Below are 461,373 nucleotides of genomic sequence, written 5' to 3' on the forward strand. Positions count from 1 at the left end.
TATGTGCGAGTGTACACAACAAATCAGTATTCAGCCGACCATTTATATACACTAACACTTAAACCCGTACTTCGGGCTGGAAAAATTGTAATTAACGGTTACGATTCTTCTAAAAATGGCCCTAGTGACTACCCAACCTATTCTTACGGTCGTCATTACCGTGTTACTGGAACCAGTGATTTTACTGTGAAGGGTGTCGTTACTACAACTGATAATTATCCTGTTGCAAATGCGCCTGTTGATGTGACATGGTTGAATCAGAACTGGACTGAAGGCAGCGGCAATCGCACTCGTACAGGCACAACTTATACGGATCAGAATGGGGCCTTTAGTGTTACCGTTTCCCTGCCACATTCAACTGGAAGTATTGCGGAATACCTGTCTGGACCAATCAGTTTTACACACTATTTTGATCTCTCAGGGGTAGCTGCTCAGGTTAGGGGTACTTCGATTATAGACACAGATATTGTATATCACTTCGCTTACAGTATTTATGGCGGTTGATTAACTGCTTTAATATTTGTTCATTTTTAGGACAAAGCATATATTCATTCCATATGTGCTTTGTCCGATATATATAGAAACAGGGTCACATTACATTATACATACGACTTAGAGTGCCTGTTACCAAATGACAGGAGGAAATTAAATGAATTTTGAGCCCCTTAGAATGCAACGAGCCGTTATTAACACTAGTAGCTTGCGGATAAATCCGGCAGCAAAGCAGGCCCAATCCCCCCAGCTTTATGAAGGAAAACGCTCCGAATTGGTTATTCAAGACTCCGTAGAGATTAGCGAAACCGGTAGGCAACTGGCTGAAGGAGCTATTGTATCACAGTCTGCTAAGTATTTCGGTACAACCCAGATCAACGATACATTAAACCGGGTTTTAGAAGGTCAGCCAGAAGAAGTGTCCAATGCGGTGTACAGTATGATTGAATCCAATTTTATCGTCAATGGTACAGTAACAGATGAGAGCCAGCGAACCGTGCTACTGGAGATGGGAGTTTCCCAATCCAAGTATATTGCAGACCACTATATGGAAGGTGACAAGGCCAAAGAGTTTTTGGAAACCATGAACCAGATAGCTGCTATTGCTTTGACACGATCAATTGATCCGGAGACCGGAGATATTAACTACACGACTCCAATAGACCGTCCGTTAGGTGCCCCTGAGGATTATGTCAAACTGTCTGAAGTGATGAGGCAGGCTGATCCCCAAAAATATACTGCGCTCATCAATGACATTAAAGGTGGAGGGAATGGACTGAGTCAACTGATAGATTTTGCACAAAAGGTTCCTCAAAACCCCAAATGGATTGAGAAATATAAGGAACATACAGGAGAGATTGCGGAGTTGCTAAATAACAAGCGAATAGAGAACCGATTTGACAAGGCTGATACGACTTCAGCTTCCGCATTTATGAACAGTATGCAGAATATTCTTAAGGAATCTTCTGCTATACAGGACTCTTATAGTCAGAACTTGCGCGGCTTTTTTCGGAACTTGGGCGTTCATGTTAATTAAGGCTTCAAGGCTGATCCTGAGATGTGGAATAATGTGAAACACAGGAATTTATGAGTTTTAAATGATGTCGTGCTGTTTACATTACGTTTAGAACGAAGTATAATAACTTCAAAACATACTCGTTACATTGAGGAAGCACCTCAAACTTAGGCTTAACCGCCTTCGTTTGGGGTGCTTTTTCTATTTTAGCCGAAACGAGTTTGTAAAACTCTTTGAAAATAAAATAAAGCAAGGGAGAAATGTATGTATCCAAAAAACAAGCGAAAGGTAAGGAAATATAGCAAGTGGGTATATGGATTTTTAGCTGTAATGATCATGTTAACCGCCCTCCCTATATTTCCAGATAGGGTATCAGCTGCTACCCAAGAGATCATCGGTGGACCTTTTTGCCAAAATAATTTATCTGGTGGGGGTGACAGTTGGGGGTTATGGTCAGGAAATGGAATAGGAGCAACTGAAGTTTATAATGGTACGGGTTCAGCAAGGTATAAATGCGATGGTACTACGCAGCCTGCACACCGTTTTGTTGATATTGGAAGATCTATTAAGACATCGGATTATAAGATTTTTGTTTATATCGAAGGGTCTTACCATACTGATATATATGTATCTAATGCAGCAGCGGGTAACAGTTGGCAGCCCAATGGAACGAATTTATATACATGGACCGATGTCACAAAATTTTATGCCAGTAGCTCTTATCAAGGGAAATGGGTAGAGATCACAGACTCTATTACGTTAAAAGATATTCGGTATTTTAGAGCTATGGGTACTAACCAGCAGACTAGTAATGAAATATCCAAGTTTGGAGTCCGTGTCATTCCCAAATCAGATCTGATGCCTAAACCACCCCAGATTAATGCAGGGGCTGAGGGCCAAGCAAGTACGGGATGGACCAAAGGACCTATAACGGTTTGGATCAATGGAGACGTGGCGCCTGAAGGGCTGAAATACTATGAATACAGCCTAAATGGTGGAGCATTTCAACAGTACACAGGACCCTTTACTGTATATGATCATGGTGTAAATACAATCTATGCCCGGACTGTAGACGTGAATAACCAGTACAGTGGTCTTTCTTCCGGGAATGTCAGGATAGACAAAATGCCGCCGACGCCACCGATCATAAGTGCAACGGGCAACAGTAATGACTATACCATTACATTGCAACCAGGAGCGGACGACTATTCTGGGCTGGCCCATACACAATTTCGCTTGACGGGCGTTATTAATCAAGGTTGGCAAGATTATGGTGGAGCATTCCATATTAATAAAGATGGTAAAAGCACGATTTATGCCCGCTCAATAGACAATGTGGGTAATGTGAGCCAAGAAGTAAGCAAGGAAGTCACTATTGATAAAAAGGTACCGACTGCTCCTGCTATCCGAGCTAGCGAGGTGGGTCCAACGATCAACAATGTGAATATTGCTATTGATTCAGGAAGTGATCCTGTAAATGGAATCAAGATGACGCAGTATCGTTTGAGTTCAGCAGGGGAGTGGCAGACATACAATGGCGTTTTTACATTAAACGGGGAAGGGCTGTACGAATTATCAGCACGAACGATCAATAATCTTGACGTACCTAGTCCAATCGTGACTCAATCGGTCATGATTGATCGAACCAAGCCAACGCCCCCGGAAGTTACATTTTCCGAGGTGACGATGCCCACCCGATACACCAATAAGCCAGTACAATTTGCTATTTCGGGTGGAACGGATATTTCAGCAGTGCATTACGAATATCAAATGGGCTCTGGCAATTATGTTCCTGGTTCATCGGGAGTATTAAATAGTTCTGGCATCGTAAAAGTGACTGCTCAAGCTGTGGATGCAGCTGGAAATCGGAGTGATCCGGTGTCCGCAACATCTTACATTGATTTGGAACCCCCAACGATCAGGCTAACACCAGATTCCCGTGAATGGAAGGATACGAATATTCAGATGGGGATACGATACGCTGACCAGCATTCGGGGATCGAATCAACAACGATGCAGTATAAAATCACGAGCAGCCCAGATACACCCGAACATTGGGATACAGCTGCCGATACAGGAATTCAGATTAACCTTTCAAATGAAGGTGAATGGTATGTTCATGCCAAGGTTAAAGATCAGGCGGGTAACATTTCTGAAACAGTCAGCAGAGCACTTCGTATTCAGAAGCAGCCTCAGCCAGTTGTTCTTTCTGCATCAGCCGTACGAAATACAGAGGTCGATCTGCAATGGACTCTTCCATCGGGCCTTGATGATGGTTACGTCTATACCATCAGAAATTTGACGACGAATGAGATTTGGGATGTTGCGCATCCGACAAATTCTTTTACAGACAAAGGGCTACAGGGAGGGCAGCAATACGAATATGAAGTACGTTCCAGTAATCACGTGGGAGGTAATGCCTATTCCAATCGGGTCCGTGTGTTAACGTTACCTGATGCCCCGGACCATATTCGATTACGAACCATTTCTCGTAATTCAGCACAAATCATGGCTGATTTTACGCCAGTGCTTTCAGCTGACAACTATAAGATTACAGCAACAGATGTTAGTACGGGGGAAGTCATATTTAAGGATACAGTCACACAGGATGTATATAATCCAATTACGGGAATGAAACCAGGCGAATTTTACGATGTTTCTGTAACAGCTATGAATGCCAGCGGAGAGGGTGCAGCCAAGCATGTGTCTTTTTTGAGCCTGCCAGATAGCCCGAGCGGATTTCAAAACGTAACCGTGAAGGACGATGGAATCGACTTGAAATGGAATCGTGTAATTACAGCGACATACTATGCTCTGGAGCGGGACAAAGTATCTGTTTATAAGGATGTGTATACTGAATTCGCTGATCAGGGACTTCAGGCAGGAACGGAGTATGATTATTCCATTTCAGCTGAAAATGCAACGGGCTTTGGAGATTATGCTCATTTAGGGGTCATCACATTACCTGATCGGGTAACCACGCTGGCGATTGTGGAAAATGATGTATATTCTGTCAGTGTAGGTTGGCAAGATGTGCAGGGGGCTGACGGATACATCTTGAATGTTAATGATGAGCCAGATGTGCGGCTTTCCCGGGGAAGCCATGCCTATACTTTTGATGGATTGCCCGCAGGTAGGACTGCAAATATTCGAATCCGAGCCTACAATCGAAGTGGTATAGGCGGAGATACGACTATCAACGCGTTAACACTACCCGCATCGGTTGTACGTCTTATAGCGGTAGAGGTTCGGGAACATGATGCCGCGATTGTTTGGGACCCAGTCGATGGAGCGACCAAATATAAAGTATCAATCAATAGCCAGGATTATTACAGCACTGAACCACGTGTAGTCGTTTCCGGATTAGAAGGTGGACAAAAATACGATTTTCAGGTGAGCAGCGGTAATAGTAGCGGGTTCAGTCAGCCTGTGCGGGAAAAGCTGCTTACGCTTCCACCTCAAGTGCAAAACGTCAAAGTCACAGAGCTAGGGAATGGCCAGATTTTGCTGAACTGGGATGAAACCAAAAATGCTTATCAATATGCTGTAATTCGGAAAGATACTGGTGAAATCGTGGATACCAAGGATACTAGTATCAAGCTTTCAGGTATCCAACCCGGTACGATGTACTCGTTCGGCATTCAAGCTGTCAATACAACGGGCGCAGGTGAGTGGACTCCATTTACGTATCGTGCGCTGACAGGTCAAATACCAGATAATGAGCTGACATTTAAAGATGTAACAGATACCGATCTGTTAGTTACGTGGAAAGAAGCTCCTGGTGCGGATACCTACCATGTGTACCAAAATGGTCTGCTTATCGGTCATACGGCCAACTCTAATTTTAAAGTAGATGGCTTGGACAGCTCCACGGTGTATCGTATTACCGTTAAACCGGTTAACACAAGCGGTGAAGGTAAACAGACAGAAGGTGAGGTAGAAACGTTACCGTCTCCAGAATTTGCGTTTTCGAAAACGGAGACGACTAATAGCGAGTTTATGATCCATTGGGAGTCAGAACACAAAAATGATATTTTTGTGCTCACCAGTGAAGGACAAATGGAACTATATCGTGGTAAGGATCGAAGCTTTATATGGAGTCAACTTAGAGAGAAACAATCGTATGAAGTTCAGCTTTGGGCAGAAAACAGCCAAGGAAAGCGTACCATTGCAAAACAAGCGAACGGTAAAACAACAGGGAGTACTGGAGCCTCAGCCTCAGGCGGTGGAGCAGGAGGTGGGGGATTGTTAAGCCGATTCAGCCCGATGTAGAGGAGTTGACTGAAACAGCAATCATTCAAGCACCTTCAGTCAAAACGAAGCCCAATCGTTTTAGTGACATTGAGCGGGCATTTAATAAAGATAAGATTAATGCCCTTGCAGATTTGGGGGTAGTGAAGGGTATGACCCAAACCCTTTTTGAGCCGAGCAGACCTGTAACACGTATGGAGTTCACTTCGATGCTCGTCCGTTCCCTGAAATTACCGCTCGAAACGGATATGGCTTTAAGCTTCGAGGATATCAATCCATCAGCGTGGTATGTTGATCTACTAAAAACAGCGATTAAAGATCAGGTCGCTCGTGGATTTAGCAATAAGGTATTTGCTCCAGATCGCGTTATTAACCGGGAGCAGGCGGCTAAAATGGTGAACAACGTTATCAAGGCTACGCCACAACAAGAAAGCAATATTTACTCAGATGCCTCTCAAATTGTGGAATGGGCCAGAGAAGATGTACTTGGTCTAACCGAAATTAATTTAGTACAAGGATATCCAGATGGAAGCTTCCGTGCAAAACAGGAAATCACACGCGCCGAAGCGGCTGAAATGATTTATAACATGATTCAAAAAATTCAATAAAAAGAAGGGGGTGGCATTAGCCAGCCCCTTCTTTGTGTATTTACATAGAGGACTTGATGCAGCAAGATTGATTAGGGTTGAGCCCGGAATAGCGATCTTGAGTGGTATAGATGCTCACATTGATTTTTATTCCACAATAGCGGGATTTAAATTGGAATTTCTATAGGCTGGAACGCCATTGATTAAAGCGGTTCTTAACTGAATATATCGTACACCATAATAGGTTGTTGTATTATTCAGGCCAGATGAAAGTACAGTTATTTTATAATATTGAAAAGGAATCTCATTGCTAAATTGGTAAGTCGTTTTTGCAGTAGTGGGTACAGCTTCTACTTCACCTAATCTAAACCAATTTTCTCCGTCGTTTGAACCATGAAGAGAAAACGTAAGAATAAAAGCTTTAAAAGTTGGCTGAGCCAAGAGGATATCATTAATCGTTTTGCCCTCATCTAATTTAAAAATTAATTCTCCACCTTTACCGCTTAAGCTGCTTTCCCAAGACAGATTATTATCGACTAAAACATTTTTTGGAAAAGTATTTTTGGAATCACCATTTGTCGAAACATTTTCTTCTGCTATAACGACAGGATCAATTGAAAAAGAATAATCGTTTGGATTCTGACTAAATTTTGTCATGTTGGATTTCCTCCATTAGTTTAATTGTTTAATATTGTTGAAGTTATCATTTTATATTCATATGAACCTCTCAATAAATGTATTCCCTAATATAAATTACATATTGCGACTGCCAGAATAAACACATCAATACTCATCAACAGGTAGAGATTGTCGTCTACATAGCTTCAAATGGACGGAAGTAAACCCCGGGTAGATATAGCAGTTGATTGCTTCAATTCGCAAATGAGCGCAAGGCTGTATATACAGTTATTGCTAGAATGCTGTTGATGACGACACATACAGTATAAGCAAACCTGTGTTTATTTCTAACATTAAAATGGAACAATTGTTCAAATGGTTTTATAATATAGAGTTTAAGCGATATAATTACGAAAAAGGCCCCTGATTGGGGCCCTCAAGCAGTTCATATATTTGTGTTTAACACCTTTTACCCCTTCTGCTTGTAAAATTAATGGTACAGCTTCATTAACGCACGCTTCTCAATTCGGGATACATACGCAGCGGGAAATCCCCAGCTCTTTGGCGATTTCCCGCTGCGTACGTTCTTCTCCTTCGGCTTCTAGGCCGAATCGACCAATAACCACTTCTTTTTTGCGCTCATCCAAAATATCCAGGTTACGATAGATTTTGCTTTTTTCAATTTTGAGCCGTACCTTATCCACAATATCGTCCGCCTCGGTGCCGAGAATATCAATTAAAGTAATTTCGTTGCCCTCTTTGTCCGTCCCTATAGGATCATGGAGAGATACGCCTTTGCGTGTTTTTTTCAGTGAGCGAAGATGCATTAAAATTTCGTTTTCAATACACCGGGCCGCAAATGTCGCCAGCTTTGTACCTTTTCCAGTCTGAAAGCTCTCGATGGCCTTGATCAGGCCGATGGTACCGATGGATATGAGGTCTTCCAAATCTTCACTGGTTTATAAAATTTAAGGAAGGCGGAACGTGTACTCATCCAAAATAACCTGATAAAAACAAGCCGGAGGCGCATGTTGGGCAGCACTCCGGCTTATTTTTATATGTTGAGGTTCATCCTGCTCGTAAGTAAGATAAATTCACTCTTGCTATAAGTCGTAATTTAAGATATATTATTAATTAAATAATCAATCATTTAATTAATTAAAGTTTAGTTTAAAGAGAGGGGTATACATTTGGCAAGACCCATCAATGAAGAAAAAAGACTGGAGCGGCGTAAACGTATCCTAGAAGAAGCTGTTGTCCTGTTCGCAGAAAGTGGATATTCTAATACCACAACGGCTATCATTGCACAGAGTGTGGGAGTGACTCCTGGAACCATTTTTCAATATTTCCCTAGCAAAGAAGCTTTATACTACGCCGCTGTCCTTGAGCCGCTTGCTGATATTCAGGCGAAATCGCTTGCTTGTCTACAACAAGAGGGGACGCCGGGCGTATTGATTAAGAACATGGTGGCAGAACAATTCAACCATATCTACTTCTATACAAATGAATTGCGGCTTGTTCAATCTGTCCTAGGACAACGAATAAGATTCCCTGAAATTACACAGAAGGTTCTTGAAAGTACAAAGGTAATGACAGATGCGATCGAATGCGTCTATGCCAAGGGACAGTTAATGGGAGAATTCAACAAAAGCTTTTCTCCAGCAATGATCTCTCGTGCCTATATCTCTTTCTTAAATGGAGTGGGCTTAACTCTTGGAGAAAGTATTATTCATCATCCCGAGTGGGAAAATCTGAAGGGGCATGCCTTTTATTTGTTTGCACCCATACAACCTAAAGAAAAACTGGAGGAGTCTGAATGAGTCAAACATCATTACAACCCGATCTGACATTTAACGTTCGTGTGAAAAAACGGAAGAAAATTTTATGGAGCCTAGGAATCGTGCTTTTGCTTGTGATGGCTCTTGTATTTTTTATATCTTATAAAGTAGTAGACACCTTGTTGCACCATCCTAGAGACACTAATGTCAGCTACGAATTGAATATCGATAAAACTCCCTACGAAGAGGTCGAGTTCAAGAGTTTGAAAAATGATAATACGATTAGAGGTTCCTTCTTCCCTGCAAGTGGTCTTTCTGGTAAAGCAAGTAATAAGACGATTATTGTCGTCCATGGATATACGAGCAATCGTTTAGTCAAAGGGCGGACCCCAAAGTTAGTAGAGCATTTCGTTCCGAAAGGCTACAATGTATTGGCATTTGACCTCAGCTCGCAAGGTAAATCCGATGGTGATTTGATTACACTGGGCCTCAATGAAAAATACGATTTGCTAGGAGCTGTAAGCTATTTAAAATCCAGAGACCATACGGGTGATAACATTGGAGTTATCGGCTTTTCAATGGGTGCTGCTACTTCTTTGCTAGCCGCAAGTGAAAGTGATGACATCAAAGCCGTAATTGCGGATAGTCCTTTTCGTAATGCTGGTCTATTTCTGAGAGAGGGTTTGCCCTTCTTTTCAGGTTTACCTGCGTTTCCATTCAGTTATACATCGACATGGATGGCAAATTGGGCCTTTAAGGTTGATCTTGATTCCATATCTCCTATGGATGCGGTAAAAAAGATGCAAGACAAGCCAGTTATGCTCATTCATGGTACTGGAGATCAGCAAATTAGTTATAAAAATACAGAAATTATTTACGAGTCCTTAAAAGATAACCCAAAAGCAGAAGTATGGTACCCGCAAAATACGGAGCACATCGATGCCATCAACCATTATCCTACTGAATATTTCAAAAGAGTAGATCGCTTTTTGGATGAGTATGTAGGAAAATAAATTCAATCCAAGAGAGCCAACTAGCGGAGGAACTTGTCCTCACGAAGTAAAAATAGCCAATAATATCAAGCATTTTTAGCCTGTAGTGTAGAAAACCACTACAGGCTTTTATTTGCGTTTTAAATGAAATACATAGCAAAATAGTTATTATTTAAGCGAAAAAACGGTGTACGAGTACAGAGCATGTTGATAAGGACAAAAGACAAGCGTATGCTGTTCGCTGGTCAGAAGAAGATCCTTTTTGGAGATCATTTGAACAAAGACTCGGAATCGAATTAATGAAATACAAGTAAGGATAGAGAGAATAACTGAAAAGAAGCAAGTAATTGAATTATGAAAAAGAACTAAAAAGGCCCTGTTAAGGGCCTCAAGTGGCTTCATATATCTCCTTATCCATTACCCCTTCTGCTTGTAAAATTCATGGTACAGCTTCATTAATGCACGCTTTTCAATGCGGGACACATACGAACGCGAAATCCCCAGCTCTCTGGCGATTTCCCGCTGTGTACGTTCTTCACCTCCGGCTTCCAGGCCGAATCGACCAATAACAACTTCTTTTTCACGCTCATCCAAAATATCCAGATTACGATAGATTTTACTCTTCTCTATTTTGAGCTGTACCTTATCCACAATATCGTCCGCCTCGGTGCCGAGGATATCAATCAAAGTAATCTCGTTACCCTCTTTGTCCGTCCCGATAGGATCGTGGAGAGACACGTCTTTACGTGTTTTTTTCAGTGAGCGAAGATGCATCAGAATTTCGTTTTCTATACAACGGGCTGCAAATGTTGCCAGCTTTGTACCTTTCCCGGTCTGAAAGCTTCAATGGCTTTGATCAGACCGATGGTGCCGATGGATATAAGGTCCTCCAAATCTTCACCGGTGTTATCAAACTTTTTCACAATATGAGCCACTAATCGGAGGTTGTGTTCAATTAGTGTGTTGCGGGATTGCGCGTTGCCTTCGGCAAACAGCTTCAGGTGTCGGGCTTCCTCTTTCTCAGTCAATGGCTGCGGAAAGGCATTGTTTTTCACGTAAGAGACGAGTAGCGTCAATTCCTTGATGAACAAAGCGATAGCGCTAAATAGTCCGGGCACGGTTGACACCTCCTGAGGTAGTTGCGAACTTACCGGTTTATGGTACCTTACCGGGCTTGTGATCTGTTTATTGTATGTGGGCAGGTGCCCATCCGTGCCTGTACTCCGAAAACTGCTCCGCAACAATTTATGGGGATAGAAAGTAAAATTTTCACACACCTCCACATTTCAAATCGTATTCTATAGACAAATAACAGAATATGGAGGTGTGCAATGATAAGAGGGCTTATTGTTTTTTTGCTGGCTGCCATTTTATCCGTACAAAGTGTTTATGCAGAACCTGTAGTGAACACACAGAGGGCAGCAGCAGGGGCAGACATTCGTTATATAAGCCCTAGTGATAATCGTGGCGCAGGATCATGGGTAAGTCATCAGTTGGAAGAGTCTCCGGATGGAACACGGGTTAAATTTATAGTGAATTAGTGAGGTCTAAAATTTAAACGTTCATTATATTGGTGCAGGAAGAACCGTTTTGGCTATCTTAAATCAAGCGGAGTTATCCCTACTTTACGGGACGGCTTCGCTTTCTTCATTTTTAATGTCATACGGTAGAAGAAGCACCATGATTGATATGGAAGAAGGAAGTTTTATTTTCGTACGATGACTCTATGAGAAAATTTGATTATACTTAAATGACTTAAGTTGTGAAAAGCAATGGACATGAGGTGGAAGCAGATGATTTTGGTAAGTTCTTGTTTGGCAGGGATGAAGGTCCGGTATAACGGGACGGATAGCTTGGACGTACATATTCAGAAGTTGGTAGAGGAAAAGAAGGCTATGACCATCTGTCCTGAACTGTTGGGGGGCTTTATGACGCCAAGACCGCCTGCTGAAATTGTGGGCGGGACGGGGGAGGATGTACTGAACGGTAAAGCCAAGGTGGTGGAGTCCTCGGACAACGATGTCAGTGAGATGTACATTAAAGGTGCATACGAAGCTTTGAACATAGCTAAGGAGATTAACGCTACACTTATTGTTTTAAAAGAAAACAGTCCATCCTGCGGATCAGCCGCCATTTATAACGGGTCATTTGAAAACCGGAAAATAGCGGGTAATGGCGTGACATCGGCGTTGCTGAAGAAGGAAGGCTTCAAGGTGATATCGGAGGAACAAATATCGGAAATTTTCCTGCATGAGGATATGTAGTGGGTTCGGAGACATGAAAGTAGGATAAAATACAGGTTTTGAACTCTCACAGTACTCATCGAAGGAAAGACTCATGGTAAAATCAAGCGTCTTGGTAGTCTACAGGCTTATCTTATACCTGCGGGCTGCCAAGGCGCTTGTTTGTGATGTGGTACCTACGCGCTAAATACATACCAAGGGCTACTTAAGCTTCAACGCAAGAATCCCCAGATACTCCTTGAGAGCTGTTCCAGTAGTAGCCATGGCTCCGGCAGACGGGGAGAGCTTGGCGGCATACAGTGACAGATTTTCACTTGCCAGATAGTCGGTCGGATAAGGTACAGCCTGCATGCCTGCACGCTGAAATTCCAGCGCCGCACGTGGCATATGGAAAGCGGAGGTTACCAAAATGGGTTTGGTGAACTGATGCTGCTTCAAAATCTGGGATGTATAGACGGCATTTTGCTGCGTGTTCAGGGAACGGTTTTCGATCAAAATATCTTTTGCGGGAATACCGAGTCCCAGAAGTTGTCTTTGAGCAATATTCGCTTCGTTGCCACTGTCGCCAAATACCTGTCCACCGGAAAACAGAATAGGTAAGCCTGTTGCTTCGTGCAACCGTACCGCAGTGAGCAGACGATTGGCCGCTGAACCCAGCAGATTACCTTGTCCGTTGATATCAGGTGTTCCCTCTGTAGCTCCGCCGCCAAGCACAACGATAACATCGCCTTGCACGGCATGAGGCTGCGGGTACTGTTTTTCCAGACTGCTGATCAGCAAATCCCCGACCCAATTGGTGGAGGAGCCATACAGCAGTAGTGTGACAACGAGTAGAATGAAAGCAGGTTTACGCGCACGCCTCCACAGCCAGATCACAAGCCCAACCATCACGAGGATAAATAAACCGGGAGGCAGCACGAAGCTGTATAAAAATTTGATGATATAAATCAAGTGCAGACATCCTCCTATCCTTCAATCTCTATTTTTCTTTTTGGTTTGGTATATTGTAACATAGGCAAATGACCGGATTCCTCTGTCTGGAGTTGTGCTTTCCAATACATATTTTTTGTTTGATAAACTCGTCCTATAGGCGTAAAATATGAGGTCTAGTCATTTTTTTGCATAGAGGAGCGAAAGCAGCATGAAAGAGTTAACGACAGCCAAACGGATCTTGATGATCGCGTTGCTGGTTGTATTGTGGGGCATATCCTGGCCCATTTATAAAGTAGCGTTGCAGTTTACGCCTCCACTTTTGTTTGCAGGATTGCGGACGTTGCTGGGAGGTCTGCTGTTAGGAGCGATTTTACTGCCAAGATGGAAACGGATCCGTTGGAAAGAGAACTGGCGTGTCTACGCCATTTCGGGTGTTTTTAACGTGGTACTGTTTTACGGTCTGCAAACAGTGGGGCTGATGTACGTACCGTCCGGCCTGTTTTCAGTGCTGGTATATCTCCAGCCTGTACTGGTCGGCATTTTTGCATGGATGTGGCTGGGTGAAGCGATGTCCGGACTTAAGGTGACAGGTTTGGTCATCGGATTTTGGGCGTTGCAGCTGTCAGTGTCGGAGGATTTTCGGGACATGTGGCTGTGGCAGGTGTAGTGATCGCTATTATTACAGCCGTGAGTTGGGCATTGGGTACCGTCTACGTGAAAAGGTAAACCAGCGCGTGGATTCATTGTGGCTGGTCGCATTTCAATGCACACTGGGAGGCATCGTGTTGACAGGAGCCGGAGCAGTGACGGAAAGCTGGTCAGACATCGTATGGAATGTTCCTTATGTGTCAGGGCTGGTATTCGGCATTGTGCTGGGAATTTCACTTTCATGGCTGCTGTATTTCACACTGGTCAACTCAGGGGATGCGAGTAAAGTCGCGTCTTATACGTTTTTGGTGCCCGTTATTTCGGTGTTTGTCAGCTCTTTGGTGCTGCGCGAAGCGATTACGGCTTTCCTGCTGATCGGTCTAGTATTAATTGGGCTTAGCATTTATTTGGTGAATCGCAGAGCGAGAGTAGTACAGCAAGCTTGAAAATAGGATATGGTACAAGCAAGGACTCTGCGCAGGTAGCAGGGTCCTTTTTAGAGGATTTTAACACCTGTCCGGCAAATTTTAGGAAGAATGAAACGGGTTCGGCTGAAACGAATTTGATCTATAAGGAGGGGTTCAAGCATGATCCAGCTTCAAAATGTCAAACAGTATAAGCCTGCCAAGCGGATAATAGTTGCATTTGTTTTATTGGCAAGTGTGGCAATCGGACTGAACGATGGAGAGTTTGCTCAGGCAGCGGGAACTTCTGCATCTATAAAGCAAGGTCAGGAAACTGCAAGTGTCCGTGTTTATTTTAACGGAAATATAATGTCATTTCCCAAAGGAGAGCCATTCATTAACAAGGGACAGGTGATGATTCCTACTACGGATGCAGCTCTGCCAGGAATAGCCACGGACTATGACCCCAAAACACAGACGCTTACACTCACCAATGGTATAGCCAGTCTGGGTTCCGGTCGAATAAAGGCTAACTCCAATATAGGTTTTGTACATAACAGGAAGGTTACTTACGACGTTTCAGCCAGTAGCATTCGTGGAACGCTTTATGTTCCTCTGGCATTTATCAGTGATGTGGTCGGAGGCAAGCTCGAATGGAAGAAAAACGAACGAATGGCTAGCATAAGCTATCCTCAGTTGGTTGGGGAATCGGAGGAAAGCAAAGGCTATTTGCTGGATGCAAGCAGCGGAGTATTGTACCGTAAAGAGGATGGCGGCCGTATCCGTGCGCTCAGTCCAACAAATATCAAATTGAAAGAAGATTATTTTGGCATGACGAAAATCATTTCAACCAAGGTTACGGAGGATGCAGATTTGGTTACGGTATGGCAAGCGTATGGCGAGCCCATGATTAATGACGATTTTTATACGCTGTTTGTCCAGAAAGGAAAGGTACTTCGTCAGGCAAAGGCTCATTATTGGAATTTTAATGCCAACAATATCAAGCTTTATAATGGAAAAGCAGTCATGAACGATGGACAGACCGTTCGTCTGATTGACGCTAATGGTTCTGTAAAAGAAACATGGAATATGGGGAAGCTTTCCGGTCGTTTGAAGGACAGTTTTGCGGTGGAAGGCATGGGCGAGGAATTTATTCTTGCCAGATCGAATGATGAGGGCTTTTTAATATTATTTAATCTTAAAACCCACCAGTCATTGTTGGTGTATGAGTTGCTTCAATTAGCTCCTGAGCAACTGAACGGATTCAGGGAAGATGGTATTAAGTTTATCGGTCAGAACAAAAATGACGGTGAACTGCGCTTCGGGCTACATGATAGTGAAGGACAGCCTCAAACGTTCAATTATGCTTTGTAAGTGGGTTTCGGGCGTCTATCAGACGCCTGATATCACACAATACTTCACAAATATCCGAATTGTTCACCCCCTGTACACTCCTTTGTTCATGAAGCATCCAAGGCTTCACTTTTCATTTTGAATACGCTTACATAAAATAAAGGCATACAACGACGGTGCTGCAAACCATGCTGTCGGTAACGTATACAGAGGGGGAGTGACTCACATTGAATCAGCCTGTGCCTAAGAGTTCCGCTATGCTTACGACAGATTCCCGTCTGAACGGGAGGAGGCTGGCAAGTGGCAGGAAAAACGGATTTTTCCATGAACTGATCCGCAATCGGATATTATTTCTCATGTTGCTGCCGACCTTGATCTTTTTCTTCATTAACTCTTACATTCCTATGGTGGGTATCTATTATGCATTTACCCAGTTTGACTTCAATACCAGCTTGTTCGATGCCAAGTTCGTCGGACTCCAGAATTTTCAGTTTTTATGGCAATCCGGCACGCTGACCAAACTGACATTGAATACGGTCGGATACAACGCAGCTTTTATTTTACTCGGCAACGTGCTAGCGATTGTGTGCGCGATTTTGCTGAATGAGCTACGTGGCCGTTATTTTAAAAAGATAGCTCAATCTGTGATGTTCCTGCCCTATTTTGTTTCTTTCGTTATTCTAAGCGTCATCGTGTACAACATATTTAATTATGACAACGGTTTTCTAAACACGCTGCTGCTGCAACTTGGCGGTGAACGCGTGGATGTATACAACAAGCCGTGGGTATGGATTTTCCTGATTATCCTGTTCTACCTGTGGAAAAATCTCGGCTACAGTATGGTGATTTATCTGGCGGCCATTACAGGCATTAGCGACGAGTATTATGAGGCGGCGAAAATGGACGGGGCCAACATTTTTCAGCGGATCTGGTACATTACCGTGCCTATGCTCAAATCGACGTTTGTCGTGCTGCTGCTGTTCGCGCTCGGCAGTATTATGAAGGGACAGTTCGACCTGTTCTATCAATTAATCGGCAATAATGGGGTGCTGTACAATACAACGGATATTTTGGACACTTACGTGTACCGTTCGCTGAAAGTAACCTTTGATGTGGGCATGGCTTCGGCGGCAGGCGTGTACCAGTCCTTGTTCGGCTTCGTGCTGATCATGACCGTGAACTACATCATTCGCAAGTTGAACGACGAATATGCCTTGTTCTAGAAAGGAGGACCCAAACGGATGGCGATCAAAGAGGATGTATACACCCGAATTTTTCAGATTATTTCTTATGCGGTAATCATTATTGCTTCTATTGCTTGTTTACTGCCATTTCTACTTATTATTTCGGCATCATTGACCAGTAATGAGTCGATTATCAGAGATGGATATCATTTTATTCCACAGGAATTTTCGCTGGAAGGATACCGGACGGTGTTCACCTTTCCTGAAGAGGTGCTGAGGGCGTACGGTGTGACCATTTTTACAACTGTAGTAGGTACGACGTTGGGCCTGTTCCTGATGACAATGGCGGGATATGTGCTGGCGCGTAAAGATTTTAAATACCGGAACGCATTTTCGTTCTATATTTACTTTACAACGTTGTTTGGGGGCGGCTTGGTACCCTGGTACATTATGTTGACGAAGTATTTAGGACTGCTGGATACGTATACGGTGCTTATTTTCCCGGGGCTGATGACTCCGTTTCTGATCATTTTGATGAAAAATTTCATTCGTTCGTCTATGCCGGAAGAGCTGTTTGAGTCTGCTAAAATTGACGGTGCGGGTGATTTTAAAATCTACTATCGGATTGTGCTGCCTTTGTCTACACCGGGAATTGCCACCGTGGGGTTGTTTCTGGCTCTGGCGTATTGGAATGACTGGTTCTCTTCCTCACTCTTTATTAATGATCCGCATAAATACCAACTGCAATATTATTTGTATAATGTAATCAACTCGATGCAGTTTATCGCTCAAATGGGGGCAGGTACTGGCGTTTCACTCTCCAACGATATGCCGACCGAATCGACCAAAATGGCAATGGCGATCGTGGTCACTGGGCCGATTTTACTGCTGTATCCTTTCATTCAGCGTTATTTTGTCAAGGGCTTGACCATTGGTGCTGTAAAAGGCTAAAGTGGACACTCATCAGCTAAGATGGCATGATGTGCTGACGTTGTGCCATCCTGACAACATATATTGTAAGCGCTTTATTAAAATCAGCAACCACTTCAAAAGGAGGATTCACATGACATTTACAAAGAAAAGAAAGCAACGCATGTCCATCCTGATTGCAGTTATGGTTATCATGGCGCTATTAGCCGGATGTGGAGGCGGTAGCGGAAACAGCGCACAAAAGGCAAGCGGAGAGGACGATAAAACCCAAAAGGTACAACTGCAATTTTATATGCTGGGTGATGCTCCTAAGGATTTACCTGCTATTGAGACTGAAATCAATAAATTGGCGGAAAAAGATTTGAATGCCACCGTCAAATTTAACTATACGACGTGGACGGACTGGGATCAAAAGTATAAGCTGCTGTTGTCTTCCGGCCAGCCGATTGACCTGATCTTTACCGCAGACTGGACGCAGTATCAGGCGTATGCCAAGAAAGGCGCATTCCTGCCACTCGATGATCTGCTGCCGAAGGCGGCACCTGCCTTGCAAAAATTTGTGCCTCAGGAGATGTGGGATGGCGTTAAAATCGGAGGCAAAATCTACACCGTGCCTGGCACGTACAAGGAATACGTTACAAACGGATTTGTATGGCGCGAGGATTTGCGTGAGAAATACAACTTGCCTAAGCCTACTGATATGAAGAGCTACGAGGCTTATTTGGATGGCATTCGTCAGCATGAGACTAGCATGAAACCCATCTCCCTGAACAGTGATATCAAAGGGAACCTGCATGACCGTTATTCCGAATTGGTGACGAAGAGTGTGGGTGCTCTGCCTTACGGCATTGGTATTAAATATGAAAAGCCGACAGAGGTTTATAAATATTGGGGTTCAGATGAGCAAAAAGAAGAGCTGAGTACCTACAAGCGCTGGGCCGACAAAGGATTTATCCCTAAAAACGTATTGAACGTAAAGGATACGCTTCAGGATCAGGTGACTTCCGGTAAAGCAGCGAGTATTTTCGGTGACAATCCGACCCGTTTTAATGACATGGTGATTAAGCTCAAAGCGTCTCATCCGGACTGGAAGCTGGATTACTATCCGTTCCCGCTGACGACGGGGTATGCAACTCCAGTGCATCCGATTCATAACGGCTTTGCGATTCCAAAAAGCAGTCCTAACCCTGCGCGCGCATTAGCTTTCTATGAAAAGCTTGTCACGGACAAACGCTATAACCTGCTCACGCAATACGGTATTGAGGGCAAAAACTATGAAGTCAAAGACGGTTACTATCAAATGATCAGTAGCGGCAGTTCCAACGGGTTCTCACGGGAAGGCATGAATAGCTGGGCATGGCGTAACCCGGAATACATGCTGTTTGATTCAGGCTTTGACCGTGTGAAGAAGATTTTTGCCGAGCTGGATAAAATCCAAAAGCCTGACCTGTTTACCGGCTTTGCCGAGGATTACACGACCTATCAGGCTGAAAAAGCCGCTCTGGAGCAAGTAGAAAAGCAATATCTCTATCCGCTCCAAGCTGGACTGATCGACAACGTAGATCAGGGTCTGGAGACCTTCTTGCAAAAGGCAAACCAGGCTGGCCTGGAGAAAATCCAGACGGAATATACCAAGCAATGGGAAGCCTACGTCAAAGAGAAGGGTATTAAGTAATTGGGCAAGGCAAAGAGATTTTAACAGTTGGATAAAAAGAAAAAGCAAGTCTCCAGGAAGTTGGAGGCTTGCTTTTTTAATGTCGGTCTAGTGTGACATCATGGAATGCTCCTGCATCATGCAGCTAAATCATTAAGAAGTATTGTATAGGCTAGGTTCCACTTCTTTAATGTCTATTACAAGGAGTGATAGGTCACGCTAAAATCAGCGGAGAGGCCTCATACAGTAGCCAGAACTTTTTACGGAAGCATTTTTCAGTCTACCTTATTGCGCATTTGCTTTAGAACGGCGAAAATCTGTCGGCGTCACGCCCAAGCTACGTTTGAACATGCGGTGAAAATAAGAGCTGCTCGCAAATCCGGTTTGTTCTGCCACGTCAGCTACCGACCAGTCGGTTTGCTCCAGCAGCTCGCAGGCTTTGCGAATGCGCAGCTGTTGAATGACATCCACGATGGTAGACATAGTTTGTTGCTTGTATAGTCTGCTGACATAGATCGGCGACATATCCAGCTCTTCAGCGATCTGGTTGAGGCAAAAATCCGGATCAGCATAGGCTTGCTCTATTCGCTCATTAATTTGCCGTACCAGCCGCTCTTGTTTCGTGTTTCGTTTTTCCAATAGGCTGGAGCGTACATGATCAAAGACCAATTGATATTGTTCGATAAGCTCCTGGGCCGTCTCCAGCTGATACGCGGATGGCAATTCAGGTATAGATTCGGGAGCAAATCCATTACGTTCACTCATATGCTGAATGGCATGATTCACACTCATCATCAGCCGGGATATGGCCACCTGCACGACGGAAAACGAATATTTTTCCATATGCATCAGCAAGTCCTTGAACATGCCATGAGCATCCTCCGTATGACCAGATAACAGCGTGTCGAGCAATTTTTTCTCCTTTTCCGACGCATATACGTAGGCATTTTGAGCATGTGCCTCAATTGTGTTCTGCGCATCAATGATACACCCGTGCCCTTGAAAAAATCGGTGCATGGACGCTTCCTGTACCTGACGGTACAACAGATGCAGCCGTTCCGACTGGCTTGCGATGGCACTATAGGTCAGAGATATACTCAGCTTCAAGTATTCAAGGCAAGCTTCGCGTATTTGGCGCAATAAGGTTTCCAGCAGCACGGTATCTGTATGCTCCGCAGGATCAAGAATGTTGAGCATCAATAGGACGCTGTCTTCGTCGATATCAACGGCTTCCACCTGGTACGTCTGCCCGCATATTTCAGAAGCGATATTCATCATGGCAAACTTATAGGGCAACAGATCAGGACCGCGTTCGCTTTGCCAACGGGCATATTCATCTATTCGCAGCAGCACCAGTCGATAGTCTTTGTCGAACTGGAATGTAATTCCAAGCTCACGCAACCGCTCCGGTTCCTCTCCAGCAGGAAGCAGATGGACCCCCCGAATAATATTCCGTAAAATGTTTTGCCGGATCGTATACATACTGTTTCGTTTCTCTGATTCGAGTGAATTCATATGGACAACAATCTGCCCGATGGGGGTATACAGCATTCTGGACAGTAGCCAGGAAGCCACAAACCCTGCCAATGCAATGACAACGGCAATCAGCAGCATCGCATTGCGAATAACACTCGCCATTTTGATAACGCTTTCATACGGAGTGACACTAATATACTGCCAACCCAGTCCGTCCTGGGAGGTATAAGAAATGAGTGATCTTTTACCGTGAAAATCTTCTACAAAATATCCTGTTTCCTGTTTTTTGACTCGGGTGTGCAGCCATAGCTGTTCTTTCTCGTTCAAGGATTCGTCTGCCAGCGTCGCGCCGGATAAAAGTCTGCCCTGATCATCCAAAATATAAGCAGTTCCGCCTGATGTCGGATTCGTCGCCATTTCCTTGTTCATCCAGGTCGCAGATACATTGACGATCACAGCCGAATTCATCGCTTCGTTCGAGTTGATAGCGTCATAGCATAAATACGTATAGGCTGTAATGTCTGTGCTGGCTTGATCTGCTCCGGCCACCGAATCGGACGCAGACAGCAACGGATAGGTGCGTGGGATGGGTGTAAATGGCTTATAATCCTGATAATGATCCAGAACGCGTATAATATCCGTATCAGCCAGTTCTTTTTTGCTGAATAACCCGTTTTGCCCCCGCGAGGATGCAATGTAGAAGGTGTCGCTTTTCGGATTATATACATAGATGGATTCAATGTACGGCATAGAATTGAGATAATTGTTCAGCTCAGACATGGCAGCGGTTTCATCATATACATTGGGTTTGGGATAATACAACAACTTGGACAGGGTACTGCTGCGGTACATTTGAAAGGCCAACGATTGGGCGATGGATGTCATGTTAATGACCTCTCTGCTTCTCAGGGCCAGGCTACTGTGATTGGCTTCGAATGCCTGCTCCTTCTCCACCCGAATATAATAAAAATAATACACCGTGGTAGATACCAGCAACGTCAGCGTAATACATAACGTGATACTGATCAGCAATTTGCTGTGAAGCTTGTGATGCTTTTTGAAATTGCTCATGTGCGCAGGTCTCCTGTCTATGTGCATATAGCCAAAATAAACCCTATTTATGTATTCATTATACGTGCCTTCCTGTGAACAGGACAGTGAACAAACCAATTTTTTATGAAAAATAATGATTTTTTCGTAAAAAGGCTGAGAACGAAACGCGCATAATCGCTCGCGTCGGTTCCCAGCCTGGGGATTACATAAGGGGCTGTCCCAAATTTGGACAGCATCGGTCATATGAAGCCGTATGTACCTGAAAGGGTTCAGGCGGTGAGGATTACATCAGTCAGGGAATTGCACATTACCTTTGACAATATAGGCTTCGCCAGAGCCATTTTCCGCCAGAGCTGGGAGGGTATCGTTCAGCACCACACCGCGAATGTCTGTAATCCGGATTTTAAGAGGCTGATTCCCTAAGTTCGTACCGAGAAAGTGGTTGTAGTCCTGTTTTTCGAGATTGAGCCATTGTCCATTTTGTTGGACTTCCAGCTTCAAAACCGGATATTTATGATTGCGTACCTGAATAGCTGCCCACCACCGGCTGCTGCCTTCTTTAATGCGGTAGGAGACGTTTCCAGTAACTGGAGCTTTGACGACTTTCCATGAGATATTGATTTTTCCATCAATTTGATTGCCAATTTGGTTAAAAGCATTCGGGGACAGGTCAAGCGCACCGCTTGGGCCTTCAGGATAAATATCGGTTACATAGACTGTTGTTTTCCCTTTGGGGCCTTGTACTTCCAGATATGCTCCTGCCAATGCGGCTTTGATTCCGTTATAATTCAATTGTGTGCGGTTAAGAGCCGTAATTTTGGCATCGGAAGGGATGGGATCAAGTAGTAATGCTCCTCCTGAGTAGCCAGATCCGGTATAGGTGGCGTAACCCGTGTATGTATCATTCCAAGCAGCTGAAGCGGGGAGAGCGAACAAAACAAGACTTAGCAATGATGCCAGACCAATCGTTTTGAACTTGCGAATCGCAGAACTCTTTTGCATAATTATTTCCTCCTTGTTCATTTAATAGATTCATATAGTAAATATAAACACTATATTACATAATATTTCAAATAGTGCAATAGGCTTTTGAGGCAAAAAGAAAATATTGCAAAAGTTTGTCAACATGCTTCTAGGCCTTATTGCATGTTTTTATGGGAATTGCTGAACTGTGCTTTTTTTCGCAGATGTCTGCTCGATCTGATGGTAGGATCAGGAAGATGGAGCTTAATATCAGAGAGCAGGGATGACTGGAGAACGAAAAGCACAAAGGAGGGGTTTACGCATGGGAACGAACGTCTTTTATGTACCGCCAGTGAATTTGATGGGGATTGGATGTCTTAGAGATCTGGGACCGATGTTGCAAGAGAAAGGATTTATGAAAGCGCTTATCGTGACGGATAAATGGCTGCGTCGAAATGGGATTACCGACCGGGTTATTGCTGTTTTGGAGCAACATGGAATTCCATATATCGTGTATGATGGTGTGCAACCTAACCCTACCTGTGACAATGTTCACGAAGGAGTCAAGGTGTTTCAGGATAACGGATGTGATGTTCTCGTCTCGGTAGGTGGTGGGTCGCCTCAGGATGCGGTCAAAGCCATTGGCATCATTGTCACCAACGGAGGACATATTTCAGAATATGAAGGCGTTCACAAATCCAAACGACCGTCCGTTCCTATTGTGGCAGTGAATACAACGGCGGGTACCTCCAGCGAGGTCACCATTAACTATGTCATTACTGATGAGAAGCGTAAGGTCAAAATGGTCATGGTTGATAAAAACAGTCTGGCTTCCATCTCTGTAAATGACCCCGAATTAATGGTGGGTAAGCCAGCCGAATTAACTGCTGCGACAGGTATGGATGCGCTTACTCATGCGATTGAGGCGCTGATTACCCCGGGAGCTTATCCGGTCACCGATGCCACTGCCTTGGCTGCTGTCGAGCTGATATTCCGTTATTTGCCAGAAGCTGTGGAGAACGGTCAAAATATCGAGGCCCGTGAAAAGCTTGTGTATGCTGTTTTTCTGGGAGGGATGGCCTTCAACAATGCGGGGTTGGGATATGTGCATGCGATGGCACATCAGCTTGGAGGTGTGTATGATCTTCCACATGGGGTGTGTAATGCGATGCTACTGCCCTATGTACAGGAGGCCAATGCGCAGCATGTTCCCCGTAAATTCAGACCTATCGCTCAAGCGATAGGATTCTCCGTCAGAGGGCGAACCGACGAGGAGTGCGCTGAATTTGTCGTGGATGCCATCCGCGGACTGGCACAGGAAGTAGGGATCCCGAAACGTTTGTCTGAGCTGGGGGTAACGGACCCGGATCTTAATCTGTTAGCTGACAATGCGATGAAAGATGCGTGTGCGCCTGGTAATCCGTTTCAGCCAACCAAAGAGGAAGTTATCGCACTGTTCCAAAAAATACTCTAAGGCGAATTTTTGACCGGGACTTTTGGACGATATCCTTTAAATAGAATAAGCGAACTATTGTTCTCTTTTTGTTTGTCGTATACAATCGAATCAAGCTGATTCAAATAGAGTGATGTCGAACTCTGTTGTATGCTGCAACGAAAGGATGTTATGCACCATGATGGGAAGAGCCCATTTGATTATTGGAACCGGGGTCTCCCTGTCGGTATTAGCCTTGAACGGATACGAAGTGACTCCGGCTGCCGTGGCTGCCGCTGTAGTCGGTTCACTGTTGCCGGATATTGACGAGCCTAACTCCATGCTCGTGAGTCGTGCGTTGCCTACCAAAATGCTCAGACTCGTACAGCTCCTGATGATTGGGGCTGCGGGCTGGGTATTTTTTACCCGTCTGGCTCCTCCGCCGTGGAATCTTGTTCTGGCTTTGCTGATGATCAGCGCTTCCTTTATGCCTTCACGGTCGATGCGAAAGGCCATTATCTTTTTAATTGGAATTGGCTTGGCCTGGTATGGAGAAGCCTACGCGCCGTGGAATTACATAGCCGGGTGTCTGCTGATTATCTGTACGCTTGTCCCGCACCGGGGATTGACGCATACGGTGTATGGAACAGTCGCATGGACTGCGTTGCTGTACGGTACAACCCGTCTGCATGGTGACAGCATTTGGCTGGCTGGCGGCTTGGCGTATCTGCTGCATTTATTGGCAGATTCCTTGACGAATAACGGAATTAAACCTTTGCCACCGTTCAAATGGAAGCTGCGATTTAAGCTGATGAGTACCGGAACGCGCAAAGGGGCGCAGGTGGAGAACATCTGCATTGCCTTGACGGCTGTACTTGTTATTATCGCCTTGCTTCGTTATAAGCATTTGATATGAAGTGCTCCAATCGGTAACTCTATTCAACTAAAAAACAGTCAAAGCACGTTATCCGTGTTTTGACTGTTTTTAATAGATTCTAGTTCTCTGGAAAAAGCTTAAGCTCGTTCAATAATCGTATTCAGTGTCGTGCGATCTAGGTTTTGCACCAGCTTGACGATCAGCTCTTTGGCTGCATCATAATCGTCGGTGTGAATAATGGACGAGGAAGTGTGGATGTATCGTCCGCAAATGCCAATAACGGTGGATGGCACTCCAATTCCGCTCAAATGGACCTGACCTGCATCGGTTCCACCTGTGGAGATAAAGTATTGATACTTGATCTTGTGCGTCTCAGCCATATCCTGCACGTACTCCACTATTCCGCGATGGGTAATCATACCCGGATCAAATACCCGTAGCAGCGCGCCTTTACCCAAATGCCCGTACGCGTTCGGATCACCACCCATATCGTTGGCTGCACTGCAATCCAGTGCGAAGAAAATGTCTGGCTGAATCAGGCTAGCAGCCGTGCGTGCGCCGCGTAGTCCCACTTCCTCCTGAACGGTAGCCCCCGCATACAGCGTATTAGGCAGTTTGTCCTTTTCCTTATGTAACGCTTCAAGCAGTTCAATAGCCAAGCCTACACCATAACGGTTATCCCACGCTTTAGCCATGATTTTTTTCGGATTCGCCAGTGGAGTAAAATCACAAATCGGCGCAATGGCTGTTCCCGGTACAATGCCCAAATCCTGTGCTTCCTGACGGCTGTCCACGCCGATATCCAGATACATATGCTTGATGTCCATAGGCTTGCTGCGTTGCGATTCATCCAGTAAATGGGGGGAGACAGAGCCAACGACACCGATAACTGGTCCATTCGGAGTCAGCACCTGAAGACGCTGTGACATGATGGCCTGACTCCACCAGCCTCCAACCGGCTGAAAACGAATCATGCCATTTTCCGTAATACCATTCACGATAAAACCGACTTCATCCAGATGGCCTGCCACCATCACACGTGGTCCGCTCTCTTGACCACGCAGCACGCCAAAAAGACTGCCCAAACGATCCTGCACGATTTCATCCGTATAACCGGATATCTGTTCTTTAACCCATGCCCGCAGCTCTCGCTCATGCCCGGGAATGGAAGGAAACTCCGTTAAAGTTTTAAACAGTTCTAATGTTTTTGATTCCATGATGTACCTCACTCCTTATTAATTAACCAGTGGTCGTCATCCATCCAGTATGAATGGATTTGTACGGAATGTCCACGATATCATTTTCCTGACATAACATTTCCCCAAAAAGCTCATAATGATAAAGACCCAAGCAATTCGAACCGCCAAGCGCGAAACTTACAGATAAGGGGTGGTGAATGATGCCAGCTAAATCCGGGCAGCGCGGTTTTCGTACCAATACGTCGCCGCTGTCCATAAATGAGAAGGACTATCAGAGTATTTCACAAAAGCATGAACCTTCGAGAAAAGTATTTGCCAATTGTGTGCGCGCTTTTCTGGTTGGAGGCGTGATCTGTGTGATTGGACAGGCGATTCAGGAGGCTTTTATGGCAGGAATGCACATGTCAGCCAAGGAGGCAGCGCCGCCGACCTCATCCATGATGATCTTGCTGGCGGTCATATTAACCTGCATCGGGGTTTACGATAAGGTTGCCCAATGGGCGGGAGCGGGAACCGCTGTGCCAATTACAGGCTTTGCTAACTCGATGTGCTCGGCTGCATTGGAATATCGTTCCGAGGGACTGGTGCTCGGTGTGGGCGCGAATATGTTCAAGCTGGCAGGCTCGGTTATCGTATTCGGAGTGGTGGCCGCATTTATCGTAGGCGTTATATACGCCATCCTTGGTGTGGGGGGCAATCACCTATGAGAAGGCAGGGAGGACAAACCTGGAAGTTTGAATCGAGACCGCGCATTATTGGAAGTGCCACCGTTGTTGGCCCGGATGAAGGAGAGGGGCCGTTATCCACAGATTTTGATTATATTTATGACAATATCGAAATTAACGAGAAAACGTGGGAAAAAGCGGAACGTAGATTGATTGAGCATTCTACTGAGCTGGCGCTAACTAATGCCAATTTAAACAAAGAGGAAGTGCAATTTTTTATTAGTGGTGATTTGATGAATCAGATTATCAGCAGCTCCTTCTCGGCTAGCAAGCTGGCCATTCCCTATTTAGGTGTTTTTGGAGCCTGCTCAACATCAATGGAAAGCTTAGCCTTAGCCGCGCTTATTGTGGACTCAGAGGCGGGTGACTACGTGATGGCGGGTACGACCAGTCATAACTGTACTGTGGAAAAGCAGTTCCGTTACCCTACGGAATATGGGTCACAGAAGCCGCCCTCGGCTCAGTATACCGTTACGGGTTCCGGCGCCGCAATTGTGGGACATGCCAAGTCAGGTACGGTGGTGGATTGTGCTACCATTGGACGCGTGATGGATATGGGCATTAAAGACCCCTTTAATATGGGCGGAGCCATGGCTCCAGCGGCGGCGGATACCCTGTTGTCTCATTTTCGAGATACAGGCCGGGACCCTGGTTATTATGACCTCATTGTAACGGGGGATTTAGCCTCAGTGGGGCTGCCGATTGCCAAGGAGCTGCTCAAAAAAGATGGGTACGATATGAATCAGACGGAATTTAATGATTGCGGTTTACTGATTTACGACATCAATAAGCAAAAGAAAGTCATTGCAGGGGGCAGTGGTTGCGGATGCTCGGCTGTGGTAACTTACGGGCATCTGTTGAAGCGGATCGAAAAGGGAGAACTGCAAAAGGTACTAGTCGTGGCGACCGGAGCGTTATTATCTCCTTTGTCCACACAGCAGGGTGAAAGTATTCCCTGTGTTGCACATGCTGTAGCTTTCGAAGCGGGAGGAAAAGTATGATATATCTATGGGCTTTTTTAGTGGGTGGTGCCATTTGTGTCGTGGGCCAGTTGATGATGGATGCGTTTAAAATGACGCCAGCACATACGATGAGTACGTTGGTAGTTGCAGGCGCAATTGCTGATGCCGTTGGGATATACGATCCGCTTATTAAATTTGCAGGGGCGGGTGCAACCATTCCAATTACCAGTTTTGGTAACTCGCTCGTACACGGCGCATTAACCGAATTGGAGAAGGACGGATGGCTGGGTGTCATTACAGGGATCTTTAGTCTGACAAGTGCAGGAATTTCCTCGGCGATTATTTTCTCTTTTCTGGCATGCTTGTTTGTTCGTCCAAAAGGAAGCATATAAAAGCAATGCATTATAGATTAAACTTACAATTAAACAAGCTTAAAAATCAACCCTTCGGATCTGTATGACCGGAGGGCTTTTTATGTGCCTGTATACAAAATGTTGCCAAACTGTAGTACTGGCTCGAACATCTGGACAAGGACTCAAGTGTACTCTGTGCCCACCTTCATGTACAATAATAGGAAACATGTTGCTATCTAGGAGGTTTACAGAGCTATGCCCGTGCGTCAAGAATCTGTGCAGATTGTATCTGCAATCCGTTCTAATCTGGAATCATGCATATTAGGTAAATCCTTTGAAATAAAATTACTGCTAACAGCTATGCTGGCGGGTGGGCACATTCTGATCGAAGATGTTCCAGGTACGGGAAAAACGCAAATGATCAAGGCTCTTGCCAAATCCATGCGCGGTGATTACCGCCGTGTTCAATGTAATCCTGATATTCTCCCCAGTGATATTACAGGGGTTTCCATATTTCATCCACGGGATGAGCGCTTTTATTTCCGTCCGGGTCCCGTGATGACCAACATTTTACTGGCAGACGAAATTAACCGGGCCACGACGAAAACCCAATCGGCTTTGCTGGAAGTGATGGAGGAGCGCAGTGTAACCGTGGATGGAGAGACACATATGCTGCCTCATCCTTTTATGCTGTGTGCTACGCAAAATCCGATTGATTTTGAAGGGACTTATATGCTGCCGGAAGCGCAGCTTGATCGTTTTATGCTCAAAATCAGTCTCGGCTATCCTGATATGGAGACTGAGCGGAACATGCTGCTTCGTCATCAGGAGGGTCAGCCGGCAGACCGTCTGGAGGCGGTAGCCCATATGGAACAGATTGCCGCGATCCAGCAGGAAATCAGAGAAATGTATATGGACGAAGCAATTACGTCCTATTTACTTGATATCGTCCGTGCGACGAGAGAGCATCCTTCGGTACTGCTGGGAGCCAGCCCGCGGGCTGCGCTTGCTTTTGTAATGGCGGCCAAGGCATACGCTTTTCTGGAAAATCGGGATTACGTTCTCCCTGATGATGTGAAAATATTGGCACCCTATGTGCTGGCGCATCGTTTGCTGTTACGTCCCGAGGCGCGTCTCGACAGCTCCAATGCCCAGTCTGTACTTCAGGCTGTTCTTCGGCAGGTGAACGTACCCGTACGAATGGAGCGTCCGTAGGGAATGAAGATGGTCATAAGGAAACGCAGGCTTCCCCGGCTGTCAGGCCGCATCTGGCTACTGATGGTCATATGGGTGGTGTGTCTGCTATATCTGTTGTTTCAGGGTGGCAAGACGTCAGTCATGCTATTGTCCATGGTTACGCTACTGGGCATATATTTATGGATCGTTGGGCTGAGCGGGGTACGCCGTGTTCAGGGTTCAAGACAGCTTTCACAAGGCTCGGAGTTCGGGGAGCTACTGCATGCGGGAGATCAGGTACATGTAAAGCTGAGCTTGAGCCTTCCCGGCTTTCTGCCATTGCCGTATATCATTGTTCGCGAAGTGCTCAAGCGTCATACAGGTGAATCCTGGTCTTTTGAGGACAGTGTTATCCCTAGCATGAAAGGGAGCGGACAGCTTGCTTTTCAGACTCCTGCGTTGGAGCGGGGAACCTATTATTTTGCCGAAACCGAATGCGTGAGTGAGGATATCTTCGGTCTGTTGGAGCATAAAGGCAAGTTAAACGCACCCGGTGAATTTCGGGTACTGCCCCGTACAGTATTCATTCCGTATTGGCAGTTGAATGATCGTCGCTCGCGGATGTCTGGACCACAAACTGTCCAGACTCGAACACGGCGCGAAACGACGCAAATTAACGGAGTGCGGGACTATGTATATGGGGACCGTTTTTCACGTATCCATTGGAATGCGACCGCACGTACAGGCAGTTGGAAATCTAAGGAATTTGAGCATGAGACGGTTCCCAAAACGATGCTTGTACTGGATACACACAAAAAACATTATGTAAATGCCGATCAGTTTGAGCTGGCCGTATCCTCCATTGCTTCATTGCTGGAATATGGCGGGCGGGAGCGGATGGGAGTAGGTCTTTGTACGGCAGGGGAAACGGGCACTGTTTTTCAGCCCAGTGAGCAGATGATGGAACGGCAACGGATGATGCATCATTTGGTAGACATACACACCACTTCCCAAGGCAGTCTTATGGCTGCTGTAGAAAGCGGTGTTCGGCAATTTCCACAAGGCTGCCATTTTGTGTTGATCAGTCCGTTGAAGGATCATCAGGCGTTGGAGCTTCTTCGCTGGGCCGATACCCGGGGGATGACCCCTTGCCATGTCTATATCGGAGAAGGCTCAAGCGTGGGACAGGCTGAAGAATGGATGAGCATGCTTCGTACAAGAGGCATTCAGGGTTATCATGTTCCGGGTCTTGAAGAGCTCCCAACAGTAATGGGGGAGGGACGCTATGAAAAACTGGTTGCATTCGCTGAAGGGCTCTTGGGCTGTTGCCTTTACATTTTATGGATTATTATTATTGCCATGCAGTGGGTATCCTTTGCTTCAGACCTATGGCTGAAAGAGACAAGAACGCTGGTATTGGCGACGGTTACGATGCTGGCTTTGGTGAAAATTTTGCTGCCGCTTCGACCTTGGATTGAATTTATCCTCAAGGCTACGACGTTATTTTTATTTTGTACCGGACGCTCGTGTCTTACTCGATCATTATTCCTTTCGGGGGTTTTACAAACCGTCTGGATCAATTTATATCGAATATGTCTCCGTATATCTGGTTTTCACTGATTGCTTGGCTAGTCATTGAGATGTTACCGCTCATCGTTACGACGAAGCAGCGCATTCTGGTGTTTGTAGGCATTAATATTGCCGCGCTGGCAGTGCTTGATTCGTTCACGCCAACCGTGCTGTGGCAAGAAGTCGCATGGATGGTCTTTGCGGGTATGGGGTGGCTGGTGACTCAGCATTTGCAGTATTTTCGGCAGCATTACCCTCAAGGCTGGAAGCACATTCGCCGTTACCCGTACAAAATTGCAGCCAATATTGCGGTGATTTTTGCTTTGATTATTATGGCTGGCGTGAATATGCCAGAGATACAGCCGACCTTAACTGACCCTTATACGGCATGGACCCAGCGGAATAGCTCATCCACTGTTGGTATTAACAATGGAACCGGGGCTATGAATCAGCGGATGAGTACGGCATCAGGCTATAGCCGGCAGGACAATCGGCTGGGCGGGGGATTCAATTTTGACTATTCTCCGGTAATGACGATCACAACCAATCAGCGAAGCTACTGGCGGGGCGAGACGAAGCGAACGTATTCCGGCACAGGTTGGAGAGATGGAGGCAACGACGACCAGACGCTGAACGATGTGTCGATGACGGCAGAGCTCGAAAATACACAAGAAACACGGCATTCGACTGAGCAGGTCGTTCAGACCGTTACGATGCAAACCGATCAGAGCTATCCGGTTTTGTTCGGGGCCTATTCGGTACATCGTGTTCAATCGGTGGACAGAGACTCGCGGGCAGACGGGCTGCGTTGGAAACCGGAACAGGCAGAACTGCTTTGGAACCCACCCTCCAGAAGAACGGCTTATCCGAAAACGTATACGCTGGTGTCACATGTGCCTGTGATCCCGGAAAAAGAGCTTCGCACAAAAACGTTTACTGAGCTGTATGGAAAGAACAAGCAGGAAGCCTATTTGCAAATCCCGAATGAGCTGCCGCAGCGAGTGCGTGATCTGGCTCAAAATGTAACGTCGTCGGCGAAGACGCCCTATGAAAAGGTCGGACTGCTCCAGCAATATTTACAGCGAAATTATGCATATACAAACAATCCAGATCTTTCCCGCAAAAAAAGCAAGGATTTTGTGGATGCCTTTCTATTTGAGATTCGGGAAGGCTATTGCGATTATTATTCCACTTCGCTGGTTATGATGGCTCGTTCCGTTGGAGTTCCGGCGCGGTGGGTCAAAGGTTATGCTCCTGGTCAGCAGACATTTTCGGATGATGCAACGACAGGCGATGATAATGAAAATATGTCTTCCTACTCTATTACCAATGCGGATGCGCATTCCTGGGCAGAGGTATATCTGGGTGAATACGGCTGGGTTCCTGTAGAAGCCACACCGGGTTTTGATATGCCATTGCTTACGGAGCAGGAGGATTCGAAGACACCTGATGCTCCAAAGGTGAAAGATCAGTCTGAACCGGAACAGTCTGCGCAGACACCACAGGCCAAACTGGAGGAAGGCACGAAAATTCATCCGGTAATCATAGCAGCGGCAGTGGCTGTTATTGTACTGTGGAGCGCTTATATCGTATGGCGTAATCGGGCAGATATTCATTTTTATTTGCTGCGTCTGCGTAAAGGAAAGCCGTTGACCCCTGATGAAAAGGTGATCGTCGAAACTGAGCGCTGGCTACGGTATATGCGGAGTAAGGGGTTTGCCCGCACTAGCCACGAGACGCTGAGGGAATCGGTCGGCAGATGGTCGGTTGAATCACCGGAACGTGCTTCAATTCTGAATCTGCTGCTGGAGCTGTTTGAACAAGCACGCTACAGTCCTTCCTCGGTAACTGCCGAGGATTGGCGCAAGGTCCGCCGACAAGCGGCCCTGTTGCATAAGAAAGGTTAGTCCAGACGACAAACTGAACGAAAGGGCTAAACCATTTTTATTTGGCTCGAATGCTGCCGATTTATAATCTTCTTCATATGCTTTGTAAAAAGCTGTCCGTTTGTTGCGGATAGCTTTTTACTAACCCATATTAATATGGTATAGTTTGTCGTATGAAACTGAGGTGACCGACGTTGTTTGAAATGCTGATGCCCAAATTACGGGTGAATACCGTCTTTGATATTGATCTTGAAGGCTTGTATGCTCAAGGATATCGCGGCATTATTACGGATCTGGATAATACGCTGGTTGGTGCAAAAGCGCCGAATGCGACTCCCGAGCTGGTGGCCTGGTTTGAGAAGGTCAAACAGGCGGGTTTTAAGCTTGTCATCGTGTCCAACAATAATATGGGACGTGTATCCGTGTTCGCTACGCCTTTGGACATTGAATTTATACATGCTGCACGGAAGCCTTCCAACTCGTCTTTTCGCAGAGCCATCCGTATGATGGGACTTACTCCGGAAGAGACTATTATGGTCGGGGACCAAATGTTGACAGATGTATTGGGTGGCAACCGACTGGGATTGCACACGGTGCTTGTGTTGCCGATATCCATCCATGATGAAGGAATCATGACCCGCTTTAATCGGCGGCTGGAGCGAATCGCGCTCACAAGGTTACGTAAGAAAGGCTTATGGCTTGAGGAGGAAAAGAAGAATGACTGAAAGACCTGACGGCGGAACTGCCGTCAAATGTAGTGGCTGCGGTATCACGATGCAGACCACCAGCCCGGAGCTTCCGGGATATATTCTGGAAAAACTGTTTACACGAGAGCCTGTCATTTGCCAGCGCTGTTTCCGGATTAAAAACTATAATGAAACGTCTTCGGTAGCCGTAGATCAGGATGAGTTCCTGAAACTGCTTAGCCAGATTGGGGATAAGGACGCGCTCGTCATCCACATTGTGGATATTTTTGACTTTGAAGGTAGTCTGATTTCCGGCTTACAACGTTTTGTAGGCTCTAATCCGGTTGTACTGGCTGTGAACAAGACGGATTTGTTGCCTAAGGTAACGAACTGGAACAAGGTCCTGAATTGGGTACAAAAACAGGCTAAGGAGCAAGGACTTCGCACGGCGGATATCGTTCTGTGCTCGGCCAAAAAAATCAGGGCTTTGATCGTCTGCTGGATGTAGTATCCGAACTGCGCGGCAATCGGGATGTGTATGTGGTCGGTGCAACAAATGTTGGTAAATCCACGCTCATTAACCGTTTGATCCGTGATCATAGCGATATGGAGCAGGAGTTAACAACATCCCGTTACCCGGGAACGACGCTGGATATGGTGAATATTCCGCTTGACGACGGCAAGCATATTATTGATACACCGGGGATTGTGTATCCTTGGCGTTTCAGTGAAATCGTGTCCCGGCAGGATTTGGGCGCTATTATGCCGGACAAGCCGCTGAAACCAGCTGCTTATCAGCTAGATCCCGGACAAACGCTGTTTTTCGGTGGGATGGCACGGTTTGATTTTGTAGAGGGGCAACACCAATCGTTCACATGCTACATTAATGGTGGCCTTAAAATTCATCGTACCAAGCTGGAGCGGGCGGATCAACTGTTCGAAGATCATGCCGGAGAACTGCTGTCACCGCCGACACGTGATCAGTTGGCAGATATGCCGGAATGGACAAGACATGAGTTCCGCGTTCCCCGTAAATCTCAATCGGATATTTATATCTCCGGTCTGGGATGGATCAGGGTCAATAGTGAGAACGGGGCTTTGGTAGCGGTTCATGCTCCTCGGGGAATCCGTGTCCTTTTACGGCCTTCGTTGATTTAACGGATGTTAAACCATGTGATAGGGCGGCAAGGAACATATCCAGGTTCCTGCCGCCGTTCATGTATTTGTGCAGCCTAATATTTTGCAATATGGGGGAGAACGACGATGAGCAGCGGGGAGTCTGGAGTGACTGAACAAGATCTTGTATTATTGGGCGTATTGGGTGATCCGATCAAGCACTCCAAATCGCCTCTCATGCATAAAGTAGCTTTAAAGGCTGCGGGGATAGAGGGGGATTTTGTTCCTCTCCATGTTAAGCCGGAACAGCTAGAGGACGCCATGAAGGGGATTCGGGCTTTGCATTTCCGCGGAGTCAATGTGACGATTCCCCATAAAGTTGAGGTTATGAAATATTTGGATGAGATTGATGAAGGGGCCAGACTCATCGGTGCTGTTAACACGATTGTGAACGACAACGGACGGCTCAAGGGTTACAATACGGACGGGATCGGCTACGTACGCTCGCTCAAAGAAGAGACTTCGGTTAAGTTGAAAGGCACAAAAATTGCGGTCCTCGGAGCTGGAGGTGCTGCCAGAGGTGTGATTCATGCTTTACTGGAGGAACAGCCCGAATCGGTCATTATTCTGAATCGGACACGCGATAAGGCAGAGCAACTGGCATTGGAGTGGACGACGGAAGCGATCCCTGTGACGGGCTATTCTAACGATGAAGCGGAGCGCGTGCTTGCATCGGTGGATGTGCTGATTAATACGACCTCGGTAGGAATGTCTCCTCTATCCGATGAGCTTCCACTGGAAACGAGTCTGATTCCGCAAGGAATCATTGTGAGTGATTTGATCTACAACCCGCTGGAAACGAGATTTTTACGCGAAAGCCGTGAACATCGCGACTGCACGGTGCATGGAGGCTTGGGCATGTTCGTGTATCAGGGAGCGGTGGCTTTTGAGTATTTTATGGGCGTAGCTCCTGCTGTAGATGAAATGAGAGCGGCGGTGCTGAGAAGCCTGTCGTAAGTCGGATTTTACATTAAATTATGGAATTGCCGCATGGCATATGTGGTTATGAAGGAGTTAATTATACATGTTAACAGGTAAACAAAAAAGGTATTTGCGCTCGATGGCGCATCATCTGGACCCCGTTTTTCAAGTAGGGAAAAACGGTACGAACGAGCATCTTATGCGTCATATTAACGATGCGATTGAAAAGCGCGAGCTGATGAAGGTGCAGATTTTGAACAACTGTCTGGATGACAAGCATGAAATTGCGGAAGAGCTGGCAACGGAAACAGGTTCCGAGCTTGTACAGCTCATCGGGAGCACGATTATTTTGTACAAGGAATCCCGTGATAACAAGCAAATCGAGTTGCCTAGAGGATAAGCACGCGGGGAGAAGACTATGAAAATCGGTATTATGGGCGGTACATTTGACCCGATTCATATTGGACATCTGCTGGCTGGAGAAGCGGCAAGGGATGCCTATGCGCTGGACCATGTATGGTTCATGCCTTCCCATATCCCTCCGCACAAGCATCAGGCGGGGGCGAGCGGCACGGAGCGGCTGGAGATGACGAGTGAAGCGGTGGCGGGCCATTCTGCTTTTGAAGTGTTGGATATTGAAGTGCTTCGCGGTGGGGTATCTTATACTATTGACACGATCAAAGAGCTTCAGGAGCTGCATCCTGCTGTGGATTTTTATTTTATCATCGGCGCGGATATGGTGAATTACTTACCTCATTGGCAGGGGATTGAGGAGCTGGCACAGCGAATTTGTTTTATCGGTGTCCGGCGTCCCGGTTTCCAGCTTGCGCTGAATGAACTGCCGCATTATTTGCAGAACAAGGTGCTGCTGGCGGATATGCCGGTGGTGGATATTTCTTCGACGGATATTCGGGAACGTGTTGCGGAAGGGCGCTCCATTCGTTATCTTGTGCCTGATCGTGTGCATGACTACATTACAAGGGGCGGTTTGTATGAAGTACAGCCGTGAGCAATTGATGGAGGCCGTATCCGGTCAAATGCCTGAAAAACGCTGGAAGCACACTCTGGGGGTCATGCATACCTCGGTGGAGCTTGCCAAGCGGTATGGCGCGGACCCGGATAAGGCCGAATTGGCGGCTATTTTGCATGATGTAGCGAAATATTGGCCCGTTCAGCAGATGGAGGAAGTAATTCGCAATCATCCCGAATGTGACCAGGAGCTTTTACAGCATGACAAGCAACTGTGGCATTCTGAGGTAGGATATTGCGTTGCCTCTAGAGACTACGGGGTGGAAGACCTTGAAATACGGAATGCCATTCGCTGGCACACCTCAGGGCGTGTGGGTATGAGTTTGCTGGACAAAGTCGTGTGTCTAGCTGATTACATCGAGCCGGGACGGGATTTCCCCGGGGTCGAGCACATCCGCAAGCAGGCGAAAAAAAGTTTGGAGCAGGGTCTTGTCGCTGGATTTGATTCCACGATTTCACTGCTGCTGGAGAAGAAAAAGGTTATTTTTCCGCTGACGGTACTGTCGCGAAATGATCTGATTCAACAACTTAAACAGAGAAAATCGGAGGTTCATGAATGACCATAACTAATGAGAAATTAATGCAAATTACGGTTGAGGCCGCTGAAGATAAGAAGGCCATGAATATTGTAGCCCTTGACTTGCGGGGGGTATCCTCTGTCGCAGATTATTTTATAATTTGCCACGGTAATTCGGATACCCAGGTACAGGCGATTGTGACGGAAATTCGCAAACGCGCTCATGATGAAGGTACGACAATCAAAGGGATCGAAGGAATGGATTCCGGTCGCTGGGTTCTGATGGACTTGGGTGATGTCGTAGTGCATGTCTTCCATCGTGATGAGCGCGAATATTATAACATTGAAAGACTTTGGTCGGATGCTAAGGTCGTGGAGAAGGTATGAATCTGATTGCTGGCACTTATGTCACGATTATGGTAGATCGTGAGGTATCCCCCTTCGGCTACTTTCTCACAGTCGGCGATCAGGATGTACTGCTGCATTATACAGAATTGACACGTGAGATCGAGGTTGGAGAACGGCTGGAAGTATTTATTTTTCACGATACAGAGGACCGTTTGGCCGCTACTATGAAAAAACCGTTCCTGTCGCTGGGCGAACTGGCAAAGCTACAGGTGGCGGATGTGCATCCGCGTCTGGGTTGTTTTCTGGAAATGGGATTGGGTCGTCAATTGCTGCTGCCGATTCGTGAGTTGCCCGAGAACCGGGATTTGCATCCTCAGGTGGGCGACTACGTGTATGCTATCATGGAGCATGATAAGCAGGGCAGACTGCGGGCGAAGCTGGCGGGTGAGCAGGAACTGGCTCCGTTGTCCTTCCATGCACCTGATTCATGGCTAAATACATGGGTGCAGGCGACGGTGTACAAGCCGCTTCAGATGGGTACGTTTGTCCTGGTGGACGGAGGTGTGCTTGGTTTTGGCGCGATTGGCATGATTCACTCCTCGGAACGCAACCGGATGCTTCGTTTGGGTGAAGAGGTGAAGGTACGGGTCACACTGGTTCGTGAAGACGGTCGGGTGAATCTGGCAATGTCACCGCGCAAGGAAGTGGGCCGTGATGAGGATGCAGATCGTCTCATTGCTTTTCTGAAAGAGCGCCCGGGTGGCGGTATGCCTTATTCCGATGCAACGCCGCCGGATATTATTAAGCAACGGTTCGGTATCAGTAAATCCGCCTTCAAGCGTGCGATGGGCAAGCTGATGAAGGAAGGGCTGGTTACACAAAAGGAAAACTGGACCTACCTGGTGGAGAAAATGCCTGAACCGAAGGACGGGAATGGGGAATAAAAATGGCTTCTTACCGGAAGTTTGCCTATGTGTATGATGAGCTGATGCAGGACATGCCGTACCCGGACTGGCTGCGTTTTGCTCGGCAGGCCTGGGATCAGCATGGTATGCCGCATACGGTGGCAGAGCTAGGCTGTGGGACGGGCTCCATTACGATTCCACTGGTCAACTCGGGCTTCGAGGTGGCTGGCATCGACTTGTCTTCAGATATGCTGGCAGTAGCCCGTCGCAAAATGGAAACGACTACGCAAGGACAGCGTTTGTTCCGTGAGGGCAGCATCCGCTGGATAGAGCAGGATATGCGGGAATGGAATTTACCGGAGCCTGTGGATTCTGTCATTTCTTTTTGCGATTGTCTGAATTATTTGCTGGAGGAAGAGGACATTGCTGCTACTTTTCGCAGAACGTATGCCGGTCTTAAGCCTGGCGGAACCTTTCTGTTCGATGTACATCATCCCCAGACGTTTGTGCGTTATGATGAAGAGCAGCCCTTTGTACTGGATGAGCGCTCCATTTCATATATTTGGACTTGTGCGTTGGATGCTCCACGCTGTGAAATTGAGCATCATCTCAGCATTTTTGCGAGAGCAGAAAATGAAGGGCGCGATGTATACCAGCGGTTCGAGGAAATTCATGTGCAACGTGCCTATGACCCGGACTGGATGAAAACGGAATTGTCCAAAGCCGGTTTTCGCGATGTGAAAGTATATGCGGACTTTGAATGGGTAGAAGCAGTAGATGACGCGGCCAGATTATTTTATGTTGCTGTAAAATAGTGTAGCTTCATCAAGCGAATATGGGAAAAAGAAAGACGCTTTTCATGATGACATGAAGGGCGTCTTTCTGCATAAGAGCTTCGAAATTATATGTTTACTTTATAGTCCAGTTGAAGTTCATCACCCGGTACACCGCGAATGCCCCAATTCTGTTTCGGTGTCTCAAATATAGTGATTTCAAGATCCTGCGGGGCAATGCCTAAATCGTTAATACTTTGGAATAGTAGCTGGATGAGGTGCTTTTTAGCCTCTGTTGTTCTGCCTTCAAACACACTAATTTCAATAATGGTGTATGCCTCCGAGCGATCGTGGGCAAATATGAAGTCTTCCTGATTCATAGGGAAAAAACGATGGAACCTTTTGTCGGGGGGATATTGGAACGCATCCACCACAGCGGAATGAATCACATCTGAAAGTTGCTCCTTGATCGGATTCAGGGCTTCTTTTATTCCGTAAATTTTAATTTGTGCCATATCTCAGCTCACCTTTCTCATCTCAACTCATCTCAATCTGGTTCGGAGTTATTATAAAACATTTTGCTCCGTGTGTCATGGAGCAAACAAATGAAGCTGGTGTTTAGCACCAAATGTAGTCCTTATTTGACTTTTTTCGCGGTTTTCAATATAATAGTGCCATTATTAACGGTTAAACAATCGCTGATGAGGAATAGTAGTTTTGTCTGGACATGTAGAGAGCCGGCGGATGGTGCAAGCCGGTTGACAGTGCAAAGTGAACTCGCCTCGGAGATATGCGCCCAACGCAGGAATGCCCTATACAGGTGCTTGTACCCTGTTATTAACCCGCATCGGATCACCTCCGTTATCAGGTGCAAAGGGAGTAGAAGGCGAAGAACGCTTTCTGCTAACTAGGGTGGTACCACGGGAATATAACCTCTCGTCCCTAGCGCTGACACGCTACGGGATGCAGAGGTTTTTTGTTGCATACCGTTTGAGGAGGAAATGACAATGACAGACACACAGCCGAAGCACGGCTATCAACCGCAAAGTATTGAACCAAAATGGCAGAAATATTGGGATGAGAACAAAACGTTCCGTACCGGGGAAGAGCCGGGCAAACCGAAGTTTTATGCTTTGGATATGTTCCCGTACCCGTCTGGAGCTGGTCTGCATGTAGGCCACCCGGAAGGATATACGGCAACGGATATTGTTTCACGGTATAAAAGAATGCGCGGCTACAACGTACTGCATCCGATGGGTTGGGACGCCTTCGGTCTGCCTGCCGAGCAGCATGCGCTGGATACGGGAGAGCATCCACGTGAAATTACGGTGAAAAATGTTAATAACTTCCGCCGTCAAATCAAATCGCTTGGCTTTTCATACGACTGGGATCGTGAAATCAGCACAACAGACCCCGATTATTACAAATGGACACAGTGGATTTTCATCCAGCTGTATAAGCGCGGTCTTGCTTATGTAGCTGAAGTGCCTGTAAACTGGTGTCCTGCATTGGGAACGGTGTTGGCGAATGAAGAAGTAATTGACGGCAAGAGTGAGCGTGGCGGTCATCCGGTTATCCGCAAACCCATGCGTCAATGGATGCTGAAAATAACGGAATATGCGGATCGTCTGCTGGACGATTTGGAGGAGCTGGATTGGTCCGAAAGCATTAAGGATATGCAGCGGAACTGGATCGGCAAGTCTACCGGGGCAGAGGTTCATTTTCCAATTGAAGGCCATGACAAGCAACTGACGGTATTTACAACCCGCCCGGATACGCTGTTCGGCGCAAGCTACTGTGTGCTGGCTCCTGAGCAGGAATTGGTGGATGTTATCACTACACCTGAGCAAAAGGATGCCGTCAATCAATACCGTGAACAAGCTGCCCGTAAAAGCGATCTGGAGCGCACGGATTTGGCAAAGGATAAAACGGGTGTCTTCACAGGCGCTTACGCGGTGAATCCGGTGAACGGTGAAAAGCTGCCGATCTGGATCGCCGACTATGTGCTGGCTGGCTACGGAACAGGCGCGATTATGGCTGTGCCTGGTCACGATACACGTGACTGGGAATTTGCGAAGCAATTCGGGCTGAATATCATTGAGGTTGTCCAAGGTGGGGACGTGGCTAAAGAGCCATACACCGAGGATGGTCCGCACGTCAATTCAGGTCCGCTGAATGGACTTACGAATGAGGAAGCAATTCCGAAGATGATTGAATGGCTGGAAGCCGAGGGTAAAGGGCAAGGCAAAGTAACGTACCGCTTGCGCGACTGGCTGTTCAGCCGTCAACGCTATTGGGGCGAGCCGATTCCGGTGATTCATCTGGAAGATGGAACGATCAAAACAGTTCCTGAGGATCAACTGCCGCTCGTGCTGCCGGAAATGGATAACATCAAGCCTTCAGGCACAGGAGAGTCTCCTTTGGCGAATGCGACGGACTGGGTAGAAACTATTGATCCCGAGACCGGCTTGAAAGCACGCCGTGAGACGAACACCATGCCGCAATGGGCAGGAAGCTGCTGGTATTACCTGCGCTATATTGATCCGCACAATGATAAAGAGCCTGTATCCAAGGAGAAGCAGCGCGAATGGCTGCCTGTGGATCTATACATCGGCGGTGCGGAACATGCGGTTCTTCACTTGCTGTATGCCCGTTTCTGGCACAAGGTGCTGTATGATATCGGTGTTGTAGAAACGAAAGAGCCTTTCTACAAGCTGGTCAACCAGGGTATGATTCTGGGCAACAATAATGAAAAAATGAGTAAATCACGCGGTAATGTCATCAACCCTGACGATATTGTGAATACGTTTGGCGCCGATACGCTGCGCATTTATGAGATGTTTATGGGGCCGCTGGAAGCGACCAAGCCATGGAGCGAAAACGGGGTTGAGGGAGCGCATCGTTTTCTGTCCCGCGTATGGCGCCTGTTCGTTTCCGAGGATGGCAGCCTGAACGATAAAATTACAAATGAAGGCGGCAGTGATGAGTTCAATCGGACTTGGCATAAAACGCTGAAAAAAGTAACCGAGGATCTGGACGCGCTGCGTTTCAATACGGCGATCAGCCAACTGATGATTTTTACCAATGATGCATACAAAGCAGACCGTCTGCCGCGTGCAGCAATGGAAAACTTCGTGCAAATGCTGTCGCCGCTTGCACCGCATCTGACTGAGGAACTGTGGCAGTTGCTGGGACACAGCGAAAGCATTACCTACGCGGCTTGGCCTGCTTATGATGAAGCATGGACGGTGGATGCAGAAGTGGAAATTGTGGTGCAGGTGAACGGTAAAATCGTGCAGCGTGCGACGATTGCCAAAGACCTTGACGCCAAAGCGATGGAGGCATTCGCGCTGTCGCTGGACAACGTTCAGCAGGCGCTGGCTGGTAAAACGGTCCGCAAGGTGATTGCTGTTCCAGGCAAACTGGTCAATATTGTTGCGGGTTAATCTGCTTTAAGCCGAAGGAGGCGTCTATCTTTTGCATGTCCTCCTCATACTTGTTGTGTGTGGCCCGTATCAGCTCGGGGAAGACGCTGCGCAGGCTAATGTCCAGCAGTGCGAGGGCTTCAGCGGTGATACCTCCGGGAACTGCTACCCTCGCCTGCAACTCGGCTGGTGTCATTCCGCCCTCCGTTAGTAGCTTTCCTGTGCCGATAATCATTTCACCGGCGAGGGCGCATAGCTCCGTACGGTCTATACCCGTAGCCTGAACCGCAGCATGAATCCACTGGTCCATAAAAAAGGCCAGGAAAGCAGGGCCACAGCTGGAAAAATCCGACGTAATACGCGTATGGGATTCTTTAACCCGAATCGGCCTGCTAATGTGGGACATAAGCTCTTCCAGAAGGGAGCGATCCTCCTCTGTAATCCGGCTGCCATGGATGCATAGTGAGGCTCCGCTGCCTACCTGGTGGGTAATGCTGGGAATAATTTTGGACACTTTGGCTTTCAGTGAATGCTCTAAGATGCGTATCTGTACCGGACTTGTAATAGAAACGACGATTTGCTCTTCTGTAATGACGTTGCGTATTTCATCCGTTACGGCTTTTGATTCCAGCGGCTTCACGCAGATAAACAGGATATCGCTATCCGCTGCCGTCTCACGGTTACTTTGGGCAGCATGTAATCCTGGATAACGACGGGCCAGCTCGGCTACCTTGGAATACGTTCGATTGCTTGCTGATATTTGCTGTGGCTTAAGTGCGTTGGAATGAATAAAAGATTCAATCAGCAGACTTCCCATGCTGCCAGTCCCGATAAATCCAACTTTCATCGTTCAACGTCCTCCTTTCATACTTTGCGGTAAAGACGCTGTCATTCTTCTTAGTGTATGCACCCGGTCTTGGCCGACATGACGAATTTTATGTCTTAGCATATTAGATCGTGCCCAAGGACGTACCTCTTTGGAAAATGGCTCACAGCGAACCGCATGGAGGTTGTTTACATCCTCCGGTTAATGGGATAGACAGGCTTGCTCTGTTCGATTGTGACGCTGTATTGAGTGGCTCACTTTCCCTAAATCTATGTGTAGAAGGGGACGAAATGGAAATGAACCGCGTATGGACTGGAACGGCAATAGTGCTTTCCCTAATCGGCAGTGGGCTTATTCTGTTTGCTGGTGGACAGCGTCCGGAGCCGGAAGAAGAGTGGCAGTTGCTTAATCGTAAGGTAGAGCAGGCTTTAATAGTAGAGCCGGATCAAAATGAGTTGCAGAGCAATAGCGGCCAGACTCAAGGAAAGCGTGTTGTAACGGAAGCCTTAGGCAAAGCTGAACGCAGTTTGGATGGCGAAGGAGCTGGCAATGTGAAGCGTGGTGCTGTACAGGGTTCTGCTAGTGCATCGGTCGACGGGAACGAAAGCTCCAGTACTGTAAAGCAGTCTGAGGCGACGGATTCTGATTTCGTTACTTCCGCTACTGGCGTTGACAACTCGAATACCACGACGAACAGGACGAATGCAGTGAGCGATCCCGTTGCTTCATCCGCTTCCGGTGAAAAAAAGGTGAACATCAACACGGCGACTGCTGCCGAGTTAATGGAACTGCCGGGGGTTGGAGCTAAAAAGGCCGAAGCGATTCTGAACTATCGTAATCAGCACGGGCCGTTCAAGCGTGTGAACGATTTGGATCATGTGAAGGGAATCGGCGCTAAAATGTTGGCGAAAATGAAGCCTTACGTCAGCTTATAATTACATAAGTAGACGATGTGCAGGCTATCAGGATGGCTTTAGCGGATATATTTACGTTGTAACTTGTGTTTACAGGAGAGATGGATATGAGTGCAGATGTACGCAAGGACTGGGACACCTATTTTATGGATATCGCTTATATGGTATCTACCCGTTCGCGCTGCTCGCGGCGTCATGTTGGAGCCGTACTTGTACAAGGCAAAAAGCTTTTGGGTACAGCCTATAATGGTGCACCATCCGGGGTACCTGATTGCTCTGAGGCAGGTTGTATGATTTCGGAGGAATACGAGGTCGTGCATCGCGAGGGGCTGGAGGAAATGGTTAAAAAGCAGCGCTGCATCCGCACGATTCATGCGGAGCAGAACTTGCTACTGTTCACGGACCGGATTGATCGTGAGGGCTCCTCGGTATATGTGACCGACCAGCCGTGCTGGACGTGTGCCAACATGCTGGCGAACAGCGGTATTGTGGAGATTGTATACCACCGTCCTTACCCAAAGGATGCCGACAAGGTTCGTGCCATGATGGAGCAAAAAGGAATTGCCTTCCGTATGTTGGAGAACTATCATCCACCAAAAGAAACGCTGATGGATGTTATGAATTAAGACATGATAAATTAAAAAGTACACGAGGAAGAACCTCTGACGAAATGCTATTTAGTCAGGGGTTCTTTTTTGTTTTGCGGTTTGAGCACAGAACCCTATTTTTCTACCGGGAGGTGGTTATATTCAAGCCAAACTGGTTTTAAGCAGACCTATCTTAACCCTTACGGTATGTTGGATTACGGGAAGTGCAGGAGCATGCTTGTATTCCGGACGTATGCTGCTGTTGCTCTGGACGGGTGTCACGCTGATTTTACCTCTTGTAGCTCTATTGATGAAAATTCCAGTCCGGCATGTGGTATTGCTGTGGCTTGCCTTGAGCGGAGGTGGATTTCATTGGGCTTGGTATGATACGCATAATGTGAGCCATATTCCCGAGGCCCTTCATGTATCGGCTTCCAAGCTGGAAGACGTGCCTGTTCAAGCATCCGGATTTATTGCTTCCGAGGTACAGGTAGACGGTGATCGGGCACAATTTGAGATGAGGATTACTGCAATAAGCAAAACGAGAGGCAATTCCAATCCGAACAAGAAGCCTACATCTGCGAGTAGTACCCGTACTGGTTCTAAATTACCGCCAAATGACACTTTTCAGGGCGGGGTTGGAAAGAGCGAAGCTATTTCTGAACAGGTTATAGTGCACATCAAGCTGGCTGCCAAACAGGAACAGCAACTTGCGGCAGAATGGCAGCGTGGAGATGCAATTCAACTGTACGGCAGCTTAAAGGCTCCTGCAACAGCGGGGAATTTTGGCGGCTTTGATTACAATGAATACCTGCATACACAGGAGATTCACTGGCTTTTCAAAGGGAATGGAGCCGCTTCGCTACAGAAGCAGCAAGCTTCCCAGTGGAACCGTTACACCTTGTTCAGGTGGAATGATCAGCTTAGGGAGCAATTGGGGCAACGGATGGACTTAGCTTTTGGTTCTCTTTATCACGCAGGATATATGAAAGGACTGGTACTAGGAGTTACGGATGAGCTGGACCCGGCAACGTATAACGAATTTACGCAGCTTGGATTAACGCATATTTTAGCGATATCCGGTATGCATGTGGCGGTATATGCAGCTACGCTACTGTATTTACTCAAGCTATTGCGAGTGAGTCGGGAGACGTCTCTTACGGTCGTGATGATGCTTATTCCGGCTTATGTACTGCTGACAGGTGCTTCTCCCTCTGTTGTGAGGGCTGGAATTATGGCTATGATCGGCCTGTTTGCAGCCAGACGGGGAATGCTCAAGGACGGACTTAGCATTTTGAGTGTGTCCGCGTTATTGATGCTGCTTTGGAATCCGTATTACCTGCTTAGTGTCAGTTTTCAGCTTTCTTTTCTGGTAACAGCCGGGCTGCTCATTTACATGCCGCTGATGAAGCCGTTTTTCGCCAAATGGCCTCTTCTGATCGGCGGCGAAATTGCGATTACGATCACAGCGCAGCTTGTTTCGTTTCCGATGACGGTCTTCTACTTTAATCAATTCTCGCTGCTATCGTTTGTAGCTAATTTTGTACTCGTTCCACTCATTACGTATATCGTGCTTCCACTGGGTACGGTGGCGATGGGAATCGCCTTTCTATGGGAGGACGGGGCTCGTATCCTTGCATGGCCGGCAGAGCAGCTGAACGAACTGACCTTTTGGCTTGTGAGATGGATGAACGTGGATGACACTTATGTGAGTATTTGGCCGTCTTCCTCCATTCTGTGGGTCATAGCGTATTATGCTGCTTTGTACAGTATTCTGTACTGGCTCAAATCATGGATCATATCTCAAAGGCGAACAGATGAAACTGCTAGCTTGGGGGCAGCACTGGGGAGGGAAAAAGAGAGACTTTCAGCCGGACGCAATTCGGTGGGACAAAGCACATCCGTTCCTATGCCATCACCCATACATACAGGATTAGCGGCATCTGCGGAGTGGGCAGCTATATTGCAGACGGAGCGTGAGCCTGAAGGAGCAGGCAAATATGCACGTCAACAGTGGAATGGTTATAGTCATTTGGCGCTGGCTTTAAGTGGTATTGCCTGGCTTGGCATCCTGTGTATAGGTTACATAACTCCAGGTGGAGGGAATACGGGAACGGTTCAATACCTGGATGTAGGCCAAGGTGACAGCATTTTAATTACAACGCCGGGCGGTAAACATATTTTGGTGGATGGAGGGGGCACGATGGATTTTACGACAGGAAAAAATGCCTGGCGCAAACGAAAAGACCCCTATGAGGTAGGAGAGGATACGATTGTACCCTTGTTGAAGCAGCGCGGTGTACATCGGCTGGACGCAGTCATTTTAACGCATGGAGATCATGACCACGCCGGAGGATTGCAGGCTGTGCTTGACCAGATTCCAGTATCAGCCTTGGTTTTTAACGGCACCCTGACAGACAAGCCCCCTTTTCGCAAGCTGTTGAACACGGCTTTAAACAAGCAGGTCAAGCTGTATGGTGCGCATTATGGTATGGAGTGGAGACCGGATCAGGATACGAAAATCCGCTTTATTCATCCGCTTCCGTCGGAAGAAGAAACCGGAAGTTTGGCCGTTGTGAAGGACCAAAATCATTATTCCGTTGCAATGATATTGGAGATGGAGGGGGCTTCCTTTTTGTTCACAGGAGATATGGATGATGCAGCAGAATCGCAGTTGCTCTCCGAGTTAGCTCATTCTCCATCCCATACCGAAGGAAAGGGGGAGACGTTGGCTGTAAGACAAGCTGTAGACGTCATGAAAATAGCACATCACGGTAGCAAGTACTCCACCTCGGAAGAATGGTTATCCTACTGGCAACCGAAGGTATCCGTCATTTCAGTCGGAGCTAGCAATACATATGGACACCCGAATGAAGCGGTATTGGATCGCCTATCAGCGGTTGGTTCTGCCATATATCGAACAGATACGATGGGAGAGGTGCAAATCCGAGCGCACCAAGGCAAATTGAGTGTACGGTACAAACATAACCTTGAACATGCAGATACAAGATGAATTGCACAGTTATTGCCGTGATATGCTGATGCCCCAATGGACACGCTTAAACCTAGCAACGAACAAGAGTGTCTCAGGTAAAACACTAAAATATATGCTCACTCTAAGGAGTGGGCTTTTTGCTTATAATCCAATCTGCATGGACATAACCTATGAGCTTTGATAGAATCTAAGAATTATTGAAAATGAGAATCATTATCAATGGGAGGATTATTGTGAACTATTTAAAATTCCGGATTTCGGCTTGTTTGTTGATTATTTCATTGATGCTGGTACTGAGCGCATGCGCCACGAATGCAGGAGGAATGGCAACGGACAGTGGGACAACGGCTGATTCGAAAACTGCATCTACCGGAGATGCAGCTGACACACGTACATATGAAAGCGATAAAGGTACAGTTACTATTCCTGAACATCCACAGCGTGTCGTTGTAGCGGTCGGCGACTATGTAGGCGATGTTCTTGCACTTGGGATTACACCTGTAGGGGCTCCAGACACTGTATTCGATGCTCCATACTATAAAAAATACTTGAATGGTGTTGAAAATATCGGTGATAGCTCCGCACTGTCCCTTGAAAAGGTGACCACCCTGAATCCGGATCTGATCATTACCTATGATGAGAAAGCTTATGAAAATCTGAAAAAAATAGCGCCTACAGTGTTTATTCCATACGGTAAATATAAATATAAGGATCGTCTGATGGAGCTGGGCAAAGTGTTAAACAAGGAGCAGGAAGCGAAGAATTGCCTTGCTGATTTTGCGGCTAAGATTGCTGAGAAGAAACAGGCTTTGTCTGATGTCATTGATTCGGGTAAAAAAATTGCTATTTTTGAGATAACGGGCAAAGAATTATATCTCTATGGCAAGTCCTACGGACGGGGAGGAGCCATACTTTACGATGAGTTGGGGCTTCATGCCCCGGCGAAGGTAGAAAAGGTGGCGTTCGAACAGGGTTGGGCCAGCATTTCGATGGAGGCTTTACCGGAGATGCTAGGCGATGCCGATTACCTGATCCTGGGGATTAGGGAAGATGGAGGAGATCAAGGGAAAGATATTGAATCTAAAAGTGTGTGGAAAAATCTTCCTGCCGTTAAAGCAGGGAAAGTATACCAGTATTCGATCGACGACTTTTATTTTCAGGACCCGATCGCTCTGAATTACCAGTTAGAACTCATATCGGATTTCCTGGTTTCCAAGAAGTAACAATATGCAAGTTCAATTCGACAGATTCCAGTGGATTTATGTGAGTAAGGGCTAAGGGAAGGTGACTACCTTCCCTTTTTCTGTTATTCTAAGGGAGGCTATAATGGGGAATATGGGCCTTTTGGTAACATTTTTTACACTATAAAAAATAAAATTATCGTCAGACGTCTATCCTGCAACAATTTGCAAAAGGGAAACGTCTGTAATATTGCAGGGAGAGGGGGATCCTTTGTGGTAGAGCAGGGACTCATTCGAGCCGCTCAATCGGGCGATCGCGACGCTCTCATTACCCTATTAAGAGAGATAGAACAGCATGTGTACCGTACGGCATATTACATTTTAAACAATGAACAGGACGCCATGGATGCTTCACAAGAAGCCCTCATACGGATTTATTCCAAAATTAACTCTTATGAGGAAAAGGCGCAGTTCAAAACCTGGGTTCAGCGCATTGTAACGAACATATGTATCGACAAATTCAGGAGGACGAAGCCCTCGGTATCCATTGATGAGCACGACATGATATTCAACGATCCCCAAAATGTGGAGGCCGAGGTGTTGACCTCTTACCTGGCACAGGATGTTCGTGAGGCTATACAGCAGCTTCCAGAGCACCACCGGACGGTGATCGTATTGAGATATCTGCAGGATTTCTCTTATAACGAGATTGCCGACTCTCTGGATTTGCCGCTAAATACGGTCAAGTCATACTTGTATCGTGCAAGACAGCAATTGCAAGGGCTACTTCAGGAATATCAGAAAGGTGGTGTATCAGGATGAAGTGTGGGGAAGAGGTGATGGATTGGATGCAGCGTTATGTGGATCATGAGCTGGGCGAAGAAGAGACGTCCCAATTAATGAACCATATTGCGACTTGCCCGGACTGTGCGGAAAAATTTCACATTCTTCAGACGCTCTCACGCGAGCTGGAGGAATTGCCTGCGGTTTCCCCGGCGTTCAGCCTGGTGGATTCCATCATGCCTCAGCTTGATGCCATTGACCGCGCACGTGAGGAGCAGGGAAGCGCGCTTCAGGAGATGCAGCCTGTAGCTGCTGATCCTGGACCGGGACCGAGACAGCGTACTCAGCCTATACCTTGGTGGAATCGGATGAGAGGGCGAGCTGCGATAGGCGTGGCTGCCGCTGCTGTTGTACTGGGCATTGTGGTATTCAATTTTGAACCGAAAACGGTGCAGGATGCGGAAGGCTTGCTTGATTCCCAGTCGCCTGGAGTGATGAGTCAGCAGAAACAGACAGAAGTTCCAGGTACGGTGAATGGAAGCGGAGGCAGTGATGCAGCTATTGGATCGGATTCGATCAAGCAGCCGTCAGAGCAGGATCAGGGAACGGACGCATCCCAGCCACCTATAGGGGAGCAACCTGACCCGAGCAAACAGGATGTAAACAGTGCGGATGATCAAAAGAATCCTTCCACACAGGATGCTGCACAACGTGACGATCAGCGAGCTGGTGAAAAAGGCTCAATGAAGCATACGCCAGCAGGGCATCCTTCCCGTCAGGATCGCCAGCAGGGACAGCCAAACACGGATCGTCAGGCGACAAAAGAAAACTCTGCCGGGCAAAGTTCTGCTGCGGATACTCCTAAGTCCGATGATAAACAGTCTAAGCAGGGAAAATCCGAACAACAAACGATTGCCCCTGAACAGCAGGGAGAACCAAAATTAGAAAAAGCACCTATAGTGGGTACAGGTACTGCTCAAGACAGTAATGACAACAGTACGGCTACTAATGATTCGTCATTGTCTGTCAGTCAGGATATGATGTTACAGAATCGGATTGCTTCAAATGAAACGTCGAAAGACACGACCTCCAAAGGGGTTACCAAGGATTCGGGGACTACGACGGGAGATATGAGCAGCAATACAGCTTCAAATGATCAGCAACCCTCCGGGTCGCAAAACCCGGTACGCAATGAAGGTTTCTCATCTAATTCAATAATCTCTCCGGACAGCAATAATGCCTCCACCTTTAGCGCCCAGTCGACGTCTACAGATCAGCTTAATTCACCTGATGGCAGCTATGCGGTGGTCATTGAGGGCAAAAAGCTGAAAGTGTATAAGCTTTCCGACAACGGTGTAGACCGGACAACGCTGGAAGTGCGTACTTTGAAGGGTGCCTGGGTCAAAGGAAGCTGGTCAGAAGACAGCCAAACCTTCATGTATGAGACTGAGCAGGATGGTACAGCAAGTAAATATACGTATACCATTCCGCGTACCTTTGGAAAATAGTTGCTATGAAGATGGCACATTTTTAAAAGCAGAGAATAGATTGTATGAACCGACGTCGTATCCCGACGGCCGAAAGTTTCTAGAGCTTTCTGCTGCCGTGTTGATATAGATGGTGGTGAAGGGATCTTGCCTATAGGCAGGGTCCTTTCGTTTGTATAATGACTTGCCTTCCGACCAGATGTCGGGTACGATCAATGGATGGGGGGTACGGAGAATGGATGCAAAAACAGCCGCTAAGGCTATTCGCAAAGGCGATATTTCGCCAGTGTATTTGCTCTACGGCAGCGAAAAATATCAAATGAAGCAGTTTGTCGATATGCTTAAGGAAAAAGTGGTGGAAGAGGAGCATCGCGACTTTGCTATTATTCCCTACGATCTGACCGAGACGCCAATTGAGGTAGTCGTGGAGGAAGCCGAGACTGCGCCTTTTTTGGTGCCAAAAAAGCTGATTATTGTACGGGACACCAGTGTATTTGCGGCAGGCAAGGACGGCGGTAAGATTGAGCACCACATTGAAGCGCTGCTGACTTATATGGATAACCCGGCTGACTATAGCATTATCATTTTTACGGTTCAGGCTGAAAAGCTGGATGAACGGAAAAAGATTGTTAAAAGGCTGAAAAGTGACGCCTCGGTTATTGCCTTCACTCCGTTGGGTGGAGATGATCTGGTGGCATGGATTCATAAGCGTGCAGCGGAAAGAGAAGTCCAATTGGCGGCGGGAGCTGCTGAAAGTCTCATTCAATATACGGGGACCGGGCTGCAATCACTGGCTGCCGAGATAGACAAACTGTGCCTGTATGCGGGAGCACAGGGTACCATCTCTACTGCAGATATTGAATCGCTTGTGCCTCGCAGTACGGAACAAAATGTGTTTGCGATGGTCGAGGATTTGGCTAATTTGCGGCTGGATAAGGCACTCAGTATTTTTTATGAGCTGCTTAAGCAAAAAGAGGAACCGATCAAGATTGCAGCTTTGATCACGCGACAGTTCCGTATTATGTTGCAGGTCAAGGAGCTGATGGGTCAAAGCTATTCCCAGCAGCAAATTGCAAGTCAGCTTAGTTTGCATCCATATGGGGTGAAAGTTGCCGGTGAGCAGGCGCGGAGATTCCGTCCTGAGCAGTTGCGACAGCTTCTCTACGACTTAGGCGAGCTAGATTACCGCATGAAAACCGGAGTTGTCGACAAGGTGCTGGGGCTGGAGATGTTTTTGCTGAAAATGGGCGCGGGAGCTTCGGTCTAACCCGGCCCGTTTGCCGATCGGTTTATTTTAAGTGAGAGCTAACATTGCAGAATCCAATCGTGGTGAACTAAAAAATCCTGATCAGCCAAGGCTGGTCAGGATTTTTTCATTAACGTATAAAAGTAGCTCTTGCTTACGCTTGAGCTGTAAGAGCGTTAAGTTTTTTCGCCAAGCGGGATTTCTTGCGAGCAGCTGCATTTTTGTGGATCAGACCTTTAGTTACAGCCTTGTCCAGCTTTTGGGAAGCTACTTTGAAAGCGGCAGTAGCATTTTCAGCTTCGTTATTCACCAACGCTGTATCGGCAGCTTTTACTGCTGTACGAAGCGCGGATTTTTGAGAAGCGTTCAACGCACGGCGTTTGTCGTTTGTTTTAACGCGTTTGATAGCGGATTTGATATTTGGCATTACATTCACCTCCTGTAAAGGCATTACTTATGAACACAAACGTTTCACAACTTAAAATATTTTAGCACGCCACACCTCAAATTGCAATAAGAAAACATTCCGGGCTGGGGTAGATTACAGGATGAAAATGGATGTGCATAAACCTGCCGGGTGTCTCGCACACTATAACCTGAGATGGTATAAAAGGAGGCGTAAATGATGGATTTGGATTTGCAGAAGTATGCGGTACGTACGGATTTGGCGCTGGAGGCAAGAGAGTTGGCGGAACGCAATCAGCCAATGCCGCTGGCGGGCATCAACGAGGATGTGGAGGAAGATAACGGTATTAAAATCACGCGTCTGGATGTACTGAATGAAGAGGGTGCTAACCGTATTGGACGGGTTCAGGGGCATTACGTGACGCTGGAAGTGCCCGGTTTACGTAAAGGTGACACCGGGCTCCAGCAACGGGTAGCCATCGCATTCGCTAAGGAGATGGAGCAATTTATACAAAAAATAGGGATCTCCAGTAAGGCACGCGTACTTGTGGTAGGTCTGGGCAACTGGAATGTCACTCCCGATTCACTAGGTCCGCTTGTCGTTGAAAATTTGATGGTGACTCGTCAATTTTTTGAACTGACGCCTGATCAAATCAATCCGGGTTATCGGGATGTGAGCGCGATTGCACCGGGGGTTCTTGGCATTACGGGAATCGAGTCGAGCGAAATTGTTCAGGGTATCGTTGATCGCACAAAGCCGGAGCTGATTATTGCTATTGACGCTCTGGCATCACGTTCACTGGAGCGCGTCAATACGACCATCCAGGTGGCAGATATCGGGATTCATCCGGGCTCAGGTATTGGTAACAAGCGGCGCGGCATCACCAAGGATATTATGGGTGTTCCGTGCATTGCCATCGGCGTTCCAACGGTATGCTACGCTTCGACCATCGTAAATAATGTAATTGAGCTGATGAAAACACATTTTGCCAAGGAAAAGGCTCCTACGAAAGCAATACTAGGGATGCTGGATGATATTTCCGAGCCTGAGAGACTTGGACTGGTGAGAGAGGTGCTTCAGCCGCTGGGACATGATCTGATTGTGACACCTAAGGAGATTGACGAATTTATCGAAGATATTGCGAATATTATTGCAACCGGATTGAACGCCGCTCTGCATGAAGCCGTCGATCCCGGCAATGTCGCCGCTTATACACATTAATGAGGGTTAGTAAAAGCATATTTCATACACAAAATTCTCTATCTAGCAGGCATCCTATCTCTTGCAATAAGGGGTGGGATTTACCTGTGGATAGAGATTTTTTTGTGTTCTAGTAATTGTTCTCCGTTCATAGAGTTGAAGTATAAGAGATTTCCGCTGCTAACTGAACCTATAGGGTTCTGAACATGAGGCGGGCTTCGACGGGACGAAGGAGGACAAGACCCACATGAAAAAAATTCAAACCTGGAACGTCGGAAGATGGAGAAGAAAGGGCCTTGAAATTTTGGCTATGGGACATACGCTTGTGCTGCTTATTATGGGCTCGGCGCTTTTATTTGTTGTATTGGGGCTGGGAGGACTGGCGGAAAATCGTTTACAAACGTCTCCGGTGTCTTCGATGAAAGGATTTGCAGGCTCGGTTTCCAGCGGTTTTTTTGCGGACATGCTCGGTATGGAAGTACCTCATTTGGCACAGAAGAAGCAACAATCTTCGTTGTCGGGTGAACAATGGTCGCCTTTTGTTTTCCAAATGCTCACAGGTATTAATCCACAGGACCCCAAAAGTCTCATAGCTCGCGAAATACCTGGTATGTCTGCGGGTACGCCTGTTTTGTTGCGCAAGGGTTCAGGGAACAACAAGGTGGAGGCACCTATTGATTATCAGCCTGATCAGGGAACGACGGATGCTCCTGGCGGCCCCGATGCTTCTACCAATCCATCGAACAATGGCTCTACAACGCCAGATCTTCCGACAACGCCAGAAACGGACCCTGCGCAAGAGGATGATCCGAGTGATACAGCAGACAAAGGTGCCAAACGTATATTAATCTACCATTCTCATCCGAGAGAGGCATATAACCCTTTGCTCAGTAAAACCAGCTCCAATCCCAATTCTGGCTCTAAATCAGCCAATGTGTCGAGAGTAGGGGATTTGTAAAAAAGAGATTGGAGAAGCAAGGGATATCTACTTTGCATGAGAACAAGGACTATGCCAAAACCGTTCAAAATTACAATTGGAATTACTCCTATAAATATTCGCGTGAAACGGTCAAGGAAGCTTTGGCTGGAAATAAAAGCTTAACCTATCTGCTTGATATCCACAGAGATTCTCAACGTCACGGCAAAACGACAGTAACGATAAACGGACTTTCTTATGCCAAGGTGTATTTTATTATCGGCCATGACAACAAAAACTGGCGCAAAAATGAAGCTTTCGCCGCTCGTATTCATGAGAAGCTGGAAATGTCGTATCACGGCGTTTCCCGTGGGATATGGGGGAAGGATGGCGGTAAAGGCAACAACGGTGAGTACAATCAGAGCTTATCTTCTCATAGCATTTTGATCGAAATTGGTGGGATTGATAATACCGAAGAGGAACTGAAACGTACCTCTGACGTTCTGGCGGATATGATCGGTGAGGTGTACTGGGAGGATCAGAAAGCACAGAAAGCGGGTACTAACGTATCCGATACGAAAAAGAGCAACGGTGGCAATTAATTGAGGCGGTGGAAAGGAGGAAATGTAATGTCCGGACATTTTCGTAAAAAAGCGCTTGGATTTGTAATTCTGATGGGGCGGGGGTCCTGCTCGGCATGCAACTGGCAGGCTCCGGACTGCGTTCTGTATATGGTCCTGAATGGGCCGGAGACTCGGTTCAGAGCAAAGTACAGCAGAACGTCGTTGGATATGAGCAGACGGTTATTGAAGACACACCCGCAGCCGATGCTCGTGCGTATACCCGCACATATAACGGAAATGGGAATGTCGTAATGGACTCCGGAACGGGAGCGGCTACTTACAAAGCTAATCTACAAGAACGAGGTGAGATCCAAGCCACAGGAGAAACTCCCCAGTGGTATTCGACAGCACAGGATGCCAATTTGCAGGGCCAGGAGACACCGCGTGAACTATTGGCTGTCAAGGCAGAACAAACCTCGGTGGATACCATGGCGGACAAAACGGCCGGGCTGCTGCAAAACCTGTCAAGACAGGGGATTCGCTGGGTTGTGTCTGTTTTTGACGGAGTAACGGAATAGAAATATTGCTGACCCCCTATACAACTGCTATAATAAGCTGATTGACACTAGGCATTGTGTGGGGTAAGGCATGACTGACATTTTGGCAAGACAACGTAAAATTCGGAACTTTAGTATCATTGCACATATAGACCACGGTAAATCCACGCTGGCTGACCGGATTTTGGAATATACCGGTGCACTCACATCCCGTGAAATGCAGGAGCAAGTGCTTGATCAGATGGATTTGGAACGGGAGCGCGGGATTACAATCAAGCTCCAGGCAGTGCGACTCACTTATAAGGCCGATGACGGCGAAGAGTACATTTTGAATCTGATTGATACACCGGGACACGTCGATTTTACCTATGAGGTTTCCCGAAGCTTGGCGGCCTGCGAAGGCGCCCTGCTGGTTGTAGACGCGGCACAGGGTATTGAAGCACAGACATTGGCTAACGTATATTTGGCGTTGGACAACAATTTGGAGATTCTGCCGGTGCTTAACAAAATTGATTTGCCAAGTGCCGATCCTGAACGGGTGAAGCAGGAAATCGAGGATGTTATCGGCCTGGATACGAGCGAGACTGTACACGCATCGGCCAAAGCTGGAATCGGTATCAAGGAAATTTTGGAACAGGTGGTCAGAAGCGTTCCTGCTCCGCAAGGGAATCCGAATAATCCGCTGAAGGCGCTTATTTTCGATTCGCATTATGATCCATATAAAGGCGTTATCGTCTATGTCCGCGTCGTGGATGGCAGCATCAAGGCTGGTTCTAAAATTAAAATGATGGCGACCGATAAAACGTTTGAGGTTATCGAGGTAGGAGCCTTCATGCCACGTATGAGCATCGTGGACGAGCTAAACATCGGTGATGTTGGTTTTATCGTTGCCGGTATCAAGCATGTGGGCGATACGCGTGTCGGGGATACGGTGACGGATGCCAAAATCCAACAACAGAACCGATGCCGGGCTATCGGAAAATTAATCCGATGGTATATTGCGGGCTGTATCCGATCGAAACATCCGAGTATAACGATCTGCGTGAGGCGCTCGAAAAGCTGCAACTGAACGATGCTTCGCTCAGCTTTGAGCCGGAAACATCAAGCGCGTTGGGCTTCGGATTCCGTTGTGGTTTCCTCGGTCTGCTTCATATGGACGTTATTCAGGAACGGATTGAACGCGAATTTAACATCCCGCTGATTACGACGGCGCCGAGCGTTATTTACCGCATTAAGCTGACGAATGGCGAAACAATCCAGATCGATAACCCGTCAAATTACCCGGAAATCGGACGAATTGATCATGTGGAGGAGCCGTACGTAAGAGCAGGCATTATCGTGCCTAATGATTACGTAGGTACGGTTATGGAGCTTTGCCAGACCAAGCGCGGTGAGTATGTGACCATGGAGTATCTGGATACGACACGGGTAACTATTACGTACCAGATTCCACTGTCCGAAATCGTGTACGATTTCTTTGACCAGCTTAAATCCAGCACCAAGGGCTACGCCTCCTTCGATTACGAAATTTCAGGCTATCGCCAGTCTAATTTGGTGAAAATGGATATTATGTTAAACGGCGAACAGGTTGATGCGTTATCGTTCATCGTCCACAGAGATCGCGCTTACCATCGCGGACGTATCATTTGTGAGAAGCTGCGCGAGCTGATCCCACGCCAAATGTTCGAGGTGCCAATCCAGGCATCTGTCGGAACGAAGGTTGTAGCGCGTGAAACCGTTAAGGCTATGCGTAAAAACGTCCTGGCCAAATGCTACGGTGGCGATATTTCCCGTAAACGGAAGCTGCTTGAAAAGCAAAAAGAGGGCAAGAAGCGCATGAAGCAAGTGGGTAACGTAGAAGTACCACAGGAAGCATTTATGGCGGTATTGAAAATAGATGAGTAAAGCTGCTTGAAACAAAGAGCACCGTATTCAATTTAGTACATCACAATTGTGTGTACGAATTGAATACGAATAAGTACCAACAGCATGATCCCGTAGTAACTTAGGTACATACTCTGTGATGCACCGCAAGATACTACGGTCCGCTTGTTCCCAAGCGGTATTCGTCCATTCTTTCATGTGGCCTTTGCCGTGCATGGAGAATGGACGTTCTTTATTTGAGCAAGCTATTCAAGACGGAGTGAAAAAATGGCACGAAGTAACCTTCCACCTCAACCGCCCTTTTTTCACCTCACCTCAACACTGACAAGGAGGATCGGTATGACCGCATCCATACACAAACATGAATATTCATCCGCGCCTCAAGCGGTTTATCTGCATATACCTTTTTGCACGAACAAATGCTTTTACTGTGACTTTAACTCTTACGTGCTCAAGGATCAGCCTGTTATGGAATACCTGTATGCACTGGAACGGGAAATGGAGCATACGGTTCGCCTTCACCCGCCGGGTGAGATTAAAACTATTTTTGTTGGGGGCGGTACACCAACAACGCTGAATCCGAAGGAAATGGAATATTTCCTGAAAAGCGTTCGTACCTACTTCCCAAACTGGTCGGAAGATATTGAGTTTTCCATGGAAGCCAATCCGGGCACAACTGATTTTGAGAAACTCACCGTGATGAAAGAAGGCGGTGTAAATCGGCTGAGCTTTGGCGTACAGGCTTTTCAAAACGAATTGCTTACGGGTATTGGTCGAATTCATAATACAGATGACGTTTATCGTAGTTTGGAAAATGCACGCAAGGTCGGATTGGACAATCTGTCGATTGACCTGATGTTTGGTTTACCGAATCAGACCGTAGAAATGCTGCATGAAAGTGTCAGCCGGGCGCTGGAGTTGGGACTTCCTCATTACTCCATCTACAGCTTGAAGGTCGAAGAAAATACGCTATTCCACACGCTGTACCAGAAAAATCAGCTTCCGCTTCCACATGAGGACGACGAACTGGAAATGTATTTGCTCCTGATGCGTCGCATGAAAGAGGCGGGCTATGAGCAGTACGAGATCAGCAATTTCGCGAAACCAGGTTTGGGGAGCAAGCACAATATGACCTACTGGCGTAATGAGGACTATTATGGTCTCGGCGCAGGGGCGCACGGATATGTTGGCAGAGAGCGTCATATGAACATTAAGGGCATTAATCCTTATGTGGAGGCTACCCGTAACGGACTGCCGCGTTTGGATAGCTTTGAGGTGCCGGCGGCCGAAGCGATGGAGGATTTTCTCATGGTCGGTTTGAGAATGCTGGAAGGTGTCTCGAAGTCCCGCTTTGAGTCTCAATTCGGTCAGTCACTGGAGGATACATTTACGGCCCCTCTCGGAAAAATGCTGAATGCTGGATTGATCGAGCCGGTCGAGGACGGTTATCGTTTGAGCGAACGTGGTATTTTGTTCGGGAATGATGTATTTGCGGAGTTCATCGGTTCCATTACAGTAAATTCATAAGTCGTAGCTTCAAAACGATACGTTTGCAGACCATAATCGGGGACATTCATTTTATAACACAATTCTGTCACGGCAGGGTAAATGGAGTATTGCGATTCTATGCGTAATGTTGTATATTTATTCATTATATGCGGCAAGCGGCAGGAGGAGAGCAAGATGGCTTCAGTGTGTAAAGATGTATTGTGTAGAAGTGCGGTTCCTGAGGATGTGGAGCCTTTATATCAAATGATTAGCGGCTATGCAGAGCGAGGAATAATGCTGCCACGTTCAAGGGAAGTGCTTATGCGCCAACTGGAGCTGTTTATTGTGGCAGAAGTGGACGGCGAAGTCGTCGGTTGTGGTTCTTTATGCAAACTGGGTGATGATTTGGTAGAGATTCGCTCACTTGGTATTTCTGAAGGACATAAAGGTATGGGCATCGGCTCCAAGCTCGTAGAGGGCCTTATTATAGAAGCACGGCGGCAGCGTATCCCTAAGATTATGGCTTTGACTTACGAGGTCTCCTTTTTTATAAAAAACGGGTTTGATGTGGTAAACAAAGAGATTTTCCCTGAAAAGGTATGGACTGATTGCATTAACTGTAGTAAACAAAACAATTGTGATGAAATTGCGGTGTTGAAAATGCTGAACTGACCTGAGCATATCAGGTCAGTTCGTTTTTGTGCCACGGATAGTGATTCAGCGATTCGTCTCAGTACAGGTGCAATCGTTGAAGTCAAAAAGGTAAGGTTTATTTTTGTAGCTAATTTTAAGTGAAGGGCCTAACATCAATGGAAAGAATGAAATTACAAAAAGACTGGCTTGATTATGTTAACAGACTACAGGAAAGAGAGCGGCAAAAAATTATTTCAAGTGGTATTACTAATTGGACTTTGCTTTTGGCAGTTATGGGCCTTGCTTATTGGATATATCCAGATATCGCAGCTATTCAAAAAAATTGGAAGACTGTTTTAATTGGGTATGTACTATTCGGTAATACAGCAATTACGCTTTTCGACTTTTTTAACAGTTATTATAGGCAAGGAAAAATAAAGAAGTATGGTTCCCCAACCAGTTCAATTGATATAAAAGGATTAAAAATTTTGTGGAGATATCAGCTAATTATGCTTATATCATTTTTAGATCAAATGCATATTTTCTATTTCACTCGAAAAATTTTTTGTTTATTCTATATTGTATACGGTATTTATTTGAAACAGTACCTACTTGCAAGCTTATAATTGATCCGCATAGGAAAGGGGAATTTGAAGAGCATTCATCTACCGATGTGAATTCTGAAAAAAGAATTGAAGCCCATAAGCTTCATGAAAAGCTCTTGATAATTATTATCAGGCTTTTATTTAGTGATTTGCTTAAACTCATAATGACTTTATTGCTAACAAGTTATATTTGTACAAATTACAATTTTAATAATATATTGTGGAAACAAATTTTTGATGGTTTAGTTATGGTCATTATTGTAATACTACTTCAATTTTTGTTGACTATTTTTATGAAACGCATGAAAATTGCTTGGCTGGAGAATCTCGAAAGAGAAATTATTGTAAATAATTTAACGGAAGACCAAATAGTTAGTAAATTGAAATTGGGCTATTTCAACGCAAGTAATATTGATAATTACTTTTGAATTGATATATTTTAAAGCTTTATAAGTTGAATTCGAAAAATGAACATAAAACGGAGTAGGCGGAATGGTGCTGTACAAGCGAAGCGGTCGCTTTTGTCCCCGGATTTCTACCCTTATAAGCTTTATTCAAGAAATCCGGGGGCGGTGGCGATGGGAAGCACCATCCGACTGCGCAGTGGCACAATAAGAAACTTTAAAATTCAGCTTATGTAATTGAAAATACTGATCTGACTTGACAATGATCCGGTCGGTTTGGTATTTTTGTATTATCGGTTAGCACTCATCGCGAACGAGTGCTAATGATCCCATTGAACAATCATGCTATTATGGATAAACAAAAGGGGGGATTCGCTTGTTAACCGAACGTCAGAGACTCATTTTGAATGCGATTATTGATGACTACATTCGTTCGGCTGAGCCAGTGGGTTCCCGCAGCATATCCAAAAGGCAGGATGTCGGATTCAGCCCCGCCACGATCCGTAACGAAATGTCGGATTTGGAGGAACAGGGCTATCTGGAGCAACCCCATACTTCTGCGGGACGCATCCCGTCTCATAAAGGCTACCGCTATTATGTGGATCATTTGGTACCACTGGATACGCTGAAGCCTATGGAAACGCGGGAACTAAAAGCCTTTTACGCCGAAAAGCTGAATGCAATGGAACAAGTAATCCAGCATGCATCTGGTATTTTGTCCCATATGACCAATTATACTTCCATCCTGCTTGGGCCGGAGGTTTTTCATACTTCATTGCGTCATTTTCAGCTATTGCCGCTCAACGAAACGACGGCTGTAGCGATTATCGTGACCAATACCGGTCAAGTGGAAAACAAGACAGTGGATATTCCGCCGGGAATTTCGATTTCCGAGATGGAGAAGGTTGTGAATTTGCTGAACAGTAAACTGGTCGGCGTACCGATTTATCAGCTTAAATCACGTCTTTACACTGCGCTTGGTCAGGAGATGGAGAAGCATGTGTCTCATTTTGAGGACGCTATGAAGGTGCTGGATAAAGCACTGGATAATGAATCGGATCAGCGCTTGTATTTGAGCGGTGCGACGAACATGCTAAACCAGCCTGAATTTAAGGACGTTGAAAAGGTCAAACATATTCTCGATCTGCTGGAGGAAACACCGACGCTGCTCAAGCTGATGACGCCTGTCGCCGGGGCACCTGAAATTCAAGTCCGTATCGGCACAGAAAATGATCATGAAGCATTTGCCAATTGCAGTCTGATTACCGCGACGTATGCGGTAGATGGCGAAGCGTTGGGCACAATAGGTATACTGGGTCCGACACGGATGGAATATGCGAGAGTTATTAATATTTTGGGTATCCTGTCTAAGGATTTGACCGCAATGCTTACGCAGCGGTTTAAATAGAATAAGACTGCGCATGTTGCGGTACTACATGTCCGCGCCGGGATACGGTATGTATCCTGCGCGGGTGCATTGCTGCGTGTTTTTGCAAAGTAACAGCAATTTGAAATGAAGTGCAGCAAACAAGTTTGAATGTACAAATATGAATGTAATGGTAGTTATGACTTGAAGGAGGTGAAACATTTTGAAGGAAGAACAAGCGTTCCAAGAAGAAAAACAACAAAATGTAAGCACAGAGGAAGCCACTGAGACGAACCAGCAGGAAGAGCCGGTGAACGAAGCGGCAGCACTGGAAGCCCAGGAGGGTGATACAGAGTTGGCTAAGCTTCGCGTGGAGGCAGAAGAGAATCAACAGCGGTTTTTACGTGCACAGGCAGATTTTGATAATTTTCGCCGTCGTACGCTAAAAGAGAAAGAGGACCTTGCCAAATATGCATCCATGAAACTGGTTACCGAATTGGTGCCTGTTCTGGATAACTTCGAGCGTGCGCTGGCAACAGCACCGCAAGGAGCGGAGGCTGAGTCATTCACCAAAGGTGTGGAGATGATCTTCCGTCAGTTTGAGAGCGTGCTTCAGGCTGAGGGAGTGACGGCCATGAATGCGGTGGGCCAACCGTTTAACCCTGATTTCCATCAGGCGATTATGCAGGTGGAAAGCGAAGAGCATGAGGAAGGCATCGTCGTTGAAGAGGTGCAAAAAGGATACATGCTGAAGGACAAGGTGCTTCGTCCGGCTATGGTAAAAGTGAGCATGTAGCTTTTTAATATACATTAGCAATAGATCGTTTGCTTTAACTATTTTGGCCTGAGGGCCTCGCATATACAGAAGGAGGAATTGTCTGATGAGTAAAGTAATCGGTATTGACTTAGGTACAACCAACTCTTGTGTGGCTGTTATGGAGGGCGGCGAAGCCGTTGTAATTCCAAATCCGGAAGGCGCGCGCACAACCCCTTCGGTTGTTGGTTTCAAAAAAGATGGAGAACGTACTGTAGGTGAAACAGCAAAACGCCAAGCAATCACGAACCCGGATCGTACAATTATGTCCATCAAGCGTCACATGGGTACAAATCATAAAGAAAGCATCGACGGCAAGGAATATTCTGCACAGGAAATTTCCGCTATGATTTTGCAAAAGCTGAAATCCGATGCTGAAGCTTACCTGGGCCAAACGGTAACTCAAGCCGTTATCACGGTTCCAGCTTACTTCAATGACAGCCAACGTCAAGCAACCAAGGATGCAGGTAAAATCGCGGGTCTGGAAGTGCTGCGTATCGTCAACGAGCCAACAGCAGCTGCACTGGCATACGGTATGGAAAAATCCGAAGACCAAACAATCCTTGTTTATGACCTGGGTGGCGGTACATTCGACGTATCCATTCTGGAACTGGGCGACGGTTTCTTCGAAGTTAAAGCGACAAGCGGCGACAACAAGCTGGGCGGCGATGACTTCGACCAAGTGATTATTGATTACCTTGTAACGGAGTTCAAAAAGGATCAAGGCATCGACCTGAGCAAAGATAAAGCAGCTGTACAACGTTTGAAAGATGCAGCGGAAAAAGCGAAAAAAGAGCTGTCCGGCGTACTGACAACGACGATTTCCCTGCCGTTCATTACGGTAGCTGACGGCGTTCCACAGCATTTGGAGTTGAACCTGACTCGTGCGAAATTTGAGGAATTGTCTGAAGGTCTGGTAGAACGTACTTTGGGACCTACTCGTCAAGCGATGAAAGATGCAGGCATGAGTGCCAGCGACATCGACAAAATCGTTCTGGTCGGCGGTTCCACGCGTATTCCGGCTGTACAGGAAGCGATTAAGAAACTGACAGGCAAAGAGCCTCATAAAGGTGTAAACCCTGATGAAGTGGTAGCTTTGGGTGCCGCAGTTCAAGCAGGCGTACTGACAGGTGATGTGAAAGACGTCGTTCTCCTCGACGTAACTCCACTGTCCCTCGGTATTGAAACCGCAGGTGGCGTATTCACTAAAATGATCGAGCGTAACACGACGATCCCTACGAGCAAATCTCAGGTGTTCTCGACGTATGCCGACAACCAGCCTAGCGTGGAAATCCACGTATTGCAAGGTGAACGTGAAATGGCAGCAGGCAACAAAACGCTGGGCCGTTTTCAACTGGGAGATATTCCTCCAGCACCACGTGGTGTACCGCAAATCGAAGTTACCTTTGATCTGGATGCCAACGGTATCGTGAACGTATCCGCTACAGATAAAGGTACAGGCAAGAGCCAAAAAATTACGATCACATCCTCCAGCGGCTTGAGCGACGAGGAAGTAGAACGTATGATGAAAGACGCTGAGTTGCATGCGGAAGAAGATAAAAAACGCAAAGATCTGGTAGAAGCGAAAAACTCTGCGGACCAACTGATTTACTCCGTAGACAAAACGATCAAGGATCTGGGCGAAAAAGCGGATGCAGGCGAAGTCGAAAAAGCGAATGCAGCTAAAGAAAATCTGCAAAAAACGCTGGAAACTGACAACCTGGAAGACATCAAAAAGGCTACTGAAGAGCTGACTGAGATCGTTCAGCAGTTGTCCGTGAAGCTGTATGAGCAAGCTGCTCAAGAAGCACAGGCTCAACAAGCTCAAGACGGCGCAGCAGACAGCAAAGGCCGCGATAATGTGGTTGACGCGGACTATGAAGTTGTTGACGAAGACAAGAAGAAAGACTAAGCTACGGATCGGGTAGTGGTAGTAGCATTACGGTACACCGGTGCGTTATAATATACTGAATGAAAAGAAGCAGCGTAGCTGCCTTGATAAATAACAATTAGCCTATGGGCAACAGTTATTTTCAGAATAAATAAGCATATTACGGGTTGTACTGCCTTGAAATGATGGGAAGGTCAAAGCCGGGTCATCCCGTGCCTTTGGCTTTCCTTTTATATGTAGTGCAGACACGTTGTAGGCATGGGGGTGGAACATTGGCTGATAAGCGCGATTATTATGAGGTGCTGGGCGTCGCGAAGGGCGCTTCGGATGAAGATGTTAAAAAGGCATACCGTAAGCTGGCGCGTCAGTATCATCCGGACGTGAACAAGGCTGCGGACGCGGAAACCAAATTTAAAGAAGTGAAAGAGGCCTATGACGTTCTCAGTGATGGTCAGAAGCGGGCAAGATACGATCAATACGGTCATGTAGACCCGAATCAGGGCATGGGAGGCGGCTTCGGCGGTGGAGCTGACTTTGGTGGCGGATTTGGCGATATTTTTGATATGTTTTTTGGCGGTGGCGGCAATGGTCGACGTGACCCGAATGCACCGCAGCGTGGTAATGATCTTCAATATACAATGACGATCGAATTCAAGGAAGCCGTATTCGGCAAGGAAACCGACATTAACATTGAGCGCACGGAAACGTGTGATACGTGTCATGGTACGGGAGCCAAAAAGGGTACTCAACCACAAACCTGTTCCGTCTGCCACGGTAGCGGACAAGAAGAAGTGGTGCAGAATACACCGTTTGGCCGGATGGTTAATCGTCGGGCCTGCTCCAACTGCGGCGGCTCCGGTAAAATCATCAAAGAAAAATGCACCACTTGTAGCGGTTCTGGTCGTGTGCGCAAGCAGCGTAAAATTCATATCCGCATTCCGGCGGGTGTGGATGACGGCGCGCAAATGCGTATCAATGGTGAAGGCGAAGGCGGTGTCAACGGTGGACCGGCAGGTGATCTGTATGTTGTTTTCCGTGTGAAGTCGCATGACTTCTTTGAGCGTGAGGGAGACGATATTTACTGTGAAATTCCGCTGACGTTTTCGCAGGCGGCATTGGGAGATGAAGTCGAAATTCCGACGCTGACCGAGAAAGTGAAGCTGAAAGTTCCAGCTGGTACACAAACAGGAACATACTTCCGTCTTAAAGGCAAGGGTGTACCAAAACTTCGTGGCGTAGGTCAGGGTGACCAGCACATTAAGGTGGTTGTGGTAACGCCTAGCAAGCTGAGTGAGGAACAGAAGGAATTGCTGCGTCAGTTCTCTTCGCTTAGCGGTGAGCAGACACATGAGAATGAGCAATCCTTTTTTGACCGTGTGAAGCGCGCCTTCCGAGGCGACTAAGCCAGGGTAGACTCGCGGAGCATCAACCATGAATCGGAGGGAACTGTTCCGCAATTGCGGAGTAGTTCCCTTTTTTATTATACGAAAGAGTGGAAGGAAGCTGTATAAGATTATAACTATGCAAATTCACGTAAACACATACATAACCATTTTTGTATAAGCATATGGACTATTTAGCTTTAAACATGATGCATGAAAGGGTGAGTTCTATCAAAAAGTCACAGCCTAAGCAGCGTCGAGGGAAACCGCTATTCAAGCTGAGAGGGCTGATTACGCTGCTGGTTTGTCTGGTTATGGCACTGGTGCTCCTGCCTGTAACTTTGTTATTTGCCGAGAGAGTTGAGCATGAAACCGAAATGGGACTGGAGGAAAAAGCGATGTCCATCGCACGTACACTTTCCCATACGCCGCTTATTATTGAGCATTTGCAGCAGTCTGATTCGTCTTCCTCCATGCAGAAGTATGTGCAGAAGGTTTCATCTGCTAATCATGTTCAGTTTATCGTAGTTATGGACATGAAGGGCATTCGCAAAACACACCCGGATCCCAGGATGATCGGCAAAGCCTTTGCTGGTGGAGATGAATACACTGCACTTCATGGTCATGAGAGTGTATCTGTTGCGAAGGGAACATTGGGCCTGTCCATGCGCGCTTTTTCTCCCGTATTCAGCTCGACGGGGAAGCAACTGGGAGCGATTGTCGTCGGTATATCCATGCAAGATGTACTGAGGGCTCAGGGAGGCAATTACCGCCTTATTGCTATCGCCATTGGCGTCGGAATGTTAATTGGTGCCGGAGGGGCTGTTGTGCTGGCCCGTAAAATCAAAAATATGCTGTTTGGCCTGGAGCCACCGGAAATCGCACGCTTGCTGGAGGAACGCAACGCTATGCTGCAGTCCATTAAGGAAGGCGTCATTGCGGTGGATGAATCCGGACGTGTTATGTTAATGAATGCGGAAGCGATTCGTCTGCTCAGGCAAGCGGGAATTGAGGATATCTCGTCTTCAGGGCAGGAGATTACCGCTTATTTGTCCGCTTTTCGATTACAAGAGGTTTTGGCGGCAGGCACTCCAAGAATGGATGAGGACATGGAGCTGGGGGGAATAACCTTGCTCACCACCAGTGTTCCGATACGGGTCAAAGGGGGAATTGTGGGAGCAATTGTAACTTTTCGGGATAAAACGGAGGTAAACCAGCTTGCCGAACGTTTGACAGGAGTCTCCCTGTATACGGAGGCGCTGCGTGCACAGGCTCACGAATTTATGAACAAGCTGCATGTCATTATGGGGATGGTACATTTACGAATGTACGATAAACTGGAGCATTACATCTTGGATGCCGTTGAGCATCATCAAGTGGAGATTGGCTCGATTACCCGGCAGATTAGGGACCCAGTGATGGCGGGCTTTGTTTTGGGGAAATTAAGCCGGGCCAGAGAGGTTGGTGTGAGCTTCGAATTGACTCCGGGCAGCTATTTGCCTGAAACCGGTCGAACTCAAACGATTCATGAACTGATAACCATACTGGGGAATCTGTTTGATAATGCCGTGGAAGCAATGGAATCTTTGGAGCACAAGCAGATTACCTTGACGCTTTATTATGAGGAAAATCAGAAGAACGGCTGTCTGGCATGTGTAATAAGTGATAACGGACCTGGTGTACCGGAACCTCTCGTAGAGGCGATATTTGAAAAGGGATTTTCGACCAAGGGAGAGTCGCGGGGAATGGGGCTTTATCTGGTAACGCAAAGTGTGAAAAGATTAAAAGGAACCATAAAGCTGATTCCGGCTGAGCAAGGGTGCTGTTTTCAGATTAAGATTCCATACACCATAATGGGGAATGATGAACATGATTAATGTCTTAATTGTAGAAGATGATCCGATGGTTGCCGAGTTTAACCGCAAATATACGGAGCAGGTAGAGGGCTTTCGATGTGGAGGCTGGGCTGCTTCCGTGGAAGATGCCAAGGAATTTCTGGAAGAACAAGCGATTGATCTGATTTTGCTGGATGTGTATATGCAGGAAAGCAATGGACTTGATTTGCTGGCTTTTATTCGTGAGACAGGAGTGAATGTGGATGTCATCGTGATTTCGGCTGCAAGCGATATGAACAGTATCAAAAAAGCGATGAATTTCGGCGCGGTGGATTATTTGATTAAGCCGTTTCACTTTAACCGTTTTCTGGAGGCGCTCACGGGTTATCGGGAGCATGTCAGTATCGTGCGTGAGCGCAGCTTGCTTTCGCAGGAGGAGTTGGATCGGCTGCTTTATCATAAAAGCTCGACCAAAGAGCTGGCCCGGCTACCCAAAGGAGTAACCAAATCCACGCTGGCCATGATATGGAACTGTATTCGGCAGCATGAAGCAATGTTATTTTCCACCGAGGATATTGCGGAGAGTGCAGGGATATCCAGAGTATCTATGCGCAAGTATCTTGCTTTTTTGACGGAAATTGAGGCACTTGCCATGGAAACCATATACGGCACCATTGGACGACCTGTTTATCAGTATCGAATTTTACCGCAGGCGGAGGAAATTATGAGCGGTTATATTTAAGCCCTCTTTTTGATTACTTTAATTACAAAAGTGAATGATTAGTTTAAAAACCAAATAAAGCGTTTTCCGAAGTGTAGAATGGAAGCATGGTCATCATTCTTCACTACAAGGAGGGAGCTTTATGGAAAATGCTACAAACCAGCCGGTCATTCAAAAGTGGCAAAAATGGCGTAAAAATCCTGCAGACGGTATCAGGATGCTGGGCAGGATAAAAGTGGGGGTTATTCCGCTTCCGCTTTACGTCGTGATTGCGTTGATTGTATACGCAGCTGCGATTACACAGAGACTTCCGAACGATCTGCTGGGCGGATTTGCTGTCATTATGATTTTAGGCATATTGCTCAGTGATCTGGGGGCGAAACTTCCGCTGCTCAAGCATATTGGCGGTCCGGCCATTCTGTCACTCATGGTTCCATCCTTGATGGTATTTTGGAACATGTTTCCTCCATCTGCGATGGGTGCTGTACACACGCTGATGAAAACCTCGAATTTTCTTTATTTTTATATCGCTTGTCTGGTCACCGGAAGTATTCTGGGTATGGATCGGAAGATGCTGATGAACGGAATTGTCAAAATTTTTGCCCCCATTATAATAGGCTCTATTGCAGCGGTAGCAGTAGGTATGGTGGTGGGTATGGCTTTTGGCTACAGCGCCTATCATACGTTTTTTTACATCATTATTCCGATTATCTCTGGCGGAATTGGAGAAGGGATTCTACCATTGTCCATTTCATATGGATTGGTGCTGGGCAAGGATTCAGCGGTATTCGTATCCCAGTTTATCCCGGCTGCCATCATTGGAAATATTGTTGCCATCATAGGCGCGGGTATTTTGAAAAAAATGGCGGAGAAAAATCCTCATACTTCGGGTAACGGGAAGTTGTTGAAACTTGATAAAAAAGGGGAAAAGTTATCTTCGGTGAGTCTGGAACAACCTGTCTCGTTTCCATTGATGGGTGGGGGGCTGCTGCTAGCCTGTACTTTCTTTATTGTAGGTAAACTGCTGGAGCCGTATCTTCATATTCCTGGCCCGATTCTGATGATTCTGGCTGCGGCCTTAATGAAGTGTATTCAAGCGATGCCGGCCCAGATAGAGCAGGGAGCTTTTCATTTGTACAAATGTATTGCGGCAAGCTTGACATGGCCGTTGATGGTGGGATTGGGTATTTTGTATGTGCCTTTGGATAGTGTGATTGGAATTCTTACGATTCCTTATGCCATAACCTGCGCATCCGTTGTGGTTGCATTGATTGTTGCTGGATACTTCACAGGAAAATGGATTCACATGTACCCGGTGGAAGCTGCGTTGGTGACCAGTTGTCGTGGCGGATTGGGCGGTACGGGGGATGTAGCGATCCTGTCTGCATCGAATCGTATGGAGCTAATGCCTTTTGCGCAAATAGCAACACGCATTGGCGGGGCAGCCACAGTCATTTTAGCAACCTTGTTACTTAATTTATGGAGCTGATGAGTCTATACAAAAGCCTGATATCTATAACAAATGTACAGAAAAAAATATACAGACATGAAAGGATGGAGAGAAGCATGAGTAGCTTAACAGAAGAGATCAGACAATTACATGAGGGCGGTAAAATGGAGACCCAACCGAAGCAGCTGATTGCAAGCATGGAGGAGCTATCCAAGATATATACACCCGGTGTAGCTGAAATCTGTATGGAAATTGCGAATGATCCAGCCAAAGCGTATCAATTAACGATTAAAAAAAATACAGTGGCGGTCGTATCGGACGGAACAGCGGTGCTAGGATTGGGAGATATAGGACCGGAGGCCGCCATGCCTGTGATGGAGGGTAAGGCGGTACTGTTCAAACAATTTGCAGATGTAGACGCATTTCCAATCTGTCTCAATACGAAGGATCCTGATGAGATTGTTCAAATTGTCAAAATGATCGCTCCGACTTTTGGCGGTATTAATCTGGAGGACATTTCTTCACCACGCTGCTTTGAGATCGAGAGACGACTGAAAGAGGAGCTGGACATTCCGGTATTTCATGATGATCAGCATGGTACGGCAGTCGTCGTGTTAGCGGGGTTGGTCAATGCACTGAAGGTATGCGGCAAAAAAATGGAGGATGTCAAAGTGGTATTTGCAGGCATCGGAGCGGCCGGTATGGCCTGCTCCCGTATGCTACTCAAGGCGGGTGTGCGTAATCTGATTGGCGTTGATCGTCAGGGAGCCATTCATCGTGGCGTGGAATACAGCAACCCGCATTGGACGGAGTACGCGAACATGACCAATCCTCATAATCTGAGTGGTAGTTTATCCGAGGTGATTGTGGGAGCAGATGTGTTCATCGGTGTGTCAGGCCCGGATTTACTGAGTGTGGAGGATATTCAGAGTATGGCCGTTGATCCTATTGTCTTCGCCATGGCGAACCCGAAACCGGAGATTGATCCAGCTTTAGCAGCGCCTTATGTACGCGTTCTGGCTACAGGCCGCTCTGATTTTCCTAATCAGATTAATAATGTGCTGTGCTTCCCGGGAATTTTCCGGGGCGCACTGGATTGCCATGCTACGACGATTAATGAGGAAATGAAGCTGGCTGCCGGACTTGCCATTGCCGATGCGATCAGTCCTGAAGAGCTAAGTGAAACTTATATCATACCCAATGTGTTTAATCCGCAGGTAGTCTCTAAGGTCCGGGATGCTGTCGTTCGCGCTGCATGGGAGACGGGGGTAGCCAAGGCAGGTAAAGCTCCTGTCGCCGTTCTGCACCCGCAAAAGTTATAGTCTTCACAAACTACTTCCAACCGTTTCAGCCTACTAAACTCGGTGCTGTCTGTTCCGTTCCGCTTTCGTGGGGAATATAAATCCGTGCCAATGAGCAGGATATAGCAAAGCGCAACTGTCTATGTTCTTGAACAGGAGTTGCGCTAAATACCACACAGGGAGTTTTTGGGGATGGGTGAAAAAAATATTTTGGCGTATTTCAAAAGCCCCGAGGAAGCGCAAGGAGCGGCTAGAAAACTGGAAGCTCTCCGGGCAGCGGATGTGTCGATAGACCGATTTAGCCGATATCCGCGACAGTCCACGGGCAACGCTGGATTACCTGTATTTTCGGGACAGATTAGCAGCTTGTCCTCACTAACACAGGGAGTGGACTTTACGGATGCAACCCCGGCGATACTGGCTGCGGCCGATCCGTCTGCCAGCGGAATGAGCGATGGAGGACAGGGTGGACCGACAGGCCGCGATATTTTGTTGACCGCTGTGGTGGATGAATCTATTCATCACCAGGCGATGTCCATCGTGGAACAGGCGGGTGGAATGCTGTAAAAAGTTTGGAAGGAGCTGTAACCGATGTCCAAAAACAAACGGTTTGATAAAGTGTTGACCAAAACCGAGAAAATCAAGCGTGCGCAATCTGCCAAAAATGAGGATGTTGAGTTCTCGGCAGAGCAGGCAGATGCTCAGGATTTGGAAGCGATCCGGCGCAGTGAAGTAGCTGATCGTCGTCAGCAGCGCATCATAAACGACAGCGAGTAGATCCAACAAGACGGGTTATCCCCTATCATTAAAGATGATTTGTGGGATAGCCCGTCTTATTTATGTTCTTTCCTCTTTCTATTAATTATCCGCTATATGCTGTTGCGCTAAAAACAAGGGGACCGGAGACGAAAGCAGTAGTCGCAGGCGTTTGATTTTCAATAATCAGTTGATAGTTTTGCACGCCCAGAGGCGCAACATCTACCGTTTCGACATTAAGAATAATGTTGTTGTCAAAGATATTGGACTCCAGTCCGTAATATATTTCTTGCCCAGCTCTCCATATCCGTACAAGTACTCTAATGTTGCCCGCACCAACAAAACGCAAGCCTATGGATGCCTTTAATTCTACCCGGTTGTTAACAGCTCCAGGAATAGCCGGATCGATAAATACGGAAGCAGTGGCAATCCCTAGTCCGGCTGGAGAAATAGGAACCGGAAGACTAATCCCATTGGTAATAGGTGTGATGACAGTAGCATTATAATCCAAAACGGTTTTGGCCATTATAAGTCACTCCTTCTTTGAATATACTATATTGTATGTACTAGAGTTAAGGGTGCTTGGATTAAAAGAGTGGACAACATGAACAAGTTCTACAAAACATTTTGCACTCCGATGATACTAGCTTTTTTGAACTCCTATGCTTGTATATAGTACAATATAGAGTATGCATGTGAAATGAGGAGGAAATGAAAACCATGTTGTGGCATGAAATTACAATACATACAACCGAAGAAGCCGTCGAAATGATTTCGAATTTTCTGCACGAAGCAGGTGCGGGAGGGGTTTCCATTGAAGAATCCGGTTCGCTGAACAAACCACGCGATACGTCCTACGGACAGTGGTATGATCGGCCCTTGAATGACATTCCCGAGGGACAAGCGACCATCAAGGGGTATTTTGCTGAAGAAGTGGAGATGGACGGGATCCGTGCGCAAATTGAGCCACGCGTCGAAGAGTTGAGAACATTCGATATTGATCCCGGCGAGGTTCGGTATGAGCTGAAAACGGTCAACGAGGATGATTGGGCGAATGCCTGGAAGCAATATTTCAAGCCTTTGCGTGTGTCGGATCGTCTAACGATCAAACCTACTTGGGAAGCCTATGAGCCTGCCAGTGAAGATGAAAAAATTATTGAACTGGACCCCGGCATGGCCTTTGGCACCGGAACGCATCCCACAACATCACTTTGCCTGAGAGCGCTGGAATCAGTGATTAAGGGTGGAGAAGAAGTTATTGATGTGGGCACAGGCTCCGGCATTTTGGCGATTGGAGCCGTGCAACTGGGAGCGAAGCATGTACTGGCACTGGACCTTGATCCCGTAGCGGTATCCAGTGCGCGGGAAAATACCCATCTGAACGGACTGGAGGATCGCATTACTATTAAAGAGAGCGATCTGCTGTCTGTACTGAATGCGAGCGATCCGACGCTGGGTATCCAATTGCCAGTCAAGCTGGTGGTCGCTAATATTTTGGCCGAAATTATTCTGCTGTTTATTGATGATGTGTACAAGGCTCTGGAGCCAGGTGGTATTTATATCGCTTCAGGGATTTGGAAGAACAAAGAAGAGGTTGTCGAAAACGCATTGAAGGCGGCTGGCTTCGACATTGCCGAAACGTGCCGGGATGAGGATTGGCTGGCGTTTGTGGCGAGAAAGAGGTAACCATGGATTTTTTACAAAGTATTTTTCGTGTGAATTTAAATGTTCTTCCATTTTACTTGCTGGCTGTGATCATATCTTTTACAGTGCATGAGTTTGCACATGCGTATTATGCCAATAAATTTGGCGACCCCACAGCCAAGCTGCTTGGGCGCGTGACTTTAAATCCGGCCGTGCATATTGATCTGCTGGGTACGCTGTTGCTGCTGATCGGGGGCTTTGGCTGGGCCAAGCCTGTTCCGGTTAACCGTGACAATTTTAGCCGTCCGCGCCTCATGGGCATTATTGTTTCGGCTGCCGGTCCGCTGAGTAATCTGCTGCTTGCATTTGTTACTACATTGATCTATGCCATGCTCCTTCATTTTCAAGTGCTGCCGGGTATGGAGAACCAGCGGGTGGCTCAGGCGATCTATTTGTTTATCAATGCACTGATCAATTTGAATCTGTTTTTGTTTATCTTTAACTTGATTCCATTGCCTCCGCTGGATGGATACCGCATTGTGGAAGACGTAGCTCCAACTCCTGTGCGTCGTAAGCTTCAGCAGTTTGAACAGTGGTCCATCTTTATTTTTCTGCTTATACTGGTCATTCCGCAGGTTCGGGCTGTAACGATTGAACCTCTTTACATGCTGGCCCAGATGATCTATATCCAGTTTTTGCAGTTCTCTTTTTACATCACCGGATTATTTGGAGCCTAAGGGCTCCTTTTTTTACGAGAACAGATAGGTATTACGCGAATGGAAGAGGGAACAGACTGGTCATACAGGCGCAAAAGATGATATGATGTTGCATGGTGATTTATTCGGATTTTGTACAGAACGTCAGTGGATAACAGTTATTTTTAGAATAGGTGTGAGAGAGAATGCAGCGTTATTTTATTCCGGCAGAGCAGTTTCTGGAAGACCATGTGATCGTGGCGGGTGAGGATGCGCGACATATTGCCAAGGTCATGCGCGGTCGTAGTGGTGACAAAATTATAGTCAGTGACGGGATATCAAGGGAAGCGCTGGCTGCGCTGGATACGATAGAACAAGATCGTGTGACGGCGACGATCGTCGAGCCGCTGGAGATGACCTCCGAACCGCATGTGCAGGTCACCATTGCCCAAAGTCTCCCCAAGGGAGACAAGATGGAGACTGTTATGCAAAAATGTACAGAAATCGGAGCAGCGGGGTTTGTACCGTTTTTGTCCGAGCGTACGGTCGTGCAGTATGATGTCAAAAAGGAAGGCAAGCGACTGGAGCGCTGGCGCAAGATTGTGAAGGAAGCGGCTGAGCAAAGCCACCGTAACCGGATTCCGGAAATTAGCGCGCCGATGACGTGGAAGGAGCTGCTGGCTTCTTTTTCACAGTATGATTTGATATGCTATTGTTATGAAAAAGAGCAGGGGCGGCAGCTACGAGACGTGATTCGGCCTTTGGCAGGACAATGGACGTCGATGGACAAGCCGCGTGTTCTGCTAGTAGTGGGTCCGGAAGGCGGCTTCAGCGAAGCGGAGAGTCTGGAGGCCGAGCAGGCCGGGGCGCAGTCTACGGGGCTGGGAAGACGCATTTTGCGTGCGGAAACCGCAGGTATGGCTGCATTGGCTTGCATTTTATATGAGTCAGGGGAAATGGGAGGGGTTTAATATGCCGTCAGTGGCATTTTACACATTGGGTTGTAAGGTAAACTTTTATGATACAGAAGCGATTTGGCAACTGTTCAAAAATGAAGGCTATGAGCAGGTAGATTTTGATGAGCAGACAGCTGACGTCTACCTTATTAATACGTGCACCGTTACGAATACCGGCGATAAAAAGAGTCGTCAGATCATTCGCCGTGCGATTCGTCGGAACCCAGATGCCATTGTGGCAGTGACGGGCTGTTACGCCCAGACTTCTCCTGCCGAAATTATGGATATTCCTGGTGTCGATCTCGTTATTGGTACACAGGATCGGGACAAAATTATTCCGTTTGTTCAGGAGATTCAGGAGTCGCGCCAACCAGTGAATGCTGTGCGCAATATTATGAAAACGCGCGTGTTCGAGGAAATGGACGTACCTGATTTTGCTAACCACACACGTGCGTTTTTGAAAATTCAGGACGGCTGCAACAATTTCTGCACCTTCTGCATCATTCCGTGGTCGCGTGGTTTGTCCCGCAGCCGCGATGCCGCGAGTATTATGACTCAGGCGCGTCAATTGGTGCATGCGGGTTATAAAGAAATTGTGCTCACAGGCATTCATACAGGTGGTTATGGTGACGACATGGACAATTATGACCTGTCCGATCTGCTGTGGGATCTGGAGAAGGTGGAAGGGCTGGAGCGTATCCGTATCAGCTCGATTGAAGCCAGCCAGATAGATGAAAAAATGCTCGATGTGCTGAATCGTTCCACCAAGCTGGTGCGTCATTTCCACATTCCACTTCAGGCGGGAGATGACACCGTACTGAAACGGATGCGCCGTAAATACACAACCGAAGAGTTTTACAATAAAATGCTCATGATTCGCAAGGCGATGCCGGATGTGGCGATTACGACAGATGTTATTGTTGGCTTCCCTGGGGAGACGGACGAAATGTACCGCAACGGCTATGAGCTGATGAAAAAAATCGGCTTCTCGGAAATGCATGTGTTTCCTTATTCCAAGCGCAGTGGCACACCTGCGGCACGTATGGAGGATCAGGTGGACGAGGACGTGAAAAATGCACGTGTGCATGAGCTGATTGATCTGTCGGAGCAAATGCAGTTGGCTTATGCAGAGAAGTTTGTCGGTCAGGTGCTGGAGGTCATTCCGGAAGTTGCGCCGAAAGGGACCGAAGATAGCGGCATGCTTCACGGTTACAGTGACAATTACATTCAATTGGTGTTTGAAGGTACTGAGGATCTGGTTGGCAAGGTGTGCCGCGTGAAGCTGACGAAGGCGGGCGTTAATGAAAGTGAAGGCCAATTGGTCCGTGTGCTGGAGAATGGACTGCAAACAGCCCTATAATAACTAAAAAAAGCCTGAACAGGCAATAGAGATGGCAAACAAGGATTTCGCCTTTCCTTACAGGGAGGACGGAATCCTTGTTGCGCAAGGAAAGGGGATTACAGGATGGCAGCAAAAAAGGAAATTTCCGCAGGCGGTGTTGTGTACCGTAAACAGGGGGAGCAGCTTGAAATTCAGCTGATTACCGACCGATACGGCAAGGTCTCCTTGGCTAAAGGCAAGATGGAGCCGGGAGAAACGATCGAACAGACGGCTTTGCGTGAAATTCGTGAGGAAACAGGGCTGAACGGACGGATTATCCAGCATGTAGATATGATTGCTTATACGTATCAGCATCCTGAATTTGGGGAAGTGGACAAGGAAGTTCATTATTATCTCGTAGAGGCACTGGATGGGGATTTACAGGCACAGATTGAAGAAATTAAAGGTGTTGCGTGGCATACGCCTGAGGAAGCATGGCGTCTCCAGCGCCAAGGCGGATATGACAACAATGATGTCATTTTGAGCAAGGCGCTGTCCATGCTTGGAATTAACGTTTGATGATGTTGGGAGACATACGATTCTCTAAACGTGTCCATACAGGTAAATAGCAGACTGGCAAGACAAGCAGAGAGCTGATCACGTTAAACAGGGTTTGGGCATGAGCGACCTTGGCTCCCGGCTCGGCGGATATCCAGGCGGCTGCCATTTCCAGCCCGGGGATCAGCGGCATAAACAGCAACGCCCCGCCTACGTTCAGCAGTACATGGGACCAGGCCACAAATTTGCCGGATACGCTGCCGCCAACAGCGGCAATCAGGGCCGTCACGCAGGTGCCGACATTGGAGCCGATAACGATGGCGATACCTACATCCGCTGGCAAAGCTCCCGCAGCCGCAAGGCTGATCGCCATGCCAATAACGGCGGCGCTGCTGTGAACCAGTGCGGTCAGGCATGCTCCGGCGGCGAAGGCCCACCACATGTTGGCTGCGGCGTGGTCAAGAAACCAGCGGAACAGCCCGGCCTGCTCAATCCAAGGGCCGACTGTTTGCATCACTCGGATACCCGCAAGGATCAGCGAAAATCCGGCAAAGGCGAGGCTGATATATTGTACAGCCTGTGATCGGCTGAGTTGATTGGGGCTGGATGGTGGCCCGGCAGACGCATACTGGCGGCTGGAGACAGCCTCGCCCCACATGATGGCGGCACTCCAGCAAAGCAGCGAGCCGCAGAGCAGCGGAACAGCCAGTTTACCTAGCTGGAGCCCCATCAGCTCGGTGGTCAGACAGGTACCAATATTGGTGCCGAGGATAATGCCGAGCGTGCGGCCGTAGGTCAACAGCCCGGCGTTGACCAGTCCGATGGTCAGTACCGTTACAGCGGTGCTGCTTTGCAGCAGGGCGGTAATACCTGAGCTGAACAGCATGCCCCGCCAAGGGGAAACGGTGGCCCGGTTCAGCCAGCGCGTGAGGAAGGGGCCCGCCAAATGCCGGAGGGCCGCTTCCATCAGCTTCATCCCGCCCAAAAAAATAAGCAGCCCGCCGCACAGCGGCAAAATAACATGAATAAACACGGGCGTAGCCCCTTTTCTAAGGTTATTAATTGAATTGCGCTTATGTAACAGCCTATGATCTGTCGAGGACAGCCATGACAAGCATGACCGAGCTGTTTTTTTAGGAAAACGAAAATTTTTATAGAACTTCACAAGCTTTAAAATGTGACGTCGATATAAAGGCGGGCAGTAGCGGAGCGGTTCATTTGAATCTGAAGAAGCGTAGCGTTCGCCTTTGCAGGGGGATTCTTACCATTAAATCATTTATAAAATCCAGAGAATCCCCCTGCAACAGCGATCGTAAGATCAAATGAACCGCGGAGCCGCGCCCCATCGAACACCACATTTTTAAGGACTTTGAGTAATCCAAGAATGGGAGTGAAAGACTTTGCCTTCAGTAATATTGGAACGCAGCCGCAAAAAAAGGCTGGAGCACGCGCACCCCTGGGTGTTTAAAAATGAAATAGCCAAGGTGGAGGGTGAACCGGAGGCAGGTGATCTGGTCAATATCGTAAACCATCAGGGCCGTTATTTAGCGACGGGTTACTATAATCCAGCCTCACAAATTACGGTGCGTGTGATGTCCTACGAGCCGCTGGAAGCGATGGATCAAAGCTTTTTTGCCAAACGCTTCCGCGATTGTCTGGAGCACCGTGAACGTTTTGTGACCGGGGGAGACGCGTATCGGCTGGTATACGGCGAGGCTGATTTTTTACCCGGGCTGATTGTAGACCGTTTTGGCGACGTGTTGGTCGTACAATTGTTAACGCTCGGTATGGATCGCCGCAGGGAAGAAATCAGGGATGCACTCGTTGAATTGATTGGTCCTGTCGGTATATATGAGCGCAGTGATGTGTCTATCCGCGAGTTGGAGGGACTGGAACAGACCAAAGGGCCTTTATATGGCGACTGCCCGCGTCATGTTGTGGTAACGGAAAATGGCTTGCATATCAAGGTTGATATCGTTGAGGGCCAGAAGACAGGCTACTTCTTCGACCAGCGTGAGAATCGTGCGGCGATTGCGCCGCTGATGACGGGCTGGGGAGGACGCAGCGGAATTACGCTACAGGAAGTAGCAGCAGAACAGGGTGACGTTGGCACAGCGGTCATGAAGCCTGTGAACAAAAGCGGCAAGGTTGTGGAGTTTCCATTCTGGGATGGCGCAACCGTGCTGGAGTGCTTTTCACATACGGGAAGCTTTACGCTTAATGCCTGCAAATACGGTGCTAAAAAAGTAACCTGTCTTGATATTTCCGAGCACGCGATTGAAAGCGCACGGGATAATGTCAAGCTGAACGGATTTGAGGAACGCGTGGAGTTTGTAGTGGACGATGCTTTCCAATATTTGCGCAATCAGGTTAAAGGTGTAGAGGAACGCACCGTGCGGGCCGGAGGTAAAGGAGATACATCCAAGCCGCTAACAGCAGGGGGCGGACGTACCTTTGATGTAGTTATTCTTGATCCACCAGCCTTTGCGAAAACAAAGAATGCGGTCAAAGGAGCTACGCGGGGATATAAAGATATTAATCTGCACGGGATGAAGCTGGTCAATGAGGGCGGCTATTTAGTGACTGCGAGCTGCTCATTCCATATGCGGCCGGAGCTGTTTCTGGACGCGATTAAGGAAGCGGCGGCAGATGCCGGAAAAATCCTCCGTCTGGTGGATTGGAGAGCGGCTGGCAAGGATCATCCCCAAATTTTAGGTGTGGAAGAAGGCCATTATTTGAAATTCGCCATTTTTGAGGTGCGCAGTCGAACACAACTGTAGAATTTATAGACTGTTAACCGCATTATAAGGTAGCGGATCAAGTAGATTAGGCTCGTTTTATCCATAAATCAGTCCTGTAGAGAAGGCATACAACAAGCCTGCTTGCGGGACTGTTTGTTTTTTGAGGGAGGATAAAATGCTACAAGATGGCAAACGTACGTTCTTTTCTCCCTTGCCTCATATGCTATACTGTTGAATAGAATGTTGTTCGTTGGAAAGGAGGCCGCATCATGTCGGTCCGTTTGTTAATTGGCCGCTCAGGCAGCGGCAAAAGCACGTTAATCCGTCGTGAAATGACGGCTATGCTACGCGAGGAACCGCTAGGTAAGCCTATGCTGTTACTTGTGCCGGAGCAATCGTCATTTGCTTCCGAGCATGCGCTGCTTACAGAAGCCGGAAACGGTATTCAGGGGACGGTGCGCGCCCAGGTCATGGGATTCCATCGTCTTGCCTATTTGGTCATGCAGGAAACCGGGGGTTCGGCGTTGGTACCTGTGACGGCGGAAGGCAAGAAGATGCTTTTATATAAAATTATTCGTCGTCGCAAGGATGAACTGAGTTTATTTAAGGATTCGGGAGACCAGTTGGGCTTTGTGGATCGGTTAAATACGCTGTTTACGGAGCTAAAGCAGTACGGAAATGATACTCAGTCAGTACCGGAGCAACTGGAGCGAATGAATGCGGCGGGGGAATCGACTCCGATTTTGCGCGGTAAGCTCAAGGATATCAGTTTGATCTATGAGGATTTTGAAAGAGAGCTGGCGCTTAAATATATTGACGGCGAGGATACGCTGCGTATGCTGGCAGAGCAGATTGCCGAATCTTCCATTGTACGTGGAGCGGATATTTGGATGGATGGCTACCGCAGGTTTACGCCGCACGAATACAAGGTGGTTGAGCAGCTTATGCTGCACGCTTCTTCGTTGACGGTCGCGCTGACCTGCAACCGCAGCTACGAGAGTGGACAGCTTCCGCATGAACTGGATTTATTTCATCCTGCGGCGGCTACCTATGTAAAGCTTAAAGGGATGGCAGACGAGCTGATGATCGATACGCAGACACAATTGCTGCGACCTGATCCGCTTCCGAGATTTAAGGGCCGTCCGGCGTTGGCGTATCTGGAGGCAGATTTTGAACGTCGCGCAGGGCATCGGAATCAGGAACGACCCATTCGTCAGCAGCAGATGCGGGAGCAATGGAAGGACAAGCAGCCAGAAGAAATCAAACTGTATGCGGCAGCGAACCGACGTGTGGAGCTGGAGGGTGCAGTGCGCGAAATGCGCCGCCTGGCCCGAGATGAGGGAGCACGTTATCGGGAAATGGCGCTGTTCGTACGCCAGATTGAGGATTATGAGCCGTGGGTGGAGCCGATATTCAAACAATATGAGGTTCCGGTATTTCTGGATCAGCGCAGAAACGTATTGCATCATCCATTGGTGGAAATGATTCGAGCTTCGCTGGATATCGTTCAGCGGCGTTGGCGGTACGAGGATGTATTTCGAGCGGTCAAAACGGATCTGCTGTTGCCACAGGATGGACGGGTCAGCCGTGAGGATATGGATCGTCTGGAAAATTACGCATTGGCCTGTGGGATACAGGGCAGCCGCTGGACAGACGGACGGCCTTGGCAGGCGGTACCCAGCCTTTCGCTGGAGCTGGAGGAACAGGAGCGAAATCGTCAACGGGACGAAACACTGGATCTAATGGAGCTGTGCCGCGATGTGATCGTGACGCCTTTACGTGCGTTTGAGAAACGTCTGGGTAAGGCTCGTACTGCACTTGAGAAGTGTGAAGCGGTGTACTTGTTGCTGGAGGATGCGGAAATTGGGCATAAGCTGGATGAATTGATCCATCAGGCTGAGGAAGTGGGAAATCCCGAGCAGGCGAAGGAGCATCGTCAGGTATGGGATGCGGTGCTTGAGCTGTTGGATCAGATCGTCGAAATGATGGGTGACGAGAAGCTGGACACTTCTTTGTTTGCAGGTGTGCTGGAAACGGGGCTGATAGAATACCGCATGGGTCTTGTTCCTCCAGCTCTGGATCAGGTGCTGGTCGGAAACACAGACCGTACACGTATAGCGGGAATTCAGCATACCTTTGTGCTGGGTATGAATGAAGGTGTAATGCCGGCTGTATTTCATGAAGACGGTGTGCTGAATGAGCAGGAACGGACCGCCTTGAATGAACGGGGCGTGGAACTGGCGCCGGATATGACAAGACGTCTGCTGGATGAACGTTTTCTTGCGTATACGGCGCTCACGTCAGCCGGAAGCAGTCTGTGGATGAGCTACGCTGTGACCGACGAAGAGGGCAAGTCGTTGTTGCCGTCAGAGTTAGTACGGCATGTCCGTCAACTGTTCCCTGCTCTGGAAGAGCACCCGTTGGCTGCATATCCTTTGCCTCGGGACCCATGGGCAACGCAATGGGAGTATGCTTCCCATCCGTCCGAGGCATTGCCGCAGCTGATCGCGCAATGCCGGCAATGGCGGCATGGTGGAGAGATTTTATCTCCCTGGTGGGAGGTATACAACTGGTATGCGGGCCAGCAGGGGCGTGAAAAGGACAAGCTGCGTCAGTTGCTGACCTCACTTTTTTACGAAAATCATGCCGAAATGCGGAAGGAAACGAGTCGTCGTCTGTACGGCAGCAAGCTGCGTACCAGCGTATCCCGTATGGAACGTTTTGTCGCTTGTCCGTTTTCGCATTTTGCTTCCCATGGTCTTCGCTTGAAGGAGCGCCAAATGTATCGGCTAAAGGCACCGGATATCGGGCAGCTGTTCCATGCGGCGCTCGGAGAGATGGCGATGAATTTACGTAAACGAAATGTGAGCTGGGGCAGTCTCAGCACAGAGGAATGCCGACAAGAGGCGGAATCGACGGTGGAGCGTTTGGCTCCCCGCCTGCAAGGCGAGATTTTAATGAGCTCCAAGCGGTACGGGTACATTTTGCGCAAGCTGAAAGACATTGTGAGTCGGGCTTCGCTGATTTTGGGTGAGCATGCGCGTAGGGGCAGCTTTGAGCCACTGGAGCTGGAGCTGGGTTTTGGGCCGGGAGAAAAGCTTCCTCCTTTGACCTTTCGACTGGACAACGGTGTGGTGATGGAAATCGTCGGACGAATTGACCGCGTGGATGTGGCAGAGGGAGAACAAGGCTTGCTTTTACGCGTCATTGATTACAAATCCAGCCAAAAGGACCTCAAGCTGCATGAAGTGTACTATGGCTTGTCCTTGCAAATGCTCACGTACCTGGACGTGCTGCTGAATGCGGCGGAGGAATGGCTTGGCGAGACGGCTTATCCGGCAGGTACGCTGTATTTTCACGTCCACAATCCGATGTTGCAGTCGCCGAATGGTCTTAGCGCGGAACAGGCCCGTCAGGAGCTTCTAAAACGCTTCAAGATGAAAGGGCTATTGCTGGCGGATCGTGATGTGGTTGGACAAATGGACACGGCACTGGACAAGGGGTATTCCTCCATTTTGCCAGTTGCGGTAAAGGCGGACGGCAGCTTTTACAGCAGTGCGTCTGTCGCTTCGCCGGAACAGTGGGATAGCCTGCTGGCTTCGGTACGCGATAATATCCGAACGATTGGGACACGCATGACAGAGGGCGACGTGGCGATTGAACCTTATCGTATCCAGCAAGAGACGGCATGCACCTTCTGTTCTTTCAAACCTGTCTGTCAATTTGACGACAGTCTGGAGGGCAGCGGCTACAACCAATGGGGGAAACCCGACAAGGATCAGATCTGGAATCTGCTCGGTCATACACAGGAAGGGAAAGGAGGAATGAACCCATGATAAGTACATCAAGCACCAACGGCATACCTAAGCCGGAAGGTAGTATGTGGAGTGATGACCAGTGGCGTGCGATTTCCGAATCCGGCAACAACATGCTGGTAGCGGCAGCGGCGGGGTCTGGTAAAACAGCGGTGCTGGTAGAGCGCATTATTCGTAAAATCGTCGATCCCCGGCTCGGTTTCAGCGTGGATCGGCTGCTGGTAGCGACCTTTACGAAGGCTGCCGCCGCCGAAATGCGCCAACGTATCCGCGAAGCCTTGGAACGTGTGCTGGAACAGGAGCCAGATAGTGAGCATGTACGTCGCCAGCTATCGCTACTAAATCGAGCCTCGATAACGACGCTCCACTCTTTTTGTATGGAGGTCATTCGCAGGCATTATCAGGCCATTCCCCTCGATCCCGGTTTTCGGATTATGAATGAGCATGAGACGGAATTGCTGCGTCAGGAGCTGCTGGAAGAACTGTTTGAGGAAAAGTATGAGGCTAACGATGAAGGTAGCACGTTTCGCAGACTGGTGGACTGGTTTAGCGGTGAGCGTACAGATGATGCGATGTATGTGCTTGTTCAGCGCTTGTATGATTTTTCGCAAAGTCATCCCTGGCCGGAGCATTGGCTGAGGGAGACGGCAGCAGCGTTCCGTGTAGAAGATGTGGCGGCTTTGGGAGAAACTCCTTGGGTCCGCAGCATTTTGGCGGATGCGGCACTTTCGCTGCGCGGAGCAGCAAGCCTGCTGGAGCAGGCGTATGAGACGGCTATGCAGCCCGGCGGCCCTGCGCCCTATGCAGTGACGCTGCAAGAGGATGCGGCGATGGTGAAGGGACTATTGCAGGAGCTGGAGACACAGCCGTGGGCATCGCTGTATGATCACTTTCAGATCGCGGCCTTTGGCAAGCTCAAGCCGGTCAAAAAGGATCAGACCGAGCCTGCATTGCAGGAGCGGGTCAAGGCGCTCCGTGAGGCAGCCAAAAAAATGATCACGGATATGAAGGCTTCCCTGTTCGGCAGGAGGGCAGAAGCCTATTTGGAGGAACTGCATGGGGCGGCTCCTCTGATGGACGCACTGGTGGAGACCGTTATTTTATTCGGCGAACGATTTCAACAGCACAAGCAGTCCAAAGGGATGGTGGATTTCGGGGATTTGGAGCACTATTGTCTAAAAATATTACGTCATCCCGACTCCACTCCGCACAGACTGCTGCCTTCGGACGCTGCGCTCGAATACAAGGAGCAATTCGACGAGGTGCTATTGGATGAGTATCAGGATACGAATACGGTACAGGAGGATATCGTCAGACTGGTATCCCGTGAAGAGCCGGGTAACCGTTTTATGGTAGGGGACGTGAAGCAGAGTATTTATCGGTTTCGGCTGGCGGAGCCGGATCTGTTTTTGAACAAATACCAGCGATACGGTATGCAGGAACAGGAAGAGGGCTTTTTAATTGATCTGGCGCGTAATTTCCGCAGTCGGGTGGAAGTTGTCGATGCGGTCAATTTGGTGTTTCGGCAAATCATGAGCGTGGATGTGGCGGAAATTGAATACGATGAACGGGCATGGCTGGCGCATGGTGCTTCCTATCCTGAGCAGACGCAAAAGGATGCCACATCCCCATATGCACCTGAACTGCTGTTAGTTGATAAAGGCGGGCGCGGTCTTTCGGAGGCTCCGGAGCTGTCCGAAACGGGTGATGAGTCCGCTTTACAGGAAGGCGAAATGGCTGAGCTTGCTGAGCTGGAAACGGCACAATTGGAAGCTCGCGCAATCGCGCAACGGATTAAGGAGCTGACGGGAGATACAGGCCAACCGTTGTTGATTTATGACAAAGGGTTAAAAGCGATGCGTCCAGCAGTCTTCGGTGATATTGTCATTTTGCTCCGTTCGGCAAGCGTATGGGCACCGCTGATTGTAGAGGAACTGCGTCTTGAGGGCATTCCGGCATCCGGGGAGCAGACGACAGGCTTTTTCAAAGCAACGGAAGTTGAGGTCATGCTGTCTCTGCTACACATTATTGATAATCCGCAGCAGGACATCCCGCTGGCATCTGTGCTTCGTTCACCGATTGTAGGCTTAACCGAGGATGAGTTGGCACAAATCAGGCTGCAAAAGCCAGACGGATTATTTTATAGCGCTCTGCTTGCGGCGGCTGAGGCTGACCCTACACAGGATAGTGAAAATGGAACGTCCAGCGACATGCTGGAATTGGATCTTTTCGCTGGAGATTCGACAGATGCCTCAGATATGGATGACAGGAATAGCGGAAATACGTTGCCTGACCGACTGCGTTCGTTTTTGCACGATTTGGAAGCGTGGCGGCAGGAAGCCAGACAAGGCAGCTTGAGTGCATTGATTTGGCGTTTGCTGGAGGAAACGGGATATCTGGATTGGGTAGGTGGATTGCCTGGCGGCTCTCAACGTCAAAGTAATTTGCGGGCGCTGTATGACCGGGCGAGACAGTATGAGACTTCTACCTCTAACCGGGGCCTGTTCCGGTTTTTGACCTTTATTTCCCGTTTGCGAGAGCGAGGCGGTGATTTGGGTTCATCCAGTGGCGGTACTGAACCCGATCAGGCTGTGCGCATTATGACGATTCACAAGAGTAAAGGACTAGAATTTCCTGTTGTGTTCATCGCCGGAACGGCTAAAATGTTCAATCAGCAGGATCTGAATGCGCCGTTTCTGATGCATAAGGAGCTGGGGTTTGGTCCCAAATATGTGGAGGAACAAAATCGGGTCAGCTACCCGACGCTGCCTAATTTGGCGATCCGTCGACGCTCCCAGCTGGAGCTGCTGGCTGAAGAAATGCGGGTGCTGTACGTGGCGCTTACGCGTCCACGTGAAAAACTTATTATGACAGGAACGGTGAAGGATCTCGCTGCACGCGCAGCGGGTTGGGCACGTGCCAAAGAGCATACGGAGACAGTTTTACCCGATTATATGCTGGCGGCAGGCCGCAGTTATCTGGACTGGGTAGGTCCTGCGTTGATCCGACATCCTTCTGCTGCTGTACTTAGAGAAGCGGCAGGGGATCAGGAGGGGTACTATCACAGGCTGGAATATATGCCAGGCGGGGATTGGCTATTCAGAATCATAGCTTCGGAGAGTCTTTCCGGCTCTCGTTTGAATTTGGACTCTGACGAGGAGATCGTTAATGAAGAGCGTCAGGAGAAGACGGAAGCATTGAAAAATGCCGAGCCGATCGATACAAGGAGGCTCTCATCCGACTCCGCATCGGTTAGTCCAACGGATATTACAACAAGGGTTGATTCAGATATTGCCGCTGCGCTTTCCTGGTCCTATCCGTATGAACGGGCAAGCAAGACGGCGGCGAATACAACGGTCACCGAAATGAAAAGATGGCTGGCGATGCAGGAAGCTGGATCGGAGGATTGGCTGAATCTGTCTTCTTTCCAGGTAGCGGAGTTACCAGAGGAGATGGAAGATTCTCAGACTGGGGGAAATCGACTACACTTGCGCAGACCCAAATTTATGGGCAATCGGCGATTGACGCCGACGGAACGTGGAACGGTGTACCATACGCTGTTTCTCCATTTGCCACTGGTTGGTGTGATGAGCGCCGAGGTGATTGAGGAAACGAAGGCTCGTCTGTTGAACCAGCGCTTATTGCTGGATGTTCAGGCGGAGGCCTTAGATACCGATAAAATATTGCGCTTCTTCACCGGCGAGCTGGGTCGCAGATTGCTGGAGGCATCCCACGTTCAGCGTGAGCTTCCGTTCACCTATACGATAGGAGCCGTTGATTTTTGGAGCCGCAGCTTGCCGTCGATGTTGTCTGCGCAGGAAATAGAGTCAGGACCCGAGCAACAGGAGGAAAACATGACGTCAGTGCCTGGTCACGATGACAGAGTGCTGATGAATGGGATTATTGACTGCCTGTTTGAAGGGCCGGAAGGGCTGGTTTTGCTTGATTACAAAACAGACCGGGTTTCCGAATATAGGACGGTGCCTCATTTAACGGAGCAATATCGTTTTCAACTGGAGCTGTACGCCCATGTGATCGAAGATATTACAGGTCAAAGGGTTGCTGAAAAGTGGTTGTATTTTCTGGAGGCTGGGGAAAGTGTGCGATTGTAGCTATTTAATATTTAATGGACGAAATAGATAGGGAGAGAGGAGGAACAGCATGCGGATTTTGCATACGGGAGATTGGCATTTGGGGAGAACGCTGGAAGGGCGCAGCCGTTTGAAGGAGCAGGAGGCGTTCCTGGAAGAATTGGCGAAAATGGCTGACGATCAGCAGGCGGATCTGATTATGATGGCTGGAGACGTGTACGACTCGGTCAATCCTCCAGCCGCTGCCGAGCAGCTATTTTATGAAACGTCTGCCCGTTTAACGGCTGGAGGAAGACCTTTGGTCGTTATTGCGGGTAATCATGATCAGCCGGAACGGGTATCCTCGGTTACGCCACTGGTGAGCCAGCGCGGAATTACGTTGCTGGGGCTGCCTAGCGAGGAAGCGGTGCGGATTCGCACACCGCGTACAGGAGAAATGGCGTGTATCGCAGCCTTGCCTTATCCTTCGGAGTCCCGCCTGAATGAGCTGTTGTCCGAGGACGGAGACGAAACGGTGTTGCGAGAGGCTTACAGCCGTCGTGTGGGGATGCTGATGGCACAGCTCGGTACGGCGTTTCGGCCTGACACCGTTAATCTGTCCATGAGCCATATTTATGTGCTTGGCGGGCTGGAGTCGGATTCGGAGCGTCCGATTCAGGTCGGGGGCGCGTATACAGTAGATCCGTCTGCACTAAGCATCGGGGCGCAATATACGGCTTTGGGGCATTTGCACCGTCCTCAATATGTGAAGGGGGACGGGCTGATGCGCTATAGCGGATCTCCGCTGGCTTATAGCTTTTCCGAAGCAGGGCAGGCCAAATCGGTCACGCTCATTGACGTGGTCGCAGGCAAGCCCGCACAGGTCGAGGAGCTGTATATTACGAGTGGACGGCCTTTAGTGAAATGGCGTGCACGGGGAGGTCTGGAAGAGGTGTATCGCTGGCTGGACGAAGGGCTGGATGCGGACGCCTTTATTGACCTGGAAATTACGCTGGAGGAAGCGATGTCTCTGGGAGATATTCAGCGGCTACGTAAAAGCCGTGAAGGCATCATTCACATCCGCCCGATGTATCCTGAAATGGCGGCGGCGCAGTTGGAGCATCAGCGCTCAGAGCTTCCGGTTCACGAGCTGTTTCGGGCTTTTTATCAACGGCAAACGGGCGGCGCACAGCCGGATGACGGACTGGTGCAGCTATTTTTGGAGTTGGTGGAGCAGGATGATGCAAGGGACCAGCCCGAGGAGGAGGATGTATGAAACCGATTCTTCTGAAATTGGCGGGGTTGCAAAGCTACCGGGAGTCGCAGGAAATCCATTTTGACGAATTAACCGAAACCGGGCTATTTGGAATCTTTGGCCCGACAGGCAGCGGTAAATCGACGTTGCTGGACGCGATTACGCTGGCTATGTACGGCAAGGTGGAGCGGGCGGTAAATGGGACACAGGGCATTATGAATCATGCCGAGGACACGCTGTCCGTCGCGTTTACGTTCGAATTGATGTCAGCCCAAGGGCCTCGTCGTTATCGTGTGGAGCGCCGATTCAAACGGGCTGGAGGCGTATCGGTGAATAATACGCTTAGCCGATTTATCGCGTTCACGGAGGACGGCGAGGAAGTGCTTGCTGACAAGGTGCAGGATGTGACCCGTTGTGTGGAGGAGTATATCGGCCTGAAAATGGACGATTTTACACGTGCTGTCGTATTGCCACAGGGGAAGTTTGCCGAATTTTTATCATTAAAGGGCAGTGAACGCAGACAGATGCTACAGCGTTTGTTTCACTTGGAAAAGTACGGAGATCAACTTGCACAAAAACTTAGTCGACGTGTGAAGGACAATGACGCTGCATTGAAAGCGCTGGAAGCGGAGCAGCAAGGTCTGGGCGATGCAGGTGCCGAAGCGCTTGAACAGGCAAAGCAACGTCTCAAAGAGACCGTGACCCATGCAGAGGTTTCGCGCCGCGAGCTGGAACGGGTGACGCGCGAGACGGAGGCACTGAGCAAAATCCGTGAGCTGGTTATGGAGCGCAGCCGCCGGGCGAACGAGCTGGAACAACTGGCGGCATGGGAGCCGAACATTGCTTCGCTGGAGCGTAAGCTCCGTCAGGCCTCCGCAGCCGAGGCTTTGCTGCCTGCGCTGACGGATTGGAAGGAAGCTGCTGCTGAAGCGGATAAGCGACGGAAGGCAGCGGAAGAAGCGGCGGTGCAGGCGACATCGGCGCAGGAGGCTGCGGTTTTGTCTGTGCAAGCCGATGAACAGGCCCGGCAGTCTCTGAGTGTAGAGGAGCCGAAGCTGTTGCTTCGAATCGATCAATTGGAGCAGGCGCTGCAACTGGAGCGTGATACGAAAGCATTGCAGACAGAACGGAACCGTCTGGCGGCAGAGCTTGCGCAGAGTGAGCAAACCCTTGCTACATATGCTGAAGGACTTGCCAAGGAACAAGAGCTGCAAGCGCGAGGATCGAAGCGGCAGCAGGAGCTTCAACAGGAATTGAAGCAAAATGAAGTGCGTGCAGATGAACGACGAATGCTTCAAGAGGCCGTGCAACGGCTTCAACAACTGGAGACGGCGGATGAGCAGCTGCGCGAAGCAGAACAGGAGTGTGTCACGCAGGAGCAACGGCTTGCCCAGGCTGACGAACGTCTGAAGCTGACGGAGCAGGAGACACTTGAGGCGGAGGTACGACGTTCCGCCCTTGCCGTGCAGGCGGCTGAGGGTATCGAGGCGCTGCTTACGCTAGAGGCAGAGATCACCGCCGATGTGTCCGCGCTGGCTGCCGAGGAAGAGCGGCTTCGCCATGAGCTTCGCGCCGAGGAGCTGGGCCGCCTCGCGCAGCACCTCGCCGGCGAGTTGCGCGAGGGCGAGCCGTGCGCGGTGTGCGGCTCGCTGCACCACCCCGCGCCCGCCGCCACCACGACCCACGGCGCGGATGCCGCCGCGCCGGACGAGCTGCACCGCCTGCGGCTAGGCTTGCAGGAGCTGCGCCTTACGCTGCGTCAGCAGCTGCACGAGCAGCGCAGCCTGCTGGCGCAGCCCACCGCCGCAGACGCCAGCGGCGCGGCCGCCACGGGCGAGCCGGCCGCGTCCACCGCAGCGCCAGCCGCGCCGCGCGGTGCTGCGGCCTGGGCGGAGCGCTGCGCGGCGCTGGAGCAGGCGGCAGCTAAGCTTGCCGCCCGTGCGCGTGCGCTGCCTGCAGAGGCGCACGCGTTACGCGAGGCGGACGCCGCCGGACAGCAGCGGCGTATTCGCGCAGCCGCCGAGCAAGAGGCGGCTGTTGCAGCGCTAACGCAGGCGCGGAGCAAGCGCGAGGCGTGCACCACGCGCAGCGGGGCATTGCGCGCCGAATGGGCGGCGCAGCTGCCGGACGTCGCTCCGGGCGAAGCCGCGGAGCGCTACCGCGCCATGCAGGAGCGCGACGCGCTCGCGGAAGAGCTGCGGTCCCGGCTGGAGACGAGCGTGACTTTCCTGGAGGAGAAGGCGGCACGTGTTCAGCAGATCCAGCAAAGCATCATTGAGGAAGACAAAATCATTATTGCCCGTCGTACCGGACTCCAAAACAAAGATGATTCGCTGCGTGAAAAAATGGTGCAGCTCCGCAAGTGGGTTGGAGAAGACCATGCGGATTCCTTGCTGGAAGAAGCGAACTCACGCCTTCGGGGGCTGAAAAACGGAGCTGAGACCGCTGCACGCCGCCGCGCTGAAGCGGAGGAACGCAAGCAGCAAGCCGTTCATGCTTCGCTAATTGCCCGGCAGGCATCCGATTCGGCAGAAGAAAGACGGCAGGTATCGGAGTCCCGCTGGAGTAATCGTTTGGAAGCCTCCCCTTTTGCTACGGAAGCAGAGGTCGTGGAATGCTGTCTCGAGCCGGAGGAAGCCGCACGTTATGAACGTGAAGTGAGTCTGCACCGGGAACGTGAAAAAGAGCTGTCCTCCCGTTTAAAACATGTGGAAGAACAGCTGGATGGAGCAACAGTGACCGAGGAACAGTGGGAATCGGCCGCCGCACAGCTGCGTGATTGCCGTGCACGCGACGAAGAGGCACTCCAGAATCGTGCCAAGGCTGAGCGTGATTTGGAGGATTTGCAGCATCGGCATGTCCGCTGGATGGAGCTGGAGTCCAATCGCGCTCATTTGCGCAGCGAGGCAGAAAAGATGTCCAAGCTCCAGTCCGTTTTCCGGGGCAACGCCTTCGTCGAATACATTGCCGAGGAGCAGCTAATGCAGGTCAGTCAGTCGGCTTCACGCCGTTTACGTTTTCTGACCAAGCAGCGTTATGCGCTAGAGGTAGACTCCAGCGGTGGCTTTGTCATTAGTGACGATGCCAACGGCGGAGTCAAGCGTCCGGTATCGACCTTGTCCGGCGGGGAAACATTCCTGACCTCCTTGTCGCTTGCGCTCGCGTTGTCGGCCCAGATTCAATTGCGCGGCCAATACCCGCTGCAATTTTTCTTTCTGGATGAAGGCTTTGGAACGTTGGACCCTGAACTGCTGGATACCGTCATCACCTCGCTGGAAAAACTGCATCACGATCAACTGTCAGTCGGCGTGATTAGCCATGTGCCCGAGCTACGGGCTCGTCTGCCGCGTAAGCTGGTCGTTCTTCCCGCAGAGCAGGCCGGAGGCGGCTCCCGCGTGGTTATGGAAACATTTTGAAGCGACGTGATACAGATCACAGATACAGTTTCAAAGTATTGTTATAATACAGTTAAGCCGACAAGTTAATCATACAGCACCCCGGCGGACGTATGCTGCGGAAGGAAACTTCCCGTCATACGTCCGTTCAGAGGGGCTCTGCCAAGAGCCTCCGGGGTGCTTCTTTTTTTGTTTGCAAGCCGGAATTCGCCCAATTTGATGTAACACATAGCCCATTTTTGAATAACATACGGTATACATGCAAGAGCCTAGGAGGAAACAACCATGGAAAAAAGCCTGACGAACGTAAAAGGGATAGCACCGGAAAAAACGGATGCCAAAACGCTATGTCAACAGCATATGCACCGCTACGTATGCGTATGGGTGAAGGATGGAACGATGTATGACGGAATTGTGGAGCATGTGGATGATGAAAAAATATATTTGGCAGTTCCAATGGGCGAAGCGGAGAACGTAAATCTCCCTTATCCGCCTAACAATTGCGGCTGTGGTTCCCGTGCTTATGGCGGCTTTGCATCCTACCCACCATATCCGTACCCCGCTCCGGTACCAGGCTATGGATATGGATATGGATATGGATATGGATTCCCGTATAGACGTCGGCGCTTTAACCGTCTGATTCTGCCGCTTGCTGCGCTGACCGCGATCAGCCTACTGCCTTATTATTAAACCCCATTTCTTTAATCGCCCTAGTGTGTATCCTCTCAGTCCTCTTCTAACCATCCATAGTCACTTTCTTAGATGTGCAGCTATAGCACAAGCGACTTACTGAAGCATTCATACATCATGACATACTTAAGGCTGCTTCTTCCGGTGAGAAGAAACAGCCTCTTTTTTTACCTATGCCATTCCAGATTTAATCTCAACATGCGATCTACCTCATAACATGCTCTCTGCTATCTCGACAATCATTCTTTTCCAGCTCACTTCTCTAAGAGTGATTACGTCTTAAGCGTATCTGCACGAAGCGGTACTGTCTTTTTCCGGCCCAAATAATTGGTTCCGATCACCCCGGCTATAATCAGTAGTGAGCCAATCAGATGATACACTGTTATCTTTTCTCCAATAAACAAAGCCCCGGCTGCGATAGACACGATGGTCGACAGATTGGTAAATACGCTCATTTTTGACGCCTCTATTTTCGACAAAGCATAATTTGCAGTCAGTGAAGTGATAAGCGAGGCCACCACGCCAAGATATATAATGGACAGTACAAAGGTACCGTTGCTGGACAAGCCTACAAATGTGCCCAGTGTCCCACTTTGAATATGGTTAGTGATCGATATGGCCAGAAATGTAATAAATCCGATGCCCATCATAAAGTAACTGATTTCCGCCGGACTAAAATGCTTCGAAAGAGAGCGTGCCAAAACGCTGTATCCGGCAAACGCTACACACGTCAGGAAGAGCATGGAGAGCCCGCCCAAATTGGACAAGTTAAAGCTGCTTCCTTTCATGATAAAGATGAACACAACGCCGAAAACAGATAAAAAGATCGACAGCTTCTGTAAAAGGGTCGTTGTTTCTTTTAAAAATAGGGAAGCAATGATCATTGTTACAACGGGTGTGAAGGCATACATAATACCTCCCTCGGCGGAAGTTGCGTGCTGTAATCCAAATGCTTGTAGGGTGAAAAAACCCAATGGGTACATTAGAGCCAGCAGCAGTGCTTTAAATAAGGGTTTGCCCCGATAAGACAGCTTGATCCACCCCAAGGCCACCGGAATGGACAGGACTATAAAAGAAGCCGCAAACCGATAAGTCAGCGTATCGATCGGATGGGCATGCACTAGTGCCATTTTAGTAAATAAAAACGAAAATCCAATAATTGCAGCATTCAGCACCGCAAAGAAATAAGCCAGTTTTAATCCTTTGGTTTGGGTGTCCATAAGTTGCCTACCTCTCTTTCATGCTTCGGGACCATGTTTGTGAACGTCCTCTCCGATGAACTAAAGGTACAACAATGGACGAGTCTGTGGGATATCAAATTATCATAACTGTATCGGTACAATTTTATGAAATGGGGCATCCTTATTATCCATAAAGCATGTTAATATCAACCGTATAAAGAAGTAGCAGAAATAGAAAATGAAATAAGCAGGCAGGAGGATCATTGTGAAAAATATATTTCGATTCTATTGGATATAGAGCTTAAAATCCGTGAAGGGCAATACAGCTCGGGTCAAAAGCTGCCTTCTATCCGGGATGCTTCAGAATTGTACCAGTGCAGCAAAAGCACGATTTTGCGGGCATATGCCGAACTTGAAAAGAAGCACGCCATTTATTCCATTCCGCAAAGCGGATATTATGTGGTGGAGAACTCCGGAGATTTGCGTCATAGCCATAGCCATATTCAGGCCTCGATTGATTTTGCTTCGGCCTCCCCGGATTTAAACGTATTTCCGTATCTGGACTTTCAGCACTGTCTGAATCAGGCTATTGATACGTACAAATATCATCTGTTCACCTACGGAGATTCGCAAGGACTGGAGACATTGCGTCATACGCTCGTTTCTCACTTGGCCGATAATCAGGTATTTGCAAAAATGGAGCGGATTATCGTCACTTCTGGTGTTCAGCAGGCACTGGAAATCCTTGCAAAAATGCCGTTTCCAAACGGCAAAAGGACGGTTTTGGTGGAGCAGCCGAGCTACGATATTTATTTGCGTTTTCTGGAGGGAGAGAGTATACCCGTCAGCACCATCGCCAGAACTGCGGCAGGTATGGATTTGCAGGAATTGGAGAACCAATTTAAGAACGGGAGCATCAAGTTTTTTATACCATGTCAAGATATCATAATCCACTGGGACCTCCTACAACACAGAGGAACGCAAGGCTATAGCCGTATTAGCTGCCAAATACGATGTGTTCATCGTGGAGGATGATTACATGGCTGATTTGGGGATCGACCACCTGTTCGATCCTATATATGCGTACGATCAGACAGACCATGTTATTTATTTAAAAAGCTTCTCGAAAATCATTTTCCCAGGCTTGCGCTTAGGCGTGGTGGTTTTGCCGGAAATCCTGTTAAAGACGTTCAGCGCATACAAAAGATACGTCGACACCTCCATTTTATCTCAGGCCGCACTCGATATTTATATTAAAAATGGAATGTATGAACGCCACAAGCACACGATATGCAGCCTGTATGCGGAACGCATTCGCATTTTAAACCAGGCAGTAGAGCGATATAATCAGGACGGCGTGATTGAAGTGTCGGCTGTAAGCTCGGGAGTGTATATGCAGTTGAAGCTACCCCGGACGGTGAACATGGAGCGTTTGGTACAGCGTCTTGCCGTGAGGAAGGTGCTGGTGGTATCCGGTAAAGGATTTTATTTATCCGATTATAAGGAACACGAAAAGTTTTTACGCATCAGTATTTCGCGTGCTCAGCCGGATCAAATTGATGAAGGGGTAAAAGCTATTATAGAGGAAGCGGGGAGAGGGAACTGGTATTAAGCCCCTTTTTCCGTTATGATACATATAGAAACATAGGTATAACAAACCATAACTGTATATGTTCAATTCGGTTGTGGGGAAATACATAACTTTGATTGCCGAGAGCATGGGTTCTGCACTTTCGAACCTGATGATCGGCTCACTGCCAAAGGAGGGTTTTGAATGGACGATCTGTTTTTGAAAATTGTGGATGGAACCATCCCCAGCAAAAAAGTGCTGGAAACCGACAATGTGCTCGCATTTCATGACATCCAGCCTGCGGCGCCAGTACACGTGCTCATTATTCCGAAGAAATATATTCCTTCAATGAATGCTGTGACAGAGGAGGATCTGCCTTTGATTGCGGAGATTCATCGTGTTGCGGTTGAGGTGGCGAAAAAACTGGGTGTTGCTGAATCGGGTTACCGGTTGATTAACAACTGCGGTCCGGATAGCGGGCAAGCGGTTGGACATCTACATTATCATCTGTTGGGCGGTGCCCCATTGGGTGCCTTGACGGGTATTTCGGACTCACATTCTTAAAAATGACAGTGCTTGTCTTTCAGTAATACGGCGTGAATGGAGAAATATGTATCCATTATTTATTCATTTTTTCTTATAGGTTGACACCCGGTTTCCGTTTCACCTATAATAAAATTTGATGAACCGTGTTATTGCTCTTGGACGGTCTGGTCGGAGGGAGGGAAAACTGGTGTCTGAAACTAAAGTTCGCAAAAACGAGACAATTGATGCTGCACTTCGTCGCTTTAAACGTTCCATTGCTAAGGATGGCGTATTGGCTGAGGTGAAGAAACGCAAGCATTATGAAAAGCCAAGCGTAAAGCGCAAGAAAAAGTCCGAGGCTGCTCGTAAGAGAAAGTTCTAGGAGGATCTAAGCAATCATGAATTTGAGCGAACGATTGAACGAAGATATGAAGCAAGCAATGAAGAGTAAGGACAAGTTCAAACTCTCCACCATTCGAATGGTTCGTTCTACGATTAAAAATCTTGAAATAGATTTGAAACGGGATTTGGACGACAACGAAGTGCTTGATATTCTGAGTCGTGAGATCAAACAGCGAAAAGATGCCCTCCATGAATTTGAAAAAGCCGGTCGTGATGAACTTGCGACAAGCACTAAAGCAGAAATAGAGATCATCGCTCAGTACCTTCCCGAACAACTTTCTGAAGAAGAAATTAAAGTTATTGTACAGCAGACCATCCAGGAAACCGGTGCTTCTTCGAAAGCCGAGATGGGGAAAGTAATGACGGCCTTGATGCCTAAGGTAAAAGGCCGCGCTGACGGTAAGCTCGTGAACCAAGCGGTTCAGCAATTTCTGCAATAAACCTGCGACAAACAGGAAAGCGCAACACCCTCTGTTTACAGAGGGTGTTATTTCTGTATCTGCCTCGTTTGTCATAGGCTGATAGTATAAGGAGAACTTTTTTTGTAAGCGTTATCTATAATCATTTGAAACGTGATGTCCATTGGGTGCGTAAAGTACATGACAGCCATCAGGATAGCAGCATACTCAAGAATTTCACAATAAATCCTGAAAATTGTATGGTTTACCTGACAAAATTTGATATGCTGTAACATAGAAAGATCGAAAGGGGGGAGAGTAATGCATAGAGAACATCACCACTCCAGCCGCAAAATGATCTTTTGGACCATGTGGATCATGATATCCGTTTTGCTGTTGCCATTATTCCATTCGGGATCAGCGGCGGCCGCTGTGAAAGGCGGTGCTGTGTTCGTTATACCGGTGGATCAGGAAATTGAACAGGGACTGGGCAGCTTTATGGAACGCGGCTTTGCAGAAGCGGCGGAGTCCAAAGCGGGCCTCATTGTGCTGGATATTAATACGCCAGGCGGACGGGTAGACACAGCGGAAAAGCTGGGCAAGCTGATTAAAGACAGCACGATTCCGACGGTTGCCTATGTAAGAGGCGAAGCGGCCTCTGCGGGAAGCTATATTGCGTTAAGTGCAGACAAAATTGTCATGAAGCCGGGCAGCATTATTGGAGCAGCAGCGCTGGTAGACGGCAGTGGGCAGGCTATCACTGACCCGAAAACAGTGGCTTGGTGGAAGAGCAGCATGGCATCTGCCGCAGAATCCGGCGGACGTAACCCGGATATTGCGAGAGGTATGGTAGACTCCAAAATTTCTGTAGCTATACCGGAGCTGAACTTTAATAAAGAAAAAGGTCAGATCATTTCTTTAACCAGTGAGGAAGCGCTTAAGCTGGGTTATGCGGATCACATTGCCTCTTCAGAACAAGAAGTTATTCAATGGATGGGCTATAGCACGGATGATGTATTTCATGTGGAGCGGACATGGGCTGAAAAAGCAGCCGAGATATTGACCAACCCGATTGTGCAGACATTGCTTTTATTTATCGGTATCGCGGGGGTTGTCATTGAACTAATCGTACCGGGCTTTGGAGTGCCGGGAATTCTAGGTGTGCTCGGATTTGGATTGTACTTTTTCGGCAATTATATTGCTGGCTTTGCAGGCTCCGAGACGTGGCTGTTGTTTATCATCGGTCTGGCTTTGCTTATACTTGAAATGTTCATTCCAAGCTTTGGTATTTTGGGTATTTTGGGTTCCATCAGTCTTGTCGCCGGAGTTGTTCGCGCGGCCTACAACATGCAGCATGCTTTTATATCATTGGGTATAGCCTTTGCTGCTGCCGTTGCTGTGGTGGCGATCATAGGGATTGCTTTCAAGGATCGGGGAATATGGAACCGTTTTATACTTAAAGAAAGCTTGACGGCTGACCAGGGCTTTTCTTCGGTAGTGAATCGGGAATTGCTATTGGGACAAAGAGGTGTGAGTCTGACACCGCTTCGTCCAGCAGGAACCGTGCTTATCGCTGACGAACGTGTGGACGTCGTGACGAACGGCGAGTTTATCGCTACGGATATGCCCATTATCGTATCCAAAGTAGAAGGTGGACGCATTGTGGTCAAGGCGGACACCAGCGTCTAAAACGCGAAAACAAACGAAGAATTAGATTAATGGAGGATGATGTGAGTGTTCGAATCGGGTATTGTCAGCGTTTTGCTGATTGCCGTTGTAGTGATTATTGTGTTAAGCGTATTTTTCAGTTTTTTCCCGGTGATGCTGTGGATTTCAGCGTTGGCGTCAGGGGTGCGGATTAGCATCATTACACTGGTAGCTATGCGGTTACGGCGTGTAACGCCAAGCCGGATTGTGAATCCACTGATTAAGGCAACCAAGGCTGGTCTGGGCTTAAACATCAACCAGCTGGAAAGTCATTTTCTGGCGGGTGGTAATGTAGACCGAGTGATCAATGCGCTGATTGCTGCGCAGCGGGCCAACATTCCGCTCGAATTTGAACGCGCAGCTGCGATTGATCTTGCGGGTCGGGATGTTCTTCAAGCGGTCCAAATGAGCGTTAATCCGCGTGTCATCGAGACACCTACTGTCGCTGCGGTAGCCAAGGATGGTATCGAAGTAAAGGTTAAGGCTCGTGTTACAGTGCGTGCCAACATTGATCGACTCGTCGGAGGTGCCGGAGAAGAAACCATTATTGCGCGGGTCGGTGAAGGGATCGTTACGACTGTCGGCTCCAGTAATTCGCATAAGGATGTGCTGGAGAACCCGGATTCCATTTCGAAAACGGTGCTGTCCAAAGGTCTGGATGCCGGAACGGCGTTTGAAATCTTGTCCATCGATATTGCGGACATTGATGTAGGCAAGAATATTGGTGCCTTCCTGCAAACCGAGCAGGCGGAAGCCGATAAACGGATTGCGCAGGCGAAAGCGGAAGAACGGCGTGCAATGGCCGTGGCTCAGGAGCAGGAAATGAAGGCACGTGTCGTAGAGATGAGAGCGCGTGTGGTTGAATCCGAATCCGAAGTGCCGCTGGCGTTGGCTGAGGCGCTGCGTGGTGGAAAACTCGGCGTTATGGATTATATGAATTTGAAAAACATTGAGGCAGATACGCAAATGCGCGGCTCCTTGGGCAAACCAAATGAAAACTCGGGAAATGACAACAAAAACCGGGATTAACAACGGGATATAGCCGGTGAATTACGGCAGCAAGGCGGTGAGTTATGAACTTTATCAGCTGGATTTTTGAGCATTTGTATATCCTGATTGTGATCGGCTTTGCGTTGGTGTCTTTTTTGGGCAAAAGCATGAAAAGCACAGAGAGAAAAGCGCCGCCGGGAAAGGGTATGCCTACATTTGGTGGCGACCACGGCTCTCGCGGTCCTTCATCACCCTCCGGACCTTTCTCTACGGAACACAGACAGGAGCAACGTCAGCCGCAAAGGCAGGATACTGCCGGAGAATTGCAGCGTCAGTTTCCTGATGAACGACGTGTAGTTATGGAAGCTCGGCGTATGGAAGAACAAATGAATGATTGGACGGAAACAGAGCAACAGACGAATCGGGATTCCCTGGATAACGGTTCTACTCTGGAGGATCGAATCCGGGCCATGGAAGAAGAGCGTAGATCGGTTTTGGCACGTCTCGACCGCATATCCAATGCGAGGGAGTCGGGAGAGATTACAGATGCCTCAGAGGGAGCTTCGCAGGAGCGTAGTACAGTAACTGCGGCTGACCTGCGGAGAGGCGTGATCTGGGCAGAAATACTGGGTCCTCCGCGTTCCAAGCGTTATATGGGTGGAGGAAGACGTTAAAAAGACAAGAGCTGTTATCGTTCTATTTGAGCAGTTTGCATGAATGGTTTAGTCCGCCCTGGCTTTAGCTGGTGGCGGACTATTTTTTTGCTAATACATAGGCCAGTCCAGAATAGAAATCAGTTTAGCAGAAAATACCCTTATGAACTTACATAAGATGTCATAAACCCAGTAGTAGCAAGGTTTTCTTACGTCATTTGTAAGCAAAAAATCTGTCATTGTGTCTAGTTTAATACTGAACTTTCGAAAAAAATACAGAGGCAAAATGCCTTATATTCCGATTTTGGCTATTATTTCGTGTGGGGCGCTCATCCTGAATTTACATAGCCAAACGTTTATCCGTTTTCTGATTTGGCTCGTTATAGGTCTGGCCGTTTATTTTCTATATTCCAGAAAAAACTCTCTTTTGAATCATGATTCCGAAAAATAACAGAATGACTCTATAAAATCAGGAAAAGACAATCTCGTTTCGATGCTTGAATCGGGGTTGTCTTTTTCATTTTGCATTGTGCAAGTATCCAGACTCTTGCTATGCAAAATCAGGGCTACGATGAATTGTTAGTTTCGTTTCATAAATATGGCGGCTGGATCATAAAGTGTACAGTACAGATATCTGTGGCGCTGGTGTAATGACGCCCATATCTAAGCGGCATCGGCAATTTATAAAAAAGCATCGTAGCTGCCATGAAAATGACTATGATCCACTGGATGGAAATAACAGGAGAAGAAAATCAGCAGCGTAGCTGCCATAAAAACAATTATTAGCCGTTGGATAACAATTGTTTTTATGACAGGAAAGGAGATTCCCTCGTATGAGCCGGATGAGCCGCAAACTGCGAAAGTGGGCCAGTGAGACGCTGGAACTTCCGCAGGACATTCTATTTGACCTGCCGCGGTTAACTCTCATTGGCAGCCGCCAGCTTTATGTGGAGAATCACCGGGGCGTCGTGGACTTCACGCCGGATCGGCTAGTACTTGCGCTGGCGCAAGGCAGGTTGCGGGTGACGGGGCATGGGCTTGTCATCACATCTATTATGCCTGATCAGGTCAGTGTGGAAGGACACATTACGGGTATCCAATTGGAAGGAACGGAGGAAGGCTCATGAAACATCCCGCTTTAACAAAGCTGCGTGGCACGGTTACCCTTGCCGTCAAGGGCGAGAGCGTGGAAGCTTTCATTAATCTGCTGACTGAGCATCAAATACCTGTTTGGAACGTGCGCCCGATAGGTACAAGACATGCAGAAATGAACCTTCTGCTGCCGCACGTCTTCCTGCTGCGTCCGCTTCTGAGAAGGACAGGCTGCAAAATGCATATTTTGAAGCGACAGGGAATTCCCTTTACCGTTGCGCGGCTTGCCAAACGCAAATTTTTTCTGGTTGGACTGGCTGTATTCTGGGTAGGCCTGTTCCTGATGTCCTCGCTCATCTGGAACGTTGAAGTAAAGGGGAATGACAAGCTCACAACGGAAGCTGTACTCAAAGCTGCCCGTCAGGAGGGGCTGTATCCGTTTCAATGGAGCTTCCGTGTTTCCAGTCAGGACAAGCTTTCGCGTGCACTCATGCAGAAGCTCCCTGAGGCATCCTGGATCGGCGTAGATAAGCAGGGTACTTCGGTGACGATTCAGGTCGTTGAAGCCTCACAGCCTACTCCTGCGCAGCTCTACAGTCCGCGTCATCTCATCAGCAATGCAGATGCGGTAGTCACTGAAATTTTTGCCGAGCAGGGTCGTCCTGTCGTGCATAAAAATACACGTGTCAAAAAAGGAGCCATACTTATCTCAGGAACGCTCGGAGATGAGGAAAATCAGCAGCAGGTCGTAGCCAAGGGGGAGATTAAGGGCCTCGTGTGGCATGAGTACGAAATTAGCAGTCCGACGGTGCGACGCAGCAGCACATATACTGGAAACAGTCACGACCGCCTGTATCTGGTGCTGGGCAACCACGCGGTGCAGTTATGGGGATATGGAAAAATCCCTTATTCCGCGCATAAAACCACAGTTGAGCATGACCCGCTGACGTGGCGCTCCTTCCGTCTTCCCGTCGGTTGGATGACCGAAAGCGTAAGGGAGACAAAGATACATGAGGATAAGCTTACGGAAGCAGAAGCCCAAAATAGGGGAATAGAAGGGGCACGAGCCGATATTTTAGCCAAATACGGCAAAGGAACGAAAATAATGAGCCAAAAAATTTTGCATGAGAAGAGAGAGAATGGTAAAGTTTATATGAAAGTGCTTTTTGAAGTGGAACAGAATATTGCGGAAGAACTTCCACTAGTTCATAACCAAGGAGAATGAGGCTATTTGGCAGAACAACAACGCAGCATACAAATTGCATTGAACAATGCGGGAGAAGGACAGGCGCTGTTCGGCCCGCAGGATTCCTTTTTAAAATTGATTGAAGCGGCTGTTCCCGCAAAAATGGATTCCCGTGAGGCGGAAATTAATATTTTTGGCAACGCCCATGAGGTGGAAGTGCTCGAACAATTGTTCGATGTACTGCTCCAGTTAATTCGTAATGGATATATCCTGACCGAAAGAGACGTCCATTATGCGATTGAATTGGCAAAAGATTTACGTGCCGATCAATTGCTCGATCTGTTCAAGGGAGAAATCACGACCACCTTCCGTGGCAAGCCGATTCGTGTCAAAACGATTGGACAAAAGCACTATGTAACCACGATAAAAAAACGTGATATCGTATTTGGAATTGGCCCGGCGGGTACAGGTAAAACGTATTTGGCTGTGGTGCTGGCGGTAGCTGCCCTGAAGGAAGGCTCGGTCAAGCGAATTGTATTGACCCGTCCTGCGGTGGAAGCAGGCGAGAATCTGGGCTTTTTGCCAGGGGATTTGCAGGAAAAGGTTGATCCGTATCTGCGCCCGTTGTATGACGCGTTGTACGATGTTATGGGACCGGAGCAGACAGCAAAGGCACTGGAGCGCGGGTTGATTGAAATTGCGCCGCTGGCCTACATGCGGGGACGGACGCTGGACGATTCGTTCATTATTTTGGATGAAGCGCAAAACACCACGCCGGAGCAAATGAAAATGTTTTTGACCCGACTGGGCTTTGGCTCCAAAATGGTCATCACCGGTGATGTTACGCAAATTGATTTGCCTCGTGGCAAAAAATCCGGTCTGATTGAAGCGAATACGATTTTACAGGGAATTGAGGAAATAGGCTTCGTACATTTTGCACAAGAGGATGTTGTCCGTCATTCTCTGGTTCAGAAAATCATCGTGGCTTACGACCAGGTTGCCGAAAATCAGGGATAAGCCTTCATATCACGAATGTGGAGCTATCAGAAGTATGAAAATAAGCAGCGTAGCTGTCTTGAAAAAGATGATGGAGAGGGATTGTTTTAGATGACCTCGAAGGAATTGTCTAAGGGCAAAACGTTCCAGCATAGAATGAGTGGATGGAAGTATAGCGTGGCGACACGCTATCTTCTGTTTTTATTTTTAGTGGTTCTTTTTTACGTAGGTTTTGCGTCCAAGCTGCTTCCCGAGCGCTATGACATTCGGGTAAACCAGCCGAGTGAAAAGGAAATTGTGGCTCCCATGCAGCTCCCCAATAGCAAAGCGACGTTAAAGGCTCAGGAAGAGTCTGCTGAACGGGTACAGCCCATGTATACGATTGTACCGATTCGCAACGATAACCTGATTACGGGTATTCTGGACCGAATTGAACGGCTCAATCAGGACGATCAGGTTTCCAGATCCGATAAAATTTCCATTTACAAGGATGAAATTCCTCAGCGTGCGCGGGAATTTGTGCAAAATTTTGTAAACAATAGCCGTAACGCGGATGCTTACCCGGAAAAGCTGTTGGATGAAGTACTGCAAAAAACAAAAGAGCAAACATATCGGATTCCGGAGGAAACCTTTATCAAAATTCCGCGTCTCACGTCCGAGGATGTTGCCGAGATGCGGCCGGTAGCGCGTGAAATCGTGACCGGATTGATGAACGATCAGATTACGGATGCACAAACAGCCCGGGCCAAAGTGGCCGAGCGGGTCAGTACGAGTACGCTTACCAAGCGCACCTCCCGTGAAGTTGTTCAGGAGCTTGCAAGGCTTGTGATTACGGCCAACAAGTTTTATGATGATACAGCTACGAAGGATGCCAGGGTACAGGCTCGTGAAGATACACCAACAGTCTATATCAAACAGGGTGAAGTGCTCGTCAAGAAAGGCGAGATTATTACCCAGGAAATTTATACCTTACTGGATGAGAACGAGCTGCTAAAGGACAAGATCAACTATTGGCCGCAATTTGGCCTGTTGATGCTGTCTGCGATGCTGGCCTTGGGTCTGTTTATGTATATTCGCCAGTTCCAATCACGAACGCGCCGTTTCAAGTATAACAATGCACAATTGCTCATGCTAGTACTGATTTTTGTAATCACGGTGGGCGCAATGATGTTAACCGCCATATTGCAGGACAGTGAACGGTCTTATCTCGGCTATCTTGCGCCTATCGCGCTTGGAGCCATGCTCGTAACGCTGTTGCTCGATATGTCGCTGGCGTTCGTTTGTGCCGTTATATTCAGTATATTGGCAAGTGTCATTTTGAATGTCCGGCAAGGACAAATTTTTGATTTTAACTTTGGCTTTTTTGCCCTTGTAGTTTGTCTTGCGGCAATTTTCTCAACGCATCGAGCCAGTCAGCGTTCCACGCTGTTCAAGGGAGCGATTATGGTATGCCTGTTCGGCTCTATGTCCGTCTTTACTCTGGCGCTGATCGACCAGAGCAACTGGACTCAAACAACGACGCTCTATGCGGTAGCTTTTGCTTTTGCGGGTGGTTTAATTACAGCGATACTTGTGATTGGGCTTATGCCATTTTTTGAGTCTACCTTTGGCATTTTGTCAGCGCTGAAACTGGTTGAGCTGTCTAACCCGAATCATCCGCTACTGCGCAAGCTGCTTACGGAGACACCGGGTACGTATCACCATAGCGTAATGGTAGGTAATCTGTCAGAGGCTGCGGCGGAAGCTATAGGCGCTAACGGCTTGTTGTGCAGGGTTGGTTCGTATTATCATGACATTGGTAAAACAAAGCGCCCTTCGTACTTCATTGAAAATCAGAATGGCATGGACAATCCGCATGATACAATAGAGCCAAAGCTGAGTAAGTCCATCATTATTGCCCATGCCCGTGACGGTGTGGAAATGCAATTGGATTACAAGCTGCCAAAGCCGATTCGTGATATTGCCGAGCAGCATCACGGAACGACATTTTTGCACTATTTTTATCACAAGGCGCTACGTGAGGCGGAAGAGCAGGGCGTAGAGCCGGATTTTACCGAGGATGATTTTCGCTATCCTGGGCCAAAAGCCCAGTCCAAGGAGGCTGCTGTAGTCGGGATTGCCGATAGTGTGGAAGCAGCAGTTCGTTCCCTGCGGAAGCCGACGGTGGATCAGGTGGAGTCGATGATTGAAAAAATTATCAAAAGTCGTCTGGATGATCACCAGTTCAACGATTGTGAGCTAACGATGCGGGAGCTTGATATTGTGGCTCAAACTCTTAAAGAAACCGTGATGGGAACTTTCCATTCCCGGATTGAATATCCCGAAGATAGACCAAAGCCTGAGAACGGGAAAGCATAATAGGCTTGTGCATGAAGTGCGGCTGGAGCATTAGAATTAAAAGGAGCGGTTGGCATGAGCCTTCAATTAGCTTGGAATAATGAACAAAATGATATGGTAATCCATGAATCCTTGATTGGTTTGCTGAACACTCTATTGGAGGAAGCAGGCAAGGTGGAAGGGGTGACGGACGGTGAGGTTGCCCTCACTTTCGTGAATGACGAGCAAATCCATGAACTGAACAGGGATTATCGCGGAATCGATCGTCCAACCGATGTGCTGTCATTTGCCATGAAGGAAGCACTGGATGAAGAGCTTGAAATCATCTATGAGCTGGATAACGAAGGACCGCTGGACGATGTGCCGGATGTGCTGGGGGATATTATTATTTCCGTGCAGACAGCTCAGGCTCAAAGTGAGGAGTACGGTCATTCCATTGAGCGTGAAATCGGATTTTTGTTTGTTCACGGCTTTCTGCATTTGCTGGGCTATGATCATCAGGATGAAGCCAGTGAAGCTGAAATGATGGGCAAGCAAGAGGCGGTACTGGCTCAAGTGGGGTTGACACGGTAATGAGACGTCAGCCTTGGAGAATGACCTTTCGTTATGCCGCAGAAGGCGTGATGTATGCTCTGCGCACGCAAATAAATATGCGGATACATGTGGTCATGGCGTTTCTCGTCATCGCAGCAGGCTTAAGCCTGCGCATCTCCCGGCTCGATTGGTTATTTGTTTCTGTGGCTATTGCCATGGTGATTGTAGCCGAGCTGATCAATACTGCTGTTGAAGCGGCGATAGATTTAATCTCGCCTGATATCCATCCGCTGGCCAAAGCGGCTAAAGACACCGCCGCCGGAGCCGTGCTCCTGGCAGCGGTTTTTGCTGTAATTATTGGTATATTTGTGTTTTACAGGCCGTTGTTGACCTTGATTAGTCAGCTTTTTTAATGGAAAAACACATTTTTGTAATCATATACTATAGAAAAGACCTAACCCAAAAACCAAAAAAATAGGCGCTTAATAGTGCTGGAGGAAACGAAATGGCTAAGAAACACTTTAAATCAGGCTTTGTTGCGATTGTCGGCAGACCCAATGTAGGAAAATCAACTCTGATGAACCATGTCATCGGCCAGAAAATCGCCATCATGTCAGACAAGCCCCAAACCACACGTAACAAAATACATGGGGTATTCACTACAGAGGACACGCAAATTGTATTTTTGGACACACCGGGCATTCATAAGCGCCAGTCTAAACTGGGCGACTACATGAATCAGACAGCCTTTAATACGTTGGGCGAAGTTGAGGCTGTACTTTTTCTTATTGATGCCTCTGAAGGATTAGGCGGAGGCGATCGTTTTATTGCCGAACAGCTAAAACAGGTAAAAACGCCAGTTATTCTGGTTTTGAATAAAATTGACCGTATTGAGCCCGAAGCGTTGCTGCCCCTGATTGAGCAATACCGCAAGCTGTACGACTTTGCGGAAATCGTGCCGATCTCGGCTAAAATGGGTAACAATGTGAACCGTCTGCTGGAGCAGGTACAGAAATACTTGCCTGAAGGTCCACAATATTACCCGGATGACCAAATTACCGACCATCCTGAGCAGTTCGTTATTGCCGAGCTGATACGGGAAAAGATTTTGCATATGACGCGTGAGGAAGTACCACATTCTATTGCAGTTATGATTGAAGACATGAAAGTGCAGGATAATGGTGTAGTGCATATTATGGCAGTCATTTTTGTGGAACGGGATTCTCAGAAGGGTATCATTATCGGTAAGCAGGGGGCCATGCTCAAAGAAGTGGGCAAACAGGCACGTATAGATATCCAAAACCTGCTGGGTTCCAAAATTTTCCTGGAGCTGTGGGTAAAGGTCAAAAAAGACTGGCGTAACCAGGATCGTGTACTGCGTGACCTCGGCTTCCACCGCGACGCTTAAAAAACATGTTATTTTTCACAACCTTTTGTCCCCTAAAAGGGATCTTAAAATTGAGCGTTAAATTAGTTAGAACTATATGCTTGGTCATTAAGCACCATAAAAGCCGTTCCGACTACCCATTCACTACCACAGGCAGGAAGTAAAGTTTCTTTGTCTTGGGTAATTCTAAGCGTCGCGTCTTTGCGGCGCTTAACTCTTGCTCTTCCCATACCCTCATTTTCGGCCATGAAATAAGGAGTGCTTTTAAAAAGGCTGTGTAACTGTATGCAAGCTGAAGCGGAGCGAAAGATCAAATCATTCGCGGAGCGTCTCAGCACCGCCTACAGCAACACACTTTTTTTAACGCAATCCATTTATTTCATCGCATACTTCACCTCTCTTCGCATCATCCTAATTTTGAGATGCAAACGTCATTTCCGAAGAAAGGATGAATACGATTGCGAGATTTTTCGTGGAAGTATTTTGCGATGACTGGGGATGTCGGTGCGTATCTGTTATACAGGGAGAGCGCCGTGACATGGGAACAAGACGCGGATGAAGGAGAGTCGGACGAGCATGAAGAAGCCCGTGAATAGTGCAAGCCACTGGCTTCTTCGCGAATGTTTGGGGGAAGAGGCATGCTTTACAGGGTGGAAGGAATCGTCATCCGCAGCATGGATTACGGTGAGGGGAACAAAATTATTACGCTTTGCACCGAAAGCGGCGGTAAGGCAGGCGTGCTGGTCAGAGGAGCCAAGAAGCCCAAAAGCCGTCATGCCGCTTTAACGCAGCCGTTTACGTATGGTGAATTTGTGTTTTTTCGAAATACCGGCTTAGGCACGTTGAATGCCGGTGAAATTATCCAATCCCACCATACACTGCGCGAGGATATTACCAAGGCCGCTTACGCCTCATATGCCTGTGAGTTGCTTGACCGGGTACTACATGATGAGGAAACGGGCACCTTTTGGTTCAAGCAGCTTAAAGCATGTCTGGAAGCGCTGGAGAGCGGAAAAGATCCGGTGATCGTCATGAGCATTTATGAATTTAAAATATTACAGGCGGCCGGATATGCTCCCCAGCTTGATGCCTGTATTTCCAGCGGACAGCAGTGTGCTGATGAAGATATGTTTATCAGTCCGAGGCTGGGCGGGGTCTTGTGTCGAAGTTACAAGCATTTTGATCCTGCTGCATTGAGTGTCACACCGCGTACGTTGAAGCTGTTACGTTTGTTCGCAAGAATGGATCTAAACCGACTCGGCAACATTGACGTGAAGGACTCAACCAAGCTGGAAATCAAACATGTCATGCGCCAGTTCATGGACATGCAGCTGGAGGTCAAGCTGAAATCCCGTAACTTTCTGGATCAGCTCGACAAATATGATATGTGAAACATCTTGCTCCCTTGACTGTGCTGCTGAAAACGTGTAATATCCTACTATATATCTCCTTCTGGAGCAGAGGCATTGAACGAGAAAGTAGCGGAGTTTATTCTCTAGAGTAAGCGAGCCGGGGACGGTGTGAGCCTGGCGGGAAATCTTCGTGAACAAGGCACTCGGGAGCATCTGATTGGACACGGAAAAGAGGATTACGGTCTGGCTGGTGATGGAGGACTGCAATCAAGTAGGGTGGAACCGCGGGAGTCAGCTCTCGTCCCTACGTCTGTACAGGCGTAGAGGCGGGGGCTTTTTGCTGTCTCTGGCGAGGCTTGTTGGAAGTTGGCAGCCCTGTACATAGAAGCTTTATGAGAATGATCACCACCATTTGAGGTAATTTGGAAGGGAAGGGTGTACCATGAATTTTCAGCAGATGATTTTGACACTGCAACAATTTTGGGCCGAGCACAACTGTATTATTGTACAGCCGTATGACACGGAAAAAGGGGCAGGCACAATGAACCCGATGACGTATTTACGTTCGATTGGACCTGAGCCGTGGAACGTAGCTTATGTTGAGCCATCCCGCCGTCCCGCAGATGGTCGTTATGGGGAGAACCCGAACCGTCTGTATCAGCATCACCAGTTTCAGGTTGTTTTGAAGCCATCGCCTGATAACATTCAGGAATTGTATCTGGAGAGCCTGAGCCGCCTTGGTATTAATCCTCTGGAACATGATATTCGCTTTGTTGAAGACAACTGGGAAGCGCCAACGCTGGGAGCATGGGGATTAGGTTGGGAAGTATGGCTGGACGGTATGGAAATTACCCAATTCACGTATTTTCAGCAAGTGGGCGGTATCGATGCCAGTCCGGTTGCGGTTGAAATTACGTATGGTATGGAGCGTCTTGCGTCCTACATTCAGGACAAGGAGAACGTATTCGATCTTGAGTGGGTTAATGGCATCACGTATGGAGATGTTTTCCACCAGCCTGAATTTGAGCATTCTAAATATACGTTTGAAGTATCTGATGTCAAAATGCTTTTTACCCTGTTTAATATGTATGAAGAAGAAGCGAATAAAGCCATGGCGCAGCATCTTGTATTTCCAGCCTACGATTATGTATTGAAATGCTCTCATGCGTTCAACTTGTTGGATGCCCGTGGTGCAATCAGTGTAACGGAACGAACCGGATTTATTATGCGTGTACGGAATTTGGCCCGTCAGGTGGCTGCAACTTATCTGGAGGAACGCGAGAAGCTGGGCTTCCCGTTGTTGAAGAGAGGAGGTGCGGCACATGTCTAAGGATTTGCTGTTTGAAATCGGTTTGGAAGAAGTGCCCGCCCGTTTTATTCCTGCTGCGATTCAGCAGTTAAAGGAGCGTATGACGGCATGGTTGGACAGCTCACGTATTGCTCATGGTGATGTAGAAGCTTATGCTACTCCTCGTCGTCTGGCAGTGCTGGTTAAGGAAGTAGCCGAAAAGCAGGAAGATATTAACGAAGAAGTCAAAGGTCCTTCCCGCAAAATCGCACTTGACGAAGCCGGTAATTGGAGCAAGGCTGCTCTCGGCTTTGCCCGTAGCCAAGGTGTTGATCCTGAACAGTTTACGTTCAAGGAGCTTGGAGGCGTGGAGTATATTTACGCGACCAAGAGCAGTATAGGCGTACCGACAGCGGAAGTGCTGTCCGAAGGCCTGTTGCATATTTTACATGCTATGACCTTTCCTAAATTCATGCGTTGGGCCAGCTATGACTTTAAGTTTGTTCGTCCAATCCGCTGGTTGATCGCCTTGTTTGGCAACGATATTGTTAACCTGGAAATTGCCGGGGTTCAATCTGGAAATGTCACAAGAGGACATCGTTTTCTCGGACAGGATACTGTTGTAGAAAGCCCGGCTGACTATGTTGAGTTACTTCGCAAACAGCATGTTATCGTAGATATTGCGGAACGTCAGTCCATTATTGTGAAGCAGATTGAAGCGTTGGCTGCCGAAAAAGACTGGACGATCGCGGTTAAGGATGATCTGCTGGAGGAAGTGCTGTATCTGGTTGAAACGCCGACGGTGCTGTTCGGAGGCTTTGATCCTTCGTTCCTCAACATTCCCAAGGATGTGCTGATTACTTCTATGCGTGAGCATCAACGCTATTTCCCGGTTCTGGATCGTGAGGGAGAGCTGTTGCCATACTTTGTTACGGTACGTAACGGAGGAAGTCAATCACTGGATGTGATCGCCAAAGGGAACGAAAAAGTATTGCGAGCACGGCTATCTGATGCCAAATTCTTTTATGAGGAAGATCAGAGACTGGAAATCAAGGATGCGCTCTCCAAGCTGGAAAGTATCGTTTTCCACGAGGAATTGGGTACGGTTGGAGACAAGGTACGGCGGATTCGCCGCATTGCCGATGCTTTAGCTGAGAAGCTGCGGGTTTCCCCCGATACACAGGAGTCGGTTAGCCGGGCAGCAGATATTTGTAAGTTTGATCTGGTAACGCAAATGGTATATGAGTTTCCGGAACTGCAAGGGGTTATGGGTGAGGACTATGCCCGTAAGGCTGGAGAGAAGGAAGAAGTGGCGAGAGCGGTGTTTGAACATTATCAACCGCGTTTTGCCGGAGAAACGGTTCCTTCCACGAACGCAGGGGCTATTGTCAGCATCGCTGATAAAATTGATACGATTACCGGCTGCTTCTCCATCGGTATTATTCCGACAGGCTCACAGGACCCTTATGCGCTTCGTCGCCAGGCCGCAGGTATTGTGCAGATTTTGCTGGATCGTAATCTTTCAGCAACTTTGTCTGATGTGTTCAATATTGCGCTTGACGTACACGACAACCTTGGAAATATGAAACGTTCTGCCGATGAAATTCGTAAAGAGTTACATGAATTCTTCGGTTTGCGGGTGAAAAAGCTGTTGTCCGAGACACTTCGTTATGACGTCGTAGACGCTGTGCTTACCGCCGGATTTGATGATGTTGCTTCTGTCGTTAATCGCGGAGCTGCTCTGATGAATGGGGTACAAACGGGAGATGCCTTTAAAGCAACGGTAGAGTCGTTTAACCGCGTAGGCAATTTAGCTGCAAAAGCTGTTCATGCATCAGTTAATACGGATGAATTTACGGAACAGGGTGAAAAAGCGCTATATGAAGCATGGTACGGCGTTTATGAATCTTATCTTACAGCATTGCAGGAAGGCGATGCCACGCGAGCTTTAGAACTTGCCTCGTCCATTACTCCTGCGATCACAGCGTTCTTTGATTCCGTAATGGTTATGGCTGAGAATGATGCGATTCGTAATAATCGTCTGGCATTGCTGGCCGCCATTGATACAGAGCTGAAGCGTTTTGCTGATTTTTCCAAACTGGTGGGCTAATCGTAGCTGTAATAGTATGAACAACTTGAAAAAATGGGTATAAATATACGGAACGGTGTAAGAGCGATCTTGCAGCCGTTCCGTATTTTACTCGAATCCGGATGGAGATGGGGGATGCTTGTGGGAATATCCGGGGGTTTATCGGATGTGCGGATCGTTGTCGACGGAGACGCTTGTCCTGTCAAAAGCGAAATTGCGGATACAGCTTCCCGTTTTCAAGTTCAGGTTATTATGGTATCTTCGTATGATCATCTTATCCAGGGCAGCGGAGGCGTGACCATCGTAAAAGTGGACCGTAGCGACCAAAGCGCTGATCTCTATATTGCTAATCATATCCGTCGGGGAGACGTTGTAACCACCAACGATTACGGTCTTGCGGCACTTGCTTTGGCTAAAGGCTGTGAGGTTATGTCATTTCGCGGAGCAATGTATCGAAACGATTCGATTGATTTTATGCTCGACCGCCGTCACACTTCTGCCAAGGAAAGGAAAAAAGGACGTTATGGAAAAGGTCCTAAACCGTTTACATCAGAGGATCGTGAAGTTTTTCAACATAAACTGACAAAACTTTTACTCTGCTTGCAGGAGAATGAATAACGGTATCGAATTATATTTACGTGCTAAAGAGATGAAGGTGGTTAACATGAGTGCTGGACAAGGCAACATACCGGACGATATCATTGAGTCGGTTTTACAGCATCATGATATCGTAGATACGGTAAGCAAGTACGTGCATTTGACCAAGCAGGGGAAGTATATGAAAGGGCTCTGTCCTTTTCATTCCGAAAAAACCCCTTCATTCACCGTGACACCGGATCGTCAGATTTTTTACTGCTACGGCTGCGGCGCGGGAGGCAATGCCATCAAATTTATGATGGAAATCGAAGGACTATCCTTTCCCGAAGCTGTCAGAACAATGGCGGAAGAAAGTCATATCCCTCTCGGCGAATGGCAGGGACGTGAGTCAACGCATCAGCATCCTGAGTTGGACAGGTTGTTGCAAGCGTACGAGCTAACATCTAAGATGTACCATTTTCTCCTTAAAAATACGGAGCATGGCAAACCGGCTATGGAGTATTTGCGGTCACGGGGATTTACTGACAAGATCATTGATCAATTTCAAATTGGCTATGCCCCTAACCGATGGGATACGATCGTCCAGTTTCTGGAGAAGCGTTCTTTCGATCCTGTTGAGATGGAAAAGGGCGGGCTTATTTCTCCCCGACATGAGGGGGATGGGTATGTGGATCGGTTCAGGGCTCGCATTATGTTTCCCATTTGGAATCGAAATGGAAAAGTAATCGCCTTTGCGGGCCGTATACTGGGTGAAGGACAGCCCAAGTATTTGAATTCACCCGAAACCAAGCTGTTCAACAAGAGTCGGACCCTGTACAATCTCCACCATGCCAAGAATTCGATTCGCAAGCTTCGCCAGAGTGTTCTTTTTGAAGGATACGGTGATGTCATCTCGGCTTGGGAAGCAGGTGTGCAGAACGGGGTGGCCGCTATGGGCACAGCTTTGACGGAGCATCATGCCACAATGCTAAAGGGACTGTGCGACGAGGTCATTATTTGCTATGATGGTGACCGGGCAGGACAAGCTGCTGCGCTCAAAAATTTTCCGTTGCTGGAAAATGCGGGACTTCACGTTAAGGTAGCGCTGGTCAGCGACGGTATGGACCCGGATGATTTTATCCGGCAATACGGCGGGGAAAGGTTTCAGCGCCAAATTATCGAAAGTGCCGTTTCAACGGTGAAATTTAAGCTTATATATCTGAAAAAAAACCATATACTGCAAGAGGAAGAAGGAAGAATCGCGTATTCCCGCGAAGCATTAAATGTCATTGCACCTCTGTCATCCCCGACCGAGCGGGAAGTGTATTTGCGCGAAGTATCAGCCGAAGTCAAGGTGGATTTTGAAACCTTAAAGCAAGAATGCAATTTACTCCGACAGTCCCTGCAAAAAAAACAGGACTTTGGGGATAATAACGAAAATCGGTGGAATAATGGTAGGCATAAAAACGGGCAGATTGCAAAACCAAATGTCATGCCAGCTTATCACGTGGCGGAACGTAGATTACTCCACTGGATGATGCAGGATGCAGAAACTGCACAATATGTGGAGAAGCATCTGGGGGATGCCTTTAATATTGAGGATCATGCAGCAATTGCTGCTTATCTATACGCCTATTATGCACAAGGTAAATTACCGGATACGAGCCGATTTATTTCTTCTCTTCAAGACGACCGTCTGGAGAAAACCGTAAGCTCGATTATGATGATGGATGCTCCAGATGTATCGCCACACGTATTGGACGATTGTATTCAGCAGGTGTGCAAATTTCCATTGCAGAAGCAACTGGATTTGAAGAGAGAAGAAATGAGAGCCGCGGAGCGTTCTGGTGATGCTTTGCGCGCAGCACAAATTGTAATTGAGATTATAGCCCTAGAGAGACAATGAACACACAGAGGTCGGATGTTTCTAGGGAGGAGGGAGTCGAAAGATGGCGAATGATCAGCATACTGAACTGGAGACGGAACTGACACTGGATCAGGTTAAAGATCAATTGATTGAGTTGGGTAAAAAAAGTTCCTCTCTGAACTACAAAGATATCATGGAAAAACTATCGTCGTTTGATCAGGACCCCGAGCAAATGGATGAGTTTTATGAGCAACTGGGTGACTTGGGGATTGAGGTAGTAAATGACAACGACGAAGAAGTTACCAGATTGCGTCCAAACGACGACCCGGAAAATAACGACGGGGATGACTTTAACTACGATGACGATCTGAGCCTGCCTCCCGGTATTAAAATCAATGATCCGGTCCGGATGTACCTGAAAGAAATCGGCCGTGTACCGCTTCTTTCCGCCGATGATGAGGTGGGGCTGGCGAAACGGATCAACAACGGTGATGAAGAAGCCAAACGTCGACTCGCAGAGGCGAATTTGCGTCTGGTTGTAAGTATTGCCAAGCGTTATGTTGGCCGTGGAATGCTTTTCCTGGATCTGATTCAGGAAGGTAACATGGGTCTGATTAAGGCAGTAGAAAAATTTGATTACGAAAAAGGATTTAAATTCAGTACGTATGCGACCTGGTGGATTCGTCAGGCCATTACGCGTGCCATAGCCGATCAGGCGAGAACGATTCGTATTCCCGTGCATATGGTGGAAACGATCAACAAGTTGATTCGCGTATCGCGTCAACTGTTGCAAGAGCTGGGGCGTGAACCTACGCCGGAAGAAGTAGCTGCAGAGATGGAGCTGAGTGTGGAGAAAGTTCGGGAAATTATGAAAATTGCCCAAGAACCGGTTTCATTGGAAACACCAATTGGTGAAGAAGATGATTCACATTTGGGGGATTTCATTGAGGATCAGGAAGCGCTGGCGCCTGCGGATGCGGCTGCCTATGAACTTCTGAAGGAACAGCTTGAGGATGTACTGGATACGTTGACCGAACGGGAAGAGAACGTATTGCGTCTCCGTTTTGGTTTGGACGACGGTAGAACCAGAACCCTTGAGGAAGTGGGTAAAGTATTCGGTGTTACACGCGAACGTATTCGTCAGATTGAGGCTAAAGCGCTCCGCAAGCTGCGCCATCCAAGCCGCAGTAAGCGACTGAAGGATTTCCTCGAATAGAAGCGTGACATTGCGGACCTTCTGCGGCTTGGAGCGCGCAGAGGGTCTTTTTTTATCCCATGGCAGCCTTGGTGGAGGGGAAAAGCTTGGACCAAGAGAAAAAACGGGCAATACTGTTACATGAAATTGAGCATTGGCGGCGAAGTCGGCTGCTCCCTGAGCAATATTGCGATTTTTTGTCTAATCTCTATCGAGAGGACGAAAATCCGTCACAGAGCCAAAGCCACAGTAGCACCGGGCTGCTTACATATCTTAGAAACGGGCATGGAATCGCCTGGCTTCTTGGTTTTGTCATTATTTCCTGCATTTGTTTGATCGGTTTTTATTTTACCGCTTTTCCGTTGGCAATGCAAATATTCTCGGCATGTGCAGTAACCGGGATCTGCTATGGAGTAGCTGCAGTTTGGCGTTCTTCAGAAAAGAGCATGAGCGCTATGCTGAGTATCTTGGGCAGTGTGATTATGCTGGGTTCAGGGGTATGGATTATTCAGCTTCATCAGGGTGAACCCAAGTTTTGGTTTCTGGTTCTTGTCGGTCTGTGCGGGCTGGTGTGGTGCCTTGTGGGCTTAACCTTGCGTATCATCTTGCTTCGCTACTGTGGCTTTATTGCACTGCTTTTGGTATATGCAGTTCTTATAGGGCGTTACTGGCCTACGGCTTCTCACGTGATGCTGGAGGGATTTTGGGTTTTGCATGCAGCATTGCTGGTATGGTTATGCTGGTGGGTACATCGCCGCTTTTCACGTCTGGCTTCGGTCTATTTTGCTATCGGAATGACATTGGTTTTCATGCCTGAAGCAGACATGATCGTGCTGCGTCATCAAGCATCGGGTGATGTTGTATTGTACGGCTTATTGAAGTTGGCTATTGTTGTAGGAATTTTATTTTGGACTCGAAAAAAATGGATTACGTGGGTGACGTCATGAAGCTTTCTCAACGATTACAATATATTATGGAACAAATTCCTGCCGGGAGTAGATTAGCGGATATTGGCTCTGACCACGGGCTGCTCCCTGTGGCCGCGGTACGTAGCGGTCTGGTAACCCAGGCTGTGGCAGGCGAAGTCAATGATGGGCCGTTGCGTGCGGCTCAAAAGCAGGTCGCTGAAGCGGGTCTGACTGATCGCATAACCGTTAGAAAAGGCGACGGCTTGGCCGTAATTACAGCCGATGAGGTTGATGTTATTACGATAGCAGGCATGGGCGGTGCCTTGATTGCTTCCATTTTGGAGCAGGGGAAAGACAAGTTGGATTCAGTGAAGCAGCTTGTTTTACAACCAAACGTAGGCGAGGATATTTTGCGCCGATGGCTGATCGAGCATCAATGGGTATTGACAGGCGAGCATATTATGGAAGAAGACGGAAAAATATATGAAGTTTTGACGGCTATTCCCCTGTCGGATAGCCCTGTGAAGCAGGACGAGCTATACCGACCGTTAGCTCTTTCCGGTAGCTCGCTAGTATTGACGCAGGAATGGCTGGAGCAGCTTGGACCGTTACTGATCAGAGAACCCAATGAAGTGTTTTTCCGTAAATGGAAGCTGGAAATTCATAAGCTCCAGAACGTGCTTGCACAGTTGGCGCGGTCAGAGCAGGAATCGGCGCAGCAAAAGCAGGAGCAATTACGTAAGCAAATTGAACAGCTACAGGAGGTACTTGCATGTTTGCCAAAGGACAAACGGTAATTAGCTATATGGAACAGTTGGCTCCAAAATATTTGGCAGTTCCGGACGACAGAATCGGGCTTCAGCTTGGCAGTCTGCAAAAAGAGATCAAAAACATACTGGTAGCTCTGGATGTCAATGATGAGGTTATAGAAGAGGCGATCCGCGTAAAGGCCGACCTCATTATCGCGCATCATGCTATCATATTCCGTCCACTCAAAGCATTGAATACGGATCAGCCTGCAGGCAGATTGTATGAAAAGCTGATTAAGAATGATATAGCGGTCTACATCAGTCATACGAATTTGGATACGGCAGAGGATGGTATGAACGACTGGATGGCGGAAGCATTGGGCATTGAAAGTGAAGGTACGCTGGAGGATGTCCACACGGAGCAATTGTTCAAGCTCGTCGTTTTCGTACCGAAAACACATCATCAACGGGTGTTGGATGCCGTACTGGGTGCGGGAGCCGGACATATCGGCAATTACAGCCATTGCAGCTTTAACATTGATGGCTATGGAACATTCGTGCCGGGTGAAGGCACACAGCCGTTTTTGGGTGAGCCAGGTAAAATGGAACGCAGCGAAGAGGTACGCATAGAGACCGTTGTACCACAGGGTGTGCGCAACAAAGTTGTCCAGGCGATGCTCAAAGTTCATCCTTATGAAGAGGTGGCCTATGACCTGTACCATATGGATTTGCAGGGCCGCACATCTGGCCTGGGACGGGTGGGGAAGCTCAAGGAAGCCCGCACGTTACGCGAGTTTGTCAATGATGTGAAAGAAGGCTTCAACGTTGAGCATGTACGTGTAGTGGGCGACCTGGACCGTACAATCAAAAAAGCAGCCGTACTCGGAGGCTCTGGCAGCCGCTATGTGAACAAGTCGATTTTTAAAGGGGCTGACGTATTAGTAACGGGTGATATCGACTATCACACGGCTCAGGATGCCCTTATGGCTGGCATTGCCATCATTGACCCTGGTCATAACGCAGAGAAAATTATGAAGCCTAAAACCGCAGAATGGATGCGCAAACGGCTGGAAGAAGGCCGATACTCTACGGAAGTACATGTATCTGAGGTCAATACCGAGCCTTTTCAATTTTTGTAAAAGCTTAACTTCTATGAGAAGATGAAAGTGTTTTATAACTTTTAGCTCATAGAGGAGAGGTTGTATGCGAACTTTAATTGCTGATCCTGCGATCCATGCCTATCCGGGGATGTGGCTGTTGTTACTTCCCGCCATGACGGTGTACAGAATATAATGTCCTCTGGCTGGCATACATATATCGGATCATCACCGGGCATGTATGCATCTCGTTGCGGAAGGAAACATATGCGGATTTTAGTAAGCTTGATATTCCGTTATACGTGGGTCGTTCTACTTATTTTGTGGCATGATACGTTACAAAAGAAGGTACACCCGTTTTATTTGAACAAATAAAGGAAGCTCTCAAATTTACAATATTTTTAGGGTTGTGTCGAGCGTGCGTTCCCTGTATACTATGTAATGTTGTTCGGAAAGTTTAACAGACAATCGCTGGCGGTGTGAACCGCGAGAGGAAAGTCCGGGCTCCATAGGGCAGGATGCTGGATAACGTCCAGTCAGCGCGAGTTGAAGGATAGTGCCACAGAAATGGACCGCCGATGGCCGCTTGCGGCACAGGCAAGGATGGAACCGAGGTGTAAGAGACCCCGAGGAACGCTGGTGACTTCGTTCCTGGTAAACCCCATCTGGAGCAAGACCTAATGGGACACAGCTTCTTCGCGAAGCGGCCTTAGCCCGAGGCGTGTCTAGGTTGGTCGCTGGAGCCGGATAGCAATATTCGGCCTAGATAGATGATTGTCGCTTGTAGTGGGAGGGTAGTTCCCGTCTGAACCACGAATAGCACAGAACCCGGCTTACGGAAAACTTTCCACACTGCAACACCTTAAAATGTATGATGTTAACCTTTTAAATGACTGTTTGCATGAAAACATGGAATCCAAATGTATTTAATGAATTACAAAAAAAGGTCAAGCCATATTCCTTTTGGGAATCAGGCTTGACCTTTTTTGTATACCGTATTTTAGCAGCGTACGTGTATGTTTAGGTCTATTTCATTCTGTTTTTTTATCTACTCATTCCCCCTACCGTAAAAACGTTCAGGGATGAGGCACGTAGTCAGCGTAGCGGAGCATTTGAATCCGGAGAAGCGCAGCGATCGTAAGACCAAATGATTCGCGAAGCGTTCTCGCGTGGGTGCCTGAAAACCTTCATCAGCGCACGCTTTTTTCCAATCTTTCCTCTGTATACATCTTCAATGCCCGATCCAAACGGTTAACCGCTTCAGGAAGCAGTGAAGGATCGGTATGCGTAAAGTTGATCCGCATATGGTTGCTGCCGCTCAGATCAGCATAAAATACTTGTCCTGGCACAAATGCGACCCCTTCCTGAATAGCCAGTTCCAGCAAGCGATCGGAACGGAAGCCTTCGGGTAAAGTGACCCACATAAACATGCCGCCAAGTGCATCATTCCACGTAATGCCTTCCCATTGACGTTCTTTCATCAGCGTTGTGAGGCGTAGCATACGAGAGCGATATTCGGTGGATACGGTCCGAATATGTCCATCCAAATCAAAAAAGTCCAAGAGCTCATTTAAAGCACGTTGATCGATACTGCTGGAGTGCAGATCAGCAGATTGTTTGGCCTTCGAGACTTTATTGACAATCGCTTGATCAGCAACCAGCCATCCAGAACGAACACCAGGAGCAACGGTTTTGGAGAACGTAGAGGTGTACATGACATGACTGTCCCCACCTTGCTGCTGGTCAATGGATAAAAGGGTAGGGAAGTTAAGGTTTTCGTCAAATTTGAGACGTCCGTAAGGATCATCCTCAAAAATCAAAGTTCCGTATTTACGGCATAGCTCAACAACGCCTACTCTGCGGTCCATGCTCCATACACTCCCCGCCGGGTTGGAGAAAGTTGGGATGACATACACGAATTTAGGCTGATATTCCTTGAGCTTGGCTTCAAGATCATCTAATTGCATACCGTTGGAGTCTGTGTTTACACTTACAATGTTGGCGCCATAGGACTTAAACACCTGAAGAGCTGCCAAATAAGTAGGGGACTCCACCAATACAGTATTCTGCGGATCAAGCAGCACACGCGAAACCAGATCGATAGTCTGCTGTGAGCCCGTCGTCATGATGATGTTATCTCTGGTGACGGAGATGCCTTGGGATGCCATTATGGTTGTAAGGCGTTCCCGTAGAGGAATATATCCATCGGTTAGACCGTATTGAAGCGCAGTAGTACCGCCGAGACGGAATACCCGCTCATAGGCTTTAGCAACGGCTTCGATGGGAAAAAAGGCATCGGCCGGAAGACCACCTGCCAGGGATAACACTTCTGTTCCCTGTGTCAGCTTCAAAATGTCCCTAACGATGGACGAGCCCTGAGTACGAGCCATACCCGAAAATTTGTATTCCAATCCAATCATCTCCTGTGTTCTATACTGTACTATGAAATTTATTGTATTATAACAATAATGAAGTATAACAGTAAACGTCTGAATATAACAGTTGATTGGTCTAATGGAAAGCCGAAAAATCCTGATCCCAAGAAAAAATTCGACCATACAAATCACTATCGCGTAAATCTTGCTATTATTCAGCGCAAGCTTGAAATGCTTGGTTTCTCGCTAGAAGGTTACGCTGGTAATGATCCGGTTATTCACATGTGCATAAAAATCAGCAAAGAAAAGTTACCCACAATTCTACATGGAGCTTTCTTACAAAACCTAACACTTTATCGCATAGACGATAATATGGCTTTGGAAATTCTAGCAGCTATGAAAAAACATAATAAACAAGCTGATCCGCCAAACATCGGACAGCTTTTGAGCACACCAAAAACGTGTCTGGATCGCCCTTCGCAGCGATCATCCAGACACGTCTCTCTTTTACCCTAATATTCTATTAGTGACTACTATCATGTTTTTTTCAAATAGGGACTGGTTATTTTTTAGGATGCATGTTCAAACTGACTGTTGTATAGATCGGCATAGAAGCCGCCTTTAGTCAGCAATTCCTCATGGTTACCCGTCTCGATAATGTCACCGTCCTTCATGACCAGAATCAGATCGGCGTTCTTGATCGTCGAGAGGCGGTGGGCAATCACAAAGGAGGTTTTCCCTACAGTCAGCTGGTCCATCGCTTGTTGAATCAGCAATTCCGTACGCGTATCGACCGAGCTTGTGGCCTCATCCAGAATGAGCATGGGTGCATCTTCAATCATGGCTCTTGCAATGGTAATCAATTGCTTTTGACCGGCAGAGAGATTGGCTTTGTCGTCCAGCATCGTATCATAGCCCTGCGGCAGTGTTTTAAGGAAGCTGTGCAGCCCCACCGCTCTACATGCGGCTTCCACCTGTTTATCGGTAACATGTTCTTTGGAAAAGGCAATATTCTCACGGATCGTTCCTTCAAACAGCCAGGTATCCTGCAGCACCATACAGAATAATCGATGAATATTCTCACGTGTTAATTGGCTGATCGGGGTTCCGTCAATATAGATTTCCCCGCCGTTCAGCTCATAGAACCGCATGAGCAAATTCACGAGCGTCGTCTTACCGGCGCCTGTCGGACCAACAATGGCAATTTTCTGACCGGCTTCAGCTTTCATGGAGAAGTCTTTGATAATCATACGGTCTCCGTTATAACCGAAACGAACATGTTTGAATTCGACATCCCCTTTGGCGTTGTCCAGCTTCTTGGTCTTGTCGCTCTCATCTGCCAATTCTTCTTCACCCAGAAATTCGAATACACGTTCACTGGCGGCAGCCGCCGATTGCAGATTGGTTGCGGCCTGTGCCAGCTGTGACAAGGGCTGTGTAAACAGACGAATATACACCATGAAGGCCACAATGGTTCCGATCGTTATAGCATGTTGATTCACCAGCAAAGCGCCCACGACACAGACCGCAACATAACCGAAATTCCCGATGAACATCATGACCGGCATCATCAGGCCAGACATGAACTGGGATTTCCATGCATTTGTATATAAGCGGCTGTTAATGCCATGGAACACTTCCTTGGCTGCTTTTTCTCCGTTATATACCTTGACTACGTTATGACCGGCATAGGTTTCTTCGATATGACCGTTGATCTGGCCAAGCTCCGCTTGCTGTGCTACAAAATATTTCTGTGAATGCTTCATAATCACGGTCATCAGGGAAAAACCGATCAGCGTAGCTACAATCCCGGTAACGGTCATGATCCAGTTTGTATACAGCATCATAATCAAGGCGCCTACGAAGGTTGCCAGCGCGCTGACAAGCGTGCCAAGACTGTTGTTTAACGTTTGTCCGATGGTATCGACATCGTTGGTCACACGGCTGAGCACATTACCATAGCTCGTAGCATCAAAATATTTTAAAGGCATATGATTGATTTTTCGGGACAGCTCTGTCCGCATCTTCTTTGTAAGACGCTGTGACACGGTTGCCGTAATGAAGCCTTGGAAATAGTTAAAGATAAGACCAAGACCATACAAAAGCGCCAAAACAAGAACAATTTTCTGGACAGCACTCACATCAACCCCTGTTACGATTCCTTCCTGGATCAGGTTGGCAATATCGCTGAGCTTACCCGGGCCAATGACGTTGAAGGCGGAACCTGCCAGAGCAAGCACCATAGAGAGCATAACCATAGGTATATAGGACTTGCTATAGGATAAGAGCTGTTTGAGGGTCTTTTTAAAATGATTCGCTTTTTTACCAGTATCCATGTCGCCCGCACGATCTCCACGCAGGGGACCTCGTTGTTTCATTTTCATGCTCTGGTTGCCTTCGGTGTGTTCATTCTTATCCATGTACGAGTTCCTCCTTTGAAAGCTGCGAATAAGCGATCTCCTGATAGGTGCTGCAGTTCGCCATCAGCTCATCATGTGTGCCGCTCCCTACAATCTCACCCTGTTCCAGTACGATAATTTGGTCAGCGTCCTTAATGGTGCCTATGCGCTGAGCAACAATGAGTGTGGTAGCATGGTCGGTTTCTTTTTTGAGAGCCGAGCGCAGAATTCGGTCTGTTTTGTAGTCCAGTGCTGAAAAGGAATCATCGAAGATATAAATCTCCGGCTGACGGTAGATGGCACGAGCAATGGACAGACGCTGCTTTTGACCGCCTGATACGTTCGTTCCACCTTGTGAAATCCGTCCCTGATACTGACCGTCCATTTTTTCGACAAATTCCGTGCCTTGGGCAATCCCTACGGCTGCCTGGATGAGTTTCTCCGAAGCCTCTGCTCTTCCGTTATCGCCGTACGAAACGTTGGATGCCACTGTACCGCTGAAAAGCACGGCTTTCTGAGGGACATACCCGATTTTGTTATGAAGTGCATGCTGGTTATAGTTTTTGACATTGACACCATTCACGAGCACTTCTCCCTCGGTCACATCATAGAAACGGGGAATCAGATTGATTACGCTGGTTTTACCGCTGCCAGTCGCGCCGATGAAGGCAACTGTCTCACCCCGTTTCGCCGTAAAGCTAATCTCGCGGAGCACGGGCTCCTCGGCGTCCGGATATTTGAAGCTGACATTACGAAATTCCACCTGTCCCATAACGCCTTTTTCTCCAGCCGTCTCATGCCCGTTCATGATGCTGGATTGGGTGTTCAATACCTCCATGATCCGTTTGGCAGAAATCGAAGCGCGAGGCATCAGGAAGAAAATCATACTAACCATCATAAAGGCCATGACCACCTGCATCGCATAAGAGGAGAATACGACCATATTGGAGAACAGCGCAATGCGGTCCGGCACGGCCGCCCCGTTAATCAGGTAAGCGCCGATCCAATAGATAGAGACACTCAGACCCGACATAATAAAGGTCATACCCGGGCCAATCATTGCCATTAACCGGTTCGCAAACAGGTTTGTATTCGTCAATTCGATGTTGGCCTGCTCAAACTTTTCCTCCTGATACTGATCTGCATTATAAGCGCGCACCACCCGAAGTCCAGTCAGATGCTCACGTGTTACCCTGTTCAGATTATCGGTGAGACGCTGGATTCGCTGGAAACTGGGGAGGGCGAAAATAACAATAACACTTAGCATCAGGATCAAAACAGCCACGGCCGCTCCTGTAGAGGCGGTCCACTGCCAGTTTTTATCCGCAATCTTCACAATAGCCCACACGGCCAAAATCGGTGCCTTGACGATCACCTGCAGTCCCAACGCAACGATCGTTTGAATCTGGGTAACATCGTTCGTGGTGCGGGTGATGAGGCTTGCCGTCGAAAAGCTGTTCATCTCTTCCATTGAAAAGGACAAGGTCTTATCAAACACCATCGCACGCAGACGCATGGCCAGCCCTGCCGCCACCTTCGCCGCGAAATAGCCAACAATAATAGATGCAACCATACTGCCGACTGCACACAACAGCATGTAACTGCCGGGAATCAGCAGTTCCGACATAGGCGTTCCTTCCCTTTGCAGCTTGGTCGTAATTTCTGCCATATAATCAGGCAGCTTCAGATCAAGCCAAACCTGCACAACGATGAAAGCCAGGCTGCAAAACACGAGCATCCATTCATTTTTCTTGAGATATTTGAATATCTTTAGCATTCTGTTGCTCTCCTTTTATCTGAAAATCTTAGGTGTTTGGTGCAATTTGATGCACCCTGCATGCGACCTGCTTAGGAATTCAACTTTTAGAGACAATAAGCTTAATGAGTCGGATAAATTCTTTGGCATCCTGTTCGTCCAGCTTGCGAAGAATGCTCTCGGTCCATGCGATTCCTTCATTATACTTATCAATCATAAATTGCTTGCCTGAATCCGTAATGAATACAATCACCTTACGTTTGTCGGTGACATCGGTACGGCGTACAACCAAACCTTTCTTCTCCAGGCTCTTCAGCGCCGTTGCTACCCGTCCTGTACTGACGGACAAGTATTCGCTCAAGTGGCCCGAAGTAACCCCACCCTTATTGAAATTCAGACAGATAAGAATCCCCATTTCACCACGTGAGTAGTGTCCTTGCTCCTCTAATGACGGTTTGTGCTTTTTGACAATATACTCGAATAGTTCTGTCGCTAATGTCTTATAATCCAATGGTCACAACACCTTCTGAATTTTATCTTATACTATAAGATAATAATGACGCTCGGGTAAAAAGTCAATTCGAGAAAATATGGAATACAAGAAGCATCCATGACCATCTTCACGGGAATACATTGAATACAAAGCTTTAAATGTCATACTTGTACTTCCATCAATTTTGCCCATACAAAAACCCGCAGCCTTCCGAAGCGACAGGTTACGGTTGTGTTGTGGATAGGAAACAAATAAAATCACAGGAACGTTATCATGCTTATTTTGAAAATAACTGCTCTGCGTCATCAATGGAGGCTGATGGTCAGATCCTGAAGGGACGATTCCGATGTATATTGAACTCAGCCGCAATAGCAGTGTCAAATTATATCTACAGATTGCCAAAACATTGGCGGACCGTATCCAATCCGGACTGCTGCCTCAGGGTACAAAGCTTCCCTCTGTCCGCCATTTGTCTAGTCTGCTTTCGGTTAGCCCTGTAACTGTAAGCAAGGCGTATGCGGAGCTGGAATCCATACATCTTGTGGTGTGTACATAGAGAAAGGGATGCTATGTAGCCGAGCCTTCTGTATCTTCGCATCGTGAGGAAGCGCTGGATTTATCTTGGCAAATGTCGCTGATAGATTACTTGCCGCGTGCACAGTTGTGGAGAAACTTTAACCATAGCCGACAGGTTCCCTATTCCTTTCATATTGCCGCAGTTCAGCCAGAGCTTCTTCCCACTCGTGAAATCATTGATGATACCCAACGTTTATCCTCCGAAGATCCCGATGCGATGGCTGTTTACGGCACCTTCAAAGGGGATGTAGAACTGAGGGAAGTATTTGCAACTCACCTGAGCGAACGTGGAATCCGTACTACAGCGGAACATCTACTTGTGACAAGCGGTGCCCAGCAGGGGATTGATCTTGTGGCGCGTACGTTCGTTGGCCCCGGTGACATCGTCTATATGGAGGCTCCTACATATACGGGTGCGATTGATGTATTTACCAGCCGTGGTGCTAAGGTGGTCATGATTCCGATGGATGAGCAGGGCATGCGCATGGATATCCTGACACGCCTCTGTGACACTCATCCTCCCAAGCTGATCTATACGATACCTACCTTTCATAATCCCACTGGAATAACCTTAACGACGGTCAGACGCATGCAACTTCTGGATCTGGCGCAAAGTTATCATTGTCTGATCGTCGAAGATGATCCGTTTTCTGATCTGTACTACAAAACAAAGCCACCGTTTCCCATTAAGGCGCATGATCTGTCCGGACATGTGATTTATATTAAAAGCTTCAGTAAAACCGTCGCTCCCGGTTGTCGTATCGCTTGTGTAGTGGCTACAGGAAGTGTGCTGGACCGCCTTGTGGCAGCCAAGTCAACTACGGATCTGGGAAGCCCTTTGTTGACGCAAAAAGCATTGTTACCTTTCATCAGGCATCGGCTGGATAACCATTTCGTCTCGTTAAGAGATCAAATGCAGGACCGTCTGATCACTGCTTTGCACACACTCCAGCGCTTTGCCCCTGCAGAAGTCACCTGGCAAGCACCTGAGGGTGGTCTTAATATATGGATAAAACTCCCGCCTGCTGTTGATATCGCAGAGCTGGGACGATTAGCTGATCGTGAAGGCATATCCTTTTTACCAGGAGGGGTATGTTATGCAGGTGGTATGGAAAGTAATCATATTCGTATTTCCTTTTCATACACGGCCAAGGACACACTCGAAGCAGGATTGCGCAAGTTATGCCGCTTGCTGGGAGAACTGCTTGACCGCTCGGTCATCATGGAACGAAGGCCTATTCTGTAAGGATATTTGCAATAGGGGTTAATCATCCAATCACAGGGAACTCCTTTGTAATATGCTGTACTAATTCACCGAAAGGAGTTGCACATTATGAGTCATTGCCCTAACGAACCGATCGTGTGCCCGCCGATCCAATTTGTAAATCATCAATTTTTCCCACAAGTGGTGCCTGTAGTTCATCCGATTGAAATTATCAACCAAGCGCACATTATACCTGTACCACACCATGTATTCCCAGTGACTGTAAAAGACCCTTCTGATCCTTGCTGTCATACCCGCAGTCATACTCGCAGTAATGGCAAGCGTCAGGTACGTAGCAGCTCTAAACGCTAAGGGATTACAAAAAAAGCAGCCATGAACCGTACATGGCTGCTTTTTACAAACGGAATCTTTTACGTTTCCAGCATCTTCAAAAGGGATTTGATCTTGTTACTCAAATGCTGTGGATAGAACTGCAAAGGAACATACGGACGTTGAGCTGCTTTCAACGCCTTATATACGTCGATTTGGCCATATCCAAAATATTTGTCATGCCCTGGTGTACCCAAATCAATCACACTGTGTCTCATTAAATCCATAACCTCTTTGTTCGTCAGGTCGGGGTTGATGGAACGGACAAGGGCCGCGAGCGCTGATACATGCGGACTGGCCATCGAAGTGCCTGAGAGGGCGGCATATTGGTTCCCCGGATACGTGCTTGCTATGCTTGCGCCGGGGGCCATAACATCAACATAATCTCCATAGTTGGAAAAAGAAGCCCGGTGCATAGACGCATCTGTGGCAGATACGGCAAATACTTCCGGATAGGCTGCGGGATAGCCTGGCCGTTCCGTATTATCATTTCCCGTGGCTGCGACTAATACAACATCCTTGTCATAGGCATATTTAATCGCATCGTGTAAAAATTCAGCTTGCGCATAATTACCGAGGCTCAGATTAATGACCTTGGCTCCATGGTCTGCAGCCCATATGATACCCTCTGCCACGGAATAAGTGGTCCCGGACCCGGATTGATCGAGTACCTTGACAGGCATGACCTTGTTATACCATGTCATGCCTGCAACTCCCTCTCCGTTGTTCACGAGCGCGGATATGATGCCGGCAACATGCGTTCCGTGACCAACGTCATCGTAAGGTTTTTCTTTCGGGCTAACTACGTTGTGTCCCGGGAGGATTTGGCCCTTCAAATCAGGATGGTCCATATCCACTCCCGTATCCACGACGGCTACGACGACATTTTTGCTGCCTTTGGATAATGCCCAGCCCCGGTTGGTTTCGGTGGCTGGCAGATTCCACTGATAGCGGGAAAAGAGCAGGTCATTCGGAATAGAGACATCCGACGCTTTTACGGGTTTCTTTTCATTCGTCAGATACATGTAGTGAGGTTCTGCATATACCGGGTTCCACTTCTGCGAGAAATATTGCTTTAGCTCTTTGAAGTTCATGTTATTCGAATGAAACACATACGTATAACCGAGCTTTCGGCCTGGCTCACAGTTCAAATCTGCTGCGATCTCGCGCAATTGCCGTTGATCAGGATTGTGGCGGAAGCGAACGACGATTTCATTCTCAAAATAATGGCTCGCATTTTCATTGTCATGACCCGTCTTGACGGTAATATCATGCAGTGTGTCGGGATGTACTGATTCGATTTTGTAGCTGCCTTCCTTCGGATAGGGGATCAAGCGCAGGTTTTTGCGCTGATGCTTTTCCACGTCATGAAGCACCTGCTGGCTGACCAGCGCGGCAACGCCGTATGTTCCGTCAGTCGCTGGCTCTGCCATGACAAAATATTTTCGATCCTCGACCTGAAAGGCTGCGGATTCGTAAGATTTGTTTTGCAGGACGGAACGGCGAGCCGCTGTCAGACTGTTTTTGACTTGAGCGTCATTAAGCAGACGGGATTGTGTCTTTCTGCCTGTGTAGGTTGAGCTCTTCGCGTCACGTGTATTGATCCACTGTAGCGTGTGAAGATGACTGTGTGACTGCTGAAACTTGCGAGCAAAATGCTTTTTCTGATCATTGGTTTTACCATTCAGTTCACGCATTACGTATTCAATATCCTGTCTGGCGTCCATGCGAGTGATGGTGTCTGTAGCGGACAAGTCCAAAGCCAACATTCCTTTTTTGAGCTGCTTTTCCTGCTGTGGCACCATTTTTTCCATATATTCGGGCTGTGGTGTGTGGCGGTGATCTCGGGAAGGCAGCATCAGGGTGATGACAAGCACCCCTGCGGCTGCTCCGATCAGGGGTTTTAACCATTTTTGCCGAGACATGGGACCGTCCTCCTTGGGAGTTTATGATTTATGGTTAGCGTGAGAAGGTTGGCATGTTTTTATACCTTTCAATCCTTATTTGTGGTAGGATAAATACTGAAAATTACAGCTCTTTCGGTTAGAAGGATCTATTTTCGGGTAACCAAATTGATGAACAAGCAACAAATAAGGGGGAGCTGCATTGATGTCAGCAGTCAACGTACAAAAATTATGTGAGTCGGCGCAGGAGAAACTGAAGTCTGCCGTGGAACGGGTGGAAGCATTCCTTAATGAGCATGCACTGCCGGAGCTGGCTGTGGATCGCAGTGAGGAGTCCGTACTCTTTTACAAAGGCTTTTTGTCAGATCTCCGCCATGTCCTTGTTTTTTCCGAAGTATCTTATGAAAAGCTGGGTGTGGCTTTGCGCCGTGCCAACTTTGACGTCGATTTTGCGGAAAAGGCATTGTATAACGTTTACCATGACTGCGTGAACAGCTTTTTTTATCCCAAAAATGAATCTTACGCAGAGGATGGTCGCTACGCTTATACGGGACAAGATGCTATACGCTTTCGTAAAACGCCAGTAACGCCTGCCCGCGAAGTGATCATGGACATTACGAAAAATTTTGAAGAATTGCGCGATGATCTTGCTTATTATGAAAGTGATTATTTGACCCAGCGCCGGATGCAGACTCGCCGTACACATGCATAAGTATCTAGCCCGTTGATTTTTTCAATTAAAAAAAACAAATGAGACAAGCAAGTCGTTTCCTGTTTGCTTCCTGCCAGTGTGGAGGAGGTGCCGGAAACGGCTTTTTTCGTATGTCACCAACTGCCATATACCGTGGGCGCATAGGTGAACGATACCGGGGGGACAATGAATTCGAGGTGATGATCATGAGCCAAGAGGCCAAGCCAATAGTCAAATGCAGCGTAGCCAATTGTCATTATTGGGGAGAAAACAACTTGTGCAAGGCAGATTTGATCATGATAGAAATTGACAGTCACGCCGGGAAAAAATTTAATGAAGAATATGCGGGCGAAAGCTTCAGCTCAGTCGAACGTGACCAGGCTGCAACTTCTGCAGCAACCTGTTGTCACACCTTTAAACCAAAGTCTCTGTAACAATCCATCCCGCGAATCATTACGTAATTGGAGGTGCAGTGTATTATGGAAGATCATGAAACTGATAAGCATCGAGACGAAGAGAATTTTAGCCGCAAGCGTGTGGATTATCCCCGTCGTATTCAAGAACGCTCTGCCAAGCGTCGCAACCATCAAGAGGAATATGCGGCTGAGGTAGCTCCCGGCTCACCAGCCGTGACTCGGCATAAGGACAAGGATGAGCAGCATGTCATAAGCAAAAGTGGACGTATCTCAGGCTATATCGGTCTAGCCGCAGGTATTGCCGCACTGTTTATGTGGTCTATTGTGCTGGGGCCTATTGCTGCAGTGTTGGGTTTTTTTGCTTATGTAAATGGGAACAAAACAACAGGTATTTGGTCGATCGGGCTGGGTGCGCTGGCGACATTAAGCTACTTTGCTTTTATTCCGTTTGTACGTTGATTCCATGAAGGTTCGAAAAACCGGGTAATCGCTTGCCTGTCCAAGTAGAAATGATTAAAGCGATCTGTCTGCATCAAGTCAGTACCATGAAGCTCCGCTGTCATTTCGACAGATACGGAGCTTTTTTTCGTTAAAAAGTATGGCAGTACATAACAAAACGTTGTATCATAAGCAGTAATGATAGGCTGTTTGGGATATAACAACTAAAGAAAGTTGGGAATACCACATGCAAATAGATCCGCGCGTGTCCAAATCCATAATCGATACGCAATTGTTGAATAATATAAGTGCTACAGCACAAACGGGAACAACGGATGCTTTTTCCGGATTGCTCGAGCAGGCAGGCCAGTTGGAGACAGATGATGCTGCAGCTCGTGTCAATTCAGGGGACGTTACAAGGGATGAAAATGGTTTGCTCTGGCTCCAATTGGGACCATCGAGAGGGGCAGCTTCGCCATTGGCGGTATATCCTTCTTCCAGCACAGCAACCGATGGGCCAACCAAACCTACGGCTTATGATGATCTAATTAACGAGGCCAGCAATAAATACGGGGTTCCGGTGTCGCTGATTAAAGCGGTCATTGATACGGAATCTTCGTTTAACCCGCTGGTCACTTCTTCTGCCGGAGCCAAAGGACTTATGCAGCTTATGGATGCTACGGCCCAAGGATTGGGAGTTAGCGATTCGTATGACCCTGCACAAAATATTGATGCCGGAGTTCGTTATTTGTCTTACCAGATCAAACGTTTTAACGGACAGGAAAATATGGCCTTGGCAGCTTATAATGCGGGGCCCGGACGGGTACAGCGACTGGGCGTGAATAGTGACGAGCAGTTGATGGCTGTCCTGGACAAGCTTCCAGTAGAAACGCAAAAGTATATTACCAAAATTCAGAACGCACGTGAAAAATATACGATTTAAGCCCTGTAGCTTATAAAGAAAAACAAAATTTTAATCAGACAGGTCCGCAGGCAGGATCAATATGGGGAAAGGGTGTCACTGTGTAATGCAGTGACCTTTCCCTGTTTTGGTCTTTTTTTGTTGTAGAGGTTGCAGGCAAGAAAGGGGAGTTCCATGAAATATTTTGATTATGCAGCGACAACTCCGCCTTTTGAAGAGGTGATTACGACGATTGCAGAGGTGATGAGACGCCACTATGGCAATCCGTCCTCAATGCATCGATACGGGGAAGATGCGGATAAGCTGCTTAAACGTTCCCGGGAGGTTTGTGCTACAGCTTTGGGCGTACATCCGGCGGAGATTGTGTTCACATCCGGGGCAACGGAAAGCAATAATCTCGCTATTAAGGGAGTGGCCTTGCAGTATCAGGCCAGAGGCAAGCATATCGTTACAGTATCAACGGAGCATCCGTCTGTGTATGAGGCTTGCAAACAGTTGGCAAAAGTGGGATTTGAGGTCACATTTCTGCCCGTTGATGCGGAAGGGCATGTCAGTGCAGAGCAGGTTTGTGCAGCTATCCGCAAAGACACGATTTTAGTCAGCATTATGCATGTCAATAATGAGACGGGAAGGGTGCAGCCGCTACATGATATCGGAGCCGCGCTGAAGGAACAGTTCCCGCGTGTACTGTTTCATGTTGATGGTGTGCAGGGTTATGGAAAACTTCCGGTGGATATCCGGGGCTGGAAGGCTGATTTGTACAGCCTGTCCGCACATAAGCTGCGCGGTCCCAAAGGAGCCGGACTGCTTGTGGTTCGGGAAGGTGTGGAGCTTTTCCCACTGCTTAGCGGAGGCTCTCAGGAGCAGGGATTTCGTGCCGGTACGGAAAATGTTCCGCTGCTTGTCGGCATGTCCAAGGCAGTGCGGCTGGCGGGCGAATGGCAAGCAGAGGCGACGCAGCGTATGACTGCTTGGAGAGATCGGGTAGCCGCGGAAGTGAAGACGATCCCCCAATTGCGACTGAATAGCGGGGAGGAAGCACCGCACATTGTCCATTTTTCGTATCCGGGTATGAAGGCAGAGGTGCTGCTGCATACGCTGGAGCAATTGGGCTTTGCGGTATCGACCCAATCGGCTTGTTCCTCCAAATTAGCCGAGCCTAGCCGGATTTTGCTGGCGATGGGTCGAAATGATGCGGAAGCGTCTGGCGGCATTCGGATCAGCTTCGGGGATGAACATACGGAACAGGATATTGACGAGCTTATTCTCGCGCTTCGCCAGGCTGTGGCGCAGTTGGAATCCCTTGAAAGGTGGAAACGTTAAAATGAATTATGATATGTTGTTGCTTCGCTTTGGCGAATTTACATTAAAAGGGAAAAACCGCGCCCGTTTTGAAAAGGCGGTACTGAATCATGTGAAGCTGTTGCTCAAGCCGTTTCCAGGCGCTTCTTTGCGTAAGGAATTTGGACGGATTTATGTAGTTCTCGGAGGAGAGCCTTATGAGCAGATCATTCAGGTGCTACAAAAAGTCTTTGGTATCACCACCATCAGTCCTGTTAAAATGGCTCCTGTTGAGCTTGACACGATTATTGAGACCTCTGTAGCCTTGATGCGTGAGTTGAACCCAACGGAAGGAACGACTTTCAAGGTAAATGCCCGCAGGGTGTGGAAGGGATTTGCCCATTCCTCTCATGAGATGAATCATTTGATCGGTTCGCCGGTACTGCGCGAGTTTCCAGTGTTAAAGGTCGATGTCCGCCAACCGGATATCGAGCTACGGGTGGAAGTCAGAGAGCAGGCGGCTTATATATTTAGCGATATTATTACGGCTGTAGGAGGCTATCCGTTAGGTACAAACGGCAAAGCTATGCTGCTACTCTCGGGCGGAATCGACAGTCCGGTAGCGGGATGGTCCTCCATGCGCAGAGGATTGGAAATCGAATGCGTCCATTTTTACAGCTATCCATTTACGAGTGAGCGTGCGAAAGAAAAGGTTATTGACTTGGCGAGGGTATTGGCAGGTTACGCGGGACGCATCAAGATTCATCTTGTACCCTTTACTGAGGTGCAGACGGCTTTTACACGTACCGGACAGGATAATTTGATCATCACACTGATGAGACGGTCTATGCTGCGTATTGCAACGATGCTGGCGGAGCGTGAAGGGGCGCTGGCGCTAGTGACGGGTGACAGTCTCGGCCAGGTAGCCAGCCAAACTTTATCGAGCATGAATGTGATAGGGCGTTCGACGGAGTTACCGCTGCTGCGACCTCTTGTGATGATGGATAAACAGGAAATTACGGAAATAGCCAAGCAAATTGGCACATACGATTTATCTATCCTGCCGTATGAGGATTGCTGCACGTTGTTTGTTCCCAAATCTCCAACGACCAATCCTAATTTATGGGTTGTTCAAAAGATCGAAGCCTCTATTCGGGATTTAAATACGTTGATTGAGCAGGCCGTGGCTACAACGGAGACTGTTGTTCTTGAGGCAGATGGAGCTATAGAGGGACGTAAAGAGGAAGTTGTGCAAGAGGATTGGTTTTAAAATCTTTTAAGATGCCACGTTTAGCGGTATACAAAAAGGCAGATCCATCGACTATTGTCGGGTCTGCCTCTTTTTAGATTAGAGATAAGATATACGAGGTTTTTCTTAGGAATTATTTCAAAACAGCTTTTTTTCGACTGGATATGGCTCTGCGGTTTTGAAGATAGCCTGTGAGCAAAATACCAACCATCACTGAGGCAATAAACAGGACACGCAGCGCGGGGTGTGCGGTAAAGTATGGCTCCAGCTTGCGTTCTTCGGTAATCATATTGGAGGCGGTATAGCCAAGCACAGCCGAGCCCAAATAGATGATCCAGGGGAATTTGTTAATAAGCTTGATGAAAAGAGTGCTTCCCCATACGACAATCGGCACGCTGATCAGCAGACCGAGCACCACCAGTATCAAATGCTGCTGGGCAGCGCCTGCGACGGCGATCACATTGTCCAGTCCCATGGCTGCATCAGCTATAACGATGGTGCGTATAGCGCCCCATAAACTCGTGCCGGCTTTGACTTCGGCGTGATCCTCCTGATCTACCAGCAGCTTGTATGCAATCCAGATCAGCATTATTCCTCCGACGAGTAGCAGCCACGGCACTTGAAGCAGCCAAAGCACGACAATCGTGGCGGCTATACGAATGAGTAGAGCACCTCCGGTACCGTACAGTATCGCTTTTTTTTGCGTTTCGGGCGGTAGCTTTCGGGCGGCAAGCCCAATTACAATAGCGTTATCTCCTGCAAGCAGAAGGTCAATAAATATCACATTAAGCAGTAGCCAAAAAAACTGAAATCCGGACATGTCAATCGTTCTCATCTCCCTGATTAAACAACCTACTAAGTTCAGTATGCTCTGTTTATGATTAATACCCGTTTCCCGGAAATACGATTCATTATATTGCTGTTTGCTAATCATTTCAAGGATTATGCTCAACAAATCAGGTGTTGATTTTTAATAAATTATGGATATGTTTAATAAAATTATTAGATTCCTCGGTGTACAAGCATACCCTCGTCCTATTTCGCATACAAGTAGGATGGGGGTGTTTGTACACATGGAGCATATCATTTTGCTGTTGAAAATATTAATGATCAATTTGGTGTTAAGCGGTGATAATGCGGTTGTTATAGCCATGGCGAGCAAAAACTTGCCTGCAAGACAGCGGAGCCAAGCAATATGGTGGGGGGCGCTCGGCGCAGTTGCCCTGCGCTGTGTGTTGACTTTTGCAGCTGTCATTTTGCTAGGCATACCCTTCATTCAGGCAGCAGGTGGTCTGCTCTTGTTATGGATTGCGTTTAAGCTGCTTTATGAGAATAACGATAATATGGGAGTAAGAGCAGAAACGACCATATGGAAGGCTATACAAGTGATTCTGGTAGCGGATTTTGTGATGAGTCTGGATAACGTATTGGCTATTGCAGCACTTGCAAATGGGGACATTGCGATCATTGTCATCGGTATTGCGATTAGCATTCCAATTGTGGTGTGGGGAAGCAACGTTATTGCAGTCTGGCTTCACCGTTTCCCTGTACTTGTTCTACTCGGATCTGCAATACTGGCCTTCACAGCAGGTGAAATGCTACTGCGTGATCCCAAACTGGGAGCATGGTTAGCCGGGTCTGGGGAAGTTTTACATTCATGGTTACCGGGATTACTGGCCATCGTAGTTGTAATAGCAGGATTATATCAGCAGTTGCGAGCCCGCCGCATTTGAACGTAGTTTTTTTGGAAAACATCGGCTAAACTATACATAGGGCTTTTGCAAATGCCGGGGAATCTACTCGTTTTTTGTAAAAACACTATAAAATCCAGCAAATAAAGGAGACCACGATGAATTCCGGAAAAGAGCGTATGATCGGATTGGGCATCATTGCCGTAGGACTGATTATTTTGTTAGGAAAACTGGGGGTCTTCTCCTTTTTGGGACAATACTTCTGGCCCTTGCTGATTTTAATACCTGGTATTATACTGCATGCGATGTACATGATGCGTAAGGTTTCTCCCATTATGCTGCTGCCGGCCGGGATTTTGTCGGTGTACGGTTTTTTATTTTTTCTCTGTAATACATGGGGCTGGCATTTGATGGTCTATCTATGGCCTATGCTACTACTGGGTGTGGCGGTTGGATTATGGGAATACGCCATTAATGATATAACGCTACCTCGCACCTTATATACAGGGAGCATGATTTTGGGGCTCGTTTCGATATTTCTGCTGATTATCAGCATGTTAGGGACCGGAATTATTTATGTGGTTGCAGTTATACTGATCGGTGCGGGAATATGGTTGATGGTTAACAATCGCACCAAACGTAAATGGTGAAACGACAAGGTGTGCAAAATTTATGGCGGTAAATTACGGAACAGCCAATAATGTCTTGCTTTATGACATATTTCAACTATAATATAATGGATATGATAAGAGCGTCGGAACGTTTTCTGACGCTTATTTTAAGGTTTTCACGCGAATCGGAAAGAGAAGCTGCCTGCACAAAGCCTGAAATATACAGAGGGCTGGCAGGGAGCGGGCCTGAAGAACGATTGTTAGCCTTGGATAAGCATTACTTTCAGGATAGAGACACTATTTTGATATACGGAAAGGATATGGATACAAACCATGCATGCAAGAGAGAACATTCGCAATATTGCTATTATTGCCCACGTCGACCACGGCAAAACGACGCTTGTCGACAAGCTTCTACAACAGTCCGGAACATTTAGAGACCACGAGGCTGTTCAGGAGCGCGCCATGGACTCCAACGATCTGGAGCGTGAACGCGGTATTACGATTTTGGCTAAAAATACAGCTATTACGTACAAAGATTACCTGATCAACATTGTGGATACACCGGGACACGCCGACTTTGGCGGCGAAGTGGAACGGATTATGAAAATGGTTGACGGTGTTTTGCTCGTCGTTGATGCTTACGAAGGTTGTATGCCGCAGACTAAATTCGTACTGCGTAAAGCGTTGGAGCAAAACCTCACGCCAATCGTTGTTGTTAACAAAATTGACCGTCCGGCAGCTCGTCCGGCCGAAGTTATTGATGAAGTACTTGATCTGTTCATCGAGTTGGGTGCGAATGATGAGCAGTTGGAATTCCCTGTTGTTTATGCTTCAGCGCTGAACGGAACATCCAGTCTGGATGCCGAAAAGCAAGACGATAACATGCAGGCATTGTACGAAACCGTTGTGGATCACATCCCCGCTCCAACGGAGAAAGTAGATGAGCCTCTTCAATTCCTCGTAACACTGATGGACTATAACGAATATCTTGGCCGCATTGCAGTTGGCCGTGTAAACCGTGGTATTATCAAGCAAGGACAAGCGGTTACGGTTATGCAGCGTGACGGCAGCAGCAAATCAGCGCGTATTGAGAAGCTGTTTGGTTTCCAAGGTCTGAAACGGATCGAAACCGATCAAGCGGGCGCTGGTGACATTGTGGCTATTGCAGGGATCAAGGATATTAACATTGGCGAAACGATTGCCGATCCAAATCATCCTGAAGCTTTACCTGTACTGAAGATTGATGAGCCAACGCTGCAAATGACCTTCCTGGTTAATAACAGCCCATTCGCAGGTCGCGAAGGTAAGTGGATCACATCCCGTAAACTGCGCGAGCGTCTTCTGAAAGAACTTGAAACGGATGTCAGCTTGCGTGTTGATGAAACCGACAGCCCGGACGCATTTATCGTATCTGGACGTGGTGAGTTGCATCTGGGTATCCTGATTGAAAACATGCGTCGTGAAGGTTATGAGTTGCAAGTGTCCAAACCGGAAGTAATCGTGAAGGAAATTGATGGCAAGAAAATGGAGCCTATCGAACGTCTCCTCATTGATATTCCTGAAGAAAGCATGGGCGCAGTTATGGAAAGTCTCGGCTCCCGTAAAGCTGAAATGGTCAACATGATTAACAACGGCACCGGACAGGTTCGTTTGGAATTCCTGATCCCTGCACGTGGTCTGATTGGTTACACTACGAACTTCCTGACTTTGACTCGTGGTTATGGCGTAATGAACCATGCGTTTGACAGCTATGGTCCATTTGTTGGCGGTCAAGTTGGTGGACGTCATCAAGGCGTACTCGTTTCGACTGAAAATGGAAGCACTACATTCTATGGAATGATGGGTGTAGAGGATCGCGGTATTCTGTTCCTGGAGCCGGGTACTGAGATTTATGAAGGTATGGTCGTCGGAGAGCATACACGTGATAACGACATCGTTGTTAACATTTGTAAAGAGAAGCAATTGACGAACGTTCGCTCTGCAACAAAAGACGATACTGTTAAACTTAAAACGCCTCGTATCTTCTCTTTGGAACAGGCGCTCGAATATTTGAATGATGATGAGTATTGTGAAGTTACACCGAATGCCATTCGTTTGCGCAAAAAGATTTTGAACAAAAGTGAGCGCGAGCGTGCAGAAAAACAGCGTAAAACAGCACAAGCAAATTCGTAATTGATTGGATTGGTTTGGGCCACAGCGGCGACGCCCGGCAACGGGATGCGCCGCTGTATCTGTTTTAGGATTGTAAACTTGGAGAAAGTTTTATTTCTCAAAACGCAGGAAAAGGTGTTGAAGCATGAGTAATCTTTCTAACGGATTGCCTCCCCGGACACAAAGCGGGAAAAAATCCGCCAAACCGAAAAAAACGAAAAAGAAAAAAAGCTTTTTCAGATCGTTTATGAAGTTTGTTCTGTTTCTGCTCATTATAGGTATCTTGGCGGCCGGCGGTTACGCCTACTATCTATACAATCAGGTAGAGGATGTTTTGGATACGGGGATCAATAAAGAGGTGCCAAAAACACAGTTGGCCGAGGCCAAGCCTTTGACCATTTTGTTGCTTGGAACGGATTACCGCCCTGATCATCCAACATATTTGTCGGACGTTATTATGGTAGCTACACTGAATCCCAATACCAAGTCATCTACAATCGTGTCGTTGCCGAGGGATACGCGGCTGGAGCTGGATGGATATAAACCTCGTAAGCTGAATGAGTACTATCCGGTGTTCAAGGCCAGAGAGAAAGAGTCTGGTGAAGTCGCTGAAGATCAAATGAAGAAGATGATCGGCAAATATTTGAATATTGACATCGATTATGTGACGGTTATTAACTTCCAGGGCTTCAGAGATGTTGTAGATAATTTGGGTGGCGTAGATGTTACGGTCGACAAAAATATGTGTTACCGTGACAGTGCAGATGGTACTAACATTAACTTGAAGGCAGGAGCACAACATTTGGACGGTGATCAGGCCCTTGATTTTGTTCGTTACCGTAAATCAAACTGTCGCCCGAGAACAGCTGAATCTGATGATTTTGATCGCAACCGTCGACAAAATCAGGTGCTTCATTCCTTGATTGACCAAATGCAGTCCTTTAGTGCTCTAAGCAAATTTAGTGCAATTATTAAATCCGTTGATAAGAATATGATGACGGATATTGAGTCTCAGCAAATGAAAAATCTCGTACAGACCTATTGGAATATTTCCAAGCAAAATGTGAATTACAAACCGGTAGCGGGAACGTGGCGCAGTCCTTATGTCTATATTGATGAGCAGCAGCTTGATCTGGCCAAACAAGCACTGCAAGAGGAATTATCCAAAAAGACGAGTGACAATAATACTGTCTCTTCTTCCAATTCTTGAGTTTGTATCTTACTTCCCTCTTATGTTATACTCGCAGCGAGTAAAAGCTCTTATATGGCATAAGGGGGTTGAGGTATGTCTGAATGTGTAGCACGCCAAGTATATGGTTTTGACATTCATACCCGTTTGCTGTCTAATATCGTTTGCTTTTTTGGTAATGAAATGAATGGAATAAGTAAGGTCCAGTGAGTAATCACTGGGCCTTTTGTGTCTGATCCCAAGGTGTACAGGCTCTAACGGCTCTAATTACCTACCAACTTTTCGTTGTTTAACGCTGTCTCTGGGGTCTTTTTTCAGGGAATCAGCAAGTATTGGGTACCCGGTGAATAGGTATAGGTATGAAACACGAGATTGTCCACGCCGCTTTGGAGGGGATCTAAATGAAGAAAATTTTTGTGCTGGATACGAATGTACTACTGCATGATCCGAAAGCCATCTTTACCTTCAAAGAACATGAAGTGGTTATTCCAGCTGTTGTTCTGGAAGAAATCGACTCCAAAAAACGCAACGCGGATGAGATTGGACGGAATGCACGCAACGTATCGCGATTGCTGGACGGATTGAGGGAAGTAGGGCATCTGCACAGTGGTGTTCCGCTTCCGCAAGGTGGGAGGCTCAAGGTTGAATTAAATCACCGGAGCTTTTTGAAAGTTCAGGAGATGTTCGGGGAGGTTTCGAACGATAACCGAATCTTGGCGGTCGCCTTGAATTATCAGTTGGAGGAGCAGGAGCTACCTGAACCGCGTTCGGTCGTGCTGGTCAGTAAAGATGTGCTGGTGAGAATCAAGGCAGATGTGTTAGGACTGCTGACCGAAGACTATTTATCCGACAGAACCGGTGATCTGAGTGAGCTATATCCCGGGTACTCGGCAATTCAGGTGCATCCGTCCATCATAGATGAGTTTTATTCCAATCGTTTTTTACCTATCAAACCACTGGAGCTGTCTTATACGCTATATCCTCATGAATTCGTTATTCTAAAGGATGAAATGGGAACTGGAAAATCGGCTTTGCTGAAAGTGAATCAGGAGGCAGATCGATTGGAGCCTCTGTATTTAAGCAATGAATCGGTGTGGGGGATCAGTGCGCGTAATGCCCAACAACGGATGGCGCTGGAGCTTTTGCTTAATGATGATATCCCGTTGGTGACGATTACCGGAAAAGCAGGTACAGGCAAAACGTTGCTGGCGCTCGCGGCGGGTCTGCTCAAGGTAGAGGATGAACATCGTTTCAAGAAGCTGCTCATTGCCCGTCCTGTCGTTCCTATGGGCAAGGATATCGGTTATTTACCAGGAGAAAAAGAAGAAAAGCTTCGCCCGTGGATGCAACCGATCTACGACAATCTGGAATATCTGTTTGATGCCAAAAAATCAGGCGATATCGATAAAATTTTGATGGGCTTGGGCAGCATTCAGGTGGAGGCGCTCACTTATATTCGCGGGCGTTCAATACCTGGACAATTTATTATTGTTGATGAGGCACAGAATTTGTCCCGACATGAGATCAAAACAATCGTATCTCGTGTAGGTGAGGGGAGTAAAATTATTTTGATGGGAGACCCGGAGCAAATTGACCACCCTTACCTGGATGCCGCCAGTAACGGGCTGACGTATGTAGTAGAACGCTTCAAGCAGGAAGGGATTAGCGGACATATTATGCTGGAAAAAGGAGAGCGCTCCAAACTGGCGCAGTTGGCAGCAGATTTGCTGTAGCAGCTCCTATCACTATTCACTATCAATTTTTATATACTGCACAGCATTTTGTTGCAAATAAGAAGACCTCGGGAACATCCCCGGGGTCTCTTATTTTTGTCCATGTATTATTTATGATAGCTATACAAGGGTGAAAAAGGCTTAATTCAGGCTCAGTTCTAGCTTAACCTCAAGTACCCCCGCTATGGTGCGTACCTCTGTGGCCTTGACATAAGAAATGAGCTGCTGCGGATAGAAGCCCAGATCAAAATCCTTTTCCAGCTTGTTACGGGTCGTATCTGGTAGCTCCAGTCCGTTAAAGACGAGCCGGTCCACATGGAACAAAATCGCATTTTGCGGTTCTTTCTCAACCGTATAGTGTCCCTCTACCCTCAATTTCATAGTCCCCTGTTGACCTTCTACAACAATACGATCCTGCCCGAAGGAAAAGTTGAAGTGATTAAATAATTCATTTTCCGATTTCAGAAAACGGTTAAAATCTTCCTCACGTATGCTTATCGTAATGACTTTGCCGTTTGTAATCATGGCTCCTTGCTGTTGTTGAATAAATTGAGGCAAATCCTGCATCGCTTGAGCCAGTGCTTTAAAATGCTTGTTCACCTCGTAGACGCCTACATTCTCCCAATAGGCTGTCATTTCGCTGATTAGCTTGCGTAGCGTATCCGGGTCATTGCTGTTGTTAACACCGGCATTTACACGCTCCTGAAGCAAAACAATGCGCTTACGTTGTTCCAACAAGTTTGTTTTGACCGTTTCCAAATCCGATGAGGCCCGTGTGACCTGTTCTTCCGTTTTTCGCATATTCCGATAATTGGACTCGTATTCCTGAAGCACATCCTGATCGTGGCTAATCAGCAACAAGTAGTAATCGTACAGGGAGAGAAGCTGCTTAAGATTTTTAGCTCCCAGCACTACACTGAGCAGCTTGTCCCTTTCGCCCATATAATAGGAGCGCAGCACAGAACTCGCACGTTTCCTTTGCCTGATCATCTGCTCCTGCTGAGTGGCGAGATTGCTCCGCAGTTCCTGCTGACGTTGTAAAAGTATCTGTTGTTCCTGACTGATCCGCTCAATTTCATGATCAATCTCGACGATTGACAGACTATCTTGCAAAATCCGGTTTGCCTCTTCTGAAGGAGCGGCCAGAACAGGACGTACAGGCATGGTGGTAAGTATCAAAATGATCGTTAGCAGAGTACAACTTATCATTTTTAGAGTGGATCTGTTCATTGGTTTTCCCCTTTTATGTATTCCCGTAAAAGTCTAACAGTAATATATATGTTCCTTTCTTATTCTTTAACCATTGATTTATTGTACAGCACCCAGAGGATGCTTGAAACCCGAAACTATATTTGTCCACGTATGAGTTCTTATAGAAATGGAAATACAATTTAGTATCAAATAGATTCTATGAACTCTACGAGAGGCATAGAAATGAATAAACAGCTTTTATACCCTATTCAAATACCGGTAAGACCGGTTCATGAAGACGGTTATTTCAGGATGTTGTTAGGAGGGCTAGAGGCATGACTGCAATAAGACAAGATGCATGGAGTGCGGAAGATGATTTGATATTGGCGGAGGTGACATTGCGTCATATCCGGGAAGGCGGAACACAGCTAGCCGCATTTGAAGAGGTTGGGCAAAAAATAGGAAGAACCTCCGCGGCATGTGGCTTCCGCTGGAACAGTTGCGTGCGCAAGCGTTATGATGAAGCCATCAGTATTGCTAAAGCGCAGCGTCAAAAACGCAGTTATATTCGCAAGCAGAGTCCGGTTGGTGTATCTCAGGTGGCGGCTTTTGCCACGCTTGATATGGCTGAAGGGGTATACAGAGCGGATGGAACGAGTGAGGATACGTTGTCCATCGACGCTGTGATCCGCTTTTTGCGTCAATGGAAGGGATCTGTACAGGAAACCAATCGACAGATTAAAATGCTGGAAAAAGATTTACGTGAAAAGGAAGAGGAATTAAATCAACTTCGCTCTATTAATGACCGGCTGTCCAAAGAGGTTAACGAGGTGCAAACCGACTATCGTGTTGTAAATGATGATTACAAAGCCCTGATTCAGATTATGGACCGGGCTCGTCGCTTGGCTTTAATCACCGAGGATGAGGAAGAGCTAAAATCCAGATTCAAAATGGACGCCAATGGGAATCTGGAGCGCATTGAGTAGCAAAATTACAGCAGCATATGTTAAATAAAACGTCAACTCGCGCTTTGCCGTAGTTGGCGTTTTTTGTATTTCTCTAGAGTGCATATGATATAGTAGAAAAAAGATGGAAGCGAGACGATACATAGGTGATTGATATTATTGGAGCAGGTTCGCTCGGATTGTTGTTTGCCGGGAGGCTGGCAGCCTCAGGCACGAAAGTAAGGTTATGGACACGAACGCTTGAGCAGGCACGTATCATTGCATGTGAGGGGATTACTGTGCTTGAAAAAGAGGGACAGGTTGCTGTTCATGTGATCGGAGACACATTGAAGGTAGCGCCGTTGGCAGATTGGCAACGCTTGAATTCACAGGTTCCGCCACGATGGATTTTGATAATGACCAAACAGGGGGCGATTGAGGAAGTATTGGAGCAGATTAAACCTGCGGATAATATCGAAAATGATATCGGAATTATTTGCTTACAGAACGGAATCGGACATATAGAACGAATCAGACAAGCCTGTCCTGAAGCTACGGTATACCCTGCGGTAACGACCGAAGGAGCCAAGAGAATGGGAGTAGCATCCGTCGTACATGCCGGGATGGGGGCTACGGAAATTGGGTGTCCGGATGAACTGGAGGAAGTACAGGCGGGGAGTTTCAAACAATGTGTGCTAAATCGGCTGCTTGCAGCAGGATTTGACGTTTGCTTGTCGAAAGAAATCGAGAACGGTATATACCGCAAGTTGCTGATTAACGCCGTGATTAATCCACTGACAGCAATATGGCGAATCCCCAATGGAGAGTTGCTTTCCGACCCGGGTCGTATACAAATGATGCGCAAGCTATACGAAGAGGGCATTCAAGTGTACGAAGCCAATGGTATTCGGTGGGACAGTGTATGGTGGGATCAGATTATGAAGGTTTGCCGGGCAACGGCAGAGAATCAGTCGTCTATGCTGACCGATGTACTTGCACATTCCATGACGGAGGTTGCTTCCATTAACGGACAGCTGGTGCAGATGGCAGAGCGAGCGGGGGTTACTGCACCAACCCATGCGGTATTATGGCAATTAATTGAGGGCATGCGGCTAAAAGAGGGGTGATCAGTTGAGTCTCATACAAGGTACCATCATCACATTTAGTATTCTTCCCTTTTTTCCGTTTCTGATCGTGTTTGCGGTTTGCCGCTACCTGCTTAAAATGGAAAAAAAGAAGTCGCTGCTTATATCTATGGACATTACCACGGCTTTTCTGATACTATCCGTCGCGGCGCTCTTTAACGTCATTTTTGCATCACGATTCGGTTTTTATTTGATATTATTGTTGCTTCTTCTGGCGCTGGGTTTAATTGGAGGAGCCCAAAATCGAATAAAGGGTAAGGTCGATGGCAAAAGATTATGTAGAGCAGTCTGGAGATTGACTTTTATAGCAATGACATTGGCGTATATTTTATTAACTATTGTTGGCATATTTAAAAATATATTCAATAACATGTGATATAACATGACATGAAAACCTGAAAAAATATGAATTAATCATGTTTTTTTGAAAAAAAAGCTCAATTTAAAGAAATGTGATGTAGATTTTTTTGACCGCTGGTTGTATAATCTATAAACATATACCACTTTAGAACTAGGGGGAAAACGCTAGATGAAAAGGAAAAGCTTTTTAGTCCTTTTGACACTCATTCTTGCAGTAGGCGCACTGTTAGCAGGTTGTGGCTCTGCCAAGAACGATAACAATGGTAAGGGCGCACAAGAAAATGCATCAACTACGCCGGCTCCGGCCGACAAACAAATTTTGCGCATTAATCTGGCATCCGAGCCGCCAACATTTGACCCGGCACAGGCTCAAGATACTCAAGCAAACACTGTTTTGAAAACAATGTATGAAGGTCTTGTTCGCATGGGCCCTGATGGTAAAGAAATTCCTGGCGTAGCTGAATCATGGAAAATTTCCGATGATGGAAAAACATATACGTTCAAGCTTCGGGATACTGCAAAATGGAGTAATGGTGACCCTGTCAAAGCAAGTGACTTCGTATTTGCTTGGCAACGGGTATTGGATCCTTCCACGGCTCCAGCACCTCCGTATGCTTACCAATTGTACTATATCAAGAATGCTGAGGGATACAACCTGAGCACATCCAAATCTTTTAAAGGAACTAAAATTCCAGACTTCAAAGATGTAGGTGTCAAAGCAGTTGACGACCATACATTGCAGGTAGAACTGGAACATGCAACACCTTACTTCTTGGGCTTGACTGCTTTCTACACCTATTATCCGGTGCACCCGTCTGTTAAAGGTAATGATAAATGGGCGACTAAAAAAGAAAGCATGATCACTAATGGGCCTTTCACATTGTCGACTTGGGAGACTGGTCAAAAGATCGAAGTTTCCAAAAGCGAGAATTATTGGGGTAAGGACGAAATTAAGTTGAAGACAATTACAATGTCCCTTGTAAACAGCGGTGCAACAGAACTCGCTTCTTACAGAAGTGGACAACTTGATTATGCAGGTAAGCCTAATGGCGAAATCCCTGCAGATCAAATGATGGCTGTAAAAAATGAAATGCCTAATGAGTTCCAGGCTAAAGGTATTGCAAGCACATATTACTATTTGTTTAACGTTACTGAAAAACCGTTCAACAATCTTAAAATTCGTAAAGCCTTTGCAATGTCCATTCAACGTCAGCCGATTGTTGAAAGAGTAACGATGGGTGGGGAAATTCCTGCTTATGGCTTTGTCCCTCCGGGTATTAAAGGTTTGTCTCAGGAATATCGTAATGAGCACAAAGATGATTATTTCAAGGAAGATGTGGCTGAAGCGAAGAAACTGCTTCAAGAAGGTATGAAAGAAGAAGGCGTAACTTCTCTTCCTACAATAACCTTGCTCTATAACTCCACTGAAGGGCACCAAAAAATTGCTTTGGCGGTTGCGGATATGTGGAAGAAAAACCTGGGAATCGACGTGAAAACGCAAAATCAGGAGTGGGGCGTATTTATCCAAACTCGTAACAAATTGAATTTCCAAATTGCTCGTGGTGGATGGTCTGCTGACTTTAATGATCCAATGACATTCCTGGATATCTGGACAACTGGTAATGGTAACAATAATTCTGGATACGCTAATCCAGAATATGACGGTTTAATTAAAGCGGCTAGAACAGAAACTGATCCAGGTAAACGCATGGAAATATTTGCGAAAGCTGAGAAGCTTCTTGTTCAGGATGATATGATTTTGTTACCTATTTACTATTACTCTAATACTTCCTTAACGAAACCAAATGTAAAAGGGATTGCCTTGGATTTTAGTGGTGCAATTGACTTTACAAGGGCTTATATAACACAGTAAGTAGCTGATACTTGATTCTGAAGTTGAAGGGTTACTTCGGGATATATATGTGGATACTACCATATATATCCCGTTTTTTTGTGTGTGAGGGTTCTTTTCATGAATTATGTAACCATGCATATAAGTAGAGTGGACAACCTAACTCTATTTCTATAGAATCGAATGGTGTCGAAAAATATGGGGGTGTAAACGGGCGATGGCGCGTTATTTGATCAGTAAATTTGTTTTTATGCTTATTTCTTTGCTTATTCTGATCTCTGCGACGTTTTTTCTAATGAAGGCAATTCCGGGTAACCCTTCATGAGTGAAAGAGCGACGTCTCCTGAGATTCAAGCCCGATTGATGGAACAGTATGGGCTGGATAAGCCTGTATATGTGCAATATTTTAAATACTTAGGTGATATTGTTACAGGGGATTTTGGAATTTCCATGAAGAAATTAAATCAAGAAGTAAGCGACATTATTGGACAAACCTTTATGGTATCACTTAAGTTAGGTTTGGTTGCTATCGTTGTTTCTATTATTGTCGGTATTTTACTAGGCATGCTTGCGGCGTTGTATCATCGCAGGTTAATTGATACGGTAGCGATGGTAATGGCAATTCTGGGTATTGCGGTTCCCAGCTTTGTTCTTGCATCATTGATTCAGTTCTTTTTGCCCAAAAGTTGGAATTGTTTAATGTTATGGGTTTTGAGGGCCCGATGGACTACGTTCTGCCTGTTGCGGCTTTGTCTGCTCAACCGATTGCATTTATTGCTCGATTGACGCGTTCCAGTATGCTGGAAGTGCTGCATGCGGATTATATCAAGACGGCTAAGGCTAAAGGTTTGAAATCGATAACGATCATGTTTAAACACGTTGTGCGGAATGCTATTTTGCCGGTTGTTACCTACGTTGGCCCAATGACAGCGAATATTATTACCGGATCTGTTGTTATTGAACGAATCTTTGGGATAGGTGGTATCGGTAAAGTGTTTGTGGATAGTATCACAAGCCGCGATTACACTATGATTATGGGCATTACAATTTTTTACGGTGTTTTGCTCATGCTGGCTCGTTTTATTACAGATGTTGCGTACGGGTTTATTGATCCTCGGATTAAGCTGACCGGTAGGAAGGAGGGGTAACTTTATGTCTGTGAAAGACAATGCTGTGAATTTGGACAAGCTTCAGATGAAACCAGAAGATTTCCAGAAAGTTGGAGTGGATGAGAAGCAATCTGAACTTATTAAGCGAGAAAGCTTATCTGCTTGGCGTGACGCCTGGGAACGGCTTCGTCAAAACAAGGTTGCTATGACTAGCTTAATTATTCTATTTCTAATCGTGCTTTTCTCCTTGATTGGTCCGAGATTGTCACCCTATAATTACTATTCTAATGATTTGCTGAGCACAAACCTGCCCCCTTCTGCGGAACACTGGTTCGGAACCGATGACTTGGGCCGTGACATGTTCGTCCGTACTTGGATGGGTGCTCGAATTTCCTTAACGATTGGTTTGGCCGCGGCTTTGATCGATTTGTTGATTGGTGTTATTTATGGTGGAATTATGGGTTACTTTGGTGGCCGTGTTGACGAAATCATGAATAAATTTTCTGAAGTTTTGTATTCCATTCCTTATCTGCTTGTTACGATCCTATTGCTCGTTGTGCTGGAGCCAAGCATCACGACGATTATTATCGCACTTTGTGTGACCGGCTGGATTAACATGTCATGGATTGTACGTGGGGAAATGATGCAACTCAAAAACAGAGAGTTTGTACTTGCTTCCCGTTCCATGGGTGCTGGAGCAGGTCGTTTGCTTTTCCGTCACCTGTTGCCAAATGCTGTAGGGCCAATCATCGTTACTTTGACGTTGAGTGTTCCAACCGCTATTTTTTCCGAAGCTTTCTTGAGCTTCTTGGGATTAGGAGTGCCAGCTCCTCAAGCTTCGCTGGGTTCAATGATTGAATCAGCTCTGACAGGATGGATGTACTATCCTTGGCGTATGCTTTTCCCGGCAGGTTTGATCAGTTTGATTATGCTTGCGTTCAACCTTTTTGGTGATGGATTGCGTGATGCGCTTGATCCGAAGCTGAAGAAATAGGAGGTGAGATCATGGTGAGTAGCAACAATTTAATTGAGGTTGAAGGTCTTAAAAAGTATTTTAATGTTGGCAAAAACCGTGTGCTCAAAGCGGTGGACAACCTGAATTTTTATATTCGCGAAGGCGAAACACTAGGTATGGTTGGTGAATCAGGTTGTGGTAAATCTACAGCGGGCCGTACCATTCTTCGCTTATATGAGCCTACAGCAGGTAGCGTGCGCTTTAACGGTACGGATATCTACAAATTATCATCAGGTAAAATGAAAGCCATGCGCCGTGATATGCAGATGATCTTCCAAGATCCGTATGCATCCTTGAACCCGCGTTTTACGGTTTCTGATATTATTGGTGAGGCACTGGATATTCATAACATGGCAGGCAGCCGTGCTGAGCGCAAAAAACGGATTGAAGAGTTGCTGGATCTGGTAGGTTTGAACCCGGATCATGCAACCCGTTATCCCCATGAATTTTCCGGTGGTCAGCGTCAACGTATCGGTATTGCCCGTGCGCTGGCGGTTAATCCTAAATTCATTATTTGTGATGAGCCGATCTCGGCTCTTGACGTTTCTATTCAGGCTCAGGTTGTCAACTTATTAAAAGAGCTTCAAGAGCGTCTTGGTCTGACATACCTGTTCATTGCGCATGATCTCTCGATGGTCAAGCATATCAGTGACCGGGTAGCCGTAATGTATATGGGTAAAATGGTTGAGCTTGCAGAAAGCGCGGAGTTGTATGCAAACCCGATCCATCCTTATACGAAAATGCTTCTATCGGCGATTCCGGTTCCCGATCCGGAAGTTGAAGCTAACAAAAAACGGATTATTATGCCTGGCGATCAAGCCGGTCCAATTCATACAAATGATGCATCCGGCAATAAGTCAGGAGCCTATAACCTGGAAAATGCCAAGCTGATCGAAGTGTCCAAAGGACATTTTGTAGCTGAGCCTTACGCCTGATGTTGTTTTATGCACCAACCGCCGAGTTTGCTCGGCGGTTTTTTTGTGAGAAGCTTTGACGCGGACAAGGGCTTTCGGTACAATCAAGCAGTAAGGTTTTGGTGGAGACAGGAGGCAGACCCATGAGAATAATTCCGGCAGAGCTTCGCGGAGGGTCGGCTTTGGCAGAAGATTACATACAGGGTACAGGACGCGCACGCGATTTGTATGAATATGATGTTCTGCATGCCGATGCTTATGCCCAACGAGCGAAGCGACTGGATGAGACGGAGCATCTACGATTAAACCGTAAGGATGTCGTAGCATGTCTCCGCATATACAATGAGCAATACAACGCACACGAGGCGGTTTATGCTTCATTGGATCGGCTGGAGCAACCAGACGCTCTGGTGGTAGCTGGCGGGCAGCAAAGCGGACTGTTCACAGGTCCGATGCTGGTCGTTTACAAAGCTGCTACGATTATTAAGGCGGCCAGGGAAGCGGAAGAACGGCTGGAGCGTCCGGTTATTCCCGTTTTCTGGATTGCGGGTGAGGATCATGACTGGGATGAAGTCAATCATACCTATGTAATGGCGAATGACCCGCAAGCAGTCAAAATCAAGCTCAATAAGCAGCCGGAACGTCGTTCTTCGGTTAGTGCCATTAAGGTCGATGCCGCAGAGTGGAAGCAAGCCATGGCTGATATAGAGCAAAGCTTGCCCGACTCAGAGCATAAGGCTGATATTTTGCGCATGATTGAGCATGGTTTCGATGACTCATACGGACTAAGTGAAAGCTTCGCCAAACTGCTGGGACTTCTTTTCGGCGCCTACGGATTAGTGCTGCTTGATTCTGCTGATCCTTCGTTGCGCAAGCTGGAGGCATCCGTTTTCCGTCGGTTGGTTCAGCACAATGATGAACTGGAGCAAGCTTACCGGGCGACTGCTGCACGGATTGTAGATTACGGCTATCATTTGCAAGCAGATGTACATGAAGGCGGCGCGAATCTCTTTTATATCCATGAAGAAGAACGCTTGCTGCTGTTCAAGCAAAACGGGTTGTTCACGGATCGCCGCGGTCAGGTGGCATTTACAGTCGAAGAACTGCTCGAAGAGACAGACAGGCACCCGGAACGTTTTAGTAACAATGTCCTAACCCGTCCTCTTATGCAGGACTCACTATTTCCAGTGCTGGCCTCTGTGCTGGGACTAGGAGAAATTGCCTACTGGGCGATTACACGGGATGCCTTCGGCGTGCTGGAGATGCAGATGCCATTACTGCTGCCACGGATGTCCTTTACGTTGGTAGAGCCAGGTGTGGAAAAGCATATGTTGAAGTATGAATTGAGCTTTGGCGAAGTTAGAGACGGGCTTGAGGAACGGAAAAAGCAATGGATTGTCACTCACGATCAGCTTGGAATGCAGGAGCAGTTTGCAGGGGCCAAGGAAGCTTTTGTCCGTATATACGAACCGCTGATACAGCAGTCAGGCTTGATTGAAAAAGGTTTACTCCGGCTGGGAGAGACCAATCGCGAGAAGATTCTGGAACAGATTTCCTATCTGGAAGCAAAAGTTCAGGAAGCACTGTTCCGGCAAAATGAATCAGCGCTTCGTCAATGGGATCGTATCGAGTGGTCACTTTTTCCGTTCGGACAGCCGCAGGAACGGGTGTATACGATTTATCATTTTCTAAACCGTTACGGCCTTGGCCTGATCGATATGATTATGGATGTACCTACCGATCTGGCGGGTACGCATCGTGTCATTTATGTATGATTTAGCATGCTAAAGCAACAACCAATATGAAGGAGGAATAAAATATGACTTCGCATTCTTTGCAAAACAGCATCGTTCACGATATTAAACTGGCACCTGAGGGCCATCTGAAATTGATTGGGTGGAAGCCCATATGCCGGTATTGAACCGTATACGTCAACAGTTCGAGCAGGAGCAGCCTTTTAAGGGTCTGAAGGTAACTATTTGTCTGCATCTGGAGGCCAAAACGGCCTATCTGGCTAAAGTAGTACAGGCGGGCGGGGCTGAAGTCACGATTACGGGTAGTAATCCATTGTCCACACAGGATGATGTTTGTGCAGCATTGGTTGAAGATGGAGTTACGGTATTGGCTAAATACAATCCGGACCCGGCTGAGTTTAAAAGCTTGCAAATTAAGGCGCTGGAAACGAAGCCGGACCTTATTATTGATGACGGAGGCGACCTGGTTACTCTGTTGCAATCCGAACGACCTGATCTGATTTCTACCATCCGTGGTGGAGCTGAGGAAACGACAACCGGAATTATCCGCTTGAAGGCGCTCGAAAAAGAGGGTCAACTCCACTTCCCGATGGTGGCCGTTAACGATGCTTACTGCAAATATTTGTTCGACAATCGTTATGGTACTGGGCAGTCAGCATTCGACGGTATTATTCGCACAACCAACCTGGTTGTGGCAGGCAGCACAGTCGTCGTGGTGGGTTATGGCTGGTGTGGTAAAGGGGTTGCGATGCGTGCGAAAGGGCTGGGAGCCAACGTGGTCGTAACCGAAGTTGATCCAATCAAGGCAGTAGAAGCGCATATGGATGGTTTCCATGTGTTGCCAATGGTGGAAGCAGCCAAGCTGGGTGACTTTTTCATTACGGTGACTGGCAACAAAGCCGTAATTACCGGAGAGCACTTTGATGTCATGAAGGACGGGGCTGTGCTGTGTAATGCGGGGCATTTTGATGTGGAGGTTAGTAAGCCTGAGCTTGCCAAACGTTCCGAATCCATTCGGACGGTGCGTCGCAACATTGAAGAGTACCGCTTCAAGGATGGACGTAAAATGTATTTGCTGGCAGAAGGACGCCTCGTGAATTTGGCTGCGGCGGATGGTCATCCTGCGGAAATTATGGATACCACATTTGCACTTCAGGCGCTTGGCTTGAAATATGTGAACGATCGTTATAATGAGTTGGGTAAAGCTGTAATTAATGTACCTTATGAAATTGATGAGCAGGTAGCCCGCTTCAAGCTCGATAGCCTGGGAATCAAGATTGATTCTTTAACAGAAGACCAAAAGGTCTATCTGGATAGCTGGAATGCATAACTTGAGCATTGCCGGTCACGTTGGCCGGGTTCAAAGGTTTTAACGTGTAACACAGGTGTTTGTATAGGATGGTATGATGAATGAGACTAAGCCCTTTATTTTCATGTTGTTTCGAAACCTGATGCATATTGTCGGGAGTTCGTCTTCATGGAAAAAGGGGCTTTTTGGCGTGTTACGATACGTGGCAACAATAATAGACATCACCGTACGGATTTGTTGTTTATTACTTTTTGGAAATGTAAAGAAGGTCTTTGATTTTTTAAAGCGAATCTATTATGCTTAGGTGGTGGAAAGTGGGCCAAAGTGGGAGAATGGGGTAAGGGGTGACGAAACCAATGTTTATGGGGAGTTCCAACATAGCATTGATGAGAAGGGTCGGCTTACTGTTCCGGCCAAGTTTCGTGAACTTCTGGGTGCCTCGTTCGTAGTTACCCGCGGGCTGGATCAATGCCTCTTCGTGTATCCCATGGATGAGTGGGCTGTCATGGAGAAAAACTTAAAGCACTGCCTTTGATGAAGGCCGATGCGCGGGCGTTTACCCGGTTTTTTTTCTCGGGCGCGACTGAATGCGAATTGGACAAACAGGGCAGGGTAAATTTACCGGGGAATTTGTGCGAATACGCTAAGCTTACCAAAGAGTGCGTCGTATTGGGAGTGTCCACCCGGGTAGAGATTTGGAGCAAGCACACTTGGGAGCAATATTTCAGCCAATCAGAAGAAGCATTTAACGACATTGCTGAGAAATTGGTTGATTTCAACTTTGAATTGTAATTTAGGAGGTCAGCCGTTTGTTTCACCACATTACCGTACTCAAGGAAGAAGCAACACAGGCACTAAACATCAGGCAGGACGGGATCTATGTGGACTGCACGTTGGGAGGGGCAGGACACAGTTCCGTCATTGCGTCACAGCTTGGCCCTGAGGGAAGGCTGATAGCCTTTGATCAGGATGACTGGGCATTGAACAATGCGCGTGAGAAGCTGTCGGCCTACGAAGGAAAGATTTCATTGGTGAAATCCAACTTTCGCCACCTGCAGGACAGGCTGGCTGAACTGGGATTGCCCGAAAAAGACGGCGTCCCGCAGGTCCAGGGTATTTTGTTCGATCTGGGTGTGTCCTCGCCCCAGTTCGATGAGGGGGAACGGGGATTCAGCTACAATCATGATGCGCCGCTAGATATGCGGATGGATCAGAGTAGCTCGCTGACGGCTAACGAGATTGTCAATGAATGGTCTGAAGCAGAGATTGCGCGTATTTTGTTTCACTACGGAGAAGAGAAGTTTTCACGCCGGATCGCGAAGATTATGGTTGAACGTCGAAAAAACAAGCCAATTCACACCACAGGGGAACTTGTCGATATTATCAAAGAAGGAATTCCGGCTGCGGCACGCAGAACCGGGGGACATCCGGCCAAACGCAGCTTTCAGGCTTTGCGAATCGCTGTGAATGATGAGTTGGGTGCACTGGAAGATACTTTGCATCAGGCAGTAAAATGTCTGGCTCCAGGGGGCAGAATTTCGGTTATTACGTTCCATTCTCTGGAGGATCGGATATGCAAGCATATTTTCAAGGAGTATTTGGCGAAAAGCATCTATCCATCTGATTTGCCTATTTTGGAGGACAAAATGATAGGGGATCTGAAGCTGGTGAATCGTAAGCCGATTGTGGCGTCAGAGCAGGAATTGGAGCTTAATCCACGGTCCCGGTCAGCCAAGCTGAGAGTTGCCGAAAAATTGTAAATTTAATGGAGAAGGAGAGGCGACATGGCTTATACACGCGGTAATTTGGCTGTAAAAGAAAGAGCCCGTCAGGAACAGGTTCAGCAACAACGGTATCGTGAAACCACTAAAGTCGTTACACGCCGTAGAGAGCTGCCGATTCGGGAAAAGCTGCTGTATCTTTTGACACTTGTAACGTGCATTGTCATTGCTGGTATGCTGATTGGCAGATACGCGCACATTTATCAAATCAATTATTCGATTAATACAGCGAGCAAGGACATTTCCAAATTACAGACCAATATCGCCCAACTGAAAATTCAGAAGGAACGGCTGGAAATCAGATTGTACCTACGGCAAAGGAACAGGGATATATCGAGCCGACTAGAGAGCCCATTCGTGTGGAAAAGCAGGCTGCCAATTAGTTAGTTAGGGCATAGCATTAAGCTATGCTCTGACGTACATTTTTTTGCAGAGAGGTTGAGCTATGGTCAAAAGAATAAAGCTTCGCACACTGCTGATAGGGGGATGTATTACCCTCTTTTTTCTTGTTCTGTTACTTAAGGTATTTTGGATTCAGGTCGTGAGCGGGGAATACTGGCATAATCAGGTAGTTACGCAGGTGGAAAGAGACCAGGTGATCCAGCCCAAGCGCGGAACGATTACGGATCGTAAAGGAAATGTACTGGCTACAGATGCCCCTGCCTATACGGTAGTGGTCAACCCAAGCATCATTCAGGAATATGATCTGGAAAACGAGGTCGTAGCCAAACTGCATCAGCTGCTCAAAACACCTGAGGACGAACTGAGAAAGCATCTTTCGGCCAAGGACAAAGGCGGTAACTATTTAAAAAACCGCGAGATCCGTAATGGAGGCTGGAAGGTAGATCCTGAGGTCAAGGTACAGGTGGATACGTTCAAAGAATATTTAAAGGATAAGTACAAAGTGATTGGAGCTGTGGACACGGTTCAGGAATCCAAACGCTATTATCCGGAAAATAAGCTGGCTTCTCATGTTCTTGGCTATTACCGGAAAGACGGTACAGCAGGCATGGATTGGAAGCCTATTATAATAAAGAGCTCTCGGGCACGGCCGGAAAGCTACTTTATCAGCGGGATCTAAAGGGAGTTCCTCTTCAGGGATCGGAGAGCAATTATGAACCGGCACAAAATGGTAAGAATTTAAAGCTGACGATTGATGACACGATTCAGTATTATATAGAAGACGCTATGCAGGAAGCTATTGCAACATACAATCCGAAAACGATGACGGTTGTAGCGGCAGATCCCAAACGATGGACGTTCTCGGTATGGCGAGTTATCCTAATTTTAATCCCAATACATACGGGAGCACATCGTCAATGGATTTTTTCCGCAATAATGCAACTCAGTCCATTTATGAGCCAGGCTCCACGTTTAAGATTGTAACCTTGGCTGCGGCAGTTCAGGAAAAGGTATTCAACCCAAATGAAACCTATCAGTCTGGTATGATCCGAGTTGGGGATGGGATATTCGTGACGTGAGTCGAAATTGGGGAACGTTAACCTATCTTCAAGGGGTTAAGCGTTCAAGTAACGTCGGTTTCGTCCATCTGGGGCTGTATAAGCTGGGCGGCGAAAGGCTGAAGAAATATATCAACAACTTCGGATTTGGTGTCAAAACAGGTATTGATCTTCCGAGTGAGTCTAGCGGAGCCATTACGTTCCACACCCAATACAAATCCGAAGTCGCAACGGCTGCATATGGACACGGACGTGTTCAGGTAACGCCAATCCAGCAGGTAGCGGCTATCTCGGCCATTGCTAACGGTGGTAAGCTAATGCAACCTCATCTGGTGAAGGAAATTACGAACCCGGATACAGGGGAAGTACAGACGATTCAACCGAAGGAAGTCCGCCAGGTGATTTCGCAGGAATCGGCAGTACAGACCAGCAGCTATCTGGAGCAGGTCGTGTCTGACCAAGAAATTGGAACCGGGCGTCTTGCTTATATTGACGGGTACCGTGTTGCTGGTAAAACAGGTACGGCGACGAAAGTCGTGGGCAAGTGTATGACCATTCGAAGGATGTCGTGTCCTTTATCGGCTTTGCACCCGTGAATGATCCGAAAATAGCTGTTCTGATTGTTATGGACGAACCTAACAAATCGGTAGGTGGCGGTACGGCAGCAGCCCCTGTGTTCAAGAAATCGTATCCCAGTCGCTGCAATACATGGGGGTTCCCAAAACGGGAGCCAAAGCGAATAATAAATCAGATAGTGCTGCTGTGAAAACGGTGAATTTGCCGACGGTGCCAAAATTAACCGGTCAGGTGAAGAAGGATGCACAAAACGCATTGCTCAAACAGGGGATTGCCTATGAAACGGTCGGCAAAGGCTCCAAAATTGTCCGTCAGTACCCGGAGGCAGGCGTTAAAATGAAGCCGGGACAACGCATTTATTTGCTGACCGAGGATAGTGCCAACATGACCATTCCCGACTTTACAGGTGTCTCGTTGCGTGACACGCTGCAAGTGTTGACGCTCATGAAGGTGGGCGTTCAGGTAAGCGGCGAAGGTTATGTTGTCTCGCAAAAGGCACAAATGGTGAGTGGCAAGCGGGTCGTTAGTGTGATACTCCAGCCAGCCAAAGAAACCGTAACCGGAGTAAAGCCGGAGGAAACACCCGACTCGACTACCGGCGTAGCAACTAACCAAACAGGCAGTACAGCAAAAACGAATACTGATGCAAAAACCGATACCACTGCGAGTGCAAGCTCAAACGGGGATACTTCCAAGGGTGGGGTCTCCGCTGTAGCCGATGAAAAAAGCGCGGCTGCGATTAAAGGCGAGGATAACTGATAGCTTGTTCTAACGTCTGTTTTTTTGAATATTCATGAGGTAAGACATGTCATGAGTATTTGGAGGAACGGAGGGGAGTGCGTTTGAAGAAATCTAACGTGACCATGCGGCGCAGGCTGGTATGGGGGCTGCTGGGATTGTTTGTACTGTTTGCAGCCTTGTCAGTCCGGCTCGCCTATGTTCAATTGGGTAAAGGGGGCGAACTCTCGGCCAAGGCTGAGGAATCGTGGCGCCGAAATATACCTTTTGCCGCCAAACGCGGCGAAATTTTGGATCGGCAAGGTACGGCGCTGACCTATAATGTCACTTCGCCGACAGTCATGGCGATACCGGTGCAGATCAAGGAGCCGGAAGAAACGGCGCGCAGGCTGGCGCCCTTGCTAGATATGAGCGAGGATAAAGTGCTCAAACTGATTACCAAACGAACAGCAAGCCAAAAACTTCAGCCCGGCGGACGAAAAATTACGATGGAGAAAGCGCAGCAAATTCGTGATTTGAAGCTGCCGGGTATCGTTGTTGCTGAAGACAACAAACGCTATTATCCTTATGGTGATTTGGCGGCTCATATTCTCGGGTTTACGGGAATTGACAATCAGGGGTTGACAGGTGTAGAGAAAAAGAATAATAGCAAGCTTCGCGGTATTGACGGAAGCATTGCTTATCTATCCGATGCAGGCGGTCGTCTGATGCCCGGCTCTTCTGAGAAGTACGTTGAACCCAAGGATGGTCTGAACTTGCAACTGACCATTGATAAGTCTGTACAGTCTATCATGGAGCGGGAGCTTGACCAGGCCATGGTCAAATTCCAGGCTAATTCCGCGTTGGCCATCGCAATGAACCCCAAAAATGGGGAAATCTTGGGTATGGCCGGGCGACCAGGCTATGAGCCTGCGCTATACAAACAATATGCACCTGAAATTTACAATAGAAATCTGCCGATTTGGATGACATACGAGCCAGGCTCCACTTTTAAGATTATTACTTTGTCTGCTGCATTGGAGGAGAAGAAGGTCGATCTCAAAAACGATCGCTTTTTCGACCCGGGGTACATTGAAGTTGGTGGGGCCCGCCTGCGCTGTTGGAAAAAAGGCGGCCACGGTAGCCAGACTTTCCTTCAAGTCGTGGAAAATTCCTGTAATCCAGGCTTTGTAACGCTGGGTCAGCGTCTGGGTAAGGAATCGCTTTTCAAGTATATTCGCAATTTCGGGTTTGGCAGTAAAACGGGCATTGACATGATTGGTGAAGCAAATGGTATCTTATTTAAGTTACCCCAGGTAGGACCGGTAGAGCTGGCGACAACCGCTTTTGGCCAAGGGGTATCTGTGACTCCGATTCAGCAGGTGACGGCCGTGTCTGCTGCGATCAATGGCGGCAATCTGTATAAACCGCACATTACCAAAGGCTGGATTCGCCCAGAGACAGGGAAGGTGCTGGAAAAGTAGAGCCTGAACTGGTGCGCAGAGTCATTTCAGAGGATACCTCCCGACAGGTGAGGGAAGCGCTGGAGAGCGTCGTAGCCAAAGGCACAGGCCGTCCCGCTTTTATTGAGGGTTACCGGGTGGGTGGCAAAACAGGTACAGCGCAAAAGGTGATCAACGGACGTTACTCTTCCTCGGAGCATATTGTATCCTTTATCGGTTTTGCCCCGGCGGATGATCCGCAAATTGTCGTCTATACCGCTGTGGATAACCCGAAGGGCATTCAATTCGGCGGGGTGGTCGCTGCGCCAATCGTGCAAAATATTTTGCGGGATTCGCTGCTTGCTCTGAAAATTCCACCTCGCACCAATCAGATTGCCAAGGAATACAAGTACGGGGAAAACCGAATTGATACGGTGCCGGATTTGGTAGGTGCTACTGTGGCTGATTTATACGAAGATATGAATATGAACTTTATGCTCGTAAAATCCGGGTCAGGCAAGACGGTGGTCAGTCAGGCACCAAAGCCAGGCTCCCGGCTGGAGCGGGGATCAACAATCCGTATATATATGGGGATTGATAGGTTCTTTTTATACCCATACTAAGATTAACGAGAGAGCAATGGAGGAATGAAAGATGCAGCTTCAACAATTGGCTTCACTGCTGGCCGCCTCCCGCATTGTGGGGGACGGTACAGTGGACTGCCGAGGAATCGGGGCGGACTCACGCCGGGTACAGCAGGGAGATTTATTTTTGTGTCTGCCCGGTTTTACAGTTGACGGACACGATTATGCACAGCAGGCAGTTGCGTCCGGAGCGGCGGCTTTGGTTGTGGAACGGGAATTGAATGTACCTGTACCACAACTTATAGTCAAGGATGCCCGGTACGCAATGGCGGTTTTGGCTGATTATATGTTTGATTCACCGAGCCGCCGTATGCGCATGATTGGCATAACCGGAACCAATGGCAAAACAACTATAACTTATCTAATTGAAAAATCTTGAACGATGCCGGAATGAACACTGGACTGATCGGAACGATTCAAATGCGTTACGGTGGTCAGTCCTACCCTATGTCCGGTACCACACCCGAGGCGGTAGAGCTGCAACGCTATCTTGGAAATATGGCGGAGCAAGGGGTCCAATGCTGTGCGATGGAGGTATCTTCACATGCACTGGAGCAAGGGCGCGTGAAAGGAACTGATTTTCGCACCGCTATTTTTACGAACCTGACGCAGGATCATCTGGACTACCATAACACGATGGAGGAGTACCGTGCGGCCAAAGGATTGTTGTTTTCTCGCTTGGGAAATACCTTTTCGCGGGATGCGTCGGACAGTAAATATGCTGTTCTGAATGCGGATGACCCGGCCTCCTCCTATTTTCAGGCTATCACTGCAGCCCAAGTGATTACATACGGCGTGCAAAAGGAGTCGGATGTGCAGGCATCCCATATCGCTGTAGGTGCCAAGGGCACATCCTTCCATGTCTCTACTTTTAAAGGAGATACCGATATTGAGCTGCGCATGGTGGGCAAGTTCAATGTGTATAACGCATTGGCAGCCATCACGGCCGCTTTGCTGGAAGGAGTGGCTCTGCCTGATATCAAGCACAGCTTGGAGTCCATAGCAGGCGTAGACGGACGGGTAGAGCCTGTAGACGAAGGTCAGCCATTTGCAGTTATCGTGGACTATGCCCATACACCGGATGGACTGGAGAATGTGCTCCGCACCGTTAAGGAGTTTGCAGTTGGTAAAGTATGGTGTGTATTCGGGTGCGGCGGGGATCGGGATCGTACAAAACGTCCTTTGATGGGAAAAATTGCTGCTCAATACAGCGATCATGCTTTTATTACCTCGGATAATCCGCGGACAGAGGACCCGGAAGCTATTTTGAAAGACATTGAGCAAGGACTGATTGATGAAGGTATACCCGCAGAACGTTACGAGCTGATCGTAGATCGTAGAGCTGCTATTCATAAAGCTGTTGAAATGGCAAGCCCTGACGATGTAGTATTGATTGCGGGAAAAGGTCATGAGACCTACCAGTTGATCGGAAAAACGGTGCATGAATTCGATGACCGCATCGTAGCCAAAGAAGCGATAAGGGGTTTATCCAAGTGATGAAAAGAACAATCGGTCAAATCGCCTCCATGAGCGGGGGAACGCTTCACATAGAGGCGGACGCCGAACGAATGGTTGAGGGCGTTTTTACAGATTCACGCAAGCCGCAGGCTCAGGGGCTGTTCGTTCCACTCGCGGGTGAACGGTTTGACGGACATGATTATGTGCAGCAGATCGTGAGTGGAGAAGGAGCGGCTGCTTTTTTATGGCAAAAGGATCACGGTACACCCCCGGCAGGGAATGTGATTGAAGTAGAGGATACCTTGGTGACCCTCCAGCGTCTTGCGGCCGCATATTTGCGGGAGACGGGTGTACCTGTCGTAGGGATTACCGGAAGCAATGGCAAAACGACGACAAAAGACATCGTCAACGCTCTGTTGGGTACGACCTTTAAAGTACACAAAACCGAAGGGAATTATAACAACCACATCGGTCTGCCTCTAACGGTGCTATCCATGCCGCAGGATACGGACATCCTCATTTTGGAGATGGGCATGAGCGGACGCGGGGAAATTCGCCTGCTGACGGATATTGCCCAGCCTGATGTAGCGGTCATTACGAACATTGGCGAATCGCATTTGCTCCAGCTCGGTTCCCGTGTGGAAATAGCACGTGCAAAGCTGGAAATCGTCAGCGGTCTCAAACCCGGAGGCTTGCTGATTTACAATGGAGATGAACCGCTATTGCCGCAAGTGCTCGCGGAGCCCGAAACGGTTAAGCCTGACGGTTTGAAGCTGTTCACGTTCGGTATGTCTGCGGATAACGATGATTATCCAACTGGAATAACTACGGATGGAGAAGGCAGTTTGTTCACGACGGCCCAATCCGACAAGGATGCTTTCCGGCTTCCGTTGCTTGGTCAGCACAATGTTGTGAACGGTTTGGCAGCACTGGCGGTAGCGCGTCATTTTGGGGTGGATGCAGACCATGTGCGCAAAGGGCTGTCGGCTTTGAAGTTGACAGGCATGCGCATTGAGGTCGTGAGCTGCACCAATGGGCTTACCGTGCTGAACGATGCTTATAACGCCAGTCCGGCTTCAATGAAAGCTGCAATTCAGACGTTATCCGGTTACGAAACGAAGGGACGTAAAATCGCCGTGCTGGGTGATATGCTAGAGCTGGGTCCCGAGGAAAAGCAATTCCACGAGGAAATTGGGCTTTTGCAGCGAAACATGACGTAGACGTGCTGTTCACCTACGGTGTGTTGGGCACGTCCATTGCGCATGGGGCGCAAGCGTCCATGCCGTCTGATGACGTACATGCTTATGAAGATAAGCAAAACCTGATCCAAGACCTGCAAGCTTACCTCCGTGCCGATGATATCGTGCTGGTAAAGGCATCCCGAGGGATGCGACTGGAAGAAATTGTGGATGCGCTGAAAAACGGTCCACTACAGAACTGATGTTGACGAGAGGGAGACTCCCATGGATATTCAATTATTACTGCTGACGATCGTCGTATCGTTATACTGGCGGTCATTGCCGCTCCAATACTCATTCCGCTGCTGCGGCGAATGAAATTCGGCCAGCAGGTCCGGGATGACGGGCCACAAAGCCATCTTAAAAAGACGGGTACGCCTACTATGGGTGGAATCGTTATTCTGGTGGCTTTTACGCTGACCTTTCTTAAGTTTTCGGCGATTAAAAATACGGATTTTTACGTCCTGCTGGTTGCTACGCTGGGTTTGGGCTGATTGGCTTCCTGGACGACTATATCAAAATTGTATTCAAGCGTTCGCTTGGACTAACAGCCCGTCAAAAGCTATTCGGGCAATTGCTGTTCAGTGGAATCATGTGCTGGCTTCTGATGAGTAACGATCACAGCACTGCCATTGGAATTCCGGGAACTTCCTGGTCGTTTGATTGGAGTGGCTGGTTCTATTATCCGTTCATCGTTATTATGATGCTGGCGATTAGCAACGCCGTCAACTTCACAGATGGGCTGGACGGGCTGCTGTCCGGTACCAGTGCGATTGCCTTCGGTGCTTATGCCATCGTAGCTATTCAAGCAACCTCGCTTCCGGCTGCGGTTTGCTCAGCGGCCATGATTGGTGCTGTACTTGGCTTTCTTGTATACAACGCACATCCGGCCAAGGTATTTATGGGCGATACAGGCTCGCTGGGAATCGGAGGCGCTATAGGTGCCATCGCTATCGTCACCAAAGCGAAATTTTGTTCATTATTATTGGTGGTGTATTTGTAATTGAAATGCTGTCCGTAGTTTTGCAAGTAGCTTCCTTTAAACACGTGGCAAACGTATTTTCAAAATGAGCCCGATTCATCATCATTTCGAGCTGTCCGGCTGGTCCGAATGGCGCGTAGTTATTACATTTGGGCTGTAGGACTGCTGCTGGCAGGACTCGGACTTTATCTCAACAAGGGGTTGTAGACAAATGAATCATCCAGACACATACCGAGAGCAAGAGGTCGTTATTATAGGCCTGGCCAAAAGTGGCGTGCAAGTCGCCAAGGTACTGCACCAGGCCGGGGCCAAGCTGACAGTCAATGATAAAAAAGACAGGGAACAATGTCCCGAAGCTTCTGAATTAGAGGCTTTGGGAATTTCCGTTTTATGCGGCAGTCACCCGGAAGGGCTAATTCATCCGGGAGTGAAGCTGGTTGTCAAAAATCCGGGTATTCCTTATACGGCCCCGCCAGTGCAGAAAGCTGTCGAACTGGGGATTGAGGTCGTGACCGAGGTCGAGGTCGCCTATCATCTATGCAAAGCGCCGATGATCGGGATTACAGGCTCGAATGGGAAAACGACCACGACCACTTGGGTAGGTAAGCTGTTAGAGGCATCCGGTATGAAGCCGATCGTGGCTGGTAATATCGGCACGCCATTATGTGAGGCCGCTGTGGATGCCAGATCGGACGAGTGGATGGTGGTGGAGCTGAGCAGTTTTCAGTTAAAAGGAACAAAGGATTTTAAACCTGCTGTAGCCTGCTTGCTGAACGTGGCTGAAACCCATCTGGATTATCATGGTGACATGGAGGATTATGTTGCGTCCAAGGCGCGTCTGTTTGCCAATCAAACGGCGGCTGATACTGCGGTATTGAACTGGGATGATCCCGTTTGTCGGGAGCTTGTGCCCTATATCAAAGCGAAGCTGCTCCCGTTCTCAATGACGGAACGTTTGCAGGAAGGGTTGTTCGCTGACCCGCCATACATACCGGATGTGACGGATGACATCGAACGCAGCATCGTATATCGCGATGCGAGTGGTGTGGTGCATCCGATTATAGGCGTTGCCGAGATTGGTCTTCCGGGCCGCTTTAATGTGGAAAATGCCCTCGCTGCTTGCGCGATTGCTATTGCTGCAGGAGTGGAGCCGTCTGAATTGGCGGAACCGCTAAGCGCTTTTCGTGGAGTGGAGCATCGGCTCGAATATGTTGGAGAACATGCCGGGGCAGCTTATTACAACAATTCTAAAGCAACCAATTCCAAAGCGACGATGATGGCGCTGTCTTCCTTCAAGCAACCTATTGTATTGATTGCCGGAGGATTGGACCGGGGTTCGGATTATGCAGAGCTCGTACCGTCCTTGCAGGAGGGTGTAAAGGCTGTTGTGCTGCTGGGCGAGACTCGGCATAAGCTGGCAGACCGGGCACGTCAGGCTGGAATAGAGCGTATCGAGGTCGTCGATAATGGGGAGGACGCCGCCGCTACGCTCGTGGAGGCTGTGAACAAGGCTGCTAAACTTGCTGAGCCGGGAGATGTTGTATTGCTCTCACCCGCGTGCGCAAGTTGGGATATGTTCCGGTCCTACGAAGAGCGTGGACGTATTTTTAAAGAGGCGGCGCATAAATTGTAAGTAGGGGGGTTGGATAAGCCCCTACTTTTATGCAAGGGGTGGCCTCCTGATGAAGCAATCTCGTCCAGCGCCGGATATATGGCTTTCGTCTGTATTTTGAGCTTGTTAGCCATCGGCATGGTTATGGTATACAGTGCGGGCGCCGTCCTCGCTTTTCACGAGTACGGGGACTCCTACTATTTTGTGAAGCGGCAATTGCTGTTCGCCGGGCTAGGTCTTGTAGCGATGTACTTTACTGCCCGAACGGACTATCGGATCTGGCAGAAGTATGCCAAGGTCGTACTGCTGATCTGTCTCGCTCTGCTGGTTGCCGTACTCATTCCCGGTATTGGTGTAGTCAGAGGCGGTGCACGAAGCTGGCTCGGTATCAGTTCTTTTGGCATTCAGCCATCCGAGTTTATGAAGCTGGGCATGATTCTTTTTCTCGCCCGCTGGCTCAGCCGCCCGGATTATGATATTAATTCCTTTATGCACGGCCTGCTGCCCCCGCTTGGACTCATGGGACTGGCCTTTGGCCTGATTATGCTCCAGCCCGATTTGGGTACAGGCACAGTGATGATGGGGGCGTCCATGCTGATCGTATTTACGGCAGGCGCACGTATGAAGCATTTGGGATTGCTGGCATTAACGGGAGCGGTCGGATTTGCGGCACTGATTGCGGCTGCGCCTTATCGGCTCCAGCGGATCACTGCGTTTCTGGACCCATGGTCCGATCCGCTTGGTGCAGGCTATCAGATTATTCAATCGCTGTACGCCATTGGACCTGGTGGGCTGGCAGGCTTGGGGCTTGGCATGAGCCGCCAGAAATACAGCTATGTTCCCGAGCCGCAGACGGACTTTATTTTTTCGATTTTGGCGGAGGAGCTTGGCTTTATCGGTGGAATGACGGTGCTGGCGCTCTTTCTGGTTCTCGTGTGGAGAGGAATGCGCGTCGCTATTACCATTCCGGATACTTACGGCAGTTTGCTCGCTGTGGGCATTGTAGGAATGGTTGCCGTACAGGTGGTCATTAACATAGGTGTCGTAATCGGCTTAATGCCGGTGACAGGAATAACACTGCCCTTAATCAGCTACGGAGGCTCTTCTCTAACGTTGATGCTAACAGCGCTGGGCATTTTACTGAATTTATCACGTTATGCGAGGTGAACGTTTATGCGCGTCGTGTTGAGCGGCGGCGGTACCGGAGGACACATTTATCCGGCGCTCGCCGTAGCCAGACAGTGCGAAGAGATTGATCCGGACGCTGAATTTTTATACATTGGCGGTCAGCGGGGACTGGAAAGTAAGCTGGTTCCTCAGGAAAAAATTCCATTCGAGGCTATTGATATTACAGGATTCCGTCGCAGCCTGTCTGTGGAAAATATAAAAACGATTATGCGCTTCTTCAAAGGGGTCCGCAGATCCAAAGCATTATTGAAAAAATTCAAGCCGGATATCGTGATCGGCACGGGGGGTTATGTATGTGGCCCTGTCGTCTATGCAGCTTCCAAGTTGGGGATACCCAGCATTATTCATGAGCAAAACGCAATTCCGGGCCTGACCAATGCGTTTCTGAGTCGTTACGTGGATACGGTGGCTGTCAGCTTTGAGGGCTCGGAAGGGGCTTTCCCCAAAGCTAAAAATGTACTGTACACCGGGAATCCGCGCGCTACAACGGTTCGTCAGGCTAACCGGGACCGGGGCTTTGCTACCATCGGGGTTCCAATGAACAGCTCGGTCGTGCTTGTGGTCGGTGGCAGCAGGGGAGCAAAGGCCATCAATGATGCCATGATTGCAATGGCTCCGCAACTTTCGCAACTGAAAGACGTCCATTTTGTATATGTGACTGGTGAATCTTACTATGAGCAGACGTTGGACAGCATACGGGATCAGATCGGCTCACTACCCAATCATCTGCATGTGCTTCCCTATATTCACAATATGCCGGAGGTGCTGGCTTGTACCTCTTTAATCGTTAATCGCGCCGGCGCATCCTTTTTGGCTGAAATCACATCTTTGGGTATTCCATCCATTTTGATTCCATCTCCCAATGTGACGAACAACCATCAGGAGGCCAATGCCCGTACACTTGAAAAAGCAGGGGCTTCGGTCATGATTGTGGAGAAGGACCTGAATGGTTCGTCCTTGTTTCAATCCATTGCGGGGATCATGGAGGATGAGGCATTGCGCAGCCGAATGGCTGAATCAGCGTCTGCGCTTGGCAAGCCTGATTCAGCTAATATTTTAGTAAAAGAAATGGAGCGTCTTGCCCGTAAAAGTTAGACCGCAGCGCAGACTGGGCGGTTGTCACACACCGGATGGTATTGACATAAGATACCCTATACATTGTGACCATCACTCAGGCTGCCGGCTGTCAGGTGAGAGCCATACAACCATGCGGGGCAAGCAACAAGGAGGTTTCAGTACAAATGCAGCAATGGATGCCATTATTAGCGGAGCATGATATCGGAAAAGTGCTGGAGCATGAGCCGCTTTCCAAATATACGACGTGGAAGATTGGGGGTCCGGCGGATGCACTTGTCATCCCGGATACCAAGGAGCAGCTAGCAACTTTACTGCGGCTGGCTGGCGAGCACGGAATCCCGTGGATGCAGTTGGGACGGGGCTCGAACATGCTCGTTTCCGATAAAGGAATCCGGGGTCTCGTGATCAAACTGGGACCGGGATTTGATTATGTCCGTTTTGAAGATGAACGGATCGTCGCCGGTGGAGGCGTGTCACTAGTCAAACTGTGTGTCATGGCCAGCAAGCAGGGGCTATCCGGCCTCGAATTTGCGGGAGGTATCCCGGGATCGGTTGGCGGGGCTGTCTACATGAACGCCGGTGCCCATGGGTCTGATGTGTCACAAATATTCCAGTCCGCTGAGATTGTACTGGATACAGGGGAATTGGCTGTGTATGATGCCGAACAAATGCATTTCAGCTATCGCCACTCCGTGCTGCACGAGCAGCGTGGAATGGTGACAGAAGCGGTGTTTCGGATGAAGCAGGGCGACCGAGAGGAAATTTCGGCGGCGCTTGCGGCCTTCAAAGATCGTCGCAGGCAGACTCAGCCGTTACAGCTGGCCTGTGCGGGAAGCGTGTTTCGCAATCCGCCAGGAGACTATGCGGCCCGTCTTATTGAAGATGCAGGTCTCAAGGGCTTAAAGGCTGGAGGCGCTGAAGTTTCCGTACAGCATGCCAATTTCATTGTAAATACCGGTCAAGCGACAGCAGAGGACGTGCTTACCCTAATGAAGCATATTCAAAGTACAATATCATCTCAAACCGGCATCAAGCTAGTTCCGGAGGTTTTCGTAGTGGGTGAGCGGTAAACTCGGAGGTGATACATTGGACAAATTGGTGATTGAGGGAGGCCGTCCCTTGTCAGGCACCATACGTATCCATGGGGCAAAAAATGCGGCACTGCCTATTCTTGCGGCAAGCTTGCTTGCACAAGGTAAGGTAGAAATTCGGAATGTGCCCCATTTATTAGACATTAAGGTCATGCTGCACATCCTTGAGAGACTTGGCTGTACATGCCGACATGAAGAGGAAACGGTATACGTGGATACGTCGTCCGTCCGAACGTTCCAGATTCCGGAAGATTTGATGAAGCAAATGCGCTCGTCTATCTTTCTCATGGGACCGCTGCTCGCCAGATATGGAGAAGTTTCCATTTACCAACCGGGAGGCTGCGCTATAGGCGAGCGCAAAATTGATCTTCACCTGGAGGGCCTTAAGGCGCTTGGAGCGGAGATCGTGGAAAAAGAAGAACAAATTACATTTCGGGCCCGCAAGCTGACTGGAACGGATATCCATCTGGATTTCCCGAGCGTGGGGGCTACAGAAAACATTATGATGGCCGCTGCGTTGGCCGAAGGCCAGACAACGATTACCAACGCAGCGAGGGAACCTGAGATTCAGGATCTTCAAAACTTCCTGAATGCGATGGGAGCTCGTATTATCGGAGCGGGGACGGATACGATTACGATTACGGGAGTCAACTCCTTGAATCCGTGTACGTATGAGGTTATTCCCGACCGTATTGTGGCCGGGACCGTTATGATCGCGGCTGCGGCCACGCGTGGCAGTGTGTCGTTGACGCACTGTAATCCCTCCCATTTGTCCGCTCTGATTCACGTCCTCAGGCGGGCTGGTGTTCAAATCGGCATCTTGAATGATATAATGACCGTAAGCTGCATGAGCCGCCCCAAAGCGGTGGAAAGGATTGTTACCTCCCCTTACCCGTCTTTTCCGACGGACTTGCAGTCACAAGTCATGGTGCTGCTTTCTCTGGCAGATGGCTTTAGTGTGATGAAAGAGACGGTCTTCGAAAGTCGATTCAAACATGTGGATGAATTGAATGTGATGGGTGCCGATATTACGGTTGATGCGAATGCCGCCTTTATACGGGGAGTTCCCCGTCTGTACGGGGCCACGGTAGAGGCTACCGATCTACGCGCGGGGGCTGCGCTGGTTATAGCGGGCCTGGCAGCTCAAGGCCTTACCATTGTCGAGCAGGTACACCATATTGACAGAGGGTATGACCGGATTGAGCGTCTTTTCCAGGGACTGGGTGCACGAATGAGCCGTCAGTCTCCGGTGCCGGAGCAACTGGATTTCGTAAATTAATGCCTGTAATGTCCCTCCTTTAGCGGAGGGACCAAAGGCTTTTGTGGAGAGAAGCTATGCCAAACGCTCAAATACCTGTTCTTAAACAGAACAGAATGAAAAAAAGAACAAGTCGGAAGATTGCCATCCTGCTCATTTTGTTGTTTATCGTACTGCTTGCTGTTCTCTTTTTCCGTTCCTCGTTAAGCCGTGTTTCTGAAATCCGTTTTGACGGTAATGTATTTTCGACTCGGGAACAGTTGCTTAATCGAAGTGGTCTGGCTATCGGGGATCAGTATTTCGGAGTCAGTTCTTCAGGCATTTCCAATAAGCTGCGAGAGATTCAGTCGATTCAACAAGTAACAGTGGACAAGCAGTTTCCAGGAGTTATTGCTGTTCATATTAAAGAGTATGCTACGGTTGCTTACGAGTTGCAGAGTGATGGGAGCCTGCGCGCCATTCTTGCAAATGGGACAAGCGTTGGCGTGGGCAGCAGCGGAATTGCAGTTGAGAAGCCCATTTTGACCAAATGGAAATCGGATGATCCCTACAAAGCAAAGCTGTGTGATGCGTTATCTCGGATTCCGGGGGAATGGACAGCCGACATTTCGGAAATCATTCCCGCGCCGATCCCTTCTTTTCCGGACCGCATAAAAATGTATACACGCTCTCAATTTGAGGTCATTACGACGGTTTCTCTTCTGAGCTCTAAAATCAGCTATTTGAATCAGGTGCTGGAAACAGAAGAGCCCGGTTTGATCACCATGCTGGAGGCAGATTCCTACGTTCCGTTCAAACAGGACACGAGCGAAGAGGGCCAAGAAAAAGATACTACTCAGTGATGTGAAAAAATGCTAGAATTGATTTTATGGGTAATAGACTTGCCTCCTTCTTTTTTCTTCGAATTTTTATGTGACTACAACCATAAATTGGCTTCTAAAAAATTTGTAGAAAAAAGAGGGAAAGCATGGAGTATGTTGAATATGTAAAGAGTGTGTTCAAAGAACGAAATTCATTTTGGAGTCAGGAGGTGCCACAGACTTGAGCAACAATGACATCATTGTTAGTTTGGACATCGGTACATCCAAAGTTCGGGCTATTATTGGGGAAATGAACAATGGAACCTTTAATATTATTGGAGTTGGATCTGCCGACTCGGAAGGGATTCGCAAAGGTGCAATTGTAGACATCGATCAAACCGTGCAATCAATCCGTAACGCCGTGGATCACGCAGAGCGCATGGTTGGTATTCAAATAACGGAAGTGTATGTGGGGATTTCAGGTAACCATATTGGCCTGCAAAATAGTCATGGTGTAGTAGCCGTGTCCAACGAGGACCGTGAAATCGGTGAGGAGGACATTGAGCGTGTGCTCAAGGCAGCCGAAGTTATTGCAGTACCACCAGAGAGAGAAATTATTGACGTGGTAGCCAAGCAGTATGTCGTGGATGGCCTTGAAGGTATTCAAGACCCTCGAGGTATGATCGGAGTTCGTTTGGAAGTAGAAGCTACGATTGTTACGGGAGGCAAGACGCCGATACATAATCTGTTGCGCTGCGTTGAGAAAGGCGGCTTGAGGATCAAAGATTTAGTGCTACTGCCTCTGGGTGCCGGACAATTGTCACTTTCGAAGGATGAGAAGGTGATGGGTTCGGTGCTGGTGGATATTGGTGCAGGCTCTACAAATGTTGCTATTTTCCAGGAAGGAACGATTGTTGCTACATCTACACTTCCCATCGGTGGAGAATTTGTAACCAATGACATTGCCTACGGATTGAGAACCCTTACCGATCAAGCCGAAAAAGTAAAGCTTAAATACGGCTGCGCATGGTATGATGATGCGGCAGCCGATGTGGTCTTTAAAGTGACCCGTATCGGTAGTAATGTCGATAAGGAATTCAATCAGCAGGACTTGGCTGCCATTATTGAGCCGAGGGTGCAGGAAATTTTTCAACTCATTCAGGCGGAAGTTAAGCGCTTGGGTTACACAGAGCTTCCGGGGGGTTATATACTTACCGGAGGCACCGTCTCCATGCCTGGTGTACTTCAGGTGGCACAAAGCGAACTGGCCGCTTCTGTAAGGATCGCCGTACCGGACTTTATCGGTGTAAGGGATCCGGGCTACACAAGCGGAGTCGGCATCTTGCATAATGCCATTCGCTACTATCGCGGAAGATCGACCAGCGTTAGCAGCAGTAGCGGTGGAAGTTCCAAGAAGCCGACCAACCGAACCAAGAGTAGTCCCGCTGCGGAAGGCGAGCAAAAGCAGGGGTTGATTGAACGCTTAAAAAACATGTTCAGTGAGTTTATATAACGTTCATTGCTAATTATGCCAATCATGGACGGGCCATCCATGCACATTGAGGGGGAGATGGAATAGTATGTTGGAATTTGATTTTGAAATGGAGAGCTTGGCTCAAATTAAAGTGATCGGCGTCGGAGGCGGCGGCAGCAATGCGGTTAACCGAATGATCGAAAATGGTGTTCAGGGTGTGGAGTTTATCACCGTCAACACGGATGCTCAGGCGCTTCATTTAGCGAAGTCTGAGCATAAGCTTCAAATTGGTGATAAGTTGACTCGCGGCTTGGGTGCCGGTGCTAATCCGGATGTGGGTAAAAAAGCGGCTGAGGAGTCGCGTGAACTCATTATGAACACGCTCAAAGGTGCGGATATGGTATTCGTGACAGCGGGAATGGGTGGCGGGACAGGTACCGGAGCAGCCCCTGTCATTGCTGAAATTGCCAAGGAATGCGGCGCGCTGACTGTAGGCGTTGTAACACGACCATTCACATTTGAAGGGCGCAAGCGCTCCAATCAAGCCGAGCTGGGCATTGAGGGATTAAAAGAAAAGGTAGACACCTTGATCGTAATCCCGAATGATCGACTGCTTGAAATTGTGGACAAAAAGACCCCAATGCTGGAAGCATTCCGTGAAGCGGACAATGTTCTTCGTCAGGCGGTACAAGGTATTTCTGATTTGATCGCTGTACCGGGTCTGATCAACCTTGACTTTGCTGACGTAAAAACGATCATGACGGAGCGTGGCTCAGCCTTGATGGGAATTGGCGAAGCAACTGGCGAGAATCGGGCGGCTGAAGCAGCACGCAAGGCTATCATGAGTCCGTTGTTGGAAACATCGATTGAAGGCGCACGGGGTGTGATTATGAACATCACTGGCGGTAACAATCTGTCTTTGTACGAAGTGAATGAAGCGGCTGAAATTGTAACGTCGGCTTCCGATCCGGAGGTCAACATGATTTTCGGTGCTATCATTGACGAAGAATTGAAAGAAGAGATCAAGGTTACCGTCATTGCCACTGGCTTTGAAGGTAAACCAAGCCAACCAGCACCGGGGCGTAAACCGGCTGCCAACCCGGCGGCACCTGAATCGGCGGAGAAGGGTTCTCCTAACTTGCGTCCGTTCGGCAACACTCAGAGCAGTGATCAACTCGATATTCCGACATTTTTACGTAACCGTTCACGCAATAATAACAACGATAACTAGATTGAAATCAGATAGCCCGTATTCTCCTTGGAGATACGGGCTTCTTTTGTTTTCTGCATCTTGTGTTCGATTCGTTAGCCGATTCCAATGTAAGAACTCCATTTTTACCATTTCCCGTGCTTCTCCCCTTTCCGACAAAATTAGTCGGTCACCGTCCCCATCGTTAGACAGACTTTGAACAGCATGACTACTATACTTAAGCCTATCCTGCAAACGCTGGGCGGGTGAATCTTTGGTTGTTTATATCGACTTAATTTTTTTGGCCAATTTGTTCATTGATGGTGTACTGCTGATGGCTACCGCCTGGATGAGAAAAATTCGTCTGGTGTGGTGGCGGCTGCTTGCTTCGGCTGTCATCGGTGCGATGTACGTGGTCATGATGTTTGTGCCGGAGCTGTCCTTTTTATTTACGTTCCTGATTAAGCTGGCATTATCGGTCATTATGCTGTTGGTGGCTTTTGGATTTGGCAGCATGCAAAAGTACCTTCGTACAATGGGTGCTTTTTATATGATCAATTTTGTAGCAGCGGGAGGAATTCTGGGGATACATTATTTACTCCAGAGTACGGGGGAATTATTTAATGGCATTTGGTACACGGCTTCAGGTGGAATGTCCTTTGAGCTGAAAATTGCATTCTGGTTTATTTTATGCACGTTTGGCGGAGTGATGCTTTTCTTTCGTATTGTGCAATCTTCAAAGCAGCGTACGGAAAGGATGAGTGGATTTCTGGGTGAGGTGCAGGTATGGATCGGGCAGGATCATATTGAGTGTACAGGCTTGTTGGATACGGGGAACCAACTTCATGATCCTTTGACACGGACACCCGTGATGGTCATGGAGGCTGCCTTGTGGGAGGCATATTTACCCTCTTCCTGGCTCCAAAAGCTATCTGAGGGAAATGCGGATCAGCTGGTGATGGAGTTGGGAGACGAATCGTTCAACTGGCAGGATCGAGTTCGTCTCGTACCCTATCGTGGCATTAACCGTAACCACTCCTTTATGCTCGCACTCAAACCGGATCGCGTAGAGGTGGTGATGAATGGAGCTCGCTATGTGCATTATCGAGTGCTGATCGGCTTGGATGGGGGTACGTTGTCAGCAGAGGGAAAATACCGCGCGATTATTCACCCGGACGTGACGGCACACGCGGAGGGGGCTGCTGAGCTGGACCAGAAGCAGGAAGCATACTTTGAAACGCAGGACGATGGTCGTGGACACACGATCAGGTCTGAAGGCAATCAGGCTATGGCTGTAACGAATGAAGGGATGCAGCGAGAATTTGCACCATTTTCAGAAGGGGGAGAATGACATGCGGGAACAGATGAAATTCAAGATGAAAATCAGGTTGACTTTACAGTTGCAATATTATCGTATTTTATTTTTATTTGGGTTGAAAAGTGAAGAGATTTATTATATTGGCGGCAGCGAGGCGCTCCCCCCGCCGCTGACGAGGGATGAGGAAGAGTATTTGCTTGGAAAACTCTCTTCCGGAGATGCAGCAGTACGGTCCATGTTGATTGAACGGAATTTGCGGCTGGTGGTATACATTGCGCGTAAGTTTGAGAACACAGGAATCAACATTGAGGATCTCGTATCCATAGGGGCGATCGGACTTATCAAGGCAGTTAACACCTTTGATCCCGAGAAAAAAATCAAGCTCGCTACCTATGCTTCTCGATGCATCGAAAATGAAATTTTAATGTATTTGCGCCGAAATAGTAAAACGAGAACGGAAGTTTCTTTTGACGAGCCTTTGAATATTGATTGGGACGGGAACGAGTTGCTGCTTTCCGACGTGATGGGAACGGAAAATGATACCATTTACCGCAATATCGAGGAACAGGTTGACCGAAAATTATTGCATAAGGCGCTGGATAAGCTGACGGATCGGGAACGACTGATTATGGAGCTGCGTTTTGGCTTACAGGACGGGGAAGAGAAGACCCAGAAGGATGTTGCTGACCTGTTGGGTATCTCACAATCCTATATTTCGCGTCTGGAAAAACGTATTATAAAGCGCTTACGGAAAGAATTCAACAAAATGGTATGACGTTTGGGAATATTCAGAAGCGATGGAAACGGCGAATAAAAAAACACCCTCAGGAGATAATGTACATTAATGTTGCTCCTTGGGAGGTAAGACACGATGACCCGAAACAAAGTGGAAATTTGCGGTGTGGATACCGCCAAACTGCCAGTGCTAACCAATGTGGAAATGCGCGAGCTGTTCACATCACTTCAGCAAAATAATGAACGATCAGCCAGAGAAAAATTGGTTAACGGCAATCTACGGCTCGTCCTGAGTGTGATTCAGCGCTTTAACAATCGGGGAGAGTTTGTTGACGATTTGTTTCAGGTAGGATGCATCGGCCTGATGAAGGCGATTGATAATTTTGATCTTTCGCAAAACGTAAAGTTTTCCACTTATGCGGTTCCGATGATTATCGGTGAAATACGCCGGTATTTGCGGGACAACAATCCGATCCGTGTATCCCGTTCGCTGCGAGATATTGCATATAAGGCGCTTCAGGTGCGGGATAGTCTGACAAATCTGAATTCGCGGGAACCGACGATTTTTGAAATTTCTGAGGCGCTGAACGTGCCTAAGGAAGATGTTGTGTTCGCATTAGATGCGATTCAGGACCCGGTTTCGCTGTTCGAGCCGATATATCACGACGGGGGCGACCCAATCTATGTGATGGATCAGATCAGTGATGACAGAAATAAGGACGTCTCATGGATTGAGGAAATCGCTCTGCGGGAAGCGATGCATCGCCTGGGCCAGCGTGAAAAGATGATATTGTCCATGCGTTTTTATGAAGGAAAGACGCAGATGGAGGTTGCCGACGAAATCGGTATCTCTCAAGCCCAGGTTTCAAGATTAGAGAAGTCGGCCATACAGCAAATGCAAAAGCATGTGAAGTCGTAGTTCTTAAGGGAAGAGAAGCTTGGAAGGCATACCGATAAAAACGATCCTGCGTGGATCGTTTTTGCGTTTACAGGACATTTTTTGGGTTCTCCCTCTCATATAGTGAAATAAAGGATGTGATACGTGTGAGTGCACCGGAAACGTCGGTAAGGGCCATGAAAATTTCCGAGTTTCAAACAAAGGATGTCATTAACATTGTAGATGGGCGACGATTGGGACAAATCAGTGATTTGGAGATTGATGTACGACAGGGCAAAATCGAGGCCATTGTTGTCCCTGGCAGCAGCCGTTTTATGGGCTGGTTTGGAGGGGGAAGCGAACTGGTCATTCCTTGGCGCAACATTGTGAAAATTGGCTCGGATGTGGTACTTGTACGATTGGAGGGATTGCATGAGCAGCAGGGTGATGGTGAGGAAAAAATATATATTGAGCGCCAGGAACGAAATGATCGACGGGGATTTTGAGCTGTAGGAATATGTGCATTTGACAGCTATGTGAAGACACGGCGGCGGCTTTTTGGTACACTGGGCAGTAGAGGTGAAAACGAATGGAACCGTTTGTAGTGAATACCGGAGCAACGGGTGTCGCGTCAACGACAGATGGCGCGCATCCCTTGCCAGAGTTATTATATATTCAATCCTGGGAGAAACAGGTTCGTGGATTGACTGCAGGTTTTACCGGACGCCATGGCGGTGCCAGTGAAGTGCCTTACGAAAGTCTGAATTGTGCGTTTCATGTAGGGGATGACCCGGAGAAAGTTATTCGCAATCGGCAGCTTATTGCGGAGCAGCTCGGATTTGTGCCTGAAGCCTGGACCTGTGGAGAGCAGGTGCACGGTAATCACGTTGCTGTTGTAAAGGCTGCTGACCGCGGGCGCGGCTTTGTGGATCGTGCATCCGCTTTTCAGGATACAGACGGACTGTTGACCGATGTACCAGGCATTTTACTGACATCCTTTTATGCGGATTGCGTGCCGTTATATTTTTGTGATCCAGTGCGGCGTGTGATTGGGCTGGCACATGCGGGCTGGAAAGGAACGGTTGCCGAGATTGCACTGAAAATGGTGCAAACGATGCAGACCGAATATGGATCGCAGCCGTCTGATTTGCTTGCAGCCATCGGCCCTTCCATTGGTGCAAAGTCATACGAGGTGGATGAGCATGTGATGAGCCAAATTCGGGTTTTGGAGCATGATTGCCCGGGTAATGATAAATGGGAAAGCACTGTCTATTTCCCGTTAGGCGGCGGAAAAACGCTCCTTGACTTGAAACAATGCAATCGACACATTATGATGAAAGCAGGAATATTGCCGAGCCGTATCGAATGTACTACCTTATGCACGAGTAGCCGCAGCGATTTGTTTTTTTCGTATCGCAAGGAAGGCGGCGTCACAGGGAGAATGGCGAGCTGGATTGGTCTGGAAGAGAGGTGAGTCCTCCCGTGTCTTTGGAGGAACGAATTAAAGAGGTGAACGCCCGTGTGGAAGCGGCATGTGCCCGCAGCGGACGTTCGCGTGAAGAAGTAAATGTGATCGCTGTCACGAAATATGTTTCGGCAGCGGCGATGGCTTTTGTATTGGACAGTGGCTTGGAGCATGTTGGCGAAAATCGCTGGCAGGATGCTGCGGATAAATGGAGCAAGCTGGGTGACCGGGGAACATGGCATTTTATCGGTCATCTGCAAACGAATAAGGTTAAAGATGTCATTGGAAAATTTGAATTTATACATTCGCTTGACCGGCTGTCACTGGCTCAGGAATTGGACAAGAAGGCGGCTGCTCTTGAACTGAGGGTTAAAGCTTTTGTGCAAGTTAACATTTCTGGGGAAACTTCTAAATATGGTCTTTCTCCTGAGGCGGTGGTCCCTTTTTTGAAACAAATTCGTGAGCTTGAGCATGTGGACGTGATTGGCTTGATGACGATGGCTCCCCATGAGGAAGACCCGGAGAATACCCGGCCTGTATTTCGGGGGCTACGTGAATTGCGTGATGCGTTAAATGGACAAGCTTTAACGAGAGAACCTATTGTTCACCTGTCGATGGGCATGTCTAATGATTTTGAGGTGGCGGTTGAAGAAGGAGCGACCTGGTTACGGCTTGGTTCTGTACTGGTCGGACGAGAGGAGGATTTCCATTGGGCGTAATGAATAAGTTCATGAACTTCCTGGGACTTCAGGAAGAAGAGGAAGTTGTAGAGCGAGAGGTTATGAATACGCCGGAAGATCAAGAAATTGAAACCCCAAGCTTTGATAAACGTAAGAACCAGAAGGGCAATAATGTTGTCAGCATCCATTCACAGAAAAATGTGAAAGTTGTCCTGTATGAGCCGCGTTCTTATGATGAAGCACAAGAAATTGCCGACCATATTCGTTCCCATCGTACCGTCGTGGTCAATTTGCAACGCATCCGCAAGGATCAGGCGCTGCGAATCATTGATTTTTTAAGTGGTACTGTATATGCGTTGGGCGGAGGCATTTCCAAGGTGGGCAATAATATTTTCCTGTGTACACCGGATACGGTTGAAATTCAAGGCTCCATTACGGAAATACTAGCTGACACTGAACAAGAACTTAACAGAATGAGGTGAGCTTTTCTTGATCGAGGTAATCGGTTGGCTATTTCAGATTTATTCTTACATGATCATTGCATATGTCCTGATGTCGTGGCTTCCTAATGCAAGAGAGAGTGTGATCGGTGATTTACTTGCCAAGTTTGTGGAGCCGTATTTGTCTCCTTTTCGCAGATTTATACCGCCAATCTTCGGGATGATTGATATTTCACCCATCGTTGCGCTGATTGCTCTGCGTTTTGCGTCGTATGGTTTGATGTCTTTAATTAGGAATTTCGTCTAGGAGGACTTATGCGAACTGAGATTTATGAGCATTTTCACCCGGATGAACGGGATTATGTAGATCGCGCTTCCGAATGGATCAGTCATGCGGGGGCTTACCATGAGCAGAAGCTGACTGATTTTTTGGACCCGCGTCAACTGTACATATTGGAGACGCTTGCTTCGAAGGAAAACAAAGTCACGATTAGGGTAGATGGCGGTTATGAGGCATCGGAACGAAAGCGGGCGCTAATAGCGCCCGATTATTCGTATGTGGACGGAGAGAATATGGGAATTCAGGTTCTTTCCGTCACGTCCGATGATCATAAAATTAACACGTTGGAGCACGGGGATTATCTGGGTGCAATATTAGGACTTGGAATCAAGCGTGGAAAAATAGGGGATATTCATGTGCTGGACGACGGGTGCCATGTATTGGTGGCTTCAGAGATCAGCGATTTTATTACGATGCATTTACAGCAGGTTCACCGTGTTCATGTATGGACAGAACTGTTGCCTCCAGAAAATCTGCGGACGAAGGATGTTGCATTGGAGCCGCTGGACCTGACGGTGGCTTCTTTGCGTCTGGACGGCATTGCCAGTGATGTGTACAAGCTCAGCCGGAGCAAGATTTTAACTCCGATCCGCGCCGGACGTTGCCGGGTGAATTGGAAGGTGGAGGAGAATCCATCCACTTTACTCAAGGCAGGGGACGTTATTTCCATGCAGGGATTTGGACGTTTCAAAGTGCTGGAAACAGATGGAATGACAAAAAAAGGAAGATTCCGTGTCAAAATTGGCAAGTTTATATAGCTGGAGGCAGGAATCACGAGCTTTCTGTCGAAAGAATTAAGCTATAGCGAAGAACTGGAACGATTTTGCTCTGTACAGTATTCACAAAACGGGGTATGATGACCGATAGATGATAGTGAGCGTCGTGACGCGGAAAATGTTTTTTTGTCAATCTTATAGGAGGTGGACGGCATGCCATTAACGCCATTGGATATACATAACAAGGAATTTGCCCGCCGGCTTCGCGGTTATGACGAAGATCAGGTCAATGAATTTTTGGATCAGGTGATCAAGGATTACGAGGGCGTTATCCGTGAAAATAAAGAACTGAGTACACAGCTGTTGAATGTTCAGGACAAGCTCGATCATTTTTCGACCATTGAGGATACGCTGAGCAAGACGATTATCGTGGCGCAAGAAGCGGCTGATGAAGTCCGTAACAACGCCAAGAAAGAATCGCAGCTCATCGTGAAGGAAGCGGAAAAAAATGCGGACCGTATTGTGAATGAAGCGTTGTCCAAATCCCGCAAAATTGCGTTGGAGGTCGAGGAACTGAAGAAGCAGGCTTCGATTTACCGGGCACGTTTTCGTACATTGGTGGAGGCGCAGCTTGATTTGTTAAGTCATGACGGATGGGAAGCGCTTGAAAATCGTGAACGCGAAGTGCTGGAGCGCGAGCGTGAAATGAAAGAGATTTATTAATCGTCATCCCGAACAGCGATTTCTAGTCCTTGTCAGGGTTGACTTTTACCTTTAAACAGGCTATAACTGTAAATACTTGAATATCACGTTATCCATTGTGGGTAATGAGTCGTTATTCAGGGCAGCGAAGCTGCTGATTTAATATCCCGATGAATTTAACATTTGGAATTCGTTGATGGGAACGAGTACGTCATGATTTTGTTCCTCAGAGAGTTGGCCTTTTTCCGGTGCAAGCCAACGTTCAGAACATGACAGAAGATCCTCCCTGAGAAGTGAGCTGAAGCGCTTGGATTTTATCTGGTGTGTGTAAGCATTCACCGTTCGCCATACGTTATAATGGCGCCCTGCTGTAGTTGAGTAGGGCTCGGAGAGCCGTAACGGGACCAGTCTTTTTGAGATGGTCTGTTTACGGAATCAGGGTGGTAACGCGAGCACAGTCTCGTCCCTTACAGGGACGGGGCTTTTTTGTTGCTTTTTTTCAGAGAATGCTACACCAACCAATGATGATCAGAGAGGGAGTATGACTTATGAACAGAGTAGATGTCAAAGAAAAGGCACGGTCCCGCGACCTGCGCATCCTGAGCAAATGGAAGCAGGAGGACACGTTCCGCAAAACGATCACGCATCGTGAGGGTAAGCCAAACTTTGTATTTTATGAAGGTCCGCCAACAGCTAATGGTAAACCGCATATCGGTCACATGCTGGGCCGTGTAATTAAGGATTTTGTCGGCCGTTACCAGACGATGAAGGGGTATCGTGTCGTACGTAAGGCGGGTTGGGATACCCATGGGTTGCCGGTAGAATTGGGTGTACAGAAGCAACTGGGCATTTCCCATAAGCCTGAAATTGAGGAATACGGCGTTGAAAAGTTTATCAAAAAATGTAAAGCCAGCGTGTTTGAGTATGAGCAGCAATGGCGTGATCTGACCGAAGCTATCGGCTACTGGACAGACCTCGATAATCCATACATTACGCTGGATAATAACTATATCGAGAGTGTGTGGAACATTCTGGCGACGATTCACGAAAAGGGTCTGCTGTATCGCGGTCATCGCGTAAGTCCGTATTGTCCAGATTGTCAAACAACGTTGAGTTCTCATGAAGTGGCACAGGGCTACAAAGATGTAAAAGACCTGAGTGCCACGGCCAAATTCAAGCTCCATAGCAGTGGTGAATATGTGCTGGCCTGGACGACAACACCTTGGACCTTGCCGAGTCACGTGGCACTTGCCGTCAATCCTGATCTGGAATACGCTCGTGTAAAACAGGAAGACGGTGTATACATCGTTGCCAAAAATCTCGTCGAAGATGTGATTAAAGGCGATCATGAAGTGATTGGCACGCTGCCGGGTTCGGAACTGGTAGGTCAAACGTATACTCCGCCATTTACTTATTTCCAAGTCGAGAAGGGCAATCAGATTCTGGGTGCGAAGTTCGTAACGGACTCCAGCGGTACAGGTATCGTTCATATGGCTCCTGCGCATGGTGAAGATGATTACCGGGTATGTCGTGAAAACGGCGTTGGATTCATCAATGTGGTGGATCTCCAAGGTAACTACGTAGAGGAAATCACTGATTTTGCAGGCCGTTTTGTAAAGGACTGTGATGTGGATATTGTTAAAATGCTGTCGGAAAAAGGCTTGCTGTACAGCAAGGAAAAATACGAGCATAGTTATCCGTTCTGCTGGCGCTGTGATACTCCGCTATTGTACTATGCCATGGATAGCTGGTTTATCAAAACAACTGCCATCAAGGATCAACTGATTGCCAACAATAACGAAGTTGAATGGTATCCGGGTCATATACGCGAAGGACGCTTCGGCAAGTTTTTGGAGGAATTGGTGGACTGGAACATCAGCCGTGATCGCTATTGGGGCACACCGCTGAATATCTGGGTTTGTGAAGAAACCGGAGAGCAGTTCGCTCCGCATAGTATTGCTGAACTACGGGAACGTGCGATTGGTGACGTACCAGCCGACATTGAGCTGCACAAGCCATATGTAGATGAAATCAAGGTTCGCAGTACATGCGGTAAATACGAAATGACCCGTACACCGGAAGTGATCGACGTATGGTTCGACAGCGGCTCCATGCCTTTTGCCCAACATCATTATCCGTTTGAAAATAATGAAACATTCGAGCAGCAATTCCCGGCAGACATGATCTGTGAAGGTATTGACCAGACTCGTGGCTGGTTCTACAGCTTGCTTGCTGTTTCCACCATGCTGACAGGCAAAGCCCCTTATAAAGCAGTTATGGCGACAGGCCACGTACTGGATGAGCAGGGACAGAAAATGTCTAAATCCAAGGGAAATGTGATTGATCCGTGGGAAGTGATTGACGAGTACGGTACAGATGCTTTCCGTTGGGCTTTGTTGTCCGATAGTGCACCGTGGAATAGCAAACGTTTTTCCAAAGGCATTGTAGGCGAAGCCAAATCGAAGCTGGTAGATACGCTCGTAAATACACATGCTTTCCTGACCTTGTATGCGGATATCGACGGGTTTGATCCGGCACAGCATCCGTTCAAGCCATCAGCACACAAGCTGGATCGCTGGATTTTGTCCCGCCTCAACAGCTTGATTCTGGTGGTGGACAAAGCGCTGACAGTGAACGACTTCCTGAATTCGTCCAAAGCGATTGAGTCGTTCGTGGATGAACTGAGCAACTGGTATATCCGCCGTTCGCGCGACCGATTCTGGGGCCATGGCCTTACAGAAGATAAATTGGATGCGTACCGCACACTGACTGAGGTGTTATTGACGACAGCGAAGCTGCTTGCGCCGTTCACGCCGATGCTGGCTGAGGATATTTACCTAAACCTGAGCAACGGGGAAAGCGTTCATCTGGATGATTATCCGACTGCCAATGATGACCTGATTGATCTGGAACTGGAACGTGACATGGAGACGGCTCGCCGCGTAGTAGAACTGGCGCGCAACGTCCGTAACGAAACGGGACTGAAAACGCGTCAGCCGTTGTCTGAATTGATTTTGTCCATGGATCAGGATTTTGAGCTGAGTGGTTATGAGGAAATCATCAAGGATGAGATCAATGTGAAACATATTCATGTTGAAACGGACGACAGTGGCTTTGTAGACTTCACACTGAAGCTGAATTTGAAGGTAGCGGGCAAGAAATACGGCAAAAATGTCGGCTTCCTGCAAAACTTTTTCAAAGGAATGTCTGCGGAGGACACTCGTTCGGTTGTAGAAAAAGGAGTGCTGAACGTGGCTTCTCCAGAAGGGGAAGAGTTACAGGTTACAGCCGAGGAATTGCTGGTGGAGAAAAAAGCGAAGGAAGGCTTTGCTTCCGCTTCCGGCTACGGTTTAACAGTAGCGTTGAACACGGACATTACGCCTGAGCTGGAGCAAGAGGGTTGGGTACGTGAGGTTGTTCGTGCGGTGCAGGACTACCGTAAAAAGCTGGATCTGCCAATTGAAAAGCATGTCGCACTGACGCTGGATGTAGATAGTGAGTTGCGTCAGGCGATCGAAAACTTCGATTCGGTGTTGCGTGAGAACGTATTGGTAACCACGGTGACATTTGGCCAAGCCGAGCCTGTGGAACGCGTTGAAGTGAACGGTAAAACCATCGGCGTGCATATTGGGGAATAATTACAAGACCCCTGTCCCATAATACAATAACAGGCAGCATATAAAAACGAGCCTAAGCATTGGAAACGGATGGATGATCTCCGTTACTTGCTTCGGCTCGTTTGCTGCTTTTAGGGCAGCACGGGAAAAGGGGGATTGTGCATGACAGCACGATCAAGGCGCAGACAGGTGAGAAGCCGCCAAGGCATGAATAGAGGAAGTACGGGGGCTGTAGTCACAGATCTAGGTACAGCAGGTGATCAGGCTGACCAGCTAAGCCGTGTGGAAAAGCTGGTGCGTTCTGTGGCGCAGCAGTTGGAACGCACGCGCATTGCTGACTATGCCCTGTTGCTTAACAAGCCTTGGCGACTGCTCTGGCTAAACTTTATATCAGGTCTGTCCCGGGGGCTCGGTATCGCGCTTGGTTTTACTTTTTTCGCGGCGACCATTATTTATGTGCTGCAAGTATTGGGAGCGCTGAATTTGCCGATCATCGGTGATTATATTGCTGATATTGTACGGATTGTGCAGCGGCAATTGGAGCTAAACACCTATTAGGTACTCGTTGCCTGTTAGGATTTGATTTAACTATTCGTCTTCGTGCGTATCCGGCTCCAGCAAACCTTCGCCCTCGCCATCATCCAGATAACGCTGATAAATGGAACTGCGGACAACCGATACATTTTTTCCATATATGTCTGTGGCTACAAAACTTTCGTAAGGCTCTACGAAGCCCATATTATCATCGTTGGCCTCAATTTCCATATCGTCGTAGCTATGAATTTCTCCACTTTCAGCCATGGCTGGTGTATTCGATGTACCCCAGCTTTCAACAATTTGCCAGGCATCTTCACCATCAAAGCCATTTTGATCATCACGCTCATCGAGACTTGTTCTGCCGAATGCAGGAGCCAGAAATTCTTCTTCGACCGGGCGTCGATTAGATACTTCCGTTTCAGGGCTGTATTCTTTACAGTAAATGGTATAGGGAACAGCCAGCAGACGCTCATAAGGAATCGGTTTGCCGCTAGCTGCACAAATGCCATAGGTTCCCTTATCCATTGCCAGCAAGGCTGATTCGATACGTTCTAATTGAAATTCGTCATGCTCCAACAGGGAAATGTCCTTGGCTCGCTCATACGTTTCGGTAGCCAAATCACCCGGATGATTATCAATAGGGGAAAGCTCGCCAGTCTGATCGCGTTGGGAATCACTAAGTCCATAATGATCGTTGTCCTGCAAACGATGCTCAATCTCTTTTTTACGTTCCAGCAGTTCGTTACGCAATCCCTGCAATTGTTGCTCCGTCAATGGGGACATGGAATCCTCTCCTTATTCTAGGTTAAACCTGCGCGTGCGCTATGTCGGTTATGCTCCTTGTAGTTTGCACCGGGAAGACCTCTTTTACATAGGAAATTCTGATCAAATGCGCTGGAGTTGATTTCATTCGTAATCCAGTACCGATAGCTCGCGGGATTCGTGGACGATCTGAGAAGGCTTATGCTACAATAAATGGGTTCGACAACGGATATAAGCAGATCGGAGTGACGAAGGACTGTGATTTATTTTGGTATTGCGCTAATTATTTTTTTGATTGATCAGGGAGTCAAATATTTGGTGGCTACGCGCATGGAATTGTACGAGCAGATACCCGTCATCGGCAATTTCTTTCTAATCACGTCCCATCGTAACCGGGGAGCCGCTTTTGGGATTTTGGAAGGCCAGCGTTGGCTGTTTATCGTGATTACGATTGTGGTGGTGATCGGTATCATATGGTATTTGCGGAAAACGGTTAAGGCCGGGCAGAAATTGCTTCCAGTTGCATTAAGTTTGGTACTTGGAGGCGCGGTCGGTAACTTTTTGGATCGGGCTATTTCAGGGGAAGTGGTTGATTTTGCTCAATTCAATTTTGGAAGCTATACGTTTCCGATTTTTAATGTGGCAGATTCGGCGATTGTCATTGGTGTAGCACTGATTATTTTGGATACATTGCTGGAATCGCGTCGGAACAAAGGTAATGGCAGTGATAGCATTGAAGGGAAGTCATAGCATGAAAGAAGTAAACGAAAACGGCGGAGCCACAGGTTTGTCTTATGAGGACGAACTGGAGGGTGAATCTCTGGAATGGACAGCGGAATCCGGGGATGCCAAAACACGTATAGACAAATATATCGCCGAAGAAATGAAGGATGTGTCGCGTTCCCAGATTCAATTGTGGATCGGGAACGGTCGGGTGCTGGTGAATGGGACAGCGATCAAGGCGAATTACAAGCTGGCTGAAGGTGACCGAATTTCATTATCCGTACCTGAGCCGGAGAGTGTAGATATTGTACCGGAAAATATTCCGCTGGATGTTGTTTACGAGGATTCGGACGTCATTGTCATTAACAAGCAACGTGGTCTGGTTGTACATCCTGCACCAGGACACTCTTCGGGAACTTTGGTCAACGCGCTCATGTACCACTGTCATGATCTTTCCGGCATTAACGGAGAATTGCGTCCTGGTATCGTCCATCGTATTGATAAGGATACATCAGGACTGCTGATGGCGGCCAAAAATGATCAGGCTCACGCCTCGCTCGCAGCGCAGCTCAAGGACCACAGTGTCACTCGCAAATATATAGCGCTGGTTCACGGCCATCTAAGTCATGATCAGGGAACAGTAGATGCTCCCATCGGGCGTGATTCGGGGGACCGCAAATTGTTCACTGTGACAGAGCGCAACAGCAAGCATGCAGTTACCCATTTTCTCGTGATTGAGCGTTTGGGAGATTACACCTTGCTGGAACTTCAACTGGAAACAGGGCGTACGCATCAAATCCGTGTGCACATGAAATTTATTGGGCACCCGTTGGTCGGTGATCCGATGTATGGACGTAGCAAAGGGATCCATATGGACGGTCAGGCTCTACATGCCGCAGTATTGGGCTTTAAGCATCCCACCACTGGAGAGTACATGGAGTTCAGTAGACCGATTCCTCCCGATATGGAAGATGTATTGGCATCTTTACGCAGTCGGTAAACCATCACAAATTGCATTCGTATTCACAAACCTGAATAATGATTAAGCATAACCGCCTATGGGCGGTTATTTTTTGTTATTGGGCAAGGTGTATGTAAAAACAACTATGGATAATTATACAGTAAAGATGTATAATTATTTAAGTGCTTCCGGTGGCTCCGGTTGAACAGGTGTTGACACGTGATTTTCAATCTGTCATACTTCTTGTAGTTGCGATGAACTTTGTCCAAAAGATGGCTTGCCATCTTTCACTATGAGAAGCTGGATAAAGAAAATCCTGAATAGCACCTTTAAATCAGTCCCGTGAGGCTGGCAAGGTAACGTGAATGGATCACTGATCAGTGCATCCGCTGCGGCGGTATGTCTTCAGTGTATCCGAGAGATCGGAGAACGGTGAAAGACTGTTCATACGAGACTCCTTGCCAAACTTGGGCAAGGAGTCTTTTTTGTATCCGAACACGGGACCAGGTCTGAAGGGAACATAACCTGAGGAGGCTGGAAGCATGAGTAATGAGATACATGTACTGATGGATGAAATTGCGATTCGCCGGGCTTTGACACGGATTGCACATGAAATTTTGGAAAAAAATAAAGGTATTGACAATTGTGTGCTGGTAGGCATTCGAACGCGAGGGGTTCATCTGGCGCAGCGTCTCGCTGCAAAAATCGCTGAAATTGAGGGCGCTCCGATTCCATGGGGGGAGCTGGATGTCACAGCTTACCGCGATGACCGGGGGAACAATGCCGAAGCCAAGGGAAATGGAAAAGAGCTTTTGATGAATCCCACTGACGTATCGGTTCATGATAAGAAAGTCATTCTCTTCGACGATGTGCTGTACACAGGCCGTACTATTCGCGCGGCGATGGACGCATTGATGCACTGCGGACGACCGCAAATGATCCAGCTGGCGGTGCTGGCAGATCGCGGACACCGTGAGCTTCCGATTCGTCCGGATTACATCGGCAAGAACATCCCGACCTCCAAATCCGAGGAAATCGTAGTTGCGCTTCAGGAGACGGACGGTAAGGACGAAGTGACGATCAATCAGAACCGGGGGGAACAGGCATGATTACAACAACCAGTCAACTTAGAGAACGCAGCCTGCTCGGATTAAAAGAACTTAGCCGAAATGAAATCGAGTCCATTCTGGATCGCGCTCATTATTGGGAATCACAGCCGGAAAAGCTGGTTCCAGTGCTACAATCACGCTTTGCGGCTAACATGTTTTTTGAAAACAGCACCCGCACCCGCTTTTCTTTTGAAATGGCGGAAAAACGCTTAGGCGCTCAGGTTTTGAACTTTTCCGCTGCGGCCTCCAGTGTAGAAAAAGGGGAATCCATCTACGACACGGTGCGCACGCTTGAATCGATGGGCATCGACGCAGGAGTCATTCGGCTGAAGCCAGCCGGAGTGCTGCAAGAGCTTGCTGAGAAGGTCAGTGTCCCACTGGTAAATGCTGGTGATGGCAACAACGAGCATCCAACGCAGGCGTTGCTGGATCTGTACACGATGCGTAAGACTTTCGGCGAGCTAAAAGGCTTGCGAGTATCCATCATTGGAGACATTCTGCACAGCCGTGTGGCTCGATCGAATCTGTGGGCCTTGCAAAAATTTGGAGCCCAGGTTAGCTTCTGCGCGCCGGACAATATGCAGGCATCTGATCTTGCGGCGCACGCGCCTTATGTACCGATGCAAGAGGCATTGCAGGCAGACGTAGTTATGATGCTTCGGGTACAGTTGGAACGACACGCCGAAGGAATGCTGCGCTCAGCGGATGAGTATCGCGAGCAGTACGGCTTGACAGAGCAAAGAGCAGCCAATCTTAAACCCGGAACGATCATTATGCATCCGGCTCCAGTAAACCGGAATGTGGAAATCGACAGTGCAGTCGTGGAAAGCGAACAATCACGGATTTTCCCGCAGATGGCAAACGGGGTTCCAATCCGCATGGCGGTTATGGAACGGGCAATGAAGCTGTAGAAGCTGTCCCGCAGGATCGCGGAACTAGCATTGGTAACGGTTAAAGCAAAGCATAACAAGCAGCGGCAAAAGTTGCAGAAAACCTGAGCGGAGGAACTTTTTACATGAACCAATTAATTATGAACGCAAGCGTATTGAACGAACAGGGCGAAGCTGAACTGAAATCTATTCTGATCGCGGATGGAAAAATCCTAGCAATCGTAAATGCGGACGCTGGAGTTAGTCTACTCGTGGAAGAAGGGGCATCCGAGCAGGAGAGCCAAGTCGAAAAAATCGACGCCCAAGGCAAGCTGGTGATTCCCGGTTTGATCGACATGCATGTGCATCTGAGAGAACCTGGCTTTGAATATAAAGAAACGATTGAAACGGGCAGCCGCGCGGCGGTGAAAGGCGGATTTACGACGATTGCCTGCATGCCGAACACACGCCCGGTGACAGACAATGCGGATACGGTTCAACTGGTACTGAAAAAGGGCCAGGACGCCGGGCTTGCCAAGGTACTTCCTTACGCAGCCATTACGAAAAACGAGTTGGGCCGCGAGCTGACGGACTTTGAAGCGCTCAAAGCAGCAGGCGCAATCGGCTTTACTGACGACGGTGTCGGGGTGCAAAGCGCGCAAATGATGAAGGACGCCATGGCGCGGGCCAAAGCGCTGGATATGCCGGTTATTGCTCACTGCGAAGATAACACGCTTGTTGAAGGAGCGGCGGTGACAGACGGCGAATTTGCCAAGCGTCACGGACTTAAAGGCATTCCGAACGAATCTGAAGCGATTCACGTCGGACGGGACATTTTACTATCCGAGGCAACCGGGGCACACTATCATGTATGCCATGTCAGCACGGAGCAGTCTGTGCGGTTGATCCGCCACGCGAAATCTTTTGGCATCAAGGTAACGGCTGAGGTATGTCCACACCATCTGGTATTGTCGGATGAAGACATTCCGGGGCTGGATGCGAATTGGAAAATGAATCCTCCGCTGCGCTCCCCGCGTGATGTGCAGGCCTGCATCGAGGGACTGGAGGACGGTACGATCGACATCATCGTAACCGACCATGCGGCACACAGCGAAGAAGAGAAGGCAAAAGGCTTGGAACTAGCACCTTTCGGTATCGTTGGCTTTGAAACAGCTTTTCCGCTGCTGTACACGAAATTTGTAGCTACCGGACAATGGACGCTGGACTTTCTGGTACGGCGCATGACGACTGACCCGGCGCGTGTCTTCCGCCTCGACACAGGGCGCTTGGAAGAAGGAGCCCCCGCCGACCTGACCATGATTGATCTGGAGCAGGAGCAGGCCGTTGATCCGCAAACATTTGCCAGCAAAGGACGGAACACTCCTTTTACAGGCTGGAAACTTAAAGGCTGGCCAGTGAAAACTTGGGTAGACGGCAGACTGGTATGGTCTGCTGACGAAGTGAAATAAATACAAACCACTAAAATAATAGAACCTTATAGCAGGAAATCATACAGAGGAGTGAGACGGGATGCAGGCAAGATTGTTGCTTCAGGACGGCACGCTGTTTACAGGCACAGCATTTGGTGCGGACGGTGAAAAAACAGGCGAGGTCGTTTTCAACACAGGGATTACAGGCTACCAGGAGGTACTGACTGATCCCTCTTATTGCGGACAAATCGTAACGATGACTTACCCGCTGATTGGCAATTACGGAATTACTCGGGATGACTTCGAGTCGGTACGGCCTTATGTGCATGGCTTTGCCGTTCGACGTTACGAGCCGGTGCCAAGCAACTGGCGTGCCCAATACAGCGTGGACGATTTGCTGAAGGAATATGGCATCATTGGCATTAGCGACATCGACACCCGCATGCTTACCCGGATTATTCGCCATCACGGCACGATGAAGGGCATTTTGACGACAGGCACTCAGCCTGTGGAGGAACTGAAAGAAATGATGGCTGACCTGACGATTGAAGAACTGCGTAATCAGGTTCCATTGACCTCTACACCTCATCCGTATAGCAGCCCTGGCAACGGGGAGCGGATCGTACTGATTGACTATGGTGCTAAGAGCGGTATCTTGCGCGAGCTGAATAAACGGGATTGTGATGTGGTTGTTGTTCCACATGATACAACGGCAGAGGAAATTCGTCGCTTGGACCCGGACGGAATTCAGTTGTCCAACGGCCCTGGAGACCCCAAAGACGTACCGCATGCCGTACGCACGGTGGCTGAACTGCTAGGGGAATATCCGATCTTCGGAATTTGCCTGGGACACCAGCTGTTTGCCTTAGCTTCGGGAGCGGATACGGAGAAACTGAAATTCGGTCATCGCGGCGGTAACCATCCGGTGAAGGAACTGGAGAGTGGACGCTGCTTCATTACTTCACAAAATCACGGCTATACCGTGAATGAGGGTTCGATCGAAGGAACCGAGCTTGAAGTGACGCATATTAATAACAACGATAAAACGATTGAAGGTCTTAAGCATACCAAGTATCCCGCGTTTTCGGTGCAATATCATCCGGAGGCTGCGCCTGGACCTTACGATAATGGCTACTTGTTTGACCGCTTTCTGGACATGATCCGTGAGCACAAAAGAAATCATCCAAAGCAACCGCGTCAGGCTGCTATCGCCGCCGCAGTGAGAGGAGAGCGCTAATATGCCGAAAAATACAGAACATAAAAAAATACTCGTAATTGGTTCCGGCCCTATCGTGATTGGTCAGGCTGCGGAATTCGACTACGCTGGTACACAAGCTTGTCAAGCGCTCAAAGAAGAAGGCGTCGAGGTAGTGCTGATCAACAGTAACCCGGCAACCATCATGACAGACACGAACATGGCGGACAAAGTATACATCGAGCCGATTACACTTGATTTTGTAACACAAATTATCCGTCAAGAGCGTCCGGATGGCCTGCTTCCTACACTGGGAGGACAAACAGGACTGAATATGGCGGTGGAGCTGGCTCGTGCCGGAGTACTGGAGCGTGAAAACGTCAAGCTGCTGGGAACACAGCTGACTTCGATTGAAAAAGCCGAAGACCGTGACTTGTTCCGCGATTTGATGCGTGAGCTGGAACAGCCTGTACCTGAGAGTGTCATTGTTACAACGTTAGAGGAATCGCTGGATTTTGCTAACGAAATCGGTTATCCGATTATCGTTCGCCCGGCTTATACGCTGGGTGGAACAGGCGGCGGGATCTGTGTAAACGAAGAAGAACTGCGTGAGACGGTAAGCTCTGGCTTGCGTTACAGTCCAATTGGACAATGTCTGGTGGAAAAAAGCATCGCAGGCATGAAGGAAGTCGAGTATGAGGTCATGCGTGACGGCAATGATAACTGTATCGTTGTCTGCAATATGGAAAACTTTGATCCGGTCGGCGTACATACTGGCGACAGTATCGTTGTAGCGCCGAGTCAGACGCTGTCAGATCGCGAGTACCAGATGTTACGCTCCGCTTCCCTGAAAATTATCCGTGCTCTCAACATTGAAGGCGGATGTAATGTGCAGTTTGCACTTGATCCACACAGCTATCAATACTATGTCATTGAAGTAAATCCGCGGGTGAGTCGTTCCTCAGCGCTGGCTTCCAAGGCGACTGGATATCCAATTGCCAAAATGGCTGCCAAAATTGCGCTGGGCTACACGCTGGATGAAATCGTGAACCCGGTAACGGGACAAACGTATGCTTGCTTTGAGCCTACTCTGGATTACATCGTGAGCAAAATACCGCGCTGGCCGTTCGATAAATTCATTTCTGCCAACCGCAAGCTGGGCACGCAAATGAAAGCAACTGGCGAAGTGATGGCTATCGGACGCACGTTCGAAGAGTCCATCCACAAAGCGGTACGGTCGCTGGAAATCGGTGTACATCGTCTGCATCTTAAGGGGGCCGATCAACTGTCGGATGAGGTGCTCACGGAGCGCCTGATTAAAGCAGATGATGAGCGCTTGTTCCTGGTAGCTGAGGCATTCCGTCGTGGCTGGGAGCAGCAGGAAATTCAGGATTTAACGAAAATTGACTGGTGGTTCCTTGACAAGGTAGAGGGCATCGTCAAGTTCGAAGCCAAAATGGCTGAAGAATCCGAACTGACCTACGAAAGACTCTATCAGGCCAAACGTAATGGCTTTACGGACCGCTCCATCGCCGAGGTTCGCAGTCTGGGCCAACCGGGTGGCAGCATGACAACCGAGCGCGAGGTACGTGAGTTCCGCCTGAGTCACAACCTGCGTCCTGTCTATAAAATGGTAGATACATGCGCAGCCGAGTTTGAAGCTACAACGCCGTACTACTACTCCTCTTATGAGGTGGAAAACGAAGTGATTCCATCCAATAAAGAGAAAGTCATCGTACTCGGCTCCGGGCCGATTCGGATCGGGCAAGGGATTGAATTTGATTACTCCACCGTACATGCGGTATGGGCCATTCAAAAAGCAGGCTACGAAGCAGTAATTATCAATAACAACCCAGAAACGGTATCTACGGACTTTAACACATCCGACCGTCTCTACTTTGAGCCGCTTTTCTTCGAGGATGTTATGAATGTCATCGAGCAGGAAAAACCGATTGGCGTTATCGTCCAGTTCGGCGGTCAAACGGCCATTAATCTCGCAGCTCCGCTTAGTGCGGCAGGCGTGAACATTTTGGGTACGAGTCTGGAAAGTATCGACGAAGCGGAAGATAGGAAAAAGTTTGAGCGGCTGCTGTCACGTCTGGCTATTGCACAGCCTAAAGGCAACACGGTCATCTCGGTAGATGAAGCGGTAGGAACTGCGCAGGCGCTGGGCTACCCGGTGCTGGTGCGTCCATCCTACGTCCTCGGCGGACGGGCGATGGAGATTGTATACTCCGATTCGGAATTGCTGCGCTACATGGAAGAAGCCGTTAAAATCAACCCTGAACACCCGGTGCTGATCGACCGTTACATGCTGGGCAAAGAAGTTGAGGTTGACGCCATCTGTGACGGCGATACGGTACTGGTGCCGGGCATTATGGAGCATGTGGAACGGGCTGGGGTTCACTCAGGTGACTCTATCGCGGTGTATCCGCCGCAGCACTTGTCCGACGAGCTGAAGCAAAAAATCGTGGAAATCACGATCAGCATCGCCAAGGAATTGAAAACGATTGGCCTGGTGAACATCCAGTTCGTCATTCATAAAGATGAGGTGTATGTGATTGAGGTCAACCCGCGTTCCTCGCGGACGGTTCCTTTCCTGAGCAAAGTCACGAATATCCCGATGGCGAATCTGGCGACACAGGCCATTTTGGGCGGCAAGCTCAAGGATGCGGGCTATACAGAAGGGCTATGGCCTGAAAGTAATTATGTCTCGGTCAAGGTTCCGGTATTCTCTTTTGCCAAGCTGCGCCGTGTAGAGCCGACCCTGGGGCCGGAAATGAAATCGACGGGTGAAGTGATGGGACGCGACATTCAGTACGCCAAAGCGCTGTACAAAGGACTCGTAGGTGCTGGTATGAAAATCCCATCTACCGGAGCGATCATCATCACGGTGGCGGATAAGGACAAAGAAGAAGCAGTCGAGTTGATGCAGGGCTTTTACAGACTGGGCTACAAAATTATTGCAACAGGTGGAACGGCGGCTGCGCTGGAGCAGGCTAACATTCCAGTGAAGACGATCAACAAGCTGAGCGAGGGAACCCCGAACATCTTGGATATGATCCGCACGGGTGAAGCCAACTTCGTCTTCAATACGCTGACCAAGGGGAAAACGCCAGAGCGTGACGGATTCCGCATCCGCCGTGAAGCGGTTGAGAACGGCATCGTCTGCATGACCTCGCTGGATACTGTACGCGCTTTGCTGAGAATGCTGGAGACGATTAACTTTACATCCGAATCCATGCCGGTTCTGAGCCACTAACGCGATACGAATAGAGGATGAAAAATAAGTAGTACAGGAAAGGACATTCATCAGCTTCGGCTGACGGATGTCCTTTATCACGGGAAAATTACCCGAATTGACGTGAAAAGGGGATGCAGGACGGTGAACGAAGCATTTCAGCAGATGGCAGGACAGCTGATGGTCGCGTTAGATTATCCGGATGCGCAGCAGGCGGAGCGGCTCATACAACAGCTGGAAGGTATTCCCTGTTATATAAAAGTAGGCATGCAGTTGTTTTATAGCGCAGGGCCAGCTTTTGTAGAGCAGCTAAAGACGAGAGGATACTCCGTATTTCTGGATTTGAAAATGCATGATATTCCCAACACCGTACGGGGAGGTGCGGAGAGCATCACCCGCCTGGGTGTGGATATGTTCAACGTACATGCTGCCGGAGGGCGAAATATGATGGCAGCCGCCAAGGCTGGGGCCGAAGCCGCTGTTTTGGCAGACAGTTCACTTGCCATGCCACTCATTATAGCAGTTACACAGTTGACCAGTACGGACCAGACAACCATGAATAAGGAGATAGGCATTCCCGGTACAGTACAGGATGTGGTCGTTCGATACGCACAACTGACCCGTGAGGCGGGACTGGACGGAGTAGTGGCATCCCCATTGGAAGTGCCTGCGATCCGCGCTGTATGCGGGCCGGACTTCAAGGCAATTACCCCCGGTATACGTCCGGCAGGAAGCGCTACAGGTGACCAGTCACGTGTAGTGACACCCGGACAAGCCATCGCCCAAGGCAGCAGCTACATCGTCGTTGGACGGCCCATCACGGCCGCAGCAGACCCACGTGCCGCAGCGGAACACATTATTGAGGAGATGATCCAAGTATGACTACATTAAATAATATACCCGAGCAAATTGCATCCCATCTGTTACGTATTCAGGCGGTAGCGCTGCGTCCGCAGCAGCCTTTTACATGGACATCCGGCATTAAATCGCCTATCTACTGTGACAATCGCCTGACCATGTCCTACCCGGAGGTGCGCGAGCTGATTGCTGATTCGTTCGCTGCTGTGATCCGTGAGCAATACCCTGAAACCGAAGTCATTGCAGGCACGGCTACAGCGGGGATTCCTCATGCTGCCTGGGTGGCGCAAAAGCTTAATCTGCCGATGGCATATGTAAGAGACAAAGCCAAAGGACACGGCAAAGAGAACCAAATCGAAGGCCGGATTAGTGAGGGACAAAAGGTTATTGTTATCGAGGATCTCATCTCGACTGGCGGCAGCTCCATCAAAGCAGCGCAGGCCGTAGAGCAAGCAGGCGCCCAGCCGTTAGCTGTACTCGCTATTTTCAGCTATCAGCTTGATAAAGCGACTCAAGCCTTTGCAGAAGCAGGGGTGAAGCTGCAAAGCTTGTCCAACTACACGGCCCTGATGGACGTTGCCTTGCGTGAAGGGACGATTCAGGAAGAAGAGATGGAACTGCTGCGTTCCTGGCGTCAGGACCCGGCCTCCTTTGGCAAATAAGGCTCAGCATATTGAGTGCAACGGCGCCGTTTATTAAAGCGACTCATACTCGTTGCTAACCGTTGTAGATTGTTATAACTCAGGCTGTGTAAATCGAATTCGATCCGGTTACACTAACTCCTACCATCATGTGAAAAGAGGGAGTTCGGATGTATTGGATTTACTACGGCAGACTGTACACGACCAAATTTCAGGCAGGATGTCTGGCAAAAAGGCTGGAGCACGATGGCTGGATGTACGGCTACAACGATCCCCGCGCAGTGGAGGTGTACCGCTCGCGCAAAGGACGTTATGGCGTCAGGTTTATTCCCTAGATTCATAAAAATAAATTAAAAAAGAAAAATTTTCGGAAAACTATTGACGAAACACAAGAAAATGTTGTATATTAATTAACGCTGCTGTTTTATGTAAATGTAGCGTGAATATACATATTTTTTTGAGGGCCCTTAGCTCAGTTGGTTAGAGCGGTCGGCTCATAACCGATTGGTCGGGGGTTCGAGTCCCTCAGGGCCCATTTCCTCAAAAACCCTTGCCTAGCAAGGGTTTTTTGTTGTTTGTAGATATAAAGGGAAATAGTAAAGCAACATTAAGTGCAATGAAGAGTTCCCTATGGAAAAATATAGAGGGCTCTTCAGGGTTTCGTTGTTAAAATTGCCGATATGAGTTCTTTTCTAAATATCAGAAAGAAGCACTGCCCCCTATTACGGCAGTGCTTCTCCTCTATGTTTATGAAACTGCTTAAAGCGCCTAAGAAACTCATCAGCAAGTCATCATTTTCATGCTAATTGTTAACTTCACGTTCCGAAGTCACTCTTACTACATACTTAGGACACCTTAATGGTGTATACCATTCTTAATTTACCGGTACCGCCGTAGATTTCAACTCTTCCATTTGTTGCAGAATAGGTTTGTAGCAAGCCAGAAGTGGAGACTGTTACATTTCCACTTGCCACTTTATAAGTATCTCCTGGGTAATTAGACAACGCATAGGAGTAATTTCTCGGCAACTTAGCAGTTCTGTAGTATACGCTGTTAACTTCTACAATGGGTGTAATTTCGGGAGAAGGACCCACACCCAGAAGGCGGAAGTTGCTGGTTTGAACATGACTATATGTATTACTTTCTGCTGCAGATGCGCTAGGGACGATAATACTGCCAAGAAGTCCCAATGACAATGCCGTTGTTAATAACATTTTTTTAGTATTCATATAAATTCCTCCTAATGCATTATGGGATTTCTTCTGTAGTTACTATGAATTTAACTCTATATAAAAAGTTCCTCCGAAAAAACTCGAAGGAACTTTATCATTAGTTCTTTTGAATTGTAGATACAGTCAACATAATGGCGAGGGTTGTACCGCCGCCCACATTCTGAAAAGAATAAGATAATGAGGGCACTCCTCTTAGAGTAACACGATCACCGTCAAGAATGTCTCCGGTAGATCCCATATATATGCCGATGATGGAGTTTCCATTGTCATCCATAATATGCACATTAGCAATGGTTCCAATGTCTGTTTCCTCTTCTTGTACCTGAACTACCTGTCCACTTACCTTCACCATTTTATTCAAATAAGGTGTAATGTTTTTAAACAGATGGCGTGTTGTAATTTTTGAATCCACAGCGGCTTTAGCGGCATTTTTTGTTGCAGGTGTTACAGCCGGGAACAGCTCATGATGCTCGACAATGTATTGATAAGTTTTTTCATCAAGGCTTTCATTTTCAACCAGATTAGGAATGATATTAGACATGGCATCCGCTGTTTTCGTATTTTGTGTTACCGAAGAAGCAGGGGCGTTTGCTTGAGAAACAGCATCTATTTTCAGAGAGTTTACCATCTGATCGACCGTTTCTTTACCAATGCTATAATATGAATCTTTGGAAAGAGACAAGGACACAGTGTAAAGCTTTTGATTCTGTGGAACAATGTATTGTGTCAGCACCACAGCTACTCCAGATTGGGGCTGAGTGTACTCAACTTCCAAAATTCCTGCGGTATTATTAAAATTTGGACTACTTTCATATCCCTTGGTTTTAAAATCTTTCATGTTGGTGGTATCTTGTTTGTAATATGCAACTGCAGAGTCCGCTGCTACTTTGGACGTTGTAACCCCGTCCTGAACAGTAATGTTGATATTGTCGGCAAACTGAACCTTGGGGGCTGGATCAACAAAAGAAGCTTTAATAGTAGGTTGGTTGTAATTGCTGACATCATATTCGTTCCAGGTTGAAGGATAATCGAATGAAAACCCCTCCCCGTTATAGGTTTTAAATTGAAGAGAGTCGGCTGCTGTAGTTACTACGGGAGTACTTGTTTCCTTTGATTCGGCAGTACTGGTGGTAGCGACATCTGAATTTGAATTTCCTTGACCACACGCAGATAACGCTAATGAAAGTAAAAGAATAGGTAAAAATTTTTTGGACATATGTAGTGTAACCTCTTTGTGTGCCCCATCGGTTGGGGGATTTGCTTATTTCATCTCGTATAACAATATTATCGGTTTAATTGCTGGATTATGTAATACCTTGTCAATTCCTTACCCTTCCAGTAACTCTCTAGCCCCGTTCATGACTAAAGGCATCGTTTGTTCTACGTCCCCCAGCTTATCATAATGGTGGCTGTGTTTTTTAACTGTTCATTCCGGCTGGTAAGTATCTGATCTTCAACCAGCAGGGAAAATAAAATAGCTTGAATCTGCTGCTTAATTTGAACTTCCAATACAGTGCCCAGCGACTGGTAACTTTTCTGGCAAAGCGTGCTCAGGTCCTTATGAAAATCACACAAAGCCAGGAAGATACATGTATCGTTTCGGCATTTAACAAGGTTCGCCCGCTGATTCCGTCTGCTATGGAGGTCATTAGTGTTCCCGTGATAGTAGCTTCGAGGATTTCATATTTATCAGTAAAATGCGCATAAAAGGTCGCTCTATTAACGGTGGCTTTCTCTGTAATATCGCGTATGGTGATGAATTCAAAATCTTTTTCTTGAACGAGAGAAATAAAAGCGTCTTTGAGCAATTGGCGCGTTTTTTTTACCCGGGGATCATCTTTGTTTTTCTGTATTTTCACATTCCATACCTCCTGTTGAAAACCACAATATCGAAATAGCATTTTATCGGGATGCATCATGTAAAGCTTTTACATCATATGAGCCGAAAATAAACAATAAAAAACGGACATCGGAGTATTCAGCCCCAAGTCCGTTCTTCATCCTTTTATCTTCTTGTTCTATGTGTGTCAGTTTACAAGATGGTGTAAATGCCTTTCACCGCTGTCTTGATTCGTTCCTTCCATGCGCATGAGCTGCTTTAAGGCGTGCAATTCCGTACATTTGCTAATTGCCTCAGCGACCAACTTGGCGATCTGACGCGCTCCTTCATCAGAAAAATGAGTATTATCTGTTACGCCAGCGGGGTAATTCGGATGTGCTTTTTCAGGCAAATGCATAAATAGCTGCTTGGACCCTTCTTCTCCCATGGCCCGATAAAGCTGCTGAGAAGCTTCAAAAATATCGAGCAGCGGTGTCCGGGTTTCCTCTGCTACTCGTCTCATGGCTGCGGGATAGGCTCCCACAGCAAGCGGATCAGGTTCTCCATCTGTAGTAAAGCGGCGGCGGCTTACAGAGGTCAACAGCACTGGAATTCCACCACGCTCCCGAGCAGACTCGATACATTGAATTAAGTTTTGACGATAGTCCCCGTCAGGATCGGTATAGCGGGTGGGATCTTCCTTCTTCTCATCGTTGTGCCCAAATTGAATAAACAGATAATCGCCGGCTCGAAAATCCTTTTCAATATGAGCCAATCGACCTTCCGCTATAAAAGATTTGGTGCTTCGTCCATTAACCGCACGATTGTCCACTTGAATAGACGAGTCAAAATAACTCTGCAAGTGTTCGCCCCAGCCTGTCATCGGTTTTTCGGTAGCTCCTTTTTGGGCAGCCGTGGAATCACCAGCGATAAACAGCCTGGATGTGATCCCCTGTCCTTCCGTAACATAGCTATGTTTTTGGAGCCACTTTTCCGCAAGAGTGAGCCATTGCTGGCACTCGCGGTTATCCTCAGCCAGCCCCAAGCCATGTCGCCCTTCCTCAAATACATGCAGCTCAAATGAAATGCCTGCTCTGGATAATGCGGAAGCCAGCAACAAGCTGTTTTCGACCGGAACAGTGGCGTCATTGGCTGTTGTCCAAATAAAAGTTGGAGGGGTCTGTGAAGTCACTTGTCGATCGGATGAAAAGGCGTGAAGCTGGTCCTGTGTCGGCTGTTCACCTAAAAAATGAGTGCGGCTTCCGATATGTGTATAAGCATCATGAAACGTAATCACGGGGTAGCCCAACAGCAGAAGATCGGGTTTTTCTGTTCCTTTGGTGGCGACGATGGAGGCCAAGTGCCCGCCTGCTGAAAATCCAATCAGACCGACTTGCTCCGGAATTACTTGCCAGTCTTTGGGTGTTTGGCGAATCCACTTTAAGGCGAATTCTACATCCTCCAACAAGGAATCGACCTCAAAATCCCCAACTTGATAATGTAGCACCCCTGCATGAATGCCTAGATCATTCAACCACCGGGCGATTGGTTCTCCTTCATGTTGTGCCAGGTGCTCATAGCCACCGCCAGGCAGTACCAATATAAAAGGGCGAGCTTCGTGGGCCGCTGCTGGATAGAGGGAGAGAAAGGAAGTGTCTACTGGAAATTCTTCTTTTACAATCTGTTCTTTATAACTAATAACGTGTAACATAAGTGACCTCCAAATTCCTTTTTTGAATTCTGCAAGCTAATCCAGATGTACATAAAACGGGATGGGACGGACGTATTGGTATTTAACATTTCTGCTTGAAGAGTGGGCTTAAGCTCCAGGTTTGTTTTTTAAATAAATGCACACGTGAAAAAAATGATTTAAACCTTGTTATGAAAGCGCTATAATTTTGGTGTGATGCAAAGAACCAAAGGGGGAGCGCAATGAAAAAAGGAAGGATGTTCTACACCATTTTTATTACGATTCTGGTTTTGGGAATAGGGTTAGTGGCCAGCTTCGGCAGCTACATCTATTTTACAACAATTAGCTCAGTTGTGGAAAGAGTTTCCAACAGTAAACAAAGCTACATGACGCAGATCAAAAACAGTCTGGAGCAGAAAATCCAAACGATTGAATATGCTTTTAATACGTATAGTACGACCAGTTCATTTGATGAAGTCGTAAAACATCCCATTACAGAAAAAGATTTTGTAGCGTATCGGAATGTGAATTCGCAACTCAATTATATTGCTACGATGGGATTAGAAGGAACGGAATACTCACTGATTAGCCTGGATCAGAATTGGAAAATATCCAATGGAAGCCTGTCCTATTTGACGAAAACAGAACGGGAGAAGCTATTTAAAACCTATATCGACCATCAGGATAAGGGGCTATTCTGGATTAAAACAGGCAAGGGAATCCGCTTTGTAAATACTTTGCCTGTATTCTCCAAAAAGAAGCAAGCCATTGCGCTGTCGGATATTTCGTTGCAAACGTTAAATCGTACAATTCAAGCAGAGGATCACACGGCCGTTTTTATTCTGAATAAACAAGGCGATTTAATGTACGAAACAGAGCCTGTCGACCAATTATTGACCACCCGGCAGCTTCAGCACATTTCAGAGGCTACGGCTACACCCGACAATTCAGGCATGTTGACACTGGAAAAAACGAAGCATCAGCCTGCTCAGCAGGTCATTTATGCCAAGTCTGCTTATAACAACTGGACGTATTTAACGATATTAGATAAAAAGGAGATTTCGAATGCATTCCAAACGACCAAATTCGGGATCATCACGATGGTACTTGTACTTACGTTCTTGATTGTGGTGGTGGCGTATATCATAGCCGTCTATTTTACAAAGCCATTCCAGCAAATTAAACGCAGCCTGCCTAAAAATCCTAATTTTTCGTTCAAAAATGAGCCTTCCAAAAATGAAATTGACTGGATTATTGATTCCATTGACAGCATTGTAACGGAAAAGGAAAGCCTGGAAAGCCTCATTCAGTCCGAAATGCCACAGCTTGAAACCCAATTGATCCTTAACCTGTTTCGCAGGCGTATTTCAACAGAGGAATTGGCACGAAAAATGCCACGTTTGGGCTATCCGCAACTGGAGAACCAAATGTATATTACCCTGTTGATTCAACTGGATAATCTGGGAGATCGGGAGCCCTCGGATAAGGACGTTTTACTGCTGGCTATTAACAAAATCGTAGAAGAAACCATTCCAGAGCAGCAGCGAATGCTTCCCATCATTTTGAACGATGACATCCAGGCGACCATTTTAATGTTTACAGGAAAGAATGAACAGGAAATAAACAAGCAAGTGCTGGATGATGCCACCCTTTTGATTCGAACCGTAAAAGAGTATTTGAATGTATCCGTCAGTATCGGCATTAGTAAATCGTATGACAATTTGTTAGAAAGCAAGGAAGCCTGTGAGATGAGTAAGCAAGCCTTGCACCACCGTTTAAATTTAGGCAAAGAATCCATTATATTTTATGAAGACATTTCCACAGTCATTTCAGGCCCGGTGCTGCTTCATTATCCGACGGAAATGGAATCGCAGCTGTTTGACGCCATTCGAATAGGAGATGAAGAGCAAGTACGACTTACCGTACATTCCTTATTGACTGAAATAATGACAAAGAACAATCATTCCATGAACTTTGAGGTGCTGTTGGTGCGGTTTGTGAATAACCTCATTCAATTGGAACAGCTGCTAGGGATTGAAGTGCTGCTGACGCAGAACAATCATGCGTTGTACCATCGGCTGCTGGACATTCGTAATCCGGAAGAGATCGAGCGTATGCTGGTGGAGCAAGTCATTTCCCCTATGGTAAAAAGCATGAAGGAGAAGACAAACCAGCAATTCCGCTGTCTCTCCGAGAAAATTGCCGCCATGATCCGGGCTGAATATGACCAGGAATTGTCACTGGAGCTCATTGGGGACCGTCTTCATTACAATCCCAATTATTTAAGCAGTATTTTCAAAAAAGAATACGGTACGACGTTCAGCGAATATCTAATGGGCTACCGGCTGCAAATGGGCAAAAAGTGGCTCATTGAGACGGATATGACGATTAAAGAAATCGCCGAGCGATTGCAATATCATAATCCGCAGAACTTTATCCGCTCGTTTCGGAAGAAGGAGCAGGTCACGCCCGGAGCATACCGTAAGATGAAGCAAGCGAATTAAATTGAACTTCACTAGCAATCAAGGGGCAGTTTATCCTTTTACCGCCCCTAATAATGCTCCTTTGACAAAGTGTTTTTGCACAAATGGATACACGATTAGCATAGGAACGGTTGCAACCACAATGACCGCCATCTTAATCGTCTGCGCAGGTGGGATGACATCCACAGAGGTTCCTTCTGCCTGCATACCACTGGAAACGATTACAATTTGGCGAAGCAAGACCTGAATAGGCCATTTGGCGGAATCATTAATATAGAGAATGGCATGCATATACGTATTCCAGTAGGCCACCGCGTAGAAAAGTGAAATGGTTGCAATTGAAGGCATCGCTAACGGAAGCATAATTTTAAAGAAGATGCCAAAATCGTTGCACCCATCCATCTTGGCCGATTCCTCCAGATCATCCGGTAGCGCCTGAAAAAAGTTACGCATAATAATCAGGTTAAATGCATTAATGGCCACGGGAAGGATCAAAGACCAATACGAATTGATAAGCCCCATGCTTTTTACAACCAGGAAAGTTGGAATCATCCCCCCGCTAAACAACATGGAAAACACGACAATGAAGTTAATCGTATTTCGGCCAAGCAGATATCTGCGGGATAATCCGTACGCCATAAAAGCAGTAAAGATCATACTCACCACGGTACCGACGACAGTCACTCCGATCGAAACCCCTAGTCCTCTGAAAATCGTTGGGGTCGACAGGATATACCGATATGCATCCAGGGAAAAAGTGACAGGGAACAAAATGAATTTTTTAGCTACCACTTCTTGGGTTGAGGCAAAAGAGCTGGCGATGATATTCAGAAAAGGCAAGAGACAAGTGAGGGCAATGAGAATTAATAATGTACTATTTACGATGGTAAAAATACGACTGCCCAGCGATTCTTTTTTTAGCGATTTTTGCGCCAAGTGTTTGACCTCCTCGTAATCGTTTACATGTAGACTGTATCAAGAGGGCGGAATTCCGTATATAATCAAATCTTGAGGTGTTCTCCTAAGCATGGAAAAAAGAGGGTAATCATTAGGTTGTGTAGTAATCATTAGGTAAGATGAAAAGCCGGGAAATAGGCGGTATATAAGGTTTTGTAAACGCTACCATTTGATGATTATATGCGTAACGCCAAAAATCACGTACTCTTGAAAACGTATACAGGAACGTTTGAAGGAGGTCGAGCTAATGAAAGTTTCAAGTGTCCCCGCACCGAACATGAAACCGAATATGAAAAAGAAAAAGAACAACAGAACGACGGAAAATCTTTTACGTATGCAAAAACATAAGTTGCTGTATCTGATGGTTTTACCCGGGCTAGTGTACTTCATTATTTTTAAGTATTTCCCTATGGGCGGCTTGGTCATTGCGTTTCAGGATTATCAAGCCTTTCTGGGAATCACGGGCAGCCCGTGGGTAGGAATGAAGCATTTCATTCGTTTATTTACCGAGCCCACGTTTTTCATGCTATTACGTAACACCCTGGTTTTGTTTGCGCTCAACATTGTGATTTTCTTTCCATTACCGATCATTTTGGCATTGATGCTGAATGAGGTCAGGAAGCGTGTGTTTAAAAATATCATCCAAACGATTATCTACATCCCGCACTTTATGTCATGGGTCATCATTGTTTCGATTTCTTATGTATTTTTAACCGTAGACGGCGGGGTACTGAATGAAATGATTGCTGCGCTAGGCGGTGAGAAGATCAGCTTCTTAACTTCCCCGGAATGGTTGCGTACCGTTTATATGGGGCAAGTGATCTGGAAGGAACTTGGCTGGTCTACCATCATTTATCTTTCGGCGATTACGGTCGTGGATACGCAACTGTATGAGGCAGCAGAAATGGACGGTGCCGGACGTCTCCGAAAAACATGGCATGTTACCTTGCCTGCAATTCGCCCAGTCATTATTACGTTGTTAATTTTGAAAATTGGTAGCACGCTGGATTTGGGCTTTGAGCATATGTATCTGCTATTGAACTCACTAAACCGCGAGGTTGCTGAAATCTTTGATACCTACATTTATACAGCGGGCTTAAAGAATGGACAGTTGAGTTTTAGTACGACGGTAGGACTTTTTAAAGGCGTGGTGGGATTAATTCTGATCATGGGCTCCAATCGACTGGCCAAGAAATTTGGTGAAGACGGCGTTTACTAATGACGACGGGAAGGATGCGGAATGGTACGGTTTGTAGAAAACATGAACAAATGGTGCATGCGCCTGCTCCGGCTGGTTTACCTTAATTTGCTGTGGACGGTTGCGACGATCCTGGGCTTGGGATTTATAGGCGTGGGACCTGCAACTGTCGCTATGCTCAGCATTTTAAGGCAATGGATTCGGGGGAATGAGGAGGTCGCCATTTTCTCCACGTTTGTACGTTACTTTAGAGAAAGCTTTAAAGAAGCCGCGATCATTGGAGCAATTTACAGCCTCGTGGGCTACGTGCTCTACGTGGATATCGTCAATGTCTCGTCCTGGTATGTTCGCGTAGTGACGCTTATTGGAGCCTTTTTGTATCTCATCTCCTTGGCGTACATTTTCCCGTTACTGGCTCATTATGATTGGAAAGGGATCAAGTTGAAAATCAGAATGTCCGTGGTGATTGGGTTTTCGTATTTACAATATACACTTGTTCTTTTTGTTGCGATTGTCGCGCTTTTTACATTGATTCTAGGCTTGTACCCAGGAATTCTGACTTTTGCCGGAGCCAGTATTATCGGTTATCTCGTGATGTGGATGACGCATCAGGTGTTTAGCAAAATAGAACGAGAGGTTCTGGTGAAAGAGGAAGATATGGCATGAATATACGATTAGAAAAGGAGCAAACACGATGAAAAAAGGAATCACGATGAAAAAGGGAGTATCGGGCCTTCTTGCCATACTTATGGTCATGAGTGTTTTTTTAGCTGCTTGCGGTGACAAGGGGGCAGAGGATCAAGGCAGCCAAACCTATGATCCGAATTCAAAGCTGGAATTAACCTGGTTAAATGTATTGCATACAGCCTCTCCACCTACAGACACGATTAAGAACAAAATTGAAAAATACACGAATTCCAAGATTACGTTCAACTGGGTTCCTGATGCATCGAAAGAAGAGAGAATCACTACAGCGCTAGCGTCTGGTGAATTGGCGGATATCGTGACTCTTACGATGATGACAAATTCTTCAGTTCGAAGTTCATTGAAATCAGGTCTATTCTGGGATGTAGGGAGCTATTTGGACGATTATGACAATTTAAAAAAGATACCTCCCGAAGTTAGAAATGCAGCTTCCATCGAGGGAGTTCTGTATGGAGTTCCATTCCAGAAAAATTTGGCACGAGCAGGCTTGGTTATTCGCAAGGATTGGCTGGATCGATTAGGACTTAAAGTACCTACGACCCTGGATGAGCTATACGAAGTTGCGAGAGCATTTACAGAAGATGATCCGGACGGTAATGGCAAAAAGGATACGACAGGCTTTGGCGACAGATCTGATCTGCGCTATAGCAGCTTTAAAACCTTAAGCTCTTATTTTGGCACACCTAATGGCTGGAAAGTAGATGAGAATGGCAAGTTTACGCCGGAATTTGATACACCTCAATATTTGGAAACGATAAAGTATTCCAATAAATTATATAAGAACGGCTATATATCAAAGGATTTCGCCGTAACCGCTAAAACCGATCAGCAGCAGCAATTTGCTCAAGGGAAAACCGGAATTTATACGGGAATGGTGGATATCACAAACTTGAGAAATCTGTCACAAGGCTTGCAAAAGGGGCTTGAGCTGGTGCCTGTAAACAAAATCTCTAATGGAGACGGTAAATATCACATTTGGTCCGAGGGCAGCGGAGTTGGCGGTTTGCTGGCATTTCCTAAATCCGAGGTGAAGACGGAAGCTCAATTGAAGAGATTACTTCAATTCGTCAATGATTTGATTGATGAAGAAGTATTTATGGACATGACAGGTGGTATCAAGGGAACTCATTATGAGATTGATAATGAAGGAGCTTTCAGAATTATTAACACCGATTTGTGGCAAGCAGATGTACAGCCGTTTGCAAGCTCCAGACCGAGTGAAGTAACTTACACGTTAAAAGATGCCAACCCTGAAAAGGAACTAGCCAATCAATTAATCAAGGAAAATAACAAATTTGCCGTTTTGGACCCAACCGTTCCTCTGGATTCTGTAACTGCCAATGAAAAAGGAACTGAACTCGAAAAAATTATTACCGATGCTACGTTCAAATTTATTATGGGTGAGACCGATGAAGCCGGATTTAAAGCTGCGGTAGAGAACTGGAAAAATTCTGGTGGATCACAGATCATCTCTGAGTATGAGGAAGCGTACAAGAAATCGAAAAAATAAGGATATAGATATAGGTTGAACATCAGTGTACATGAAGTGCCACTACGCAGGCGGATGGTGCTTACCATCGCTGACGCTTGTTCAGCACCATTCCGCCTACTCCGTTTTCCAGTGTATTTTTAAGTTCAGCCTATAAATCATTTTCGTATTCACAAAAAATGAAGACAGGAGAGAACGAGATGAAGGTGTATAACATTGTAGATTATGGAGCAATTGAGGATGGTAAGACATTAGCAACGGGAGCGATTGCGGCTGCGATTGAAGCGGCCAGCAATGCCGGGGGAGGAACGGTATTTGTTCCCTCGGGTACGTATCTGACAGGGGCTATCTTTTTTAAAAGTAACATTGAACTGCATGTAAGCCCCGGTGCAGTTCTTTCCTTTAGTTCCGACTCGGAGGATTATCCTGTGGTGGAGTCCAGATGGGAAGGCGTTCAGCGAGAAGTACGTGCTTCGTGCATTTACGGGCAGGACCTCGAAAATATTTCAATTACAGGCAGCGGTACTCTGGATGGAAATGGTCAGCCGTGGTGGGAAAAGCATCGGAATCATCCGGAGCAGTTGCAGTACCCCAGACCGAAATTAATCAGCTTTGATCGTTGTCAGCGGGTCACCATTAAAGATGTCATGTTGAAAAATTCCCCAAGTTGGACTGTAAATCCCATCGCTTGCTACAACGTCACGATTGACAATGTGTCCATTCTTAACCCGGCGGATTCCCCCAATACGGATGGCATTAATCCCGAATCCTGTTCCAATGTTCGTATTAGCAACTGCAATATTGATGTGGGCGATGATTGTATTGCGATCAAAGCGGGAACCGAGGATACACAGGAACGGATTCCCTGCGAAAATATTACGATTACCAACTGCACGATGGTGCATGGACATGGCGGTGTTGTACTGGGCAGCGAGATGAGTGGAGATATCCGTAATGTCACGATCAGCAATTGTGTGTTCAAGCAAACGGATCGGGGCATCCGCCTGAAATCAAGACGGGGACGTGGCGGAATCGTCGAGGATATTCGCGTTAGCAATATTGTGATGGAAGATGTGATTTGTCCATTTATTCTGAATCTCTATTATTTCTGCGGACCCCGGGGCAAAGACAAATATGTCTGGGACAAAAATCCCTATCCAATTACCGATGAAACGCCTTGCTTTAGACGGATTCATTTTTCCGATATCACGGCACGACAGGTTCATGCGGCTGCTGGGTTCTTATACGGACTTGCAGAACAATATATTGCTGAAATTACATTTTCCAATATTGATATTTCCATGGCGAAGAATGCAATTCCCGGCCGTCCTGCCATGATGTCAGGGATCGAAGATATGAACAACCGTGGTTTTTATTTAGGCAATGTGAGAGATATCCGTTTTCAACAGGTGACCATTGAGAATCATGAAGGTCCTGCTTTTTATATAGAAAACGGGGAAGGCGTTGAAGTCAACCGTTGTCATTCGAAGAATACAAACCAGCCTGAAAAGCTGATTGAACAAGTGACGATACAACCTTCTGAACAAAATATTTTTAATTGAGGATTTTGCAAAATCCTGGTTTAGGAGGGGCATAGAAGGAGGCAAAACGTGGATAAGCTGCAAGCATTATTGGGTGACCTTCCGGCAGATCGACCCGTTACGGCCACCCTGCTAAAGCAAGAGGAGCAAGAGGGATACCAATTGGAATCTCTCCTGCTGGACATCAACGGAATCGAGCCTGTGCCAGCTAATATAGCCACACCATTACATGGAAACGGTCCGTTTCCATTGGTCATTTTCAACCATTCGCATGGAGGCAATTATACCAATGGACGCAAGGAATTTATCCATAGCAGCTCTTACTTGCAGCAGCCCTCGTTTGCTAAAACCCTGACAGACATGGGCTATTGCGCTTGTTGTATTGACATGTGGGGCTTTAATGAACGCGGGGGTAAAACCGAAAGCGAGCTGGTAAAGGAAATGCTCTGGCAGGGCCAGGTGCTGTGGGGCATGATGCTGTACGATAACCGTCGTTTGGTGGACTATATGTGCCAGCGAGAGAATGTTGATGCTTCTCGTATTGCAACGATTGGCATGTCGATGGGGGGCCTGATGGCGTGGTGGCTGGCAGCGTTAGATGAGCGGATACAGGTCACGATTGATATTTGCGGACAGGTAGATGCCCATACCCTGATCATCAAAAGGGGTCTGGATCACCATGGCTTCTATTCCTATGTCCCTGGCTTGTTAAAGCATTTTACTACGCTGGATATTCAAAAGCGGATTGTTCCTCGTCCACGAATGAGCATAACAGGTCAAAATGATCGAATGTGTCCTATTGAAGGAGTCGAGCATCTGGCTAAGGGGCTACTGGAAGCTTACCAGGAAGCAGGTCACCCTGAGCATTGGCAACCTGTGATTGCAGGTGGTGGGCATATGGAGACTTTGGAAATGCGAACGGCGTGGCAATCATTTTTAGCCGAACACTTGTAAATCCAATGAAAGGATTGGGGCAACCATGCTGGTAGGGAAAGAATCCTTTTGTGATTTCCATACGATTCAAGAGGCGATTGCTGCATTGGAGCAGTCGCCTTCCAATGAAATGGAAATGCTGTATATTTTATCGGGTACCTACGAGGAAGAGGTGCGGATCTACCGTTCGTATCTTCATATCATAGGCATCGGACATGTAGACATTCGAATGCATCGGTATGCCAGGGAGTTGGATGAGGCAGGCGAGGAAATAGGAACCTTTGCGACTCCCACTTTATTTTTAGGCGGCAATCATTTGATCCTGGAAAATCTCATCATTTCCAACACGGCTGGACAGGGAGAAGCCATTGGGCAGGCTGTTGCGGTTTATGCTCATTGTGATGAAACGGTTTTTAGAAACTGTACCTTTCGCGGGCATCAGGATACGTTATTTACAGGCCCCCTGCCTCTGGCACCGAAAGAACGGCTGAAATTTGGCGGCATCCATTTGAAAGAGCATCATGCGCACTATCGCCAGCTCTATCAGCATTGCTATATCGAGGGCACGGTCGATTTTATTTTTGGCGGGGCGACAGCTTATTTTGAACATTGCGAAATTCGCAGTTTGCGCCATCATGAGAACCAAACGAGCTATGTCACAGCTGCCTCTACTCCCCAGGGACAAGCGTATGGCTATGTGTTCAACCAATGTTACTTAACCGCAGAGCCTGATATTACTCCGGTATTTTTGGGGCGGCCGTGGCGTGAGTATGCCAAGACCGTATTTGTGGATTGTAAAATGGGCGAACATATTGATCCACGGGGTTGGGACAATTGGGACGATGCTGCAAATGAGAAAACGGTTTGCTATCAGGAGTATGGTGTATCCGATGTTGCCTCGCTGCGTAGGCAGCGTGTTCCGTGGGCGGGTTGTTTTGAAGCAGGAGCAGAAGCGTGGAGCAAGGAGCAGGTTTTAGGTGGAGACACTTTTTTGGAAGCAAGGAGGAGCAATTTCTCATGATGATCCAAAATCCCATATTAAAAGGCTTTAATCCCGATCCGTGTATTGTACGAGTCGAGGATACTTACTATATTGTCGTGTCATCGTTTGAGTGGTTGCCGGGAGTACGGGTGTATCAGTCCAAAGATTTGGCCCATTGGGAGCATTGTACGGATATTTTAACGGATCAGGTTGATTTAAAAGGGAATCCGAAAAATTGCAGCATTTGGGCGCCACAGCTGAGCTACGCGGATAACCTTTTTTATCTGCTCTATACGGATGTGAAAAGCACCAGACGTCCGTTCAAGGATGTTCATAATTTTGTAATGACGGCGCCTGCGATCCATGGACCGTGGTCGGACCCGGTTTATCTTAACAGCAGTGGATTTGATCCGTCTTTATTTCATGACGAGGACGGACGTAAATGGCTATTGAATGCATTATGGGATTACCGCATGTTGGACAGCAATAAATCTTCAGGTATTGTCATGCAGGAATACGATAGCAGGCAGCAGCAACTTATTGGTGAGCCTGTGAAAATTTTCGATTGCACGCCTTTGAAAAAGACAGAAGCCCCCCATATCTACAAGCAAAACGGATATTATTACCTTATTACTGCGGAAGGTGGAACGGGTACGGGACATGCAGTTACTGTAGCACGCTCGAAGCAGCTATCCGGGCCGTATGAAGTGGACCCACATAATCCGATGCTTACGTCACGTGATCGTCCTGAATTCCCGTTACAATGTGCAGGACATGGCAGTTTTGTGCAGACGCCAGATGGCGATTGGTATATGGCTCATTTATGTACACGTCCGTTGGAAGGGAAATATGCCATTTTAGGGCGAGAAACGGCCTTGCAGCACGTGTACTGGAATGATGAAGGCTGGTTGCGATTAACGGCAGGGGGGCATACGCCGCAATTAGAAGTACCTGCACCTATCGGAACCACTTTCACGGCAGGGCAGAAGCACAGTTTTGTATTCGAAGACTTTTTCGAGGGACCCGTTTTAAATAAAACGTGGAACACATTGCGTATATTGGCGGATGACCGTTGGTGCTCACTGAGCCAGCGTCCGGGCTATCTCCGAATTCTGGCTGGAGAATCCATTCAAAGCCTCTTTCAGCATCACGTGCTCGCCATTCGGCAAACTGATCATCATTTTCGGGTGGAAACGGCACTGGAATATCAACCCGTAAGCTATTTGCAAATGGCTGGGCTCCTGCTGTATCTAAATGATGAAAATTATCTGTATGCCTATGTCAGTTATGAAGAGGGACAAGGGAAAGTGCTGCGCATAATGCGATGTGAGGCAGATACATTCACGTTAGTTCCCTATGTGATTACGCTTCAGGAGGATTTTCCTGTACATTTGGCTGTAGAAGTCCATGCAACCCAAGGACAGTTTTATTACCATCTCGGAAATGAATCCGCCTGGACTCCGCTTTTTGAAAAGCAAAATATCAGCTTTTTATCAGGTGGATTTACAGGAAATTTTGTAGGGATTGCTGCCCACGACATGCAACAATTTCAAGGGAGCTACGCCGATTTTAGCCACTTTCTGTATCATGGGCAAGACCATCTATCCACCTGAAATGACAATATAACGATTGTGTTGTCTATCCAACATTTTGTGCTTTTTGATGATTGCAGCAGGCGGGCCGCCGCTATAACATATAAAAGTGTAACACATGTTGTTTAAGCAACCGCAGTCATCCGATGGAATCGAAGGAGCGGGATTTGCTGCCCCTTGCTTTCAAGCAAGGGGCTTTTGGATTTTTTTTCATGATATGAGCTGAACGAAGATATACATGAAAAACGGAGTAGGCGGAATAGTGCTCCACAAGCAGCAACAGCGATGGGAAACACCATCTGCCTGCGCAGTGGCGCGTTATGTACATTTTATAGTAAAATCATCGGAATAAGCGAAGAGGGGGAATAATCCATGAATCCCGTGTTACATCAATACATTGCAGGGCTTGAATTTTCAGGGGATCTTTTTTTGGACGTAGAGAAGCTCTTTAACAAACATAGCGCTGAAGCTACGTGGGTGCATTGTACGAAGGTAGCCCATGAAGCCAAAGCACTGGCTCTACAATTTCATGCTGATCCGGTCATAGCTGAACGAGCGGGGTGGCTGCACGATATAGGTACTATTATCCCCAATGAAGATAAAGTAGCTGTAGCACAGGCATTACATATCCCCATTTTAGAAGAAGAATTAGCATTTCCGTATATCCTACACCAAAAGCTGTCCAGAGAGATGGCTATTCAGATTTTTGGACGAGTGTAAACAACCATTTGTTGGATGAAGCGATTATGATTTATTTTAACCATGTGTGGAGCAATAAAGAGAAAATGAAGGTTGTGCATCCCTGGTTATTAGAAGCCAGACAGTCTTTATTAAAAGAGCCCGAAGGAGCCGTCACCGATTTATTCGAGTAAGTTCAAGCGCCTTCCGGGTGCTTTTTTTCATGGCTTTTGAGCTTCATCTTTTCACGTTATAACCTCGCAAAACCTCTAAAAAAACAGAGGCCGCTTTCGTTTCGAATACCTCAGAAGGAGTCAGAAAAGAGAACTTCCGAACGATCGGGAAGCCGCTTATATCCAACACTTTTAAAGTACCCAAGGTGAGTTCCTTTTGAATTGTCCACTGTGACAGCAAAGAAATGCCCAAGCCTGCTTCTACAGACTCTTTAATAATCTGAGTGCTGCCAAAATCCATAATATGAGCAGGGACAAACTGAAATCGTGCAAACATCTTTTCCGCCGCTTCCCGGGTTCCAGAGCCTTCTTCGCGCAGAATCCATATGTCCTCTTGCAGCTCAGTTAAACTCACTTGAGATTTACCAGCCAAACGGTGATGATGTGGAACGACGATATACATTCATCTTCTGCAAACGGTTCAATATACAAATGGTCATGTTGAAATTGTCCTTCAATAATCCCTACATCCAGTTGATTGCGGATCACCAATCTTTCAATTTCCTGAGTGTTGCCGATGCTAATGGAGGGCTGAATGAGTGGATATTGACTTCTCATTTGCGAAATCACATGAGGAAGTACGTACTCTCCGTACGTGTAGCTTGCGCCAATGGACAGATTGCCTTTTGCCGTATTCATTAGCTCGTCCACCAAATACTGCATTCGAGTTTGGAGACGGATGATTTCCTGGGCATGGTGATATACAATTTCACCGGCTTTGGTTAAACGCACATATTTATTACTTCGCTCCAAAAGCCGGGCTCCCATCGTACGCTCCAGCGTTTGAATGTATTGACTTACGGCAGGCTGGGTCATGTGTAACTCTTCGGCAGCTCGTGTGAAGTTTTGTTTCTCCGCGACCATAACAAATACGATTAAAGATTGATCCAAAGCCAACTCCTCCATTTTTATCATACCTATTTACTTATGGATACCATTATAATGATTTATTTTTCTTATGACAAAATACATATTAAGCTTTATGAAGATAGAATTGGAGGTATTCACCATGAGCAGTCACATAAAGCACATGAAATGTTCATTAGGTTCCGGTTTACCACAAAAGCGTTCCCCACACTCTAACCGAAATCGCTTTATCCAGCGTATCTTAGGCATTGGACTGACCATGATATTTGCATTCATAGGGTATGGTCTGAACGAAATACCTGGCTTTCATTATGTAGGCCCTTTGGCTTGCGCCATGTTTCTCGCTATCTTATACCGACAGTTGTGGGGATATCCCGAAGCTTTACGCTCAGGGGTTGAGTTTTCGGCTAAAAAATTGCTGCGAGGGGCTATCGTATTGTACGGGCTAAAGCTCAATATGGATGTTGTCATTCATCATGGTATGGGCTTGCTCCTGCGTGATGTGTGCACCGTCGTATTTTCCATCCTGTTTACGATGTGGCTGGCCAAGCGCTTTAAAGCAGATGCTTCGCTCTCGCTTCTTCTCGGTATCGGAACAGGTGTCTGCGGTGCGGCAGCAATTGCGGCAGTTTCTCCCCTGTTAAAATCCAAGGATGAGGATACGGCTATTGGAGTAGGGCTCATTGCTTTGGTCGGAACCGTATTTGCCATTTTGTTTACTGTGCTTCGACCTTGGCTTCCTTTGACGGATATGCAATATGGAATATGGTCAGGCATCAGTTTGCATGAAATTGCACATGTGGCTTTAGCTGCCGAGCCTGCCGGACAGGATGCTCTCGCGATTGGCTTGCTAGCCAAATTGGGCCGTGTCTTTTTGCTAATACCGCTTAGCTTTATGTTCATGTACTGGATGAAGCGAACCGGAAAGATCCACTCGGATGCGAAAATGGAGTTCCCCTGGTTTCTCATTGGATTTGTCATCACAAGTTTGATTGGCAGCTATATTTTTGGAAAATATATCGTAGTTCCAGTGGGCCTGATGAATGGACTTTCTCATATCACCACATTTATGCTAACGATGGCAATGGTAGGCATGGGGCTGAATGTGAGCTTTAAGGCCTTGCGGGAAAAAGCGGTGCTTCCTTTACTGGTGCTGTCCATCACCTCGGTCATTCTTGCGGGCTTAACATTTTTAACAGTGTGAATGAAGATACAAAAGAAGTCTCTCCTCGCTATGTAGCCGGCAGAGACTTTTTAGTGCTGCTAATGATAAGATTAAGATATGTGATGACTTATCCGTAACTTTTACATATAATTTGCGTCTATCAAAATGGCGGGTTCTGAGATACTAGGCTGCAAGATTTTCATAAGTGAAAATTTATAGAATGGTAGGGTACATAATGAAGAAAATTTGTTTTTTGGCTTTTTTATTTCTGTTTTTATGGGTATTTCCAGGGGAAACTCACGCTACGTCTTCAAGTTCACATATTGAGCTGAATGGTAAAGATTTAAGTGCTGGGAAGGGAATTCAGACCCAGGAAGTCAAAGGAAACATATTAGTTCCTCTTCGTCTCATTGTGGAGGAATTAGGTTATAGTGTGGATTGGAAGGCCAAGACGGGTACCGTAACTATACAGGATCGAGATCATCACCTCAGTCTTCAGGTAAATAAAACTATAGCCTCTGTCGATGGTCATCAAATGGGGTTGACGGTAGCTCCATTACTTACAGACGGAACAACTTATGTTCCGCTTCGTTTTGTATCTGAACAGACTGGGCTTAATGTGACATGGAACAGCAAGCTAAAAACGGTGTTTCTGACTTCCCCGCCTGACTCAAGCGGAAGTAGCGAGTCTTCCCATGGAAGCTCCGATTCTGGTACTCAGGCTATAACTAATACTGTAACTGATGCAGAAGAGAGTACACGTGCCACGATAGACCAAATCAGCTTCATGAATCATCAATTGGCAATTACGGTGAATGGAAAAGTAAGTCCTAAAGTCACTACGTTGACCCATGCAGACCGCATCGTTGTAGACATACCTAGTTCTAGGTTCTCCGATGAGTTCCAAGCATCTCTACCTTTGGACAATACGACACAAGGGGCTTTCCCTGTAACAGATGATCCGGATGTTTCACAAGTAAGATACTCTTTATTTAGCACAAGTCCCGCTGCGGTACGTATTGTGGTTGACCTGAATAGTAATCAACCTTTCCATGTGCTAAACGCGGGTGACGGCATGATTGTCATAGCGCTGGATCGGAAATCAGATGAAACAGCGGGACTAACTTCTACTGCGCCTGTTACATCTACTATAGCCCCCGATACGATCGTACCTGAGCCTGTCATCTCTTCCGACGGACATGCTCAAGGAATCGATGTCTCCCACTATAATGGAACTATAGATTGGCAACAGGTTGCGGCCGCAGGCAAGACATTTGCTTTCATCAAGGCTACAGAGGGGACAACATATCAAGACAATCAATTTTTAGCCAATGTTCAGGGAGCGAGGGATGCCAGCATACTGGTCGGCGCTTATCACTTTTTGAACGCGACAACTACGGATGGTGCTCGTCAGGAAGCAGCTAATTTTGCCAGGGCTTTAGAATCAGCAGGAGGCAGGTTGGATCTGCCGCCAGTGTTGGATTATGAAAATAATCCCAAAGGTCTTACTCCTGCGCAAATTAGTGAAGTGGCTCATGCGTTTTTGGATGAAACGGAGAAGCTTACCGGACGTCTGCCGATCGTGTATACGGGAAATGTTTTTGCTTCCAAGTTTGATCCTACATTTTCTATGTATAAACTGTGGGTAGCCAGATACAGCACGACTCAAAAGCCGACTGCAGTTCCAGCCTGGAACAACTGGTGGGCCTGGCAGTACAGTAGCACAGGCAGTGTTCCAGGTATCCGTGGTAATGTGGATTTGAATGAATTCAATGGAACGATAGATGAACTCCGTTCTTTGCTGGCAGGAGATATTGAATAGCAGAAGCTTGTGACGATCGTAAATCCTCGCGAATCCGGTATAGGATCGGCGAGGATTTTGGCGTCTAATCGTCTAGTTGGGCATAATCCATACGATTTCGCAGATCCGGACAAAGAATTTCTTTCCGTATACATCCAAAATGACATGATCAGGTTTACAGTCCACTACACATCCGTCAATTCTGCCGCGTGTGGTCTCCAGTACAACATATTTGCCAATGACCGATTTTAATGTTTCTACCACATACGGGTCTACAGGGCTTACCATGATATGATGCGGGGTATGGTGGTGATGGGGAAAAGGTTGATTCGTACTGTAATTGAGCGCTTGATTCGGATTCAATTGCTTCACTCCTTCAGGGTTAATTGTGATATCTTATGCTCCTGCCCAGAAAGGGTGTAGGCGGATGCCCAGTCGACGGAGAGAATCATTTCATTGCCGATAAGCCCGGTCCATAGGAAACCTCTATACATAAGCTATGATGTACCTTGAAATGAAGGAGGAACTTATCCATGGGTGAATGTGAAAGAGGTTGTGGCGGTCAAGTTGGAGGCTATGGAGGTTGGACATCGACAGGGGCTATCCTGGTACTGTTCATTCTGCTGGTCATCATCACCAAGTCGTTATGGATCTAAATTGAAATGAGTGTATTAAATCCCTCACCGGTGCATAACTGGTGGGGGATTTAAGCGTTTTAAGGGATTCATGTGACTTGCTTGTATAGTAAAACACCTCAATTAGCAGCTGCCAACTCCTGACGAATGAGTGTCAGGGGTTGCAGCTGTCATAAAAGGTGTCAATTGGTTTGGTAGACAGGGTTTGATGGGTGCAGTGGACTTAAATTAAAGCAATTGCCAACAGGGTGAACAGGCTCAAGGTTAAGATTTGATTACCGTATCCATAGCCAGGATAAAAAGCAGACGTCTGAACACGCCCGTTTGATTCTCTTTTTAAGTACACGTTATTGCGATCCACCTTCACGATGGTTCCTTCGTGCTGTTGTCCGTCCACGGTCAAAACACGTACCCTTCTGTTCATACAGCCCAAGCAGTTGTAATAAGCGTCCATTCAATCACCCCCTCTTGTACACTCGCATTTTATGAGAGGAATGATGTAACGGTAACGGCTAATATACAGGGAGAAGGCATTCCCACCGATTTATGATCTTATCGGGTTAGGCCCATTCGTGATAAGGGTTAAAGGCGAATCCGGGATATACGTCTGTAGGAGCATAGGTCCTTTCCGGGGTAGCCTGCTGGTGAGGGGGAGTATCGGCAAGTCTCACGTGTATTCCCGGCTTTTTGGTCTGCTGGTGCTTGCAGTCATTGGGTGGACCGATGATCACAGTTTTTTTGATAGGAGCGAGTGCTTCCTGAATCTTATTCTCATTCAGGCAGTAGGTATGAGCCAGAATGTTGCCTGGCGTTAACCGCAAAATATCGGAGCCGAGAATGAATTCGGGGACGGGGGCATTAAAAATCGCTAACAAATGAGTATCATCCATTGTGGCGACCTCGTAGTGCCACCATCCCTGGGGAACATTAACCACTTGACCAGGCGTGATCGGAAAATGCCGTAACTCGCGTGTGAACGGGTTAATTAATGACACGGTCACCGCCCCAGAGATGCAGTATACCAGCTCTGTAGCATTTTGGTGGTAGTGAGGCTCAATGACGTTGGCGGTGCTCAAGCGAATATCCAGTAGCGATGTATTTACTAATGTATTCAATTGCTGGACCGAAAGCTCATTGATGGAGTTTTGAGCATCCTTTTGAAACAAAACATTGTCTTTTAAATCATAAGTAAATTGAGCGGAGGGAGAGGTGTAATCCATATATGAATCCACGCGTCGTTCCTGCCTTTCTGCTATTCAAAAATTTGATGATCGTACAGCTACCCTATGCATCCGCCCAATGTTGTGTGCAAGGGATGGTATTGGATAGTTGAGTATAGGGAACCAGAATCCAAGTACAGGAGGAAAAAGCAGATGCAGAAATTTATACATAGTAGAGAAGCGTAATTCGAATAAGAAGACGACAGATTCCTTTCCCAGTGGAGCTAAAGAAGAAAAATAGCGAAAAAAGTCACGTTTTCAAGTGGTGTCTAAACATGATCAATTGCTCCTAGTGCACGTCAGTCCGTTACGACTGGCGTTTATTTGTATGCGCAGTCATAGGACCAGAGCCGGATGATACGTAAATGCAGCTTGTGGTATACTGCAACGGACGTGTGAGAGCATCTTTGTCCGATTCCGTAGTAGCAACGCGTCATTTCCGCAGCTAGGCATAAGCTATAGCAGAAAAAGCATCATCGGATAAACGCCCCTGAGTTGTACAGGCCGGAATGGTTGTACCGGACAAAACAAAAAAGAGGAGGTTGTCTGGAATATGAAAAAATTATCTATATTGGTACTGTCCTGCGCATGTATGCTGGGCGCTGTGTTGTCGGTTACGCCAGGACAAGTACAAGCGCAATCGTCAGCGTTGACGAAAGGGGCTCAGAGTGAGCAGGTGCTGAAGCTTCAACAGCAGCTTCATTCGCTCGGCTATTTCAAAGCCGGTTTTACCGGATATTACGGCTCTCTGACCAGTAAAGCGGTTGCCCGTTTCCAACGGGACTATGGCCTTACACCCGACGGTGTAGCCGGAGCAGCAACGCAAGCCAAGCTGGATTCCTTCGGAAAGGTGCGTTTAACAGCTTTGGAGCAATTAGCCCGGATTATTTATGCCGAGGCACGCGGGGAATCTTTTCAAGGGCAGGTAGCCGTGGGTGCGGTCGTATTAAACCGTGTGCAGTCCAATGAATTTCCGAGCTCAATTCCAGACGTTATTTTGCAGCCTGGCCAGTTCACCGCTGTACAGGATGGTCAATACCGCCTGAAACCGAACAAAACCGCGTATCGTGCGGCAAGACAGGCTCTTAATGGTGTTGATCCAACGAACGGGTCCCTGTTTTATTACAATCCGGCCATTGCCACAGCCAAGTGGAGCAAGAGTCGCCCGGCTGTCATTTCTCTTGGCCGCCACACGTTTACAAATTAATCAGCATAAGAACACGTAACTTGTCAGCCGCCAGTTGCTTCCTGTAGTCAGGAGGAGTGGCGGCTTTTTTTGCATATACACAAATTTGTAATATATTAGGGCCGATTTATTGATTGTATATTAAGATTTCTACATATTTTTCCGATAATCTTAATAGACAAAAATATGAAATCAAAGGAGTCTTACTGAAATGAGTCAAAATCCTTACAGCATCGAAGTGGATCAAACCATTAAAACAGTACATATGGCGGTGAATGGTGTGTTCAGCCAGGCTGAATATGATAGCTTTGTCAAGGAATATGTATCCAAGACATCCTCCATTCAGGCATCCAGCTTTACGCTCAAAGTAGACTGCACCCAAATGGCACTGCTGGGTCCGGGAGAAGTAGAAAAAATGAAAGGTTCTTTTGTACGGTATAAAGAAACCGGGTTTGCCAAAGTGATTTTTGTTATCAGCCTGCAACAAACGATTATTAAAATGCAACTCGGTCGTGTAGCACGTGAAGCGGGATTAAACAACGTAGATATCGTCGTACACTAACGTTCTGATGCGGTGACAAACAGCGAGATGGATGTGTAAGGGGGAACCTGCTGATGAGCCATATTAAAATTAAAGCATTGGGTGTATATCATCCGCCCCGTTCAGTAGATAACGAATATTATATCCGTCATTTTGACGAACAGGGCAAAGATATTCGGAGATTCATGGAGCATATGGGCAGGAAAAAGCGTTACATTATTGATAGCCCGGACGAGAACGGTTTGACGATGGGGATCGCGGCTGCGAAGAAAGCGCTGGATCAAGCTCAAATGACAGGCCGTGATGTGGACATGATCGTGTTTTCCACCCAAGTTCCGGAGTCGTTGTTCCCTATGAATGCCCTGTTTGTTCATCAAGCCATCGAGGCCAGGCATGACGTGGTTGTCATGGATTCTAACGCGAACTGTGCAGGCATGACGGTGGCAGTCGATCAAGCCAGCCGATCTATGCTGTCTAATCCTGATGTGCGCACAGCACTTATCATCGGTTCAGACTATAATTCACTTGTTTCTGGTCCCGAGGATGAAATTACTTATGCGAACTATGGGGATGCCGCTTGTGCAGTTATTTTGGAGCGTACGGAAGAGGATACTGGCTTTATTGATTCTATGTATTTTACGGACCCGGTCAATATAGATAAAATTTTGTACCCGGCTCAGGGATTAGCGGCAACACTCAGAGCAGATGCCCCCGGAAAATATATTCAATGGCTTCCGTTCGACGCCAACATGGCCTTGCTCCCCACATTTGATCTGCTTGAGCGAATTTTGAAGAAGAACGGACTGGCACCTCAGGATGTACGGGCTTATTGCCTGTCGCAGTTTTCACTGGCGAATGTGCTGAAAATACAGGATCATTTGGAGCTGGAGGACGCCCAAATGATCTATGTGGGTGATCGTTATGGCTACACGGGTACCAGCAGCCCGTTCATTGCCTTGTATGAAGGTATTGAATCCAGCCGCATCCGGCGCGGTGATTATGTGCTGTTCTGGACAATTGGAGCCGGATATCAGTTGGTTGCTATGCTTTATAAATATTAAGAAATATGAAAAAGACCTTGCGGCCGCAAGGTCTTTTTGTGCATTATACTCATTCAAATGTAATGAGAGATTATTTTTCGCAGGCAATTCCGTCATGATCACGGTCGAGTGCTGAGCGGTAGCCGGGATCACCTTTGTAGAGAGGTGCCTTACCTGCCTTTTTAACAGCTGTACAGTTTTTGTAATAGACGGAACTTTGCGTAGCTGATTTATGCGATTTTTTTGATTTTTTGGCCTCTACGGTTGGGGCGAATTGAAAAGAAACGCTGAATACTAGAGCCGATGCCAGTGCGATGGAGACGATTTTGGATTGTTTGTTCATCCTTACTCTTCCTTTCTGTTCATGACTATAGTCCCGGTCCTTTATACAAATATGTAGGGATTAGACTGGTTATAGTCTATCAGAATCAGGAATATTTTTCTATAAAAAAGGATGAGTAGATAGTTTATGGCTATTTGTTTGTGTTTTGTCCGATTGTTTTGTAAAGTTTATACATTGAAATCCTGAGGAGGGCTTGTATTGCGGACGTTTAATAGCATGATCGCTGGAGTACAAAATGGGACAACACAAAACAGGAGATGAAGGGCAATGAAAATCGAAAATTTATTTTACGGGGATCGGATTAAACTGGCCGCTGTCAGGGAAGAAGATGCGGAAACGATGTTCAAATGGGGAGAGGATGCGGAGTATCTGCGAAATGTGGATACGGATTTGGCACTCCCTTATACGCTGAAGCAAATGGAATCGGAAGGCTCGCCTAGTTCGCACGAGGTCTATTTCCGGTTGAGAACGTTGGCAGATGATGTCCTGATTGGATTTGTTGCCATTCACGGGATTGAGTGGAATAATCGGATCGGTCAGTTGGCGGTTGGCATAGGCAATACGGACTATCGTGGGAAGGGCTACGGTTCCGAAGCGGTGCGCCTCATTCTTCGTTATGCCTTTTACGAATTAAATTTGAATCGGGTAGGTCTGGATGTTATTGAGTATAATAAACAGGCCATTCGGACCTATGAAAAGGCGGGTTTCCTGCATGAGGGCAGGGTTCGTTCCGCTGTTCTTCGTGATGGTAACAGTTACGATCGTATTATGATGGGGATATTATATTCCGAGTGGAATGAAAGCGCTAAAGCTTGATGGATACACAATTTGTTCATAAAATATTCCATAAACAGTCTTTTAACAGATTCAAAAGAGGTTTATAGTTAAGTTGTCACGTACTGAAATACATCGTGTTTTCGGTATGAGTCAAAGCTGAGGAGGAATTTACATGACAAACGTCGTAAGGTCCGTTACTTCACCCAAGAAATTTATTTCTGGCCAGAATCTGCTCTCGTCGTTAAATGACTACATTAAGGATTATGGCGATAAAGCCTTTATTATTTGTGATGAGTTTATACTCGAAAAGGCGCAAAAGGAGGCTGGCGCTTCTATTGAAGCGGCTGGCAATCAGGCCATTTTCGAGAAATTCCAATATGAATGTACTAAAGAAGAAATTGAGCGTAACCGGGAATTGGTGCGCAAGCATGGCGCTAACATCATTATAGGGATCGGCGGCGGTAAAACGCTGGATACCGCTAAGGCAACGGCTTATTATGAAAAGCTGCCTGTCGTTATTTTCCCGACGATTGCTTCTACGGATGCCCCTTGTACTGCCCTCGCGGTTATCTACAAGAAAGACGGCTCCTTTGATGAGTATTTGTTCCTACCAACCAATCCCGACGTTGTACTGGCGGATACGGGCATTTTGGCAGCGGCGCCTGCACGTTTCTTTGCAGCCGGGATCGGCGATGCGCTGGCTACTTATTTTGAGGCGCGGGCTTGTTATCAGTCCAACGGGGACAACCTGGTACTGAACAAGCCTTCCACCACAGGGCTGGGACTGGCCCGTCTCTGTTATGATACGTTGCTGGAAAATGCCGTGAAGGCCAAGCTTGCGGTGGATCGTAAGGTATATACTCGCGCGGTGGAGGATACCATTGAAGCGACAATTTATCTGAGTGGTGTTGGTGCGGAATCAGGTGGGTTGGCAGCAGCGCATGCGATTCATAATGGCATGACGGCCGTACCTTCACTGCATAAAGCACAGCATGGCGAGAAGGTCACATTCGGCTTGCTAACTCAGCTTGTACTGGAAAATGCGCCGAAAGAAGAACTGGATACTGTCATCAAACTGGTTAAGGACGTAGGTCTTCCTTTGACGCTTCGTGATTTGGGAGTTGAGGAATTTGTCGAGGCTGAATGGCGTCAAGTGGCGGAAGCTGCCTGTGCATCGAATGATACGATGGTCAATATGCCGTTTCCGGTCAGTCCTGCTGACGTGTACAACGCCATCATTGCGGCGAATGCGATTGCAGAATCCTATCAGGGATAGTTTTTTTCTTAAGAACGAAAATACTTTTACCAAACGGGTCTGTCCTATTACGGGCAGGCCCATTTGGCTTTAGCGCGGACTTATATCATATCTTATTCTGACCGATATACATGTAACAGATGTAATTAGGAATGGTTACAGCAGGAGGAGATTTGATGTTGGTACATGGTAAAACACGAAGAGGCAGCTTGTACATCCATATGTCCAGCGGTTTTCACAAAATTGGTGATTATCGGGAAGAATACTCAGTAGCACCGGGAGATCGACTGATGTCGAGACTGACCAAGCGGATCTATACCATTGTATCTGTGCATCTCGGTGAAGAGGCGTATGCCGATATTGATCTGGAAGAAGTGATTAGAAATAGTTAAAGCGCTTGGCTTGGTGAGACTCAAAAAAGCTTCAATTTCACTCATAGAGCGAAGTTGAAGCTTTTTTTTTGCTATTTCAGCGCAGGGCCTCGTTCAGAAGGTCCCGTGTGATAATATTATTTTGATTCATAAATGTTCTGATCGTTGATTGCGAATTGGTTGTGGATAGTTCCTTTCCCCATGTCATGGCATAAGCCCAGGTGGGTTGATTTTTTAGCACATTGGCGCTCGGCAGAATATTACTTTCTCCAATTCCAATCGGCTTGCCTTGTGCAAGCTTGAGCAGTCCGGTGTAATATGAGGCTTTGTAATCATTGTTGTAAATATCAGCTGCGAGAATATCCACTTTGTTTATACCCGGAAAAGTTCGACTGTACGGTGTGCTGTATGCGTTCGGTGCATTCGGACTCCATACCCATAACAGATTATCTAGATGATGAACATTAACGAATCGGTCATACATCACATTCCAGAGCTGGGCGTAATTTTGTTTGTTTCCCCACCAGAACCAGTTGCCGTTCATTTCATGATAGGGTCTCCACAGAACAGGCACATCTGCGTCCCGCAACGTTTTGAGGGAAAGTGCGACCTCATCAATATCTGCAATCAGCTGTCGATATTGCGGGGTACCCGGCGTGATGTAGTGGTTAAATTCAGCCTGACTGAGCTTGGAGTGCACGTTTTTCCACGTTTTGGGTTTACCTGGTAACGCTTGATGAAAGGTAATAGCTACAATTCCGCCGGACTGGCTCCACTGAATAGCACTGTCCACAACACGCTGACGCTGCTCTTGTAAGGCTGCATGGGACTGATTGGCTAGTCCTCCAAACTCATAGCCATGGAGTCCTGCATATTGTCCGCTGATTTGTTGTAACTTGTTGTTTTGTTCATCCGGTTCCTCCAAATAATCATGCTGCCCGGAGATTAGCGTACCCTCTGGCACATTGGAAAGGTAGGTAAGTAGTTGCCTGGCTTTGGCAGAGGCCCGGGAATTAACAGGCGGAGCGGCATCAGCTATAATGAACGATTGCTGAGAGACACTGAATAGTAAAACAAGTAGTAGCAGTAGCACCCTTTGTAACCAAAAGCGTATTGAGTGAGATTTCATGGCGCTCCTCCTTTGATGACATCATGATGAAATTACATTTTTTCTTTGCGTTTTCTCAGTTGGTTACATGCGCTAATGAGGATTATTAGCAAACAGAAGTAGACCAATCGGTTCAGTTCCTGTGAATACATCCAGTCTTTTACCAGAAGGAAGCCGAAAATCAACGCAAGCAAGCCCATGGTAAGAACCATTTTGGTGTGTGCTGGACGGCTGCTGCGTTTGGAAATCCAGTGTATGATGCCTAGAACGATGGCTGCCTGGATTAAAAACATGCCCATTAACATTAAAGTAGCTAGAAAGATTGGGGACATCGGTATCCTCCTCCTAAATTACAATCAGATTATGCAGGTTGTAACCGGGATGCGGATTCATGGATGTGAATTCAATACAGATGGATAAGTAGTTGTACTCTCGTTACGATCATGATTAAGTTGACTAAATTATACCATAACTACCGTCCTGCAATAAAAGGTGTCAAAATACCTACTCTACTTTGATTCACCATCATACGCTATATTCAGTGAAATATTGACACATAGTTGTACACTTCATAAATATGCAGGTGCAGTGGGAAATATAGTGTAAGCATGAGTATAAAATCAATGCGAAATCAGCGGAAAAATTTGGTATCATTAAGGTGGTATTGATAAGGAGGTCATTTACATGAATGAAGATAACCGACCGTTTTCTAGCCCTGTAGATGCTGAAGGAGCCAAAGCGAATTTTGATGCGAACCAGCGGAAGCTTCACTCTGAGGGAGCCTCTGGTTTATGGCGTTAGGTCAGCAATCTGCTTATTCTGGTTGGCGTGATTGCGTTGATTATTATTTTAGGTCGAGCGCTCTAAGGATGGGCACCTAAGAAATAAAGCCGATAAGATTATCAGAATAGGGATGTGAGATGTTGTTAAAGGCAGCGTTACTTTTTATTTTGGCTGGCATAGCTGAAATTGGGGGAGGGTATCTGATCTGGCAGTGGCTGCGTGAAGGGAAGACATGGTATGTCGGACTTTGCGGCGGGGTGATTTTGGCTGTCTACGGAGTCATTGCAACTTTTCAGGTTTTCTCCTCTTTTGGGCGTGTGTATGCAGCATACGGAGGTGTCTTTATTGTCCTTTCCATTGCATGGGGATGGTGGATTGATAAAAAGACACCTGATTTGTACGATATCGTGGGTGGATTGATTTGTTTGGTCGGAATAGCAGTAATACTTTTTCCCCGGACTGGATGATAGGACAAAAAGCCCTTTTTTATTTTTTTGGAAAACATGACTATTGATCTACATAAATGTGCTTCATATTCCGAAATAGAACTTAAGGAGGGGGTTCTATGAACTGGAATCAAATGAAGCTTAGATTGAAATTTGGCCATGCTGTACCGAAGAGTGAAGGGAATTTCTCAGTGGGCATCGTGTGGGGAATCCTGATTAGTATTGTGCTTTGGGTTTCGATTATTGGCTGGTTTATGCTTATTTTCAAGTGATCACTAGAAATCACTGTTTATAAGGTTGCTTGGTTCAATGTTGTTGTTTGAGTAACCCATGCCTTATGACCCATGCTTTAATCTGTAAAATCGTTACGCAACTTGTTCAGGCCACGGCCCACAGCTTCTTCAATTATATCTGTAGCAGCAGGAGTATCGGCATCGAGGTCAGGGATACGATTAAAACCTGGCTCGCGCTGATCTAACGACTGTTCATGTTCGACCTGATCGATAGTACCATCCTTGTCTTCCCTAATATGTTCTTTCATAATACATCACACGCTCCTTTATGAGTGGAAGCATTTTATATAAACTTTATGCTTAGGCGGCTAAAGCGGCATAATAATAAAGCCGGGGAGGAAATAGCTCCCGCCCGGCACTTCCCAAACAACTAGCGATGCTCAATCAGATCAATCGCTCCCAGAGCAACATGAGCCAGTCCGAAACCGAGAATGCCTGTAGCTGCAAGCTTGTACTTACTGCTCAGCAACACAGCGCCTGAAGCCGATACTACCGTTCCAAGAACAGTTGGAATCATACCTTCACGCATTCGTAACACCCCTTCTGGTAGTTTGGAAAGACGTTTATTAGTGTAATTCAAATGCGCCCAAGTTATGCAGAAAAGAAATTTTTTTATTTTAGAAAAAATACTTTACAACTTGATGAAATTGTCGTATTATATGTTGGTGCCCATTAAAACGGTATTTACATAACGAGAACCATTTTGTACATAAGCTGGATGTTTCTCCGTTACTTATAAGATAAGTAAGTATGAAAATAGCGTTCCTAAATTTATGCCGGGGTGGCGGAATTGGCAGACGCACAGGACTTAAAATCCTGCGGTAGGTGACTACCGTACCGGTTCGATCCCGGTCCTCGGCATTAGTATGCTTTACCACGGTCACATCAGAATTAAATGAACGAAATTAACGAGAGGTCCTGTGTACCTGCGGAGTATTCCGTTTTAGGTACACAGGACCAACGAAACGCCTCACCGTTACTTTCCGGTGGGGCGTTTTTTGTTTTGTCAAGATTACGGAGTATTAATCCGAACGCGGGCAACGGGACCAATAGGCGACAATTATTTAATAACCATCTGGTTACTGTAAAGAAACAAAAGACAGAGTGCCGGCAGTTCGGTCGATGTTGATGTGCTGACTGTGATATTAGAATGCACCTAACGAAAAAACGTTTGTCGATCTTCGCAACTAAACGCCCATGCTCGTGACGCTGGATACGCACACGTCCATTGGAGGGCGCAAAAAACCGAATACGGGCAACAAAGAAAGTAACCATGCCCCTCCTTCTTTTGATTAGCACGGATCCCCCCAATAATCGCTAACTGAAGGGCCTGACAACACTTATACAGTAGTCAGGCTCCACTCATTATCTTAGATACTTTAAACCGATTCGTTGAGCTTAAAAAAGCTTGGAAGCCGTGACAAACGATTATTTGAGCTGCGTAGGTTCATTTGCTCTCGCAACATCTACTTTGCTTAGAAACAGATAACAAATTGTAAAGGAGAGCGCGACAGCAATGATCATTCCGGAGATGGCATAGATAAAGTAAGGCCCAAAGTAAGCGGGAATGCTAAATATACTGGATAACACATACCCATACAATCGGACACCGAAAAAGCTGATAAAAGCCGAAGCAACTGAACTTGCGATGATGGCGGCTAGAAAAGCTTTTTTGTACTTAGCCAGTACACCGAATAAAGCAGGTTCAGTAATTCCCAAAAGACCGGAGACGGCGGCTGAAACAATAATAGATTTTTCTTTAGGTGTGTTTACCTTGTAATACACTGCAAATGTTGCGCCTACGATTGAAAAGTTAGCCATACACATCATAGGCATTAACATATCGTAACCTTGTGTTGCGAAATTCTGCAAAGCAATCGGAGTCATTGCATGATGCATGCCAGTAAAGACGGCTAAAGGTCGAATCGCACCAACAACAACGCCAGCAAGGATGGGAGAGATACCGAATAAGCCTTGAACAAGCCAAGCCAAGCCATTGCCTAGGTGAATGCCAATGGGACCGATAACGGATAATGCCAGGAAGCCCGAAATAAACAAGGTTAACGTTGGCGTAACTACGGTTTTTAACACTTCTGGCATAAACCTGTTAACGATTTTATGAATATGGCTCATCGCCCATACGGCAAAGATAATCGGGATTACTGTACCGGTGTAGTTAAACACCGGGATGGGTATAAAGCCTAAAAACTGAAACGAGGAAAGTTCCCCGGCCTTGGCCGCATCCACCATCGTTGGAAACATAATGGTAGCAGCGATTGCTATCGCTAAATATTCGTTGGTTTTGAAAATTTTAGCCGCCGAGGCTGCCAAGAAAAACGGTAAAAACGTAAATACTCCGCTCGCCATCATGTTAATGATCTGAATGGTTTCGCTTTGATCCGAGATGATATGGAGGGCGGTCAACCCTGCAATAAGTCCCTTGATTAATCCTGCCCCGGCAATAGCTGGAACGATAGGCCCAAACACGCCAGATACAATATTCATGAAGAGTGTAACAAACCCCTTCTTTTTTTCAGCGCTTGCCTCATCTTCCTTTTGAACATCCGTTAGCTTTAATTCACTGGCCAAAATATTATAATATTCCGCGACTTTAGGACCAAGAATGATTTGGAATTGGTCATTATTAAACTGCGCGCCTAAAACCGGGTCCAATTCCTTAATTTTCTCTATGTCCACTTTGTTTTTATCTTTCAGATCAAACCTGAGTCTGGTCATGCAATGCCAAGCGTTTTGAATATTGCTTTCTCCTCCGACCCCATAAATCATGTCCTGTACGGCTTTCATTTTGTTCATTAAAAATTCTCCTGTCCTTGGAATATAAAGTATTGGTTCCGTTTACATTCTGAATGGTATCACAAAGGTCTGTCGAATAAAAGCAGTCCAAAATAAGCTTCGTTTCATGAAAAAACCTTTATATATAAGGATTTATTGAACTTTTTCTGACAAATTGGTCTGGTTTTTTTTAATAATCAGACAATTTACCCAGCCAAATTGATTCTGCATTTCAAACATGATTCAATAAACCTAGAAATTCTTAGAAAAGAGGAGAAATATGAACCCTTCCATCATCACTAATGTGGAATGTTTTGTGCTTAAACCTGATCGACATAATCTGGTGGTTGTCAAAGTAACTACAGAGAATCAAATTACGGGGTATGGCTGCGCCACTTTTCAGCAGCGTCCGAAAGCCGTTCAGCTCATCGTCGAGGAGTACCTCAAACCTATATTGATTGGAAGAGATGCTAATAATATAGAGGACTTATGGCATATGATGATGGTCAACTCTTATTGGCGTAATGGCCCCGTACTGAATAACGCTATTTCTGGAGTAGATATGGCTTTGTGGGACATTAAGGGTAAAATTGCCGGCATGCCCTTGTACCAGCTGTTTGGAGGCAAATCGAGGGATGCGATACCTGCATATACTCATGCGGTTGCGGACAACATCGAGGATTTGTACCGAGAGATTGATGGTATTCTTGAGCAAGGATATAAACATATCCGGTGCCAACTTGGCTTCTATGGGGGGAATCCTTCGAACTTGCACGCTCCGGATTACCCTACCAAGGGGTCCTATTATGACCAAGACGAGTATATGCAAACCACCACCAAGATGTTTGCTCTATTAAGGTCAAAATATAATGACCAGTTTCATATCCTGCATGACGTGCATGAACGACTTTTCCCAAATCAAGCCGTACAGTTTGCAAAAGACCTCGAATGCTATAAACCGTACTTTGTTGAGGACATTTTACCGCCGGATCAAAATGAATGGTTAAGTCAGATACGTTCCCAAACTTCAACTGCAATAGCCACCGGGGAACTGTTCAATAATCCTTTAGAATGGAGAAGCCTTATTGTCAACAGGCAGATTGATTTTATTCGCTGCCATGTATCTCAAATTGGAGGGATCACGCCTGCTCTTAAGCTCGGGGCCTTATGTGAGGCATTCGGAGTTAGAATTGCTTGGCATACACCGTCAGACATTACTCCTATTGGAATCGCCGTTAACACTCATCTTAATATTCACCTACACAGTGCCGCGATCCAAGAGAATATTCCGATTAAGGAGAACACACGCAGCATCTTTACGCCCATCATAGACGCTAAAGACGGATACATTTACCCTCTTGAACTTCCGGGCATCGGCGTGGAATTCAATGAAGAACAGGCGAAAAATTATCCGGTGGAATACAGGATGCACGAATGGACGCAGGCGAGATTGCCAGATGGAACACTTATGACCCCTTAAAACAAAAATACTCCAGCATATAGGAACCCTTATGCTGGAGAAGCTGCCTGTTTAGGTGAATGCTTTTATAAATTTCTTCTTTTGTGATGCTCGTTATTGAAGGCTGTCAAATACGTACATTTATAGTCAATGGCTACGATTTCGCTTATCTCAAAGATAATCCCATTATTAAGTATGCCGCGGCTTGATATTTTCATCGCTGGGCTCTTTCTCTTCTGTTGCAAGAGCATAGCCTGTTCTTTATTAAGTGCGATTGCCTCATAGGTATTCAGGTAATGCGAAATCGTATATTTATGTTTTTTCACATAGGATTGAATGGAGTGTTCGGCATCCGTGTGCGTAAGGATTGGAAATAAAATAACAGGTAATCGGGACAACTCTAACTGCATCGTTTGATAGTTAACGATTCTTAGACGTTGATATACCCATACCTCATCGCTGCTTGTTATTCCAAAAATCTGTTGGTCCTCGGGAGTAGCGGGTTGCTTTTGCAACTCGATTACTTTGGATTTTATGTTGGAGTATGGGTTCTCAGTTAAAGAGTTATAGATGAGTGGACTGGTCTGAATATTCTTTCCTATGAAGATGCCTGATCCTTGAACGACTTTAACCAAGCCCATGTATTTTAATTTTTTGATTGATTCATGGATGGTGTATCGTGAAACATTATATTGCTTCGCGAGTTCTCTTTCCGTCGGCAGTTTCCAGTCAGGATAATGATTTTGATAGATTTTGCTCAATAAATCGTGAATTACAAATTCCTTTTTGTTCACTAATAAGCCCCCTAGTCGTTGGTTCATTGATATTTTTATCATACTGTTATAGCGACTATTATCAAGTGATCATATTAATTATGAGATAGAGGTAGGAGGAATTTCTGATGTTTGGACGCAAGAAAAAAAATACAGATTTGTCTTTCTTGGAAATATCATCTCCAGTATCTGGCCAATTTGTGCCTCTTGATAACGTTGAAGATGAGGCGTTTTCCACAAAGGCTATGGGAGAAGGGTTTGCAATCCTCCCGGACACGGGTAAGGTTATTGCTCCGTTTGACGGCATAATCGCCCATATTATGGAGAAAAGTAAACACGCTATTTTGATTCAGCACCAAACGGGCACGCAACTATTGATTCATGTGGGTATGAATACGGTTTCTCTTAAAGGCGAAGGCTTCAAAACGCATGTCAAGAACGGGGATCGGGTCAAAAAAGGACAGTTGCTGCTGGAATTCGACATAGACAGGATTCGTCAGGCCGGATACTCTACCGTGACGCCTATCATTGTTCCGAATGGTCAGGACAATGTCAAGCGAGTTGAAGTGGACAGTACCCTCTGTAAGCCTTTGGAGGATACGGTTTTACGGGTCTACTACTAAATCAGTTATACATGCCAAACCTGTATATATAACGTTAGAAGCTGTAGCGAGATAATTCACCTTAAAATCCCTTGTTTACTGCTTCTCTTGATCCGCTTGTTTTGAGATGGAGTGTCATTTTAATAGGATAAGCAATACTCTAACTAATCTTCATGTCCCGTTGGATCACAGGCTATGATGGAGAATGTAATCATAGTCTGATCCTTTTGTATGAGTGAGCAATATTAGTAATATCAAGACTATCTAAGTATGTTACCGACCTATAAAATAAAAGTAAGAAGAGTCTTCATCGTTGAATAGGAGATGACAATACATGAAAGCCTGTGAACCTCTGATCATTTCATCTGAAAGCGGATACAATCTTCAAGCTGTCGGAAGTGTGCCGGTTGCCCACGCTTGGAGAATGATTGCGCGAGATCATAAGCAAGTGTTTGGCAGAGAGCCGCTACAAACAGAAGAAGAGGCCGCAATCATTATTCGTTATGCGCAGGAAGAGGATGATTGCCCACAGTGGCCAGAGGGCTATTGTCTGCGTTTTGTTGTTGGTGAGAAGGGAACGGTACTACATATCATAGGCCGTGATGAGCTGGGGATCATTTATGGGTTGCTTCATTACAGTCGCTTCGTTTTGGGTGTGGAGCCATTCTGGTTCTGGGCGGAACTCTCTCCGACCAGACGGGATGCTATAGTTCTGCCGAGTCAGGATTATGATAGTGTACCGTCCAAGGTTCGCTATCGGGGCTGGTTCGTCAATGATGAGGTCTGCTTGATTGGCTGGAAGGATGATTATCCGCCGACGGAACAGGTGTGGGAGCCCGTTTTTGAAGCATTACTACGCTGCGGTGGCAATATGGTAATTCCGGGGACGGATTTACCGCGTACAGGTATCTATCATAAGCTTGCAGCAGAAATGGGATTATGGATTACTCACCATCATGCCGAGCCGCTGGGTGCGGAGATGTTTTTGCGTGTTTTTCCGGGTAAACAGGCCAGCTACAAAGAGCATCCCGAACTGTTTGAACAGCTATGGCAGGAAGCGATTGAACGGCAAAAGGGAGAGAAAATTGTATGGGTATTGTCTTTTCGTGGGCAGGGAGACAAGCCTTTTTGGGAAAATGATCCTTCCTTTAATACGCCGGAGAAACGTGGACAATTAATATCTTATGTGGTTCGCAAGCAGTACAGTATGATTTGCGAATTTGTGGAGCATCCCGTTTGCAGTATGGCGATGTATGGCGAGATTGCCGAGTTATACAAGCAAGGTCACATTGAAGTCCCCGAAGGAGTAATTAAAATATGGGCGGACAATGGTTACGGTAAAATGGTATCCCGGCGCCATGGGAATCTCAACCATCGTGTACCCGCATTGCCCGAGGTGGAGGATGAAGGCAAGAACGGTGTATATTATCATGTGACCTTCCACGACTTGCAGGCGTCGAACCATCTTACGCAATTCCCCTCCTCAGCCGAGCTGATTGTGGAGGAATTAACGGCAGCATTTGCCGCAGGAGCAGACGAGTATCTTTTGGTCAATTCAGGTAATATTTTGCCGCATTTATATACTCTGGATTTGGCAGCGAATTTATGGACGTATGGTAACGTGGATGCGGAGCAGCAGCTTACTGACTTTATCGAGCGGTTGTACAGTCGTCAGCATCAAGAGATTTTCCAATTATACCGGGATTATTCCCATTGTACTATTGTTTATGGCCCGCATAAGGATGATCGGGCGGGGGAGGAATTCTATCACCATCCGGCACGGCAAATGATGGGCTTTTGGCTGCAAGGTAAAGAAGGCAGTGATGGACGGCTGTGCTGGGCTGCTGGAGAAGGACCTTTTCCTGAGCAGGTACGCTGGTTCAAGGAAAAAGCCGAGTCGGCAATCCCCGGCTGGGTTGAACTGCGAGAGCGGTGTCTGCAAATTATGAAACAATTGCCTAAAGACGAATGTCGCAGGCTTTATAATCAGCTTCTTGTGCAGATTGAATTGCATCTGAGCGGCTCCCGTGGGCTGGCTAACATCTGCATCGCTTACGGGTTATTTCTTGAAGAAGATTATCCACGAGCATTTATACAAGCTTCGCATGCAGTTTGGAGCTACCAGATGGGTAAAGAAGCGCTCTTGCTCGCAGGAACTGGAAGATGGGAGCATTTCTACCGGGCGGATTGGTTGACCAATCTCGATAACACCATTTCTCATGCGGACACGGTGCGGAGATTTCTTCGAATTCAGGGGGATAGTCCCGATATGTTCCTGTGGTACAAACAATATGTAATGCCCGAAACTGAGAAACATATCTACCTGGAAAATACGCATCGCAAGCCGTTACCCGATGATGAATTGGCACGCTGCTTGGAGAAGGTGCTATATTAGAGGACTCGGTCCCAGTAAAAGAACCTTCCGATCCATCAAGATGGATTGGGAGGTTCTTTGTAACTTTCAAGCTACCATCACCTGCAGACCTCTAAACAATTTTTTCCTTCCATCCATACCGTTTCTTGAGTTTCAGGTCTACTCATATCTTCTTACAGAAAACCCGTGTTCCTTGGCAACCCACGAAATGACGAAGGCAAGAAGCATAAGGATAAGCAACGTCCACGGAAAAGAGTGAACCCCAAGCGTCTCTAAAAGAATTCCGCCAAGCAAGCCGCCCCCGCCAATGGCCAGATTCCAAGCGGTTACAAGCATAGACTGAGCTACATCTGCACTCTCGCCTGCCGCTTCGGCCAATGCGGTCTGTAACAAGGTAGCGGCACCGCCGAAGGTCAGTCCCCACAGGGCAACACTTAAATACACGATGGCAGGTTGGTGACTCCCGATTCCTAGTGCCACAGCAGTTACAGCAAAGCCAAGGGTACTCATGAGTACCAATAGACGCAACCAGCGGTCGATCAATGCACCGACCAATCCAATTCCGGCAACCGAAGTTATCCCGAAAATAAGCAGCACCACATCCGTTCGGGAGGCCAGTCCAGCCTGACTCAAATAAGGAGCGATATAGGTGTACAGAATATTATGCGCAAGTACCCAAACCAAAACGACAAGTAAAATGGGACGAACACCGGCAATCGTGAAAACCTTACTCAGAGGGAGTCGCTGATGGGAATCCTGTCCTGAAAAATCCGGAAGTTTCCAGAGTACCCAGACGACTAAGACTACCGCAAGAAAGGACATGGTACCAAAAACCGTTCTCCAGCCAACAAGCGCACCGAGGAACGTTCCTAACGGAACGCCGAGGGCAAGAGCCAGCGGGGTTCCTGACATGGCGACAGCCATGGCGCGTCCTTTTAGTGCATCCGGCACCATTCGCCGGGCATAGCCAGCAAGCATCCCCCATAACACACCAGCGGCTACGCCTGCAAGGAAACGGGCAGCCAGCGTCAAGATATAGTAAGAAGACAGTGCCGTAATGGTGTTAAATATGAGAAAGCCAATGATACAGAGCAATAATAAAGGCCGTCGTCGCCAGCCCCGTGTTGCGGCAGTCAACGGGATTGCGGCAGCGAGCGAACCTAGAGCATACAACGTGACCAATTGGCCAGCCAAAGCTTCCGATATTCCCAGTCCTTTGCTGATTTGTGGCAATAGACCAGCGGGAAGCGTTTCGGTGAGAATACAAATAAATCCGGTCATAGCAAGCGCCAGTAACCCGCCCCATGGAAGTCCTTTAGATGAAGCTGTATCTCTGGTAGTGCGTTCGGTAAAATTCAGATTTGAATTCATATTCCAATCCCCTTCTAATCAAGCATTACATCTGCTCATAAGGAGCGGAGCAGGAGTTGTTTTTTATCATAAGGTATGTTTTGATATAACTGAAATACTATTATTTCATAGAGGGAATAACCGTATGGTTATAAGGGGGGGTATGTCTGTGAATATGAATCATCTTGAAGTGTTTATGAAGGTTGCGGAGAAAATGAATATGACGGAGGCTGCCAAAGCACTGTTTATTTCCCAGCCTGCGGTTAGCAAGACTTTGATCCAATTTGAAAATAATTTGCAGGTAAAATTGTTTATTCGCGACAAGCAGAATGGACTCGTACTGACCGAAGTGGGAAAAGAAATGCTGAGTCTGGCCAGGCAAATGAAGGAAATCGAACATAAAATGGTTCAGCTTGCGTGTCAGGAGAATAAGCTTTTACGTGGTAAAGTAAAAATAGGCTCCTTCCCGGCAGCCTCTACGAACTTGCTTCCGGAAGCGATCTGCTTATTCCGCTCCCAATACCCCGATGTCACTATTGAACTGATGGAAGGAAACTCGAATCAAATTAAACAATGGGTGGAGGATCGCACTGTTGAAATTGGAATAGTAGCTTCTCCATTCGATCATTATGACGTCCATATTCTTGAACACGATTCCATGGTTGCCATCATACCGGAGAATCATCCATTGCAAGCAGAACACGAGGTTTCTCTGGAACAGAACAGGAACGACCTTATCTTCTGTAAAGGAGGACATGAATCTGCTGTATTAAACACCTTGCATGAGCAGCAAATTCCTTTCCAGGAGAGTCTCACGGTCCAAACGGCCGAAACGTTAGTCCATATGGTCCAAAAAAAGCTGGGCATCGGCATTATATCGAAGTTTACGCTTTCCTCGGTGTCCCATTCACTAATCGTTAAAGAGATTATTCCCCGGATTACGCGGGATATCGGAATTATCGCGCATTCCTTTGATGAAGCGACCCCGGCAGCCCGTGAATTTGTAAAAGTGTTGAGTCAGTTATATCGTTCGAGTGAGTAATTTAATAAAAGGGCCTTTGCAAAAGCAAGGGCCCTTTTGTATGGTTTGTTTTGGGGAGATATGAGGAATGAAGTATAGAGATTATTTATAAAACGGGAGATTCATGCTGTTGTTGCACTACAGACTGAACAGCCCGCTGCCAGCCAGTATAATATTTCTCTCTGGTAGCGTCATCCATCTTTGGTTCATATGCTTCATACATTTTAAGATTGGAAGCGATTTGATCTGGATCGGACCAAAAGCCTGTGCCGAGCCCACCGAGATAGACTGAACCCATGGCCGACAGCTCGGCACATGTGGATCGGCTCACAAGGTTGCCCAGAATATCGGCCTGAAATTGCATCAGCCAAGTGTTGGAGGAAGCCCCGCCGTCCGTGCGCAGGCCGACCAACTCAATCCCGGACTGTTCCTGAATAAACTCTATAGCGTCCCGTACTTGGTAAGCGATGCTCTCCAGCGCAGCCCGGACAATGTGTCCTTTGCCAGTTCCACGGTTCATACCGATAATTGCCGCCCGGGCGTAGGGATTCCAATAGGGAGCGCCCATTCCGACAAAGGCAGGCACAAGATAGACGCCATCGTTTGCAGGAACGCTTTCGACTAAGCGCTGCATTTCCTCAAAGGTAGAGAACAGTCCTAAGTTGTCCTGCGTCCATTTGATGCTGTCACCTGTTGTCCGGATGATGGCTTCAAGTGCATACGTAACAGTTCCGCCGGCCCCCCAGGCGATAGCGGTTACAAGTCCGTCACCACCATCCACCGGATGATTCCCTACGTTCATTAATACAGAGGTGCCCGTGCCAAAGGTTGCTTTGGCTGTTCCGGGCTTGAAACACAGATGCCCATACAATGCGCCTTGTGAATCCCCGATGACGCCCGAAATCGGTATTTTCTCATTGAAAAGGTCGCAATCTGCCGTATATCCGAAAATAGCGTCTGATGGTTTAACCTCGGGCAGCAGGGAAGAAGGAACGGAGAACAACTGGGCAAGCTCTTCATCCCATTCCAGCGTGTGGATATTGAACAGCGATGTACGGCTGGCATTTGTATAGTCGGTTGCATGATTTTTGCCGCCGGTAAGCTTCCAGACTAGCCAACTGTCCATGTTCCCTGCAAGTAGCCTCCCTTCAGCCAGCAGGTTGGCAGCTCCTTCCGCATGTTCAATGATCCACTTGAACTTGGCAGCGGAGAAATAAGGGTCAAGCATAAGCCCTGTTTTGGCGTGGATGGTGCTTTCGTGGCCAGCTTGCTTCAGCTCGGCGCACAGGTCCGCCGTACGCTGGCATTGCCAGACAACAGCATTATATATTGGCTGACCAGTCGCCTTATCCCACACCAGTGCCGTTTCGCGTTGATTGGTGATTGTCAGCGCAGCTAGCGCGGACGGGTGGACGCAGGCTTGCTCCAATACGCTGCGGGCCGTTATTTTGACATTTTCATAAATTTCGAGCGGATCATGCTCTACCCAGCCGGGATGGGGATAATATTGCTTATGCTCCATCCCGCTGCGGGCGATTACTGTACCCTGATGGTCTACAAGGAGTGCTTTGGTGCCTGAAGTACTCTGGTCGATGGCCAATATATATTGTTGATTGTGCTCCATATGCTTCGCCCTCTACTTATTAATCAATTCGAATGCAATTTGTTTGATATTGTCACCCGTAATGCCGTAGTGGTGGAAAACTTCCGCCGATTTACCGGCAATCGCCGGCTCATCCGGGATGCCGAGCACTCTCATAGGAACCGGGTGATTCTGCACAACAACTTCTGCCACAGCTGCGCCGAGACCGCCGTAAATGCTATGTTCCTCAACGGTAATGATGCGTCCAGTTTCACGTGCAGCGGTAATGATCGCCTCTTCATCCAGCGGCTTGATTGTATGCATGTTGATTACCCGGGCGGATATGCCTTCGTCGTTGAGTGCCTTGGCGGCATCGAGTGCGATTCGCACGGTTTCACCGACACCAATAATTGTAACGTCGTTGCCTTCTCTCACAGTTATAGCTTTGCCTATTTCGAATGGGTAATCATCGGTTTCGTAAACGTCCTCAACGGGATTACGCCCGATTCGCACGTATACGCCGCCGTCATATTTTACAAGCGCTTCGGTCAGTTTCTTCGTTTCGTGACGATCAGCAGGCAGGACAATCGCCAGTCCCGGAATTGCCCGGGCTACTGCGATATCTTGCACGGAGTGGTGTGACATGCCAAGCGCCCCGTAGCTGACGCCTCCGCTAATGCCGATGAGCTTCACATTTGTCCGCGAATAAGCAACGTCAACTTTGACTTGTTCAATACTGCGCATACTGAGGAAGCAGGCTGGTGAAGTCACAAACGGTTTTTTGCCGCTGTGGGCCAGGCCTGCAGACATGCCTACGATATTCTGTTCGGCAATGCCGACCTCGACGAACTGCTCCGGGAACGTATTGGCAAAGGGAGCCATTGCAGCAGAACCGCGCGAATCGCTGGCCAGTACCATGATATCACGGTCGTCTTTGGCCAACTCCAGCAGTGTGTCACAGATTACTTGGCGATTAGGAATTTTATTCATGCTTAATGCACCTGCCCTTTCTGCGTCAATTCTTCGATCGTTGCCTTTAGCTCTGTGAGAGCCAGCTCCAACTCTTTATCATTAGGCACATGGTGATGCCATGCCGGGACATTTTCGGCGAACGATACGCCTTTGCCCTTGGTGGTATTGGCCATAATTAACGTTGGCTTTCCCGCTACTTCAGGGGTGGACCTGAATGCCTTGAGCAATTCTTCCATATTGTTGCCGTTGATAGAGACGACGTTCCAGCCGAAGGCAGTCCACTTCTCTTCCAGCGGCTCCAGTCCCATGACTTCTTCGGTAGCACCGCTGATCTGGAGTCGGTTGCGGTCGATAATGCCGATCAGGTTATCCAGCTTATAATGAGAGCCTGCCATAGCGGCTTCCCAGTTGGAGCCTTCGGCCTGTTCGCCGTCTCCCATTAGACAAAATACACGGTAAGTACGGTCATCCCGCTTGGCAGCTAGTGCCATGCCTACGGAAATGGGCAGACCGTGGCCGAGGGCCCCGGTGTTCATTTCAATCCCTGGAACCTTGTTGTTCGGGTGGCCAATAAGTCGAGTACCGAACTGGCTATAGGTCTCCAGCTCTTCTTTTGGGAAAAAGCCCCGGTCGGCCAGAATACACCATAGAGATTCTACGGAATGCCCTTTGCTGGCGATAAAGCGATCACGGTCATCCCATTTTGGATTAGCAGGGTCAACGTTCATGATTTCATAATATAAAGCCGTTAAAATGTCTGTATTGCTCAGCGATCCCCCGTATGTCCCGTTTTGGCGCGGTGAATGATGGTTAGCAGGTCCATGCGGATTTGTGCGGCTTTGACTTTCAGTTCCTGGATTTCCATAATGTCCTCCTCAAGATAGATATTATAGGGATGGGCTTTGTCGCTTTAGACGTCTCAAACGTGAATGTTCGGGCGCTTATTACGGGCGAGATCGGATCCTCTAAGCCAGCTTTGAATTTCCTGTTCCGTGGGATCGACCGGATCAGGCGTCAGGCCGGGTATATAATTGCAGGCCTCATAAATGGCCGGGATCACATTGGCGTGGATACCTACGGAATGATGGACGTAAGGCCCTTTTACGAGTTTTTCCTCCCACAGCGGCCAATCGTTTACTTCCACCCATACGTAGGAGCCGCGGGTATAAGGACCTTCAATACCCCGGGCACGCCCGAGGAACATGGAGTACTCACCGTGGTCGCCGTCAAATCGGGCAATGGTCATACCGCCACCGCGGATTTCGCCTTCATGCGTTCCGGGAGAATGGTCGTCGAAGAGAAAATGTTTGCGTAACTTCGGTTTGTTCTCTACGGAGAGCGAGACCGGGAAATTGCCACAGTGGAAGAGAAGTTCGCCGTTATCATTCTCAGGATGTCGAACGGTAATATCTGCGAAGAAGGTTGGCAATGTGTTCATGGAGGCAGCCTGCACCATAATGGAAGTAATGGCTCCATGGATATCTGTTTCACAAGTAACCGGAATTTGTTCGTCAGTCAGGATTGCATTGGCCAGACACGGCATAATGGATATGGCATCCTGCAAAGAGGACCAGCACTGGATTGCGATAGCGCTGCTTCCCGTCTCACGGGCGAAGGATTTCATGGCGACCTTTAAAGCAGCTATCCGTCTTACGTCATCTTCGGTCACTTCACTGTAATCGAGTTTTTCTTTAATGTAATCCATCGTTTCCAGAAGCTCGGAGCTATTGCTGGAGGCGATTTTTTTGGTTCTAAGCTGAATGTCGACAATGGTAATGGGATGAATCTCAATGCCGAAGCGTTCCAGCAGTTCGCCTTCATTGCACATCATCGTCCAGAACGAAGCAGGGCGGGGGCCAATCTGGAGAATGCGTAAGCTCTTGAATTGGCGCACGACGTTGGCGGCAGCCACAAAGTTGGTAAAGCCTCTTTCGAAAACCGGATCATTCACCCAACTGTTCGTTACATAGGTGAAGGGAACGTTGAATCTTCGCAGCACTTTACCTGTGGCAAAAATACCGCATTGGGTGTCGCGAAGGCGCATGCCGTCCGCAAGCGGCGCTTCATCCCGCGGTCCCCACAGCAGGACAGGCTTGCCGAGCGCCTTGCCTACACGAGCTACAGTATCTTCTGTACCAAAGTTGCAATGTGGGAAAAAAACAGCGTCGACTTCTTCCTCTTTGAATCGCTTTGCAATTAAATCCGCGTTTATATGGTCGTCATACAGCAAGCCTTCCTCATTAAGGCCCTCCAGGTCTACAATGTCGATATCCATGCCAAAGCTCTCAATTTTCTTGCGAATTTCCACTTTGTACTTAAAGGCATCGTCGGCGCTGAACGTAAATCGGCGCGTCGGAGCATAACCCAGCTTTAATTTCTTCATGATCATGTCTCCTCTGTACTTGAATAAACAACATTTGCTGAACAAAATAGAATAAATAAACTAAACAAAATGAAATTAGTTTAGTTGTAAAAACTAAATTCAATGACTATTTCTATGTCGAGGCCATAGTAACATCGAATTAAAACGGTGTCAATGAATTATTCAGTGATATTTAGTTATAAAAACTAAACAAATAACTAAACAAATATAAATTAATTCAGCTAATTATTGCATCGCCTCTCAATTCGGTGTAAACTTCACTTATTCTCTTCACTGCTGTTGTTCATCTTATTTAGAATGGAGAATTAGGGCATGAAAATGGAAGACATCGCTAAGCTGGCCAACGTATCCAAATCAGCTGTTTCACTGGCCTTCAGCGGCAAGCCGGGTATTGGCCCGGATACGCGTGAACGTATTCTCCAGGTAGCCCACGAGGCAGGATACAGTCCCAAAAGCAAGACGATAACGGCTTCAAGAAGTGATAAGTCCTTGCTTTTTCTCGTGTGTACAAATTCGGGCATTGTCCTTGAGGAATACTATCAGCAGCCATTTTTTAAAGAATTAATCCAGTTTATTGAGGAACGTTGCCGACAAAAAGGGTATTCGTTGATCTTCTCGACGGTCGACGTAGAATTTTTCCAGAGGGATATCCAGATGGTTGCAGAGGAGAAACGCAGTGCAGGCACCATTGTTCTGGGAACCAATTTGACCCGTGAGCAGATCAGTGATATTCATGCCAAGCTGCCGAATCTGATTGTGCTGGATACCTGCTTTGATACGCTTCCCGTACAATTTATCCAGATTAATAATGTTATGGGTGCTTATCAGGCAGGAGCTTATTTATGCGACATGGGTCATACCTCAATCGGTTATATTGCTTCAAATGTACGAATTCATAATTTTGAGGAACGTAAACGCGGATTTTTGGCGGCACTCATGGAACGGGGGCTGAAGATTCCGGAGGCACAAATGCTGGCTGTAGCGCCAACCATTCTTACTTCGCAGGAGGATCTGAATCGGCAGTTAACCGTTTATCTGGAGAGCGGGAAAACTTTGCCGACGGCCTGGTTCTGCGAATGCGACTATATTGCTATCAGCGCTATGAAGACCATGAGCGAGCTTGGCATCCGGGTGCCGCAGGATACCTCAATTATCGGCTTTGATAACATTACGGAATCGGTCATTGTTACGCCGGAGCTAACGACCATTCATGTAGAAAAAGAAAGAATGGCCGTTCTGGCTGTCGATCTCCTGACCGATACTATTGAGCAGGGAACGCAGGTTACAGCAAAAATCACAGTGGATACGAAATTTGTAGAGCGCAATTCCTGTGCTGCTCCTGCCACTTTCGTACCTAAAGGCGAGCTAACCGAGCAGGCCTGAGTAAAGGATAGATTTGGACAAAAGAACGGGGGGTCACCTTGAATGAATACGCGAATGGTTTCGATTCTACAGCATTTGCTGGCTGCGGACACTCCTGTCAAGAGCGAGCATCTGGCAAAATTGATCCAGGTTACTTCACGTACCGTACGTAGCGATATCAGAGAACTGGATGAATTTCTGGCCAAGCATGGAGCATCGATTCAGCCTGTTCGTTCAAGGGGGTATGAACTGAAAATCACGGACGACCGCAGCTTTCGTACGCTCCTACAGCAGTTGTTCCTGTATAACGAACCGGATGATCCCAATTCTCCTGAATACCGACAGCGTTATTTAATCTCGCGCCTCCTACTTACAGAAAATTATTTGAAGCTGGAAGAGTTGGCGGATGAGTTATACATTAGCAAATCCACTGTACAAAATGATTTCAAAGAGGTTAAGCATATGCTACAGACTTACGGAATCGGCATTGATAAGCGCCCGAATTACGGTGTCAAGCTGAGGGGCGACGAGGTTCGCTTACGTTTCTGCATGTCTGAATTCATCGTTAACCGTTCTGAAGAAGAAAGGACTGGGGGCGTGGAGGCCGCATCGAGAATGGTTACCCCTTGGGAAATGACACTCATTCGCGGTATTATTCTGGAGCAAATCCAAAACCACGGGGTCACTTTGTCGGATGTTGCCTTCAACAACCTGTCCATTCATATCGCTATAGCTTGCAAGCGTATTCGCGATGGGAACCGGGTCGCGATGCTTTCCAATGAAAGGGAAGATTTTCGGGCTACCGAGGAATTTCGAGCCGCTGAACATATCGTTAGCCACATTGAAAAGCAAATGGATTTGACCTTTCCGGAGGATGAGGTTGCTTATATCGCCATGCATCTGGCCGGGAACAAGTGGTTTGAGGGAGTTACGGAGCAACAGACAGAAGAGGCGGGGCCTCAGAAGCTCTTGGATCGGGGAATTTATGAGCTTGGCAGAGAAATGCTGGCTGAAATTGACAGGGACTTTTACCTGAATATTAGCCGGGATCAAGAACTGTTAATGGGCATATGTCTTCATCTGAAATCGGCGCTAAACCGCGTAAAATATGGGATGAATATCCGTAATCCGATGCTGGATCATGTGAAGAATAATTATCCTTTGGCTTTTCAGGCAGGGGTCATAGGTGCCAAGTTGATCGAGAGCAAACTGAATTTGGCTATACCAGAGACAGAAATGGGTTATTTGGCGATTCATATCGGGGCCGCCATGGAAAGGCAGCAGATGAACAACAGACCTAAACGCTGCCTTGTCGTATGCACTTCGGGTGTTGGAAGTGCCCGCTTGCTGTATTACAAGCTACGTAGCAAGTTCGGTGAAAGGCTTGAGGTTGCTGGCACGACCGAGTATTACAAATTGCAGCAGGTTCCTTTGCATGGCATTGATTTTGTGGTAAGCACAGTTCCAATTCCGCAGACATTATCCATTCCGGTCGTGGTAGTTCAGACTCTGCTTGGCGGCGGTGACATCGATAAGATTGAAGAGCTGCTGACGGATGAAGGCGAATTTACTTTCCGCTACATTATGGAAGAGCTTGTATTTCTGAGACAGAACTTCACTACAAAAGAAGAGATTATTACTTTTTTGGGAGAAAGAATGCATGCTTCCGGATTGATCCGCTCTTCTGAGGGATTCATCGGATTGGTGCTGGAAAGGGAAAATGCTGCTCCTACGGCTTACGGAAATCTGGTAGCCATTCCTCATCCCATTATTCCGCAAAGCAACCGGACGGTATGGGCGGTCTGTACACTGAAATCTCCCATAGATTGGTCCGGTAAGCCCGTGCAGCTCGTCTGCCTGCTCAGTATTAACAAAAACGGCGACGAGCCTCCGGCGAAAATGTATAAGCATCTGATGGGACTGGTCGACGACTCCGATATTATCCAGCAAATGCTGGAATGCAAAACCTACGGGGATTTTGCTCAAATTATTGTCAAACATAAACTGTATTAAAATAAAGCTCTGCACGACCTCTGCTTGGATTTTGAACAAGCATCGTGCGGAGTTTTGCTATTTTTTCCATTGTAAGCATTTCCGCTTCTAGTGGAAAAGGGTTGCGTTTAGAAGTCGGCAAGAATCGTATACACTGAATCTGTAAGCTAAAGAGATGAAATGCATGGGGTGAATTCAATGGATGAGTATCAGGAAATCATAATGGGACTAATAACAAATTCGGGTATTGCGAAGAGTAAAGCTATGGAAGCTATCAGCTTTGCCGAGAAGGGTAATGCGGAGCAGGCAGCAGAATGTCTTGAAGAATGCAAGAACGAGCTGGTCCAAGCGCATAAATCGCAAACGCGACTGATCCAGCAGGAAGCGGGTGGGACAGCTCATGAAGTGACACTGCTGATGGTGCATGCACAAGACCATCTCATGTCTGCCATTACGACCAAAGATCTGGCGAGACATATCGTGGAACTTTACAGCAGATTGAACCGTTACGAAGCATCAGTATCCATCACACCATTATCGGGGAGGAATAACCAATGAAACAAATTACGCTCGTATGTGCAGCAGGAATGTCTACAAGTATGCTGGTACAGAAAATGCAGAAGGCTGCACAGGCTCAAAATGTTGAGGTTGAAATCAGAGCTACTTCCGAAAGCTCTTTTAAAGAGTATGCGGACAAAACGGACGTACTGCTGATAGGACCGCAGGTCGGCTACTTGGAAGATGATTTTAAAACCAAATACGAGCCTAAAGGCATCAAGGTAAGCGTAATCGACAGAATGGATTATGGCATGATGAATGGTGAAAAGGTACTTGCCGAAGCCTTAAATCTATAATCGTCTGTACAAATAGATCAACACTTTTTCATTGAAGGTGGTCAAAATGAAATATCATAAATTGAAAGCGTTTGACTCCAATTTTCTATGGGGTGGATCGACCTCGGCCTATCAGTTTGAAGGAGCATGGAACGAGGACGGAAAAGGGCCGTCTGTTATTGACACCCGTCCGCCCCGGGAAGGGATCACTGATTATAAGGTGGCAAGCGATCATTACCATCACTATAAGGAAGACATTGCCTTACTGGCGGAAATGGGCTTCAAGGCTTATCGCTTCTCGGTGGCCTGGACCCGCATTTATCCGCAGGGAACAGGGGAATTGAATCCGAAAGGCATACAGTTTTACAACCATTTAATTGATGAGTTATTAAAATACGGGATCGAACCGATCGTGACCATGTATCATTTTGATCTTCCGGCAGCTTTGGAAAAAGAAGGCGGATGGTCGAACCGTAGTACAATCAACGCATTTGAAACGTATGCGAAGACATTGTTCGAACACTTTGGGGACCGGGTGAAATATTGGTTAACTATTAACGAACAAAACATGATGATTTTGCACGGTTCCGCTTTGGGAACGTTGGACCCGAACCTGAAGAATCCGAAAAAGGAATTGTATCAGCAAAATCATCATATGCTTCTGGCTCAAGCCAGGGCGATGATTCTGTGCAAAGAAATGTTACCTGAAGCTAAAGTGGCACCGGCCCCTAACATCTCGTGCGTATATCCAGCTTCTTCGCGTCCGGAAGATGTGCTGGCGGCTGATAACTTCAACGCAATCCGCAATTGGTTATACCTTGATATGGCGGTGTTTGGCCGTTACAATACGCTGGTCTGGAGCTACTTCGAGGAAAAAGGCTATACGCCTGAGATTCAAGAAGGTGATATGAGTATTCTGTCCGCCGCGAAGCCAGACTTTATCGCTTTTAATTATTACAGCTCTGCAACGGTCAAAGCCAGTACACAGAATTCGGCAGAAAAAGGCGGGATGGGGGATCAGCAAATCTCAGTGGGAGAAGTGGGTGTTTTTTCTGGGAGTGGGAATGAGTACCTGGAGCGAACGGAGTTCGGCTGGGGAATTGATCCGGCAGGCTTGCGTGTTACTCTTAGGAAGATCTATGACCGCTACCAGCTACCGCTGATCATTACCGAGAATGGACTGGGGGCTTTTGATTCCTTGGAAGAGGGCGATGTCGTAAGAGATGATTACCGCATCGATTACTTGCGCAAGCATATCGAGCAATGCCAGCTGGCTATTACGGACGGGGTGGAGCTGTTTGGTTATTGTCCTTGGTCCGCAATTGATCTGGTCAGCACCCACCAGGGAGTAAGCAAACGTTACGGATTCGTCTATGTTGACCGGGATGAGTTCAACCTGAGACAATTGCGGCGGATTCGCAAGAACAGCTTCCATTGGTACAAAAATGTGATTTCCTCAGATGGAAGCGTTCTCTAGATTATAGTACAACAGATGAAACTCTAAAGCAGGAGTTGAAGGAATATGGCTAACGAAAAAAAACTATCGCATAAATTGCAAAGATACGCTGGGAAAATTCAGCAAAATCGCTATATGAGCGCTATATCAAATGGACTGATGTCCACCCTTCCTTTTTTGATTATTGGAGCATTTTCGACGCTTTTCTCCGCACTTGCCTGGGAGCCTTACCAGAACCTCATCGCACCCATCAAGGGTATTATCGGATTAGGATCGACGATGACAACTGGCATCATCGCCCTCTATGCAGTCTTCTTCATCGCCTACAGACTGGCGCAAGCTTTTGACAAGGACCCGCTGGTTCCCGCAGCAACGGCACTGCTCTCGTTTCTTATTTTGACGCCGATTCAAACATTCGATAAAGTTCGGGCGCTTCCACTTCAGTGGCTCGGTGCGCAGGGTTTGTTTGTCGCCATGTTGGTTGGCTTGCTCGCTTCCCGATTGTATATCTGGATTGTCGATCGCAACTGGACCATTAAAATGCCCGAAGGAGTACCGCCTACCGTTGTCAAAACATTCTCAGGATTAATTCCGGCGATACTCGTAGCTATGGTATTCGTTATTGTTTCCGGTCTGTTCATGCATACGTCATTCGGTACGGTCCATGAGTTTATTTATACCTATCTGCAAGTGCCACTGGAAGGACTGGGTGGATCACTGGGGGCTATGATTGTCGCCCTCATCATTATGCAGGTGCTCTGGATGTTCGGAATCCACGGCGCAATCGTAACGCTTGCCATCGTCAAACCGATCTGGATGAGCCTGGATCTTGCCAATCTCGACGCTTTCCAGGCGGGAGCTCCGCTTCCAAACATTATCGGGCTGGCTTTCTGGTATATTTTTTCAAACTATGCGCCGATGCTGGGCTTCGCTCTCCTGCTGGTCTTCTTGGCCAAGAGTAAGCAATTACGCACAATTGGCAAGCTCGGTCTTCCGGGGACTTTCTTCTCGATTCACGAGCCACTCATTTTCGGAATTCCAGTTGTTTTGAATCCGCTCCTGGCTATTCCGTTTATCATTGCTCCTATCGTCTGCGCCGTCCTCGGTTATTTTGCGACAACTGCGGGCTTGCTGCCTGCACCCATCGGAATTTACCCGGCATTTGGCACTCCGATTTTTGCTCTCGGCTTTATTGAGGGGAGCTGGAGACTTGCAGCTGCACAGCTTTTGCTCATTCCCGTTTGTATGTTGATTTACTATCCATTCTTTAGAACGCTTGATAAACAAGCGTTGAACAGGGAACGCGAAGCACAGGAGAAGTCAGAGCAGGAGGGAACGGCTGGAGCCCAAGCTAGTATCGTCACTTCATAAATGAGCAATAAAAGGGAAAGCGGCGAACTGTTCGCCGTTTTCTGTCATTACAGCAATAAGGGGGATGCCGTATGATAAAGCTTGGCATAGCGGAGAACAAACGTTACTTTGTCAATGAAGGAGTTCCATTTTTTTATCTGGCGGATACCGTCTGGAGCGCATTTACCAACATCTCACTGGAGGAATGGGCTGATTATCTTGACTACAGAAGTAGCCAGGGGTTTAATGTTCTGCAAATCAATTTGCTGCGTCAGTGGGATGCCAGCGGCAGTGATTTGGATTACGAACCGTTCGAACGGATTGAGGACGGGAGCTACGATTTTTATTCGCTGAATCCAGACTATTTTGACAGGGCGGAGACAATGGTCGAGATGGCGGTGAGCAAGGGATTTGTACCCGCGCTTGTTTTGCTTTGGTGCAATTATATCCCGGATACATGGGCGGCCAAGCTTCGTGATGAGAAAAAAATGCCTCTGGAGGCGGTAGAACCGTATGTGCGTTACGCGGCAGACCGATTCTCAAAGTATCACCCTATCTATATCGTGAGCGGGGATACCGACTTCCCGTCAGAGCGAGCAAACGAGTATTACCGCACTACTCTTCACGTTGTGAAGACACATAGTCCGGAGTGTTTGACTACTCTTCACATTCAGGGGAGACTAGCGGATCTGCCGGATGAGTTCATTAACGATCCTAATTTGGACTTTTACATGTACCAATCAGGTCACAATTCGCAGTTTCAGTCCAAGGCCTACACCTTGGCGTTGGACTTCTACAACAAGCGGGTAACACGGCCTGTGCTAAACTCGGAACCTTGCTACGAGATGATGGGATACAGCCGGAGAGAATACGGTCGTTTCGGCCGTGCCGACGTGCGTAAAGCTGCATGGCAAAGTCTTTTGTCCGGTGCGGGAGCCGGCGTAACCTACGGAGCACATGGAATATGGAGCTGGCACAAAAAAGGGAAGCGCTTTGGAGTTACCGGGGAAGGTTTTGATAGCCCCTATGAATGGCAGGCTGCCCTTAAATTTGAGGGAGCGTGGGATTATGGATTCGCGAAGTGGCTGTTCCAGATGTACGGACTGGTAGATTTGCAGCCTTGGAACATAGTACTTAAGAACACGGAAGAGATTCGAGTTGCCTCAACCAGAGGCTTCGAAAAAATTGCTATTTATGTGCCGGTGAACACGGTCCTGAAGCTAGACGCCGATCTCAGAGAATATGACTTTACGATTATCGACCTGGAATACCGCCGATTTGCAGCAGCTTCGGTAGCGTTTCAGGACAATGTAACGGTTATTGATATGCATAATTTTGAGGGGGATGTCATCGTGATTGGCGTGAAAGATAAGAATTGAGCGTTCCGCAATCTTCATCCGAATCTCTGTTAGATCGCTTGCAACCTTTCCATCCTGAACTACGTCAAAGAGGTTGTTAATGGCCAGGCGGCCTAATTCAACTACAAGGTGGAACTTACATGAATATGAGAAAAAGCGCATTCGCAGCCATGACCACAGTATTGCTTCTTTCCTTCTCTTTTGGAGATCAAATGTTTGCGGCGGGCAATCAGTTCAAGGATTTGGACAGCATAAGCGGCAAAGACAAAATCATTTCCCTTCAAAATCAGGGTTTGCTCAAAGGGGTCTCTGATACGCAGTTTCTCCCCGCCTCTAGAGTGACTGCTGCCCAAGGCATTCAGTTAATCTCCGGCGGATTTCAGCTCAGTTTGGCTGCTATTGATTTTAATAAGGCGCCACAGGCCAGCGGACTGTTCTCCCATGTTAAGGATACCGCATGGTATGCCGAAGCCTTTATCAACGCGCATTATAATGGCGTGGAGATTCCCAAAGATATCGATCCTTCAAAAACTCTGACCAAGGAAGAGTTCACCCATATGCTGATTCAGGGCATGGAAAAAGCAGGCAGCCTGCCGATGATCAAAATTGCACCTGCAACGATTGCCGATGATAGCAAGTTGGAGCCTTCCTATCAAGGCAGCATTCAGCGTTCGCTTGTATATAAGGTCAATAACTTGGATGCCAGCGGAAAGTTTAATCCAAAAAGCGAGATTACACGTGCGGAAGCAGCCATTATGTTGTATAACGCGCTAGAGTATCTGAACGCTCATAAGGCTTAATCCAATGTTCTGAGCCAACCCCTTGATTGTTACGAGGTACCGTGCGGATTTGGGCTTACAGTTACTTGACACGATTATCGTTAATGCTATAATAAGGAAATCGAATTTAGATCCAACGGTAGCTGATTATCGTATGGTTTCTATCCTGGTCCTTCGGCATGTAACACAGGTAACGAATAAATAAGCTGGCTCCGGATGAGGGAGACCAGCTTATTTTTTTGTAAATAAAACGCCTAAACATTTCGGGACCCATATATCGAGAGGAGACGGGAGTTATGTTTGGTAATGATTGGGATGAAGTTTTACGGGAAGAGGTAGAAAAGCCTTATTTCAATGAATTGAGGTATACATTAGCACGTGAATACAAAATACATAAAGTCTACCCTCCAAAGGAAGATTTGTTTTCCGCACTTAAATTAACACCATATCATCTTACCAAAGCGGTTATATTGGGGCAGGACCCCTATCATGGAGAGGGACAAGCCCACGGCTTGAGCTTTTCCGTAAGACCAGGTGTGCGTACACCGCCGTCTCTGCAAAATATATATAAAGAGTTGCGTGATGATCTCGGCACTCCCATTCCCAATCAGGGCTACCTTGTTCCTTGGGCAGAGCAGGGAGTGCTGCTGCTGAACAATGTGCTGACCGTGCGTGAAGGACAACCGCAATCTCATCAGGGAATAGGCTGGGAACGTTTCACGGATGCCGTTATTGAGGCGATTAATGAACGTGAGCAGCCGGTAGTGTTTATTTTGTGGGGAAGCCATGCCCAGAAAAAAGCAAGCTTCGTGAATACGAGCAAGCATTTGGTTTTGAAATCTGTCCATCCGAGTCCTTTGGCGGCTCATAGGGGCTTTTTCGGCAGCAAGCCTTTTTCGCAAACCAATGCATTTTTGCTGGAGCATGGAATGGAACCGATTCGGTGGGAGATTCCTAACCGCTAGCACTGGAGGTGAGGACATGCGTCAATGGAAGGGACGTCAGGTCATTTTATATTACGGCAACAACGGTCATACCCAAAAGGTGCGCGGCACGATTGAAAAATGGGATGACACGCACAAGTGCGTTATTTTAGGCCCGAAGATGTTGTCTATTCCTTTTGAAAATATTACGTATATTACGATGCTCCCTCCTGGGCGTGAGCGCAGAAGCCGTCATCCGGCGAAGCTAAATTCTATCGGTTATGTGATGAGCGTTCCAGTGCAGTTTGATAATGCCATTCTTTTTCAATCGGCGGTGACCGTTTGGAAAGAAGACCAGCTGATTGCCTACAACACAAAATTGACCAGTCACACGGATTACGATGTCGTTCTGGATGATGGACAAACCTTGTCCAAGGAGGGTCATCTGTTCGTGGTCAGGTCGCTACGCGGAGAACTTTAACTGTTATAATCCACCTTTTTTTCTTCCTAAGGGTTCAAATCAAGTAGCTGTTTACCGATAAAGTAATAGGATTGTTAATTATATCCTAATTTATAGAGCTGAAACTAAGGGAGAGAAACGAATGAAACGTATGAGCAAACGGAGTACCTTCTTACTTGCTGTGCTGATGTTTTTATTTGCAGCATTGCCAGCGGGTTTGATCCAGGCGGAGGGGAACACGACCTCCACGGTAGAGTGGGATAGTCAAAATCCGACTACAGTCAATCTGGGTGGAAACCCCGCTCAATTAAAAGTGTGGTCATTGACAGAAAAGGGCAAAGAAGATGTTACACAAAAGGCAGAATGGATCTCTGGGGATTCAAGCATTTTAAAGGTAGATAAGGGACTCATTACTCCTGTGTCAAAAGGGCAGATTAAGATTGTTGCCACATATGGACAGCAAACGGTAAGTACAACGATTACAGTAAAATCGCCTTACAGCAAGCTGCAAATAGATCCATCCGGTCCCATCAATCTGGTGGTGAGCGGAGATTCGAAGCAATTGACTGTCCAAGGTACGCTTACGGCGGGCGGTACAGAAAAAGTATCTGGTGTGGAATGGACATCCACGAATCCGTCCGTGGCTACAGTGGAGGATGGTCTGGTTCGTCCTCTTGCCAAGGGCATGACTTACATTAAAGCAAGCAAAGATGAACTCAAAGCACAAACGATCGTGTATGTACGTTCCGCTTCCCAAGCATTAATATTGAGTCCATCCGCTTCCCAATCGGCCTTCCTGGGTAGTTCACCAATTCAGGTCAATGCGACTGATGTGAACCTGACTGGTGGTAAAACTGATGTGACCAACACGGCAGAATGGACTTCCTCCAATCCGCTGGTTGCCACAGTCGAGCAAGGTAAAATCACACCGATGGATGCAGGCAATTCGACGATTACAGCGTCCTATCACGGTTTGAGCAAGACTCTGAAGATTAATGTACTTCCGACGGTTGAAAAACTGGTTTCAAGCAAAGCCAGTCTGACTCTCGAAACAGGAGGCAAAACTTCTCTTCCGAGTATATCTGCTTATTTGGTCAATGGAGCAAAAAAAGCAGTTCAATCCGATGTAAAATGGAGCTTAAGCAGTGAAAGTGCAGTTAAAATAACAAATGGTAAGCTAGTTGCAGTGAACCCAGGTAGTGCAACATTGACAGCAACGGTAGGTGCGCTCAAACTGGATATTCCAGTGACTGTGCAATACAAAGTGCTCAAGCTGACGGCTTCTGAGAAAAAATATGTATTGGTTGCAGGCCAAGAAGCAAGTATTCCGACAGTAAAAGCACACATGGCTGGTGGCGGAATCCTGGATGTTACCAATCAGGTAAGTTGGGTAGGTACAACAGCCGCAGTTACAGTAGGAAATGGTAAAGTAAAAGCGGTAAGTGGCGGTAACTCAGGAATCAAGGCGATGTATATGAATAAATACGTGAAAGTGCCTGTCATTGTGGAAGGAGCCATTTCTACATTGACACCAAACTTTTCGAATGCTGAAATGAATTTGAAAGGAAGTAAGTCCATCAAAGTCACCGGCATATATACAGATGGTAAAAAAGCAACGCTGAGCAGTAAAGTGAAATGGGCAACCTCGAATGCTTCCGTAGTGGTCGTAAAAGGCTCTTCCATTAAAGCCGTTGGAATTGGAACAGCAACTATTACGGGCACTTATCAAGATAAGTCGTTTAACGTTGAGATCAAGGTCACACCTAAGTTGCTCAAACTGGTATTGAGCAATAAAAACCTGAAACTGCCTAAAGGCTCCTCTCAAGTGCTTAGTGTGAATGCAATTTATGATTCAGGCGCAACTACTAATGTGACAAGCTCAGCGGTATGGACATCCTCCAAACCGTCGATTGTACAGGTTACTGGTGGTCAGGTGAAGGCGATTGATACCGGAAGTTCCAGTATCAAAGTAGTCTATGGTGGTAAGACTGTAGCGACATCTGCCAGAGTGTTAAAATAGTCTACGCATATTGCCACATCCACTTATGCAAAAATAACCCCCGGTCTATAACCGAGGGTTATTTTTCAACTTATTCTACGCCGTCCTGATAATGGTTCTTCCAGTGCTTGTCGCCTTTGTGAGAGAAATCTTCAACCGTCTTTTCCAGCGTGGCCACCAGTTGAGCTTTAATCTCGGAAATGGTATCTCGAAACAGTCTTTCTTCTGTGCCATTAATTTTTTCACCATACAAAGCCTGAGCGGCTATAAATTGACGATGTTGCTCAACAAAACTGTCAATTGAATGCAGCGCATGCTCCACGTATTGTGAAATGCTGTGATGCTCGCTAGGCAGTTGCAATTTTAACTCCTGTACTCTGTTTAATAATGCCATGATGATCACCTCGTGCGTTTTATTATGTCAATAATTATACATCATTTTCGGAAAACTTTCATTAAATTTTGATTAAAATGTGACTTTTATTATGTCATGATTGCATTTTCACTGGTGATCAGGCATAATTTTCGGAATTAATTTCATTTTTTCTTTGTGTCGTGATTTTAAAATTTAATATATATGATACGAAGATGATGTAAAAGCATGCTGCGACAGCTGTCTTTCTGACATGTTATAATGGGGGAAAAGCCCAGTCGGAAAGGTTGTCAGTTTGGTATGAAGCTTTTTAAAGGTTTATTTTGGGGGATTCTGATCAGTCTTCTCCTGTGGTGTGCCTTGTTTGGGCTTGTCCGCTGGATGTCTCATTAAGTCGCTTCCTGTATCTTATACAATAACTCTTGCGACTGTATCCACGTCATTAACGGAAATCGTATATACGTGTTCGTCATCGTAAAGCTTGAATTGCTGAGTTTCTTGGTCAGATAGGAGCTTAGGCCAGCCAATTACGGTACTTCCATTCAGTAAGCGGATTACAACGGCTTGCATTTGGCTCACGGCCAGTTTGATCTCATCGTTCATTCGTACAACCTCCTCTCTATACTATTTGTCGTCGAATATTCAACCTTTTTTATAGTCAGTAAGGGGTTACAAAAAATAAAATCCGGGGATTACCTTAGTTGAAGGCATCTACTAGAATAGCTTGAAGGGAAGAAGAAAATTGAAGAAAAAGTTGCTGAGTTTTATAGCCTTAGTGCTGCTAGCTGCGGGCGCGTACTGGTTTGAAGGTGGCAATCTTCTTACGAAAACGACAGGAGAGAACCCGCCTGCATCGGCTCAGGTTACGCTGCAATTTCCGTCAGGTCGTTATCCTGAAACGGCGCAGCATATCAAGGAAGCCATTCAGGCGGGGAAATCACCGGTATGCACAATTGACCGTGAAGGAGCCGAGCAAAATCGCAAGCATTCGCTTGCAGGTGTTCCCACTCGTAAAGGATACGATCGTGACGAATGGCCGATGGCTATGTGCTCAGAAGGTGGCAAAGGTGCAAATATCAAATACATAGCCCCTAAGGATAATCGTGGGGCAGGATCATGGGTCAGTCACCAATTGGATGAGTATGAGGATGGAGCTCGTGTGAAATTTGTTGTGAAATAGTGCTGTTACTTTTTATTACTTTGGGCTGTTTCCTGTCTGGCCTTAATTAACGCCAGAAAATCAAAAAAATCACCTAGTGTATTGAAGCCGGCACCTAAAATGGCCAAGTCTTCCGCGGATAGTTGATTAAACCATTCCATTTGCTTAGCATCAAACATATTATCACCGCCAACCATTGATAATGTATAGTATGTACTGACGGCAACGAAGGTCAGGGCTCTGGCATACCATTTAAGTATGCCTGTTTTTTTGTGCAGAGGATGTGTAGAACTCATGTTTAAATTTAATTTTTATACTAAAATTCTCTCGATCATTATCGTATTGCTTATACCTGTGCTAATCCTGTATGTCTATTCTAATCAGACAACGACAGGCGTGTTACGTGAGGAACTAAATCAGTCAAATTATAACCAGTTGACTTTTTTTCAAAATCAGGTGAATACGAATATTGAAATGATTTCCTCCTGGCCGCATCTGCTGATTCATGACCCTGATGTAGCCAGTTTTCAAGCGATTTTTTTAAAGGACAAGGTTCTCAATCTGGATGGCATTAACCTTGTCAAACGGATCCAAACCAAGCTCGGACTTCAGGAAAGCTCATCGAATTGGAGAACCGGTCTGAGTATTTATTCACCTTCGCTCGGACGGGTTGTATCGGAGAATGGGGCAGGTTTATATGATCAGAAAAAACTAAATCAACTGATAAAAGACGGCTGGCAGGTATCCAAAAAAAGATCATACGGGAAAGACCAATTTATATTTTCATTGTATACATTATCCCCGTTTTCTTCACTCGGTAATCCAGAAACCGCTAACACGATTATTAAGGTTGAATTTGACAGCAGTAATATTCAGGACATGCTTGACCGCTTCAAAGGTGATGGTCGAAAGGAGCCTTTTTATTATAAAAAAGGCGTAGGAGTGATCTATAATCGTACTGCAAATGAAGAGCTGTCTGGAAATCTGATTTCAAAATTGGAAAAAATGGGACTTCATGAAGTTGATAATCTGACCGTGAAAATTGGAGAAGAAAGCTACCTGGTTCATGCCGTTCTTTCGCAAACGACTGGTTGGTATTTGATTGATTACATGCCTTTGTCCGATATGATGTCTCCGATTTACTCATCGAATCGACTGTTTTATATAACTGTTGTTGGCTCGCTGCTGGTAGGCTTGATTGGCGCTTACTTGCTTCATTCACAGGTACAGGTGCCGATTCTTCAGCTTGTGCAGGCATTTCGGAGATTAAAGGATGGAGACTATGCTGTTCGATTAAGTGTAAGGGGGAGTCACGAGTTTGCCTTCCTGTCTAGTCAATTCAATCTGATGGTCGAACAGATTCAGGAGCTGTTTGAGAAGGTGTATGTTGAGCAGCTACATGTCAAGGAAGCGCGACTAAAGCAGCTCCAGTCACAAATCAATCCCCATTTTTTTTATAATTGTTTTTCGTTTATTACAAGTATGGCGAAGCTGCGCAATCATGAGGCGGTCGTGGCCATGGCTCATAATTTATCCAGGTATTATCGATATACAACAAGACAGGAGCGGGATTTGGTTCCATTGTCAGAGGAAGTCGAGTTTGTTCAATATTATTTGAACATACAGCAGATGCGTATGCCACGGTTAACGTTTTCAATTGTTATGTCCTCGCAAGCCAGCAGTTTGCTGATTCCGCCGCTTGTGGTGCAACCACTGGTGGAAAATGCGGTGCTGCACGGGATAGAACCTCAAGCAGAGGATGGTATAATTCATATTTTAACCGAGCGTGTTGGCTCGTATATGTACCTGATTGTGGATGATAACGGACTCGGTTTGAGTAGAGAGGCTATAACTTCCCTGACATCGACGCTTGACAAGCCTGTGGAAGAGGATCATGGATACGGTTTGTGGAATGTGCATCAACGCATACGATTACATTTTGGAGAAGATGCCGGACTGGAATTCTCTTTGTCTCCATTAGGAGGATTGCGTGCGGTTTTAAAATGGTCGCTCTCAACAGAAGGAGAGCATGCGAATGGTTTAATTGAGCCTTCGCCAAATTCGAATATAGTTAAAACGGAGGGACCAGATGGTTCAGATATTACTAGTAGATGATGAGAGTTATGTAACAGAAAGTCTGGCAGCTACCATTCCGTGGCAGACGCTAGGCATCGAGAGGGTTCATCAAGCGGTTTCCGCATTAGCAGCAGTGGATGTGCTGGAAGCGTACGATATTGATATTCTGGTTACGGATATTCGTATGCCCGGCATGACGGGACTGGAGTTGATTGTTGAGGTAAACGAGCGATGGCCGCATATCCGAAGTTTGTTACTGACAGGCTATGCCGATTTTGAATATGCTAAAAAAGCGCTCCAGCTTAAGGCTTTTGATTACATTTTAAAGCCGGTGGATGATGAAGAGTTTATCAAATGTGTGTCAGCCGCCATGGATTCGCTAAAGGAAGAATGGGAAGCATTTGACAAGGTTCATCAATTACAATATAGCCGTAGGAACGATTTTGGTGTGCTGCGGACCCATTTAATGCACGATTTGCTACTCGGGCGTGATTTGCCTGTACAAAAAATAGAGAGCAAAATGTCCGAGTACGAGATCAAGCTACGCACGGGACATCCTGCCAGTATGCTGCTTATTCAGCTAGGGAAGCATTTTTCTGATATGGATTATCATTCAGTATCCTTAATTGAGTATGCGATTGGAAATATTGCTGAAGAAGTGTTCGCACCCGATTTTCACGTGTGGCACTGTAAAGCGCCACATGATTGCTTAATTGTATTAATAGAAGCAAATTCGAATAACAATCGGGAAAAGTATAGTATGCATCATGAAGAAGAATCAGATTATGCCCCAGAACAGCATGATATGAAGCGAATAACAGAAATTAGTATGAACGAGCATAGTAGTATTTTGCGGGCGACTATCGAAACCTTTCGAAAAAATGTGAGCAATTACTTGAAAGGGGAAATTTACGTCACGGTAACTGGTTGGTTTATGTTCCCGGAGGAGCTGCCTAAGGCATATCAGACAGCGATAAGATCCTTATACTGGAACCAACAGAAGGAGACGGATACGTTGCTATTTGTGGATGAGCAGCCAGAACAGCCGCACAGTTCAGTCAAGTTGCTGGAGGGACTATATGTGCACCCAACGCTGACCCATCTTCTGGAGTCCAGACAATGGGAGGAGGCCGAAGCGAAAATAAACCGTGTATTTGGGAAGATAGAAGAAGCGGGATATACCCGCGAACATTTATATGAGCTGTTTATTTCGGTGACGAGCGCCTTTATGTATACAGCGCACAAACAAGGACGTTTCATTACACAGATGGATCAAGTAGGCTTCGATCCGTTACATGCGCAGAAAATGGTTCATTCGTTCCCCCACCTCAAAGAGTGGATATTTTCCATGATGAACAAACTTAAATCTGAATGGTCCGCAAGCGAGCAAAGCGCTAAAAGCTATGTGGTCAAGCAGGTTCAGGAGCTCATCTCCCAGGATAAAGGTCAGGAGCTGTCTGTTAAGACGATTGCCGATCAAGTTTATCTACATCCAGTCTATCTGTCTAAAATTTATAAAGCTGAAACCGGAGAAGGTCTGGGTGACTATATCATCCGAATGAGAATGGAGCGGGCTCTTTATTTACTCAAATATTCCAACAAAAAAATATACGAAATTACGACGGAACTGGGCTATCAGAATCCCCAATATTTCAGTAAGATGTTCAAAAAGCATTACGGGATGACTCCACATGAATTTCGGGACCAGTAAAGATGAGACCAAGAAGAGAATAGTAAAGATCAGTTGGGAAAGGTGCAGAAATATTTATTTTGTGACATAGGCTGCGAAGAAAAGCCCTCTTATAATAAAAGAGTAGAAAATGATTTTTAGAGGGGGAACAATATGCGAGTTCATTCGAAAAAAAAGTTGTTGTCGTTGCTCGCCGCAACTATGGTATTAGGAGTTGGCCTTGTGGGCTGCTCAGGTGCGGGAAATGATGGGAATAAGGATAGCACAGCTAAAACTGAAAACGTATACAAAGAAAAATACAATCCGGAAGTCACAATTTCCACGGTATGGGGTGTAGATCCCGCCTTAAAATTTAAAAATGGTGAATCTATCGAAAATAATATTGCAACAAAATGGGCTAAAGAGAAATTCGGTATTAATATCAAATCACTCTGGTCCGTCACAGATACGAATGGCGCATTTGCTACGAAGCTGCGATTGGCTATGTCCTCCGGTCAGGAGATGCCGGACGTCGTTGTATTGGGGACGGAGAATGAGCAACTGGCACAGGACATGATCGATTCCGGTATGTTTGCAGAGGCTGGTCCGTTGTTTGACAAGTACGCTTCGGATTCCTGGAAGCAGGCGATGAATCAGGATACGAACGTATGGAATCAGTATAGCCGAGATGGTAAGAAAATGGGTATTCCTGTGCTTGATTTCGCCTATAACCATGATTATGTATTGTGGGTACGACAAGATTGGTTGGATAAGCTGGGCATGAAGGCTCCTGAGACGATGGATGATCTGGAAAAAGTGATGGATGCCTTTAAAAATAAAAATCCGGACGGACTGGCTCCGAACAAAGTGATTCCGCTCAGCATCGGTTTCAAAACATCCATGAATACTTGGATGGGTGACCCGTCCTGGATTTTCGGGGCATATGGCACACTACCCCAGCAGTGGAACAAAGGCACGAGTGGCAGTTTGGAATATGGCTCCGTGCAGCCTGGCATGAAGCCGGGTTTGCAAAAGCTGAGCGAGTGGCTCAAAAAGGGATATATCCCTCAGGAAGCAGCATTGTGGGATGAAAATAAAACGGCAGAACCTACAGTCGCAGGAACAGCCGGTATGATCCCTGGGCCATATTGGATGAGCGGCTGGCCGCTTCAGGATACAGTCAAAAATGCGCCGGGTGCCGTATGGAAGCCGATCAAGATTCCAGCAGGTCCTGACAACAAAGCCATGCGTCACGGAACGCAATACACCAATGGTGTTGTACTAATCAACAAACAAATGCAGCATCCTGAAGCTTTTTTCACTTATCAAAATTATTTGTTTGACCATTATGCTAATGCCAAACCGGACGGTGATTTGTCGAATGGGCTGTTTAAGGGCTACGATTATGATTTGGATGCCAACGGAAAGCTAATGTCTATCGATAAAATACCAGGCGGTTATGTAAACTCTATTCGTTATTTGCTGGTTCGTGATGGTGCCCGTATACCTGATGCCCAAATGAAGGCTTTATTAAGTTTGGCTAACGGTGGAGAACCGAAGACCCGTCTGGAGAAAGATGTAATGGTGAACTACGGGAAAGATACTCCCGCAGCTGCCAAAGTGCTTATGGAACAGAAGGATATCTCCATGAAAGATCAGTTCACGGGCCCTACTACGTCAACCATGAAGGCTAAAAAGGACTATCTGGATAAGATTGAAAGTCAGACCTTCAATGAAATTATTTATGGCAAGCAGCCGATCTCTGCTTTTGATACCTTTGTACAGACGTGGAAAACAGCTGGTGGCGAACAAATTACAAATGAAGTAAACCAATGGTATAAAAGCGTCGAAAAGTAAAAATCATGATGTTGTAATAGATTAGGAGGGCTGTCCCAAGGTGGACAGCCTTTTTACTACAGCTTTATCAGGATTGAGTGGAAATGAATGCGCTATTATGATGTGTGTGAAAAAAGTTTCATTCGTTTGGCGAGCTTAAAAAATGATTGCTTTTGTGCCATGTATGTTGGTTTTTTGAACTGTTGGGACAGCGAAAACGCTTTTATAATTGAAGTATACCATGAGAGTTACAGGAGGAACTGCAATGAGAAGTCTGCAACGTACGTGGCCATTTCATATCATGCTGCTGCCAGCCATCATTTTCTTAATTGTATTCAGCTACATTCCGATGGGCGGCATCGTGATGGCCTTTCAAAATTACAAGCCTTGGCTAGGCATAACTGGTTCCGAGTGGGTTGGACTGGATAATTTCCGCTTTTTGTTTCAACGGGAGGACAGTCTTCAAGTCGTCTGGAATACGCTAATTATTGCTGTGTTAAAGATGTTTTTCAATCTGGTGGTTCCGTTTGTTTTTGCTATACTGCTGAATGAAATTCGCAAGGTCGGACTACAGCGATCCATTCAGACACTGGTTTATCTGCCACACTTTCTGTCGTGGGTAATCTTGGGCGGAATTCTGATTGATCTGTTGGCTACAGATGGATTTATGAACCGTATTCTCGGTAGTTTCGGGATCCAGCCTATCTTTTTTCTGGGAGATAATAACTGGTTTCGGTTTACTGTCATTGTATCGGATATATGGAAGGAGTTCGGCTACAACACTATCGTATTTCTCGCTGCACTTGCGGGTATTAATCCTTCGTTGTATGAGGCTTCTGAAATGGATGGAGCGAGCCGCTGGAGACAGACGCTACACATCACTGTACCTTCGTTAATTCCGATGGTAGTCGTTGTTGGAACGCTTGCACTGGGCAATGTTCTGAATGCCGGTTTTGACCAGATTTTCAACCTTTATAATCCGCTGGTTTACCCAAAAGGCGATATTATTGACACATTCGTCTACCGAACAGCGTTAATCAATGGGGAAATGGGCTTTGCTACTGCTATCGGCTTGTTCAAATCCGTTATCAGTATGATTCTCATTCTGATATCTTATCGACTTGCTTACAAATGGGCAGGTTACCGCATATTTTGATTCCACGAGGCTGAAAGAGGGAGAGTCATGTATCATAAAACAACGCCATACCGCATCTTCAATGTGTTTAATATTTGCTTGCTTGTGATTTTGTCCATCATGTGTATCGTTCCGCTGATTCATGTGTTGGCGGTATCATTTAGTGCTAAATCAGCAGCAGATGCCAATCTGGTTGGACTGTGGCCGGTGCAATTTTCATTAGAAGCCTATAAGAAGACGATGAATAACCCGATTTTTCTGCACTCCATCTGGATTTCTGTTCTCCGGACCGTGCTGGGAACTGGCTTAACGCTGCTGATTACCTTCTTGGCTGCTTATCCACTTTCAAAAGAGACATCTGTATTCAGAAGCCGAAACGTCTATTCATGGCTGTTCGTATTCAGTATGATTTTTAACGGCGGTTTGGTTCCATTCTATATGGTTATTCAAAAGATTCATCTCATGGACAGCTTTTGGGTACTTGTTTTGCCGGGAGCGGTCAATACATTTTTGGTAATCCTCATGTTGAACTTTTTTAGAGGAATACCCAAAGAGATGGAGGAGGCCGCGCTAATTGACGGGGCAGGCCATTTTCGGACTTTGTTTAGTATATTTTTGCCGATATCCATGCCATCTATTGCGACGATTGCGTTGTTTAGTATGGTATTTCACTGGAACTCATGGTTTGATGGCCTGCTCTATCTGAGCAATGCTAAGGATTATCCATTGGCGACATTCCTGCAAACGGTAATCATTCAGAAGGACATGAGCTCCATGAGTATGAGTCCCAAAGAGATGGAATTACTTTCACAAACGACAGTGAATGCAGCACAAATTTTTATTGGTGCAGCGCCTATTCTTATTGTGTATCCATTTTTACAAAAGTTTTTTGTTAAAGGTATGACGCTCGGCTCTGTCAAAGAGTAAACCATATTGATTTAAAGGAGATGATTTACAGTGTCGCATCAAAACATAATCAAATACCCACCAATCAGTGAGCGAGTTCCATGTATGCTGCATGGAGCGGATTATAACCCGGAGCAATGGCAGCATTATCCCGAGGTGCTAAAAGAGGATATCCGGTTAATGAAACTGGCTAAATGTAACGTGATGTCTGTCGGCATATTCTCATGGGTTTCATTGGAGCCTGAGGAAGGTGTATTTACGTTTGAATGGCTGGACCGTATCCTGGATTCGTTTGCCGAGAACGGAATATATGCGTTTTTAGCTACTCCTAGTGGAGCTAGACCTGCCTGGATGTCACAAAAATATACAGAGGTGCTACGTGTGGAGGCTAACCGTGTCCGCAACCTGCACGGGGTCCGCCATAACCACTGTTCTACGTCGCCTGTATACCGGGAAAAAGTAGGCATCATGAATACAAAGCTGGCCGAGCGCTATGCGAATCATCCGGCTGTCATTGGTTGGCATATTTCCAATGAATTTGGTGGGGATTGCCACTGTGATTATTGTCAGGAGGCATTTCGTACCTGGGTGAAGGATAAATACGGCACGCTGGATAAGCTTAATCACGCATGGTGGACGACCTTTTGGAGTCATACGGTTACGGATTGGAGCCAAATCGAATCTCCGGCCCCTCACGGTGAAACGCAGGTCCATGCTATGAATTTGGACTGGAGACGCTTTGTGACTGATCAGACCGCAGATTTTATCAAACATGAGATTATACCGCTCAAGGCTGCAAACCCGGCGCTTCCAGTCACCACAAATCTGATGGAGTTTTTTGAAGGATTGAATTACTGGAAGTTTGCAGATCTGCTCGATGTTGTATCCTGGGACAGCTATCCAACGTGGCATGACCGTGGGGGAGATGATAGCCGTCAGGCTGCCAAAGTCGCCATGATGCATGATATTATCCGTTCAATCAAGGGCGGGAAGCCTTGGATGCTGATGGAGAGTACGCCAAGCTTGACGAACTGGCAAGAGGTTAGCAAGCTGAAGCGGCCGGGAATGCATCTGCTATCGTCTTTACAGGCTGTGGCACATGGGTCAGATACAGTGCAGTATTTCCAGTGGCGGAAAAGCCGCGGTTCGAGTGAAAAGCTGCATGGTGCAGTTGTCGATCATGTGGGGCATGAGCATACTCGGGTGTTCGGAGATGTGACAGATGTGGGCAACGCGCTGGAGAAGCTGGAGGAAGTTATCGGCACATCTGTACCAGCAGAGGCGGCAGTCATTTTTGACTGGGAGAACCGCTGGGGAGTCAACGATTCACAGGGGCCGCGAAACAAAGGCGTAAAATATGAGGAGACGGCCCAGGCGCATTATTTGGCACTATGGGAGCAGGGCGTGCCTGTAGATGTCATTCATATGGATGCTGATTTCTCCAAATACAAACTTGTGGTAGCTCCAATGCTATATATGGTGCGCAGCGGTGTAGGTGAGCGAATACAAAAGTTTGTTGAAAGCGGTGGCATTTTTGTAGCAACCTATTGGTCAGGTATCGTGGATGAACATGATTTGTGCTTTCTTGGAGGCTTTCCTGGGCCGCTTCGTAAGACGCTTGGGATCTGGTCGGAAGAGATTGACGGGCTGCATGATCACGACCGTAATCATATTTTGCCAGTTAAAGGAAATGAGTTGGATCTGCACGGTGAGTATGAGGCTGTGGAATTGTGCGATCTCATTCATACGGAAGGTGCAGAGGTACTGGCTGTATACGGTTCAGACTTTTATGCAGGACGCCCAGCCTTGACGGTGAACCGCTTGGGACAGGGAAAAGCTTATTACATCGCTTCACGCAACACGGGATCGTTCAACAGTCATTTTTACAGAAGTTTGATTGATGGCGCAGGAATTAGTAAAGCACTCGATGTTCAGTTGCCGCATGGAGTGAATACGGCGATTCGTACCGATGGAGTTCATGATTATATTTTCATACTGAATTTCACTCATGAGCCACAAGAGATTAGGCTAGATGGACGAATTTATGCGGATATGCTCGAAAATCATGTGGTGGAAGACGGCAAGGTTCGATTGGATGCCTATGCTGTTAAGGTACTAAAGACAGAGCGGAGTAAATCGGAAAGAGTATAGAGTGTGATGGCTGACGTTTTCCCGAATGAGGGATCTGGTAGATTTGTCAGAGGCAATGAGGAGTACACAATTCAGATGGGGGATGACTTATGAAAACAAGTAAACGGACTATGGTATTTGCGATGTTGATCTTGTTATCCAGCTTTTTGTATCCATTTGGCTCTGTGGGAGGTGGTGCGGCTTCGGCCGCCCCTGCTTTTGCCAAAGGAGCAGATATAAGCTGGGTAGCAGGAATGGAAGCGCAAGGTATGAACTGGAAGGATAAAAAGGGTGTCCGTCGGGATGTACTGCAAATTTTGCGGGATGATTATCAGATCAACTCGGTGCGTATCCGGGTTTGGGTGAATCCTGACATGAAGGATTATGCAAGCGGATACATGAATGCCGAAAAGGCAGCAGAACTGGCGCAACGAGCTAAAAAATTGGGCATGAGCGTTATGTTAACCCTGCATTATAGCGATTCCTGGGCAGATCCCGGACAGCAGAATAAGCCTTACGCATGGCGCAATTTTACATTTACACAACTCATGGATGCGGTCTGGTCCCATACAGTCTATGTTATGAATACAATGAAAAGCAAGGGTGTGACACCGGACTGGGTGCAAATCGGCAATGAGACGAACAACGGAATGCTCTGGGATGACGGCAAAGCCTCGGTGAATATGAAAAACTATGCGTGGCTCGTCAATACGGGGAATAACGCTGTAAAATCGGTAAGCAGTAGTACCAAGACAATCGTACATTTAGCTAACGGGGATAACAGTTCCGTTTTAAACTGGAATATTGGTGGACTGATTGAAAATGGAGCTCAGTTCGACCTCATTGGGCTGTCTCTATATCCGTCTCCTTCTGACTGGAAGGGCAAGGTGGATCAGACGATTACCAATGCCTATAACCTTATTGCAAAATACGGTAAAGGCATTGTCATCAGTGAAATCGGAATGGAATATAATGAACCTGCAACTTCCAAGGCATTTATTGCCGATATCAAAACGAAGGTTCGTAGTATCGCGGGCGGCAAAGGCTTGGGGGTATTTTATTGGGAACCGGCTGCAACCCCAGGTTATAATCAGGGTTATAACAAAGGTGCTTGGCAGGCTGACGGTAAGCCGACCTCAGCGCTGGAAGGCTTTATAAACTAGAGTACGTACGAGTATGCCAAAGAACCTCTAATCCGCACAATGTGCAGAATAGAGGTTCTTTGTTTTCGTTGGCTTATTTAAGGTAGATTGTTAGGATTTCCGGTTTACCTTGAAGAATGAAATAAGCTCTTCCAACTCCCCGGACATCAATGTAAGCTTGTCGGAAGCTTTGACGATAGAAGCCATCGACTCAGCCTGTTCTCCAATGGTGTGCTCAATCTGTTTGCTGCTGTCTGCTGTTTTGCTTACCGTGGATGACAGCTCGTCAGAGGTTGCTGACATTTCCTGCGTACTGGCTGAAATCTGCTCCGTCGCACTGGATACCTCCTGAATTTGTGACGATACTTTATTAGCCGCATGTAAAATTTCAGAGAACATTTCGCCTGTCTGCTTCGTAACTTCCAGCCCGATGTGAACTTCTTTTGTACCTAGACTCATGCCTTTTACGGTTTGTTCAATTTCCTTTTGAATTTCTTCAATAAGCTCTGCAATTTGTTTGGCGGACTCTTGAGATTGCTCAGCCAAATTACGCACTTCTCCCGCTACTACTGCAAAACCCTTGCCTTCTTCACCGACTCTGGCAGCTTCAATAGAAGCGTTCAGTGCAAGCAGGTTCGTTTGGCTGGCAATACCTGTAATGATGCTTACGATATTACTGATTTCGTTAGATCGGTTTTGTAGCGCATTAACGGAATCAACTGTACTTTCTATTGTAGTGGAGATAGAATCCATTTGAGTTGATAGCTTTTGGGCTACCTGATTGCCTTCAACCGAACGTTTTTCCATGGAATAAGCTTGATCTGCTACGGAGGAGGAACTTTCGGCAATGGTTTGGATAACCGTAGACATTTCATTCATAGCCCGGGAGCTTTCAAGCGCAGCGTGATCTTGGGATTCAAGTCCTTGGGTTATTTCCTGAATATTGCTGTTAATAACATTCGTATTGTTACTGTTCTGTTCGCTAATACTTAGCAGCTCCTGAGCCGATTCCGTAACTTCTTGCGTCGTATCTTGTACTTTTACCATCGTATCGTTAATACGTTTGATCATGGTATTAAACTTTTGGTTGATAATGCCAAGGTCATCCTGACCTGTTTTGATGCTAACATTCAGATTGCCCTCGCTTACTTCCTCGATGCCCTTCATCAAGCTGCGAATCGGGGAAAGGGTACGTTTTATAAGCAAATATTGAATGGTTAAGAAAATAGCAAGGAACAGAATGAGCAGGGATACACCGTATAAAAGCAGTTTTTGAAGTCCGGCAGGTACCGAGCTTGCGTCTACGTCAAAGTAGATGCCGCTCGTAATTTTACCGCTTGCATCTGTAATGGGATAAACAATGGTAGTCCATGTGCCATAATCGTCGGTGTAAAAGCTGCTCAACGCCGATTCTTTCGATTTTAGCATTTCATTTACGGCCTTTACGTTTGCGGTAGGAAGAGCATACATATCCCCTATGTTCATTTTGGAATCTTGGAATGGTTGAACTAGATTTGTGGGAACGCCAATAATGGAGGTTTGGTCTCCTTCTTTTAACTCTGTACCAAATATGTAAGCTTGGGCAACGTTAGGATAAAACGTGTGAATGGAGTCGAGAAATTTGCGTAAATCTTGCTGAACAGTGCCATTATAATCTTTTTCGGTCAAGGCTTGCTCTACTTTCGTTTTATCGACATCATTTGCCCATTTTTTGGTTAACACCTTAACCTGGTCTTGCAGCTGTGTGGTGAGAATATTCTTTTGAAGTATGTAGCTGGATGTGATGAGAATCGCACCGATCAATACGATGTTAATGAATGAAATCAATAAATTTTTACCAAAAAAGGACATAGTGCTCCACTTCAAGTTTTTCACGTGCTTCTTCTCCTTTAAGTTAAAATATATTTTTAATATACAACCTATCCCTTATATATTTCGTCAATTTGCTTTCTAAATGTTAGGTATTTATTAAATTTGGAGAATATCGGTTGCATATTGGTGAAATATAGTTACAAAAACCGACAAAGAATCTTGTCACTTTCATATGGGAGAAATAGGACTTAGAGGAGAAAAAAAGATGAAAAGTTACAGAATAACAAGCGGTAGCTTACAACGAAATAACGTTGTGAAACCACCGCTTGTCGGCATGACTATATTATTTTATTGTTTGGACAATATTTAAAAAATAAGATATTAGGGAACAAACGAGCACCCTAAGATCATGTATAGGTCTGCATCACATCGAGGATTCTAAAATTCCTGTCACTTATATAAGAAGTGAAATGAGCAGGGGGAGTGAAATAAGCGACAATACTGAGCTAATGACAAAAGCAGATGCGGCTTCCGTTTCCAGCGTTTCATAACGGGTAGCAATCATAGCGGCAACCGCCGAACCGGGAAATGCAACAAGCAGTACAGCTTTGGTTACATCTTCATGGGACAGTCCTACGAGTACAGCGATACCTAGCATGACGATAGGCATAACGATGGCTTTCAGTACAGCAATGCTAAGTGCTTTAGGACTGAACGTAATCTTTTTAATACCAATCGTTACCCCGATGGCAAACAGGGCTGTGCCGGAAGTGATATTGCCGAGTTGATCAAACATGGATTGTAGCAGCTTCGGAGCTTGAAATCCGCACAGGGTAAGTACGACACCGATCAGCGGTACGCAGGCAAGTGGCTCGCTTAGTCCGTGAAGGACTGATTTCATGGTGACTTTAAACAAGTTGCCTTTAGCATCCGCTTCTGTTGTTTTGCGCTGACCGACCGTTCCTAAAATACTTGCAAGTGGATCAAGAATCGCATTAACGACGATGCCAGTGATCGCAATCGGGATGGCGACAGCCGCGCTCCCGAACAAGCTGCCCAGAACCGGGATTCCCATAAACGCAAAAGAAGGCTGAGTTGAATTCAAAGCGAACATGGAGGATTCGGTCAGAGCTTTTTTGGCGATTAAGCGATATCCTACGAGCAATACGATATAAAAGCCGATAACCCCAAGAAGCAGGGCGACCAGAAAAGGCCATTTTTGAACTCAATGTTTCCCTTGGTGTCGTCGTAATACCAATAAATAAGTGTGCAGGTAACGCAAATTTGGTTACCAGTGTATTCAGTCCTTTGGAAGAGGCAGGATTAAATGCTTTGAACAAACCTGCAAAATAACCAATTAAAATGACAAAGAAAATAGGAATTAAAATGATAAAAATATGAACCGTAGCCATAATGTCGCCTCCAATGAAGATGTCCGCCAAATGGCTGGCGGACATCGGGTAATCAATAATTACTTTGCTTGTATGCAAATACAACCTGACGTTGTTCGTTAATCTTAAACCAGGACAGTTTCTTTGCCATTCTGTTTGATCGGTCTATACTTGCAGTCCCACATTGCATCCCGAACCGCTTGGCGGATATCATCGGGCTGGTGACGTGCTACGCCGTCCTGAACCGCAGCCTCTGCAACTGCTACAGCTACAGCTTCAGACACTTCACGCAGCTCGCTGATTTTTGGCAGCAGGGAAGCACCAGGCTGCGACAAATCAACCATTTGAGCTACTGCATGGGCAGCTGCTGCAAACATGCTATCTGTTATAATTTTGGATTTTACCACGATTGCGCCAAGACCAAGACCCGGGAACACGAAAGCATTGTTGGATTGCCCGATTTCAAACTTAATATTGTTATAGATCACCGGCTCAAAAGGACTTCCTGTTGCAATGAGGGCTTTTCCTTCGGTCCAGTGGATCAAATCTTGCGGAGTTGCTTCTGCCAGTGGAGTCGGGTTGGACATAGGCATAATAATAGGACGTTCTGTATGCTTGGCCATTTCTTTAACGATTTCCTCACTAAATGCCCCAGTAACACCGGAAGTACCGATCATAATGGTAGGTTTCACGCGGCGAATGACTTCAAGCAGAGGGATTTTGCCATCTTCAGCATGTTCCCAGTCACGGCATTCTGCAACATCACGCACATAAGGGACCTGGAATGGAAAAAGTCCTTCTGTTTCGTTGGTAAGCAGGCCACGGTAATCATAAGCCCAGAAGTTACGTCTTGCTTCTGCTTCTGACAGTCCTTCCAGCATCATGGCTGCGCTAATTTGGTCTGCATTACCGATTCCAGCAGCTCCTGGACCAAAGACTAGAATCCGATGCTTGCTCAGTGGGATTCCGGACAATTGAACACCGGACATCACACCTGCGAGCGTAACCGCTCCAGTACCTTGAATATCATCATTAAAAGTCAAAATACTATTTCCGTATTTATTGATAATGTTCCGTGCGTTGACATTGCCCAGATCTTCCCAGTGCAGCAGGGCATTCGGGAAAAAGGAAAGTGCAGCTTGAACATAAGTGTCAATAAATTGGTCATATTGTTCTCCACGTACACGTTTATGACGATTCCCCATATATAAAGGATCTTCCAATAGCTTCTCGTTGTTTGTACCTGCATCAAGAACAACTGCCAGCACCCGGCTAGGATCTATACCAGCAGCAGCTGTATACACAGCAAGCTTACCAATAGAGATATTAATACCTCCGACTCCCCAGTCCCCGATTCCCAAAATACTCTCGGAATCTGTGGCTACGATCAGGTCGATATCATCAGGGCCTAGGTTCAAATTCTTAAAAGCCTCTTCAATGCCCGCAAGATTATCAATAGATAGATACATACCACCGGGCTTGTGATATTCATGACTGTATTCCTGTATGGCCTGGCCGACTGTTGGTGTATAAACAATCGGGAGCATTTCGCTTAGGTGCTCAGAGAGCAAACGATAATAAAGGACGGTATTCCGATTAAAAAGATCATTTAACGCAACGTTTTTACGTAAATTATCCGGTTGGCTCTGAAATTGCTCGTAAACCCGTTGAACCTGCTCCTCAATAGTTAATATCGTAGGAGGAAGGAGACCGTCAAGTCCAAGCTGTTTCCGTTCTTCCAGGGTAAAAGCCACTCCTTTATTCAGCAGTGGGTTGGCAAGTAGATCTTTTCCGGTTAATTTGGTTTCGATAGATCCGTCTTCCGTAAAATGAAAAGCACGCATTTCCAATTCCTTCTTTCTAGAAAATTACATTTAGTTAATCCTTGAACAATTCGTGAACAAGTATACGCCTTATTTTAAACCAAGTGAACAAGTATGTTGTGTGAAAAATGGTTATATAAGTGTTTACATAAGAAAAATTATGAAAATGAAAGCGATTTTTAATGTTTTTTGAATGAAAATTTCATTTAATTTTCATGATATTTTCGGAAAACTTGATTAAATGTGATAATTATCATAGTTTTTTTGAGGTGTGGTTCGATTAAGTGTCATGAAAAATAGCTTAAACTTCATTTTATATAAACGAATTATATAAACGAAATTAAGCTATTTTTTGGCTATGGGGATGGTTGAGGGTCAAAATTCAATGCTTCGCAGCTTTATGTTTAATGAACATCAGGCATTTAATTCTCCGATGCGATTGACGGCTTCATCAGTAACTGTAGCAGAGCGTCGCATCCAGCTGTTACGCCATTTCAATTGCATTATGATGACGAGGATAAAGGCGCAGAAAGTGATCAGGCTCAGACAGATGAAGCCCGGCATATAGGAACCCGTTGATTTGTACAGATGTCCGAGGATAAGGGGAAGAAAGTATCCGCCTATGCCACCAGCAGCGCCGACAATGCCGGTCATGAGCCCGATTTCGTTGCCGAACCGCTGCGGCACGAGTTGGAATACGGAGCCGTTGCCTGCGCCAAGACACATCATGCCTAAGAACAGCAGCACGACTACCACGGCAAGTGGCGGTAAAAACGCAATGCCGGCGAGCATAATCCCGGCTCCGGCATACAAGTACATTAACATGCGTGAACCACCGATCCGATCAGACAAAAAGCCACCCACAGGACGAAAGAAGCTCCCGGCAATCACACAAACGGTCGCAAAATCGGCAGCATGTACCGCGGAGAGGCCATATTGGGTATTGAAGAAAATGGTCAAATAATTAGAAAGCCCAACGAATCCGCCGAACGTCACGCAGTAAAAGGCACAGAACACCCAGGCATCCCCTTGTTTGAGCACCGAAGCATATTGCGACAGACTTTTTGGTGCTGGGCGGTGAGGGCTGTTGCGGGCAAAAAGACTGAATAGAATGAAGACGATGAGGATCGGAATGATGGCCAATCCGAAAACGGCCTCCCAACTACCGAAATATTGGGCGATGCGGTTGGCAAACAAGGTGGCGAGAACGGTACCGCTATTGCCAGCACCGGCAATTCCCATAGCCAAGCCTTGATGCTCTTTCGGATACCATTGACCAGCCAACGGCAGCGCAGCTGCAAATGAGGCTCCGGCTATCCCCAGCAGGAGGGCGACAAGGTACAACTGCTCCAGCGAATCAACCCACAGCCAGCCGAGCAGAAGAGGGATTATTGTTACAAGCATACCGATCTGCCCGGTGAGCTTTGGACCGATATAATCCGACATGAAGCCGAGTACGAGTCGCAGCAGGGAACCGCCGAGTACCGGCAGAGCGACAAGGTTGGCTTTTTGTACAGGGTCCATTGGATAGTCATTAGCAATTACAACGGCCAATGGTCCGATCATTCCCCATATCATAAAGCTGATATCAAAATACAGAAAGGAGCCAAATAGGGTGGGCTTGTGTCCGCTTTGCCAGAAACTTTTTTTGTTCATTCTCCATCTCTCCTGTTCCTATTTTTGTTCTTTGTCCGCAAAATGTAATTTGAACGTGAAAAAGCCGCGAATCTCCCCTGCCTGGTGTCTGGGGACGATTTGCGGCTTCATTGCCGTAACTGACACACCACATTGTGCGTCAACTTGATACGATCACGTTCGAGTGATTTTAATCCAGATTATAAAAAACGATGCGATAAATGTCAATATACATAACACGAAAAATAAAAAAAAGACAATAATGCAGATTTTATGTATTGAATATTGACATGACATTCACAATTCATTAATCTTAGGTACATATCGGCACAACGGTGTGCCGACATTTGCGGCAACGGTGCCCTTTTCCTATGAATGGAGAAGGGCTTTTTCTGTCTTATTTTATTCGGAGAATGGGGCTGGTTTAATATGATGAAAAGACTGGTCGTCGTCGGCAACGGTATGGCAGGTATCAAATGTGTGGAGGAAATACTCAATCTGGAGCCAGAGCGGTTCCAAATCACGATATTTGGTGCAGAGCCACATCCCGGGTACAACCGAGTGCTCCTGTCCAAAATGCTACAGGGTGAAAGTTCATTCGAACATATTATTACCCATAACTGGGATTGGTATGAAGAGAACGGAGTAAGGCTGTGCGCTGGCGAACGTGTCTGTCGCATTGATATTGCAGCCAGTATGGTGGAAACGGAATCGGGCATTAAAGAACCGTACGACATTCTCATACTGGCAACTGGTTCATTGCCTTTCATACCTCCCATCCCCGGAGCTCGGAAACAGGGAGTCATCGCTTTTCGTGATGTGGGGGACTGTGAAACAATGGCTGAATATGCCAAAAGGTACGGGAAGGCCACAGTCATTGGAGGGGGGCTGTTGGGTCTTGAAGCCGCTCAAGGCCTGCTGAATCTCGGAATGGAAGCCGAAGTTGTCCATAATGCCCAGTATCTTATGAACCGTCAGCTTGACCGGACGGCGGCTGTGCTTTTGCAACGGAAGCTGGAGCAACAGGGAATGCGGTTTCAATTGGCAAAGGAAACAGTCAACATTATGGGTCGGAACAGGGCGCAGGGACTGATGTTTGCGGACGGAAAGAGACTGCAAACGGATTTGGTTGTGCTGGCGGTTGGCATCCAGCCGAATACCGAATTAGTGCAGGACAGCGGTCTGACAGTCAACCGTGCCATTGTCGTGGATGATTATATGCGCACAAGTATTCCCGGTATTTACGCAGTCGGCGAATGCGCTGAGCATCGGGGGATTTCATATGGGCTGGTGGCGCCGCTATATGAGCAGGGTAAAGTGTTGGCAAAAGTCATTTGTGGCCGTGAAACGGCTCCCTATGAAGGGTCGGTCCCGTATGCGCAGCTTAAGGTTGCAGGGATCCATGTGTTTTCAGCAGGAGACATTCGCGAAGAGGGAAACGAGACAGCGGTGATGGAATATGACGGTATGCGGGGGATTTACAAAAAAGTGATGATGCGTAATGGCGCAGTCACCGGCGCTATTTTGTTCGGAGATACGGCGGAAAGTACCTCGCTGCTTGGAATGGTGCGGCGCGGCGCACCGACTGCAGAGCTTACTTCACAAGATAGAGGTGTGAGCAGAGCGGAGGAAGCGGCCGCCGCGCTGCCGGAAGAGGAGACGGTATGTGCGTGCAACAGCGTGAGCAAGGGGACTATTTTGCGAGCGATCACTACAGATAAGCTAAAGACGGTGGAAGAGGTGAGGAGCCGGACAAAAGCATCCGGTTCCTGTGGGGGCTGTCGACCGCTGGTGGCTGCACTGGTCAAAAATGCTTTGTCCCGATCGGCAGTTTCCGGAGCTGTAGTTACTCCGACCGCCCAAGAAGTTGTTCCTGTGTGCGAATGTACGCATTACGATCATGATTCGCTTAAGACAGCTATGGCGGCCGCAGTCTGTCGGACTCCAGCGGAAGTCGTGTCCCGTCTCGGCTGGGCCAGACAGCAGGGGTGTGAATTATGCCGTCCGGCTGTACTTTATTACTTGGAATCTCTCGGGTTGCGGGATAGATCTGCGTCAAGCCAATTAGTCGCAGGTGTTGCGATCCAGTCCGCCGCACAGCACGGCGGAGAACCAGCCTTTGTCGGTCTGCGTTTTATGGGCCTGAATGCCGAGAATCAGACACTTTCTAAGCCAATTCTGATGCGCGGCGAGGCTTTGGTAGAAGTAGCCTGGATGAGAGAACGGCTGTCGACTGTCTGGGGAAGCCGCGCGTTGCCGTCGCCGATTGCAATTGCAGTTTGCCCGGGACCGGAGTATCCCGGAGGTGTGCTTGTCCACGACATGGGGCTATCCCGATCGCCAGCAGGCTGGGAGGTTTATGCTGGTGGTCATGCGGAGCATCCGGTTCGCCAGGGACGGCTGCTTGGAGTGGAGGAGGACCCGGAAGAAGCGGTCTTAATGGCTACTGCTTGCTTGCAAATATATCGGCATAACGCACGATATGGGGAAAAAATGTGGGAGTGGATTGAACGGACTGACGTTTTGGTGCTGCGGGAAAGCGTACTCGACGCAGCTCTTCGAAGTGGACTGGCGGGCAGCCTGCGCGACTACAATGCGGACAGGGTAACTGGTTAAGCAGGAATTGTAGCGATTCGTGCGTGTGCAGACAATAAAGTTGTGAAGAATGGAGAGGGGAGACTTTATGTGTCAGTCAGGAGAAGGCAAACCGGAAGGTGGGCTACACGCACCGGCAGTTATGGATACACAGTGCCCGTTTTGTAGCGTGCAATGTAAGATGACCGTTAGTACGTGTACGGAGACACTCGCGGGTATCATCCGTACAGTGTATAAGGCGGAAGGGAAACCTAATGCAGCCTCGCAGGGTAGGCTGTGCATCAAGGGAATGAATGCACATCAGCATGCAACTCATGCGGAAAGGCTGGTACAGCCCCTCATGCGCAAAGCGGGCAGACTTGTTCCAGTCACGTGGGAAGAGGCGATGGATACTGTAGCTAGCAGATTCTCTTCGCTGCTGTCCACGCAGGGTCCCGATGCAATCGGCATTTACGGCGGAGGTTCGCTATCCAATGAAACGGCTTATTTGCTCGGTAAATTTGCCAGAGTGGCTGTAGGTACGCGTTATATCGATTATAACGGGCGCTTCTGCATGTCGGCTGCGGCATCCGCTGGCAGCAAGGTGTTTGGCGTTGACCGCGGACTGACCTGCAGGTTGGCAGATATTCCGTTAGCTCAGTGTATTGTGCTCGCAGGTACGAATATTGCTGAATGTCAACCGACGTTAATGCCTTATTTTCACCAGGCGAAGGAAAATGGCGCGTTTGTCATCGTAATTGACCCGCGCGCGACACCAACGGCGGCGGCCGCCGATCTGCACCTGCAAATCAAGCCAGGTACGGATGCTGTGCTGGCCAATGCCATGCTAAAGGTCATCGTGGATGAAGGATTTGCGAATGAAGAGTTTATCCGCAAGCGGACTAACGGGTTCGAGCAGCTGTTGACTCATTTGAACGGTGTAGATCTGAACGATTCGGCCGCGCTGTGCGGAATTGAGCCGGAGGTGATCCGACAGGCTGCGCGTGCCTTTGGCAGTGTAGGGACGGGGATCGTTTTTACGGCCAGAGGCGTCGAGCAGCAGACGGATGGACATATGGCAGTACGTGCATTTCTTAATCTGGTGCTGGCCACCGGCAAGATTGGAAGGGAAGGATGCGGTTATGGGGCCATCACGGGCCAGGGTAACGGGCAAGGGGGGCGGGAACACGGTCAGAAGGCGGACCAGCTCCCCGGCTACAGATCGATTGAGAATCAAGAGGATCGGGCCTATGTAGCGTCAGTCTGGGGAGTTGAACCGGGCAGTTTGCCGGGAAAAGGAGTGTCGGCCTATGAAATGATGGAGCTAGTTCATCAGAGAGAAATTCAAGCTCTGTTCGTGATGGGGTCCAATCCTGTCGTATCTAATCCGAATGTCCGACTGGTGGAGGAAGGACTGAAAAAGCTGAATCTTTTGGTTGTAGCGGATATGTTCCTTACTGAAACAGCGCAGATGGCCGACATTGTTTTGCCTGTAACATCTTATCTGGAGAATACGGGGACGATGACCAATCTGGAGGGCCGTGTTCTGTTGCGGGAAGCGGCGAGGCCCGCGCCGGGCGAGGCTAGAGATGACTGGAGTATTTTATGTCAAATGGCTGCGAGGCTGGACAAGGGGAGCTACTTCTCGTACAAAGATGCCGAGCATATCTTTGAAGAACTGCGATTTGCCAGCCGGGGCGGTCCTGCCGATTATTACGGGATCACGTACAGCAGGTTGCGTCGTGAGGAAGGGGTATATTGGCCATGTCCGTCTTTGGACGAAGCGGGTATGGATACGATGTTTCGGGAAAGTTTTGCTCTTTCCGATCAAAGGGCGGTTTTTACGGTGGTTGAAAGCCGTGAAGCAGGAGAGGAGACGTCAGAGGAATACCCACTTATTTTGACGAACGGACGCGTGCTGGCTCACTATTTGACAGGCGTACAAACGCGCAGAAGTCCGTCGCTGACTGCGCGTGAGATTGAAAACTTTGTGGGAATTCATCCACGTACAGCGCGGCGCTGGCATATCAGGGACGGGGAGTGGGTAGAAATCACCTCACAGCGCGGAAGCTTCACGGTGCGCAGCCGAATCAGGCCACATATCCGTGAAGACACGCTCTTCGTACCCATGCATTGGGGCGGGGCGCAAAATGTAAACCGGGCGACCCGAGCAGACCTTGATCCGTTCTGCCGAATGCCCGGCTTTAAAACGGCTGCTGTACGCATCCGTCCTCTCCACCTGGCTGTAGAATCGATCAGTGCAGATAGTGGTGAATGGTTTTAGTTCTACAGCATTCCTTTTTCTTTGCATAAAAGGCCAGCCCCTGATATGAGTGCAGGAGCTGGCCTTTTGACCTGTTCAGTTTATGATCCACAATCGCTAGACTGCGTGATGCTCGTACTATAAATGCAATCGGGTTTCGGATATGCTGGCTCCCGTTTTTATTTCTTTTCTGAGCATAGCTTCACGCCAGCGACAATACAAATCCCAGGCGGCCCCGTTTTCCAGCAGCGGTTTGCAGGTGTACAAACCCTCCTCTACGGAGTCGACTCGCCCTGCAACGAACAGCCGGACCGCGCCGTTGAGTAGCACTTGATTCGAAAAAGCTATAGGAGCTGTGCCTTGTAGCACTTCCTCCGTTATGCGCAGCTGCTCAGCGGGGGTCCAGTTATGCTCTGGTACCACCGAATCCAGCCCGTACATTTCCGGATCAATAACCTGCAGTGACACTTCTCCGTTAGCAAGCAGGTAAGTCCGGGTCGGTCGGTCGATGAACAGGTCCTCCGATCCTTCGCTTCCCTGGACGATTAGAGCCCTGCGGTAATTCAGTTTTTGCATCAGTTTCGCCGTTTTGTCGAACACAGTGTTGTGGAAAACGCCGAATACGATATACGGAGAAGCACCGTAATCAACCAATTTCTCAGCTGTGTTCAGCACCGTGCGCAGCCCTAGCTCTTCGCGAATAGTACGCAGCTCTCTCAGAGGTGTGCACCACTGCTCGGAGGTTGCGAATAATACGCCTGTCAGCTTTGCGGCGTGAATGGCGGTTTCGTGTGTCATGTTTTCAGATGTTATCCCTATTTCCTGCAGCAAAAGGGGGAGTGTAATACCCCATTTGGGAGGAAGGGGCGCACTTCCGTGCATTGTCACCGGGACCCCGTGCGCGGCAACTAGAAAAGCGGTGGCAAAGGTGGAGATAAATGATGATTTTCTGCCATCGTAGGGACCTGCGAAATCTATACCCTCCTGCATCGGGAAGCGATGGGCGTATTTGCGACAGACGTTGACGAATGCTTCCAGCTCGGCGATGCTCTCCATTTTGATGCGTTCCGCGGCAAAGAAGGCCCCGATTTGTGCAGGTGTTGCCGACCGGGTCATAATAAGCTCGGCAGCGGCTTCGGCTTCGATGTAATTCAAATCCCGGGCGCCTCTTTTGCCACGTCCAACCTCTTTTAATATTTCAATAATGTTCATATTAAGGGCCCCTTTCAAATCTATGCCTTTAGCATTTGCTGTGCTTTGACGATGGAGATGGCCACATCAACGATCCGCTTGCGCTCATTCATTGCTTTTTTTCGCAGCAGATCGTATGCTTCCGCTTCCGGAATGCCGTTTACTTCGCCAAGTATTCCTTTGGCCATGTCAATCCATTTGCGCTCTTCCAGCCGAGCGGTCAGTTGTTTACGTTCACTTAGCCAGTGCTGGCGTTCGAAAAAGCGCTTGGCGCTAAAGTGAAGAGCCCAATTCAGCTCATGTGCTGCCATAGCAGGGATTAAAATGCCGTCGACGGGAACATTGGCTTCACAGGATTCCGTCGATGACAGAGCAGATTCCGGGCTGCACCACCAGAGCAGTGGGATTGCTTTGGCTTGCTCCAGCCTGCCGGACCATGTGCTGATGGCACCGACAGGTATATTCAGTACAGCCGCATCCGCATCATGAATTAGCTGTTTAATTTCAGATGCATCACGGCAGGGTAGCGTCACATATCCGTTGGACTCCAAAAGGTGCTCAGGCCCTGCCTGCCGTGAGGAAACGGCGTGCGCCTGCCCGGATACATGCTCTGAATGTGAGTGAATTACCAACAAGGAACGCAAGCGGGCTCCTCCTTTCTGTAACATAAAGGTAGTTAGCGATGGGGAAGTCGGATGGTATTTCCTGATAACAAACATGACATAGGTTTTTGTCTGTCTACGTATTTTTTTGATCATTATCAAGTGAGAACGAACTTTTAATCCATTTTGGCGTGTTTTCGTCTGAAAATCAATCCAAACTTTATAACAAAGTGATATTTTATACGTCATAAATATGTTACATGATGATAAAATATAATTTTTCATAAGATAACGCGTAAGGAATATTGACATCTAACTTGAATCATTATATATTGGCTACAGTACTTTTTAATTCCATACTCTGATGGATACAACGGTGTATTCGATGAAACGGCAATGGAGCCTGTTTTCGCATGTGGAGGGATGTTTTGAATTCCCCTATGTGAAGCAGGCTTTTTATGTTTTGAGGATATGAATGGAAGGGGAGTGACCTGATGAACCACATCAAAAAGTTAGTGCTGGTCGGCAACGGAATGGCGGGGATACGCACCCTCGAACATTTGCTGAAGATTGCTCCGGGTGCCTATGACATTACGGTATTCGGGGCCGAGCCTCATCCGAACTATAACCGGATCATGCTGTCCTCCGTTTTGGCTGGAGGGGCTGGTTTGCAGGATATTGTCATCAACGACTGGAGTTGGTATGAAGACAATCATATCCGGTTGTATACAGGGGATCCTGTCACAGCTATCGACACGGAAAAGCGGCAGGTGATGTCACGCTCCGGCGTATGCGTCTCTTATGATTTGCTGTTGTTGGCAACAGGCTCCAAAGCCTTCATTCTGCCGCTTCCAGGAGCCGACAAGGATGGTGTTATCGGCTTCCGGGATATCCGTGACTGTGAAACGATGATGGAGACGGCGAAGACGCACAAAAAAGCAGCCGTCATCGGCGGCGGATTGCTTGGGCTAGAGGCAGCCAGGGGGCTGCTCAACTTAGGGATGGATGTTACGGTTATTCATATTCACGAACATATTATGGATCGGCAACTGGATGAGGCAGCTTCCCTTATGCTAAGGCGCGAGCTGGAGGAGCAGGGAATGACTTTTCTGGTCAATAAGCGGACGGCGGCTATTACGGGCCGTCGCCGCGTGGAAGGATTGAAATTTGCCGACGGCAGTGAGCTGGAAGCGGATCTGATCGTTATGGCGGTAGGCATCTTACCAGACATTGAACTGGCGATGTCGGCGGGAATCCCAGTAAATCGCGGCATTATCGTAAATGATTACATGGAAACAGGCATCCCCGGCATATACGCCGTTGGCGAATGTGCAGAACACCAGGGAATTACCTACGGCCTGGTGGCTCCATTATATGAACAGGGTGGTGTGCTGGCCCAGCGGCTCGCGGGAATGGAGACTCCCGGCTATAGTGGTTCCGTCATTTCGACGAGACTGAAGGTATCGGGCGTAGACGTATTTTCCGCAGGGTGCTATAAGGACGAGCCGGGAACGCGTTCCCTTCGATATCAGGATGATATTGGCGGCGTCTACAAAAAAATCGTCATCAAGGAAGAAAAACTGATCGGAGCCGTCCTGTTTGGGGATACGTCTGACGGAGCTATGTTGTTTTCTCTGATCAAAAGTGGCGAGTCGGTGGTTGGCCGTGAGAAAGAGCTATTGCTCGGCTTCAATCCAGGCCAACCAGAAGCAAGTGGCTCCATGATGCTGGAGCAAATGCCAGATGACGAAATTGTATGCGGATGTAATGGTGTATCCAAGGGTGACATCGGTGAGGCGGTTGCGGCTGGCTGCCGGAGCCTTGGGGAGATTAAGGCCTGCACGAAAGCATCGGCATCATGCGGCGGCTGCAAGCCATTAGTGGAGGGACTCTTACAGCTATACGCAGGCGCAGAAACCGGAGAAACGATTAAAGAGGGGATTTGTGGTTGTACGACGCTTGACCGGGAAGCGATCATTGATGGCATTCGGGAAATGGGATTGAAGAGCGTCAAAGAAGTTATTAATGTGCTGGGATGGAACGAACCGGAAGGCTGCACCAAATGCCGCCCGGCTCTCAATTATTATCTTGGTATGCTGTGGCCGATGGAATACGCAGATGAAAAGGAATCCAGATTCACCAATGAACGGTACCATGCCAATATCCAGAAAGACGGCACATATTCCGTCGTACCCCGTATTTACGGAGGAGTTACTTCACCTGCGGACTTGAAGAAAATTGCTGCTGTCGCGGAGAAATACAATGTGCCTCTGGTGAAATTTACGGGCGGACAACGTCTTGACCTGCTTGGTGTGAAAAAGGAGGATTTGCCGGGTATCTGGTCCGAGTTGGATATGCCGTCTGGGCATGCCTACGGGAAGACGCTGCGAACGGTTAAGACATGCGTCGGTAACACCTTTTGCCGCTTCGGCACTCAGGACGCTATGGGCATGGGCATCCGGTTGGAAAAGGCATTTGAACGTCTGAATGCGCCATCCAAAGTTAAACTGGCTGTGTCTGGTTGTCCGCGGAACTGCGCCGAAGCGACGATCAAGGATTTGGGCGTCGTCGCTATTGACGGTGGCTGGGGGATCTACGTCGGGGGTAACGGCGGTATTAAGGTACGGGCGGCTGAACTGCTTTGTACCGTTAAAACGGAGGATGAAGTGATGGAATGGACCGGTGCTTACTTGCAATATTATCGTGAGCAGGCGAATTGGAACGAGCGTACAGCCCACTGGGTGGAACGAGTCGGGTTGGAATCCATCAAGCAGGCACTTGCGAATGAGGAGACGAGACAGCAACTGGTGAGCAGAATTGAGGAAACGCTAAGCACGACGACTGATCCGTGGCACGAAATCATTCATAACGAAGAGCTACGCAAGAATTTTGTGCGGCTGCCAGAGCTTAAGCCAGTAACGGAATAGGGGGCTGATTACAATGGAGACCAACACCACAACCAGCAGAATCAGGATAGCCGATCTGAACGAAATTGACCGACGTGGAGCAAGGACAGTTCGCATTCATAATACAGAGATAGCCGTATTCCGCCTGAGCGACGGCAGCGTGCGTGCGCTTGAGAATCGTTGCCCGCACAAAGGGGGACGGTTATCCGAAGGAATGATATGTGGATCAGCAGTCCATTGTCCGCTCCATGACTGGAAAATCGACCTAACCACCGGAAGGGTGCTAGAGCCGGATACTGGATGTGTGACCGCTTACCCCACGGAGATTGACAATGAGAGCGGAGCTGTTTATATCGTAATCTAAGAATTCTGTGTATATTAAGCTGAGCATACAGAAAAGCCGACCCTATTTTCCGGTCGGCTTTTTATCTTCTAAGTATGATTAACGAAGAATCGCTAAACAATTGACTCAATATGTATAGTTAATCTGTTTTGCTCTTCTTATAGTACCCAATTGATCTCTAAATAAACAAAAAAGCCTTGATCATCAAGGCTTTTGACGTATAGGACGGATGGGGATCGAACCCATGACCCTTACCCTGTCAAGATAATGCTCTCCCGCTGAGCTACCGTCCTTCGGTTATTAGATAATATCATGTATTAACGATAAATGTAAAGTAGAAAAATAGAAATTAGATTGTACTTCATTACCATTTTTATATATAATTCAAATTTAGTGAGTTTGCAAATTGAAGCAATGATAAGGGGGGCGGATGATGGCCGCAGAAATTATAAGTGTAACAACAGAGGAGCAGCTACGGGAGGCAATATTGATCCGTACCAAAGTGTTTGTCGAAGAGCAAAAGGTTCCTCTCGATCTAGAAATCGACCATTATGACAAGCTGGGGGAAACTGCACATCATTTGCTGATCTCTGATCATGGTAAGATGGTGGCAACGGGACGCTTGACCTACTATGAGGAAGATACAGCTAAAATGCAACGTATTGCGGTTCTCAAGGAGCATCGTTCAGGGGGTTACGGACGTATATTACTGCTGGCTCTGGAGGAACGTGCGCGTGAGCTGGGGTTACGGCATTCGCTGCTGGATGCTCAATGTCAAGCTGAAAAATTTTACGAGAAGCTCGGTTACGAGACGATTTCGGAAGAACCTTTTGACGATGCCGGGATTCCACATGTGCGTATGCGCAAAAAGCTGTAGGTGGCAGTACAAAGATGCATATAATTCTGCATAGGGTGCATGCTAGTAAAAGTTCCTCCACTATACTATGGATAAGGAGCGATGCAGCATGGCTAATGCAGAACGGGAACAAATTACGGCAGTACGTAAAAACGGTGATGGTGATCTGATGTCATTTCAGACGTCTACCGGACGGGTTTTGGATTACAGTCAGGCTCTGAATGAAATTGAAGCAGGCTCGATTGCCGGGGTCAATGTTTTCAAAGCCAAGGATGGAAGTAAACGGATTCGCGGAGATGCTGATGGAGATCCTACGAATAATTTGGATCAGTTGCCGTTGTTCTGACGTTCATTTCAAGCATCTATCGCTAAGCACATAACTACACGCAAGTATATGCCAAAGCCGCCGGGCTCTTTTTCCAGTTGGAAACCCGGCGGCTTTTTGTTATTTCACTTTGTATCCAGTATTATTATTGCTCTGTGCGTTCCAGATCAACAATGTTGTATACGCGCTGCTGCTCCAGAAAGGACATGACTCCAGCCTTTTCCCTGAATCGCTCCATGTCGTCACTATAGTGCATGAGACGAATCCGCTCTTGAAGTGGGATTGGCAAGCTGAGTAGCTCGTCCAACGTCGTATGAACTTCTCCGGCACCCTGTAATTGAACCTCATGCAAAATGCTGCGACAGCCCCGCTCGTGTACCAGTTGATTCAGCAGGCCGGGATCAAAGGTCATATCCGCACTATAAAAAAGACGGTCATTAATGAACAGGGAGTAGCTGTCTTTACCGGGGATATGACGGGTAGGAATGAGTTCAATTTCGATGCCGGATACTAAGCTGGTAGATTCCCCAGGCGTCAGCACGTTTACCTCAAACACATCCTCCAGCTTGTCAATCATGCCTTGCTGTGACATGCCGCCCTTGAGCGTATTTTCCCATAATGGATGAATTAGCGGTTTTGCGATATAAAGCACGGGTTTACGACCATAAAGGATGTTCATTTGGAATCCAAACTCTTCCAGTCCTCCGACATGATCGGCGTGAATGTGGGTAATTAGAATGGCGTCAATTTCACGCAATTGAATGCCCATTCGGTGCAGAGCCAGAGAAGCGGTTGTTCCGCAGTCGATCAATAGCTTGCCTGCTCCGCTGTCCAGCAGTGCGTTATTGTTGTAATAGTTTTTGGCAAAGGCACTGCCTGTGCCTAGCATTTGTATTGTCAGGCTCATCCGTATTTCACCCTCCAGACTTAAATGTGTATAAATCCTCTACAGTCGTATCTTACCATCGATGATGATAGAAATTAAAGATTTCACGCCATATCAAAAACTTTGGACAATTTGTGAAGCACAGCGCAACTTGTGGAACTGAGCTAGGTATAAATGTAAGACAGAAGTTATTTAACAGATGATGATGGAGGGATATCTAGCGATGAAGTGGAGAAAAGTTATGGCCCTAGTGATGGCCTTTTCGATAATGGGAGGGACCGTTATTTCGGCGGAATCCGCCAAGGACCAAGTGAAGCTGATTATTAACGGTGAGGTGTCGAAGGATGGCGCGGTTGTCATTGACGGCAAAACGTATGTGCCCATTCGGGATTTTAACGGGATTGTCAGTTTTGATCCGTCCGGTGGAAAAGTTGTTTTCGACCAACCGAATGTACACATTTTCTTGTTTAAGGGCGATACGGTGTTCGGTAACGTGAATAAAGGCAACAAAGTGAAATTCAATGTATTCAGTCAGATTGATACGTTGAAAGCGGATATCTCCGGAGTGAAGGTAGCGATTACTGACCCGGCGGGTAACGTGAAAGATATTCAGTCCCAGGATATCAGCGGAGCACAAAAGGATAACTTTTGGTTCCGTACAAACGACTTTACGTATGATTTTAAAACAGCAGGGAATTACCGGGTCGGTTTCTACATTAAAGAAAGTAAAGACAGCAGCTATACACTGGTGTCCGAAAAAGTCATTACAGCGATAAATTAGGCATACCACAAATTGACCTGTACCCTTGATCATGTTACGATACGGGGGAAAATAAAACAATTTGAAGGTAGGTATTTCCATGAGTGATCACAAACATGAACACGGTGAAGCCTGCAACCACGATCATGACCACGAACATGAAGAAATGGTTCTTACGCTAACTGATGAAAATGGCAAAGATGTAGAAATGGTGCTGGTAGAGACCTTTGACGTAGAAAATCACGTTTACGCTCTCCTGCTGGAGCGCGGCAATCCTGAAGCAGACGGCATTATTCTTCGTATGGAAGAAGAAAACGAAGAAATGGTGCTTTACAATATCGAGGACGAAGATGAATGGAAACGTGTTGAAGAGGCTTACAGCGAGCTGGTTGCCCAATACGAATAGTATTGGACCTAACGGCTGTTGCAGCTTTGTAAGGTAACGAAAAAGCCCCCGTTTGGGGGGCTTTTTTTGTTAAGCTTTTTTAGGATGCTTGTAAGACCTTCCAGACTTGTTAGGGATCAGGAATAATTAGGAAATGGCGTCCGTTTCAACAATAACCTTCACTTGATGTACGGTACGGTCCTCCGGCCCTTTTACAGGCAGGCCTACTTCCACATGATCGACAATATAATCAATATTGTCCTGTGAGATCACTTCGCCCGGCAGTAGGATCGGAATACCTGGCGGATATACATAAATGAATTCTGCAATAATGCGTCCAGCAGATTCCTTGAATGGTACCACTTCTGTATCTCCATAAAAAGCGTCTCTCGGAATGAGGGAGAGCTGAGGGATTTCCGGTATCTTTACAACCAGCTCATGCTCCTGACCTGTGGAATAGTGCAGAGAAGCCAGCTCACGCAGAGCTTTCAACAAAATTTCAATTTCCTCTTTGGTATCACCAGGGGTCACCAAACAGAGAATATTGTACATATCGCTAAGCTCAACCTCGATGTTGTAGTGATCTCTCAGCCAATTTTCCACATCGTATCCGGTAAGGCCCAAATGGCGGATATGAACCGTGATTTTAGTTGGATCATAATCGTGGGTAGCTTCCGTGCCGAGAATTTCACTACCAAAGCAATATAGCCCTTCAATCTTGTTAACCTCTGAGCGGCAATATTCCGCCAAATCAAGGGCGCGTTGTGCTATTTCATGACCGTTAAGTGCTAGGTTGCGTCGGGATGTGTCCAAGGAAGCCAGCAGGAGATACGAAGTGGATGTCGTTGTCAGCATACTGAAAATCGTTTGTACACGCTGTGGGTTAACGTATCCGTTTTTCGTATTTACATTCAAGATCGAGCTTTGTGTCAAGGAACCGCCCAGCTTGTGGACGCTTGTAGCTGACATGTCTGCTCCCGCCTCCATGGCGGACATCGGTAGATCAGGATGAAAATGAATCAGTACCCCGTGAGCCTCATCGACCAGGACCGGCACATTATAGCTGTGAGCGAGATCTACAATTTCTTTTAAGTCGGCGCACACACCGTAATATGTCGGGTTGATAACAAGGACGCCCTTGGCGTCAGGGTGGCGTTCCAATGCCCGGCGTACGGACTTGGTTGTAACCCCGTGGTGAATACCGAGATTCTCATCACTGACTGGAGAAATGAATACTGGTTTTGCACCAGCAAAGATAATGGCAGACATTATGGATTTGTGTACGTTTCTGGGTACAATAATTTTATCACCTGGCAAGCAAATGGACATAATCATGGTGATGATGGCTCCGCTTGTCCCCTGTACACTGTAGTAAGTATAATCTGCTCCGAAGGCATCTGCTGCAAGCTTTTGGGCTTCTTCGATGACACCTGTTGGTTGATGCAGATCGTCCAATGGAGCGATGTTGATCATATCTATGGAAAAGGCATTATCCCCCATAAATTCGCGAAATTCCGGATCTGCTCCGACTCCCTTTTTATGACCTGGGATGTGAAATTGAACCGGGTTGCTCTGAGCGTGCTTCTTCAAAGCAGTAAAAAGCGGGGTGTTGCTTTGATTCATTAGTGTTGTCACAACCTTTCGTGCAGGATTTCGACAATCCTGTGCAAGTGATAATAGAACAAAATTGAGTATAGCAGTTTGAAGTAGGAATGCAAGCGGTTGAGGGCGCATTTATTTACGAAAGAGTGGAGTAGGCGGAGAACCCGGTCTTTATAGCCAAAAAACGAAGGTGGAGGATGTGGATTAGATGAGGCAAATAGGACGAAAAAAAGCTCTGCAGCGGTTGTGGACTCCTTTTTTTACTAAATTGTGGGTTTTGGTATTTCTGGTCGAATTTATGAAAGGATCTCTTCTGGTATCCATCCTGCCGGTATATATGGGAGAAACGCTTGGTTTGTCGGCCGGGATTATTGGTTTGGCCTTTTCGCTTCAGTATTTTGGAGACAATGCGTTCCGGGCACCGGCGGGCTGGATGGCTGAACGGCTCGGCTACCGTGGAACGATGTCGACCGCACTGTTGTTTACGCTTGTAGCGATTATTATGCTGAGCGTACTGACAGAGCCCGTGTGGCTCGTCGTCGCGTGTCTGCTGCTCGGTCTGGGTACTTCTCCGCTCTGGCCTTGTGTTATGACCGGAACGACCGAAATGTCCGGGCCTAATAACAGCAATGGTGCGGCGATGGGCACATTGGAAATTGCGTCCATGGGCGGAACAGGAATGGGGCCGCTTGTTATGAATTTCGCTATGGCACATTATGGTCATTCTTACGGAATGGTGTTTATGATTTTGACAGGATGCAGTATTGTGCTGTTGTTGGTCTCCCTAATGCTGCCCGGACGGAAAGAGTCTGCCGACAAAGGAGCGCTGCAACGGAGCGCTTTGGTGTCCTCCGACGGTCTTGCAAAACAAAAGCTGAAGCTGCTGGGAGGAATCAAGGAGACGATCATTACACTCAAAACAAAACTAAATGTAAACCCGTTGATTTACCCGGCGCTGTTTTTGCAATCGTTTGTTATCGGTCTAATCAGCCCGGTATTGACGCTGTACGCCCGTACGGACCTCGGGATCTCGCCGAATTTGTACAGTGTACTTCTAATTGCTGGCGGCGGGGTAACGGTGCTGGCGCTTATTCCTTGCGGAAAGCTGGTGGATCGGCTCGGAACAGAATACTTTCTGCACGCCGGTTTTTTACTTGCCGGGATTACGCTGTTTTTCTTTTCCGCCGTCCGATCCATTCCGCTTGTGTTTGTATCCGTAGCCCTTATCGGCTTGGGCTATGCGCTCATTTTGCCTGCATGGAACACGTTCCTCGCCAAATTGATCCCAGAAAGCGAGCGAGCGACGATATGGGGCTTTTTTCTGACACTCCAAGGTTCAGGTATGGTCATCGGTCCGCTCGTTTCAGGAGTGCTGTGGGACCGCGCAGGACACACAGCTCCATTTATCATCAGCGGAGTTGTAATGCTGCTCATGTTCGGCTGTCATCTGGCTTTGGCACGTAATCCGCGCAGAAAGACGGCTGAAGCCTGATTGGTAGCTTGATTAGCCAATACCGGTTACTCTTTCGGAAAAGCCATTCGGTACAGCGGCAGCAAACGCTCAAAAGTGGAACGCACTGCCTGTAGTAATGCAGCCCCGTCGCTGGCGAGTGGATCTTCCCGGTCAATACGGATACCACACATGACCTCGGCTTTTTTAACCTGTTGCAGCTTGTCAATGATCGTTTGAAAATCCTTCTCGTCCATTTGCTTTTGCTCCGTACCTTCCGGGGCCATATGATCCATGGACCAGTAAAAATGATCCGGTAGGCTAGTGCGGACATCGCTCAGATTGGCTTTGAGTGCCTGGGCAAACGTGGTTTTGTTCGGGCTTTCATAAATAATTGCGAAAATGATGAACAGATGAGAAGAAAACATCCCTACCTCAAAATGTGGCAACGCCTTGTATCCACGCTTGTTTGCCGCCCAAGCTACCCAGGAATCCTTGGGCGGATTTACTTTGCGCCGTGCATGCTTTGCAACGTGAACGTGCATAGGCTCGCCACACAAGTCCGTCAGGAAAGGAGCCAACTCCGCACCAATCGCTTCCAGTTTGGGTCGAACCTGTTCAATCAGTACCTCCATGCGAGGCTCCAGCCCCGGTATTTCAAAAACATCAAAGTCCTTTGCTGTAAATCCATTGAACGTCATACGTTTTCCTCCTGTAACTGGGTTAAGCCATTTCGTGTGGCGTAATATGTCCGATTATAGCATAACGTCAGCAGGCTTGACCGACTTTAGGCCGGGTTTGGGACAAGCGCATAAGGCAAAAGTAGGATTGTGCGTTGTTACTCATAAAAATAGGTCAAATAACCAAGTACCCTTACATAAAATGAAGTATAAAATAGAGCAAGGGAAGATCAAGCGGAAAAGCCGCAGGCTTGCTGTAGCCGGACTTCTTGAATCGGACTTGAAAAAGGAGGGAATGCCGTGAACAAGGGCTGCGAGGTAGAATATTGCAATCTGGAGCTCCGGTTTAGCCGTCGGCATATCCATAATCTGATCAAGGATTTGATATCGGAAGGGTATTCGCTGTACTGGAGCGAGGATGAGTCATACCTGGTGCTGTCGGTAAGAACCGGGCGCAAGCTGGTGAAGCTTCGTTTTCAACAATTACGTACAGGACACTACAAGTTGGCCGGAGATTATGTGATCCGCGATGCCAAGCTGGCTGAGTGGTTGGAAAAGCTGATTGGAAGCACCCGAGGCCATGCCATTGTCAAAAGAGTCAAGGACCATCATATTTTGGTGGAAAATATTTTGTTCGGTGAGGTCATTCGTCTGGTCGAGGTTACTGGTTTTAAGCAACGCGTTATTTATCAGAAGGGACCAGTGCTGTCAGCGCAGGAGATGGAGGAAATGTATATTTCCAATGAGGGAGAGACCCGACTGCTGCTGCTCAGAATGCAAGTCGATGATGAATTGGAGAAGCTTTTCACGGCAATGACAGAGGGAGATACGACCAGAGCCGAGAACTGCCATGAACGCCTGCAAGCGCTATCCCGCCAACTGTTAATGATGGAAGCATAATGATGAGAGAATAGCGTAATTTAAAACGAATCATTATGGGTTAAAAAATGCGTGGTGTTAAGGACCAGTCAAACGTTTTTGCTTAAATCCGTAGATACTGTGCAGATTTGGGTATAACTGAACACCTCATGAAAATGGGGTGTTTTGATCTGCGAATAGACAGGGGTTCACTTCTGACACCAAAAACGTTAAAATAGAATTGCACGTGTTCCGATTCACATAAAGTGTAATGCGGTAAAGCGGCGATATAGAATAAAAAATATGTTGCAAAGGATGAGGAACCAGATGGCAAAACAGCAGATTGGTGTGATCGGCCTGGCGGTAATGGGTAAGAATTTGGCCCTTAATATTGAGAGCAGAGGCTTCACCGTCTCGGTATTTAACCGCTCTCCCGAAAAAACGCATGATCTTATCAAAGAAGCAGAAGGTAAGAAACTGACGGGTACTTTCTCCATTGAAGAATTTGTGAACTCACTGGAATCGCCCCGTAAAATCCTGATCATGGTTCAAGCTGGTAAAGCAACGGATGCCACGATTGAGCAGCTTGTGCCTCATCTGGACAAGGGCGACATTATTATAGACGGAGGCAATGCCTACTTCCCTGATACACAGCGCCGCAGTAAGGAGCTGGAGGAAAAAGGATTCCGCTTTATTGGTACAGGCGTATCCGGTGGCGAAGAAGGTGCCTTGAACGGTCCTGCAATTATGCCGGGTGGACAAGAAAGTGCCTACAAGCTGGTAGAGCCGATTCTGACGGCAATCTCTGCCAAAGTAGAAGGCGACCCTTGCTGTACATATATCGGTCCCGACGGTGCTGGTCACTATGTAAAAATGGTGCATAACGGTATCGAGTACGGCGACATGCAATTGATCGGTGAGGCTTATCACCTTTTGAAATCGGTCCTGAATGTGAATGCGGAAGAGCTTCATGAAATCTTCACAGAATGGAATAAAGGCGAGCTGGACAGCTACCTGATCGAAATCACGGCTGACATCTTCTCCCAATATGATTCCGAAACAGGCAAACCAATGGTAGACGTTATTCTGGATGCGGCAGGTCAAAAGGTACTGGTAAATGGACAAGCCAAAGCGCGCTGGATCTGGGCGTTCCATTGTCCATGATCACCGAATCTGTATTCTCCCGCTTCCTGTCTGCTATGAAAGACGAGCGTATTGCGGCAAGCAAAGTGCTGAGCGGTCCTAATGCTGAATCCTTCAGCGGGGACAAAAAAGAATTTATCGAAAGCGTACGTAAAGCATTGTTCGCAAGTAAAATTGTGTCTTATGCTCAAGGCTTTGCACAAATGCGTGCAGCTTCCGATGAATACGATTGGGATTTGAAATACGGAAAAATCGCTATGATCTTCCGCGGCGGTTGCATTATCCGTTCGCAATTCCTGCAAAACATCAAGGATGCGTATGACCGCGATCCTGCTCTGAAAAACCTGTTGCTGGATTCCTACTTCAAAAATGTAGTAGAAACTTACCAAAACGCATGGCGTCAGGTGATTTCCGTAGCTGTATCTCAAGGTATTCCAGTGCCAGGCTTCTCCAGTGCGCTTGCATACTATGACAGCTACCGTACTGAGCGTCTGCCAGCAAACTTGCTGCAAGCACAACGTGACTACTTCGGTGCGCATACGTTCAAACGTGTGGACAAAGAAGGCGTATTCCATCACCAATGGTTCTAATAAATTGATGGATATGTAAGGATAGCATTGATGTGATACAACGGAAGTTTTTTTTACCCTTGTGGTAGAAGAAGCTTCCGTTTTTTGATTTCGTGGATGGTTGATTGGATGAGGATGAAGCTAGAGGATTGTGTAATCTTTTGGGGCTGTGGTATGATAAGAACAAGATATTTTAACGCATTACCGCGTCTAAGCTTTGGGTTATAACAAAAAGACGGAAAGATCCCGTCTCTTGTGGTGAGTTGCATTTTACTGCTCTTGTGACCATTGCAGCATACCGCCGGTCATGTTAGTGCAGCCTTCATAACCGAGCTGTTGTAAATATTCGCAGGCTCGTTCGCTGCGATAACCGCTCCGGCAAATAAAGATAATTTCACCGGTACGTTCAATTTCCTCAAGACGACTTGGAATCTGTCCGAGCGGAATATGCTTGGCACCGTCAATCATGCCTTCCGCTACTTCTTCTGCCTCGCGAACGTCGATCAATTGCAGTTGTTCTCCTGCTTGCAGGCGTGCGCGAAGCTCAGAAGGTTCAATCAGGGCGATTTGCGTCATGGCTGGACCTCTTTTCTAATGTAAAATGGGTGCTGCGTGTGTTATTGACGTGTGCAAAACATCACACTCTCTATGTATGATAGCGAAGCTATCTCTAAGCTGTCAATCTGGCTAATCCTAAAGGCGTGTATAGATTAATGAATCGCCGGGATGAAACTCGGGCAGGCTTTGCTTGATATTCAGTGTTTTTTTCTGGTGGTGAAATGAACATCACAGCTTGTATAATTAACGTAAAACGGGTTGGTTAAAATCCGAAAAGGAGCATGTACATTATGGATGTTATCGTTAGACCTACCCCTTCGTTGCAAGGGGAGATTGGGGCCTTGTCCTCCAAAAACTACACTACACGCTATTTGCTGACAGCAGCGCTTGCCGATGGACGAAGTACCATTTATTTTCCGGCACACAGTGAGGACAGTGATGCTATGCGTCGTTGTATCGCTGATTTGGGGGCAGTGCTGGAAGAGGATGATGAAAAAATAGTCATTACGGGCTTTGGCAGCCATCCTCGTGCTGTGAAGGAACTCAATGTAGGTAACGCCGGAGCAGTGCTTCGTTTTTTGATGGGGATCGCATCGCTGTGCCCGGATGTTACTTTCGTCAATACATATCCCGATTCGCTGGGAAAACGACCACATGATGATCTGATCGACGCATTGGGTCAACTGGGTGTACAGGTAGATCATCGTGAAGGTAAGCTTCCGATCCGCATTCAGGGCGGTCAGCCCAAAGGCGGCAAAATTCAGGTATCCGGTTCGGTTAGCTCGCAATATTTGAGCGCCTTGCTATTCCTCACGCCGTTATTGGAGGAAGATAGCGAAATTGAGGTGCTGCATGATCTGAAATCCAAGGTGGTTATTGGTCAGACGCTGGAGGTGCTCCAAGAAGCAGGCATTATCATTCATACAAGTGATGATTACATGTCTTTCCGTGTGCCGGGACGACAATCTTATCAGCCACGCATATATACCGTGCAGGGCGATTACCCGGGCAGCGCCGCGGTGCTGGCGGCGGCTGCGGTCACGAACTCGGATGTCACCATCCATCGGCTAAAGGAGCAGAGCAAGCAGGGAGAACGTGCTATTGTAGATGTGCTTCGTATGATGGAAGTATCGCTGACGCACGAGAACGACACCGTCGTCGTGAAGGGGAATGGCCGTTTGAAGGCCATTGAATTTGACGGCGATGCTGCAACCGATGCTGTGCTGGCGATGGTGGCTGCGGCTGTATTTGCTGACGGCACGTCCCGTTTTTATAATGTGGAAAATTTGCGGTACAAGGAATGTGATCGCATTACCGATTATTTGAACGAACTGACCAAGGCCGGAGCTCGGGTGGAGGAACGTCAGGCTGAAATTATCGTACATGGCAGACCGGAGGGGGTTGAAGGCGGTGTTGAAATTAACGCGCATTTTGACCACCGTGTTATTATGGCTTTGACGGTAGTTGGTCTACGGGCCCAGAAACCGCTGGTGATCAAGGATGCGCATCATGTTGCCAAATCATATCCGCAATATTTTGACCATCTGACGACGCTTGGCGCCTCTGTAGAGTGGGTAAAATAAAAGTAAGTTCTAAAAGTGGACAGGAGGGAAAAGGATGGCTTTTGCAAATCCGTCAAGAGAAGAGATCAAAAGCATTTTGGAACAAGTAGGCAACATTGCGGTTGTAGGTTTGTCTGATAAATCAGACCGGACCTCGTATATGGTGTCTTATGCGATGCAAAAGCGGGGATACCGTATTATTCCGGTTAATCCTGCGGTAGCGGGGCAAACGATTTTAGGAGAAACTTGCTATGCAAGTCTCGAAGAAGTACCCGAGCCTGTCGAACTGGTCAATGTATTCCGTCGCAGTGAGTACTGCGCGGAGGTTGCTCGTGAGGCGGCTGCTATAGGTGCGAAGGTTTTGTGGCTTCAACAGGGCATTATCAGCCAGGAAGCCGCTGACATTGCGCAGGAGCATGGAATGACGGTTATTATGGATCGTTGCATCAAGGTAGAGGATTCCATAACCCAAGCAGTACGTAAAGGATAATCTGGACATGAAGAAAAACCTTCGCCCCTATGAAATACGGGGAGAAGGTTTTGGTGTGTGGAAATTGGGCTATATTATGCTTACAGGAATCCATATAATGTATGTATGCCATTTTTGTGATATTATCTTGGTGAATGAGCTCAATCGACAGTATTGAGACGCTGATCTATACCCTCAAGTCGAGAGTCCATACCATCCAGACGTGAAGCAAGAGAATCGCTTTGACAAAAGTATTTATTCGACTTACCATCAGGGATAGAAAGGAGAGGAATGCCATGAATTGGCTCGGATCCTTACAACAGCTTGGTCGGGCTGTCATGCTCCCGACGATGGTGTTACCGGCTGCTGCTATATTACTAAGTCTCGGCAGCCTTCCCTGGTCCACGTGGGGATTTCCAATGGTGTCTGAAATGGCTAATGCAGCAGGGCGGGGGATTTTTTATTTTTTGCCGTACTTGTTTGCGGTTGGTGTAGCACTCGGCATGTCGAATCAGGCAGGTCAGGCAGGACTGGCGGCATTGGCTGGTATGGCTATATATGATCAGGTCACATTGAGATTTGGAAACGGACTCATTCATCCCGCGACGCTCATTGGCATCATTTTGGGTGTCATTTCAGGGGTGGCGTATAACCGCTTCAAAAGCATTAAGCTGCCTGAGGTACTCCAATTTTTTGGAGGGACTCGATTTGTTTTACTGCTGATTGGCTTGTTCTCCGCTGTGTTCGCAGGACTGATGCTGATAGTGGCACCACTCATTCAGAGAGGATTGCAATTTATAGCAGGTCTGGAATTGAGTCTGGGCGGCTTCGGATTGTTTATTTACGGTATTTTGTATCGGGTGCTGGCGGCTTTTGGCCTTCATCATCTGCTTAATAATATATTCTGGTTTCAACTAGGTACATATAAAACACCGTCAGGCGACATAGTGCAGGGGGATTTACCCCGATTTTTTGCTGGCGATCCGACGGCGGGCTATTTTATGTCAGGGTTGTTTCCGATTATGATGTTTGCGATTCCAGCCATTGCGCTGGCGATTATTCAGGAAGCGCGTGAAGATTTGAAACCGAAGGTGCAAAAGACGTTTTTGACTGCTGCACTCGTCTGCTTTTTTACTGGTGTATCAGAACAAATTGAGTTTGCATTTTGTTTGCTGCTCCTTATTTGTTCCTCGTTCATGCAGTTATGTCAGGTCTGGCCATGTGGCTTACTTTTGAGCTGGATATTCATCACGGTTTTTCATATTCAGCGGGTTTTATAGATTACGTACTCAATTTCCATCTGTCACATAACGCCTGGTTGTTGATTCCGTTAGGCGTGGCGTATGGGCTGGTGTATTATGTGCTATTCCGCTGGGCGATTCGGAGGTTCCGTATTCCCACTCCAGGCCGCGAGGAAGGTTCGGTTCTGGAGGATTGGGCAGGCAATATTCCCTACAGCGCACCGCTCATTTTGGAGGCGCTTGGAGGGAAGGAAAATATTGTTCGGGTGGAAGCCTGCATTACACGGTTGCGCCTTACCGTCCACAATGACCGGCTGATTGATACCGGAGCGATAAAAGCTTTGGGCTCGGCTGGACTCATCAACCTGGGAGGGGCAACTTGCAGGTTGTGTTCGGGACGTATTCGGAGCTGATTCGTGAGGAAATCGCGAAGCTTATGGAGCGTGATCTTCCTCAAGTGTTGTTCAACGCCCCTGTGCATGGAAAAATGCTGCCGATTCACGAGGTACCGGACAAAATTTTTGCAACGAAGCTGGTCGGGGACGGAGTTGCTTTTGTTCCCGAACGAGGTGAACTTGTGTCTCCGGTGTATGGTACGGTTATGCATCTGTATCCGACCATGCACGCTTTAGGCATCTCTACACGAGAGGGAATTGAGGTTCTGCTTCATATAGGGATTGATACTTCACAGCTAAAAGGGAATTTTACTGCTATGGTAGAAGCAGGCGATACGGTGGAACCGGGACAATTGCTGATCAAATTTGATTTGCAGGCACTGCGGGAACAAGCTCCATCGTTAGTGACCCCCATGGTCATTACGAACCCGGATCGCGTGAAGTCATGGAGCTTTGCTCCGTTTAAAACAGTGAAAAAAGGTCAGGCCTCGGTAATGTCCGTTGTGCTGCATGACAGGAATGTTGGAGGGGTAGAGACATGATAGAAGGCATCGGCGCCGCAGCAGGTGTGGCAATCGGGAAGGCTTTTGTCCTGCCGAGCTGGGAGTGGGATTTACCTGAGCAGAAAATGGATGCGGTGGATCTCGCAAAGGAATTCGAGCGTTTGTATGAAGGGATCCGCACATCCAAAAGTGAAATCCAGTTTATTAAGGATGAGTTTCGGGAAATGGTGGGACCGGAGGAATCCAGCATTTTTGATGCGCATCTGGCTATATTGGAGGACCCTGAATTCATGAACGAGGTTCGTGGAATCATCGAGCGCCAATACAAAGCAGCCGAGGTAGCTGTTAAGGAAGCAATTGATCATTTTGTGACGATGTTTGATCTGCTGGATGATGAGTATATGAAGGAGCGGGCAATCGACATCAAGGATGTGGGGAACCGACTGCTCAAGCATTTACTGGGTGCGCCGGAAGTAACTCTTCCGAAGGACACACAGCCTTACATTCTGGTAGCCAAGGAGCTTTCTCCGTCTCAATCAGCCCATTTGAATCCAAGCTATGTATTAGGAATTGTGACTATGAACGGGGCAAAACATCGCATTCCGCGATCATGGCCCGTGCGATGGGTATTCCGCTCGTTTCGGGACTGGAGAGCAACCTCAATTTACCTGTCCAGACGGGGGATATGATGGTTGTCGACGGAGACTTGGGTAAGGTTTATGTGGACCCGGAAAAATCCATTATTGATCATTATACGGCATTACGTGATGAGCAGCGCCGCAGAAAAGAACAGCTTCAGGTGCTCGCTTCCGTGGAAGCCGTGACCAAGGATGGAACTGAACTGAGGCTGGCAGCTAATATCAGCTCTGTCAAGGAACTGGAGGCGGCATTGAAGCATGGAGCGCAGGGTGTGGGACTGTTCCGCACGGAATTTTTATATATGGATCGAAACTCCGCACCGGATGAAGATGAGCAGTATGAAGTGTATCGGCTGGTAGCAGAAAAGGCAGGAAACCACTCCGTTGTTATCCGTACATTGGATATCGGCGGGGATAAGCCGTTGGACTATCTTCAACTGCCGGAGGAGGAAAATCCGTTTTTAGGCTATCGCGCTATACGTATCAGTCTCGATTGGAAGGAATTATTCAAGACTCAATTGACAGCTATTTTACGTGCTAGTGCGGCAGGGAATATCAAGGTTATGTATCCTATGATTTCATCGGTGGAGGAGATCCGTCAGGCGGATGCGATCTTGAAGGAAGCTATGGCGGATTTGGATGCGAGAGGCCTTGCCTATAACCCACATATCCAGCAAGGGATTATGATCGAGGTGCCAGCGGCAGCAATGATTGCCGATCTGCTGGCGGCTGAAACGGATTTTTTCAGTATAGGCACGAATGATCTGGTACAGTATGTGCTGGCCGTAGACCGCATGAACGAGCAGATTGCGCATATGTACCATCCATACCATCCGGCGGTGCTGCGGATGCTGCGTATGACGGCGCAGGCTGCTCATCAGGCAGGGATTGATGTGAGTGTGTGCGGTGAAATGGCAGGAGATGAACGTTCCATTCCCCTGTGGCTGGAGCTGGGAATACATCAGCTTAGCATGTCTCCCCAGTCCTTGCTGCGAGTCAAGCATCGTGTACTGAACACGTCCGCAGCAGAGGCAACGCTGGTTGCCCAGGCGTGCTTCAGCATGTCTACCGGCGCGGCGATCGAAGACAAGCTGACCGCAGTTAATGTCGGCTATATTCCGGCTGGGCCAGGACGCCAGTAATTATGCACTAATTGTGCATTTTGTTTTGAAATAAAAAAAGCATCTTCAAAACCACATTAGCCATGGTTTTGAAGGTGCTTTTGCTCATTTTATTGGAACTGACTTATTTCTGAGCATTGTTTGCCAACAGATCGCAAAACGCTTTTCCATATGGCGGAAGGTCAGGCGGGCGGCGGGCAGATACGATATGTCCGTCCGTCACGACAGCCTCGTCCTTCCAGATGGCTCCTGCGTTTTCCATATCATCACGAATGCCCGGTGTGGATGTTACGGTGACACCGTCCAAAATTTTGGCGGAGATCAGCACCCAGCCCGCGTGGCAGATCTGCCCGATGGGTTTATGGGCGGCGTGAAACTCCTGTACAAGTTGAATCACCTTGGGATAGCGGCGCAGTTTATCGGGCGCCCAGCCTCCGGGGACAAGAATCCCGTCATAATCGCGGCTGTTCAATTCCTCAAAGGCATATTCCGCTTCAGCAGGTACGCCATATTTTCCAATATATATTTTACCCTTTTCAGCACCGGCCAAATGTACTTCTGCGCCTTCTTCACGAACACGGTACACAGGGTACCATAGCTCCAGATCCTCGAATTCCTCATCTACCAGGGCGATAACCTTTTTTCCAGCAAGTCTCGACATCCAACCATCCTTTCGTGCGTCACTTGATGACACCTCTGTTTTGTAATCTGTACTTTTACATCTTAAGAAAAAGAACGCCCGAAGTCCATTCCTTCGCAGATTCTTATGTTAGTAGTCTGCTCTTTGACAGCAATTGTCGTCATTTTCTGACCCGCCAAAGCTTTGGTAATTTGTTCATAGCTTCAATCTGTGGAAGGATTTGAGGTCCCAAAGTCGAAATAAAACAAGGTATGATAGTTTTAATGGAGTTTACAAATATTTTATAGACTAGTAGATAGATATATCTGGATTCTGATGAGATCCTCATATAGTTTGATCCTACGTAATGAGGTGGTTAAATGCATAAGCAATGCCAATGCGGTAAACCGATGGGGCTGGAGTTGAGAAAGGTGATATATGCGGACAAGGTTGAAATTTTACATGTTCCCGTATTTTCATGCCCTTCGTGCTTCTCGAGTGAGGTTTTGCAGCACGTGACGAAGGACATCAAGGAGCTGTTACAAAATTTGGGGAGCAAGCCTAATGCTCGGCGTATTTCCTTTGCCCGTAACAACGAGCTGGCAGAAATTATACGCAAGCTGGTGCTGGAGGAAGCGGACAATCCCAATGTAGACTGGCAATCCTCTTTGGAGGAGCGAATGGAGCTTCGAATCAACCTGCTGCTGGACCTTTATCGTTATGCGAGAAGTCTGGAAGATGAGGATTGGATGAACGATGTACAGAAAAGATTGGTGCAATTATCCGGTTTTACCAGTGAATCGGTGTTTATGAATACAAAAAACTAAAAAAAATGAAAATTTTCATGGTCACCATTGGATTTTACATGTTCTTTTTGTTACGATGTGAATAGGCCATACGACAAGACACAGAAAGGAATGTATATCCAATGGTGACGATGACGAAAATGACTACTGTTCAACAATTAAATTCGGCACTGGAAGCGTCATCAGACAAGCCGCTGCTTCTCTTTAAACATAGCACACGCTGTCCGATTAGTTCCCGCGCACATCAGGAGATGGAATCCTACTTGCAAGGCACTCCCGACGAAAATATTGAATACGGTATCATTTATGTAGTAGAAGACCGGCCGGTGTCCAATGAAGCTGCGGACAGGCTCCAGGTGAAGCATGAATCGCCGCAGGCCATCTTAATAAAGGACGGAGAGGCTGTCTGGCATACATCCCATTCGAATATTACAGCCCATGCGCTCCACGATCATCTCACATAGGCAGAATGAGCGCAGTCGTTGCATAAAGTAGTATTTTGTCGTATCATGGTTCTAATTAGTTGATCTAGGATTCGGTTGAAAATTTATTGGCAATGGAGAGAAGGAATGTGACGGTAACGATCTATGATGTAGCTCGCGAAGCCGGTGTCTCAATGGCCACGGTATCCCGCGTAGTTAACAATAATCCTAACGTAAAACCTCAGACCCGCAAAAAGGTGTATGAAGCGATTGAACAATTGGGATATCGCCCGAATGCGGTGGCTAGAGGTCTGGCCAGCAAGAAGACAACGACCGTTGGTGTGGTTATTCCGGATATATCGAACTCAATTTTTGCAGAAATTGCGCGCGGTATTGAGGATATTGCGAATATGTATCACTATAATATTATTTTGTGTAATGCCGATAAGCGGAAAGAAAAAGAGATTCGTGTCATCAATACGCTGCTTGAAAAGCAGGTTGATGGACTTCTGTTCATGGGCGGCACAGTAACGGACGAGCATATTCAGGCGTTTCATACGGCTGCGGTTCCTATCGTTCTGTGCGCAACGAGTGATGAGAAAGGCAGCTATCCTTCGGTTGATATTGACCATGAAGCCGCTGCTTTTGATGCAGTGAATACATTGATCCGCCACGGGCACCGTCAAATCGCGATGATTAGTGGTACTCTTCAGGACCCTGCGAACGGCTATGCACGTTTCCAAGGCTACAAGAGAGCGCTGGAAGCAGCAGGAATGGAGTATCAGGAAGATCTCGTGCGAATCGGGAACTATCGTTATGAGTCCGGTGTGGAGGCAATGAAGTATTTCCTGGGCCTCAAGAAAAAGCCAAGCGCAATTTTTGCGGCTACGGATGAAATGGCAATTGGTGCGATTCATAGCATTCAGGATGAAGGCTTGAAAGTACCGGACGATTTCTCTGTCATCAGTGTGGACAATATCCGTATGGCTTCCATGGTTCGTCCGCAGCTTACGACAGTAGCGCAACCGATGTACGATTTGGGTGCAGTAGCGATGCGTTTGCTGACCAAGCTGATGAAGAAGGAAAATGTGGAAAATCCTCGCGTCATTTTGCCGCATGAAACGATTTTGCGGTTGTCGGTTAATTATCTAGACTAGACAGATTTGTTAACAGGATAGACCTTCGATGAAAGCTCCTTTAATGGAGCTTTTTTCGTGAATACATAGTCCATAATGCACATCATTAAACAAAGAATAGAGGGATTTGAGATGAGTCGAATTTATGGATTAATTGGTGCCATGGATGAAGAAATTGAACTGCTGCTTGCTGCAATGACTGAAGTTAGTAAGTCGGTCAGGGCTGGAATCACCTATACAAAGGGAGTCATTCACGGTCAACAGATTGTCGTATGCAAGTCCGGTGTAGGTAAGGTCAATGCTGCGGTAACGACACAAATCCTTATCGATAGCTTTGGAGTAGAACAAATCATATTTACAGGAGTGGCAGGGGCGGTGCATCCGGATTTAAATATTGGGGATATCGTGATTTCCTCCACATGTATGCAGCATGATATGGATGTAACGCCTTTGGGTTATGCCAGAGGAATCATTCCTTATCAGGATACCTCGGAGTTTGCGGCTGATCCTGATCTTGTTCGTCTGGCTGAGCAAGCCTGTCAATCCTTCGGCGATCGTTATATTGTCGGCAAGGTGCTTTCCGGTGACCAGTTTGTCGCTAGCCGTGAGCTGGTAGCTGCATTGCATCAGGAGATGGACGGTGCTTGTACCGAGATGGAGGGCGCAGCAGTGGCTCAGACAGCCCATATGAACGCTGTGCCTTACGTTGTCCTCCGCTCTATGTCTGATAAGGCAGACGGATCTGCCCACGTTAATTTTGGCGAATTTACAGTAGCATCTTCCCATCGTTCGCATCGAATTGTGGAATATATGCTGAAGCATTTGGGTTAAATGGCTAGTGGTGTAACATTTTAATACATGAATCTTCTCACAAACCGGATACGGTCAAATTGTTCCTGTGATGTGAGGGGGACATCCTCTCCCATTCGGACCATTAGGCAATTCGCCGGGTGGGAGCATATTTCAGGATCATCCGTAGCGTACCAGACCATATCCACCGTTTTCATCAGACGTTCCATCATGCGGCGGTATTCCCATACGGAGAGACCGCTGCCTTTTAAATCCCAATGCCAATAGTACTCAGTCGTAAAAATGATATAGGATTCCAGTTGTCCGTCCTCAAAGGCGACCCGAATCATTTGGCTTCCCAGACCCAGTCCGCGATATTCGTCGGCTACCTCAATCGCTCCAAGCTCCAGCAGGTCCTTCATTCTGGCTTCGGACCAGCGTTCCATCTCATCAGGATAGTGAAAAGTCACGTATCCGAGAATGGTTTCCCTGTCATGAGCAATGATAATCCTGCCTTCCGGCAGTCCCGAAATATCCACCAGCGCGTCGAATTGCTCCTTCGGCTTGCGAAAGGCGTCGAGATGTGGATGCATTTGAAATGAACGCAGTTGTTCAGCGGATACGGGGCCTTCTACGTAGATCCTTTGCCCGTTATGACTTAGCGTGTCCAAATGGTGCAGTTTTAAATGCTGCATACATGCGCCTCCTTGTTTACCGTGACCTAGCTCCCCATATCCCCTACTTATAGCAAAAAAACAAATAAATGAAAAGGATGGTCGTCACATCCTCACCTATGATATACTGTTTTAGACATAAATTGTTCACAATTAGTCGCTTTTATCAGATGTTAAATAAAGGAATTGACATGCTTGTATTGAATTTGTAAGCGTTATCATGTTCTGTATTATTCTCATTATATCGTGAGGAGGCTGAACGCATGAAGATTGAAGAACTCCAGGCTGTAGTTCCCACATCCAACATGGGCCCGTATGAACAAGCTTACAACCGCTTTCAGTGGGAAGATGCAGAGCGTCATTTTACGTGGTATGAATCAGGCAAGGTGAACATGGCGCACGAAGCGATTGACCGGCATGTAGAGGAAGGGAGAGGTGACAAAACGGCGCTGTTGTATTGTGACGCGAACCGCCATGAAGCCTACACCTTTTCTGAGTTGCGTGCCAGCTCCAACAGGTTTGGCAATGTGCTGCGAAAATACGGCATTGGCAAAGGGGAGCGGGTATTTATATTCATGCCGCGTTCACCTGAGCTGGTCATTAGTCTGCTTGGCATTTTGAAGGTAGGAGCAGTCGTCGGGCCTTTGTTTGAGGCGTTTATGGAAACGGCGGTCAAGGATCGGCTGGAAGATAGCGGAGCAGTGGCGCTGGTGACCACGCCTGCACTTCTTTCACGCGTAAAGCGTGAGGAACTTCCGGAGCTGCGGCATATTTTTGTGGTTGGCGATGTGGACGAACGGGAGCAAGGGATTATTGATTTTGAAACGGAAATGCTTACGTCCTCCGAGGAACTTGAACCGGAATGGCTGAGTCGTGAGGATGGGTTGATTATTCATTACACGTCAGGCTCAACGGGCAAGCCTAAAGGCGTATATCATGTGCAAAACGCGATGATTCAGCACTATTATACCGGTAAAATGGTGCTTGATTTGCGTGAAGATGATGTGTATTGGTGTACAGCCGATCCCGGCTGGGTTACAGGAACGTCCTACGGCATTTTCGCCCCGTGGCTGAATGGAGCAACAAATGTGATCCGTGGCGGTCGTTTTAGTCCCGAGGATTGGTACCGAACGATTGAGCGCCACGAGGTGACTGTATGGTATAGCGCTCCTACCGCGTTTCGGATGCTCATGAGCGCAGGGGAGGATATCGTTGCCAAATATGATCTCGGAAGCCTGCGGCATGTGTTATCCGTCGGGGAACCGTTAAATCCCGAGGTGGTACGCTGGGGCTGGCAGGTATATAAGCAGCGTATTCATGATACCTGGTGGATGACGGAAACGGGTGGTCAAATGATCTGTAATTTCCCTGAGCTGCCGATTAAGCCCGGCTCGATGGGAAAGCCCCTGCCTGGTATTCAGGCGGCTATTCTAGACGACAGAGGGCAAGTGCTGCCGCCTAATCGAATGGGGCACTTGGCGATACGTACACCGTGGCCCTCTATGATGAACCGTATATGGAACAACCCGAACAAATTTCAGGAGTATTTCCGTTTTTCCGGTTGGTATGTGTCCGGTGATTCTGCCTATATGGATGAGGACGGATACTTCTGGTTTCAGGGCGTATTGATGATGTCATTAATTCCTCAGGGGAGCGGATCGGTCCATTTGAGATCGAGAGCAAGCTTCTGGAGCATCCCGCTGTAGCAGAGGCTGGAGTGATCGGAAAGCCGGATACTGTGCGGGGAGAGATCATTAAAGCTTTTATCGCACTCCGTGAAGGCTACACCCCTCTGAAGCTTTGCAGCAGGATATTTATCGCTTTGTCAAAGAAGGGCTGTCTGCCCATGCTGCACCACGCGAAATTGAGTTTAAGGAAAAGCTGCCCAAACCCGTTCCGGTAAAATTATGAGACGTGTACTCAAAGCCTGGGAACTTAATCTTCCTACAGGAGATTTGTCTACCATAGAGGATTGAAATGCTTTTTAAGAAAGATACAAAAAAGGGAGTCTCCAAAGCCGTGATGGCTGAGGGACTCTCCTTTTGTTGGTGCTGATAAAGTAGATTTTACCAAATATTAACATTTGTTGCTGTTGTGAGCTGTTATGGACGAACGGCTCCGGAAGGAGCTGATTCCCCAAGGCATTCATGGAAGTGATGCGGAACCAACCCTTCGGTTTGCCGCCCGCTTTATATTGAAAGCTGGTGGATGCGGTGGAGCCGATGTTTGTAAAAGGCTCCGCACCGCTTTCACTGTAATACACTTTATAGCCTGTAATCGCATCCGCAGGCTTTCCTGCACTCCATTGGAGCGCTACGGCTGAGCCTGCTGCTTTCGCTTGAGGCTGCCCAGGAGCGGTAGGAATCTCCGTAGGCTGCGCACCCGTTCCATCTCCTTCACCCGGTACAACTGGATTCCCAGGATCATCAGGTGGCACTACAGGTGCTGCACTTGCTTGGGAGCTTGGCTTTGACTCATGCCCACCTACATCAACGGCGGTTACGTAGTAGCTGGAGCTGCTGCCACCCGGGCTGTCAGAGAACACTTTAGAGCCGTCAGCCATGACGACCTTGCCAAGCCGTTGGAAACTGCTCCCATCCGTAGAACGATATAGACGGTATCCTACGGCATCGCTGTTTCCGCTTGGGCTAAAGCTGATCATAGCTTTGCCGTCACTATAGCTTACGCTAACGTTAGACGGAGCACTAGGATCGGCTCCATCGTCTTTACGCGGATCAATCCGGGTAGGAGCCGCCTTATCTGCATCCTGAGGCAGATAGTAGGACAACGAATTATGTCGTCTCATCACCGTAAAGGCTTGCTGGAGCTCTTTAATCAGCTCTGAAATCGGTTTTTCCCGTTTACTAACGGTCCGCTCGTTCAACATGTCATCCGGTGTGCCGTCCCGTGGAATGTAATTGACACCTTGATAGGTAATATATTTGGCACGAGTGACACCATTTTCACTGTTTTGGGTGGATACTTACTGTTGTAAATATCCGAACCGTATGCGGACGCTGTCTTGTTACAATACCGTCTGGTCGCTTGAAGCTGTCGGTTTGGAACAGATCCGGATCCTTTGCGGTCACTTCATTCATGATTGCGCCCAAAGGCGACGTGCCCGCTCTTTTTGTGCTTTTGTTTCGAGCTTATTGACAGGTTGCTTGTAACCAACCCATACACCCAGTGTGACGTCAGGCGTAAAGCCCTCGAACCATACATCGGTATAGGATTGTGTAGTGCCTGTTTTACCGGCAATCGGAATCTTGCCAGCTTGATCGAAATTACGCTTCACCAGTCTGCCTGTACCTTCCGACACGGCTGTACGCAGCATATCCGTCATCAGATAGGCGGTTTGTGGTGTAAAGGCTTGTACAGGATTAGGCTGATGCTTATAAACAATATTGCCTTGCGAGTCCACAATCTTTTCAATCATGTAGGCGTCATTAAATACACCGCCGTTTGGAATAGCACCATAAGCATTCGTCAGTTCCTCAACTGTGACCCCGTGGGCCAAGCCGCCGAGTACACCTGTCTGGGCATTGTTATCGCTTGGTTCCAAGGTGGTAATGCCTAGCTTCTTGGCAAAATCCCAAGCTTTGCTGATACCTACTTTTTCGTTAAACAACTTGAGTGCTATCGTATTTAGTGACTGATTCAGCGCATAACGGGCCGTAACCAGCCCCTGATAGCGGTTATTGGCGTTTTTCGGGATGTGATACCCATTGCTGCCATCCTTCAAAATAATAGGTGCATCATCCACGATGCTGCCAGGCTGCACGAGACCGCTGTCCAATGCAGGGAGATAAGCGGCAATCGGCTTCATAGCCGATCCCGGCTGGCGTACCATCTGGGTCGCATAATTCATCTGTTCCTTTTGGAAATCCCGGCCTTCCATCATACCGAGAATCGCGCCTGTTTTATGCTGGATAAGAATCGCGGCCGCTTGCTCGTCTCCCTTGGTTTTACTTGTGGAAGAGAAATTATTCTTGTTCTCTGCAATTTGGCGCATCGACTTGTAGATGCTTTTATCAATAGTGGTGTATACCATATAACCACCTGTTCGAAGCTGTTGTTCAGCTTCTTTGAGCAAGTCGTTATCATCCTTGGTTTTGGCATCTGCACTGGCATTGGCCGCTTGACCCGGATTTGTGACTGACATAAGTGCCTGTGCCGCTTGCCGTTCCGTTTCCATCATAAGATACGGATACGTGTTATAGGCTTTAACAGTGCGTGGAGCGAGCGACTTTTTGATATCAAAAGCCATCGCCTCATCATACTGTGCCTGATTGATTTTATTCTCCTCCAGCATTCGGCTGAGTACCAGGTGCTGGCGGTTGATCGCCCTTTTAAAGCCGGACTCGTTAAATTCACCCTTACCGTTGTAAGCGGAATAAGAGGAAGGAAGCTGTGGCAGACCTGCCAGATAGGCGGCTTGAGCCACATTCAGCTCATTCAGATCATTCTCGTTAAAAATACCTTTGGCCGCTGCTTTGATCCCAAAGACGTTATAACCGCTTGATCCGTTACCAAAAGGTACTTTATTGAGATAGGCCGTAATAATTTGCTGCTTGCTCAGGAAGCGCTCAAGGCGCAGAGAGAGCAAAATTTCCTTGACCTTGCGGTCATCCGTGCGATCCAGATTCAGAAAGACACGACGGGCAAGCTGCTGGGTCAGGGTGCTTCCTCCGGTTTGTACGGATTCATGCAGTGCTTTTTGTTTTATAGCCCGCAGCGTTCCCGACAGATCGACACCTTTATGCTCGTAAAAATGGTTATCTTCAATAGCAATGACTGCGTTAATGACGAGTTGCGGAATCTCCTTAAACGTGACAGGACGTCGATCTTCTTCTGTCCGGAGCTGTCCGATAGGGGAGCCATCATTGAAATAAGCGAAGCCTGTAATTGCATTTTTGTCTACTTCCTGTTCAATCATGGATCTGGAGCGTACAGGCTCGCTTTTCACAATAGAGGCTACATAGCCGGCTGCGGCTCCTCCTGCGAACAGCGCTCCCATAAAACAGATGATGACGACCCACTTTATGACACGGCCGAGCCTCCGCATGGTTGTCCGTAAGCGGGAAGGCTTTGGCTCTGACACATTGTTGTTTTCTTCAACCATTAAGTCTTCCTCCTTTATAACAGCCATTATTATAGCATAAAATTACAAAATGAACCCATATGCTAAAAAGCCTGTCTTTTGGTGTCGTTGACTCTATAAAAGTGGTGTGTTATAAATAGGTCAAAGTAAATATCGTGAAAAGCAGAGAAAGACTTCAGTAGAAGGTGGAATCACGTTGTGCAGAGAGCCGATGGGTGGTGCGAATCGGTAACGACCCTCCTTTGAATTACCGTCTGGAGCTGTCTGGATGAATGGTAGAGCTTTTGCAGATTTGCGAAGCTGACTATAGTAATCCAGTACCGGGTGTAGGCCCGTTATAGGAATGAAGTGAAAGAAACGCTTGCCTTTGGCATACGTTTCTTTAATTAGGGTGGTAACGCGAGCAGCTCCTTCTCGTCCCTTGGGATGAAAGGGGCTTTTTGGTTTGTTTAATATGTAATATTTTGGATGAAAACAGGAGGTATACAGGATGAAGTGGGAAGAGATGAAGCCTGAGCAGCAGGCAGAGGTAGAACGCCAATTAAATGTGATTCAACGTGGTGTGGCAGAAATTGTACCGGAGGATGAGCTGAAGCGTAAGCTTATTAAATCGGTCGTTAGCGGTGAGCCGCTTCAAATTAAATTAGGACTTGACCCATCGGCGCCGGATATTCACATCGGGCATACGGTCGTTATGCATAAGCTGCGCCAGTTTCAGGAGCTTGGTCATCAGGTACAACTTATCATCGGTGATTTTACGGGCAAGATTGGTGATCCGACAGGCAAATCGGAAACTCGTAAGCAACTGACTGAGGAAGATGTCCAGCGCAATGCCCAGACGTATAAGGAACAGATATTCAAAATTCTGGACCCCGAAAAAACAAAGGTATACTACAATTCCCATTGGTTGGCTCCCATGTCTTTTGCCGATGTGGTAACGCTGGCCGCTAAAGTAACTGTCGCACGTATGCTGGAACGGGATGACTTTACGAAAAGATACCAAAACGGCTTGCCGATCAGCATCCATGAATTTTTCTACCCGTTGATGCAAGGGATGGATTCCGTGGAACTCCGAAGCGACATCGAGCTGGGGGTACAGATCAAAAGTTCAATTTGCTGATGGGCAGAACTCTGCAAAAGGAATACGGAGTGGAGCCACAGGCCACCATTACGTTGCCACTGCTTGAAGGGCTGGATGGCGTGCAGAAGATGAGCAAAAGTCTGGGCAACTACATTGGTGTCGATGAGGAGCCGAACGAAATCTACGGAAAATCCATGTCGGTTCCTGATGAACTGATGCTTAAATATTTTGAGCTGGCAACAGATTTGAACAATGAGGAACTGGCTGAGCTGGCGGAAGGCATTAAGAACGGTTCAGTGCATCCGCGTGACGCCAAAATGAAGCTGGCTGGAACGTTGGTACGCATGTACCACGGTAAGGAAGCGGAGGAAACAGCGAAGCAGCATTTTGTGACCGTATTCCAGCAAAGAGCGCTGCCTGACGATATTGAAGAGTTCACTTTGACGGCCGATCATTTGGAAGATGGCGGCATCCGTGTCATCCAATTGCTGACTCATTTGGGCTTTGCGGCTTCTAATGGTGAAGCCAAACGCAGCATTCAGCAGGGCTCGGTCAAAATTAATGAAGAGAAATGGACCGATATAAACGAAGCATACACGCCGCAGGAAGGCGATATTGTGCAAATGGGTAAACGGAAGTTCGCCAAAATCAAGCTAGGCTGATAAAAATGTGAGATACATGGCGGGAGAGAGGTAGTCCTGCGTTCGATTTAGTCTACATCGCTGGATTTCTCTAAATTTAAATCAGGCCGCTTCGTTGTTGCCCGCCGTTAATCACCTTTATTTTAACAACGCAGAGACATGCATAGTGTCTCTGCGTTGTTTTTATTTCTACTGAAGTAAAAAGGCCGTGGTAAACTTAGCACAAATGATCAAACAAGTATGTGCAGGATTGTACATAATGGATTACGAAGTCTTGCTAAATTCGCTTGGTGGATGAATCGTCAAACTATAACAAGTAAGGGGAAGGATCGTATGGACTACTTTAAAAGAATACAGTGTGCGATTGAGTTTATTGAAATGAATCTTCGAGAAGAGTTGAAAATTACGGAAATTGCTTCGCAATCTTGCTTTTCATCCTTTCATTTTCAGAGGCTTTTTCAGGCGATTTCGGGTTTTACGGTTCAACAGTATATAAGGAAGAGAAGATTATCGGAGGCGGCTGTAGGGCTGAAACAGTCTAATCAAAAGGTATTAGATATTGCTCTTGAATACCAGTACAGTTCACAAGAAGCGTTTACACGTGCTTTTGAAAAAAGTTTTGGTGTCACCCCGGGGAAATACCGGAACAGTGATATAGATATTTCCCAGCAACACAAGATTAATTTTCTGGATTATCAAAAAAACACCAAAGGGGATTTGGATGTGAATAAGCCGGTAATGCTGCAATTCGATACGATTAAGGTCATAGGCCATGAGTACAAAACAAACCTGAATCATGAGCAGCATTATAATGAGATTCCAGGATTTTATGATCACTTTGGAACGAATGAGCATTTTATGCGTATTCCGAATAAAATTGCACCGGGGATGTCGTACGGTATTGCTTGCTCTTTTCAAGATAATGGTGAATTTTCATTTGTGATTGGCGAGGAAGTTGAGGGAGAAGCGGAAGATTTGGCAGAGGGATTTATCTATATGGAGATTCCTGCAGGAAAGTATGCCGAATTTAACGCTTCAGGTCCGAATGGCCAGGTTCAGGATGTACGAAACTATATCTACGGCACATGGCTTCCGAACTCTAATTTTGAGCGTAGGGAAGGACCTGATTTTGAAATTACCGACGTGATGAATTCTTCCTTTCCAGATTTGGATATTAAGATATATATACCGATTGAATAAAATGTTACAAGCTTCACGCAACAGTAACACGAAAAAAGCACCCGAACGAAGTTCGGGTGCTTTTCAGTGCTATCACAAGGATTAGCGGTTGTAGAATTCGACGATTTGTTTTTCGTCGATATCTTGGGACAATTCGCCACGCTCAGGCAAACGGATGTATTTGCCTTCCAGAGCTGCGTCATTGTACTCCAGGTAAGCTACCAAGTGGTTGCGGTTTTCCAAAGCTTCTTTGATGGAAGACAGGGAACGACTTCTTTCACGAAGACCGATCACGTCGCCCAGGCTTACTTGGTAAGAAGCGATGTCAACTTTTTTACCGTTCACAGTAACGTGACCGTGTGCTACCAATTGACGTGCGCCTGCACGGGAGTTAGCAAAGCCAAGACGGAACACGAGGTTGTCCAGGCGGCTTTCCAGCAAGAACATGAAGTTCTCACCAGCGATACCGTGCATGTGTTGAGCTTTGTTGAACAGAGTGCGGAATTGTTTTTCACCCAAGCCGTACATGTGACGCAGCTTTTGTTTTTCTTGAAGCTGCATACCGTAGTTGCTAATTTTTCTCCGTTGGTTTGCACCATGTTGTCCCGGAGGGAAAGGGCGTTTCAATTCTTTACCTGTGCCGCTCAGGGAAATCCCCAGACGACGGCTCAATTTAAATTTAGGACCAGTGTAACGTGCCATTATAGAGTTAACTCCTTCATAATTAAAATTTGAGTTGGGGCTCTCTTTGCGCTCCAATTTGTTCGGCGCTACCAATCAAGGTGATGCGCACTACTGACAGAAAAGTTCAGCCGCTGTCCTGTTAGCAACAAATAAGATGAGGGTGACACAAACTGTTACGCCCAAAATTTAAGATCCGCACAGTAGATAGTTCTGCCGTACAGTCTTTTTCATTAATATATACTATATGTAATAGTGGGTCAATGTCAAGAAGAGAAAAAGAATGAAAACGTCAAAATTTGTCGATAGGGCTTTAGAACTAAAAAAGTGGGACAAATTTCTGAAAAATGGATGCAAATTTCTGGAGTTAAGAGTAAAATAGATCATATTATAAGCTATAGTGGTGCGTAGCCGCTGTCTTGGTACAGCTAATTTTGCTGTAAAGGAGCGCCTTAATATGTCGGACTTTTCAACAACGGATCAGCAAACGCTTGACGGTAAAACAGCCCAGGCTAGCGGTGCTCCGCTGTTTGATGATAAAGAATATACGTCTTTTGCCTGGCTCCAAAACATGGATATGACACCATTTGATTTCCCCTATATTAATCAGCTTCTTGTCCAAGGATATCGGAACTGGTTGCAGCAGAGCAATGGTATATCGTGGGTTAATGAAGAACAATCCGCCGTTTTTAATTTTACAGGTGTTCGGGTTGCAGGTAGGGAAGAGGATGATGACGAGGATTTGGGGCTGGTCGAACGTTGCTGCTTGTCCAGAGAAATGGAAATAAGTCAACGCAAACTTCGGGACGGAAGCCTTGCATTTGTGTACATGGTTCCTGTATTTTGCCGTAATCATAAGGGTGAGGCTTTTGCTGCTCTTCGTTTTACACTGTCTGCTCAACATTCTGTTCCCGAGCAGGACGCATTATTAGCGGCAACTTTGCATTTTAGATCCTGCTTTTATACGAGATTTGAGTATATATTTATGGAAGATATCCTCGGGATGCAGAACCGGAGCGACCGCGATGGCAGGCGACGCTCTATTTTATTTCAGATTGTAAAGCGAATGCATGACAAGATTGATGTTGAAGGCGTGCTGGACGAGGTATTTGGCAGCATAGCTTACTTGTTTCCGCATGTAGATATCACGTTATATATGAGCCAGGATCGGCACAGTCGTAATCCGCAAGTCAAACCTTTGTTGTTGCACGAGCGGGACGAGGATGTATGTGTGCGTGCATTTATGAAAGGCCAAATGGCTGTAAATGAGCCTGTAGGCACAGAAGGAGAAATGACTGAAATCGGCATTCCTTTACGTGGCAAGCAAGGTGTATATGGTGTGTTTCATATGATTCTTCCATCAGGTGCCGAAAGCATGAAGAAAGTGGATGTGGAGCTGATCGCCATGATGGCGGACACAGCAGGCACCGCATTTGAAAATGCAAAGCTGCTGGAGCAATCCAATGTGCTCATCCATGAGTTGCGTCTCATTAATGAACTGGTTCAGCGCTTGAATCAAAGCCTTAAGCTGAACGAAATATTCGAGTTTGCTGTGCAGGAATTATTGAAAATGTTCTTGGCTGACTTTTGCTGTATTGTGCAACTCGATCAGGAAGGAAATTGCTTTAAGGTCACGTCAAGCAACGTAGAAAGTTTAAGGCTGCACAGTTACTCTGGCGAGGATGGGTTTGCAGGGCTGATACGCAGAACAGGAGAGCCTGTTATCGTATCAGATTACAGAAAGGAAGGGAAGATATCCTCCGATTTTATGGATATGACCGATTCCCTTTCTTTGATGGCGGTACCTATGAAAACCAGCGGTACACCGAGAGGGGCTATTTTATTGTCCAGCAAGCTCCCTCACTTTTTTTCGTACGATAATTACAAAATGTTGCAAATGCTGGCCCCCCATATCGGATTGGCGGTAACAAATGCCATGCTGCATGCTGAGGTACGGCGTCTGGCCAATATGGACATGCTAACAGGTCTGTATGTACGTCATTATGTGGACAAGGTGATTCAGAGACATCAGGAGAAAGATTTTTGCGGTTCTCTCATTTTGGTGGACATTGATCAGTTCAAACAGGTGAATGATACATACGGGCATCAGACAGGTGATCAAATATTGAAAAGTGTCAGTGATATTGTTCGTTCGGCGACCCGTAGCGAGGATGTATGTGCCAGATGGGGCGGCGAGGAATTGGCAATTTATTTGCCGCAGCTTGGAGTACAGCAGGCGCTGGAGTATGCGGAAAAAATCCGCTATCGCGTACAACATGAAACCCAGCCTCAGGTGACCGTTTCCTGCGGGATTGCTGAATGGAACTGGCTGGATGAGCAGATCAGCATTGAATCTTTATTTTACAGGGCGGATATGGCATTGTATGAGGCGAAAAATGAAGGTCGCAACCGGATTGTTATTGATCATGTGGGCGACGCCTAGAGAATGTTCCTTATGGAATGTTCTCTTTTTTTGCTGTGCATAACCTTTTGTAGTCAGGAAACCCTAATCGTAGGTATAAAAATAACGTAGTTTTCCTGAAGTACAGCCCTTACCCATTGGTAAGGGCTGTACTTCAGGATATGATGGGCGGATGATTGGATGGATTGGAGAAGAGAATGGAGTATGCTGGTTTGTATGTTGCTCACCATGTGCTCGTTAAGTGGATGTACACTTGCAGAACAGCAAAATGCGCCGGATCAGATTTTTAAAAGAGCCGTTGCAGGGATAGCAGGCAAAGAAACGTTAACGTTCAAAGGTCAGGCTGGTGTCATAGCCAGAAATGGTATGCCGGTGGATAAACAGTTCGCATATCATGGTAAGGTGAGCAACCACGATGAACTGACCATGCATTGGAGTTCTGCGGGGGCTTTTAACAAGCGGTCAAGCTATGCTGCACTCAAACAAGGCGCATCCGGGGATGGGGTAACACAGGAGCGTTTTCTTCGTCTGGATGGAAAATGGATTGCCGTTACATCCAGTCGTATAGCTATGAATGGAGTAGGGACGTTAAATCGTTTTAATCCGATTCAGGAGCTGGAGGAACTGAATGCACTGAATAAAACCATTCGTATAGAGGCCGGGGCCGCGCGGGGAACCTGGGTAGTGAGGATTGAGCCAGAATCGTCCTCAGCCAAGCGATGGTTGAAAGACCGTTTAATGAAAGAAATGGATGCCATAAATCCTCACCTCTTGCAAGCAAACATGAAGCAGAACGGGAAGAATCAAGAGGTGCAGCAAAAACTGAATCGAATATGGGCGCAGAGTCGCGAGGATATGAGTAGCCAATTAGAACATTCTGATGTGCATGCTGTGTATCATCTGACGATAGACCGCCAAACAGGCTTGCCCCTGAAGTTGTCGTCGGAATGCAAAATTGCGCGGCAGGAGGCAAATGGAGAGGGGCATGAGGAAGCTCTGATTACCAGAGTTGCTTTTGAGGGCTACAAGTAACGCAACGGGCATGATACAATGGACTTCGAATTAACCGTTGTTCAAAAAGAATGTAACAGAGAAGGAGAGACATTAAATGAAAGATCCCAGAATACTTAAACTGGCAGAAAATCTGGTAGGTTACTCTGTTGAGGTACAGCCGGGTGAGAACGTGCTGGTTGAAATGATTGGTACAGAGCGTGACCTGCTTAACGCCATTATTCATGAGGTAGGCAAAAAAGGCGGCAACGTTTTCGTTCAGCTTACTGATCGTAAGGTACAGAGCACCATGCTACGTCATGCGACAAAGGAAATGGTGCAAACCTGGGCTGAAATAGACCTCAACCGGATGAAACAAATGCATTGCTACATCGGGATTCGCGCTGGTGAAAATGTCAATGATCTGTCAGACGTGCCGGAAGACAAGATGAAATTGTATAATTCGATTTATCAGCATGCGGTACATAGCGAGCAGCGGGTAAAGCATACGAAATGGGTAGTGCTGCGTTATCCGAATGACAGCATGGCGCAATTGGCGAATACGAGCACAGAGGCGTTCGAAGATTTTTATTTCAATGTGTGCAATCTGGATTACGCGAAAATGGATAAGGCGCAGGATGCGCTGGCTGACCTGATGAACCGGACAGATAAGGTTCGGATTAGCGGACCGGGCACAGATCTGAATTTCTCTATTAAGCAAATTGGCGCCATCAAATGCTCCGGTCAATGCAATATTCCAGATGGCGAAGTATATAGCGCCCCTGTTCGAGATTCCGTTAATGGAACTATTAGCTATAATGCACAAACGCTGTACAACGGTATCACCTTTGAAAATGTAAAATTCCGCTTTGAGAATGGTAAAATTGTAGAAGCAACGAGTAATGATACGAAGCGGTTAAACGATATTTTGGATTCCGATGAGGGAGCACGCTATATTGGCGAGTTTGCAATTGGGTTCAATCCGTATATTTTGCATCCGATGAAGGATATTCTGTTTGACGAAAAAATCGCAGGCAGCTTGCATTTCACGCCGGGTCAAGCTTATGAAACAGCAGATAACGGTAACCGTTCTTCGATCCATTGGGATTTGGTCTTGATTCAGCGTCCGGAATACGGTGGTGGTGAAATTTATTTTGACGATGTTCTGATCCGCAAGGATGGCATTTTTGTACTGCCTGAGCTGGAGCCGTTAAATCCCGAGAACTTGAAATAACGATATCTATCCTTGCTGAGAAAGCGATTTCAATGTATTATAATGGGTGAGTAATGATACATGATAATCCAGTAAAGCGAGGGATCTCTATGTCTAATAATAACGCGGCGGTTGTTGAAATTGCACAGACAGCGAGCAAGTTTACTTCTTCCATCGTCCTTCATTCCGAAAATAAGTATATTGACGTGAAAAGTATACTTGGCTTGTTTACGACATTAGTCAGCAGCCACAGCTATGAGCTGCACGTTCATGGACCTGACGCGGAGGAAGCCAAGAAAGCGATCACTGAAGTGTTCCAGAAGCACGGGCTACACATATCGGTAGCCTCCTGACTATATTCTTGGATCAAAAGCATCCCTACCTGTAACTGTAGGGATGCTTTTTTTGTCAGGTTCTTGTATTAGCCTGCAATTTGGTCTAATATTAAGGTTAGAACGTCTTGTGCGACATTGAGAGATAGGGGGGAAGAATCCATGACTTCATCTGATTTGCAGGAACAATTGAATATTAAGGCTATTAATCTGCTTCAAGATGACGCAGATAAAATAAAGAAGCTTATTGAAGTACAGATGGAGAATCTGGCAACCCGTTATTGCCCTCTCTATGAGGAAGTGCTGGATACTCAGATGTACGGATTTTCCAAGGAAGTGGATTTCGCGGTTCGCGCCGGCCTTCTTCCGGAAATGGTAGGTAAACAGCTGGTCAGTGAGCTGGAACGCAATCTGGCTATTCTATATGAGGCCATGAACAATAAGGCCAATTAGAAAGACGGTTTCATTGATGAGAGCATGCGGAGTTCGAGAGCATGCTTTTTTTGATGCCTTTACATATGAAATGGAACGAGTCGACCTATCTTTTATAATGTTCTTTCAGGGGATAACAGCAGCGTAGCGGTTCATTTGAATCTGGAGAAGCGTAAGCGTTCACCTTTGCCCTTGAATTTTAACCGTTTAAGGAGTTATATCATCTTAAAAAAACCAAGGGCAACAGTGATCAGAAGCTCAAATGAAACGTGAAGCGGTCACTACCATCCTAATGAACATTTTAAAACCTTGAAAGCTGTTTACACGAGGAAGAAAGATACACCTAACAGAACATACACAACCAGCAGCATCAATCCCTCATACCAGTTGGTTGAGCCGTCCTGAGTAATGGATTTGGCGATAAATACAGAGACAGCAATGGCGACCAGCTCAATCGTAGTAAAAACGATATTCATTGTATTTCCCATGAAGTAGCTGACAAAAATCAACACAGGTGCAACGAATAACGCAATTTGCAGGCTGCTGCCGACTGCGATTTCGACAGATGCGCCGATTTTGTTTTTCATCGCCAGCAAAATGGCTGCGCTGTGCTCAGCCGCATTACCGATAATGGCAACGAGGAATGCACCCACGAACAATTCGCTGAGTCCGAACTGGGTCGTGAATACCTCCAGTGTTCCGACAAGCCATTCGCTGACAAAGGCGACCATGACGGTAGCGATTACCAGGTAGCTAATGGATTTGTTTCTGGACCACACAGGAGCATGCTCATGCGGTAATTCTTCGTCCTTTTGTTCAGTCACGTCAGATAAGTAGTCTTTGTGCGTAATCATCGAAAAATAAGCCACGCAATATAAGCCACAATCAGTGTGCCCGCGACAATCAGACTGAGCGTATCCGATTCACTATCCGTAATGACATGTGTATTTAGAAATACAGCCGGAACGAACAGGGCAATGACCGCCACAATCATCAACGAACCGCTTAAACCAGCCAGCGATACATTAAAGTTTTGCACTTTGTATTTCAATCCGCCAGCGAACAGGCTTGCTCCAAGCACCAGCAGCAGATTGCCGATGATTGAGCCGGTCAGACTCGCCTTCACCATATCGTAAAGACCTTCTTTGACGAGAAAGATGGCGATGATCAGTTCGGCTGCGTTGCCAAAGGTGGCATTCAAAAATCCGCCCAGACGTTGGCCTGCATAATGTGCTACGCTTTCGGTGGCTCTGCCGAGAAACCCGGCTACGAACACGACAGAGATTGCGCAAATGACGAATTGGGCGATCGCGTTCCAATGTGTGTAATGTGCAACTGCGCTAAGGACAAAGGTTGCGATAAGCAAGCTGGGAGATAACCATTTTTTCAATGAAGTGCACCTCGATATCAAAGGATATGTACAAGTTTGGTGAATGCTGTCACTTGTATGGATTTTCTAAAATAATATACCTAAATTGATATAGGTTGTAAACGGAAGTTATTTTTCATACGCAAGGTTTGCAATTGCAGTGGCTGAGGCTTTACAATACAAATAAAGGATGGATGAAGGGGGACATAGGTCATGGCAGAGCAAATTCAACAACTGGAAGCAGGAAACATCAAGATTTCCAACGATGTCGTAGGTAAAATTGCGGGGATGGCCGCACTGGAGACGCCCGGTATTGCTGCAATGTCAGGCGGCTTATCCGAAGGCTGGGCCAAAAGGCTGAGTGGTAAAAATGTGCAAAAAGGCGTATCAGTGGAGGTTGGACAGTTGGAAGCTGCCATTGATCTTCGCATTATTGTGCTCTACGAAACACCGATTCATGAGGTGTCCCGAATTCTTCAGCAAAATGTGCGGGAAGCTGTCGAAAGCATGACAGGTCTGCGGGTTGTGGAAGTGAACGTAAAAGTAGAGGGTGTCGCTTTCAAGGACGACGCGGTGTAAAAAAGACGTGGTGGGTACATCGACGTTTTTCGCCAGTTTTATACATGCAGGGGATTTCCCCGCGAAGATATGAATGAGAACACAAAAACTGGCGATTTTTAGAAACGCCAGTTTTTGTTTGTAGATAAGCTGCAGCCTATTCCGCCAGATTGAATACATGTATATACATATACAAAAGAACTTCCAAAACCACCATTATCGGTGATCTGGGAAGTTCTTTTTTTAGCGGGAACGGTTGGCTCTCCGGGTTTGAAAACGATTAGGGACTTCGGTCCGAACTGCTACTCCTGTAGTACGTTCCTGTACTGCCTGCTTGGTGTTTTCGCGGGAGATGCTAAGCATAATCCCCATGGAGAACATCGTAACAAGAAGGGACGATCCACCAAAACTGATAAAAGGAAGCGTGACCCCGGTGATCGGAATAGTCTGGGTTACACCGCCGATATTAATGAACGCCTGGATAGCGATCAGTCCCATAATACCTGTACCTACCAACGTCCCAAACGGATCATGACAACGCAAGGCGATGATCATCCCTCGCCAAATAAAATACAGATACAGCATCAGGAATATCGCTGTTCCAATGAATCCGAATTCTTCACCAATTACGGAAAAAATAAAGTCATTAAAAGAGTTAGGCAAGTAGTGAAGCTTGATAATGCCCTTACCAAATCCTGACCCACTTAGTCCGCCTTCTCCTATAGCTTGCAAGGATTGTACGAGATTATATCCAGTCCCCAGTTTATCTTCCGTAGGATTGAGAAAGGCCTGAAAACGTCCGATTTATAATCTTGCTTGGCTGTGGCTTGTCCATCTGTTGTTCCGGAATTTCCTCCAAACAACGAGCCTACACCAAAAACGAGGGCAGCGCCCAGTAAGAGCAGACCAATCGAAGCCGTAATATGCTTGACGCTGGCTCCCCCGGCATAAATAATCAGGCCACTGGTGGCTACCAGAATGAAGCAAGAGCCAAAATCCGGTTGAAGCATAATGAGTCCTGCAACAAAGCCTACAATGACGGTCACGGGTATGTAGCCGGTTCGTAAATCTCTAAAGCGATCCCCTTTTTTGACAATCAGCGCGGATAAGTACAGGATAATGGATATTTTCGCAAGCTCGGTTGGCTGGAAACCAATACTACCAAATCTGAGCCAGCTTTTTGCGCCGTTGAGAGAGCCTGTAAAAAGAACGATGACTAGCAGTAAAATGGTGATAAAAAACAAGGGCACAAAGAGCTTTTTATATTTTTCCATCCTAATATTCATAGCTACGAACATGATGAAAAGTCCTAGTATAGCAAACGCAGCTTGACGCTTCACAAAATATAAAGAGTCAAAATTGTAATCTTTATTCAGCAGAGCTACGCTGGAGCTGGCGCTAAATACCATGATTACACCGAATCCAACCAGCAACAAGGTGAGGATCAGCAATTGGAAATCCGGTGTGCCTCTTCTTCGAGTCTCCGGCTTCGTATTTCTCATATCAGCTTCCCCGGTATTCGCCGCAAGTGTATGCCTCGCAGGCGTTTATCATTATTATTTTATCGTTTATCCGTTTAATCATAGTATGTTTGGAGGGCTTCTGCAACCTCTATACAGCAACGGATATCGCAATAATTCCATATCTGCTACAATAGAATACAAAATAAGGTTTGAGAGCAGTGGCACATACGTTGTGAATCTGCAAGATTTATCGGGAAGCTGCCCGGTGTTTTAAAAGGAGAGGTGGAGCAATATGACACAACATGCGACAGATAAGAGCTGGTTTGACCAGCTACAGAACGATATGGTGGAGTGGCGCAGATATTTACATAAAAATCCCGAAATCTCTTTTCAGGAAAGCAAAACCGCAGCCTTTGTAGCGGACAAGTTGGAAAACTGGGGGATTGAGGTTCGCCGTCACGTAGGAGGGCATGGTGTTGTCGGTACCATTCGTGGTTCCAAGCCCGGCCCTGTTGTGATGCTACGCGCTGATATGGATGCTCTCCCCATTCAGGATGAAAAAGAGTGCGAATATCGTTCCAGCGTAGACGGAGCCATGCACGCATGTGGACATGACGGGCATACGTCCGTTTTGCTCGGAACGGCTTACTATTTTAGTCTGCATCGGGATGAGCTGGAAGGAGAAATACGGTTGTTGTTCCAGCCTGCGGAGGAATTGTTGCCTGGCGGCGCGGTCAATGTGCTGAAGGATGGTGTGCTGGAAGGTGTGGACGTTATCTATGGCATCCATCTATGGACACCGTTCCCGGTCGGAACGGCTGCGAGTTGCGCAGGGCCGTTGATGGCGGCGGCGGACGATTTTTATATTGAAATTACGGGCAAGGGTGGTCATGGCGGTATGCCTCAGTCCACCCATGATAGTGTGGTAGCGGGCTCAGCTCTTGTTATGCAGCTGCAAAGCATCGTGAGCCGTTCAGTGGACCCTTTGCGGCCTGCTGTGCTGACGGTGGGAACAATTCAAGGGGGAGCTGCGCAAAATGTGATTGCGGAAACATGCCGCCTGAGTGGGACGATCCGTACGTTTGACGAGGAAACCCGGACGGTGATGAAGGATCGACTGCATGCGGTTACGGAGCTTACAGCGGCAACTTACGGAACAACAGCCAATATCCGCTATATTATGGGATACCCGCCTGTTGTAAATGATGCGCAAGAAGCTTTGCGTTTCTTTAAGGAAGCAGGACCTGTTTTTGGAGAGGGAAAAGTTCAGGAAGCGTCGAAGCTGATGCCTGCCGAAGATTTTGCTTATTATTTGGAACGTGTGCCGGGCTGCTTTATGTTCGTGGGAGCGGGTAATCCTGCTAAGGGAGCCGTTTATCCGCATCACCATCCTAAGTTTGATTTTGACGAGGACGCGATGATTAAGGCGGTTCGTTTGTTTATTGCGATGTCTACCGGATATGCTGCGGAGCGAAAAACAGAAAATTCCAGCCGCTAACAGCTAACGTGAGCTGAATCTGGATGAGCTGATTCGGCGTATGAGCAGAATGAAATGGGGTACCCTACTCTTGAAAAGGAGGGAGTACCCATGAAAAAGGTTCAGGAAGTTATGACTGAAAAATGTGTAACGGTTACCCCGCAAGACAATATTTATGAAATTGCGCTCAAAATGAAGGATAACGACACCGGTTTTATCCCGGTTGTGGAGAGCGAAGGCAGTGACAAGCTTATTGGTGTGGTAACAGACCGTGACCTAGTCGTTCGCGGTTATGCGGGCAAGCATTCCGGCTCTAGTTCGGTCGACGCAGTGATGACGACAGGTATCCGTACAGCTCAAGCCGACATGTCGGTGGATCAAGCAGCCGAGCTGATGGCGGAGCAGCAAATCCGTCGTCTGCCCGTAACGGAAGGGGATCGTTTGATCGGGATTGTTTCGATTGGCGATCTGGCCGTACGTCATATTTTTGCAGACAACGCTGGAGAGGCGCTTAGCCATATTTCCGAACAGGTTCACTAGGTAAAAAAGCAAGGATAGACCTGGATGACAAGGAGTTCAACCCGTATACGGGTTGGACTTCTTGCTATTCCGATTGATCTGCGAATAAACGGATAAACTGTTTGTTAAATGGATTTTAAGATGATGCGTTATAGATTGACGGGAGGTAATTATGAATCCGGATCACCCTTGTATTGTACAACGCGATTTTACCGTTTTGCTGGAAATCGGACTGCCCGCTTCGGAGCATGCACGTTCACAGTTGCAGGTCTATGCGGAGCTGGTTAAAAGCCCGTCCGCTTTTCATACATATCATATCACTCCATTGTCTCTGTGGAATGCGGCTGCCCTTGGGTGGAGTGCCGCGGATGTTCAAAATAGTCTACATTCCATGTCCCGTTGGGATATTCCCCGTGATTTGCTAAAGGATATTGAACAGCTCGTTTCCCGTTACGGGACGTTGACGCTGTCACGGGCGAGAGCAGAAAAAGAGGGGCGTTGCAGCACGGATACTGCTGATCTGAACAGTATAGAGAAAGATGTAACTATAGGCATGGAGACGGATACAACTCACAGGGGTGCAGCGGTCGACCGCTTGATACTAACGGCGGACAGTCCGGCTTTACTGGATGAACTGCTGCTCAAACAGGATCTGGAGCAGCTTGGTTTGCTTCGTGACAGTGAAGTGACCGTGTCGGTTCCGCCAGAAAATCGGGGATTGCTCAAACAGGAACTGACCCGTCTTGGTTTTCCGGTCATGGATACAGCAGGCTATCTTGAGGGGAATCAGCTTCATTTTTCTCTGGGTCAGGGACAAACGGAGCTGAAGCTTCGTGATTATCAAATGGAGGCGGCTGATGCGTTTGAGGGGGCTGACGGCCAGGGTGGTAGCGGTGTGCTGGTGCTTCCATGCGGAGCAGGAAAAACCGTGATCGGTATGGCGGTGATGGAACGGCTTCAGTGCGAGGTGCTTATTTTAACCTCCAATACCACATCTGTTCGGCAATGGATTGAGGAATTGAAGCTAAAGACGGATATTCCTGCCGATTCCATTGGGGAATACAGTGGTCAGAAAAAGGAAGTGCGTCCGATTACGGCGGCGACCTATCAGATTTTGACGCACCGCCGTACCAAAGATGGGGAATTTGAGCATATGAAGCTGCTGAGCGAGCGCAAATGGGGGCTGATAGTATATGATGAGGTGCATTTGCTGCCCGCGCCGGTATTTCGAGCAACGGCGGATATTCAGGCTACCCGCCGTTTGGGCTTAACCGCGACGCTGGTTCGGGAGGACGGGTGTGAGCGGGATGTGTTCTCCTTGATCGGACCGAAGCGGTACGACATGCCATGGAAAGAGCTGGAGCGACAGGGCTGGATCGCTCAGGTCGATTGTGTGGAGCTGCGGCTCCCCATGTCGGCTGCGCTTCTGGAGCGCAGTATGCGTGCTGAAGGCAGGCAGCAGTACCGGATCGCCGCCGAAAATCCGGCCAAGCTGGAAGCGGTTCGCAGCCTTATGCAGCAGCACAAGGGCTTGCCCACACTTATTATCGGGCAATATTTGGATCAATTGCGCACATTGGCCCAGGAGCTGAACGTGCCGTTGATAACCGGGTCAATGAGCCAGACAGAACGAGTGCGGTGGTTCGATGCATTCCGCAATGGTACGATTCGGACCCTGCTGGTGTCCAAGGTGGCTAACTTTGCTGTGGATTTGCCGGATGCGGCCGTGGCTATTGAGGTATCGGGCAGCTTCGGTTCCCGTCAGGAGGAGGCACAGCGGCTTGGCCGCATTTTGCGACCCAAGACTGGTGAAAATAAGGCTTATTTTTATGCGCTGGTGACGGAGAACAGCAAGGAGACGGATTTTGCAGCCCGCCGTCAACTGTTTTTGATTGAGCAGGGCTATGAATATGCGATTTGCAGATTTAGCTCGGGGGAGGTTATCGGGAACCTGGATGATGAGGCTGAAGCTGGCGGAAAGAAAAAGGAGGCGTGATCAAAAAATGGGCGTAACGAACACGGAAGGCGGCTGGAAGGAGCTTGCATCGGATGAGCTGTTAGTGCTACGTCGATGTTTTATCCGGCACGCGGGACAGCCCATAAAGGAAGAAGAGCCATTACGGCTTACCAGGGGAGCGCTGAGCGGAGCCGAAACGAAGTTGGCACTGCACGGACTGCGCGATCGGGGCTGGCTGGAAGCGATTACCAAATCGTGGGGCGAACGAATGTTATATATTCCGGTTCATCGGTTGCCGGATCTGTACGAGATGCTGTTGGAGCAAAGTCAAAGTACGATGAAAGTGATGGATTCGGATCAACTGGTGACGGTACATGAAGCGATGACGGGACTGGAAGCGGAGCTGTTGCATGCGTTATCACGTATTGCAGTGCAAGGAGTTCCTTTGACAGCGAAAGGGACCATTCATAAACGGTCGCTGCAAAAGCTAAATGAGCTGACCCCCTTTCATCCGGAAGATTTGACTGGACTTGGGCTACAATATGCGCACGCCGAGCTGTATCCGGTGCAAACGGTGGTGATGATGGACTTGCTGCTCAGCTTGGGTCTGCTGGTGAAGGAAGCTGCTTCTTTTCATGTTCAGGAAGCCGGGCTGGCAGCGTGGGTTCGCTTGTCCGCTTGGCAAATGCGCAAGCATATTCTTGTCACGCTCATGGAAAGGTACGGCAAGGCCGAAGCGTCTATACAGCATTTTCGTTATATGCTGTGTGTGGCCTCCACTCACGCGGGATCAGAAGGCTGGATTCATATCGGGCCGTTACTCCAATGGATGACTCAGAGGGGACTGATTTCGCAGGAGAGTCTGAGTGGAGGGAACCGGAAAAGTGGTGATTCTCTGGAATTTTCTGTTATACATGCAAGCCCCGTGAGGATTGAGGACAACACGGTATCTAATTTCAACCTTAACGGACAATACATGGATATGGTTAGGGGCTGGGTGACAGCGCTGACTGCCTTTGGAATGGGTGATTGGGGTCTGACCGCGTCGGGAGAACTGTGTTTTCGCTGGAACGTGCCAGCGCTGGATATGCTTCGTTCCAATGATGAGAAGGGTGCGATTCAGGAGCAAGGTACCTTTTATGTACAGCCGGATTTTGAAATATTGGTACCGCCGGATGTAGCTTATGATGTGCGCTGGAAGCTGGAATGCTTCTGTGAACGTGTGACGGGGGACCGTATGGTAATATATCGGATCACCCGGGAAAGTGTTACAGAGGCCATCGAGCTGGGGATGGAGGCCGAAGCCATTCCTGCACTTCTGGACAAGTATAGCCGGACAGGCGTGCCTGATCATGTACGCGTGGCGATGGAGCAGTGGGCAGGGGATGTGGGACGGACAGCGTTTGCGACGGTAACACTTCTGCGCTGCGGTACCCGAGAAGACGCAGACACTGTTGCACGTCACCCCGGGCTAGCTGGTTTGCTTGAACAGATCGGCGAAAAGGACTTTATCATTCCGGCACGTTTGGCTGCCAAAATCCGCAAGACGCTTGCTACGATTGGGCTAAGTCCACGACGGGAGCCGGAGGGGGGAGACGAGCTGGTTCACCGTTATCCGCTGGTTGCGGGAACGGAGGGGATTTGTCCGGATAGCTCCGACAGTACATTCAGGGCGGAAGATACAGAAACGACGAATGGCGAAACGGCTGGCACAATGGTGGCGGACTCGAATCAGGAATGGCCGATGTTTTCACAAGAGGGAAGGGCTGGCTTGGTTTACACGGGCCGAACGTTACATTTTTATGAACGGGAGCATACGCTACCCGACCCAGCCGATTATTTTCCAGAGAAATCGGCAGTACCTGCGTCATGGACGAAGGAATGGAGAAGCTACCATGCATCCACTGCCCGGCAGCTTATGGAACAGGCAATTCGCTGGCAAGCGGCGGTAGGACTGCGAATCGGTGAAAAAGAAGTCAAATGGATACCGGAAGCGGTGGTTGCCGGTGAACCGTGGAGTGTGACTGGCTGGTATGCTACCGGAATGGACGGTGAAACGTTGCCCCGCACGACTTTACAGCCGGGGGAATGGTCGGATATGCGCCTGCTGGTTCCTTTTACATAGAAGAGCCAGGATGTGCATGAAACTCCTTCTTCTCAAAAGAAGGATGTGGTATGATAAATGAGTCTACTTTACCAGTAGAACTTTATATAAAGTGAGATGAACATTCATGAGCGTAGCCGAATTGAACACGGTCAATATGGCAGAAGTGCTTATTAACGCCTATGAATTGGGCGATATGGTCAACCGGTCCTTTGAGGTATCGGATTATTTATATTGGAAACAGCGTGTGGAATTGAATCCGTCGATTCTGGCGTGTGTACGCAAGCTGGATGCCAAAAAGGAGCTGTTCGCGGAAACGGAACGTTTTGGGCATTTTCACCCAAACTTTCATGAAGCGAAGGATGCAGTGCAGGCCGTCGAACTGGAGCTTGAACAATTTCAGGAGGTTCAAGAGTTCAAACGGGCAGAAAGGGCGTTGGATGATATGCTCCATGCTATGTCCGAAACGATTGCTTATTCTGTGTCCGACACTATTAAGGTGCCGAGTAATGATCCGAATGTGAAAAAGGGTGGCTGCGGTAGCGGAGGCAAGTGCTCCTGCGGATAGGCCATAGGGGATGATATCGAATGGAGGGGAGATGAAGCGAATGTTTGCCGAGCGGACAGGGTACATCATTTGGGTGAGCGATATCAAGGCTGCCCGCAATTTGGAGAAATACGGAAATGTCCACTATATTTCGAGGCGTATGCATTATGTTGTCATTTACATGAATGCAGATCGGGCAGAGGATACCGTTAAAAATATTCGCAGGCTTTCCTATGTGCGCAAGGTCGAACGCTCCTTCCGAAATGAGATCAGGACGGAGTATAACGACGATAAGGAAAAATTAAAAGAGTATGAAATATAATCTTTAAATGGTGTGAATTTCAAGTTTTCTTAAAAAAGTCGGCCCTTGGGCTGGCTTTTTTTTATAAAGTCAGGACTTTTGCATAATAGTCTTAATGCTGATAGACCTAAAATTATCTTTAAAAATTAGTGATAAACTTCAATTTTGTAACTTGTAGTCCCGGGTCTATTGAGGTAACATATGAATATATTGGTAGATATAAAGACCTATCTGGTGGGGAGAGTGATCCCGTGCGTGACAAGGCAATGCAGCGATGGAGTACATACGAGCCGTTCTACGTAGAGATGGGCGACAAGAAGGTCGCCGATATTGTGATTACAAATCATGCGAAAACACGCTACTTAGACCGTATAGAACAGAAACAGTCCGAAACGAATCATATCGCCGCCTGGCTTTGGGAATGTCTAAAGCAAAACAGGATGGAGTCCTATTATCACAATGAAGAGGATGTATATTTAATTGATGGTGACCTGGTGGTCGTAGCCGAGTTTGGTGAGTTGCCTGGCGAAATGGATATTGCGGGGAACCCGCTCCACAAAATGATTGTCATTACCTTTTGGGTCGGATGTCAGAGACCATTGAACTGCGGGATTTGAAGTCATACTATTCCTGGTTGCGCCATTCGCGGCGTATGACACTGATGAAAAGCACGCGCAAGCGGAAATAGACGTTGATTTGGCGGAAGGCATATCGTCAAGTATTTTATCTAGCAGAAGTATGCAGGAATCAACTGCATACTTTTTTATTGTATAGTATCTATAATAAAAAGCCCCTAATTTCAGTATGTTTTCTTGGAAATTCTTCGACAGACGTTTTCTTATGTTAAAATAAGAACATCAGAGGGGAGAGGACTGTCAGTATGAACTTTCATCAGCTACATATTTTTTATACGGTAGCGGAGCGAGGGAGCTTCTCAGCAGCGGCGCAAGCGCTGCATATGACGCAACCTGCCGTGACGATGCAAATTCAGTCTTTGGAAGATTATTTTGGTACGAAGCTGCTGCATCGGTCCACCAAAAAAATCGAGCTGTCGGAGGCAGGAGCGACACTGCTACCTTTTGCGAAAAAAAGCATGCAGCTTATCCGCGAAGCTGATGAGGCGATGTCTGCTTTTACTCACATGCTGGAGGGAAGATTACATATTGGGGCAAGTCTTACGATTGGCGAGTATATTGTGCCGAGAATGCTGGGGCCGTTTGGTCAGGAGTATCCTCATATACGCATGGCGATGAATGTAATGAATACGACTCAAATTATGGATGATATTTTAAAGCATCAGTTGAATTTGGGGCTAATTGAGGCGCCGATTCAGCACCCGGATATCGTGGTGGAGCCTGTGATGCAGGATGAACTGAAGCTGATTGTTCCTTCGGGACATGCACTGGCGAAGGCCAAAAAGGTAGTTCTGGAGGATGTGTTTAAGCATCCTTTTGTAGCAAGAGAAAAGGGGTCAGGTACAAGGCAAGTGATAGAGGACGAGCTGAAAAGCCGCGGTGTTGATGCGTCTCGGCTTACCATCGTTATGGAGATGGGCAGCACTGGAGCGGTCAAATCGGCAGTCGAGGCTGGATTAGGCATTACGATGCTATCGCCTTCTTCGGTGAAGCATGAGGTTGCACTCGGATTGCTTAAAATTGTAAATATTTCAGATATCTCCTTCAAACGTGAGTTTTATGCCATCCATCTGAAATCAGCACTGCTGCCGATTCCGGTGGTAACCTTTCTGTCATTCTTGCGTCGTCATGATCAGGGAACGGATGTGTCCGGGGATACGGTGAACGAGCTTGCAGAGATGAAAGAGGAGGAGAATGCGTAATGGAGGAGCATACGAATTCGGGACGATACGATTTGCACACTCACACTCAGGCATCTGATGGAATGCAGCCACCAGCGGACAATGTGCGTTGGGCCAAGGAAAAAGGACTGGCAGGGGTTGCAATTACGGATCACGATACGGTAGCTGGGCTGGAGGAAGCTCTTGAGGAAGGACAGCGATTGGGCATTACAGTGGTGCCGGGGGTGGAAATTAGCACACGGGCAGGCGGTAAGGATATTCATATACTCGGTTATTTTATGGATTACCGTAATGAAGTTTTTTTGGAACGGTTGGAAAAGCTACGTCAGGCGAGGGATGCCCGCAATGATCTGATTTTGGGTCGGCTGCGTAGCCTGGGTGTGGAAATCACACTCGATGAGGTGGTAGCTACGATGGGCAGACCGCTGGCGCCGGATGAAAGCATTGGACGTCCGCATATGGCGGATACGCTGGTACAAAAAGGCTATGCTAAGGATATGAGGGATGCGTTTGACCGTTATTTGGCAGAGGGAGCGCCCGGTTATGTGTCTGTGCCCCGAGTGGAGCCTGCGGAGGCCATAAGCTGGATTCGGGAAGCAGGAGGAGTACCTGTGGTGGCTCACCCTGGGTTGTATGGCAATGATGAGCTGGTTCGCTCCATTGTAGAGGAGGCCAAGCCTGCGGGCCTGGAGGTGCGACATTCAGACCATAATGAAGCGGCTGAGAGTCGATACGCCGCAATGGCGGCACATTACGGGATGATCCCGACTGGTGGCTCGGATTTTCATGGTGCGCGCCAAGGCGTCATTTTTCACGGTGATCTAGGCAGCCGCAGTGTGGAGAGTCAGGTTGTGGAGGAATTGAGAAAGGCTGCTGCTAGACAAAAGTAAGTACACATATTGGCTAACACAAATAGCCCCTTGTTTTGTGCCTGCACACATGAAGTGTGGTTTGCACAAGATAAGGGGCTTTCGGTCGATTCAAGGGCCTTGTCCGCTATGCTTGTGTTTCGCGGTGGGCGTTCTTGAATGAATGCTTGTTTATAAGATTATGCTGGTGAGGCTTAGCCGTTTTTGATGCGGTTCGGCAGCTTTTTGACCAGATCCTCATCGGGTGTGATAAAGAGCGTACGCTGATGATCATAGATGACAAAGCCTGGCTTGGCTCCGCTAGGCTTGCGCACATACCGGATCAAGGTGGCGTCTACGGGTACGCTGCTGGACTGTTTGGCCTGGCTGAAATAGGCAGCGAGCTGAGCAGCTTCCTCCAGCGTTGCATCTCCGAATTGCTCGGCGCGAATAACGACGTGTGACCCCGGAATATCCTTTGTATGCAGCCACGTGTCATTAGGCCCGGCCAGTCGGTTCGTCACATATTCGTTCTGCAAGTTGTTTTTGCCGACCAGCAGCTCGATGCCTTCGGATGACGTATATACGTGTAAGGTTGGTCGGTCAGTTTTCTTCTTTTTCTTCCCTTTTTTGACCCGGTCTCGGAGATAGCCTTGCTGAACCAGTTCTTCACGTATTTCCTCGATATCGTTCATGGAGGCATGAGCCAGTTGCTGTAGGAGATTGTCCATATACCGAATTTCTTCGTGTGTTTTCTCCAGTTGTTCATCAATGACAGCCAGGCTGTTTTTATATTTATTGTACTTTTTGAAGTAACGTTGAGCATTATCCGATGGGCCCAGCAACGGGTCCAGCGGGATGGTCATCGGACGCTGTTCTTCATCATAAAAGTTGGTGAGCGTCACTTCCTTGTCGCCCTTCTTCACTTCATGCAGCGAAGCGAACAGCAGCTCTCCATAAATGCGAAATTGATCGGCATCCTCTGCCTCAGCTAAATCCTGATGCAGATGGTCGAGTTTTTTTACATTTTTGCTCCGTTCGTTTTGCAGGAAACGCAGCAGGTCGCTTACCTTTTGCTTGACTGTATCCCGTTCTGCTTTTTCACCGAAAAAGTCCTCCATACACTCACTGATCGTAGTGTATTCCTTGCGCTCTCCTTCAATCAACGTGAGCGGAATGGCTGAAAATATCACTTTTTCCTGTGCGTTCAGACCAGATACCGGCTGAAAACGATGATTCCGCACGTCATCCATGATGTGGCTGAATGTATTCCATAGCGGACGATACTCGCCAGCAGGTGATTCATTGGAAACTCGGGTCAGCATCTCCTCGGCAATAAGGGGACTCAGGCCAGTAAAGGTGTTCACGATCCAGCGTTTGGGAGCTTCTTCGGCTTCGATAGCTGTCTGATATGAGGATGCAAAAGCTATTTCTTCTGTTTCCAGCGGATTCAGCTTATTTTGTTCAGGAGGCTCCGTGTATTGAAAGCCGGGCATGATGACCCGATAGCTGCTGATGGACGGTGTGACATGATGGATGCCGTCCAGCATAACGCCTGTTTCCGGGTCAAGCAAAATAATGTTGCTGTGTCTGCCCATCAGTTCAATGATAATCCGCTTGAGTGAAATATCCCCCAGCTCATCGCGCTGACGCACATCCATGTGAATAATACGTTCCATACCTACCTGAGTAATTTTCTCGATGATACCACCTTCGCAGTGCTTGCGAAGCAGCATACAGAACATAGGGGCCTCCGTCGGATTGAGAAAGCTTTGTTCTGTAAAATGTACACGCGGGAATGTCGGGTTGGCCGACAGCAACAGCTTAACGCTCCCGCCTTGAGCCCGCAGATTTAGTAAGATATCGTGATCGTTCGGCTGATGTATTTTATTGATGCGCCCGCCTCGAATGCTTTGCAGCTCGTGTACGATAGCGCGGGTTACGATTCCGTCCAATGCCATAATGTCTGTTCTCCTTTGAAGCAAATATTTTTGCCTTCCTTCTATGATACATAACTTTGGGACAAAACTTAAGCGGCATTGTGATATTTTAGGTCCTGTCCGAATAGATTGAATCTAGAAAGTCTGTCCAGCTTATCAGCATTCGTGGCACAAAAACGCAATAACGGGCAGCCATCCTACGCACTACCGACGGAAACGGACTATCTGACCGGGAGGGAATTGGGGAGAATGGAACAAGCACATTGGCACCAATTAAGCAATGAACAGCTTTCAACAAGCCTGGAAGTCGACCCGAAGCAGGGTCTTTCGGAGGAACAGCTTGCGGAAAGAAGAGAAAGGTCAGGATGGAATGAGCTGAGCGAGGGGAAGCGTGTCTCGCCGATCCTGCTGCTGCTGAATCAGTTCAAGGATTTTATGATGCTCGTACTGATGGGAGCCACACTGATATCCGGCCTGCTCGGCGAATATCTCGATGCGATCACCATTATTGCTATTGTTGTGCTGAATGGAATTCTTGGTTTTGTGCAGGAGTTTAGAGCGGAACGTTCGCTTCGGGCTTTGAAGCAGTTGTCTGCTCCAACCGCTAAAGTGCTGCGGGGAGGCAAACGGATTCAGGTTCAGGCCAGAGAGCTGGTACCGGGTGATATCGTGCTATTGGAAAGCGGCGACCGTATTCCCGCAGATATAAGATGGCTGAGCACAAACGGCTGCGACGTGGAGGAATCCGCCCTGACTGGCGAATCGGTCCCAGTGAGCAAGCATAGCCGCCCTATTCATGCCGCCGAGGTACCGCTGGGAGATCAAAAGAACATCGGCTTTATGGGCACCATGATGACCAGAGGTACAGCTCAGGGAGTTGTTATTCGTACAGGCATGAACACAGAAATGGGCAAAATCGCAGACTTGATCCAAAATACGGAGTCTCAGGAAACCCCGTTACAGCACCGACTGGAGCAACTGGGCAAAATTCTGATCATCGTTGCGTTAGGGTTAACCGTGCTCGTCGTCGTAGCAGGCATCCTGCATGGACAGCCAGCGATGAGTATGTTTCTGGCCGGGGTGAGCTTGGCTGTAGCGGCTATACCGGAAGGCTTGCCTGCCATTGTGACGATTGCGCTCGCCTTGGGCGTGCAGCGTATGATCAAACGCAAGGCGATTGTGCGTAAGCTGCCTTCCGTTGAAACGCTCGGATGTGCGTCTGTCATATGCTCCGACAAAACTGGTACGCTGACCCAGAACAAAATGACGGTTACCAAGCTATGGGTGGACGGTCGCTTCTGGGGAGTGACAGGAGAGGGCTATGACCCGCACGGACATATTATGGACAGGGATACTCCTGCGGATCTCAAAAACGGACAATCACTTCGCAGACTGCTGCAAGCCAGCGTGCTGTGCAACAACGCGGAAATTGTTCAAGTCGACATGGATGAGCTGCGTTCGAAAAAGAAAGCCAAGGAGGCGACGCCGACCGCTGTTTGGGAGCTGAAAGGCGATCCGACGGAGGGGGCGCTTGTCACTTTAGCCGCCAAGGGCGGGGTTACGCGTCAAGGGCTGTATGAGGTGTATACACGAGAACGCGAATTTCCTTTTGACTCGGAGCGGAAACGGATGTCTGTACTTGTACGGCATCAGGGAGGGCATATCGTCTTTGCCAAAGGCGCGCCGGATGTGTTGTTAGGTCAATGCTCCTACATTTTATGGGAAGGAAATGTCGTTCCACTGACGGGTACGCTGCGCCAAAAGGTGCTGGCAGCCAACGAAGGAATGGCCTCGGAGGCGCTGCGTGTACTCAGTGTCGCTTACCGGGATATCCGCTCGCATGAGCGCGTCGTCTCGGTGGAAGAGGCTGAGACCCAGCTCATCTTCATCGGCCTTACGGGCATGATTGATCCGCCGCGCCGCGAGGCAAGGGAAGCCATTGGCAAGTGCCGTCGTGCTGGCATCCGTACCGTGATGATTACGGGCGATCACGGTACCACAGCCGAGGCTATTGCGCAGCAGCTAGGCATTTTTCAGCGCGGCTCGCATGTGCTGACCGGACAGCAGTTGTCTGTGATGGATGATGCGGCGCTGGACAAAGCAGTAGACATGGTCTCCGTCTATGCACGGGTATCCCCGGAGCATAAGCTGCGGATTGTCAAATCGCTGCAAAGACGCGGGCATGTCGTAGCTATGACTGGAGACGGCGTGAATGACGCGCCAGCGATCAAGGCGTCGGACATTGGTATCGCGATGGGCATTACGGGAACGGACGTGACCAAGGAAGCGGCTGCGCTTGTGCTCAGCGACGATAATTTCTCGACGATTGTAGCGGCGATTGAAGAAGGGCGAAATATTTACGAAAATATTCGTAAATTTATCCGTTATCTGCTTGCCTCCAATGTCGGTGAAATTTTGACGATGTTTTTCGCGATGATGGCCGGTCTGCCATTGCCGCTACTTCCGATTCAGATTTTATGGGTGAACCTGGTGACCGACGGGCTTCCCGCGATGGCTCTGGGTGTAGATCAGCCGGAAAAGGATCTCATGGAGCACAAACCACGCGGCGCTAAGGAAAATATTTTTGCCCGTCGTCTCGGCTGGAAAATCATTAGTCGCGGCCTGCTGATCGGCTTATGTACGCTTGCTGCGTTCTGGCTGACGTTGCGTATTGCGCCTGATAACGCAGCACAACTGGTCAAGGCACAGTCGGTTGCCTTCGCCACATTGGTACTGGCACAGCTCATTCATGTGTTCGATTGCCGCAGTTCCCGTTCTATTTTCCACCGTAATCCGTTTCAAAATAGTTATCTTGTACTTGCCGTGCTGTCTTCGGTAGTGCTGATGCTGGTGGTTATGTACGTACCTGTGCTGCAACCTATTTTCAAAACGGTACCGCTTGGCTTCCGCGAATGGGCGCTCTCCATTGTCGCTGCCGGCATTCCGACCTTCCTGATGGGAGCGGGGAGCGTATGGGGCGGCAGACGTAACCGTCGTCATGGCGGACATACCCGCTTCGCTTCGGGACGCACGAAGTTTTCGGCGTAAGCTCCCGGCTCAAGCCGGGAACAGACCTATATGCATCACTTTTCCCTTTTTGCCCTGTATGCTATCATGGAACCAAAGCTTCATAAGGAGCATGAGATTAGCAGCAACGGCGGAGGGAAGCTATGGAATTCACAAAAATGCACGGATTGGGTAATGATTTTATAATTTGGTTTGGGCACCAGGAATTGCCGCCTGACGCTTCGGAATTGGCTGTTCGGCTGTGTGACCGACATTTTGGTGTCGGCGCTGATGGTCTGGTATATATACTGCCATCTGAAAAAGCCGATTTCTGCATGCGCATTATCAATTCGGACGGCTCGGAGGCTGAGCAATGTGGAAATGCTATCCGTTGTGCAGCCAAATATGTGTATGACCGCAAGCATATCAGCCGTGAGCAGATCACGATTGAAACGCTGGGTGCAGGTGTGCAGCAGGTCGAATTGACCGTAGTGGACGGACTTGTACGTCAAGTGAGGGTCGATATGGGAGAACCGATTCTGGATGGCTTGAAAATTCCAACCACGCTGGATCTGGCTAGTGTCATCAACCGGTCCATCGAAGCTGGAGGCAGTGGCTTTCGTTTTACAGCTGTATCCATGGGCAATCCGCACTGTGTGATTTATGTTGAGGATGCACCTGGCTTTGATCTGGAAGCCTGGGGGCCTAAGCTGGAATGCCACCCGCTGTTCCCTAAAAAAACAAATGTCGAGTTCGCTACGGTACGAAGCCGGGACCAAATTGACATGAGAGTATGGGAGCGGGGAGCCGGGCCTACGTTGGCATGTGGAACCGGAGCCTGTGCTACGCTTGTGGCCTCTGTATTGAACGGATACAGCGACCGCCGCGCGATTGTCAGCCTGAAGGGCGGCGATCTGGATATCGAATGGAACGAGAATGACAATCATGTATATATGACAGGTCCGGCTGAGGTTGTGTACGATGGACGTTTGTCCTGAAATAAGCGAATACAGCGTGCGATAAAGAATGATATAGGTAAGTGTGATGAAGACCTTAGCGGGTCTTCTTTTTTTCGCCTGAGCAACATTCTGTCTTTTTTTGACGTCTGAACCATGTATAATATAGAAAATGAGAAAACGATAAGGAGGCCGTTCATGGTGCGGAAATTTCGTTGGATTTCAGCGTTCGCAGCCCTTATATTTGTAGTCGCCGCGCTTCCGGCTCAGGCCGCGACCGTTCCTGCTACTGCGGAAAAAACGACTGATAAGCAGGTCGGCTCACTAACCCCTACTGTCGTGAATCGTTTAGAAAAGGCAGTACAAGAACTCATCGGTACAAAGACGGCATTTCAATTTGACGATGTGACGGATATGGGTAAAACCTGGATTGTCGAGGGCGAACTGGAGGATGGGACAGCTACGTTTCAGACGGAATATAATAAGGAAAAAAACAGAGTGGATTCTACAACCGTTCGATATAAAATAAGTAGCTTGGCAAAGGCGATGGACGCGCCACTCAAAACTAAAGTGCTGAACAGCGCCAAAGCGTTTGATAGCAAGCGTCCTATGCAATTTGAGGCATTCTGGCGGGTCAAATCCCCTTTCCAGTCTAACAAGCCTTCGAATTATTGGGTATTCTGGGGTGCAGGGGAAAAGGCTTCCTCGCTGTACGTTGACGTGGATCGCGGCAATAGCATCACCATCAATGCCGACTACCCTCTGAAGCAGGTGGACCCTGCGTTGCTAAACCGTGCAGCGAACAGCTTCAAGCGCGTTAGCGGACAGCGTATCACGGTGCAGCATGCTTCGCGTTACAAGGACGAGGCAAAGGGGCTTTCTTATTGGTCGTTTGAGGATGCAAACGAGGCGAGTGAGGTCAAAATTGGCGCAGTGACCGGCAAAGTGCTGGCTGTGTCCACCTCAGGGGTGGATTGGAACGATGACGCGGATTTTAAAAAATCGTTTGCCAGCCCGAAATATAAGTCCTCTGAAGCTTTGAAGCAGGCCAAGCCTAAGGTTCAACTGTTATTTAACATCAATTTATCCGATTATAATGTGGGAATCCAAGGAAATGCATATACATTTTCCAAAAAGCAAAAGGGGACGCCCTCTATTGTGGGTAAAATGAATAAAAAAGGAACTTTTTACGCATTCTCTCTTCATTCTGCTGATGGGAAACTGCAATAAAGGTAATAGAAAATAGCAATGATGAGTCAAGTTGCTTCGCTCCTGATCGCATAATAATGGGGAGTGGGGCGGCTTTTTTTGTTTTTGGCTTATGTTTGCAGTCTCTTTATGTTACATTAGTATGAAAATAAAGAGCGGGGTGGAGAAGAGGACATGAAACCGGATTTGCGTACTGTGCTGGATCGTGAAATTATTGTCGGAGACGGCGCAATGGGAACCTTTTTATATCAGCTTGGATTTCCGGTAAATACGTCTTACGAAGAGCTGAATATCACATCGCCTGACGTCATATCAGACGTGCATCGTCAATATGTACAAGCCGGAGCACGGTTGCTGGAGACCAATACGTTTTCTGCAAACGATTATAAGCTGGCCCGCTTCGGTCTGGAATCCAAGGTGGAAGAAATTAACCGTGCCGGGGTGAGAATTGCCAGAGCAGCGGCTGGCCCGGAGCATTATGTGGTGGGTGCGGTAGGCTCCATATGCGGTGGTAAAAGGCTTAACATATCCAAGGTAGAGCTGGCACGTAACTATGATCAGCAGATTGATGCACTTCTCTCCGAAGGGGTAGATGGCATTTTGTGCGAAACTTTCTATTCGCTGGATGAAGTGCGCATTGCGCTTCGTGGTGTACGTAAATATAGTAATATTCCGGTGATTTGTCAGTTCGCGGTCGATCAGGTTGGTCGTACACAGGACGGTTTTTCGGTGGCAGAGGCTTTTACGGTGTTGCGTAATGAGGGGGCGGATATCCTCGGATTTAACTGCCATTCCGGTCCGCAGGGGATTATGAGCGTGATGGAGCAACTGGATGGTCCACTATCAGTACCGCTGTCGGTATATCCTAATGCGGGTCTGGCAGATTATGTGGATGGTCACTATGTGTATGGTGCATCGCCTGAATATTTTGGGGAATGTGCGGCTTCCTTCGTAGAGCTGGGTACGAGAATCATCGGTGGCTGCTGTGGAACCACACCAGAGCATATCGCAGCGATTTCTAAAGCTTTGAATGGTTTGCAGCCTCCTCCGCTGGCTCCAAGAGACTTACTCTCGGATGCGCCAGTCATTGTGGCTGAGCCGGAACAGATTGCACGTGAAGGGGAAAGAGGCAACGGTAGAAACGCCAGTGAACCTAACATTGTGGAATTGGTCAAGGAGCGGCATACGGTCATTGTAGAGCTCGATCCTCCGCGCGATCTGGACATTACGCGGTTCATGCAAGGGGCACAGGCGTTGAAAGCGTCAGGGGCCGATGCGCTTACGCTGGCAGATAATTCACTTGCAGTTACTCGCATGAGTAACATGGCGCTTGGACATCTGGTGAGCCTTGAAACGGGCTTGCGCCCGTTAATTCATATTGCCTGCCGTGACCGTAACCTGATTGGTACCCAGTCCCATATGATGGGCTTTGATGCGCTGGGCATTGATCATGTATTGGCCGTTACGGGAGATCCGGCGCGGTTCGGTGATTTGCCGGGTGCCAGCTCGGTGTATGATATGACTTCTTTTGAAATTATACGTATGATCAAGCAGTTGAATGACGGTATCGCTTTTTCTGGCAAGCCACTCAAGCAAAAAGCTAATTTTGTGGTGGGTGCCGCTTTTAATCCCAATGTCAAGCATTTGGGCAAAGCTGTGCAGCGGCTGGAGAAGAAAATTGCTTCGGGGGCGGATTACATTATGACCCAGCCCGTTTACGACCGCGAACTGATTATATCCATGGCGGAACAGACTCGTCATTTGGAGGTGCCGATTTTTATCGGTATTATGCCGCTGGCCAGCGGGCGCAATGCGGAGTACTTGCACAACGAGGTACCCGGCATTCAGTTGTCCGACAAGGTCCGTGCGCGTATGTCTGGTCTGGAGGGTGCAGAAGGCCGCGCAATGGGCGTAACCATTGCCAAGGAGCTGCTTGATACGGCGATGGAGCATTTTAACGGTATCTATTTAATGACACCATTTATGTTCTATGAAATGACGGCGGAGCTGACTTCTTATGTATGGCAAAAATCCGGCCGCGTGCAGGCCCCCTTGTTTCGACTATAATAATCAATTACAATAGTATAATGGATGTGATGCCGATGTCATTGAGTATGACCGGATACGGTCAAGCCATCCTTCATTATGAAGGCTATAAAGTGCGCTTGGAGCTGAAATCGGTGAATCACCGCTATTGCGAAGTGATGATGAGGATTCCACGCGAATGGACTCGTTATGAAGATGGCTTGAGAAGAACGGTTCAACAGCAGATCAAGCGCGGCCGTGTCGACGTCTTCATTCACAGGGAACGTGATGAAGAACAGATACCCGCCGCACGGTTGAATGACACTGTAGTGCAGGCTTACTTGCATGCAGCGGAGCAACTGGCGGATCGGTACGGTGTGAAGGGAACGTTGGGTATAAGCGATATTCTTGCGTTGCCTGACGTTCTGGGTGAGCCCGGTGAGGCTTGCGATGGAGAGGAAGAGGGCTGGGAAGAGCAGCTTCAGCAAGCTTTGAATGAAGCATTGCAAGGACTGCTGGACATGAGAAGGCGAGAAGGCGGGCATTTGGCGCAGGATGTGGAATCCCGCATTTCGCGTCTGGAATCCCTGCATCATGAAATGACGGTGCTGGTTCCTCACGTTGTGAGCGACTACCGTAATAGGCTAAAACACAGACTTACTGAGCTTCAGGACGGTTCATTTACGCTTGATGAGCATAAATTCGGAATGGAGATTGCTTTATTCGCGGATCGCAGCAGTATTGATGAGGAGCTTACCCGGCTTCAAAGTCACTTTGGGCAATGCAGGGGATTGCTGCTGTCGGACGAGCCAGCCGGCCGCAAATTAGATTTTTAATCCAGGAAATGAACAGGGAAGTCAACACGATCGGCTCCAAGGCCAACCATCTTGCGCTAGTTAATTTAGTCGTGGAGATGAAGGCGGAGCTGGAAAAAATTCGTGAGCAGGCTGCAAACATCGAGTAGCTACCTGGTAGCGGCACGGCTGCAATAGTCACATGTATAGGGGGAAAGACCTGAATATGGCAATTAAATTGATCAATATTGGCTTCGGCAATATCGTGTCGGCCAACCGAATTATCTCCATCGTCAGTCCGGAGTCTGCTCCGATCAAGCGGATTATACAAGAAGCTAGGGACCGTCATATGTTGATTGACGCTACCTATGGCCGCCGGACACGGGCTGTTATTATAACGGACAGTGATCATGTGATCTTGTCTGCGGTGCAGCCGGAAACGGTCGCTCATCGACTATCCACTAAAGATGATGACAATGACGAATAAAATGGAGTGTACTATGGCTAAGGGATTATTATTTGTATTATCCGGACCTTCGGGTGTCGGCAAAGGAACGGTAGGCAACGCACTGCGTGAAAAACTGCCGGAATTGACATACTCCGTTTCCGCGACAACCCGCTCGCCCCGCATGGGTGAACAGGACGGAGTTAACTACTTTTTAAGTCGCGTGAACAGTTTTTGGGCATGATTGAACGGGATGAGCTGTTGGAGCATGCAGAGTACGTCGGTAACTATTACGGCACTCCGCGTGATTTTGTAGATCAGACGCTTGCGCAGGGAAAAGATATTTTTCTGGAGATTGAGGTTCAGGGAGCGCTCAAAGTGAAGGAGAAATTTCCCGATGGCATTTTCATTTTCCTGCTTCCGCCTTCGCTGGATGAATTGAAGGACCGGATTCGGGGACGGGGTACAGAAACTCAGGCAACCATTGATCACCGCATGTCGGTAGCTGTGGATGAAATGAATCTGTTGCGTCACTATGATTATGCGGTTGTCAATGATGAGATTGATTTCGCATGTAAACGAATAGAATCCATTATTATCGCCGAACATTGTAAGGTCCATCCATAAACGAGGACTTTACATATGCCAAGCGTATTTAAAGAGAAAATTACTATACAAGCTGAACTCGGAAATGTACACTGGAGTTCAGCTTGTATAGTCCCAAAACTACATGAAGAGGTGTCTATTCGTGCTGTATCCTTCTATTGATGAAATGATGAAAAAGGCAGATAGTAAGTATTCGTTGGTTGTAGCGGCTTCACGCCGTGCCAGACAGTTGCGCGAGGGTGGAAAGACGACTCTCAAGAATCCTAGATCCCACAAGCAAGTTGGAGTTGCATTGGAAGAGATTTACGCGGATCATCTGCGTCTTGAAAGCGGCGAAGATTAATAAGAATTATAGACAATTATTATAACCGGGCGCAATGCCAATTCCTTTGACAACCGCAAGGTTGTTATTTTTTTCGGTCAGGGGGAGTTAACGATGTTGAAGGGGAAAGTTATTATTCTTGGTATTACCGGCGGAATTGCAGCTTATAAAGGGGCTGCGCTGTGTAGTAAGCTAACGCAAAAGGGAGCCGAGGTTCATGTTATTATGACGGCATCCGCGAAGGAGTTTATTACTGAGCTTACGCTTCAGTCGCTCTCTCGTAATCCGGTATACAGTGACACGTTTGATGAAAGAGAACCGTCCGTCGTATCCCATATTCATTTGGCGGACAAAGCGGATCTGGTGTTGGTTGCTCCTGCAACCGCGAATATCATCGGTAAAATGGCGCATGGGCTTGCCGATGATATGCTGTCCACAACGCTACTGGCTACGACAGCACCTATAATGGTAGCACCTGCTATGAACGTGCATATGTACACTCATCCCGCAGTAATGCAAAACATGGAGACGCTCGTATCCCGCGGTGTCATGATGATTGAGCCGGGTGAAGGATTGCTGGCTTGTGGTTATGTTGGCAAAGGGCGGCTGGAAGAGCCTGAAACCATCGTACAAACGGTAGAACGATATTTTGAACAGCAAGAGCAGGAAAGTAAGGGCGTCACCAACAAGCCGGAGCCACGTTGGTTTGGCGGAGAAGCTGTGGATTCGGGTGGACAATCGCAAGGCTCGCTGCTGAATGGCGATGAACGGCTGCTGTCAGGCAAAAAAGTGATTGTAACTGCTGGGGGCACGATCGAGAGGATTGATCCGGTACGTTATATAACGAATGATTCTTCCGGTAAAATGGGCTTTGCCATCGCAAAAGTGGCTCAGGAGTTGGGTGCCGATGTGCACTTGATTGCTGCAAATACAAGCGCGGAGCCTCCTGTGGGCATTTCGATTGAAAGAGTTCAGTCCGCTGACGACATGTATAGCGCTGTGCTCAGACAGTGGGAAGATAGCGATTTGGTCGTGATGGCTGCTGCGGTTGCAGACTATCGACCGCGTGAGGCCGCACAGACCAAGATCAAAAAGAAAGATAGTACATTTACGCTGGAGTTAGTGAAGAATGTCGATATTCTGGAATCACTCGGACGGAGCAAGAAACATCAATTTTTAATCGGCTTTGCTGCGGAAACCGGGAATCTGGAGACGTATGCCATGGATAAGCTGGAACGGAAAAATTGTGACCTTCTCGCAGCTAACGATGTAACTGCTGATGGAGCAGGCTTTGGCGTCGATACGAATGCTGTACAAATTTACGACCGCGGCGGGATGGTAGAACGTATTCCTGTGCAGTCGAAGGAAGAAGTAGCGCGTAAGCTGCTTACGATAGCGGCTGGACGTATGGGCGGGGTGTTGCATTAATGGAAATGGGCAATTTAGTTGCCAAGGTTATTGTAGATGTGCCCGCCAAGGATACGGATCGTACTTTCGATTATCTGATCCCGGAGTCGATGCGGCCATGGATTGAGCCGGGTAGCCGGGTTGCAGTGCCGTTCGGCAAACGGACGGTGCAGGCTTTTGTCATCTCGGTAGTACCTGCTGAGGAGCCGCCGAAATATCGGATGAGGGCGATACAGGAGCTGCTGGATTTGGTGCCGCCCTTGTCTCCGGATCTGGTAGAACTGGGGAAATGGATGAGCGAACGCTATGCCTGCAATCAGATTATGGCGCTGCAAGTGATGATTCCTACAGCGTTAAAGGGCAAGGCCGAACGTTATATTTCTATCGCTGAGCAGCATGAGTTCACAGATCATTCACCTGCTGCTGACGTTATGAATTATGGTTCAGAAGCGGATACACATCGAACCATGCGGCCGGATATGAGGGGAGAACCCGAATGGGCTCTCCTTACCGATGATGGCATGAGCGACCCGGCTGAACGCCAGATTGTCAGCTTTATTCAGGAGAAGGAGCAAGTCCCGCTTCAGCAGCTAAGCCGCCGTTTCCCCGAAGAAGCGGAGGTTATTAAATCGCTGTTGCGCAGGGGTGTGCTTCAGGAGAGTCAGGTTATTAAAGACAAGCTTGGCAAGAAGACCATGAAAGCCGTGGATTTGGCTATCAGCATAGAAGTGGCATCAGCGGCGCTGGAACAGTTTTCGGCCAAAGCGCAGCGTCAGCGGGAGGTACTTGCTTTTTTGCTGGAACGTAGCGAGTTTCTGCCTCTGCCGCTGAAGGAAGTCATGACCTCGCTTAGTGTATCAGCCGCAACGGTCAAGGCGCTGGAGGATAAGGGCTATGTGGTGCTTGAGGATGTAGAGGTGTTCCGCGATCCTTATCGGGGTAGAAACTTCAAACCTACGCAGCCATTGCCGCTCACCGAAGAGCAGCAATACGTGTATGAACGGATCATTCGGCAGTTGGATACGCGTGAGCAAGGAGCTTATTTGCTCCATGGAGTTACGGGCAGTGGTAAGACGGAAATTTATTTACAGACGATTCAGCGCTGTATCGAGCAGAATCGTCAGGCGATTGTACTGGTTCCGGAAATATCGTTAACACCACAAATGGTAGAGCGCTTTAAAGGTCGCTTTGGCGATCAGGTGGCGGTGATGCACAGCAGACTGTCCGGGGGCGAACGTTACGACGAGTGGCGCAAAATACGCGAGGGTCGTGTGAAGGTGGCGATTGGCGCCCGCTCGGCTGTATTTGCGCCTTTTCGTGAACTGGGTCTTATTATTATGGATGAGGAACATGAAACCTCCTATAAGCAGGAAGAGACACCCAAATACCATGCGCGCGACGTGGCCGTACGCAGAGCCCATCAGCATGGGGCTGTGGTTATTCTCGGCTCAGCTACGCCGTCGCTGGAAAGCTATTACGCGGCCCGCTCGCAAAGTAATGACGAGTTTGCGCCGCTGTTGCTTGAGATGCCGACTCGCGCACTAGGGAACTCATTACCCGAGGTGCATATCATGGATATGCGCGAGGAACTGCGCGCTGGCAACCGTTCCATGTTCAGCCGCGCATTGCATAACGGAATCGCAGAGCGGCTGGAGCGTAAGGAACAGACGGTATTGCTGCTGAATCGACGCGGACATTCCACGTTCGTCATGTGCCGTAGCTGCGGCTATGTGGCGGGTTGCCCGCATTGCGATATTTCGCTCACATATCATCAGCGTTCGAATAATTTACGTTGCCATTACTGCGGCTATTCCGAGCCCGTGCCTCAGGTCTGCCCGGAATGCGGTAGTGAGCATATTCGCTACTTTGGCACAGGTACTCAGCGAGTGGAAGAGGAACTGGCAAAGCTGTTTCCCGGTATACGTGTTGTGCGGATGGACGTCGATACAACAACGGAGAAAAATGCCCATGAAAAGCTGCTCAAGCAATTTCGTGATAAAAAAGCGGATGTACTGCTCGGCACCCAAATGGTTGCCAAAGGACTGGATTTTCCCGATGTGACGCTGGTAGGTGTCATTACTGCGGATTCGGCGCTTAATTTACCGGATTTTCGGGCTGCGGAAAAGACATTTCAGTTGTTAACACAAGTAGCCGGACGCGCCGGGAGGCATCAATTGCCTGGGGAAGTGTTCGTGCAAACCTATACGCCGGAGCATTATTCGGTTATTCACGCGAGTCGGCACGACTACGGTTCTTTTGTCAGGGAAGAGCTAAAACACCGCCGTAATCTGCATTATCCACCGTATTGCCGTCTCATTTTGGTGACTTTTTCTCATGAACAGCTCCCGGTACTGGTTCGATTGGCTGAGAACTATTCAGCCACTCTACAGGGGAGGGCAAGACAAAGGGGCTGGTTGGGCAATATGGATCGGCTTACATCCGATGTGCTTGACATTTTGGGGCCTGTAGCTTCACCGATTTCGAGAATCAAGAATAGATACCGATTTCAATGTATGATAAAATGGCGTGGAAATATAGATGCGATTGGTCTGGCTCAGCAGGTGGCTGATGAAATGGCGGAATCCGCACAGGCCCAAAAGCTGCTGATCAGTCTGGATGTCGATCCGCAAATGCTTATGTAGCGTATGCGCAAAAGTTTTCGGCACAGTTAATGCGGACAAGCCGTCCGTACATAGGATAATGTAGCAGTCGCGCTTGTTGTGAATACGACGAAGCTTAAATGAAGGATAAAGAGGAAGGTGTTCTATTGTCATGTCAATTAGAATTATAGTGTTGGAACCGGATGATGTGTTGCACAAAGTAGCAAAGGAAGTTACTAAAATCACACCTAACGTGCAAAAGCTACTCGACGATATGGCAGATACCATGTATGAAGCGGAGGGAGTGGGTCTTGCTGCTCCGCAGGTAGGTATTTTGAAGCGACTAATCGTTGTGGATGCTGGAGATGAGCACGGTTTAATTAAAATGATTAATCCTGAAATTGTGTCCGAAGAAGGCGAGCAATTTGGTGCGGAGGGCTGTTTGAGCATTCCTGGCTTAAATGGTGATGTGCGTCGTGCCGAGAAGGTTACTGTCAAAGGGCTGGATCGCGATGGTAAGGCGATTACAGTGACAGCGACCGGATTGCTTTCTCGTGCTTTTCAACATGAAATTGATCATTTGAACGGAGTTTTGTTCACGGATATTGCGGAAAAAGTATATGAGGTTGCTCCGGAACAGCCAGGACCGAACCATCAGACAGGAGAGTGAGGTTCGATGAGTCAAGACATTCGTATCGTCTTTATGGGCACACCGGATTTCGCTGTGCCTTCGTTGAACATGCTGCTGGACAATGGCTACAACGTAGTCGGTGTCATTACGCAGCCGGATAAGCCGCAGGGACGAAAAAAAATATTGACGCCTACGCCAGTCAAGGAAGCAGCGGAAAAGCGCGGGTTGCCCGTGCTTCAACCGACCCGCCTGCGCCAGCCGGAAGCGGTAACTCAGGTAGCGGAGCTGCATCCTGATCTGATCGTGACAGCGGCCTATGGGCAGATTTTGCCTAAATCCGTATTGGACTTGCCCCGTTTCGGTTGCCTGAATGTGCATGGTTCGCTGCTTCCCCGTTATCGGGGAGGGGCGCCAATTCAGCGTGCCATTATTAACGGCGAAACCGTTACGGGCGTGACACTGATGTATATGGCGGAAGGACTGGATACCGGCGATATGATATCGCGGGTTGAGGTTGCTATTGAACCGGAGGATACATCCGGTATGATTTTTGAGAAGCTGAGCATAGCTGGATCGAAGCTTTTACAGGATGAGCTGCCCAAGCTGCTGGCAGGGAAATCGGGTCGTACACCGCAAAACGATGATGAGGCAACCTATGCCCCGAACCTGAACCGCGACGATGAGCGTATTCCTTGGAATGATAGTGCGCAGCAAATATACAACCGGATTCGCGGGCTGGTCCCGTTTTCCGGTGCATTTACGCTGTGGGAAGAAAATGTTTTTAAAATATGGGCGGCTGAGCATCCTTCCATCCATAGTGATGCAGATGGTGCAAATGCTCCGGCACCCGGGACAGTTCTGCAATTGACTGCCCGTGGCATTGAAGTACAGACGGGCAATGGTACCCTATGGCTGACACAGGTGCAGCCGGCAGGCAAGAAGGTTATGGAAGCCGGGAACTTTGCGCGTGGCGGCCAGATGAAGCCGGGCACGGTGCTCGGGTGAGCGGCGGTCACTCCCGTCAGGGAGGCCAAGGCAGGGAGGCTGGTGCCAGAGCAGGCAAGACTCGTAACCAGACGGCTAGGGAAGTTGCACTGGACGTACTGACAGGGGTTGAGCAGGAGGGTGCATACAGTAACCTTGAGCTGAACCGCCGACTTCAACAGGCAGGTTTGTCCGCGAGTGACGCTGGCTTGGCGACGGAACTTGTATACGGTACAGTTGCACGCCGAAATACGCTGGATTATTTTCTGAACAAGTTTGTTCAGAAAGGAACGGCCAAGCTTCAGGCTTGGGTACGTTCGTTGCTGCGAATGAGTGTGTACCAGATCGTATATCTGGATCGTATCCCGGATCATGCAGTCGTTAGTGAAGCAGTTACCATTGCCAAGCGGCGTGGACACCAAGGGATTTCGGGTATGGTCAACGGCGTGCTGCGCAGCATGCTTCGTGAGCCGGACAAGCTTCGTATTCCTTACGGGCTGTCAGCCGAGGAACGGATTGCATTGGAGCATTCCCATCCACAGTGGCTGGTTAAGCGCTGGATCAAGCAATACGGTGTGGATATTGCGGAAGCCATCTGCCGCGCTAATAATGAGCCACCTGCGGTCAGCGTGCGGGTGAACACGACAATGACCAGTCGTGATCAACTCTTGAACGAGATGATTGCGAAAGGAGTGGATGCTGTTCCATCGGCGGTTAGCCCTTACGGAATTGTCGTCCGCAGCGGCGGAAATATGGCACTCACTTCCTGGTATACAGACGGTTTGCTGTCCGTGCAGGACGAAAGCTCCATGCTCGTCGCCGAGGCGGTTGCGCCTGAGCCGGATATGCTGGTACTGGATTGCTGCGCTGCTCCGGGCGGCAAAACAGCTCATATGGCTGAGTTAATGAAGGATCAGGGCCGGATTATCGCCAACGATCTGCATGCTCACAAACATCGGCTAATCCAGGAACAGGTAGATCGGCTAGGGCTGGATGCCGTGGAAACGGTCACCGGGGACGCACTTGAGTTGAAAAATCGTTATGCTCCGGCATCATTTGACCGCGTCTTGCTCGACGCGCCATGCTCCGGTTTTGGAGTGATCCGCCGCAAGCCTGATTTGCGCTGGAGTAAAACTCCACAGGATGTCCGCGACATCACGCAGCTCCAGCATGAGCTACTGGACAGCGTAGCTGAGCTTTTGAAGCCGGGCGGTATTCTGGTGTACAGTACATGCACAATTGAACCGGATGAAAATGAGGGACAAATCACTCGCTTTTTAAGTGAGCATCCCGAGTATGAGCTGGCAGAAGGACATTCCTTCCCAGACGTAGCTGACGGCATGGACCATGCTCAGCCAGGCTCGGTACAGCTGTTGCCGCAGCATTTTCACAGCGACGGATTTTATATCGCGCGTCTGCGTCGGGTGAAGTAGTTCGTAAGAATCCCGCAGGCAGCCAACCACTAACATTTCCACATTCCGCCGGATATCATCCGGCGGTTTTTGCATTGGGACGAAAAATTTTTACCCTCTCAGGGATTTGTGCTAAAATAGGAAGAATGAAAACACTGTCTGTGAGAATTAAACAGAACTTAATGAAGAAGGAACGGGTGCAAACATTGATGAAACCTTTTATATATGATTTAACTCTGGAGGAGTTGCAGGACTGGGCCAAGCGCAATGGCGAGCCTGCTTTTCGCGGAGGACAAATTTTTGATTGGCTGTATGTGAAGCGGGTCAATGATTTCAGTGAGATGACGAATTTGTCCAAGTCGCTGAGAGAGAAGCTTGAGGACCAGTTCAGCTTTGTGACGCTTCATGAAATTACAAAGCTGGAGTCGAAGGACGGTACGGTAAAATTCCTGTTTGGTCTGCATGATGATCATGCTATCGAGACAGTTATTATGAGACACAATTACGGAAACAGTATTTGTGTAACGACTCAAGTGGGCTGCCGAATCGGCTGCACATTCTGCGCTTCGACGCTTGGGGACTCAAACGTAACCTGACCGCCGGTGAAATTACCGCGCAGGTCGTTCAGGCACAGAAAATTTTGGATAAGACGAATGAGCGTGTGAGCAGCATCGTGATTATGGGCTCGGGTGAGCCTTTTGAAAATTATGAAGCGACCATGACATTTTTACGTACGATGATTCATGAAAAGGGTCTGAATATTGGTCAGCGTCACATCACGGTATCGACCAGTGGTATCGTGCCGAATATTTACAAATTCGCGGACGAGGATACCCAGATTAATCTGGCAATATCCATTCATGCGCCTAATGATGCGCTTCGTTCGAAGCTGATGCCTGTAAACCGGCGTTATCCTTTTCAGGATGTTATGGAATCGCTTCGTTACTATCTTGCTAAAACAGGCCGGAGAATTTCGTTTGAATATGCCTTGATTGGCGGAGTGAATGATCAGGCGGAACATGCCGAAGAACTGGCGGACGTGCTGAAGGACATGCTGTGCCACGTCAACCTGATTCCGGTTAACCATGTGCCTGAGCGCAAGTATGTGCGCACATCGCGCAGCGATATTTTCAATTTCCAGCGCATTCTTGCCGAGAAAGGCGTCAATGTGACGATCCGGCGTGAACAGGGTCATGATATCGCCGCTGCGTGCGGCCAGTTGCGTGCAAAGCATATGGAGTTGGGGTGAGACCATTTGATCAAAACAGTTCATGTCAGCCACGTCGGACGTGTACGTTCGGTGAATGAGGATTCTGCCTGGATCAGGCACTTGGAGCAGGGATATATTCTGGGAATTGTTGCCGATGGCATGGGCGGGCATTTGGCCGGTGATACGGCCAGCCGCCTCGCGGTAGAAACACTTGCCGCTGATTTGGCGACGCTGGAAAGCGGGTTATCCGCGCACTCTTTGACAGCGGCGCTTAGCGACGCTATTTTGCATGCTAATGAAGTCATCTTCCAAACGGCTGCCCACGATGACAAGTATCATAATATGGGGACAACGGTTGTAGCCGTTTTGCTAAACGATGCCTCCGGGATTATCGGACATATCGGGGACAGCCGTGCCTATGTGATTTCTAACGGAGTGGTACGTCAAATTACGGAAGATCACACACTGGTCAATGAGTTATTCAAAAACGGTCAGATCAGCAAGGAAGAGCGGGAGAACCATCCCCGTCGCAATGTGTTAACACGGGCGCTGGGCACTGATTCCGAGGTGCAAGTGGATATTGACTCCATTTCTCTGGAAAAAGGCGATGTGCTGTTACTGTGCAGCGACGGGCTGAGTAATCTGGTGACGGAGGAGCAAATTAGTAAAGTAGTAGGTGCCGCCGAGAACCCTCTGGAGGAACGAGCGGATCGTCTGCTGCATCTGGCGCTGCTTGCCGGAGGCGACGACAACATCACGGTAGCTTTGTTTGAATTGCCCGATGACACAGTTTCATTGAGTGAAAAGGGGTGTGACGCATGATCGGGCACCTGCTTGGGGGAAGATACGAAATTATTGAGCGCATCGGCGGCGGCGGTATGGCGCTGGTGTACAAGGCTCAAGACATTCTGCTGAATCGTAATGTGGCGGTCAAGGTGCTGCGTCAGCAATTTGTCCATGATGATGAATTTATTCGCCGGTTTCGGCGTGAGGCACAGTCTGCGGCCTCGCTTTCCCATCCGAATGTGGTCAGTATTTATGATGTCGGCCAAGAGGATGAAATCCATTATATTGTAATGGAGTGCGTGGAAGGAAAAAATCTGAACGAAATTATTAAGGAACGTGCCCCGCTGCAAGTGGATGAAGCGGTACGGATTGCTTCTCAAATTTGTGATGCACTGGAGCACGCTCACCAAAATCAGATTATTCACCGGGACATTAAACCGCATAATATATTGATCGGGCGCAATGGACGGGTCAAGGTAACCGATTTTGGGATTGCCAGAGCTGTCACGTCAACGACGATTACCCAGACAGGCTCTGTGGTGGGCTCTGTCCATTACTTTTCACCCGAGCATGCGAAGGGAGTCGTCACCGGCGAGAAATCGGACTTATATTCTCTAGGGATTGTCTTATACCAAATGCTGACGGCGCAACTTCCTTTTCTGGGAGAAAGTCCGATCAGTGTAGCGCTCAAGCATCTGCAAGAGGAATTTGAGGAACCGCGCAAAATTAATCCACTGATTCCGCAAAGTGTGGAAAACGTCATTTTAAAATCCATGCGCAAAAATCCGGAGGAACGTTATCAATCTGCGGATGAAATGCTAAAAGACTTGGAGACATGCCTGTTGCCGGGACGCCGTAATGAATCCAAACTGGAATTTACACATTTGGATGACGAGGATCAAACGCGGGTTATTCCGGCTATTAAGCCTCAGCAAATGGGAATGTCCTCCAGTGGAGACGACGAGCCTGCCCAATCCGGCGATTCTGAAAAGCTTCAGAGCAAGCAAACGGCTAAAAAAAGTAAAAAGAAGCCGATCTTGTGGATAACGCTGGTGCTCGTGTTGCTTCTTTGCATGGGTGGCGTAGTGTACTATGTGCAAAATTTGCTCGTCGTCCCTGACGTTGTAGTGCCGAATGTGTTGACCAAGACCGAGGACCAGGCCAAGTTGTTGATCAGTCAGTCCGGGTTGACCGTTAAGGACCCAATTAAGCATGAATATAAGGACGGGGTTGCACCCGGAGTTGTTTTCTATCAGAGCTATCCACAGGAATCTGTGGTTAAGAAGGGAACAGAAATTGAACTGAAAGTCGGGGTTGCCAAGCCGCTGACTCCGATGCCGGATGTCAAAGGGCAGAGCTATGATGCTGCTGTCAAGCTGTTGACCTCCCAGCAGATCAAGGAGACACAGATTCAGCGGAATGAGCAGTTCAGTGATCAGGCGGTGGGAACCGTCCTAAGTCAGACACCAGCGGCGAATGAGTCCTTTGATAAAGATACGGTACAGGTGGTGCTGACGGTCAGCAAGGGCGCTGCTACCGTGAAAATGCCAAATCTGGTGGGCAAGACGCAGAAAGAAGCGGAAAATGAGGTCAAAAGTGCTGGATTGAAGGTTGGCTCGGTCAAAGAGGAATTCAGCTATGAGCAGGAAAAAGGCAAAGTAACCAAGCAGTGGCCGTCAGAGGCTGGCAGTGATTTGCCTCCAAATACGGAAATTACGTTTTATGTAAGCACTGGTTATCCTCCAGAAGCGATTACACTGCCATTTAATGTGCCAGTTGCCCCGAAGGAAGAGGGTAAAAACAGCAAGATTCGTATCACTTATACGGATGCACGTGGAGAAAACCAGGAATGGGGAAGCCGTACGATTAATACGACACAAGTGTTCACTATTAATCTGTTGCTGGCTCCGAACAAGGACAGTGTTGTCTCTGTATATAAAGATGGACAATTTGTCGATACGTATCCCGTTTCTTATATTGACGCGAAGAATGGAACGGTGACGATGCCTCAAATCGCTCCGCCTGCTGGAACTACACCCACGGATACGCCAGAAGGTACTTCTCCACAGAATGGCAGTGGAAGCGGCGAACAAGGGAATAGCGGGGATACTTCAAATGATAGTGGTAATAACGGGGGGGACTCGATCAATCAGGATGGCACCGAAGGTAATGGTGAACCGTCCGCTCTTGCCCCCCAAACGGGTTCTACAAGCGTAACAAGTGGTGAGTTTGCTGTTAAATACACAAACCATCCAGGTAAGGGAAAGGACCTCCACAAAAAAAGGGTGAAGTCATTGAGGCTGTAAAGCATCAATAATCATGCCGGAGGTCAGTGCAATACCCGTTATTCGTTTTCACTATCCCTAAACACTTAAAGGAGGACGGCTTACACATGCCTGAAGGTCTGATCGTCAAGGCGCTCAGCGGATATTATTATGTCTCCAGTCTGGATCAGAATGGGCGGCCGGTATCCGGCGAAGCTACGGTGCAATGCAGAGCACGCGGAATATTTAAGAAAAAAGAGATTACGCCGCTTGTCGGCGACCGGGTCGTTTATGAACTGACTGAAAACGGGGAAGGTATGGTTAATGAGATTCGGAAGCGCACGACGGAGCTCATTCGCCCGCCAGTGGCTAACACTACGCTTGCTGTACTGTTGTTTTCCCTACGTGAGCCGGATTTAAATCTGCCGTTGCTGGACAAATTTTTGGTGCATATTGAGCACGCCGGGCTGGATACGATTATCTGTCTGACAAAGCGCGATTTGTATGAGGGCAGTCCTTCGGAGGATGAGACGGTTTTGGCTGTTCAGAAAATGTACCGGAAGATTGGTTATGAGGTGCTGGTGACCAGTGCCCGTACCGGGGAAGGTACGGCTGAGCTTAAGAAGCTGTTGGCTGGTCAAATCAGCGTGTTTTCCGGGCAGTCAGGTGTTGGGAAGTCTTCCATGCTTAATGCGCTGGAACCAGGCTTAACGCTGGAGACGAGCGCCATTAGCAAGAAGCTGGGGCGGGGACGGCATACGACTCGTCATGTGGAATTAATTCCACTCGACAATGGCGGTTTTGTAGCAGATACACCGGGTTTCAGCCAACTGGATTTCCTGGAGCTGGGTGTGGATGAGTTATCTCCATGTTTCCGTGAATTCCAGTCGTATGCAGAAGGATGCAAGTTCCGGGGCTGTACCCATATTCACGAACCTGGCTGTAAAGTGAGAGAGGCCTTGGCAGAAGGACATATTTCGCAGGGCCGATATGATAACTATTTGCAGTTCTATCAGGAATTAAAAGAAAAAAAGCGGAGGTACTGAGCATATGTTAAAAATAGCACCGTCGATCTTATCCGCTGATTTTGCCCGTTTGGGCAGTGAAGTTGCGGAAGCTGAAGCAGGAGGAGCAGACTGGATTCATGTGGATGTCATGGATGGTCATTTTGTATCAAACATTACCTTAGGACCTCCTATCGTTCAGGCTATTCGTCCGCATACGAGTCTTCCTCTGGATGTTCATCTGATGATTGAGCATCCTGAACGTTACATTGGCGATTTTGTGAAGGCAGGAGCTAATATCGTCACTGTTCATGCCGAGGCTTGTGTTCATCTGCACGGGGTCATCCATTTGATCAAGCAGCAAGGTGCTCTTGCGGGTGTGGCCCTCAATCCGGGCACTTCTCCATATGCAATCAAGGAAGTGCTGCCCAATGTAGACATGATTCTGGTTATGACAGTTAACCCTGGATTTGGGGGTCAGTCTTTTATTCCGGAGACGTTGGATAAAATCAGACAGATTCGCACATGGTTGAATGAAATCGGCCGTCCGGATGTACATATTGAGGTAGACGGAGGCATTGCAGAGGAGACGGCACCAGCCGTATTTGAAGCAGGGGCTGATGTTCTGGTGGCTGGTAGTGCGGTATTCGGCAGAGCGGACCGCGGAGCGGCTATTGCGGCTATTCGGGACAGTGCAGCTCATCATTCGTCCAAGTGAAGCTGACCGAAGCGCTGTGGATGACGGTAGCGAGTATGGTGACAGGTGTGATCCTAAGTTGCTTCTCGCTGGTGAAATCTCCTTGGAATGCCCTTCTTTCACTCGTTGCCGTTCTGATTGTGCTGTTTTATTTTCGTAAAAATGAACGGCGCGGTTTGCGTATCGGCTTTGTAATAAGCAGCGTGCTTTATTATATCCTATTTATTTTCATACTCTCAGCATATCTGTATGTTCGTGGACTTGTCTAATGGTATAGCATGGGATAGATGTGCATAAATATGGTTACATGAGCGGGATTCTCATGTAGCCTTTTTTGTATGGCAACAACCCTTGACAGGTTGCATAAACTACAGAGAACGGATGCACGAGGATGATGGGGAGGGTGAAGCATGAAGTTTTATACAATCAAGCTACCAAGATTTCTGGGTGGATTCGTCAAAGCCATTCTGAATACATTCCAGAAAAGCTGAATTGCACGTAACGTACACACAGGATGCAAAATGAAGAGCAAGGTACACAGGGCATGCTTCCCGGGCACAGCGACAGACAGGTAGCTCGACAGTAAACGGCAGGAACGCGCGGGAAGATGCCTGACATTTTGACATCATGGACCAGATGGATGTAACATTTTGAATAACCAAAAAAGCACCCGTTTAAAACGAGGTGCCTTTTGTTTATAACGTTATTTTTTTGCGACTACACGCGAGTTACTTTACCGGCCTTCAATGCACGAGTGCTGACATAAACGCGTTTCGGTTTACCGTTAACGAGAATACGAACTTTCTGTACGTTGACGCCCCAAGTACGGCGATTACGGTTGTTAGCGTGAGATACGTGGTTACCGGTGCCAGGCTTTTTGCCTGTTACAGAACATTTACGAGACATGATTCCACCTCCTATTCTGAAAATAACCAAGTTCCGTATGGAACGGGTCGCTCTTCAGGCCGACTGGGTCAGTCGGACTTTGTAAGTCACTAACCTGAACAAAACAATACTTATATATAATATCATAGTCAAAAAAGCTCCGTCAACCGATTCAAAAACTTTATTTATTTCTATTACGCATTATAGTACAATATGGGATAGCTATTGCTGTGAATATTCTTGTAATAGTTGGAATGTGAATTCTTATTCCAGTCATGCCGGACAGATCAGAGGCGGAACCATATTTATCATTCCAGCCGATGTTTCAGTGTCGGGTGGTTGACTGGTTTTTCATATATAGACCTGTGGAAGGCCGACCAGGCCGTGGGTACGATAAGCTTACGAAAGTGTGACATTCGTATTCGTCGTCTGGCTTTAGTATAATTCAATTGAACCTGTCCGCACAGATGAACATGACGATGCGGAAGGTTGATGGCAAAACAAGTGTATTAAGCTAGGAAGGGGAATTCTCTTGAGTAATCGTTCTTTGAATGGAACAGATTTTACCGCAATGGTTTTAGCCGGGGCGGAACAATTACAGCAGCATGCGGAACACGTCAATTCACTTAATGTATTTCCGGTGCCGGACGGTGACACAGGAACTAACATGAATTTGACGATGAGCGCGGGCGTAACAGAATTAAAGAGGGGGATTCTTCCTCCATCGGTGTCATGTCCGGCATATTATCCAAAGGTTTGCTGATGGGAGCCCGCGGCAATTCAGGGGTTATCCTGTCTCAGTTGTTCCGTGGCTTCAGCCGTTACGCTGCCCCATACGAGGAATTGAATACCCTTCAGTTCGCATCGGCATTGCAGAGCGGGGTGGATGCGGCCTACAAGGCGGTGGTTAAGCCGGTGGAGGGTACAATTCTTACCGTGGCGAAGGAAGCGGCCAAGCATGCTGTGTTTTTCTCACGCCGGACAAATGACATTACTGAACTGATGGAAGAAGTGCTTGCCAAAGCGAAGGAAACGCTTGCCATGACGCAGGACATGCTTCCGGTACTGAAGCAAGTAGGGGTTGTGGACTCGGGTGGACAAGGACTTGTGTATATTTATGAAGGGTTCATGCAGCATCTTGGAAGCGGTTTGGTGACAGCTCCAATTGTAAAAGGGGAGAATGTACGCACTGCTTATGCTCCTCATGTATCCGAGAGACCGACGGCGCAAGCGATTGCTCCTTCACCGGATGCACCGATTTCGGCGCAGGCGAAGCTTGAAACGGAAAATATTGAATTTTTATATGATATGGAATTTTTTATTAATCGACAATTGGGAGAAGCCCAAGGTACGGACTTTGATGAGGAAGCCTTCCGGTTAGCGTTATCTGTGGATGGAGACTCTATCATTGTTATTTCTGACGATGATGTTATTAAGGTTCATGTTCATTCCAAGGCTCCGGGCGAAGTGTTGAATCTGGCGCTACGTTACGGGGAAATTACACAGATCCGTATTCTGAATATGCGCGAGCAGCATCGTGATTTGTTGTCTGCGGGTATGGATGGCGCTCCTGAGCCTGAGTGGTTTGCTGAAATACCGGCAGAGCCTGCACGTGAGGAGGAGCCTTCTGAGCCACCGGCTCATGAGCTGGCACCCTATGGTTTCATAGCAGTGGCTTCAGGCGAAGGGATTGCTGATATTTTCAGAAGCTTAGGTGTGGATGTTGTCCTTTCCGGTGGTCAGACTATGAATCCGAGTACGGAAGACTTTGTTAATGCGGCTCGGTCGATTGCGGCGCAGCACATTTTTATCCTGCCGAATAATTCCAATATTATTCTGGCGGCAGAGCAGGCCCGTGAACTGCTGGAGATGGAGCGCTTGGTGTCGGTTATTCCGAGCAAAACGATTCCTCAGGGTATTGCTGCAGCATTCGCTTTTCAGGAGGAAGAAGCCTTTGAGGCCAATCAGGACAGCATGCGGGACGCGGCCAGCCGCGTGAAATCAGGGCAGGTAACCTATGCAGTACGGGATACGACGCTTGATGACCTGCACATTACGGCTGGCCATTATATCGGTATTCAGGATTCCAAAATTGTAGCGACTGAAGAACAATTAATCGCAACGGCTCGTCTTTTGCTGATCAAAATGTTGGTGAATGGCGATGAGATTGTTACGATTCTCACAGGTTCGGATGCGAAGCAAGAAGATACAGAGCAGCTCGTTGCATGGCTTGAAGAAAATTATTCGGATGCTGAAGTGGAAGTTCATGAAGGCGGTCAGCCGATTTATCCTTACCTGTTTTCGGTGGAAACTTGATGGGCTGTAGAGCGTCCATAGAAGCTCACCACAAAAGGAGGTCTAACCGATGAGTAACACCATCATTGTGACCGATAGCACGGCTGATATTCCACAGGAACTGGTAGACCGTCTCGGGATAGTCATTGTGCCGCTGACGGTGATGTTTGGAAACACGACTTACCTTGACGGCATTGAGATGTCTGCCGCGCAATTTTACAGCGAATTGGTACGGGCTGATGAGCTACCTACGACGTCACAGCCTTCACCAGCCCGCTTTTTGGAGACATTTACGACGCTGTTGGAGCAACATCCCGAGAGCCAGATCGTTTCCATCCATTTGTCTTCCGGCGTGAGTGGAACGTATCAGTCCGCTCTGCTGGGTAAATCCATGCTGGAGAAGCATGAAGACAGAATAACCGTGCTAGATTCCAAATTGGCCTCGTACGGATATGGTATGCTTGTGGTCTATGCGGCAGAGCTGGCGGCTTCCGGGCATTCCCCGGCTGATATCGTTCAAGCTTTAGAGCATCGTCAGGAACGTCTTTGCTTGTATTTTCTGGTGGATACGCTGGAATACTTGCAAAAAGGGGGGCGTATCGGCAAAGCAGCAGCCATGATTGGCACCCTGCTCAATATTAAGCCGATTCTCTCGATGGACAAGGAAGGTATCATTTATTCGGCAGACAAGGCAAGAGGACATAAAAAAGCGACAGCACGAATCATTGAATTGCTGGAGCGGGATTTAAAGGGCCAAAAAATTAATATTGCTGTAGGCCATACGGCAGACCGTTCGGCAGCAGAAGCGTTCGAGGCACAATTGGCAGAACACTTTGAGCTGGGAGATCGAATATATACGGAAGTTGGCGCCGTGATCGGAACCCATGTGGGACCGGGAACGATTGCCATTTTTGCATGGCCGGCCGGAGATGAGAGGTAATATGTTACAACTGGATCAAATACCTTTGAAACAAATACACGGCGTGAGTGCTCTCAAAGAAGGAGAGCTTCACGCTTTTGGCATTTCTAACGTGCAGGACATGCTGGAATACTATCCGTTCCGATATGAGGATTACCGTCTGCGTTCGCTGAGTGAAGTGAAGGACGGAGATAAAATTACGGTGCAGGCTAAAATTATGGGCATTCCGGTGCTTCAGCGTTATGGGCGCAAATCCAGATTGACTTGTAAATTGATGGCTGAGGATTGGATGTTTACAGCGACATGGTTCAATCGTCATTTTTTGAAGGAGCAGCTAACGTCAGGCCGTGAAATTGTCGTGACTGGCAAATGGGATCTGAAGCGGATGCAGATGACCGTTTCGGATTCCGAGTTTCCCGATAAAGGAGTCGCTCGTTCGGGGACGCTTCAGCCTGTGTATTCCGTAGGCGGCAAGATTACGCAGACCTGGATGCGCAAGACGATGAACCAGACACTCCAGCAGTTTGGTGAAATGATTCCCGAAATTTTACCGGAGTCGCTTGTACGTAAATACAGTATAATGCCGCGTAAGCAGGCTATTGCAGGTATACACCAGCCTCAGGACAATCGAGAGGGACAAGAGGCCCGCCGCCGGATGGTGTATGAAGAGCTGTTTTTATTTCAGTTGAAAATGCAGGCATTCCGTGCGTTGAACCGCGGCCGGGCAGATGGGGTTGTACATACGGTGGATAATGCCACGGTTCGCGAATTTGTGAGGGCCTTGCCGTTTGAGCTGACGGATGCTCAGAAGAAAGTGGAGCTTGAAATACTGCATGACCTGCGTTCGCCTTATTGTATGAACCGTCTGCTTCAAGGGGATGTTGGGTCAGGTAAAACCGTTGTTGCCGCCATCGGTTTGTTTGCTACGGTGCGTTCCGGTTTTCAGGGGGCGCTGATGGTGCCAACGGAAATTTTGGCTGAACAGCATATGCGGTCGCTTCACAAGTTATTTGAACCGTTTGAGATTAGTGTGGGGTTGTTGACGGGCAGTACGACCGGGAAGAAGCGTAAGGAGCTGCTGGCTTCGCTCCAGATGGGTCTGCTGGATATTGTGGTGGGCACGCATGCCCTTATTCAGGAAGATGTGTATTTTCGCCAGCTTGGGCTTGTTGTAACGGATGAGCAGCACAGATTTGGTGTCAATCAGCGTAGTATATTGCGTCGCAAGGGCTATAATCCCGACGTTCTTACGATGACGGCAACGCCGATTCCGCGTACGCTGGCGATCACCGCTTTTGGCGATATAGATGTCTCTACGTTGTCAGAGCGGCCAAAGGGGCGTATTCCGATTTCTACGTATTGGGTAAAGCATGATCTGATGGATCGTGTGCTCGGATTTATTTCCCGTGAGGTGGATCAGGGACGGCAGGCTTATCTGATCTGCCCGTTGATTGAGGAGTCTGAGAAGCTGGATGTACAGAATGCCATCGATCTGCATATTCAAATGCAACAGGCTTTTCCGCGTTACCGCGTCGGTCTGCTGCATGGGCGAATGACTCCTGCAGAAAAGGAAGAGGTTATGCGTTCCTTCTATGCCAATGAAATCCAGTTACTCATTTCAACGACAGTTGTAGAGGTGGGCGTAGACGTGCCGAATGCGACGCTAATGATCATTATGGATGCGGACCGCTTTGGCTTGTCCCAGTTGCATCAGCTGCGTGGACGTGTCGGACGGGGCGCACATGCCTCGTACTGTGTGCTGGTCGCTGATCCCAAGTCTGAGGTGGGCCAGGAGCGGATGAAGGTTATGACCGATACGGACGATGGTTTTGAGGTGGCTAGACGTGACTTGGATTTGAGGGGGCCGGGTGACTTTTTCGGTACCAAGCAAAGTGGGCTGCCCGAGTTTCGGTTAGCAGATATGGTAGCGGATTTTGAGGTGCTGGAAAAGGCCCGTGAGGATGCGACTGCTCTGATCGCGGACTCGTCCTTTTGGACATCTCCGCAGTATGAAGCATTGCGTGGCTATTTGCAAAAAGAGCAGATTTTCCAGGGTGATCTTATCGACTAATACACCTTGAATCATAAGGTTGTTTTTATAGTTTTAAACAGATAGGCACAATGGACAGGCTGGCCGTCATATATTTGGGAATGACCGAATGATATGGGAGGTGCGGTAACATTGAGCTATCAGCAATATGGAATCAGTCCGCAACTGGTGGAGCGGATTAAGTTGAAAATGAAAAATCGTGCGCTTAAGGAGCGGGTTAAGCAGCAGATCGAAGGCGTGACCAAGGCGGACCTGCAAAACAAAGCCAAGGTACGTCAACTTGTGAAGTCCACTTCCGCTATTTTGAACGAGCGGCTGACGGCTGCACAGGAAGAACAATTGACGGCCTTCGTGCTGGCGCAAAAAATCGACCCGTCGAACACGTTTCATCTGATCAAGCTGTGGGGGATGTTTCGTTAACCGGACATACGTTGGATGTCTCTAAATTCTCTCTGAATGCTCGATGCTCATCCAAGCTGGAAAAGGATTGCCTGATGTCAGGTGGTCCTTTTTTGCTTGTTCCTCTATTTCCCGCTTGTTTTCTGTTCAGTATAGTATATTCCGTAGCCTTCGCTCGTATTTAATTCCCCGGGTAATAGACTGGGTGTTAATAGAGAGATTTTATTTGTAATGACCGCCAATTTTGACGGATCGCTCCAGAGCCTGCCCCGCGTTTGTTAACGACGATGCACGCATGATGATCGCCTGACCATATCGATCCTTTAAAGTGTCTGTTACTTTTTCCAAAGCCCGGGATCGCTCCTGATCTTCAAAAAAGTCAAGCTGGTACAGCTGATCATCCATCAAGCCGCTTAAAGTGACACCCGCACGCTTCACGGGCATATGGTTCCAAAAGGTATAAAATATTTTTTTCACGGTTTCATATATCTTTTCGGTACGGTTTGTAGGATCGTGCAGCATCATCTGGCGGGAAAACTCGGTCGGTGCCTCGTGCGGACTGCATATGCAATGGACGGTCACAACTGAGCCGATATATCCTTTGCGGCGGGAGTCCCGGCATACCTCTTCTGTCAACTCAAGCAGGATAGTCTCCACCTCTGCAGGCTGGACATAATCCCGGGGCAGGGTCATCATATGACCGATGGATTTTGGGGGCGTATCCAATGTTTCCGGCTTGACCGGACTGTGATCCACGCCGTTAGCAGTTCGCCATAAAACTTCTGCCTGAATATCTGACTGCTTGCCGAAATGAGACCGGAATTTGTCCTGAAGCCGGGGTAAGGGAGTACGTGCGATGTCTCCAATGGTATGCAATCCAAGCCTCTCCAAATGCCGTTCCATGCGCGAGCCAATACCGAACATACTGCGAACCGGCTGAGACCATAGCAACGCTGCAATATCGGATGGAGGAAGGACAAAAATGCCGCTTTCGTTCTTCTTGGCCCATATATCTGTCGCCATTTTAGCGAGCATTTTATTGGAACTGATACCGATACGAATCCATACCCCTGTTTGTGACATTACTTTTTGTTGAATTTCACTTGCGATGCTCACCGGATCTCCGAACAGGGAGAGGCTTCCGGTTACGTCCAGAAACTGCTCATCAATACTGAAAACCTCAACCAAATCCGTATACTCGTTATAAATTTCTGTTATTTTTAATGAGACGTCAATATAATGCTGCATGCGCGGGCGTACAATGGTAAGGTCAGGACATTTTCTTATCGCTTCTCCCAGACGCTCTGCTGTAGATATACCGTATTTTTTAGCCAGCGGACACGCAGCCAGGATAATGCCTGAACGCAGCGAAGGGTCACCAGCAACGACTAGCGGTTTATGTTGATATTCGGGATTGTCGGCCTTCTCAATGCTGGTATAAAAGCTTTGGCAATCTGCTAAAAATATAGTTTTTTTTCCGCGTTCGTTCAATGTTGCAATCTCCTTTCCAGATGTCTGCTGATCGTCTTTCCAAAATATTCTTGAATGTAAATTCATATAGTAGTATTATATACAGAACAAGTGTTCTTAATCCAATTGTATTTTCTGGAACGTTATTGTTTACGTAAAACCTAACATGGCGTATCATATTATCTTGAACGAATACATGTGGAAATGAATGCATATTGAGGGGAGAAAACCATTTTTATGAACCCAAAACGTCGACCATCATCTCAAAAACGCAGCAGGTGGCGTATTTTTGGCAGAGTTTTGCTGATTAATATCAAGTGGTTCTCGCTTGCGGGCGTACTTGGGGTCTTATTTGCCGGAGGTCTTATATCCGGTTATGTGGCAGCGCTGGTTCATGATGAACCTGTACGATCACGTCAGTTGATATATGAAAAGGTAAATGAGAACGCTCTGACCAGCTTTGTATTTTTTAATGACCAGGTAACCCCGGTTGGACGAATGCGTATGGAGGAGGATCGGCAGCTCGTGGATCTGAAGGATGTTCCCAAATCCATTGTAGATGCCCTCATTTCAACGGAAGACAGCCAATTTTATGAGCATCAGGGGGTTGATCTAAAAGGGACGGCTCGCGCCGTCAAACAAAAGCTTCTGAACGAAAATCGCCAAACAGGCGGAAGTACACTGACACAGCAGGTAGCCCGGCGAGTTTTCCTCAGTCTGGATAAGACGGACAGCCGTAAGGTAAAGGAAATGCTGCTGGCACTGCGTATGGAACGCTTTATGGGCAAGGACAAAATATTAACGGCATACCTAAACAAAATGCCGTTTGGCAATGGCTCCGCAGGTTACAATTTGTACGGGATCAAGTCGGCTTCGTTAGGGATTTTTAATGTAAGTGATCTACATAAGCTTCATATTGCTCAGGCGGCTTATTTGGCTGGTCTTCCACAATTGCCATCTGTTTATTCGGCTTTTGACGGTAAAGGGAAATTTGATGAAGAAGGCTTCAACAAAGCTTTGGAGCGCCAGCGTGTCGTGCTGGGAAGGATGCTGGCAACAGGTAAAATCACATTAACAGAATATAACGAGGCACTTCAATTTGATATTAAAGCTACTCTTGCACCACATCGGGAGAAAAGCTACAATACATTCCCTTATTTGATGCTGGAGACAGAGCGGGAGGCCGCCCGGTTGTTGGCGCTCCAGGAAAATCCGGATCTTACAACAGCTGAGATTTCCAAACCTGAGCATGCTGAACTACTTCAAAATACACGGGAAGAGCTGCAACGGTCCGGTTATCGGATTTATACAACGATAAATAAGAAAGTTTATAACGATATGCGGCAGATTGCTGCCAATCCGCAAAACTTTTCTCCATACAGTAAGCAGAAAGGACTGGAGCAGATTGCTGCCATCATGATTGATCATAAAACGGGGGCTATACTCGGTATGATCGAGGGCAGGGACTTTAATACTGAGCAAATGAACTATGCAACCCAGATGACGCGTCAGCCGGGTTCAGCTATGAAGCCAATTGCAGCTTATTTGCCTGCTTTGGAAAAAGGCTATACTCAGCCTGCTGGGCTTATTGATGATTCGCAAATTATATTAAAAGACGGACGTAAAGGCTATCATATCCCTAAAAATTATAACAGACGGTATGAAGGGTTGATGACAGCCCGTGAAGCACTCAATCGGTCGATTAACATTCCTGCGCTGAGACTGTTTTTGTATGAAGTTAAAATACCAAACGCCTGGAACTTTGTACGTTCCCTTGGGATTACGACGATTCAGCCGCAGGATGAACATGCTCAGACAGGCGTTCTGGGTGGGCTCAGCAAGGGGGTATCTGTCAAGGAACTGACAGCGGCATACGGCACGATTCCTAATATGGGCGTATACAATGAACCCCATTTGATCAGTAAAATTACGGATGCCGATGGCAAGATCGTTTATGAATTTAAACCGCAGGCGAAGCGTGTGTATTCCCAGCAAACCGCGTTTTTAATGACAGATATGCTCAAAACGGTTATATCGGACCCGAGGGGTACAGGCAAACGTATACAAAATGCTTTTAAAAGCTACGGTGCCATTGACATTGCCGGTAAGACCGGTACGACACAAAACTTTGGCGATGTGTGGTTCATGGGCTATACCCCGGATGTTACACTCGGCGTCTGGGCAGGTTACCGTCAACAGGTTAACACCCTATCTCAAGAAGGGCACTCCAGAGCACAATCGGTGTGGGCGCTTATCATGAACGAAGCGGTCAAGGATCAGCCCCAGCTTTTCAAAAATAAGCATTTTACACAGCCGGAAGGTGTTGTAAAAGTTACGGTCTCCAGTCTTACAGGTAAGCTACCGGGAAGTTATTCCCGTCAATCCGGTCAACTCGTGACAGACTGGTTTAACCAAAAATACGTGCCAACGGAAGTCGGGAGGGAACAACGACCACGTTCATCCACACCTGTCGTGCCGTCCAAACCGGATGCGAAGGATAAAGCAGCTCCAGAGAAACAAGAACCTGCAACGGATCAGAAGGAGATTCTACCAGAAGAAACAGTACCTTCTGATCCGGGGACAGAAATAGATACGAATGGTGAGATTAATGATGTGCCACCAACAGATGGTTCGCAACCATCTGTTGAAAATAAGCAGGAGCCTCCTTCTGAGCCAGAAACCCAGAAGGAAGCTCCAGAAAATAAACCAAGCGAAACTATTCATACCGAAACACCCGATCAGCCGAAAAACTGAACCAAAGGGAGCGGCCTAATTCAGAATGCCGTTCCCGACAATATTGACGGTGATCTGTGGGTGAAAACGAACATTAGGGTACTCTTTATTCCACTCCAGACTCTTCCACATGGTCGGGTGATGGGCAATCAATTGTCTGCCGATGCCAAAGGCATCACAACCGCTTTTTTGAAGCGTACGGATAATTTCCTCCGCATCCTGGGTCATGATTTCGGAAAGCTGACGGTTCAGGCGCATCACATTATCCTTATCCTGAAGATGATCCCGCGCGTATTCAACAACATCGACAGGGAGCTTCAGGTTGAGATACACATCAATTTGACCATCGCGTCCAACTTTCACTATAAGCTGGCGTTTGATGTTCTGAATATGAGCCTGATAGGTAATAAAGTTTTGCAAATCACTGGCAGGTCCCAACGATGCCTATTGTTTGGCCCACTCGGCTGGGCAGACGCATCCCGGCTTCCCGTAGCACCTCAAAGATCACTTCAAGCAACATCGCCTCCACAATGGCGGGAAATGGAACATTTTCCAACGATTTTTTGATCGTATGTGCGAGCTCTAGCGGTAGAATGGCTGAGTGAAAGGCAATCGTTGCAATATAAACGGCGGGCAATGTAAAAGCGATCAGAAAGCTCATCATTCGGATCATTCTCAGAAAGGAACTAATAATCCAGCGACCGTTATAATCATCCGGGCTTTGATAAAATGCAAAAAAGGAGACGGGAACGATTAAGGCAGTAGTAGGGCTGCCTTCGGCCAAAATAGTTACTCGTCCTTCCATTAAATTAGCTGCTACCCGATCTGGACGTTCTGTGCTGAGTTGCTGAGGGAACAGGGAAAAGGGATTGTCCTCCGTGAATTCCTGAATAAAACCGGGAGGCAGTACCAGATCGGAGGAGATGGCTTTTATTCTTTTTTCCACTTCCTCCACTAGCTCAGGATTGGCCAAGTCTTGCATATACATGATAGCAACTTTGGTCCGGGTTTTAGATCCGACATAAAAGTAGCGCACAATCAGCGATGTGCTGATGATTTGTTTGCGAATAAGATTCAGATTGACGGACAGCTGCTCAATAAATCCATTGTGCGGCCCGCGGATAATCCCCTCGTTCTCCGGCTCATCCGTACTACGGGCGTATGTTTTTTCGGAGGAAAGGATATAAAATTCTTCTGCGCCATCCACCATTAAAATGAAGTATCCCTCAATAAGCGAATCAGCGGCATTTCGGAGGTCGGTGTCCTTTTGGCTGTTCAGGGTGGTAAACATTTGATGAGAGCCAGAATCGGTTTTCTTATACAATGTGTCCAGAATGTGTGTCTGAATGATCTCCTGATCCACGAGTGAGTCTATATAGAGAAGAATGCTATCTTTGCCGTCAACAGAAATAGTCTGTTTTTTTAAATCATCCGTATAAAAAAGAGCTTGCTCGATAAAGGAAATATTCTTGTTCAATTCAAAGGGAGCTGCGTTATGTCCAGTCAAGAAAACACCTTCTTTTGGAATGAGATATGCATAATGTGTGCCAAATGGATTGGATTTATCCATGATCTGGCGCTCTATCCATATCCCGCATCATCTTCACCTCACGTAACGTGAATGTTTTATAATAGAATAGGCTGAAAACGAGAGACTCAATTACATATATCTGCACGCACGATACGATTCTATGAGGAAAAAGGGATGATTGCTCCTGTTAAGCACCCGATAATGGATAGCGTTATTTTACAGAGCGTGAAGCCATTCGCCTGAGGATGATTATGACGCTACGTGAATTCGGTATGTCAGTAGAGGAAGTCAAATCCGTACTGGACCGATTGGATCAAGGGAGAAGGAATGAGGTACTTTATGCGCTGGAGTTGCAACGTTCTGTATGTTCACGGCGTGGATGGATCATAAACACAGGCTAAAGCCGATCAAATGATCGAACGTTTGAGACATGACAGCGAGCTGGAGTGGGAAGAGATGTTTCAGTTGGCCGGAGGTTTGAAGCGTCAGCGGGAGCCGCGTGAAGACTGGTATGATGGTTGGGATTTTGACAGCCGCGCAGCCGAACATGATATCAGGGTGAGTCTGGAAGAGGGGGAATGGCAGGCATCCCGCGTACAGACGTACGGTGCGTCTAATCGTACAGCGCGTGTGGCTGCCCATGCAGATGAGTATGGTCTGGACGCGGGGACGGGGAATCTCGCTGAGGAGGGCATCCGTATGGCAGGTGTGGATCAATCGAATGAAATGCTCAAGCCGTCCTGCCGTAGTAAATTTCCGCAGGTGGAGAAGAGGCTGGAAAATCTGATGTCGATTCCTTATATGGACGGGACCTTTGACTTTGTGGTCAGCAGTTATGCCCTGCATCATCTGACAGGTGAACAGAAAATATTCGCTCTGTCGGAAATGCAACGCACGCTTAAACCTCATGGACGTATTTGCATCGTGGACCTGATGGTGGATGTAGCGGAGCTGCTGGAAGCGGGGGAAAAGGTGTCCACGCCAGGAAAGGAGGAATCTGAGCTGCCAGTATATTGTGCAGAACGCTCCCGCATGCTGGATTGGTTCGATAGACATGGATATTTTGCGGCTTCCTGGCATATTACAGGGCGACTGCATCAAGGCAGCGGCATGGCTGCAAAAGCTAAGCACTGGCAATCCAGTTGCTCTACTGCTGCGCAGGCCCTGCAAATGGCTACAGTCAATGTAGCCAAGCTTTAAACTTTGAGCACGAAACCGGCACGCTTGAGGTGGGGAAAAGGCAGATATCATATCTGATAGATATGCAAAAGCCGCATTTACAGCCAATACACCAGATAGAGTCACTGCTTGCTTACAGCGCAAGCGGCGCGGATGTCAATACGACAATTGTGAATGGGCGTGTGCTCATGCGCGGAAGACAGCTGCTAACAAGAGACGAGAAAGAGGCGCTCGCACAAGCAACGGTACGCGGAAAACGCATCGTACAAGGATTTTAAACGAGACTACACAGTCGAGTGGCTTTGGGTCACATCAATTCCCAAATAATGTCCCAGTTCCCGTCGAACCTCGCTGCGTGCAAAGGAGGAAAGCATGAAAAACCGCTTTTGGTAGCCACGGCATACATACAGGACCTCCACGCCTTCGTGATTCCGGGTTTCGTTGTATATTTTAACTCCCTGCCTTTTCATTCGCGCCTTTGTCTCCGCCAATTGAACAGCTACACGCTGTTGCACCCCGGTCAGGCTGCGAACGTACAGATCGGGCATTTTTAAGGCAGAGGCATTTAGAATGCGAATGTCCCGCTCCAGCACATCCAGCACGAGGGTCAGAAGTACACAAGTTTTGATCAGCCCTGCGTCTTCCTCGGAAGGCAATGGGGCCTTATTCTTGTTGTCCAGTATCTTTTTCATAAGAAATCTCCTTTACTCATAACAGGAATACAATTATAATCAGCATACAGAACAAATGTTCTTTTTATACTTCATCATAGAAATTATTCCTTTGCCAAAGCAATCATCAATTATTGGAAAGAAAGAAGGTATACATATTGTCACGCTCGTTATATGCGGCGCTTTTGCTGCTAAGCCTCATTTGGGGCGGATCGTTTTTGTTTATCAAGGTATTATTGCTTCATCACGTAGGGCCTTGGACTATTGTATTTCTTCGTTCCAGCTTTGGCCTCATTTTTATTGTTTTGTTGATGCTGCTCATGCGCAAGCCATTTGAATTCAGAAGTATTCCATGGAAATCGGTTATTCTCGTAGCTCTGGTGAACATGGTTTTGCCATGGGCCTTGATTAGTTTTAGCGAGACCAGAATTGCTAGCAGCATGGCTTCCGTATTGAATGCCACCACGCCAATCTGGACCATGTTGGTCGGACTAGTCTTGTTCGGAGCTATCTTTCATCGAATGCAGTGGTTTGGAATGGGGCTCGCTTTTGTAGGAATCGTTATTTTACTGGGTATTAATCCTGTATCCATTATTTCTGTCGACCCCGTCGGCTTTGGATGTATGCTGCTTGCGACTCTCTGCTATGGCTTTGGAACGCAACTGTCCAAACGGTTTTTATCCAATCTGTCGATGTATCAGGCAACCTTTGCGACATTATTGGGTGCAACGGCAGCGGGCGGCATCATGACGGCAATGGTAGATCGACCTGATCTGTCGGTCGTCGTCATCCCTGGTGTATTGGGTTCTCTTATAGGGCTGGGGGTCTTGGGATCGGGAGTAGCTTATATTTTGTTCAATTATATGATTTTGCGGGGAAGTCCGGAATTTGCCTCCTCGGTGACTTATTTTGTACCGGTGAGCGCTATCGTATGGGGCTTTTTGCTTCTGAATGAACACATCGGCTGGAATGTTCTGACCGGGCTGGTCCTCATACTCGGAGGGGTGTTTATGGCCAACCAGCGCAGAACAGCCAAATTAGCCGGATAGTATCACTGAAAATCTGCATAACCAAGCTATAAACACATTCTATGTGCATCCGCCAAACCTTCGGTATAATGCGGTTATTCGCACATACAATAAAGCATGCTCACGCATAAAATAAAAATATGGTGCGGCATAAAAAGCAAGCTGTTTAGCAGGTGGTAAGGTGTGGTATAATAAATAATAGAGTTACGTGTACCACAGAAATGTCGGAGTTTTATTCCACAAAAGAAAGGATCAGGATACCATGTGTCCCCGAAGGATACTTCCCAAAAGGACGATTTGGAAACGATTTGATCTGTCTTATACTTAGCTTTTCCGCGGAGTAACGTCAAGTTGCGAAAGCCAACTCTGCGGAAGAGGGGATTGTACATGCGAAGGACCAAGTCCTCCAGGCACATCTTACCCGGTAGCTTCCGTAAGAGTGGGTTCATCCACATCAAACTTACGAGAAACCGAGGGAGCCTGTATGAGGAAAACTTACGAATCTATCGTGAACAATGGAGCATTAAGGCAGATTGCTGTCATGCTGCTCGGAACATGCATTTTAGCTTTTACGTATTATCACATCAATGCTCAAAATCATTTGTCAGAAGGCGGATTTGCAGGCCTAGCTCTGCTGGGACATTACGCATTTGGCGTGTCTCCGGCTTGGAGTATGCTGCTGCTTGATATCCCCGTCATATTATTGGCTTGGGTACTGAAGGGCAGAAGATTCATGCTGCTGGCATTAATCGGGGCGGTCGCATTTTCCCTGTTTTATGCAGGATTTGAAAAGTATTCGACGCTGGTTATAGATCTGCACGGCAACTTGCTAGTAGCGGCTCTGCTTTGCGGAGTGCTTACAGGCTTGGGAGCCGGGATCGTACTGCGATTTGGTGGAGCAACCGGGGGCGATGATATTTTATCCCTGCTGATCAGCGAGTGGCGTGGATGGAAAATCGGTAACGTGTTTATCGTTAGTGACATCATCGTACTAGGATTATCGCTGTTGTATCTGCCTGTGAAGGAAACAATGTTTACCATACTGGCTGTGTGGCTCGCCGGAAAAATAATTACATGGACGACAACGTTCCAACTACACCGACCTGTGAAAAAGGTACTGCCTGCGGCTATTCCAGCCCAAAAGGTAGTTGCCAAAACAGTGCCGGTCGTCCACAGCCTTCGTCAATAAGGAAAGGGTGTTACGTTAGAAGAGAAATCTTCCTGCGTGACACCCTTTCGCTGTATCCAGGCTTCAGCAGGAAGGCTTTAAAGTAGAATGAATGCGTCCGTTTTGGTCATGAATAATCGCCGAAATCTGCTGGCGGTTTACTAATTTTTGAGCCTCGTTCACCGTTTCATTTTTGTGCCGGAAAGTGGAAGCAGGTTTATCATGCCCTTCTTCCTTAATAGCCCAGCCATACTCATGTGGCACGACATGAATAGGCTCCTGAGGCTCCGAAGAAGCAGAAAGCTTGTTTTTCCCGTTTCTACTTGAATGTTGTTGCTCATGTTTTTTCTGTTTCCCGTCTCGTTCAGTTGGATGATTATCGTCCCATTCCTCGGCTTGAGAGGTTGCAATCGCAATGGAACGTCCTTCTTCGTAGCCGTCACGAAGTAGTGCGTTAGCAATATCAACGGCTTTTTCCCGCACACGCGGCTCCAGATTTTTCATAGATGGGGGGTAATCATGTTTGGTCCAAGGCATACCCAACACTCCTTATAACAGATGATGTAGTATGTATTACCCGCTGTCCACTTAAACAAACGGAAATCAAAGAAATGAATATATTGTAAAATGTATTTGGAGAAAAAGCGTATAATGGTGTGCAGAATACCTGAAAAGGAGTGGAGCAATTGCTTGCCTGGAGTTTCGTCTTTATGCTAACCATCATTATACATACTACAGACAGCTTGACCTATGCCCTCCGTCTTGGCGGTTTGCGAGCACGTCGAATTGGATTGGCTTTAACCGTAGCGGGCATGCTGCTGTTGGTTTCGCGCACCTCTAATATGGCTCAGGGACCTTTACTGGGAGGTATGGTCGATCAGGCAAAGGCTGCCATACGAGCGGGTGGGGCTAATGTTAGGCTGGAGCTGTACATGCACGGAGTTCTACTGGCAGCAACCGTCGGGACCATGATCGCTATTATTTTGTATCCGACCGTGGTACGCATGTCGGCCAGATGGATTGTGCATCTGGAGCATACCGGCTCTATTCCTGCACTGGTGCGTCATTTAATGGTGCACAACCGCTGGAAGCATGCAGGCTACTACATGAAGCGTCCAACCGGGTCCATGCTCACCTCGCTGTTCAGGGGAGCGATCCCCAAGCGCCTGATTACTCTGAATATGACTGTGACTGCGATATATACGACTGGAGTGTTGTCTGCTTTATACGCATCTTTCCTCTGGCCCGCTCAAGGGACGGCAATGTCGATGTCATCAGGTCTTATCAATGGTATGGCAACGGTGCTGCTGACCCTGCTAATTGATCCCAGATTGGCAGTATTGTCTGAAAAAACGCTGCGTGGGGAGCTGCCCTTGAACCGTATGAACAGCATGTACGGCTGGATGATCATCTCGCGTTTGGGAGGCACGTTGCTTGCACAGTTGCTGTTGGTGCCGCTCGCATTCTGGCTTGGGTGGATTATGGGCTGACAGGAGGTACATATACTGATTTAATTCAAAAGGCTGACCCGGGGTCATCTGCGAAAGATGATTTCCGGGCCAGCCTAAAATATTTTTGAAGTCTATTTACTTTTCAAATAGTGACTTATAGGCTCCATAGCCTTCACGTTCCAAGTCTTCCTGAGGTACAAAACGGAGAGCGGCGGAATTAATACAATAGCGCAGGCCATCTAGACCCGGGCCATCATCAAATACGTGTCCCAAATGGGAGTCGGCTTCGCGACTGCGGACCTCGGTACGAATCATAAAGTGGCTGAGGTCTGTTTTTTCTTTGACATTATAGCTGCGTAACGGGCGAGTGAAGCTGGGCCAACCACACCCTGCATCATATTTATCAAGCGAGCTGAACAAAGGCTCTCCCGATACGATATCCACATAAATGCCTTCACCCTCATGGTCCCAAAACTCATTTTGGAAAGGGCGCTCGGTCGCGTTCTTTTGTGTTACTTCATATTGAATAGAGGTCAGTCGCTCTTTCAAATCAGATTTATCGATTTTACCTGACCAATTTTGCTCAATAAAATCTTCACGCCCAGAGCCTTTGCGGTAGCGCTTGTAATGCGCGGGGTTCTTCTTATGATAATCCTGATGATATTCTTCCGCTTCATAAAAGGTTGCCGCAGGCAGAATCGGTGTAGCGATGGGCTTGTCAAAACGGCCGCTTTCACCCAGCGCTTTTTTGGAAGCTTCTGCCTTGATTCTTTGTTCTTCGTTATGATAGAAAATAGCTGTTTGGTAGGACGAACCTCTATCGTGGAATTGTCCACCTTCATCCGTCGGATCAATCTGTTGCCAGAACAGCTCTAACAATTTTTCATATGGGAAGACTTGCGGATCAAATGTAATCTGTACGGCTTCTACATGTCCCGTTGTTTCGGAGCATACCTCTTCATAGGTCGGGTTTTCCGTATGTCCCCCTGTGTAACCGGATCTTACCTTTAAAATGCCGGGCAGTTCCTCGAAGGGGGAAACCATGCACCAGAAGCAGCCGCCTGCAAAAGTTGCCTTCTCCACGGTGTTTGGATTGTTGGTGCTCATATTTGTCACTCCATTCTGAGTAAGTTTCAATTAGTTGTTATTTAAATAGCTTACAATTAAATTATATACGACATGTCCGCAAAAACCAATGGAACGACAGAAACAAACCAGCTTTGCAAATTACTCTGGACTAAAAAGCCAAGGCCAATCTACATCCTTACAGTACTGGCGGCAGGCTCACAGAGCTATGATTTATGGGCCCGTTGAAGCTTCCTGCGGTAGAGCACAAAGCCTCCGCCCACCAGTGCTGTATACAGCAGCAAAATGAGCAATCCAGTCACGGGATGTTCTGCAATAGTACCGCCTGCATAAGCGTATACCGCAATTGCAGGAAGCTTGCCAATGGCCGTACCCAGCATAAAGCTCCAGAACGGAAAGCCTGCGACCCCGGCATATACATTCACCGCTGCCTGCGGGATGATCGGAATCAGGCGGGCCAACAGCACAGCAGCAAAAGGTTCTCGCTCCATGACCCGGTTCAAGCGCTCCAACGCTTGAATTCGCTCCAGATAAGCCCGTCCTTTGTCACGGAAGAGAATACGGACCGCGCCGTAAACAACCAGCGCAGCGAATGTAGTGCCAAGCCAGCAGATCAGAGCGCCCTGCCAGGCACCTGCTGCATAAGCAATGGAAGCGATAATCAGCTTGTAAGGCACAAATGGAATTAACGCGAACAGAAACGCGAGCAGCAGCAGAGCCGGAAAAGAGGTTTGCTTGTTCGCCCAGGCGAGCCAATCATCTTTGTAGATAAATGCGATGCAGAGCAGCGAAACATAAGCCGTAGCGAGTAGCCATTTTTTCATTTACATACCTCTTTCAATATCCCTGTTCGGCTTGTCGCTTATACAGAAAAAAATAGGGTTCACATTCCCAATAATGTGTGCTATACTACCACTAATAGAATAGTTCCCAAAGGGGAGTAGCTCAACGAGTAAAGTCGTCATTACGGGATTTTAAAATCCCCGGCTTTATTGGCAACGTAATGTTGTAAGCGAGACCTTTGCCAGGATTTTTGGAATCCGGGTAAATGGTCTTTTTTTGATGCTAAATTTGGGTCAAGCGCCGTTTCCGGATTCCGTGAAATGGCGCTTTTTTAGTATAAAGCGCAGAACTATGTACAGTATAACAAATAAACAAAGAAGGTGGGAGAAACGTATGGATTTTTTATCAATCGAGTTTTTAACCGCATTATTGTCCATCATTGTCATTGATTTGGTGCTGGCTGGTGACAATGCAATCGTAATCGGTTTGGCGGCCCGTAATGTCGATAAGGCCAATCAAAAAAAGGTCATTATTTGGGGGACGGTCGGCGCAGTCGTCATTCGTGTTATCGCTACTGTGCTGGTCACGTATTTACTGCAAATTTACGGCTTGCGTTTAATCGGGGGGCTTGCGCTCATCTACATTGCTTACAAGCTGCTGGTTGAGGAGAAAAAACATGAAATCTCTGCAACCAATCAAATGTGGGCCGCGATTCGTACCATTATTATTGCCGACACCATGATGGGCCTCGACAATGTACTTGCTGTTGCGGGAGCTGCTCATGGAAATATGTTGCTTGTTATTTTGGGACTGGCGATTTCCGTTCCGATTATGGTATGGGGCAGTACAATTATCTTGAAGCTGACTGAACGTTTCCCGATGGTCATTACAATTGGAGCTGCTGTACTGGCCTACACTGCTGCCAAAATGGTAGTGGCCGAGCCGCTGATTGCACATTGGTTCACGAATGGGGTCGTGAAATACGGATTTGAAGCTCTGATCGTTGTTCTGGTCGTAGCCATTGGAATGCGTGTTAAAAAAATAAAAAGTGAAAAAACAAGAAAACAAGCGCTGCACGCCTAAGCTAAGCACACTGAAATCATCGTAGCTGAAGCTGGACGCTCATGCATAGAGGCTGTTCCGTCAGGTCCAACTGGATCGGGGGCAGCCTCTTTCTTTGCTTGTCAGTGGACTTCCATGTAAACTAGACAACAGAAGAAATGAGTCATCAGAGGTGGGTATGATATGAATAAGCAAACGAAAACAAGAGTAGCTATTGCAGGTCTGGGCGGTATTGCCCGCAAAGTGTATTTGCCGCTGCTGACTGCACACGAAGGTGTAGATATTGTAGGTGTCATGAACCGTTCGCAGGAGCCGGTTAGTTCCATTATGGAGCAGTACAGGCTGCCGAGAGGAACGACAGATGTGAAGGAAATGCTGGCATGGGAGCCGGAGGCTGTATTCATACATGCTGCGACCGAAGCCCATTTTGATCTGGTTATGGCGTGTATTGAAAAAGGTGTTGCGGTGTATGTGGATAAACCGCTGTCCTATGATGTGCGTCAAAACCTGGAAATGACCGCGTTTGCGGAGGCACAGGCTGTGTTGCTGGCGGTCGGCTTTAACCGACGTTTTGCCCCGCATTATGTAGCTGCTAAAGCGTGGCTGGAGGAAGCAGGTGGTTTCAGCCAATGCGCGGCGATCAAGCATCGGACGGGATATGATCCGAGACCTGCGGCACAGACGGTTTATGATGATTTGATTCATATGCTCGATCTGCTATTGTGGCTGGGTGGCGATGATTATGAGCTGCTGCATAGCAGTTTGGACACGACGAGTGAAGGATATATGAACGCTGCTTTCGGGTCCGTACGTTTGGGAAATGCCTCCGGTAGCTACAGTATGAACAGACAGGCAGGGGCTGACATTGAGAAGGTGGAGCTGCATGGTGCAGGTCGTTCCGTTGAGGTGACCAACATGGAACAGGCTATTTTTATGCAAAAAAATAAGCCGCCATTGTCACATTCATTCGGAAGCTGGGACACGATTTTGGAAAGAAGGGGATTCACCGGAGTGGTAAATCATTTTCTGGAGCATATTCATCGTCCAGAGGAATGCAGTGTGCGTGCTGGCAGGGTGCTGGAAAGTCATATGTTGGCGGACGAACTCATTAGCCGTTTGGATGACTAACACAGGACGAACGACAGCCGTCAAGGTTGTCCAGACATCTAGAAACAGATTGAAGGAGAAATGAACGAATGGAAGAGTACAACCGCGGTAAACAGCTTGAAGAGGCTATCATCGAAAATTATAAGCAGGAAGAGGATATGATGATCCTTGTGTTTGCGCAATGGTGCATCAATCACGGGCTGGAGCCAGAGGAACTGTATCGTGCAGCTTATCCGCAGCAGGATAGCAATGAGCGTCTGCTCCGAGTACGCAAGCTGACCGTATCGCGTGAAGAAGCGGGAGATATCCCGCTGGACACAGTATTAGGAGTACTGTCCATGTTCGGAAATGAGGACTTGGCGATGGTCGTATCGGAAGCGGCTGCCCAGCTCCCGCCGAAACGGAAGTAAGGTCCTCCAGCCGCATGTATTCAGGACGTTGTTGAAAGAGAGGGTAAGCCGATGATGGATGGTATAACCGCACCAAACACCTGTAAAGGGTGTGAAAGGGACATCGCTATTTCGGAAGAGCAAATTACCAGAATTATAAACAACATGAGGCCCAGAATGGAATGTGTGACCGATGATGTGTACGAGACCAGACTGTTAGCCTGCTCGCAATGCGATGAGTTAATGGGTGGGCATACGTGCAGGATCAGCGGAAGTATTGTCCGTGTACGTGCTCTGGCAGTCAATCAAAATTGTCCCGGCTATAACGGCTCTCGCTGGCATGGGATATCCTTGAAATGAATAGGCACACACTTCAACGAACATGCGGCTGTTTTGTGATTAAGACTAATCCGGCTACTTACTTCATCATTTGAAATTTTCATTTGAAGCTTTCGCTGTTCATCTAAAGCCCGCGATCACGAGTTAAAGTGGTCATACCAGGGTCTGCCTTGAGGGCAGACTTTTTGGTTTGGGTGGAGCTATGGCTTAACGATTGACAAATAGAAGGCGATAAAATATATTAAACATGTAAAATGTTTTTGTTTAATTATTAATATTTTCATTGACTATTAAGCTGTTACATTGGATGATTGTAAACATTTAGATGAAAAGAGATCAGGTCTACGCCATATTTTTTTAATTTTATGAAAGCGTAATCATTGAAGTGTATGGTCCCCATACGCTTTACTATATTTGAGGAGGGCTTGTCATGAAGGGTTCTATTGTTGTCCACACGGATTGGGAGCAAGGCGTTATTAATAAAAATATTTACGGACAATTTGCCGAGCATCTTGGACGATGTATTTATGAAGGTTTGTGGGTTGGACAGGATTCCCCGATTCCAAATACAGACGGGATTCGCAATGATGTGGTAGAAGCGCTCAAAAAGCTAAACATTCCTGTGCTGCGTTGGCCGGGAGGCTGTTTTGCGGATGAATATCATTGGAAGGATGGCATCGGACCTAAGGAAAATCGTAAAAGAATGGTCAATACGCACTGGGGCGGTGTGGTGGAAAATAATCATTTTGGCACCCATGAGTTTTTCCAGTTGTGTGAGCTGTTAGACGCAGAGCCTTATATTTGCGGGAATGTTGGCAGTGGTACGGTGCAGGAAATGTCGGAGTGGGTAGAGTACATGACATTTGACGGGGAATCCCCTATGGCCACATGGCGGCAGGAAAACGGGCGTGAGCAACCATGGAAGCTCAAATATTTTGGCGTGGGTAACGAAAACTGGGGCTGTGGCGGCAATATGCGTCCGGAATATTATGCCGATCTGTATCGTCGTTATCAGACGTATGTCCGAAATTATGGTGATAACCGTATGTACCGGATTGCAGGCGGGGCGAATGTGGATGATTACCGCTGGACCGAGGTGTTGATGCGCGAAGCCGGGCAATTTATGGACGGATTGAGCTTGCACAGCTACACGGTTCCGGGTAGCTGGGAAGAGAAACGGCAAGCGCTTGGTTTTGACGAAGCAGAATGGTTCGAAACGATGAAAAAATCGTTGCACATGGATGAATTAATCACTCGTCATTCGGCCATTATGGACCGATATGATCCTGACAAACGGGTAGGAATGATTGTGGATGAATGGGGAACCTGGTTCCTGACCGAGCCAGGTACAAATCCGGGCTTCCTATATCAGCAAAATACGATGCGCGATGCGCTTGTAGCCGGACTGCATCTGCACATTTTCCAAGATCACCATGACCGTGTACAGATGACGAATATTGCCCAAATGGTCAATGTTTTGCAGGCTATGGTTCTGACCGAAGGCCCTGCTATGCTACTGACGCCGACCTACCATGTATTTGAAATGTTCAAGGTGCATCAGGATGCACAAGCGCTGGCAGCCCATGTAACTGTAGGCAATTATGAATATGATGGGCATTCCATTCCACAGGTGAGTGTGTCCGCCTCCAAGGCGAAGGACGGATATATTCATGTGAGTTTGTGCAACGTCCATCCGGGTGAGACGGCTTCCTTGAATCTGGAGCTGAGAGGACTGGATAACGTCAAGCAAATTAGCGGCGTTGTGCTCGCCAGCGACGATATGCAGGCACACAATACCTTTGACCAGCCGGAGCGTGTAAAAACGGAAAACTTCACGTCCTTCCAGCAGAAAGGTCAGAATTTGGATGTTACACTGCCACCGATGTCGGTAGTGATGCTGACGATTGCACCGTAAATATTTTGTGAACTCAGAAGAAGTATGATTTTGAAAATCGGAACAAAACAAAACCTTGATGGAGCTAAGGAAGGCTCTCCCAAGGTTTTAGTTTTACCTAATATTACAATTGCTCGCGGTGGATCACTCTGAATTCCTTGGGCGACATGCCGAAGCGGGAGCGAAATACGCGGTGAAAATACGTATAGTTTGCAAAACCGGACGATTCGGCTGCCTGTTCCAAAGACATGGGGCTGAAAATAATGCGTTCCCTCGCCATGTTGAGCCTGATATCCAGTGTATACTGCATAATACTCGTATTAAATGTTTCCTTGAACAGATGCACAGCTCTGGATACGCTGATGCCGATGTGTGAGGACACGTCATCTAGCTTAAAATTGGAAGAAGCATTTTCTTCAATATAATTTTTAATTTGATAAGCGAGATAATTATGGTGGGTGGAAGTCGGATGCTCGGACAACATACGGTCAAACTCCAGGCAAAGAATGCGCATGTAATAGCTCGATATTTCAGGATAAGGATTAGAAATACGCCGCTGCTCCATCACAAGCTGCCGAAATAGGCCAAGCAGTGCTTCGGTAAGCTGGACCTTGATGCGGTTGGGTCGTTTGTGATGGTGCCACCACTCATCTATCCAGGAGCCTCCAAAAAAAATGTGATAATCTCCGCTCTCCACGACCTGTTCCCCCATAGGATTTAACTCACTGTGAATGTCCAGCTCATAAGGCTCGGTAGGATTGAACAGCAGCAGGTCACCCGCCTCAATCCGTGTCATTTCCCCGTTAATGCGGGCCTGGCAGCGTCCGTCTGTTTGTAGACGAAACAAATAATTTTTGATCCCTTCAGGCTGGTTCGAATAAAAGGGCTTACGATGGAAGGAATAGCCTGCGGTTAGAACCTGACAAGGCTCGACGATAGACATGATGATGACTCCTTTGGGCATATGGCTGCTTCAAATATTGACCAGATTGTTCATGTTTTAATCATATTATTCATTTTAAACGAAACGGAAATAGAATACTATTGTGTCTGTAAGGCTTATAGCAGAATACAGAACATGTTGGAGGCCAGGGGGTGTGACGACGTGGAACGAATGAAGGCCGGGATTATCGGTTGTGGTAACATTAGCGCGGTATATCTTGAAAATCTCCAAAACAGTCCGCTTATCGAAGTGGTGGCCGTGGCTGATTTATTGGAGGAAAGAGCCAAAGCGAGGGCCAATGAATTTAACATTGAAAACGCATACAAGGTAGATGAATTGCTTCGCCAGCCTGAGATTGAGCTTGTATTTAATCTGACCGTGCCTGGCAGCCATGCACTGACGGATATGGCGATATTGGAGGCAGGCAAGCATGTGTACAGTGAAAAGCCTTTGGCGGTTTCCTTGGAGGATGGCAAACGCGTTCTGGATCTAGCCAAGGCAAAAAACCTGCGTGTCGGCTGCGCCCCGGATACATTTCTTGGGGCGGGTATTCAGACTGCACGCCATGCCATACAAAACGGAATGATTGGGCAGCCCGTAGCCGCTACTGCCTTTTTTATGGGTAGAGGCCCCGAGTGGTGGCATGCTGATCCGGAATTTTTCTATGCCGCTGGAGGCGGTCCGATGTTTGACATGGGACCTTACTATTTGACGTCGCTGATCCATGTGCTGGGTCCGATCCGGCGAATCAGTAGTTCAGTGGGCATTCAGATTCCTGATCGTCACATACATTCTGGTCCCAAAAGCGGCACACCGCTGCGGGTACAGACACCAACGCATTTGGCCGGAACGATGGATTTCCATAACGGACCCATTGTAACGCTCATTACCAGCTTTGACATTCAGGGGGCGTCAGATCTGCCACGTATCGAAATTTATGGTACGGAAGGAACCTTAAGCCTGCCTGATCCGAACTTTTTTAACGGAGATGTCAAGCTTCGCCGATCTGGAGAGGAAACCGAAAAGCTCATGGAACCTTTATTTAAGTGTGGGAAGAACGAACGCGGAATAGGTGCGGGTGAGATGGTGAGAGCCATTCGAAGTGAAAAGAACCACCGTGCTAACGTGGAACTGGCCTATCATGTATTAGAGGCTATGCATGCTTTTCAGCGCTCCTCATTGGAAGGTAAGCATATTACGTTGGAAAGTACATTTGAGCCAGATGAAGATTTGTATCATGGAACAGACATAACGGTTCATCCATCCTAAATGAAGAGGTGAAGGGTAATGGCTAAAGTAGGATTGCAATTGTACACAGTAAGGGAAGACCTTGAACAGGATTTTGAAGGTACGTTGCGCAAGGTAGCTGAGCTGGGCTATAAAGGGGTAGAATTTCATACCTTTTTCGGACGCAATGCCAAGGATGTCAGAGCGCTTTTGGATGAACTGAATCTGGAAGTTGTCGGAACTCATGTACAATATACTCGTTTGCTGGATCATTTGGATGAGGAGATCGCTTATCACAAAGAATTAGGGAATAAGTACCTGATCGTTCCTTATTTAACCGAGGAGCAGCGCCAGTGGGATGAGCTTTTTGCCAACCTAAACCGAATTGGTGAAAAAGTGAAGGAACAGGGCTTGATACTGGCTTACCATAATCATGATTTTGAACTGACGGAAAAAATCGGTGATCGTCCGGTTTTTGATGCGTTATATGATGCGGTTTCGGCTGATTTGTTGCAGGTCGAAATGGATACTTGTTGGGTATACTACGGAGGCTATGATCCTGTGGAATACATCGGACGTTATCGCGGACGCCTGCCTATCATTCACTTAAAGGATATGGCACGTGACGAGCAGCAAAAAGCAGTTACCGTAGAGCTTGGCAAAGGAGAAGTGCAGCTTCAGGCCATTACAGACGCCGCTATTGAGGCAGGCGTGGATTGGGTTGTTGTGGAACAGGATTTCAGCTCAAATCCTCCAATCGAAAGCATTGAAACCAGCTTTAAGTGGCTCCAACAATACGCAGCTCAGGGAGGAAATATTCATGTCTAAAACACTCAAAATCGGAATTATTGGTTGTGGGGGGATTGCCAACGGCAAGCATTTGCCTAGTCTTGCCAAGCAAAAACGTGCAGAGATCGTCGCTTTCTGTGACATTATTCAGGAACGTGCTGAGGAAGCGGCAGAAAAATTTGGTGTTGAAGATTCACAAGTTTATAGCGATTATCGGAAGCTGCTTGAAAATAAAGATATTGAAGTCGTACATGTATGTACACCCAACGACTCGCACTCGGAAATTACGGTAGCCGCGCTTGAGGCAGGTAAGCATGTGCTGTGCGAAAAGCCGATGGCCAAAACCGCCGAGCAGGCTCGGGAAATGCTGGATGCCGCAAATCGTACAGGTAAAAAGCTGTCCATTGCGTATCAAAACCGTTATCGTAACGACAGCCTGTATCTGAAGCAATTGGTCGAGCAGGGAGAGCTTGGCGAGATTTACCTGGGCAAAGCCATTGCTCTGCGTCGCCGGGCAGTTCCGACGTGGGGAGTATTTCTGGATGAAGAGAAGCAGGGTGGTGGTCCGCTGATTGATATCGGGACGCATGCGCTCGACCTGACTCTCTGGCTGATGGATAATTACAAGCCTAAAAGCGTGCTGGGCTCTACCTTCCACAAACTTGGAGATCGTAAAAACGCGGCAAATGCCTTTGGTCCGTGGAACCCTGAGGAATTTAAGGTAGAGGACTCTGCTTTCGGATTTATTACCATGCAAAATGGAGCCACTATTGTGCTGGAATCCAGTTGGGCACTGAACGTTGTAGAATTTGGCGAAGCGAAGACGCTGTTATGCGGTACTGAAGGCGGAGCCGATATGCAGGATGGTCTGCGCATTAACGGGGAGAAGAATAGTCGCTTGTTTGATACGAAAATTGATCTGGACGCGGGCGGTGTAGCCTTTTACTCTGGAGAAACGGAAAACGAAGCGGATCGCGAAGCCCGTCTGTGGATCGAAGCCATTCTGGACGATAAAGAGCCACTTGTGAAGCCCGAACAGGCGTTGGTGGTTACTGAAATTTTGGAAGCTATCTATGAATCGGCTCGTACAGGAAAAGCTGTCTATTTCGATTAAGATTAAGCCCGTAAGCAACCGAATAGGCCATCATTATAAGATAAGCAGCTTCTTTCACATATGATACAGGGAGGGATTACGTTTGAAACTTGGAGTATTTATGGTATTGTTCGGCGGACGTTCATTGGAAGAGGCTCTGGACTATGTAGCATCCCAAGGACTGGATGCAGTAGAAATCGGTACAGGTGGTAATCCGGGCGATAAACACTGCAAGCCGGATGAACTGTTGGACAACGAAACAGCGCTCAAAAACTTCAAAAAAGCAGTAGAGTCCCGTGGACTGACTATTAGTGCACTCAGCTGTCACGGCAACCCGCTTCATCCGCAAAAGCATTTGGCAAAGGCCGATCATGAGGCGTTTCTTAAAACGGTTCGTTTGGCGGAAAAGCTGGAAGTTCCTGTTGTAAACACCTTTTCCGGCTGTCCGGGTGATCATGAGGATGCGAAGTACCCGAACTGGCCTGTTGCGCCGTGGCCGAATGATTTTCAGGAAGTGCTGAAATGGCAATGGGAAAATAAAATTATCCCTTACTGGACCGAAGCTGGAAAATTTGCAACGGATCATCATGTCAAAATCGGGCTGGAGTTGCACGGTGGCTTCTCCGTTCATACGCCAGCAACCTTGCTTCGTCTGCGTGAAGCTGTGGGAGAAGTCATTGGTGCCAATCTTGATCCAAGTCACATGTGGTGGCAGGGGATTGATCCGGTACAGGCGGTTCAAATTTTGGGCCGGGAGAGAGCCATTCATCATTTCCATGCCAAGGATACGACGATTGACCCGATTAATGTGAATAAATACGGTTTGACCGATATGCAGGATTACTCGAATATGCTGGATCGTGCTTGGCAGTTCCGTACCGTCGGCTATGGGCATGATATCAAAACCTGGGCGGATATTATTAGTGCTCTCCGTCTGGTGGGTTACGATTATGTAGTGAGTATTGAGCACGAGGATGGTCTGATGTCCGTCGAGGAAGGCTTTACTAAAGCCGTTCACAATCTTCGCCAGGTCCTTATTGAAGAACCGCTGAGCGAGATGTGGTGGGTCTAACCTAATAGGGGGAAGTATTGATGATTAACGTCACCATTTGGAATGAATTTTTGAACGAGAAGCTGAATGATGAAGCCAAACAGGTATATCCTGATGGGATACACAAGGCATTGGCTGATGGGCTGTCAGGCGAAGGATTCGCCATTCGAACGGCTACATTGCGTGATGATGCCGAGCATGGTTTGGGAGAAGAAATCCTGAATTCCACAGATGTGCTGCTGTGGTGGGGGCATAAAGCACATGATCAGGTGAGTGATGAAATTACAGCCCGTGTTGTAAAGCGGGTACAGGAAGGTATGGGCTTGATCGTGCTGCATTCGGGACATTTTTCCAAGCCGTTCAAAGCCCTGATGGGCACAAGCTGTGATCTGAAATGGAGAGTGGCAGGCGAACAGGAAATTATTTGGTCCGTCAATCCGTCCCACCCTATTGTGGAGGGCATTGACGCTAAAATTCTGTTGGAGCACGAAGAGATGTACGGTGAGTTTTTTGATATCCCGGCGCCGGATGAATTGGTTTTTGTCAGCAATTTTGAAGGTGGAGAGGTGTTCAGAACCGGTTGTACCTTCCGTCGTGGCAGTGGTAAAATATTTTATTTCCGACCGGGTCATGAAACGTATCCAACCTATTACCAGCCTGATATCCTGAAGGTTATTGCTAACAGTATTCGTTGGGCTTATCCTACAAGCATTGTTCAACCAGTTTATGGTAAAAGCCAACCTGTCAGACCTCTTGGTGGTGTATTGGTATAATTTTCATTTATTGGCTTCTATAAGCTTGATATTGAACAGACTGACAGGCGGAAATCTCTTGAGATTCCGCCTGTTTTTGATTTAACGTATTTGCCATATACCTCTTATGCCGGTTTATTGTATAATCAGCTTTGGTCATGGCAACTTTATCGGGCTGGGTATTAAATTAAGAAGAAAGTGTTTTCTTTCGGGATAAAGTATGCTAAAATGATATATACTAACAAAAGGAAAGCTTTATAAAACCGAAATGCTAAAGAAGGTGAAAAATATGGAGGGTCAACCGCAACTTGCGAAAATGTGTCCGCGTTTTGAAAGTGCCTTTTCATGTCTGGGTAAGCGCTGGAACGGACTGATTATTCAATCTATGATGAGCGGTCCCAAGCGTTTTAAGGATATTTCCAATCTGATTCCTACAATGAGCGATAAAATGCTGTCTGAGCGGATGAAGGATCTGGAGAATGAAGGGATTCTTACACGTCATGTATACCCGGAAACTCCTGTCCGCATTGAATATGAGCTGACGACCAAAGGCCGTGCACTTCAGCCGGTCATGGAACAGATTCAATATTGGGCCGAGGAATGGATTAGATGAGTATCAAGCCGAATAAACGTTTTTCATAGTAAAACAGCCTTTTCCTAGGAAAAAGGCTGTTTTTTATTTTGTAATTCTTAATAGCCTTTGGCGCGGCCTGCGATTGAAAATAATCGGGTTGCAGTACGACGGGGGACACGGGTTTGAATATCAAGCGCTGCCATACGGAACGTACCGAGGCAGGAATGGCAAAGTCTTCCCGCATAAACCGGGGAATGGCAGGACTCGCAAGGATAATCAAGCTGACTATAAGTGGTTGGAAACTTGCCCGCTCTTACCCAGTCTGTGAGCAAATCCATAGGTGTGCCGGTTGCTTCACTAAGCTGGCGAGTATGAGTAGTGGGATGTTTCCACAAATAGTTGGAACAGCGATCATAAAATAAATTTTCTTCTTGGATACAGGTATTGCACAGGTTTCTAAGATTTTGCCGGAAAACGGAACCACACTTTGGGCAATTAGCAGTATGTATCTCCATAGAAACCAGTCCTTTATATCGATTTATAGTGAATATTTAAAATTTATTAGTTACATATTACTATGACTTTATACCTATATCAATCTTTATTTAAGGAAGAGACGTTTTTTAAGTATATGTTAAAGTCTGAATTGACATAACCTTATTACTTATGTATTATTACTTACATAAAGTTACTTATTGAGAAAAATAAATTGAAAAAAGATAAGGGGATTTTCACATGATGCCATCTTTGTTTTTAGCCCACGGATCACCTATGCTTGCTATTGAACAGACAGAATATACTGCTTTTCTGGAGCAGCTTGGAAAGAGTATTCGCCCGAAAGCTATTGTTATCTTCACTGCCCATTGGGAGACGCAGACATTGACAATTAGTTCGATAGACGGCATTTACGATACGATTTATGATTTTGGCGGTTTCCCACCGGAGCTGTATGCAGTGAAATATCCGGCTCATGGTTCGGTGGAGCTGGCGGCCAAGTTGAAAGAATTATATGAGCAAAAGGGCATTGATGTACAAACAGATCGGGCGCGAGGGCTGGATCATGGGTCCTGGACACTTCTGCATCGTATGTATCCTGAGGCGGATATCCCGGTAGTTCAGATTTCCGTGAATCCGTTTCTATCGCCGAAAGCACAATATGCTATCGGAGAAGTGTTGCGCGGGCTAGGTGAACAGGATATTTTGGTCATTGGGAGTGGTGTAACTGTCCATAATCTGCGCATCGTCAAATGGGGAGAAACGAAAACAGAGCCTTGGGCTCTTGATTTTGATGACTGGATTATTGAAAAGGTACAGAATGGAGATGTGCAGGCCTTGGACCGCTATGAAAGTGAAGCCCCGTATGCTCGTCAGGCGGTACCGAGGGCTGAACATTTTGTACCGTTGTTTATTGCCATGGGGAGTGGAAATCCGGCGAATAGAGCCAAGGTTGTCCACAGAAGCTATGAGATGGGGAATTTAAGTTATCTGTGCTTCCAGTTCTAAAAGTGTGGAGAAGAATGTTGGCGGGATGTTAGGCGCTTCACGATCCATTTGATCTTACGATCGCTGTTGCAGCGGGATTCTTTTGGGTTGTATAAGACATTTAGAGGTGAGAACTCCCGCTGCAAAGGCGGACGCTTCGCTTCTTCAGATTCAAATGGATTGCTCCGCTGCTGCCCGCCATTTAGGTGGAGTGGGAGTGTAAAATTAAGAGAGTGTTCTGTAAGCCATACAGTTTACAGAACACTCTCTTTTACATAAAATAAAACAAATAATTTAAATTCGGCAAATCTCACGCGGGCACAGTTCACAATGACATATGCCTTGCAGCATTTCCAAATCCTTGACAACGATCATGCCATTATCATATTCGACTGCATTTTTTTTGCGCAAATCACTCAGCATCCGGTTTACACTTTCACGGGTGGCACCGATCATATTGGACAGGTCGGTATGAGTAATTTTTTTATGAATAAGAATATGCTCGCCGTGAGGCTCTCCGTAGGTGTTGCACAGACGGATCAGTGTGGAGCACAGAGCACCGGGCTTGCCGTACATCATCAAATCGCGAAACTTGGTCTGGGTAATACGGTGGTGGGACCCCATCCATTTCATAAAGTCAATGGCAAAATCACAGTGCTGGCAAATGAGCAGCTCCAAATCCGTATGATCGACAACACCGATATCACTGTCCTCCAGAACTTCGGCAGAAAAGGAGTGCTTGGTACCGAAAAATGGATCAGCTTGACCAATCAGATCGCCGCTTTGGTACATATATAGTATAAGTTCCTTACCCTCATCCGTTGTTTTTGTTACTTTTACGCGTCCGCGCTTGATATAAAACAGCTTATCTGCTGTATCTCCTTCCCAGAATAGATGCGAGCTTTCTGGCATGACCCGATCTTTCATCATCACTTGCAGCCGGTTGAAGCTGGCCTCCGAGAAGCAACAGGTGTTGCCGCGGGCTTCCATTACGTTTGCAGGGTTTCTCATCGTCCATTTCCCCTTTGTTTCCTTTGTTTTTTTATCTGCAACTTGATCAATTCAAATTCATTATATACCTGTGCTATGCGTTTTTGGGGCAAGAAGAGGGGGTAAAAGTGGCAGAATTCCAAACTTTGTGATTTAATTCACTTCATAAAATAAAATTTTAAATAGATTGTGAAAAAAATCACAATATATCTTGAAAAGCTGTGTTACGATCAGTGCGTGAACAAGAGATAGTACACGAGATAACAGGAGGATGAGGGAAATGGCTGTTAAAAACGAGGTTATCCAAAAAGAGCAAAGCGCTGAGCAGTATATTCAAACACTGATTGACCGGGGGAACCGGGCACAGCAGGCTTTCATGAGTATGAATCAGGAGCAGATTGACGAAATCGTACAAGCTATGGCAATTGCAGGGATGGATAAGCACATGCATCTGGCGAAGCTGGCTGTTGAAGAAACAGGACGCGGTGTGTATGAGGACAAAATCATTAAAAACATGTTTGCAACAGAATATGTCTATCATAGTATCAAAAATGAAAAAACCGTTGGTGTCATTGAAGATAATGACTTTGACAGTTTTCAAAAAATAGCAGAGCCCGTCGGCATCATTATGGGGATCACTCCAGTGACTAATCCGACTTCAACTACAATGTTCAAAGCGTTGATTGCTATTAAAACACGTAACCCGATCATCTTTGGTTTCCATCCATCCGCTCAATCGTGTAGTGCGGAAGCAGCTCGCGTCTTGCTTGAAGCAGCCGTCAAACATGGTGCTCCGGCCGATTGTATTCAATGGATTGAAGCTCCATCGATGGATAAGACAAATTCACTCATGAATCACCCGGATGTGGCGCTGATTCTGGCAACTGGTGGATCAGGCATGGTTAAGGCGGCATATAGCTGCGGTAAACCTGCTCTGGGTGTAGGCCCAGGTAACGTGCCTTGCTTTATTGAAAAAACAGCAGACATCAAGCAGGCCGTGAACGATCTCATCCTCTCCAAATCTTTTGACAACGGTATGATTTGTGCTTCCGAGCAAGCGGTTATTATCGAAGAGCCAATCTTCGAACAAGTGAAAAAATTGATGATCGCTAACGGTTGCTATTTTGTAAATAAAGAAGAAGCAGCTAAGCTCACTCAAGGAGCTATGAATGTCGAGAAATGTGCAGTGAACCCGGCCATCGTCGGACAGTCTGCTGTGAAAATTGCTGAAATGAGTGGTATCACAGTACCAGCAGGAACTAAAATTTTGGTCGCTGAGATTGAAGGGGTAGGAACAAAATTCCCATTGTCTGCGGAAAAATTGAGTCCTGTATTGGCTTGCTATAAAGTAAAAAATGCGGAACAAGGTATTCAACGCGCTGCTGAAGTCGTGGAATTCGGGGGCATGGGCCACTCGTCCGCTATTCATTCGAACGATGAGGACGTTATCGCTCGGTTCGCAAACCGTTTGCAAACAGGCCGTATCATTGTAAATTCGCCTTCCACACATGGTGCGATCGGTGACCTCTACAACACCAACCTTCCATCGCTGACACTCGGTTGTGGTTCGTACGGACGTAACTCGACTTCGTCGAACGTATCGGCAGTCAACTTGATTAATGTGAAAAGGGTGGCGAAACGTACGGTGAATATGCAATGGTTCAAAGTACCTTCCAAAATTTATTTTGAAAAAAATTCGACTCAGTATCTTGCTAAAATGCCTGATATCACACGTGTTGCCATTATCACAGACCCTATGATGGTGAAACTCGGATATGTGGATCGTGTCATCCATTATTTACACCAGCGCCAAACACCAGTAGCTATCGAAGTGTTCTCGGAAGTAGAGCCAGATCCATCGACAGTTACGGTAGAACGTGGTACTGAAATGATGAGACGTTTCCAACCGGATTGCATTATTGCATTGGGCGGCGGTTCGCCGATGGATGCGGCTAAAGGCATGTGGATGTTCTATGAATACCCAGATACTGATTTCAACAACTTAAAACAAAAATTCATGGATATCCGCAAACGGATCTACAAGTACCCGCGTCTTGGTCAGAAAGCACAATTTGTAGCCATTCCTACAACCTCGGGTACAGGTTCGGAAGTTACGTCGTTCGCGGTTATTACAGACAAAAATCAGGGCAACACGAAGTATCCGCTGGCTGACTATGAGCTGACTCCTGATGTGGCAATTATTGACCCTGAGTTTGTATACTCGCTGCCTAAAACAGCTGTAGCAGATACAGGTATGGACGTACTGACACATGCCATCGAGGCCTACGTGTCTGTAATGGCTAGTGACTACACAGACGGTCTGGCAATTAAAGCCATTCAACTGGTATTCCAATACCTGGAGCAATCGGCTCTGAGTGGCGACAAACTGGCTCGTGAAAAAATGCATAATGCTTCCACACTGGCAGGGATGGCGTTTGCCAATGCATTCCTGGGTATTAACCACAGTCTTGCGCACAAATGGGGCGGACAATACCATACAGCGCACGGTCGCACGAATGCCATTTTGTTACCACACGTCATTCGTTATAATGCGAAAAAACCGACGAAGTTTGCTTCGTTCCCTAAATATTCGCACTTTGTTGCGGATGAGCGTTATGCAGAAATTGCACGCATACTGGGACTGCCTGCCCGTACAACGGAAGAAGGGGTTAACAGTCTGATCGAAGCGATCCGCAAGTTGAACAAAACACTCGGTATCGAGGAATCGTTCCAGCAAATCGGCTTCGATGCGAAGGATTTTGAATCGCGTGTAGATTATCTGGCTGACCGCGCTTTTGAGGATCAATGTACAACTGCGAATCCGAAGCTGCCGCTGGTTACCGAATTGGCTGATGTATACCGCAATGCCTTCTACGGACGTTTTGACCAATAATATATAGGTACGAAGAGGCTTGTGACTAAGCATTTTCCCGTTAATACCAACGCAGGCTCTCTATATAGAGGGCCTGTTGGTTTGGGAAGGGAGGTGAACGGCAAGGATAAAGGCACGGGCGTAATCGCCAGGGAAAATAAAGTGATAAATGTCACCTATATTGTGATTTTTGTCACATACTGCACTCTATCATTATTCTACAATAAGGGTGTAAGAAAGGTCCCGACACTGAGCGTAAGACATCGGTGAAAAGGCCGGGCTCGAGACACTATTTAATGTGAAAAAAATCACAAGTCCGGAAGACCAAACAATTTGGAGGGATTTACATGTCGGTGATTGAGAGAGAATTACAAGAGCAACAATCTGGCTGGAGAGGTTTTAAAAAAGGCAAATGGACTAAAGAAGTCAACGTCAACGATTTTATTGAAACCAATATCTTACCTTATGTCGGCAACGAAGAATTTCTGGTTGGCCCTACCGCCAACACAACTGCTCTGTGGGATATTGTATCCGATCTTACCAAAAAAGAGTTGGCAAACGGCGGCGTGCTTGATGTAGACGTAAATACGCCATCCACTATTATTTCACATAAGCCGGGCTATCTAGACCGGGATAAAGAACAAGTCGTTGGTGTACAAACAGACGCTCCATTCAAACGCTCCTTGCAGCCGTTTGGTGGAATCCGGATGATGATCGACGCTTGCAAAGCCTATGGCTTTGAAGTACCGCAAAGCATTGTTGATATCTTCACTCATATTCGTAAAACGCATAATCAGGGTGTATTCGACGCTTATACTGATGATATGAGAGCAGCTCGTAAAGCGGGTATTATCACTGGTTTGCCGGATGCATATGGTCGTGGACGCATTATCGGTGACTACCGTCGTGTAGCACTGTACGGTGCAGACTTCCTGATAAAAGACAAAAAGACTCAACTGAAAAGCCTAGAAGTGGATTCAATGGAAGAAGACGTAATTCGTTTGCGTGAAGAAATTTCCGAGCAAATTCGCGCTTTGAACGAGCTGAAACAAATGGCTGCTGAGCATGGTTTCGACATCTCAAAGCCTGCTAACAACGCGAAAGAAGCTTTCCAATGGGTGTATTTTGGCTATCTTGCAGCGATCAAAGAACAAAATGGTGCAGCAATGTCCTTGGGACGTGTATCTTCCTTCCTTGATATTTATACTCAACGGGATATGGAAGAAGGCGCAATGACAGAAGAGCAAGCACAAGAATTGGTCGATCATTTTGTTATGAAACTGCGTATTGTTAAATTTCTGCGCACACCTGACTATAATGAACTGTTCAGCGGAGACCCAACATGGGTAACTGAATCCATTGGCGGTATGTCCATTACTGGAGAAACTCGGGTTACTAAAAACAGCTTCCGTTTCTTGCACACCCTGTACAATTTGGGACCTGCACCGGAGCCAAACCTGACTGTACTGTGGTCAGAAAAATTGCCTGAAGGTTTCAAAAATATTGTGCCAAAGTTTCTATTGAAACTAGCTCCATTCAGTATGAAAATGATGATCTGATGCGTCCGATTTATGGCGATGACTATGGTATCGCTTGTTGTGTATCGGCAATGAAAATCGGTAAACAAATGCAATTCTTTGGTGCCCGTGCCAACTTGGCTAAAGCTTTGTTGTATGCCATCAACGGTGGTGTGGATGAAAAATCAGGTGCTCAAGTGGGTCCTGAATATCCTGCAATTACAGGTGAAGTGTTGGATTACGAGGAAGTGCTGAGCCGCTTCAAGCCAATGATGGAATGGTTGGCAAAACTGTACATGAACACTTTGAATGTTATTCACTACATGCATGACAAGTACAGCTACGAACGGATTGAAATGGCACTGCATGACCGTGATATTGTCCGTACGATGGCTTGTGGTATTGCTGGTCTGTCCGTTGCTGCCGATTCCCTGAGCGCCATTAAACATGCGAAGGTTAAACCGATCCGTAACGAAAAAGGCATCGCCATTGACTTTGAAATTGAAGGGGAATACCCTTGCTACGGTAATAACGATGATCGTGTAGATAACATCGCAGTAGAACTGGTAGAGTCCTTCATGGGTATGATCCGCAAGCACAAAGCTTACCGGAATGCGATTCCTACTCAATCTGTACTGACCATTACTTCCAACGTGGTGTACGGTAAGAAAACAGGTACAACACCGGATGGACGTAAAGCTGGCGAACCGTTTGCACCAGGTGCGAACCCAATGCACGGACGCGACAAAAAAGGTGCTTTGGCTTCCCTTAGCTCCGTAGCTAAGTTGCCTTACGAGCACAGTCTGGATGGTATCTCGAATACCTTTTCCATCGTGCCTAAAGCCCTGGGTAAAGAAGAAGAAACACGCAAAACGAATCTCGTTTCCATGATGGATGGCTACTTTGGAAGCCATGCGCATCATCTGAACGTCAACGTGTTTGCTCGTGAACAATTGCTGGATGCGATGGATCACCCAGAAAACTATCCACAGCTTACAATTCGTGTATCGGGTTATGCCGTTAACTTTATCAAGCTGACTCGTGAACAACAGCTGGATGTTATTAACCGTACTTTCCACGGTACAATGTAACAAAGCTTTACGTATCATATATTACAACGACGCACGCATAGCGGATGCGGGAAGGAAGATGCAACATGCTGAAAGGTCACATACACTCATTGGAAACCTTCGGGACCGTAGATGGTCCCGGCATCCGCTTCGTGCTTTTTATGCAAGGATGCTTGTTAAAATGTCAATATTGCCACAACCCGGACACTTGGGCTTTAAATGAAGGCAATCCAATGACACTGAAGGAGGTATTGGCTGAAATTGAGCCATATTTAGCCTACTACCGTTCTTCTGGAGGCGGATTGACCGTATCCGGTGGAGAACCGACACTGCAAGCTCATTTTGTAGCAGAGCTGTTCAAAGAAGTGAAGCAACGCTGGAATTTGCACACGACGCTGGACAGTAACGGTTTTAATGACGCAGGCCGTATCCAAGAACTGCTGGACGTAACGGACTTGGTGTTGCTGGATATTAAGCATATTGACAACGACAAGCATATTAAGCTTACAGGCAAGTCCAACGATCGTATGCTAAGTACGGCACGCTGGTTGTCTGAACAAGGGCGCAAGATGTGGATTAGACACGTCTTTGTACCGGGAATTCATGATGACGAGCAGGATCTGCTGAATTTGGGTCGGTTTATAGGAACGTTGAACGGAGTCGAAAAGTTCGAAATTTTACCCTACCATCAAATGGGTGTATACAAGTGGGAAATGCTCGGCAAGGCCTATCCGCTGGAAGGGGTTCCGTCCCCTACAGAAGAAGAGGTTCAACGGGCCTACCGTCTCATTGAAGAGGGCCGCATGGAGACCGCAGGGACAAATGCCGTCGGTCGTTCGTCATAATGTTGAATGGCCTTTAAATTACTTTCTGGTTATGAACCGCCGCCCATCAGGTCAGATGGGGCGGCGGTTTTTTGTTATAAAATTTCTTGCAGCGACAGGAGGAAGTTCCCTTTTTTCATGTTCAGCAAAATTCCCAGCAACTTTTGGACAACAGCTGCGTCTAATAGTATGACTTTTTACGGGAATGATAATAATTTGGTAATAGAAGGAGACAGAGAATGAATTTCAAGAAATGGACCATGCTCACCGCGCTTGCGGTAGCTCAGGTGGCCGTAGTAGCCCCTGTAGGAGCAGAAGCAGTATCCACTGTTCAATCCACCGATTCGGTTAGCGGACAGCAGGCTCAGGCCAATGTCACAGATTCCGGCGTTCAGAATAGCATCGGGGGACAAGACAGCACTGGAGCACAAAATGACACGGTGACACCTGATAACACAGGCGTATCCAATGATCCTTTGTCTGGCTTGCCGACGGATACAACCAACGGATCGAACGTATCCAATGATGTATACGGTGGAGACGGAACGATCACCAATCCTGGTGGTTCTCCAACATCCATGAGTGCAAATCAACTGATTTTGTATTTGAACAGTGCAAAAATGGAACAAAACGGACAGGTGTACACGGCGACTCAGCCGATGACAGTCAAGGACGGTGTTTCTTATGTAGCTATCCGTTCGCTTGTCAGCCGCGTCGGATTACAGTTTAGTTATGACACTGCTACCAAGGAAACCGTTATCACCCAAGGTACAAACGTGCTGCGCTTCAAGACTGACAGCAAGGTTTACACGGTTAACGGTGAAGCTAGACAAATGAAGGGGCCGGCATTCCAACAAAAGAATGTATTTATGGTGCCTTTGACCTCTATTACACAGGCCTTAAATATTCCTTATACTGTAAATAATACGACAAAACAGGTTATTATGGATTTGAATCAAAAGCCTAAAGCTTCCTTCACGGTTCAGCAAAAAGATATCTATGCGGGCGAAACCCAAGTTACGTATTTGACGAAGGAATCTTCTCCTACAGGTCTTCCGATTGTGAATCAACGTTGGGAAGGCAAGCAGGACGTATTTCAGGAGCCAGGTACATATGTAGTTACCTATTCCGTTCTTGACTCCGCAGGGAACTGGAGTGATCCATACTCAGTTACGATTACGGTAAGACCGCCGAATCAGCCGCCAGTGGCTCTGTTTACAACAGATAAAAAGAATACAAAATGGGTGAAAAAATCACGATTACGGATCTGAGTACGGATGATGAAAATGCGATCACCAAACGTGATTGGGTGAATAAGAAACTGGCATTTTTCGAACCGGGTGATGTGACCATTACGCTGACTGTGACTGATAAGCATGGTGCAACAGGTACTGTAAGCGAAACGATTAAAATTACGAATGAATTGTTGTACAACGAAGATGATTTTAACAAAATCTTCACGCCTTTTGGTGATAAATACAGTGTGGACGGCAGTCAGGTGCCTACCATGGCTACTATACCTTTGACAAGTACATCTTCACCACGTCTTCTGATCCGTGCTAACAGCCCGGAACGTGTATTCCAGGATGGTATTGTGTATCAGGAAATGGGATCAGGCAGCACACGTGTACTCGTCCATCATGTGAATGAAACGGGCCGAGATGTGAAAATGTACGTAATCGCTACAAACAATAATATTACTGCTGCTAATATGAACGTCGAAAATTCCGGTTTTGCCGGACCATCTGAGTTTGCAACCGCTGCGGGTAAAATTTCGATCCAACGGTACTTTCAATCTATGCAGGATGGAAGCAAACGCTCTAGCACAGTCCTGAATCCGGGCGAAAGCCGCGTTATTTTACAGGATTTGAGCGCGCAAAAAATTAAGCAAAAACAGGTTATTTCTCTCTTGTCTGACCTGTATACAGATCAGCCGATCCAATACACAGTTATTGTGCTAGATGCAAATGTAGATCCACTGACCGTAATGCCTACCTTGGCAAAACTGCCGAAGGATGGAATTCATAACCGCGGAACATACGCTAATTCCGATATCTCGCTTGAATATACAGAAGAGGTTGGTAAAACAGCTCAGCGCATCGTTCTTGGCGACAATAAAGTAGACCCGAACCTGCTTGGTTCAGACGGTCTGGACGGTTCTTCTTCCTCCAATGCGGGTAATTTTGGTGTTGTGTATAAGGTTAAACTGGATCGCGTAGCGCCGTATTCCCTGATTACATTTAATCCGCGTGGTGGTGAATACTCTGGCTATGCTATGGTGAATAATCAGGTCGTGGGTATCCCGACGAACGGCTCCGTGTGGGCTCCGAATGAGATGAGTGTACTGTATCGTACAGGTCATATCGAGGAAAGTGTAGAGATGTATTTCACTGCGGCGGCGGGTAGTAACTTGCCAGTTTCCGTGGTAGTTATGCCATTACCAGCTATTAAAAATTAATATGAATATCCGGTTTTGTTTATCGGCTTAGACCGAAAGGGTCTCATCATTCACCGTTTAAAGTCAGATCACTTACAGAATAAAGGCGTTCTCCTGCTGCGGATTCGGTTCCAGTACAGGAGAACGTTTTTTCTTTATCAAGAGCGCGAATATCTCTTATAACTTTGACTTTAATCGTGGTATAATAAGTAGATGCAAGCCTAAGCCTGCATCAGAAAACCTGAAACTACAGACAGGGGAGGGTGAAACGCATGCTGACAAAGGATGAGATTATCGCAACAATGTCCACTCAGGGGCTGCGTATTACGGATCAGCGCAAGACGCTGGCCACGTTATTTTCCGAGAATGAAGGGTATCTGTCCCCCAAAGACGTTTATGAATATATGGGTAAAAAATACAGCGGACTCAGCTTTGACACCGTTTATCGTAATTTGCGTGTGATGCAGGAATTGGGTGTGCTGGAGCAGGTATCTTTTGAGGATGGAATGAAGTTCAAGGTGAGCTGCAATGAGCATCATCACCACCACCATATGATTTGCTTGAGTTGTCAGAAAACATTACCGATCTCTTTCTGCCCGATGCAGATGACAGATACGACAGATCAGTTCCAAATCGTCGAGCACAAGTTTGAAATTTTCGGCTATTGCAAGGAATGCCAGGAAAAGAACGGGCACGCAGAAGCCAATTCTAAAGGGAGATATAAACAGGCGAGCGGTCACACTCACAGCCACGGAGGCTACTGAAATGAAGATTACCACACGAAGAGTGGTTCAAGCTCCGATTAAGTTATACCGATCCTATATTTCACCATTAAAGCCACCGACCTGCCGCTTCTATCCGACGTGCTCACAGTACGCGCTGGAGGCGGTGGAGGTGCATGGAGCGCTCAAGGGCTCCTGGCTGGCCGCCAAACGTATAGCGAAGTGTCATCCCTTTCATCCAGGCGGTGTAGATCTGGTGCCTCCTGCTAAAAAGAGATCTGACGAAGATCGTTTTGCTGATCGTGCCGGGAAGGGCTTGACTTGACATAGCTATGCGCGTTTGGTTATATTTTGGATAATAATGTTTTCCTGCGAAGGGATGAGTAGGGTCAACCGTCCAGTACAGAGAGCCGGAGTTAGCTGCAAACCGGTCTGGAACGAAGCCTGAATATGGTCCTGGAGGAACCTTTTTCGAGCGTGTTTGCCACCAGTTCAATGGTTATAGGGCGAACGACCGTAAGGGAGAGGCGTGATCCAGCGTTAATGGGCGGTCAGAGTGACCGGTGAAGCCTGTAGTCTGCGAGGATACGGGAAATTTGGGTGGTAACGCGTGAGGTGACTCTCGTCCCATAGGGGCGAGGGTCTTTTTTGTGCCCAATTAGTGTGAAAAGCATGAATTGGAGTACCAAATTCAAGGGAGCATGTCTTATTTCGCTGCCGTGAACAAAACAGGAGGCAATACACATGTCCAATGAGAAACATTTTACATTACGACACCGATTTATTATCCAAGCGACAAGCTACATATCGGTCATGCGTACACTACGGTAGCCGGAGATGCAATGGCCCGCTACAAACGGCTGCGCGGCTACGAGGTGCGCTATTTGACAGGAACGGATGAGCATGGTCAGAAGATTGAGCAAAAGGCGAGTTCGGCTGGCAAAACACCACAGCGTTTCGTTGACGATATTGTGGCAGGGATTCAGGATTTATGGCGGAAGCTCGACATTTCCAATGACGATTTTATCCGCACAACGGAAGAGCGTCACAAGAGTGTAGTACAGGAAATTTTTGATCGTTTGCTCAAGCAAGGGACATTTATAAAGGGGAATATGAAGGCTGGTACAGCATTCCTGACGAGACTTACTACACAGAAACTCAACTGGTTGACGTGGTGAAGGACGCGGAAGGCAATGTAGCTGGAGGTAAAAGCCCGGACAGCGGACACCCTGTAGAACTGGTCAAGGAAGAGAGTTACTTTTTCCGTATGAGCAAGTATGCTGATCGATTGCTCCAATTTTATGAGGAGAACCCGCAGTTTATCCAGCCGGAATCCCGTAAAAAAGAGATGATTAACAACTTCATCAAGCCGGGGCTGGAGGATTTGGCTGTATCCCGTACAACCTTTGACTGGGGCGTTAAGGTGAAGGGTGATCCGAAGCATGTCGTATACGTGTGGATTGATGCGCTCTCCAACTACATTACAGCCCTGGGCTATGGTTCCTCCAATACCGAGCTGTACGATAAATTTTGGCCTGCCAATGTGCATATCGTAGGGAAGGAAATTGTACGGTTCCACACGATTTACTGGCCAATCATGCTGATGGCGCTGGATCTCCCGTTGCCTAAAAAAGTATTTGCACACGGCTGGCTACTCATGAAGGACGGTAAAATGTCCAAGTCCAAAGGTAACGTCGTAGACCCTGTAACGCTGATTGACCGCTATGGTCTGGATCAACTTCGTTACTACTTGCTGCGCGAGGTGCCTTTCGGCGCGGATGGAACCTTTACACCGGAAAGTTTTGTGGATCGGGTCAATTCTGATTTAGCGAATGATCTGGGCAATTTGTTGAACCGTACTGTAGTGATGGTAGACAAATATTTTGAAGGCAAGGTTCCGGCTTATGAAGCGAATGTAACAGCATTCGATGGGGCTTTGGAAGAAATGGCAACAGCGACTTACAGTAAAGTGGAAGAAGCGATGGAAAACATGGAGTTTTCCGTGGCGTTGACGGCGATTAGTCAATTTATTAGCCGCAGCAACAAGTATATTGACGAAACACAACCATGGAACCTGGCCAAGGATGAGAACAAGCGCCGTGAGCTGGCATCCGTTATGGTGCATCTGGTAGAAAGCCTGCGCATTGCGTCTATTTTGCTCCAACCGTTCTTGACCCGTGCCCCGCATAAAATTTGGGAACAACTGGGCATCAAGGAAGGCGAACTGACTGCATGGGACAGCGGCAAGCAGTTTGGTCGCATGCCGGAAGGAACGCAACTGGTCAAAGGCAATCCCATCTTCCCGCGTCTGGATTCAGAGGAGGAGGTTGCTTTCATCGTGGAAGCGATGACGGGCGGCAAGAAGGCGGAGGAAGCTACTGCGCAGGTTCAACCGCAGAATGCGGCGGAGACAGGCCAAGAAGCGCCAGAGGTGAAGGAGGAGATTGGTATTGAGGACTTTGCCAAGGTAGAACTGCGCGTCGCTCAGGTTATCGCCTGTGAGCCTGTGAAGAAGGCCGATAAGCTGTTGAAGCTTCAGCTTGATCTTGGTTATGAACAACGTCAGGTGGTATCGGGCATTGCCAAGTTCTATACGCCGGAGGACATGGTTGGACGCAAGGTGATTTGTGTGACCAATCTCAAGCCTGTGAAGCTGCGCGGGGAACTTTCTCAAGGAATGATTTTGGCAGCATCGCACGGAGATCAACTCACGCTGGCTACAGTACCGGAAAGCATGCCTAACGGCGCGATTGTAAAATAAATAAAGCTCGTCATGAGCGTATGTCTTTCGGCTTGTATGCCGGGGCATACGCTTTTTGGGTTGCAACATATTTGGCTGCTTCCTCACGTATGTTTTAGTAATAGGGCTTGTATGCTCGTGTTTACTTAAGACAGACGGGAGGACGTCATGATGACGGATATTAACGCCGGGCTGGCGATCATAGCGGGACTGGTTTCTTTTTTCTCACCTTGCTGCTTACCACTATACCCCTCTTATTTATCCTATATGACGGGAATGTCGGCACGTGAACTGGCCGAAGGGCGGCATAAGGCTGAGGTACGTTATCGCACGATGGGACATACCCTAGCTTTTGTGCTGGGCTTTTCCGTAGTATTCTATTCCTTGGGTGCAAGTGTAGGGTTGCTTGGAGAATGGTTTGGCAATTATAAGGATACGCTAAGGGTAGTTGCGGGGCTATTGATCTTGGTGATGGGGCTGGTATCACTTGGCGTAGTGCAGCCTTTGATTTTGATGAGGGAGCATAAGTTTCGCTGGACATGGAAGCCTGCCGGTTACGCCGGTTCCTTTGTGATCGGAATCGGGTTTGCGGCAGGCTGGTCTCCCTGTATCGGTCCCATGCTGACAGCTATTATCGCTTTGGCGGCAGTAGAGCATCATACCTGGTTCAAGCTGGTCACAGGCTACGCGCTTGGTTTTGCGATTCCATTTTTTGCATTGGCTTTACTGGCCGGCTCTGTTCGTCTATCTTCACGTTACACGTCAATTATTGTCAAAACAGGCGGTATACTGCTGATCATCACCGGAATTTTGCTAGTAACAGATCATATGACGGATGTAACGCTGTATTTACAGCGGATAGCGCCTGATTGGATGCTGGTTATGTGAAATATTCAATACGACTTAATGGAAAATGTTCAAAAATGCGCTCTGTGATAAATTCTCGCAGTGCGTTTTGCTGTTCATCGGGATAAACGTATTTGTTCTGTCCCCAACGGCCCCATTTTTCTTACGTTTCTCCATGTCCATTTCCAGCTTGGTTTTTGGATAACGCTTCTCGATCACAGCCTTGGACGTTTTGGTAAAACGGTGCTGGATCAATTCGAACGTCAGATCATTTGTGGCATCCTGAGGCAAGGTTTCACTCAATTTGCGCAGCAGTTCGCCATATCCTTCTTCCCAGCCGTCATACCAGATGATCGGCGCAATAATAAAACCTAGCGGATAACCGGCTCGGGCGATTTTACCTGCTGCTTCAATGCGTTCCTCGAAGCGCGAAGTCGCAGGCTCAAACTGTTTAATAACATAATCGGAATTAATGCTAAACCGGATGCGGGTATGACCATTATGCTTAATATCCAGTAGCGGATCGACATGATGATATTTGGTAACAAAACGCAGGCGACCAAATTCTTCATCTGCCATAAAACGAATCAATTCTCCGAGCGATCCGGTGATATGCTCCAAACCGACCGGGTCGGAGGTACAGGCTGCTTCAAAACGAGTAATTTCAGGCGCACGTTCCTCGATATAGCCTTTAGCTGCCGATAAGATATCATCGGTATTGACATAGACGCGTATATACGGCTTTGCCCCTAATGTCGTTTGCAAATAACAATAGTGGCAGTGTCCCATACATCCGGTCGAAATGGGAATGGCGTATTCAGCAGAGGGCTTGGACTGGTCGAAGGTTAGCGTTTTGCGAATACCGACGACCAACGTCTTTTTCGCCATTCGATACTTTTCAACTTCGGTTTCGCCCGGTAAATTGGTAATTCGGTTATGGGATGTGGTCATACGATACGGAATGTCTTTGACTTTTACCCAATCCATAATACGCTGACCCTTGGGATAATTCAGTGCGTCCGGTTCGAAGAATACCAGATCAGGCACGAACGGTTTGGTTCCTTTGGTTTTGACAGGAGTACGTTCAAGTGTGGACATGGGTAACGCTCCTTTCAGGAATAAAATGAGCTCAGTTGTCCAACTTTACTCATGCCGTAGGTAAACGATACAGGGACGCTATTAGTGTGCCCCGCTTAAATTGAACAAATCGTGGCAATAGCTGTGAACGGGGGATGAGACTTGCCAATAGGCAATGATAACATGTATCATTACATAGTAGGTTCAACGCAGGAAATGAAGGCGGTAGCGCCCGTTCAATAACAGAAAAGAGGGAAACAAGTGCCAACGCCAAGCATGGAAGATTATTTGGAGCGCATTTACCAACTGATTGATGAGAAGGGATACGCCCGTGTCTCGGATATCGCAGAAGGTCTGGAGGTCCATCCTTCGTCCGTTACCAAGATGATCCAGAAGCTGGATAAGGACGATTATCTCGTATATGAGAAATATCGGGGATTAATTTTGACACCCAAAGGGAAAAAGGTCGGCAAACGGCTGGTTGACCGCCACCAGTTACTAGAGCAATTTCTGGATATGATTGGGGTCGATAAGGACCTGATCTATAAAGATGTGGAAGGTATTGAGCACCATTTAAGCTGGGATTCCATCACCTGCATTGAGACATTGGTCGAATATTTCCGCCGGGATGAAGATCGTTTGCGCCAGCTTCACGATATACACAAGGAATTGAGTGGTGATTCCTGACAGGCATCGTCCGTAAGGACAGATGCTTTTTTATTTGTCTCTACCGCAACAAATACCCGGTTATTAGCGTCTATCCATTATATAGCAGGACAAGACAGGGGTTAAAAATTAACGGGGTTAGCGGAGGATAGTAATCATATGAATTGGAAGAAAACATGGGCACTGGCTGCGGGTTTACTGTTAGCGGTGCAGACGGCAGTCGTGCCTGGAGCGCAAGCAGCTCCAAATGGAGAGATTGAAATTATATTGGACGGGCAAACGCTGCAAAGTGATGCGTCACCGTATATTGTACAAGGGGCCAACGTAACGATGGTGCCTTTGCGAGTGATTAGTGAGGGATTAGGCGCTCAAGTCAACTGGTCAGCATCGTCCGGTACGGTAACCATCACAGCGCAGGATAAAAACATCTCTATGGAGAACGGCGGACAGAGTGCTACGGTGAATGGCAAGTCAGTTCGATTGGACGCATCTGCGCGTATGACCAGCGGAAGAGTCATGGTGCCGCTGCGTTTTGTTGGGGAAGAGTTGGGATTAAAAGTGGACTGGCAGGCTACAGAGCGAGTCATTACGTTAAGTAGTGGTAAAGAAGGTGCCTTCACAGGCGGAACAACATCTTCCGGTGGCGGCTCCAGCTCCAATACGTCCACACCTGACAATCAGGGAAGTGTTGGTACGAATCAGGGAATCGATGATGATGAGCAGGCGAGCGTCATTTCTCCGTCTACTTCAACCAATGAGGGCAGCTCCAATTCTTCGCAGGGAAATGTCGTGCAAGTGAAAGCTTCGACTTCCATGCGCGGGGCTTGGATTTCTACGATTAACGGGGATTGGCCTTCTTCTGCCGCCCGAAGCAGCACCGAGAAGCAAAAGCAGGAATTTACCAAAATGCTTGATGATTTGCAGGGGATGGGTATTAATGCGGTTTTTGTTCAGGTCCGGGCCAGCGGTGATGCGCTGTATCCGTCCAATCTTGTGCCATGGAGCAAGTACCTGACGAACACCCAGGGGAAAAATCCGGGCTATGATCCTTTGAAATTTATGATTAGCGAATCTCACAAGCGGGGGATGGAGTTTCATGCCTGGTTTAACCCTTTCCGCGCCAATTCTACAGGAACGACCAGTGGTTTAGCTGCAAACCATGTGGCTAACCAGCATCCGGATTGGATCGTTAAGAATGGCAGTCAACTCTACATCAATCCGGGAATTCCTGCTGCTCGCCAGCATGTCATTGATGCGATTATGGAAGTTGTGGATGGATACGATATTGACGGTGTTCATTTAGACGACTATTTTTATCCATACAGCGGCACTTTTGATGATAATGCGACCTTTAAAGCGTATAACGCTAACAAAATCTCTGACAAAGGCGACTGGCGGCGAGATAATGTGAACAGCTTTGTCCGTGATCTGGGCAAAAGCATTCATGCAAGCAAGTCCAAGGTGCAGTTCGGGATTAGTCCTTTTGGTGTGTGGCGCAATAAGTCTCAAGACTTGACCGGATCAGACACCAAGGCTGGAGTTACAGCGTATGATACGACGTTTGCGGATGTACGTACCTGGATTAACAAAGGCTGGATTGATTATGTAGCTCCACAGATTTATTGGAGTATCGGTTTCCCGGCTGCTGGCTATGACAAGCTTGTGGCATGGTGGTCCAATGAGGTCAAAAATTCAGATGTTAAGCTGTACATCGGACATTCCCCCTATAAAATCGGCACTCCTGAAAAGGGTTGGCAATCCGCCGAAGAGTTGATTAAGCAACTCAAGCTGAACGAGAATTATAATCAGGTTAAAGGGGATATTTATTTTAGCGCACAGCATTTACGGAAAAATCCGTACGGACTCATTCAGCTTCTTCAAAATTATTATCAATAATTATGTAAACTGGATCATATAGGTTCTAAATAAACCTCTGTTCTCATACATAAGCAGTAGAACTGCTTACTCCCAAGAGAACGGAGGTTTTTTGATCTATGCTGATCAATGCTGTGTTCCAGGGTGGAGGGGTTAAGGGTATATCACTGGCGGGTGCAGTCAAGGCTGCGGAGGAGCATGGAATTGTATTCAACCGCGTAGCGGGTACATCATCAGGAGCTATTGTAGCTGCTTTGTTGGCGGCAGGATATTCGGCAGATGAAATGAAAGCCGTGATCGAGAAAACCCCCTTGGTCAGCTTGTTACGGCGTTCTCCGGTGTTTAACATCAAATGGGTTGGACCGGCAGCTCGTATTTTTCTTAAAAAAGGGCTGTACTCCGGAGAAGCACTGGAGCATTGGGTGCGGGAGTTGTTGCTTGCCAAGGGAGTGCGTACGTTCGCGGATCTGCCTCCAGGCAAGCTACGCATTATTGCTTCAGACATAACGAACGGACGCATACTGGTGCTTCCTGAGGATATCAAACGTTTCGGTATGAATACCTCTTCACTGGAGGTGGCCAAGGCCATTCGGATGAGCACAAGCATCCCATATTTTTTCGACCCCGTTATGCTAAGACTTGATCCTTTGCACACGAGAGGGAAAAAATTCTCACAGCAATTTGTGTTTGTAGTCGATGGGGCATTGTTAAGTAATCTGCCTTTATGGCTTTTTGATGAGCCTGTAAACGAGCAAAAGGCTAAAACTATTCCAACAGTAGGTTTTCAGATGGTGGGCAAAACGGGAGCCGAAACGAAGGTCTCTTATATACGAGGACCGTTGACGATGCTGCAAGCTATTTTTGATACGATGCTATCAGCGCATGATGAGCGTTATATTGAGCAGGAGAACCGATATCGGACGATTAAAATCCCGACGCTAGGTATTCGCACAGCACAGTTCAATATTTCTCTTGAGCAGAGCAATTTGCTGTATGATTCTGGTGTGCAGGCAGGAGACGCTTTTTTCCACAAATGGAGCATCGCTTCTTACCAACAGCAGTATAACAAGTATCAATTAATGAAGGATACGATGTATGCCATGAAATAATTACTTGCTAGTTGGAGCTGGAATCAAGAGGTTAAAAAAGGAGCCATTTCCCGGTCATTTTTCATTACGCGGGTGATGGCTCCTTTGTGTATCATGTTAGAGTGTGATCGACTAATGATACTTAGGTTGTTCTTCTTCGTTTTTGCCCTTAGAACCTTCAATAACATGAAAAGGATACGCTTTGCGCTTGCCTGTAGTCTGCTGCTTGCGTGTGTTGGCTGTTTTGGCTGTTTTGGCCATAGTGTGTGCAGAGGGTTTAATCTTGGGAGTACGGGGGCGTCGTCCTGGCAAGTATTTATACAGCAGAAATATAACTGCAAAAATAAGGATAGGAATCAATAAATTCATAAGAAAGCCCCAGCTTCCTCTCCATACCATATCTACGATCCCATATGCGCCCAAGGCAAGGGTAAGCCAGAAAATAACCGCATGTCTGTTCATCTTTCACTCATCCTTTCACAGGATCAAGGACCGAGCTGTTGAAGGTCTCCTTTACAGGTACATTTTCCAACTCGGCATCCAATTCCAGCATACGCTTGAATGAAGCAATGGATACCTCTACTTGATCATCAGTCGGTTCTTTGGTTGTCAGTAATTGCAGCCACAGACCGGGGTATCCCAAATAACGGAGTACCGGAATCTCCCGCAGGGTATTGGTCAGCTTGAGAAATTCAAAGGAAAGCCCCAGCACGATTGGAAGCAGCAAAAGCCGCTGTCCCATACGCTCCAACAGATTATCATACGTAAACAGGGAATATACGAGTACCCCGATGATCACCGTGAGCATAATAAAGCTGCTACCGCAACGGTAATGCAGACGACTGTATTTTTGCACATTAGCAGGAGTTAGTTCTTCACCTGCTTCATATGCCGTAATCACCTTATGTTCCGCTCCGTGATATTGGAACAGTCGTTTGATCAACGGAGTTTGGGAAATGCCCCATAAATAACCCAATAGCAGAATCAGCTTAATAGCCCCTTCCGCGAGGTTATGCAGAATCTGGTTGTGAAATAAATTTCCAAACAGGAAATCTTCCACCATAACCGGAACGAGGGTCAACACAATTTTGCCAAACAGGAAGGATAAAATGCCGACCGCCGCCACGCCGATCATCATACTCAGGCTCCAGCGAGATTCTTCTTTTTTCTTTTGTTCAGCGCGTTCTGCCGGTTCCACTTCATCATCGGCATACGCATCGGCTGAATAGTTCAAATGCTTCGTACCCTTGGCGCTGGAGTCGATGATGCTTACAATCCCCCGCAACAACGGGATTCTGCGAAATTTGGACACCCAGGATTGCTCCTTGCGCGGTACTTCCAAATATGTGATTTCGCCAGTCTTGCGGCGAACTGCCGTGACATTGACACGCTTGCCGCCGAACATGACACCTTCAATGACTGCCTGACCACCGTAGCTTACAGGCTTGGATGCTTGTGACAACCGTCTCACCTCTCTTTACACGTGCTTTTTATATATTGTATCGAATTTGGAAGGGAATATCTAGTTGTGGGAAAATGAGAGGTGGTGTTTAGGCCGCTTCAAGCGGTTAAGGAGGTCGCTCCAAGCTCGGATCATCCTTCCGATCGCTGTTATCCTCGGATTTTTTGATTTTGTAAAAGATGTAATGGTAAAAATCCGGGGATAAAGGCGAACGCTACCGCTTCTTCAGGACGATTCCGAGCTTTCCGCTGCTGCCCACCTCTCGTTTTGCCTTGGTTGGGGAGAGTAAGTTGGACTTCAAATGCTAAAAAGGCACGTTATTAGTTTGATGTGTGCTTTTACTTTTATTTTTCCAAACTCTATTTTATAGTGAAAATCGGGTTGGCCTTACAGCCAGAAGTCTTTTAGTCCTTTTTAGCTTGTACCGAATTTAAAAGTCTTACGGTTGGGAACAATTTGCGAAGCTCTTGCCTCCGTAGTAAAATTCCTGTATTAACATTTGCTAAAAGTCCGATTTTACTGGCTTTAACCTTAACAAGTGATGTGAATTTTTAGACTCAGAGCTTTTGAGTGTTGAATAATAAACGTAAATACGTTTCTTTTCTAATGCTCGTTGCGGGTGTTGAAAAGCAAAAAAGTTGGCTTAACCACATAAAGCAGTGGAGAGAACGGAATCATTCTGAAGAAGCGATAGCGTTCGCCTTTTCCTCCGGATTTCTACCCTTGGGGATATAAAACAGAAATCTGGAGGCAACAGCGATCGGAAGAATGATCCGTTCGCGTAGCGGCCAGATACACACGTAGTAGAAGTCACAAGCAGTCTTCGCCACATAACCTCCTCATCATATAACAACCACTCATCAAGTTCAGTGTTAAACTAACCCCCATCGGAGCATACTACCAGCAAAATGATGCACGAATCCATCGGAAATGCAGCCTTCTTCATACTCCAATAAAAAGTCATCCTTTTAGCATGGACAAAGTTTTGCATCTTGAAAGGGGATCAAACAACATGAGTGAAACCTACTCCATACCCAATGGAGGCCATGATCAGGAGCAGTCTCCCGAATCTCAGGATCAACGCGACCATAACAATAATAACAGCCGTAGAGGCAGGCAGCAGTCGGGCAAAATACATACGCCGCTTATTCCTTTTGCACTCGAATTGGGCTTTTTTGCAGGCTTGCTCTGGGGATTACTGCGCTGGTTGTTTTATACATTGCATTTTACGGTAGTCGCACCAGGGTTTTTGGCAGAGCCTTTTTTTAAGCATTCGTTCATGAAAACGACGGCGGGGCATCTGGTGGGTTTGCTGTTTTTTATCGCATTATCAGTTGTAGCGTCGCTGGTGTACACATGGATGTTTCGTAGATATAAGGGGCCTTTGCCTGGCATCGTTTACGGTCTGGTCTGGTGGGTTATTTTATTCGTGTTGACAGGTCCCAAGCTCGGGATGATGAATCCGCTTCATCGTTTGACCTGGGATTCCATATATACGGAAATTTGTGTGTTTATACTGTGGGGACTGTTTATCGGTTACACCGTTGCTGTTGAGTATACGGACGAGAGAAAGCGCGAGCCTGATAAAGCTGGGGACTGAGCGCAACAAAAACTTCTCAAGCGGCTATCGCCTGTGTTAAATAGCATTTGGTTATTTGACAGAGGGGAGCGGGATGAAAGATGAAGAATGACCGGGTGTTAAAGCTGCGGCAGGCGCTGGGCGAGCATGATCTGCGGGCTATACTGATCACAAGCCCTGTCAACCGCCGATATTTGACAGGCTTCACCGGTTCGGCGGGTTATGTGCTGATTACGGAATCTCACAGCTATCTGCTGACCGACTTTCGTTATATGACGCAGGCTGCCGAACAAGCGGAAGGCTTCACGGTGGTACAACATGCTGCGCAGGTCATGGAAACGGTGAAAGAGTTGCTGTCCTCCCATCAGATCGGTGAAACAGGCTTCGAGCAGGACCATGTATCTGTTGCGACGCATAAAGCTTACAGCGAAGATTTGTCACCTGTTACATTAATTCCAGTATCGGGAATTGTTGAAAAGCTGCGGGTGTACAAGGATGCGGAAGAGCTGGAAGTGATGCAGCGAGCGGCGGATTTGGCAGATGCTACATTTGCACACATTTTGCCTTATATCAAACCGGGTGTCAGCGAGCGTGAGCTGGATCTGGAAATGGAATTCTTCATGCGCAAGCAGGGAGCTACGTCTTCCTCATTTGACACGATTGTGGCATCCGGGGTTCGTTCGGCACTGCCTCACGGTGTAGCCAGCTCCAAGCTGGTACAAGCGGGCGAACTGATTACGTTTGATTTCGGTGCGTTGCTGGATGGCTATTGCTCCGATTTGACACGTACAGTAGCCACGCAAGGGGATTTGTCACCTCAGCTACGTGAGATCTACGATATTGTGCTCAAGGCGCAGCTTCACGCGCTGGAACATATTAAGCCGGGCATGACGGGCCGTGAAGCGGATGCGCTGACTCGGGATATTATCGCAAGCCATGGCTATGGAGACAATTTCGGACACAGCACAGGTCATGGTCTAGGTCTGGAAGTCCATGAATCGACGCGTCTGTCGAAGGCAAGCGATGATATTCTGAAGCCCGGCATGGTTGTAACAGTTGAACCAGGTATTTATGTACCTGGATTGGGCGGCGTACGGATCGAGGATGATATCGTTATTACAGATAGCGGCATCAAGGTATTAACACATTCAAGCAAAGAATTTACAGTCGTTTAATAACGATAACAGTCCTGTAGGAGGGGTATTTTAGTGATTAACGTTAATGATTTTAAAACAGGTTTGACCGTCGAGGTAGACGGAGATATTTTTACAGTACTGGACTTCCAACATGTAAACCGGGTAAAGGTGCGGCATTCGTGCGCTCCAAGCTGAAAAACCTGCGTAACGGCAACACGGTTGAACGTACATTCCGTGCGGGTGAAACGATTGGCCGCGCGCAAATTGAAAACCGTGGTGTGTCTTACCTCTATGCGAGCGCAGACGAGCATACATTCATGGACAACGAAACATACGATCAATTCAACCTTTCCAGTGATCAACTGAAATGGGAACTTAACTTCCTGCAAGAAAACATGAATGTAAACATCATTAGCTATAATGGTGAAATTCTCGGGATTAACCTGCCTAACAGCGTAGAGCTGAAGGTTATTGACACTGAGCCGGGTATTAAAGGCAACACCGCTACAGGTGCTACCAAAAATGCTAAAGTTGAAACAGGACTGAATGTTCAGGTTCCTTTGTTTATCAACCAGGATGATGTATTGCTGATTGATACACGCGATGGTAAATACATTTCCCGCGCATAGAATGGTCTAGCTTCTTTATATCCTCTGTCCTTGTCAAGGACAGGGGATTTTTTGCTATGAACAACTGTTATTAAAAAACATTGGCTCCACATAGCACTTTCGTATTATACTGTACTAAAGTTATGCCGTAGGATGTCACGTTCAAAGTCGGTTGTGCCATCTCAAGGTTACATACTGTTGAGTCTGAGGGAGTGAATGTCGTTGTCTTTGTATGTCATGAAATTCGGAGGCAGTTCCGTCGGTGATACGGAGCGCATGAAACGTGTGGCAAAACGCGTTGTTGAGAAACAGAGTGAAGGGCATCAATGTGTAGTTGTTGTTTCCGCAATGGGAGACACAACTGACGAACTGATCGACCAGGCCAAATTGCTGAATGAGCAGTTGCCTGCACGTGAGTTGGATATGCTGATGACGACTGGTGAGCAAATTTCGATTGCATTGTTGTCGATGGCTATTCAACAGTTGGGACATGAGGCGGTATCTTTTACAGGATGGCAGGCTGGTTTCCGTACGGAATCCGAGCATGGTCGGGCGAGAATTACGGACATCCAACCTCAGCGGGTACTGGATGCACTAAGCAGCAATAAGATTGTCGTGGTTGCGGGTTTCCAGGGGATGTCTGCTGAAGGAGATATTACGACGCTGGGACGTGGTGGCTCTGATACGACGGCGGTTGCACTGGCGGCGGCGATCCGGGCGGATGCTTGCGAAATTTACACAGATGTGGATGGCATATATTCTACAGATCCACGAATCGTAAAGGTTGCCCGTAAGCTAAAAGAAATTTCCTATGATGAAATGCTGGAACTAGCCAATCTGGGTGCGGCAGTATTGCATCCACGTGCGGTAGAATATGCGAAACATAACCGGGTACCGCTGATTGTGCGGTCCAGTTTTAACCATAATGAAGGAACGGTCGTAAAGGAGGATGCAGTAATGGAGCAGGGCGTAGTAGTCAGTGGGATTGCTTATGATAAAAATGTAGCAAGAATCAGTATTTTGGGCGTAGCCGACACTCCTGGTGTACTGGCGAAAGTATTCGGAACGCTGGCGGGAGCCAAGATTGATGTAGACATTATTGTACAAAGTGGTGTTGAGGCTGGCAAAGCAGACTTTTCCTTTACAGTAGCTCTTACGGATCGTGAAGCAGCCTTGAAGACATTGGAAAGCATTCGCCTAGAGCTTCCATACCGTGAAGTGACGTCTGAAGAAAACCTCGTCAAGGTATCCATAGTAGGAGCGGGCATGGTTAGCCATCCAGGCGTTGCAGCGCAAATGTTTGCTGTGCTAGCAGACCAAGGCGTGAGCATTAAAATGGTAAGCACATCTGAAATCAAGGTATCGTGTGTGATTGAGGCAGGCAAACTCCATGAGGTCATTCAGGCGCTGCATACAGCGTACAATCTGGATACTGAGGAGCAAGCATTTGTGGGTGGACCTCAGGATCGTCGGTAATTGAATGGGAATATTGCGCCTCCTATTTATAGTTTGATAATCATAGAATATAGCAATAGGTTAAGAGGTTGTCTTTTCAGCGAGTGTCAGGCTGAATGGCAGCCTCTTTTTTAGTGTGAATCTATTGTTTTTGTTCCAGGGTATCCCTTAGCGGTCAAGGCTTCGGGGTGCCTTTTTTGATTTATGCAGATTCCCAGAAGGGGCTTTAGAGGGCGGGGAATATGTTTGCAGAAAGCCGATAGGAGCTTTGAAATTAACGACTAGGTTTTCAATATATTTTCGGCATAAAAAGCGAGAGTCGGCCATAGACTTGTCTTAAAGAAAAAGGAGAACTGTGAGGGGCGGCATCGGTATGGAATGGCTGGAGTTATTTCCCGAACCGTTGCACGGTATACTCGGAAAGCTTCCGGAAACGGTATTCAAGCAACTGGAAGAAATTCGGGTCCGGGAAGGAAGGCCGCTGGAAATTAATACGAATGGTGAACATCATTTTGTAACGTCCGCCGGTCGGCTGACTTTGAACCATATGGAAGCCTATAAGCCGGACCGGGAGGATGCCCACCGTTTGCTGGATTTTATCAGCAATCATTCCCTGTACACCATGGAGGAGGAGCTTCGCAAAGGGTTTATTACCATTCCCGGGGGGCACCGGATCGGGTTGGCAGGAAGAACGGTCCTTAGCAGGGGGCGAGTGGAGCATTTGAGGGATATTAGCAGCTTTAATGTAAGAATTGCCCGGGCAATTCCCGGTATAGCGGATCGCATATTGCCCTATGTAGCGGATCGGAAGTCCGGTAAAATCCTTCACACCCTCATTTTGTCCCCGCCTCAGCATGGCAAAACAACACTGCTTAGGGACTTGGCCCGGCAACTAAGCTACGGTGGGCTGGAAAGCAACGGGGGACGACGAAGCGGACTCAAGGTAGGCATCATAGACGAACGCTCGGAAATTGCCGGCAGTCACAAGGGCATCCCCGGTTTTGACGTCGGACCTCGAACCGACGTATTGGATGGATGTCCGAAAGCAGAAGGCATGATGATGATGATTCGTTCCATGTCGCCAGATGTGCTGATCGTCGATGAAATCGGACGACCAGAGGATGCCGAGGCGGTGCGTGAAGCGCTCCATGCGGGGATCGCAGTCATTGCTTCCGCACATGGGCGCGATGTAGCTGAAATGGCGACCCGGCCTGCTTTTGCCGGATTGACGACAGGGCAGGAGCTGTTTCAGCTTTACGTCATGCTGGAGCGGACGAGCCGGGGCGTCTCCTTCCGGCTGGCAGATGCCAAGCAGCGTAGGCTGACGCTGTCCGGAGAAGGGCAGAACGGAGGTATTTCCTATGCTTAAGCTGCTGGGAGCCGCTTTGGTTATACTCGCCGCTACACTGGCTGGCTGGCAGCGGGCAAGGCAGTTTGCAATGAGGCCGCGGCAGATCAGAGAACTGATTCTCGCGCTGCAAAGGCTGACCACTGAGGTTTCCTATGGGGTGTCCCCGCTGCCGGATGCTTTTGCCAAGACGGGAGAGCCGTTGCGGGAGCCGCTGCGAACCTTATTCCAGCAAGCCTCACACTGGATGCACCCCTCCTTTGGGCTGACCGCCAGAGAAAGCCTGCATAAAGCGATTGAGGCCTCGTGGAGCCGCTCCAGCATGCAGCAGGCCGAGAAGGAAGCGATGCGGCAGCTTGCTTACAGTCTCGGAACCAGCGACCGTGAAGACCAGATCAAGCACATTGCGCTAACCATCCAGCAGCTAACTCATGAGGAAGCACAGGCGCAGGCGGATCAGGTGAGATACGAGCGCATGAGCAGAAGCCTGGGACTGCTGATCGGAGCATTGATCGTCATTTTGATCTATTAGCGGGGTGCTCGAATGAATTTAGAAGTGAACGCTATTTTTCAGATTGCCGGAATTGGCATTATTATCGCCATGATTCATACCGTACTCAAGCAAATGGGCAAAGAAGATATGGCCCACTGGGTAACGGTTATCGGCTTTGTTGTAGTGCTGTTCATGGTGGTACGAATGCTGGATAACCTTCTGCAAGAGATCAAATCTATCTTTCTTTTTCAGTAGGTGGATACATGGAAATCATTCAGGTGGTCGGCTTCGCCCTGATTGCCACAGTTCTTATTTGGTCATTAAGGAACAGAAGCCGATGTTTGCTTTTCTGATTGCGACAGCCGCGGGAATCGTCATTTTTTACTGTTGATTGGCAAGATTGGGTCCGTGGTTGCTGTGCTGGAGCGTCTGGCGAGGTCATCGGGCATGGATATGATTTATTTTAAAACCGTTCTGAAATTATCGGCATCGCTTATATTGCCGAATTTGGAGCGCAGGTGGTTCGGGATGCGGGACAAGACGGGATTGCCTCCAAAATTGAGCTTACAGGAAAGGTGCTCATCATGGTGCTGGCAATCCCGATTATCAGCATAATTATTGACACGATTCTGAAGCTGATGCCCGCCTGAGGGGGTGATGCCATGAAAAGGCTGGAGGGCATGCCGAATCTCAAAGTGGTGGTCATTTTGCTACTATGCCTCTGGTGTGCCTCGGCTGCAGTTATCTTTGCAGATACACCTACGAATGAATGGATCAGACAACAGGCGGAGCAGATGCCCAAAGATGAGGTAGAGCATTATTGGGACGGGCTGATGCAGCAATATGGCGGATTTTTCCCTGATCAGAAAACGCCTTCCTTCATGGACATGCTGCTTCCGGGCGGTGAAGGATTCAGTATTAAGGGTGTATTGAGCGCCATAGCTGACTTTTTCATCCACGAAATTCGGGTCAACGCCAAGCTGCTCGTCACCATTGTTATGCTCAGCATTATGAGTATGGTGCTGGAAACTCTACAAAGTGCTTTTGAAAGTAATCAGGTCAGCAAGGTCGCCTACGCGATTGTATATATGGTCATTATCATTTTGGCGATTAACAGCTTTAGTGTAGCGATTGGTTATGCAAAAGAAGCCATTGACAGCATGATTCACTTTATGATGGCGATGCTGCCTCTGCTGTTTACCATGTTGGCCTCGATGGGCAACGTCGTAACGGTTTCGGTCACCCACCCGCTAATTGTATTTATGATCAACACGGTCGGGACGGTCATTCATACGCTGGTGTTCCCGTTGCTGTTCTTCTCGGCGGTGTTGTATCTGGTCAACTCATTGACAGGCAAATACAAGCTGACCCAATTAGCCGATCTGCTTCGCAACGCCGGAGTGGGGGTGCTGGGGGTGCTGCTGACCATTTTCTGGGTGTCATTTCGGTACAGGGCTTGACGTCGTCTGTTACTGACGGGTTAACCATTCGAACGGCCAAGTATGTTACAGGCAGCTTTGTTCCGGTGGTGGGTAAGGCGTTGGCAGATGCGACAGATACGGTCATTTCGGCTTCGTTACTCGTGAAAATGCTATTGGTCTGGTGGGAGTCATCATTATCCTGTTCCTATGTGCCTTTCCTGCTCTCAAGATTCTGACGCTAGCCCTGATCTATAAAGTCACAGCAGCGATTATGCAGCCTTTGGGAGATACGCCTATTGTGGAATGCCTGGATGCAATCGGTAAAAGCATGATTTATGTCTTCGCAGCGCTGGCGGCAGTGGGGTTAATGTCCTTCCTTGCGATTACGATCATGCTCGCGGCAGGCAATATGACGGTCATGATGAGGTGAATGATCGACAATCAAACGGGGGGAGGGGAGTAACGTGACCTGGCTGGGAGGCTGGCTTAAGGAACTGGTGCTGATTGTGCTGCTGGCTTCTTTTATCGATATGACCTTGCCAAGCCGTTCCATGGAAAGGTATGTGAAGCTCGTACTCAGCCTGCTTATTCTACTGACGCTACTCTCTCCGGTCGTGCGTTTGCTGAGTACCAGTCCTTCCGAGCTTCTGGGACGTGCATTTGATCTTCAGCGCCAAGCAGAGACAGGTAAGAGCGAACCGACATTGGAGGAAATTTTGGCAAAAGGCAGCAAGTTGAAGCAGCAGCAGGAGCAAAGTTCCATGCAGTGGGCTGGTCAAGAGGTCGCCAAGGAAATCAAGGGACAGTTGGAGCAGAATACCGGGTTAGCGATTCAATCGGTTCAAGTTACGCTTGCTCAGATGAAGCAGGAATCGTCGAATCTGGAGGCTGGAACGGGAATACAATCTGTAGTGGTTAAGCTGGCGGAGCAGCAGGCTGGACGTGAGGAGAAAAGTACGAATCTTCCGCCAGGTGCGGACTCCAAGCCGATTATGGTAGAGCCTGTAGCTGAAAAAACAGTAAATATCCACGTAGAGCCAATCCCTGAAAAAACATCGGATCAAAAGAAGGGAGCGCCGGAGAGGGCCAATAGTAGTGCGGAAACCTTTGATGGTGAAAAGATAGCGGACACGCAAACTTTCGGTCTAATTACGAGGCTGCTGCACGAAAGATGGGGAATCGACAGCAAAAATGTTCAGGTGCTTTCTTCGCAGGACGGTACACATGAATGGTAACAGGGAGGTGAGCAGAAATGGGCAAATGGATGAAAAAGCTGGAGCAATGGATGGGCGGGGGGCAGACGGGCCCAAAAGGTTTAATTCATTTCGCTGGCTGCTTATTCTCGGTCTTATCGGGGTCGCGATCATGCTTTTTAATTCGTTCGTGAATGTGAAAAAGGTGGATCCTGAAAACGTGGGGCGGGAGCCGCCTGGCGTGATGAAAAATGAACCTTCACTTCAGACAACGGGGGGTGAGGAAAGTTCCTTTGCCGGAATTGAGAAGGTGTTCGAAGATAATATGAAGCAGATGCTGGAGCAGATTGTTGGTGTAGGGACAGTCGATGTTATGGTTACGGTTGACTCCACTGAGGAAGTCATCGTTCAGCGCAATGTGAAGGATATGCAGGAAGAAAATAATGAGACGGATGCCAATGGCGGTCAGCGACATACCACTCAATACACACGCGATGGAGAGATTGTCACCTATGAATCGTCAGGAGGCCAGCACACCCCGATTGTTACCAAAAAAGTAAAACCGCAGGTGAGGGGAGTGCTGGTTGTGGCGATGGGAGCAGAAAACCCTACCGTGAAGCAGTTGATTGTGGATGCCGTACAGAAAGGGCTTAATGTCCCTTCCTATAAAATTTCAGTTGTCCCACGTAAGCAGGGATAGATTAAATCATAAGCAGTGATAAATGAAAATCCTAATTTAATCATATTGGAGGACGGAACATGAATAACAAAAGACAAACCGTTTGGCTGGTGTCCATGCTGAGTTTAATGGTCGTACTGTCTGCGTATTATTTGTTTACGGAGGACTCTAGCCCGGCTAATCCACCTGTGGCGGACAGTGAACAAGTGAGCAAGGCCAAGCAGGATACCGCCCAGGAAGCGGCAGGCAAGGCAGAAGAACAAATGAACGAGCTTAAAGTGAATGAAGTGGTGACCAATGGTGAAGTTACCGGAGAAGGGACTGTCTCTTCCGCAAAGACGGACACGGATGCCGCAACGGATCCTGCTACTCAATCTACTACAGGCGAAAATAAAGATACGGCCGCTGCCCCGGCTACCGAGTCTGCTAAATCGGATCAAAACACTACTGCTGCCACGCCAGATACGACGGCAAAAAGTGAGGACAAAACAGCGTCCACCGCGAAAACAGACCAGCAGGTACTCGATCAGGTGGCAACGGAACAAGCCGCGAAGCCTACGGCCGCTGCTGTTATCGACAACTACTTGCTGGAGCGGGATGTGGCAAATCAAAAGAAAAATGACGAGCTGACGACTGCAATGAACGATAGCACTGCCAAAAAAGCCGCTGAAGCACAAAAAGAACTACATGTACTGGAAGACAAACAGGCGAAAATTACCGGAATTGAGGAAGAGCTTCAGCAGCAGTTCGCCAATGCGGTTGTCCGCGAAGAAGATGCTGATAAATACAAGGTAGTAGTTCTGAGTGAAAAACTGGATGCTAAACAAGCGGTAACGATCGTCGATAAAGTCATGAAAGAATTGAACGTAACACAGGATAAGATCAGTGTCCAGTATGTTACACAATAAGACAAAAATCGAGAAAAAGCCCGGATTTCTGCACATTTCCGGGCTCTTTCTATTTTTAATGATTGTGATATAATACATAAAGCTGTTTCAACAATGTTATCAGCAACCGGCAAAATGCTGAAGGAGTGATTAATAGAGATGTTCAAATTAAGCGAGATTAAGGAATTGATCAAGCTGGTGGATGAAACGTCTGTACATGAGCTTGAAATTGAAAATGAAGGAACTCGGCTGTTGATCCGTAAACCGGGCAAAAGCGAGATCGTTACTGTACAGGCCCCTGTGGCAGCACCTGTTTATACAGCGGCACCACAAACTGCTATTCCGAATCCACAAGCACAATCCGATGCAGGACATGCATCTGTTGGGGAAAACAAGGAATATGCAAGCAATCTACATAAAATCGTATCTCCGATGGTAGGGACTTTCTATAGTTCTTCATCCCCGGATACGGCTTCGTATGTGAGTATCGGCAGTAAAGTAGGCGAGAAAACAACGGTGTGTATTATTGAAGCGATGAAGCTGATGAACGAGCTGGAAGCTGAAGTGAAGGGCGAAATTGTGGAAATTTTGGCCGAAAACGGACAGTTGGTCGAGTATGGCCAGCCATTGTTCCTTGTGAAACCGGAGTAAGACGCTTGCTTGTACCCTTTTTTGAGGGTTCAGCCAGACTGCTCCCAGGGAGGATAAAGTCATGACATTTCAAAAAGTATTGATTGCGAATCGCGGAGAAATTGCGGTTCGTATCATTCGCGCTTGCCGCGAAATGAATATTTCGACGGTTGCCGTATATTCGGAAGCCGACAAGGATTCGTTACATGTGCGTCTCGCAGATGAGGCTTACTGTATCGGACCGAAGCTGTCCAAGGACAGCTACCTGAATTTTACGAACCTGATGAGCGTTGCGACATTGACTGAATGTGATGCGATTCATCCAGGTTACGGATTTTTGGCTGAAAACGCCGACTTCGCTGAAATTTGCGAATCTTGCAATATTACGTTTATTGGTCCTTCTCCTGAAGCGATTAACAAAATGGGAGACAAGGCTGTCGCCAAGCAGACGATGAAGGATGCCGGGGTTCCGGTCATTCCGGGTTCGGACGGGCTGGTGGAGGATCTGCAGGATGCCATTACCATTGCTCGCGATATTGGCTATCCCGTGATCATCAAGGCCACAGCAGGTGGCGGCGGTAAAGGTATCCGTATCGCCGAGGATGAAGATAATCTTATTCAACAGATCACTACCGCCCAGCAGGAAGCGCAAAAAGCGTTTGGCAACGCGGGTGTATATCTGGAAAAATATTTGACCGGTATGAAGCACGTGGAGATTCAGATCATAGCGGACAAGCACGGCAATGTTGCGCATCTGGGCGAAAGGGACTGCTCTGTGCAGCGCCGTCGTCAGAAGCTGCTGGAGGAAGCTCCGTGTCCTGTACTTTCGCAGGATGTGCGTGAAGAAATGGGTCAGGCAGCCGTTCGTGCGGCTTTGGCTGTACAATACTCCGGTGCGGGAACACTGGAATTTTTGCTCGGACCGGATAATCAATTTTATTTTATGGAAATGAACACACGTATTCAGGTCGAACATCCCGTAACGGAGATGATTACTGGTGTGGATTTGATTAAAGAAATGATTTTGGTCGCTGAAGGGCATCCGCTTTCCTTTACTCAGGAAGAAGTCACCATCAATGGATGGGCGATAGAGTGCCGTATTAACGCCGAGGACCCTGATCGCAATTTTATGCCTGCACCGGGTAAAATCGGATTTTATCTGCCTCCAGGCGGCCCTGGGGTACGCGTAGACAGCGCAGCCTATCCGGGTTACAGCATTCCTCCTTATTATGACTCTATGATTGCCAAATTGATTGTGTGGGCGCCTACACGTCAGGAAGCGATTGCCAAAATGAAGCGGGCTCTGTCCGAGTTTGCCATTGAAGGCATACCAACAACGATTTCTTTTCATCAACGATTGTTGGAGCATCCGACCTTCATCAAAGGCGATTTTGATATTAAATTTTTGGAGGAAAACGAAGTTTAATCGGTATATTTCCTCAGTTTGTCATAATGAACGCCAAATGATATAGTATGGATAATAAGTGAGCATGTCTGCTTTGAAATCCAAAGCTGAAGTGAAACTTATTTTACCGAAAGGTGTTGAAGGTATGAGCACAGTGCCAACCGAATTCGAGCGTACAGAAATTGGGGAGATTCAGATTGCCCCGGAGGTTATTGAAGTCATTGCCGGACTAGCAACCGTTGAGGTGCCAGGCGTAGCGGGAATGAGTGGTGGATTTGCAGGCGGATTTGCCGAACTGCTGGGCCGCAAAAATTTATCCAAAGGTGTAAAAGTGGAAGTCGGACAGCGTGAAGCTGCTGTAGACGTCTCCGTCATTATTGAGTACGGTAACCGTCTGCCTGAGGTGGCTGCTGCTATTCAGCACAATGTTAAGCGCTCCATTGAAACCATGACTGGCCTTAACGTTGTTGAAGTGAACGTGCAAATTCACGATGTTCAATTCAAAAATGCCGAAAAAGTAGAAGAGCCAGAAGTTCTGGGCGCCGGACGGGTTAAATAGAGCGATACTTTGTACAAACCCCCGACCCTTAAGGGTCGAGGGTTTACTCTAATTTAAGGAGGCTGTGCGTTTCGTGGCTAAAGTTATGGACAGACTTCTGCTGTTCTTGTACAGCTTAAGTATCGGAATTATTTCCATTCTCGCCATCCTCCTCCTGAGCGGGGCCATTCCGTATGCATTAAGCATTCAGGATGAGCGGGTAGTGTGGTTTACCAGCTTGATTATTGCAGGAGTACTGTTGTTGTTGAGTCTCCGGGTTTTCTATATCTCCATTCGCCGGAATCAAACGGTACAGCACTCTATTGATCAACGAACAGAGTACGGTGACATTCAGATTTCAGTGGATACCATCGAAAATCTGTGTCTCAAAGCAGCCTCCAGATTTCGTGGAGTACAGGACTTGAAAGCACGTATTCGCGTGCTGGAATCGGGACTTGATATTACGATTCGGGCGGTTGTGGATGGGGAAGGCTCCATTCCGGTGTTAACCTCCGAGGTACAAAAGGGGGTACACGACCATGTTGAAGAAATTACGGGAATTCCTGTGTCCAATGTGTCTGTGTACATCGCCAATGTTTCTCAGTCACCAAGCTTTAAGAGTCGTGTGGAATAGAGGTGATTTTCCCAGATGCCCTGGAAAGAAATATGGGGAAGTTACAAGGGCCGGATCACGGGGATTACGGCCGGTATTTTTTTCGGGTTTATTTATTTGTGGGCAGGCTTTTGGAATATGTTGTTCTTTGCATTGATGGTGTTCATCGGATATACGCTAGGAAGACGTAGTGACTCAGCGCTAGGTTCCCTCCTCCCTTGGAAGGAATGGAGCGACTGGCTGTCGCAACGTTGGCGTCCTTTTAAATGAACCCTGTGATACGCTTTCTCCAAAATAGAGCTGTAGCTTCTTTGCGCCCAACGTTTTGGAGGATGCGTTCACAGGTTTTTTTGTGGAATTGGTTAAAATGAAAAAATAGATACAGGCAAGCGTAGGAGGCAGGGCATGAAAAGACGTCTGGCGAGGGAAATAGCGGTACAAAGCATGTACCATATGGAAATGAATGAAGTGGATGCAGCAGCGGCAGTAGATATGTTGCTCCAGGAAGCGGCAGAGGATAACGAAGCGGAAGTAGTCATCAAAAATGCAGCAGTGTTAAGGGCTTACGTATTGGAGCATGTGCGGGGTACCTGGGAACACAAGGAAGCGATTGACAAACTTTTGGTGGATTATCTTAAAGGCTGGCAGATCAGCAGACTTTCACGCGTGGATCGCCAAATTTTGAGACTGGCGGCATATGAAATGATTTTCCGTGAGGATGTGCCGGCTAAAGTCGCAGTCAATGAAGCGATTGAATTGTCCAAGCATTTTGGCACCGAGGAGTCAGGTAAATTTGTCAACGGTGTTCTGGGACGGATTATACAAGAGCTGGAGCAGCTGAAAGCACGGTTTTAAGTTGAGATTATTTTACTCAGGTTGGGGAGTGGTTGAACATGTCAGCACCGATCATTGATGGCAAACAAATCTCTAAGGATATTCGCGCAAGCATTCAGCAGGAGGTCGTCCGTCTGAAGGAGCACAACTTTCAGCCTGGACTGGCTGTCGTACTGGTAGGTGAAGATCCTGCTTCTCAGGTGTATGTTAGAAACAAGGAAAAGGCATGTCATGATCTCGGTTATTATTCCGAGGTACATCGGTTGGCAGCGGATACTTCGCAGGAAGCGTTGCTGGAGCTGGTGGACAAGCTGAATCACCAAAGTAATATTCACGGGATTCTGGTACAGCTTCCGTTGCCCAAACACATTCATGAAAAAGCAGTCATTGATGCTATTGCAGTTGAGAAGGATGTGGATGGATTCCATCCGGTAAACGTGGGGAATCTGGTTATCGGTGATGATAGCCTTCTGCCTTGTACTCCTGCTGGAGTCATTGAGCTGATTAAGCGTGCCGGGGTAGAAATTGCAGGCAAGCATGCGGTGGTCATTGGTCGCAGTAATATCGTGGGCAAGCCGGTATCGCTGTTATTGCAGCGCGAAAATGCTACGGTGACCATGTGTCACTCTCGTACAGCGAATATAGCCGAGCTGAGTCGGCAAGCGGATATTTTAGTTGTTGCCATCGGCAAAGCCAACTTTATTGATGCTTCGTTCGTGAAACCCGGAGCGGTGGTTATTGATGTAGGCATGAATCGTCTGGAGAGCGGAAAACTGGCGGGTGACGTTGATTTTGAGAGCGTGAAGCAAGTTTCCGGTCCGATTACGCCTGTTCCCGGCGGTGTAGGTCCGATGACGATTACTATGCTCATGCAAAATACGCTCGTAGCGGCCAAGCGGTCGCACGGTTTGGCATAAGGGCGGTTGCCTGTGGCTGAACAGCGTATTTACTCTATTAAGGACCTGAATCGCTATATCCGGATGAAACTGGAATCGGATCAGGTACTGTCCGACGTATGGATACGCGGGGAAATTTCTAACTTTACGCATCATTCGAGTGGTCACATGTACTTTACGCTCAAGGATGAGGGCAGCCGTATCCGTTCGATTATGTTTGCGACCCATAATCAACGGCTTCCCTTCGTACCGAAGGAAGGTACGCGTGTTATTGCTCGGGGAAACGTATCCGTGTACGAACGGGATGGACAATATCAATTTTATGCGACCCAGATGCAGCCTGATGGTGTCGGGAGTCTCTACCTTGCATATGAGCAACTCAAGCAAAAGCTGGATATTGAGGGGTTATTTGACATCGCCCGCAAGCGTATTCTGCCTGCACATCCAGCGACAATCGGTGTCATTACTTCGCCAACCGGAGCTGCCGTGCGTGATATTATCACGACACTTCAACGCAGATATCCGCAAGCCGGAATTGTGCTCTATCCTGTGCTTGTGCAGGGGAAAGGTGCTGCGCCCTCGATCGTCAAGGCGATTGAAGCCATGAACCGTATGCAGGAGGTTCAGGTGATGATCGTCGGGCGGGGCGGTGGCTCGCTGGAGGAGCTATGGGCGTTTAACGAGGAAGCGGTTGCTCGTGCCATCTATGCATCGGCGATTCCGGTTATTTCGGCCGTCGGGCATGAAACGGATTTTACGATTGCCGATTTTGTGGCCGATTTGCGTGCGGCTACGCCGACCGCTGCCGCCGAGCTGGCTGTGCCTCATCAACAAGAGTTGCGGGATCAGCTCCTCCAGCGTGAGCAACGGTTGCGCAACGCCCTTCGACAGAGGCTGGAAACCAGCCGTGAACGGTTGACCCGGCTTCGGCGCTCACCGGTGCTGCTGCATCCGCGCCGCTATATGCTACAGCATGCGGAGCGGATGGATATGTTGCATCAGCGGCTCATTCGGGCAGCAAGCAACCGTTCACGTTTGAACGCGGAGAAGAACGCGCGTATGCGTCAGGTGCTGGAGCGGTTTAACCCGCGCGAACAAATCCGGTCGGCCCGCAAGCAGACAGATGCGGCACAGCGTCAGTTGGAGTCTGCAATGCGTGCTATTACCAAGACGGGACGGCAGCAGCTGCACGCGGGTATTCGTCAGTTGGATGCGCTTAGCCCGCTCAAGGTCATGTCGCGAGGCTACAGCCTTGTGTATGATGAGCAGGAGAAACGGCTAATCAAGTCGCTAAAAGATGTACAGCCGGGGGATTCCATCAAGATTAAAGTGAGTGACGGGCAGTTGGACTGCCAAGTATGGGGTATGAAGGAGGACGCGAAGCACGGTGGCGAATGAAACGGAATTGAATTTTGAAGCGGCTATGGCAGCTCTTGAAGAAATTGTCGGACAACTGGAGCATGGAGACGTTCCTCTGGAGCAAGCCATTGATTTGTTCCAGCGTGGTATGAAGCTGTCTCAGCTTTGCAGTCAGAAGCTGGAGCAAGTTGAACGTAAAATTGAAATGATTGTGGAAGAGGACGGAGATTTGCGCAAGAAGCCTTTCGGCGGCGGATTGGATGAAAACGGTGGTGAAGGCGTTGAATAAACCGTCGTTTAAGGAATATTTGACCGGGACGGTGGATGAGGTTTCGTCTGAATTGACCAAGCAATTCCCAGCTCATTGGAGCATTCCCGCCGTTCTTCGTGAATCCATGAATTATTCACTCACCGCAGGTGGAAAACGCCTGCGGCCTCTGCTTGTGATCGCAGCTGCCGAAGCATTCGGCGGAAGCCGGGAGGCAGCGTTACCAATAGCATGTGCGGTAGAAATGGTACATACGTACTCCCTGATTCACGACGACTTACCAGCCATGGATGATGATGATTATCGCCGGGGCAAACTGACGAATCATAAGGTATACGGTGAGGCGGTTGCTGTACTTGCAGGGGATGCATTGCTGACCCACGCTTTTTACAGTGTCGTACAGGCGGGTCGTCGTCACGGAATTTCATCCGATGCGCTGCTGTCCATCGTGGAGGAATTATCTGAAATGAGCGGAGCGCGGGGCATGGTGGGCGGTCAGGTCGCGGATATGTCCGGCCAACAAGGGATGACGGGAATTGAGGAACTGGAGTATATACATCTCCACAAAACCGCTGATTTGATTATTTTCTCATTGCTGGCTGGTGGACGAATCGGGGGAGCGGATAAGGGTCAATTAGAGGCGCTTCGCCGTTTTGGACGCGATCTGGGACTGGCATTTCAAATTCAGGATGATATCCTGGATCTGGTGGGCGATGAGAGCAAGCTGGGTAAAAAAACGCAAAGCGATGTTGAACAGGAGAAGGTTACGTATCCGTATTTTATCGGTATGGAGGCTTCTTTGCAGCAGGTGGAGGAACTCACAGCTTCGGCTAAAAATGCGTTAATTGAAGGCGGTATACCTGATTTTTCGCGTTTGCTGGAGATTGCCGATTACCTGATGAAGCGAGATCATTAGCATGGATAGGTCTGTTTGACTTGTCTGCGTTTAAGCATGACGAAAAAGTGTGATATAATATTTGTTAACTTTACACACAAACTTGAAGGAAAGCGGGGAGATATGCGTGCTGCTTCCACACATAAAGCAATCAGGCGATCTGAAATCACTGTCGGTTGAGGAGTTGGATTCTCTAGCCGAGGAAATCAGGAGCTTTTGATTGAGAAGCTGTCCGTGACTGGGGGGCACCTGGCATCGAATCTGGGAGTGGTTGAGCTCACAATCGCCCTGCATTACTGCTATAACAGTCCGAAGGACAAAATGATTTATGACGTTGGGCATCAGGCCTACGTGCACAAATATTGACAGGGCGGATGGATCGTTTGATACCCTCCGCCAGCGTGATGGACTTTGCGGTTTTGTAAAAAGAAGCGAGAGCGAGCATGATGTTTGGGAAGCTGGACATAGTAGCACTTCTCTATCGGCCGCGATGGGGATGGCATTGGCTCGTGATTTGAAGGGCGAGGACAATAAAGTCATTGCTATGATTGGAGATGGAGCGCTGACTGGAGGCATGGCCTTCGAAGCGCTAAACCATATCGGACATGAACGTAAAAATTTGATGGTCATTCTGAATGACAATGAAATGTCCATAGCGCCGAACGTAGGAGCAATGCATAATTATTTGAGCAAAATCCGCTCGGACCGTCATTATTTGCGGGCGAAGGATGAGCTGGAAGTTTTGCTGAAAAAGATTCCTGCTATCGGTGGTAAACTTGCCAAATCGGCTGGCCGTGTCAAGGACAGTCTTAAATATATGATGGTTCCGGGCGTGCTATTTGAGGAACTGGGGCTGACGTATCTTGGTCCGGTAGACGGACATGATCTGCCCAAGTTGATTGAAACCTTCCAGCAGGCGGATAACGTCACTGGCCCCGTGTTGGTGCATGTTGTAACTACCAAGGGTAAAGGTTATAAGCCTGCGGAGGTAGATTCACATAAATGGCACGGAATCAGTCCATACAAAATTGAATCCGGTCAGGTACTCAAAGCCGTGGGCAATCCGATGTATACGGAAATTTTCGGGCAAACGCTGATTGAGCTGGCTGAGCAGGATGAGCGTATCATTGCGGTTACACCTGCTATGCCTGGTGGATCAGGGCTGGTGCCGTTCAGTAAGGAATTTCCTGCACGCATGATTGACGTCGGCATTGCCGAGCAGCACGCAGCTACCATGTGTGCCGCTTTGGCAATGGAAGGGATGAAGCCGGTATTTGCGGTATACTCCACTTTTATGCAGCGTGCTTATGACCAAATTGTACATGACATCTGCCGTCACAATGCGAACGTGATGTTTGCGATAGACCGTGCCGGTTTTGTCGGGGCGGATGGGGAAACCCACCATGGCGTGTTTGATGTAGCGTTCTTGCGTCATATCCCGAATCTCGTGCTTATGATGCCCAAGGATGAAAACGAGCTGCGACATATGATGAAGACAGCGCTCGATTATGACGATGGCCCGATTGCTTACCGCTATCCGCGTGTAAATGTGGTTGGTGTGCCGATGGACAAAGAATTGGAAGCTATACCTATTGGCAGTTGGGAGCCTTTACGCAAGGGTGAGGGCTTCGCTGTAATCGCTTCGGGGCCAATGCTCCAGGTGGCAACAGAGGCTGCGGACGCGATGAAACGAGAAGGTTTGCAGGTGGGAGTTGTGAATGCCCGTTTCCTCAAGCCGTTGGATGAAGATATGCTGCGTGAGCTGGCTCGTCAGCATACAAAGCTGATCGTATTGGAAGAAGCTTCCGAAGCGGGAAGCTTGGGTAGCGCCGTGCTGGAATTTTACGCCAAAGAAGAAATACAGGATGCACAGGTGCGCTTGATGGGGATTCCCGATATGTTCGTGGAGCATGGTTCGATCAAGGAGCAACGCGCCGAAGTGGGTCTTACCGTGGAAGCCGTATGCCTGAAGCTTCGCAAATGGGCTTCCGAGCCAGCGTATGGCATGGGACAATCGGTATAGGGGAATTGAAGCGAAAACGATGTTATTTATGAAAAAGTATGACGAAAGCAGCGTAGCTGCCTTAAAGGGAGATTAACATGTCTGTTCCGAAGGAACGCATTGATGTATTACTTGTAGAACAAGGCTTTTTTGAAAGCCGCGAAAAAGCCAAAGCTGCCATTATGGCAGGTCTGGTACTGGCCGACAGTGAAAGGATCGAAAAGGCGGGTATGAAGGTGCCTCGCGATAGCGAGCTTAAAGTAAAGGGTGCAGTGCATCCGTATGTAAGCCGTGGAGGTTTGAAGCTGGAAAAGGCTATCCGTCAATTCGAGCTGGACATGAAGGGCAGGACGATGCTGGATATCGGCTCATCCACCGGAGGTTTTACGGATTGTGCCCTCCAGCATGGAGCGGAATATGTATATGCCATTGACGTGGGATATAATCAACTGGACTGGTCGCTTCGTAATGACGAACGGGTATGCGTAATGGAGAAAACGAATTTCAGGTATATGACACCTGCGGATTTGAACGGTCCTGTACCGAATTTCGCAAGTATTGATGTTTCTTTTATTTCGCTGCGTATTATTTTGCCGCCATTGCTTGCGTTGCTGCATCAGCCTGCTGACATTGTGGCTCTGATTAAGCCGCAATTTGAAGCCGGACGTGAAAAGGTGGGGAAATCCGGCGTCGTCCGCGATTCCGCAACGCATAAAGAAGTGTTGCAAACCATCCTGACGTTCTCGCATGAGCTAGGACTTTCGCTGCAAGGATTGGCTTATTCCCCTATTACGGGTGGGGAAGGCAATATAGAATTTTTGGCGCATTGGCGTTTGGATAAGTCGGCTAGTGTAGATCCGCAAAACGAAAATGTTGATTTCCGTCCGTTAATTGACCTTACTGTTCAGGAAGCAGGTCAGACCTTCAATAATGGTCCGTCGCGTAAGTAACATTCAGGGGTTCTCAAGAGTTCTGTGAACTTAAGGGAACCTCTTTTTGGTGTGAGGGATTGATTAACGAACTCACGTTCGCCTATAATGAGATATACAGGAGAAAAGGGATTTTACCTTCTGTCCTAGAATATGTCCATGAGGTGATCGATTCATGGATACGCGATATGATACGGTTATCATTGTTGTGATCGGCGTAATATTAGCAGTATGGGCATTTTACGGCCTGCGTACCTGGTTAAAGGAGCCGGGACCGCTTGTGTTAAAGACTATACCGATTAACGAGGAAATGGACGAAGGGCCTGCTGTGGACTTGCTGGAAGACGCGGGTTATGAACTGGTGGGCGGAAAGATGAAAATACCGCTTGCTTTTAAAGTGAATGGACATACCGTGTATAGCCGTTTGTTTATAGACTATGTGGCTGTGCGAAAAGGTTCGACATATATGGTCAAAACGTCACGTCGCAAGAGACCGATGGAGTGGAATGGTCCTGATTTGCGGGACAGGCTTATGCCTTATCTACTGCTTTATCCGGGCTGTGCGGGCGTATTGTACGTTGATACGGACGATCGGAGTATCCGCCTTATTACATTGGTGGAAGACATCGAAGAAGAGGAATATGAAGATTAATCCATAGGAGGATTTTATGAAGGGTCAACGACATATTAAAATCAGGGAAATTATTTCACAACGGGAAATTGAAACGCAGGACGATCTGGTGGAAGCTTTACGCAAGGCTGGTTTTCAGGTCACTCAAGCTACCGTATCTCGGGATATCAAGGAACTGCTGCTTATTAAAGTTCCGATGGATGATGGCAGATATAAGTATTCGATGCCCTCAGATCAGCGATATAACCCGGCGCAGAAGCTGAAACGTACATTGGTGGATAACTTTTTGCATATTGACTATACGACCAATTTGATCGTGATGAAGTGCTTGCCGGGGACGGCAAATTCGATTGCAGCATTACTGGACAACATTGAATGGCCTGAAATTATGGGCACCATTAGTGGCGATGACACCATTTTGATTATTTGCCGTTCGGAAGAGAACAGCGAGGCTATTGTGAATCGTCTTATGGGCTACATTTCCTGAACAACATTTCTCAGGCTTATTAGACGTTTGAATTCGTACATCATAGAGGTGAAAGAACGATGCTGGTCACTTTATCTATACGAAATTTGGCAGTCGTAGAGGCTGTCGATGTTCATTTTTATAAAGGGTTCCACGTATTGACCGGGGAAACAGGCGCGGGTAAATCGATCATTATTGATGCTCTTGGTCTGATTGCTGGAGGCAGAGGTTCCGCCGATCTGGTCCGTTATGGATGCGAAAAGGCAGAAATGGAGGCGCTGTTTGAGCTTCCTGTGAAGCATCCGGTCTGGGCAACGTTAGAAGAACAAGGAATCAAGGCGAATGCGGAAGAACATCTATTGATTCGGCGGGAATTGACCGTACAAGGAAAAAGTTCTTCGCGGATTAACGGTCAAATGGTTAATTTAACGATGCTGCGCGAGGTAGGAGAGCAGCTTGTCAATATTCACGGTCAGCATGAGCATCAAAGTTTGCTACGCGCAGACCGCCATCTGACGCTGCTGGATACGTTCGGTGATTCGGTCATCGGTCCGGTCAAAACGCTCTACAGAGAGCGTTATAATTCTTTTGTCAAAGCGGAAAAAGAAGTGCGGGAGCTGCAAAGCTCCAGTCAAAAAGCCTACCAGCTATTGGACATGTATCGGTTTCAATTGGAGGAAATTGCTGCTGCCGAGCTTAAATTGGGAGAGGATGAATTATTGGCAGAAGAACGGGTCAAGCTATCCCATAGTGAGAAAATGATGGATGGGATATCAGGAGCCTATGAGCTGCTAAGCGGCAGAGGCGGACTGGACATGATTAATAACGTGTTGTCCAGCTTGAATGATGTCCAAGGTTACGACAGCAAAAGCCTTCAGCCCATTGCGGAGCAGATTCAATCTGCTTTCTACCAGTTAGAGGATGCTGCGTTCCAATTACGCTCATACCGTGAGGATATTGAATTTAATCCAGGCAAGCTGTATGAAGTGGAGCAACGGTTAAACCAAATTACCGGATTACAGCGAAAATATGGTGATAGTATTAAGCAGATTTTGGAATACTATAGCCGTATTGAGCAGGAAACCGATATGCTGGAGAATAAGGATGAACGGCTGGAGCAGTTAATTGCCAAGCGGGATGAATTGCTTTCGGATTTGCTCCAGATTGCAGAAGAGCTTACAGAAGCGCGTGAAATTTGTGCAGAAGAGCTGGCCGAGCAGGTAGAGCAGGAGCTAAAGGATCTGCAAATGGAAAGAACGTCACTCAAGGTACGTATTGATCCGATTGAAGATCCGCGCGGATACGAATATAAAGGTCGGCGGGTACGGCCAACCAAGCAGGGCATTGATAATGCGGAATTTCTGATTTCACCGAATCCGGGGGAGCCGCTTCGTCCACTGGGCAAGATTGCCTCTGGTGGTGAGCTGTCCCGTATCATGTTGGCGATGAAAAGTATTTTTGCCCGTCATGATCAAATTCCGGTACTCATTTTTGACGAGGTGGATACTGGGGTCAGTGGTCGTGCCGCTCAATCCATTGCGGAAAAACTGTATCGTTTGTCTTCCGTCTGTCAGGTGTTCTCCATTACTCATTTGCCGCAGGTGGCATGTATGGCGGATCATCAGTATCTCATTGAAAAAAATGTTCATGACGAACGTACAATGACGCAAATTGAGGCGTTAAACGAGGACGGACGTGTGAAGGAATTGGCGCGTATGCTGGGCGGCGTGGAAATTACCGAAAAAACTTTGCATCACGCACAGGAAATGCTGAATCTGGCGGAAGGAAAGAAAGCCTGAAAAGAGCGGCTGGCGTAATGATTAACAGTTATAAAAGCCTGGGGGCAAGGTTACCTTATAGGTACGCAATTGGCGACCACCTTTACTCGTCAAGCGAAAGAAGCAAAGGGAGCGTGACAGCCATTGAATTTTTACTCCAGGATCAAATTGCTCGGTCTTTTGCTTGTTTTTCTTATTTGTTGTATCGGTAACGCCAAGCCTGTGCATGCAGCGCTGCCTCAACAAGCTTCTCTGGAATTATTCGGTTCCCATGCAGCGAAAACGACTCAAGATAGCGTGATTCCCGACTTGAAGGTGTATCCAGGGGGTCAGACGATTGGGGTCAAAGTAAAATCTTCAGGGGTGCTTGTTGTTGGTCATCATGTCATTCAGGAAAGTATGGACCGCAAGGTGTCACCTGGAGAGACAGCCGGGATTCGTCTCGGTGACCGGATCACCCATATGAATGGCAAACCGCTGGATAGCCTGACAAGGGTAGCGGAGGCTGTAGAGGAAGCAGGCAAGAACAAAAAGCCGCTCGACATCACGCTTTGCCGAGGGGAGCAGATGATTTCAACCAAGCTGACACCAGCTTATGATCGTGATGACAAAGCATGGCGGCTTGGACTGTATATCAGGGACTCGGCAGCGGGTGTAGGCACCTTGACCTTTTATGCACCGGATCAGGGGGTATACGGGGCCTTGGGGCACGTAATTACCGACATGAATACCCAGACCCCCATTGTTGTGGGGAGCGGGGAAATAGTGCAATCCAATGTAACGTCAATTGCGAAAAGTCAAAGTGGTGAGCCTGGGGAAAAACGCGCACATTTTCTCAAGGATCATCGGGTGTTAGGTAATATTGAACGAAACACGAACTTCGGGATTTTTGGGAAAATGTCAGATGAGCCGCAATATGGTTTGTATTCCAAGCCGATTCCTGTAGCACTTGCGAATGAAGTCAAGGAAGGACCCGCAGAAATTTTGACTGTACTGGAAGGTCAGCAGATTCAGCGGTTTCAGGCAGAGGTCGTACACATTTCTCAACAGGATAAACCGGCAACCAAAGGACTTGTTATCCGTATCGTAGATCCAAAGCTGCTGGACAAGACCGGGGGAATTGTACAAGGGATGAGCGGAAGCCCAATTATTCAAAACGGCAAGCTCATCGGGGCTGTGACGCATGTATTTGTTAACGATCCGAAATCAGGCTACGGCTGCTTTATTGAATGGATGCTGCGCGATGCAGGAATCATGCAGAATAACGTAAGCTTGAAATCATCCTCTAATCTTAAGGCGAGCTAGTGGCCTTAAGATTTTTTGTCGAAAGGCCAAGAAATAGCTCGTAATAGCAAGTTAAAGAATTAATTATAATGGAAACCATAAAAAAAATAAATAAAAATAATTTTCGACAGAAGGAATTCATAATTCGATGTCGAAATCATATACTCCGACAAGAAATATTTATTTGCTGTAAACTGATATCCCAACTGAATAACACTCAATAAGGAGGAAGTACATTGCAAAAAATTGAGGTATTGTTGGCTGATGACAACCGGGAATTTACGAATCTGCTTGCCGAATATATTTCCGATCAGGAGGATATGGAAGTTACAGGAATCGCCTATAATGGTGAAGAAGTGCTCCAACACATCGCAGAATCCCGCAACGTACCTGATGTACTTATTTTAGATATTATTATGCCCCATCTGGATGGTCTCGGCGTACTGGAGCGCTTGAGAGAAATGAACCTGTCTCCACAGCCGAAAATCATTATGCTGACTGCATTTGGTCAAGAAAATATTACGCAAAGGGCCGTACAGCTCGGGGCATCTTATTATATTTTGAAGCCGTTTGATATGGAAGTGCTTGCGAACCGCGTTCGCCAATTGGTGGGACCACAGTTAGTCAGCAGCAGTCCGGTGACCATTTCTTCCATGCGGTCTAATGTGGTGCCAATGGGTAAAACGAAAAATCTGGATGCCAGCATTACGGCCATTATCCATGAAATCGGTGTGCCAGCTCACATTAAGGGCTACCAATATTTACGCGAAGCCATTACGATGGTGTACAATAATATCGAAATTTTGGGTGCCATCACTAAAACATTGTATCCGGCAATCGCCGAAAAATTCAAAACGACGGCATCCCGCGTGGAACGCGCCATTCGTCATGCCATCGAGGTAGCATGGACACGTGGCAATATCGACAGTATCTCTCACTTATTTGGATATACGATTAATATTTCTAAATCCAAGCCAACGAATAGCGAATTTATTGCGATGGTAGCTGATAAGCTGCGGATTGAGAATAAGGTGTCCTGAAAGGGTTAGAATGATTGATCCGAGATTAGCTATGTTGAACTGATAAACTTATATGTAGCATATCAATTGATACCGTTATTTATTGGGATTGTGAAAAATCCAATAAATAACGGTATTTTTGATACTGGTGAAGGCAAATGTTTCATCAAAATAAGAACCGGGTAAATGGCTCATCTGTATAAAGGTTAAAAGAGAATAAATGCTATATGAGCCTAACGCAGTAAATATGCCAAAAATAATTAGAACAACTAAAGGAATCACACTAAGTGTAATTCCGGCAACGGCTAGTCCGCGACCAGAAGAAGATATTCTTGCAACCATACCAAGTTACTACGCCTACGCTATTTTAGGATGATCATAGAATGGTAAATCAGGTTTTTAAGCATTCCCCTCGCTATATGGCGGAACTATTGCTGGAGATCAACATAACACGTTCCACGCTGTTTATAAAACAAACCTGAATCAGCTTCACTAATCATCACAAAGTAAAACTTTCCTTTTGGAAACAGTTCTGAAAAATCTCTTTAATTTGATATAAACAATGTGTCGATTCATGTCGATATAATATGTACTATAAAGAGATTGAGGGGCGAATGTATGAAATTTAACATCCGAGCAAAATTGTTATTGGGTTTTCTGGCGGTAATTGCTTTATTGATCATCATTAGTTTGGTATCCATCTCAAAAATGAAAAACTTGGGTGACACTTCGATGGAAATTGATAGCCACTGGATGCCCAGTGTGACTATCCTGGGAACGTTAAACGGCGATATATCTGATGTAGAACGGCTTTCCCTGAATATTATTGTAGAACGCGACCCGGCAGAGGTGGAGAAGGTTCAGGCGGAATACAATCAGGTTTTGAAAAAGCTCGAGAACGGCCGAAAAACATACGAGAAATTAATTGCTACTCCTCAAGAACGTGAAATGTATGATGATTTCTCCAAAAAATATTCAGAGTACCTGGATAAATTGCCAGAAGTGATTGCAGCGGGCAAAGCTAACGATTATGCTCAATCAAGCATTCTTCACAAAGAGTCTTATGCGCTATGGAATAACGCAAACGATATGATTATTAAGCTTATTAAATTGAATGCAGATGGATCAAAACTGACTACGAAAGAAGCAGTTGACAACTATATTTCAGGTAGACAAATGGTCATCGTTTTAAGCGTTGCAGCAGTCGTCTTGGCGCTGGTGATTTCTATCCTCATAGCGCAATCCATATCCAAACCAATCTTGCGAATCAGTCGCGCTGCTGAGAGAATAGCAGCAGGTGACCTGACGGGCGAGGAAATAACAGTGAAGAGCAAGGACGAGATCCATGCCTTGTCGCATTCTTTTAATGCAATGGTCCAGAACCTGCGCCAACTGATTCAATCGGTTAGTAAAACGTCGGAGTTGGTAACTACTTCCTCAGAGGAATTGACAGCCAGCGCAGAACAAAATAGCCAAGCTTCCGCACAAATAACCGAGACGGTGCAAGAAGTAGCTACAGGCACGGCTCAACAGGTGGATATGGTTACGAAGTCATCCCAAGCTATTGAGGAAATGTCTATCGGTGTTGAACAAATTGCCATTCGTGCGCAAAATGTATTTGCATCTGCTCAGGATGCGGCCCACAAATCAGCTGAAGGTAACCAATTGATTCAGCAGGCTGTTACACAGATGAACGCCGTAAATCATTCGATGAATGGTCTGGCTGATCTTATGGCTGGATTGGGAGAGCGTTCCGACGAAATTGGCAAGATTATTGATGTGATCACCAATATTTCAAGTCAGACAAATCTACTTGCCCTGAATGCTGCAATTGAAGCGGCTCGAGCGGGAGAACACGGTCGCGGATTTGCTGTAGTTGCGGGTGAAGTGCGCAAATTGGCTGAACAATCGGCTTATTCTGCTCAACAAATTACGGAGCTTGTTGGGTTGATTCAAAAGGACACTGCCCATGCGATCGAGGCTGTAGCGTCCAATGGAAAAGATGTCATGACAGGTCGGGAAGTCGTGCAGAATGCAGGTGCATCCTTTGAACTGATTCAGGAAACCGTTAATAAAGTAGCGAGTGAGATTGAAGAGGTATCCGCTGGATCGGAGCAAATGTCCGCAAGTACGGATGAAGTCGTTGGCTTTGTCAGACAAATTTCAGCGATTGCCGAGGAAGCCGCAGCCGGAACACAGCACGTGTCTGCTGCAACACAAGAGCAACTGGCATCCATGGAGGAAATTGCTTCAGCTGCAAGAAACCTGTCTACCATGGCAGAGGACCTGCAAGGGCAAATCGGCAAATTCAAAGTATAATTTAGATCAACATAGTTTTAAGATGGAACTCAGCAGAGACAGTGTGGGTGTAACAACCTGCTGTCTCTTTTTATGTTGTAAGAGGGGACAGAGGCGTCATGATATAATGATGGGAAATTCTATGTATTGAGGAGGAAGGATGTGGAAAATAACAAACCGGCCAAAGCAAGTGATTTACGCCAGCTGGCAATAGACAAAATCCTTACATCACCATTTTTTATATTTGAAATTTATTTCGGGGCAACCCAATACAGTGATGTACTACACGGAATGACAGTGGCATTTGAATTTGAAACGTTATAATATAGACTACCTAATGAAGATGTCAAAAGGACGTTAGGCATAGTAGCAAAGCTTTAAGGAGAACGATTTCCGTAGAGGGGATATTATCATTTTTCAGAAGGATGATGTACAATTTGTAAAAAGGGTCATTGGACTTCCTCGGGAAAAGGTCAAGCTGGAGAGGGACCAGGTCTATATTAATGGAAAAGCGATCAAGGAAACATATCAGGAAAAAGGCGACTTACCTAACATGCTTAATTTCCCGTTAAGAGGTGAGTCGAATGTTGTACCGGAAGGTATGATTTTGTGTTGGGAGACAATCGGATGAACAGCACAGACAGTCGTTTTCTCGGATATATTTCAATGAATAAGGTCATAGGCAAGGTTATTGCATTGAACGGGATTCCGTTAGACGAAACAGAATAAAGCCTGTACTGTACGAGGAAGTGGAAGCAAACCAAACGATTTTAAAGCAAAGGTGGGGATGAAGGCATGTGGAATAGTCTAACTTGGGTGATCGTCGGAGTGTTGGTCGTAGCATTGGGTTGGATTGTTATGGCATGGCGTGGTCGTAGTAACAACAAACAAGTGAATGAGCAGCCGGGCAGTAATGTCGTTGAATTTCGTCCTCGTAAGCCTGTTCGACAATCCCGCATCGGAAACGTATCCAAGTCTAAGGTATCTTCCGGTTCCCGCGAGAATACAGATGCAACAGGGATTCAAGTCCAATCTGGGTTTGGACTGTCTGACTCTATGCAGGGCACGGGCAAGCAAAAATGCTCCTTTTGTAAAAAAGAAGACAAATTAACCTTTTACGCAGATGACAATGGTTCGCTGTACGGGGTATGCAAGGATTGCAAGCACAAAGCGGAACGGCAGGATATGCTGCCACTTTAACCTATGCAGACGATACGGAATCGGTAGAGTATTCTGAAGATCATTAAAAATCCCCAACCGTGAGTTAAACGGCAGGGATTTTTTTGTTATATCTACATATTTACCGAAGCTGTCTGTCGATCAGTTCCTCCAGCGCATCTGCGATATGATCTGGTCCATAAGACAGCTCTTCCCGGCTTAAGCTCAACCAGGCATGACGCTCGTCCATATCAAAGGCAGTCTCCAGCCAGCCGGATAACCCTCTGCCTCTGCGATCTACTTCGACAAGCACATGTACGCCTTCGGGCTCCAACTGCATAATCAGTTCCAGCTCCTCAATATCGCGTGCATATTCCGATCCGGGCGTAAATTCAAATTCCTGCACGTACGGAACACCGCGTCCCAGCTTGGGATGACGTTCGCAGGTGGAGGAACGGAATCGGAAGCCCAACAGGTGAACGGCCTCAAACACCGTACTCATATAGGGATGCGGCTCGATTTTGAGCGAGTCACGGTCGGTCGGGTCCAAGGCCATACCGATGTCTAATGCTGTATCCAGCCATACGGGCTGTTTGGCATGAGTGACAGGTGTTTCCAATGGCAACCGAAAAGAAAAAGGGATTTCAAGCTCCTGTCCTTGCTTTAAATGAAAGCCGTCGGATACCTTGACCCGAGCGATGCAGCAGGTGGAAGTGATTTTCTTGTCATCGTGCTCTTCGATATATTCTGTTTTGAGTTCGATGTCAATTTTGCCGATTTCCTGATCAATTTTACCGCCTTTGATACGCATGATGCCACTAAGCTCTTCGCCAGGGACATACACGGCCTGGTCCACTAATGTATCGACTTTAGCTGAACCGATTCCTGCGCTTGCCAAGATTTTGTTAAAAAAACTCATAAGTAAGCCCCCCGATAATATCATGGTCATGGTGTTCATATGAAAACTAAAAAACTTGTACAGCTTAACAGGATATACGGGGCAATTGCTCGAATCGTTCCAAAAAAATACAAGAAAAAAATCCGCTGGTTATCATGCCTTTATCGCAGTCTGACGGCAAATTCTCCGTGCTAATCGCAGTTCACTTTATGGGGTGGTATGAAGCAATTACGGCAACGCGGTTCATATGCCTCAGAGTCGCCGATCATTACGATGGGTCCTACAGTAGAAGGCTTTCCGTTCACCATACGCTGGGTATATACAGCTTCCGAACTTCCACATACGGCGCAAAAGGAAGCTAGCTTTTCGATGTCATCTGCCATGGCGAGTAAACCGCCAACATATCCGAATTCCTTACCCCGGTAGTCCAAATTGAGTCCATCTGCAATCACGTGCTTGCCACAGTAGGCTAACTCCTCCACCAACATCATAATATGACGGCTGAAAAACTGTACTTCGTCAAAGGCGACCACATCGGCATCCTTCGTTTCTTCCAAAATCCGCTGAACGAGCTCATCTGTGAGCTTTTTCGGAATGGAGATGGCGGGCAGCCGATATCCGATGCGGCTTACAATTTCATCCTTGGCGTAGCGGTTATCTTCAGCCGGTTTGTAAGCGACCACCTTACGGTGCCCGTATTGAATTAATTTTTGACAGCGGCGAATCAGTTCGCCGGATTTTTCGCTAAACATGGGGCCTGTAATGATCGTAATTCGTCCTGTAGGCAACGCGAATTCCCCTCTCTGTAACATGCGCATAACGCTGTGAATCATCATTCCCGAAAGAAAAGGCCATTATAGATTACCATAATGTGCAGCAAACAGACCAGAGAAAATATATTGTTTTTCGACATGTTATTGATATCTATTCTTTGAACGTAAGTGTGGACGTCATTGCCCTGTTGCCGTGAGCATGATATGGTGAAGTATAGTGGAATAGAGGGAAGAGGGGACAGGCATGAACCAAAATGATACGGATTATAGTGCCAAAATAGAAGCATTACTGGAGCAAGGGCTGGTAAGCCCACAGGCACAGGAGTTGATCACGGAGTTGGAGACAGAGCTGGATCTTCTACGCAAGCAAATGAATCCTTTCGCAAAGCGCTACGGGCCAAAACAGCCCAAACTCCAAGAATGTCTACCAAGTTACGGGACGCCTTGTACGAGTAATATACAGCAGATGCCGGGAACAGGTTGTTAGACGGCCTATAGTCTTTGCATAAACACTATATTTTGTACAGAGAAATAAAGAGAGTACAATAAGCTATATATAATCAATGTTAAATGGAGGAGAAGCATGACTATACATTGTGATGTCGCTATTTTGGGCGGAGGAACCGGAGGGTATGTTGCAGCGATTCGCGCTGCCCAGCTCGGCAAAGAAGTCGTTATTATCGAAAAGGACAAGCTAGGTGGAACCTGTCTGCACCGTGGATGTATCCCAAGCAAGGCTTTGCTGCGCAGTGCGGAAGTGTATGCGACGATCAGGGAAAGTGCGCAATACGGCATTGAGACCTCGGGAGCGCAGCTTGTTTTTCCCAAGGTACAAGAGCGCAAGGAAGCCGTTGTAGAGCAGTTACATCAGGGCGTGCAATTTTTGATGCGTAAAAATAAAATCACGGTGCTGAGCGGCAAGGGGCGCGTGATTGGGCCATCGATTTTTTCTCCAAAAAGCGGCGCAGTTGCCGTGGAGCTGGAAAATGGCGAGATGGAGACGATTGTTCCTGCCCATCTCATTATTGCAACGGGATCACGACCGCGTGTGCTACCCGGATTGGAGCCGGATGGCGAATTTATTTTGAGTAGTGACGAAGCGTTGACGATGGAAGAATTACCGGCCTCCCTGATTATCGTAGGTGGTGGCGTTATTGGCGTGGAATGGGCTTCCATGCTGAACGATTTTGGCGTGGAGGTTACGGTGGTCGAGGCGGCGAATCGGCTTATTCCAACCGAGGACGAGGATGTTTCGCGTGAAATGCAGCGCCTGCTAACCAAGCGCGGTGTCAAGGTGCTGACAGGCTCGCAAGTGCTGGCTGAAACGTACGGCAAGGATGAGGAAGGCGTACAGATTGACGTACAAAAAGGGGACGAAACCGAAACATTCAGCGCTTCCAAGCTGCTCATTTCAGTAGGTCGTCAGGCGAATGTGGAGAATATCGGATTGGAAAATACGGATATCCGCGTAGAGCGTGGCTTTATCTCGGTTAATGAGCATTTGCAGACGAATGAATCACATATTTATGCGATCGGTGATTGCATCGGAGGATTACAACTGGCGCATGCAGCGAGCCATGAAGGGCTGCATGCGGTACATCATCTGGCGGGCGAAGTGGTTCACAGTGTACCGAATCATCTTATTCCTCGTTGTATTTATACGCGTCCTGAGGCAGCTAGTGTGGGCTTAACTGAGCAAGAAGCCCGTGAGCGTGGACATCAGGTGAAGACAGGGAAGTTCCCTTTTCAGGCTATCGGAAAATCGCTGGTGTATGGCAGTCGGGATGGCTTCGTCAAAGTGGTTGCCGACGAGGAAACGAATGATATTCTCGGTGTACATATGATCGGTACGCATGTAACGGATCTCATCAGCGAGGCGGCTCTTGCGCAGCTGTTGGATGCTACGCCGTGGGAAGTCGGACAGCTGGCTCATCCGCATCCAACATTGTCGGAGATTTTGGGAGAAGCGATGCTGGCGGTTGATGGACAGGCGATAGGGATATAATTTATCTTAATAAATCGGTGCTTTTCTTTTTGGGGAGAAAAGGATTATAATGGGGTTAGCCAGAGTTTAGTACCAGGTTTTAAGACAAGATGGTACTAGGTGCTGGTAGTAGGATGTTTGATACTTAAGGAGGTGCCTCAATGAGTTCAAAAGGCGCTGTAGACGCTGGCTTCAGACATGAGCAGCTGGGACTTACTCACGGACAAGTTATTGACATGTACAGATATATGCTGCTCGCAAGAAGATTTGACGAGCGCAACATGCTCCTGCAACGGGCAGGGAAAATTAATTTTCACGTTTCCGGCATTGGGCAGGAGGCGGCACAAGTTGGTGCGGCTTTTGCACTGGACCGGGAGAAGGACTATTTTCTTCCCTATTACCGGGATTACGGATTCGTACTTGCGGTTGGTATGACGGCACGCGAACTGATGCTGTCGCAATTTGCCAAGGCGGATGATCCCAACAGCGGTGGCCGGCAGATGCCCGGTCATTTCGGCAGTAAACGGCTGCGTATTGTGACAGGCTCCAGCCCGGTGACGACGCAGGTTCCACACGCAGTGGGTGTAGCGCTGGCTGCCAAGATGCAGAAGAAGGATTTTGTATCGTTCGTTACATTTGGTGAAGGCTCCAGCAACCAGGGGATTTCACGAAGGCTGTAACTTTGCAGGTGTGCAGAAGCTACCAGTTATCATTATGTGTGAAAACAATCAATATGCGATATCAGTTCCGGTTCATAAGCAAATGGCAGGCAAGGTGAGCGACCGTGCTTTGGGATACGGATTCCCTGGGATTCGGGTCGATGGTAACGATGCGCTGGCAGTGTATGCAGCCGTCAAGGAAGCGCGTGAACGTGCTATTCGTGGTGAGGGCCAACGCTTATTGAAGCGATGATGTACCGCCTGTCTCCTCACTCCACCTCGGATAACGATCTGGCTTACCGGACCAAAGAAGAAGTGGATGAGAACTGGGCCAAAGACGGCGTAGCCCGTATGAAAATTATTTGCTGGAATGCGGCATTTGGGATGAGGCCAAGGATGCGGATTTGTCGGCTGAGCTGCTGCTCGAGGTCAAGGAAGCGATTGAATATGCGGATAATGCGCCTTTTCCGAAGCCCGAAGATACGCTACTGCATGTTTATGCTGACAGCGATGGGGAGGGCCGGTAATTATGGCGGTTATGGAATATATTGATGCGATTCGTCTTGCCATGAAGGAAGAAATGGAGCAGGATGAAACGGTTTTTGTGTTAGGTGAGGATGTTGGTGTTAAGGGTGGCGTCTTTACGACCACCAAGGGTCTTATGGATCAATTCGGTGAGCAGCGTGTCTTGGATACGCCATTGGCAGAGTCGGCTATTGCCGGAGTTGCCATTGGTGCAGCCATGTACGGAATGAAGCCGATTGCCGAAATGCAATATTCTGACTTCATGCTCCCGGCAACCAATCAGATTATTAGTGAAGCAGCTAAAATTCGCTATCGCTCTAATAATGACTGGAGCTGTCCTGTTGTGATACGTGCGCCTATTGGTGGCGGCATTTTTGGCGGCTTGTATCATTCACAGTGTCCGGAATCTATCTTTTTTGGTACACCGGGTCTGAAAATTGTAGCTCCTTTTACCGCGTATGATGCCAAGGGACTGCTGAAAGCAGCGATCCGCGACCCTGATCCGGTGCTGTATTTTGAGAACAAAAAGTGCTACAAGCTGATCAAGGGTGAAGTACCTGAGGACGATTACATTGTTCCAATTGGCAAAGCCAATTTGTTGCGTGAAGGTGACGATATTACAGTAATCGGATACAGCCAGCCGCTGCATTTTGTCATGCAGGCTGCTGAGGAGTTGGAGAAGGAAGAGGGCATTACCGCACATGTTGTGGATTTGCGCACACTCCAGCCGCTGGACCGTCAGGCCATCATTGAAGCTGCAAGACATACAGGCAAGGTACTCATCGTGCATGAAGACAACAAAACGGGTGGCATCGGTGCCGAGGTTTCTGCAATTATTAATGAGGAATGTCTGTTCGAGCTGGATGCGCCGATTGAGCGTCTGTGCGCTCCAGACGTGCCTGCAATGCCGATCAGCCCGCCGATGGAGAAGTTTTATATGTTAAACAAGGATAAGGTTAAGGAAGCGATGCGCCGTCTTGCAATGTATTAATATAGAGTGGATTGGACGAAAGCATTCCAAAAGTGTAGCGGGGGTAGCGGTAAAACCCGCCCTCCTATGATGTTAAGGAGTTGAAAAAATGTCAGACCAAACACAATGGACCGACGTGACCATGCCCCAATTGGCAGAGTCGCTTGTATCGGCGACAATTGCAAAATGGCTGAAACAACCTGGCGAAACGGTGGAGCAATTCGAGCCGATTTGCGAGGTCATTACAGATAAAGTGAACGCGGAAATTCCATCGACATTGGATGGTATTATGGGTGATCTGTTAGCAGAGGAAGGTCAGACGGTAGCCGTTGGAGAATTGATTTGCCGTATTCAGACGAAGTCAGCCGCACCTGCGGCATCAACTGGAGCGACATCCGCTGCGCCGGTACCTCAGGGCAACGCACAAGCACAATCCCAACAGGGTGCTGCTTCGAATCAATCCATGCGAGGACGGTTTTCCCCGGCGGTGCAAACACTGGCTGCTCAGCATAGCATAGACTTGAATCAGGTGACAGGTACGGGCATGGGCGGACGAATTACCCGTAAGGATGTGCTGAATTATGTTCAACAGGGGGGTTCTACTCAGGCTGGAGTGTCTGAGCAGCCGACTGAGGCGACATCAGGACAAGGCTCTCCTTTTGCCGGAAGACAGCAGTCTGCCGCGCAGCATAATATACCGATTCAAAATATGGACCCTGCTATTCCGGTTCGTAACAGTGGCATTCATTTGACGGAGGCTCCAAAAGCTCCTGTGATTGAAGTTGAGGGTGGCAACAACAACAGATCCGAGTATTTTATTGATGTTACACCGATTCGCAGTGCGATCGCCCGCAATATGCGGCAAAGTGTCTCGGAAATTCCACATGCCTGGACGACGATTGAGGTGGATGTGACCAACCTGGTGATGCTCCGCAACAAGATCAAAAACGAGTTCAAGCAAAAAGAAGGCATCAACATTACGTATCTGGCTTTCCTCATGAAAGCGGTCGTGAATGCCATCAAGGAATATCCGATCATGAATTCGGTGTGGGCTGTGGACAAAATTATCGTCAAAAGAGATATCAACATCTCGCTGGCCGTGGGTACAGAGGATGCAGTTCTTACGCCAGTTATTAAAAAAGCGGATCAGAAAAACATTGCCGGACTGGCGCGTGAAATTGACGATTTGGCACGTAAAACACGGGAAGGTACGCTCAAGCTGGACGATATGCAGGGCGGGACGTTTACCGTGAACAACACAGGCTCCTTTGGGTCAATTCTGTCTTATCCGGTGATTAACTATCCACAGGCTGCGATTCTTACCTTTGAATCCATCGTCAAAAGACCGGTTGTCATTGATGATATGATCGCGGTTCGCTCGATGGCTAACCTGTGTCTGTCGCTGGATCATCGCATTTTGGATGGTGTAATCTGCGGACGATTCCTGCAACGGATCAAAGAAAACCTGGAAGGCTACACCTTGGATACGAAGCTGTACTAATCATCCGAACAGTTGGGTAAATGGACGGAGAGGAAGTGACAGGCCGTGAACAGACGACCGCTTGAGGTAACCTATACGAATAGGATGGAGTACGCCCATGCATGGGATGTCCAGAAGGATATTGTGGGGAAGCTGGATGCCGGGGAGGCGAGGGAAACGCTTATGCTTCTCCAGCACCCGCCGACCTACACGATTGGCTCTCAGCGGCATCCTGAGCATCTGCTTCTCACACCGGAGCAATTGAAAGCTCAGGGAATCAGCGTCTTTCAGATTGACCGTGGGGGAGATATTACATATCATGGACCGGGGCAACTGGTCGGATATCCCCTGATTATGCTCGGCAACCGGGAGGCGCTTGACCTGCACGGATACCTCCGGAGTCTGGAAGAGGTGATCATTCGGTTGCTGGCGTCCCATGGTATTGAAGGAAGTCGTAAGCCTGAATACACAGGGGTATGGGTCGGGAATCTTAAAATCGCGGCCATAGGCGTCAAATTTAACAAATGTAAGCACCGCCGGGGCTTTGTGACCAGTCATGGTTTTGCCTTCAATATCAAATCAGGGATACAGCATGAGGGCTTTCAAGGTATCGTTCCATGCGGAATTCAGGAATACGGAGTGACTTCATTGGAGGACTGCACACAGCAGACTTTTTCAATGGAGCAGATTGCGAAGGAGATTGTGCCTTACTTTGAGGAGCAATTTTCATTTGCGGCGGAATGGCAAAGTCATTCGCTCCAATAAAGCAAAGGCGGGCTATTCTGTGATGTACACGGAAGCCCGCCTGTTTTCTTGCGCTACAGCTTGTCCGCCTACAGCCTCCATAGAGCATGGGGACGGCAGAATATCTTGAGCGGCGTAATCCATTATAGAGGCATAATCAACGGCTCAATCACCATGAACAGCGTAGAGCCAATCATCGCGGCGAGCATAATGTAGACGAAAAAACGAACCCATTTTTTGTTCGGCATGTGTAACTCCTTTAGGATAGGTTTAAGTCAGATATAAGACTATCTATCCGTATTGTAGCGTAAACGGGAAAGAGAGGGAAGTTCAATGACAGCAAAAGTAGTGAAAGAACGAATCGTACAAGAATTTATGGAACTCGTACAGGTGGATAGCGAAACCAAACACGAGCAGGAAATATCGCGTGTTCTGAAAGAAAAATTCAATGCACTCGGGCTGGAGGTAACAGAAGATGATTCCCGCGAAAGAACCGGACATGGTTCGGGTAATCTGATCGTAACCTGGAAAGCGGAAGGCGCGGAGCAAGCACCTAAATTGTTTTTTACCTGCCACATGGATACCGTTACACCAGGCAAAGGCATTAAGCCGCAGCTAGATGAGGATGGATGGATTCGCAGTGACGGTTCAACAATTTTGGGGGCAGACGATAAGGCAGGGATTGCCGCTTTGTTCGAGGCGATTCGTGTCGTGCGTGAGCAGAAAATTCCCCATGGACAAATTCAGTTTGTGATTACGGCAGGTGAGGAGTCCGGTCTGTTCGGCGCGCGGGCAATGAAACCGGAATTGCTGGATGCAGACTTTGGGTATGCATTGGATTCCAATGGTGAAGTAGGCTCCATTTGTGTGGCTGCGCCAACGCAGGCTCGTATTGAAATGAAAATTACAGGAAAGTCCGCTCATGCAGGTGTAAATCCCGAAGATGGCATCAGTGCCATTCAAGTAGCCTCCAAGGCCATTTCCAAGATGAAGCTGGGACGGATTGATAAGGAAACAACCGCTAACATCGGTAGCTTCGAGGGTGGCGGAGCAACGAATGTGGTATGCGATTTTGTGCTGATTCGGGCGGAAGCACGCAGTATTGTGCAGGAGAAGGTGGATCAGCAAATTCAGCATATGCGTGAAGCTCTGGAAACTACGGCGCGCGAATTTGGTGCACAGGGCGAGTTCCGCAGCGAAGTCATTTATCCGGCATTCAGCTTTACGGAGCATGATGAAATTGTACAGGTGGCGCAGCGTGCTATACAAGGGCTGGGGCTGGCAACGCCGACCTTCCATTCGGGTGGTGGCTCGGATGCCAATGTATTCAACGGGCTGGGGGTTCCCACGGTGAATCTGGCTGTTGGCTACCAGAACATTCATACGACACAGGAAAAAATCAAGGCAGATGATCTGGTGAAGGTTGCCGAGGTGGTCGTAGCTCTTATTCAACAGGCGACGAAGTAAGACTCGGATGATACACATAAGGTTCAGGCTAAAGACAGGAACAGCGTTCCCTTGTCTTTAGACCTGAACCTTTTTTGGAACCATGAGCGAGGCGATAGTGGCAGCGGAGCCGTGTTCTTTTTGCCATTGCCGCAGGAGGGCTTGAATCTGCCAGGCTTTGCCGACAATATGGAGAGTGGTTTCGGTACGGTAGCTTTTCATTGGCGAATCTCCTTTGAACAGGGAAATTTGTTATAATACCACCATATGTCCGAAATGGACAAGTTAGACTAAAGTTGGCGATAGTTAATGAAAAGATAGATGACGAAGGAGGAAACATACTGATGAACAACCAAAAGAATGATCCAGTGAACGATCAAGTGAACAGCCCAGACCGCAAGCCTTATTCCAATCCTGCGTTGGAGGAAAAAACGGTATCCACGCAGCCCATTTTTGAAGGAAAAGTGATTACGTTGCAGGTGGACACGGTAGAGCTTCCAGACGGCTCCACGGGTAAGCGTGAAATCGTGAAGCATCCGGGAGCGGTGGCCGTGTTGGCGCTGAATAAGGGGAAAATGCTGGTTGTGGATCAGTACAGACAGGCAATGGGCCGCTGTGAGGTGGAAATCCCGGCAGGCAAGCTTGAGCGGGGCGAGGACCCGATGGAAGCAGCGGGACGCGAGCTGAGAGAAGAGACAGGCTATACTGCCAAGTCACTGAAGCTGCTTCACTCCTTTTATACTTCCCCCGGATTTGCGGATGAAATCATTCATCTGTATGTGGCTGAAGAGCTGGAGTTGGGAGAAATGGAACCGGATGAGGATGAATTTCTGGAGCTGTTCGAGGTGACGCTGGAGGAAGCACAGGCGCTCATTCGTGAAGGTCGGATTAGTGACGCCAAAACGATTCTGGCTGTCTATGCGTGGCAGCTTTACCAACATACAGGGAGCTTTTAAGCGGTATGAACGAAAATACGGTTGAACTTACAGATTACTATGCTGATCTCCATATTCATATCGGCAGAACGGAAAAGGGAGCTCCGGTCAAAATCAGTGGCAGTCGCGACCTGACCTTTGCCAACATTGCCAAGGAATCATCCGGTCGCAAGGGCATTGGACTGATCGGGATCATTGACTGCCACGCACCGAACGTGCAAGAGGATATCCACGCTTATTTGCATACGGGTGAAATGACGGAAATCAGCGGTGGTGGTATCGCGTACCGGGATACGGTTGTGCTGCTGGGAACGGAGCTGGAAATTCGGGCGGAAGGTCGTCCCGAGGCGCACATTCTCGCCTATTTTCCCCATTTGGCGGCGATGGAGGATTTTACGCAATGGATAGCTCGGCACATGAAAAATGTCAATCTCAGCTCGCAGCGTATCTATGCCCCGCCACGCGAGCTACAGCAGCAAATTTACGGCCGTGGAGGCATTATGGTGCCAGCGCATGTGTTCACCCCTCATAAGGGCATATACGGAAGTTCTGCGGCCCGTATGGAGGAACTGCTGGATATGCAGCTCATTAGCGGAGTGGAGCTGGGGTTAAGTGCGGATTCGTCTATGGCCGGATTGATCTCGGAGCTGGATCGTTTCAGCTTCCTGACCAATTCCGATGCCCATTCGCTCGGCAAAATTGGACGGGAGTACAACAAATTAACCATGGCAAGGCCGTGCTTTGATGAATTCCGAATGGCTTTGGAGGGTCAGGAAGGACGACGGGTGTCTGCCAACTACGGATTAAATCCAAAGCTGGGCAAGTACCATCGTTCCTACTGTCAAAGCTGCGGTACGATTATGGACGAGCAGCAGATGGCGGATGAACGCTGTCCTGCCTGTGGTCAAACCAAGCTGGTGCGGGGCGTACTGGATCGGATATGGAGTATTGCCGATCGTGAGCAGCCCGTGATTCCATCACATCGGCCGCCATACATTTACCAGATTCCGCTGGAATTTATCCCCGGTCTGGGCAAAGCCAAGCTGAACCATCTGCTGAATGCGTTCGGAACAGAAATGAATATTTTACATGAAGTCGCACAGGAGGAACTGGCGGTGGTTGTCGGAGACGCGTTGGCAGAGCAAATTGTCCTTTCCCGGGAGGGACGACTTTCCCTCGTATCTGGTGGTGGCGGAACATATGGCAAAATAGCTAGGCCATAGTAAGTCATGTCCTATTAGAGTCATATCGGGGTCTGCTTGTTCATAACCATTAAATATCTATGCCGTTGGCTTGGCACTCACTCGTGAATCTTCTTTTGCAGCGCAAGCTGCCCCGAACCCTAGCCATCAGCCGTCGGATTACGGTTGTTTTTTGGACAAACAAGCAGATGAAAGGGGCAGGACGTCGATGCAATGGTTTCGTCATACGTTAAAGGATCAGACGCCTTATTATGTTTTTTTGGCCGTGCTGTTTCTGGTGGGAGTCGTTTTTGGTGCACTGATGGTGAACGCGCTCTCGCTGGAGCAGCTACAGGATTTGTCGCGTTACCTGAAGGATTTTTTTGTGACGGTCAATCAAAATGAGCAGGGTTTTGCTGGTTTGCAAGCAACCTCAACCTTTTGGGATAGTGTGTCTCTACATCTAAAATGGGTCGGTTTAATCTGGGTATGCGGTCTTTCGGTCATCGGTCTTCCTGGCATTCTCGTACTGAATTTCCTCAAAGGTGTGTTGATCGGATTTTCCGTAGGCTATCTGGTAGGGCAATATTCGTGGAAAGGGCTGTTATTTTCCCTCGTCTCCGTGGCTCCTCACAATTTAATCGTCATTCCGGTGCTGCTCGTGTGCAGTGTGGCTGCGATGACCTTTTCCATTCATATGATCAAAACTAAAATACTCGCTACACGGCCATCTGTAGGCATGCTTCGTCCGTTGCTGTCCTACGCAGGGCTGACCGCTGCAATGATGTTGCTCCTCGTTGGTAGCGCATCTTTTGAAACTTGGGTCACTCCAGTCATGATGCAGTGGGTTACTCCCATGCTGACTGCCTCCGTGTCTCCCTGACCCCGTTTCAAAATGTTTGACTTTATTTGTATAGACCCCCTATAATAATAGGAGTGAAAAAAAGTGCAGTGGGCAGTAGCTTTTGCAGGGGGAGGGAGACACATGGAAGCACGGATCGAAAAAATTAAGCAGCAGCTGCAATCCCAGGGCTACAAACTAACGCCTCAGCGGGAAGCCACCGTCAGAGTTTTACTTGAGAACGAAGATGATCATCTGAGTGCGGAAGATGTATTTATGCTCGTTAAAGAGAAAGCTCCCGAAATCGGTCTGGCAACCGTATACCGTACCCTAGAACTGCTAAGTGAACTGCACGTCGTGGAGAAAATCAATTTTGGTGATGGCGTTGCGCGTTATGACCTGCGCGGCGATACGACCAAGCATCACCACCACCATTTGATATGTGTGCAGTGCGGCAGTGTGGATGAAATACTGGAGGATTGGCTTGGACCGCTGGAAGAGCGTCTGGAACGGGAATATAACTTTACCGTAGTGGACCACCGTTTGGACTTTCACGGCATTTGTTATCGTTGCAAGACGAAGAACGATACGACCGCCCAGAAATTTTTGGGTAAAACCAAGAAAAACAAATCTCAGGATCAATAAGCTGACAACCCAAGCTCTCACCGGCGAAGACGCGTTCGGGGGGAGCTTTTTTGGTTCGGGATCTGCTATACGACATTAAGCGGTATAAAAAGGAACAGCTTGTCATACCCTTCCATAGAGAGCCTTAACAAGGCCTATAATCTGGAAAAAAGGCGGCTGATTCACATGGTACTATCGTTGCGGAGAGGACTAAAATGGCTGCGTCTGTTCATACTGTTCGGGGTTTTGGCATGTATGTTCTACTATAGCCTCGGGTTGTTTAGGGATTGGATTACACCTGTGGATCATTACCGGATACCGGAAGGACATGCAGTCAAGGTATTCGGCGGGCAGGAATTATCCGACGTACCCGAGCATAAGACGGCAGTGTCGGAGCGTCTGCGTTTCTTTTACTGGTATGGAGAATAGTGCATGTAAACGCTGAGACTGATCCGACTGAACCGTTGTATGCAGGACAAGGAGACTTCTGGAACTCATGAAAATGTATATTCAACCTTTTGTTCGATATATGGAAGAGGAAAAGGGCTTGTCGCTCAGCACATTGGAAGCGTATCATCGGGACGTACAGCAGTTTGTCGAGTTCGCTGAAAGCTGCGACATCGAGCAGCCGGACCATGTTCAACGCTCTCATCTGGTGCTTTATTTGGGACGCTTGAAGGAACAGGGAAAAGCCGCGGCGACAATTTCGCGCAGCGTAGCCTCTATCCGCTCCTTTTTCCATTTTCTTATTCGGGAGGGGATAACGGGTCATGACCCGTCTGTCTTGCTGGAGCTGCCTAAGGCCAACAAAAAGAAGCCTTCAGTGCTCACGCAGGATGAGATAGAGCGTCTGCTGGCAGCGCCGAATGTTTCCACCCCGCAAGGGGGACGGGACAAGGCGATGCTGGAACTGCTGTATGCGACAGGAATTCGAGTATCCGAGCTGATCGCCCTGAACATACGTGATGTACGCACCGATCTGCGTTTCGTCCACTGTGGAGGCGAGGCGGGCAAGGAGCGTGTTGTGCCGCTCAGCCGTGAGGCATCGCAGTGGGCACAAGCGTATATGGATGAGCAGCGTGTGTTGTTGCTGCGATCCGGACAGGATGAGGAATCTCGGGTAGTAGAACAGGAAGCCTTGTTCCTCAATGTATCCGGTCAACGTCTCAGCAGACAGGGCTTCTGGAAAATGATCAAGAAGTACGGTCAGGAAGCAGGCATAAGTGGGGATATTACACCGCATACCCTGCGGCATTCTTTTGCGGTACATATGCTGGAGGGCGGAGCGGATTTGCGCTCCGTACAGGAGATGCTGGGCCATGCCGATCTGTCCACGACGCAGGTTTATGCGCAGACAGCCAAGCGAAGTATGAAGGAAGTCTACGAAAAGCATCATCCGCACGGCGGCAATCGTCCGTCCAGCGACAGCAAGGATCACATGTGACGAGACATTTACTAATGGTGATGATTATAGTCATTATTATAGTAATAATCACAGTGATAACGATCACAGCAACTATAACTAACGATTGTACAAGACAGGAGAGATGTTGATGTCAACAGCCAACCAAGCAACCATTCAGGAAGCAGCAGATTATATCCGTGCCAAGAGCGGAATCCGTCCGGAAATCGGCCTTATTTTGGGCTCGGGTCTCGGCATTCTGGCCGATTTGATTCAGGATGGAATTAGTATTCCTTATCAGGATATTCCCCATTTTCCCGTATCGACGGTAGAAGGTCATGAAGGAGAATTGCTGCTAGGCACCATTGAAGGTCGCGCTGTAGTTATGATGAAGGGCCGCTTCCATATGTATGAGGGCTATGGCCCGCAGCTTACGGCTTTCCCGGTTCGGGTCATGAAGCAATTGGGTATTCAAAGTCTGCTGGTGACAAATGCGGCAGGCGGTGTCAATACGTCTTATGAGGCAGGCGATCTGATGGTTATCTCGGATCATCTCAATCTGACCGGACAAAATCCGCTGATTGGACCGAACGATGCAGCTCTGGGCGTTCGCTTTCCTGACATGTCGGAGGCATACAGCCGTCGCTTGCGCGAGATTGCCAAGCAAACCGCTGCTCAGCAGGGCTTCAGCTTGCAGGAAGGCGTATATGCCGGATTGCTGGGTCCAAACTATGAAACGCCTGCTGAAATCGTTATGCTGCGCACACTGGGCGCAGACGCGGTGGGAATGTCCACGGTGTCCGAGGTTATCGTAGCCCGTCATGCAGGCATTGAGGTGCTGGGCTTCTCCTGCATCACGAATATGGCGGCAGGCATCTTGGATCAGCCCCTGTCCCACGATGAGGTAATGGATACAGCAGAGAAGGTACGTGAGAAATTTTTAAATCTCGTTTTGGCGATCATTCCACAAATGTAGATCGTTATATCCAAGAACCCCGTTTCCGAACGCCATCTAAGGGCGTAGGAAAACGGGGTTCTTTTTTTGCGTACTAATCATTTGGTAGCCCCTAATGTGGCGGGGGTGTGCCGCATACTGTCGTGTTCGCCTTTTCTGCTATCAATAGTCTATGCCGTTCCTGTACCTTAATCACAATAACGATGAATATGATCCAGTAGATGGCCAGAGAATTTAGGAAGCGGCTGTCCGTAATGTTGTTTAACACGATGAATAAGAAGAATACGGCTGCTGTCAGCCATGTATACATATCGGTTTTACCGATTCTGAATTTAAATAAAGTGGTTATGACGAGTGTAATGGTTGCCAACAGTCCCGTAAGGCCAATATCGATCCACAGATCCCGAAATCCGCTGTGGCTGCTTGTCAGATCAAATCGAATTCCATTGGCATAGATGCTAGGCCGGTTTGCCCAGAAGGAACCGTAGCCATGACCAAACCAGTAGTGACTTTCAATGGCGCCTGCAATTCCCTGCCAGATTTCTGTTCTTCCAGTCAAGGTTGTTGTCTTGCCGAATTCCGATGCAATCGCATCCCCGTAACTAAAAGCGAACACAAGACCCAAAAGCACAAGCAGGCAGGAACTGCTAATGAAGAAACCACGCAGCGCAACGCTTCGGATTCTTTTGGATAGCAATATAAAAAGGATGAACATGAACAGGGAAGAAGTCAGCAGCAACGAAGTAGTGGATTGGCATTTGATGAGCAGTAAGGCATTCAGCAAAATAAAGCCAACATGCAAAGCTTTGCGTGTTCCCCTGAAAAAATAAATGACATGTGAAACAAAACATAGCAGAGAGAGCGTTCCCAGTGTGTTTTTATGACCGGAAATGCCTTTCCACAGCCCTGTATGTTCGACGCCCCCATGAATGGCAAAGGAGGGAATGAGCAATACCGCCAGTAAATTGAGTATGCTCAATATACTTAACGTAATGACCAACAGGCGGATGCAGCCTTGCGTCGTATAATGGGTAACCAGATAAAGTCCAAAGGTGGAAAAAGCAACGAATTTAAGCACCATCAGCATGGATGAGGTCTGTTCCTGTTCAGCCCATAAACAGGAGGCAGTTATGTACATAATGAGCAAGGTCAGCAACGGATTATCAGCCAAGGTTGCAATTAGCGGCTTTAGCGAGGGCAGCAGCATCAGATAGCTAAACAACAGGATGAGCAGAGAAATTGCGATCACTCTGGGAGACAAGCCCTGACAGGCATAAGGAATCGAAAAAGCCAGTAAACCGGTCACTGTAAGGACAGTCTTCACACATTCACCACCTTGATACGATATGTATCTATTTTATACAAAACGTATCATTTTGTACAATAATAAAAATATATTCGCATATACTCAATCCATATTCAGAGAATAGAATCCTTCAGCCCTGTCTGAAAGAAGAAATTTTCGTTGTTTTCAAAAAGTGGAGGTGTTGGGGTGGCGGATCAGTATACAGATCATTTGAAATTGAATTTGAGTAGCTTGGGTGGTGTAAGCTTGAACCAACGGCAACTGGAAGAAAATTTTAAAAAGGTTGATAAAGAATTCAATCAACGTAGTGTGAATGCCAGTTGGTTTGGAGCCGCAGGTGACGGTGTTCAGGACGACACGGCCGCTTTGCAGCAAATGATCGATAGCACGCCTGACTACTGCATGCTTCGCATTCCCAGTGGTCGCTATAAAATAACGTCTACCTTGCATATCCGCAAACAGGGTATCCGCTTTTTTGGTACGCATAAGGGCAGATATCGACAGGGTAAGGGGTTACTTCCATTGAATACTATGGCACGGGTCCATGTTTTCAAATTGGGGATGAGAGCCTCCCTACATTCAGTGGCTTTCAAAATGTACAATTCCACGATTTGTCGATCCGGTACGAGGTGCCGTAAGAACCGCATTAAATAATCCGTTTTCACAGGCGGCGAAGCGTGGCTATTATGGCAAAGGTACTTTGGGGATCAGGACTGGAAGGCGGGGGAGTTGTACTGGATAATGTCTTGATCGAGCATTTCGAGACTGGTTTTGGGGTTATGAAAGTGATGTGGATTTTTTGGAGAACGCGGAAATTAACTATAATAAAAGAGGAATTCATCTGGAAAACCGAAGCTCACAGTTTACGACCCTTGGGCTATTAACCATGGGCAATGATACAGCGCTCGATCTGAATAGCTCCAACGGGGCCAGATTTTTTGCCAGCCAGCACATAAAGGACGGAAGCTCAAGTGATATTCCCATTCGAATTGATGATTTTATGAATGCCGAATTTATAGGCTGCTGGTTTGAGGGGCTAAGCTTAGAACATAGGGTAACGGTTCCGTCTTTTATTCAAATTGGTGCCACGAAGGAGACGAAAAATGTTGCTCTTCGCGACTCCATTTTAGCCATCGCGGACAAATTCAGGGACAAAAACGACGACAACTACTGGTCAGTATGTGATTATTTTGTAGATGTGGTCATTGGTAAAAAAATTTTAGTAGATGAGGTGGGTGGATATCCACGCAATTTGAGGCATCTGGTTTCCTTCTCCGGCAGCTCATCCACGCAGCAGGTGACGCTTCGTTCGCATTTGGATTTCAATTACATGGATAACCGTTATTATAAAAACAACGGGACAGGGCAGGCTTTGCTGCTAGTGGAGAAATATTCAAACAACGGAATCGAGCACTTGGATGAACCTTTGTCAAGGCCTATCTGGGAGCAAGACAAAATATTCCCGCAGGCAGTTGGCAGAAGGTGAATTTCAACCAGATCAGCTATGACGAACTGACCGAGTTTGAGGCGACGGGCAACCGTTGGCGGGCCAAACAAGCAGGGAAGTACAGAATACAAGCCTATATTTCGACCGATTCTCAAGTGGATGGCAACCGTACACGACTGGCGCTCCATATGAATGATGAACAGGTTGCCGGCAGCTCGGCGTATGCTTATCTTGATGATCGGGTGATTGGCGGGCTCAACTACAGTGCTTTGAGTGGAACGATTGAACTGAAGCTTGAGGCCGATTCTTTTATTGATATACGGGTGTTCAGCCAAAATAAAACGGATATTTTACCGGGTGGAGGTCTTACGTACCTCACGATCAGCCGAAGGTAAGTCGCTTTCAAGTAGACGATAGACGTTCTTCCATTTTTGGGTAGTAATTGCTGTGAAACTTCCTTTAGATGTTTAATGCGCTCATGTTACAAGGATTTCATCTGCTTTGCATAATGATCGTAGATAGGACATTTATTATTGAATTTAGCTAGCCAAACATCATTTGGCTGTGGCGCCTGAAAAGGCAGGAATTAAGCATTTTTCGATGAAATTGTGAAGGCTGGCTATGATCACACCAAGGAGTTGGTGCGTATCCGGTGGGATGGCCCGGTTGATTTCTCATTACTGGAGAGAATGATTGAATTCAATAGTACGGAGAAGGCAAACTGTTCAACTTTTTGGCGGAAATAGGCATAGCGGATACCCTAAAAGAAAAGACCCCGCTCTCACATACAATGGAGAGCGGGGTCTTTGGGTCTTTGGGATGGTCATTCATCAATTGGTTTGGACATTGCACCGAAATAGTCTATAACAACGCTGCGAAACGCGATAGCTGCTTTCGAGATATATCTGTTTTTTGCGACAATAAAGCAATCTCCCGCACAAGTCTCTGATCTTCTATCGCAAGATATGCAATGCGTTGCTGTGGGTTTCTTGCTGTACTTGGTATAAAGGCAAGCCCAATCTCCGCTTCCACTAGTGCGATTAATCTTGCAGGCTCATCTCCTTCATATACATACTTCGGTACAAACCCGACTGATTGGCATTTGGAGTCCACCTGATCACGAATGCCGTATCCTTTTTTCACACCCACAAACCACTCATCCTTAAGCTCTGCTAATGTGATGCTGCTTCGATCCGCATATCGATGACCAAGAGGCACCGCTACTACGATGGGGTCATCGAATAGGATCTGACAGTCGATATCATCACCTTGGATCGGAGGAGAGGACAGGCAAAAATCGATCTCCCCTCGATGAAGAAGTGTAGACATGTCTTCCAAATTTACCATTTGTACATGAAACTGGGTGTGTGGCTTATTTTTCCGGAATTCCCGCAAGATACCTGGCAATGTGCTTGCTGTGGTGACCGCCAATTGGAGTGTACCGTGATCCGGGTTGGAGAGGTCAGCAATTTCCTGCTTTCCCTGTTCCAATTCGAATAGGGCTTTTTCGGTCCGGCGAAGGAATGTTCTTCCGAATTCGTTTAGCCGCAGCTTTCTGCCCAATCGATCAAATAACGGTGAGCCCAAGTCATCCTCCAATCGCTGTATCGTTTTGCTCAGTGAGGATTGAGTGACATGCAACTTACCCGCAGCTTCCGTAACATGTTCACACCGGGCTAACGTCAGAAAATAGCGTAGCTGAAGAAGCTCCATTTCGCACCACTCTCTTATTCCTTTTAGTTCATCAAATCATAACATAAAATGCGTTGGAATAAATAACAGGATTCCATTAAGATGATCACAGAAGAAGGGGGTATATACAAAATGAACGCTCGAAATATATGGTTAATGATATCTGTCGGCTTGGGAATCATGCTGAATCCGTTAAATTCCTCCATGATATCTATAGCCATTGCAAGACTGCAACATGTGTATCAACTTGATGTTACGACCGTTTCGTGGATTATTTTTTCCTTTTACATTGCGAGTGCTGTAGCTCAACCGGTCATGGGCAAGTGCAGTGATCTGTTCGGCCGCAGAAAGATATTCCTTATCGGTCTGGTTGTTGTCTTCGTTTCCTCCATGTTAGCTCCGTTATCTCCCGGCTTTTCTTGGCTCATCGTATTCCGGATCGTTCAATCTGTCGGCACAAGCATGATGGTAGCCGTCGGAATGGCGATTGTAAGAATCCATGTTACTGAGAAACAGGCAGCCGCCTTGTCTGTCCTTGCGATGTTCCTATCCGGAGCAGCAGCGGTAGGCCCTTTTATTGGTGGTGTATTGATTCATTGGTGGGACTGGCCCAGCATATTCCTTGTTAATATTCCATTTGTAATCGCAAGCTTTATCTTCGCCTGGAAAACCATTCCCAAAGAGGAGTCATTCAAATCCACCTCTGGTGACATGTCCATCAGGAAATGGCTCCTGCTGATTGATGCGCCGGGCATACTCTTGTTCACAGTCGCTTTGGTGACTCTGCTGATTAGCTTGCTTTCAGTCAAATCAACCGGACATCTTTCAACATGGCACCTTATGGTAGGGGGATCGGTTTGATTGCATTAGCAACTTTTATACGACATGAATTGAAAACACCATCCCCCTTTATTCCTCTGCGGGCATTTGCTATATATCCCGAAATGACCTGGGTGAATGTACAATTTATGCTGGTTAACACTCTTTTTTACGCTCTGTTTTTTGGAATACCGTCTTATTTGCAGCAGGTACGTCA

At 47.5% G+C, this 461,373-nt stretch carries 373 protein-coding genes, 3 tRNA genes, 1 other RNA gene, 53 pseudogenes and 3 other annotated features (2 of these 433 running past the window's edge); of the genes and pseudogenes, 346 read left to right on the forward strand and 84 right to left on the reverse strand.

Annotated features, from left to right (window positions below):
* The 4 genes from ASL14_RS21455 to ASL14_RS29675 form a co-directional block, all read left to right on the forward strand.
* Positions 1-504, forward strand: partial view of a transthyretin-like family protein gene (locus ASL14_RS21455; protein ID WP_134913385.1) — the end only. The gene continues 963 nt to the left of window position 1, outside the view; the window shows 504 of its 1,467 coding nt (coding positions 964-1,467); its start codon lies off the left edge, out of view; it ends in the stop codon at positions 502-504.
* 145 nt (positions 505-649) lie between these two features.
* Complete coding sequence (locus tag ASL14_RS21460; protein ID WP_134913386.1) at positions 650-1,528, forward strand: hypothetical protein; 879 nt, start codon at positions 650-652, stop codon at positions 1,526-1,528.
* 309 nt (positions 1,529-1,837) lie between these two features.
* Positions 1,838-5,779: a fibronectin type III domain-containing protein gene (locus ASL14_RS21465; protein WP_223264085.1), complete on the forward strand. Its 3,942-nt coding sequence runs from the start codon at positions 1,838-1,840 to the stop codon at positions 5,777-5,779.
* Between the two features lie 5 nt (positions 5,780-5,784).
* Positions 5,785-6,366 carry an S-layer homology domain-containing protein gene (locus tag ASL14_RS29675; protein ID WP_223264086.1) on the forward strand — a complete coding sequence of 194 codons (582 nt, stop codon included), beginning with the start codon at positions 5,785-5,787 and terminating at the stop codon, positions 6,364-6,366.
* 126 nt (positions 6,367-6,492) lie between these two features.
* On the opposite strand, the gene ASL14_RS21470 is transcribed toward ASL14_RS29675, so the two are convergent.
* Both ASL14_RS21470 and sigK (ASL14_RS21475) read right to left on the reverse strand, forming a co-directional pair.
* Positions 6,493-7,002 carry a discoidin domain-containing protein gene (locus tag ASL14_RS21470; protein ID WP_134913387.1) on the reverse strand — a complete coding sequence of 170 codons (510 nt, stop codon included), beginning with the start codon at positions 7,000-7,002 and terminating at the stop codon, positions 6,493-6,495.
* 451 nt (positions 7,003-7,453) lie between these two features.
* Positions 7,454-7,922: pseudogene (gene sigK / locus ASL14_RS21475) on the reverse strand (RNA polymerase sporulation sigma factor SigK); the annotation flags it as partial.
* 231 nt (positions 7,923-8,153) lie between these two features.
* Between sigK (ASL14_RS21475) and ASL14_RS21480 the strand changes: the two are divergent.
* On the forward strand, positions 8,154-8,783 hold the full coding sequence (locus tag ASL14_RS21480; protein WP_134913388.1) for a TetR/AcrR family transcriptional regulator: 630 nt from the start codon (positions 8,154-8,156) through the stop codon (positions 8,781-8,783).
* Positions 8,780-9,754: an alpha/beta hydrolase gene (locus ASL14_RS21485; RefSeq protein ID WP_134913389.1), complete on the forward strand. Its 975-nt coding sequence runs from the start codon at positions 8,780-8,782 to the stop codon at positions 9,752-9,754. The genes ASL14_RS21480 and ASL14_RS21485 overlap by 4 nt, the downstream gene beginning before the upstream one ends.
* Positions 9,755-10,150: 396 nt before the next feature.
* Here ASL14_RS21485 and sigK (ASL14_RS21490) read toward each other — a convergent pair.
* Positions 10,151-10,851 (reverse strand): annotated as a pseudogene (gene sigK / locus ASL14_RS21490) (RNA polymerase sporulation sigma factor SigK).
* Positions 10,852-11,154: 303 nt separating this feature from the next.
* Between sigK (ASL14_RS21490) and ASL14_RS28390 the strand changes: the two are divergent.
* Both ASL14_RS28390 and ASL14_RS21500 read left to right on the forward strand, forming a co-directional pair.
* A pseudogene (locus ASL14_RS28390) lies at positions 11,155-11,274 on the forward strand (NucA/NucB deoxyribonuclease domain-containing protein); the annotation flags it as partial.
* A 252-nt stretch (positions 11,275-11,526) separates the two neighbouring features.
* Positions 11,527-11,997 (forward strand): 2-thiouracil desulfurase family protein, encoded by a 471-nt coding sequence (locus ASL14_RS21500; RefSeq protein ID WP_134913391.1) that lies wholly within the window; start codon positions 11,527-11,529, stop codon positions 11,995-11,997.
* A 180-nt stretch (positions 11,998-12,177) separates the two neighbouring features.
* Here ASL14_RS21500 and ASL14_RS21505 read toward each other — a convergent pair whose 3' ends face one another.
* Positions 12,178-12,927 carry a YdcF family protein gene (locus ASL14_RS21505; protein WP_134913392.1) on the reverse strand — a complete coding sequence of 250 codons (750 nt, stop codon included), beginning with the start codon at positions 12,925-12,927 and terminating at the stop codon, positions 12,178-12,180.
* A 190-nt stretch (positions 12,928-13,117) separates the two neighbouring features.
* Here ASL14_RS21505 and ASL14_RS21510 point away from each other — a divergent pair.
* The 5 genes and pseudogenes from ASL14_RS21510 to ASL14_RS21530 all read left to right on the forward strand — a co-directional run bounded on the left by ASL14_RS21510 (position 13,118) and on the right by ASL14_RS21530 (position 19,103).
* Positions 13,118-14,003, forward strand: a pseudogene (locus ASL14_RS21510) (DMT family transporter).
* Between the two features lie 141 nt (positions 14,004-14,144).
* The gene (locus ASL14_RS21515; RefSeq protein WP_134913393.1) at positions 14,145-15,335 is read left to right on the forward strand and encodes a copper amine oxidase N-terminal domain-containing protein; all 1,191 of its coding nucleotides are present in this window, start codon (positions 14,145-14,147) and stop codon (positions 15,333-15,335) included.
* Between the two features lie 206 nt (positions 15,336-15,541).
* Positions 15,542-16,537, forward strand: a complete 996-nt coding sequence (locus tag ASL14_RS21520; protein ID WP_134913394.1) for an ABC transporter permease — start codon at positions 15,542-15,544, stop codon at positions 16,535-16,537.
* 18 nt (positions 16,538-16,555) lie between these two features.
* Positions 16,556-17,449: a carbohydrate ABC transporter permease gene (locus ASL14_RS21525; RefSeq protein WP_134913395.1), complete on the forward strand. Its 894-nt coding sequence runs from the start codon at positions 16,556-16,558 to the stop codon at positions 17,447-17,449.
* 112 nt (positions 17,450-17,561) lie between these two features.
* The gene (locus tag ASL14_RS21530) at positions 17,562-19,103 is read left to right on the forward strand and encodes an extracellular solute-binding protein (protein WP_134913396.1); all 1,542 of its coding nucleotides are present in this window, start codon (positions 17,562-17,564) and stop codon (positions 19,101-19,103) included.
* Between the two features lie 264 nt (positions 19,104-19,367).
* Here ASL14_RS21530 and ASL14_RS21535 read toward each other — a convergent pair whose 3' ends face one another.
* Both ASL14_RS21535 and ASL14_RS21540 read right to left on the reverse strand, forming a co-directional pair.
* On the reverse strand, positions 19,368-21,629 hold the full coding sequence (locus ASL14_RS21535; RefSeq protein ID WP_134913397.1) for an AraC family transcriptional regulator: 2,262 nt from the start codon (positions 21,627-21,629) through the stop codon (positions 19,368-19,370).
* A 270-nt stretch (positions 21,630-21,899) separates the two neighbouring features.
* Positions 21,900-22,613 carry an expansin ExlX gene (locus tag ASL14_RS21540; RefSeq protein ID WP_134913398.1) on the reverse strand — a complete coding sequence of 238 codons (714 nt, stop codon included), beginning with the start codon at positions 22,611-22,613 and terminating at the stop codon, positions 21,900-21,902.
* Between the two features lie 283 nt (positions 22,614-22,896).
* Here ASL14_RS21540 and ASL14_RS21545 point away from each other — a divergent pair, with 283 nt between their 5' ends.
* Together ASL14_RS21545 and ASL14_RS21550 are read left to right on the forward strand one after the other, a co-directional pair.
* Positions 22,897-24,048: an iron-containing alcohol dehydrogenase gene (locus ASL14_RS21545; RefSeq protein ID WP_134913399.1), complete on the forward strand. Its 1,152-nt coding sequence runs from the start codon at positions 22,897-22,899 to the stop codon at positions 24,046-24,048.
* A 157-nt stretch (positions 24,049-24,205) separates the two neighbouring features.
* Entirely contained in the window at positions 24,206-24,922 is a 717-nt protein-coding gene (locus ASL14_RS21550) for a metal-dependent hydrolase (protein WP_134913400.1), read from the forward strand.
* Between the two features lie 98 nt (positions 24,923-25,020).
* Here the strand turns inward: ASL14_RS21550 and ASL14_RS21555 are convergent, their stop codons facing one another.
* A complete protein-coding gene (locus ASL14_RS21555) occupies positions 25,021-26,100 on the reverse strand; it encodes a M42 family metallopeptidase (protein WP_134913401.1) in 1,080 nt (359 codons plus the stop codon).
* A 182-nt stretch (positions 26,101-26,282) separates the two neighbouring features.
* Here ASL14_RS21555 and spoVAC point away from each other — a divergent pair, with 182 nt between their 5' ends.
* The 15 genes and pseudogenes from spoVAC (at position 26,283) to ASL14_RS21630 (ending at position 39,150) form a co-directional block, all read left to right on the forward strand.
* Positions 26,283-26,789: a stage V sporulation protein AC gene (spoVAC, locus tag ASL14_RS21560; RefSeq protein WP_025682027.1), complete on the forward strand. Its 507-nt coding sequence runs from the start codon at positions 26,283-26,285 to the stop codon at positions 26,787-26,789.
* Positions 26,786-27,808: a stage V sporulation protein AD gene (spoVAD, locus tag ASL14_RS21565; RefSeq protein ID WP_134913402.1), complete on the forward strand. Its 1,023-nt coding sequence runs from the start codon at positions 26,786-26,788 to the stop codon at positions 27,806-27,808. Before spoVAC ends, spoVAD begins: the two co-directional genes overlap by 4 nt.
* Positions 27,805-28,161, forward strand: coding sequence for a stage V sporulation protein AE (spoVAE, locus tag ASL14_RS21570; protein ID WP_025682025.1), 357 nt, complete (start codon positions 27,805-27,807; stop codon positions 28,159-28,161). The genes spoVAD and spoVAE overlap by 4 nt, the downstream gene beginning before the upstream one ends.
* A gap of 216 nt (positions 28,162-28,377) precedes the next feature.
* Positions 28,378-29,337: an AAA family ATPase gene (locus tag ASL14_RS21575; protein ID WP_134913403.1), complete on the forward strand. Its 960-nt coding sequence runs from the start codon at positions 28,378-28,380 to the stop codon at positions 29,335-29,337.
* Positions 29,338-29,340: 3 nt separating this feature from the next.
* Positions 29,341-30,579 (forward strand): annotated as a pseudogene (locus tag ASL14_RS21580) (DUF58 domain-containing protein); the annotation flags it as partial.
* Positions 30,580-30,583: 4 nt separating this feature from the next.
* Positions 30,584-32,774: pseudogene (locus ASL14_RS21585) on the forward strand (transglutaminase TgpA family protein).
* A 173-nt stretch (positions 32,775-32,947) separates the two neighbouring features.
* Positions 32,948-33,478 carry a YqeG family HAD IIIA-type phosphatase gene (locus ASL14_RS21590; protein ID WP_044645131.1) on the forward strand — a complete coding sequence of 177 codons (531 nt, stop codon included), beginning with the start codon at positions 32,948-32,950 and terminating at the stop codon, positions 33,476-33,478.
* Positions 33,471-34,597, forward strand: a pseudogene (yqeH, locus tag ASL14_RS21595) (ribosome biogenesis GTPase YqeH). The gene ASL14_RS21590 and the pseudogene yqeH overlap by 8 nt, the downstream one beginning before the upstream one ends.
* A gap of 105 nt (positions 34,598-34,702) precedes the next feature.
* On the forward strand, positions 34,703-35,572 hold the full coding sequence (gene aroE / locus ASL14_RS21600; RefSeq protein WP_134913404.1) for a shikimate dehydrogenase: 870 nt from the start codon (positions 34,703-34,705) through the stop codon (positions 35,570-35,572).
* Between the two features lie 67 nt (positions 35,573-35,639).
* Positions 35,640-35,936: a ribosome assembly RNA-binding protein YhbY gene (yhbY, locus tag ASL14_RS21605; RefSeq protein WP_014282548.1), complete on the forward strand. Its 297-nt coding sequence runs from the start codon at positions 35,640-35,642 to the stop codon at positions 35,934-35,936.
* An 18-nt stretch (positions 35,937-35,954) separates the two neighbouring features.
* Positions 35,955-36,545: a nicotinate-nucleotide adenylyltransferase gene (gene nadD / locus ASL14_RS21610; protein ID WP_134913405.1), complete on the forward strand. Its 591-nt coding sequence runs from the start codon at positions 35,955-35,957 to the stop codon at positions 36,543-36,545.
* Positions 36,529-37,125, forward strand: coding sequence for a bis(5'-nucleosyl)-tetraphosphatase (symmetrical) YqeK (gene yqeK, locus ASL14_RS21615; RefSeq protein WP_134913406.1), 597 nt, complete (start codon positions 36,529-36,531; stop codon positions 37,123-37,125). Before nadD ends, yqeK begins: the two co-directional genes overlap by 17 nt.
* Positions 37,122-37,469, forward strand: a complete 348-nt coding sequence (rsfS, locus tag ASL14_RS21620) for a ribosome silencing factor (protein WP_134913407.1) — start codon at positions 37,122-37,124, stop codon at positions 37,467-37,469. The genes yqeK and rsfS overlap by 4 nt, the downstream gene beginning before the upstream one ends.
* Positions 37,466-38,374 (forward strand): CvfB family protein, encoded by a 909-nt coding sequence (locus tag ASL14_RS21625; RefSeq protein WP_014282544.1) that lies wholly within the window; start codon positions 37,466-37,468, stop codon positions 38,372-38,374. The genes rsfS and ASL14_RS21625 overlap by 4 nt, the downstream gene beginning before the upstream one ends.
* A gap of 2 nt (positions 38,375-38,376) precedes the next feature.
* On the forward strand, positions 38,377-39,150 hold the full coding sequence (locus ASL14_RS21630; RefSeq protein WP_134913408.1) for a class I SAM-dependent DNA methyltransferase: 774 nt from the start codon (positions 38,377-38,379) through the stop codon (positions 39,148-39,150).
* 86 nt (positions 39,151-39,236) lie between these two features.
* Here ASL14_RS21630 and ASL14_RS21635 read toward each other — a convergent pair whose 3' ends face one another.
* Positions 39,237-39,623: a tautomerase family protein gene (locus tag ASL14_RS21635; RefSeq protein WP_134913409.1), complete on the reverse strand. Its 387-nt coding sequence runs from the start codon at positions 39,621-39,623 to the stop codon at positions 39,237-39,239.
* Positions 39,624-39,797: 174 nt separating this feature from the next.
* Positions 39,798-40,055 (forward strand) — a binding site (T-box leader).
* Between the two features lie 60 nt (positions 40,056-40,115).
* Between ASL14_RS21635 and leuS the strand changes: the two genes are divergently transcribed.
* On the forward strand, positions 40,116-42,554 hold the full coding sequence (leuS, locus tag ASL14_RS21640) for a leucine--tRNA ligase (protein ID WP_134913410.1): 2,439 nt from the start codon (positions 40,116-40,118) through the stop codon (positions 42,552-42,554).
* Here the strand turns inward: leuS and comER are convergent.
* Positions 42,535-43,380 carry a late competence protein ComER gene (gene comER / locus ASL14_RS21645; RefSeq protein WP_134913411.1) on the reverse strand — a complete coding sequence of 282 codons (846 nt, stop codon included), beginning with the start codon at positions 43,378-43,380 and terminating at the stop codon, positions 42,535-42,537. The genes leuS and comER overlap by 20 nt on opposite strands.
* A gap of 275 nt (positions 43,381-43,655) precedes the next feature.
* On the opposite strand from comER, the gene ASL14_RS21650 reads away from it, so the two are divergent.
* The 7 genes from ASL14_RS21650 (at position 43,656) to holA (ending at position 52,573) form a co-directional block, all read left to right on the forward strand.
* On the forward strand, positions 43,656-44,294 hold the full coding sequence (locus ASL14_RS21650) for a ComEA family DNA-binding protein (protein ID WP_134913412.1): 639 nt from the start codon (positions 43,656-43,658) through the stop codon (positions 44,292-44,294).
* A gap of 86 nt (positions 44,295-44,380) precedes the next feature.
* Positions 44,381-44,899 carry a deoxycytidylate deaminase gene (locus tag ASL14_RS21655; RefSeq protein ID WP_134913413.1) on the forward strand — a complete coding sequence of 173 codons (519 nt, stop codon included), beginning with the start codon at positions 44,381-44,383 and terminating at the stop codon, positions 44,897-44,899.
* A gap of 220 nt (positions 44,900-45,119) precedes the next feature.
* Positions 45,120-47,873 (forward strand): ComEC/Rec2 family competence protein, encoded by a 2,754-nt coding sequence (locus ASL14_RS21660; RefSeq protein ID WP_134914607.1) that lies wholly within the window; start codon positions 45,120-45,122, stop codon positions 47,871-47,873.
* A 215-nt stretch (positions 47,874-48,088) separates the two neighbouring features.
* On the forward strand, positions 48,089-49,078 hold the full coding sequence (locus tag ASL14_RS21665) for an iron-hydroxamate ABC transporter substrate-binding protein (RefSeq protein WP_134913414.1): 990 nt from the start codon (positions 48,089-48,091) through the stop codon (positions 49,076-49,078).
* 231 nt (positions 49,079-49,309) lie between these two features.
* A complete protein-coding gene (locus ASL14_RS21670; RefSeq protein WP_014282534.1) occupies positions 49,310-49,858 on the forward strand; it encodes an RNA polymerase sigma factor in 549 nt (182 codons plus the stop codon).
* A complete protein-coding gene (locus ASL14_RS21675; RefSeq protein WP_134913415.1) occupies positions 49,855-51,327 on the forward strand; it encodes a zf-HC2 domain-containing protein in 1,473 nt (490 codons plus the stop codon). The genes ASL14_RS21670 and ASL14_RS21675 overlap by 4 nt, the downstream gene beginning before the upstream one ends.
* 214 nt (positions 51,328-51,541) lie before the next feature.
* Positions 51,542-52,573, forward strand: a complete 1,032-nt coding sequence (holA, locus tag ASL14_RS21680) for a DNA polymerase III subunit delta (protein WP_134913416.1) — start codon at positions 51,542-51,544, stop codon at positions 52,571-52,573.
* A gap of 133 nt (positions 52,574-52,706) precedes the next feature.
* Here holA and rpsT read toward each other — a convergent pair whose 3' ends face one another.
* Entirely contained in the window at positions 52,707-52,979 is a 273-nt protein-coding gene (rpsT, locus tag ASL14_RS21685) for a 30S ribosomal protein S20 (RefSeq protein ID WP_044645117.1), read from the reverse strand.
* 198 nt (positions 52,980-53,177) lie between these two features.
* Here rpsT and gpr point away from each other — a divergent pair, with 198 nt between their 5' ends.
* From gpr to ASL14_RS21770, 17 genes and pseudogenes are all read left to right on the forward strand, one after another.
* Positions 53,178-54,179: a GPR endopeptidase gene (gene gpr, locus ASL14_RS21690; RefSeq protein ID WP_134914608.1), complete on the forward strand. Its 1,002-nt coding sequence runs from the start codon at positions 53,178-53,180 to the stop codon at positions 54,177-54,179.
* A gap of 226 nt (positions 54,180-54,405) precedes the next feature.
* A pseudogene (locus ASL14_RS21695) lies at positions 54,406-55,676 on the forward strand (stage II sporulation protein P).
* 27 nt (positions 55,677-55,703) lie between these two features.
* A pseudogene (locus tag ASL14_RS21700) lies at positions 55,704-56,215 on the forward strand (hypothetical protein).
* A gap of 70 nt (positions 56,216-56,285) precedes the next feature.
* Positions 56,286-58,099: pseudogene (lepA, locus tag ASL14_RS21705) on the forward strand (translation elongation factor 4).
* Positions 58,100-58,417: 318 nt separating this feature from the next.
* Positions 58,418-59,605 carry a radical SAM family heme chaperone HemW gene (gene hemW / locus ASL14_RS21710; protein WP_134913417.1) on the forward strand — a complete coding sequence of 396 codons (1,188 nt, stop codon included), beginning with the start codon at positions 58,418-58,420 and terminating at the stop codon, positions 59,603-59,605.
* Positions 59,606-59,761: 156 nt separating this feature from the next.
* Positions 59,762-60,238, forward strand: coding sequence for an N-acetyltransferase (locus ASL14_RS21715; RefSeq protein ID WP_014282525.1), 477 nt, complete (start codon positions 59,762-59,764; stop codon positions 60,236-60,238).
* Between the two features lie 137 nt (positions 60,239-60,375).
* Positions 60,376-60,825: a hypothetical protein gene (locus ASL14_RS21720; protein WP_134913418.1), complete on the forward strand. Its 450-nt coding sequence runs from the start codon at positions 60,376-60,378 to the stop codon at positions 60,823-60,825.
* 759 nt (positions 60,826-61,584) lie between these two features.
* Positions 61,585-62,616: a heat-inducible transcriptional repressor HrcA gene (gene hrcA, locus ASL14_RS21725; RefSeq protein WP_044645111.1), complete on the forward strand. Its 1,032-nt coding sequence runs from the start codon at positions 61,585-61,587 to the stop codon at positions 62,614-62,616.
* Positions 62,617-62,797: 181 nt separating this feature from the next.
* Positions 62,798-63,370 (forward strand): nucleotide exchange factor GrpE, encoded by a 573-nt coding sequence (gene grpE / locus ASL14_RS21730; protein ID WP_044645110.1) that lies wholly within the window; start codon positions 62,798-62,800, stop codon positions 63,368-63,370.
* Between the two features lie 85 nt (positions 63,371-63,455).
* Entirely contained in the window at positions 63,456-65,300 is a 1,845-nt protein-coding gene (gene dnaK / locus ASL14_RS21735; protein ID WP_134913419.1) for a molecular chaperone DnaK, read from the forward strand.
* A 251-nt stretch (positions 65,301-65,551) separates the two neighbouring features.
* Positions 65,552-66,682, forward strand: coding sequence for a molecular chaperone DnaJ (gene dnaJ, locus ASL14_RS21740; protein WP_014282519.1), 1,131 nt, complete (start codon positions 65,552-65,554; stop codon positions 66,680-66,682).
* A 200-nt stretch (positions 66,683-66,882) separates the two neighbouring features.
* Entirely contained in the window at positions 66,883-68,538 is a 1,656-nt protein-coding gene (gene dcuS / locus ASL14_RS21745; RefSeq protein ID WP_144435700.1) for a DcuS/MalK family sensor histidine kinase, read from the forward strand.
* On the forward strand, positions 68,531-69,238 hold the full coding sequence (dcuR, locus tag ASL14_RS21750) for a two-component system response regulator DcuR (protein ID WP_134913420.1): 708 nt from the start codon (positions 68,531-68,533) through the stop codon (positions 69,236-69,238). Before dcuS ends, dcuR begins: the two co-directional genes overlap by 8 nt.
* Positions 69,239-69,359: 121 nt before the next feature.
* Positions 69,360-70,706 (forward strand): 2-hydroxycarboxylate transporter family protein, encoded by a 1,347-nt coding sequence (locus ASL14_RS21755; protein ID WP_134913421.1) that lies wholly within the window; start codon positions 69,360-69,362, stop codon positions 70,704-70,706.
* A gap of 77 nt (positions 70,707-70,783) precedes the next feature.
* Positions 70,784-71,989, forward strand: a complete 1,206-nt coding sequence (locus ASL14_RS21760) for an NAD(P)-dependent malic enzyme (protein ID WP_134913422.1) — start codon at positions 70,784-70,786, stop codon at positions 71,987-71,989.
* Positions 71,990-72,160: 171 nt separating this feature from the next.
* On the forward strand, positions 72,161-72,535 hold the full coding sequence (locus ASL14_RS21765; RefSeq protein WP_069012560.1) for a hypothetical protein: 375 nt from the start codon (positions 72,161-72,163) through the stop codon (positions 72,533-72,535).
* Positions 72,536-72,559: 24 nt separating this feature from the next.
* A complete protein-coding gene (locus ASL14_RS21770) occupies positions 72,560-72,745 on the forward strand; it encodes a YfhD family protein (protein WP_134913423.1) in 186 nt (61 codons plus the stop codon).
* An 85-nt stretch (positions 72,746-72,830) separates the two neighbouring features.
* Here ASL14_RS21770 and ASL14_RS21775 read toward each other — a convergent pair whose 3' ends face one another.
* Complete coding sequence (locus ASL14_RS21775; protein WP_134913424.1) at positions 72,831-73,250, reverse strand: hypothetical protein; 420 nt, start codon at positions 73,248-73,250, stop codon at positions 72,831-72,833.
* Positions 73,251-73,444: 194 nt separating this feature from the next.
* Between ASL14_RS21775 and prmA the strand changes: the two genes are divergently transcribed.
* The 5 genes from prmA to ASL14_RS21800 all read left to right on the forward strand — a co-directional run bounded on the left by prmA (position 73,445) and on the right by ASL14_RS21800 (position 77,919).
* Positions 73,445-74,410, forward strand: coding sequence for a 50S ribosomal protein L11 methyltransferase (prmA, locus tag ASL14_RS21780; protein ID WP_134913425.1), 966 nt, complete (start codon positions 73,445-73,447; stop codon positions 74,408-74,410).
* A gap of 2 nt (positions 74,411-74,412) precedes the next feature.
* A complete protein-coding gene (locus tag ASL14_RS21785) occupies positions 74,413-75,105 on the forward strand; it encodes a site-2 protease family protein (protein ID WP_134913426.1) in 693 nt (230 codons plus the stop codon).
* 164 nt (positions 75,106-75,269) lie between these two features.
* Positions 75,270-76,034 (forward strand): 16S rRNA (uracil(1498)-N(3))-methyltransferase, encoded by a 765-nt coding sequence (locus ASL14_RS21790; RefSeq protein WP_134913427.1) that lies wholly within the window; start codon positions 75,270-75,272, stop codon positions 76,032-76,034.
* Position 76,035: 1 nt separating this feature from the next.
* Complete coding sequence (gene mtaB, locus ASL14_RS21795; RefSeq protein ID WP_134913428.1) at positions 76,036-77,379, forward strand: tRNA (N(6)-L-threonylcarbamoyladenosine(37)-C(2))-methylthiotransferase MtaB; 1,344 nt, start codon at positions 76,036-76,038, stop codon at positions 77,377-77,379.
* A gap of 105 nt (positions 77,380-77,484) precedes the next feature.
* A complete protein-coding gene (locus ASL14_RS21800) occupies positions 77,485-77,919 on the forward strand; it encodes an NUDIX hydrolase (protein ID WP_134913429.1) in 435 nt (144 codons plus the stop codon).
* Here ASL14_RS21800 and ASL14_RS21805 read toward each other — a convergent pair.
* Positions 77,909-78,931 carry a Na/Pi cotransporter family protein gene (locus ASL14_RS21805; RefSeq protein WP_134913430.1) on the reverse strand — a complete coding sequence of 341 codons (1,023 nt, stop codon included), beginning with the start codon at positions 78,929-78,931 and terminating at the stop codon, positions 77,909-77,911. The two genes, ASL14_RS21800 and ASL14_RS21805, sit on opposite strands and share 11 nt — an antisense overlap.
* Positions 78,932-79,298: 367 nt before the next feature.
* Here ASL14_RS21805 and ASL14_RS21810 point away from each other — a divergent pair, with 367 nt between their 5' ends.
* The 6 genes from ASL14_RS21810 (at position 79,299) to ASL14_RS21835 (ending at position 93,864) form a co-directional block, all read left to right on the forward strand.
* Positions 79,299-80,678, forward strand: a complete 1,380-nt coding sequence (locus tag ASL14_RS21810) for a class I SAM-dependent rRNA methyltransferase (RefSeq protein WP_134913431.1) — start codon at positions 79,299-79,301, stop codon at positions 80,676-80,678.
* Between the two features lie 230 nt (positions 80,679-80,908).
* Entirely contained in the window at positions 80,909-84,475 is a 3,567-nt protein-coding gene (gene addB / locus ASL14_RS21815; RefSeq protein ID WP_134913432.1) for a helicase-exonuclease AddAB subunit AddB, read from the forward strand.
* Positions 84,472-88,566: a helicase-exonuclease AddAB subunit AddA gene (addA, locus tag ASL14_RS21820; RefSeq protein ID WP_134913433.1), complete on the forward strand. Its 4,095-nt coding sequence runs from the start codon at positions 84,472-84,474 to the stop codon at positions 88,564-88,566. Before addB ends, addA begins: the two co-directional genes overlap by 4 nt.
* A 49-nt stretch (positions 88,567-88,615) precedes the next feature.
* Positions 88,616-89,800 (forward strand): exonuclease SbcCD subunit D, encoded by a 1,185-nt coding sequence (locus ASL14_RS21825; protein ID WP_134913434.1) that lies wholly within the window; start codon positions 88,616-88,618, stop codon positions 89,798-89,800.
* Positions 89,797-93,195, forward strand: coding sequence for an AAA family ATPase (locus ASL14_RS21830; protein WP_134913435.1), 3,399 nt, complete (start codon positions 89,797-89,799; stop codon positions 93,193-93,195). Before ASL14_RS21825 ends, ASL14_RS21830 begins: the two co-directional genes overlap by 4 nt.
* A gap of 264 nt (positions 93,196-93,459) precedes the next feature.
* Positions 93,460-93,864, forward strand: a complete 405-nt coding sequence (locus ASL14_RS21835) for a hypothetical protein (protein ID WP_134913436.1) — start codon at positions 93,460-93,462, stop codon at positions 93,862-93,864.
* 272 nt (positions 93,865-94,136) lie between these two features.
* Here the strand turns inward: ASL14_RS21835 and ASL14_RS21840 are convergent, their stop codons facing one another.
* Complete coding sequence (locus tag ASL14_RS21840) at positions 94,137-95,084, reverse strand: DMT family transporter (RefSeq protein WP_134913437.1); 948 nt, start codon at positions 95,082-95,084, stop codon at positions 94,137-94,139.
* Between the two features lie 204 nt (positions 95,085-95,288).
* Between ASL14_RS21840 and ASL14_RS21845 the strand changes: the two are divergent.
* From ASL14_RS21845 to rnpB, 28 genes and pseudogenes are all read left to right on the forward strand, one after another.
* A pseudogene (locus ASL14_RS21845) lies at positions 95,289-96,657 on the forward strand (aminotransferase-like domain-containing protein).
* Positions 96,658-96,819: 162 nt separating this feature from the next.
* Entirely contained in the window at positions 96,820-97,179 is a 360-nt protein-coding gene (locus ASL14_RS21850; RefSeq protein ID WP_134913438.1) for a histidine triad nucleotide-binding protein, read from the forward strand.
* A gap of 169 nt (positions 97,180-97,348) precedes the next feature.
* Positions 97,349-97,522 carry a 30S ribosomal protein S21 gene (gene rpsU / locus ASL14_RS21855; RefSeq protein WP_005547957.1) on the forward strand — a complete coding sequence of 58 codons (174 nt, stop codon included), beginning with the start codon at positions 97,349-97,351 and terminating at the stop codon, positions 97,520-97,522.
* Between the two features lie 16 nt (positions 97,523-97,538).
* A complete protein-coding gene (locus ASL14_RS21860; RefSeq protein WP_013311146.1) occupies positions 97,539-97,982 on the forward strand; it encodes a GatB/YqeY domain-containing protein in 444 nt (147 codons plus the stop codon).
* Between the two features lie 279 nt (positions 97,983-98,261).
* Positions 98,262-99,629, forward strand: a complete 1,368-nt coding sequence (locus ASL14_RS21865; RefSeq protein WP_134913439.1) for an NfeD family protein — start codon at positions 98,262-98,264, stop codon at positions 99,627-99,629.
* Positions 99,630-99,674: 45 nt separating this feature from the next.
* Positions 99,675-100,676: a flotillin-like protein FloA gene (floA, locus tag ASL14_RS21870; RefSeq protein ID WP_134913440.1), complete on the forward strand. Its 1,002-nt coding sequence runs from the start codon at positions 99,675-99,677 to the stop codon at positions 100,674-100,676.
* Between the two features lie 44 nt (positions 100,677-100,720).
* Positions 100,721-101,311, forward strand: a complete 591-nt coding sequence (locus ASL14_RS21875) for a hypothetical protein (RefSeq protein WP_044645085.1) — start codon at positions 100,721-100,723, stop codon at positions 101,309-101,311.
* Between the two features lie 265 nt (positions 101,312-101,576).
* Positions 101,577-101,741: pseudogene (locus ASL14_RS21880) on the forward strand (amino acid permease C-terminal domain-containing protein); the annotation flags it as partial.
* Between the two features lie 382 nt (positions 101,742-102,123).
* Complete coding sequence (yqfC, locus tag ASL14_RS21885) at positions 102,124-102,417, forward strand: sporulation protein YqfC (protein ID WP_134913441.1); 294 nt, start codon at positions 102,124-102,126, stop codon at positions 102,415-102,417.
* Positions 102,414-103,607 carry a sporulation protein YqfD gene (gene yqfD / locus ASL14_RS21890; RefSeq protein WP_134913442.1) on the forward strand — a complete coding sequence of 398 codons (1,194 nt, stop codon included), beginning with the start codon at positions 102,414-102,416 and terminating at the stop codon, positions 103,605-103,607. Before yqfC ends, yqfD begins: the two co-directional genes overlap by 4 nt.
* A 6-nt stretch (positions 103,608-103,613) precedes the next feature.
* Positions 103,614-104,585, forward strand: coding sequence for a PhoH family protein (locus ASL14_RS21895; RefSeq protein WP_134913443.1), 972 nt, complete (start codon positions 103,614-103,616; stop codon positions 104,583-104,585).
* A gap of 90 nt (positions 104,586-104,675) precedes the next feature.
* Positions 104,676-106,922, forward strand: coding sequence for an HD family phosphohydrolase (locus ASL14_RS21900; protein WP_134913444.1), 2,247 nt, complete (start codon positions 104,676-104,678; stop codon positions 106,920-106,922).
* 54 nt (positions 106,923-106,976) lie between these two features.
* Positions 106,977-107,474, forward strand: coding sequence for an rRNA maturation RNase YbeY (gene ybeY, locus ASL14_RS21905; RefSeq protein WP_134913445.1), 498 nt, complete (start codon positions 106,977-106,979; stop codon positions 107,472-107,474).
* Positions 107,474-107,848 (forward strand): diacylglycerol kinase family protein, encoded by a 375-nt coding sequence (locus tag ASL14_RS21910; RefSeq protein WP_134913446.1) that lies wholly within the window; start codon positions 107,474-107,476, stop codon positions 107,846-107,848. The genes ybeY and ASL14_RS21910 overlap by 1 nt, the downstream gene beginning before the upstream one ends.
* Before the next feature lie 92 nt (positions 107,849-107,940).
* The gene (gene era, locus ASL14_RS21915) at positions 107,941-108,843 is read left to right on the forward strand and encodes a GTPase Era (protein ID WP_134913447.1); all 903 of its coding nucleotides are present in this window, start codon (positions 107,941-107,943) and stop codon (positions 108,841-108,843) included.
* 437 nt (positions 108,844-109,280) lie between these two features.
* Positions 109,281-109,418 carry a YqzL family protein gene (locus ASL14_RS21920; RefSeq protein ID WP_134913448.1) on the forward strand — a complete coding sequence of 46 codons (138 nt, stop codon included), beginning with the start codon at positions 109,281-109,283 and terminating at the stop codon, positions 109,416-109,418.
* A 42-nt stretch (positions 109,419-109,460) separates the two neighbouring features.
* The gene (gene recO, locus ASL14_RS21925; RefSeq protein ID WP_134913449.1) at positions 109,461-110,213 is read left to right on the forward strand and encodes a DNA repair protein RecO; all 753 of its coding nucleotides are present in this window, start codon (positions 109,461-109,463) and stop codon (positions 110,211-110,213) included.
* A gap of 129 nt (positions 110,214-110,342) precedes the next feature.
* Positions 110,343-110,498, forward strand: a complete 156-nt coding sequence (locus ASL14_RS27510) for a hypothetical protein (protein ID WP_161797151.1) — start codon at positions 110,343-110,345, stop codon at positions 110,496-110,498.
* Between the two features lie 118 nt (positions 110,499-110,616).
* The gene (gene glyQ, locus ASL14_RS21930) at positions 110,617-111,504 is read left to right on the forward strand and encodes a glycine--tRNA ligase subunit alpha (RefSeq protein ID WP_134913450.1); all 888 of its coding nucleotides are present in this window, start codon (positions 110,617-110,619) and stop codon (positions 111,502-111,504) included.
* Positions 111,497-113,572, forward strand: a complete 2,076-nt coding sequence (gene glyS / locus ASL14_RS21935; RefSeq protein WP_134913451.1) for a glycine--tRNA ligase subunit beta — start codon at positions 111,497-111,499, stop codon at positions 113,570-113,572. Before glyQ ends, glyS begins: the two co-directional genes overlap by 8 nt.
* Before the next feature lie 114 nt (positions 113,573-113,686).
* Positions 113,687-114,169, forward strand: coding sequence for a YaiI/YqxD family protein (locus tag ASL14_RS21940; protein ID WP_134913452.1), 483 nt, complete (start codon positions 113,687-113,689; stop codon positions 114,167-114,169).
* Positions 114,162-116,033 (forward strand): DNA primase, encoded by a 1,872-nt coding sequence (gene dnaG, locus ASL14_RS21945; RefSeq protein ID WP_189338198.1) that lies wholly within the window; start codon positions 114,162-114,164, stop codon positions 116,031-116,033. Before ASL14_RS21940 ends, dnaG begins: the two co-directional genes overlap by 8 nt.
* A 43-nt stretch (positions 116,034-116,076) precedes the next feature.
* Positions 116,077-117,210 (forward strand): RNA polymerase sigma factor RpoD, encoded by a 1,134-nt coding sequence (rpoD, locus tag ASL14_RS21950; protein ID WP_134913454.1) that lies wholly within the window; start codon positions 116,077-116,079, stop codon positions 117,208-117,210.
* A gap of 86 nt (positions 117,211-117,296) precedes the next feature.
* Complete coding sequence (locus ASL14_RS21955; protein WP_134913455.1) at positions 117,297-118,136, forward strand: hypothetical protein; 840 nt, start codon at positions 117,297-117,299, stop codon at positions 118,134-118,136.
* Positions 118,133-118,894, forward strand: coding sequence for a tRNA (adenine(22)-N(1))-methyltransferase (locus tag ASL14_RS21960; RefSeq protein ID WP_134913456.1), 762 nt, complete (start codon positions 118,133-118,135; stop codon positions 118,892-118,894). The genes ASL14_RS21955 and ASL14_RS21960 overlap by 4 nt, the downstream gene beginning before the upstream one ends.
* Positions 118,870-119,985, forward strand: a complete 1,116-nt coding sequence (locus ASL14_RS21965) for a Nif3-like dinuclear metal center hexameric protein (RefSeq protein WP_134913457.1) — start codon at positions 118,870-118,872, stop codon at positions 119,983-119,985. Before ASL14_RS21960 ends, ASL14_RS21965 begins: the two co-directional genes overlap by 25 nt.
* Positions 119,986-120,049: 64 nt before the next feature.
* Positions 120,050-120,212 (forward strand): annotated as a pseudogene (locus ASL14_RS28395) (flavin oxidoreductase); the annotation flags it as partial.
* Between the two features lie 183 nt (positions 120,213-120,395).
* An RNA gene (gene rnpB / locus ASL14_RS21975) (RNase P RNA component class A) lies at positions 120,396-120,794 on the forward strand.
* 339 nt (positions 120,795-121,133) lie between these two features.
* On the opposite strand, the gene ASL14_RS21980 is transcribed toward rnpB, so the two are convergent.
* Entirely contained in the window at positions 121,134-122,354 is a 1,221-nt protein-coding gene (locus ASL14_RS21980) for an aminotransferase-like domain-containing protein (RefSeq protein ID WP_134913458.1), read from the reverse strand.
* A gap of 57 nt (positions 122,355-122,411) precedes the next feature.
* Here ASL14_RS21980 and ASL14_RS21985 point away from each other — a divergent pair, with 57 nt between their 5' ends.
* Positions 122,412-122,834, forward strand: coding sequence for a hypothetical protein (locus tag ASL14_RS21985; protein WP_134913459.1), 423 nt, complete (start codon positions 122,412-122,414; stop codon positions 122,832-122,834).
* A 53-nt stretch (positions 122,835-122,887) separates the two neighbouring features.
* On the opposite strand, the gene ASL14_RS21990 is transcribed toward ASL14_RS21985, so the two are convergent.
* The 3 genes from ASL14_RS21990 to ASL14_RS22000 all read right to left on the reverse strand — a co-directional run bounded on the left by ASL14_RS21990 (position 122,888) and on the right by ASL14_RS22000 (position 126,984).
* Positions 122,888-124,738, reverse strand: a complete 1,851-nt coding sequence (locus ASL14_RS21990; RefSeq protein ID WP_134913460.1) for an ABC transporter ATP-binding protein — start codon at positions 124,736-124,738, stop codon at positions 122,888-122,890.
* Entirely contained in the window at positions 124,731-126,494 is a 1,764-nt protein-coding gene (locus tag ASL14_RS21995) for an ABC transporter ATP-binding protein (protein WP_134913461.1), read from the reverse strand. Before ASL14_RS21995 ends, ASL14_RS21990 begins: the two co-directional genes overlap by 8 nt.
* A gap of 79 nt (positions 126,495-126,573) precedes the next feature.
* The gene (locus tag ASL14_RS22000) at positions 126,574-126,984 is read right to left on the reverse strand and encodes a MarR family winged helix-turn-helix transcriptional regulator (RefSeq protein WP_134913462.1); all 411 of its coding nucleotides are present in this window, start codon (positions 126,982-126,984) and stop codon (positions 126,574-126,576) included.
* Between the two features lie 328 nt (positions 126,985-127,312).
* Here ASL14_RS22000 and pdxR point away from each other — a divergent pair.
* Together pdxR and ASL14_RS22010 are read left to right on the forward strand one after the other, a co-directional pair.
* Positions 127,313-128,788 (forward strand): annotated as a pseudogene (gene pdxR, locus ASL14_RS22005) (MocR-like pyridoxine biosynthesis transcription factor PdxR).
* A gap of 87 nt (positions 128,789-128,875) precedes the next feature.
* Positions 128,876-129,118: a hypothetical protein gene (locus ASL14_RS22010; protein WP_134913463.1), complete on the forward strand. Its 243-nt coding sequence runs from the start codon at positions 128,876-128,878 to the stop codon at positions 129,116-129,118.
* 59 nt (positions 129,119-129,177) lie between these two features.
* Here ASL14_RS22010 and ASL14_RS22015 read toward each other — a convergent pair whose 3' ends face one another.
* Complete coding sequence (locus ASL14_RS22015) at positions 129,178-131,061, reverse strand: S8 family peptidase (RefSeq protein WP_134913464.1); 1,884 nt, start codon at positions 131,059-131,061, stop codon at positions 129,178-129,180.
* Positions 131,062-131,245: 184 nt separating this feature from the next.
* Here ASL14_RS22015 and ASL14_RS22020 point away from each other — a divergent pair, with 184 nt between their 5' ends.
* The 6 genes from ASL14_RS22020 to thiI all read left to right on the forward strand — a co-directional run bounded on the left by ASL14_RS22020 (position 131,246) and on the right by thiI (position 136,058).
* Positions 131,246-131,752 (forward strand): YpuI family protein, encoded by a 507-nt coding sequence (locus ASL14_RS22020; RefSeq protein WP_014282470.1) that lies wholly within the window; start codon positions 131,246-131,248, stop codon positions 131,750-131,752.
* Between the two features lie 185 nt (positions 131,753-131,937).
* Positions 131,938-132,165, forward strand: a complete 228-nt coding sequence (locus tag ASL14_RS22025) for a DUF1540 domain-containing protein (protein ID WP_134913465.1) — start codon at positions 131,938-131,940, stop codon at positions 132,163-132,165.
* 45 nt (positions 132,166-132,210) lie between these two features.
* The gene (locus tag ASL14_RS22030; RefSeq protein ID WP_134913466.1) at positions 132,211-132,606 is read left to right on the forward strand and encodes a hypothetical protein; all 396 of its coding nucleotides are present in this window, start codon (positions 132,211-132,213) and stop codon (positions 132,604-132,606) included.
* 226 nt (positions 132,607-132,832) lie between these two features.
* Positions 132,833-133,528 carry a lytic transglycosylase domain-containing protein gene (locus ASL14_RS22035; protein WP_134913467.1) on the forward strand — a complete coding sequence of 232 codons (696 nt, stop codon included), beginning with the start codon at positions 132,833-132,835 and terminating at the stop codon, positions 133,526-133,528.
* Positions 133,529-133,681: 153 nt separating this feature from the next.
* Positions 133,682-134,830, forward strand: coding sequence for a cysteine desulfurase family protein (locus ASL14_RS22040; RefSeq protein ID WP_134913468.1), 1,149 nt, complete (start codon positions 133,682-133,684; stop codon positions 134,828-134,830).
* A 1-nt stretch (position 134,831) separates the two neighbouring features.
* Entirely contained in the window at positions 134,832-136,058 is a 1,227-nt protein-coding gene (gene thiI / locus ASL14_RS22045; protein ID WP_134913469.1) for a tRNA uracil 4-sulfurtransferase ThiI, read from the forward strand.
* A 112-nt stretch (positions 136,059-136,170) separates the two neighbouring features.
* On the opposite strand, the gene ASL14_RS22050 is transcribed toward thiI, so the two are convergent.
* On the reverse strand, positions 136,171-136,857 hold the full coding sequence (locus ASL14_RS22050; protein ID WP_223264089.1) for a TerC family protein: 687 nt from the start codon (positions 136,855-136,857) through the stop codon (positions 136,171-136,173).
* Positions 136,858-137,110: 253 nt separating this feature from the next.
* Between ASL14_RS22050 and ASL14_RS22055 the strand changes: the two genes are divergently transcribed.
* The 5 genes from ASL14_RS22055 (at position 137,111) to ASL14_RS22075 (ending at position 143,415) form a co-directional block, all read left to right on the forward strand.
* Positions 137,111-137,770: a TerC family protein gene (locus ASL14_RS22055; protein WP_134913471.1), complete on the forward strand. Its 660-nt coding sequence runs from the start codon at positions 137,111-137,113 to the stop codon at positions 137,768-137,770.
* A gap of 116 nt (positions 137,771-137,886) precedes the next feature.
* Positions 137,887-138,378, forward strand: a complete 492-nt coding sequence (locus tag ASL14_RS22060; protein ID WP_134913472.1) for a hypothetical protein — start codon at positions 137,887-137,889, stop codon at positions 138,376-138,378.
* A 294-nt stretch (positions 138,379-138,672) separates the two neighbouring features.
* A complete protein-coding gene (typA, locus tag ASL14_RS22065) occupies positions 138,673-140,514 on the forward strand; it encodes a translational GTPase TypA (protein WP_134913473.1) in 1,842 nt (613 codons plus the stop codon).
* A gap of 124 nt (positions 140,515-140,638) precedes the next feature.
* A complete protein-coding gene (locus tag ASL14_RS22070; RefSeq protein ID WP_134913474.1) occupies positions 140,639-141,703 on the forward strand; it encodes an LCP family protein in 1,065 nt (354 codons plus the stop codon).
* Positions 141,704-142,083: 380 nt separating this feature from the next.
* Positions 142,084-143,415 carry a PhoH family protein gene (locus ASL14_RS22075; RefSeq protein ID WP_134913475.1) on the forward strand — a complete coding sequence of 444 codons (1,332 nt, stop codon included), beginning with the start codon at positions 142,084-142,086 and terminating at the stop codon, positions 143,413-143,415.
* A 141-nt stretch (positions 143,416-143,556) separates the two neighbouring features.
* Here ASL14_RS22075 and ASL14_RS22080 read toward each other — a convergent pair whose 3' ends face one another.
* Positions 143,557-144,645 carry a hypothetical protein gene (locus ASL14_RS22080; RefSeq protein WP_134913476.1) on the reverse strand — a complete coding sequence of 363 codons (1,089 nt, stop codon included), beginning with the start codon at positions 144,643-144,645 and terminating at the stop codon, positions 143,557-143,559.
* 296 nt (positions 144,646-144,941) lie between these two features.
* Here ASL14_RS22080 and ASL14_RS22085 point away from each other — a divergent pair, with 296 nt between their 5' ends.
* The 37 genes and pseudogenes from ASL14_RS22085 (at position 144,942) to ASL14_RS22265 (ending at position 186,443) form a co-directional block, all read left to right on the forward strand.
* Entirely contained in the window at positions 144,942-145,592 is a 651-nt protein-coding gene (locus tag ASL14_RS22085; RefSeq protein ID WP_134913477.1) for an RsfA family transcriptional regulator, read from the forward strand.
* Positions 145,593-145,717: 125 nt separating this feature from the next.
* Positions 145,718-146,677 carry a ketopantoate reductase family protein gene (locus ASL14_RS22090; protein WP_134913478.1) on the forward strand — a complete coding sequence of 320 codons (960 nt, stop codon included), beginning with the start codon at positions 145,718-145,720 and terminating at the stop codon, positions 146,675-146,677.
* Positions 146,678-146,681: 4 nt separating this feature from the next.
* The gene (locus ASL14_RS22095) at positions 146,682-147,071 is read left to right on the forward strand and encodes a DUF3397 domain-containing protein (protein ID WP_134913479.1); all 390 of its coding nucleotides are present in this window, start codon (positions 146,682-146,684) and stop codon (positions 147,069-147,071) included.
* Positions 147,072-147,224: 153 nt separating this feature from the next.
* Entirely contained in the window at positions 147,225-148,928 is a 1,704-nt protein-coding gene (locus ASL14_RS22100; RefSeq protein WP_134913480.1) for a peptide ABC transporter substrate-binding protein, read from the forward strand.
* 196 nt (positions 148,929-149,124) lie between these two features.
* Positions 149,125-150,055 (forward strand): annotated as a pseudogene (locus ASL14_RS29005) (ABC transporter permease).
* Between the two features lie 4 nt (positions 150,056-150,059).
* Entirely contained in the window at positions 150,060-151,010 is a 951-nt protein-coding gene (locus ASL14_RS22110; protein ID WP_134913481.1) for an ABC transporter permease, read from the forward strand.
* 11 nt (positions 151,011-151,021) lie between these two features.
* Positions 151,022-151,966 carry an ABC transporter ATP-binding protein gene (locus tag ASL14_RS22115; RefSeq protein ID WP_187644770.1) on the forward strand — a complete coding sequence of 315 codons (945 nt, stop codon included), beginning with the start codon at positions 151,022-151,024 and terminating at the stop codon, positions 151,964-151,966.
* Between the two features lie 122 nt (positions 151,967-152,088).
* Positions 152,089-153,720 carry a bacillithiol biosynthesis cysteine-adding enzyme BshC gene (bshC, locus tag ASL14_RS22120; protein WP_134913482.1) on the forward strand — a complete coding sequence of 544 codons (1,632 nt, stop codon included), beginning with the start codon at positions 152,089-152,091 and terminating at the stop codon, positions 153,718-153,720.
* 44 nt (positions 153,721-153,764) lie between these two features.
* Positions 153,765-155,029 (forward strand): annotated as a pseudogene (locus tag ASL14_RS22125) (adenosylhomocysteinase).
* Positions 155,030-155,315: 286 nt separating this feature from the next.
* A pseudogene (mraZ, locus tag ASL14_RS22130) lies at positions 155,316-155,800 on the forward strand (division/cell wall cluster transcriptional repressor MraZ).
* 17 nt (positions 155,801-155,817) lie between these two features.
* The gene (gene rsmH / locus ASL14_RS22135; protein WP_134913483.1) at positions 155,818-156,768 is read left to right on the forward strand and encodes a 16S rRNA (cytosine(1402)-N(4))-methyltransferase RsmH; all 951 of its coding nucleotides are present in this window, start codon (positions 155,818-155,820) and stop codon (positions 156,766-156,768) included.
* 24 nt (positions 156,769-156,792) lie between these two features.
* Positions 156,793-157,176, forward strand: coding sequence for a hypothetical protein (locus ASL14_RS22140; protein ID WP_223264090.1), 384 nt, complete (start codon positions 156,793-156,795; stop codon positions 157,174-157,176).
* A 58-nt stretch (positions 157,177-157,234) separates the two neighbouring features.
* Positions 157,235-159,584, forward strand: a pseudogene (locus ASL14_RS22145) (penicillin-binding transpeptidase domain-containing protein).
* Between the two features lie 83 nt (positions 159,585-159,667).
* Positions 159,668-161,607 (forward strand): annotated as a pseudogene (locus ASL14_RS22150) (stage V sporulation protein D).
* Positions 161,608-161,638: 31 nt separating this feature from the next.
* A pseudogene (locus ASL14_RS22155) lies at positions 161,639-163,125 on the forward strand (UDP-N-acetylmuramoyl-L-alanyl-D-glutamate--2,6-diaminopimelate ligase).
* Positions 163,122-164,527 (forward strand): annotated as a pseudogene (locus tag ASL14_RS22160) (UDP-N-acetylmuramoyl-tripeptide--D-alanyl-D-alanine ligase). Before ASL14_RS22155 ends, ASL14_RS22160 begins: the two co-directional pseudogenes overlap by 4 nt.
* 22 nt (positions 164,528-164,549) lie before the next feature.
* Positions 164,550-165,513: pseudogene (gene mraY, locus ASL14_RS22165) on the forward strand (phospho-N-acetylmuramoyl-pentapeptide-transferase).
* 4 nt (positions 165,514-165,517) lie between these two features.
* Positions 165,518-166,939 carry a UDP-N-acetylmuramoyl-L-alanine--D-glutamate ligase gene (murD, locus tag ASL14_RS22170; RefSeq protein ID WP_134913484.1) on the forward strand — a complete coding sequence of 474 codons (1,422 nt, stop codon included), beginning with the start codon at positions 165,518-165,520 and terminating at the stop codon, positions 166,937-166,939.
* Between the two features lie 49 nt (positions 166,940-166,988).
* Positions 166,989-168,085 (forward strand): annotated as a pseudogene (spoVE, locus tag ASL14_RS22175) (stage V sporulation protein E).
* A 6-nt stretch (positions 168,086-168,091) separates the two neighbouring features.
* A complete protein-coding gene (murG, locus tag ASL14_RS22180; protein WP_134913485.1) occupies positions 168,092-169,201 on the forward strand; it encodes an undecaprenyldiphospho-muramoylpentapeptide beta-N-acetylglucosaminyltransferase in 1,110 nt (369 codons plus the stop codon).
* Positions 169,202-169,347: 146 nt separating this feature from the next.
* Entirely contained in the window at positions 169,348-170,253 is a 906-nt protein-coding gene (gene murB / locus ASL14_RS22185; protein WP_134913486.1) for a UDP-N-acetylmuramate dehydrogenase, read from the forward strand.
* On the forward strand, positions 170,243-171,553 hold the full coding sequence (gene murA, locus ASL14_RS22190) for a UDP-N-acetylglucosamine 1-carboxyvinyltransferase (RefSeq protein ID WP_187644771.1): 1,311 nt from the start codon (positions 170,243-170,245) through the stop codon (positions 171,551-171,553). The genes murB and murA overlap by 11 nt, the downstream gene beginning before the upstream one ends.
* A gap of 56 nt (positions 171,554-171,609) precedes the next feature.
* Complete coding sequence (locus tag ASL14_RS22195) at positions 171,610-172,374, forward strand: cell division protein FtsQ/DivIB (protein WP_134913488.1); 765 nt, start codon at positions 171,610-171,612, stop codon at positions 172,372-172,374.
* A gap of 199 nt (positions 172,375-172,573) precedes the next feature.
* Positions 172,574-173,845: a cell division protein FtsA gene (gene ftsA, locus ASL14_RS22200; protein WP_134913489.1), complete on the forward strand. Its 1,272-nt coding sequence runs from the start codon at positions 172,574-172,576 to the stop codon at positions 173,843-173,845.
* 67 nt (positions 173,846-173,912) lie between these two features.
* Positions 173,913-175,037 (forward strand): cell division protein FtsZ, encoded by a 1,125-nt coding sequence (gene ftsZ, locus ASL14_RS22205; protein WP_044649277.1) that lies wholly within the window; start codon positions 173,913-173,915, stop codon positions 175,035-175,037.
* Positions 175,038-175,269: 232 nt separating this feature from the next.
* Positions 175,270-176,346 (forward strand): sigma-E processing peptidase SpoIIGA, encoded by a 1,077-nt coding sequence (gene spoIIGA, locus ASL14_RS22210; protein WP_134913490.1) that lies wholly within the window; start codon positions 175,270-175,272, stop codon positions 176,344-176,346.
* A gap of 1 nt (position 176,347) precedes the next feature.
* Positions 176,348-177,088, forward strand: coding sequence for an RNA polymerase sporulation sigma factor SigE (gene sigE, locus ASL14_RS22215; RefSeq protein ID WP_014282431.1), 741 nt, complete (start codon positions 176,348-176,350; stop codon positions 177,086-177,088).
* A gap of 96 nt (positions 177,089-177,184) precedes the next feature.
* Positions 177,185-177,967, forward strand: coding sequence for an RNA polymerase sporulation sigma factor SigG (gene sigG, locus ASL14_RS22220; protein ID WP_025684639.1), 783 nt, complete (start codon positions 177,185-177,187; stop codon positions 177,965-177,967).
* Between the two features lie 125 nt (positions 177,968-178,092).
* Positions 178,093-178,431: a YlmC/YmxH family sporulation protein gene (locus ASL14_RS22225; protein WP_134913491.1), complete on the forward strand. Its 339-nt coding sequence runs from the start codon at positions 178,093-178,095 to the stop codon at positions 178,429-178,431.
* An 83-nt stretch (positions 178,432-178,514) separates the two neighbouring features.
* The gene (gene pgeF, locus ASL14_RS22230) at positions 178,515-179,399 is read left to right on the forward strand and encodes a peptidoglycan editing factor PgeF (protein ID WP_134913492.1); all 885 of its coding nucleotides are present in this window, start codon (positions 178,515-178,517) and stop codon (positions 179,397-179,399) included.
* An 8-nt stretch (positions 179,400-179,407) separates the two neighbouring features.
* The gene (locus ASL14_RS22235; RefSeq protein ID WP_134913493.1) at positions 179,408-180,109 is read left to right on the forward strand and encodes a YggS family pyridoxal phosphate-dependent enzyme; all 702 of its coding nucleotides are present in this window, start codon (positions 179,408-179,410) and stop codon (positions 180,107-180,109) included.
* On the forward strand, positions 180,100-180,552 hold the full coding sequence (locus ASL14_RS22240; RefSeq protein ID WP_025684635.1) for a cell division protein SepF: 453 nt from the start codon (positions 180,100-180,102) through the stop codon (positions 180,550-180,552). The genes ASL14_RS22235 and ASL14_RS22240 overlap by 10 nt, the downstream gene beginning before the upstream one ends.
* 7 nt (positions 180,553-180,559) lie before the next feature.
* Positions 180,560-180,817, forward strand: a complete 258-nt coding sequence (locus ASL14_RS22245) for a YggT family protein (protein WP_134913494.1) — start codon at positions 180,560-180,562, stop codon at positions 180,815-180,817.
* 8 nt (positions 180,818-180,825) lie between these two features.
* A complete protein-coding gene (locus ASL14_RS22250; protein ID WP_134913495.1) occupies positions 180,826-181,608 on the forward strand; it encodes a YlmH family RNA-binding protein in 783 nt (260 codons plus the stop codon).
* A gap of 171 nt (positions 181,609-181,779) precedes the next feature.
* Positions 181,780-182,289, forward strand: a complete 510-nt coding sequence (locus ASL14_RS22255; protein WP_134913496.1) for a DivIVA domain-containing protein — start codon at positions 181,780-181,782, stop codon at positions 182,287-182,289.
* A 163-nt stretch (positions 182,290-182,452) separates the two neighbouring features.
* Positions 182,453-182,739 (forward strand) — a binding site (T-box leader).
* A gap of 77 nt (positions 182,740-182,816) precedes the next feature.
* Positions 182,817-185,906 carry an isoleucine--tRNA ligase gene (ileS, locus tag ASL14_RS22260; RefSeq protein WP_134913497.1) on the forward strand — a complete coding sequence of 1,030 codons (3,090 nt, stop codon included), beginning with the start codon at positions 182,817-182,819 and terminating at the stop codon, positions 185,904-185,906.
* Positions 185,907-186,047: 141 nt separating this feature from the next.
* Positions 186,048-186,443 carry a DUF5665 domain-containing protein gene (locus ASL14_RS22265; protein ID WP_420873661.1) on the forward strand — a complete coding sequence of 132 codons (396 nt, stop codon included), beginning with the start codon at positions 186,048-186,050 and terminating at the stop codon, positions 186,441-186,443.
* A gap of 30 nt (positions 186,444-186,473) precedes the next feature.
* Here ASL14_RS22265 and ASL14_RS22270 read toward each other — a convergent pair whose 3' ends face one another.
* Positions 186,474-187,205, reverse strand: a complete 732-nt coding sequence (locus tag ASL14_RS22270; protein WP_134913498.1) for a TraR/DksA C4-type zinc finger protein — start codon at positions 187,203-187,205, stop codon at positions 186,474-186,476.
* 237 nt (positions 187,206-187,442) lie between these two features.
* Between ASL14_RS22270 and lspA the strand changes: the two genes are divergently transcribed.
* The 11 genes from lspA (at position 187,443) to ASL14_RS22320 (ending at position 198,746) form a co-directional block, all read left to right on the forward strand.
* Positions 187,443-187,934 carry a signal peptidase II gene (gene lspA, locus ASL14_RS22275; protein WP_134913499.1) on the forward strand — a complete coding sequence of 164 codons (492 nt, stop codon included), beginning with the start codon at positions 187,443-187,445 and terminating at the stop codon, positions 187,932-187,934.
* Position 187,935: 1 nt separating this feature from the next.
* On the forward strand, positions 187,936-188,907 hold the full coding sequence (locus ASL14_RS22280; RefSeq protein ID WP_134913500.1) for an RluA family pseudouridine synthase: 972 nt from the start codon (positions 187,936-187,938) through the stop codon (positions 188,905-188,907).
* Positions 188,908-189,410: 503 nt separating this feature from the next.
* Positions 189,411-189,977: a bifunctional pyr operon transcriptional regulator/uracil phosphoribosyltransferase PyrR gene (pyrR, locus tag ASL14_RS22285; protein WP_134913501.1), complete on the forward strand. Its 567-nt coding sequence runs from the start codon at positions 189,411-189,413 to the stop codon at positions 189,975-189,977.
* Positions 189,974-190,888, forward strand: coding sequence for an aspartate carbamoyltransferase catalytic subunit (locus ASL14_RS22290; protein WP_025684627.1), 915 nt, complete (start codon positions 189,974-189,976; stop codon positions 190,886-190,888). Before pyrR ends, ASL14_RS22290 begins: the two co-directional genes overlap by 4 nt.
* Positions 190,889-190,992: 104 nt before the next feature.
* Positions 190,993-192,315, forward strand: coding sequence for a dihydroorotase (locus ASL14_RS22295; RefSeq protein ID WP_134913502.1), 1,323 nt, complete (start codon positions 190,993-190,995; stop codon positions 192,313-192,315).
* Between the two features lie 61 nt (positions 192,316-192,376).
* On the forward strand, positions 192,377-193,513 hold the full coding sequence (locus ASL14_RS22300) for a carbamoyl phosphate synthase small subunit (RefSeq protein WP_044648411.1): 1,137 nt from the start codon (positions 192,377-192,379) through the stop codon (positions 193,511-193,513).
* Between the two features lies 1 nt (position 193,514).
* Positions 193,515-196,733, forward strand: coding sequence for a carbamoyl-phosphate synthase large subunit (gene carB, locus ASL14_RS22305; RefSeq protein WP_134913503.1), 3,219 nt, complete (start codon positions 193,515-193,517; stop codon positions 196,731-196,733).
* A 123-nt stretch (positions 196,734-196,856) separates the two neighbouring features.
* Positions 196,857-197,594 carry an orotidine-5'-phosphate decarboxylase gene (gene pyrF, locus ASL14_RS22310; RefSeq protein WP_134913504.1) on the forward strand — a complete coding sequence of 246 codons (738 nt, stop codon included), beginning with the start codon at positions 196,857-196,859 and terminating at the stop codon, positions 197,592-197,594.
* Complete coding sequence (pyrE, locus tag ASL14_RS22315; RefSeq protein WP_134913505.1) at positions 197,591-198,232, forward strand: orotate phosphoribosyltransferase; 642 nt, start codon at positions 197,591-197,593, stop codon at positions 198,230-198,232. Before pyrF ends, pyrE begins: the two co-directional genes overlap by 4 nt.
* A gap of 149 nt (positions 198,233-198,381) precedes the next feature.
* A complete protein-coding gene (locus tag ASL14_RS27515; protein ID WP_014282411.1) occupies positions 198,382-198,546 on the forward strand; it encodes a hypothetical protein in 165 nt (54 codons plus the stop codon).
* Positions 198,547-198,672: 126 nt separating this feature from the next.
* Positions 198,673-198,746: transfer RNA gene (locus tag ASL14_RS22320), tRNA-Ile, on the forward strand.
* 310 nt (positions 198,747-199,056) lie between these two features.
* On the opposite strand, the gene ASL14_RS22325 is transcribed toward ASL14_RS22320, so the two are convergent.
* From ASL14_RS22325 to ASL14_RS22340, 4 genes are all read right to left on the reverse strand, one after another.
* A complete protein-coding gene (locus ASL14_RS22325; RefSeq protein ID WP_134913506.1) occupies positions 199,057-199,440 on the reverse strand; it encodes a hypothetical protein in 384 nt (127 codons plus the stop codon).
* A gap of 100 nt (positions 199,441-199,540) precedes the next feature.
* Positions 199,541-200,659: a PsbP-related protein gene (locus tag ASL14_RS22330; RefSeq protein ID WP_134913507.1), complete on the reverse strand. Its 1,119-nt coding sequence runs from the start codon at positions 200,657-200,659 to the stop codon at positions 199,541-199,543.
* A gap of 334 nt (positions 200,660-200,993) precedes the next feature.
* Complete coding sequence (locus ASL14_RS29360; protein ID WP_335338603.1) at positions 200,994-201,302, reverse strand: TetR/AcrR family transcriptional regulator; 309 nt, start codon at positions 201,300-201,302, stop codon at positions 200,994-200,996.
* 168 nt (positions 201,303-201,470) lie between these two features.
* Positions 201,471-202,973, reverse strand: coding sequence for a GDSL-type esterase/lipase family protein (locus tag ASL14_RS22340; protein ID WP_134913508.1), 1,503 nt, complete (start codon positions 202,971-202,973; stop codon positions 201,471-201,473).
* 221 nt (positions 202,974-203,194) lie between these two features.
* Here ASL14_RS22340 and ASL14_RS22345 point away from each other — a divergent pair, with 221 nt between their 5' ends.
* Positions 203,195-205,456, forward strand: a complete 2,262-nt coding sequence (locus ASL14_RS22345) for a helix-turn-helix domain-containing protein (protein WP_134913509.1) — start codon at positions 203,195-203,197, stop codon at positions 205,454-205,456.
* Between the two features lie 30 nt (positions 205,457-205,486).
* On the opposite strand, the gene ASL14_RS22350 is transcribed toward ASL14_RS22345, so the two are convergent.
* Complete coding sequence (locus ASL14_RS22350) at positions 205,487-206,371, reverse strand: carbohydrate ABC transporter permease (RefSeq protein ID WP_044648420.1); 885 nt, start codon at positions 206,369-206,371, stop codon at positions 205,487-205,489.
* A gap of 268 nt (positions 206,372-206,639) precedes the next feature.
* Between ASL14_RS22350 and ASL14_RS22355 the strand changes: the two genes are divergently transcribed.
* The 9 genes from ASL14_RS22355 (at position 206,640) to ASL14_RS29125 (ending at position 215,704) form a co-directional block, all read left to right on the forward strand.
* Entirely contained in the window at positions 206,640-207,611 is a 972-nt protein-coding gene (locus ASL14_RS22355; RefSeq protein WP_134913510.1) for an ABC transporter permease, read from the forward strand.
* A 21-nt stretch (positions 207,612-207,632) separates the two neighbouring features.
* The gene (locus tag ASL14_RS22360; RefSeq protein WP_025684614.1) at positions 207,633-208,256 is read left to right on the forward strand and encodes a YesL family protein; all 624 of its coding nucleotides are present in this window, start codon (positions 207,633-207,635) and stop codon (positions 208,254-208,256) included.
* 28 nt (positions 208,257-208,284) lie between these two features.
* Positions 208,285-209,805 carry an extracellular solute-binding protein gene (locus ASL14_RS22365; RefSeq protein WP_134913511.1) on the forward strand — a complete coding sequence of 507 codons (1,521 nt, stop codon included), beginning with the start codon at positions 208,285-208,287 and terminating at the stop codon, positions 209,803-209,805.
* A gap of 179 nt (positions 209,806-209,984) precedes the next feature.
* Positions 209,985-211,346 (forward strand): glycoside hydrolase family 28 protein, encoded by a 1,362-nt coding sequence (locus tag ASL14_RS22370; protein WP_134913512.1) that lies wholly within the window; start codon positions 209,985-209,987, stop codon positions 211,344-211,346.
* A gap of 48 nt (positions 211,347-211,394) precedes the next feature.
* Positions 211,395-212,279 (forward strand): dienelactone hydrolase family protein, encoded by an 885-nt coding sequence (locus tag ASL14_RS22375; RefSeq protein WP_134913513.1) that lies wholly within the window; start codon positions 211,395-211,397, stop codon positions 212,277-212,279.
* A 25-nt stretch (positions 212,280-212,304) separates the two neighbouring features.
* Complete coding sequence (locus ASL14_RS22380) at positions 212,305-213,279, forward strand: pectinesterase family protein (RefSeq protein ID WP_134913514.1); 975 nt, start codon at positions 212,305-212,307, stop codon at positions 213,277-213,279.
* Entirely contained in the window at positions 213,276-214,853 is a 1,578-nt protein-coding gene (locus ASL14_RS22385; RefSeq protein WP_134913515.1) for a glycoside hydrolase family 43 protein, read from the forward strand. The genes ASL14_RS22380 and ASL14_RS22385 overlap by 4 nt, the downstream gene beginning before the upstream one ends.
* A gap of 351 nt (positions 214,854-215,204) precedes the next feature.
* Positions 215,205-215,552 carry an HDIG domain-containing metalloprotein gene (locus tag ASL14_RS22390; RefSeq protein ID WP_134913516.1) on the forward strand — a complete coding sequence of 116 codons (348 nt, stop codon included), beginning with the start codon at positions 215,205-215,207 and terminating at the stop codon, positions 215,550-215,552.
* A gap of 26 nt (positions 215,553-215,578) precedes the next feature.
* Positions 215,579-215,704: a hypothetical protein gene (locus ASL14_RS29125; RefSeq protein WP_257721130.1), complete on the forward strand. Its 126-nt coding sequence runs from the start codon at positions 215,579-215,581 to the stop codon at positions 215,702-215,704.
* 43 nt (positions 215,705-215,747) lie between these two features.
* Here ASL14_RS29125 and ASL14_RS22395 read toward each other — a convergent pair.
* Positions 215,748-216,634, reverse strand: a pseudogene (locus ASL14_RS22395) (LysR family transcriptional regulator).
* Between the two features lie 118 nt (positions 216,635-216,752).
* Between ASL14_RS22395 and ASL14_RS22400 the strand changes: the two are divergent.
* Positions 216,753-217,814, forward strand: a complete 1,062-nt coding sequence (locus ASL14_RS22400) for a YeiH family protein (protein ID WP_134913517.1) — start codon at positions 216,753-216,755, stop codon at positions 217,812-217,814.
* A gap of 196 nt (positions 217,815-218,010) precedes the next feature.
* Positions 218,011-219,597, forward strand: a complete 1,587-nt coding sequence (locus ASL14_RS22405; RefSeq protein ID WP_134913518.1) for a GH25 family lysozyme — start codon at positions 218,011-218,013, stop codon at positions 219,595-219,597.
* Between the two features lie 72 nt (positions 219,598-219,669).
* Here ASL14_RS22405 and ASL14_RS22410 read toward each other — a convergent pair whose 3' ends face one another.
* Complete coding sequence (locus ASL14_RS22410; protein WP_134913519.1) at positions 219,670-219,939, reverse strand: YuzF family protein; 270 nt, start codon at positions 219,937-219,939, stop codon at positions 219,670-219,672.
* Between the two features lie 170 nt (positions 219,940-220,109).
* On the opposite strand from ASL14_RS22410, the gene ASL14_RS29130 reads away from it, so the two are divergent.
* The gene (locus tag ASL14_RS29130) at positions 220,110-220,232 is read left to right on the forward strand and encodes a hypothetical protein (protein WP_014282395.1); all 123 of its coding nucleotides are present in this window, start codon (positions 220,110-220,112) and stop codon (positions 220,230-220,232) included.
* 202 nt (positions 220,233-220,434) lie between these two features.
* On the opposite strand, the gene ASL14_RS22415 is transcribed toward ASL14_RS29130, so the two are convergent.
* Positions 220,435-220,665, reverse strand: a complete 231-nt coding sequence (locus ASL14_RS22415; RefSeq protein ID WP_134913520.1) for an LSm family protein — start codon at positions 220,663-220,665, stop codon at positions 220,435-220,437.
* Positions 220,666-220,771: 106 nt separating this feature from the next.
* Positions 220,772-221,443, reverse strand: a complete 672-nt coding sequence (locus tag ASL14_RS22420; protein WP_134913521.1) for a cupin domain-containing protein — start codon at positions 221,441-221,443, stop codon at positions 220,772-220,774.
* Positions 221,444-221,984: 541 nt separating this feature from the next.
* On the opposite strand from ASL14_RS22420, the gene ASL14_RS22425 reads away from it, so the two are divergent.
* The 3 genes from ASL14_RS22425 to ASL14_RS22435 all read left to right on the forward strand — a co-directional run bounded on the left by ASL14_RS22425 (position 221,985) and on the right by ASL14_RS22435 (position 224,219).
* Positions 221,985-222,638, forward strand: a complete 654-nt coding sequence (locus ASL14_RS22425; protein WP_134913522.1) for a cell wall hydrolase — start codon at positions 221,985-221,987, stop codon at positions 222,636-222,638.
* A gap of 190 nt (positions 222,639-222,828) precedes the next feature.
* Entirely contained in the window at positions 222,829-223,179 is a 351-nt protein-coding gene (locus tag ASL14_RS22430; RefSeq protein WP_134913523.1) for a hypothetical protein, read from the forward strand.
* A gap of 53 nt (positions 223,180-223,232) precedes the next feature.
* Positions 223,233-224,219 (forward strand): ketoacyl-ACP synthase III, encoded by a 987-nt coding sequence (locus ASL14_RS22435; RefSeq protein ID WP_134913524.1) that lies wholly within the window; start codon positions 223,233-223,235, stop codon positions 224,217-224,219.
* Positions 224,220-224,289: 70 nt separating this feature from the next.
* Here ASL14_RS22435 and ASL14_RS22440 read toward each other — a convergent pair.
* Positions 224,290-224,457: pseudogene (locus ASL14_RS22440) on the reverse strand (excalibur calcium-binding domain-containing protein); the annotation flags it as partial.
* Positions 224,458-224,808: 351 nt separating this feature from the next.
* Here ASL14_RS22440 and ASL14_RS22445 point away from each other — a divergent pair.
* From ASL14_RS22445 to ASL14_RS22455, 3 genes are all read left to right on the forward strand, one after another.
* A complete protein-coding gene (locus ASL14_RS22445) occupies positions 224,809-225,357 on the forward strand; it encodes a GNAT family N-acetyltransferase (protein ID WP_134913525.1) in 549 nt (182 codons plus the stop codon).
* Between the two features lie 133 nt (positions 225,358-225,490).
* Positions 225,491-226,594, forward strand: a complete 1,104-nt coding sequence (locus tag ASL14_RS22450) for a glycerol dehydrogenase (RefSeq protein ID WP_134913526.1) — start codon at positions 225,491-225,493, stop codon at positions 226,592-226,594.
* A 155-nt stretch (positions 226,595-226,749) separates the two neighbouring features.
* Complete coding sequence (locus tag ASL14_RS22455) at positions 226,750-226,965, forward strand: hypothetical protein (RefSeq protein WP_025685324.1); 216 nt, start codon at positions 226,750-226,752, stop codon at positions 226,963-226,965.
* A gap of 76 nt (positions 226,966-227,041) precedes the next feature.
* Here ASL14_RS22455 and ASL14_RS22460 read toward each other — a convergent pair whose 3' ends face one another.
* Positions 227,042-228,073 carry a glycosyl hydrolase gene (locus ASL14_RS22460; protein WP_134913527.1) on the reverse strand — a complete coding sequence of 344 codons (1,032 nt, stop codon included), beginning with the start codon at positions 228,071-228,073 and terminating at the stop codon, positions 227,042-227,044.
* Positions 228,074-228,105: 32 nt separating this feature from the next.
* The gene (locus tag ASL14_RS22465; protein WP_134913528.1) at positions 228,106-228,384 is read right to left on the reverse strand and encodes a hypothetical protein; all 279 of its coding nucleotides are present in this window, start codon (positions 228,382-228,384) and stop codon (positions 228,106-228,108) included.
* Positions 228,385-228,975: 591 nt separating this feature from the next.
* Here ASL14_RS22465 and ASL14_RS22475 point away from each other — a divergent pair.
* Positions 228,976-229,302, forward strand: a complete 327-nt coding sequence (locus ASL14_RS22475) for a YnfA family protein (protein ID WP_044648233.1) — start codon at positions 228,976-228,978, stop codon at positions 229,300-229,302.
* 98 nt (positions 229,303-229,400) lie between these two features.
* Positions 229,401-229,553: a hypothetical protein gene (locus ASL14_RS27520; RefSeq protein ID WP_162833923.1), complete on the forward strand. Its 153-nt coding sequence runs from the start codon at positions 229,401-229,403 to the stop codon at positions 229,551-229,553.
* Between the two features lie 77 nt (positions 229,554-229,630).
* Here ASL14_RS27520 and ASL14_RS22480 read toward each other — a convergent pair whose 3' ends face one another.
* Together ASL14_RS22480 and ASL14_RS22485 are read right to left on the reverse strand one after the other, a co-directional pair.
* Positions 229,631-229,822, reverse strand: coding sequence for a hypothetical protein (locus tag ASL14_RS22480; RefSeq protein WP_134913529.1), 192 nt, complete (start codon positions 229,820-229,822; stop codon positions 229,631-229,633).
* 122 nt (positions 229,823-229,944) lie between these two features.
* Positions 229,945-230,103 (reverse strand): asparagine synthase, encoded by a 159-nt coding sequence (locus ASL14_RS22485; protein ID WP_134913530.1) that lies wholly within the window; start codon positions 230,101-230,103, stop codon positions 229,945-229,947.
* Between the two features lie 246 nt (positions 230,104-230,349).
* On the opposite strand from ASL14_RS22485, the gene ASL14_RS22490 reads away from it, so the two are divergent.
* Positions 230,350-230,435, forward strand: a tRNA-Leu gene (locus tag ASL14_RS22490).
* A gap of 567 nt (positions 230,436-231,002) precedes the next feature.
* On the opposite strand, the gene ASL14_RS22495 is transcribed toward ASL14_RS22490, so the two are convergent.
* Complete coding sequence (locus tag ASL14_RS22495) at positions 231,003-232,388, reverse strand: PTS transporter subunit EIIC (RefSeq protein ID WP_134913531.1); 1,386 nt, start codon at positions 232,386-232,388, stop codon at positions 231,003-231,005.
* 259 nt (positions 232,389-232,647) lie between these two features.
* On the opposite strand from ASL14_RS22495, the gene ASL14_RS22500 reads away from it, so the two are divergent.
* A complete protein-coding gene (locus ASL14_RS22500) occupies positions 232,648-233,847 on the forward strand; it encodes an enolase C-terminal domain-like protein (protein WP_134913532.1) in 1,200 nt (399 codons plus the stop codon).
* 65 nt (positions 233,848-233,912) lie between these two features.
* Here the strand turns inward: ASL14_RS22500 and ASL14_RS22505 are convergent, their stop codons facing one another.
* On the reverse strand, positions 233,913-234,620 hold the full coding sequence (locus tag ASL14_RS22505) for a GntR family transcriptional regulator (protein ID WP_134913533.1): 708 nt from the start codon (positions 234,618-234,620) through the stop codon (positions 233,913-233,915).
* 107 nt (positions 234,621-234,727) lie between these two features.
* Between ASL14_RS22505 and ASL14_RS22510 the strand changes: the two genes are divergently transcribed.
* Positions 234,728-235,222 (forward strand): PTS sugar transporter subunit IIA, encoded by a 495-nt coding sequence (locus tag ASL14_RS22510; protein ID WP_134913534.1) that lies wholly within the window; start codon positions 234,728-234,730, stop codon positions 235,220-235,222.
* A gap of 313 nt (positions 235,223-235,535) precedes the next feature.
* Complete coding sequence (locus tag ASL14_RS22515; RefSeq protein WP_134913535.1) at positions 235,536-237,596, forward strand: glycosyl hydrolase 115 family protein; 2,061 nt, start codon at positions 235,536-235,538, stop codon at positions 237,594-237,596.
* 138 nt (positions 237,597-237,734) lie between these two features.
* Here the strand turns inward: ASL14_RS22515 and ASL14_RS22520 are convergent, their stop codons facing one another.
* Positions 237,735-238,946 (reverse strand): MFS transporter, encoded by a 1,212-nt coding sequence (locus ASL14_RS22520; protein WP_134913536.1) that lies wholly within the window; start codon positions 238,944-238,946, stop codon positions 237,735-237,737.
* Positions 238,947-239,088: 142 nt separating this feature from the next.
* Here ASL14_RS22520 and ASL14_RS22525 point away from each other — a divergent pair, with 142 nt between their 5' ends.
* Positions 239,089-239,967: a LysR family transcriptional regulator gene (locus tag ASL14_RS22525; RefSeq protein WP_187644788.1), complete on the forward strand. Its 879-nt coding sequence runs from the start codon at positions 239,089-239,091 to the stop codon at positions 239,965-239,967.
* Positions 239,968-240,052: 85 nt separating this feature from the next.
* Here the strand turns inward: ASL14_RS22525 and glpK are convergent, their stop codons facing one another.
* The 4 genes and pseudogenes from glpK to ASL14_RS22545 form a co-directional block, all read right to left on the reverse strand.
* Positions 240,053-241,570 carry a glycerol kinase GlpK gene (gene glpK / locus ASL14_RS22530; RefSeq protein ID WP_134913537.1) on the reverse strand — a complete coding sequence of 506 codons (1,518 nt, stop codon included), beginning with the start codon at positions 241,568-241,570 and terminating at the stop codon, positions 240,053-240,055.
* A 12-nt stretch (positions 241,571-241,582) separates the two neighbouring features.
* Positions 241,583-242,518, reverse strand: a complete 936-nt coding sequence (locus ASL14_RS22535; protein ID WP_076264801.1) for a transketolase family protein — start codon at positions 242,516-242,518, stop codon at positions 241,583-241,585.
* Between the two features lie 2 nt (positions 242,519-242,520).
* Positions 242,521-243,365 (reverse strand): annotated as a pseudogene (locus ASL14_RS22540) (transketolase).
* Positions 243,366-243,419: 54 nt separating this feature from the next.
* On the reverse strand, positions 243,420-244,883 hold the full coding sequence (locus ASL14_RS22545; RefSeq protein ID WP_134913538.1) for an L-fucose/L-arabinose isomerase family protein: 1,464 nt from the start codon (positions 244,881-244,883) through the stop codon (positions 243,420-243,422).
* Between the two features lie 312 nt (positions 244,884-245,195).
* On the opposite strand from ASL14_RS22545, the gene ASL14_RS22550 reads away from it, so the two are divergent.
* The 11 genes from ASL14_RS22550 (at position 245,196) to ASL14_RS22600 (ending at position 257,416) form a co-directional block, all read left to right on the forward strand.
* On the forward strand, positions 245,196-246,266 hold the full coding sequence (locus tag ASL14_RS22550) for a LacI family DNA-binding transcriptional regulator (RefSeq protein WP_044648221.1): 1,071 nt from the start codon (positions 245,196-245,198) through the stop codon (positions 246,264-246,266).
* Positions 246,267-246,308: 42 nt separating this feature from the next.
* Positions 246,309-248,258, forward strand: a complete 1,950-nt coding sequence (locus ASL14_RS22555) for a BglG family transcription antiterminator (RefSeq protein WP_134913539.1) — start codon at positions 246,309-246,311, stop codon at positions 248,256-248,258.
* Positions 248,259-248,435: 177 nt separating this feature from the next.
* Complete coding sequence (locus ASL14_RS22560) at positions 248,436-248,795, forward strand: PTS sugar transporter subunit IIA (protein ID WP_134913540.1); 360 nt, start codon at positions 248,436-248,438, stop codon at positions 248,793-248,795.
* A complete protein-coding gene (locus tag ASL14_RS22565) occupies positions 248,792-249,091 on the forward strand; it encodes a PTS sugar transporter subunit IIB (protein ID WP_023989371.1) in 300 nt (99 codons plus the stop codon). The genes ASL14_RS22560 and ASL14_RS22565 overlap by 4 nt, the downstream gene beginning before the upstream one ends.
* A 46-nt stretch (positions 249,092-249,137) precedes the next feature.
* A complete protein-coding gene (locus tag ASL14_RS22570; RefSeq protein WP_134913541.1) occupies positions 249,138-250,547 on the forward strand; it encodes a glycoside hydrolase family 1 protein in 1,410 nt (469 codons plus the stop codon).
* A gap of 45 nt (positions 250,548-250,592) precedes the next feature.
* The gene (locus tag ASL14_RS22575) at positions 250,593-251,897 is read left to right on the forward strand and encodes a PTS sugar transporter subunit IIC (RefSeq protein ID WP_134913542.1); all 1,305 of its coding nucleotides are present in this window, start codon (positions 250,593-250,595) and stop codon (positions 251,895-251,897) included.
* A 71-nt stretch (positions 251,898-251,968) separates the two neighbouring features.
* Complete coding sequence (locus ASL14_RS22580; protein ID WP_134913543.1) at positions 251,969-253,255, forward strand: glycoside hydrolase family 140 protein; 1,287 nt, start codon at positions 251,969-251,971, stop codon at positions 253,253-253,255.
* Between the two features lie 119 nt (positions 253,256-253,374).
* Positions 253,375-254,034, forward strand: a complete 660-nt coding sequence (locus tag ASL14_RS22585; protein ID WP_134913544.1) for an S-layer homology domain-containing protein — start codon at positions 253,375-253,377, stop codon at positions 254,032-254,034.
* Positions 254,035-254,309: 275 nt separating this feature from the next.
* Positions 254,310-254,978: a uracil-DNA glycosylase gene (locus ASL14_RS22590; RefSeq protein ID WP_044648214.1), complete on the forward strand. Its 669-nt coding sequence runs from the start codon at positions 254,310-254,312 to the stop codon at positions 254,976-254,978.
* 16 nt (positions 254,979-254,994) lie between these two features.
* A complete protein-coding gene (locus ASL14_RS22595; RefSeq protein ID WP_134913545.1) occupies positions 254,995-255,417 on the forward strand; it encodes a YolD-like family protein in 423 nt (140 codons plus the stop codon).
* A gap of 121 nt (positions 255,418-255,538) precedes the next feature.
* Entirely contained in the window at positions 255,539-257,416 is a 1,878-nt protein-coding gene (locus tag ASL14_RS22600; RefSeq protein ID WP_134913546.1) for an Ig-like domain-containing protein, read from the forward strand.
* A 70-nt stretch (positions 257,417-257,486) separates the two neighbouring features.
* On the opposite strand, the gene ASL14_RS22605 is transcribed toward ASL14_RS22600, so the two are convergent.
* Both ASL14_RS22605 and ASL14_RS22610 read right to left on the reverse strand, forming a co-directional pair.
* On the reverse strand, positions 257,487-257,789 hold the full coding sequence (locus ASL14_RS22605; protein ID WP_025683436.1) for a hypothetical protein: 303 nt from the start codon (positions 257,787-257,789) through the stop codon (positions 257,487-257,489).
* Positions 257,790-258,176: 387 nt separating this feature from the next.
* Complete coding sequence (locus ASL14_RS22610; protein WP_013310963.1) at positions 258,177-258,371, reverse strand: hypothetical protein; 195 nt, start codon at positions 258,369-258,371, stop codon at positions 258,177-258,179.
* A 139-nt stretch (positions 258,372-258,510) separates the two neighbouring features.
* Between ASL14_RS22610 and ASL14_RS22615 the strand changes: the two genes are divergently transcribed.
* Positions 258,511-258,948, forward strand: coding sequence for a NucA/NucB deoxyribonuclease domain-containing protein (locus ASL14_RS22615; protein ID WP_134913547.1), 438 nt, complete (start codon positions 258,511-258,513; stop codon positions 258,946-258,948).
* 5 nt (positions 258,949-258,953) lie between these two features.
* Here the strand turns inward: ASL14_RS22615 and ASL14_RS22620 are convergent, their stop codons facing one another.
* The gene (locus tag ASL14_RS22620; protein WP_134913548.1) at positions 258,954-259,223 is read right to left on the reverse strand and encodes a hypothetical protein; all 270 of its coding nucleotides are present in this window, start codon (positions 259,221-259,223) and stop codon (positions 258,954-258,956) included.
* Between ASL14_RS22620 and ASL14_RS22625 the strand changes: the two genes are divergently transcribed.
* From ASL14_RS22625 to ASL14_RS22655, 7 genes are all read left to right on the forward strand, one after another.
* The gene (locus tag ASL14_RS22625) at positions 259,222-261,042 is read left to right on the forward strand and encodes a sensor histidine kinase (protein ID WP_134913549.1); all 1,821 of its coding nucleotides are present in this window, start codon (positions 259,222-259,224) and stop codon (positions 261,040-261,042) included. The genes ASL14_RS22620 and ASL14_RS22625 overlap by 2 nt on opposite strands.
* Positions 261,017-262,714, forward strand: a complete 1,698-nt coding sequence (locus ASL14_RS22630; RefSeq protein ID WP_134913550.1) for a response regulator transcription factor — start codon at positions 261,017-261,019, stop codon at positions 262,712-262,714. The genes ASL14_RS22625 and ASL14_RS22630 overlap by 26 nt, the downstream gene beginning before the upstream one ends.
* 132 nt (positions 262,715-262,846) lie before the next feature.
* Entirely contained in the window at positions 262,847-264,529 is a 1,683-nt protein-coding gene (locus tag ASL14_RS22635; protein WP_134913551.1) for a type 2 periplasmic-binding domain-containing protein, read from the forward strand.
* Positions 264,530-264,773: 244 nt separating this feature from the next.
* On the forward strand, positions 264,774-265,664 hold the full coding sequence (locus tag ASL14_RS22640) for an ABC transporter permease (RefSeq protein ID WP_134913552.1): 891 nt from the start codon (positions 264,774-264,776) through the stop codon (positions 265,662-265,664).
* 27 nt (positions 265,665-265,691) lie between these two features.
* Positions 265,692-266,570 (forward strand): carbohydrate ABC transporter permease, encoded by an 879-nt coding sequence (locus ASL14_RS22645; RefSeq protein ID WP_134913553.1) that lies wholly within the window; start codon positions 265,692-265,694, stop codon positions 266,568-266,570.
* A gap of 84 nt (positions 266,571-266,654) precedes the next feature.
* The gene (locus ASL14_RS22650) at positions 266,655-268,700 is read left to right on the forward strand and encodes a beta-galactosidase (RefSeq protein WP_442953270.1); all 2,046 of its coding nucleotides are present in this window, start codon (positions 266,655-266,657) and stop codon (positions 268,698-268,700) included.
* An 89-nt stretch (positions 268,701-268,789) separates the two neighbouring features.
* A complete protein-coding gene (locus ASL14_RS22655; protein WP_134913555.1) occupies positions 268,790-269,842 on the forward strand; it encodes a glycoside hydrolase family 53 protein in 1,053 nt (350 codons plus the stop codon).
* 90 nt (positions 269,843-269,932) lie between these two features.
* Here ASL14_RS22655 and ASL14_RS22660 read toward each other — a convergent pair whose 3' ends face one another.
* The 4 genes and pseudogenes from ASL14_RS22660 to ASL14_RS22675 all read right to left on the reverse strand — a co-directional run bounded on the left by ASL14_RS22660 (position 269,933) and on the right by ASL14_RS22675 (position 276,503).
* A complete protein-coding gene (locus ASL14_RS22660) occupies positions 269,933-271,696 on the reverse strand; it encodes a methyl-accepting chemotaxis protein (RefSeq protein WP_134913556.1) in 1,764 nt (587 codons plus the stop codon).
* Between the two features lie 391 nt (positions 271,697-272,087).
* A pseudogene (locus ASL14_RS22665) lies at positions 272,088-273,045 on the reverse strand (AEC family transporter).
* 104 nt (positions 273,046-273,149) lie between these two features.
* Complete coding sequence (locus ASL14_RS22670; RefSeq protein ID WP_134913557.1) at positions 273,150-274,868, reverse strand: NAD-dependent malic enzyme; 1,719 nt, start codon at positions 274,866-274,868, stop codon at positions 273,150-273,152.
* Positions 274,869-275,261: 393 nt separating this feature from the next.
* On the reverse strand, positions 275,262-276,503 hold the full coding sequence (locus ASL14_RS22675) for a nitrate/nitrite transporter (protein WP_134913558.1): 1,242 nt from the start codon (positions 276,501-276,503) through the stop codon (positions 275,262-275,264).
* A 408-nt stretch (positions 276,504-276,911) separates the two neighbouring features.
* Here ASL14_RS22675 and nirB (ASL14_RS22680) point away from each other — a divergent pair, with 408 nt between their 5' ends.
* A complete protein-coding gene (gene nirB / locus ASL14_RS22680; RefSeq protein ID WP_134913559.1) occupies positions 276,912-279,098 on the forward strand; it encodes a nitrite reductase large subunit NirB in 2,187 nt (728 codons plus the stop codon).
* Between the two features lie 67 nt (positions 279,099-279,165).
* Positions 279,166-281,340 (forward strand): assimilatory nitrate reductase catalytic subunit NasC, encoded by a 2,175-nt coding sequence (gene nasC / locus ASL14_RS22685; protein ID WP_134913560.1) that lies wholly within the window; start codon positions 279,166-279,168, stop codon positions 281,338-281,340.
* A 117-nt stretch (positions 281,341-281,457) separates the two neighbouring features.
* Here nasC and ASL14_RS22690 read toward each other — a convergent pair whose 3' ends face one another.
* Together ASL14_RS22690 and ASL14_RS22695 are read right to left on the reverse strand one after the other, a co-directional pair.
* Positions 281,458-282,531: an anthranilate phosphoribosyltransferase gene (locus tag ASL14_RS22690; protein ID WP_134913562.1), complete on the reverse strand. Its 1,074-nt coding sequence runs from the start codon at positions 282,529-282,531 to the stop codon at positions 281,458-281,460.
* A gap of 20 nt (positions 282,532-282,551) precedes the next feature.
* On the reverse strand, positions 282,552-283,154 hold the full coding sequence (locus tag ASL14_RS22695; RefSeq protein WP_134913564.1) for an ANTAR domain-containing response regulator: 603 nt from the start codon (positions 283,152-283,154) through the stop codon (positions 282,552-282,554).
* Between the two features lie 452 nt (positions 283,155-283,606).
* On the opposite strand from ASL14_RS22695, the gene nirB (ASL14_RS22700) reads away from it, so the two are divergent.
* Together nirB (ASL14_RS22700) and nirD are read left to right on the forward strand one after the other, a co-directional pair.
* Positions 283,607-286,039 (forward strand): nitrite reductase large subunit NirB, encoded by a 2,433-nt coding sequence (nirB, locus tag ASL14_RS22700; RefSeq protein WP_134913566.1) that lies wholly within the window; start codon positions 283,607-283,609, stop codon positions 286,037-286,039.
* Positions 286,040-286,052: 13 nt separating this feature from the next.
* Positions 286,053-286,382, forward strand: coding sequence for a nitrite reductase small subunit NirD (nirD, locus tag ASL14_RS22705; protein ID WP_134913568.1), 330 nt, complete (start codon positions 286,053-286,055; stop codon positions 286,380-286,382).
* Positions 286,383-286,582: 200 nt separating this feature from the next.
* Here the strand turns inward: nirD and ASL14_RS22710 are convergent.
* A tRNA-Val gene (locus tag ASL14_RS22710) sits at positions 286,583-286,654 on the reverse strand.
* 140 nt (positions 286,655-286,794) lie between these two features.
* On the opposite strand from ASL14_RS22710, the gene ASL14_RS22715 reads away from it, so the two are divergent.
* Both ASL14_RS22715 and ASL14_RS22720 read left to right on the forward strand, forming a co-directional pair.
* On the forward strand, positions 286,795-287,238 hold the full coding sequence (locus tag ASL14_RS22715) for a GNAT family N-acetyltransferase (RefSeq protein WP_134914613.1): 444 nt from the start codon (positions 286,795-286,797) through the stop codon (positions 287,236-287,238).
* A gap of 88 nt (positions 287,239-287,326) precedes the next feature.
* Positions 287,327-287,563: a DUF3892 domain-containing protein gene (locus tag ASL14_RS22720; protein WP_025684272.1), complete on the forward strand. Its 237-nt coding sequence runs from the start codon at positions 287,327-287,329 to the stop codon at positions 287,561-287,563.
* Positions 287,564-287,687: 124 nt separating this feature from the next.
* On the opposite strand, the gene ASL14_RS22725 is transcribed toward ASL14_RS22720, so the two are convergent.
* Complete coding sequence (locus ASL14_RS22725; protein WP_134913570.1) at positions 287,688-288,449, reverse strand: MBL fold metallo-hydrolase; 762 nt, start codon at positions 288,447-288,449, stop codon at positions 287,688-287,690.
* 202 nt (positions 288,450-288,651) lie between these two features.
* Here ASL14_RS22725 and ASL14_RS22730 point away from each other — a divergent pair, with 202 nt between their 5' ends.
* Both ASL14_RS22730 and ASL14_RS22735 read left to right on the forward strand, forming a co-directional pair.
* Positions 288,652-289,209 carry a copper amine oxidase gene (locus ASL14_RS22730; protein ID WP_134913572.1) on the forward strand — a complete coding sequence of 186 codons (558 nt, stop codon included), beginning with the start codon at positions 288,652-288,654 and terminating at the stop codon, positions 289,207-289,209.
* 79 nt (positions 289,210-289,288) lie between these two features.
* Positions 289,289-289,594, forward strand: a complete 306-nt coding sequence (locus tag ASL14_RS22735; protein ID WP_025684269.1) for a DUF1292 domain-containing protein — start codon at positions 289,289-289,291, stop codon at positions 289,592-289,594.
* A gap of 126 nt (positions 289,595-289,720) precedes the next feature.
* Here ASL14_RS22735 and ASL14_RS22740 read toward each other — a convergent pair whose 3' ends face one another.
* A complete protein-coding gene (locus tag ASL14_RS22740) occupies positions 289,721-291,196 on the reverse strand; it encodes an aminotransferase class I/II-fold pyridoxal phosphate-dependent enzyme (protein ID WP_134913574.1) in 1,476 nt (491 codons plus the stop codon).
* Positions 291,197-291,383: 187 nt separating this feature from the next.
* Between ASL14_RS22740 and ASL14_RS22745 the strand changes: the two genes are divergently transcribed.
* Positions 291,384-292,667 (forward strand): MFS transporter, encoded by a 1,284-nt coding sequence (locus tag ASL14_RS22745; RefSeq protein WP_134913576.1) that lies wholly within the window; start codon positions 291,384-291,386, stop codon positions 292,665-292,667.
* 26 nt (positions 292,668-292,693) lie between these two features.
* Here the strand turns inward: ASL14_RS22745 and ASL14_RS22750 are convergent, their stop codons facing one another.
* Positions 292,694-293,326, reverse strand: coding sequence for a YktB family protein (locus ASL14_RS22750; RefSeq protein WP_134913577.1), 633 nt, complete (start codon positions 293,324-293,326; stop codon positions 292,694-292,696).
* A 279-nt stretch (positions 293,327-293,605) separates the two neighbouring features.
* On the opposite strand from ASL14_RS22750, the gene ASL14_RS22760 reads away from it, so the two are divergent.
* Positions 293,606-294,205, forward strand: a complete 600-nt coding sequence (locus ASL14_RS22760) for a hypothetical protein (protein ID WP_044648634.1) — start codon at positions 293,606-293,608, stop codon at positions 294,203-294,205.
* Positions 294,206-294,490: 285 nt separating this feature from the next.
* Positions 294,491-295,896: pseudogene (gndA, locus tag ASL14_RS22765) on the forward strand (NADP-dependent phosphogluconate dehydrogenase).
* Between the two features lie 249 nt (positions 295,897-296,145).
* On the opposite strand, the gene ASL14_RS22770 reads toward gndA, so the two are convergent.
* Complete coding sequence (locus tag ASL14_RS22770) at positions 296,146-296,451, reverse strand: rhodanese-like domain-containing protein (RefSeq protein WP_014282339.1); 306 nt, start codon at positions 296,449-296,451, stop codon at positions 296,146-296,148.
* A gap of 272 nt (positions 296,452-296,723) precedes the next feature.
* Here ASL14_RS22770 and aroA point away from each other — a divergent pair, with 272 nt between their 5' ends.
* The 4 genes and pseudogenes from aroA to ptsP all read left to right on the forward strand — a co-directional run bounded on the left by aroA (position 296,724) and on the right by ptsP (position 302,383).
* Positions 296,724-298,016 carry a 3-phosphoshikimate 1-carboxyvinyltransferase gene (gene aroA / locus ASL14_RS22775; protein WP_134913581.1) on the forward strand — a complete coding sequence of 431 codons (1,293 nt, stop codon included), beginning with the start codon at positions 296,724-296,726 and terminating at the stop codon, positions 298,014-298,016.
* Between the two features lie 34 nt (positions 298,017-298,050).
* Entirely contained in the window at positions 298,051-298,485 is a 435-nt protein-coding gene (locus tag ASL14_RS22780; RefSeq protein ID WP_134913583.1) for a CoA-binding protein, read from the forward strand.
* A gap of 275 nt (positions 298,486-298,760) precedes the next feature.
* Positions 298,761-300,642: pseudogene (locus ASL14_RS22785) on the forward strand (glucose PTS transporter subunit IIA).
* Positions 300,639-302,383, forward strand: a pseudogene (ptsP, locus tag ASL14_RS22790) (phosphoenolpyruvate--protein phosphotransferase). The pseudogenes ASL14_RS22785 and ptsP overlap by 4 nt, the downstream one beginning before the upstream one ends.
* A gap of 103 nt (positions 302,384-302,486) precedes the next feature.
* Here ptsP and ASL14_RS22795 read toward each other — a convergent pair.
* Positions 302,487-303,023 (reverse strand): type 1 glutamine amidotransferase domain-containing protein, encoded by a 537-nt coding sequence (locus tag ASL14_RS22795; protein ID WP_134913585.1) that lies wholly within the window; start codon positions 303,021-303,023, stop codon positions 302,487-302,489.
* 338 nt (positions 303,024-303,361) lie between these two features.
* On the opposite strand from ASL14_RS22795, the gene ASL14_RS22800 reads away from it, so the two are divergent.
* From ASL14_RS22800 to ASL14_RS22815, 4 genes are all read left to right on the forward strand, one after another.
* Complete coding sequence (locus tag ASL14_RS22800) at positions 303,362-303,808, forward strand: hypothetical protein (RefSeq protein WP_134913587.1); 447 nt, start codon at positions 303,362-303,364, stop codon at positions 303,806-303,808.
* A gap of 101 nt (positions 303,809-303,909) precedes the next feature.
* Positions 303,910-304,251 carry a bacillithiol system redox-active protein YtxJ gene (gene ytxJ / locus ASL14_RS22805; RefSeq protein WP_134913588.1) on the forward strand — a complete coding sequence of 114 codons (342 nt, stop codon included), beginning with the start codon at positions 303,910-303,912 and terminating at the stop codon, positions 304,249-304,251.
* 107 nt (positions 304,252-304,358) lie between these two features.
* The gene (gene ccpA / locus ASL14_RS22810) at positions 304,359-305,366 is read left to right on the forward strand and encodes a catabolite control protein A (RefSeq protein WP_044648625.1); all 1,008 of its coding nucleotides are present in this window, start codon (positions 304,359-304,361) and stop codon (positions 305,364-305,366) included.
* Positions 305,367-305,477: 111 nt separating this feature from the next.
* Positions 305,478-306,176 carry a 5'-methylthioadenosine/adenosylhomocysteine nucleosidase gene (locus tag ASL14_RS22815; RefSeq protein ID WP_134913590.1) on the forward strand — a complete coding sequence of 233 codons (699 nt, stop codon included), beginning with the start codon at positions 305,478-305,480 and terminating at the stop codon, positions 306,174-306,176.
* A gap of 20 nt (positions 306,177-306,196) precedes the next feature.
* Here ASL14_RS22815 and ASL14_RS22820 read toward each other — a convergent pair whose 3' ends face one another.
* The gene (locus ASL14_RS22820) at positions 306,197-306,829 is read right to left on the reverse strand and encodes a GNAT family N-acetyltransferase (RefSeq protein ID WP_134913592.1); all 633 of its coding nucleotides are present in this window, start codon (positions 306,827-306,829) and stop codon (positions 306,197-306,199) included.
* A 242-nt stretch (positions 306,830-307,071) separates the two neighbouring features.
* Here ASL14_RS22820 and acsA point away from each other — a divergent pair.
* Positions 307,072-308,784: pseudogene (gene acsA / locus ASL14_RS22825) on the forward strand (acetate--CoA ligase).
* Positions 308,785-308,910: 126 nt separating this feature from the next.
* Here acsA and ASL14_RS22830 read toward each other — a convergent pair.
* Positions 308,911-311,930, reverse strand: a pseudogene (locus ASL14_RS22830) (transglycosylase domain-containing protein).
* Between the two features lie 135 nt (positions 311,931-312,065).
* Positions 312,066-312,334, forward strand: a binding site (T-box leader).
* 65 nt (positions 312,335-312,399) lie between these two features.
* Here ASL14_RS22830 and tyrS point away from each other — a divergent pair.
* Both tyrS and ASL14_RS22840 read left to right on the forward strand, forming a co-directional pair.
* Positions 312,400-313,652: pseudogene (tyrS, locus tag ASL14_RS22835) on the forward strand (tyrosine--tRNA ligase).
* Positions 313,653-313,964: 312 nt separating this feature from the next.
* The gene (locus tag ASL14_RS22840; protein WP_134913594.1) at positions 313,965-314,831 is read left to right on the forward strand and encodes an AraC family transcriptional regulator; all 867 of its coding nucleotides are present in this window, start codon (positions 313,965-313,967) and stop codon (positions 314,829-314,831) included.
* Positions 314,832-314,912: 81 nt separating this feature from the next.
* On the opposite strand, the gene rpsD is transcribed toward ASL14_RS22840, so the two are convergent.
* Positions 314,913-315,512: a 30S ribosomal protein S4 gene (gene rpsD, locus ASL14_RS22845; RefSeq protein ID WP_134913596.1), complete on the reverse strand. Its 600-nt coding sequence runs from the start codon at positions 315,510-315,512 to the stop codon at positions 314,913-314,915.
* Between the two features lie 436 nt (positions 315,513-315,948).
* Here rpsD and ASL14_RS22850 point away from each other — a divergent pair, with 436 nt between their 5' ends.
* The 5 genes from ASL14_RS22850 to ASL14_RS22870 all read left to right on the forward strand — a co-directional run bounded on the left by ASL14_RS22850 (position 315,949) and on the right by ASL14_RS22870 (position 320,901).
* Positions 315,949-317,934, forward strand: a complete 1,986-nt coding sequence (locus ASL14_RS22850; RefSeq protein WP_134913598.1) for a sensor domain-containing diguanylate cyclase — start codon at positions 315,949-315,951, stop codon at positions 317,932-317,934.
* A gap of 159 nt (positions 317,935-318,093) precedes the next feature.
* Positions 318,094-318,945, forward strand: a complete 852-nt coding sequence (locus tag ASL14_RS22855) for a hypothetical protein (protein ID WP_134913600.1) — start codon at positions 318,094-318,096, stop codon at positions 318,943-318,945.
* 76 nt (positions 318,946-319,021) lie between these two features.
* A complete protein-coding gene (locus tag ASL14_RS22860; RefSeq protein WP_134913602.1) occupies positions 319,022-320,137 on the forward strand; it encodes an aminopeptidase in 1,116 nt (371 codons plus the stop codon).
* An 89-nt stretch (positions 320,138-320,226) separates the two neighbouring features.
* Entirely contained in the window at positions 320,227-320,469 is a 243-nt protein-coding gene (locus ASL14_RS22865; RefSeq protein WP_134913604.1) for an HPr family phosphocarrier protein, read from the forward strand.
* A gap of 141 nt (positions 320,470-320,610) precedes the next feature.
* Positions 320,611-320,901 (forward strand): Fpa/YlaN family protein, encoded by a 291-nt coding sequence (locus ASL14_RS22870; RefSeq protein ID WP_134913606.1) that lies wholly within the window; start codon positions 320,611-320,613, stop codon positions 320,899-320,901.
* Between the two features lie 299 nt (positions 320,902-321,200).
* Here the strand turns inward: ASL14_RS22870 and cax are convergent.
* Positions 321,201-322,270, reverse strand: a pseudogene (gene cax, locus ASL14_RS22875) (calcium/proton exchanger).
* A gap of 192 nt (positions 322,271-322,462) precedes the next feature.
* On the opposite strand from cax, the gene ASL14_RS22880 reads away from it, so the two are divergent.
* A complete protein-coding gene (locus ASL14_RS22880) occupies positions 322,463-322,828 on the forward strand; it encodes an Asp23/Gls24 family envelope stress response protein (RefSeq protein ID WP_013310912.1) in 366 nt (121 codons plus the stop codon).
* A 222-nt stretch (positions 322,829-323,050) separates the two neighbouring features.
* Here the strand turns inward: ASL14_RS22880 and ftsW are convergent.
* Positions 323,051-324,309, reverse strand: a pseudogene (gene ftsW / locus ASL14_RS22885) (putative lipid II flippase FtsW).
* 253 nt (positions 324,310-324,562) lie between these two features.
* On the opposite strand from ftsW, the gene ASL14_RS22890 reads away from it, so the two are divergent.
* The 9 genes and pseudogenes from ASL14_RS22890 (at position 324,563) to ASL14_RS22930 (ending at position 333,881) form a co-directional block, all read left to right on the forward strand.
* Positions 324,563-325,768 carry a M20 metallopeptidase family protein gene (locus ASL14_RS22890; protein WP_134913608.1) on the forward strand — a complete coding sequence of 402 codons (1,206 nt, stop codon included), beginning with the start codon at positions 324,563-324,565 and terminating at the stop codon, positions 325,766-325,768.
* Positions 325,769-325,858: 90 nt separating this feature from the next.
* Complete coding sequence (locus tag ASL14_RS22895) at positions 325,859-326,287, forward strand: CBS domain-containing protein (RefSeq protein ID WP_134913611.1); 429 nt, start codon at positions 325,859-325,861, stop codon at positions 326,285-326,287.
* 151 nt (positions 326,288-326,438) lie between these two features.
* The gene (locus ASL14_RS22900) at positions 326,439-328,262 is read left to right on the forward strand and encodes a DNA repair helicase XPB (protein WP_134913613.1); all 1,824 of its coding nucleotides are present in this window, start codon (positions 326,439-326,441) and stop codon (positions 328,260-328,262) included.
* A gap of 7 nt (positions 328,263-328,269) precedes the next feature.
* Positions 328,270-330,348 carry a helicase-associated domain-containing protein gene (locus ASL14_RS22905; RefSeq protein WP_134913615.1) on the forward strand — a complete coding sequence of 693 codons (2,079 nt, stop codon included), beginning with the start codon at positions 328,270-328,272 and terminating at the stop codon, positions 330,346-330,348.
* Between the two features lie 106 nt (positions 330,349-330,454).
* A complete protein-coding gene (locus tag ASL14_RS22910; protein WP_044648891.1) occupies positions 330,455-330,895 on the forward strand; it encodes a YlbF/YmcA family competence regulator in 441 nt (146 codons plus the stop codon).
* A 40-nt stretch (positions 330,896-330,935) separates the two neighbouring features.
* The gene (locus ASL14_RS22915; protein WP_014282311.1) at positions 330,936-331,196 is read left to right on the forward strand and encodes a YlbG family protein; all 261 of its coding nucleotides are present in this window, start codon (positions 330,936-330,938) and stop codon (positions 331,194-331,196) included.
* Between the two features lie 230 nt (positions 331,197-331,426).
* A pseudogene (locus ASL14_RS22920) lies at positions 331,427-331,863 on the forward strand (hypothetical protein).
* 192 nt (positions 331,864-332,055) lie between these two features.
* The gene (locus tag ASL14_RS22925; RefSeq protein WP_134913617.1) at positions 332,056-333,012 is read left to right on the forward strand and encodes a selenium metabolism-associated LysR family transcriptional regulator; all 957 of its coding nucleotides are present in this window, start codon (positions 332,056-332,058) and stop codon (positions 333,010-333,012) included.
* Positions 333,012-333,881 (forward strand): PHP domain-containing protein, encoded by an 870-nt coding sequence (locus ASL14_RS22930; RefSeq protein WP_134913619.1) that lies wholly within the window; start codon positions 333,012-333,014, stop codon positions 333,879-333,881. The genes ASL14_RS22925 and ASL14_RS22930 overlap by 1 nt, the downstream gene beginning before the upstream one ends.
* Before the next feature lie 173 nt (positions 333,882-334,054).
* On the opposite strand, the gene ASL14_RS22935 is transcribed toward ASL14_RS22930, so the two are convergent.
* Positions 334,055-335,800: an Rqc2 family fibronectin-binding protein gene (locus tag ASL14_RS22935; RefSeq protein ID WP_134913621.1), complete on the reverse strand. Its 1,746-nt coding sequence runs from the start codon at positions 335,798-335,800 to the stop codon at positions 334,055-334,057.
* A gap of 228 nt (positions 335,801-336,028) precedes the next feature.
* Here ASL14_RS22935 and ASL14_RS22940 point away from each other — a divergent pair, with 228 nt between their 5' ends.
* From ASL14_RS22940 to spoVM, 19 genes and pseudogenes are all read left to right on the forward strand, one after another.
* On the forward strand, positions 336,029-338,827 hold the full coding sequence (locus ASL14_RS22940) for a calcium-translocating P-type ATPase, SERCA-type (RefSeq protein WP_134913623.1): 2,799 nt from the start codon (positions 336,029-336,031) through the stop codon (positions 338,825-338,827).
* A gap of 122 nt (positions 338,828-338,949) precedes the next feature.
* Positions 338,950-339,783 (forward strand): diaminopimelate epimerase, encoded by an 834-nt coding sequence (dapF, locus tag ASL14_RS22945; RefSeq protein ID WP_134913625.1) that lies wholly within the window; start codon positions 338,950-338,952, stop codon positions 339,781-339,783.
* Positions 339,784-339,942: 159 nt separating this feature from the next.
* A complete protein-coding gene (locus tag ASL14_RS22950; RefSeq protein ID WP_134914614.1) occupies positions 339,943-340,971 on the forward strand; it encodes a hypothetical protein in 1,029 nt (342 codons plus the stop codon).
* 153 nt (positions 340,972-341,124) lie between these two features.
* Positions 341,125-343,017: a bifunctional homocysteine S-methyltransferase/methylenetetrahydrofolate reductase gene (locus ASL14_RS22955; RefSeq protein ID WP_134913627.1), complete on the forward strand. Its 1,893-nt coding sequence runs from the start codon at positions 341,125-341,127 to the stop codon at positions 343,015-343,017.
* Positions 343,018-343,052: 35 nt separating this feature from the next.
* Positions 343,053-343,939 (forward strand): annotated as a pseudogene (locus ASL14_RS22960) (YicC/YloC family endoribonuclease).
* Positions 343,940-343,995: 56 nt separating this feature from the next.
* Positions 343,996-344,256: an extracellular matrix/biofilm regulator RemA gene (gene remA / locus ASL14_RS22965; RefSeq protein WP_005548256.1), complete on the forward strand. Its 261-nt coding sequence runs from the start codon at positions 343,996-343,998 to the stop codon at positions 344,254-344,256.
* A gap of 13 nt (positions 344,257-344,269) precedes the next feature.
* Positions 344,270-344,841: pseudogene (gene gmk / locus ASL14_RS22970) on the forward strand (guanylate kinase).
* Between the two features lie 121 nt (positions 344,842-344,962).
* Positions 344,963-345,163 (forward strand): DNA-directed RNA polymerase subunit omega, encoded by a 201-nt coding sequence (gene rpoZ, locus ASL14_RS22975; protein ID WP_134913630.1) that lies wholly within the window; start codon positions 344,963-344,965, stop codon positions 345,161-345,163.
* A 93-nt stretch (positions 345,164-345,256) separates the two neighbouring features.
* Positions 345,257-346,570 carry a bifunctional phosphopantothenoylcysteine decarboxylase/phosphopantothenate--cysteine ligase CoaBC gene (gene coaBC / locus ASL14_RS22980; protein ID WP_134913632.1) on the forward strand — a complete coding sequence of 438 codons (1,314 nt, stop codon included), beginning with the start codon at positions 345,257-345,259 and terminating at the stop codon, positions 346,568-346,570.
* The gene (gene priA / locus ASL14_RS22985; protein ID WP_134913634.1) at positions 346,570-349,191 is read left to right on the forward strand and encodes a primosomal protein N'; all 2,622 of its coding nucleotides are present in this window, start codon (positions 346,570-346,572) and stop codon (positions 349,189-349,191) included. Before coaBC ends, priA begins: the two co-directional genes overlap by 1 nt.
* A 130-nt stretch (positions 349,192-349,321) precedes the next feature.
* Complete coding sequence (gene def / locus ASL14_RS22990; protein ID WP_134913636.1) at positions 349,322-349,819, forward strand: peptide deformylase; 498 nt, start codon at positions 349,322-349,324, stop codon at positions 349,817-349,819.
* A gap of 6 nt (positions 349,820-349,825) precedes the next feature.
* On the forward strand, positions 349,826-350,785 hold the full coding sequence (gene fmt, locus ASL14_RS22995; protein ID WP_134913637.1) for a methionyl-tRNA formyltransferase: 960 nt from the start codon (positions 349,826-349,828) through the stop codon (positions 350,783-350,785).
* Positions 350,782-352,197, forward strand: coding sequence for a 16S rRNA (cytosine(967)-C(5))-methyltransferase RsmB (gene rsmB / locus ASL14_RS23000; RefSeq protein WP_134914615.1), 1,416 nt, complete (start codon positions 350,782-350,784; stop codon positions 352,195-352,197). The genes fmt and rsmB overlap by 4 nt, the downstream gene beginning before the upstream one ends.
* Positions 352,198-352,385: 188 nt before the next feature.
* Positions 352,386-353,425, forward strand: a pseudogene (gene rlmN, locus ASL14_RS23005) (23S rRNA (adenine(2503)-C(2))-methyltransferase RlmN).
* A gap of 6 nt (positions 353,426-353,431) precedes the next feature.
* Positions 353,432-354,208: a Stp1/IreP family PP2C-type Ser/Thr phosphatase gene (locus tag ASL14_RS23010; protein WP_134913639.1), complete on the forward strand. Its 777-nt coding sequence runs from the start codon at positions 353,432-353,434 to the stop codon at positions 354,206-354,208.
* Complete coding sequence (gene pknB / locus ASL14_RS23015) at positions 354,205-356,478, forward strand: Stk1 family PASTA domain-containing Ser/Thr kinase (RefSeq protein ID WP_134913641.1); 2,274 nt, start codon at positions 354,205-354,207, stop codon at positions 356,476-356,478. Before ASL14_RS23010 ends, pknB begins: the two co-directional genes overlap by 4 nt.
* An 86-nt stretch (positions 356,479-356,564) precedes the next feature.
* Positions 356,565-357,482 (forward strand): ribosome small subunit-dependent GTPase A, encoded by a 918-nt coding sequence (gene rsgA / locus ASL14_RS23020; protein ID WP_134913643.1) that lies wholly within the window; start codon positions 356,565-356,567, stop codon positions 357,480-357,482.
* A gap of 4 nt (positions 357,483-357,486) precedes the next feature.
* The gene (gene rpe, locus ASL14_RS23025) at positions 357,487-358,158 is read left to right on the forward strand and encodes a ribulose-phosphate 3-epimerase (RefSeq protein WP_134913646.1); all 672 of its coding nucleotides are present in this window, start codon (positions 357,487-357,489) and stop codon (positions 358,156-358,158) included.
* A 389-nt stretch (positions 358,159-358,547) separates the two neighbouring features.
* Positions 358,548-358,628: a stage V sporulation protein SpoVM gene (gene spoVM / locus ASL14_RS23035; protein WP_014282289.1), complete on the forward strand. Its 81-nt coding sequence runs from the start codon at positions 358,548-358,550 to the stop codon at positions 358,626-358,628.
* Positions 358,629-358,854: 226 nt separating this feature from the next.
* Here the strand turns inward: spoVM and rpmB are convergent, their stop codons facing one another.
* Positions 358,855-359,043: a 50S ribosomal protein L28 gene (rpmB, locus tag ASL14_RS23040; protein ID WP_014282288.1), complete on the reverse strand. Its 189-nt coding sequence runs from the start codon at positions 359,041-359,043 to the stop codon at positions 358,855-358,857.
* A 511-nt stretch (positions 359,044-359,554) separates the two neighbouring features.
* Here rpmB and ASL14_RS29680 point away from each other — a divergent pair.
* The 5 genes from ASL14_RS29680 (at position 359,555) to ASL14_RS23060 (ending at position 364,706) form a co-directional block, all read left to right on the forward strand.
* Positions 359,555-359,785 (forward strand): hypothetical protein, encoded by a 231-nt coding sequence (locus ASL14_RS29680; RefSeq protein ID WP_442953189.1) that lies wholly within the window; start codon positions 359,555-359,557, stop codon positions 359,783-359,785.
* Positions 359,755-361,338 carry a DAK2 domain-containing protein gene (locus ASL14_RS23045; RefSeq protein WP_442953190.1) on the forward strand — a complete coding sequence of 528 codons (1,584 nt, stop codon included), beginning with the start codon at positions 359,755-359,757 and terminating at the stop codon, positions 361,336-361,338. The genes ASL14_RS29680 and ASL14_RS23045 overlap by 31 nt, the downstream gene beginning before the upstream one ends.
* A gap of 49 nt (positions 361,339-361,387) precedes the next feature.
* On the forward strand, positions 361,388-362,257 hold the full coding sequence (locus tag ASL14_RS23050) for a DegV family protein (RefSeq protein ID WP_134913651.1): 870 nt from the start codon (positions 361,388-361,390) through the stop codon (positions 362,255-362,257).
* Between the two features lies 1 nt (position 362,258).
* Positions 362,259-364,307 carry an ATP-dependent DNA helicase RecG gene (gene recG, locus ASL14_RS23055; protein ID WP_134913652.1) on the forward strand — a complete coding sequence of 683 codons (2,049 nt, stop codon included), beginning with the start codon at positions 362,259-362,261 and terminating at the stop codon, positions 364,305-364,307.
* 111 nt (positions 364,308-364,418) lie between these two features.
* Positions 364,419-364,706 (forward strand): stage VI sporulation protein F, encoded by a 288-nt coding sequence (locus ASL14_RS23060; RefSeq protein ID WP_014282284.1) that lies wholly within the window; start codon positions 364,419-364,421, stop codon positions 364,704-364,706.
* A 201-nt stretch (positions 364,707-364,907) separates the two neighbouring features.
* Here ASL14_RS23060 and ASL14_RS23065 read toward each other — a convergent pair whose 3' ends face one another.
* Positions 364,908-366,176 carry a DNA polymerase IV gene (locus ASL14_RS23065; RefSeq protein ID WP_134913654.1) on the reverse strand — a complete coding sequence of 423 codons (1,269 nt, stop codon included), beginning with the start codon at positions 366,174-366,176 and terminating at the stop codon, positions 364,908-364,910.
* Positions 366,177-366,392: 216 nt separating this feature from the next.
* Here ASL14_RS23065 and ASL14_RS23070 point away from each other — a divergent pair, with 216 nt between their 5' ends.
* Positions 366,393-368,909 carry a transglycosylase domain-containing protein gene (locus tag ASL14_RS23070; protein WP_134913656.1) on the forward strand — a complete coding sequence of 839 codons (2,517 nt, stop codon included), beginning with the start codon at positions 366,393-366,395 and terminating at the stop codon, positions 368,907-368,909.
* A gap of 15 nt (positions 368,910-368,924) precedes the next feature.
* Here ASL14_RS23070 and ASL14_RS23075 read toward each other — a convergent pair whose 3' ends face one another.
* Both ASL14_RS23075 and ASL14_RS23080 read right to left on the reverse strand, forming a co-directional pair.
* Positions 368,925-369,308, reverse strand: coding sequence for a Ger(x)C family spore germination C-terminal domain-containing protein (locus tag ASL14_RS23075; RefSeq protein ID WP_223264091.1), 384 nt, complete (start codon positions 369,306-369,308; stop codon positions 368,925-368,927).
* 1 nt (position 369,309) lies between these two features.
* Positions 369,310-370,395 (reverse strand): spore germination protein, encoded by a 1,086-nt coding sequence (locus ASL14_RS23080; protein ID WP_189338199.1) that lies wholly within the window; start codon positions 370,393-370,395, stop codon positions 369,310-369,312.
* 156 nt (positions 370,396-370,551) lie between these two features.
* Between ASL14_RS23080 and ASL14_RS29365 the strand changes: the two are divergent.
* The 4 genes and pseudogenes from ASL14_RS29365 to ASL14_RS27145 all read left to right on the forward strand — a co-directional run.
* Positions 370,552-370,662: pseudogene (locus ASL14_RS29365) on the forward strand (hypothetical protein); the annotation flags it as partial.
* 8 nt (positions 370,663-370,670) lie between these two features.
* On the forward strand, positions 370,671-370,820 hold the full coding sequence (locus ASL14_RS28405; RefSeq protein WP_223264092.1) for a hypothetical protein: 150 nt from the start codon (positions 370,671-370,673) through the stop codon (positions 370,818-370,820).
* 10 nt (positions 370,821-370,830) lie between these two features.
* Positions 370,831-371,619, forward strand: a complete 789-nt coding sequence (locus tag ASL14_RS23085) for a class I SAM-dependent methyltransferase (protein ID WP_223264093.1) — start codon at positions 370,831-370,833, stop codon at positions 371,617-371,619.
* Positions 371,620-371,681: 62 nt separating this feature from the next.
* Positions 371,682-371,876 (forward strand): hypothetical protein, encoded by a 195-nt coding sequence (locus tag ASL14_RS27145; protein ID WP_144435701.1) that lies wholly within the window; start codon positions 371,682-371,684, stop codon positions 371,874-371,876.
* A gap of 6 nt (positions 371,877-371,882) precedes the next feature.
* On the opposite strand, the gene ASL14_RS23090 is transcribed toward ASL14_RS27145, so the two are convergent.
* Entirely contained in the window at positions 371,883-372,290 is a 408-nt protein-coding gene (locus tag ASL14_RS23090; protein WP_134913660.1) for a YhjD family protein, read from the reverse strand.
* A 137-nt stretch (positions 372,291-372,427) separates the two neighbouring features.
* Between ASL14_RS23090 and ASL14_RS23095 the strand changes: the two genes are divergently transcribed.
* Both ASL14_RS23095 and ASL14_RS23100 read left to right on the forward strand, forming a co-directional pair.
* On the forward strand, positions 372,428-373,318 hold the full coding sequence (locus tag ASL14_RS23095) for a DMT family transporter (RefSeq protein ID WP_134913662.1): 891 nt from the start codon (positions 372,428-372,430) through the stop codon (positions 373,316-373,318).
* Between the two features lie 463 nt (positions 373,319-373,781).
* Positions 373,782-374,486: a YitT family protein gene (locus ASL14_RS23100; RefSeq protein ID WP_014282274.1), complete on the forward strand. Its 705-nt coding sequence runs from the start codon at positions 373,782-373,784 to the stop codon at positions 374,484-374,486.
* A 63-nt stretch (positions 374,487-374,549) separates the two neighbouring features.
* Here the strand turns inward: ASL14_RS23100 and ASL14_RS23105 are convergent, their stop codons facing one another.
* Entirely contained in the window at positions 374,550-375,002 is a 453-nt protein-coding gene (locus tag ASL14_RS23105; protein WP_134913664.1) for a DUF2188 domain-containing protein, read from the reverse strand.
* A gap of 149 nt (positions 375,003-375,151) precedes the next feature.
* On the opposite strand from ASL14_RS23105, the gene ASL14_RS23110 reads away from it, so the two are divergent.
* Complete coding sequence (locus tag ASL14_RS23110) at positions 375,152-375,955, forward strand: lipid II flippase Amj family protein (RefSeq protein WP_134913665.1); 804 nt, start codon at positions 375,152-375,154, stop codon at positions 375,953-375,955.
* A 96-nt stretch (positions 375,956-376,051) separates the two neighbouring features.
* Here the strand turns inward: ASL14_RS23110 and msrA are convergent, their stop codons facing one another.
* Both msrA and ASL14_RS23120 read right to left on the reverse strand, forming a co-directional pair.
* Positions 376,052-377,023, reverse strand: a complete 972-nt coding sequence (msrA, locus tag ASL14_RS23115) for a peptide-methionine (S)-S-oxide reductase MsrA (RefSeq protein WP_134913667.1) — start codon at positions 377,021-377,023, stop codon at positions 376,052-376,054.
* A gap of 185 nt (positions 377,024-377,208) precedes the next feature.
* On the reverse strand, positions 377,209-377,826 hold the full coding sequence (locus ASL14_RS23120; protein ID WP_134913669.1) for a TVP38/TMEM64 family protein: 618 nt from the start codon (positions 377,824-377,826) through the stop codon (positions 377,209-377,211).
* A 352-nt stretch (positions 377,827-378,178) separates the two neighbouring features.
* Here ASL14_RS23120 and ASL14_RS23125 point away from each other — a divergent pair, with 352 nt between their 5' ends.
* The 5 genes from ASL14_RS23125 (at position 378,179) to ASL14_RS23145 (ending at position 382,597) form a co-directional block, all read left to right on the forward strand.
* The gene (locus tag ASL14_RS23125; RefSeq protein WP_134913671.1) at positions 378,179-378,868 is read left to right on the forward strand and encodes a TerC family protein; all 690 of its coding nucleotides are present in this window, start codon (positions 378,179-378,181) and stop codon (positions 378,866-378,868) included.
* 162 nt (positions 378,869-379,030) lie between these two features.
* Positions 379,031-379,975 (forward strand): Gfo/Idh/MocA family protein, encoded by a 945-nt coding sequence (locus tag ASL14_RS23130; RefSeq protein ID WP_134913673.1) that lies wholly within the window; start codon positions 379,031-379,033, stop codon positions 379,973-379,975.
* 68 nt (positions 379,976-380,043) lie between these two features.
* Positions 380,044-380,364, forward strand: a complete 321-nt coding sequence (locus ASL14_RS23135; protein ID WP_134913675.1) for a hypothetical protein — start codon at positions 380,044-380,046, stop codon at positions 380,362-380,364.
* 51 nt (positions 380,365-380,415) lie between these two features.
* Positions 380,416-380,703, forward strand: a complete 288-nt coding sequence (locus ASL14_RS29370) for a DUF6171 family protein (RefSeq protein ID WP_442953191.1) — start codon at positions 380,416-380,418, stop codon at positions 380,701-380,703.
* Positions 380,704-381,112: 409 nt separating this feature from the next.
* Positions 381,113-382,597, forward strand: a complete 1,485-nt coding sequence (locus ASL14_RS23145) for an alpha-N-arabinofuranosidase (protein ID WP_134913676.1) — start codon at positions 381,113-381,115, stop codon at positions 382,595-382,597.
* A gap of 103 nt (positions 382,598-382,700) precedes the next feature.
* Here ASL14_RS23145 and ASL14_RS23150 read toward each other — a convergent pair whose 3' ends face one another.
* The gene (locus tag ASL14_RS23150; protein ID WP_134913678.1) at positions 382,701-383,519 is read right to left on the reverse strand and encodes an AraC family transcriptional regulator; all 819 of its coding nucleotides are present in this window, start codon (positions 383,517-383,519) and stop codon (positions 382,701-382,703) included.
* 162 nt (positions 383,520-383,681) lie between these two features.
* On the opposite strand from ASL14_RS23150, the gene ASL14_RS23155 reads away from it, so the two are divergent.
* The 7 genes from ASL14_RS23155 (at position 383,682) to ASL14_RS23190 (ending at position 390,508) form a co-directional block, all read left to right on the forward strand.
* Positions 383,682-384,788 (forward strand): Gfo/Idh/MocA family protein, encoded by a 1,107-nt coding sequence (locus tag ASL14_RS23155; RefSeq protein ID WP_134913680.1) that lies wholly within the window; start codon positions 383,682-383,684, stop codon positions 384,786-384,788.
* Positions 384,789-384,806: 18 nt separating this feature from the next.
* Positions 384,807-385,574 (forward strand): sugar phosphate isomerase/epimerase family protein, encoded by a 768-nt coding sequence (locus ASL14_RS23160; RefSeq protein WP_134913682.1) that lies wholly within the window; start codon positions 384,807-384,809, stop codon positions 385,572-385,574.
* A complete protein-coding gene (locus ASL14_RS23165; RefSeq protein ID WP_134913684.1) occupies positions 385,567-386,649 on the forward strand; it encodes a Gfo/Idh/MocA family protein in 1,083 nt (360 codons plus the stop codon). Before ASL14_RS23160 ends, ASL14_RS23165 begins: the two co-directional genes overlap by 8 nt.
* Positions 386,650-386,731: 82 nt before the next feature.
* Entirely contained in the window at positions 386,732-387,700 is a 969-nt protein-coding gene (locus ASL14_RS23170) for a sugar phosphate isomerase/epimerase family protein (protein WP_134913686.1), read from the forward strand.
* Between the two features lie 20 nt (positions 387,701-387,720).
* Positions 387,721-388,452, forward strand: a complete 732-nt coding sequence (locus ASL14_RS23175) for a ThuA domain-containing protein (protein ID WP_134913687.1) — start codon at positions 387,721-387,723, stop codon at positions 388,450-388,452.
* Positions 388,453-388,720: 268 nt separating this feature from the next.
* Positions 388,721-389,044 carry a winged helix-turn-helix transcriptional regulator gene (locus ASL14_RS23180; RefSeq protein WP_134913689.1) on the forward strand — a complete coding sequence of 108 codons (324 nt, stop codon included), beginning with the start codon at positions 388,721-388,723 and terminating at the stop codon, positions 389,042-389,044.
* Between the two features lie 696 nt (positions 389,045-389,740).
* A complete protein-coding gene (locus tag ASL14_RS23190) occupies positions 389,741-390,508 on the forward strand; it encodes a DODA-type extradiol aromatic ring-opening family dioxygenase (protein WP_134913693.1) in 768 nt (255 codons plus the stop codon).
* 273 nt (positions 390,509-390,781) lie between these two features.
* On the opposite strand, the gene ASL14_RS23195 is transcribed toward ASL14_RS23190, so the two are convergent.
* Entirely contained in the window at positions 390,782-391,498 is a 717-nt protein-coding gene (locus ASL14_RS23195; RefSeq protein WP_134913695.1) for a Crp/Fnr family transcriptional regulator, read from the reverse strand.
* 259 nt (positions 391,499-391,757) lie between these two features.
* On the opposite strand from ASL14_RS23195, the gene adhE reads away from it, so the two are divergent.
* From adhE to ASL14_RS23240, 8 genes and pseudogenes are all read left to right on the forward strand, one after another.
* Positions 391,758-394,370, forward strand: coding sequence for a bifunctional acetaldehyde-CoA/alcohol dehydrogenase (gene adhE, locus ASL14_RS23205; RefSeq protein ID WP_134913697.1), 2,613 nt, complete (start codon positions 391,758-391,760; stop codon positions 394,368-394,370).
* Between the two features lie 326 nt (positions 394,371-394,696).
* Positions 394,697-396,957 (forward strand): annotated as a pseudogene (gene pflB / locus ASL14_RS23210) (formate C-acetyltransferase).
* A 65-nt stretch (positions 396,958-397,022) separates the two neighbouring features.
* A complete protein-coding gene (pflA, locus tag ASL14_RS23215; RefSeq protein WP_134913699.1) occupies positions 397,023-397,781 on the forward strand; it encodes a pyruvate formate-lyase-activating protein in 759 nt (252 codons plus the stop codon).
* Between the two features lie 218 nt (positions 397,782-397,999).
* A pseudogene (locus ASL14_RS23220) lies at positions 398,000-400,218 on the forward strand (stalk domain-containing protein).
* Positions 400,219-400,469: 251 nt separating this feature from the next.
* Positions 400,470-400,961, forward strand: coding sequence for a Fur family transcriptional regulator (locus tag ASL14_RS23225; RefSeq protein WP_134913701.1), 492 nt, complete (start codon positions 400,470-400,472; stop codon positions 400,959-400,961).
* Position 400,962: 1 nt separating this feature from the next.
* Positions 400,963-401,244, forward strand: a complete 282-nt coding sequence (gene yidD, locus ASL14_RS23230) for a membrane protein insertion efficiency factor YidD (protein ID WP_134913703.1) — start codon at positions 400,963-400,965, stop codon at positions 401,242-401,244.
* 442 nt (positions 401,245-401,686) lie between these two features.
* A pseudogene (metG, locus tag ASL14_RS23235) lies at positions 401,687-403,680 on the forward strand (methionine--tRNA ligase).
* Between the two features lie 150 nt (positions 403,681-403,830).
* On the forward strand, positions 403,831-404,547 hold the full coding sequence (locus ASL14_RS23240) for a cytochrome c biogenesis CcdA family protein (protein WP_134914617.1): 717 nt from the start codon (positions 403,831-403,833) through the stop codon (positions 404,545-404,547).
* Here ASL14_RS23240 and splB read toward each other — a convergent pair.
* A pseudogene (gene splB / locus ASL14_RS23245) lies at positions 404,540-405,603 on the reverse strand (spore photoproduct lyase). The gene ASL14_RS23240 and the pseudogene splB overlap by 8 nt on opposite strands.
* Positions 405,604-405,843: 240 nt before the next feature.
* Here splB and mntR point away from each other — a divergent pair.
* The 3 genes from mntR to ASL14_RS23260 all read left to right on the forward strand — a co-directional run bounded on the left by mntR (position 405,844) and on the right by ASL14_RS23260 (position 409,232).
* Positions 405,844-406,269, forward strand: a complete 426-nt coding sequence (gene mntR, locus ASL14_RS23250) for a transcriptional regulator MntR (RefSeq protein ID WP_134913705.1) — start codon at positions 405,844-405,846, stop codon at positions 406,267-406,269.
* Positions 406,270-406,407: 138 nt separating this feature from the next.
* Positions 406,408-408,144 (forward strand): family 10 glycosylhydrolase, encoded by a 1,737-nt coding sequence (locus ASL14_RS23255; RefSeq protein ID WP_134913707.1) that lies wholly within the window; start codon positions 406,408-406,410, stop codon positions 408,142-408,144.
* Between the two features lie 98 nt (positions 408,145-408,242).
* Positions 408,243-409,232 (forward strand): patatin-like phospholipase family protein, encoded by a 990-nt coding sequence (locus tag ASL14_RS23260; RefSeq protein WP_134913709.1) that lies wholly within the window; start codon positions 408,243-408,245, stop codon positions 409,230-409,232.
* Positions 409,233-409,343: 111 nt separating this feature from the next.
* On the opposite strand, the gene ASL14_RS23265 is transcribed toward ASL14_RS23260, so the two are convergent.
* The 3 genes from ASL14_RS23265 to ASL14_RS27525 form a co-directional block, all read right to left on the reverse strand.
* On the reverse strand, positions 409,344-409,673 hold the full coding sequence (locus tag ASL14_RS23265) for a YihY/virulence factor BrkB family protein (RefSeq protein ID WP_134913711.1): 330 nt from the start codon (positions 409,671-409,673) through the stop codon (positions 409,344-409,346).
* A 7-nt stretch (positions 409,674-409,680) separates the two neighbouring features.
* Complete coding sequence (locus tag ASL14_RS23270) at positions 409,681-410,673, reverse strand: DUF1385 domain-containing protein (RefSeq protein WP_134913713.1); 993 nt, start codon at positions 410,671-410,673, stop codon at positions 409,681-409,683.
* A gap of 674 nt (positions 410,674-411,347) precedes the next feature.
* Positions 411,348-411,503, reverse strand: a complete 156-nt coding sequence (locus tag ASL14_RS27525) for a hypothetical protein (protein ID WP_189338200.1) — start codon at positions 411,501-411,503, stop codon at positions 411,348-411,350.
* A gap of 182 nt (positions 411,504-411,685) precedes the next feature.
* Here ASL14_RS27525 and ASL14_RS23275 point away from each other — a divergent pair, with 182 nt between their 5' ends.
* The 30 genes and pseudogenes from ASL14_RS23275 to spo0A all read left to right on the forward strand — a co-directional run bounded on the left by ASL14_RS23275 (position 411,686) and on the right by spo0A (position 437,040).
* Positions 411,686-412,273, forward strand: coding sequence for a YqhR family membrane protein (locus tag ASL14_RS23275; RefSeq protein ID WP_134913715.1), 588 nt, complete (start codon positions 411,686-411,688; stop codon positions 412,271-412,273).
* Positions 412,274-412,353: 80 nt separating this feature from the next.
* Positions 412,354-413,427 carry a M24 family metallopeptidase gene (locus ASL14_RS23280; protein ID WP_025683340.1) on the forward strand — a complete coding sequence of 358 codons (1,074 nt, stop codon included), beginning with the start codon at positions 412,354-412,356 and terminating at the stop codon, positions 413,425-413,427.
* Positions 413,428-413,460: 33 nt separating this feature from the next.
* A pseudogene (gene efp, locus ASL14_RS23285) lies at positions 413,461-414,017 on the forward strand (elongation factor P).
* A gap of 201 nt (positions 414,018-414,218) precedes the next feature.
* The gene (locus tag ASL14_RS23290; protein ID WP_025683339.1) at positions 414,219-415,472 is read left to right on the forward strand and encodes an aspartate kinase; all 1,254 of its coding nucleotides are present in this window, start codon (positions 414,219-414,221) and stop codon (positions 415,470-415,472) included.
* Between the two features lie 352 nt (positions 415,473-415,824).
* Positions 415,825-416,820 (forward strand): stage III sporulation protein AA, encoded by a 996-nt coding sequence (gene spoIIIAA / locus ASL14_RS23295; protein ID WP_134913717.1) that lies wholly within the window; start codon positions 415,825-415,827, stop codon positions 416,818-416,820.
* Entirely contained in the window at positions 416,813-417,331 is a 519-nt protein-coding gene (gene spoIIIAB, locus ASL14_RS23300; protein WP_134913719.1) for a stage III sporulation protein SpoIIIAB, read from the forward strand. The genes spoIIIAA and spoIIIAB overlap by 8 nt, the downstream gene beginning before the upstream one ends.
* 12 nt (positions 417,332-417,343) lie before the next feature.
* Positions 417,344-417,547, forward strand: a complete 204-nt coding sequence (spoIIIAC, locus tag ASL14_RS23305) for a stage III sporulation protein AC (RefSeq protein WP_010345636.1) — start codon at positions 417,344-417,346, stop codon at positions 417,545-417,547.
* A gap of 8 nt (positions 417,548-417,555) precedes the next feature.
* Positions 417,556-417,942, forward strand: a pseudogene (gene spoIIIAD, locus ASL14_RS23310) (stage III sporulation protein AD).
* A 12-nt stretch (positions 417,943-417,954) separates the two neighbouring features.
* A pseudogene (gene spoIIIAE / locus ASL14_RS23315) lies at positions 417,955-419,143 on the forward strand (stage III sporulation protein AE).
* Positions 419,144-419,177: 34 nt separating this feature from the next.
* Positions 419,178-419,948, forward strand: coding sequence for a stage III sporulation protein AF (locus ASL14_RS23320; RefSeq protein WP_134913721.1), 771 nt, complete (start codon positions 419,178-419,180; stop codon positions 419,946-419,948).
* Between the two features lie 17 nt (positions 419,949-419,965).
* A pseudogene (gene spoIIIAG / locus ASL14_RS23325) lies at positions 419,966-420,606 on the forward strand (stage III sporulation protein AG).
* Between the two features lie 59 nt (positions 420,607-420,665).
* A complete protein-coding gene (locus tag ASL14_RS23330; RefSeq protein ID WP_134913723.1) occupies positions 420,666-421,493 on the forward strand; it encodes a SpoIIIAH-like family protein in 828 nt (275 codons plus the stop codon).
* Positions 421,494-421,631: 138 nt separating this feature from the next.
* Complete coding sequence (accB, locus tag ASL14_RS23335; RefSeq protein WP_134913725.1) at positions 421,632-422,123, forward strand: acetyl-CoA carboxylase biotin carboxyl carrier protein; 492 nt, start codon at positions 421,632-421,634, stop codon at positions 422,121-422,123.
* 61 nt (positions 422,124-422,184) lie between these two features.
* Positions 422,185-423,528 (forward strand): acetyl-CoA carboxylase biotin carboxylase subunit, encoded by a 1,344-nt coding sequence (accC, locus tag ASL14_RS23340; RefSeq protein WP_134913727.1) that lies wholly within the window; start codon positions 422,185-422,187, stop codon positions 423,526-423,528.
* A gap of 124 nt (positions 423,529-423,652) precedes the next feature.
* A complete protein-coding gene (locus ASL14_RS23345; RefSeq protein WP_134913729.1) occupies positions 423,653-424,066 on the forward strand; it encodes an Asp23/Gls24 family envelope stress response protein in 414 nt (137 codons plus the stop codon).
* Positions 424,067-424,139: 73 nt separating this feature from the next.
* Positions 424,140-424,679 carry an alkaline shock response membrane anchor protein AmaP gene (gene amaP, locus ASL14_RS23350; RefSeq protein ID WP_134913731.1) on the forward strand — a complete coding sequence of 180 codons (540 nt, stop codon included), beginning with the start codon at positions 424,140-424,142 and terminating at the stop codon, positions 424,677-424,679.
* Between the two features lie 15 nt (positions 424,680-424,694).
* Positions 424,695-424,928: a DUF2273 domain-containing protein gene (locus ASL14_RS23355; protein WP_007430925.1), complete on the forward strand. Its 234-nt coding sequence runs from the start codon at positions 424,695-424,697 to the stop codon at positions 424,926-424,928.
* Between the two features lie 135 nt (positions 424,929-425,063).
* Positions 425,064-425,513, forward strand: coding sequence for a transcription antitermination factor NusB (gene nusB / locus ASL14_RS23360; protein ID WP_025683328.1), 450 nt, complete (start codon positions 425,064-425,066; stop codon positions 425,511-425,513).
* A gap of 38 nt (positions 425,514-425,551) precedes the next feature.
* On the forward strand, positions 425,552-426,409 hold the full coding sequence (gene folD, locus ASL14_RS23365) for a bifunctional methylenetetrahydrofolate dehydrogenase/methenyltetrahydrofolate cyclohydrolase FolD (protein WP_134913733.1): 858 nt from the start codon (positions 425,552-425,554) through the stop codon (positions 426,407-426,409).
* A gap of 12 nt (positions 426,410-426,421) precedes the next feature.
* The gene (gene xseA / locus ASL14_RS23370; RefSeq protein ID WP_134913735.1) at positions 426,422-427,786 is read left to right on the forward strand and encodes an exodeoxyribonuclease VII large subunit; all 1,365 of its coding nucleotides are present in this window, start codon (positions 426,422-426,424) and stop codon (positions 427,784-427,786) included.
* Positions 427,776-428,036, forward strand: coding sequence for an exodeoxyribonuclease VII small subunit (gene xseB, locus ASL14_RS23375; RefSeq protein ID WP_007430920.1), 261 nt, complete (start codon positions 427,776-427,778; stop codon positions 428,034-428,036). Before xseA ends, xseB begins: the two co-directional genes overlap by 11 nt.
* The gene (locus ASL14_RS23380; protein WP_134913737.1) at positions 428,008-428,931 is read left to right on the forward strand and encodes a polyprenyl synthetase family protein; all 924 of its coding nucleotides are present in this window, start codon (positions 428,008-428,010) and stop codon (positions 428,929-428,931) included. Before xseB ends, ASL14_RS23380 begins: the two co-directional genes overlap by 29 nt.
* Before the next feature lie 246 nt (positions 428,932-429,177).
* Positions 429,178-429,276: a 1-deoxy-D-xylulose-5-phosphate synthase N-terminal domain-containing protein gene (locus ASL14_RS29135; RefSeq protein ID WP_257721150.1), complete on the forward strand. Its 99-nt coding sequence runs from the start codon at positions 429,178-429,180 to the stop codon at positions 429,274-429,276.
* Positions 429,239-430,933, forward strand: a complete 1,695-nt coding sequence (gene dxs / locus ASL14_RS23385; RefSeq protein WP_257721132.1) for a 1-deoxy-D-xylulose-5-phosphate synthase — start codon at positions 429,239-429,241, stop codon at positions 430,931-430,933. The genes ASL14_RS29135 and dxs overlap by 38 nt, the downstream gene beginning before the upstream one ends.
* Before the next feature lie 77 nt (positions 430,934-431,010).
* The gene (locus ASL14_RS23390) at positions 431,011-431,862 is read left to right on the forward strand and encodes a TlyA family RNA methyltransferase (RefSeq protein ID WP_134913739.1); all 852 of its coding nucleotides are present in this window, start codon (positions 431,011-431,013) and stop codon (positions 431,860-431,862) included.
* A gap of 154 nt (positions 431,863-432,016) precedes the next feature.
* Positions 432,017-432,493: a hypothetical protein gene (locus ASL14_RS23395; RefSeq protein ID WP_134913741.1), complete on the forward strand. Its 477-nt coding sequence runs from the start codon at positions 432,017-432,019 to the stop codon at positions 432,491-432,493.
* 16 nt (positions 432,494-432,509) lie between these two features.
* Positions 432,510-432,959, forward strand: a complete 450-nt coding sequence (gene ahrC / locus ASL14_RS23400; RefSeq protein WP_014282217.1) for a transcriptional regulator AhrC/ArgR — start codon at positions 432,510-432,512, stop codon at positions 432,957-432,959.
* 59 nt (positions 432,960-433,018) lie between these two features.
* Positions 433,019-434,737, forward strand: coding sequence for a DNA repair protein RecN (gene recN, locus ASL14_RS23405; RefSeq protein WP_134913743.1), 1,719 nt, complete (start codon positions 433,019-433,021; stop codon positions 434,735-434,737).
* Between the two features lie 123 nt (positions 434,738-434,860).
* Positions 434,861-436,021 carry a SpoIVB peptidase gene (gene spoIVB / locus ASL14_RS23410; protein WP_134913745.1) on the forward strand — a complete coding sequence of 387 codons (1,161 nt, stop codon included), beginning with the start codon at positions 434,861-434,863 and terminating at the stop codon, positions 436,019-436,021.
* A gap of 215 nt (positions 436,022-436,236) precedes the next feature.
* Entirely contained in the window at positions 436,237-437,040 is an 804-nt protein-coding gene (gene spo0A / locus ASL14_RS23415; protein ID WP_134913747.1) for a sporulation transcription factor Spo0A, read from the forward strand.
* 75 nt (positions 437,041-437,115) lie between these two features.
* Here spo0A and ASL14_RS23420 read toward each other — a convergent pair whose 3' ends face one another.
* Complete coding sequence (locus ASL14_RS23420) at positions 437,116-437,361, reverse strand: hypothetical protein (protein WP_134913749.1); 246 nt, start codon at positions 437,359-437,361, stop codon at positions 437,116-437,118.
* Between the two features lie 276 nt (positions 437,362-437,637).
* Between ASL14_RS23420 and ASL14_RS23425 the strand changes: the two genes are divergently transcribed.
* The 4 genes and pseudogenes from ASL14_RS23425 to ASL14_RS23435 all read left to right on the forward strand — a co-directional run bounded on the left by ASL14_RS23425 (position 437,638) and on the right by ASL14_RS23435 (position 440,517).
* The gene (locus ASL14_RS23425) at positions 437,638-439,338 is read left to right on the forward strand and encodes a methyl-accepting chemotaxis protein (RefSeq protein ID WP_134913751.1); all 1,701 of its coding nucleotides are present in this window, start codon (positions 437,638-437,640) and stop codon (positions 439,336-439,338) included.
* A 141-nt stretch (positions 439,339-439,479) separates the two neighbouring features.
* Positions 439,480-439,641 (forward strand): hypothetical protein, encoded by a 162-nt coding sequence (locus tag ASL14_RS27530; protein ID WP_189338201.1) that lies wholly within the window; start codon positions 439,480-439,482, stop codon positions 439,639-439,641.
* 70 nt (positions 439,642-439,711) lie between these two features.
* Positions 439,712-440,046: pseudogene (lepB, locus tag ASL14_RS23430) on the forward strand (signal peptidase I); the annotation flags it as partial.
* A 66-nt stretch (positions 440,047-440,112) separates the two neighbouring features.
* Positions 440,113-440,517: a hypothetical protein gene (locus tag ASL14_RS23435; protein WP_134913753.1), complete on the forward strand. Its 405-nt coding sequence runs from the start codon at positions 440,113-440,115 to the stop codon at positions 440,515-440,517.
* 100 nt (positions 440,518-440,617) lie between these two features.
* Here the strand turns inward: ASL14_RS23435 and ASL14_RS23440 are convergent, their stop codons facing one another.
* Entirely contained in the window at positions 440,618-441,394 is a 777-nt protein-coding gene (locus ASL14_RS23440; RefSeq protein ID WP_134913755.1) for a sporulation protein, read from the reverse strand.
* A 170-nt stretch (positions 441,395-441,564) separates the two neighbouring features.
* A complete protein-coding gene (locus ASL14_RS23445) occupies positions 441,565-442,161 on the reverse strand; it encodes a thymidine kinase (protein WP_134913757.1) in 597 nt (198 codons plus the stop codon).
* Positions 442,162-442,390: 229 nt separating this feature from the next.
* Here ASL14_RS23445 and ASL14_RS23450 point away from each other — a divergent pair, with 229 nt between their 5' ends.
* The 6 genes and pseudogenes from ASL14_RS23450 (at position 442,391) to lipB (ending at position 448,529) form a co-directional block, all read left to right on the forward strand.
* A complete protein-coding gene (locus tag ASL14_RS23450) occupies positions 442,391-442,633 on the forward strand; it encodes a hypothetical protein (RefSeq protein ID WP_223264094.1) in 243 nt (80 codons plus the stop codon).
* Between the two features lie 96 nt (positions 442,634-442,729).
* Positions 442,730-444,151 carry a dihydrolipoyl dehydrogenase gene (gene lpdA / locus ASL14_RS23455; protein ID WP_134913759.1) on the forward strand — a complete coding sequence of 474 codons (1,422 nt, stop codon included), beginning with the start codon at positions 442,730-442,732 and terminating at the stop codon, positions 444,149-444,151.
* A gap of 140 nt (positions 444,152-444,291) precedes the next feature.
* Positions 444,292-445,316: pseudogene (locus ASL14_RS23460) on the forward strand (thiamine pyrophosphate-dependent dehydrogenase E1 component subunit alpha).
* 2 nt (positions 445,317-445,318) lie between these two features.
* Complete coding sequence (locus ASL14_RS23465; RefSeq protein WP_134913761.1) at positions 445,319-446,305, forward strand: alpha-ketoacid dehydrogenase subunit beta; 987 nt, start codon at positions 445,319-445,321, stop codon at positions 446,303-446,305.
* Between the two features lie 88 nt (positions 446,306-446,393).
* The gene (locus ASL14_RS23470) at positions 446,394-447,785 is read left to right on the forward strand and encodes a dihydrolipoamide acetyltransferase family protein (protein ID WP_134913763.1); all 1,392 of its coding nucleotides are present in this window, start codon (positions 446,394-446,396) and stop codon (positions 447,783-447,785) included.
* 45 nt (positions 447,786-447,830) lie between these two features.
* Entirely contained in the window at positions 447,831-448,529 is a 699-nt protein-coding gene (gene lipB / locus ASL14_RS23475; RefSeq protein WP_134913765.1) for a lipoyl(octanoyl) transferase LipB, read from the forward strand.
* Between the two features lie 122 nt (positions 448,530-448,651).
* On the opposite strand, the gene prli42 is transcribed toward lipB, so the two are convergent.
* Complete coding sequence (gene prli42 / locus ASL14_RS23480; RefSeq protein ID WP_014282171.1) at positions 448,652-448,756, reverse strand: stressosome-associated protein Prli42; 105 nt, start codon at positions 448,754-448,756, stop codon at positions 448,652-448,654.
* An 85-nt stretch (positions 448,757-448,841) separates the two neighbouring features.
* On the opposite strand from prli42, the gene ASL14_RS23485 reads away from it, so the two are divergent.
* On the forward strand, positions 448,842-449,975 hold the full coding sequence (locus ASL14_RS23485; RefSeq protein ID WP_134913767.1) for a tripeptidase T: 1,134 nt from the start codon (positions 448,842-448,844) through the stop codon (positions 449,973-449,975).
* Positions 449,976-450,032: 57 nt separating this feature from the next.
* On the opposite strand, the gene mciZ is transcribed toward ASL14_RS23485, so the two are convergent.
* Positions 450,033-450,176, reverse strand: a complete 144-nt coding sequence (mciZ, locus tag ASL14_RS23490) for a Z-ring formation inhibitor MciZ (RefSeq protein ID WP_014282169.1) — start codon at positions 450,174-450,176, stop codon at positions 450,033-450,035.
* A gap of 122 nt (positions 450,177-450,298) precedes the next feature.
* Between mciZ and ASL14_RS23495 the strand changes: the two genes are divergently transcribed.
* From ASL14_RS23495 to ASL14_RS23525, 7 genes are all read left to right on the forward strand, one after another.
* Positions 450,299-450,910 (forward strand): NUDIX domain-containing protein, encoded by a 612-nt coding sequence (locus ASL14_RS23495; protein WP_134913769.1) that lies wholly within the window; start codon positions 450,299-450,301, stop codon positions 450,908-450,910.
* Between the two features lie 5 nt (positions 450,911-450,915).
* Complete coding sequence (locus tag ASL14_RS23500; RefSeq protein ID WP_134913771.1) at positions 450,916-452,112, forward strand: endonuclease Q family protein; 1,197 nt, start codon at positions 450,916-450,918, stop codon at positions 452,110-452,112.
* 187 nt (positions 452,113-452,299) lie between these two features.
* On the forward strand, positions 452,300-452,953 hold the full coding sequence (gene spoIIM, locus ASL14_RS23505) for a stage II sporulation protein M (protein ID WP_134913773.1): 654 nt from the start codon (positions 452,300-452,302) through the stop codon (positions 452,951-452,953).
* A gap of 102 nt (positions 452,954-453,055) precedes the next feature.
* Complete coding sequence (gene fur / locus ASL14_RS23510; RefSeq protein WP_134913775.1) at positions 453,056-453,556, forward strand: ferric iron uptake transcriptional regulator; 501 nt, start codon at positions 453,056-453,058, stop codon at positions 453,554-453,556.
* A 165-nt stretch (positions 453,557-453,721) separates the two neighbouring features.
* Entirely contained in the window at positions 453,722-453,964 is a 243-nt protein-coding gene (locus ASL14_RS23515) for a YqzK family protein (RefSeq protein ID WP_134913777.1), read from the forward strand.
* A gap of 67 nt (positions 453,965-454,031) precedes the next feature.
* Positions 454,032-454,979 carry a site-specific tyrosine recombinase XerD gene (xerD, locus tag ASL14_RS23520; RefSeq protein WP_134913779.1) on the forward strand — a complete coding sequence of 316 codons (948 nt, stop codon included), beginning with the start codon at positions 454,032-454,034 and terminating at the stop codon, positions 454,977-454,979.
* A 109-nt stretch (positions 454,980-455,088) separates the two neighbouring features.
* The gene (locus ASL14_RS23525) at positions 455,089-455,913 is read left to right on the forward strand and encodes a purine-nucleoside phosphorylase (protein ID WP_025685841.1); all 825 of its coding nucleotides are present in this window, start codon (positions 455,089-455,091) and stop codon (positions 455,911-455,913) included.
* A 91-nt stretch (positions 455,914-456,004) separates the two neighbouring features.
* Here ASL14_RS23525 and ASL14_RS23530 read toward each other — a convergent pair whose 3' ends face one another.
* Positions 456,005-457,216: an O-antigen ligase family protein gene (locus tag ASL14_RS23530; RefSeq protein WP_134913781.1), complete on the reverse strand. Its 1,212-nt coding sequence runs from the start codon at positions 457,214-457,216 to the stop codon at positions 456,005-456,007.
* Between the two features lie 168 nt (positions 457,217-457,384).
* Here ASL14_RS23530 and ASL14_RS28410 point away from each other — a divergent pair, with 168 nt between their 5' ends.
* From ASL14_RS28410 to ASL14_RS28425, 4 genes and pseudogenes are all read left to right on the forward strand, one after another.
* Positions 457,385-457,852: a glycoside hydrolase family 55 protein gene (locus tag ASL14_RS28410; protein ID WP_223264095.1), complete on the forward strand. Its 468-nt coding sequence runs from the start codon at positions 457,385-457,387 to the stop codon at positions 457,850-457,852.
* A gap of 136 nt (positions 457,853-457,988) precedes the next feature.
* Entirely contained in the window at positions 457,989-458,684 is a 696-nt protein-coding gene (locus tag ASL14_RS28415) for a hypothetical protein (protein ID WP_223264096.1), read from the forward strand.
* Positions 458,681-459,040, forward strand: a complete 360-nt coding sequence (locus tag ASL14_RS28420; RefSeq protein ID WP_223264097.1) for a hypothetical protein — start codon at positions 458,681-458,683, stop codon at positions 459,038-459,040. Before ASL14_RS28415 ends, ASL14_RS28420 begins: the two co-directional genes overlap by 4 nt.
* 128 nt (positions 459,041-459,168) lie before the next feature.
* Positions 459,169-459,391, forward strand: a pseudogene (locus ASL14_RS28425) (DUF1801 domain-containing protein); the annotation flags it as partial.
* 77 nt (positions 459,392-459,468) lie between these two features.
* On the opposite strand, the pseudogene ASL14_RS23545 reads toward ASL14_RS28425, so the two are convergent.
* Positions 459,469-460,358, reverse strand: a pseudogene (locus ASL14_RS23545) (LysR family transcriptional regulator).
* A gap of 111 nt (positions 460,359-460,469) precedes the next feature.
* Here ASL14_RS23545 and ASL14_RS23550 point away from each other — a divergent pair.
* Positions 460,470-461,373 (forward strand): annotated as a pseudogene (locus tag ASL14_RS23550) (MFS transporter); it runs 481 nt beyond the window's last position.

Origin of the sequence: Paenibacillus sp. IHB B 3084 (assembly GCF_001447315.1) — a bacterium.
Lineage (GTDB): Bacteria > Bacillota > Bacilli > Paenibacillales > Paenibacillaceae > Paenibacillus.

Bases quoted from the DNA above. Each gene is read 5' to 3' on its own strand.
- ASL14_RS21460 (WP_134913386.1), top strand. From the start codon at position 650: ATGAATTTTGAGCCCCTTAGAATGCAACGAGCCGTTATTAACACTAGT.
- ASL14_RS21465 (WP_223264085.1), top strand. From the start codon at position 1,838: ATGATCATGTTAACCGCCCTCCCTATATTTCCAGATAGGGTATCAGCT.
- ASL14_RS21470 (WP_134913387.1), bottom strand. From the start codon at position 7,002: ATGACAAAATTTAGTCAGAATCCAAACGATTATTCTTTTTCAATTGAT.
- ASL14_RS21485 (WP_134913389.1), top strand. From the start codon at position 8,780: ATGAGTCAAACATCATTACAACCCGATCTGACATTTAACGTTCGTGTG.
- ASL14_RS21500 (WP_134913391.1), top strand. From the start codon at position 11,527: ATGATTTTGGTAAGTTCTTGTTTGGCAGGGATGAAGGTCCGGTATAAC.
- ASL14_RS21515 (WP_134913393.1), top strand. From the start codon at position 14,145: ATGATCCAGCTTCAAAATGTCAAACAGTATAAGCCTGCCAAGCGGATA.
- ASL14_RS21525 (WP_134913395.1), top strand. From the start codon at position 16,556: ATGGCGATCAAAGAGGATGTATACACCCGAATTTTTCAGATTATTTCT.
- ASL14_RS21530 (WP_134913396.1), top strand. From the start codon at position 17,562: ATGACATTTACAAAGAAAAGAAAGCAACGCATGTCCATCCTGATTGCA.
- ASL14_RS21535 (WP_134913397.1), bottom strand. From the start codon at position 21,629: ATGAGCAATTTCAAAAAGCATCACAAGCTTCACAGCAAATTGCTGATC.
- ASL14_RS21540 (WP_134913398.1), bottom strand. From the start codon at position 22,613: ATGCAAAAGAGTTCTGCGATTCGCAAGTTCAAAACGATTGGTCTGGCA.
- ASL14_RS21545 (WP_134913399.1), top strand. From the start codon at position 22,897: ATGGGAACGAACGTCTTTTATGTACCGCCAGTGAATTTGATGGGGATT.
- ASL14_RS21550 (WP_134913400.1), top strand. From the start codon at position 24,206: ATGATGGGAAGAGCCCATTTGATTATTGGAACCGGGGTCTCCCTGTCG.
- ASL14_RS21555 (WP_134913401.1), bottom strand. From the start codon at position 26,100: ATGGAATCAAAAACATTAGAACTGTTTAAAACTTTAACGGAGTTTCCT.
- spoVAC (WP_025682027.1), top strand. From the start codon at position 26,283: ATGCCAGCTAAATCCGGGCAGCGCGGTTTTCGTACCAATACGTCGCCG.
- spoVAD (WP_134913402.1), top strand. From the start codon at position 26,786: ATGAGAAGGCAGGGAGGACAAACCTGGAAGTTTGAATCGAGACCGCGC.
- spoVAE (WP_025682025.1), top strand. From the start codon at position 27,805: ATGATATATCTATGGGCTTTTTTAGTGGGTGGTGCCATTTGTGTCGTG.
- ASL14_RS21575 (WP_134913403.1), top strand. From the start codon at position 28,378: ATGCCCGTGCGTCAAGAATCTGTGCAGATTGTATCTGCAATCCGTTCT.
- aroE (WP_134913404.1), top strand. From the start codon at position 34,703: ATGAGCAGCGGGGAGTCTGGAGTGACTGAACAAGATCTTGTATTATTG.
- yhbY (WP_014282548.1), top strand. From the start codon at position 35,640: ATGTTAACAGGTAAACAAAAAAGGTATTTGCGCTCGATGGCGCATCAT.
- nadD (WP_134913405.1), top strand. From the start codon at position 35,955: ATGAAAATCGGTATTATGGGCGGTACATTTGACCCGATTCATATTGGA.
- yqeK (WP_134913406.1), top strand. From the start codon at position 36,529: ATGAAGTACAGCCGTGAGCAATTGATGGAGGCCGTATCCGGTCAAATG.
- rsfS (WP_134913407.1), top strand. From the start codon at position 37,122: ATGACCATAACTAATGAGAAATTAATGCAAATTACGGTTGAGGCCGCT.
- ASL14_RS21625 (WP_014282544.1), top strand. From the start codon at position 37,466: ATGAATCTGATTGCTGGCACTTATGTCACGATTATGGTAGATCGTGAG.
- ASL14_RS21630 (WP_134913408.1), top strand. From the start codon at position 38,377: ATGGCTTCTTACCGGAAGTTTGCCTATGTGTATGATGAGCTGATGCAG.
- ASL14_RS21635 (WP_134913409.1), bottom strand. From the start codon at position 39,623: ATGGCACAAATTAAAATTTACGGAATAAAAGAAGCCCTGAATCCGATC.
- leuS (WP_134913410.1), top strand. From the start codon at position 40,116: ATGACAGACACACAGCCGAAGCACGGCTATCAACCGCAAAGTATTGAA.
- comER (WP_134913411.1), bottom strand. From the start codon at position 43,380: ATGAAAGTTGGATTTATCGGGACTGGCAGCATGGGAAGTCTGCTGATT.
- ASL14_RS21650 (WP_134913412.1), top strand. From the start codon at position 43,656: ATGAACCGCGTATGGACTGGAACGGCAATAGTGCTTTCCCTAATCGGC.
- ASL14_RS21655 (WP_134913413.1), top strand. From the start codon at position 44,381: ATGAGTGCAGATGTACGCAAGGACTGGGACACCTATTTTATGGATATC.
- ASL14_RS21675 (WP_134913415.1), top strand. From the start codon at position 49,855: ATGAAGTGTGGGGAAGAGGTGATGGATTGGATGCAGCGTTATGTGGAT.
- holA (WP_134913416.1), top strand. From the start codon at position 51,542: ATGGATGCAAAAACAGCCGCTAAGGCTATTCGCAAAGGCGATATTTCG.
- rpsT (WP_044645117.1), bottom strand. From the start codon at position 52,979: ATGCCAAATATCAAATCCGCTATCAAACGCGTTAAAACAAACGACAAA.
- gpr (WP_134914608.1), top strand. From the start codon at position 53,178: ATGGATTTGGATTTGCAGAAGTATGCGGTACGTACGGATTTGGCGCTG.
- hemW (WP_134913417.1), top strand. From the start codon at position 58,418: ATGACCGCATCCATACACAAACATGAATATTCATCCGCGCCTCAAGCG.
- ASL14_RS21715 (WP_014282525.1), top strand. From the start codon at position 59,762: ATGGCTTCAGTGTGTAAAGATGTATTGTGTAGAAGTGCGGTTCCTGAG.
- ASL14_RS21720 (WP_134913418.1), top strand. From the start codon at position 60,376: ATGGAAAGAATGAAATTACAAAAAGACTGGCTTGATTATGTTAACAGA.
- dnaK (WP_134913419.1), top strand. From the start codon at position 63,456: ATGAGTAAAGTAATCGGTATTGACTTAGGTACAACCAACTCTTGTGTG.
- dcuR (WP_134913420.1), top strand. From the start codon at position 68,531: ATGATTAATGTCTTAATTGTAGAAGATGATCCGATGGTTGCCGAGTTT.
- ASL14_RS21755 (WP_134913421.1), top strand. From the start codon at position 69,360: ATGGAAAATGCTACAAACCAGCCGGTCATTCAAAAGTGGCAAAAATGG.
- ASL14_RS21760 (WP_134913422.1), top strand. From the start codon at position 70,784: ATGAGTAGCTTAACAGAAGAGATCAGACAATTACATGAGGGCGGTAAA.
- ASL14_RS21765 (WP_069012560.1), top strand. From the start codon at position 72,161: ATGGGTGAAAAAAATATTTTGGCGTATTTCAAAAGCCCCGAGGAAGCG.
- ASL14_RS21770 (WP_134913423.1), top strand. From the start codon at position 72,560: ATGTCCAAAAACAAACGGTTTGATAAAGTGTTGACCAAAACCGAGAAA.
- ASL14_RS21775 (WP_134913424.1), bottom strand. From the start codon at position 73,250: ATGGCCAAAACCGTTTTGGATTATAATGCTACTGTCATCACACCTATT.
- prmA (WP_134913425.1), top strand. From the start codon at position 73,445: ATGTTGTGGCATGAAATTACAATACATACAACCGAAGAAGCCGTCGAA.
- ASL14_RS21785 (WP_134913426.1), top strand. From the start codon at position 74,413: ATGGATTTTTTACAAAGTATTTTTCGTGTGAATTTAAATGTTCTTCCA.
- ASL14_RS21790 (WP_134913427.1), top strand. From the start codon at position 75,270: ATGCAGCGTTATTTTATTCCGGCAGAGCAGTTTCTGGAAGACCATGTG.
- mtaB (WP_134913428.1), top strand. From the start codon at position 76,036: ATGCCGTCAGTGGCATTTTACACATTGGGTTGTAAGGTAAACTTTTAT.
- ASL14_RS21800 (WP_134913429.1), top strand. From the start codon at position 77,485: ATGGCAGCAAAAAAGGAAATTTCCGCAGGCGGTGTTGTGTACCGTAAA.
- addB (WP_134913432.1), top strand. From the start codon at position 80,909: ATGTCGGTCCGTTTGTTAATTGGCCGCTCAGGCAGCGGCAAAAGCACG.
- addA (WP_134913433.1), top strand. From the start codon at position 84,472: ATGATAAGTACATCAAGCACCAACGGCATACCTAAGCCGGAAGGTAGT.
- ASL14_RS21825 (WP_134913434.1), top strand. From the start codon at position 88,616: ATGCGGATTTTGCATACGGGAGATTGGCATTTGGGGAGAACGCTGGAA.
- ASL14_RS21830 (WP_134913435.1), top strand. From the start codon at position 89,797: ATGAAACCGATTCTTCTGAAATTGGCGGGGTTGCAAAGCTACCGGGAG.
- ASL14_RS21835 (WP_134913436.1), top strand. From the start codon at position 93,460: ATGGAAAAAAGCCTGACGAACGTAAAAGGGATAGCACCGGAAAAAACG.
- ASL14_RS21840 (WP_134913437.1), bottom strand. From the start codon at position 95,084: ATGGACACCCAAACCAAAGGATTAAAACTGGCTTATTTCTTTGCGGTG.
- ASL14_RS21850 (WP_134913438.1), top strand. From the start codon at position 96,820: ATGGACGATCTGTTTTTGAAAATTGTGGATGGAACCATCCCCAGCAAA.
- ASL14_RS21860 (WP_013311146.1), top strand. From the start codon at position 97,539: ATGAATTTGAGCGAACGATTGAACGAAGATATGAAGCAAGCAATGAAG.
- ASL14_RS21865 (WP_134913439.1), top strand. From the start codon at position 98,262: ATGCATAGAGAACATCACCACTCCAGCCGCAAAATGATCTTTTGGACC.
- ASL14_RS21875 (WP_044645085.1), top strand. From the start codon at position 100,721: ATGAACTTTATCAGCTGGATTTTTGAGCATTTGTATATCCTGATTGTG.
- yqfC (WP_134913441.1), top strand. From the start codon at position 102,124: ATGAGCCGGATGAGCCGCAAACTGCGAAAGTGGGCCAGTGAGACGCTG.
- yqfD (WP_134913442.1), top strand. From the start codon at position 102,414: ATGAAACATCCCGCTTTAACAAAGCTGCGTGGCACGGTTACCCTTGCC.
- ASL14_RS21900 (WP_134913444.1), top strand. From the start codon at position 104,676: ATGACCTCGAAGGAATTGTCTAAGGGCAAAACGTTCCAGCATAGAATG.
- ybeY (WP_134913445.1), top strand. From the start codon at position 106,977: ATGAGCCTTCAATTAGCTTGGAATAATGAACAAAATGATATGGTAATC.
- ASL14_RS21910 (WP_134913446.1), top strand. From the start codon at position 107,474: ATGAGACGTCAGCCTTGGAGAATGACCTTTCGTTATGCCGCAGAAGGC.
- era (WP_134913447.1), top strand. From the start codon at position 107,941: ATGGCTAAGAAACACTTTAAATCAGGCTTTGTTGCGATTGTCGGCAGA.
- recO (WP_134913449.1), top strand. From the start codon at position 109,461: ATGCTTTACAGGGTGGAAGGAATCGTCATCCGCAGCATGGATTACGGT.
- glyQ (WP_134913450.1), top strand. From the start codon at position 110,617: ATGAATTTTCAGCAGATGATTTTGACACTGCAACAATTTTGGGCCGAG.
- glyS (WP_134913451.1), top strand. From the start codon at position 111,497: ATGTCTAAGGATTTGCTGTTTGAAATCGGTTTGGAAGAAGTGCCCGCC.
- ASL14_RS21940 (WP_134913452.1), top strand. From the start codon at position 113,687: ATGCTTGTGGGAATATCCGGGGGTTTATCGGATGTGCGGATCGTTGTC.
- dnaG (WP_189338198.1), top strand. From the start codon at position 114,162: ATGAATAACGGTATCGAATTATATTTACGTGCTAAAGAGATGAAGGTG.
- rpoD (WP_134913454.1), top strand. From the start codon at position 116,077: ATGGCGAATGATCAGCATACTGAACTGGAGACGGAACTGACACTGGAT.
- ASL14_RS21960 (WP_134913456.1), top strand. From the start codon at position 118,133: ATGAAGCTTTCTCAACGATTACAATATATTATGGAACAAATTCCTGCC.
- ASL14_RS21965 (WP_134913457.1), top strand. From the start codon at position 118,870: ATGTTTGCCAAAGGACAAACGGTAATTAGCTATATGGAACAGTTGGCT.
- ASL14_RS21985 (WP_134913459.1), top strand. From the start codon at position 122,412: ATGAAGTATAACAGTAAACGTCTGAATATAACAGTTGATTGGTCTAAT.
- ASL14_RS21990 (WP_134913460.1), bottom strand. From the start codon at position 124,738: ATGGATAAGAATGAACACACCGAAGGCAACCAGAGCATGAAAATGAAA.
- ASL14_RS21995 (WP_134913461.1), bottom strand. From the start codon at position 126,494: ATGCTAAAGATATTCAAATATCTCAAGAAAAATGAATGGATGCTCGTG.
- ASL14_RS22010 (WP_134913463.1), top strand. From the start codon at position 128,876: ATGAGTCATTGCCCTAACGAACCGATCGTGTGCCCGCCGATCCAATTT.
- ASL14_RS22015 (WP_134913464.1), bottom strand. From the start codon at position 131,061: ATGTCTCGGCAAAAATGGTTAAAACCCCTGATCGGAGCAGCCGCAGGG.
- ASL14_RS22020 (WP_014282470.1), top strand. From the start codon at position 131,246: ATGTCAGCAGTCAACGTACAAAAATTATGTGAGTCGGCGCAGGAGAAA.
- ASL14_RS22025 (WP_134913465.1), top strand. From the start codon at position 131,938: ATGAGCCAAGAGGCCAAGCCAATAGTCAAATGCAGCGTAGCCAATTGT.
- ASL14_RS22030 (WP_134913466.1), top strand. From the start codon at position 132,211: ATGGAAGATCATGAAACTGATAAGCATCGAGACGAAGAGAATTTTAGC.
- ASL14_RS22035 (WP_134913467.1), top strand. From the start codon at position 132,833: ATGCAAATAGATCCGCGCGTGTCCAAATCCATAATCGATACGCAATTG.
- ASL14_RS22040 (WP_134913468.1), top strand. From the start codon at position 133,682: ATGAAATATTTTGATTATGCAGCGACAACTCCGCCTTTTGAAGAGGTG.
- thiI (WP_134913469.1), top strand. From the start codon at position 134,832: ATGAATTATGATATGTTGTTGCTTCGCTTTGGCGAATTTACATTAAAA.
- ASL14_RS22050 (WP_223264089.1), bottom strand. From the start codon at position 136,857: ATGTCCGGATTTCAGTTTTTTTGGCTACTGCTTAATGTGATATTTATT.
- ASL14_RS22055 (WP_134913471.1), top strand. From the start codon at position 137,111: ATGGAGCATATCATTTTGCTGTTGAAAATATTAATGATCAATTTGGTG.
- ASL14_RS22060 (WP_134913472.1), top strand. From the start codon at position 137,887: ATGAATTCCGGAAAAGAGCGTATGATCGGATTGGGCATCATTGCCGTA.
- typA (WP_134913473.1), top strand. From the start codon at position 138,673: ATGCATGCAAGAGAGAACATTCGCAATATTGCTATTATTGCCCACGTC.
- ASL14_RS22070 (WP_134913474.1), top strand. From the start codon at position 140,639: ATGAGTAATCTTTCTAACGGATTGCCTCCCCGGACACAAAGCGGGAAA.
- ASL14_RS22075 (WP_134913475.1), top strand. From the start codon at position 142,084: ATGAAGAAAATTTTTGTGCTGGATACGAATGTACTACTGCATGATCCG.
- ASL14_RS22080 (WP_134913476.1), bottom strand. From the start codon at position 144,645: ATGAACAGATCCACTCTAAAAATGATAAGTTGTACTCTGCTAACGATC.
- ASL14_RS22085 (WP_134913477.1), top strand. From the start codon at position 144,942: ATGACTGCAATAAGACAAGATGCATGGAGTGCGGAAGATGATTTGATA.
- ASL14_RS22100 (WP_134913480.1), top strand. From the start codon at position 147,225: ATGAAAAGGAAAAGCTTTTTAGTCCTTTTGACACTCATTCTTGCAGTA.
- ASL14_RS22110 (WP_134913481.1), top strand. From the start codon at position 150,060: ATGTCTGTGAAAGACAATGCTGTGAATTTGGACAAGCTTCAGATGAAA.
- ASL14_RS22115 (WP_187644770.1), top strand. From the start codon at position 151,022: ATGGTGAGTAGCAACAATTTAATTGAGGTTGAAGGTCTTAAAAAGTAT.
- bshC (WP_134913482.1), top strand. From the start codon at position 152,089: ATGAGAATAATTCCGGCAGAGCTTCGCGGAGGGTCGGCTTTGGCAGAA.
- ASL14_RS22140 (WP_223264090.1), top strand. From the start codon at position 156,793: ATGGCTTATACACGCGGTAATTTGGCTGTAAAAGAAAGAGCCCGTCAG.
- murD (WP_134913484.1), top strand. From the start codon at position 165,518: ATGAATCATCCAGACACATACCGAGAGCAAGAGGTCGTTATTATAGGC.
- murG (WP_134913485.1), top strand. From the start codon at position 168,092: ATGCGCGTCGTGTTGAGCGGCGGCGGTACCGGAGGACACATTTATCCG.
- murB (WP_134913486.1), top strand. From the start codon at position 169,348: ATGCAGCAATGGATGCCATTATTAGCGGAGCATGATATCGGAAAAGTG.
- ASL14_RS22195 (WP_134913488.1), top strand. From the start codon at position 171,610: ATGCCAAACGCTCAAATACCTGTTCTTAAACAGAACAGAATGAAAAAA.
- ftsZ (WP_044649277.1), top strand. From the start codon at position 173,913: ATGTTGGAATTTGATTTTGAAATGGAGAGCTTGGCTCAAATTAAAGTG.
- sigE (WP_014282431.1), top strand. From the start codon at position 176,348: ATGCGGGAACAGATGAAATTCAAGATGAAAATCAGGTTGACTTTACAG.
- sigG (WP_025684639.1), top strand. From the start codon at position 177,185: ATGACCCGAAACAAAGTGGAAATTTGCGGTGTGGATACCGCCAAACTG.
- pgeF (WP_134913492.1), top strand. From the start codon at position 178,515: ATGGAACCGTTTGTAGTGAATACCGGAGCAACGGGTGTCGCGTCAACG.
- ASL14_RS22250 (WP_134913495.1), top strand. From the start codon at position 180,826: ATGCGAACTGAGATTTATGAGCATTTTCACCCGGATGAACGGGATTAT.
- ASL14_RS22255 (WP_134913496.1), top strand. From the start codon at position 181,780: ATGCCATTAACGCCATTGGATATACATAACAAGGAATTTGCCCGCCGG.
- ileS (WP_134913497.1), top strand. From the start codon at position 182,817: ATGAACAGAGTAGATGTCAAAGAAAAGGCACGGTCCCGCGACCTGCGC.
- ASL14_RS22265 (WP_420873661.1), top strand. From the start codon at position 186,048: ATGACAGCACGATCAAGGCGCAGACAGGTGAGAAGCCGCCAAGGCATG.
- ASL14_RS22270 (WP_134913498.1), bottom strand. From the start codon at position 187,205: ATGTCCCCATTGACGGAGCAACAATTGCAGGGATTGCGTAACGAACTG.
- ASL14_RS22280 (WP_134913500.1), top strand. From the start codon at position 187,936: ATGAAAGAAGTAAACGAAAACGGCGGAGCCACAGGTTTGTCTTATGAG.
- pyrR (WP_134913501.1), top strand. From the start codon at position 189,411: ATGAGTAATGAGATACATGTACTGATGGATGAAATTGCGATTCGCCGG.
- ASL14_RS22290 (WP_025684627.1), top strand. From the start codon at position 189,974: ATGATTACAACAACCAGTCAACTTAGAGAACGCAGCCTGCTCGGATTA.
- ASL14_RS22295 (WP_134913502.1), top strand. From the start codon at position 190,993: ATGAACCAATTAATTATGAACGCAAGCGTATTGAACGAACAGGGCGAA.
- ASL14_RS22300 (WP_044648411.1), top strand. From the start codon at position 192,377: ATGCAGGCAAGATTGTTGCTTCAGGACGGCACGCTGTTTACAGGCACA.
- carB (WP_134913503.1), top strand. From the start codon at position 193,515: ATGCCGAAAAATACAGAACATAAAAAAATACTCGTAATTGGTTCCGGC.
- pyrE (WP_134913505.1), top strand. From the start codon at position 197,591: ATGACTACATTAAATAATATACCCGAGCAAATTGCATCCCATCTGTTA.
- ASL14_RS27515 (WP_014282411.1), top strand. From the start codon at position 198,382: ATGTATTGGATTTACTACGGCAGACTGTACACGACCAAATTTCAGGCA.
- ASL14_RS22325 (WP_134913506.1), bottom strand. From the start codon at position 199,440: ATGAATACTAAAAAAATGTTATTAACAACGGCATTGTCATTGGGACTT.
- ASL14_RS22330 (WP_134913507.1), bottom strand. From the start codon at position 200,659: ATGTCCAAAAAATTTTTACCTATTCTTTTACTTTCATTAGCGTTATCT.
- ASL14_RS22340 (WP_134913508.1), bottom strand. From the start codon at position 202,973: ATGTTACACGTTATTAGTTATAAAGAACAGATTGTAAAAGAAGAATTT.
- ASL14_RS22345 (WP_134913509.1), top strand. From the start codon at position 203,195: ATGAAAAAAGGAAGGATGTTCTACACCATTTTTATTACGATTCTGGTT.
- ASL14_RS22355 (WP_134913510.1), top strand. From the start codon at position 206,640: ATGAAAGTTTCAAGTGTCCCCGCACCGAACATGAAACCGAATATGAAA.
- ASL14_RS22360 (WP_025684614.1), top strand. From the start codon at position 207,633: ATGGTACGGTTTGTAGAAAACATGAACAAATGGTGCATGCGCCTGCTC.
- ASL14_RS22365 (WP_134913511.1), top strand. From the start codon at position 208,285: ATGAAAAAAGGAATCACGATGAAAAAGGGAGTATCGGGCCTTCTTGCC.
- ASL14_RS22370 (WP_134913512.1), top strand. From the start codon at position 209,985: ATGAAGGTGTATAACATTGTAGATTATGGAGCAATTGAGGATGGTAAG.
- ASL14_RS22380 (WP_134913514.1), top strand. From the start codon at position 212,305: ATGCTGGTAGGGAAAGAATCCTTTTGTGATTTCCATACGATTCAAGAG.
- ASL14_RS22385 (WP_134913515.1), top strand. From the start codon at position 213,276: ATGATGATCCAAAATCCCATATTAAAAGGCTTTAATCCCGATCCGTGT.
- ASL14_RS22390 (WP_134913516.1), top strand. From the start codon at position 215,205: ATGAATCCCGTGTTACATCAATACATTGCAGGGCTTGAATTTTCAGGG.
- ASL14_RS29125 (WP_257721130.1), top strand. From the start codon at position 215,579: ATGATTTATTTTAACCATGTGTGGAGCAATAAAGAGAAAATGAAGGTT.
- ASL14_RS22400 (WP_134913517.1), top strand. From the start codon at position 216,753: ATGAGCAGTCACATAAAGCACATGAAATGTTCATTAGGTTCCGGTTTA.
- ASL14_RS22405 (WP_134913518.1), top strand. From the start codon at position 218,011: ATGAAGAAAATTTGTTTTTTGGCTTTTTTATTTCTGTTTTTATGGGTA.
- ASL14_RS29130 (WP_014282395.1), top strand. From the start codon at position 220,110: ATGGGTGAATGTGAAAGAGGTTGTGGCGGTCAAGTTGGAGGCTATGGA.
- ASL14_RS22415 (WP_134913520.1), bottom strand. From the start codon at position 220,665: ATGGACGCTTATTACAACTGCTTGGGCTGTATGAACAGAAGGGTACGT.
- ASL14_RS22425 (WP_134913522.1), top strand. From the start codon at position 221,985: ATGAAAAAATTATCTATATTGGTACTGTCCTGCGCATGTATGCTGGGC.
- ASL14_RS22430 (WP_134913523.1), top strand. From the start codon at position 222,829: ATGAGTCAAAATCCTTACAGCATCGAAGTGGATCAAACCATTAAAACA.
- ASL14_RS22435 (WP_134913524.1), top strand. From the start codon at position 223,233: ATGAGCCATATTAAAATTAAAGCATTGGGTGTATATCATCCGCCCCGT.
- ASL14_RS22445 (WP_134913525.1), top strand. From the start codon at position 224,809: ATGAAAATCGAAAATTTATTTTACGGGGATCGGATTAAACTGGCCGCT.
- ASL14_RS22450 (WP_134913526.1), top strand. From the start codon at position 225,491: ATGACAAACGTCGTAAGGTCCGTTACTTCACCCAAGAAATTTATTTCT.
- ASL14_RS22455 (WP_025685324.1), top strand. From the start codon at position 226,750: ATGTTGGTACATGGTAAAACACGAAGAGGCAGCTTGTACATCCATATG.
- ASL14_RS22460 (WP_134913527.1), bottom strand. From the start codon at position 228,073: ATGAAATCTCACTCAATACGCTTTTGGTTACAAAGGGTGCTACTGCTA.
- ASL14_RS22465 (WP_134913528.1), bottom strand. From the start codon at position 228,384: ATGTCCCCAATCTTTCTAGCTACTTTAATGTTAATGGGCATGTTTTTA.
- ASL14_RS27520 (WP_162833923.1), top strand. From the start codon at position 229,401: ATGAACTGGAATCAAATGAAGCTTAGATTGAAATTTGGCCATGCTGTA.
- ASL14_RS22480 (WP_134913529.1), bottom strand. From the start codon at position 229,822: ATGAAAGAACATATTAGGGAAGACAAGGATGGTACTATCGATCAGGTC.
- ASL14_RS22485 (WP_134913530.1), bottom strand. From the start codon at position 230,103: ATGCGTGAAGGTATGATTCCAACTGTTCTTGGAACGGTAGTATCGGCT.
- ASL14_RS22495 (WP_134913531.1), bottom strand. From the start codon at position 232,388: ATGAACAAAATGAAAGCCGTACAGGACATGATTTATGGGGTCGGAGGA.
- ASL14_RS22500 (WP_134913532.1), top strand. From the start codon at position 232,648: ATGAACCCTTCCATCATCACTAATGTGGAATGTTTTGTGCTTAAACCT.
- ASL14_RS22510 (WP_134913534.1), top strand. From the start codon at position 234,728: ATGTTTGGACGCAAGAAAAAAAATACAGATTTGTCTTTCTTGGAAATA.
- ASL14_RS22515 (WP_134913535.1), top strand. From the start codon at position 235,536: ATGAAAGCCTGTGAACCTCTGATCATTTCATCTGAAAGCGGATACAAT.
- ASL14_RS22520 (WP_134913536.1), bottom strand. From the start codon at position 238,946: ATGAATTCAAATCTGAATTTTACCGAACGCACTACCAGAGATACAGCT.
- ASL14_RS22525 (WP_187644788.1), top strand. From the start codon at position 239,089: ATGTCTGTGAATATGAATCATCTTGAAGTGTTTATGAAGGTTGCGGAG.
- glpK (WP_134913537.1), bottom strand. From the start codon at position 241,570: ATGGAGCACAATCAACAATATATATTGGCCATCGACCAGAGTACTTCA.
- ASL14_RS22535 (WP_076264801.1), bottom strand. From the start codon at position 242,518: ATGAATAAAATTCCTAATCGCCAAGTAATCTGTGACACACTGCTGGAG.
- ASL14_RS22545 (WP_134913538.1), bottom strand. From the start codon at position 244,883: ATGAAGAAATTAAAGCTGGGTTATGCTCCGACGCGCCGATTTACGTTC.
- ASL14_RS22550 (WP_044648221.1), top strand. From the start codon at position 245,196: ATGAAAATGGAAGACATCGCTAAGCTGGCCAACGTATCCAAATCAGCT.
- ASL14_RS22555 (WP_134913539.1), top strand. From the start codon at position 246,309: ATGAATACGCGAATGGTTTCGATTCTACAGCATTTGCTGGCTGCGGAC.
- ASL14_RS22560 (WP_134913540.1), top strand. From the start codon at position 248,436: ATGGATGAGTATCAGGAAATCATAATGGGACTAATAACAAATTCGGGT.
- ASL14_RS22565 (WP_023989371.1), top strand. From the start codon at position 248,792: ATGAAACAAATTACGCTCGTATGTGCAGCAGGAATGTCTACAAGTATG.
- ASL14_RS22570 (WP_134913541.1), top strand. From the start codon at position 249,138: ATGAAATATCATAAATTGAAAGCGTTTGACTCCAATTTTCTATGGGGT.
- ASL14_RS22575 (WP_134913542.1), top strand. From the start codon at position 250,593: ATGGCTAACGAAAAAAAACTATCGCATAAATTGCAAAGATACGCTGGG.
- ASL14_RS22580 (WP_134913543.1), top strand. From the start codon at position 251,969: ATGATAAAGCTTGGCATAGCGGAGAACAAACGTTACTTTGTCAATGAA.
- ASL14_RS22585 (WP_134913544.1), top strand. From the start codon at position 253,375: ATGAATATGAGAAAAAGCGCATTCGCAGCCATGACCACAGTATTGCTT.
- ASL14_RS22590 (WP_044648214.1), top strand. From the start codon at position 254,310: ATGTTTGGTAATGATTGGGATGAAGTTTTACGGGAAGAGGTAGAAAAG.
- ASL14_RS22595 (WP_134913545.1), top strand. From the start codon at position 254,995: ATGCGTCAATGGAAGGGACGTCAGGTCATTTTATATTACGGCAACAAC.
- ASL14_RS22600 (WP_134913546.1), top strand. From the start codon at position 255,539: ATGAAACGTATGAGCAAACGGAGTACCTTCTTACTTGCTGTGCTGATG.
- ASL14_RS22605 (WP_025683436.1), bottom strand. From the start codon at position 257,789: ATGGCATTATTAAACAGAGTACAGGAGTTAAAATTGCAACTGCCTAGC.
- ASL14_RS22610 (WP_013310963.1), bottom strand. From the start codon at position 258,371: ATGAACGATGAGATCAAACTGGCCGTGAGCCAAATGCAAGCCGTTGTA.
- ASL14_RS22625 (WP_134913549.1), top strand. From the start codon at position 259,222: ATGTTTAAATTTAATTTTTATACTAAAATTCTCTCGATCATTATCGTA.
- ASL14_RS22620 (WP_134913548.1), bottom strand. From the start codon at position 259,223: ATGAGTTCTACACATCCTCTGCACAAAAAAACAGGCATACTTAAATGG.
- ASL14_RS22630 (WP_134913550.1), top strand. From the start codon at position 261,017: ATGGTTCAGATATTACTAGTAGATGATGAGAGTTATGTAACAGAAAGT.
- ASL14_RS22635 (WP_134913551.1), top strand. From the start codon at position 262,847: ATGCGAGTTCATTCGAAAAAAAAGTTGTTGTCGTTGCTCGCCGCAACT.
- ASL14_RS22640 (WP_134913552.1), top strand. From the start codon at position 264,774: ATGAGAAGTCTGCAACGTACGTGGCCATTTCATATCATGCTGCTGCCA.
- ASL14_RS22645 (WP_134913553.1), top strand. From the start codon at position 265,692: ATGTATCATAAAACAACGCCATACCGCATCTTCAATGTGTTTAATATT.
- ASL14_RS22650 (WP_442953270.1), top strand. From the start codon at position 266,655: ATGCTGCATGGAGCGGATTATAACCCGGAGCAATGGCAGCATTATCCC.
- ASL14_RS22655 (WP_134913555.1), top strand. From the start codon at position 268,790: ATGAAAACAAGTAAACGGACTATGGTATTTGCGATGTTGATCTTGTTA.
- ASL14_RS22670 (WP_134913557.1), bottom strand. From the start codon at position 274,868: ATGCGTGCTTTTCATTTTACGGAAGACGGATCTATCGAAACCAAATTA.
- ASL14_RS22675 (WP_134913558.1), bottom strand. From the start codon at position 276,503: ATGAACAAAAAAAGTTTCTGGCAAAGCGGACACAAGCCCACCCTATTT.
- nirB (WP_134913559.1), top strand. From the start codon at position 276,912: ATGATGAAAAGACTGGTCGTCGTCGGCAACGGTATGGCAGGTATCAAA.
- nasC (WP_134913560.1), top strand. From the start codon at position 279,166: ATGTGTCAGTCAGGAGAAGGCAAACCGGAAGGTGGGCTACACGCACCG.
- ASL14_RS22690 (WP_134913562.1), bottom strand. From the start codon at position 282,531: ATGAACATTATTGAAATATTAAAAGAGGTTGGACGTGGCAAAAGAGGC.
- nirB (WP_134913566.1), top strand. From the start codon at position 283,607: ATGAACCACATCAAAAAGTTAGTGCTGGTCGGCAACGGAATGGCGGGG.
- nirD (WP_134913568.1), top strand. From the start codon at position 286,053: ATGGAGACCAACACCACAACCAGCAGAATCAGGATAGCCGATCTGAAC.
- ASL14_RS22715 (WP_134914613.1), top strand. From the start codon at position 286,795: ATGGCCGCAGAAATTATAAGTGTAACAACAGAGGAGCAGCTACGGGAG.
- ASL14_RS22720 (WP_025684272.1), top strand. From the start codon at position 287,327: ATGGCTAATGCAGAACGGGAACAAATTACGGCAGTACGTAAAAACGGT.
- ASL14_RS22725 (WP_134913570.1), bottom strand. From the start codon at position 288,449: ATGAGCCTGACAATACAAATGCTAGGCACAGGCAGTGCCTTTGCCAAA.
- ASL14_RS22730 (WP_134913572.1), top strand. From the start codon at position 288,652: ATGAAGTGGAGAAAAGTTATGGCCCTAGTGATGGCCTTTTCGATAATG.
- ASL14_RS22735 (WP_025684269.1), top strand. From the start codon at position 289,289: ATGAGTGATCACAAACATGAACACGGTGAAGCCTGCAACCACGATCAT.
- ASL14_RS22740 (WP_134913574.1), bottom strand. From the start codon at position 291,196: ATGAATCAAAGCAACACCCCGCTTTTTACTGCTTTGAAGAAGCACGCT.
- ASL14_RS22745 (WP_134913576.1), top strand. From the start codon at position 291,384: ATGAGGCAAATAGGACGAAAAAAAGCTCTGCAGCGGTTGTGGACTCCT.
- ASL14_RS22750 (WP_134913577.1), bottom strand. From the start codon at position 293,326: ATGACGTTCAATGGATTTACAGCAAAGGACTTTGATGTTTTTGAAATA.
- ASL14_RS22770 (WP_014282339.1), bottom strand. From the start codon at position 296,451: ATGACGCAAATCGCCCTGATTGAACCTTCTGAGCTTCGCGCACGCCTG.
- aroA (WP_134913581.1), top strand. From the start codon at position 296,724: ATGGATGTTATCGTTAGACCTACCCCTTCGTTGCAAGGGGAGATTGGG.
- ASL14_RS22780 (WP_134913583.1), top strand. From the start codon at position 298,051: ATGGCTTTTGCAAATCCGTCAAGAGAAGAGATCAAAAGCATTTTGGAA.
- ASL14_RS22795 (WP_134913585.1), bottom strand. From the start codon at position 303,023: ATGTCGAGACTTGCTGGAAAAAAGGTTATCGCCCTGGTAGATGAGGAA.
- ASL14_RS22800 (WP_134913587.1), top strand. From the start codon at position 303,362: ATGCATAAGCAATGCCAATGCGGTAAACCGATGGGGCTGGAGTTGAGA.
- ytxJ (WP_134913588.1), top strand. From the start codon at position 303,910: ATGGTGACGATGACGAAAATGACTACTGTTCAACAATTAAATTCGGCA.
- ASL14_RS22815 (WP_134913590.1), top strand. From the start codon at position 305,478: ATGAGTCGAATTTATGGATTAATTGGTGCCATGGATGAAGAAATTGAA.
- ASL14_RS22820 (WP_134913592.1), bottom strand. From the start codon at position 306,829: ATGCAGCATTTAAAACTGCACCATTTGGACACGCTAAGTCATAACGGG.
- ASL14_RS22840 (WP_134913594.1), top strand. From the start codon at position 313,965: ATGGACTACTTTAAAAGAATACAGTGTGCGATTGAGTTTATTGAAATG.
- rpsD (WP_134913596.1), bottom strand. From the start codon at position 315,512: ATGGCACGTTACACTGGTCCTAAATTTAAATTGAGCCGTCGTCTGGGG.
- ASL14_RS22850 (WP_134913598.1), top strand. From the start codon at position 315,949: ATGTCGGACTTTTCAACAACGGATCAGCAAACGCTTGACGGTAAAACA.
- ASL14_RS22855 (WP_134913600.1), top strand. From the start codon at position 318,094: ATGGATTGGAGAAGAGAATGGAGTATGCTGGTTTGTATGTTGCTCACC.
- ASL14_RS22860 (WP_134913602.1), top strand. From the start codon at position 319,022: ATGAAAGATCCCAGAATACTTAAACTGGCAGAAAATCTGGTAGGTTAC.
- ASL14_RS22865 (WP_134913604.1), top strand. From the start codon at position 320,227: ATGTCTAATAATAACGCGGCGGTTGTTGAAATTGCACAGACAGCGAGC.
- ASL14_RS22870 (WP_134913606.1), top strand. From the start codon at position 320,611: ATGACTTCATCTGATTTGCAGGAACAATTGAATATTAAGGCTATTAAT.
- ASL14_RS22880 (WP_013310912.1), top strand. From the start codon at position 322,463: ATGGCAGAGCAAATTCAACAACTGGAAGCAGGAAACATCAAGATTTCC.
- ASL14_RS22890 (WP_134913608.1), top strand. From the start codon at position 324,563: ATGACACAACATGCGACAGATAAGAGCTGGTTTGACCAGCTACAGAAC.
- ASL14_RS22895 (WP_134913611.1), top strand. From the start codon at position 325,859: ATGAAAAAGGTTCAGGAAGTTATGACTGAAAAATGTGTAACGGTTACC.
- ASL14_RS22900 (WP_134913613.1), top strand. From the start codon at position 326,439: ATGAATCCGGATCACCCTTGTATTGTACAACGCGATTTTACCGTTTTG.
- ASL14_RS22905 (WP_134913615.1), top strand. From the start codon at position 328,270: ATGGGCGTAACGAACACGGAAGGCGGCTGGAAGGAGCTTGCATCGGAT.
- ASL14_RS22910 (WP_044648891.1), top strand. From the start codon at position 330,455: ATGAGCGTAGCCGAATTGAACACGGTCAATATGGCAGAAGTGCTTATT.
- ASL14_RS22915 (WP_014282311.1), top strand. From the start codon at position 330,936: ATGTTTGCCGAGCGGACAGGGTACATCATTTGGGTGAGCGATATCAAG.
- ASL14_RS22925 (WP_134913617.1), top strand. From the start codon at position 332,056: ATGAACTTTCATCAGCTACATATTTTTTATACGGTAGCGGAGCGAGGG.
- ASL14_RS22930 (WP_134913619.1), top strand. From the start codon at position 333,012: ATGGAGGAGCATACGAATTCGGGACGATACGATTTGCACACTCACACT.
- ASL14_RS22935 (WP_134913621.1), bottom strand. From the start codon at position 335,800: ATGGCATTGGACGGAATCGTAACCCGCGCTATCGTACACGAGCTGCAA.
- ASL14_RS22940 (WP_134913623.1), top strand. From the start codon at position 336,029: ATGGAACAAGCACATTGGCACCAATTAAGCAATGAACAGCTTTCAACA.
- dapF (WP_134913625.1), top strand. From the start codon at position 338,950: ATGGAATTCACAAAAATGCACGGATTGGGTAATGATTTTATAATTTGG.
- ASL14_RS22955 (WP_134913627.1), top strand. From the start codon at position 341,125: ATGAAACCGGATTTGCGTACTGTGCTGGATCGTGAAATTATTGTCGGA.
- remA (WP_005548256.1), top strand. From the start codon at position 343,996: ATGGCAATTAAATTGATCAATATTGGCTTCGGCAATATCGTGTCGGCC.
- coaBC (WP_134913632.1), top strand. From the start codon at position 345,257: ATGTTGAAGGGGAAAGTTATTATTCTTGGTATTACCGGCGGAATTGCA.
- priA (WP_134913634.1), top strand. From the start codon at position 346,570: ATGGAAATGGGCAATTTAGTTGCCAAGGTTATTGTAGATGTGCCCGCC.
- def (WP_134913636.1), top strand. From the start codon at position 349,322: ATGTCAATTAGAATTATAGTGTTGGAACCGGATGATGTGTTGCACAAA.
- fmt (WP_134913637.1), top strand. From the start codon at position 349,826: ATGAGTCAAGACATTCGTATCGTCTTTATGGGCACACCGGATTTCGCT.
- pknB (WP_134913641.1), top strand. From the start codon at position 354,205: ATGATCGGGCACCTGCTTGGGGGAAGATACGAAATTATTGAGCGCATC.
- rsgA (WP_134913643.1), top strand. From the start codon at position 356,565: ATGCCTGAAGGTCTGATCGTCAAGGCGCTCAGCGGATATTATTATGTC.
- rpe (WP_134913646.1), top strand. From the start codon at position 357,487: ATGTTAAAAATAGCACCGTCGATCTTATCCGCTGATTTTGCCCGTTTG.
- spoVM (WP_014282289.1), top strand. From the start codon at position 358,548: ATGAAGTTTTATACAATCAAGCTACCAAGATTTCTGGGTGGATTCGTC.
- rpmB (WP_014282288.1), bottom strand. From the start codon at position 359,043: ATGTCTCGTAAATGTTCTGTAACAGGCAAAAAGCCTGGCACCGGTAAC.
- ASL14_RS23045 (WP_442953190.1), top strand. From the start codon at position 359,755: ATGTCCGGCATATTATCCAAAGGTTTGCTGATGGGAGCCCGCGGCAAT.
- ASL14_RS23050 (WP_134913651.1), top strand. From the start codon at position 361,388: ATGAGTAACACCATCATTGTGACCGATAGCACGGCTGATATTCCACAG.
- recG (WP_134913652.1), top strand. From the start codon at position 362,259: ATGTTACAACTGGATCAAATACCTTTGAAACAAATACACGGCGTGAGT.
- ASL14_RS23070 (WP_134913656.1), top strand. From the start codon at position 366,393: ATGAACCCAAAACGTCGACCATCATCTCAAAAACGCAGCAGGTGGCGT.
- ASL14_RS28405 (WP_223264092.1), top strand. From the start codon at position 370,671: ATGACGCTACGTGAATTCGGTATGTCAGTAGAGGAAGTCAAATCCGTA.
- ASL14_RS23085 (WP_223264093.1), top strand. From the start codon at position 370,831: ATGATCGAACGTTTGAGACATGACAGCGAGCTGGAGTGGGAAGAGATG.
- ASL14_RS27145 (WP_144435701.1), top strand. From the start codon at position 371,682: ATGCAAAAGCCGCATTTACAGCCAATACACCAGATAGAGTCACTGCTT.
- ASL14_RS23090 (WP_134913660.1), bottom strand. From the start codon at position 372,290: ATGAAAAAGATACTGGACAACAAGAATAAGGCCCCATTGCCTTCCGAG.
- ASL14_RS23100 (WP_014282274.1), top strand. From the start codon at position 373,782: ATGAGGAAAACTTACGAATCTATCGTGAACAATGGAGCATTAAGGCAG.
- ASL14_RS23105 (WP_134913664.1), bottom strand. From the start codon at position 375,002: ATGCCTTGGACCAAACATGATTACCCCCCATCTATGAAAAATCTGGAG.
- msrA (WP_134913667.1), bottom strand. From the start codon at position 377,023: ATGAGCACCAACAATCCAAACACCGTGGAGAAGGCAACTTTTGCAGGC.
- ASL14_RS23120 (WP_134913669.1), bottom strand. From the start codon at position 377,826: ATGAAAAAATGGCTACTCGCTACGGCTTATGTTTCGCTGCTCTGCATC.
- ASL14_RS23125 (WP_134913671.1), top strand. From the start codon at position 378,179: ATGGATTTTTTATCAATCGAGTTTTTAACCGCATTATTGTCCATCATT.
- ASL14_RS23130 (WP_134913673.1), top strand. From the start codon at position 379,031: ATGAATAAGCAAACGAAAACAAGAGTAGCTATTGCAGGTCTGGGCGGT.
- ASL14_RS23135 (WP_134913675.1), top strand. From the start codon at position 380,044: ATGGAAGAGTACAACCGCGGTAAACAGCTTGAAGAGGCTATCATCGAA.
- ASL14_RS29370 (WP_442953191.1), top strand. From the start codon at position 380,416: ATGATGGATGGTATAACCGCACCAAACACCTGTAAAGGGTGTGAAAGG.
- ASL14_RS23145 (WP_134913676.1), top strand. From the start codon at position 381,113: ATGAAGGGTTCTATTGTTGTCCACACGGATTGGGAGCAAGGCGTTATT.
- ASL14_RS23150 (WP_134913678.1), bottom strand. From the start codon at position 383,519: ATGTCTATCGTCGAGCCTTGTCAGGTTCTAACCGCAGGCTATTCCTTC.
- ASL14_RS23160 (WP_134913682.1), top strand. From the start codon at position 384,807: ATGGCTAAAGTAGGATTGCAATTGTACACAGTAAGGGAAGACCTTGAA.
- ASL14_RS23165 (WP_134913684.1), top strand. From the start codon at position 385,567: ATGTCTAAAACACTCAAAATCGGAATTATTGGTTGTGGGGGGATTGCC.
- ASL14_RS23175 (WP_134913687.1), top strand. From the start codon at position 387,721: ATGATTAACGTCACCATTTGGAATGAATTTTTGAACGAGAAGCTGAAT.
- ASL14_RS23180 (WP_134913689.1), top strand. From the start codon at position 388,721: ATGGAGGGTCAACCGCAACTTGCGAAAATGTGTCCGCGTTTTGAAAGT.
- ASL14_RS23190 (WP_134913693.1), top strand. From the start codon at position 389,741: ATGATGCCATCTTTGTTTTTAGCCCACGGATCACCTATGCTTGCTATT.
- ASL14_RS23195 (WP_134913695.1), bottom strand. From the start codon at position 391,498: ATGAGAAACCCTGCAAACGTAATGGAAGCCCGCGGCAACACCTGTTGC.
- adhE (WP_134913697.1), top strand. From the start codon at position 391,758: ATGGCTGTTAAAAACGAGGTTATCCAAAAAGAGCAAAGCGCTGAGCAG.
- pflA (WP_134913699.1), top strand. From the start codon at position 397,023: ATGCTGAAAGGTCACATACACTCATTGGAAACCTTCGGGACCGTAGAT.
- ASL14_RS23225 (WP_134913701.1), top strand. From the start codon at position 400,470: ATGCTGACAAAGGATGAGATTATCGCAACAATGTCCACTCAGGGGCTG.
- yidD (WP_134913703.1), top strand. From the start codon at position 400,963: ATGAAGATTACCACACGAAGAGTGGTTCAAGCTCCGATTAAGTTATAC.
- ASL14_RS23240 (WP_134914617.1), top strand. From the start codon at position 403,831: ATGACGGATATTAACGCCGGGCTGGCGATCATAGCGGGACTGGTTTCT.
- ASL14_RS23255 (WP_134913707.1), top strand. From the start codon at position 406,408: ATGAATTGGAAGAAAACATGGGCACTGGCTGCGGGTTTACTGTTAGCG.
- ASL14_RS23260 (WP_134913709.1), top strand. From the start codon at position 408,243: ATGCTGATCAATGCTGTGTTCCAGGGTGGAGGGGTTAAGGGTATATCA.
- ASL14_RS23265 (WP_134913711.1), bottom strand. From the start codon at position 409,673: ATGAACAGACATGCGGTTATTTTCTGGCTTACCCTTGCCTTGGGCGCA.
- ASL14_RS23275 (WP_134913715.1), top strand. From the start codon at position 411,686: ATGAGTGAAACCTACTCCATACCCAATGGAGGCCATGATCAGGAGCAG.
- ASL14_RS23280 (WP_025683340.1), top strand. From the start codon at position 412,354: ATGAAGAATGACCGGGTGTTAAAGCTGCGGCAGGCGCTGGGCGAGCAT.
- spoIIIAA (WP_134913717.1), top strand. From the start codon at position 415,825: ATGGAATGGCTGGAGTTATTTCCCGAACCGTTGCACGGTATACTCGGA.
- spoIIIAB (WP_134913719.1), top strand. From the start codon at position 416,813: ATGCTTAAGCTGCTGGGAGCCGCTTTGGTTATACTCGCCGCTACACTG.
- spoIIIAC (WP_010345636.1), top strand. From the start codon at position 417,344: ATGAATTTAGAAGTGAACGCTATTTTTCAGATTGCCGGAATTGGCATT.
- ASL14_RS23330 (WP_134913723.1), top strand. From the start codon at position 420,666: ATGAATAACAAAAGACAAACCGTTTGGCTGGTGTCCATGCTGAGTTTA.
- accB (WP_134913725.1), top strand. From the start codon at position 421,632: ATGTTCAAATTAAGCGAGATTAAGGAATTGATCAAGCTGGTGGATGAA.
- accC (WP_134913727.1), top strand. From the start codon at position 422,185: ATGACATTTCAAAAAGTATTGATTGCGAATCGCGGAGAAATTGCGGTT.
- ASL14_RS23345 (WP_134913729.1), top strand. From the start codon at position 423,653: ATGAGCACAGTGCCAACCGAATTCGAGCGTACAGAAATTGGGGAGATT.
- ASL14_RS23355 (WP_007430925.1), top strand. From the start codon at position 424,695: ATGCCCTGGAAAGAAATATGGGGAAGTTACAAGGGCCGGATCACGGGG.
- nusB (WP_025683328.1), top strand. From the start codon at position 425,064: ATGAAAAGACGTCTGGCGAGGGAAATAGCGGTACAAAGCATGTACCAT.
- folD (WP_134913733.1), top strand. From the start codon at position 425,552: ATGTCAGCACCGATCATTGATGGCAAACAAATCTCTAAGGATATTCGC.
- ASL14_RS23380 (WP_134913737.1), top strand. From the start codon at position 428,008: ATGAAAACGGTGGTGAAGGCGTTGAATAAACCGTCGTTTAAGGAATAT.
- dxs (WP_257721132.1), top strand. From the start codon at position 429,239: ATGACGTTGGGCATCAGGCCTACGTGCACAAATATTGACAGGGCGGAT.
- ASL14_RS23390 (WP_134913739.1), top strand. From the start codon at position 431,011: ATGTCTGTTCCGAAGGAACGCATTGATGTATTACTTGTAGAACAAGGC.
- ASL14_RS23395 (WP_134913741.1), top strand. From the start codon at position 432,017: ATGGATACGCGATATGATACGGTTATCATTGTTGTGATCGGCGTAATA.
- ahrC (WP_014282217.1), top strand. From the start codon at position 432,510: ATGAAGGGTCAACGACATATTAAAATCAGGGAAATTATTTCACAACGG.
- recN (WP_134913743.1), top strand. From the start codon at position 433,019: ATGCTGGTCACTTTATCTATACGAAATTTGGCAGTCGTAGAGGCTGTC.
- ASL14_RS23420 (WP_134913749.1), bottom strand. From the start codon at position 437,361: ATGGTTGCAAGAATATCTTCTTCTGGTCGCGGACTAGCCGTTGCCGGA.
- ASL14_RS23425 (WP_134913751.1), top strand. From the start codon at position 437,638: ATGAAATTTAACATCCGAGCAAAATTGTTATTGGGTTTTCTGGCGGTA.
- ASL14_RS23435 (WP_134913753.1), top strand. From the start codon at position 440,113: ATGTGGAATAGTCTAACTTGGGTGATCGTCGGAGTGTTGGTCGTAGCA.
- ASL14_RS23440 (WP_134913755.1), bottom strand. From the start codon at position 441,394: ATGAGTTTTTTTAACAAAATCTTGGCAAGCGCAGGAATCGGTTCAGCT.
- ASL14_RS23450 (WP_223264094.1), top strand. From the start codon at position 442,391: ATGAACCAAAATGATACGGATTATAGTGCCAAAATAGAAGCATTACTG.
- lpdA (WP_134913759.1), top strand. From the start codon at position 442,730: ATGACTATACATTGTGATGTCGCTATTTTGGGCGGAGGAACCGGAGGG.
- ASL14_RS23465 (WP_134913761.1), top strand. From the start codon at position 445,319: ATGGCGGTTATGGAATATATTGATGCGATTCGTCTTGCCATGAAGGAA.
- ASL14_RS23470 (WP_134913763.1), top strand. From the start codon at position 446,394: ATGTCAGACCAAACACAATGGACCGACGTGACCATGCCCCAATTGGCA.
- prli42 (WP_014282171.1), bottom strand. From the start codon at position 448,756: ATGCCGAACAAAAAATGGGTTCGTTTTTTCGTCTACATTATGCTCGCC.
- ASL14_RS23485 (WP_134913767.1), top strand. From the start codon at position 448,842: ATGACAGCAAAAGTAGTGAAAGAACGAATCGTACAAGAATTTATGGAA.
- mciZ (WP_014282169.1), bottom strand. From the start codon at position 450,176: ATGAAAAGCTACCGTACCGAAACCACTCTCCATATTGTCGGCAAAGCC.
- ASL14_RS23495 (WP_134913769.1), top strand. From the start codon at position 450,299: ATGAACAACCAAAAGAATGATCCAGTGAACGATCAAGTGAACAGCCCA.
- ASL14_RS23500 (WP_134913771.1), top strand. From the start codon at position 450,916: ATGAACGAAAATACGGTTGAACTTACAGATTACTATGCTGATCTCCAT.
- spoIIM (WP_134913773.1), top strand. From the start codon at position 452,300: ATGCAATGGTTTCGTCATACGTTAAAGGATCAGACGCCTTATTATGTT.
- fur (WP_134913775.1), top strand. From the start codon at position 453,056: ATGGAAGCACGGATCGAAAAAATTAAGCAGCAGCTGCAATCCCAGGGC.
- ASL14_RS23515 (WP_134913777.1), top strand. From the start codon at position 453,722: ATGGTACTATCGTTGCGGAGAGGACTAAAATGGCTGCGTCTGTTCATA.
- xerD (WP_134913779.1), top strand. From the start codon at position 454,032: ATGAAAATGTATATTCAACCTTTTGTTCGATATATGGAAGAGGAAAAG.
- ASL14_RS23525 (WP_025685841.1), top strand. From the start codon at position 455,089: ATGTCAACAGCCAACCAAGCAACCATTCAGGAAGCAGCAGATTATATC.